Genomic DNA, 457,741 nt, shown 5'->3' on the forward strand with positions numbered 1-457,741 from the left:
ATGCCGTCGCGGCCCTGGGTCACCCCATCGCACATGGCAGGCACGCCGCCGGCGAACTGGGCCACCACGCCGGCCTCATGCGCCGCTTTCTTGATGATGGCGGGGAAGCGCTCGAACGGCTGGTGAGCCGACAGCATGTCGTTGTAGGCCGACACGATGGCGATGTTGGATTTGCGGTTGCCCGCCAGCGCCGCCTTGTCATCGGCGGCACAGCCGGCGAAGCCATGGGCCAGGTTGCCACAGCCCAGCGCGCCGCGCCGGGGGCTCTGGCCCTTCTGGGCGTCCAGGCGCCGCAGATAGAGGGCGCGGCTGTCCGCGCTGCGCTGGATGACGCGGTCTGTGACCCGCCGCAGGGTGTCGTGTAGCGCCATGGGGTCCTCCCTGGCTGAAAAGCCATGAACGTGGGGGCGCCGACGGGACCGGCGATGCGGTGCCGGCCCCGGGGCTGATGTCGAATTAACGCCGCCGAACCCTTAGAGTTCGGGGTCGTGCCAACGGCGGCCGTCGCGGTCCAGCAGCAGGGCGGCGCTGATCGGGCCCCAGCCGCCGGCGGCGTAGGGATCGGGGCGCAGGTCCACCTGTTCCCAGCCGGCCAGGATGGTGTCGATCCACGACCAGGCGGCATCCACCTCGTCACGGCGCATGAACAGCGACGGGTTGCCCCGCACGACATCCATCAGCAGCCGCTCATAGGCCTCGGGATACCGGTCCTTGAATGCTTCGGCATAGGACAGGTTCAGCGGCACGGAGCGCAGGCGCATACCGCCCGGCCCCGGCACCTTGGTCATGATGTTGAGCTGCACGCCCTCGTCCGGCTGCAGGCGGATAACCAGACGGTTGGCCATCAGGTCGCCAGAGCCCTTGGGAAAGACGCTGTGGGGCACGTCCTTGAACTGGACGACGATCTCCGAATACCGGACCGGCAGGCGCTTGCCCGTGCGCAGGTAGAAGGGCACGCCGCTCCAGCGCCAGTTCTCGATCTCCGCCTTGATGGCGACCAGAGTCTCGGTGTTGCTGGACCGGTTCAACTCATCGGCGTAGCCCGGCACCGGCTGGCCGTTGATGGAACCGGCGCGGTACTGGCCGCGCACGGTCTTGGACTTCACGTCCGCCTGGGTGATGGGGCGCAGGGCCCGCAGCACCTTGATCTTCTCGTTGCGGATCTGGTCGCCGGACAGGTGGGCCGGCGGCTCCATCGCCACCAGGCACAGCAACTGCAGGAAGTGGTTCTGCACCATGTCGCGCAGGGCGCCGGCCTTGTCATAATACTCAGCCCGGCCTTCGACGCCGACGCTCTCGGCCACGGTGATCTGGATATGGTCGATCCAGCTGCTGTTCCACAGCGGCTCGAACAGGGCGTTGCCGAAGCGCAGGACCATCAGGTTCTGCACCGACTCCTTACCCAGGTAGTGGTCGATGCGGTAGATGCGGTCTTCGGGGAAGACGGCGCCCACCTCCTCATTCACGGCGTTGGCGGACTGGCCGTCGTGGCCGATGGGCTTTTCCAGCACGACGCGGCAGGTGTCGGTCACCAGGCCGGCGGCCTGCAGATTGCGGCAGATGGCGCCAAACAGGCTGGGCGCCGTCGCCAGATAGCAGACGCGGGCCTTGTCCTCATGCCCCATCAGCAGCTTTTGCAGCGGCTCCCAGCCGGCGGGCTTGGTCGCGTCCAGGGACACGTAGCCGAGCCGGGCGGAGAACCGTTCCCACACCGCCGGCTCCAGGTCGGCGGCGGGCACGTGGCGCTGCAGCGCCGCCCATACCGTGCCCCGGAAATCCTCCACCGTCTGCTCGGTGCGGCTGACGGCGATGATGCGGCTTTCATCCGTCATCTGCCGGTCGCGTTCCCGGTAATAGAGGCCGGGCAACAGCTTGCGCATGGCAAGGTCGCCGGTACCGCCGAAAACGACGAAATCGAAGGGATTGACTTGCAGCACTTCAGCCATCATGGCGCCTTGGCTTAGGTTCCCAGGGATGGCAGGGCCATCCGCCCGTTATCAATTATGCGGTTATTTCACTACCACAATTCCCTGGAAGCGCCACCGGAAAATCACCCCCTTCGTAACTCGGCGGGTGATTTTCCGGTAATTCCGTAACATGACAGCTATTCCGTGCGGCTTTCGGCCGTGACCGACCGAAAGCACCCTCATGCGCCGGGCGCGGCCATCCGGCCGCTTGGCTTCCTCGCTTTCCAGTCCGCTGACGCTCCCCGGAAAGCTGCGGCGGCCCCAGTCGGGGCCTCGGTGAAAGGGACCGCCGCCGGCGTCTTAGCCGCTGCGTCAGGCCTTCAAGCCACCCATCAGCAGGTACTTCACCACCAGGTAATCCTCGATCCCGTACTTGGAGCCTTCGCGGCCCAGGCCGCTCTGCTTCACGCCGCCGAAGGGCGCCACCTCGGTGGAAATGATGCCCTCGTTGATGCCGACCATGCCGTATTCCAGCGCCTCCGCCAGCCGCCAGATCCGGCCGATGTCGCGGCTGTAGAAGTAAGCGGCCAGGCCGAACTCGGTATCGTTGGCCATGCGGATGGCCTCGGCCTCATCCGTGAAACGGAACAGCGGCGCCACCGGGCCGAAGGTTTCCTCCCGCGCCAGGATCATGTCCGGCGTGGCGTCCAGCAGCAGGGTGGGCTCGAAGAAATTGCCGCCCAGGGCATGGCGCCGCCCGCCCATGGCGACGCGGGCGCCCTTGGACACCGCATCGGCGATGTGGCGCTCCGCCTTCTCCACGGCGGCGGCGTTGATCAGGGGGCCGGTGGTCACGCCCTGCTCCGCCCCATTGCCCACGCGCAGGCGGCCCACCGCCTCCGCCAGCCGGGCGGCGAAGGCCTCATAGACGCCGTCCTGAACCAGGATGCGGTTGGCGCAGACACAGGTCTGGCCGGCGTTGCGGTATTTGGAGGCCATGGCCCCCTCCACCGCCGCGTCCAGGTCCGCGTCGTCGAACACGATGAAGGGGGCGTTGCCGCCCAGCTCCAGGGACAGCTTTTTCAGCGTGTCGGCGCTCTGCTTCATCAGCAGCTTGCCCACCGGCGTGGACCCGGTGAAGGACAGCTTGCGCACCAGGGGGTTGGAGGTCATCTCCCCGCCGATGGGCTTGGGATGGCCGGTGACGACGCTGAACACCCCCGGCGGCACGCCCGCCCGCTCCGCCAACACCGCCAGCGCCAGGGCGCTGTAGGGCGTCACCTCCGACGGGCGGACCACGATGGGGCAGCCGGCGGCCAGGGCCGGCCCCACCTTGCGGGTGATCATGGCGATGGGGAAATTCCAGGGAGTGATGGCGGCGGCGACACCGATGGGTTCCTTCACCACCACGATGCGCTTGTCACCGGCGAAGCTGGGGATGGTGTCGCCGTAGGCGCGCTTGCCCTCCTCCGCGAACCATTCGATGAAGCTGGCGCCATAGGCGACCTCGCCCCGCGATTCGGCCAGAGGCTTGCCCTGCTCCGCCGTCATGATGCGGGCCAGATCCTCCTGCGCCGCCATGATCATCTCGAACCAGCGGCGCATGACGGCGGCGCGGTCCTTGGCGGTGCGGGCGCGCCAGCCGGCCCAGGCGGCGTTGGCCGCCTTGATGGCCAATGCCGTCTCGGCGGCGCCCATGTCGGGGATGGTGCCGATGACCTCGCCCGTCGCGGGGTTGTCAACGTCCAGGGTGCCGCCGCCGTCGGCATCCACCCAGGACCCGCCAATATAGGCCTGGTCCCGCAGCAGGTCGGGATCGTTCAGCCCAAGGGCCTGAGCCGTGCGGATGAGGGGCCCGTGGGGCGCGCGAACTTGGGGGGCGCGGACGGGGGTGTCCATGGCAAACCTCTTATAACAACCACCGGGGGCATGGTTCTTACGTAGGCGGGGTCCGGGGGCGTTGCAATGCGTGGATAGCGCCCCGGGCGGGCAGATCACAACCGGACATACCGGGCCCGTGTTCCCAGGCTGGGCAGCAATTTGGATCTTAGGGCTCAGGCCGCCTCGTGATCCGTGTCCGGCAGGTTCCCCGGCCGGCCCAGGGCATGGCGGGCGCGGGCCAGTGCCTGCTCCAGGGTGCGGCCGACATGAACCCGCGGCGGCCTCAGGCCTTGGGTCAGCAGCAGGCGCCGCGCCTCCGGATCAGCCAGGGCGATGGCCACAACCGCCCCCTGCTTGCGCGCCTTGGCCACCAACCCATCGATGACGGTGACGGCCGTGGAATCCAGCAGTGGCACCGCCGTCAGGTCCAGCACGTAAGCCCGCGGCCGGGCGGCGATGCGGTCGAACAGGGCGGACACGCCGGCCGCCGCCCCGAAAAAGAACGCACCGGACAGGCGGAAGACCAGGATGTCGTCGTCGCGCGCCTCAGGCTGGTCCGGCAGCGGGCCGGCATGATCGGCCACGTCAGGTGCCACCAGGGGGCTGCCCCCCTCCACCCGCAGCGTCCCGGCCATGCGGTGGATGAACAGCAGCGACCCGGTGGCGAAGCCAACGACGATGCCCAGCGTCAGGTCCCGCAGAATAGTCAGCAGGAAGGTGGAGAGCAGCACCGCGGCATCCCCCCAGGACGCCCGCAGCAGCAGGCCGAAGGCATGCTTCTCCGCCATGTTCCAGGCGACGATCGCCAGCACCGCCGCCAGCGCCGGCAGGGGGATATAGCTGGCCAGCGGGGCGGCCACCGCCATGAACAGCGCCAGGAACACGGCGTGCGCCATGCCCGACACCGGCCCGCGCGCACCGGCCCGCACATTGGTGGCCGTGCGGGCGATGGTGCCGGTGACGCAGATGCCACCGCACAGCGCGCTGGCGATGTTGGCGACACCTTGCGCCACCAACTCGGCGTTGGCGCGGTGGCGCCGGCCGGTCATGCCATCGGCCACCACGGCGGACAGCAGGCTTTCGATGGCGCCCAGCAGCGCGAAGGACACCGCGTCCGGCAGGACCGCCAACACCAGGTCCGGCGACAGGGGCGGCAGATGGGGGGCCGGCAGGCTGCGCGGGATGCCGCCAAAACGCGTGCCGATGGTCTCGACGGGCAGGTGGGCAAGCGCCGCGACCACGCTGGCCGCCGCCACCGCGATCAGCAGGACGGGCCATTGAGGGCGCCAGCGCCGCAGCAACACGATCAGGGCGATGGTCGCCACCGCCGTCCCCAGGGCGGCGGGGTTCAGCGTGGGCATAGCCTGCCCCAAGGCCAGCAGCTTGGGCACCAGCGGCCCCGGCTCCTTGCCCGGCAGCGTCAGGCCCAACAGGTCCCGCGCCTGGCTGGCCGCGATGATGACGGCAATGCCGGCGGTGAAGCCCACGGTGACGGGATAGGGGATGTACTTGATGAAGGTGCCCAGGCGCAGGGCGCCGATGGCCATGAGGATCAGGCCGGACAGGACCACGGCCAGCGCCAAGCCCCCCACGCCCAGCCGCTCAACCGACGCGGCGACCAGCACGATGAAGGCCCCGGCCGGACCACCGATCTGGAACCGGCTACCGCCCAGCAGCGACACCAGGAAGCCGCCGACGATGGCGGTGTACAGCCCCCGGTCCGGCGTAACGCCCGAGGCGATGGCGATGGCCATGGACAGCGGCAAGGCCACGATGGCCACGGTCAGGCCGGCCACCAGGTCGGCCCGCAGGTCGCGCAGGCCATACCCCTCACGCAGCACCGTGAGCAGCTTGGGTTTATAAAGTTCCCGCCAGCTTGGCTCCGCCATTGTCCTGTGCATGACGCCCCCTGTCGTTAATGCGCCGCCCCCATCCTTCGTCCCCTAGCATCGCCCAACCGGGCCATCCCGGCCTAACCCTTTCCCGCTCAGCCTTTTTTCTGCGCCGCCTTGCGCGCCTTCTGGGCGGCGGCGAAGGCGGCGGCCCAGCCTTCCTTCACCACCTGGCGGCCACGGCCGATGGCCAGGGCGTCGGCCGGCACCGTCTCGGTGATGGTGCTGCCGCCGGCGATGAAGGCGCCATCGCCCACCTGCACCGGGGCCACCAGGGTGGCGTTGGTGCCGACAAAGACATTGCGGCCCACCTGGGTGCGATACTTGAAGGTGCCATCATAGTTGCAGGTGATGGCGCCGGCGCCGATGTTCGTCCCCTCCCCGATATCGGCATCGCCGACATAGGCCAGGTGGTTGGCCTTGGCGCCCTGGCCCAGGGTGGAGGCCTTGACCTCAACGAAGTTGCCGATGTGGGCGCCGGCGCCAATGTCGGACCCCGGGCGCAGGCGGGAATAGGGGCCGATGATGGCCTCGCGCCGCACCACCACCCCTTCCAGATGGCAGAAGGGGCGGATGGTCACGCCATCTTCCACCACCACGCCCGGGCCGAACACCACGTTCTGGCCCACGGTGACGTCGCGGCCCAGCACCGTGTCGGCCGAGAACCACACCGTATCCGGGTCGGCCAGGGTGGCGCCGTTCAGCATGGCCTGCCGGCGCAAGCGGGCCTGCATCAGCTTTTCCAGCTTGGCCAGCTCGACGCGGGAATTGACGCCCTCGACATCCGCCGGGTCCCCCTCCGCCACCGCGCAGGCGTGCCCCTGGGCGCGGGCCACGGCCACGGCGTCGGTCAGATAGTATTCGCCCTTGGCGTTGGCATTGCCGATGGCGTCCAGGATAGCCCACAGGCGGCGCCCGTCGAAGGCCATCAGGCCGGCGTTGCACAGGCCGATGGCCCGCTCCTCCACCGTGGCGTCCAGGTACTCCACGATCTTGGTCAGCCCACCGGCCTCATCCTGCACTAGGCGGCCATAGGCGGCGGGGTCGGCCGGGCGCATACCCAGCACGGCCACTGCCGGATCACCGGCGCCGCGCCGCGCCTGGACCAGCAGGGACAGCGTTTCCGGCCGCACCAGCGGGGTGTCGCCGAACAGCACCAGCACGTCGCCGTCGAAATCGCCCAAGGCCGCGCGCGCCGCCTTCACCGCGTCGGCCGTGCCCAGCTGCTCGGGCTGCAGCACCGTGGCATGCGGCGCCACGGCCTTGGCCACCGTTTCCTGCCCCGGCCCCACGACGACGACGACGCGGTCCGGGTTCAGGGCCGCCGCCGCCCGCAGGACATGGGCCACCATGGGTTCATTGGCGATGGGGTGCAGCACCTTGGGCAGGTCGGACTTCATCCGGGTGCCCTTCCCCGCCGCCAGGACGATGCAGGCGAGGGTGGCGGTCGGCGTCGAAGCGGTCATGGCGATACCCTTGGGGTGGCGTGGTTCTGGACCTGGCGGGGGCAAGGGCCGTCGTCAGATGGGATGAGGCGGGTGCCCGGCCATCCCGACGCCATTGCCAGCGCGGCCCCCTTACTGCCACAACGGTGGTGTGTTGCGAAACCGCCTTCGCCCGGATGCCGTCCCATGAGCCCCATGCCCGCCGCCGTCCTGTTCGATTTCGACGGAACGCTGATCGACAGCGCGCCCGACATCCTGACCGGCATCAACCGGCTGCTGGATGAGGAGAACCTGCCCAACCTGGATCTGGCGCAGGTGCACCAGTTCATCGGCGACGGCGCGCCCATGCTGGTGACCCGCACCTTCGCCGCCGTGGGGCGCCCCCTGGACCCCGACTCGGTCCCCGCCATGACCGACCGCTACATGGCCATCTACGAGTCCCTGCCGGCCGATCCAGCCTGCGTTTTTCCCGGCGTGGCGGCGACGCTGGCCAGCCTGAGCAAGAGCATGCCCCTGGCCCTGGTGACCAACAAGCCGGAGCGCGCGACCCACGCCGTGCTGGGGGCCATCGGCCTCGACGGCCTGTTCACGGCGGTGGTGGGCGGCGACACCCTGCCGACGCGCAAGCCCCATCCGGGGCCCCTGCTCCACGCCATGGCGCAGATGGGTGTGGCGGCCACTGAAACCGTCATGGTGGGCGACGGCGCCAACGATGTGACCGCCGGCCGCGCCGCCGGCTGCCGCGTCGTGTGCGTTACCTATGGCTATCCGCGCATGCCCGTGGAAGAACTAGGGGCGGACCGGCTGGTGGACCATTTCCACGACCTGCCGGCCGCCTTGGCGGACCTGGCCCTGCGGTGACGCGGCCAGGCCGGGAGACCCGGCTTTGGGGGAAAAGTCGCTTATGCGTGGTTTCGATTTGCGGGAAGAACGGGAAGAGATCCTGGACGCCCTGCTGGTGACGGGCACATCCTTCATGCTGGCCGTGGCGCAATGGCGCCATGTCGTCCACTTCTTCGATCAGTTCCTGCTGCAGAACCTGCAGGCGGAGGTGGGGGTGCTGCACGGCTATCCCCATTGGCGCTTCTTCCAGTCACGGGTGCTGGCGCCCGTGCTGGAACATCTGATCGAGCTGATGGGCGTGCCCCTGACCAACGCGCACGCCACCGTGGCGATCTTCGGCCTGACCGGCGCCGGCCTCGCCCTGTTCTACGCCGCGCAGGCCGCGGGGGGCCCCGATAGCAAAGGACGGCAGAAGGCCTGGACCGCGCTGCTGGCCATGCATGTCCTGTTCGCGGCGCTGATGGCCAAGCCCTGGCTGTACATCTGGGACTTCGTGCTGCTGCTGACCACGGCGGTCTTCTACCTGCTGGTCCTGACCCGGGCGCCGTGGTGGGCCTTCCTGGCCCTGCTGGGCGTCGCCTGTTTCAATCATGAGTCCGCCGTGTTCATCGGCGGCTACATGGTGGCCAAGGCCCTGGTCGATGCCTGGGTTGAAAAGCGGCGGCCGGACCTGCGATGGCTGGGGGCCGGGGTGGGCGGCAGCGTCGCCGCCTTCGCCATCATCGAAACCCTGCGGCGCACCCTGTTGAAGGAAGAGGTGGGCTGGAAACTGTTCAAGGAAATCCAGAAGTCATCCTCCACCACCTTCGATGGCTATTTCCATATCCAGGTGGGGGAGAATTTCGGCCAGTTCTATGACTGGATCACCGATCCCAGCCTGTCCCTGGAGCTGCTGATTCCCGTCTACCTCGCCATCGTCCTGGGGATGACGGCCCTCATGGTGATGCGGCACGGCCCCCGCGCCCTGGCGCTGGCGGCCTTCGTCGGGGTGCAGGTGGTCGCCGTCCTGGCCCTGGGCCTCACCAACGAGACCCGCACCCTGCTGCACCTGGCGCCCTTCGTGGCGCTGGCCGGCATCTGGCTGAACAAACCCACGGCGGACGCGCCCGGCCCCTTCGCCCCCTGAACGGCCTTACGGCGCGATGGGCTGGGATGGGGCGGCACCCTGGACGTTGATGGTGTAGGTCTGCCGCTGGGCTGTCCCCATGGGATAGAACACCTGTACCTCCAGCACGTCGGCGCCGGTATAGCCTGGGGCGGGCTGATACCACAGCTGCTGGGCGGGCATGGCCTTCTTGTTGCAGGCGGAGCGGGGATTGCCGGCGGGGAAGGTCGGATAGTCCGTGCCGTCGCGCACGCTGGCGGTACCGTGGGCCGGCGCGGTGAGGATTTGCACCGTGATGCCCGGAATCGGCGCGCAATCCTCATGCAGGCCTTGATAGAAATTCAGCTCGCGCTCCTGGCCCACGGGAACGGTACGGGTCAGCATGACCTTTTCCGGCGTGCCGGCCGCGCCGACGGGCCGGGGCGCCGTGCCGCCGCCGTTCATGGTGACGGGCACGACTTGCACATGCTGTTCCGCGCAGCCCGCCACCAGGGCCACGGCCGCAACCATCACCATCCAACGCACAGCGGTCATCGCATCCTCAGGGTGGTAGTCAGGATGCCGCCCCATGCGACCCCTCCCGCATAGGTGGCATTATTCCAATCAACACATCCATGCGACAAACGGCCGCCCCAGGAGGATCCCGGAGCGGCCGTTCATCACATCATCTGGTCCCAGGCGGGCCCGCATCAGCCCAGGCGGGACAACGCCTCGGCCAGCTTGGCGCGGGTGCCGTCGGCCTCGGCCCGGCGCTCCCGCTGTTCCTCGATAACCTCGGGCGGGGCCTTGTCGACGAAGTTGGGGTTGCCCAGCTTGGCGTCGACCTTGGCGATCTCGCCCTCCAGCTTCTGGATTTCCTTGGCCAGACGGGCCTTTTCCTTGGCGATGTCGATGAAATCGGCCAGCGGCAGGACCAGCGTCGCCTCGTCCACCACCGCCTGCACAGCGCCGGTGGCCGGGGCCTCCTCGGTCAGGGTGATGCCGGACAAGCGGGCCAGCTTCTGGATCAGGTCGCGGTGGGTGCCCAGGCGGGCGGCGGTGTCGGCCCCGGCGCCCTTCACCAGCAGCGGTAGCTGGGCGGACGGCGGCACGTTCATTTCCGACCGGATGGTGCGGATGGTGGAGATGAAGCGCACCACCCAATCCATCTCGGCCTGCGCCCCGCCATCCTTGTAGGCGGCCGGGTACTGCGGCCAGGCGGCGGTGATCAATTCGCCGCGATCCTGTCCCTCGCCCAGCTTCTCCCACAGCTCTTCCGTCAGGAAGGGCATGATGGGGTGCAGCAGGTGCAGGATCTGGTCCAGCACCCAGGCGGTCACAGCGCGGGTCTCGGCCTTCGCCGCCTCATCCTCGCCCTGCAGGATGGGCTTGGTGAATTCCAGGTACCAGTCGCAGAAGCTGCCCCAGGCGAAGTGGTACAGGGCGTTAGCGGCATCGTTGAAGCGATAGCCCTCCAGCGCCTCGGTCACCTGCGCCGCGCAGTCGGCCACGGCACCCACGATCCAGCGGTTGACCGTCTGGGTCAGCCCGGTGGGGGCGAAGCCCGGCACGGGCGCCACCTGGTTCATCTGGGCGTAGCGGGCGGCGTTCCACAGCTTGGTCGCGAAGTTGCGGTAGCCCTCAACCCGCGAGGTCGCCAGCTTGATGTCACGGCCCTGGGCCGCCATGGCGGTCAGGGTGAAGCGCAGGGCGTCGCAGCCATACTGGTCGATCAGGTCCAGGGGATCGATGACGTTGCCCTTGGACTTCGACATCTTCTGCCCCTTCTCATCCCGCACCAGGGCGTGGATGTAGATGGTGCGGAAGGGCACGTCGCCCATGAAGTGGATGCCCATCATCATCATGCGGGCGACCCAGAAGAAGATGATGTCGAAGCCGGTGACCAGCACGTCGCCGGGGTAATAGCGCGCCACCTCCGGCGTCTTTTCCGGCCAGCCCAGGGTGGAGAAGGGCCACAGCGCGGACGAGAACCAGGTGTCCAGCACGTCGGAATCGCGGGTCAAGGGCGTGGCGGCGCCATAGTGGGCGTCCGCCTCCGCCTGGGCCTGGGCCTCCGTCTCGGCGACGAACACCTTGCCGTCCGGCGCGAACCAGGCGGGGATCTGATGGCCCCACCACAGCTGGCGGCTGATGCACCACGGCTGGATGTTGCGCATCCACTCGTAATAGGTGTTTTCCCACTGCTTGGGCACGAACTGGGTCTTGCCCTGCTCCACCGCCTCCAGCGCGGGCTTCGCCAGGGTGACGGCGTCGCAATACCACTGATCGGTCAGCCACGGCTCGATAACCACGCCGCTGCGGTCGCCGTGCGGCTGCATCAGGGTGTGCGGGTCGATCTTCTCCAGCAGGCCCAGGGCCTCGATCTCCTCAACCACCTTCTTGCGGGCGACGAAGCGGTCCAGCCCCTGGTACTCGGGCGGCGCATGCTCGTTCAGCTTCGCGTCGCGGTCGAACAGGTTGATCATGGGCAGGTTGTGCCGCTTGCCGACCTCGAAATCGTTGAAGTCGTGCGCGGGCGTGATCTTCACCGCGCCGGTGCCGGTTTCCGGATCGGCGTATTCGTCGGCAACGATGGGGATGCGCCGGCCGGTGATGGGCAGGATGACGTTCTTGCCCACCAGGTCCTTGTAGCGCTCATCCTCCGGATGCACGGCCACGCCGGTATCGCCCAGCATGGTCTCGGGCCGCGTGGTGGCAACGGTGATAAAAGTATCCGCCATCCCTTCAACCGGATAGCGGAAGTACCATAGGCTGCCCTTCACCTCCTTCTGCTCGACCTCCAGGTCGGAGATGGCGGTGTGCAGCTTGGGGTCCCAGTTCACCAGGCGCTTGTCGCGGTAGATCAGGCCCTGGCGGTACAGCTCGACGAACACCTTGCGGACGGCGGCGTTCAGGCCCTCATCCATGGTGAAGCGCTCACGCGACCAGTCGGGGGAGGCGCCCAGGCGGCGCAGCTGGCGGGTGATGGTGCCGCCGGACTCGGCCTTCCATTCCCACACCTTCTGCAGGAAGGCCTCGCGGCCCATCTCCTGGCGGGTTTTGCCTTCCTTGGCCAGGTTGCGCTCCACCACCATCTGAGTGGCGATGCCGGCATGGTCGGTTCCCGGCTGCCACAGGGCGTCGCGGCCGGTCATGCGGTGATAGCGGATCAGCAGGTCCTGCAGCGTGAAGGTCAGCGCGTGGCCCATGTGCAGGCTGCCCGTCACGTTGGGCGGCGGCATCATGATGGTGTAGGGCTGGGCGTTGCTGTCGACATGGGCGGCGAAGGCGCCCGAGCGCTCCCAGCGCTCATAGCGGCTGCGTTCGACATCGGCGGGGGAGAAGGTCTTGTCCAGCATGGCGGGCACCTGAAATCACGGGCTCAAAACAAAAGAAAAGGGCGGCGCGGGGTTCAGCGCCGCCCCCTCTCAAATTACTTGGGGTCTGCCAAGGTTTATCGAGGCGGCGGGCGTCAGTCGAGTCCGCGCCGTACCACCTTCTCGATCTCGCGCTTGACCAGACGCTCGACCAGGGTGGGCAGGTTCTCGTCCAGCCATTCCCGCAGGATGGGCCGGACCAGGACGTGCACGATCTCCTCCAGCGTGACATCGGATCGGCCGATGGGCCCTTCCCCCGTCAGGCTGGGACCACCGCGGCGGAACCCCGATAGGCCGGAGAAGGCGCGGCTGGCCGCTTCCTCGGTGAATTCCGACATCAGGCGGTCGTCACCCATGGACGGCGGCGGGCGGCGCGGCGGCGGGGGCGGCGGCTCATACGCGAACGGGTCCGGCAGGGGCTCGGGCTCCGGCTCAGGCTCGTCGGGGATGATATCCGTGAGCTCCAGCACGTCGTCCTCCGGCGGAGGCGGCGGCGGAGGGGGCGGTGGCGGCATGGGCACCGCCTCGAAGATATCGTCCTCCGGCGGGGGAGGCGGAGGCGGTGGGGGCGGCGGAGGCGGAGGCGGCGGAGCCTCCGGCTCGGGCGGTGGGGCGTCGGTGTCTTCGGAAATGATACGCCGGATGGAGGCGAGGATTTCCTCCATCGAAGGTTCTTGTTGTGACTTGTCAGCCATTGTTGCCTAACCTGACCTGTAACGGCGTGGACCTGAGACCCCGCGGCCCCGCACCGACAGGGGGGACCGACATCTGGCGCAGCCTAGGGCAAGAACAGTAAAAATGCCATTGGGTTAATCATTGGAGGCACGGCCCGCCAATGCTGCGCCCAGCCCTCACCGATCAATCCCCGCGGCCTCCGGTCCCACCGTTGCTTCATCGCCCCCAAGAATAGGGGCCGACGCGCGTATTTCCCCACAAGAAAAGGGCGGCCCCGCGCGTCGGAACCGCCCCTTTTCTCTCAGGCGAACATCAGAGGCCGGGCTGTCAAACCGCCGCGCCGCGAACATCGGGCGTCAGGTTTCGCCAGCCCTCCGTTTTGCCGGCCTTACTTCTCGATGGACGGGCCCCAGAGCTTGTCCTTGACCTCTTCATAATGGGCCTTGGCATCGTACAGCGGCACGTTCAGGCCCAACTTGGCGGCGGTCAGGTCACCCACGGCCGACAAGACCTGGTAGGAAGCCACCTGCTCGTCATGCTGGGCGCGCACCAGTTCCACCTTGGCGTTCACCAGTTCCTGCTCCGCGTTCAGGACGTCCAGGATGGTGCGGGAGCCGACGGATTGTTCCTGCCGCACGCCTTCCAAGGCGATCTCGTTAGAGGCGACGGCGCTCTTGTACGCCTCGATGGCGGCGCGGGCGGTGACCAGGGCCTGCCAGGCCTTCACCGCCGTCTCATCGGCGGAGCGCACCGCCTCCATCACCTGGGTGCGGCGCTGCTGCTCCGTCTGCTTGGCGCTGCGCACCTTGGCCGAGGTGCCGCCGCCCTCATACAGCGGAATGGTGACGCGGGCGGAGATGACGGCCGTGTCGTACTGGCTGTTGGGGGCCGATTGGTCCCAGTTGCGGTAGTACTGCGCGCTGGCGGACAGCTGCGGCAGCATTTGGCCGAACGCGCCGTCCACGGCGTCCTGCGACGCCTTGTGATTGTAGCGCGCGGCCACCACCACCGGGGCCGACACCTCGGCCTGGGCCATGGTCTCTTCCTGGTTCACCGGCAGCTGCGCCAAGCGGTTCGGCTGCTTCAGCGTGCCGGGCACCTGGCCCATCAGCTTGGCATAGGTGGCGCGGCTGGCGGCCAGGTTGCCCTGGGCGGAAATGCGGTCGGCCGTGGCGCCGGCCAGGCGCGACTCGGACTGGCTGACGTCGGTGCGGGTCAGCTCACCCACACGGAAGCGGTCGCGGGACGCCTCCAGCTGGCGGGTCAGCACCTGCTCATTATTGATGTTGAGTTCCAGGACCGCCTGGTCCCGCACCACGTCCAGATAGGCGGTGGCGGCGGCCAGCAGCACCTGCTGCTCGGTGTCCAGCAGGCTGGCGCGGCCGGCCTCCACCTGATTCTCCGCCTGGCTGATGCCCGCCTGGATGGTGCCACCGGCGTAAATCGCCTGGTTGATGGTCACACCGCTCTGCGCCGGGTTCATATGCTCGATGAAACGGCCCTGGGTCAGGCGCTCCTTACCGACGTTACCATCGGCGGTGACCGTCGGCAGCATGTTGGCGCGGGCCAGCGGCACGCCTTCGTCCGTGGCGCGCTGGCCGGCGCGGCCGGCCTCCAGTGTGGGGTTGTTCTGATAGGCCTGGATCAGGGCATCTTCCAGCGACTGGGCCTGAGCGCCCCCCGCCAGGACCAAGGTCAACGCCGCCAACGGCAGGGCAGCGACCAGTCGGTGCGCCCGCTTAACCCCATGTCCGGTTCCCATGCCCTTCGCCCCACGTCCAGCGGTGTTCATTTGCATCGCCATTTCCCCAAACGCCTTAAAAATCAGTCAGGGCATGCCCTGCACACGGTTGCATGGCAAAGCGTCGCCCCGAATCCCCATCGGCGCCAACGCGCCCCATAAAATATTCTTTAACACGTCCGATGGACCGGCATAGGTCCACTTAAGGCCATGTTCCAGGCGCCCCGTAAAAATCCGGCCGCCTGACACCCTCTGGAAGCGCGTCAAAAGCCGCGGGGACGACGGCATCCGGCCGCCGCCCCGCGACCGTCCTTAAAATACGAACTCGGCGCGGCGCTCGAAGCCCGGCAGCGGGCGGACAGCGGCGTCGAACAGGATGCGGTGCGACACCACGCCCCCCACCTTGCGGTAATAACGCGCCTCGCCCAGGCCGGCGGCATTGATGACGACAGCCACCAGGCGCCCGCCTTCCGCCAACTGGTCCAACAGGCTGGCCGGAACCTCGGACACGGAGCCATCGATCAGGATGGCGCCATAGGGGGCCTTGGCGGCATGGCCGGCGGCCAGATCACCCTGGACGACGGTGACGCCGGCGACACCGGCCAGCGCCTTGCGCGCGGCCTCGACCAGCGCGCCGTCGCTTTCCAGAGCCACCACCGAGCCCGCCATCTCCGCCATCACGGCGGCGGAGTAGCCGGTGGCGACGCCAACGGCCAGGACCTTGTCGGCGCGGCTCAAGGACAGTTCCTGCACCAGACGGGCCAGCACCATCGGTTCCATCAGGTAGCGGCCGGGCGACACCGGCACATCCTCGTCAACGTAGGCGACGCCGGCCAGCGCCTCCGGCACGAAGCGCTCGCGCGGGATGGCCAGGAAGGCCTCCACCACGAAGGGGTCGGTGACCTTGTTGGGGCGAATCTGGCCCTCGATCATGTTGACGCGGGCGGCGGAGTAGTCGGCGGCCATGGGATATACCGATCTGCTGGAAACGATGCGGACGAAGAAGGGGCACAAGCGGGCCGGTCCGCCCGCACATGCTTGAAAAACCAGGATCGGTATATATCTCCCCCGTCGCCCGATGACAATTGCGGCCTGCGGCGGGAAGGGCGGTCGGGGATGGTGGCGGGGCCTTCCCGCCCCTGCGTCACCGAAACGTCAGAAAGCGACGCCAGCACGCTTGACCGCCCCGACGGGCGACGCTATAGAGGCGCCCTGCCCTGACCGCAGGCGCCGCTCGACGGCCCTTCCGGTCGGTTCTCGTGGATGGCGCGGTGGCAGAATGGTGATGCAACGGACTGCAAATCCGTGAATCCGGGTTCGATTCCCGGCCGTGCCTCCAACTTCCCCCTAAATAACGCTCTTATATATATGTGTCTGGTGGCTGCCCGGCCCCCTCTCACGGCGTCCCCTCACCGGCTACGCCTCGAATCCGGCCGCCACCAGGGGCGCCACGTCCGGCGGCAGTGTACCCTCCAGATGCATGAGCCGGACGCGGAGCATGGCGGCGATGGTCATCGCGTCGGCGATTTCGCCTGACAGCACCATGTCCAGCACCGCGCGCAAAGGCAGACGGCGGATGGTCAGTTGCTCCGTCTCATCAGGCGCCACCGGCACCTCCGCCAGATCCCAGGCCAGGTAAAGGCGGGCGTGCTCATTGCTGATGCTGTTGGACATGTCCATGCGCTGGATTTCCAACCAGCGGTCGGCGCTGAGGCCCGCTTCCTCCCGCAGTTCCTCAGCGGCCCCGGCCAGGGGCGTGAGCGCCTTGGGGCCGGCTTGGGGGATGCCCCCCTCAACGATTTCCCAACTGTAGCGGCCGGCGCCGAAACGCCATTGGCCGATCAACCAGGTGTCGCCGTTGGCTGCCACCGGCAGCACCCCCACCGCCACGGTGGCCAGTTCCACCGTGCCGAAGATGCCGGGGCTGCCATTCGGACGCAGGACCTCATGATGCACGACCCGCAGCCAGGGGTTCTCGTAGCGCACCTCCCGCGACAGCACCGTCCAGGGATTCTTCTGGCTGTTGGACAGGGGGTCGGACTTCGACATGAACGGGGCTCCTCACGCGGCGCGGATGTCCCCCTAGATACGGGAAACCGCCCAGGCATTCACCCCCATCCCGCACGCCGTCATCACGTCCCCGCTCAGCCAAGAGCCGCAAGCCCCTGTTTTCATGGCCCTTCCAGCCGTGCCCGCCGGATTGACGAGGGGGGCGTCACATTTTTTTCGATTTTCCCAAACAAAGGGGTTCCAATCCCAAAAACGCTTTGCTATATCACCGCCCACCGCAGCGCCGCTGACTGATCGGTCAAACGAAAACGAAGCAGGCGCGCTGATCCCAGGTAGCTCAGCCGGTAGAGCAGGTGGCTGTTAACCACCGGGTCGGGGGTTCGAGTCCCTCCCTGGGAGCCAATAGAGACCCCCGGAACCGCAAGGTTTCGGGGTTTTTCCTTGTCCACGCCCACCCCTCCCCATCCATGAATATTTCCGACGTATTGTCGACGGCCATCGCGCCGGCGGCACGGCCCTGGCAGAGCCCTCGGACCATGCGAAACGTGGAAGGTGGCGGCGAGGCGCCAGGGAAGCGGACGATGGTGCCGCGCATTTATCATCGTCGTCCTGCACGCCCCCACTCGCCAGACGGCGCGCGCGGCATAGTTCTATGACCGCCCGGGTTTTCCTGCGACGCGAGAACGCCTTGCCTCCCTTCTACCATGTGACCGCGCTGTCGAACTTCGCGCGCGCCTTCGATAAATACCGGCGCCTCTATCGGAAAGGGCAAATCCCCGAGAGCACCTACCCGGGTGAATTCTACGTGTTGCCGCCGGACCGGCTGGCCATCGGTGTGGCCAAGGCTGAACGGCTGGTGCAGCGGCTGGGCATCCCCGGCGACCGCCCGCTGGTGCTGAAATCCCTTCTGGACCCCGCGCTGCTGCGCCCCAACCTGCGCAACGGCCTGGGAATGATTTGGCCATCCGCCGACCTGCCCGTGGCGGAAACCTGGACCGTGGGCGCGGATGGGGGCCTGGGGAGCCGGCAGAGTCTGGAAGAAACCATGGCCGCCTCCTTGCATCTGCAGGGGCAGCGGTTCACGTCCTTCAGCGCGCTGCGGCCGCGCTCCCTATCCTTCCTGCCGGTGGCGCGCGGCTGCCAGGCGGCCTGCCCCTTCTGCTTCTCCGAAGCCTCCATCTCCGCCGACCAGCCGGGCGGCAAGCCCGACTGGCCCCTGATCGACCGCTGGATCGAACACGCCTGGCACAGCGGCGCCGAACGCGCCGTGATCACCGGCGGGGGAGAACCGACGCTGTGGCCACAGCCCTCCCTGCGGGAGCTGGTGACCCGCTGCCGCCGCCGTTTCGGCACCGTGGTGCTGATCACCAACGGCCTGCGCTGGGCGCGCATGGATCAGCGCATGGCCGCCGACGAGCTGACGGCCGTGCATAAGGCCGGCTTGAACGTGCTGGCCGTCTCCCGCCACCATTGGGACGAGGCAGCCAATGCCACGCTCATGGGGGTGGAGACGGCGACGCCGGCCCTGCTGGAGGCGATGGGCGCGCATCGCGGCACCCTGGCGGGTTTGCGCCTGCGCCTGGTGTGTGTGCTGCAACAGGGCGGCGTGGCCTCCGTTTCGGATATCGACGCTTATGTCCGTTGGGCGGTGGCCGGCGGTGTGGACGAGGTGTGCTTCAAGGAGCTGTACGTTTCCACCAGCGTGGAGTCCGTCCACCACAGCCATGACGTCAACCGGTGGAGCGAGGCGCACCAGGCGCCGCTGTCACTGGTGCACGATTGGGCGCAAGGGCGGGGTTGGCCCGTGGCCCTGCGCCTGCCCTGGGGGGCGCCGGTCTATCAGGGCCTGGTGGACGGCCAGCCCCTGCGCGTGGCCGCCTATACCGAACCCAGCCTGTTCTGGGAACGGGCCAACGGCATCGCCCGCAGCTGGAACGTCATGGCGGATGGGCGCTGTTACGCCTCGTTGGAAGACCGCGCCAGCATCATGGCGGCGCCGATCGCGACGCCGGCCTTGGAGACGGCCTGATGGATTTCATGGAGTTCCTCGCCTGGGAGCGGCAGGCCGTGGCCGACCGCCCCGATGTTCTTCGCCTGACCGAAACCCGTATCGCCGAGGCCTTCACCCTGCTGCGGCCCCGGGCGGAAGTACCCGACACCTTCCCCACCGTGCATCGCTGCCACATGGCGCAGTTGTGGCGGGCGGTGCGGGGCCTTCCTGCCGAGGGGGCGCGGGAGACGCTGGTGTGCCGGGGGGTCCGCCACGCCCTGGGTCTGCTTCTACGCCGCTATGCCGGACAGGGGCGCCGGCTTCTTCTTCCCGGTGACGTCTACCCGGTCTACGGGCGCATCGCGGCGGCGGCGGGCCTGCCGACAACCAGCTTCGGCCTCTTCCCCGATTTCGACGCGGTGGCGGTCTTCCAAGCGGCGGAGGCCGCCAGGGCGGACATCGTGCTGCTGCCAGCCCCCCTTAAACTGCATGGACGGGATTGGACAACGGCGGAGGCGCGCGTCGCCCGCGACTGGCTGGCGGGGGCGTCATCGCGGCGCCTGCTGCTGGACGGGGTCTATTCCTTCGGCGGGCCGCTGGCGCCAACGGTCCTGGACCTGATGGCGACGGGACAGGCGATCTATCTCGACTCCCTGTCCAAGGGCTGGCTGACCGCGCAGGTCTTCGGTGTCGCCATCGTGCCGGAAAGCGACTTCACCAGCCATGCCGGGGATTTTCGCCAAGACCCGCCGTCGCAAGCCGAGCTGTTTCGCGCCCGGAGCATCATGACCGACCATGACGGTTTGCCGGAACGGCTGCGCCAGATGCTGGCGGAGCGGCGGGCGGCGGTCACCGGCCAGTTGGCGGCGGCCGGGATCAGGGCCCATGCCCCCCGTCAGGGCTACCTCATCCCCGTGGAGGGCGCGGCGCCGGCGCTGCTGGAGCGTCACGGCGTCCTGGCCATCCCGCTGTCGGTCTTCGGTGGCGGTCGCCCCGGGTGGTCCATCGCCAGCGCCCTTCCCATCGCGGTGACACCATGACCTTGCTCGCCGAGGACCCTGTGCTCTGGGACGTGGTCTTCAAGATGCCGATGGAGCGCCTACGCTTCATCGAGGCGCGGGCGCGGGAAGCGGGACCCGCCGTGCTGGATGTCGGCTGCGCCACCGGCATGACCTGCCACGCGCTGCGCGAGGCCGGCATGGCCCCCGTCGGCGTGGACATCAACGCCCGTTTCATCGACGCCGCCCGGGCCAAGGATCCGACGGGGGAGTATCATGTCGGCGACATGCGGACCTTCCAGCTGTCACGCGCCTTCGACCTGTTGATCTGCCTGGGCACCACCTTTGCCTACAACCTGACCAACCGCCAGGTGGCGCAGACGTTGCGGAACTTCCATGGCCATCTGCGGCCGGGCGGACGGCTGATCGTGGACGTGGTCAACGCCATCGCCTTCACCGGCGCCCAGCCCTTCCGGCGTCTCAGCCGCCACAGCTTCAATCGGGAAGGGGAGGAAGCCGTCGCCACCATACGCCATGGCCTGGATTTGCGGGCCCAGACGATGACGGAGCAAGTGACCTGGCGGCGCAAGGACCACGCCGTGCGCAAGGACCCGGCGGAATCGTTGCGCCTGCTGTTCCCCCAGGAGTTGGCCTTCCACCTGGAGGTGGCAGGGTTCATCGATGTCGAATTGCTGGACGGCTGGGGCGGGGACGCACAGGGCTTCGGCGGGCGCCGGCTGATCGCATTGGCAACCCGCCCCGGTTGACTGCCATCGGGCCGATGCCGATCAAATAGGCCCCGGGGTCAAGCGGGGCCGGAACGCTCCATCATTTCGGACACCTTCGCGGCGAGGACGTCCAGGGTGAAGGGCTTGGTGATCATGTCCATGTTGGTGCCCAGGAAACCCGCCCGGATGGCGGCGTTTTCGGCGTAGCCGGTCACGAACAGCACGGGCAGGCCGGGGCGGTGCTCCCGCGCGATCTCCGCCAATTGCCGGCCATTGATGCCCGGCAGGCCGACGTCGGACACCAGCAGGCTGATGGGCCGGTCGGATTGCAGGATGGCCAGGGCGGCGGTGGCCTCGCCCGCCTCCTCGACCTCATAGGACAATTCCTCCAGGACGTCCCGGATCAACAGGCGGACGGATGCGTCGTCCTCCACCACCAGCACGCGCTGCCCCCTGCCCTCGCGGGGCACCGACGCCTGGGACGGGGCCTCCTCCACCGGCGGCGGATCGACCGCCCGCAGGTAAAGCGACACGGCCGTGCCCACCCCCGGCTGGCTGTGGATGCGAACCTGCCCGCCGCACTGCCGGGCGAAGCCATACACCATGGACAGGCCCAGACCGGTGCCCTGGCCAACCGGCTTGGTGGTGAAGAATGGCTCGAACGCCTTTTCGATCAGGTCCGCCGACATGCCCACGCCGGTGTCGGAAACCGTGATCACGACATAGCGGCCCGCGGTGACCTCCGGCCGGGTGGCGACATAGGCCTGGTCCAGGTGGACGGCCTTCATTTCCAAGGTGAGCTGCCCGCCCCCGGGCATGGCGTCCCGGGCATTGATCACAAGGTTGAGAAGGGCGTTTTCCAGTTGGTTGGCGTCGGCCACGGCATGGGGCAGATCCGGCGCCTCGACGACGCGCAGCTCTATCGTCTCAAGGATGGTCCGGCGCAGCAGATCCTCCAGCGAGCGCACCAGCGCGCCGATATCGAGCGGCTTGGCATCCAGCGACTGGCGGCGTGAGAAGGCCAGCAGCCGGGCGATCAGCGTCGCGGCACGCTGGGCGGAGGTGGAGGCCGCGTCCATGTATCGCTCCAGCCTGTCCACCTGACCGGCGGCGATACGGCGCCGGATGATATCCAGGGAGCCGATGATCCCTGTCAGCATGTTGTTGAAATCGTGCGCGATGCCGCCCGTCAGTTGCCCCACCGCCTCCATCTTCTGGCTTTGGCGCAGGGCCGCCTCCGCCTGCATCAGACGGCTGGTACGCTCGGCCACCCTCTCCTCCAAGGTCTCGTTCAGCGCCTTCAACTGCACTTCGGCGCGTTGCCGCCGCGTGACGTCCAGGCGCAGTTGCGCCTCGCTGTCCACCAGCGCCTGGCGCGCTCGGTCCCGTTCTTCCAGGCGGTCGCGCATCTCGAACTGCTTTTGCCGGGAGCGCATGGCCGAATCCAGCGCGCTCAGCAGCGATTGCTGGCTCAGCGGCCGCTCCAGGACCAGGGCGTTGCCGAACAGGTGCCATAGGTGGGCCCGCGTGGCCTCCATGGCCCGCGTCCTGCCCGTGCGCTGGGCGGCCAGGAGGACAAAGGGAATGTCCGACCAGTCTGGTTGCCTCCCAAGCGCCGCCCGCAACGGGCCGATATCCCGGCCCAGCGCCTCCTCGGTCAGAAGGACGACACCCGCCTGGTCATCCAGGGCGTGGGCCAAGGCCGCGATGTCCGGATGAACGGCGGCGTGATAGCCGCTGCGCGTCAGCAGGCCCGCGATGCTTTCCGCATCCCGCCCGAACGGCGCGCAGACCAAAACGCGGTGCCCCTCCTCAGCGTTCCTATGCATCGGCCCGGCGATCCCTCATCAAGGGACCGGGGTCACCCGTATATTCCGGGGTGCCGGTCATGACGCCGCGGAAGGCGGTCAGCGGGCGGCCCACGCGCAGGCCGGACGCATCGATCTTGAACTCCCGGATGGCGTCCTCATGCGCCCCGGCCCGGTTCTTCAAGACCGACACCGCCTTGCGCATGCGCCCCTCCGCCTCGAAGAAGCGCAGCAGAAGAACGGCATCCGCGATGTAGGAGATATTGAGATTGCTGGCCATGCTTCCCATCAATCCCTGCTGCGGATTGATCAGGAAAGTCACAACGCCCTGATGGTTGAGATAGGACAGCAACTCGTGCATTTGCAGGATGAGCTGTTTTTCCTGCGGCATGGCCGCCATGTAGCCGTTCAGGCTGTCGATCACCAGCATGCTGATGCCGCGGCTCTCAACCTCATGGCGGACACGGTAGGTGAATTCACCCGGCGACAGGGCGGCGGGGTCAACCTGCTCCACCCGCAGGCGCCCGCTTTCAAGGTGGCGGGAGATGTCGAGGCCGAAGGCCGCGGCCCGGGACAGCAAGGTGCCGATGCGCTCATCGAATTCGTAGAGGGTCGCGCACTCCCCCCGTTCGCAGGCGGCATGAAGGTATTGCAGCGTGATGGTCGTCTTGCCCGTCCCGGCCGGCCCGGTGATCAGCGTGCTGGTCCCGCGTAGGGGCCCACCGTTCAACATGGCGTCCAGTTCCTTCACGCCGCTGCCCACCGGCTCCTCCCGATAAGAGGCATGGTGTTGCGAGGCGATCAGCCGGGGATAGATCTCCAGGCCGCCGGTGCGGATGGTGAAGTCGTGGAAGCCGGCCACAAAGTCCACGCCGCGCAGCTTCTGCACCTGCAGGCGACGCCGGGCGGGGCCGAAGTCAAGGGTAAGCCGTTCCAGGGTCACCACGCCGTGACAGATGCTGTGCAGGTGGCAGTCCTTGCCGTCGTCCGGCGACGTCATGTCATCGACGAAGATGACGGTGGAATTGCGGCCGGCGAAGAACTGCTTCAGCCCCAAAACCTGACGGCGATAGCGCAAGGGGTCCTGCGCCAGCAGGCGCATTTCCGACAGGCTGTCGAAAACGACCCGCTGCGGTTGCACGCGCTCCACCTCCTGCTGGATCAGGCGCACGGTCTCGCCCAGTTCCACCTCCCACGGATGCAGGATGGATTGCTGGCGCCCGTCGCCCAGGACCGCATCGACGGCGCTCAGCTCGAAAACGTCGAAGTCCTCAATGCTCCAGCCGTGGGAGGCGGCGACCACCGCCAGCTCCTCCCGCGTTTCCGACAGGGTGATGTAAAGCGCCCTTTCCCCTGCCGCCGCGCCAGCGCGCAGGAACTCCAGCGCCAGCGTCGTCTTGCCGGACCCCGGCATTCCTTCCAGCAAGTAGAGCCGCCGGGGTGGCAATCCCCCGCGCAGGATGGCGTCGAGCCCGGGATTGCCGGTGGAGATTTTCTCCACCACGTCGTGCATCGGCATTTTCATCGTAAACACTCCTGCCCCCCGTGCCTTCATAAACGGTCGCTTCCCAAGCCAAGCGGGGCTTAAGGCCAAGCGTGGAGCGAGGCATGACGGCGCGGACACGGTTCCGGCCCACCTGGATCTACCTCGGAAAGTGACGGAAACATCGGCATGGCCGCAAAAGTTCCCGGAAAAAGGGAAGGGCCATGAAAGTCCGCACCCCCGCCCCCAAAGGGGGCGCGTCTGATGGCGCCCTAGCGTTGCGCCAGCGCCGTGCCAGACGGGGCTTGCAATATGCAGCCCCGAGGCTCATGTTGGTCAGGTCGATGTTGCTGCTGGGCTACTGACCGGCGGATGCCGGCCTTCCCCGTCGTGATTTTGGCGCCCGTGCCGCACTCCCGCGCCGGGCAGCTCCGATCGGGAAAACCCCAGGAGATACCTCATGTCTATCGGTACCGTGAAGTGGTTTAACAGCACCAAGGGCTTTGGCTTCATTCAGCCCGAGGATGGCACTGCCGACGTGTTCGTCCACATTTCCGCCGTCGAGCGTTCTGGCATGGGCAACCTGTCCGAAGGCCAGAAGGTGAGCTTCGAGATCGTCCGCGACCCCCGCAAGGGCAAGTCGTCGGCGGAGAACCTGCGCGCCGCTTGAGGCTCGTGGTTTCGGCTTTTGAAGAGCGACGGCATGGCCTCCATGCCGTCGCTTTTTTTTCAGCCTGAAACAGGATGCGATCAGATCGCGTCCTGACCCTAACCTGTTCATGATAGAGCGGATTTTTACGATCAGGTGATTCCATCTGATCGCGCCCCGCTCTAACGGGAGGCCGCGATGGCCAAGGAAGAATACCTCGAATTCGAGGGTAAGATCGATGAGGCGCTGCCCGATGGCCGCTTCCGGGTCATGTTGGAAAATGGCCACTCGATCATCGCTTACACCGCCGGACGCATGCGCAAAAGCCGCATCCGGTCCCTGGCTGGCGACCGGGTCACTGTCGAGATGACCCCTTACGACCTGACCAAGGGGCGGATCGTCTTTCGCCACAAGGACGAACGGCCCGGCACCGTTCCCCTGCATAGGCCAGCGCCGCGCCGGCGCTGAGGGTGGGTGGCGGGAGGCCGGGATCCGCAGTACCGGATCAAGGTCGACCAAGACGGCCAGGAACGGGTTGTGCGCGAAAGCCAGCTGGAAGCGGTGCGGACGCCCGCGTCCGCCTGACGCCCACCCCGTCCCCTCTCAACGCCATTTGTGGGAGACCCCTTTGGAAAAGCCCCCGGTAGACCAGGCGAAGGACGGCAACACCCCCGGCGGAGACGATCCGGGACCAGCCCCGGAAACGCCCAAGCCGCCGGAGGTCCGGCATCTGAAGGAAACCGACCTGTCGGAGGAGGCGCGACAGCGCCTCTATGCCTGCCTGGCGGCGCCCCCCTCCCCCCATCGCTCGAACACCAACCGCTGGCAGTCCATGCCACGCCGCAGGAAGCTTGAACCCGGCTGAAACGACGGCGCCGGCACCCAGCCGAACAAGGTTGACCTGGGTCAATGCCCTAAGACGCCGTTTGGGCGACTGTCCAAACGGCTGGCGACCCGGCATCACGCCCCTCTGGCGTGAACAGGCCGCACCCCACATGAGGGCCGGCACCATGATCAAAGAAATCCTTGTCCACCTGGATGGCGGCGCCGACGACGACAGCCGCATCCTGCATGCCGACCGCCTGGCGGTGGCGCACCAGGCCCATGTCCGCGGCCTGTACCTGAATGTCCTGCCCGACCCGCCGGAAAGCATCGCGCACTACAGCGTCACCCGCGGCGCCCTGGCCGACCATTTGCGGGAGTGCCAGGCGCAGTGCCGGCTGACCGAGCAGGCGCTGGCGCGGCGGCTGGACGCCCTGTCCGGGCGTCATGAACTCTGCCGGTTCGATCGCGTGGCGGCAGAGGTCGGCGGCCTGATCGCCGATCAGGCCCGCATGGCCGACGTGCTGGTCGTCCGCACCCCCTATCGGGTCGCCCAGCCAAACCGCGCCAGCGACGTGGTGGAGGCGGCGCTGTTCGGGTCCGGCCGGGCCGTGTACGTCATTCCGGAGGAGGATCCCTTGCGGCTCCAGCCGCTGGACACGGTCCTGATCGCCTGGAAAAACAGCCGGGAGTCGGCGAACGCCGTGGCGCAGGCCATGCCGTTCCTGCGCCGCGCCGACCGGGTCGCCATCGCTGTGGTGGAAACGGCGGCCGATGCCCGGCGCGCGGCGGACGGCCATCGCGACCACTCCGCCGAGGATCTGGCCCGGTATCTGTCCCACCATGGCGTGACCGCGGAAATCCGGCGGCTGGGCAAATGGGACAATGTCGCCGGCGGATTGTTCAACGAGGCCGAGCTGTTGAAGGCCGGCCTGATCGTGGCGGGCGCCTACGGCCGGTCCCGCCTGCGCGAATGGGCCCTGGGCGGCGTCACCCGCGACATCCTGACCAAGACGCCCATCCCGGCCCTGCTGGCCCATTGATGAGGGGGGCGGAGCTGCCCCCCAATTCCTTACCCATACTTGATAGGAGACCACCCCATGAAGGCGCTTGTCTATCAAGGCCCCGGCCGCAAGGCGCTGGAGCAGCGGCCCAAGCCGGAGATCAAGGACCCCGGCGACGCCATCGTCCGCATCACCAAGACCACCATCTGCGGCACCGACCTGCACATCCTGAAGGGCGACGTGCCGACCTGCCTGCCCGGCCGCATCCTGGGCCACGAGGGCGTGGGCGTGATCGACGCCGTGGGCCCCGGCGTCACCACGTTCAAGCCGGGGGATCGCGTGCTGATCTCCTGCATCACCGCCTGCGGCACCTGCGACTATTGCCGCCGCGGCATGTATTCCCACTGCCGCACCGGCGGCTGGATCCTGGGCAACGTCATCGACGGCACCCAGGCGGAATATGTCCGTATCCCCCATGCCGCCACCAGCCTGTACCCCATCCCCGAAGGCGCGGATGAGGAGGCGCTGGCCATGCTGAGCGACATCCTGCCCACCGGCTTCGAATGCGGGGTGCTGAACGGCAAGGTGGCGCCGGGCGCGACCGTGGCCATCGTCGGTTCCGGCCCCATCGGCCTGGCCGCCTTGCTCACGGCCCAGTTCTACAGCCCGGCGGAGATCATCATGATCGACGTCGACGACAACCGGCTGGAGGTGGCGCGCCGCTTCGGCGCCACGCGCACCGTGAACAGCGCGGCCACCAACGCGGTGGAGGCGGTGAAATCCTGGACGGATGGGGCCGGCGTCGACACCGTGATCGAGGCGGTGGGCATTCCCGCCACCTTCGAACTGTGCCAGGACCTGGTGGCGCCGGGGGGCACCATCGCCAATGTCGGCGTCCATGGCCACAAGGCGGACCTGCATCTGGACCGCCTGTGGGCGCAAAACATCGCCATCACCACCCGGCTGGTGGACACCGTCAGCACGCCAATGCTGTTGAAGACCGTGCAATCGCGCAAGCTGGACCCCAGCGTGCTGATCACCCACCGCTTTACCCTGGACGGCATCCTGTCGGCCTATGACACCTTCGGCCACGCCGCCGACACGCGGGCGCTGAAGGTGGTGATCAGCCCCTGATGCCACTTTGGGCTGCGGCGGCGGCCTCGGTGGCCGCGCAGCCCAGGGGCGGCGATAACCAGGGATTGAGGTGAATCATTTTGCCAATCGCCGGGATGGTTAATGGTTGGGTCATGAACGGATGGGGGTGCGACGCCATGGCAGCGCCCCCATCCGGGCCTGACAAGGACACATTACCCCATGTCCACCGACCCGTCCCCGCCCCCAGCGCCTGAGCGTCAGGCCCCCAATAACCAAGCGCCCAGTAACCAAGCCCAGCGCACCTCGTCCTCCTATCGCCTGCCGGCCTTGGACAGCAAATTCATCCTGAGCGACAGCATGCGGGGCACCCGCCTGATGCTGGAGTATGAGAAGGCGGAGGAACGGCTGCGGGATTGGGGGGTGCGGTCCACCCTGGTGACCTTCGGCAGCGCCCGGGTGCGGTCCCCCGACGCCGTGGCCACGGCGGAAGAGACGGCGCGGGTGGCGGAGTTCCCCCAATCCACCCGCTGGTACGCCGAGGCGCTGGCCTTCGGCCGGCTGGCGTCGGAGCGGGGCGGCGCGCTGGACGGCTGGCCCGGCGGCTACCGCGACAATGTCATCGCCACCGGCGGGGGTGGCGGCCTGATGGCGGCCGTCAACCGCGGCGCGTGGGAGGTGGGCGCGCCCAGCATCGGCTTCAACATCGCCCTGCCGCATGAACAGGAACCCAACCCCTACACCACGCCGGAACTGACCTTCCAATTCCATTACTTCGCCATGCGCAAGCTGCACTTCGCCATGCGGGCGGCGGGCCTGGTCATCTTCCCCGGCGGGTTCGGCACCCTGGATGAGATGTTCGAGATCCTGACCCTGCGCCAGACCGGCAAGTCCGCCCCCATCCCCGTGGTGCTGATGGACAAGGCCTATTGGACGCGTGTCCTTGACTTCGGCCTGCTGGCCAAGACCGGCATGATCTCCGCCGCCGATCTTGAGCTGTTCAGCTTCGCCGACGATGCCGAGGGCATATGGCGCGCCCTGGTGGCCCACGGCCTGAAGGTGCCGCGACAGCACGCCCCCGACACGTCCCCGGCGTTCCAAAACCCCTGATCCTGCGAAGGGCCCGTCCCTATGATCCCCAGCGTCACCTTCCACGGCGCCGCCGGCACCGTCACCGGCTCCTGCACCCTGATACGCCATGACGGCGGCGCGCTGCTGATCGACTGCGGCCTGTTCCAGGGACCCAAGACGGTGAAGGAGCTGAACTACCGCGACTTCCCCTTCGACCCGCGCGAACCGGCGGCCCTGGTGCTGACGCACGCCCATATCGACCATAGCGGCCTGGTGCCCAAGCTGTGCCGCCAGGGCTTCAAGGGGCGCATCCATTGCACCAGCGGCACCCGCGATCTGCTGACCTTCATGCTGCCCGACAGCGGCTTCATCCAGGAGAGCGAGGTCCAGCACCTGAACCAGCGCAACCGGCAGCGCGGCCGGGCGGAGGTGCAGCCCATCTACACCCGCAAGGCTGCGGAGGCCTGCCTGGACCAACTGGAGGCGGCGGATTACGGCACCTGGATCGATGTCATGCCGGGGGCGAAGATCCGCTTCTGGGACGCGGGCCACCTGCTGGGCTCCGCCTCGGTGGAGGTGAGGGTGGCGGGCGACGGCGGGGAGCAGACGCTGCTGTTCTCCGGCGACCTGGGCCCCGGGGACAAGCCGTTCCATGGCCTGCCGGAGGGGCCGGCCGGCGCCGACTGGGTCTTCTGCGAGTCCACCTACGGCGCCACGGTGCGTCCGCCGGTCGACAACCAGGAGCGCCGGCGCCAATTGGGCGCCGAGGTGGCGGAGGCGCTGAAATCCGGCGGTGTGCTGCTGATCCCGGTCTTCGCCGTGGAGCGGACGCAGGAGCTGCTCTATGACCTGAACCAGTTGATCGATGATGGCACGCTTCCCCGCACCGACATTTTCCTGGACAGCCCACTGGCCGTGAACGTCACGGAAGTCTTCCGCCAGCACCTGCCGGACATCAACCATGCCGGCGTGGCCAACCCGTTCGACCGCCCCTACTTCCACCCCATCACCGAGGTGGAGGGCAGCAAGCGCCTGAACCGGCTGGGCGGCGGCGCCATCATCATGGCGGCCAGTGGCATGTGCGACGCCGGCCGCATCCGCCACCACCTGAAGAACCACCTATGGCAACCCAACGCCACGGTGCTGTTCGTGGGTTACCAGGCGCCGGGGACGCTGGGCCGCCTGCTGGTCCAGGGCCGCAGCCCCGTCCGCATCCATGGGGAGGAGGTGGAGGTGCGCGCCCGCATCCGCACCCTGGACAGCTATTCCGGCCATGCCGACCAGGCGGAGCTGCTGGCCTGGCTGGCGGCGCGCGGCCCCATCCGCGGCGGCGTCGCCCTGATGCATGGCGAAACCGCCCCCCGGCAGGCGCTGGCGGACGCCCTGGCCGCCACCGGCCTGGCGGTTCCCATCCACCAGCCGGCGCTGGATGAGACCATCGTGCTGCGGCCCGGCAAGGCGGAGCGCGTCCCCGCCGCCCAGCCGCGCCTGGTCACCGTGCCGGATGAGGATTGGCACAATCTGTACGCCCGCACCGTCCTGGACCTGAGCGAACGCCTGCGCCACGGCGACGATGCCCAGCGGCTGGCGTTGCTGCGCCAGGTCTCGGCCCTGCTGACGCCCCCTAAAGCCGACCATTGAAGAGGATCACGCGGATCATGCGCCTCCTGAAGTTCCTGCTGGTGATCATCCTGTTGGCCGGTGCCGCCGGTGGCGGCTATTGGGCCTGGCTGCGGACGCGGCCGCCCGTGCTGCCCGCCGGCTTCGTTTCCGCCGATGGCCGCATCGAGGCGCAGGAGGTGGACATCGCCGCCAAATACGCCGCCCGCGTCCTGAGCATCGAGTTCGAGGAAGGGCAGTTGGTCCAGGCCGGCGCCATCCTGGCCCGGCTGGACGTGCGCGACGTCCAATCCCAATACCGGGCCGCCACCGCCGCCCTGGCGCAGGCGCGCAAGACCCGCGACCAGGCCGCCAGCCTGGTGGTGCAGCGGCAGAGCGACCTGGACTTCGCCAACAAGGAGATGAACCGGGCGAATGAGCTGTTCACGCGCGGCAACGTCTCGCAGCAGCGGGTGGACAGCAACCGCAACCAGCTGCGCAGCGCCACCGCCGCCCTGCAATCGGCCAAGAGCGGCCTGAGCGCCGCCGACGAGGCCATCCACGCGGCGGAGGCGGACGCCGACCGGCTGCGCGACCTGGCCGACGACGGCATCCTGAAGGCGCCGGTGACGGGCCGCATCCTGTACAAGCTGGCCCAGCCCGGAGAGATGCTGGGCGCCGGCGGCAAGGTGGCCACCCTGCTGGACCTGTCGGACGTCTACATGACCTTCTTCCTGCCCACGGAATACGCCAACCGCGTGGCGCTGGGGGCCGAGGTGCGGCTGCTGCTGGACGCCCTGCCCGGCCTGGCCCTTCCCGCCGCCGTCAGCTTCGTGGCGCCCAAGGCCCAGTTCACGCCCAAGCAGGTGGAAACCCGGGCGGAGCGGGACCGCATGATGTTCCGCATCAAGGCGCGGGTGCCCCAGGCCCTGGTGACCAGCCATATCGAGCAGGTGAAGACCGGCGTCAGCGGCACGGCCTATGTCCGCCTGGACGCGCAGGCCGCCTGGCCGGCCTGGCTGCAATCGCGACTGACGACGACGGCGCCGCAATGACCGGCCAGGCGCCAACGGCGGTGCGGGTTGCCGGCGTCAGCCACCGCTATGGCCGGACGGGGGCGCTGGCGGCTGTGGACCTGACGGTGCCGGCAGGCGGCACCCTGGCCCTGATCGGCCCCGATGGGGTGGGCAAGTCCACCCTGCTGGGCCTGATCGCCGGGGCCAAGCGCCTGCAGGATGGGACGCTGGAGGTGCTGGGCGGTGACATGGCGCGGGGGGCCGACCGGCGGCGCCTGCAGCCGCGCGTCGCCTTCATGCCCCAGGGCCTGGGCCGCAACCTCTATCCCGACCTGTCGGTGCGGGAGAACCTGGAGTTCTTTGGCAAGCTGTTCGGGCAGGGACCGGGGGAGCGGAGCCGCCGCATCCACCACCTGCTGGCCGCCACCGGCCTCGCCCCCTTCCCCGACCGGCCGGCGGGCAAGCTGTCGGGCGGCATGCGGCAGAAGCTGGGCCTGTGCTGCGCCCTGATCCACGACCCCGACCTGCTGATCCTGGATGAGCCGACCACCGGCGTCGACCCGCTGTCCCGTCGCCAGTTCTGGGACCTGATCGACAGCATCCGGGCGGAGCGGCCGGGCATGACCCTGCTGGTCGCCACGTCCTACATGGATGAAGCCCAGCGCTTCGACCGGGCGGTCATGATGGACGGCGGCCGCATCCTGGCGGACGGCACGCCGGCCGAGCTGATGGCGCGCACCGGCACCGCCAACCTGGAGGCCGCCTTCGTCGCCCTGCTGCCGCCGGACCGGCGCGGCCCCGCCGAGGGCGCCGCCGTGCCGCCCCTGCCCGCCGGCCGACCCATCGCCATCGAGGCGCGCGGACTGACGCGGCGCTTCGGCGACTTCGTGGCCGTGGACGCGGTCAGCTTCGCCATCCCCAAGGGGGAGATTTTCGGCTTCCTGGGGTCCAACGGCTGCGGCAAGACCACCACCATGAAGATGCTAACCGGCCTGCTGCCGGCCAGCGCCGGCACCCCCCTGCTGTTCGGCCAGCCGGTCGACCCCGGCGACCTGGCCACGCGCCGGCGCGTGGGTTACATGGCCCAGTCCTTCTCACTCTACGGCGACCTGTCGGTGGCGCAGAACCTGGACCTGCACGCCACACTGTTCGGCCTGCTGGGGGCCGCCGCCGACGCGCGCGTGGCCGAGGTGGTGGCCGACTTCGGCCTGGCCCCCTATCTGCCGGCGCTGGCCGACAGCCTGCCCCTGGGGGTGCGCCAGCGCCTGTCGCTGGCCGTGTCCGTGCTGCACAAGCCGGAGGTGCTGATCCTGGACGAGCCCACGTCAGGCGTGGACCCGGTGGCGCGCGACGCCTTCTGGCGCCAACTGACCACGCTGTCGCGCGACCAGGGCGTCACCATCTTCGTCTCCACCCATTATATGAACGAGGCCGCGCGCTGCGACCGGGTGGCCTTCATGCAGGCCGGCCGCGTCCTGGCGGTGGGGGCGCCGGAAGCGTTGCGCCAGGAAAAGCAGGCCAGCAGCCTGGATGACGCCTTCGTCGCCTATATGCGGGAGAACGAGCCGGAGGAGGCGCCGCCGGAAACGGCCCCGGCAACGCTGATCGAAGCCCCGGCGGCGGAGTCCGGCGGCTTTTCCCCGCGCCGCCTGTCCGCCTACGCCCTGCGCGAGGGGCTGGAGCTGCGGCGCGACCCCGTGCGCCTGACCGTGGCCTTGCTGGGCACCCTGCTGTTGATGCTGGTCTTCGGCTTCGGCATCAACTTCGATGTCGAGAATTTGCGCTTCGCCGTACTGGACCGCGACCACTCCCCCCTGTCGCGAACCGTGGCGGAGGCGTTCTCCAGTTCCCGCTACTTCCAGCAGACGCCACCGGCCACGGACGCGGCGGACGGCCTGCGGCGGCTCCAGGCCAATGACGTCGCCCTGGTGGTGGACATACCGCCCGACTTCGGCCGCGACGTGAAGAAGGGCACGCCGGCGGAGGTGGCCGTGCGCATCGACGGCGCCATGCCCTTCCGGGCGGAGACCATCCAGGGCTATGTCGCCGGCCTGTTCCTGCGCCTGCAGCAGGATCTGGCGACCGAGGCGGGGGTCGAGGCGGCCCCGGGGCTCAGCCTGGTGCCGCGCTTCCGCTACAACCAGGCCTTCCGCTCCGTGGACGCCATGGTGCCCTGCGTCATCGGCCTGCTGCTGGTCTTCATCCCGTCCATCCTCACAGCTTTGGGCGTGGTACGGGAGAAGGAGCTGGGCTCCATCACCAACCTCTATGTGACGCCGGTGTCGCGGCTGGAATTCCTGCTGGGCAAGCAGCTGCCCTATATCGCCATCGCCTTTTTCAACTACGCCGTCATGGTGATCATGGCCCTGGTCATCTTCCATGTGCCGCTGAAAGGCAGCCTGCTGGGGCTCAGCCTGGGGGCGCTGGCCTATGTCATGGCCACCACCGCCCTGGGCCTGCTGGTGTCCTGCTTCGTCAGCACCCAGACGGCCGCCGTCTTCGGCACCGCCATCGCCACCATGCTGCCGGCCATCCAGTTTTCCGGCATGATGCAGCCCGTCTCCACCCTGTCGGGCATGCCGCACCTGCTGGGCACGCTGTTCCCCACCACCTATTTCGTGAAGACGGTGGTGGGCGCGTTCACCAAGGGGCTGTCGCTGGCCGAGCTGACACCCTTCATCCTGTCGCTGCTGGCCTTCTTCCCCGTCCTGGTGCTGACGGCGTCGGTGCTGCTGCGCAAGCAGGAGGCATAAGCCATGGCCGCCTTCCGCAACCTGCTGACCCTGGCGCGCAAGGAACTGGCCGGCCTGATGCGCGACCGGTTCATGCTGTTCTTCGTGCTGTACGCCTTCACCGGCATGATCTACCTGCAGGCCACGGGCATCAGCCACGAACTGCGCAACGCCTCCATCGCCATCGTGGATGAGGACCAGTCGCCGCTGTCGCTGCGCTTCCGTTCCGCCTTCCGCCCGCCGGACTTCCAGGCCCCCGCGCTGATCGGCAAGGGGGAGGTGGACCGCGCCATGGCGGATGCGCGCTATACCTTCGTGCTGGACGTGCCGCCGGACTTCCAGTCCGACCTGCTGGCCGGCCATGGGGCGGAGCTGCAAATCCTGGTGGACGCCACCGCCATGATGCAGGCCGGCATCGGTGCGGCGCAGATCCAGTCGGTGCTGAGCGATGAGGTCAGCCGCTTCCTGGCGCGCGACAAGACCGCCACCACCCCCGACGCCGTCAGCGCCCAATTGCGCTTCGCCTTCAACCAGACGCTGGAGACGACGCGCTTCACCGGCATGATGGCCATCCTGTTCAACGTCACCATGCTGTCGGTGCTGCTGACCGGCGCCGCCGTGATCCGCGAGCGGGAACACGGCACGCTGGAGCACCTGCTGGTCATGCCCGTCCGGCCGCTGGAGATCATGGGCGCCAAGGTGCTGGCCAACGGCCTGGTGGTGCTGGCGATGACGGGCCTGTCGCTGGCCGTCATCATCCGATGGGCCCTGGGCATCCATCTGGCCGGGTCCATCCCCCTGTTCATGGCGGGAACGGCCGTCTACCTGTTCTTCACCACGGCGCTGGGCATCTTCCTGGCCACCGTCGCGCGCTCCATGCCGCAGTTGGGCCTGCTGTTCATCCTGATCGTGCTGCCGCTGAACCTGCTGTCCGGTGGCAACACGCCGCTGGAGAGCATGCCGCTGTGGCTGCAGCGGATCATGCAATTCTCCCCCGCCACCCAGTTCGTGGCCTTCGCCCAGGCCATCCTGTACCGCGGGGCGGACATCACGCTGGTCTGGCACCATTTCGCCGCCGTGGCCGGCATGGGATCGCTGTTCTTCCTGCTCAGCCTCTGGCGCTTCCGCCGCCACCTGGCGGCGTCGCGCTGAGACCAGGCGCCCTTACGGCACCAGGACGGCGGCGCCGTTGAGGCGCCCGGCGCGCAGGTCGGCGATGGCCTGGTTGGCCTGGGCCAAGGGGTAGGTGGTGACCTGGGGGCGGATGCCGGCCAGGGGCACGATGCGCAGGAAGTCCAACGCGTCGTCCCGCGTCAGGTTGGCCACGGACACCACCTGCCGCTCCCCCCACAGCAGGTCATAGGGGAAGGCGGGGATGTCGCTCATGTGGATGCCGGCGCAGACCACCCGGCCGCCCTTGCGTACCGCCGCCAGGGCCGCGGGCACCAACGCGCCCACCGGCGCGTAGAGGATGGCGGCGTCCAGCGGTTCCGGCGCCGGCCCGTCCGACCCGCCGGCCCAGACCGCGCCCAGCGACAGGGCGAATTCCTGGGCCGCCAAATCATCGGGTCGGGTGAAGACATAGACCTCCGCCCCCTGCCAGCGGGCCACCTGAAGGATGATGTGACCGGCGGCGCCGAAGCCGTAAATGCCCAGCTTGCGATGCGGCCCCGCCATCACCAGCGACCGCCAGCCGATCAGCCCGGCGCACAGCAGGGGCGCGGCCGTGGCGTCGTCCAGATCGATGCCGTCCAGGGGATAGACGTAGCGCGCCTCCGCCACCATGAGGGTGGCGAAGCCGCCGTCGCGGGTATAGCCGGTGAACCCTGGCGCGTCGCACAGGTTCTCATGGCCCGACAAGCAATAGGGGCAGTGGCGGCAGCTGTGCGCCAGCCAGCCCACACCCACCCGCTGGCCCACGGTCAGGCCGGACACACCCGCCCCCAGCCGGTCGACGACGCCCACGACCTCATGTCCCGGTATGCGGGGCAGGCCGCCCGGCGGCAGGTCGCCGTCGATGACATGCAGGTCGGTGCGGCAGACGCCGCAGGCGTGGATGGCGATACGGACCTGATCGGGGCCCGGCTCCGGGTCCGGCAGCTGCTTCTCCTGCAAGGCCCCCGACGTTCCCAACACCATGGCGCGCATGACGTCACCCCACACCGAGATTATGGGCCGCCCAGATCGCCGGCCACCCCCCAGGGAACCCCCGTCCCCCCATCCCCGCATTGATGCGGCGCAAACCGGGGGCCCTGAACGCCATTGTTGATGCACCGCACCAAGGCCGCGGCGCGCCGGTGATCTCCTACGGTCCAACAGGCACTCATGGAAATGGAGGTTCTGATGGCACACGTCGCTTTGGTCACGGGCGGGATCACCGGCATAGGGGCGGCGGTCAGCCTGGCCCTGAAGAGCGCCGGTCACACGGTGGTCGCCACTTATCCGGCGTCGGAGGAGGCCACCGCCGCCGCCTTCCGCCGGGAGACGGGCCTGGCCACCGCCGCCTGGGACGTGGCCGACTTCGTCGCTTGCGCGGAGGGCATCGCCCAGGTCACCGCCAAGCACGGCCCGGTCGACATCCTGGTCAACAACGCCGGCATCACCCGGGACGCCATGCTGCACAAGATGACGCAGGAGCAATGGCGCCAGGTCATCGACGTCGATCTGGGCGGCTGCTTCAACATGTGCCGCGCCGTGATCGAAAGCATGCGGGAGCGCCGCTTCGGCCGCATCATCAACATCAGCTCCGTCAACGGACTGTCGGGCCAGGCCGGACAGACCAATTACGCCGCCGCCAAGGCCGGCCTGATCGGCTTCACCAAGGCGCTGGCGCTGGAGGGCGCGTCGCGCAACATCACCGTCAACGCGGTGGCGCCGGGATACACCAAGACCACCATGGTCGAGGCGGTGCCCGCCCCCATCCTGCAAACCATCGTCGACGGCATCCCGGCCAAGCGACTGGCCCTGCCGGAGGAAATCGCGCGCGCCGTCGTGTTCCTGGCCGCCGATGAGGCCGGCTTCATCACCGGCGAAACCCTGTCGGTGAACGGCGGGAAGTATATGCAGTAGTCCACAGCACGGACGGATGAATGGAGGACGCCATGACCCTCGCGAACCCTTCCGCCAGCACGCGGCCACGCCGCCGGCCAGGATACCGGCCGGCGGCCGCGCAGGCCCCAGGCGCCCCCCTCTCCGCCGCCCCGCAAACTGTCGTCCCGCCACCCGACACCCGGTCCCCTATCGTTCCCCCGGCCGTCACACCGGCCCCCGACCCCGACTTCCACGCGCTGGACCGGGCGCTGCGCGCCGCGGCGGCACGCTTGACCCAGGGCCTGTCCCCCTCCGTCATCGCGGAGGCATGGGCCGACTGGGCCATACACCTAACGGCCAGCCCGGGGCGGCGGCTGGCCCTGTCGCTGGCGGCCACGGATGCTGCCGGGCGCTTCACCGTCTGGCTGGCGGAGGCGGCGGCGGGCGGCAAGCCGGCCCCGTTGGTGGAGCCCCGGCCGGGTGACCGGCGTTTTGTCGATCCCGTCTGGTCGCAATGGCCGCATGTGGCGATCGCCCAGGCCTATCTGCTGGGGGAGGCGCTGTTGCTGGACGCGGCGCGGCGCGTCCCCGGCGTGGCGCGCCAGCATGAAAATGAGTTGAGCTTCCTGTTCAGCCAATGGGCCGATGTCCTGTCCCCCACCAACCTGCCCTGGCTGAATCCCGTCATCGTCAGCCGGACGATGCAAGAGGGCGGCATGAACCTGGTGCGCGGGGCGATGAATTGGATGGACGACGCCAGCCGCCTGATGCGGAGCGCCCCGCCGGCGGGGGCGGAGGAGTTCCAGGTGGGACGGGACGTGGCCATTACCCCCGGCACGGTCATCCACCGCAACCGCCTGATGGAGGTGATACAGTACACCCCGACCACGGCGACGGTGCGGGCGGAGCCCATCCTGATCGTGCCGGCCTGGATCATGAAGTATTACATCCTGGATTTGCGGCCGGAGAATTCGCTGGTGCGCTGGCTGGTGGACCGGGGCCACACCGTCTTCATGGTGTCGTGGAAAAACCCCGACGCCGACGACCGGGACCTCAGCCTGGACGATTATCGCCAACTGGGCGTCATGGCCGCCCTGGACGCCGTCAACCGCGCCGTGCCCGGCCAGAAGGTCCATGCCTGCGGCTACTGCCTGGGCGGAACCATCCTGTCCATCGCCGCCGCCACCATGGCCCGCGATGGTGACGACCGCCTGGCCAGCCTGACGCTGCTTGCGGCGCAGACCGACTTCGCGGAGGCGGGCGACCTGATGCTGTTCGTGGACGAACGCCAGGTCAGCCTGCTGGACGACCTGATGTGGTCCCAGGGCTATCTCAGCGGTGCCCAGATGGCAGGGGCCTTCCAGTTGCTGCGCCCCAACGACCTGATCTGGTCCCGCGTCATCCGCGATTATCTGCTGGGCGACCGGGAACCCATGTCCGACCTCATGGCGTGGAACGCGGATTCCACCCGCATGCCCGCGCGCATGCATGGCGAATATCTGCGCAGCCTGTTCCTGGAAAATCGCCTGTCGGCCGGTCGCTTCGCGGTGGAGGGGCGGGTGATCGCCCTGCGCGACATCAAGGTGCCCATCTTCGCCCTGGGCACCGTGCGCGACCATGTGGCGCCCTGGCGCTCCGTCTACAAGATCAACCTGTTCAGCGACACCGACGTCACCTTCACGCTGGTATCCGGCGGGCACAATGTGGGCATCGTCAACCCGCCGGTCGGCGAACGGGGCAGCTACCAGACCCTGACCCGCGCGGCGGATGAACGATACATCGACCCGGACACCTGGGCGGGGCTGGCACCGCATCACCCAGGTTCCTGGTGGGGCGCCTGGCAGGAATGGCTGGCGGCCAAGGGCGACAGCACCCAGGTGGCGCCGCCGGCCGTGGTGCCGGACGCGACGGCCCCCGCCCTGCCCGCCCCCGGCCTTTATGTCCACCAGGGTTGATGCCGGCGTCGGGTCAGGAATTGACGATGGTGCCACCGTTGGGATGCATCACTTGCCCCGTCATGTAGGACGCCTCATCACTGGCCAGGAAGACATGGCACGACGCGACCTCGTTGGGCTGGCCCGGCCGGCCCATGGGCGTGTCCTTGCCATGCTCCGCCACCTTGTCCGCCGCGAAGGAGGCGGGGATCAGCGGCGTCCAGATCGGGCCCGGCGCCACCGCGTTGACCCGGATACCCGCCTCCACCAGAAGCTGGGACAGGGAGCGGGTGAGCGCCAGGACGGCCCCCCGCGTGGCTGAATAATCCAGCAGGTGGGGGCTGCCCTTGTACGCGGTGACGGAGGTGGTGTTGACGATGGCCCCACCCCGCGTCATGTGCTGCAAGGCCATTTTGGACATGAAGAAATAGCCGAAGACGTTGGTGCGGAAGGTCCGCTCCAATTGCTGCGCCGTCAGGTCGCCCAGGCCGCTGGTGGTGTGCTGCTCCGCCGCGTTGTTCACCAGGATGTCCAGCTTGCCGAAGGTGGAAACCACCTTGTCCACCGCCGCGCGGCAAAAGTTCTCATCCCCCACGTCACCGGCAATGCGCAGGCCACGGGCCCCTTCCGCCTCTATCAACGCCACGGTGTCGGCCGCGTCCTCATGCTCATCGAGGTAGACGATGGCGACATCAGCCCCCTCGCGCGCCATGGAGACGGCGACGGCCCGGCCTATGCCGCTGTCGCCACCGGTGATCAGGGCCGCCTTGCCCTTCAGGCGACCGGCACCGGGGAAGCGGGGCGCATAGTCCGGCGCCGGTGTCATCTCGCGCTCGCGACCCGGCTGGTGGTCTTGCTGCTGCGGGGGAATGGCGTCATCCATGGTGGCGCTCCGTCAAGAATAGGTAGGCAAGGAATAGATAGGGTGGAAACCGCTGGCGGGCCCGCCAGTTCCGGCCGCAGTCGGCCACGTCCATCCCGCGTGGAATGTCCAGCGCGGAATGCCCAACGCGGGATAGACGTGGCCATGGGCCGATAAGCCGCCTGTCAGCGGTGGCCGTGCGCCGAGCCGCCTTTGCGGCCAGCCTCGGCCGCCCGCGCCCGATCATGGGCGAAGTTGCCGCCCGAAGCCTGCCCCCCTTCCGGCCGGCCTCAGCCGCCAGTTCACGATCCTGGGAGAAGCTGCGCTTCTCATCCGGCACGTTCTGTCCACCCTTGCGCCCCGCCTCGGCGGCAAGGCCGGCGTCCTGCGAGAAGCTCCGTTTCTCGTCGGGCACGCTGGAGCCGCCCTTGCTGGCGATCTCGCGCTGCTTCTCGCCATCCATCGAGGCGAAGCCGCGGCCGCTGGTGCTGCTGTCCTTGGTCATGACGTCCTCTCTCCTTTGCGCATCGCGCCGCCGGCCCTTTCAGCTTCGGCAGCGCCCGCATACAAGGCGGCACATCGAGAGGGGTTCCGTTTTATTTCGAATTATTAGATTTTTTGAATACAGCAAAGAACAAGGCTCGCTTCATTTGCAATATCAACCATTTCCACTCTACAAGCCCCCAAAGGAAAAGGGCTGGACCCGCAGGCCCAGCCCCCTCAACTCTGGACCGGATTCCGTTTTGCGCCGAAGCGCTGGCGGATCCGGTCCCTGGATGCCTTAACGCTCGGCCTCAATGCTGGCCGCCCTTGCGGCCGGCTTCGGAAGCACGCTCACGGTCGTGGGCGAAGTTCCCGCCCGAGGCCTGACCGCCCTTGCGGCCCGCCTCGGCGGCCAGCTCGTGGTCCTTGGAGAAGCTGCGCTTCTCATCCGGAACGCTGGAGCCGCCCTTTGAGGCGATTTCACGCTGCTTTTCATCATCCATCGAGGCGAACCCTCGGTTCGACGTATTGTTCGAAGTGTTGGAAGCCATAGGATCACTCCACTCTGCTTCTAGTCTGCTTCGGGATGGGCCCCCGCCGTTAGCGGCATCTGGGCCGCCGGCGCGTCCTTGCGCCGGATGAATAATAAAGGGGAAAGCCCACCCTTTCGTTCCCGAGAATCTGAAAATATTGAAGTATAGACACGTCAAAGCTTCGCTTATTCTATTCCTATATTGTCATAAAATCATCCCATCCTTGCCTTGGATGTGGCCCGCAGGAAGTCCCCGGCCATCTCCCGCGCCTGGGTCAGCGCCGCCACCAGGGCGGCAAAGGTACGGGTGCGCGCCGCATCATCCCTGGCCCGCAATATCGCCGACGGGTGGTAGGTTGCCACGCCCGGGCGCCCATCCGCCCAGGTCAGCGGGCGTCCTTCTTCCCGCAGTAGAACCACCGGGCGGCCCATCAGCGACCGTGCGGCCGTGGCGCCCAGGGCCACGATGACCGCCGGTTGAACCACCGCGATCTCGCGGTTCAGCCACCAGCGGCAGGCCTCGATCTCCCCCTGGTTGGGGCGCTGATGCATGCGGCGCTTGCCCCGCATCTCATGCTTGAAGTGCTTCACCGCGTTGGTGACGTACAGACGGCCCCGGTCCAGTCCCGCCTCCGCCAACGCCTGGTCGAGGATGCGCCCGGCGGGACCGACGAAGGGTCGCCCGGCCTTGTCCTCCTGGTCCCCCGGCTGCTCCCCCACCAGAAACAGCGCGGCATCCGCCGGTCCTTGGCCGAAAACCACCTGGGTGGCGGCACGGTAGAGATCACACCGGCGACACTCCGCGGCCTCCCGCGCCAGCCCCTGCACCTCCGCCCTTTCAGGATCCACATCTTGCGCCATAGCCATTGATCCCTGTCGCGGCCCCTATCGGCGGCCCCTGGGCACGACAACGGTGGATGGGAATGGGTGTTCCACGGCACCACGGAAGCGGTGCGCGCCGCCTTGCAATATCCCCTCGGGGGGGATAGGTTCGGCGCCCATGCCATCCCTTGACCAGATCGACATCGTCCCATGACCCCGCTTTCAGACCTGCTGCAACAGGGCGCCGGCAACGCCTGGCTGTTCATCCCCAGCGCCATTTTGCTGGGCGCGTTGCATGGGCTGGAGCCTGGGCATTCGAAGACCATGATGGCGGCCTTCATCATCGCCATCCGGGGAACGGTGGGGCAGGCGGTGTTGCTGGGCCTGTCCGCCACCCTGTCCCATACCCTGGTGGTGTGGGCGGTGGCGCTGGCCGGGCTGCACTTCGGCCAAAGCTGGAACGCGGAGACGACGGAGCCCTATTTCCAGATCGCGTCCGGCCTCCTGATCATCCTGATCGCCCTGTGGATGCTCTGGCGCACCTATCGCGCCCAGCGGGAAGAGGCGGCGCATGATCATGAGCATCATCATGGGCACGACCATCACCATGATGACGGGCATCACCATGATCACGAACATGACCACCACCATGACCACCACGCCGAAGGCCTGACCCTGGGGGAGACGGACTATCAGGACGCCCATGAACGGGCGCATGCCGCCGACATCCAACGACGCTTCGCCAATCGGACGGTGACCACGGGCCAGATCGTCCTGTTCGGCCTGACCGGGGGACTGATCCCCTGCCCCGCCGCCATCACCGTGCTGCTGCTGTGCCTGCAACTGAAGCAGGTGACCCTGGGGGTGGCCCTGGTGCTGTGTTTCAGCATCGGCCTGGCGCTGACCATGGTCAGCGTGGGTGCCGCGGCCGCGCTGGGCATGCGTCACGCCTCCCGCCGCTGGGGAGAGACCTTCACCACCCTGGCCCGCCGGGCTCCCTACGCGTCGGGCGCGCTGATCATCCTGGTCGGCCTTTATATTGGTTGGCAGGGATGGAGCGCGCTGGCTTAAGCCGTCAATTGGCCAGGCGCTGGACGATCAGGTCGAGCAGCGCCCGCAGGCGCGGCAATCGCCGCAAATCCCGGTGATAGCCGATCCAGGTGTCACGGCTGGGCGGCGCCTCTCCCAGATCAACCAGCGCGATACCCGGGGTGCTGTCCCCCAAGGGACGGGGAAGCACGGCCAAGCCAGCCCCCAGCGCGCACAGGCGGGCCTGGACCTGGCGATTGTTGCTGCGCGCCGCCACGGCGGCCTTGGGCAATAGGCGCGTCACCCAGCCCACGTCGGGCATGCCGCCAAAGTCCGTGTCCATCAGCACCAAACGGCAACCGGCGCCATCGCCCGCCACCGGGTGCCACAAGCCCGGCTTGGCATAAAGGCCGTAGGGAATGGTCAGCAGCTTGCGGGCGATGACCTCCGGCTCATCAAACGGTTTGATGCGCATCACCAGGTCCGCTTCCCGCCGGGGCAGGCTGTAGAGGCGCGGGTCGGTCAGCAGTTCCACCGTCACAGCCGGATGCTGGGTGGCGAACTCCGCCAGCACGGGCGACAGCATGCTCACCCCGAACCAGTCGGAGCAGGAGACGCGTAGCATGCCCTCCAGCCCGCCGACGCTGCCGGCCAACTGCCGCTGCAGGGCCAGCGCCTCCTCCTCCATGCGCAGGGCCGGCCCCAGCATGGCCTGGCCCTCATCGGTCAGGACGAAGCCGTCGCTGGTGCGCTGGAACAGCGTGGCGCCCACCGCGGCCTCCAGTGCGCGCAGACGCCGGCCCATGGTCGGCTGGGTCTGCCCCAGCTTGCGGGCGGCGGCGCCCAAGGTGCCCTCCCGTGCGATGGCCAGGAAGATGGGCAGGTCACTCCATTCCAGCACACGCATCGAATCACCCAAACGAAATCGCATGATCTTCGTACAGTTGTTAAGATTTCCATGCATCCGTCTTGGGCACAAGATTTGTGGGCGCCGATAAGGGCGCCCCACCCAAAGCCGGAGCAGAACACCATGATCCCCACCATGCCCACCACCATGAAGGCCGCGATCGTCGAGACGCAGAACGGCCCCTTCCGTGTCACCGACATCGGCCGTCCCCAGCCTGCGGCCGGCCAGGTGCTGGTCCGCATCCTGGCCAGCGGCGTGAACCCGCTGGACACCAAGATCCGCGCCGGCGCCGCCGCCCATGCCCGCCACCCCCTGCCCGCCATCCTGGGCCTGGACCTGGCTGGCGTGGTCGAGGCGGTGGGCCCCGGCGTCTCCACCTTCCGTCTGGGTGACGAGGTTTATGGCATGACCGGCGGCGTGGGCGGGCTCCCAGGCTCCCTGGCCCAATACGCCGCGGTCGATGCCGATTTGCTGGCGCTGAAGCCCGCCAACCTGACGATGCGCGAGGCCGCCGCCCTGCCGCTGGTGGCCATCACCGCCTGGGAAGGCCTGGTGGATCGCGCCAAGGTGCGGCCGGGCCAGACCCTGCTGGTCCAGGGCGGTGCCGGCGGCGTCGGCCACATGGCGGTGCAGATCGGTCGGGCGCTGGGCGCCACGGTTTATGCGACCGCCAGTGCGGAGGATGCCGACTACATCCGCAGCCTGGGCGCCACGCCCATCGACTACGCCGCCGAGACGGTGACCGACTACGTGGGCCGGCTGACTGGTGGCAACGGCTTCGAGTTGGTGTACGACACCAACGGCGGCGCGGTGCTGGACGCCTCCTTCCAGGCGGTGGCCCGCTTCGGCCATGTGGTCAGCGCGCTGGGCTGGGGCAGCCACGCCTTGGCACCCTTGTCATTCAAAGGCGCCACCTACTCCGGCGTCTTCACCCTGGCCCCGCTGCTGACGGGGGTGGGCCGGGCCCACCACGGCGAAATCCTGGCGCAGATCAGCACCCTGGTCGAGGCCGGCAAGCTGCTGCCCCGCCTGGACCCGCGTCCCTACACCCTGGACACGGTGGCTGACGCCCACGCGGCGCTCACCGCCCGCAGCGCCAAGGGCAAGGTCGTGGTCTCGATCAGCCGGGAGTGACAGGGCGCCATGCCCGGTCAGTGCCCATGCCCTTCCTGGGCCAGATGCGGAGACAGGGAGGGTGGCGTGTCGTGGGCATCCCGCGAGGGCGGAATGACGAAGAAGCCGTGGGTGCCGTCGCGGCGCAATTGCCCGACCAGGCCGTATTCCCAATCCAGGTAGGCCTGCATCGCCTCCACCGCGTTGTCCGTACCCTCATAGGGGCGGCGATAGACGTCATCGGGGGCGGAGAGGTAGGCACCCTCCCCGGTTTCCAACTGCAGGCCGGCGGCGGTCCACGCCGCCGTGCCGCCGTCCAGCACCAGCGCGGGCCGGCCGGTCAGGGCCTGGATGTCGGCGGCGGCGAAACGGGCGGCGACGCCGTCGGGGGAGGTCACGACAATCGTGCCCTCGCGCGCCGCCGCCGGCAGGTCCACCGCCAGCCGCGCGCGGATGACGAACCGGGCACCGGGAACGCGGCCCCGCCGATAGGCTGGACTGGGCCCCACATCCAGGAGGGTGATGTCGCCCTCGGCCAGCAGCCGCGCCAGATGGGCCGGCGGAATGACCTCCACCGTCGGCAGCGGCGGCAGGGTGGGCTGCCAAGGCCCCGTCACGGTCAGGCCGGACGCGGGAACGTCGTCCAGCACCAGCACCTCCCACCCCATCTGGGCCAGCCAGGACGCGCTCATGTCCGCCCGCACCGACAGGGTGTCGAACAGCACGATGCGGGCCCCGCGCACCGGCGCGGAATGGTCGGTTTCCTGCACCAGCTGGCCGCCCGGCGCGCTGCGGAAGCCCGCCAGGTGGCCGGCCTGGTATTCCTCCGGCGTGCGCACGTCCAGGCGGTAGAGGGTGCGCCCCCGCTCCTCCAGCGTCTCAAGCGCCGCGTACGGCAGACGCCGCACGCCGGCGCGATAGGCCACGGTGCGGGCGGCCGCGCGGGCCGTCTCCCGCGCCGCGTCGTCCACGTCACCGAAGCGGCGCTCCTGCCCATGCTCAAGGCTGAAACCGGCCAGGGTCCAGCCGATGGTGCCGTTGCGCAGGGCGTAGACGGGGTTGGGCACCCCGGCGTTGCGCAGCGACTGGGCGCCGATCAGGCTGCGGGTGCGGCCGGCACAATTGACAATGATGGTGGTGGCGGGATCGGGCGCCAGGGTGCGGGCGCGCAGCACCAGCTCCGCCCCCGGCACGCTGGTGCCGGTGGGGATGCTCATGGTGCGGTATTCCTCGAACCGCCGGCTGTCCAGCACCACCACGTCGGCATGGGCGTCCAGCAGATCCTTGACCTGGGGTGCCGCCAGCGACGGCGTGTGCGCCTCCGTCTCCACCAGTTCGCCAAAGGCCTTGGACGGCACGTTGACGTCACGGAAGACCTCATAGCCGGCGGCGCGCCACCCCTCCAGCCCGCCCGCCAGCAGCCGGACGTTGGTGTAGCCCAGGTCCGCCAGCCTGGCCGCGGCCCGTTCCGCCAACCCCTCGCCATTGTCATACAGCACGATGGCGGTATCGCGCCGGGGCACACGGTCCAACACCTCCAGCTCCAGCCGCGACAAGGGCAGGTTGGCGGCGAACAGCGGATGGGCCTGGGCGTAGGGGTCCTCCTCTCGCACGTCCAGCAGGGCCAGTTCGCGCCGGGCGATCAGAGTGAGGCGGACGTCGGCGGGGGAGACGGTGGCGGCGGCGGGGACCAAGGACATCAGGCGGGCTCCAGGGACGGCGTACGGGTGATGGTGAAGGTGGGCGTGGCGCCGGCGTTGCTGTAGCCGGAGATGAAGGGCTTGCGCGGGCCTTGCGCCGGATAGACCCAGCGCCGGACCTGGCCGATATCGGCGCCATAGACATGGATGCTGACCGAGGTGCGGTCCAGATGGGCATTGGTGACGCGGTGGATGTCGCCCGCCTGGGGTGACAGCGTCTCCACCTCCCCCACCTCCAAGCGCTGCTTGGGGCCTATGGCCACCAGCTCATCGCGCGACCCCACGACGAAACGCTGGGAATACTCAGCCCCCCGCAAGACGCCGACCAAGCCCCAGACGGTATGATCATGCACCGGCGTCTCCTGCCCCGGCCCCCAGACGAAACTGACGACGGAGTAGCGGCCATCGGGGTCGGCATAGAGCAGGAATTGGCGATACCTTACCGGATCGGGTTCGGCATAGGCGGCCGGCAGCCAGTCATCCTGGGCCACCAACTCGGCCAGCGCGTCGCGCGCCTGGTCCAGCAAGGCGCCCTCGGGCAGGCGCTGCTTCACCAAGGCGTCCAGCCGGCCGATGAAGGCACGCAGCCGCGCCGGCGCCTCGGGATTGGTGGTCTCGCTCATCTTGTCCCTCCGCCTGGTGGCATCAATGGGTGGGTGGACAGCAACCCTAGGGGCTGGACCAGGGCCGGGGAAATCGAGTTTTCTTCAAGCTGCGCTTAAACCGGCGTCGGTTGGAACGGGTCGCGGTCGTGAGATCCCTGGCCTCGCTCCTGTGGGGCCAGGAAATCTTCCGGAATCTCCACTCCTTCAAGCGCCGCCCAAAAGCCCGACCAATCCGTTGGCTTTACTCTCGTCCGCTCAGTGTCCTTAGCTCCTGGCTTGCTTTCTTCAGGCATGGTCCCCTCCTCCGAGGCTGTATGTATAGCGCCCGCAATAAGGATCGCAGGCCATTACCCTGCCCCTCGCTTATCGGCGGACGCTATGGCATTGATCAGCGAAAGAGAAACACTGCCATACTCGCGCGCCCGACCATGACGACAGATCCGCTGCATCTCAGCAAGTTCCTGAGCTACGTCCTTCGCCACAAGCCAGACGCCATCGGCCTGGCCCTCGACCCGGAAGGCTGGGCATCGGTGGATGAGTTGATCGCAAAGGGCAACGCCGCCGGCACGCCCTTCGACCGGGACGACCTGCTGGCGGTGATCGCCACCAGCGACAAGAAGCGCTTTTCCTTGTCCGACGACGGTACGCGCATCCGCGCCGCGCAGGGCCATTCCGTCACCGTGAACCTCAATCTCGACCCCCGCCAGCCACCGGACGTGCTCTACCACGGCACGGCCACTCGGTTCGTCGAGGCCATCCTGGCGCAGGGCCTGACACCCCAGACACGCCAACAGGTCCACCTGTCAGCGGATGAGGTAACCGCCCTGAAGGTGGGAAAGCGCCATGGCAAACCCGCCCTGTTCACGGTCGACGCCCGCCGCATGCACGACCAGGGCTTGATTTTCCAGCAGGCGGACAACGGTGTGTGGTTGACGGACCACGTTCCGCCCGGGTTCCTGACCCTGGTCCCCGCCGGCAAGTCCTAGAGCTTATACCCCACCTTGAAGAACACCGTACGCGGCGGGCTTTCGACAAAGGTCCAGACCGTGCCGGCGGCGGAGGCGGAGTAGCTGCCGCCCTGGGGCAGGCGGCGGTCGGCCAGGTTGCGCACGGTGGCGGAGAAGGTCCAGCGTTCGTCCTCCGTCGTGTATTTGGCGAACAGGTTGACGTTCCACTGCGCGGGGATGGCCACCTGCCAGGAATTGGCCACGTCGGCGTAGGACAGGGTCTGGAACTGGGCGTCCACGCCGACCTGCGCCTGGCCCGGCACCGCCAGCGGCAGGGTGTAGGTGGGGGCGGTGCGGAAGGTCCAGCGCGGGGCGTAGGGCAAGCGGTTGCCGCTGGCGCTGGTGCCGATGCCGGCGTAGTTCGGGAATTGGTCATACAGCGCCAGCGTGTAGCTGGCGGAGTTGTCCCAGCGCAGGCCGTCGAACGGCTGGATCGTGGTTTCCAGCTCAAACCCCTCGGTATAGGCCGACGCCGCGTTCAGGCGGCGGGAGCGCAGGGTGGCGGGATCGGTCGCCGTCGCCTGCAGGTTGGTGTAGTCGTTGTAGTAAAGCGCCATGTTGACCAGTACCCGGCGTTCCCACCATTGGCTTTTCACGCCCACCTCGTACGTCTCCACCTTTTCCGGCTGATAGGGCAGTTGGGCGTTGATCAGGACGCTGGCGCGGTTATCGAAGCCGCCGGCCTTGAAGCCCTTGGAATAGCTGGCATAGGTCAAGAGGTCCGGCGTCCATTGGTAGGAGGCGGCGAACTTGGGCGTCAGGGAATACCAGGTGGCATCCGACTTGGTCTGGAAGGCACCCGCCTTGTTGGTGGCGGTGGCCGGAACGATGGGGTTGCCGGCGGCATCGGTGATGCGGGTGCCGTCCAGCGTGTCGTCGAACTGCCGATAGGTGAAGTCGCGGCTTTCAATGGTGTAGCGCAGGCCGACCGTGCCGGTCAGCTTGTCGGTGACATGGTAGTCCCCCTGGCCGTAGGCCGCGTAGCTGTCGGTCTTGGTGTTGCCCACCTGGTCCTGTGGCGGGTTGGCCAGGCTGGGATAGCTGAAGCCGTTGCGGTCGCTGGAGAAGTTTTCGTGCAGGTAGAACAGGCCACTGGTGAAGTCCAGCGGACCCCAGCTGCCGTTGGCCTGGAACTCCTGCGTCAGCTCATTCTCGTAATAGCGGATGAAGTTCACCTGCTTCACCGCCGCCTCGCCGTCATTGTCGTAGGTGACGGGCGCCTGGCCGAACAGGCGATAGGCGGTGACCGACTTCAGGGTCAGCTTGTCGCCCAGGGCCTGGGTGATGCGCAGCGCCGCCCCACCGGAGTTGGAGTTGTTCTGCGGCTGCGGCTCCGCGAACGACAGCGACGGGTCGAAGCCGCCGCCCGGCTGGTTATGGGGTGTGTAATAAGCGGTGGTGGAGCGGTCGCGCTTGGCGTCCAGGGTCAACTGGATGTCCAGGTCTTCGGTCGCCTGCAACTTCAGCTTGGCCCGGGCGCTGTCCACGTTCAGGTCGTTCACGTCCTTGTTGATGGTGGGATCGTGGGTGTAGCCGTCGTGCTGCTCATGCCCATAGGCCAGGCTGGCGAACAGTTTGTTGGCGATCAGGGGGCCGGAGACGTAGCCATGGCTCTCGAACGCGCCCCACGTACCGACCCCGGCATCCACCGACAACCGCACCTCGTCATTCGGGTCGCGGGTGATGTAGCGGATGGCGCCGGCACTGGTGTTGCGGCCATAGAGCGTGCCCTGCGGCCCGCGCAGGACCTCCACCCGCTCCAACTCCGCCAGCAGGGGCGACGCGGCGATGGAGCGCGGGATGTAGACGTCATCCACGTACTGGGCGATGGCGGGATCGAAGATGGGGTCGGTTTCACCGATGCCGCGCAGGAAGAACAGCTGAGTCGTCGGCGTGATGCCGCCGCGCGGCACCGTCAGGCCGGGCACCAGGCCCGCCAGGTCGCGCACCGTGCTGATGTGCTGGTCCTGGAGGGTATCGGCCGTGTAGGCGGTCAGCGCGATGGGCGTTTCCTGCAGGCGGGTCTGCCGCTTTTCCGCCGTCACCACGATGTCGGCGATGCCGCCGCTGGCCTCCAGGTCCGGCGCCGCCCCGGCCACGGGGGCTGGGGCAGTCTGAGCCGACGCGGAAACCGTCAGCGCGCACAGGGCGGTCCCCAGCAGCAAGGAGGAAACGGCGATGGGGGAGGACGGGACCCGAACCATGAAACAGCGCTCCGCGAAACGAATGGGGAAGCACTCGTTTGGCGTATTTCACAGTTCCATAAAAACGAGATTTGTTTATGTGATCCGTGATTGCCCGTCAAATGACTGTGAATTGGGCGTCAGCCGTCCTGCACAACCGGATGGGTCCTATCGCCCAAGCCAGCGCACCGCCGCCGCGTCGGTATCATCAGGCCGGGTGTTGAAGGCGATACGGGTCTGGGGGGCGGCGCGATGGATGGTGTTGAGGACGGTTTCCAGCAGGATCAGGTTCGCCGGCGGGTTGCGGATGCCGGCGCCGATCACCACCACGTCATAGGTCGCGCGGGACAAGGCGGTGGCGACTTCCACCTCCGCCACGGCGGGGGCGGGCTGGACATACAGGTTGTCACAGATGCAGCCCTGCCCCTCCAGCGACTGCTTGGACGCGGACACACCCGCGCGAACCTTGTCGGCGGTCATGCCCGGGATGATCCCCGGCGCCGTGTAGTCAACCGTGTCGGGATCCTGGCCGACGATCAGGATGCGATGGGCCATGGCGCAAAACTCCCCTGGATTTACGCCGAGAGGATGCAAGGAAGGAAGCCACGACGCAAGTATCCACCAAGCCGAAGGCAAAGCTTCACAATGAATCCCGCGCCCGGGGACCCTGTCATGAGTTCCCGATGACCATCCCCAGCGCCTGGGCGATGTGGGACAGCTTGTCGGGGTTGCGGGTGATGTAGATGGCGGTGATGCGGCCATCCTCGATCTCGAACGCGGTGGTCTGGAGCACCGTGCCGCGCTCCACGCTGGCATAGCCAGGCAGGCCGTCGATGCGGAGGGGGCGGATGAAGACGGCGGCCTGGAACTCTCCCTTGGCGTGCAGGCTGGCGAACAGGCGGGTCAGGCGGTCCAGCCCCCGGATGGGATTCAGGAAGGCGCGGACCTTGCCGCCGCCGTCCGCCCGCAGCACCACGTCCTGCGCCAGCAGGCCGCGCAACGCGTCGACATCACCCAGGTGCGACGCGGCGTAGAAGGCCCGGGCGATGCGTTCCCCCTCCTCCGGCGCCACGGGATAGCGGGGACGGGCCTCCTGCACGTGGCGGCGGGCGCGCACGGCCAGTTGACGCACGGCGGCGGCATCGCGGTGCAGGGTGCCCGCCACTTCGTCCAAGGCCACGCCGAACACGTCGTGCAGCAGGAAGGCCGCGCGTTCCAAGGGCGATAGCCGCTCCAGCGCCATCATCAACGTCAGGGTCAGGTCATCCTCGCCGGCGTCCTCATCACTGCCGGCCAAGGGCTCCGGCAGCCAGGCGCCGACATACGTCTCCCGCCGCACCCGGGCCGATTTCAGCGTGTCCAGGCACAGGCGGGTGACGATGCGCGACAGGAAGGCGGCGGGGACGTCCACCGCGGCGTGCTCCGCCTGCCGCCAGCGCAGGTAGGCGTCCTGCACCACGTCCTCGGCCTCCGCCACCGAGCCCAGCATGCGGTAGGCCAGGCGCACCAGCCGGGGCCGCTGCGCCTGGAAGATCGCGGTGGCGTCCCCTCCGTTCATCAGGCGGCCGCCCCCTGGATGTGCGCCACGGGTGGATGGGCGGCGCGGAAACCCACCTGCAGACGGTTCCACAGGTTGATCATGCCGATAGCCAGCGACAGCTGCACCTGCTCCGTCTCCGTGAAGTTGGCTTGCACCAGGGCGTAGTCCTCGTCCGGCGCGCCGGTGTCGGCCACGCGGGTCAACGCCTCCGTCCAGGCCAGGGCGGCGCGCTCCCGGTCGGTATATAGGGAGGAATCCCGCCAGCCGTTCAGCAGGTGCAGCCGCATCTCCGTCTCTCCCATCTTGCGGGCGTCGGTGACGTGCATGTGCAGGCAGAAGGCGCAGCCATTGATCTGCGACGCGCGGATCTTCACCAGTTCCATCAGCGCCGGCTCCAACCCGCCGGCCTTGAGGGCGTTGCTGGCCACCAGCAAGCCCTTGATGGCCTCGGGCGCCAGCTTGAAAGCGTCATTGATGCGGGGGGTATGGGCGCTCATCGTCATCTCCATCAGGTTATGCGTCATCGCATGACCCAAAGACGAGAGGACTTCATGGCCGTGTGACATGGCGGCCGAAAAAATCCGCCCCCAATGCGAGATGCCGAAAGAGCAATCTATGGGTTGTGGGGTGTCCGGGTTTTCAATGAATATCTTCCCCGTGGTCAGGGGGCGGATGGGCCGCCACCCCGCCACAGGAAGAAAGGAAACTGGATGCTCATCCGATCCTTCTTCCTTCATCTCCGCTTCCGGTTCCTCGGCATGGCCGTTGAACTGAAACTGGGGAGGTGAAGGGCGCCGGGGGGAGTAGCAGCTCCCCCCGGTTGCCCTCAGAAATTACCGCAGATCCTATGAGCCCGCAATCAGGCGATCCCTATAGTTTCGCCAGCGCCTCATGCAGGCTGTCGTCCCACAGCGGGCGCACACCCACCGGGGCGGGGATGACGCCGGCGGCGGCGAAGGTGTCGGCGACGTCCTGTTGCGAGGCGATGGCCGCGTCGCTGACGGGCAGCAGGCGATAGGCGGCGCTGCGCTCCCGGTATTCCTGGAGGTAGGCGGCCTCGGGAATGCTGGTCAGCTGCGCCCGAAGGCGGGCCCAGCGGGTGTAATCGGCCTCGATCCAGGCCAGGGTCTTGGCGTAGCGCTGCAGGTAATCGGTGATGGCGCGCCGTTTCAGCGGGTCGGCCAGAGCGTCCTTGGAGGCCGCCACCAGATAGTTGCCGGACAAGCGGTTCAGGCCGGTGGTCAGCACCCGCGCCCCGGCCTCACGCGCCAGTTGCACCACCACGCCATAGATGACCCAGGCGTCCAGGCTGCCCTGGTTGAAGGCCGCCAGGCCGTCCTGCGGCGACAGCGCCACCGGCGTGATGTCGCCGAAGGTAAGCCCCTGTTCCTTCAGGATCTTGAGCAGCATGTATTGCGAGGTGGTGGCGCGGACATAGCCCACGCGCTTGCCCTTCAGGTCCGCCGTGGTCTGTAGCGGGCTGTCCTTGGGCACCAGCAGCACCTGGTTGTTCACGTCGCCCTGCAACACGGCGATGATGCGCACCAGGGGGTTGGCGGCGGCGATGAAGATGGGCGGGATCTCGCTCATGCCGCCCACGTCCAGGGAATGGGCGTTGATCGCCTCCGCGATCAGGTTGCCGCCGGCGAACTGGGCCGTTTCCAGGGTATAGGGCGTGTCGGCCACGCCCGCCTGCTCGAAGAAGGAGTCCGGGTTGCCCCGATAGGTGGCCGCGCGCAGGGTGACGCCGGCCAGCTCCGCGTCCTTCTTGCGGCCACAGGCCGCCAGGTTCAGGGCGCCCAGGCCCAACGCCCCCGCCGCCAGCCCTTGCAAGGCGGACCGGCGCGATATCAGCATCATGGGTTCGATCTTTCCTTATCCTTAGTAGCCGCGGGCGAGATCGACCACGTCCTCCAGCGGCTCCCCGCGGCGGAAACGGATCAAATTGTGCGCCAACTGGGACGCCAGGTTGGCGTGGGTGTCCGGCGTGTAGACGGACGTGTGCGGCGACAGGCGCACACGGGGGTGGCTGTAGTAGGGGTGGCCGTCGGGCAACGGTTCCGGATGCGTCACGTCCAGGGTGGCCAGCGACACCCGGCCATCGGCCAGCGCGGCCAGCAGCGCCTGGTCATCGATCAGCGCGCCGCGCGCCACGTTGACCAGGTGCAGGCCGGGCTTGGCGGCGGCCAGCACGCGGGCGTTCACCAGGTGGTGGGTTTCCGCCGTGGCCGGTGCCGCCAGCACCACATGGTCGGCGCGGGCGAACAGCGCCGCCACGTCATCCGCCCGTTCCACGCCCGGCATACCCAAATCCCCCGCCCCGCGCCGCGTGGCCAGCACGGTCATGCCCAGGGCCAGGGCCTTGGGCGCCAGGGCCTGGCCGATGCCGCCGAAGCCGACGATGCCCAGGGTGGCGCCCTCCACCAGGCCCAGGGGCGTGGGCTGCCAGTCGGCCGCCCGGCTGACCCGAGATCTCGGGGAAACGCTTGGCGGCGGCGAAGATGGCGGCCAGCGAGAACTCGGCCAGGGCGGTGGCGGAGGTGCGCTTGGCCGCCGTCACCACCGGCCCATCGAACAGCCAGTCGGGATAGAAGTCGATGCCGACGGAAACCAGTTGCACCCAGCGCAGGTTGAAGGGCCATCCCGGCGGCTGGGCCGGCAGGTCGCCACCGGCACGGCGGAAGGGCGCGGCCACGAAGACATCGGCGTCGCGCGGCCATTCGGCCGGCACTCCCCGGGGCAGGGTGATCAGTTCGACCGCCCCCTCCCCTGTCGCGGCGCTGACCCGCCGCGCCACCTCGGCATTGATGGGCTCGGTCAGTTGGCTGACCACACGGATGGGGCTCATTCGGCCGCCACCGCTGTCGCGTGTCCCGCCTCCCTCGCGGCCACCGCCTGGCGCACCAGGGGGATCAGGTCTCGGCCATACTCGATGGCGTCCACCAACGGGTCGAAGCCCCGGATGAGGAAGGTGCGGACGCCCAGATCATAGTAATCCAGCAGCGATTCCGTCACCTGCTCCGGCGTGCCCACCAGGCTGGTGGAATTGCCCTGGGCCCCGGTCAGGGCGGCGATCTCCGTCCACAGGCGCTTGTCCCGCACCTTGCCGGCGGCGGCGGCGGCCAGCAGGCGCTGGGAGCCCACGTTCTGCGGCTCTCCCGCGCGCACCGGCCGGAAGGTCGACTGGGTGGCGCGCAGGTGCTTGGCCTGTTCCAGAATGCGCTCGGCCTTGGCCCACGCCTCCTCCTCCGTGCGGCCCAGGATGGGGCGCAGCGACAGGCTGAACTGGACATGCTCCTGGCGGCCATGCAGGGCGGCGGCGGCGCGCACCTTGGTGATGGTCTCGCGCACATCGTCCAGCGGCTCGCCCCACAGGGCGTAGACGTCGGCGTGTTTGCCAGCCACGGCGATGGCCTCGTCCGACGACCCGCCGAAATAGATGGGCAGCGTGCCATTGACCGGCCGCACGTAGGAATGCGAGCCGCGCGACTTGTAATAAGGCCCGTCATGGTCGAAAGGCGCGGTGCTGGTCCATACCTTGCGCACCACCTCCAGATAGTCGTCGGTGCGGGCGTAGCGTTCCGTCTTGTTCAGGAAATCGCCGTCGCGCTGCTGCTCCTCATCCGACCCGCCGGTGATGATGTGGACGGCCAGGCGGCCCTGGCTGAAATGATCCAGCGAGGCCAGCTGGCGGGCGGCCAGGGTAGGCGCCACGAAGCCGGGACGGTGGGCCAGCAGGATCTTCAGCCGCTCCGTCTGCTGCACGGCGTAGGCGGCGATCTGGAAGCCATCGGGCGAGGCGCTGGAGTGCGCGATCAGCGCGCGGTCGAAACCGGCATACTCATGGGCCCGCGCCAGGGTGCCGATATAGTCGCGGTCGATGATGGGGCCGCTGCCGGGCCGGGTCTCGGACCCATCCTGCGACCCGATGATGCCGATGAACTGCAAGGTGTTGGACATGGCGGAACCTTTCAGGATAGGGGGCTTCAGGAGGGGGGGCTTCAGGAGGGGGGACGGCGGCGAAGGCGGCGCGGCCGGCGCCGACCAGCACCACATCGGCCTGGGGGGTATGGATGCGGCCGCACAGCACGTCGCGGTAATGCCGCTCCAGCGGGTTGTGGCGGGTGGTGCCGGGGTTGCCGGTCAGGCGCAGGGCCGTCTCCACCGCCTGGATGGCGTTCTCGGTCACCAGATGCTTGACCAAGCCGGCCTCCACCGCGCTGGTCTCCCCGCGCGTGGCGGCGGCCAGCAGGGCGCGGTTGGACAGCAGCAGGCCATCGATGATGCCCACCGCCTCCTGGAAGCGCGGCAGGGTGGACAGGGCGGCCCCCAGGTTGCTGGGCACCCGCTGGCGGGCGAAGGCGATCAGCCAGTCGCGCGCCGCCTCCGCCACCGCGTCATAGATGCCGGCGGTCAGGACGGCGGCCCAGGCGCCGAACAGGGCGTCGCGTGGCCCGGCCACCCCAGGCGCGCGCAGGTCCAGCGCATGGTCCAGCGGCGTGGGCACATCCTCCAGGATCACGTCATGGCTGCCGCTGGCGCGCAGGCCCAAGTGATCCCAGGTTTCCACCACGCGGATACCGGGGCTGTCGCGGTGCACCAGGAAGCCGCCGACGCGCGGCTGCGGCTCATCGGTGCGGGCCCACACCACCAGCCAGGTCAGGGCCGGGATGCCGGTGGAATAGAGCTTGTGCCCGCTGATGGACCAGCCGTCCGCCGTGCGCCGCGCCACCGTGGCCGGCAGGCCGCCGCGCGCCGGCGTGCCCAGGTCGGGCTCCACCCGCAGGGCGTTGACCAGGGCGCCATTCTCCACCGCGTCCCGCGCCACCCGGGCGTAGAGCGCATCGGGCACGGCCCGCAGGTCGGAGGAGGCATGGAACAGGTACTGCATCACCAGCACCAGGGCCGTGGCGGGATCGCCCTTGGCCACCGCGCGCACCACCTTCAGCGTGGTGGCCAGGTCCGCCCCGGCCCCGCCCAGGGCGGTCGGCACCGTCAGGGCCAGCAGGCCCTGGGCGTGCAGGCTGCGGAAATTCTCGAAGGGGAAGCTGCCGTCGCGGTCATGCGCGGCCGCCCCGGCGGCGAATTCGGCGGTCAGGCCGGCCAGCACGACGTCCAGCGCCGCGCCCTCGTCGATCCCGTCCCGATCTGCCGCCACCTCTGCCGCCAGTTCCGCCGCCACCCGGCGCAGGGCCGCCGTCATGACAGCCCCCCACCCAGCTGGGCGCCGGCGCGGGCGCCGTTGGTGAAGCCGCCCCCATGGCCGTTATGACCGTTGACGGCGGCGGCGGACGGCCGGTTCCACGGGGCGCGGATGCCACCGGCCGGCGGCGCGGGCGGAATGAAGGCCAGCGGCGCCGTATCGCGCGGCCCCGGCTGCTCCACCCCCAGATGGCCCAGCAGGCGGCGGCGCAGGGCCTGGAACTCCGGCCCCGCCTCGCGCGGGCGGGCCAGGGTCACCTTCTCCTCCACCGCCAGGCGGCCATCGGCCAGCACCAGGATGCGGTCGGCCAGGGCGATCGCCTCATCCACGTCGTGGGTGACCAGCAGCACGGCGGGGCGGTGCGCCCGCCACAGCGACAGCACCAGCTGGTGCATGCGCAAGCGGGTCAGGGCGTCCAGCGCCGCGAAGGGTTCGTCCAGCAGCAGCAGTTGCGGTTCCCGCACCAGGGCGCGGGCCAAGGCGGCGCGCTGCGCCTCCCCGCCCGACAGGGTGGCGGGCCAGGCGTCCACCCGGTGGCCCAGGCCCACCTCCTCCAGCGCCGCCGTGGCCTGAAGCCGGCTGCGGCCGCTTTTCAGGCCCAGGGTGACGTTGCGCCAGACACGCTTCCACGGCAGCAGCCGCGGTTCCTGGAACACGACGGCGCGGGCGCCGGGGGTGGACACCCGCTCCGCCGGGGCGGCGTCCAGGCCGGCCAAGGTGCGCAACAGGGTGGTCTTGCCCGAGCCGCTGCGCCCCAGCAGGGCCACGAACTCACCCGGGGCGATGTCCAGGTTCAGGTCGCGCAGCACGGTGACGTCGCCGAAGCGGCGGGTGAAACCACGTACCCGGACGGCACCCGGTTCGGAAGGGGCGTCAGCAGCCACGGGGGCGGCCACTGGGGCAGCCGGGGGGGGACCAAGGAGGAGGCGGGGTTGGAAGCCATGGGTCAGCGCTCCAGGAAGGTGGGACGCCAGGCCAGCAGGCGGCGTTCCAGCAAGCGGACGAGGAAGTCGGTGCCAAGACCGAGGACGGCGTAGACGCCCAGGCAGACGACGATGATGTCGGTGCGCATGAAGTCGCGGGCGTTGTTGATGAGGTAGCCCAGCCCGGCGGAGGCGTTGATCTGCTCCGCCACCACCAGGCTCAGCCAGGCGTGCCCCAGGGCGTAGCGCAGGCCCACCAGGAAGGACGGGGTGGCGCCGGGCAGCACCACGTTGGTGATCAGCTCCAGCCGCGACAGGCCAAAGCTGCGCCCCGCCTCCACCAGCTTGGCCTCGATGGCGCGGATGCCGGAGAACAGGGTGAGATAGGTGGGGAAGGCGGCACCCAGGGCGATCAGCGCCACCTTGGGCACCTCGCCGATGCCGAACCAGACGATGAACAGGGGCACCAGCGCCAGGAAGGGCAAGGTGCGCAGCATCTGCATCAGGGGATCGACCAGCGTCTCCCCCCGCCGGAACAGGCCGGCGACCACGGCCAGCACCGTGCCCACGGCGACCCCGATGCCCAGCCCGGTGACCACGCGGGCCAGCGACACCAGCAGGTTGGACGGCAGCTCCCCCGACACCAGCAAGTTCCAGAAGGTGACCAGCACCGCGCTGGGTGCGGCCAGCACCCGCGCCGGCACCAGCCCCACCCGCGACCCCACCTCCCACGCCAGCACCAGGGCCAGGGGCACGGTCCAGCGGGAGTTGCCGAGACGGGAAAGAACACGCCGGGCCAGGGGCACCCCGGCGGGCCGCACGGCCCCGGGCAACGCCGGGGCCTGGGGGTCGTCAAGGACCAGGGACAAAGCCGCACCTCATTTCACATGGAAATTTCGGTGATCAAGGATCACTAATCCCCATTAAATGACGTGGGATTTAATGCGGCAATGGACTTCTGGTGCTGTGAATCTTTTAAAATTCTCAAGGGTGGGGAAGGACGATACGAAAACCGGCGCTGCGGAGACCACAGCGCCGGTCAGCACCAAGCGCCGCGATGGAAGGCGACGTGTGGTGAGCGTTGCGCACTCTGGACAATGAAAGTCCACGGGTGCCCTTACGGAGATACGAGGCCGAGTGCGGATGGCACCCGCGGTGATTTAATCGCTGAGGTCAGGGCAAGTGGAACGCCCGTAACAAACGGCGCCCGCCGTATCAAAACGGCGATAACACCCCCCCAACCATCAAATCCGGATCGAATGTGTAAACCCGGTGTGTTTGCCCGCCCGTCTTAGACGTCACCACGACCGAAAGGAAACCCGTGATTTGCCATAGGCCAGACGGGGCGCAGATGGTTAAATTAGACGCGGCGCCCGTGCTGATGGAATCGTCGGCCGCACTCAACCCCGGCGAAGTCGTCCCGGCGAGCGGTTGCTGAGGCGGATTAAATGCCTGTTGCGTCGTAAAAGCTTGCGTCGTGGTCGACGTAGCGTCCAGCGCCGCACTGGCGCTCACAGCATCGTCATTGGTTTCCCAGATGTTGAAATGGCAGGCCGCGTAATTGGCGTCGCAAGGTGAAAGATAGAGTTGTTCTTGAGCGGGTAATGGGGCGGCAGCGCTGTAGGGTGCGGGAAGCGACACCAGCGTCAGACCCTTGATGGCAATGTCAGACGTCGTGCTCGGATCGTAGTACGCGAAAATGACAACGTTAATTCCGTCACCGCTCTGCAACTGATAGCCGCCGGCGGCCGGCCCAGACGCCTGCATGGCCGGTGTTCCGTTGGGTTGAACGCTTGTGGGATCCGACCCCGTATTCCCCAGCAGGTTGAAGCGCAAGGCCGTGCTAACCTGGCGCACGTCGAAGTCCAGACGCATGGTGTAGACGGTTGGCGGGGCACCGCTGTCACTGCTCATTGGTTTTCCTCCTTCTTGATCAGGGATAGTTGATAGCGACGGTCCAGGCGCAATTGCGCCAGTTCCGGTTCATGATCGATTTCAGAGGCGGCATAACCCGCCGCCCGCGCCCGGGCCAGGAGGTCGAGCGCCTGCTCCCGCCGGCCCAGGACTTCGTTGGCAACGGCGGCATTAAACAGAATATTGGGCGCCGGATTTCCAGCCAAGGCCAGGTCCAGGGCCGCAAAGGCGGACGCCTCCTCGCCCAACTTGGCGTGAAAGACCGCGACCTTGACGTTGAGCAACGGATCCCGGGGGGCGCTGGCCAACTGGCCGTCGAGGTGACGCAGGGCCACGCGGTAGGCATCCCGCGCCTCCGCCGCTTTGCCTGGCGTCCAGCGATAGGCGTCGCCCAAATTGCCCCAGGTGATGTAATGCTGGCTAAAGCCCTCCACCCGCGTCAGACGCTCAAACGCCTCTGCCGCCTGGGGGTATTGGCCTAGGAAATAGAAATAATTGCCCAGGTTATTATATAAATGCGGCAGGGGCTGGATGCGCAACCCGCGCTGCACCGTCTGGATGGCCTCCAGGGTCCGGCCTTGCATATGCTGCGCCGCACTGAGATTGGCATAGCCATAGGCACTGTCCGGCGCCAACTCCACGCTTCTTTGGAACATTTTCTCAGCATCAGCGTAGGCCGCTTGATTGAAATAAATTTTCCCAATATTATAATAAAAATCAAAAAAATCGGGGTATTTTTCTATACCAGACTTTAATGAATCAATCGCCGAATTTAAATCCCCCTTTGAAATGTATAGAAGGGACATCCCTTCTATCGCAAAAACATTCCGCTCTTCCAGCAAAAGGGCCTTCTGGAATTGGCGCGCCGCATCATCCTTATTATTGGCGTAGTATTCAGCCCAGCCCATAGCGACATGAGACAATGCTAACTGATCATCCAAGGATAGGGCAAGGTGGGCTGCGGCGTTCGCCTGCTGCAAAGTTGCCGGATCTGGGCTTTGCGCCCTGTAGCGTTGAACAAGCGCTAGACTAAAACCTGCAGTGCCGGCGGCATTGCTAGGATCACGGGCCAGCACCTTTTGGAAGCCGCTGACCGCCGCGTCGATGGCGCCCTTGTCCTCCGCGTGATAGAGGCGGTCCATGGCCGTATCGAGCATGGACTGGATGCTGGCGGTGCCGGCGTGCCCCGCCACGCGGTCCCTTAAGGCCGGCCAGTCCAGCGCCACGCCGGCCGCCAGCAGGACGCCCGCCACCCCGGCGGCGGCGAGGGCGCGGATGTGGCGGCGGACCAGGGCGGCGGCGCGGCTGGGCGCCCGCGCGGGCGGCAGCGCCGGGCTGGCGCCGGCGGCGATGGCGCGCAGGGCGTCGCGCACCGCGTCCATGGTGGCGGGACGGGCGGCGGGGTCGACGGCCAGCATGCGGTCCACTAAGTCGCACAGCGGCTTGGGCAGCGGGGTGCCGGGGAGGTACAGGCTGTCGGGGCGGCCGTTCAGGATGCGCTGCATGACGGCGCCCTCGCTGGGCGCGTCGAAGGCGCGGCGGCCGCCCAGCATCTCGAACACCAGGGCGCCGAAGGAGAAGATATCGGACAGGGTGTCCGGCTGGGCGCCCATGAACAGCTCGGGCGCCATATAGCTGACGGTGCCGCGCAGGCCGTCCCCCGTTCCATGGTCGCGGCCAGGGTGTCCTGCGCCCGGGCGATGCCGGACAGGCGGGCCAGGCCGAAATCCACCAGCCGGGGGTGGCTGCGCTGGTCCAGGATGACGTTGGCGGGCTTGATGTCCGCGTGCACCACGCCCTGGCCGTGGGCGGCCGCCAGCGCGTCGGCCAGCTGGGCGGCGATGTCCAGCGCCTGATCCAGCGGCAGGGGGCCCTGCGCCAGCCGGGCGGCCAGCGTCTCCCCTTCCACATGTTCCATGGCCAGGTAGGTCTGGTCGCCCTCCTGCTCCAGCCCGAAGATGCCGACGATGTTGGGGTGCTGCAGCCGCGCCAGCGCGCGCGCCTCACGGATGTGGGTCTTCAGGCCATCCGCCGGTGCGTCCGCCTGCCGCAGTATCTTCAGCGCCACCGTACGGTTCAATACCGGATCCGTGGCCTGGACCACCGTGCCGTAGGAGCCCGAGCCAATAATCCGTTCGATCTTATACTTGCTGATGGTCTGCGCGAACATCCATCTCCCCCAACCGCGATTTGGGCGCGCCGACATCCTTCCCGTCGGCATCCATGATCATTAATGTGCGCCTACCCCGTTTGGGCACGGTGTGATTTCCACTGACTACCAGTAGAAGTATATCTTGTTTCGCCAAGGTGATACATAATTATACCCGCATATGGCGTGGTTTATAAGAATTGATCATTTTTTCCGAGACTCTGAGGAAAATATGCACGCCAGCTACAACCCCGACGCCACGGCGGCCCCGACCTTGCACGGGGCGGCGCCGTGGAGTGGTCGGGACCATACGGTCGCCTGCCTGGGCATCGTCTGGCATCCGGACCCCAGCCTGGTCGGCATGATCACCCCCCTGGCCTTCGGGCCGGACGGCGCCTTCGCCCTCAGCCGGTTCCAGCCCCTGTTCCGCTCCGCCGTGGGGCAGAATCTCCGCGCGCTGGAAGACCGCCACATCTCGCGCCAGCCGCTGGAAATCCGCCGGCGGGGCCCGCGCGGCTTTGAGATCCGGCCGCCGGAAAGCCGCATGTCCGTCTCCGTCAACGGGCGGGTGATCGAGGGGCCGCAGACCGTCAGCCTGGATGAGCTGGGGGCGGACATCCTGATCTGCCTGTCCGACACGGTGATCCTGTCCATCTTCGAAGCGTGCCTGCCCATTCAGACGGAGGCGGCCAAGCACGGGCTGATCGGCATCAGCCAGAGCGTGCAGGTGGCCTGGGGCCTGATCCGCCAGGCGGCGCCGACCGCCCTGCCCGTGTTCGTCAGCGGCGCCACCGGCGTGGGCAAGGAACTGGTGGCCTCTGCCATCCATGCGCTGAGCGGCCGCGCGTCCCAGAAGCTGCACACCATCAACATGGCGACGCTGTCGCCGGCGCTGGCGCATGCGGAACTGTTCGGCGCCGCGGCCGGCGCCTACACCGGTGCCACCCGGGAACGCAGCGGCCTGTTCGCCCTGGCGGACGGCGCCACGCTGTTCATGGATGAGATCGGCGACACCCCGAAAGAGGTGCAGCCCATGCTGCTGCGCGCCCTGGAGTGCGGCGAGTATCGCAAGCTGGGCGATTCCCGGAACCAGAAGGCCGACGTGCGGGTGATTTCCGCCACGGACAGGCCGCTGGACGACCCCGCCTTCAACCAGCCGCTGCGCCGCCGGCTGGAGGGGGTGATCATCAAGCTGGCGCCCCTAAGCGAACGCCGCGTGGATATCGGCCTGCTGCTGCGCCACTTCCTCACCCGGGGGGAGCCCAACCTGAACGCCTACGACCCCGCCGCGCTGCCGGCGGTGAAGGTCATGCCCCTGCTGCTGCACAGCTGGCCCGGCAACATCCGGGAGCTGATCGGCGTCGCCCGGCAGATCCGGCTGGGGACACCGGTGACCCTGGCGACCGATCTTCCCCCGCCCCGGCCGGCGACGGCCAGCCCGGCTGCCGGTGGAGTGGCGGGCGGGGTGGCGGTTGGGTCGGCGCGCGCCGCGTCGCCCGACGCGGCGGCGGAGCGCAAGCGCCGCGACCCGGCGACGGTGGACGAGGCGGAGCTGCTGGCCGCGCTGGAGGGGGCGGGCTGGAACGTCAAGGCGGCGGCCGAGTTGCTGAACGTGTCCCGCACCAGCCTGTACCGCCTGATGGAACGCTCCCCCGCCTTGCGCAGCGCTGGCGACATCCCGACGGAGCAGTTGCTGGACGTCATGCAGCGCCACCCCGGTGACATCGAGGCCTGGAGCCAGGATCTGCGCATCCCCAAGGACAGTCTGAAGCGCCATCTGCGCCGGGTGTCGGGACGGTAGCCGCCCGCCTCGGCGCCCCGGCCCCTTGGCCCCCCTCCCCTGTAGGCCCCCTTGGCCATCGCCCCACCGGCGGTGGTACAAGAGGGACCGGCATAGAGGGATAAGGAGGCGGTCATGGCCAGCCAGCAATTCGACTTCGACAGCGCCAAAGGCTATCGCCTGTCCGGCCGGATAGAGCCGCCCGAGGGCGCGCCGCGCGGCTGGGCCATCCTGGCCCACTGCTTCACCTGCGGGAAGGACAGCCTGGCCACCACGCGGCTGGCCCGCGCGCTGGCCATGACCGGCATCGGCGTGCTGCGCTTCGATTTCGCCGGCCTGGGCAAAAGCGGCGGCGATTTCGCCGGCGGCGGCTTCGCGGCCGACGTCGATGACCTGGTGGCGGCGGGCGCCGCCATGACCCAGGCCGGCATGCCGCCCAGCCTGCTGGTGGGGCATAGTTTCGGTGGCGCCGCGGCCCTGGCCGCCGCCGGCGACATGCCCACGGTCAAGGCCGTGGTGACCATCGCCGCCCCGTCCGACGTCGCCCACGTGCTGCGGACCTTCGGGCCGGAGGCGCTGCACCGCATCGAGGCGGAGGGCGAGGCGGAGGTCGACCTGGCCGGCCGGCCCTTCGTGATCCGCCAGAGCTTCGTCGACGACGCCCGTGAACAGGACATGGCGTCGCGCATCGCCCATCTGCGCCGGCCGCTGCTGGTCCTGCACGCCCCGGGTGACATGACGGTGGGTATCGACAACGCCACCCGCATCTTCGTCGCGGCCAAGCATCCCAAGAGCTTCGTCTCGCTGGACGACGCGGACCACCTGCTGACCCGGCCGGCCGATGCCGACTATGCCGCCGCCGTCATCGCCGCCTGGGCCGAGCGTTACCTGCCACGGCAGGGGGAGGCGCCCAGCCCCCATGGCGAGGCGGACGGCGTGCTGGCGGTGGAAACCGGCCGCGGGCGCTATCAGCTGGCCATGCGCAGCGGCCCGCACCAGTTCCTGGCGGATGAGCCGGTGGACGTGGGCGGCCTGAACAGCGGCCTGGCCCCCTATGACTTCGTGTCGGCGGGCCTGGCCGCCTGCACCACCATGACCATGCGCATGTACGCGGAACGCAAGGGCCTGCCCCTGGTGCGCGCCCAGACGCGCGTGACCCACACCAAGCGGCCGGACCAGACACCAGCCGACCTGTTCACGCGGACCATCGTGCTGGAAGGCCCCTTGGACGAGGAACAGCGGGCCAAGCTGCTGTCCATCGCCAACCGCTGCCCGGTGGACATCACCCTGACCCGCGCGTCGGAGGTGGAAACCCTGCTGGCGGAGGCGGAGGACTGACCCCGCCCCCGCCAGCGGCGAGCGGCCTACGCGGCGGCGGCGGCCACGGGGATGGGCTGGTAATTGGCCGCCTTGGTGACATCCGCGGCGGGGTTGCTGATGGCGTCGGTGTAACGGCCGACGATGCGGCCGCCGGCGACCAGGGCCGGATGATCGTGCCCGACCAACAGGAACCGGCTGTCGGACAAGGCCTTTTTCAAGGCGCGCTTCTCCTCCAGGCTGGTCATGGCGTGGTTGCCGGTGATGGTCGGCTCGTGCGACGCCTGGTCCAGCAAGGGTGACACCAGCTGGTCATCGATGTTGTAGGCGATGTCGCCGGCGATGTTGACCATCCCCTCATCCGTTTCCACCAGCACGGACAGGGAACCGGGCGTATGCCCCCCCGACAGCCGCACGGCGACACCGGGAATGACCTCTTCCTCAAAGGTGCCGTCGACATCGAACAGCCGCAAGGCGCCGCGCGTGTGCAGGCGGTCGATCAGGTGCTTGGTATCATGCGCCGTGTACATGCCGGGCCCCATGACGCCGGACGCGGCGAACTCCAACTCCCGCCGGGCCAGGGCCACCGTCGTGGTCATGGGGAACAGATCATCGCCCCCGACATGGTCCAGGTGCGCATGGGTATGGACGACCTGGCGGATATCCCGCCGGCGCAGGCCATGCTGCGCCAGATGGTGGTCCAGCGTCATCTCCGGCGTCCGGACGCACTCCATGCCGAAGGCGGCGAATGCCTCCGGATCCCGGGGGCCGGTGTCAACCAGGATCGGCTCCTGGCCACCGGTGATGAGGAAGCCCAGGAAGGGAATGGTGGTCTTCACACCGGGGGTGCGGAACAGGACCAGGCCAGAGGCATCCATTGTCAGGTTGCCGAGATTGATGGGGAAAATCCGAAGGGCCATCTGATGTCTCCAATCTTGGATGAAGTGGGCTTGGATGAAGTGGGCTTGGATGAAGTGGGCGAATTTGGACGGTTCAGAACCAAATGGTTCAAAATACTTAAACGAAAGGCGCGCTGACGCGGGCGCTCAACCCCCGTCCCGCGCGCAGGGCCATCAGAACCAACAGGATGGCGCACAGGGCCGTCATGACCGCCGCCCCGGTCAGGACGGCGATGGCCATGTCCGTGGCCGTGGCCAAGCGTCCCAGGGCCAGGGCCAGCAGGCCGGTGAACAGGTAGGCCAGCAGGAACACGGCGGAGAGCAGCCCGCCCCGCGCCCCCTGAGGGGCCGCCGCGTTCAACGCCGCCAAGCCGCCATAGACCAACCAGGCGTATCCCATGCCCGAGGTCACGGTGGCGGCCAGGAAGGAGGCGAGGCTGTGCGCCAGGACCGCCGTCGCCAGGAAACCCATCCCCGCCATGGAGGCGCCGGCCCCCATCAGGATGGCCGGCTCCGGCCGCAGCCGGCGGGCGAACAGGCCGGTGACGCCCAGGGCGATGGCGAACAACGCCAGGGCGGCGCCGTTGACCAGGCTGTTGTCGGACCGCACCAGGTCCCTCGCCACTTGCGCCCCCAGGGAGGCGATCATGACGCCATGGACGTAAGCGGTCATGACCGTGAAGGCGGCGATTCCGAAGACCGCGCCCAAACCGGCCGGCACCCGCGGCAACGCCGGCCTCCACCCCACCGAAGAGACCGCCGCTGGCCGGCGGGGCAGCAGCGCGACACCGGCCAGCAGCGCCAGCAGCAGGGCGGCCAGCACCCAGAAGCCGAGATGCGCGGGATAGGGCGCGTACTGCACCAAGGCCCCGCCCACCAGCAGCGCCGCGGCCAGGCCGGCCGACTGCGCCCCCAGGGTGGCGGCGCTGGCGCGTGCCGCCCCGTCCACGCCGCCAGCGTAATCCGCAAGCGCGGCGGCCGATGGGCCGGCCGACAGACCGACACCGACCCCCATCAGGAAGCGGCCGATGAACAGGTGCGCCACGCCGCCAGCCATGGCGAACAACAGCACACCGGCGGCCGAGGCCGCCACCCCGCACAGCATCGCCAAACGGCGGCCAAGCTGGTCGGACAGGTTGCCGAACAGCACCAGCACGGCGACGACCGTGACCGGATAGACGGCGAAGATGCCGGTGGTGATGGTGGGGCTGAGATGCCAATGGCTGGCATACAGCGGATAGACCATGGCGGGCGCGGCGCTGGTCCACAGCGTGTGCGCCACCACCCCGGCGGCGATCCAGAAGCCGGTCCTATTCGATACCGTAAGGCGCATTCATCGCTCCCTGCCAGGCCATGGCCCGGCGCATTTCGAACTGTTTGGTTCATAACCCTGGAGAGGCATTCCGTCAATGACTTTCTGAACCAAACAGTTCATTATAGATTCCAGACGCGATTATTGAACCGATCGATACAGACCCGGTGGGGTGGGCGGCATGGCCAGACCAAAGCAATTCACGCGGGACGCCGTCCTGGATAAGGCCATCCCTCTTTTTTGGCGGCAGGGCTACGCCGGCACCAACGTGCAGCAGTTGGAACAGGCGACCGGCGTCAACAAGTCGGGGCTTTATGCCGAGTTCTCGGGCAAGGAGGACCTGTTCCTGGCGGCCCTTCACCGCTACCTGGACACCGGGCCGGTCCTGCGCCTGCTGGCGCGCGAACCGCTGGGCTGGGCGAATATCGAAAAATTCCTGACCGAGGCGCCGTTCATCCTGGAAAGCCAGCCCGGCTGCCTCGTCGTCAACGCCACCGGCGCCATCGGCGCCCTGCCGGACGCGGCGGCGGACCTGATACGGTCCTACAACACGCGGCGCCTGGACAGCCTTGAGCGCAACGTGGCGGCAGCGAACCCGGCGCTGGACGCCAGGGCGGTGGCGGGAATGATCGCCACCTTTTTCCTGGGGCTTTGCAGCGATGCCAACCTGGGTGGGGCCGATCTGGGTGAGGCGGTTGAAACCCACCAGTCACGGGTCGCCCTCTTCATGGCCATGCTGCGCGGCCTTTGATCTGAGTTTCTTCGCGTCAGAGCGACCGTTCGAAGGCGGGCCGGACATCCAGCCCATCGCCCCCCAGCCCCACCTTGGCGAACTGGTCCACCACGCTCTGCTGGTCGGCGATGATGCCGTCGTCGATCACCACGGGCTGGAAGTTGGTGCGGCGGATCATCAGCAGCGCCACCTCCGCCGGCACGCCCGTCTGCTCGGCGAAGACGGCGGCGTATTTGTCCGGCTGGGCGCGGGTGAAGTCGCGGGCCCGGTTGACGCGGCCGACGAAGTCCCGCAGCAGGGCCCGCCGCTGGGACAGGGCCGTGGGCGTGGATAGCAGGTAGGAAAGGCCGGGCATGCGCCCCTCGGCATTCACCAGCACCGTCAGGCCGTCGTGCAACTCCCCCAGGGCGCTGTAGGGGTCCCAGGTGGCCCAGGCGTCGATGCTGCCGGCCAGCAGAGCGGCCTTGGCGTCGTTGGGCGCCAGGAAGGCGATGGTGACCTTGTCCACCGGCACCCCCGCCTCCGCCAGCGCGCGCAGGACGAGGAAATGGCCGATGGAGCCCTTGCTGGTGGCGACGGTATGGCCGGCCAGGTCAGCCACCGCCCGCACCGGCCCGTCGCCCTTCACCAGGATGGCGGTCCCCGCCCCGCTGGAGCGGTAGGCCGCGAGCGCCTTGACCTGCGCCTTGCTCGCCAGGCCGAAGCCGAAGGGTGCGTCACCCACCGCGCCCACGTCGATGGCCCGGGCGTTCAGCGCCTCGATCACCGGGGCGGCGTTGGGGAACTGCGCCCACTCCACCTGATAGTCCAGGCCGGGCTTGTCGTCAGGATAGGCGCTGAGCAGCGCCTGCAACCCGCCGCGCTGGTCCCCCACCTTCAGGACGCCCGGCGCCTTCTTGTCATCGCAGCCGGTGAGCAGCGCCGGAACGGCGACGGCCGCCCCCAGCCCCGCGCCCGCCCGTAAGAAACCCCGCCGCGACCAATCCTGCCCCCACGCCATGATGCACCCGAACCCCGAGCCATTGCTGCCGGGGCCCAGGCTAGCGGACGCGCGCGCCGCCGACTGTTTGATAAGTTTCAACAATCGCTTGAGAGGACGTCGCCCGCACGGCCGCTCAAGGCATGCTTTAAAAACCCCAATTTGACGTTTCGCCCGCGTGGATCGACGCTGAAGGCCAATCAACGCAGTGGAGAATGACGATGGCGGACGGCTCTTATCTGGGCATCCAATCCCTGAAGGGGCGGGTGGACGCGGCAGAGTGGCAGGTGCGGGTGGAGTTGGCGGCGCTGTACCGCCTGGTGGCCCTGTTCGGCTGGACCGACCTGATCTACACTCACATCTCCGCCCGCGTGCCGGGACCGGAGGAGCATTTCCTGATCAACCCCTACGGCCTGTACTTCGACGAGATCACCGCCAGCAGCCTGGTGAAGGTGGACCTGGACGGGAACATCCTGCAGGCGCCAGCGTGGGGCGACACGGAATACGGCATCAACCCGGCGGGCTTCACCATCCATTCCGCCATCCACGGCGCGCGGCCCGACGCCAAGTTCGTCATCCACCTGCACACCGCCGACGGCATCGCCGTCTCGGCTCACAAGGAAGGGCTGCTGCCCCTGAACCAGCATTCCCTGACCGTGATCCCGCGCCTGGCCTATCACGACTATGAGGGCATCGCCCTGCACCTGGATGAGCGGGAGCGGCTGGTGGCGGACCTGGGCGACAAGAGCCTGATGCTGCTGCGCAACCACGGCACCCTGGCGCTGGGCCCCACCGCCGCCCACGCCTTCCTGGGCATCCACGCCCTGGAACGCTCCGCCACCCTGCAGGTACGCACCCTCAGCGCCGGCCGCGACGGCATCCTGCTGGCCCCGGAACACGCCCAGGCCGAGGTGCGCCAGCAGGTGGCCAACCACCGCCCCGACCACGCCCAACTGCCCTGGGCCGGCCTGCTGCGCCGCCTGGCCCGGGAATCGCCGGGGTATGATGCGTAAGTTTTGAAAGAGGACGCAGGATGGCCGGGCTGTTGTTCGGCCATTTGCGCTTCGCTATCGTCATCCGTGCGAAATTTCGCTGCCTTACCATCAGGTAGCCACGAGATGATCAAAGAAACCGATCCGCTGAAACCGTCAGTACCGGCCCAGGACCGCTCTGTCGAAACCGCCGCTGCGTTCCTGCACGCGCGGGCTGCAGGCGCTTCAGGCCAAGGATTCGCCGCCTTCCTGGCTCGCGTGCCCGACACGCCGCCACAACCCGGCGACGAATTACCGGAATAAGGGGACGCCAGACGATGCCTCCCTTCCACTCACGCCGCGTTGGCCCTCGGCTCATCCTCCTCGCCGTCATCGTCGCCCGCGCCCTGGGTGCCAATCGCCTGATGCACCAAGCCGATCAGGCTGGCGATGGACTCTGACGGGTTGGGGCGGTGGGCCAGGACCACGCTGACGGGCGCCAGCGGCGGCAGCACCCCATGCGGCAGGGGCGGCAGCGGGTCGAAGGCCATGGCGCGGCAGGTCAGGCCCAGGCCGGCGCGCACGGCGGCGCGCAGGCTGGACAGGTTGGGGGTTTCCACCACGATGCGGTGCGGTCGGCCGATGCGGTCCAGGGCCGCCAGCGCCGCTTCGCGGAAGCGGCAGGGCGTTTCCAGCACCACCAGGGGCAACACGTCAGCGCTCAAGAGTTCCGGATTGCCCATCCAGCGCACTGGCACGGTCAGCACGCCGTTGGGATCGCCCGCCGGGCCGAAACCCGCCACCACGTCCAGCCGGTCGGACGTCAGCAGATCCAGCAGTTCCGCCGTGCCGGCGATGCGGGCGTGCAGTTGCGCCTGCGGATGGATCTGGGCGTAGCTGGCCAGCACCCCGGTCAACAGGCTGTCGGTCATGTCCTGCACCATGCCCACGCGCACGGGCCCGGCGAAGGCCCCGGCGGTGACGGCGCTGACCGCCTGCTCATTCATCTCCAGGATCTTGCGGGCGAAGCCCAGTAGCGTCACCCCCGCCGGCGCAAGGGTCAGGCGCCGCCCCTCCCGCAGGAACAACTGCGTCTGCAGCAGGTCCTCAAGCCGCTTGATCTGCAGGCTGAGAGCCGACTGGGTGAGGAAAATACGCTCCGTGGCCTTCTGCAAGGTGCCGGCGTCAACGATGGCGACGAAGGTGCGCAGCAGCTCGGTGGGCAGATTCGGGGGCATGGGGCACGGTCCTCACTGTCCATGGTTTCTCATTGCCCCAATTACACATGGCAGGACGCAAACCAGCAACCCGAGTCCGCAGCATAACGATGTACAATATATCGCATAGCTCTTTATTTCACACTCATTTGCCGCAATATAAGAGTCCCGGCTTTCCTAGACTTCGTCCCAGAGGGCTGATCTCAATGATGGTCGGCCTGACTACCAATTTAGTGCCCTCATCAAATTCTCAAGGATAAGTCGATTTACGGGCCAGGGCGGCGGCCTGTCTAAAAACCCATCGGTTTATTCAACATCGGGGAAGCCCGGCAGGGGTGCCAAGCCGGGACGAAGGGGGTTTTACATGAACGCCGCCGCCATTCTAAATCGCCATAAGGTCCTGTTGCTGGCCACCGCCCTGGTCTTACCCGCCCTTGGCACCGCCACCGCCTGGGCGACGGAACCGGCGCCCCCGGCGACGGCCCCCGCCAGTGACGCCACGGATAGGGACGCGGTGCAGGAAACGGTGGTGACAGGCCTGCGCGGCGGCAGCCGGGCGGCCATCGACAGCCCCTCCCCCATCGATGTCGTGGGATCGGCCGCCTTGGCGGAAACGGGCAAGGTGGGCCTGAAGGAGCTGCTGAACCAGCTGGTACCCTCCTTCAACCTGCCGGGCGTCAACGGCGGCGGCACCAGCTGGACCGTTAGGTCCACGACCATGCGCGGCCTGAACGGGGACCAGGCGCTGGTGCTGGTCGACGGCAAGCGGCGGCACAACACCGCCCTGATCAACAACTTGGCGCGCATCGCCAACGGCGGCGTCCCGGTGGATTTGGACCTGATCCCCGTGGGCGCCATCGACCATATCGAGGTGCTGCGCGACGGCGCCGCCGCGCAATATGGATCGGACGCCATCGCCGGCGTCATCAACATCATCCTGAAGAAAAACGCCGAGGGCGGCAGTGTCGAGAGCAGCCTGGGCCAGAACTATGGCGGTGACGGCTTCACCAAGCACGTGGCCGCCAACTATGGGCTGGAGCTGCCGCGACAGGGTTTCATAAACCTGTCCGCCGACTACAAGGACAACCAGTCGGCCAGCCGGGCCGCCCCCACCAGCGTGGCAAACCTGTACAATCCGCTGCCCAACGGCGCCCGGGACCCGCGCGAGGCCACGGCCGACCGCACCTTCTACGGCGGCGGCTACGGCCCCGGACAGGAGACGATCTACAGCGGATCGTATAATGCCGAATTGCCGGTCGGCGACGACGTCACGCTCTATTCCTTCAGCACCGTGTCCAAGCGCCGGTCGCGCAAGAACACCGGCAGCTTCCTGCCCAACAACCTCAACTCATTGCCCGAGGTCTATCCCAACGGCTTCAACGCCCTGCGCCGCATCTGGGAGACGGACTTCCAAACCACGGTCGGCGGGCGGGGTGAGATCGCCTCCTGGTCCTGGGACCTCAGCACCACCTATGGCCGGGATGACGCCAAGCTGGATGGCGAGAACACGCTGAACGCCACCTTGGGGCCGACCAGCCCCACCTATTTCCACCTGGCCGACCAGACCTTCGACCAGGTGACCACCAACCTGGACGTGAACCGCCCGCTGGACTTCGGCCTGCCCGCCCCGGTCACGGTCGCCTGGGGGTTCGAGCACCGGTATGAACGCTATGAGATCGCCCCCGGCGACCCCGCCAGCTACGCCATCGGCAGCTATGTCATTCCCAGCGGCTATTATGCCGGCCAGCATCCCCAGCCGGGCCTCGCCTCGTACAACGGCACCTCCCCCGCCGACAGCGGCGCCATCGCCCGCAACAACGGCGCCGCCTATGTCGACCTGGCCACCAACCTGACGCCGGCCTGGTCGGTGGACGCCGCCGGCCGGGTGGAGCATTACACCGGCGCCGTGGGCGACACCGCCAGCGGCAAGATCGCCACGCGCTATGAGCTGGCGCCCGGCTACGCCCTGCGCGGCACGGTCAGCAACGGTTTCCGCGCGCCCTCACTGGCGCAGAGCATCTACGCCTCCTCCACCTTCACCGGCACGGTGGACGCGGCCGGCAATTACATCACCCTGCCCATCAAAGTGCTGCCCGCCACCTCGGGCGAGGCCAAGGCCCTGGGCGCCACGCCCCTGACGCCCGAAACCTCCACCAACTACAGCGTGGGCGTGACGGCCGAACCGGTGCGCAACCTGCAACTGACGCTGGACGCCTACCGCATCGACATCACGGACCGCATCGTCGAAACCGGGCTGCTGACCGGCAGCGCCGTGTCCACCATCCTGCAGCGGGCCGGCTTCGCACCCGGCCTGTCGGCGCAGTACTACACCAACGCCGCCGACACCCGGACGGACGGGGTGGACGCCGTGGCCAACTACCTGGCAGATCTGGGGAATGCTGGCGACGTGCGGCTGGGCGCCGCCTACAGCTGGACGCGCACCACCATCACCCATATCAAGCCGACGCCCACGCAACTGGCCACCCTGGGCTATGCGCTGTTCGACCGGCAGCGGCAGGCGGACCTGACCGACGGCACCCCGCGCGGCAAGCTGATCCTGTCGGCCAACTGGCATTGGGACCGCCTACATGTGGGCACGCGCGTCACCCGCTATGGCAGCTATACCGAGGCCGGCACCGTGGCCAGCAACGACCGCACCTTCAGCGCCAAATGGATCACCGACCTGGACGTGGGCGTGGATGTGACCGACCGCGTCAGCATCAGCCTGGGCGCCAACAATCTGTTCGACGTCTATCCCGACGCCATCGGCATCGTCGACGCCAAGACCGGCCTGAACAAATACGGCCTGTTCTCCCCCTTCGGCATCACCGGCGGCTACTACTACAGCCGCGTGTCGGTGAAGTTCTGAGCCATCCTTCAGCGCCGCCAAACAATCGCTGCACGATTTCCAAAATTTCCGGCGCGCCGGGCGGCGCTAGACTTCCCACCGACAGCCTTCCCCGAACCCACCATTGGCGGCCAGCCCCTGGCCCCCGCCTGGGAGATCCACACCATGACCCGTACCCTGCACCTGGGCGCCATCCTGGCCGGCGTCGGCACCACCCATGACGATTGGCGCGACCCCGACCTGCCCGGTGACGCCAGCGTCGACATCAACTGGTACATCGACGCCGCCCGCCAGGCGGAGGCCGCCAAGTTCGACCTGGTCTTCATCGTCGACAGCCCCTACATCACGCCCGACAGCGCCCCGCATTTCCTGAACCGGCTGGAACCGCTGACCCTGCTGTCGGCCCTGGCCGTTTCCACCAGCCACATCGGTCTGGTGGGCACCCTCACCACCTCCTACTGGGAGCCGTACAACGTTGCCCGGCAGTTCGGCTCGCTGGACACCATCAGCCGGGGCCGCGCCGGCTGGAACGTGGTGACGACGGGGCTGGAAGGGGCCGCCCGCAACTATGGCCGCGACCAGCATTTCGACCATGCGGAACGCTATCAGCGCGCGGCGGAGTTCGTCTCCGTCGTCCAGGGTCTCTGGGACAGTTATGAGGATGGCGCCTTCCCCCGCGACAAGGCGGCCGGCGTGTTCCTGGACAAAAGCAAGCAGCATGCCCTGAACCACAAGGGCCGCTTCTTCTCCGTCGCCGGCCCCCTGGCCCTGACCCGCAGCCCGCAGGGGCAGCCGGTCATCTTCCAGGCCGGGGACAGCGACGCCGGCCGCGACCTGGGCGCCCAGATCGCGGGCGCCACCTTCGCCACCCCCGACACCTCCGAAGGCGCCCAGGCCTATTACGCCGACCTGAAAGCCCGCGCCGCCGCCAAGGGCCGCGACCCGGACAAGATCGTCGTTCTGCCCGGCCTGACGGTCACCATCGCCGACACGCAGGAGGAGGCGGAACGCCTGGCGGCGGAGCAGGAGGCGGACCTGGACAAGCTGCTGGTCCAGTTGGGGCGCCCCTTCAACTACCACGACTTCCGGCAATACGACCTGGACGCCCCCTTCCCCGACCTCAGCCATGTCAGCCTGAACGGCTACAAGGGCCATGCGGAGCGCATCATCCGCACGGCGCGGGAGGAAGGCCTGACCCTGCGGGCGGCAGCCTGGCGCTTCGGCCGCTGGCGCGGCAGTTTCATCGGCACGGCGGAGACGGTGGCCGATGAGATCGAACGCTGGTTCGTGGGCCGGGCCGCCGATGGCTTCAACATCCATGTCAGCAAGCCTGGCGCCTTCCGACAGTTCACCGAGCAGGTGGTGCCCATCCTGCAGCGTCGCGGCCTGTTCCGCACCGACTACACGGCCAGCACTCTGCGCGGCCATCTGGGCCTGGACGTGCCCGTCAACCGCCACAGCGTCCGTTTGGCCCAAGTGGCGGAGTGAACCCGGATCAGCCCGTCCGCCCTTTTCGGCACCAGGGCCGGACCCGGGAGGGGCCGGACGGGATTGAGCAATCGCGAAGGTGGATAACGGTGCCCCTCGCTCCGCCATCGGTGGTAGCGTGGCGGTGACGGGCAATACCCCGTCACCGGTGTTGACCGCGCGCGGGACAGGCCCCCTAACATCAGGGCGTCCCGTCGTCGCGGCGACGGCCGGAACGGCACCCTAATCCACCTTGGGATCTGGAACAGAAATGAGCACGCAGCAAACCCTTCCCGCCTTTTACCAGCGCCCCCGCCCCCTGGCGGCGGAGCGCGACGGCGACCTGTCGCTGGCGACGGCCACGGACTACCGGTTCGCCACCGGCGCCAACTCGGTGCCCGTCATCGCGGCGGAATTCACGCTGGCGTGCAAGCACTATCCCATCCTGTTCCTGGATGGCGCCCCGCCCCAGGCCGTGGTCCTGCTGGGCATGCGCAACGGTGAAAACCTGTTCGTGGACGCCGACGGCGGCTGGGAAGCCGGCGCCTACATTCCCGCCTATGTCCGCCGCTACCCCTTCATCTTCATGGAAAACCGGGACCGGGCGGAGTTCACCCTGTGCATCGACGAGGCGGCCCCCAGCGTCAGCCTCGGGGGCGCCAACAAGCTGTTCGAGGGCGGCCAGCCGACCGAGGTGACCCGCAACGCCCTGGCCTTCTGCAGCGACTACCAGGGCCATTACAACGCGACCACCGAGTTCGTGGAGGCGCTGCGAAAGGCCGGCCTGCTGGTGGAAAACCGCGCCGACGTGACGCTGAAGGATGGCCAGAAGCTAAGCCTGGCGGGCTTCAAGGTCATCGACGAAGGCAAGTTCAACCAGCTGAGCGCCGAGGAGTTCGAGCGCTGGCGGCAGCGCGGGTGGCTGCCCCTGGTCTATGCCCATTTTGTTTCGGTCAGCAATTGGGCTGGGCTGGTGGACCGGACGGCACAGCGCCCCACCACCAACTGAGGTAGCGCCGCGATCCGCGGACGAGCGGCGGCCCGGGGAAACCCGCGGCCGCCGCACCTGTTTCCGGGATCGCGGAAACTTATTCCACACATGGAAACAGTACTATTCCACAGGCAGCCTACAAGCCGCCTACGCGGGGAAGATCGTGCCCAGCAGCATGAGATACAGCAGGGCGACCAGGGGTAGGCAGGCCCCCGCCCACGCTTCCGTCCGGGGACGCGCCATCGCCGTTGCCGTCATTCTCATGATCATTCCTCCAGCCTATGCCGTTGGATGATTTCAAACACCAATGACAATCGTCGTCAATACGAATTATTTAACATCATATTTTCGTTATTACTCTTGGCCCATTGCCCACCGGCCACCGCATGGCATTTCCCTGGGAGGGGCGTTGCAGGGTTGGAGCCGATGCGCATGGGAAATCCGCAGTCTGGCGCGGGACAGTCTGGCGCGGGAATGATCGGTTTGCGGTGGGCGGCCATGGCGGGCGCCGTGGCCGCGATGCTGTTGGGGCCGGCGGCGGGGGCGCAAACCGTGGGGACCGATCCCCAGGCCATCCGCGACGCGGTGCGCCAACAATTGAAGGCGGAGGATATCGGCCACGGCTTTGAAACGCTGGGCGTCTTTGGCGGTACGCCCGACGCCAGCGCGGCGCGCTACAGCAGCAACGAGATCACGCTGCACGGCTACAAGCTGCCCATCACCCACAGCTTCCGCGACAAGGACGACACGGACGGCGTCGCCCCCTACCTGGAGGTGACGCTGGGCTATGAAAGCGCCTGGCAGGACACGGCGCTGGCGACCGGCAGCACGCCCGCCGACGCCGGGGCCGACACCGGACAGGTGAAGCAGAGCTTCAAGTCCTATTCCGCGCTGGGCGGCTTCGGCCTGGACATCCCGGTGGGCCCATCCACCACCATCCGGCCGGTGGCGTTGGGCGGCTACACCCGCATTCGCGGCAGCGGGGAGTTCAGCGGTGCCGACGCCGACCTGCTGCGGGAAAGCACGGGCGGCATCCTGACCAGTATGCGCATCGACAGCTTCCTGGCCGGCGGCGGGGTGGAGGTGCTGCACGACCGCGCCCTGCCCGATGACCTGCGGCTGCACCTGATGGGCCGCTTCAGCGAGTTCGCCGACATCCCCAACCGCGTCAGCGACCCCTCGCTGGAAACCACGGGCAGCTTCGGCTTCGCCACCGTCAACGCGCAGTTGGACGGCCCGCTGGGCCATCTGTTCGCCGAGGATTTGCGCTGGATCGCCTTCGGCCGGGGCAACGTCCTGATCGGCGCCCAACAGGCCTTCCTGGGCTTCGACAAGTTCCTGGAGGTGGGCGGCGGGTTGGAGGTGGTGACGCCCCACCTGGGCTATGGGGTGGAGGGCGTCACCCTGCGCGGCTCCGCCATCGTCGGCAACGGGGTCCGCGGCTGGACCGTCGGGCTGGGCCTGGCGTTCTGAGGCCGTCGCCAGGGGCCGGAGGCCGTACGGCGGCAGGATGGCCAAGGCGTTGATTCCGGCGGGATTGACCAAATTTTAAAAGGGGGCCACAAGGGACTTGTCCCCAACGAAAGCGCCCCCGTCCCGTGCGTCTCCGCGATCTTCCCTCCATCAGCGCCGTCCTTGCCACCCCCGCCGCGTCCACCCTGCTGGATCGCCATGGCCGCGCGGCGACGACCGACGCCCTCCGCGCCGTGCTGGCCGAGGCCCGCGCCGCCCTGCTGGCCGGCGGGGACACCGTGCCCGATACCGAAACGGTGGTGGCCCTGGCCCTGACCCGGCTGGAGAGCGCCAGCCGGTCCAACCTGCGGCCCCTGTTCAACCTGACGGGAACGGTGCTGCACACCAACCTGGGCCGCGCCCTGCTGGCGCCCGAGGCGATGGAGGCGGCCCTGGCCGCCATGGGCGACCCGGTGGCGCTGGAATTCGACCTGGACAGCGGCAAGCGGGGGGAGCGTGACGACCATGTCCGCGCCCTGGTGTGCGAGCTGACGGGGGCGGAGGACGCCACCGTGGTAAACAACAACGCCGCCGCCGTGCTGCTGGCGCTGAACACCCTGGCCAAGGGCCGCGACGCCATCGTTTCGCGCGGGGAGCTGATCGAGATCGGCGGCGCCTTCCGCATGCCCGACATCATGGCCCAGGCCGGCGCCCGGCTGGTGGAGGTCGGCACCACCAACCGCACCCACGCCAAGGATTACAAGGGCGCGCTGACGGCCGAGACCGGCGTGATCCTGAAGGTGCACACCAGCAATTACCGCATCCAGGGCTTCACCAAGGAGGTGCTGGCGCCGGAGCTGGCGGACATCGCCCACGGCGCCGGCGTGCCCCTGCTGAACGACCTGGGCTCCGGCACCCTGGTGGATCTCTCCACCCACGGCCTGAAGCGGGAGCCGACGGTGCGCGAGGCGGTGGCGGAGGGGGCGGACCTGGTCACCTTCTCCGGCGACAAGCTGCTGGGGGGACCCCAGGCCGGCTTCATCGTCGGCCGCCGGGACCTGGTGGCCGCCGTCAACCGCAACCCGATGAAGAGGGCCCTGCGCGTGGACAAGGTGCGGCTGGCGGCCATCGAGGCGACGCTGAAGCTGTACCGCGACCCCGACCGCCTGGCCCAGCGCCTGCCCACCCTGGCCCTGCTGTCCCGCCCCAAGGCGGAGATCGAAGCGCAGGCGCGGCGCCTGGCGCCCATCCTGGCGCAGGCCCTGGCACAGGGGGTCGGCGACGGCCACACGGTCGAGGTCTGCGACTGCGCCAGCCAGATCGGGTCCGGCGCCCTGCCCCTGGACACCCTGCCCAGCGCCGGCCTGGCCGTGCGCGCGGGCGGCGGCGCCCTAACCCAACTGGCCGCGTCCTTCCGCGCCCTGTCCCGCCCCATCATCGGCCGCATCGAGGAGGGGCGCCTGGTGCTGGACCTGCGCTGCCTGCGCGACGAGGCCGGGTTCGTGGCCACGCTGGCGGAGCTTTCCCGGCCATGATCATCGGCACCGCCGGCCATATCGACCACGGCAAGACCGCGCTGGTCCGCGCCCTGACGGGCGTGGATGGCGACCGCCTGAAGGAGGAGAAGGCCCGGGGCATCACCATCGACCTGGGCTTCGCCTATCTGCCCCTACCCGACGGCCCGACGCTGGGCTTTGTCGACGTGCCGGGGCATGAGCGCTTCGTCCATACCATGGTGGCGGGGGCCGGCGGCATCGACTACGCCCTGTTGGTGGTGGCGGCCGACGATGGCGTCATGCCGCAAACGCGCGAGCATCTGGCCATCATCGACCTGCTGGGCATCCGCCACGGCCTGGTGGCCCTGACCAAGGCCGACCTGGCCCTGCCCGAGCGGCTGGCGGAGGTGACGGCGGAGATCAGGGCGGCCCTGGCGGGCACCAGCCTGGACGGCGCCGACATCCTGCCCGTCTCCGCCCTCAGCGGCGCCGGCATCGCCGGCCTGCGCGCCCGGCTGGAGATGGAGGCGCGCACCCAGGCGGCGGCCAAGAGCACGGCAGACACCGGCGCCTTCCGCCTGGCCATCGACCGCGCCTTCACCCTGACCGGCGTGGGCGTGGTGGTCACCGGCACGGTGCTGTCGGGCCGGGTGCGGGTGGGAGACACCGTGACGGTCAGCCCCTCCGGCCTGGAGGCGCGCGTCCGCTCCCTGCACGCCCAGAACATGGTGGCGGAGGAAGGCCGGGCCGGCGACCGCTGCGCCCTGAACCTGGCCGGGCCGGACATCGTGAAGGACGCGCTGCACCGGGGCGACATGGTGCTGGCCCCGGCCCTGCACGCCCCCACCGACCGCGTCGACGCCAGCCTGCGCCTGCTGCCGCGCGAGGCGGGGGCCAAGCCGCTGCCGCAATGGTTCCCCGTGCGGCTGCACCACGCGGCGGCGGAGGTGGGCGCCCGCGTCGTCCTGCTGTCGGAGGATACGCTGGCGGGCGGCGAAGCGACCCAGGTTCAACTGGTGCTGGAGCGGCCCATCGCGGCGGCGGTGGGTGACCGCTACGTCATCCGCGACGTTTCCGCCCAGCACACCCTGGGCGGTGGCCGCTTCATCGACCTGCGCCCCCCGCCCCGCCGCCGCCGCACGGCGGAGCGTGTCGCCCAGCGCATCGCCCTGGCCCTGCCCGATGCCAAGGCCGCCCTGGGCGCCCTGCTGGCCATCCCGCCGCATACAGTGGACCTGACGGCCTTCGTCCGCGACCACGCCCTGCCGGGTGACGCCGCCGAGGCACTGGCCGCCGAGCTGGACCTGGTGGTGCTGGAACAGGGGGAGGCGCGCACCGCCCTGTCAGCGGAGCAGTGGGCCGCCTTCCTCGCCCACCTGTCGGAGACGCTGGCCGCCTATCACGCGGAGAACCCGGACCTTCAAGGCATGGGGCGGGAGAAGCTGCGCCTGGCGGTCCAGCCCCGCCTGCCCGCCGCCGTCTTCGCCGTGGCGGTGCAGCGCGCGGTGGCGCAGGGCCTGGTGGCGCTGGACGGGTCCTTCATCCGGCTCAGCGGCCACACCGTGCGCCTGGCGCCGGCGGATGAGGCGGCCTGGGCGGAGATGGCGCCCCTGTTGGGCGGCGAGGTGCGCTTCCGCCCGCCGCGCGTGCGTGACATCGCCACCGAAACCGGGCGGGAGGAGACGGAGGTGCGCCGCATCCTGAAGCTGGCCGGCCGCATGGGCTGGGCCGACCAGGTGGCGCACGACCACTTCTTCCTGCGCGACACGGTGCGGGAGATGGTGGCCATCGCCGTGGACGTGGCGGCGCAGGCCCCCGGCGGCACCTTCGTCGTGGCCCCCTTCCGCGACCGCATGGACAACGGGCGCAAGGTCGCCATCCAGATCCTGGACTTCTTCGACCGGCATGGCGTCACCCTGCGCCGGGGTGACCTGCGCCGCATCAATCCGCACCGGCTGGACTTGTTCGGCCCGCCTGTGGTTTTGTGAGGTCCCCGCTTCCATGAGCGTGGCCTAGACGGAAGGGAATCGTCCCTGGTGGGGCGTCCGGACTTCAAATCCGGGTGGGGCAGCGAGACTGTCCCGGGTGGGTTCGACTCCCATTCCCTTCCGCCAAATTTTGGTGCTCTTGGGCGCCGCAGGCGCATCCGTTGCCAACGTACGGAGACATACCGATGCCTTGCTTCCTGTGCCAGTCACTTAAAGCAGATATGCCGCCACCACTTACACGCACTCATATTGTGTCTTGTCCCGATTGTGGAAAATATCAGTTAACACTTGAAGCTGGACTCCATCTGCAATCTCAAAGTAATCGTGCGCTCGAGCTTGCATTCTGGGTCGCACAACAAAATTTATTCGGCAACGAACCAAAAATAACCTCAGAAACTATCTCCCATGTTCTTTCCTTGGGATTACCGAGCGTCAAAAAAAGATCTGAACTGTTGCTTGGTTATCTCATAAGTGAGAGCAAGGGAAAAATAAGGGCCGAGATTAATTTTGCAGATCGAAGACTACAAATGGTCTCTTGCTGTACATCCGCACAAGATGTTGTTGATTTGTGTCAATACCTAATTGAGCAAGGCGCCCTTGAAAGGGCTCCATTTGGCCCACAGATATCTCTAATAGCAAAAGGACATATTATTTACGATGAGATGATTGGCGTCCGCGTTGCATCTTCTCAGGTTTTCGTCGCAATGTGGTTTGATTCTTCTATGAATGATGTTTACAGTTCAGGAATTGAGCCAGCCGTCCTTAATGCTGGATACGCTCCTATTCGCATTGATAAAACTGAACACGACGGCAAAATTGATGATCGAATTATTGCTGAGATTCGTCGATCTTCATTTTTGATTGCAGATTTTACTGGGCACAGAGGGGGCGTATATTATGAAGCCGGATTTGCTCATGGGCTAGGGCGGCGAGTCATTTTCATGTGCCAAAAAGATCATCTGGATAAGCTGCATTTTGATATCCGGCAATACAATACAATTGTGTGGGACACACCCGATGATATTGTAAAGCTGCTTCAGAATCGGATCTTGGCGATCCACGGCGCAGGCCCTTTGAAGGTCGACGCCAAGCCTATCGCCTAAATCTAGCCTCCTGAAGGTCAGACGACGCGCACCACCGGCTCCCCCTCCGTCACGCGGCCGATGATGCGCGCCATAGGATACCCCGCCGCCACGATCTGGCGGCAGATCTCCTCCGCTCGCTGCGGCGCCACAGCCACCAGCAGGCCGCCGGAAGTTTGCGGGTCGGTCAGCAGGGCGCGCTGCCACGGGGCCAGATCGGCGGGCAGGCGCGTTTCCTCGCCATAGCTGGCCCAGTTGCGGTTGGAGGCGCCGGTGATGAAGCCGGCCTGGGCCAGGTGCGCGGCCTGGGACAGGAAGGGCAAACGGTCCCATTCCACCGCCAGCGTCAACTTGGCGCCGCGCGCCATCTCCAGCCCATGGCCCAGCAGGCCGAAGCCGGTGACATCGGTGATGGCGTGCACGTCGGCGTCCTGCGCCAGGGTGGCGCCGATGCTGTTCAGCAGGGTGGTGCTGGCGATCATCTCGGCATAGCCGGCGGCATCCAGCGTCTGCTTCTTGAAGGCGGCGGAATAGACGCCCACGCCCAGGCCCTTGGTCAGGATCAGGGCGTCGCCGGCCTGGGCCGTGGCATTACGGCGAATGGCCTGGGGCGGGGCCACGCCGATGACGGCCAGGCCGTAGATGGGCTCCCCTGAATCGATGGAATGACCGCCGGCCACGGGGATGCCGGCCTCGGCGCAGACGGCGGCGCCGCCGGCCAGGATCTCCCGCACCACCTCGGGCGCCAGCTTGCCCAGGGGCATGCCCAGGATGGCCAGCGCGAACAGGGGACGCCCGCCCATGGCATACACGTCGGACAGCGCGTTGGTGGCGGCGATGCGGCCGAAGTCGCGCGGGTCATCCACCACCGGCATGAAGAAGTCGGTGGTGGCGATGATGCAGTGGCGGTCGTCCAATTGCCAGACGGCGGCATCATCCCCCGTTTCCGTCCCCACCAGCAGGTTGGCATAGGCGGCCGTCTGCGCCTGACCCGCCAGCAACTGCTGCAGCACCGCCGGCGCCAGCTTGCAGCCGCAGCCGCCGCCATGGGCAAGATCGGTCAAACGTATCGGGTCATTGGACATTTCTATCGCCTTTACTTGTATGGATTTGGGCCAAGCCCCTTGTATGCAGACATGGCACCGCATTGCAGATAAGGACATTGCCAATATTTGCAAGCGACGTTAAGACAGGTTTTGTTCCGATCGAGGACGCCTATCGCCTGAACCGGCGATCAGCGGCGCCCGATGCGGAACCCGTGGCCCGGCCGGGCCCGACACCCGCGCGAGGCCCAGCCGGGCGCCCGCGTGACCCAGCCCCACGCCCACCGGATCATGATGTCAGTACAAAAAGCCCCCAAGATCAACCGGACCATCAACCCGGCCATCAACCCGATGATCGGCCCCGCCATCGTCGCGCTGATCGCCGTCGCCGGCCTGTTCTATGTGAAGTGGTCGCCCTATTACGCCCGCGCCTTCGTCGCCGCGGCCAACCACGCCATCGGCAAGTCCATCCTGATGGGCACCGAGGCCGCGGCCCCCGCCCCGTCTTGGGACGCGGCCGTGGGCTATGCCCTGGCCTATGGCAAGGCCATCTGGCAGGCCATGGTGCTGGGCCTGCTGCTGGGCTCCGCCATCCAGGCGCTGCTGCCGGTCAACTGGGTGGCGCGCGCCTTGGGCCGCACCGGTTTCGGCAGCGTGCTGGCCGGCGGCCTGCTGTCCCTGCCCGGCATGATGTGCACCTGCTGCGCCGCCCCGGTGGTCATGGGCCTGCGCCGGCAGCAGGCGGCCCCCGGCGCCGCCATGGCCTTCTGGCTGGGCAACACCGTGCTGAACCCGGCCACCCTGGTGTTCATCGGCTTCGTCCTGGGTTGGCAATGGACGGGGCTGCGCCTAGCGCTGGGCCTGGTCATGGTGCTGGGCCTGGGCGCCCTGGTGAACCGCTTCAGCCCCATCGCCGACCAGCAGGCCGCCCTGCTGGCCCTTCAGGCCGAGGCGGAGGCGCAGAACCCCTTCGTCCGCTGGCTGAAGATCCTGGGCCGCATGGCGGTGCGCCTGATCCCGGAATACATCGTCATCGTGCTGGCCCTGGGTGCGGCCCGCGCCTGGCTGTTCCCCGCCATCGGGCCGGAGGTCGGCAACCAATTCATCTGGATCGCCGCCTTCGCCATCGCCGGCACCCTGTTCGTCATCCCCACGGCGGGGGAGGTTCCCATCATCCAGGCCATGCTGTCGCTGGGCATGGGCGTGGGCCCCGCCGGCGCCCTGCTGATGACCCTGCCGCCCGTCAGCCTGCCGTCCATCGCCATGCTGCACCGCTCCTTCCCGCCCAAGGCGCTGGCGGCGGTCATCGCCGGCGTGGTGCTGCTGGGCATCGTCGGCGGCTATCTGGCGGTAGCGTTGTTCTAATCCCGTCCCCGCACGTCCGAGTGGAAGCGGCCCCGGTGCCATGAGGTCCCGGGGCCGCGTCGCGTCAGGCCAACAGCAGTGGGTTGGGCGCGTGGCGCAGCCAGCCGACCTCGGCCACCATCAGGTCCAGGCCCAGGCTGGCCAAATCGTCGGCGTAAGCGTCCAGCTTGGGGTCCTTGGCCAGGTACAGCATCTTCGCGTAAGTGTGGCAGTCGTCGCAGGTTTCCACCTGCACGGCCCCATTCTCCCCCTCCACGCTTTTCAGCGACAGGTGGGCCGACTGGCCACAGGTGATGCACACCGCCCGCACATGGTTCCAGGCGGTGGAGCAGAGGGAGCAATAGAGATAGCGCACACCCGGCGTGGCGCCCGAGGCGGTGATGACGCCGGCCACGGGGGTGGAGCCGCAGCAGGGGCACAGGCCGCGCTCCGGCAACAGGGGCGCCTGGCTTTCCTCCAGGCCGCCGGCCAGCTTGGTGAAATAGACCTGCAGGGCGGCGGCGATGAAGACGGCGCGGCCGGCGTCGTCGGGATTGACCGCGCCGTGCAGGAAGTCGTCCGCCAGATGCTCCAGCGTCTCGCCATCGACGTCGTTCAGGCTGTCGATGACGGCGGCCACCAGGTCCGGCACCTCCGGCAGGCGGTCGAAATAGCGCAGGATCAGGGTCAGCGCCTCGCGCCAGGCGACGTCGCGGTCATGGCCATCGGCCGCCAGCGGCGGCATGCCGGCGCCATTGGCCTTGGCCACATCCTCCGCATCCACCGCCGGCAGGTCGATCATATCGGCGGCCTCCTGCTGGGCCTGCGACAGCTCGCACAGGAAATCCAGCCATTGGGCCATGGGGTGGTCCACGGCCAGCACGCCCAGCCGCCCGGAGGTGCGGGCGAACCGGGTGGTGGGATCCGGCAGGATCACCGGGGCCGGAGCCGTCACCCCGCCCTGTGGGTTGCCCATCCACGGCGCCTTGGGCGCCACCTCACCCTGTCTCATGACCGGTCTCTCCCGGGGTGGCCGCTTCGCCGCCCCTTCATCGTGTGACTTGAAAGAAATGGGGCGCGGGCCCCGGCAGGACCCGCGCCCCTGATAGATAGGCCCAGATGCCGCTCAGTGCTCGCGGAATTTAGCCGTGCTGTTGGGCGTCGGCCCCGGCGAGCCGCTGGCGACCAGGCCGCGGAACCACTTGCGATGGTGCCGGTGGGCCCAGCCGGGCGTGACCCAGCCGTGCAGCATGGCCCGCATGGACCCCTTCACCCAGATGGCCGCGTAGACATGCGTGATCCAGATCAGGATGGCGCCGATGGCGCCCATGCTGTGGATCAGCACGGCCGCGCGCTGCGTCTCGATGGAGGTGGCGGCGCCGAAATAGACCTCCCAGATCAGGATGCCGGTGACAAACAGCACCGGGATGATCAGGGCCATGCCCCAGAACACCACCTTCTGGCCAGCGTTGAAGCGGCCGACGGGCGGCACGTGTTCCTCATCATTGGCCATGACGCGGTCCAGCTTCTTGGCCCACGCGGTGTCGTCGCGGTTCCACAGGTTGTCCCGCCAGAACTGCACGAACAGGCCGATGAAGCTGACCAACAGGGTCACCCCCAGCCAGGGATGCACCGCCCGCATCCACTGCCCGCTGCCGAACAGGTTCGACAGCCAGAAGAAGACCGGGTGGAACATGGCCAGACCCGACAGGGTCAGCAGCACGAAACAGATGCCGGTGATCCAGTGGTTCAGGCGGGTGGCCGTCGAGTTGCGGACCAGCGTGCCCTTGGGATAGCTCATGGCGTGCCCTTCCCTTCTGATTCCCCTTGGCCCGACATCTCCCGGCGCGCCGCCTCTTCATCCTCCTCCGTCGTCTCGTTGGGACCGGAGACGATGGAATGAACGAAGGTGCTGACGGCGGCGAAGGCCAGGCCGGCCAGGGCCAAGGGCTTCAGGAAGCCCTTCCACGCCCCCACCAGCGCGCTGATATGGGGCTTGTCCGGCAGGCCGGAATAGAGCGAAGGCTTGTCGGCGTGGTGCAGCACGTACATGACGTGCGTGCCGCCCACCTCCGGCGGGTCGTACAGGCCCGCGTTCTGGAAGCCACGCTCCTTCAGTTCGGCGATGCGCTCGCCCGCCCAGTCCTTCATGTCGTCTTTCGAGCCGAACATGATGGCGCCGGTCGGGCAGGTCTTCACGCAGGCCGGCTCCAGCCCCACGCCCACGCGGTCGGAACACAAGGTGCACTTGTACGACTTGTGGTCCTGGGCGCTGATGCGCGGGATGTTGAAGGGGCAGCCCTTCACGCAATAGCCGCAGCCGATGCAGTTCTCGCTGATGAAGTCGACGATGCCGTTGGCGTACTGGACGATGGCGCCGGGGGCCGGGCAGGCCTTGAGGCAGCCCGGATCCTCACAGTGCATGCAGCCGTCCTTGCGGATCAGCCACTCCAGGTTCCCCTGCTCGTCCTCGTACTCGGCGAACCGCATCAGGGTCCAGGTGCCGGGGTTGAGGTCGTGCGGGTTCTCGTAGGCGCCGTTGAACTCCTCCATCTCCGGCCGCAGGTTGTTCCATTCCATGCAGGCGGATTGGCAGGCCTTGCAGCCGATGCAGCGGCTGACGTCGATCAGCTTGGCCACCTCAAGCTCATGGTGGCGCACCGAGGGCGGCGTCAGGTTGGTGGCCGACCGGCGGATATAGTCCTGGGATTGCAGGTCGGCCATCACAGGCTCCCCACCTTGGTGAGAGACTTCGGCACGCCCTGGGCGTCACGCGGCCCTTGGGCCACGTCCACCGCGGGCGGCGCGCTGGTCTTCTCGATGTTGAGCAGGAAGGCCTTGAACTCCGGCGTGTTGGTGTTGGCGTCGCCCACGAACGGCGTCAGGGTGTTGGCGCCATAGCCCTTGCGGGCCACGCCGGTGAAGCCCCAGTGGATGGGGCAGCCGATGACGTGCGTCGGCTTGCCATCCACCATCAGCGGCTTGATGCGCTTGGTCACGAAGGCCTTGCAGATCACCTGGCCGCGCTTGGACGACACCTTGACCCAGCCGCCCTGCTCGATGCCCTTCTCCTTGGCCAGGGCCTCGCCGATCTCAACGAATTCCTCCGGCTGGAGGATGGCGTTGATCAGGGCGTGCTTGGTCCAATAGTGGAAGTGCTCGGTCAGGCGGTAGGTGGTGCCGACATAGGGGAAGTCCTGCGCCGTGCCCATCGCCTTGCGGTCGTTGGGGAAGACGCGGGCGGCCGGGTTGCTCTTCACCTTGGGGTGAAGCACGTTCTCCGCCGGGCTTTCGAACGGCTCGTAATGCTCGGGGAACGGACCCTCGACCATCAGGCCCCGGGCGAACAGGCGACCCTGCCCTTCCTGGTTCATGATGAAGGGGCCGACCCCGTCCTGCGGCTTCACGGTCGGGCCGTAGTCCGGCACGTCGAAGCCCACCCACTTGGACCCGTTCCACTGGACGACGGGCTTGTGCGGGTTCCACGGCTTGCCGTCCAAGTCGGCGCTGGCGCGGTTGTACAGGATGCGGCGGTTGGCGGGCCAAGCCCACGCCCAGTTGGGGGCGATGCCGGCGTCGCGCGGATCCGACGCGTCGCGCCGGGCCATCTGGTTGCCCTTCTCCGTCCAGCTGCCGGCGAAAATCCAGCAGCCGGACATGGTGGTGCCGTCGTCGCGCAACTGGGCGAAGCCGTCCAGCTGCTGCCCGGCCTTCAGCACCACCGCGCCCGAGTCGTCCTTGATGTCGACCAGGGCGCGGCCGTTCATCTCCCGCGCCAGCTCAGCCGGTTGCGGCTCCGCCGGGTCGGCATAGGACCAGCTCAGGTTCAGGATCGGGTCGGGGAAGGCGCCACCGTCCTTGGCGTACATGGTCTTCAGGCGGTGGTACAGCCCGGCCATGATCCACAGGTCCGGCTTGGCCTCGCCCGGCGCGTCCGCCGCCTTCCAGTGCCACTGCAGCCAGCGGGCGGAGTTGACGAGCGAGCCCTCCTCCTCCGCGAAGCAGGTGGTGGGCAGCTGGAACACCTCGGTCTGGATCTCGGCCGGCTTGGACGGGTTCTGGGGACCGTAGTCCTGCCAGAAGTTGGCCGTCTCCGTATCCAGCGGGTCGATGACCACCAGATACTTCAGCTTGGACAGGCTGCGGCGGATCTTGCCCCGGTCGGGGAAGGCCTGCATGGGGTTGAAGCCCTGGCAGATGTAACCGTTCATCTGCCCATTATCCATGCGCTCGAACGCGCGCAGCACGTCGTAGCCGTCCACGTCCAGCTTGGGCAGCCAGTCGTAGGCCCAGTTGTTCTCGGCCTTGGCGGCATCGCCGTACAGGGCCTTCTGGAAGCTGACGAAGAACTTGCGGTAGTTCTGCCAGTAGCTGGTCTGCCCCGGCCGCAGCGGCTTGAACTGCTTGGTCTCCAGATACTTGTCCAGGGTGACGTCCGAATCCTTCGGAATCGTCATGTAGCCTGGCAGCAGGTTGGACATCAGGCCAACGTCGGTCAGGCCCTGGATGTTGGAATGACCGCGCAGCGCGTTCATGCCGCCACCGGCGACGCCGATGTTGCCCAGCAGCAACTGCACCATGGCCATGGCGCGGATGTTCTGCGCCCCCACGGAATGCTGCGTCCACCCCAGCGCGAACAGGCTGGTCAGCGCCTTGTCCGGCGCCGCCGTGCTGGCGAAGATCTTGCAGATCTCCAGGTACTTGTCCTGGGGCGTGCCGCAGATGCGGGACACCAGCTCGGGCGTGTACCGGTCGACATGCTGCTTCAGCAGGTTGATGACGCAGCGCGGGTGCTGCCAGGTGTCGTCGGACTTGGCGTAGCCCTGCTCATCCAGCTCGTAATCCCAGCTGGACTTGTCGTAGCTGCGCTTTTCCTCATTATAGCCGGTGAACAGCCCATCCTCGAAGCCATAGCCTTCCTTAACGATCAGGCTGGCGTTGGTGTAGGCCTTCACATAGGCGTGCTGGATCGCATCGTTCTCCAGCAGGTAGCGCATGACGCCGCTGAGGAAAGCGATATCGGTGCCCGGCCGGATGGGGGCGTAAACGTCGGCCACGGAGGCCGTGCGGGTGAAGCGGGGATCGACAACGACCAGCTTGGCCTTGTTCTCGATCTTGGCCTCGATCACCCATTTGAAACCACAAGGATGCGCCTCGGCGGCATTGCCGCCCATCACCAGCACGACATTGGCGTTCTTAATGTCCTGCCAGGTGTTGGTCATCGCACCGCGACCGAATGTTGGGGCCAAACTGGCCACCGTCGGTCCGTGTCAGACACGCGCCTGGTTGTCGAATGCCAACATGCCCAGCGAACGGGCGACCTTCCACGTGGCGTAGGCCGTCTCGCTGGACGAGGCGGAGGCCGCCAGCATGCCGGTGGACAGCCACCGGTTGACCGTGTCACCCGCCGCGTTCTTCTCCACGAAGTGGGCGTCGCGGTCCTGCTTCATCAGCGTGGCGATGCGGTCCAGGGCGAAGTCCCAGGAGACTTCCTTCCACTCGCTCGCCCCGGCGGGCCGGTACTTCGGAACCGTCAGACGGCCCGGCGCGCGCACGATGTCCAGCAGGCCGGCACCCTTGGGGCACAACGTGCCGCGGTTCACCGGATGGTCCGGATCACCCTCGATATGGATGACCGAGGACTTCACGTTCTTCGCGCGATCGCCCTGGCTGTAGATAAGAATGCCGCAAGCCACCGAGCAGTAGGTGCAGGTGTTGCGGGTTTCGGTGGCGGCGGTCAGCCTGAACGGCCGGACCGAGGCCGCCAGCGCCGAACCCGCGAGGCCGAAGCCCAACGCGCCCAGGCTGGAAGCCGCAAGTCCCGCGCCGGACAGCTTGATAAAGCCGCGACGACTGAGATCCATGTCTCACACGCTCCCGTGAAAATCGACCCTGCCGGAACGCCCCGCCCCAACCGGAGGGCAAGCAGACGCCGGCAGACCAATGCGGCATCATAAGACGGCGGCGCCCCCCGTCAAGTTATTGCCGGCTAATCTATACGAGAGCGAATGAAGACAGGGCAGTTGATAACCATTCTCATTAACCAAATTCAGAAAATTGGTTGCGTCATGCGCAAACTGTATTACCAAACTAAAAGTATAGCCCGGATACGGGCCGATACACGCCTCCCCACCTATCGCTATATTTTCCTGAATATAACGGTTGCCGTCCTGTCGCCTGCATGAAGGCCCTTGCGCGGGCGGCGGGCCGTCGCCACCCTGCGCCTCCGCCGGAGGAACCGTCATGGCCATCGCCACCCCGTTCGCCTTCAAGACCCTGCCCTCCCCTGTCGGCCGCCTGACGCTGGTGGCCGGGGACGATGGCTTAGCGGCGGTGCTGTGGCAGGATGACCGGCCCCGCCGGGTCCGCCTGGGCCCCCTGGCCCACCAGCCCGACCACCCCATCCTGCGGGAGGCGGAGCGCCAGTTGCTGGCCTATTTCGCGGGCGACCTCACCACCTTCACCGTGCCGCTCGCCTTCACCGGCACCGCTTTCCAGCGGCAGGTGTGGCAGGCGCTGCTGACCATCCCCTACGGCGCGGTACGCAGCTACACCGACATCGCCCGCCAGATCGGCAAGCCGGCGGCCGTGCGGGCGGTGGGGGCCGCCAATGGGCGCAACCCGCTGTCCATCATCGCGCCCTGCCACCGCGTGGTGGGGCTGAACGGCGCCCTCACCGGCTTCGCCGGCGGGCTGGCGGCCAAGGAGTATCTGCTGGCGCTGGAAAGGCGCCACGGGGCCGGCGCCGTCCTGCCTTAACGCGCGGCGGCCGTGGCTGCGGGCGCCACCTCACCGGCGACCGTCCAGCCGCCGCCCAGCGCCCGGTAGGTGGCCACCAGGTCCTGCGCCACCTGGATGCGGCTTTGGGCCAGTTGGTCCTCCGCCGCCAGTTGGGTGCGCTGGGCGTCCAGCACGGTCAGGAAGTTGTCGGCGCCATAGCGGTAGCGGGTGGCCGCCAGGCTGGCCGCCCGGGTGCTGGCCATGGCGGCGGTGTCCAGGGAGGCGCGACGCGCCCGTTCCTGGGCGTAGCGGGCCAGCGCCGTCTCCGCCTCCTGCCAGGCGGTCAGCACCGCCTTCTGGAAATTGGCCAGGGCCTGGTCGGTGTTGGCGTTGGCCTCGCGGATGCGGGCGTAGAGGGCGGCGTCGAACAGCGGCACGCTGATGCTGGGCCCGATGCCATAGGTGAAGGCGCCACGGGCACCCAGGTCCCCCGGTTGCAGGGCCTGCACCCCCACCGACCCGGTGAGGGAGATCTTGGGGTAAAGGTCGGCGGTGGCGACGCCGATGCGGGCCGTGGCCGCCGCCAGCGCCCGCTCCGCCGCCGCGACGTCGGCCCGCCTGCCCAGCAGCGTGGCGGGCGTGCCCACCGCCACGCTGTCCGGCAGGTCGGGCAGCGGGGCCGGCGCGTCCAGCAGGGCCGCCAGCGCCCCCGGCTCCCGCCCCGTCAACACGGCCAGGATATGCTCATCCGCCGCCACCGTGGCACGGAGCGGCGGGATGGAGGCCAGCGTGGTTTCCAGCTGCGCCTGCGCGCGGGCGATGTCCAGGTCGGTGCCCCGGCCGGCATCGCTGAGCGTGTGGGTCAGGTCGAAGGTGCCGCGCTGGTTCTCCGCGTTGCGCAGGGCCACCGACAGGCGCAATTGCGCGCCGCGCAGATCGACATAGGTGCTGGCCACGTCGGCGATGAGGACGGTCAGCACCTGATGGCGCAGGGCTTCCGCCCGCCCGGCATCGGCCTCCGCCGCCTCGATGGCGCGGCGCACCTGGCCGAACAGGTCAATTTCCCAAGACAGGCTGCCGCCCAGGCTGGTGACATTGCTGTCGGGCAGTTGCGCGTCGGGCAGGCCCTGTTGCGTGGCCGCGGCCGCGCGGGCGCGGCTGTAGCTGGCGCTGGCGCCCACCGACGGCAGGTTGCGGGCGCCCACGGCCTCAGCTTCCGCCCGCGCGCTGCGCACGGCGGCATCGGCGGCCTTCAGGTCCAGATTGGCCGCGATGGCGTCCGCCACCAGCCGGTCCAGCACCGGGTCGCCCAGCTGCCGCCACCAATCCTCCAGCGGTTCCTCCGCCTTCAGCAGCTTGGCGTCCCCGTCCATGGCGGAAACGGCCCGGGTGAAGGGCGCGCCGGCGGCGGCCGGTGTGGCGGGCGCGTGGTAATCCGGCCCCACGGTCACGCAGCCCGCCAGGGGCAGCAGCAGGAGCGGCAGGGTCAATAGGGCGCCTGGAATACGCATGGGCCGATCCCTTCCCCGTCAGGCCGCGTGCGGGCCGTGTGAACCGGCTGGCGGCGCGTCCCGCCGTTTGCCGAAGCGTCGCTGGCCCCACTGCGCCAGCCAGCGGCAGACGACGTAGAACACCGGCGTGAACAACAGGCCGAAGAAGGTGACGCCCAGCATGCCGAAGAACACGGCCGTCCCCAGGGCCTGGCGCATCTCCGACCCGGCGCCGGACGCGATCACCAGGGGCACCACGCCCAGGATGAAGGCGAAGGAGGTCATGAGGATGGGCCGCAGGCGGGTGCGGGCGGCGCGGATGGCGGCCTGGAAGCGGTCCAACCCCTGTTCCTCATCCTGCTTGGCGAACTCCACGATCAGGATGGCGTTCTTGGCCGCCAGCCCCACCAGCACCACCAGGCCGATCTGGGTCAGGATGTTGTTGTCCATGCCGCGCAGGTTCACGCCGGAAAGGGCGGTGAGCAGGCACATGGGCACGATGAGGATGACCGACAGCGGCAGCATCCAGCTTTCGTATTGCGCCGCCAGCAGCAGATAGACGAACACCACGGCCAGACCGAAGGCGATGGGCGCCGTGTCGCCGGCGATGATCTGCTGATAGGTCAGCTCCGTCCATTCGTAGGAGAAGCCGTCGGGCAGATGCTCGCGCGCCAGCTCTCCAACGGCGGCGATGGCCTGGCCGGTGGAATAGCCGGGGGCCGGCGATCCCTGCAGCTCCGCCGCCGGATAGAGGTTGTAGCGCGGCACGCGATAGGGCCCGGTCACATCCCGGAAAGTGGCGACGGAGCCCAGGGGCACCAGCCCGCCATTGTCGGACCGGGTGCGCAGATAGGCGATGTCGCGCACGCTGGTGCGGCCGGCGCCATCGGCCTGCGCCGTCACCCGGTAGGTGCGACCCAACAGGTTGAAGTCGTTGACGAAGGCGGAGCCGAGATAGACGTTCAGCGTATCGAAGATGCGCGACGGCGGCACGCCCAGCATATCGGCCTTGACCCGGTCGATATCGGCGTAAACCTGGGGCGTGCGGGTGTTGTATAGGCTGAAGACGTTGGCCAGGCCCGGCGTCTTGTTGGCGGCCAGCATCATCTCCTGCGTGGCGTCGGCCAGCGCCTGCAAGCCACGGCCGCGCCTGTCCTCGATATACAGCTTGAACCCGCCGGAGGAGCCGATGCCCGGCACAGTGGGCGGCGGGATCAGCAACGTCAGGGCGCCGTCGATCTGTTGCAACGTCTTCTGCAGATCGCTGAAGATCCCCTGGGTGGTCAGCCCCTCCTTGACGCGCTCGGCGAAGGGTTTGGTGACGACGAACACGGCGCCGGCGTTGGGGGCGTTGGTGTAGGTGGCACCATCGAAGCCGGCGAAGCCGACCGTGTGCGCCACGCCCGGACGGGCCGCCAGCAGGGTCTGGGCACGGCGCAGGACGGCGTCCGTGCGGCTGAGCGAGGACCCCGGCGGCAACTGGATGACGGTGATGAAATAACCCTGGTCCTGCGACGGGATGAAGCCGGTGGGGGTGCGGGAGATGAGGCCGCCACCCAGCACGATCAGGCCGGCGTAGACCACCAGCACCACCGTGGCCAGCCGCACCAGATGGCCCGTCAGGCGGCCATACCGGTCGGACAGCCAGTCGAAGCCGCGGTTGAAGCCGGCGAAGAAACGGGCGATGGGATGAAAGCCGCGCCGGGCGGCAGCGCCCTGCGCCACATCGTGCTGGGCGTCGTGCGGCTTCAGCAGCAGTGCCGCCAGGGCCGGGCTCAGGGTCTGCGACACCAGCATGGAAATGAGCGTGGCGGCGGCGATGGTGACGCCGAACTGGCGATAGAACTGGCCGGAGATCCCGGTGAGGAAGGCCGTGGGCAGGAACACCGCCGTCAGCACCAGGGCGATGGCGATCAGCGCCTCGCCCACCTCATCCATGGTCTTGTGGGCGGCCTCCCGGGGCGACAGGCCCTGGGCCAGGTTGCGCTCCACATTCTCCACCACCACGATGGCGTCGTCGACGACGATGCCGATGGCCAGGACCAGGCCGAACAGCGACAGGTTGTTGAGGGAAAAGCCCACGGCCGCCATGACGGCGAAGGTGCCGATCAGCGAAATGGGAATGGCGACGATGGGGATCAGCGCCGCCCGCCAGGACTGCAGGAAGACGATGACGACGATGACCACCAGCACCATCGCCTCGAAGATGGTGTGGTAAACCTCGTTCACCGATTCCGCGATGTATTGGGTGGGGTTGTAGACGACTTTGTAAGCCAGGCCCTTGGGCATGTCGTGGCTCATCGTCTCCATGGACGACAGCACGGCCGCGGCGGTCTTCAGGGCGTTGGAACCAGGGCGCTGATAAATCAGGATGGCGGCGGCGCGCTTGCCGTCGACATAGGAATAGGTGTTGTAGTCCTGGGCACCCAGTTCCACCCAACCGACGTCGCGCACCCGGGTGACCCGGCCTTGGGCGTCGGACTTGATGACGATGTCGGCGAACTGGCCGGGGTCGGTCAGCCGGCCCAGGGTCTGCACCTGCACCTCAAAGGCGGCGGGCTTGGGCACCGGCGGATGGTTCAGCTGGCCCGAGGCCACCTGCACGTTGTTGCCCTGCAGCGCCTGCACCACTTCGGCCGTGGTCAGGCCGCGCGCCTGCACCTTTTCCGGATCCAGCCAGATGCGCATGGAGTAATCGCCGGCGCCGCGGATGCGGGCATCCCCCACGCCGTCCAGGCGCGCCAACGGATCGCGCACCTGCAAGGTGGCGTAGTTGGAGATGTAGAGCTGGTCCAGGCTGTCATCCGGGGAATACAGGTGGATGACCATCATCAGGTTGGGGGAGTTCTTGCGCGTGGTGACGCCCAGGCGGTTCACCTCGTCCGGCAGGTGCGGCTGCGCCACCGACACCCAATTCTGCACCAGCACCTGCGCCTTGTCGATGTCGGTGCCCAGCTTGAAGGTGACGGTCAGCGACAGGCCACCGTCCCCCGTGTTCTGGGAGACCATGTACAGCATGTCATCGACGCCGTTGATCTCCTGCTCCAGGGGGGCGGCCACCGTGTTGGCCACCGTCTCGGCCGAGGCGCCGGGATATGTGGCCGTCACCACCACGGTGGGGGGCGCCACCTCGGGATATTGGGCCACCGGCAGGGCGAAATAGGCGAGGCCGCCGACCAGCGTGATGAGGATGGAGATGACACAGGCGAAGATGGGCCGATCGATGAAGAAATGGGAAAACTTCATGATGGCGGCCCTTACTGTTCGGCCGCGGGGGTGATGGTCCCCGGCTGGGGCGTGACCTTGGCGCCGGGCCGCGCCCGCGTCAGGCCGCTGATGATGATGCGGTCGGTGGGCGCCAAGCCGGATTTGATGACGCGCAGGCCATAGGCGACATTGCCCAGCACCACCGGCTTGGGCGTCACCGTTCCATCCTCGCCCACCGTCATGACGATCTTGTGCGACTGGTCGGAGGCGATGGCCTCGTCCGGCACCAGCAGGGCGTCATAGTCGCCGGAGCCCAGCAGGCGCATGCGGCCGAAGGTGCCGGGCTGCAGGAAGTTGTCCGTGTTGGGAATGACGGCGCGGCCCCGGATGGTGCCAGAGTTGGGGTCCAGCCGGTTGTCGACAAAATCCATCTCGCCCTTGTGGGTCCAGGTGGTCTCATCCATCAGCCGGACGAAGACGGGGTTGGCCTTGTCACGCGACGAGGCGCGTTTGCCTTCCAGCGCCAGGCGGTTGTAGCGCAGGTAATCCGCCTCGCTGCCGTCGAAGACGAAATAGATGGGGTCCTGGGTCACCACGGTGGCGAGCAGCGTCGATTGCGCCGACCCGCCGCTGACCAGGTTGCCGATGTCGATCTTGCGGTCGCCGATGCGGCCAGAGATGGGGGAGCGGATCTGGGTGAACTCCAGATCCAGCGCCGCCGACCGCGCCGCCGCCGCCGCCGAGGCCACCGCCGCCTGGCTTTCCTGCTCCGCCTGGGCGCGGGTGTCGTACTCTTCCTGGCTGATGGCGCGGGCCGCCAGCAATTGGGCCGCCCGTTTCAGTTCCGAAACGGCCAGGGCCTGGCGGGTCTTTTCCCGCTGCAGATCGGCGTTGGCCTTGTCCAGCGTGGCCTGGAAGGGGCGCGGATCGATAACGAACAGCAGGTCGCCCTTTTGCACCAGCTGGCCGTCGCGGAACTTGATCTGCTCCAGATAGCCGGAAACGCGGGCGCGCAGTTCCACCGTCTGCACCGCCTCGAAGCGGCCGGTGAACTCGTCCCAGTCCACGATCTTGCGGGGCAGCGGCTGGGCCACCGTCACCGCTGGCGGGGTGACGGCGGACGCCGGCGGATGCTTGTCGCCACAGGCGGACAGGGCCAGCGCCAGGATCAAGGGATAGAGGTGGCGAAGTGGCGACGGCATGGTGATGGACGACATCCTTCCCCCAACGCGAGCTTAGGCTCGGCATCCCGTGCGCGGCGGGCTCCGGGACCAAGATGGACCACCGCGTCCGGCGCGGTTTCCCCACCACATTATGGGGCCGGCGTAGCGGTGGATTGGCCGGCCATGCCGTGTTTTGTCTCTTTCGGTCGCCATTGCCGCTGGGGCGTTCCCGCCTGCGATATTTGTGGCGGTGCCACCTGCGACATTTTTCGCCACCCCCCGGCCGGAACCTCTGGCGGGCGGACGCATTGACCGGGCGTGCCCCCCGTTTCCCGCCTCTCGACCGCCCACCTACCACATCCAAGGAAAGCCATGGCCCGCCCCGCCACAGCCCTCCCCTTGGCCACCGCCCTGGCATCGGTGCTGACCGGCCTTGCCGGTTGTTCCGGCGGCGTCCTGGACCCGCAGGGCCCGGTGGCCGCGCAGGAATTGACCATCCTGATGGATTCCCTGGGCATCATGCTGGCCATCGTCGTGCCCACCATCCTGGCGACCCTGGGGGTGGCGTGGTGGTTCCGCGCCGGCAACGCCCGCGCCCGCTACCGCCCCGACTGGGAATATTCCGGCCGCATCGAACTGGTGGTGTGGTCCATTCCGGCCATGACCGTGCTGCTGCTGGGCGGCATCGGCTGGGTCAGCTCCCGCGACCTGGACCCGCCCAAGCCCCTGGCCGCCGCCACCCGCGCCGTGCCGGTCCAGGTGGTGTCGCTGGATTGGAAATGGCTGTTCATCTATCCGGAGCAGGGCCTCGCCAGCGTCAACCGGCTGGTCGTGCCGGCCGGCACGCCGGTCAGCTTCCAGCTGACGTCCGACGGCGTCATGAACAGCTTTTTCGTGCCGCAGCTGGGCAGCCAGATCTACGCAATGCCCGGCATGATCACGCGGCTGAACCTGCAGGCGGACAAGCCGGGCCGCTATCCTGGCCTCTCCGCCCAGTTCAGCGGCGCCGGCTTCCCCGACATGCTGTTCACGGTGGAGGCCGTGCCCCGCGACGCCTTCGACCGGTGGATCGCAATGGCCCGCGACCAGGGCGACGCGCTGGACGAGGCCGCCTTCCGCCGCCTGGCCCAGCCCAGCCGGGCGGACCGCCCCCGCACCTTCCGCGACGTGACACCGGGCCTGTTCACCGCCGTCGCCAATCCGGGCGCCGTGAAGCCGGGCCCCTGAAGAAGGACGCAGCATGTTCGGCAAGCTGAGCTGGAGCGCCATCCCCATCAACGAGCCCATCGACATGATCGCCTCGGGCCTCATGGTCCTGGCGGTGCTGGGCGTGTTGGCCTGGGTGACGGTGAAGGGCCATTGGCCCTATCTGTGGAAGGAATGGCTGACGTCCGTCGACCATAAGCGCATCGGCGTCATGTACGTCGTCCTGGCCCTGGTCATGCTGCTGCGCGGCTTCACCGACGCCGTCATGATGCGCATTCAGCAATCCATCTCCGTGGGTCCGGACTCCGGCTATCTGCCGCCGGAGCATTACAACCAGATCTTCTCCGCCCACGGCACCATCATGATCTTCTTCATGGCCATGCCCTTCATCATCGGCCTGATGAATTTCGCCGTGCCGCTGCAACTGGGCATCCGCGACGTGGCCTTTCCCACGCTCAATTCCGTCAGCCTGTGGCTGACCGCCTCCGGCATCCTGCTGACCAACCTGTCGCTGGTGATCGGGGAATTCGCGCGCACCGGCTGGCTGGCCTATCCGCCGTTGAGCGAGCTGAAATATTCCCCGGGCGTGGGCGTCGACTATTACCTGTGGGCCCTGCAAATCTCAGGCGTGGGCACCTTGCTGTCGGGCATCAACCTGGCCACCACCATCCTGAAGATGCGGGCGCCGGGCATGGGCTATATGCGCATGCCCGTGTTCTGCTGGACCTCGCTGGCATCCAACCTGCTGATCATCGCCGCCTTCCCGGTGCTGACCGCCACCTTCGCCATGCTGCTGCTGGACCGCTATCTCGGCATGCACTTCTTCACGGCGGACGGCGACGGCAACCCGATGATGTACGTGAACCTCATCTGGGTGTGGGGGCATCCGGAGGTCTACATCCTGATCCTGCCCTGCTTCGGCGTGTTTTCCGAAGTCGTCTCGACCTTCTCCGGCAAGCCCTTGTTCGGCTACCGCTCCATGGTCGCGGCCACCATGGCCATCTGCATCCTGTCCTTCATCGTCTGGCTGCACCACTTCTTCACCATGGGGGCGGGCGCCAACGTCAACGGCTTCTTCGGCGTCATGACCATGATCATCGCCGTGCCCACCGGCGTGAAGGTCTACAATTGGCTGTTCACCCTGTACGGCGGGCGGGTCCGCTTCCAGGTGCCCATCCTGTGGTCCGTGGGCTTCATGGTGACCTTTGTCATCGGGGGCATGACCGGGGTGCTGCTGGCCGTGCCGCCGGCCGATTTCGTGCTGCACAACAGCCTGTTCCTCATCGCCCACTTCCACAACGTCATCATCGGCGGCGTCGTGTTCGGCGTGCTGGCCGGGTACACTTACTGGTTCCCCAAGGCCTTCGGCTTCACCCTGGACGAAGGCTGGGGCAAGGTTTCCTTCTGGTGCTGGTTCGTCGGCTTCTACCTGGCCTTCATGCCGCTGTACTACCTGGGCATGCTGGGCATGACCCGGCGGTTGCAGCACTATGACGATCCGTCCTGGCAGCCCTGGCTGATCGTGGCCGCCGTCGGCGTCGCCTTCATCCTGGCCGGCATCCTGGCCCTGATCGTCCAACTGGTGGTTTCCATCCGCACCCGCGACCGGCGCCGTGACCTGACGGGCGACCCGTGGAATGGCCGCACCCTGGAATGGTCCACACCCTCGCCCCCACCGGCCTGGAACTTCGCCATCCTGCCCCATGTGGAGCGGGAGGACGCCTATTGGCAGCTGAAACGGCGCACGCGGGAGGAGCGCGTGGCCGCCGCCAAGGCGCTGGTGTACGAGACCATCCACATGCCGGTGAACAGCCCCACCGGCTTCATCACCGCCTTCTTCGCCGTCATCACCGGGTTTTCCCTGATCTGGCACATCTGGTGGCTGGTGGCGCTGGGCCTGGCCGGGGCCCTGGCCACCACCCTGGTCTTCGCCTGGCGGGACGAGCGCGAGTTCGAGATCCCCGCCGACGCGGTGGCCCAGGCCGACCGCGCCCACCAGGACGCCTATTGGACGGGGGCGGCGCCATGACCGCCGCCACGCTGCGCCATGACGCCCCCGACGCCGCGCACGGCATCCCCACCGGCACCAGCACCGCGGGGCCGGCGCCTAAGCGCATCATCATCGCCTATGGCTTCTGGCTGTTCCTGCTAAGCGACATCGTCATGTTCTCCGCCCTGTTCGCCACCTACGCGGTGGTGGGCAAGGCGACGGCCGGCGGGCCGACGGGGGCGGAGCTGTTCGACCCCACGAACGTCGCCGTGGAGACGGCCCTGCTGCTGTTCTCCAGCTTCAGTTGCGGGATGATGTCGCTGGCCATGGGCGCGCGCCACCGCACCGCCTTCCATGGCGCCGCCGCCCTGACCTTCCTGCTGGGCCTGGGCTTCCTGGTCCTGGAAATGCGCGAATTCGCCGGCATGATCGCCCAGGGCGCCACCCCGCAGCGCAGCGCCTTCCTGTCCGGCTTCTTCACCCTGGTGGGATGCCACGGCGCCCACGTCGCCGTGGGGCTGCTGTGGCTGGTGGTCATGGTGGCGCAGGTGGCGGACAAGGGCTGGCGCGCCACCGTCCGGCATCGCCTGATGTGCTTCAGCCTGTTCTGGCACGCCCTGGACATCATCTGGGTGGCCCTGTTCACGATCGTCTACCTAATGGGAGGACGCTGAGATGGCCGAAACGGATCGCCCTGCCCCCGATGGCATCCCCCATGACGCTGACCACCTGGACAGCCCGGCCCCCCTGGACAGCGCGCCGGGCGACAGCCGGGGGGAGCTGATGGCCAGCCTCAAGGTCTATGTCGTCGGCCTGGCGCTGGCCATCCTGCTGACCGCCACGTCCTTCTGGGCGGCCAGCACCCACGTGCTGTGGCCGCCGGGGGTGCCCATCGGCCTGGCCGTCCTGGCCGTGGCCCAGATGGGCGTGCACCTGGTGTTTTTCCTGCACATCACCACCGGGCCGGACAACACCAACAACGTGCTGGCCCTGGCCTTCGGCGTGCTGATCGTTTTCCTGGTGGTGGCGGGGTCGCTGTGGATCATGGCCAACCTCAGCGCCAACATGATGCCGCTGGAGATGATGGACCTTCACCACCAGCATTGACCCCGATGCCCCGCACCTCTGCCTTTTGGAGGGGGATCTCGCGCCGCGACATAGTCTTTGGTTGGCGATGTGCCCGCCTTCCTCGCGTGACATAACAAGCGTCGTAGGATTTTCGGTGTGAAGGCGACTAATGCGGTTGGATGGGGCACGGCGGCATATGGCGCAAGAGGTGATACCGGCTTTCCTGTCCGGCGGCGGCGAATTGGCGTCGCTGATCGCGGCCTATGACTGGGCGGGCACACCCCTGGGGCCGCTGGAGCTATGGCCGCAAAGCCTGCGCACCACCGTCGGCCTGATCCTGCAATCGCCCGTGCCCATCGTCACCCTGTGGGGACCGGACGGCATCATGATCTACAACGATGCCTATTCCGTCTTCGCCGGCGGCCGCCATCCCCAGCTTCTGGGATCCAAGGTCCGGGAAGGCTGGCATGAGGTGGCGGACTTCAACGACAATGTGATGAAGGTGGGGCTGGCCGGCGGCACGCTGGCCTATCAGGACCAGGAACTGACGCTGCATCGCTCCGGCCGGCCGGAGCAGGTGTGGATGAACCTGGACTACTCCCCCATCCTGGATGAGGCGGGCAAGCCCGCCGGCGTCATCGCCATCGTGGTGGAGACGACGGCCAAGGTGCGGGCGGAGCGCACCCTGCGCGTCACCGCCGATAAGCTGGCCCGCCTGAACGCCGACCTGGAGGAACGGGTGGCGGAGCGCACGGCGGAGCGCGACCGCGTCTGGCGCTTTTCCCGCGACCTGCTGCTGGTGATCGGGCGCGACGGAATAATCCGCGACGCCAGCCCCGCCTGGAAGGCCATCCTGGGCCAGGAGCCGGAGGAGCTGATCGGCCACAGCTTTGTGGAAATGGTCTGGCCCGACGACGCCCGCGCCACGGTCCAGGCCCATGAGGGGCTGCTGATCGAGGGGCAGCTTTTGTGCTTTGAAAACCGCCTGCGGCACCAGGATGACGGCTTCCGCTGGATTTCCTGGAACTCCTTCGCCGAAGGGGACGTGGTCTACGGCTATGGCCGCGACATCACGGAGGAGAAGCGCCAGGCCGAAGCCTTGCGCCTGGCTGAGGCGCAGTTGCGCCAGGCGCAGAAGATGGAGGCGGTCGGCCAGTTGACCGGCGGCCTGGCCCATGACTTCAACAACCTGCTGACGGCCATCAGCGGCAGCCTGGAACTGCTGGACCAGCGCATCCGCCAGGGCCGCCTGAACGCGCTGGACCGCTACATGACGGCGGCACGCGGCGCCGTGGACCGCGCCGCCGCGCTGACCCACCGCCTGCTGGCCTTTTCGCGGCAGCAGACCCTGGATCCCCGCCCGACGGACGTCAGCCGCCTGGTCCTGGAGATGGAGGATCTGGTGCGGCGTACGGTGGGCCCCGCCATCGCCCTGATTGTCGACACGCCGCCCGACCTGTGGACCACCCTGATCGACGCCAACCAGCTGGAAAGCGCCCTGCTGAACCTGTGCATCAACGCCCGCGACGCCATGCCCCGCGGCGGCCACATCACCATCGAGGCCAGCAACCGCGAGATCGACGGCGAAACCGCCAGCGCCCATGACATGACGCCCGGCCAGTTCGTGCTGCTGAGCGTCACCGACACGGGCGTGGGCATGCCGCCGGAGGTCATCGCCCGCGCCTTCGACCCCTTCTTCACCACCAAGCCCATCGGCCAGGGCACCGGCCTGGGCCTATCCATGATCTATGGCTTCGTGCGGCAATCCGGCGGCCAGATCCGCATCCTGTCGGAGGTGGGGCAAGGCACCACCGTGTCGCTGTACCTGCCCCGCCATCATGGGCAGGAGCAGGCGACGGAGATGCTGGCCATCGCCCAGGCCGCCCCCAGGGCCAAGCGCGGGGAAACCGTGCTGGTGGTGGATGACGAGCCCACCGTGCGCCTGCTGGTGACCGAGGTGCTGGATGAGTTGGGCTACACCACGCTGGAGGCGATGGACGGCCCCGAGGCGCTGCGCATCCTGCAATCCGATACCCCCATCAACCTGCTGGTGACGGATATCGGCCTGCCCCAGGGCATGAACGGCCGGCAATTGGCCGACGCCGGCCGGGACCTGCGCCCCGGCCTGAAAGTGCTGTTCATCACCGGCTATGCCGAAAACGCGGTCATCGGCAATGAACGGCTGGCGCCCGGCCTGCATGTGCAGACCAAGCCCTTCTCCATGGAGGCGCTGGCCAGCCGCATCAAGAGCATCCTGAGCGGAAGTTAAGGGCTTCGCCCCGGGCGCACGCCGTCAGTGATGATCGCCCTTGGGCGTTTCCATCAGTTCCACCAGCACGCCCCCCATGCTCTTGGGATGCACGAAGATCACCGGCGTGCCGTGGGCGCCGATGCGGGGCTGGCCCAGCACCGTGGCGCCCTTGGCCGCCATGTCGGCGGCGGCGGCGTGGATGTCCGGCACCTCGAAACAGACATGGTGCTGGCCACCCTGGGGGAACTTCTTCAGGAAGGCGTGGACAGGCGAGGCCTCACCCAAGGGCTCGATCAGTTCGATCTGGCTGTTGGGCGTGTCGATGAAGCAGACGCGCACACCCTGGGCCGGCAAGTCGAAAGGCTCGCGAATCACCGTGGCGCCCAAAAGGTCGCGGTAGACGGTGATGGCGTCCTCAATCGACGGTGTGGCGATGCCGACATGGTTCAGGCGGCCGATCATGCGTGGACACTCCCTTTTTCGAAAACCCGGCCCGGCAGCGCACTGCGCGCGAACCGGCAACGCCGCGATCCTGGAAAGGGTACGGGGACCGGTCAATATGAATGATGGACCCGCCCCGCCGCCTCCCCCACTCTGGTGCCCAATAAACGAGAGTGTCTTGGGAGGACAGCGATGCGGGCCTGGCGCAGCCATCAGACGGGGGGACCGGACACCCTGGTGCTGGACACGAACCTGCCCCCGCCGGTGGCGGGGCCCGGCCAGGTGGTGGTCGCCGTCAGCGCCACGGCGCTGAATTACCCGGACCTGCTGGTCATCCAGGACCTCTACCAGGCCCGCCCGCCCCGGCCCTTCGCCCCCGGGCTGGAGGTGGCCGGCCGGGTGACGGCCGTGGGCGCGGGCGTCCAGGACTTCACGGTCGGCGACCGTGTCATCGGTGTGGTGCCGCATGGCGGCCTGTCGGAACAATTGGCCATACCGGCGTCGAACTGCCTGCCCCTGCCGGATGGCGTGGATGACGCCGCCGGCGCCGCCCTGCGGCTGACCTACGGCACCAGCCACTACGCCCTGCGCGACCGCGCCAAGCTGGCGCCCGGGGAAACGCTGGTGGTGCTGGGGGCGGCCGGCGGCGTGGGCCTGGCGGCGGTGCACCTGGGCAAGGCCATGGGCGCCCGCGTCGTGGCCGCCGCCTCCTCACCGGAGAAGGCCGCCATCGCCCGCGACAACGGCGCCGACGCCGTGGTGGTCTATCCCGCCACCCTGGACGACCCCGCCGCCGCCAAGGCCCTGACCGCCGACATCCGCGCCGCCTGCCAGGCCGTCTCCGCCAAGGGCGAGGCCGACGTGGTCTACGACCCCATGGGCGGCCCCTATGCCGAACCCGCCTTCCGCGCCCTGGGCTGGCGCGGCCGCTACCTGGTGGTGGGCTTCACCGCCGGCATCCCCAAGCTGCCCCTGAACCTGACCCTGCTGAAGGACGCCGCCGTGCTGGGCGTGTTCTATGGCGAGTTCACCCGCCGCGACCCGGCCCTGAACCAGACCTACCTGCGGGAGATCATGGGCTGGCTGGCCGAGGGCACCATCCGGCCCCACATCGGCCTGCGCCTGCCCTTCGAGCGCGCGCCCGAAGGCCTGACCGCCCTGGGCGCCCGCCAGGCGGTGGGCAAGATCGTGGTGGAATTCGATTGAGAGGTGACGACCGTCACTAGACGACTGGTCTAATCGTGCTTATATCGTACCCATGATCGCCAAGCCCCACAGCATCGACGTGCGCCAGCACATCCTCGACACCGCCCAGCGCATTATCGGCGGCAAAGGGTTCGCCGCGGTCGGGCTGAACGAGATCCTGGGCGCCGCCAATGTGCCCAAGGGGTCGTTCTATCACTATTTCGACTCCAAGGACGCCTTCGGCACCGCCCTGCTGGAAAGCTATTTCGAGACCTATCTGGCGGATCTGGACCGGCAATTGTCGGCGCCGGGCAAGCCGGTGGTCGACCGCATGCTGGCCTACTGGCAGAATTGGATCGATACCCAGGGCGACTGCGATGCCGAGGGCAAGTGCCTGGCGGTGAAGCTGGGGGCCGAGGTCGCCGACCTGTCGGAGGCCATGCGCGCCGTGCTGGACCGGGGCACCAAGGCCATCATCAAGCGCCTGGGCCAGGCGCTGGAAGACGGCATGGCCGACGGCTCGCTGAAGGTTGCCGCCCCCGCCTGTCCCACGGCGGAAACCCTGTATCAGACCTGGCTGGGCGCCAGCCTGATGGCCAAGATTTCCCGCAGCGCCACCCCGCTGGAGGCCGCCATGCGCGCCACCCGGATGATGCTGCACCTCGACACCCCTCACTGACGCGGTCCCGCTGGCGGCCTCCCTCGCCAGCGTTTCCGCGCCCAAACAACTAGACGACTGGTCTATTCCACCCCTCCGACCGAAAGGACACTTGGATCATGAACATCCTGATGGTGCTGACCTCTCACGACCAGCTGGGCGACACCGGCGCCAAGACCGGCTTCTGGCTGGAGGAACTGGCCGCCCCCTATTACGTCTTCAAGGACGCCGGGGCGACCGTCACCCTGGCCTCGCCCCAGGGCGGGCAGCCGCCGCTGGACCCCAAGAGCAGCGATCCCGGCTTCCAGACGGACGCCACCCGCCGGTTCGAGGCGGACGCCGCGGCGAAGCAGGCCCTGGCCACCACCCGGCCCCTGGCCGAGGTCGGACATGAGGGCTTCGACGCCGTGTTCTATCCCGGCGGCCACGGCCCGCTGTGGGACCTGGCGAACGACGCCAACTCCGTCCGCCTGATCGAAACCACCGTCGCGGCGGGCAAGCCGGTCGCCCTGGTCTGCCACGCCCCGGGCGTGCTGCGCGACGTGAAGGCGGTGGACGGCGCCCCCCTGGTGAAGGGCCGCACGGTCACCGGCTTCACCAACAGCGAGGAGGAGGCCGTGGGCCTGACCAAGGTCGTCCCCTTCCTGGTGGAGGACATGCTGACGGCCAAGGGCGGCCTGTACAGCAAGACCGGCGATTGGCAGCCCCACGCCGTCCAGGACGGCCTGTTGATCACCGGGCAGAACCCCGCCTCGTCCGAAAAGACGGCCGAGTTGTTGCTGGCGGCGCTTCGACGCTGACCGCCCCCGTCTAATCCCCTACCGTTCCCGTTCATCCGGAGCTTCCCCATGCCCACCTTGTTCGATCCCCTGAAGATCAAGGACGTCACCCTGCGCAACCGCATCGCCGTGCCGCCGATGTGCCAGTACAGCGCCACCGACGGCCTGCCCAACGACTGGCACCTCAGCCACTATGCCACCCTGGCCCGGGGCGGCGCCGGCCTGGTGGTGGTGGAGGCCACCGCCGTGGCGCCGGAGGGGCGCATCACCCCGGCCTGCACCGGCCTGTGGAACGACGCCCAGGCCCAGGCCTTCGTGCCAGTCGTCCGCGCCATCAAGGCGGCGGGTGCGGTGCCCGGCATCCAGATCGGCCATGCCGGCCGCAAGGCCAGCGCCAACCGCCCCTGGGAGGGTGACGACCACATCGCCGAGGGCGATCCGCGCGGCTGGGACACCATCGCCCCGTCGGCCATCGCCTTCGGCGGCAATCTGCCCAAGACCCCCAAGGCCATGACCCTGGACGACATCGCCCGGGTGCGGGAGGAGTTCGTGGCCGCCGCCAAGCGCGCCCGCGATGCCGGCTTCGAATGGCTGGAACTGCACTTCGCCCACGGCTATCTGGCGCAGAGCTTCTTCAACCGCGACGCCAACCAGCGCACCGATGCCTATGGCGGCAGCGCCAAAAACCGGGGCCGCTTCCTGGTGGAAACGCTGGCCGCCGTGCGCCAGGTCTGGCCGGAGCACCTGCCCCTGACCGCCCGCTTCGGCGTCATCGAGTATGACGGCCGGGATGAGGAGACGATGGCGGAGTCCATCGCCCTGACCCGCCGCTTCCGCCAGGAAGGGCTGGATCTGCTGAGCGTCAGCGTCGGCTTCTCCACGCCCAAGGGCAACGTGCCGTGGGGGCCCGCCTTCCTGGCACCCATCGCCGCCCGCGTGCGTCAGGAGGCCGGCATCCCCGTTTCCTCCGCCTGGGGCTTCGCCAACCCCGAGGTCGCCGACCGCGCGGTGCGGGAGCAGCAGTTGGACCAGGTCCTGGTCGGCCGCAACCACCTGGCCAACCCGCATTGGCCGTACGCCGCCGCCCTGAAGCTGGGCATCGAGCGCCCATCCTGGGTGCTGCCCGCCCCCTACGCCCACTGGCTGCAGCGCTACGCCGTCGAAGCCTGACCAACAACGGCGGCATGGGATGACCCATGCCGCCGTAGGACGCGACCGCGTCCGCCGGAGATTTTAGGACGGCTAACGCCGCCCTTGAATCGAGGAAGCCCAGCCGGCGGATGCCGGCGCCCGGCGCCGGCGGACGCAAAAGGAGTTAACAATGAGCATTTCCCTGATCGCCACCGTCACGCCCAAGCCCGAGGCCGTGGACAAGGTGGAGGCGCTGATGCGCACGCTGACCGGCCATTCGCGCGCGGAGCCGGGCAACCGCCGTTACGACCTGTTCCGGGGCACGGACACGCCGGTCCGCTTCCATGTGTTCGAGATCTATGCCGATGAGGCCGCCATCGAGGCCCACCGCGCCAGCCCGCACTACACCGCCTTCCGCGCAGCGGTGGGCGACCTGCTGGCCGAGGCGCCGGTGGTGGTGGCCGCCACGCCGGTGGACACGGTGGAATAAGGCGTGGGGCGGCGGCCTAGGGTGACCGCCGCCATCCTTATGCTTTGCGGGGACTTTCCGGTAAGGTGGCACCGTCATCGGCGCCACTGCCACCTTGTATGGAAAAGCATCCCATGGGCATCACCCTGCGGCTCCTGGATGGCCGCTACGCCATCGTGCAGCTTCCGCCCGACAGCCCCATCCCAGCCTGGTGGGACGGCAAGGGCTTCACCGCCCTGGCCCGGGATGATGAGGAACTGTCGCTGATCTGCCAGCAAGAGCGGGTGCCGCAGGACGTGAGGGCCGACGGCGACTGGGTCTGCCTGACCTTCGTCGGCCCCTTCGCCTTCGATCAGGCCGGCATCCTGCTGTCGGTCATCCGCCCGCTGTCGGAGGATGGCATCGGCATCTTCGTCACCTCCACCTTCAACACCGACCATCTCATGGTCAAGGCGGAGAACCTGGGTCGTACCCTGTCCCTGCTGAGGGCGGCGGGGCACGTCGTATCGTAATATGATACCGAATCCTCTTGTTGCCCGTATCTTATCGTGATACATAAATGGCATTGGTGGGTAAGCGGTCGCAATGATTAAAAGCACCAAGGGGAAGATCAGTCAGGCGGTGCTCACCGGCACCCTGACCAAAGGCTTCCCAGCGGACTTGGTGCACGCGGCGCAGCGGAAATTGGCTATCCTTCACGCGGCAACCACTGTGGACGATCTACGCATTCCGCCCGGCAATCGCTTGGAAAAGCTGTCGGGAGACCGCGAAGGCCAGCATTCCATCCGGATCAACGATCAGTGGCGTGTGTGCTTTCGCTGGGAAGGCCAAGATGCTCATGACGTTGAGATCGTCGACTACCATTGAACGGAGCGGCCCCATGACCCTCGATGCCCTGATCGCCATGCGCCCCGTCCATCCCGGCGAAGTCCTGCGGGAGGAATTCATGGAGCCCCTGGGCCTGACGGCGGGTAAAATCGCCAAAGCCTGCGGCGTACCGCGCACCCGTATTGAGCGGGTGGCAACCGAACAGACGGAGGTGACGGCCGATACCGCCCTGCGCCTGGCCAAGGCGCTGGGCACCACGGCGCAGTTTTGGTTAAACCTGCAAACCACGCACAATCTGGCCCGCGCCCACCAAAGCGTGGACCTGTCGGCTGTGCAGGTGCTGCACCACGCGGCGGAATAAAAAATTGGCCGGACGCCCTCACGAGCGCCCGGCCAGGCCACGGTGTTATTCCTGGAAAATCCTTCAGAGCTGGCCGGTCAATTCCGGCACGGCCTTGAACAGGTCGGCGACCAGGCCGTAGTCGGCGACCTGGAAGATGGGCGCCTCCTCGTCCTTGTTGATGGCCACGATGACCTTGCTGTCCTTCATGCCGGCCAGGTGCTGGATGGCGCCCGAGATGCCCACGGCGATGTACAGCTCCGGCGCCACGATCTTGCCTGTCTGCCCGACCTGGTAGTCGTTGGGCACGAAGCCGGCGTCCACGGCCGCGCGGCTGGCGCCCACCGCCGCCCCCAGCTTGTCGGCCAGGGCCTCCAGCAGGGGGAAGTTGTCGCCCGACTGCATGCCGCGCCCGCCCGAGACGATGACGCGGGCGCTGGTCAGCTCCGGCCGCTCCGACTTCGACACTTCCTGGCTCACGAATTTGGACAGGCCGGCGTCCGCCGCGCCCGCCACGGCCTCAACCGACGCGCTGCCGCCCGTGGCCGCCACCGCCTCGAACGCCGTGCCGCGCACCGTCGCCACCTTCACCGGGTCGGACGACTGCACGGTGGCGATGGCGTTGCCGGCGTAGATGGGACGGGTGAAGGTGTCCGCACCCTCCACCCCGGTGATGTCGCTGATCTGCGCCACGTCCAGCAGGGCCGCCACGCGCGGCGCCACGTTCTTGCCGAAGGTGGTGGAGGGGGCGAAGACGTGGCTGTAGCCGCCGCTCTTCACCAGGCCCACCACCAGCGGGGCCACGTTCTCCGCCAGGCCGTGCGCCAGCTCGGCGGCGTCCGCCGTCAGCACCTTGGCCACACCGGCGACCTGGGCGGTGGCGTCAGCGACAGCGCCCACACCCTGGCCCAGCACCAGCACATGGACGTCGCCGCCCAGCTTGGCGGCCGCCCCCAGGGTGGTCAGCGTCGGGGCCTTCAAACCTTCCGTCGAGGGTTCGGCAATCACAAGAGTCGTCATGGTCAGATCACCCGCGCTTCGGTCTTCAGCTTGGCCACCAGCTCCTCGACGGAGCCCACCTTGACGCCGCCGGCGCGCTTCGCCGGCTCCGCCACCTTCAGCGTCTTCAGGCGCGGCGTCAGGTCCACGCCCAGGCTGGCCGGGTCCACCGTCTCCAGCGGCTTCTTCTTCGCCTTCATGATGTTGGGCAGCGAGGCGTAGCGCGGCTCGTTCAGGCGCAGGTCGGTGGTCACCACCGCCGGCAGCTTCAGCTCCACCGTCTCCAGCCCGCCGTCGATCTCCCGCGTCACGGCAACCGTACCTTCGGCCGGCACCACCTTGCTGGCGAAGGTGCCCTGGGCCCAGCCCAGCAGTGCGGCCAGCATCTGGCCGGTCTGGTTGGCGTCGTCGTCGATGGCCTGCTTGCCCAGGATCACCAGGCCGGGCTGCTCCTTCTCGGCCAGCGCCTTCAGCGCCTTGGCCACGCCCAGCGACTGCGTCTCCGCGTCCGTCTGCACCAGGATGGCGCGATCGGCCCCCATGGCCAGCGCCGTGCGCAGCGTCTCTTGCGCCTGTGTCGGGCCCACGCTCACCACCACGATCTCGGTGGCCTTGCCCGCCTCTTTCAGGCGCACAGCCTCCTCAACCGCGATCTCGTCGAACGGGTTCATCGACATCTTGACGTTGGCCGTCTCCACACCCGTGCCGTCCGCCTTCACACGGACCTTCACGTTGTAGTCAACGACCCGCTTGACCGCGACCAGTACTTTCATCGCTTACCGATCCTTTAGAGGTTGCGGGAAATCACCAGCTTCTGGATGTCGCTGGTGCCCTCGTAAATCTGGCAGACGCGCACATCGCGATAGATGCGCTCCACCGGGAAATCCTCGACATAGCCATAGCCGCCCAGGGTCTGAATGGCGTCGGAGCACACACGCTCCGCCATTTCCGACGCGAACAGCTTGGCCATCGACGCCTCTTTCAGGCAGGGCTGGCCCGCCTGGCGAAGGCTGGCAGCATGCAGCACCAGCTGCCGCGCCGCCTCGATACGGGTGGCCATGTCCGCCAGGCGGAACGCCACGGCCTGATGCTCGATGATGGCGACACCCATGCTGGTGCGGCCGCGCGCGTAGTCCCGCGCCGCCTCGAACGCCGCCTGGGCCATGCCCACCGCTTGTGCTGCGATGCCGATGCGCCCGCCTTCCAGGTTGGCCAGGGCGATGCGATAGCCCTGCCCCGGCTCACCCAGCATGGCATCGGCCGGCACCCGGACATCATCGAACACGATCTGCGCCGTGTCGCTGCAGCGCTGGCCCAGCTTGTGCTCCAGCCGCGCCACGGTATAGCCCGGCGTGTCGGTCGGGACCAGGAAGGCGGAGATGCCCTTCTTGCCGGCGGCAGGATCGGTGACGGCGAAAACCAGGGCCACGCCGGCGTTCTGGCCGTTGGTGATGAACTGCTTGGCGCCATTGATGACCCAATGATCGCCATCCCGCACGGCGCGGGCCTTGAGCGCCGACGCGTCGGAACCCGCCTGAGGCTCCGTCAGGCAGAAGGCGCCCAGCATCCGGCCGCTGGCCATGGCGCGCAGATAGCGGTCCTTCTGGGCCGGGCTGCCGAACTTCAGGATCGGGGCGCAGCCGACGGAGTTGTGCACGCTCATGATGGTGGAGATGGCGCCGTCACCGGCCGCGATCTCCTCGATCGCCAGGACATAGGACAGGATGTCGGTGCCGGCCCCGCCCCATTCCTCGGGCACCAGCATGCCCATCAGGCCCAGCTCGCCCATGGCCTTGATCTCATCGGCCGGAAAGGCGCTGGTGCGGTCACGCTCCGCCGCGCCGGGGGCCAACCGCTCCCGGGCGAAGGCGCGCGCCATGTCGCGCACCATAGCCTGTTCCTCGGTGATTAGCATGGGGACGTTTCCTCCACATTCTTGGGGCCGGCTTGCCAGCCGCCGCCACACTAGACATGATCGATCCAATCCGGAATGACCAACCGGATCAAATCCGGTGATCGTTTTTGTCAATCCTGGTCGGAGCGGCGGCACGTGGGCAGCATCCTTCAGGACAAGAACAGCGTCGCCCCCTATTTCGTGGAGGCGGCCTTGGCCTGCGCCACCATGCGGGGCCTGGACGCCACGCCCTTACAGCGCAAGGCCGGGTTGGACGGTATGCCCGCCGGCGCCCGCGTGCCGGTGAGCACCTACGGCACGCTGCTGCGCCTGCTGGCCCAGGTAATGGATGACGAATTCTTCGGCCTGGACGCCCGCCGCATGAAGATCGGCACCTTTTCCATCATCTGCCTGCTGGCCTTGGGCGGCCGGGACCTGGGCCGGGCGTTGGACCTGACCTGCCGGGGATACAACAGCGTGTTCGACGGCATCCGGCTGGGCCTCCGCCGCCAGGGCCGCCTGGCTTGCCTGGAGATCAGCCCCGCCGCACCCGGCACGCCCTTGGCCTTGTTCGCGCAAGAGACGCTGATGACCTATCTGCACGGCCTGGCCTGCTGGCTGGTGCGCCGGCGCATCCCCATCAGTGCCGCCGATTTCGCCCATCCGGCGCCGCCGCATGCCGAGGAATACCGCGTGCTGTACAGTTCCACCTTGCGCTTCGACCAGGCCGCCGCCCGCCTATGGTTCGACGCCGCCCTGCTGGCCCTGCCGGTGGCGCAGGACGCACGCACGGCGGTCACCTTCCTGAACCGCGCGCCGGAGAATTTCCTGGTGCGCTATCGCAACCCGGACAGTTACGCCCGCCGCGTCGCCCAATTGCTGGATCGCCAGCCCCCCACGGCCTGGCCGGATTTCGACACCGTGGCACGCACCCTGCGCTGCTCCCCCGCCACGCTGCGCCGGGGGCTGCGGCAGGAGGGGCGGCCCTTCCAGGCCATCAAGGATGACCTGCGCCGCCGCGCCGCCGAAGCGGCGCTGACGGCGGGGACGGAGGCCATCCCCGACCTGGCCGCCCGCCTGGGCTTCGCCGAGACCAGCGCCTTCCACCGGGCCTTCCGCAAATGGACGGGACTGGCGCCCGGCGCCTTCCGGGCGCGGCAGCAGGCCTAGCGCTCTTCCCCCTTGCGGACGAGCGTGACCAGGCGCGCGGCGATATCGGACGGCTTCAGCACGGCCGTGGCGCCGCCCAGGGCGATGGCGGCCCCGGGCATGCCGTGGACGATGCTGCTTTCCTTGTCCTGCGCGAAGGTGACCGCGCCGGCGTCGCGCATCTCACGCAGTTCCACCGCCCCGTCCACGCCCATGCCGGACAGCAGCACCCCCACGGCACGGGCCCCATGCACCCGGGCGACGGAGCGGAAGAAGTGCGACACCGCCGGCCGGGCGCTGTTCTCAGGCGGGCCGTGGTCCAGGGTGATGGCGCCATCGCCGCCCAAGCCCATGTGGGCATTGTCGGGCGCCAGGTAGAAATGGCCGGGACGCGGCACCTCCCCCGCCTTGGCGATCTGCACCGGCAGGGCGGAGCCCCCCGCCAGCCACTCGGCGAAACCGCCGACGAAGCCGGGGGAGATGTGCTGGACCGCCATCAGGGGAATGGGGAAGTCCGCCGGCAGCCCCGCCAGGATGGCCTGCAAGGCCACCGGGCCGCCGGTCGAGGCGCCAATGGCGATGACGGCGGGCCGAACGCCACCGGGCAGGCTGGCCTCCGGCATGGGGCGGGCCACGGGCGGACGGGGCAGCTTGGCCGGGTTGGCCCAGCGCCGCACCACCTTGACCTCGGCCATCAGGCGCACGGTCTGCGCCAGCTCCGCCGCTTCAATGGCCTGGCGGGGATGCCCCAGCCCCACCGGCCGGTGGACAAAGGCCACGGCACCGGCGTCCAGGGCGCGGAAGGTGGCAGCCACCTGGTCGCTCATGGTGCTGCTGACCACCACGATGGGACAGGGCGTTTCCTCCATGATGCGCCGGGTCGCGGCGAGGCCGCCCAGGCGCGGCATGTGGATGTCCATCGTCACCACGTCGGGACGATGGCGGGCCACGGCCTCCACCGCCTGGAGGCCGTCGACGGCGGTGGCCACCACCTCGATATCGGGTTCAGCCGACAGGATGGCGACCAGATATTCACGCAGCGTGGGTGAGTCTTCGGCGACGACAACCCGGATCATTAGAGACTTTCCTTAAACCAAATGGCTGACGATTTGCAGCAGGTTGCCCTGGTCGAAACTGTCCTTGACCAGGTAGGCGTTGGCGCCGGCATCGATCCCCCGTTCCTTGTCCTCGCGTGAGCCCAGCGAGGTGATCAACACCACCGGTAATTCCGCCAGCTTGGCGGTGCCGCGCACCTTGGCGGTCAGCTCGAACCCGCCCATGCGCGGCATTTCCACATCCGACACCAGCAGGTCGAACTCCTCCCCGCCGGTCAGGACCGCCCAGGCGTCAACGCCGTCCACGGCGGTGCGCACCTGGTACCCCGCCGCTTCCAGCAGGTTCTTGAATAGCGTGCGTGCAGTAATGCTGTCTTCCGCAATCAATATGGACTTTTTGCGCGACACGGTCACCGCCGAGCGTGGGGTGGCCGGCGCCTGGGCCGCCCCGGCCAGAAGATCGGCGACGTTCAGGATCAGCGCCACCTCGCCCGTCGCCAGGACGCTGGCGCCGGTGACGTAGGGGGCGCGGGCCAACTGCGGCCCCAGGCCCTTCATCAGCACCTCCTGCTCATCGCGCACGCGGTCGACGATGAAGGCGGTGGCCTGGCCACCCCGGCTGAGCACCGCCACGGTGTGGTGGCTGGGCGGCGCCTGGACGGTACGCGCGGGCGACAGGCCCAACACGTCCGCCAGCCGCACCAGGCCCAGCGTGCGCCCGTTCAACACCACCGTCTCGCGGTTCTCGACGGTGGCGATGGCGCCCTGGGCGATACGGGCCACCCGTTCCACGCCGCCGGTCGGCAGGATGAAACAGGCGCCCTCCACCTCCACCAGCACGCCACGGAAGCTGGCCAGGGTGACGGGCAGGCGGATGCGGAAGACGGTGCCCAGGCCCGGGGTCGATTCCACCGCCAGGCTGCCGCCCAGCCGTTCCACCTTCTCCTGCACGATGGCCAGGCCCAGCCCCCGGCCGGCCACGTCGGTCAGCAGGCCGCTGGTGGACAGGCCGGAATGGAAGGCCAGGGCGCGGGCCGCGTCGTCGTCCAGCGCGGCCGCGGCCTCCGGCGTCATCAACCCCTGCTCCGCCGCCGCCAGGCGCAGGCCCGCCACGTCGAAGCCGCCGCCGTCATCGGCGATGGCGATCTCGGCCCTTCCCCCCTCCGTCTGGGCCACGGTGATGGCGAGGGTGCCCCGGGCCGATTTGCCGAGACCCTCCCGCCGCTCCGGCGTCTCGATGCCATGGGCGACGGCGTTGCGCACCAGGTGCAGCAGCGCGTCCTTCATCTCCTCCTGGATGCGGCGGTCGATTTCCAGGTCCCCGCCCCGGATGATCAAATCCACATCCTTGCCCTCGGCGCGGGCCAGGTCGCGAACCAACGGCGCCATGGGGTCCAGCAGCACCGACACCGGCACCATCAGCACCTGCTTGGCCTCGTCCAACAGGCCGTCCAGCATCTTGCCCAAGATGCGCACGTCCTGGCGGCCGGCGTTCGCCAACTGGGCGATGCGTCCGGACAGCCAGCGCAGCGTGTCGCCCTGCTGCTTCAGCAGGCGGACGGTGGGGCTGTCCTCCCCCTCCTCCACCAAGCGGCGGCGGGCCCGCTCGTGGGAACGGACGCGCTCCGCCACCTCCGACGCCAGTCCCCCCAGTTCCGCGACCTGGCGGCCGGCGGCCAGCCGGGCGGACACCAGCTCCTCCGCATGGCGCAGCAGGGCGTCCACCTTGGACGTGGCGATACGCAGCGTGGGGCGGCTGCCGACGCGGGGGCCCTCCGGGGCCGCCGCCTCGGGCTCCGGCGTTTCCGGTGCCCGCGCCAAAACCGGTGTGGCGGCGGAGGGAGTGTCCGGCGGGGCCGGCACCGGCGCCGCCGCTGCCGATTTATGCCCCTCGGCATAGGCGTCCAGGGCCGCCACCAGCACATCCTGGTCCGGACCGGCGACGAGGCTGCCATCCAGCAGGCCCCGCACCCGGGCATAGCCCTGGTGCAGCAGATCCAGGCCGGCCGGCGTCAGCGCCAGCCGCCCGCCCTTCAAGGCCGCGAAGACGCTTTCCATGGCGTGGCAGACGGCCACCACCGCGCCCAGGTTCACGGCGCGGGCGGCCCCCTTGAGGGTGTGCACCTCCCGAAAGGTGGTCTCCACCAGCTCCTGCGCGCGGTCGCGCGGCGGCGCCTGCTCCAGGGCCAGCAGTCCGGCGGCGATGGCGGAGAGGTGCTCCTCCGCCTCCACCTCGAACATGGCCAGCAACCTTTTCAGGAGCTGATCGTCCGACTGGCTCATCCGCCGGTCCTCAGGCCTGGTACTGGCCGGTGACGGTTTTCAGCTTATGCCCCAGCTCATTCAGGTTATGGGCGGCGGTCTCCGCCTGCTTGGTGGCGTTCATGTTCTGCATGCTGGCCTGCTTGATGTTCTCCATGGCCAGCGCCACCTGGTCGATGCCCACCTGCTGCTGCTGGTTGGACGCGGCGATCTGGGTGGCCGCCTGGGTCGCCACGGCGATGCTCTGGGCCAGGCGGTCGATGGCCTCGCCCGCCGCCACCGACTGCTTCACGCCGGCATCCACCGCCTTGCTGCCCTGCTCGGCCGCCAGCACCGCCGTGGCGGTGGCCTTCTGAATGTCCCCCAGGATGGAGCGCACCTGGGTGGTGGCCTGCTTGGACTGTTCGGCCAGGCTGCGCACCTCCTGCGCCACCACGACGAAGCCCTTGCCCTGCTCGCCCGCGCGGGCGGCCTCGATGGCGGCGTTGACGGCCAGCAGGTTGGACTGCTCGGCCAGGTCGTTGACCGTCGCCACGATCTCGCCGATGGCCTGGCTCTGCTCGCTCAGCTGCATCACCGCCTCGGCGATGGCCATGATCTGCTCACGCACCTTGGTGATGCCGTCGATGGACTGTTCCACCGCCTGCTTGCCGTTCTGGGAGATCTGGGCCGTGCTCTGCGCCGTCTGCGAGACGTACAGCGCCTTCTCGCTGGACACCTGGGAGGTCTTCTTGACCTCCTCCATGGTGGCGCTGGTCTGCGCCAGGGCGGTGGCGGTCTCGGCGGCGCTGGCGGCCACCTGGGCGGTGATGGTCACGATCTGGCTGCTGGCCGTGCCCAGCACGGTGGTGCCTTCGCGCAGGTCGCGCATCAGCTGGCGCAGGTTGCCGGCCATGGCGTGGAAGGTTCGGCCCAGGCTGCCCACCTCATCGCCCCGGTCGCTGACCTCGATGGTGCCGGCCACCGTCAGGTCGCCCGCGCCGATGCGCTCCGCCGTCGTGGTGATGGCGCGCAGCGGCGTGGCGATGTTGCGGCCCAGGAACAGCCCGGCCACCACCACGAACACCGCCGCCAGCAGCGTGCCCCCGGCGATGACCAGGACGGTGCTTTCCGCACTGGCCGCCGCCGCCGTCTCCCGCGCGCGCAGCAATTCGCCCTCCCCCGCCTGCATGGTGGCGACGATGCGGCGGATGTCGTCCATCGACTGCTTGCCGCGGTCCGTCAGCACCAACGCCTTCGCCGCGTCAAAGCCCTGCAGGCGGCGTAGGTCGATGGTTTCCTTCAGCTCCGTCACCTTGTCCTTCAGGGGTGCGCGCAAACGCTCCAGGTTCTGCTGCTGCACCGGGTTGTCCTGGGTCAGCGTCGTCACCGTCTGCAACACCTGTTCCAGGGTGTTCATGCCCTGGCGATAGGGTTCCAGATAGCGTTCCTCCCCCGTGACGAGATAGCCGCGCTGCCCCGTCTCCATGTCCTGGACGGCGGTCAGCAGGCTGAGCAGGCGGGCCTGCACTTCATAGGAATGGGAGCGGAGCGAGGTGGTTTCCGTCAACTGACGAATGTTGCCGTAGGAGGTGGCAGCCACCACGAGAAGAATGAACAGGACGCTGCACAAGCAGATCCAGATTTTCATTCCGACAGAATACTTCATGACCGGCGCTCCCGAGGGGCTGTGCGTGGATCGTGGTTTTGGGATGGGCTTGGGGGTGACTGGGCGCGTGCTTGACCGCATGGGGCTCAGCCCGACCGGGCGGCCGGGCGGCCGTCGACGATCAGGTCGGGATCGGCCGCCAGACGCCGGGCGTCCAGCAGGGCCAGGTGCGGGGGAACGACGCCGGCGAGGTAATGGCGTTGGCGTCCGGCCAGCACCGCCGGCGGCGCCTGCACCTGGGCACGCGGCACCCGGGAAACGCCGACGATGGCGGTGACCAGCAATCCCAGCCCGCCGGCGGACTGGCCGGGCGCCTGCGCCTGGCCCAGCACCACCACCCGCCGCAACTCCGCCGGCGCCACCGGCGCCAGGCCCAGCAGGCGGCCGAGATCGACCAGGGGCAGCACCTGGCCGCGCACGGTGGTCAGGCCGGCGATGAAGGGCGGCGCCTTGGGCACGGCGGTCAAGCCATTCAGCGCCATCACCTCCGCCACGGTCGCGGTTTCGAAGGCGTAGCGCTCCGTCCCCACCGTGAATTCCATCAGTTCCAGGACGTCGCCATCGTCGGCCAGCGCGGGCGGCTTGGCCAACTCCAGCCCACGCCGGTGCAGGATGCGCCGCGTCGTCTCCTCATCCGGGACCCAGCCGCGTTCCAGAGTCGCCGCCCAAGCGGCCAGCCGGCGGTGGGCGCTGTCCCAGTCCATGCTCCGCTCACCGCTACCCTGGCTCCCCATACCCCGGCTCATGGCCATCCCTTAGAACTCCCCCGCCGGGTCGCCGCCCAGCGCCGCATGGGCGTGCGCGGCGACATCCATCAGCCGCCCCACGGTCATGCCTTCAAGCTCCGGCAGGATGTCATCCGGGCGGTGGTCCTGCAAAAGCCCCAGGATGTTCCGGTAATGCTTGCGGGCGTCGCGGGTGCGGCCCTGGCTGCGCGCCAGGTTGGCCATGGCCAGATGCGTGGCGATGGACTGGGGCGCCAGGAACAGGGCGCGCTGCAGCGACAGGACCGCGGCGGCGGCGTCCCCCCGCTCCTGCTGGATCATGGCCAGCAGGTGGTGGGCTTCCGCGCTGACGCGGTTATGGTTCAGCACGCCCTGGCACCAATGCGCGGCCTCCGCCAAGCGGCCCTGGTTGGCGTAGCACCGCGCCAGCAGCAGCATGGCCGCCTCATCCGCCGGCGCCGCGGCCAGCCGCGCCTCCAGTCCCTCAACGGCGTCGCCGTACCGGCCCAGATCATACAGCGCGCGGCAATGGGCCAAGGAGTGGGCCAAAGAGTGGGCCAAGGTCGGAACCGGCGGCTTGACGGATACGGCCGGTGGCAGGGATGGCGTATCCATGGGCGGGGGCGCCGGTGGGGAGTGGCGGGGGACCGGCGGCGGCGCGGATTCCGGCACGGTCACCTTGCGATAGATCGTCGCCCCGTCAAACGGCACGAAGGTCAGGGGGGCGAACAGGGTGGGCGCCCCATCGACGGAGCTGGGCAAAAGCCAGCCATTGTCCACCAGGGCGTGCGACAGGCGCCGCACCACGCGGCCCGCCTGATCCGCGTTGAAATACATCAGGACGTTGCGGCACAGGATGACGTCCATGGCGTTGGTGTTGCTTTCCAGCGCCGGGTAGGGGTCGTCCATCAGGTTGTGGTAGGCGAAGGTCACCATGCGGGCGATGTCGGGGCTGATACGGTGGCGCCCCCCTGGCAACGCGGTGAAATAGCGGCTGCGCAGCGCCGGCTCGACACCCCGGAACGACCATTCGCCGTACGTGCCCTCGGCCGCGCGGCGCAGGAAGCGCGGGTTCACGTCGGTGGCCAGCAACGTGATGGTCCAGGCCGGCCGGTCGGGCAACAGCGTGTCCAGCAGCATGGCCAGGCTGTACGCCTCCTCCCCAGTGCAGCAGGCGGCACTCCATATCCTGAGGGTCAGCGTGCCGGCCGCCCGACGCTGCGCGATGAGGTCGGGCAGGATGGTCTGGCGCAGCGCGTCGAAACTTCTGGGCTCACGGAAAAAATAGGTTTCCCCCACCGTCAGCTGGCCGGCCAGCGCCTCCAGCTGCGTCCGGTCCAGGGGGCCCGCCGACAGCCAGTCCCGCACGGCCGCCAGGGTGTCGGGATAGCCCAGCTCCACCGCCGCCCGTTCCAGGCCGCGCTCCATATCCATCCAGCGGTCGGCCGGGAAGTACAGGCCGATGCTGGCGCTCAACCGGTCGGACATGGCGGAGAGCAGGGTATCAGGCAGGGTGCGATGCATCCGCCCCCCCTGTTTCCTCCGTGCCCGGCCGCGTCACGCCAGCCAGCGCGGCCGACAACTGCTCCTCTTCCGCCGCCGACAGGAAGCGGTCGAGGTCATGGATCAGCAGCAGGCCATCGGACAGCCGCACCACGCCGACGATGGCGTCGTCCGTGCCGGGCACCAGGCCCTGGGCCGACACCCAATCGATGGGAGCCGCGGCCACCGTGCCCACAACGCTGTCCACCAGCAAGACGACGGTGCGGTAGGGCCCGCGCGCCACGATCATGTGGTCGCTGAGCGACAGGGGGCGGGAGTCCAGGCCGAAGCGGCGGCGGACATCCATGACCGGCACCACCTGTCCCTGAAGATTGATGACGCCGCGCACCAGACCCGGCGCGCCCGGCAGGGGCGTCACCGCCACGGCGCGCACCGCCCGCTCGACCATGGCCAACGGCAGGCCGTAGGCTTGGCCCGCCAAATCGAACCGCAGCAGCAGGGCGCCGGAAGTCTGGCCCGGATCAGCCATGGGCATCCCCTTTACCGGCCCCCTCGGCGGCCTCATCCTCGGGCGAAAGACCGACGGTGGCCGCCGCCTTCAACAATTGCTCCAGATCCACGGGCTTGCTGAGGAAGGCGTCCAGGCCCGCGGCGCGGCACCGCTCCCGCTCCTCATCCGAGACACCGGCGGTCAGCACCACCAGCGGCGGCAGGGGGCGGTCCGGCGCGCGGGGAAGCGCCCGGATAAGGGTTATGGCTTCCAGCCCGCCCATGCGGGGCATGTGCATGTCCATGAACACCAGATCATAGGTGCCCGTGTCCACCGCCCGCACGGCGGCGGCGCCATCGTCCACGATCTCCACCTCATGGCCGGCGCTGCGCAGGACGGTGGACACCAGAACCTGGGTGGAGCGGTCATCCTCCACCAGCAGGATGCGCCGGCCCGCCGCCGGCCGGGGTGGTGGCCCAGCCGTCTCCGGGGCCTCCGGGGCGACAGGCTCCGCCGCCGGCAGGATGAGCGGCAGCTCGAACCAGAAGCGGCTCCCCTGGCCGGGCGTGCTGTCCACCCCGATGCGGCCGTCCATATGCTCCACCAGGCGGCGGCAGATGGCGAGGCCCAGGCCGGTACCGCCGAAACGGCGGGCCGTCGTCTCATCCACCTGGCTGAATTCCTCGAACAGGCCGGATAGCCGTTCCGCCGGGATGCCGATGCCGGTATCGGTCACGGATACGCGCAAGGACGAGGACCGCCCCCCGGGCCTTGGCTGCCGGGCAGGATTTCCGCCACCAGGTCGATGCCGCCGGTGGCGGTGAACTTCACCGCGTTGGTCAGCAGGTTAAGGACGACCTGCCGCAGGCGGGTGGGATCGCCCATGATCCTGGCCGGCACGGCGGCGGCCACCGAGGCGCGGAACGCCAAGCCCTTGCCCATGGCTGAGGGTTGCACCAGGGCCGCGCAATCCTCCACCAGGGCGCGGAAATCCAGTGGCAGGCTCTCCAGCGTCAGCCGGCCGGCCTCGATCTTGGACAGATCCAGGATATCGTCCAGCAAGCCCAGCAGGGTGCGCCCGGCCTCCGCCTGCAAGGTCAGCAGGCGGTGCCATTCCCCCGGGCTGACCCCGCCGCGCAACAGCAGTTCGGAAAACCCGATAACCCCCGTCAGAGGGGTGCGCAGTTCATGGGCCACGGTCGCCAGGTAGCGGGACTTGGCCTCGTTGGCGAGGTCGGCGGCCTTGCGCGCGGCCAGCAGGTCGCGGGCGGTGGCCGCCAGATCCTCCGTCCGTTCCGCCACGCGGCGTTCCAGGGTCGCGTGCGCCTCGCTCAACGCCCGCTCCGCCTCCTTGGCGGCGGTGATGTCGCGGGCGATAGTGACCAGGCCTTCCGTCGCCCCCTCGCCATTCTTGAAGGTGGAGCGCACGACGGAATGCCAGCGCTGGCCCGCGGCGTCATGGGGCGCCTCCGCGACGATGATACCGGCCTCCAACGCCGCCCGGTCCGCCGCCTCGCGGGTGGCGGCGTCCGCGACACCCATCTCCGCGTCCGTGCGGCCGATCAGATCCCCGGGGTCGCCCAGCCCCAGGGCCTGGGCGTGGGCCCGGTTGCCCCGCAAGTACCGCAGGTTCCTGTCCTTGAAGGAGATGGCGTCCGGCACGCTGTCCATCAGATGGGACAGCAAGCGCCGTTCCTCCGCCAGGGCGCGGCGCACGGCGCAGTGCTCCGCCGCCTCGCGGATTAGGCGGCGCAAGCGCTCGGGCGTCCAGGGCTTGGGCAGGTAGCCGAAAATCTGGCCGGCATTGACGGCCGCCCCCAGGGCGTCGATGTCGGTGTAGCCGGTGATCAGCACCCGGGTCGCATCCGACAGTTCGCGTGCCCAGCGCAGAAACTCATGCCCCGCCACACCCGGCATGCGCTGGTCGGAAATGATGACCACCGGCGCGATGTCCTCATTCTCCAGCATGGCGCGCGCCGTCAGCGGCGACGTGCTGGTCAGGACATTGAATTCGTCCTCCAGCGCGTCGGCCACCGCCATCAACACCTCCGGCTCATCATCGACCACCATGACGGTGGGAAGCTGCTGGCCGTTCATCATGCACTCCCTAGCGCGGCGTCCGCCGACACCCCGTCCGCCGATGCCCCGGCCGCCGATGCCCCGGCCGCCGATGCCCCGGCCGCCGATGCCCCGGCCGCCGATGTCCCGTCCAGGGGGATCTCGATCACCACCTCGGTACCCTGTCCTTCTTCACTATGGAATTCCAAGCGCCCGCGATGGCGCTGGATGATGCTATAGGAAATGGAAAGGCCGAGGCCAGTCCCGGAACCCACCGGCTTGGTGGTGAAGAAGGGCTCGCAGATGCGGTCGCGGATGGCGGCGGGGATGCCGTGGCCGGTGTCGCGCACGGACAGGCGGAACATTGGGCCATTCCGGCCCGTTTCCAGCGTGATGGTCCCGGCCCCGTCGATGGCGTCGATGGCATTGCCCACGACGTTCATCAGCACCTGGTTCAGGGGCCCCGGCTGGCAGGTGATGCGCTTGGGACCCGCGTATTTGCGCTCCACCACGATCCGTTCCGACAGCTTGTGCTGCAACAGGGTCAGCACCGATTCCAGGCTGTCCTCAATCTCCACCTCCTTCACCTCCGCCTCATCCAGGCGGGAGAAGGTGCGCAGCTTCACCACCAGATCCTCGACCCTGTCGATGCCCAGACGGGTGGCGGCCAGCCGCTGCCGCATCTTATCCAGGTCGCGTCCGCCCTTTTCCGACAGATGCCCCTGGATTTCCGGCGTGATGTTTTCCAGGCAGCGGGCGATGGTGCCCAGATGGTTGCCGACAAAGGCCAGGGGGTTGTTCAGCTCATGCGCGATGCCGGCCACCAGCGCACCGAGGGAGGCCATCTTGGCTGCCTGCACTAGTTGCGACTGTGTGTCCTGCAGTTCGCGATAGGCCTCTTCCAGTTCCGCGTGCGACCGCTCCAGCGCCTCGGCCATGGCGGCGCGCTCCTGGGCGATGCGGCGTTCGTCTCGCGTCCGCTCCAGCTCCATCTCCTTGTCGCGGAATTCGCTGGTGATGCGCAGGTTTTCCTCATGCAGGAACTTGCGGCGCAGCAGGGCGCGGATACGGGCCTTCAGGATTTCGCTTTCGCTGGCCTTGCCCACGAAATCATCGGCGCCGGCCTCCAGCCCGCGCATCATGTCTTCCTTGTTGTCGCGGGACGTCAGGATGATGATCTGGAACAGCCGGTCATGCTGGCGGCGCATCCGGTCCAGGTGCTGGCACAATTCCGTGCCGCTCATCTCCGGCATGACCAGATCGACGACGATGCAGTCGAACCTCTCGCGCTCGATGCGCTCCAAGGCCTCGCGCCCGCCGGACACGCCCACCACCTCGTGCCCATCCTCCTGAAGCTGGGCGGTGATGAAGAACAGGTAGGTCGGGCTGTCGTCCACCACCAGCAGGCGGCTGCGACGCATCGCCACCGGGGCCAGGCCGGCCACCGCCCCAGCCGTGGTCTTGCGCAGCAGGGCCGCGACCCGGCTCAGCAGGATGTCGATGTCGGCGGACTTGGGCACATAGGCGTCGGCGCCGCTGTCATAGCCCTGGCGCTCCCGGTCCGCGGCGTGGCTGTCGGTCAGCATCAGCACCGACAGGCCGCGGGTGCGCAAATCCAGGCGGACCCGGCGGACGAACTCGTCCCCGTTCATGCGGGGCAGGTGGTAGTCGACCAGCGCCAGGTCCGGCATTTCCCGGCCCAGATGGTCCAGCGCGCTTTCGGCGTCACCGCAAACGGTGACGGACCAGCCCTGGCCTTCCAGGGTCATTTGCAGGCGCAGGGCCTGGGTGGGCAAATCCTCGACCAGCAGAATGCGGTGCCCAGCGGTCATCGGCGCGGGGATGTCGGACCCCGTCGTCATGCGCCGGACCGGTCGTCAAACCGGCCAGCCGCGTTACCCTGCTCCACCAAATCCGCCTCCAGCCCCGAACCCTCGCCGACAATCCGGGCGCATGGCGTCCAGGAGGGTCAGTCGGAAAAATGCCGTTTTCCCGATGTATTTTCCACCATTCCCGTAACCAGCCCGTTAACAGGCGCGTCGTGGGTAGCCCGACCGGGGCAGCGGGACCGGCGCGGCGCGTGGGTGCCCCCTCTCCCAATTGCGCGGGCGGCATCCCATATGGGATTCTGGTTCCGACATCCGCCGTCTTAGATCAAGGACTTGAGCGCATCCATGACCATCGCCCGCACCGCCCCGGAAGCCGCCACCGACAACCCGCTGCTGGTCCCCGGCAGCCTGCCCGCCTTCGACGCGGTGAAGCCGGAGCATGTGGCCCCGGCGCTGGAGGCCGCCATCGCCCGGCATGACGCCGTGGTCCAGGCCATCGTCACGGGCGACGACCGCGGCTTCGACGCCGTCTGCCGCGCCATGGAACAGGCGGAGGCGGAGCTGTCCGACCTGTGGGCCACCGTCAGCCATCTGCACAGCGTGGCCGACACGCCGGAACTGCGCGCCGCCCACGCCGCCGCCCTGGAACGGCTGATCGGCTATTCCTCCGCCGTCGCGCAGAACCCGGAGCTTTATGCCGCTTACGCCGCCGTGGACCAGTCGGCCCTGGGCCCGACGGAGCGGCGCCTGGTGGACCTCAGCCTGCGCAACTTCAAGCTGGGCGGCGTCGCCCTGCCCCCGGCGGAGCGGGAACGGTTCGCCGCCCTGCAGGTGGAACTGGGCCGGCTGCAGACCGCCTACAGCAGCGCCGTGCTGGACGCGACCGAGGCCTGGGTGGAACACATCACGGACGAGGCCCTGCTGGCCGGTGTGCCGGCGGGGGACAAGGCCATGCTGGCCAGCCTGGCGGCGGCGCGCAACCTCGATGGCTGGGCCGTCACCCTGCACCAGCCCTCGGTCCGCGCCATCCTGACCTACGCCGACAACCGCGACCTGCGCGCCCGCGTCTACCGCGCCTATGGCACGCGGGCGTCGGATCAGGGGCCTCTGGATCAGAAAAACGGGCCGGAGACCCTGGACAACAGCGAGCGCATGGGCGCCATCCTGGCCCTGCGGCGCGAGGCGGCGGCGCTCTTGGGCTTCAAGGACCCGGTGGACCTGTCGCTGGCCACCAAGATGGCGCGCACGGGCGCCGAGGTCGTGGACTTCCTGCGCGACCTGGCCCGCCGCGCCCGCCAGCCGGCGCTGGCCGACAAGGCGCAGTTGGAGGCCTTCGCCCGTGACACCCTGGGCATCACGACGCTGGAGCCCTGGGACAACGGCTATGTCGCGGAGAAGCTGCGCCAGGCCCTGCACAACGTCGATGACCAGAAGGTCAAGGCCTACTTCCCCCTGCCCCGCGTGCTGGACGGCTTGCTGAGCCTGCTGCGCGATGTCTTCGGCATCACGCTGGCGGAACAGCCGGCGCCGGTCTGGCACCCGGACGCGCGTTACTACACCTTGTCGCGCGATGGTGTGCCCTTCGCCGGGCTGTACATGGACCTGTACGCCCGCACCGGCAAGAAGGGCGGAGCGTGGATGGCGGTGTGCCGCGCCCGCCTGCGGGGCCAGGACGGGACGCAACTGCCCGTCGCCTACCTCAACTGCAACTTCGCCCCGCCGGCCGGCGGCAAGCCCAGCCTGCTGAGCCATGGCGACGTGCTGACCCTGCTGCATGAGATGGGGCACTGCCTGCACCACGTGCTGAGCGAGGTCGACTATCCCTCCATCAGCGGTGTCACCGGGTTCGAGTGGGACGCGGTGGAACTGCCCAGCCAGTTGCTGGAGAACTTCGCCTGGGACCGGCAGGTGCTGCGGTCCATGTCCGGCCATGTCGACACGGGCGAGCCCCTGCCCGACGACCTGTTCGACGCCATGCTGGGGGCCCAGCGCTTCCAGGCGGCGCTGGCCCTGCTGCGCCAGGTGGAGTTCGCCCTGTTCGACCTGCAGATGCACCTGGACGCCGGCATCACCGACGCCGCGGGCATCCAGGCCCTGCTGGAACGGGTGCGGGCGGAGGTGGCGGTGCTGACCCCGCCGGAATGGCACCGCTTCGCCCACGCCTTCACCCACATCTTCGCGGGCGGATACGCGGCCGGCTATTACAGCTATTTGTGGGCGGAGCGGCTGTCGCTGGACGGCTTCGGCAAGTTCCTGGAAGGCGACAGGACGGCGGCTGGCGAGGCCTTCCGCACCCAGGTCCTGGCCGTGGGCTCCTCCCGCCCGGCGCTGGACAGCTACATCGCCTTCCGGGGCCGGGAACCGCAGAACGACGCGCTGCTGAAGCGCTACGGCCTGGCGGCTTAGGCGCGACCTCAGGCGGCGGGCGCCGGCATCCGCCGGCTTGCCTTCCTCGCTTTCCAGTCCGCTGCGCTCCCCGGAAAGCTCCGGCGCCCGCGGTCGCGGGCTACCGCAGGCATGAGCCGTTAGTGCGCGCGGTTCAAAACAGGTGGCTGGCCGCCAGCACCAGGATCAGGCCGGTGACGGAGACGATGGTTTCCATCACCGACCAGGTCTTCAGCGTGTCGGCGGTACTGAGGCCCAAATAGTTCTTCACCAGCCAGAAGCCGGGGTCGTTGACGTGGGAGAAGAACAGCGAGCCGGCCCCCACGGCCAAGACCAGCCATTCCGGCGCCACACCGGACGTCCCCGCGACGGCGCTTAAGGCGCCCGACGCGGTGATGGTGGCGACAGTGGCCGAGCCCGTGGCCAGGCGGATCAGCACGGCGATGCCCCAGGCCAGCACGATGGGCGAGACCGCCCCCTGCTGGGCGATGCGCGCCAGGGTGTCAGCCAACCCGGCCTCCACCAGCACCTGCTTGAAGGCGCCGCCACCGGCGATGCTGAGCAGGATGCCGGCGGCCGGGGCCATGGCCTCATGCCACAGCGCGTCCCAATCGACGCCCTTGTTCCCATGGGCCCTATCCCCTGGGCCGCGCCGGGGGCCGAAGAAGACCGCCAGCGCCACCAGATTGGCCAGCAGCAAGGCCACCGGCGGCGCCCCCAGCAGGGCCAGCACGGGGTCGTGGCCCAGGGCCGGCACCGCCTTCGCGGCGATCAGCAGAACAGGCAGCAGGACGACGCCCAAGGCCACCCAAGGAGACGGCAAGGCGTCACGGGGAACCGTGTCCACCGCGCCGTCCCGAACGGAGACAGGGGACACGGCGACGTGGGGCACGATCAGGCCGGCGAACACCGGCCCCGCCAGCACCGCGATGGGCAAGCCCAGCAGCACGCCCAACACCAATGTCGGGCCGACGCCGGCGCCCAGTTGCTCCACGGCGATGATGGGCCCGGGATGGGGCGGCACCAGGGCGTGCAGAACCGACAGCCCCGCCAAGGCCGGCAGCATCAGGCGCAGGTGCTGCCGGCCATCACGATCCCCCCTCAGGGGCAGCGCCGCGATGATGGGAAGCAGCAGGACGACGCCCGTCTCGAAAAACAGGGGCAGGCCCAGGACCAGCGAAGCCAGCAGGCAACCCCAGGGCCGCCAGCGCGGACCCACCGCCCCCACCGTGGCCCCGGCCAGGGAGGCGGCGGCGCCCGATAGCTGGAGCATGGTGCCCAGGGTCAGGCCCAAGGCCACCACCAGGCCCGCCCCGCCCATGATGTCGCCGAACCCCTTTTGCACGGCGCCGATGGCCCGATCCGGCGCCATGCCCCGCGCCACCGCCAAGGCCAACGCCGCGCACAGCAGGGCCAGAAAGGGGTGCAGCTTCAGACGGATGATGAGGATCACGGCCAGCGCGATGCAGCCGCCCGCCGCCAGGATCAGCCAGAGATCGCCACTCAGCACGCGGCCGCCCCGCGCGATCGGAAACCGGTATCGCCCAACGCCATCGCCCATCCTTCCAGGCTGTTCACTCCCGGACCGGAGCTTCGTTGGCGGGAGCGCTTTTGTCCACCGGTTCCCTTAACCTCACAACGGCCCGCTTATAGGGGCGCCAACAGCCAGTGCAGGCTGAACAAGCCATCCGGGTCCACCCAGACCTTGGTGGGCTCGAACCCGGCGGCACGCGCCATGTTCTGGAAGGTGGCCGGCGCCAGCTTGTAGGAATCCTCGATATGGATGCGTTCGCCGGCACGGAAGTGGAAGAAGCGGCCGGCCACGGCGGCGCGCTGTTCCCGCTGGCTGATCAGGAAAATCTCGATCTTCGACTGGGCCTCGTTGAAATAGGCGTAATGGCGGAAGCCCGACAGGTCGAAGGTGCCGCCCAGCTCGCGGTTGATGCGGGCCAACAGGTTCAGCGAAAAGGCGGCGGTGACGCCGGCGCTGTCGTTATAGGCGGCCTCCACCACGGAAACGTCCTTGGGGATGTCAACACCCACCAGCATGGCGCCGCCCGGCAGCAGGTGGGCGCAACGGGCCAGGAAGGCGGTGGCCGCCACCGGCGTCAGATTGCCGATGGTGGAGCCAGGGAAGAAGCCGATGCGCCGCCGTCCGATGGCGGGCAGCGACAGGGTCTGCTGGGTATAGTCGCCGCAGACGGCGGTGATTTCCACCTGCGGCATGTCCAGCGCCAGCGCCGCCGCCTCGCGGATCAACTGGTCGCGCGAGATGTCGATGGAGACGTACGAGGCCGGGCGGTCCAGGGCGCTCAGCAGCAGCCGGCTTTTGCGGCCGTCGCCGGTGCCGAATTCCACCACCTGCGCCTCCGGCCCCGCCAGGGCGGCGATCTCGTCGCCACTCTGGCGCAGCATGCCCAGTTCCGTCCGGGTCGGATAATACTCCGGCAGCTCGCAGATGCGCTCGAACAGGGCGGCGCCGGTGGCGTCGTACAGGTATTTGCAGGGGATGCGGCGGATGGGGTGCGACAGGCCCGCCAGCACATCGTCACGGAAGCTGGCCGCGGCCGGCTCAAAATCCATGAAGCTCACACGGTCGATCACGTCCGTCACGATCATGGCGTCCTCGCAAGTCGAATGCCGGAGAATTGCCAGCGCGCGGCCGGCGGGAAGAAATTGCGGTAGGTTTTGCGGATATGGCCGGCCGGGGTGGCGCGCGATCCACCGCGCAGCACCATCTGGCCGCTCATGAACTTGCCGTTGTATTCACCGATGGCCCCCTCGGGCGGGCGATAGCCGGGGTAGCCGGTGTAGGGACTGGCGGTCCATTCCCAGACATCGCCGTAAAATCCGGCCACGGCGCGGGGGTGGAAACTGTCGTCGTCGGCGTGGGCCGCGCCGGAGCCCATGTCGGGACCCGCGCCAGGACCCGCGCTGGGTTCGCCGGCCGCGATCTCCCACTCCGCCTCCGTCGGCAGGCGGGCGCCGGGCCAGCGCGCCGCCGCCCACCGGGCATAGGCGTCGGCCTCGTAAAGGCTGACATGGCAGACGGGATCGTTGGGATCGACGGGGCGGACGCCGGACAGGGTGCCCACATGCCAGGCGCCTTCCTCCCCCCGCCGCCAATACAGGGGCGCCTGCCAGCCCTGGGCCTGCACCGTGGCCCAGCCATCGGACAGCCAGAGGTCCGCCCGCCGGTAGCCGTCCTCCTCGATGAAGGCCAGGTAGTCGGCATTGGTCACGACGCGGTCGGCGATCTCGAACGCCTCCAGCCAGACCTTATGCCGGGGTCCTTCGTTATCGAAGATGAAGTCCGTCCCCTCGCCGGCGCCACCGTCGCTGCCAACGGCGTAGAGGCCGGACGGCATCGCCCGCCAAACGATGTCATCGGTCCTGGGGGCCACCACCGGTGTGGGCGGCGGAAAGACCGGGGGCGGAAAGGGATGCGTCAGCAGCGCGTGCTTGATGTCGGTGATGATCAGTTCCTGGTGCTGCTGCTCATGCTGCAACCCCAGTTCCAGCAGCGCCGCGGCACGGGCGTCGATGTCCCCCGATAACCAGGTGTCCATGGCCTGGTCGACATGGTCGCGATAAGCCATCACCTGCGCCACGGTGGGACGGGACAGAAGGCCGCGCGCCGCCCGGGGCCACCGGTCGCCGACACCGTCGTAGTAGGAATTGAAAAGATAGCGGAACGTGGGATCGAACGGCCGGTATCCCGGCACCGATGGCGTCAACAGGAAGGTCTCGAAGAACCAGGTGGTATGGGCCAGGTGCCATTTGGTGGGACTGGCGTCGGGCATGGATTGCAGCGTCTGGTCTTCCGGCGTCAGGCCCCGGGTGCGGGCCACCGTCTCGCCCCTGACGACACGATAGCGCGCCTGCGGATCCGCGTGCCGGCGGTGCCCCATGGGTGGCAAGCCCGGCAGCGGCGTCAGGGACCCAGCCAATGGTTGCGTGTCGGCGGAGGCTGGGGCGGCGGTGGGCACGGATGTCATCCCCTTTGGTGGCGGGTTAGTGGTGGCTGTGCCAGGTGGTGGGCCTCAGGCGGCAGACCGGTTTCAGTTGACCATGGCGGCGGCCCCGGGTCTTGCACGGACAGCGCGCAATCGCCGCGGATGGGCGCCTTTCCAAACCGGATAGGGCCGACATAAGCGAACGGCCCCGGAAAACCGGGGCCGTCGCTGAATGCCGGAAAGATCACCGGTTCCACAACCGTGCCAGAATGAAGCCGGCGGCCCCCGCCAAGGCGATGGCCGTCAAGGGCCGCGCCGCCACGTGGGTGCTGACCTCCTGCACCGCCTGGTCGCCCTTGGCCTTGGCCAAGTCCGCCGCGGCGTAGGCGCCTTCACGCACAGCGTCATAGGCCGTGCGTCCGACCTTGCTGGCGGCGGCGGCGGTATCCGCCGCGATGTCCGAGGCCTTGCCGGTCACGTCGTCGATGCTCATGCTCGCCATAGGTTTGTTCTCCTTATCATCTCCGGGAACGGGATCCGGAAGTTGGGCCCGATGGTGGTAAACCCGATTGCGCCCTGAATGGTTCCGGCCGGGGACGCCCATTCGCGTAGCGTCATCATCCCACCTTGGCCGGCCCACCAGGCCGTTGCAGGCCCTCCAACGCCGACAAGGCGTCGCAGACCGCCTTCATCTGTTCCGCCGTCTGGCCGGGCGTGCCGCCGGTCATGCTTTCCTCCGATGCCACCATCAGCAACTGCAGGTCATGCTCCCAATGGCGAAGCAGGTTGATCTTCTGCTCCCGCGTGTATTGGTCGGACACGACGATGTCATGGGGGCGTTCAAAATGGCTGGAAACGTCGCCCAGCAGGCGACCGATGTCCTGACTTGTCATCTTGCCCTCCGTCAGTGAGAAACCGGGGACGGGAACAGGCGACGGCGTACCGTCACGCCCTGCCGGTCAACACCAGGACCAGCACGACGATCAGCACCAGGCCCAACAGGCCGCTGGGGCCATACCCCCAACCGCTGCTGTAGGGCCAACTGGGCAACGCGCCAATCAGCAACAGGACCAAAATAACCAACAGGATGGTTCCGATCATGAAAGCCTCCCCAACAAGATTGCGCGGTTAGTCGCTGGCCTTCTCAACCGGGGCGGCGGTCGATTGTTCCCATCCCACGTCCGGGACCGCCCTGGAGGAGGTTTCAAAGGGGGCCTGCCAACGGGCCTGAGCCGGGGCGGAACAAAGTGGCAGGGGCCTGATTTCCCATTGGCCTCCATCTTCCAGGAAAGGGAGCATCATGCCCGCCAAGTCCAAATCCCAGCAAAAGGCCGCTGGCGCCGCCTTGGCCGCCAAGCGGGGCGACATCAAGGAAAGCGACCTGAAGGGCGCCTCCCGCTCCATGGAGAAATCGATGAGCGAGAAGGAGTTGCGCGACCTGGCCTCGACCAAGCGCAAGGGCAAGCCGGAACACGCGCGGGACGGGCGCTGATCCTTTAGGCGCCATGCGCTTTTCCCCATGGCGCTTGCCCCGGCCGACGGGGGCGCTATAGTCGGCGGCATGATCCGGTCGTCCCTGCCCTTGCTGTTGGCGTTCCTGACCCTCGTGGCCGTGGTCACGGGTTGGTCGGGCACCGCCCGGGCGCATGATTGCGTGCAACATCCGCAAATGGCCACGCAGCGGACCATGGACGACCAGACGGCGCGCCCTTCCCCCCTGACGACCCGCCATACGGTCGCGGTGGCCGCCCACGCGTGTCACCAGGCCGCCGATTGCTGCTGTGTCGGCGGCATGGCCGGATGCGCCGCCGCCTGCGCCGGCGCGCTGGTGCCCCCCGTTCTTCCGGACGCGGCGCGAACCGCCACCCTGTCCGCCCTGACGCCCGCCGGGGACGTGGGCGGGGCCGGCTTGGCCCTGGCGCCCGCCCTGGGGCCGCCCAGACCGACCGCTTTCGCCTGACGCCCGGGTTCGGTTCGGCCAACCCGGCATCGTCTTCACGCGACCGCGGTTCCCCTTTCCCCCGAGACTTCCCATGCCCAGACTCATAGCGCGCGCCGCCTTGCTGGCGGCCGCCGCAGGGTGCGCACCCCTGACGCCGCCCCCCTTCCCGGTCGGCCCGGGTCCCACCGCCGCCGACGCCGGCGCCCCGGCGACGCCTTGGTCGCGTCCGCAGCCCCGCCCCGGCGCCCCCCTGTCCGCCCAGCCCCCGGCGGACGCATCGCCCATGCCGGACATGCCGGGCATGGACCACAGCCACCACCAGGGACGGGACACGCCATGAGCGCGCGGTCAATGAAGCGCCTGGCGCCGCTGGTGCTGGCGGGCGCGCTGGCCGGCTGTGCCACCGTGCCGCCCGAGGCCGGCTTCCCCGATGTGCAGAAGCGGCTGGAGGATCGCCTGCCGCAGCGCGTGGCCTGGAACCGGGACAGCGCCGCCGACGCGGACGCGGCGCAGGCCGTGGCCACGCTGCTGGCAAAGCCGTTGACGGCGGACGGGGCGGTGCAGGTGGCCCTGCTGAACAATCCCGGCCTACAGGCGACCTATGAGGATCTGGGCGTGGCCCAGGCCGACCTGGTCCAGGCGGGGCTGCTGCGCAACCCGCTGCTTTCCCTGGCCAGCGAATTTCCCCTGAAAGGCCAGAACAGCGGGGCCGAGCCGCCCAAGCTGACCTTCAGCGTGGTCGCCAATTTCCTGGACCTGCTGTGGCTGCCCGCCCGCCGCAAGGTGGCGGCGGAGCGGTTCGAGCAGGTGAAGCTGACCGTCAGCGCCGAGGTGCTGGACCTGGCGGCGGAAACGCGTGCCGCCTACCTGCGCCACCGCGCCGCCCTGGAGGAGGCGCGAACCCTGGACCAGGCGCTGGAGGCGGCCCAGGCCGCTTATGACCTGATGGCCCGCCTGCGCCAAGCCGGCAACGTCAGCGAGCGGCGCCTGGCCACCGAGCAGGCGGCCCTGGAGGATGTCCGGGCGGAAAGCCTGAACGCCGCCGGCGAGGTCACCGCCACGCGGGAAACCCTGAACCGCCTCATGGGGCTGTGGGGCCCGCAGGCGCGGTGGAGCGTCGATGGCGACCTGCCGCCCCTGCCGCCCCACGAACCGGACCTGACGATGGTGGAGGCGACGGTGATCGCCGGGAACCTGAAGCTGGCGGCGGCCCGGCGGGCGACCGCCGCCAAGGCCGCGGGCCTGGGTTTGACGGACGCCAGCCGCCTGTGGACGGACGCGGAGCTGGGCGTGGGCGGCGAGCGGGAAACCGACCGCTCCCTGGTGCTGGGCCCGTCCCTGACCCTGGCCCTGCCCCTGTTCGACCAGGGCCAGCCGGCCGTGGCCAAGGCGGAGGCCGAGTACCGGCAGGAGGCGCGGCGCACCCTGCAACTGGCCGTGGATTTGCGGTCGGAAGCGCGGGAGGCGCGCGACCGCCTGGTGCGGGCCCGCGACCTGGCAGACCATTACCTGCACACGGTCCTGCCCCTGCAGGACCGGTTGGTCCGCCTGGGCATGGCTGAATACAATTACATGCTGACCAGCCCGTTCGAGGTCATGGCCGCGCGCCAGGCCCGCCTGACGGCCTATCGCCACTACATCGACGCCGTGCGCGATTATTGGCTGGCCGACGGCGACCTGATCCGCCTGGCCGGCGGCCGACAGACCATTTCCCCGTCCAACACCCCTGAAGCGACCCAGCCGGGAGGCCCGTCATGACCACCTATCTTCCCTGGGGCCGCCGCCAGTTGCTGAAGTCCGCCGCCCTGCTGGGCGGGGCCGGCGCCCTGTTGCGCGGCACGCCGGCGTCGGCGCAGGACCACGCGCACCACACGGCCCCAGCCACGCCGGCGCCCACCGCCCAAACCCGCGCCATGAGCATGGACAGGAAAGCGGTGGCGACATCCATCACGCCGCCGCGCCCACCGCGGCTGGTGCCCGGCACCGACCGGCCAGCGACCATCACCCTGAATGGCACCACCCTGCCCCATGTCCTGAAGGACGGGGTCAAGGAATTCCACCTGACGGCGCATGAGTTCGAGCAAGAGTTCGCGCCCGGCTTCAAGGTCAAGGTCTGGGGCTACAACGGCAGCAGTCCCGGCCCCACCATCGAGGCGGTGGAGGGTGACCGGGTGCGCATCCTGGTCACCAACAAACTGCCGGAGGCCACCAGCATCCACTGGCATGGCGTACTGCTGCCCTCGGGCATGGACGGGGTCAGCGGCCTGTCGGCCCCGCCCATCCCGCCGGGGGAAACCTGGGCCTATGAGTTCACCCTGCGCCAGCACGGGACCCAGATGTACCACCCGCATTTCGATGAGATGCTGCAGATGGCGGTGGGCATGATGGGCATGTTCATCATCCACCCCAAGGACGCTGCCGTGGGCCAGGTGGACCGCGACTACACCATGATGCTGCACGCCTGGGCCATCCACCCCGGCACCTCGCGCCCCGACCCGGCGGTGATGCTGGAGCATGACACCTGGACCATCAACGGCCGGGTGTTTCCCGCTGTGGAGCATCTGGTGGTGAAGACCGGGCAGCGGGTGCGCCTGCGCATCGGCAACGTGTCCATGCATGAGCACCCCATGCACATCCATGGCCATCACATGTGGGTGACCGGCACCGATGGCGGCATGATCCCGGAGGGCGCGCGCTGGCCGGAAACCACCATCCAGGTGCCGGTTGGCACCACCCGCACGGTGGAGTTCGTGGCCGACAACCCGGGCGACTGGGCCTTCCACTGCCACAAGAGCCATCACGCCATGAACACCATGGGCCACGACATCCCCAATTTCCTGGGCGTCAGCCAGGGTGAGGTGGCGCGGCGCCTGGGCGCCCAACTGCCGGGCTACATGCCCATGGGTGAACGGGGGATGGGCGACATGGGCCCCATGGCCGGCATGATGCCCGGCCCCGCCAACACCCCGCCCATGATGACCGGCACCGGCCCCTATGGCGGCCTGGACATGGGCGGCATGGTGACGGTGATCAAGGTGCGGGACGAGGTCGCCGCCGACTACCGCGACCCCGGCTGGTACAAGGCGCCCAAGGGCACCCTGGCCTGGAAGGTGGGGTGAGCTAAACGCAGGGGACGGGGACGGGACGGCGCGCCATAGTCGACCCCGTCCCCGTTGCCATCCCCGCCTGGTTCCCCTTCATGCCCGACAGTCCCGCCGCCACCCGGGGCCGCCACGCCCAAGCCGTCACCTACCTGGTGGCCGGCGCCTTTTTCATGGAGCTGCTGGACGGCACGGTCATCGCCACCGCCATGCCGCAGATGGCGCGGTCCTTCGGCGTGGCGCCGGTGGACATGAACATCGGCATGACGGCCTATCTGCTGGCGCTGGCCGTGTTCATCCCCATCAGCGGCTGGGTGGCCGACCGGCTGGGGCCGCGCACCGTGTTCGGCGGCGCCATCGCCCTGTTCACGCTGTCGTCCCTGCTGTGCGGCCTGAGCCAGGGCCTGTGGAGCTTCACCGCCGCCCGCATATTGCAGGGTCTGGGCGGGGCCGCCATGGTGCCGGTGGGGCGGCTGATCATCCTGCGCATCACCGAGAAGAAGGACCTGATGCGGGCCATCGGCACCACCGTGTGGCCGGGCCTGGTGGCGCCGGTGCTGGGGCCGCCGCTGGGCGGCTTCATCGTCACCTATGCCGACTGGCCCTGGATCTTCTTCCTGAACCTGCCCCTGGGCCTGCTGGCCCTGGCCCTGACCATCGCCTGGGTGCCGAAGGAACGGCCGGCCGGCGCGCGGCCGCTGGACCTTGGGGGCTTCCTGCTGTCGGGCGGGGCGCTGGTGGCCCTGGTTTTCGGCCTGGACACGGTGGGCCAGGGGTCGCAGGCACCCGTCCAGGCCCTGGCCGGGATCGGCCTGGGCCTGGCGCTGTCGGTCCTGACGGTGCGCCATTGCCGCCGCCACCCCACGCCGCTGTTCAAGCTGGACGCCCTGCGCCTGCCGACCTACGCCGTCGCCGTTTGGGGCGGATCGGTGCAGCGCGTCGCCATCGGCACCGTGCCCTTCCTGACGCCGCTGCTGTTCCAGACGGTGCTGGGCCTGAACGCCTTCCAATCCGGCACCCTGGTGCTGTGCATCTTCGCCGGCAACCTGGCGATGAAGCTGGTGACCAGCCAGGTGCTGCGCCGCTTCGGCTTTCGCCGGGTGCTGTTGGTCAACGGGGTGCTGATGTCCGTGTCGCTGGCGGCGTGCGGCCTGTTCACGCCCACGACACCCAAGGCGCTGGTGGGCCTGGTGCTGTTCCTGGGCGGCCTGTTCCGCTCCATGCAGTTCACCAGCATCAGCACCATCCAGTTCGCCGACGTGCCCAAGGAGGAGGTTTCGGCCGCTAACACGCTGGCCGCCATGCTGGGGCAGTTGACCTCGGGCCTGGGCGTGGTCGCGGGCGCCCTGGCGCTGAACCTGGGGGCCTTCCTCCGCGGCCATCCCCAGGGGCACGCCGACCTGACCGACTTCCGCAACGCCTTTTTCGTCATGGGGGCGGCCGTGCTGCTCAGCCTGTACGACGCCTGGAGACTGGCGCCGGATGCCGGGCGGGGCGTGAGCGGGCACAACCCCACCAATGCCCGTTAACGAAGCATTGATTTTCATATTGCTCGCTTAACGCGTATCTTGCCCCGATTGTTCGCCGGCCTCACGGTGCGGCCGGCGCCCTTGGGGAGGATATCGGATGAGCAAGATCCTGGACGTGGCGGTGATCGGCGGCGGCGTCGCCGGCACCTACTGCGCCTGGCGCCTGACGGGCCCGCAGGGCCTCAAGGAAGGCCAGCGGCGCGTGGCCCTGTTCGAATACAGCGACCGCATCGGCGGCCGGCTGTACACCAAGACCTTTCCCGGCATGCCCAACGTGGCGGCGGAGCTGGGCGGCATGCGCTACATCGTGCCGGAGAAGGACGACCCCACCTCCAACCAGCCCATGGTCAGCAACCTGATCGAGGCGCTGGACCTGCCCAGCCACGTCTTCCTCATGGGCAATCCCGAAAAGGGCGCCGATGGCCAGCCCATCGGCGAAAAGGAAAACATCCTGTACCTGCGGGGCAAGCACCTGCTGGTCAAGCAGCAGTCCGACCCCGCCCAGGTGCCCTACAACCTCAGTTGGAACGAACGCGGCAAGACGGTGAACGACCTTCAGGTCTTCGCCATGAACCTGCTAGTGCCCAACAACCAGAACCTGACCCTGGAACAGTGGATGGAGACGCGGGTCTACGGCCACCCGTTGTACACCTACGGCTTCTGGAACCTGATGTCGCAGACCCTGAGTTCCGAGGCCTATCAGTTCATGAAGGACGCCGGCGGCTATGACGCCAACGTCGCCAACGCCAACGCGGTGGCGCAGTTGCCGGCCACGGAATACGCCAATACCGACGGCTTCCGCGCCATCACCGGCGGCTATCAACGCCTGCCCCTGACCCTGGCCGAGCAGGCGGCCGAGCAGGGCGCCCAGATCCACATGAACCGGCGCCTGGCCAAGATCGAGAAGGACGCCGACGGTCATTACAAGCTGACCTTCATCGTCACCGAGACCCGCGTGGTCGACAGCGATTTCGGCGGCGTGCATGAGGAGACCAAGGACAAGGAAGGGGTGCCGCCGGAAATCGTGCACGCCCGTGACATCATCCTGGGCCTGCCCCGCCGCTCGCTGGAGTTGATCGACTGGGAAGGCTGGGACCAGAAGGGCGTCAAGGAGATGCTGTCCAGCGTCCTGATCCAGGACGCCTTCAAGCTGCTGCTGGCCTATGATTATCCGTGGTGGCGGGCCATGAACCTGGTGGCCGGCCGGTCCATCACCGACCTGCCGGTACGCCAGATCTATTATTTCGGCACGGAAGAGGACCAGCCGGGCGGGGAGAAGGGCAACATGCGCTCCCTGATGATGGCGTCCTACAACGACATCACCACCGTCCCCTTCTGGAAGGGCCTGGAGCATGGCCCGCCCTTCGTCGGCCGCCGGCCGAAGAACGTGACGCCGCTGGCCAAGGAAGAGGCGGCCGCCAGCGGCGACGATCAGCGCGTGGTGCCCCTGGCGGAATGCGTCGCCACCGACGCCATGGTGTCCAGCGCCCACCAGCAGATCCTGGAGGTGCACGGGCTGGTGGATGTGGACCAGCCCTATTCCGCCATCTACCACGACTGGTCGGGCGACCCCTACGGCGGCGGCTGGCACGAATGGAAGGCCGGCTTCCGCTACAACCTGCTGATGCCCAAAATCCGCCAGCCGCTGGCGGCGGAGAAGGTCTACATCTGCGGCGAGGCCTATTCCAACAACCAGGGCTGGGTCGAGGGCTGCCTGCAAACGGCGGAGCATGTCCTGCGCGACAAGTTCCACCTGCCCTGGCCGGAATACCTCACGGGCCTGCCGCCGGAAAAGATCCTGGGGCCCTGACCGTCCGTCGCCGATCCGTCAAGGGGGCCGCCGGCGCCATCGGCCGCGGCCCCCCTTCCCGTTCCCATCCCCGAAGGGTGCCGTTCCCATGAACCCCTTGCCCGACCATTTCACCGTCAGCGACTACCTCATCCAGCGCCTCTATGAGGTGGGGTTGCGCGACGTGTTCACCGTGCCCGGCGACTATGTCGCCCGCTGGTTCGACTACATCGACGATCCCGCCCGCAACCCGGACACGCCCCTGACCCGCCTCGGCTGCCGGTCGGAGCTGGAGGCGGGGTACGCCGCCGACGCCTACACCCGCCTGCGCGGCATCGGCTGCGCGGCCGTCACCTATGGCGTGGGCGCCTTCTCCCTGGTCAACCCGGTGGCGGGATCGTATGTGGAGCGGTTGCCGGTGGTCGCCATTTCCGGCAGCCCCGGCACCGCCACCACCGACCGGCCCTTCGCCCGCACCTACAAGATCCTGCTGCACCACGCCACCGGCAACTACCGCGCCGACCGCGACGCCTACCAGCACATCACCGTGGCCGCGGAGATCATCCGCGACGCGGCGCACGCCCCGGCGGAGATCGACCGCGCCCTGGGCCTGGCGCTGGCCTACAAGCGCCCCGTCTACCTGGAGCTGTGGCGCAATCTGTGGGATGCCGAATGCGCCCGACCGCAGGGTCCGCTGGCGGTGCCCAAGCTGCCGCGTGACGAGGCGGCCATCACCCAGGCCGCCGCCGCCGCCGCCGCCCGCATCACCGCCGCTGAAAGGCCCCTGTTCTGGGCCGGCATCGAGCTGCAGCGCTATGGCCTGCAGGAGACCTTCGGCGACCTGCGTACGCAGACCGGCCTGCCCTATGTCACCAGCCTGCTGGCCAAGAGTGTGCTGGCGGAAACGACGGAGGGCTTCGTCGGCACCTATACCGGGCCCTCATCCACCTATACGACCTATCAGACCGTGAAGGACGCCGACCTGCTGGTGGTGACCGGCGACCTGATCACCGATGATTACGAAGAGATCATCGAGGCCGATTTCGACACCATGATCGTGGCCTATGACAACAGCGTGCGCATCGGCGCCGCCACCTACAGCGGCGTGCCGCTGGCCGACTTTCTGGCCGCCCTGGCCAGCGCCCTGAAGGACCAACCGACCCGCCAGCCCTGGGCCACCAAGGGCCCCGCCACCATCGACCCGGACTACAAGCCCTTCCCGCCCGACCTCATCACCTATGCCCGTTTCTTCACGCGCATGGAGACATGGGTGGAGGCCGACATGACCCTGGTGCCGGATGAAAGCAGCAGCATGTATGTCAGCTGCAACATCCCGGTGAACCGCGCCAACGGCTTCGTCAGCCAGGCGGCCTGGGGCGCCATCGGCTATGCCTCGGCCGCCGGCTTCGGCCTGTCGGTGGCCGACCCCAGCGCCCGGCCGGTGGTGTTCGCGGGCGACGGCGGCTTCCAGATGGTGGCGCAGACCATCTCCAGCATGGCGCATTACGGCCGCAACCCGGTCGTCTTCGTCATGGAGAACGCCATCTATGGCATCGAGCAGGCGCTGACCAATTCAGCGACCTACACCGATGACCAACCGTTCAACGCCTATAACAAAATCCCGAAGTGGGAGTATGCGGAGTTCGCCCGCGCCCTGGGCGCCAAGGCCGCCCGCGTCACCACGCTGGAGCATCTGGAACAGGCGCTGGCGGACGTGAAGGCCGACCCGGACCATGTCTGGCTGGTGCAGGTGGTGCTGCCGGAGCGGGACATCCCGTCGGAAATCCTGCGCCTGGCGACCAGCATCCCACCCAGCCGGGGCGAATGATCGCTTGAGGGCCGCGTGAAGGGTGGGCGGGAACGCCCACCCTGTCCCCGTGAGGCCCGGTACGCATCCGACCGCGGATCGGACCGGCCTTATAGGGTGGCCAGCGCGGAGGCCACCAGGGCATCCACCGTGCCGTCATGGCGGAAGCCGGCGGCGTCGGCGGCCGGCGTGGCCAAGGGGGGATAGGCGCCGAACGCGGCCTCCAACGCCGCGTCGGAGACGTAGTCCACCAGACCGGCGTCCGCGCCGGTGCGCCGGGCGATGGCCTCCACCAGCGCGCCCATGGGAACACGCAGGGCCGGCAGGGTGACGGCGCCGGGCAACCGCGCGCCGTCGACGGTGGCGGCGTGCAGCAGATTGTCGACGCAGCGGTCCAGCGACATGGCCCAAATGGTGGCGCCGGGTGAGACCGGGCAGGTGTAGGGCCGTCCCGCCACCAGGGCATGGAACACATCGCTCATGAAGGCGGATTTCAGGCCCGTGGCCCCCCCGGCCGGGCCAGGATGCCGGACAGGCGGATGGCCACGGGATCGACCACCCCCCGGCGGCGGTAGTCGTCCAGCGCCAATTCCACCATGCGCTTGTGCGTGCCATAGGTCATGGCTGGCTGCGGCGGCGTGGTGTCATCGACCCGCGCCGGCAGGGGATGGCCCAGCACGGCGATGGTGCTGGTGTACACCACGCGGGGCGCCGGGCTGCCCGCCCCCATCGCGTCGGCCACAGCCTCGATCAGGGACAGCGTTCCGTCGAGGTTCACCTTGCGCGACAGGGCGGGGTCGCGCGTCGCCGCACCGCCGGGCAAGGCCGCCAGGTGAAACAGCACATCGGCCCCGTCGGCCACCAACCGGGTCCGCACGGCGGGGTCCGACAGGTCACCCGGCACCCGGGACACGCGGACGTCGTCGCAAATCGGCGGCTCGAGGTCGGCCAGCACCAGCCGGTCCACCACCCGACCCTCCAGGCCTTGGGCCAGAAGGCGCCGCGCCAGATGGCGGCCGACGAAGCCGCCGGCACCGGTCAAGATGATCCTCATAAGGCGTCCCTTCGCCACTGGTTCCGTTCATCCCGCACGATAGCGGCCCGACCAGCGGCGGCATAAACGATAGGATGGAAGGGAGGTATCGATGGCGCCGAAGGATAATCCGCCATCGGTGTACTAACCGCCCCTGTGCGACAGCGCCATGATCTTGCCACTGTAGAAAGAGTTAATGCATCTGCCCTGGTGCGTCAGGGTGACCGCGCCATTAGTAATGGCGCCTTTCCGGGATGAACTACAGACACGGCTGAGAAAATGGCTGAAAAGACACTAAAGCCTGGCCCCGAATTGATGAATCGGGTGCGCCAAGCCTTTCTGACTTACGGCTACAGCGACCTGACCATGGTGGATTTGGCCGAATCTTGCGGCTTCACACGCCGCGCGCTGTACCATTATTTCCGCAACAAGGAAGACGCCTTCAAGGCCAGCACCCGGCACGAGAACGCCATGCTGATCCGCGCGGGGCTGGAGGCCGGCGCCCGCGTGCGCCAGGCGGGCGGCAGCGCCCTGGACATCATCACCGAGATCATGGACGTGCGCTATGGCTACGCCCGCCGCGTCCTGGCCAAATCCCCCCACATCATCGACCTGACGGCGGAGGTGCTGAAGCGCTGCCGCGACCAGATGGTCGAGGCGGCGACCCATTTCCAGTCCCTGCTGGAAAAGCTGCTGCGGGAACTGGAGGGGGATGGCCTGCTGCGCCTGTCGCCGGAATTCACCCATGCCATGGCGGCGCAAACCTTGGCCGATGGCGGCAGCGCGGTGAGCCACGGCCTGCCGGCCGTTCCGGATGAGATGCTGACCACCCATTATCGCGCCATGTGCCGCGCCGTGCTCTACGGGTGCGCCACCCTGCCGGAAGGGTCCCGCCGGCTGGCGGCGGGTTAGAGCGCCCGGCGCAGGGTCAGGTTCAGGCGCCGCGCGCCCAGCTCCGGATGTTCCCCCTCCTTCAGCGGCAGGATGCCGTGATGGAACAGGCGCGATGGCCCACCCCAGACCACGACATCGCCATGGGTCAAGGGAACCCGCAGGAGGGGATCGGTCCGCTTCAGCCCGCCGAACTGGAAGGTCGCGGGCAGGCCCAGGGACACCGAGACGATGGGATGGCCCCTGTTCCGCTCATCCCTGTCCTGGTGCAGCGTCAGCCGCGCCCCCGGTTCATACCGGTTGATCAGGCAGGCGTCGGGGTCAAAGCCGGGATATCCCGCCTCTTCCGCCGCCTCATGGGCAAGGTCGCGCAAAACCTCCGGCAGGGCGGGCCAGGGCCGGCCGGTCATGGGGTCCTCGGCGGCATAGCGATAGCCGGCCCGGTCGGTGATCCAGCCGGCGGTGCCGCAATTGGTCATGGCGACCGACATTTCAAAGCCGCCCGGCGTCACCATGTGACGGAAGGGGGCCGCCTCCGCCACCCGCTCGACAGCGGCCAGCAGCGCCGGCACCAGGCCCAGCGCCCGGCCGCGCAGCACCACAGCGCCGGGGCCTATCCCTGCCCGCGACGGTGGGGGCGGCTCCAGCCCCGCCAGAAGGTCGCTCGTCATCGGTCGCCTCAGCCCAGGCGCTCGATCAGGGCCATGGCGGCGGCGGGATTGCGCACCTTGTGGCCGCTGATGACGTAGAGGTAGACGTCCTTGCCGTCCGACGCCCAGGTCTTCGCCTTCCGGGCCCAGGCGTCCAGGGCGGCCTCGCTGTAGCCCTTTTCCTCCCCCTCCGTCGTGCCCATGATGCGGGCGTAGGTGAAGGGCGCGGTATCCACCTCGATTTCCGGATAGTCGCTGTCGGCGGCGTGGATGACGGCGACGCCGTGCCGGCGCGCCAGCTCCGCGAACTGGGGATCGCGGAAGCTGTCGTGCCGCACCTCCACCGCATGGCGCAGCGCCCGCCCCCCGGCCTCGGCCGGCAGGGCGGCCAGGAAGGCGCCGAAATCCTCGGGATCGAACTTCTTGGTCGGCATGAATTGCCAGTTGATGGGGCCCAGCTTGTCCTTCAGCTCCAGCACGCCGCTGTCGATGAAGCGCTGCACGGACTCCGCCGCCTCCGCCAGCACGCGGCGGTTGGTGGTGAAGCGCGGGCCCTTGAGGGCGAAGACGAAGTCGTCCGGCGTCTCGTCATGCCACTTGGCGAAGCTCTCAGGCTTTTGCGAGCCGTAATAGGTGCCGTTGATCTCGATGGAGGTCAGTTGGCGGCTGGCGTATTCCAGCTCCCGCTTCTGCGTCAGGCCATCGGGGTAGAAGGCGCCGCGCCACGGCTCGTACGTCCAGCCGCCGATGCCCACGCGGATCCGGCCCTGCTTCGCCATCGTTCCCTCCCATTCATCGCCTAGGCCCACTGGCCTGCGCCCACCGGCCTGGACCGTCTTGCCGCCGCCCGACATGAAACGGGCGGCCCCGCCATAGGTGGGGCACGCCCGGGAAACGTCAACGGCGACGGAAGGTGGAACGCGCTTAGGCCTTCAGCCGTTCCGCGTGCCATTCCAGATGGTCGCGCATGAAGGTGGAGATGAAGAAGTAGGAATGGTCATACCCCTCCTGCAGCCGCAGGGTCAGGGGGATGCCGGCGGTGGCGCAGGCCTGGCGCAGCAGTTCCGGCCGCAGCTGGTTTTCCAGGAAGCTGTCGGCGGTGCCCTGGTCCACCAGCAGGTCGGGCACCCGCGCGCCATCCTCGATCAGGGCCACAGTGTCATGCCGGCGCCAGGCGGCCGGGTCGTCGCCCAGATAGCCTGGCAGCGCCTTCTGTCCCCACGGCACCTGGGTGGGGGCCACGATGGGCGCGAAGGCGGAGACGGACTTGAAGCGGCCGGGGTGGCGCAGCGCCACGGTCAAGGCGCCGTGACCGCCCATGGAATGGCCGGTGATGCCCTGGCGGTCCATGTCGACGGGGAAGTTGGCGGCCACCACTTCCGGCAATTCCTTGGTCACATAGGACCACATGCGGAAATGCGGCACCCACGGCGCCTGCGTGGCGTCGACATAGAATCCCGCCCCCTGGCCCATGTCCCAGGCGGTGTCATCGGCCACGCCCTCGCCCCGCGGGCTGGTGTCGGGGCAGACGATGATCAGGCCCAGGTCGGCCGCCGCTTGGCGGAACTCCCCCTTGTCGGTGACGTTGGCGTGGGTGCAGGTCAGGCCCGACAGGTACCAGACCACGGGCAGCTTGGCGCCGCCGGCTGCAGTGCCCTGGGCGGCTTGCGGCGGCAGGAAGACGCTGAACACCATGGGTGTGCCCGTCTCGGCCGAGGCGTGGCGATAGACGCCCTGGATCCCGCCGTGGCTGCGGCTGGTGGATACGGTCTCAAGGGTCATGGGGTGCCTCCAGACAAGGAAAGACCGGGCGCGGCGGCCGCGCCCGGATTCTCACAGGACCTCAAACCACGGATATGAGCCGTTAGCCCCTATCCGTGGACGCCGGTGACTGCCGGCGCGGGCTGCTCAGGCCCGTAAGCCAGGGGGCGGAAGCGCCCGCCCGGCATTTGAGGAAACTCAGTACACCACCACCGAGCGGATGGACTCGCCGGCGTGCATGAGGTCGAAGCCCTTGTTGATCTCATCCAGGCTGAGGGTGTGGGTGATCATCGGGTCGATCTGGATCTTCCCGTTCATGTACCAGTCGACGATCTTGGGCACATCAGTGCGGCCGCGGGCGCCGCCGAAGGCCGAGCCCTTCCACACGCGGCCCGTCACCAACTGGAAGGGACGGGTGGAGATTTCTTTGCCGGCCTCGGCCACGCCGATGACGACGGAAACGCCCCAGCCGCGATGGCAGGCTTCCAGCGCCTGGCGCATCACCACGGTGTTGCCGGTGCAGTCGAAGGTGTAGTCGGCACCGCCCTCGGTCAGGGCCACCAGGTGCTGGACGATATCGCCCTCCACCTTCTTCGGGTTCACGAAATGGGTCATGCCGAAGCGGCGGCCCCATTCCTCCTTGCTGTCATTGATGTCGACACCGATGATCTTGTCGGCGCCCACCATCTTGGCGCCCTGGATGACGTTCAGGCCGATGCCGCCCAGGCCGAAGATGACGACGTTGGCGCCGGGTTCGACCTTCGCCGTCTTCACCACGGCGCCCACGCCCGTGGTCACGCCGCAGCCGATGTAGCAGGAGGTGTTGAAGGGCGCGTCCTCCCGGATCTTCGCCACGGCGATTTCCGGCAGCACCGTGAAGTTGGAGAAGGTGGAGCAACCCATGTAATGGAAAATGGGCTGGCCCTTGTAGCTGAAGCGGCTGGTGCCATCGGGCATCAGGCCCTTGCCCTGGGTGGCGCGGATGGCGGTGCACAGGTTGGTCTTGCCGGAGAGGCAAGATTTGCACTGGCGGCATTCCGGCGTGTACAGCGGGATGACATGGTCGCCCGGCTTCACGCTGGTGACGCCCGGCCCCACCTCGCGCACGATGCCGGCGCCTTCATGGCCCAGGATGGAGGGGAACAGCCCCTCGCTGTCCAGGCCGTCCAGCGTGTAGGCGTCGGTGTGGCAAATGCCGGTCGCCATGATCTCGACCAGGACCTCGCCCGTCTTCGGGCCCTCCAGGTCCACTTCCACGATTTCAAGGGGCTTCTTCGCCTCGAACGCCACGGCGGCACGGGTCTTCATGGGTGCGTTTCCTATCTGGTGCAGGATTAATGCCGGCACGATCCCCCACCCCAAGTCAGCGCCCGGGGCGGGGGAAGCCGGTCCGTGAGCCGTCACCTTACGCCAAGGTGGGCGGTTCCGTCCGCCCGACTATAGTATCGCTTTCCCTGGCAACGGTGTTCTTTCCATGCTGATCGACAACCTGACCGACATCACCATCTTCATCCGCGTGGTCGCCACCGGCAGCCTGTCGGCGGCGGCGCGGGAGCTCGACCTGTCCCTGGCGGTGGTGTCCAAGCGGCTGGCGCGGCTGGAGGAACGGCTGGGCGTGCGCCTGGCCAACCGCACCACCCGGCGCTTCAGCCTGACGGATGAGGGGCTGGAGTTCCATGAGCGCTGCGTGCGCATCGTGGCGGATCTGGAGGAGGCGCAGGATCTGGTGGCCAGCCGCCGCCGCGCCGCCACCGGCCTGCTGCGGGTGACGGCCACCGCCGCCTTCGCCCGCCGCCACATCGCCCCCCGCCTGCCCCGCTTCCACGCCCAATATCCCGACGTGCGGGTGCAGGTGCTGGTGACCGACACGGTGGTGGACCTGGTGGAGGCCGGCATCGACGTCGCCATCCGCCAGGCGGCCCTGCCCGACAGCAGCCTGATGGTGCGCTTGTTGGCACCCAACTACCGCGTCCCCTGCGCCGCACCCGCCTATCTGGCCCAGCATGGCGAGCCGGCGACGCCGCAAGACCTGCTGCACCACCACTGCATCGTCATGGGCGACCCGCCCATGTCCACCTGGCGCTTCTACTGCCGGGAAGCGGAGGGCGAACCGGTGGCGGTGGAAATCCGCCCCCTGATCCAGACCAACGACGGCGAGGTCGGGCATGCCGCCGCCCTGGCCGGGTCCGGCATCGTCATGAAATCCATCTGGGACATCTGCGATGACCTGGCGGCCGGCCGCCTGAAGGGCCTGCTGCCGCACTACCACTCCCCAGCGCCCGCCATCCAGGCCGTCTACCCCGCCGGCCGCCACGCCGCCGCCAAGCTGCGCGCCTTCCTGGACTTCCTGTCAGCGGAACTGAAGGCCGACCCGTGCTGGGAGGTGGCTAATCGAGTACCCCGGAAAGACCCATGATGACTGTGGTCTGCGTTACGTCGGGTACCAAACGGCCAGCGCCCGGTGTCACGGCATGACACCCGTGGTGGCGATGATCCATTGGGTGCCGAGCGGCGCGGTCTTGTTGAGCGATGGCAACTGGAATTGGGCCGCGCCGGGGTTGCCGCCGAACTTGAAGCCTATGACCGCAAAGAGCGCCTGGTTGGCGCCGGCGGAGAGGACCTGACCGTTACAGGCCTCCCAACCATTGGGAATCGACTGGCCAGCCCACAGGACGATCGTACCGATGAACGGTTCCACGATGCTCTCCCAAGATTAAGAATAACGTTCTCCGATTGTTTATCGATCATTTTTATCAACTAAATCAACGTCATACTTTGGCATTTTCTATTTTAAATAGTTATATTGCGTGACTTTCTGTCGTAAGTAATGGCTCTAGCCCAGGCAGCAAGGCGCTGCGGGGAAACAGACCCAGCTATCACCGCCAGCTCCATATGCCGCCGTCACGCCCCCGCCGGCAGCCTGATCTCAAAGGCCACGCCCTGGGGCGTCACCGGTTCGGCGCGCACGTCGCCGCCGTGGGCGCGGGCGATGGCTTGGACAACGGCCAGGCCCAGGCCGGTGCCGCCGCTGATGCGGGCGCGGGATTCATCGGCGCGCCAGAAGGGATCGAAGGCGTGGGTTTCCATGCCCGGGGGCAGGCCAGGGCCCTCATCCACCACGCGCAGGACGACGCTGGCGCCCTCCAGGCCGGTCGTCACCCGGGCCCGGCCGGGGGCGGCGTAGCGGCGGGCGTTCTCCAGCAGGGCCAGCAGGGCCTGGCGCACGCGGGCGCCGTCGGCCGAAACCTGGACGGGCAGCAACTCCGTCTCGATGGCCAGGCCGGCGGCGGCGCAGCTGGGCCCCACCAGCGCCACCACGGCCGCCGCCTCCGCCGCCACGTCCACCTGATCGCGGCGCAGTTCCAGGCGCCCGCTCTGCGCCAGGGTCAGCAGCTTCAGGTCGTCGACGATGCGGGTCAGCAGGTCGACCTGCCCCACCAGTCCACGGAACGCCTCCATATCCGGGGTGAAGACACCGTCGGCGTAGCCTTGCAGGCGGCCCCGCAGGATGGTCAGCGGCGTGCGCAGCTCATGCGCGATGGCGACGTTCCAGGTGCGCATCTCGATGGCGGCGCGCTCCAGCTGCGCGGCCATGGCGTTGAAGTCCTGGACCAGCTGCTTGGTCTCATGAAAGGCGCTGGCGTCCACCTGGGCGCGGGCGGTCAGGTCGCCACCGGCGATGCGCTGGGCCGCCCCCGCCACGGCGTCCAGGGGGGCGATCAGCCGCCGGGCGAAGCGCACGGCGGCGCGGGCGGCCAGGGCCACGCCCAGCATGCCCAGCACCGCCGTGACCGTCCAGTCCATCACACGCTGCCAGATACCCGGCGGATGGTGGAGAACCTCGGGCCACAGGCGGAAGACCACGGTGAAGAAGGTGGTGATGCCCGCGGTCATGAGCACCAGGGCCAAGCCCGTGACCGCCGCCATGGACAGCACCAGCTGGCGGTTCAGGCCCCGGATCCGCCTAAGACTCCGCAGTTCCATGGTCCATCCCCCTGTCAGAGCGGCGGGCCCAGGCGATAGCCCACGCCGCGCACCCCTTCCATGTAACCGCCGGCCCCGGCCGCCTGTAGCTTGCGCCGGATGTTGCTGGCGTGGCTGTCGATGGTGCGTTCCAGCGTGTCTCCTTCCGGCAGGCAGGCGTCGATCAGCTCCGCCCGGGTGAAGGCGCGGGTCGGGGCCCGCATCATGTGGGCCAGGATGCGGAACTCCGTCAGCGTCAGGTCCAGCCGGCCCCGCCCCGCGTCGGTCGTCACCGTGGCCATGTGGGCGGTGAGGTCCAGTTCCAGCGGCCCCAGGCGCAGCAGGGTCTGCCCTTCGGCGGACCGGGTGCGGCGCAGCACGGCCTTGACCCGGGCCACCACTTCCAGCGGGTTGAACGGCTTCACGATATAGTCGTCGGCGCCGATGCGCAGGGCCTGCAGCTTGTCCAGATCCTCGCTCAGCGCCGTCACCATGATGACGGGCGTGTCGCCCCGCCGGCGCAGCTCCGCCAGCACCTCGTACCCGTCCACCTTGGGCATCTTGACGTCCAGGATGACCAGGTCGGGCGGCAGGGCCCGATGCAGGTCCAGCGCCACCTGGCCGTTGATGGCGGTGACGGTGCGCAAGCCCTCCCGCTCCAGATAGCCTTGCAGGATGCTGGCGATCTCGGGCTCGTCCTCGGCGATCAGCACCAGGGAACTCATCGCGTCACCCCCTCACCGCCGTTTCCGGCCGGGTCATTTGATGCCGCCGCCCAGCACCTGGTACAGGGTGACCAGGTTGCTGGCGTCCGTCAGGCGGACCGACACCAGGGTCTGCTGCGCGGAATACAGGGTGCGCTGGGCGTCCAGGGCGTTGAGGTAGCTGTCCGCCCCTTGCGCATAGCGGGCCTGGGACAGGTCGTAGCTGGTCTGGGCGCTGCGGACCGTGGCCTGCTGCGCGTCAAGCTGCTCGGCGATTGTGCCGCGGCGGGCCAGGGCGTCCGCCACCTCCCTGAACGCGGTCTGGATGGTCTTCTCATACGTCGCCACCGCCGCCTGCTGCGTGGCCTTGGCATAGTCCAGGTTGGCCTGGTTGGCGCCATTGTCGAAAATGGGCACCGAGACGGACGGCGTGAAGCTCAGCGACTGCGACCGGGCCTGGAACAGGTTGCCGAAGGCGGAACTGGCGAAGCCGGCCGCCGTCGTCAGGCTGACGGTGGGGAAGAAGGCGGCGCGGGCGGCCCCGATATTGGCGTTGGCCGCCTTGAGGCTGTGTTCCGCCGACAGCACGTCCGGCCGGTTCAGCAGCACCTCGGTGCTCATCCCCGCCGGCAGGGCCGCCAGGGTAAAGGCGCGGCCCTCGATCCCGTCCGGCAGGCGGGCGGGGTCCACCGGCGCACCCGTCAGGATCTCCAGCGCGTTCAGATCCTGCGCCACCTGGGTGGTGTAGCTGGCGACGTTGGCACGGGCGGTCTGATAGACGGTGTCGGCCTCCGCCGCGTCCAGCCGGGTGGCGACACCACTGGTCAGGCGCTTGCGCGTCACCTCCGCCGAGCGCTGGGCGCTTTCCATCGTCGTCTGCGCGATGCGCAGCAGGCTCTTGTCGGCGGCGTAGGTGATGTAGGCGGTGGCGACCTCGGAAATCAGGCTGATGCGGGTGGCCCGCGTCGTCTCCTCCTGCGCCAGGTAGGTTTCCAGTTCGGCCCGCGTCAGGCTGGCGACGCGGCCGAACAGGTCGGCATCGAAGGCGCTGACGCCGATGCCGGCGGACAGCGACTTGGTCTCCCGCCGCGTGCCGCCGGCGCCCGTGCGGCTGTAACCGGCGCTGCCCGTGGCATCCACCGTGGGCAGCCGCGCGGCGTCCTGCACCTGGTACTTGGCCCGGGCGGCCAGCACGTTCTGCACCGCCACCCGCAGGTCCCGGTTGTTGTCCAGCGCCTGGCCGATGACGGCGCGCAGGTCGGCATCGACGAAAAAGTCCTGCCACCCCGTCTCGGCCACCGGCGCGCCCGCCGCCGGCGGGGCATAGGCGCTGCCCTTGGGCCAGGCGGCTGAAACCGGGGCGGACGGCCGCTGGTAGTCGGGGTCCAGCGAGATACAGCCGGTCAGCAGGGCCAGGACCAGCAGGGACGGGGCGCTACGCATGGGTCCGCGCGTCATCACACGCCCTCCGACTGGGTATCTTCCTTGGGCCCGCCACCATGCTTGCCGGCCAGATCGCCGCCGAACAGCTTGCGCACCAAGACGTAGAACAAGGGCACGAAGAAGATGGCCAGCACCGTGGCCGAGACCACGCCGCCCACCACGCCGGTGCCGATGTCGTTCTGGCTGCCGGCACCGGCCCCGGTGGCCAGCGCCAGGGGCACCACGCCGGCGACGAAGGCCAGCGAGGTCATGAGGATGGGGCGCAGGCGCAGGCGCGCGCCCTCGATGGCGGCGCGCACCGTGGGCACGCCCCGCTTCTCCGCCGCCTCCGCGAACTCCACGATCAGGATGGCGTTCTTGGCCGACAGGCCGATGGTGGTCAGCAGGCCCACCTGGAAATAGATGTCGTTGCTGAGGCCGCGCAGGGTGGCCGCCGTGACGGCGCCCAGGACGCCCAGCGGGATGACCAGCAGCACCGACACCGGGATGGACCAGCTTTCGTACAACGCCGCCAGGCAAAGGAAGACCACCAGGATGGACAGGGCGTAGAGCATGGGCGCCTGGCCGCTGGACAACCGCTCCTGATAGGACAGACCGCTCCATGACAGGCTGGTGCCCGGCGGCAACTCACCCACCAACTTTTCCATGGTGTTCATGGCGTCGCCGGAACTGGTGTCGCCCGCCGCCGCACCCTGGATTTCCAGGGCGGCCAGGCCGTTGAACCGTTGCAACTGCGGCGGCCCCATCTCCCAGCGCGCCTTGGCGAAGGCGGTGAAGGGCGCCATGGTGCCGCTGGAGCCCTTGACGTACCAGGCCGCCAGATCTTCCGGCGAGGAGCGATAGGGCGCGTCGGCCTGGACATAGACGCGCTTCACGCGCCCCCGGTCGATGAAGTCGTTGACGTAGTTGGACCCCCACGCCCCGCTCAGGGTACTGGTCACGTCGCCGATGGACAGGCCCAGGGCCGTCGCCTTGGCCTGGTCGATGTCGATCTTCAGCTGCGGCGTGTCATCCAGGCCGTTGGGACGGACGGCCTGCAGGGTCTTATCCTGCGCCGCCAGGCCCAGCAGCTGGTTGCGGGCGGCCATCAGGCCGGCATGGCCCAGCGTGCCGTTGTCCTGCAGCCACATGTCGAAGCCGTTGGACTGGCCCAGGCCCTGGATGGACGGCGGGATGAGGGAGAAGATCTGCGCGTCGCGGACGCTGGACAGGCTCTTGGTCGCGCGGGCGGCGATGGCCTGCGCCTTGTTTTCTGCCCCCGGCCGCAGGCTCCAATCCTTCAGGGCCAGGAAGGCCATGCCGGCGTTCTGACCCGACCCGGCGAAACTGAACCCGGCCACGGTGAACAGCGTCCGCACCGTGTCCTTCTCATTCTCCATGAAATACTTCTCGATGGCGCGGGACACCTGGTCGGTGCGGGCGTAGGTGGCGCCCACCGGCAGGGTGTACTGCACCATGATGCTGCCCTGATCCTCATCGGGCAGGAAGCTGGTCGGCAGGCGGACGAACAGCAGGGCCATGGCGCCGACGATAACGCCATAGGTCAGCATGAAGAGGGCCGGCCGGCCGATGATGCCCCCCAGGCGGCGAGCGTAGCCCTCCTGCCCCCGGTCGAAATTGCGGTTGAACCAGCCGGCCAGGCCCTTGGTATGGCCGTGGCCATTGGGCTTGAGCAAGGTGGCGCACAGTGCCGGCGACAGCACCAGGGCCACCACCACCGACAGGGCCATGGCCGAGACGATGGTGATGGAGAACTGGCGGTAGATCACGCCGACGGAGCCGCCGAAGAAGGCCATGGGCAGGAACACGGCGGACAGCACCATGGCGATGCCCACCAGCGCGCCGGTGATCTCATCCATGGATTTGGCCGTGGCCTCGTACGGGGACAGCTTCTCCTCGCGCATGATGCGCTCGACGTTCTCCACCACGACGATGGCGTCGTCCACCAGCAGGCCGATGGCCAGCACCATGGCGAACAGGGTCAAGGTGTTGATGGAGTAACCGGCCGCCGACAGCACGCCGAAGGTGCCCAGCAGCACCACGGGCACGGCGATGGCCGGCACAAGCACCGCCCGCCAGCTCTGCAGGAAGACGAACATCACGATGACCACCAGGATGATGGCCTCGATCAGGGTCTTGATCACCTCATGGATGGACAGCTTCACGAAAGCGGTGCTGTCGCGGGGATAGGCGATCTTGTAACCGGCGGGGAAGTTGTGGGCCATGGCCTCTACCTTGGCCTTCACGGCCGCGGCGGTCTTCATGGCGTTGGCGCCGGAGGCCAGCTGCAAGGCCATGCCCGAGGCCGGGTGGCCGTTCAGCCGGGTGCTGACGCTGTAATCCTCGTTGCCCAGTTCCACCCGCGCCACATCGCTGAGGTGGACGGTGGCGCCGTCGGTCAGCGTCTTGACGATGATGGCGCGGAACTGGTCCGGCGTCTGCAGCCGGGACATGGCGGTGACGGTGGCGTTCAGTTGCTGGGTGGCGGCGGAAGGCCGGGCGCCGATCTCACCCGCCGTCACCTGTGTGTTCTGCGCCTCGATGGCGGACTCGATGTCAGACGGCATCAGGCCATAGCTGTGCAGCTTGTGCGGGTCCAGCCAGATGCGCATGGCGTACTGCGAGCCGAACACGCGGGTTGCGCCCACGCCGCTGACGCGGCTCAGCGGGTCCTGCAGATTGCTGACCAGGAAGTCGGCCACGTCGGCGCTGGTCGCCTTGTCCGTCTCGTCATAGACGGCGACGACCATCAGGAAATCGGTCTGCGCCTTGGCGACGGTGATGCCCTGCTGCTGCACCTGGGTGGGCAGGCGGCTGGTGGCCTGCGACACCTTGTTCTGCACCTGCACCTGGGCCACGTCGGGGTTGGTGCCCTGCTCGAACGTCACGCTGATGCTGGCGTCGCCGTCGGAGCTGCTGCTGGAACTGAAGTACAGCAGGTGGTCGATGCCGGTCAGCTGCTGTTCCAGCACCTGCACCACGCTGCTTTCCACCGCCTCCGCCGAGGCGCCGGGGTAGGAGGCGCTGATCGAGACGGAGGGTGGGGCGATGTCCGGGTATTGCGAGATCGGCAGGGTGAAGATGGCCAGCACGCCGAACAGCATGATGACGATGGCGATGACCCAGGCGAAGATGGGCCGGTCGATGAAATAGCGTGCGAACATGGCGCCTTACTTCCCGCTGCCCGATGTGGGCGCCTTGGCGGACAGGTCGACCTCCACCGGCGTCACCGCCTGGCCGACCCTGGCCTTCATCGATCCCTCGACGATCAGGCGGTCCCCCTCCTTCAGGCCATCGGTCACCAGCCACTTGTCGCCCACCGTGCGGTCCACCGTCAGCAGGCGCTGCTCCACCTTGTTGTCGGCGGTCACCACCAGGGCGATGGGATCGCTCTTGGGATTGCGCGACACGCCCTGCTGCGGCGCCAGGATGGCGTTGGGCATCACGCCCTGTTCCACCGTCGTGCGCACATACATGCCGGGCAGCAGCATTTCCTGGGGGTTGGGGAACAGGGCGCGCAGGGTCACGGCGCCCGAATCCTGGTCCACCGACACCTCGGCGAACTTCAAGGTGCCGGGCGTGGGATAGGCGCTGCCGTCCTCCAGCTTCAGGGTCGCCTGCGCATCCCCCTTGCCCAGGCCGCCGGACATCAGGCGACGCTTCAGCGCCGTCATTTCCATGCTGGACTGGGTGATGTCGACGTAGATGGGGTCCAGCTGGGTGATGGTGGCCAGGGCCGTCGTCTGGTCCGCCGTCACCAGGGCGCCCTCGGTGATGCTGGACCGGCCGATGCGGCCGCTGATGGGGGCGGTGATGCGGGTATAGTCCAGGTTCACCTTGGCGGCCTTCACCGCCGCCCGGTCAGCGACGATGGTGGCCTGGCCCTGCTGGTAGGCGGCGCGGGCGTCGTCGTAATCCTGGCGGCTGACACCCTCGACCTTCACCAGTTCGGCATACCGCTCGGCCTTGGACTTCAGGCTGATCAGGTTGGCCTCGGCGTTGGCCAGATTGCCCTGGGCCTGCTCATACGCCGCCTCATAGGGCGCGGGGTCGATCTGGTAGAGCAACTGACCGGCCTGGACCAGGGCGCCTTCCTCAAACAGACGCTTCTGGATGATGCCGGCCACCTGCGGCCGGACGTCGGAGACGCGATGCGCGCTGGTGCGGCCCGCCAGCTCGGCCTTCAGCGGCACCGTCTGGGTGTGAAGGACGACGTAGCCCACCTGCGGCGGCGGCGGGGCCGCCACCTCCTGTTTCTTGTCGCACGCCGTCAGGACCAGCAGGCTCAGCAGGGGGGCGCCCACAGGGGCCGAAAAACTCAGTCGCTTCAACATCTCGGTCGTCATCCTGACGGTTACGGCGGCCATAGGTGATAGGTACCCGGCGTCCACGCCACCGGGTGGCGGGGCCAAGATAGCAAAATGGCCAGTAATCCGAGATGGGGTACGCGCGCTTCGTGGAGATTATGTGGAGGGCCGGTCCACACGGCGTGGGCCGGCCCCTTCCGATCCCATTTTCCCAATCACAGGGGGGTATTGGTCAGCACGATGCCGCCGCCACCGTCACGTTGGCCGCCGCCCGCCGGTCCTGGGCCCAGCCCAGCAGGGCCAGCAACAGGCCACCGCCGGCCACGGCGGCACCAGCGAACGCCACGGCCTCATAGCCGTAGCCGCCGTCGATCACCAGGCCACCCAGGAAGGCGCCGCCGGCGTTGCCCAGGTTGAAGGCGCCGATGTTGAGCGAGGCCGCCAGATTGGGCGCGTCGCCCGCCTTTTCCAGCACGCGCATCTGCAGGGGCGGCACGGTGGCGAAGGCGGCCATGCCCCAGACGAACAGGGTGGCGATGGACGCCACCGCGTTGTGCATGGTGACGGAGAACACGGCCAGCACCAGGCCCAGCAGCGCCAGCACGCCCACCAGGGTGGGCATCAGGGCCCTGTCCGCCAGCTTGCCGCCCAGCACGTTGCCCAGCGTCAGGCCCAGGCCGAAGACCAGCAGGGCACTGGTGACGGCGGTGGGTGACAATCCCGCCGCCTGTTCCAGGATGGGGGTGATGTAGGTGAAGACCAGGAACACCCCGCCGAAGCCCAGCACCGTGGTGGCCAGCGCCACCAGCACGGCCGGCCGCTTCAAGACCGCGACCTCCGCCGCCAGGCTGCCCTGCTCAGACGCCGCCACCGGCGGCACCAGCGCCGCCACGGCGACGGCCGCCACCAGGCCCAGGCCGGCCACGGCCCAGAAGGTGGCGCGCCAGCCGAAATGCTGGCCGATCAGGGTGCCCAACGGCACGCCCAGGATGTTGGCCAGGGTCAGGCCGGTGAACATCAGGGCGATGGCGCTGGCCCGCCGCTCCGCCGGCACCAGGCTGGCGGCGACGACGGAACCGATGCCGAAAAAGGACCCGTGGGTGAAGCTAGCAACGATGCGCGCCGCCATCAGCAGGGTATAGCTGCTGGCCAGCGCGGCCAGGACATTGCCCACGATGAACAGGCCCATCAGGCTGATCAGCAGGACTTTCCGCGGCAGCTTGCCCGTGGTCAGGGTCAGGATGGGGGCGCCCACCACCACGCCCAGGGCGTAGCCGGAAATGAGCAGGCCCGCCATGGGGATGGAAACGCCCAGGTCCATCGCCACGTCGGGCAGCAGGCCCATGATGACGAATTCCGTGGTGCCAATGGCGAACGCCGCAGCCGCCAGGGCGAAAAGGGGAAGGGGCATGGCTATCACTCCGCCTCATGCAATCGGCCGCACGGGAAAAATCGCGTCGGCGGCCTATCTGTTTGGTGTCGTCCCCACCCTCGCCCCTTTTGCGTCTGCGAAAAACGGGACGGTCACGGAAACACTCTTCACGTTTTGGAAAGAGTGATTTGGCAACGGCGCCCATTCTTGCCAGCCGCCGCCGGTGCTACATCAAGGGCCATGCACGGCGCCGCATCCGACGCCCTTCCTGATGGAGAAAACATTATGCAGATCGACCTGAAGGGCCAGACGGCCATCGTCACCGGTTCCACCGCCGGCATCGGCTTCGCCATCGCGCTGGGCCTGGCCAAGGCCGGCGCGTCCCTGATCCTGAACGGCCGCAGCCAGGCCACCGTCACCGCCGCCGTGGCCAAGCTGAACGAGCTGGTGCCCGGCGCCGACGCGCGCGGCGTGGCCGCCGACGTCAGCACGGCGGAGGGGGCCGCCGCCCTGCTGGAGGCGGTGCCCCAGGCCGACATCCTGGTGAACAACGCCGGCATCTTCGAACCCAAGGACTTCTTCGAGACGCCGGATGAGGACTGGACCCGCATGTTCGAGGTCAACGTCCTGTCGGGCGTGCGCCTGTCCCGCGCTTACCTCAAGGGCATGCTGGAACGCAACCAGGGCCGCGTCATCTTCATCTCCTCCGAATCCGGGCTGAACATCCCGGTGGAGATGATCCACTATGGTTTCAGCAAGACCGCCCAGTTGGCGGTGTCGCGCGGCCTGGCCAAGCTGACGCGCGGCAGCAAGGTCACCGTCAACGCCGTCCTGCCCGGCCCCACCCTGTCGGAAGGGGTCGAGGCCATGCTGAAGGATCAGGTGGCCAAGACCGGCAAGTCGATCGAGGAGGTCGGCGCCGACTTCGTCCGTGCCTTCCGCCCCACCTCGCTGATCCAGCGGACGGCAACGGTGGAGGAGGTGGCGAACATGGTGGTATACGCCTGCTCCCCCTTCGCCTCCGCCACCAACGGCGCCGCCTTGCGCGTCGATGGCGGCGTGGTCGACTTCATCGCCTGATCGGGAAAGGGCCATCCTTCATGCGGCGTCTCGTTTGCCTCGCCCTGACGGCCGTTCTGGCCGCCAGCCCCGCCGCCGTCACCACAGCGACGGCAAGCACCATCGCCCCGGCGACAACGGAGCCCATCGGCATCGCGCTGGAGGGATGGCCCTATCCCTTCCCCGTCAGTTATTTCGAGTTCGTGGTGGAGGGGCAGACCCTGCGCCAGGCCTATATGGACGTGGCGCCCACCGGCAAACCGAATGGCCGGGTGGCGCTGCTGTTCCACGGCCGCAACTTCCCCGCCAGCTATTGGGACACGGTCATCCGCGCCTTCGCCGCGGACGGCTATCGCGTCATCGCCACCGATCAGATCGGCTTCGGCAAATCGTCCAAGCCCGACCTGCCCTACAGCTTCGATTTCTTCGCCGCCAATACGGCGGCCTTGCTGGACAGCCTGGGGATCCGCCAAATGGATCTGGTGGGCCATTCCATTGGCGGCATGCTGGCCGCCCGCTTCACCCGCACCTATCCAGAGCGGGTGCGCCGCCTGGTGTTGGAGGCGCCGGTGGGGCTGGAGGATTACCGCATGACCGTGCCGCCGGTCAGCGACACCTTCCTCTATGACCGCGAATACGCCCTGTCGGCCGACGCCTACCGCGCCTTCCTGAAGAACACCTATTCCCTGTCCGTGCCGGTGGCGGAGATCGAGCCCTTCGTCGCCCTGCGCGAACGGCTGAAGGCCAGCGGCGAGTATCCGCGCTGGGTGAAGTCCTTCATCAAGTCCTATCAGATGATCCACGACCAGCCGGTGGTGCATGAATACCCGCTGATCGCCACCCCCACCCTGTTCATCATGGGGTCGGCCGACCACAACGCGCCGGGCAAGCCCTACACCACCAAGGAATTGGGCGCCGGCATGGGCCGCAACGCCGACAACGCCAAGACCATCGCGGCGACCATGCCCAACGCCCAGGTGGTGGTGTTCGACGGCGTCGGCCACCTGGTCCACCTGGAACGGCCGGCCGCGTTCAACAAGACGGCGCTGGAGTTTTTGGACCAATAGTCCCGGACCCGTAATTCCTGGGCCGCCGGGGATCACAGGTCGTCGTAGAGCGTGCCCTCTTCCAGGGCGCGCGGCGCTGGACGTGCCGGCGCCTCCTGCCGGGCGCCGCCAGCCCGCGCCGCCGCCGCGTCCGCCCGCACGGCGGCCAGGGGACGGTCGTCCACCATCACGTCCTCATCGGTGTCCGGGCCGGGATCGCTCTCCGGCTTCAAGCCGGCATTGCGCAGCCATTCCCCGCACCAGTCGGTGGACAGGGTGGTGGGGAAGACGCCGGCCGGCGCCCGGTCGGTCACCACCGGCGGATAGCGCCGGCACTGCCCCTTGGGGCCCCGCTCCCGCACGCCGCCGCCCAACCAATGGCGGCAGGTATAGCAAATCTCGGAACGGCGGACGGCCATGGGACCAGGCTTTCGGCTGCGGACCTTGTTGCCACCGTTATAACATGGCCACAGCCGCCAATGGGAAGGGTGGACGACCTCCGCCCTCCCCGCCCCATCACGGCACAAACGGATCGATGGGCTGGATGGTGCCGTCGGCGTTGAAGTGCATCTCCGTCACCTTGACGTTGCGCAGGTGGTTTTTGCCGCTCAGCTGGTTGTCGGCGTAGAACAGCCAGGTCTTGCCGCCCCAATCCACGATGGAATGATGGGTGGTCCAGCCCTGCACCGGCAGCAGGAAATGGCCCCGGTACTTGAACGGGCCATAGGGGTTGTCGCCGGTGGCGTAGGCCAGGAAGTGGGTGTCGCCGGTGGAATAGGTGAAGTAGTAGGTGCCGCCGCGCTTGTACATCCACGACGCCTCGAAGAAGCGCCGCTCATGATCGCCGCCCAGCAGGGGCTTGCCGTCCTCCCCAGGATGACGACATCGCGCGGTTTTTCCGCGAAGGTCTTCATGTCGGGGGACAGCTTGGCGACCTTGGGCGCAAGCGCCGGCTTGTCATCCTGCTTCAGGTCGGTGTCGCCGATGGCGGCGTCGTAATGGCCCGTGGCCCACTTCTGCAGCTGGCCGCCCCAGATGCCGCCGAAATACAGGTAGCAGCTGCCATCGGCGTCGGTGAACACGGCGGGATCGATGGAGAAGCTGCCGGGAATGGGCGTCGGCTCCGCCTTGAAGGGGCCCATGGGCTTGTCGCCGGTAGCGACGCCGATGTGGAACACCCCCTGCTTATCCTTGGCGGGGAAGTAGAGGTAATAGGTGCCGTTCTTGTAGGCCGCGTCGGGCGCCCACATGAATTCCTTGGCCCAGGGCACCTGCTCCACCGACAGCGCCACGCCGCCGATGGTCACCGGCCCGCCGATCCGGTCCATGGACAGGACGCGGTAATCGCGCATGGCGTACTGGCTGCCCAGATCGTCGTCGGGGATGCCGGCATCGATGTCGTGGCTGGGGTAGACGTAGATCTTGCCATCGAAGACATGCGCCGAGGGATCGGCCGTGAAAATCTCCGTCACCAGGGGCTGGGACAGGAAATGCTTGCCGTTCAGGGCGACTGGATTCTGGGTCACCGGATTCTGGACGGCCGATTGGGCCGCGGCATCGGCCGGCTTGTCCTGGGCCAGGGCGAAGGGGGCGGCACACAGCACACCGAAGGCGGGCAAGGTGAGACCGAGCAAGCGACGCATTGATCCTCCCGATATTCTTATGCTTGGCTTTATGGCGGCACGTTACCGCTAACATTGGCGGTTTACAAGGACATCCCCCGGTTGATCCCAGGGGTGGCGGGCAGGAAGGCGTGGACGGTTTAGCAGCGCAGGCTGTGTGATTTCCGTTCCATTCAACGCCAATATGCGGGGGCCGCGCTTGAAGGGCGGGCCCAGGCTCACTAGTCTTTGGTTTTCCCCCCGCGGGCCATCGCGGCCCGCTGGGGCGGCGCCCCGACCCCTGGTGATATGGAAGACAGCCTTGGACATACGTGACGGTTTTATCGGAACGATCGGCCACACCCCCCTGATCCGGCTGGAAGCGGCCTCCAAGGCGACAGGCTGTGACATCCTGGGCAAGGCGGAGTTCCTGAACCCCGGCGGCTCGGTCAAGGATCGCGCGGCCCTGGCCATCATCCAGGACGCCATCCAGCGCGGCGCGCTGAAGCCGGGCGGCACCATCGTGGAAGGGACGGCCGGCAACACCGGCATCGGCCTGGCGCTGGTGGGCAACGCCTGGGGCTTCAAGACCGTGATCGTCATGCCCGAGACGCAGAGCCAGGAAAAGAAGGACATGCTGCGCCTGATCGGCGCCGACCTGCGCCTGGTGCCGGCGGTGCCGTACAAGGACCCGGGCAACTACGTCCATGTCAGCCGCCGCATCGCGGAGGAGCTGGCCGCGACGGAACCCAACGGCGCCATCTGGGCCAACCAGTTCGACAACCTGGCCAACCGCGAGGGCCATCGCGCCACCACCGGCGTGGAGATTTGGGAGCAGACGGACGGTAAGGTCGACGCCTTCACCTGCGCCGTGGGCACCGGCGGCACCCTGGCCGGCGTGGCGCTGGCGCTGAAGGACCGCAACCCCAACGTCCGCATCGTCATGGCCGACCCCATGGGCAGCGCCCTCTACAACTGGAAGAAGACCGGGGACCTGGTGTCCACCGGCACCTCCATCACCGAGGGCATCGGCCAGGCCCGCGTCACCGCCAACCTGGCGGACGCGCCCATTGACGACGCGGTGCAGATCCCCGATGAGGAAGCCCTGCCCCTGATCTTCGACCTGGTGAAGACCCAGGGCCTGGTGCTGGGCGGATCCAGCGGGATCAACGTCGCCGCCGCCATCCGCGTGGCCCGCGACCTGGGCCCCGGCCATACAGTGGTGACCATCCTGTGCGACTTCGGCACCCGCTATCAGTCCAAGCTGTTCAACCCCGACTTCCTGAAGGAACGGAACCTGCCCGTTCCCGGTTGGCTGTAACAAAAGGAGGCCTGGCCCCGTGACCCAGAGCGCGCTCGTCACCACCGACTGGCTGGCCCAGCACCTGAATGACGCGGACATCCGCGTCGTCGACGCCAGCTATCACATGCCCGCCGTGCCGCGTGAGGCCAAGGGCGAGTTCGCGGCCCAGCATATCCCCGGCGCCGTCTTCTTCGACATTGACGGCATCGCCGACAAGACCATCCCCCTGCCCCACATGCTGCCCACGGCGGAAACATTCGCCCAAGCGGTGACGGACCTGGGGATCGGCCGCGACAGCACCGTCATCGTCTACGACGTCTATGACCTGTTCAGCGCCGCCCGGGTGTGGTGGACCTTCCGCGTGTTCGGCCATGACAAGGTCTATGTCCTGGACGGCGGCCTGCCCAAATGGTTGGCGGAGGGGCGGCCGGTGGAGGCCGGCCCCGCCACGCCGAAGCCGGCGGGGGAGCCGATCGCCGCGCACCTGAACCCCGCCCTGGTGCGCAACGCCGATGCCGTGCTGGCCAACATCGACCGCAAGGTGGAGCAGGTGGTGGACGCCCGCTCGCAAGGCCGGTTCGAGGCGACGGCGCCGGAGCCGCGCGCCGGCCTGCGCGGCGGCCACATCCCGGGCAGCCGCAACGTCCCCTTCAATGAACTGATCGCCGGCGGCCGCCTGAAGCCGGCGGATGAGCTGGCCGCCCGCTTCCAGGATGCCGGCGTGGACGTCAATCGCCCGCTGGTCACCAGCTGCGGCAGCGGCCTGACCGCCGCCATCCTGGCGCTGGCGCTTTATGAGATCGGGCAACCGGACGTCGCCCTCTACGACGGGTCCTGGACGGAATGGGGCGGGCGCGCGGATCTGCCCGTCGCCACCGGCCCCGCCTGAGGCCGCGCATGGAACGGGAAGCCGGCGTGCCGGCGGGCAAGCTGCCCGTCACCATCACCTATCTGGAAATGGCGGAGCCACCCGCCGGGCCGGCGGGTACGCGGCCCGCTGGCGTGGACGGGCCGGCGCACGCCGTCAACTGCCCACCGGCTTATTACCGCTTCCTCTACGACACGGTGGGGGAGCCCTGGCTGTGGGAATATCGCCGCCGCATGGCGCCGGAACGCTTGGCCGAAATCCTGGCCGACCCGGCGGTGGAGGTGCATGTCGTCTCCATCCAGGGCGTGCCCGCCGGGTATATCGAGCTGGACGCGGACAAGCTGGCGACCGACGGCACGATGGACGTGGCCTATTTCGGCCTTATGCCCTGGGCCATTGGCCGGGGCATCGGGCCCTGGCTGCTGGACTGGGGTGTCCGCCGCGCCTGGGTCAAGCCGGGGGTACGGCGGCTGACGGTCAACACCTGCACCTTCGACCACCCCTCGGCGCTGGGCCTGTACCGGCGCGTGGGCTTCCGCCCCATCCGCACCGAGGACAAGCTGGTGGACGATCCGCGCCTGACCGGCTTGCTGCCCCTGTCGGCCGCCCCCCAAATACCCTTGGCCCGGCGTCCCTGAACTGCCGCGATATGCCGCACGTCAGCGGCGCAGGGTTGATGGAAACCCTGTCGTTACACCCCGTATCGGAAACCGCTACGGGGCTGAGCGAAAATGGAGATCGGGGAGATGGGCGGGGTGCCGCCCGGCAAGCTGCCAGTCGTGATCACCTTCATGGAAATGGCCAAGCCGCCGGAGACACCGCCCCGCCCCGCCCCCGATATCGCGCAGGGTCCGGTCTTGGCCCGGAACTGCACGTTGGCCTATTATCGTTTCCTGTACGATACGATCGGCGAACGATGGCTGTGGTCGTTGCGGCGCAGCATGGACCAGGATGAGTTGTCCCGCATGCTGGCCGACCCGCAGGTGGAGGTGCACGTGATCCATGTCGACGGCATGCCCGCCGGTTTTGTGGAGTTGGACTGGCGCCTGCTGCCGGCCGACGGCACGGTGGCCATCGACTATCTGGGCCTGATGCCCTGGGCCATCGGCAGGGGCCTGGGTTCCTGGCTGCTGGACTGGGCGGTTCATCAGGTGTGGCAACGGCCTCGCGTTCGCCGCCTGACCATCAACACCTGCAGTTTCGACCATCCGGCGGCCCTGCCCCTGTACTTGCGCACCGGCTTCCGCCGCCTGCGGCAGGAGCGCAAATTCGTCGACGACCCCCGGTGGACCGGCGCCCTGCCCCCCACCGCCGGGCCCCACATTCCGCTGGCCCAGCCGCCCAGCGCATCTGCGCCCCCGGCGGACACCCCGACGCCGTCAACCGCCACGCCGGCACGCCCCCCTATCGCCTTTCGCCCCCTGGCCCCTCGTCCCCCGGTCTCCCGTTCATGACGGTGATGGCGACCTTACGCGCGCCGGAACTGCGTCTGGCGTTCCGGGTCACGGTCGCCGGCGTGGCGGCGTTGGCCATGGCGCGCCTGGTCAACCTGCCCCAGAGCTATTGGGCGGTGATCACCGCCATCATGGTCATGCAGACCAGCATCGGCGGCTCGCTGAAGGCGGCGCTGGATCGCTTCGCCGGCACCTTGGCAGGGGCGGCCTGGGGCGCCCTGGTCGCCTCCGTCGGGCTGCGCGATTCCCCGCTTCACCTGTGCCTGACGCTGGCCGTGGCGCTGGCGCCGCTGGCCTGGCTGGCGGCACGCCACCCGGTGTTCAAGCTGGCCCCCGTCACCGCGACCATCGTGCTGCTGACCTCCGCCAGCAGCACGGAATCGTCCCTGGCGCTGGCGATGGACCGGGTGTTCGAAATCGTGATCGGCAACATCGTCGGCCTGGCCGTCGCCCTGTTCGTGCTGCCCTCGCGGGCCTACGGGACGGTGCTGACCACCGCCGCGCGGGTCGCCGACCTGTGCGCCGACATGCTGGACGCGCTGCTGGATCCGGCGCTGCCGGACGAGGTTCGCCAGGGCCTGTCCAAGCGCCATGCGCAGCTCTGGGCGGCCCTGCGTCCCCTGGACACGGCGGTGGAGGAGGCACAGCGCGAGCGCCGTACCTGGCTGGGCGACCAACGCGACCCGGCCCCCCTGGTCCGCACCCTGACCCGGGTGCGTCATGACCTGGTGATGGTCGGCCGCGCCACCGCCGACCGCGCCGCGTCCGACGGGGCGGCGGCCCGGCGGCTGGAGGGCCCCCAGGGGGATCTACGGCGCCAAGGGGTGCTGTTCCTGCGCCATGCCGCCACCGCCCTGCGCGCGCAAGGCCAGGCGTCCCCAACCCAGGCGCCCGATATCGAACCCGTGCAGGCGGCGGCCCGCGCCTACCTGGATACGGTGCAGACGCTGCGGGCGGAGGGCGTGCTGAGGGAGTTGCCCCGTGGCGTCACGGGGCAGATTTACACCCTGTCTTTCGCCCTGGAGCAACTGACCCAGGACCTGACGGACCTGCATGCGCGCACGGCGGAAATGATCCCGCCGCCCCGGCACGGACAAGGCATCGCCACGGATCGGAAAGCCGATGCGGCGGCGGTTCAACCCACAGCGGTTCCCCCGACGGCGGAACCCCCGTCAGCGTAAGGGGTGAGCCCTTAGTGGGCGGTGTCGGCCACCTGCTCCGCCGGCAGGGTGGCGAAGTCGCGGGCCACGACCTTCAGGTCGCGGATGGTGCGGTCATAGCTGCTGGCAATGGCGGCGCGGCCATCGGGCGTCCAGGCGATGACACTGTTGGCGCTGAGATTGTCCAGGCAGGCCAGACGGGCCTGGGCGGCCTTGCCATAGGCGCGAACCTCAGCCGTGGCGGCGCTGACATCGGCCGGGGTGGCCGTGGCGGACAGGTGGTTGACCGGGGCGACGGGGGGCTTGCCGCAGGCGCGCTCGACACCCAGCGACTGCGCCATGGCGGGCGCCGCGGCGGTGACCAGGCCGCCCAGGATCAGGGCGGCGAAAACGCGGGAAACAGAAGCCATAATCATCTCCGATGGCGAAAGGTGGTGCCCTTGACGGTCGCGCCCTCCCCCGCGGATTGATTGGCGAAACAGCGATTTCGCATACGCACATATTTATTGTGCGTTGCGGCAAAGTTACTGCCGCCAGGTTGGGCCGTCAACCATCGCGCCCCACCGTGATAACGCTATCAACGATGACGGGCGTGGCCGCAACATGTTGTCGAAAAAGACGATTGTGCTTCCGACCTTCCGCCATGCAATTTCCACATTCAGACCATGCGCCAAACGCGCCGAAGGCGGCCGGTTTCCCGGCCGCCTTCGTAAGGGGCGTGTTGGACAGGTCTTGGGCTCAGTCGCCGGAGGGCGGGGGAGCCATGGCCGGGCTGTTGGTCCGCGCGGCGGCATCGCCATTGGCGGCGACCTGGGCCAAGCAGGCGCCACGCGCCTTGGCCTTGGCGGCGTAGTGGTTGACCTGGGCGACGAAAGCGTCGCCGTCGATGGCGGCGGGCGGCGCGTCCAGCCGCTTCAGGGACAACACGGGGGCGGAACCGCAAGCGCCGGAGGATCTGGCACCCACGTCCGCCGCGGGGGCAGCACCGGCCATGGCAAGGGTAAGGGCGGCGGAAAAGGCGCAGGCGCCAAAGCGGGTTTTGCCAAAACGGGGTTTAAGCGTCATGGGTCGTCTCCTTCAAGAACGGGCGGCGCCACCCGCCCCCCTCGATGGGGCCGCCAAGCATATTTATGATCGCATCTTCCCCAATAACGCTGCGCCTGAGGCGGGCGCAGGATCAACGGCGCGGAGGGTAAAGGCGCCGGCGCCAAGGCAATAGGGCCGCCGGTTCAAATGGGAGAGGCCGCCACCGTCAATAAGCCAGCCGCATAGCTGCCATGCGTTGTCACGCCAATGCCACGGGCTGGCCGGGAGGGGGCATCCGGGTACCCTTCCCCCGAGAAGGCAGAGCCATTCCAACGTGATGGCGGCAAACAACAAGGGGGCGATGACAGATGGGCAAACGGCATTTCGGCTGGACGTTGGCCTTGGGCGCGGGCGTGGGGGCCTTGCTGGCGTCCGGAACAGCGGCCTGGGCGGGCGACCGGGAACAGGCGCAGGCCACGGTGGACACCCGCGCGGCGGTGGAACAGCCCAAGATCATCGCCTGGCGCCGTGACATCCATGAGCACCCCGAACTGGGCAACCAGGAGACGCGCACGGCGGCCCTGGTGGCCAAGCACCTGAAAAGCCTGGGGCTGGAGGTGCGCACCGGCGTGGCCAAGACCGGCGTGGTCGCCGTGCTGAAGGGCGGCAAGCCTGGCCCGGTGGTGGCGCTGCGCGCGGACATGGACGCCCTGCCGGTGACGGAGCAGGTGGACCTTCCCTTCGCCTCCAAGGTGAAGACTCAATACGAGGGGCATGAGGTGGGCGTGATGCACGCCTGCGGCCACGACACCCACGTCGCCATGCTGATGGGCGTGGCCGAGGTGCTGGCCGGCATGAAGGACCAACTGCCCGGCACGGTGAAGTTCATCTTCCAGCCGGCGGAGGAGGGCCTGGCCAAGGGCGAGGTCGGCGGCGCGGAACAGATGCTGAAGGAAGGCGCGTTCGAGAACCCCAAGCCGGACGCCGTGTTCGGCGTGCACGTCATCTCCACCCTGCATGCCGGCGACGTGGGCTACCGCCCCGGCCCCTTCATGGCGGCGGCGGATGAGTTCATCATCACCGTTCATGGCCGGCAGAGCCATGGCGCCCTGCCCTGGACCGGCGTCGACCCCATCGTCACCGCCTCGCAGATCGTGCTGGGCCTGCAAACCATCGAAAGCCGGCAGATGGAAGTGATCAAGGAGCCGTCGATCCTGAGCGTCGGCAGCATCCACGGCGGCAACCGCAACAACATCATTCCCGACACGGTCACCCTGAACGGCACCATCCGCACCTTTGACGAAGGCATGCGTGCCGACATCGACAAGCGCCTGCGGCGCACCGTGGCCGGCATCGCCGAGTCCGCCGGCGCCACCGCCGACGTGGACGTCATCAAGGGCTATCCCGTCACTATCAACAACCCGGAACTGACGGCCAAGATCGTCCCCACCCTGCAGCGGGTGGCAGGCAAGGACCATGTGAAGCTGATCGACAAGGTCACCCCGTCGGAAGACTTCTCCTTCTATGAACAGCAGGTGCCGGGCGTGTACCTGTTCGTGGGCATCACCCCGCCGGACACCGACCTGTCCAAGGCCGCCTCCAACCACTCGCCCAAGTTCTTCGTAGACGAGTCCGGCCTGATCGTGGGCGCCCGCACCCTGGCCCACCTGACCGTGGATTATCTGTACGGGCTGTAACGCAACGGAGGCATGACGGGGCGCGGCGGCGCGGCCGCTTCCCTGCGACCCGGGGGCAGTGCCAAGATGGCCGTCCCCTTTCCGTTTATGACTTGGCCTCCATGTCCAGCGACACAAAGAAATCCGGCGACACGACAAGCCCCGCCACCCTGCTGGTCCATGCCGGCCGCAACCCGCTGGACAATTACGGCGTGGTCAACGTGCCGCCCTATCGCGCGTCCACCATCCTGTTCTCCTGCCTGGATGAGCTGGAGGGGCACGATCCCGAGCATCGCGCCCCGCGCTATGGCCGCCGCTCCACCCCCAGCAGCCTGGCCTTCGAGGACGCGGTGGCGGCGCTGGAGGGTGGGCACCGCGCCGTGGTGGCCAGTTCCGGCCTGGCCGCCGTCACCACCGCCCTGCTGGCCTATGCCAAGGCCGGGGGCCACCTGCTGGTGGCCGACACCGTTTACGGCCCGTCGCGGGATTTCTGCGATACGGTGCTGACGCGCCTGGGCGTGGTCGTGGAGTATGTCGATCCGCTGATCGGCGCCGACATCGCGCACAAGCTGCGTCCCGAAACCACGGCCATCCTGCTGGAATCCCCCGGATCCCTCACCTTCGAGGTGCAGGACATCCCGGCCATATCCCGGGCCGCCCATGACCGGGGCGTGGCCGTGCTGGTGGACAGCACCTGGTCCGCGGGCATTTGCAGCAAGCCGCTGGCCTTGGGCGCCGACGTCGTCATCCACGCCGCCACCAAGTATTTCGTGGGCCATGCCGATGCCACGGTCGGCGTCATCGTCGGCACGCGCGAGGCGTGGCAGCGGGTGAAGCACACCGCCCTGCAACTGGGCCAGAACGTGGGCGGCGACGACCTGTATCTGGCCATGCGCGGCATGCGCACCCTGGCCGCCCGCATGGCCCGCCACCAGGAGACGGCGCTGGCCATCGCCCGCTGGCTGAAAGGGCGGGAGGAGGTGCAGCGCGTGCTGCATCCCGCCTTCCCCGACTGCCCCGGCCATGACATCTGGCGCCGGGATTTCACCGGGTCCAGCGGGCTGTTCACGGTGGAACTGAAAAAGCAGCCGCGCGCCGCCGTGGCCGCCCTGGTGGACGGCATGTCCCACTTCGGCATCGGCTTCAGCTGGGGCGGCTTCGAGTCCCTGATCTTGCCGACCGACCCGCGCAAGATCCGCACGGCCACGCCGTGGACCGGCACCGGCACGCTGATCCGCCTGCATGCCGGGCTGGAGGATGCCGACGACCTGATCCGCGACCTGGAGCGTGGACTGAACCGCATGACGGGAGCCGCCGCATGACCACAGCGATCAGCTATCCCCTACCCCCGGGGCCCCTGCCCCCATCGGTGGTCGAGGCGACGGTGGCCGCCATCCGCTTCGACGCCAACGGCCTGGTGCCGGCCATCGCCCAGCAGCATGACACGGGCGAGGTGCTGATGATGGCCTGGATGAACGCCCAATCCGTGGCGGAGAGCCTGACCACCGGCCGCGCCTGCTACTGGTCGCGGTCCCGCCAGTCCTTCTGGCGCAAGGGCGACACCTCGGGCCAGGTGCAGCACCTGCGGGAGCTGCGGGTGGATTGCGACGGCGACACCCTGCTGCTGCTGGTGGACCAGGTGGGCGTGGCCTGCCACACCGGCCGCCGGTCCTGCTTCTATCGGGCGGCCACGCCGGACGGCCTGTCGACAATCGCCGAGGTGATCACCGATCCCCTGGCCCTGTATCCGGCGCAGGGCCATGGCCACCCCACGCCCTAGCTAAAAGATCAACACTCCTTATCCGTTTGAAGTATTGTCGTCGATTGACGGCCTCTGTTTGGCCGCCAATGATTGGCAGTGGAAACCGGGCCGGTTTTTGGGTGGAGCCGACGGTTCCCCGTGGGGGAAGACGGGTATGACTGGCGCTGTTCAGGGGGCTGGTGGCGGACGGGGACTGGCATCCCCTCGCTCCAGGGGCGTGGCACCGGCCACCACCCTGTTCATGGCCCCCACCACGCCGTCGCAGCATGCGGCGGCCTTCCTGGTCGGTCTGGCCCTGCTGGGCTTGTTCCTGGTCGGGGCCATGGGGGCGAAAACGCCGGTTGGCAACATACCCGGCCTGCTGCCCGCCTATGCCGTCATCATCCTGGTCACCGACCTGCTGACGGCCTTCCTGATCGCCAGCCAGTTCCTGCTGTCGGGACAACGCCCCCTGCTGTGGCTGGTCGGCGGCTATGCCTATTCCGGCCTCATGGCCGTGCTGCAGGTGGCGGCGCTGCCCGGCGCCTTCGCCCCCCTGGACCCCGATGGGGCGCTGTCGCAATCAGCCCTGTGGTTGTACATGGCGTGGCACACCGCCTTCCCCATGGCGGTGCTGGGCTTCGCCTATGGGCAACGGCGGGAGCCGGTGCCGGTCGCGGTCGACTCCCGGCGGCTCTTGGTTCAGGGCGTGGGGATAGGCGCATTGGTGACGGCGGCCTTGACCATGGTCGCCGTGCTCATGTCCATCGACCGCTGGCTGCCGCATGTCACTCTGGTCAACACCTACAACAACGACGTGGCGGTCAAGGCCGTCTACCTGGTGATGCTGCTGATCAACTTCTGCACCCCGGCTGTCCTGGCCTCGGTGACGAAGGTGCGGACGGTGGGCCATCTGGGGCTGTTGATCTCCACCGTCGCGCTGGCGATGGACACGCTGTTGAACGGGCTGGGGCTGGCGCGCTTCACCCTGGGCTGGTTCCTGGCGCGCGCCGACGGCGCCGTGGCGTCCAGCGTCGTGCTGGTGCTGCTGTTGGCGGAGATGGTCAGCCTGTATCGGCGCGTGCATGTGATGAACGGGCAGCTGAACGCCCAGCGGGAACGGCTGCTGACCCTGACCGGCGACCTGGACCGGGCCCGGCGGACGGCGGAGGAGGCCCGCCAGGTGGCGGAGCAGGCCAACGCCGCCAAGTCGGATTTCCTGGCCAACATGAGCCACGAGATCCGCACGCCCATGAACGGCATCACCGGCATGGCGCAGATCCTGCTGGACACGCCCCTGACGACGCAACAGCGCGGCTATGCCGAGATCATCCGCGACAACGCCGACGCCCTGCTGGGCGTCATCAACGATATCCTCGACATCTCCAAGCTGGAGGCCGGCAAGGTCACGCTGGAACGCATCCAGTTCAACCTGGATGAATTGGTGGACGGCGTGCTGGCCATCCTGGGTCCGCGCGCGCGGGACAAGGGGCTGGAGATCGGCGCCCTGGTGCATGACGACGCGTCCGGCATGTGGTGGGGCGACCCCACGCGGGTGCGCCAGGTGCTGTTGAACCTGGTGGGCAACGCCATAAAATTCACCGCCAAGGGCGCGGTATCGGTGGACATCACCCTGCTGGGCGATGGTCCCGCCCAGCCACAACAGTCGCGGCGGCTGCGCGTCAAGGTGCAGGACACAGGCATCGGCATCGACCCCGCCCAGGCCGGCAAGCTGTTCCAGATGTTCGAGCAGGCCGACAGCTCCATCACCCGCCGGTTCGGCGGGACCGGCCTGGGCCTGGCCATCAGCCGCCAGTTGGTGGAGCTGATGGATGGCAGCATCGGTGTGGAGAGCACACCCGGCGAGGGCGCCACCTTCTGGTTCGACGTGCCGCTGGAACGGGGCGTGGCACCCAACCGCACGGCGCAACCCCTGGGTGATCGCCTGCGCGGCCGCCACGCGCTGGTGGTGGATGACACCCCCGTCAACCGCCTGATCCTGGTGCATCACCTCATGACCTGCGGCATGACGGTGGACGAGGCGCCAGGCGGCATCCAAGCCCGCAACCAGTTGCTGTGGATCCTGGCCGTGCAGGACGGAAGCCTGACCGGGGCCTGCGCGGAGGGAAGCCGGGCCGTCCTGCCCGACGTCATCCTGATCGACCATCACATGCCGGACCTGGACGGCCCCGGCCTGGCCGCCTGGATCAGGGCGGAGCCACGGCTGGCCGGGGTCCGCCTGCTGCTGGCCAGTTCGCTGGAGACACCGGCGGCGGCCGGAGACAAGTTGTTCGACGCCGTGGTGCCCAAGCCCATACGCCGGCCCCAGCTGCTGGAGGCCCTGGGCCAGGCGTGCGGGCTGCTCATGGAGCCGGAGCCGGCGGCGGCGCCAACCGCCCCTCCCCCGCCCGAGGCCGCCCAGGGGCGCATCCTGGTGGCGGAGGATAACGTCACCAACCAGACCATCGCGTCGGTGCTGCTGGAAAAGGCGGGCTACCAGGTGCAGATCGCGGAAAACGGCGAACAGGCCGTGCGCGCCTGCCTGCAGACCCGGTTCGACCTGGTGCTGATGGATGTGCAGATGCCGATCATGGATGGCATCGAGGCGACGCGCCGCATCCGCGCCGCGGACCACCGCACGCCGCTGATGCCCATCATCGCCATGACCGCCAACGCCATGACCGGCATGCGGGAGGACTACCTGGCGGCCGGCATGGACGACTATGTCTCCAAGCCGTTCAAGACCGACCACCTGCTGGGCATGGTGGCGCGCTGGCTGGCGGAGCGGGCCCCCCAGCCCGCCGAACCGGAGGAGGACACCCTGCTGCTGGAACCGCGGGTGCTGGCCCGGCTGGAGCGGACCCTGCCCCCCAAGAGTTCCGCGTCCTGGTGGATGGCATCATCAACCGTGGCCGGAGCCGCCTGGAAACCGTGCTGGATCTGGCGGCGGCGGATGCGCCGGCGGCGCTGCGCGACGCCACGCGCGACTTGGTGGCCATGGCCGACAGTTGTGGCCTGGTGAAGCTGGCCCGCGAGGCGCGGCGGCTGGGTGACAGCCTGGCCGGCACCGACGCCGGATCGGAGATGGCGGCCCGGTTGCCACCGCTGGCGGAGATGGGCCATCGCTCCTGGGACGCCCTGCGCCAACGCTTTCTGGGGGAACCGGTATCCTGACGATCCGCATCCCGTAAATAATGAGGGCCGCCCCAAGCGGAGCGGCCCTCTTGAGCGCGGAACGGACCGGACGGTTCAGAAGCGGAACTTGCTCACGAACCGGGCATCGTACCCGATGTAGCCATGGCGGCTTTCGCCCCCCAGTTCCAAGGCGATGTCGGAGTAGCGGTTGCCGCCCTGCACGGTCAACCGGGCGATGGGGCCGCCCCCGACCATGGACTGGGGCACCAGGGTGAAGCTGGAGCCGCCGGCGAAGCTGGCGGTGGTGTCGCCCGGACCGTCGCCGAACACCTGCTTCCAGCCCACGGTCAGCGCCGGCCTCCATTGGAAATCGCCGCCAAGCTGGGTGCCGAAGGTCAGCGCCGCCTCGGCGTTGCCCTGCTGGCCCGTGCGCTCCGCGATATTCAGGTTGAAGGCGTCGGTCCCGCCGCTTTCCTGGTGGGCGCCATCGGACAGGACGAAATAGTCCAGCGAGGCCGTGGGCCGGACGAACATGAAGCCCAGTGACTGCTCATACCCCAGGCCGACATGGGCATCGCCCATGTAACCGGTCCAGTGCGCGCTGGCGTCACGCTCGAACGAGGCGCTGTTGTCGTCCGTGCCGGTGAAGACGCGCGTGCTGGAGAAGCGGATATAACCGGCGTTCACGCTGGCGTTGGCCATCAGCCCGCCGTAGCGGTCGCGCCAGTAGGCGCCGCCGGTGAAGACCTGGCCCTTCACCTGGTTGCCGCTGGAGGCATCGGGGTCGTTGACCGCCGTGATCATGTAAGCGCTGGACAGGCCGACGACGCCGACATTCTCGACGGACTTCTCATAGCCGCCCATCAGGGCCACGCCATTGCCGTTGTAGCCCGGGCCCTGGTCGCGGTTCTGCGACACGGCGAAGCCCAGTTCCTGCACCCAGGCGCCGCGCTTCTCATCCACCATGGCCACGCTGGTGTCGGCCTCGGTACGGGCCAGCGCCATCATGCCGCGGTTCAGCAACTGGAACGGGCCACCGTTATAATCCGGCAGCATCTTCTCATAGAGGCTGCCGAAGGTGCTGGCGCTGGTGGCGTTGAAGAACGCCTCGCCCATCTGCGTGTCCTTGTCAAAGGCGCCGTAGACGGCGTTGAAGGCGCTGGCGCCGACGGTGATGCCCGCCTCGGCCGCGGTGCGACGCGCCACGTTCACCGTCACCGTGCCGGCCGTGGTGTCGGCGGCGATGTTGGCCTTGTACCAGTAGGACACGTCACCCAGCAGCGACTGGTCGGTGGTTCCCACACTCAGGCTGCTGGCCTTGATGACCGTGAAGCTGTTGCTGTCGGTGACCTTGCTCTTGAAGATCAGGCCGATCTTGGTGCCCGAGGCCAGCGACGCGGCGCCGGAAACGTTGAACAAGGTGTTGGTGTTGTTGACCGGGTCGGCGGTGAAGTCGATCTCGCCGCTGGAGCCCACGGTCAGCGACCGCATGTTGATGGTGCTGGTGCTGGTGTCGCGCAGTTTGCCGTTGTTCACCGTGGCGGCCAGGGTGCCATCGCTGGTCAAGGCGCCGGAGTAGACGGCGCCGCCATCGATGGTCAGGGTGTTGGTGCCGCTGCCGAAGGACAGCGCGCCGGTGACGGTGCCGCCGGTCAGGTTGACGGTGGCGTCGCCGGACCCCAGCAGGACGTCGCCGGTGATGGTGCCGGAGCTGTCGATGGTGACGCCGCTGGTGTTGGCGCGCAGGTCCAAGGCCGTGGCCGTGCCGGTGGTGCCGGTGTTGTCGGTCGATTCCGACACCTTGGCCAGGATGGTGCCGGTGTTGGTGATCTGCGTGACGGTGCCGGACGCGTCGTAGATCGCGACGGCGTTGCTGGCGACCGGGGTCGTGGCGCCGGCGAAGCCCGTGGCATAGGCCGCGACGCTGCCGCTGATGACCAAGTTGCTGATGGACGCGCCACTGGCGATGGAAATGGCCGTCGCCTGCGAGGACTGCGAGGAAACGGTGGTGCTGATGGAACCGGACACGGTGATGTTGGGCGAGGTGGTGCCCGAACCGACCTGGATGCCGGTGGAGTCCGCCTTGTAGGACAGGGTCGTCAGGCTGCCGGCCACATCGATGCCGCCATCGACCAGGACCGGGCTGCCCAGGCCCCCGATCTGCACGCCGGTGGTGCTGAAGCCGTCATAGACGCCGTTGGCCACGACGGCACCCGCCAGCACCAGGCCATAGGGGCTGCCCGGCACGGCGCCCAACTCGACCGTATTTCCGGCATCGCCGATCAGCAGCGCGGGGGCGGAGCCGTTGGAGGTGATGGACCCCGTCGACAGCAGGTTGAGGCCGCCCGTCGTGGTCGCGGAAATGCGGAAGGCGGCGCCGCCCTGCAGTTCGTCATTGGCGGTCAGCGCCGCGAAACCGGCGGTGGTGGTCGGGCGGGTGGTCGACAGATAGCCGGTGGAGCTGACGGCGCCCGAAACCTGCACCGTCCCTTCGGTCACACCGTCCAGCGCGACGCCAACCGAACCAGTGCCAAGTGCGCTGACGGTACCGGAAATCAGGATGGTGCCGGCGGTGATCGCCGTGGTCTGGATGCCGTAGGAGTTGTTGCCGGTCACCGAGACCGTGCCGCTCATGGTCAGGCTGCCGTCCATCTCGGTCGCGACCCGGATGCCGGCGCTATCGTTACCCCGCACCGTCAGGGTGGCCGAGGTGTTGATGTCGCCCGTGAACACCCCCGTGCCCGTGACCCAGATGCCATTGCGCCGCTCGGCCGAGGTCAGCGGAATGGTGGAACTGACGCTGCTATCGGTCAGGGTCAGGGTGCCGCTGAGGCTGACACTGCCGGTGTTGCCCCCCTTCACCAGGACGCCGGTCGTGTCATCGCTGCCGGTGATGGAAATCGTGCCCGAGCTGCTGACGGCGTTGCTGCTGTCAAGCGTCACCGCCGCCCCGCTGGAGGGGCTGACCGTGCCGGTGATGGTGAGGTCGCCGGCTGTGGACGTCGCCACCCCGCTGGACCGGGTGTCGGAGATCGTCGTCGCCGCGTGGAGATCGGTCAGGGCGGCGAGGCACAGGGGCGCGGCGGCCACCGGCGCGAGAAGACGCTTCATTTGCTGAGAAATCCTGCCTGTTCAGACGAATTAAGAAGTGCGGAGCCGGCCTTAGGGGACACGAGCGGAGAGGGGTCGGCTGGGGTTACGGTGGTGGTGCGGGACCTGATCACGGTCCCTACGGCCCCGGTTACACGCGGTGGCGATCGAATCCCGGCGCGGGTTGGCGAAAAAAATTCCCACATTCGCAAGCATCGGCGTATTTGCCGCAGCCCCGCGCGGGAGACGGAGCGGGCCTTGGAGGCGCCCCGGGAGGGGATGCCATATCCCATTTGCAACTGGCGGCGGTGCCGGAAGCTGGCGTAAGGTTCGACGTCCCTGGCCTGTCGGAACGCGAGCGCATGAAGGAACTCCGCTGCATCGTCTTTACCGACCGCGAAGTGGTGAGCGCCATCACCGAACGGCGGCGCAAGCTGAACGAGGCCTTCCCCGAGGGCGAGGTCAGCGCCCTGGAATACACCATCAACCGCGGCGTCACGGCCCGCCTGTCCGTCACCCTGGAAGGGGCGGCCAACGATGTCGCCATCCCCGAGCAGGAACTACAGGCGGCCCTGGTGGGCTATTGCATGTCGCGCAACGTTCCCCTGCCCGTCGTGTCCGACAAGGCGCTGTATGTCATCAAGGGTCGGGCCACCCTGATGATCACCATGAATTTCCGTAAGCCCGCCCGCCTGGTTGTTTTGGGAACGGAATGACCCTGGTTTTCTGACACGTACTGAAATGAAAAAAGGGCGGTCCCTTGCGGATCCGCCCTTTTTTCGTCGTGCTCGCCAACCCCAATGAGGCCAGCCCAAATGGGAGCCGGCCAAATTGGGCTTGGCCGGGATGGGGACGGCGCCCCATCCCGCCATCACCCCTTAGAACAGCTTCAGGATGGCCTGCTGGCTCTGGTTGGCCAGCGACAGGGTGGTGACACCCAGCTGCTGACGGGTCTGCAAGGTCAGCAATTCCGCACCGGCCTGGTTCTGGTCGACCTGGACCAGGCTGTCGGCGCCATCCGATAGGACGTTGTTGAAGGCGTCGGTGAAGTCGGAACGGGTCTGGATGACGTTGAGGTTGGTGCTGAGCGTCTGACCGGCCGACCGCAGCTGGTTCGTGGCGTAGGTCAGCTGGGCCACCGCGGCGTCGATGTCCGAGCGGTCCAGGAAGTCGTTCTGGGCATAGTCCAGACGCAGGCCCTGGCCGTCGGTGGTGACGTTGGTGGACTTCACCGTCAGCGAGTTGGTGTTGGTTTCGTTGAACTGCACCGACAGGTCGTTCTGCGTGTTCGCCGGCGTCTGCTGCGTCGTCGTCAGGTTGGCGAAGGCGCTGACCGACGCCGCCTGCATGATCTTGGTCGAGTCGACGTTGATGCGCACCGTGCCCGTGGTGAAGGACATGGCGTTTTCGCCGTCCGCCAGCTTGCCGCTGCCACGATCGTTGTTGCCCGACCGGGTGATGGACACGCCGTTCAGGTCCGTCGCGGTGACGGCGACATCCACGTCCTTTTCAACGGTCGAGGTGCCATTGCCCGACGTGCCCAGCGCCTCAAGGGTGGTCCGGTCCACCGTGAACGACACCACCGTGCCCGACGAGAAGGACACGGAAATATTCTTCGTCAGGGCGTTGGACGCCGAGGTGCCCAGGGTGAAGGTGTTGGCCGTGCCCGTGAGGCCAGGGGCCTGGATCGTGAAGGTGTTGCTGCCAGCGTTCGGAGTCACCGTAAAGGTGGACAGCGAGCCACCGGCGACAGTCGCGGACGAGACCTTGGCGGCCAAGCCAGCGGCGATGTTCGCCTGACGAGTGGCCGCGTCCGGCGCCGCCACGTCACCCGCCGACGCCGTGTAGCTGAAGGACGTGCCGTTGACGGTGGCGGTGAAGGTGTCGCCCTGATCGACGTTGCCCGTGATGCTGACGGTCGACAACTGCTTCGTGCCGGACACACCGACGGTGGTCAGCGAGTTGGAGACGGCCTGGGTGTTGTCGAAGAAGGTGATGGACCGGGATTCGGTGCCTTCCGTGATCACGGCCGTGCGGGTCTGGCCCACGGCGCCGCGCATTTCGATCGACACGTCGGAGAAGTTGCCGGCGGTCGCGCTGAGCTTGCCGGAAACTTTCAAGCCGAACAGGCCACGGGCGGTTTCGGTCGCGGCGATGTCGCCGGCGTTGCCGGAGATATCACCCGTGCCGGACACGCGGATGGAATAGGTATCCGACGTGGTCACGTTGGTGACGCGGCTGTTGGACAGGCCGGTGATGGAATTGATGGTCGCCCGCGACACGGAGGTGGCGTCGAAGGTCTGGCCACTGCCGGCCAGCAGATTCTTGCCACCATAGCCGCTGTCGGCCGCCAGCTTGTCGATCTGGTCCTTGATGGCGTTGAACTGGTCGGCCAGCGACTTGCGGGTGGCGATGGCGCCCGGATCGTTGCCCAGGTTGGAGTAGGCCGAGGTCGTCAGGCCCTTGGCCTGGTCGATCAGCTTCTGGATGGAGGTGACGCCCTGGTTGCCCGCCTTGATGGTGCTGATGGCCTGGCCCATCGCATCCTTCAGGGTGGACAGGTCGCTGGCACGCTGGTTCAGACCCTGCGCGGCGAAGAAGGACGTGGGGCCGTCCAGCGCGCTGTTGATCTTGTTGCCCGTGGACAGTTGAGCCTGGAGCTTATCGATCGAGCTGTTGGTGTTCTGCAGCAACAGCAGGTTCGAACGCATTGCCGAAGAAAGCGCGACTTGAGAGGACATCATTCATCTCCTTTTGAGCTGCCGGAGGGCGGCCGTTTGGGCCGGTCTGATCCTTCTGGCGAGAGCAAGCTGCTGGTCCCATGTCACCGAAAGCGCCACCCGCCCGATGCCGGGGGGGCCTAAGTCCCCGTCTCCGGGCGGCGGTCCCTCCCCGCCGACGCGGCGGGAATGGGTCCGTCCGGGAAAGTCCGGGGGCACTACGCTGTCATGGGCGCCATCAACCTCCTCTGATGGACGGTTAGGTTCGGCTCACGATCCGCAGAAACCGTGCCAACAGCCGGGGAAGATGTTTACGTATCTGTGAATAAAGGGATTTTTGGCGTTTACGGGCAAAACCCCGACAAGTTCGCAAACAAATGGGCCGGCCATATTTTCCCGGCGCCCGGTCAAATTTGCCGGGCGGCCCGGTCAGGGGCGGTCGGGATTTCCTGGCGGACCGCCCCCGGACGGAACCGGGGTGGGGGGCGCATCAGGCTTGCCGGCGGCAAGCCGCTTTCCTGATTGACCATGGGCCCGGGAACCGCGTAAACCCTAGCTCGCGATGGTCCCGGGGCGTAGCGCAGTCTGGTAGCGCGACGGTTTTGGGAACCGTAGGCCCCCGGTTCGAATCCGGGCGCCCCGACCATCGCCCGGATCGGCGCCGACGGGCGACGTCCGGCTCCAAAGCCGCCCGGCGGCCGTTCAAGCCGGACGGCGGGCACCAAGCGTTGTGTTCAACCGGGGACGTTCCAGAGATGCAGGTTCGTATCTATCAGCCGGCCAAGACGGCCATGCAGTCCGGCCGCGCCAAGACCCAGTCGTGGATCCTGGAATATGAACTGGCCACCCCCCGCCGGCCGGAACCGCTGATGGGCTGGACCAGCTCGGGCGACACCCTGAACCAGGTGAAGCTGACCTTCGACAACGCGGAGGAGGCCATCGCCTACGCGACGCGCAAGGGCTGGACCTACGAGGTCATCACCCACAACGACCGCATCGTCCGGCCGAAGAATTACGCGGACAACTTCCGCGCCGACCGTCCCCGCGTCGGCCGTTTCTGATACCCTGTCGATATCGGGCGTCCCGGCCCTGGGATCGGGACCGCCCTGGGGCCCCATAGCTCAGTTGGATAGAGCAACCGCCTTCTAAGCGGTAGGTCGCTGGTTCGAATCCAGCTGGGGTCGCCATCCCCCAACGACTTTTTACTTCTGTGCCAGGGCGCCGCCCATCCGTGCGCCCGTTGCCGTGGCTGGGGATTGGACGGAGAGGCCCACGCAGGCCATACTCGCGCTGGCAACCATTGTGGTGGGCGAGCGTCCCCATGAACCAACTTGACCGGTCCCTTGACACGCTGGCAGCGGCGAAAACCATTCCGCAGATCGCCGAGGCGCTGGGCGCGGAAACCGCGCGCATGGGATTCGAATGGTTTGTCTATGACGTCCTGGTGAATCCCAACGGCTGGACCGGTCAGCTAGTGTGTGGAAACTATCCCCAAGCTTGGGTCGATCATTATATCCAGCAGCGCTATACCCGCGACGACATCGCCATGATCCGGGCGATGTCGTCAGTCGTTCCCATTGCCTGGGGTGGGCCTGCGACCCACCTGCATCTGACGGAACGGCAGCGCATCGTCCTTGAGGAAGGTGCGGAGGCTGGATTGAGATCCGGAGCCATTGTGCCGGTCCACGGCCCCGGCCCCGGCAAAAGCGTGCTGGCCGTCAGCAGTTCCCTGACAGGTGAGGGTTTCAACCGCCTTTTCGTACATCATCGGCACGAACTGCAGGTGATCGCGACATATGCCCAGGAACAGATAATCAAGTTGGACGTCGGCAAACCAAGAGCCTCCCTTTCGCTGTCCCCTCGCGAGGCTGAAATCCTGACATGGACCGCTCTTGGTGAGGCGGCCCTGCAAATCGCTGGTCGCCTGAACATCTCGTCACACACCGTTCACCAGCATATCGACAGCGCCCGAAAGAAGTTGGGCGCCCGGAACAAGGTCCAAGCCGCATCCATCGCTATCGCGCACGGCCTCATTCGGATTTAGGGGCGAACCACCCACCGGTATTTCTCCGCACCTGGCGTCGGATTGGCCTCCCTAAAAATCGGGATATTGGCCATCGTGCATTTTTGCGCTAAAAAATGCCGAAGAAAACAACAATTAATAATGGCAGGCGTAGACCATATACCGGGTCGGGATAATACAGCCCAACAATAATATAGTCACTGCCCCACCTGCCAAACCGCAGATCCCATTTCCTTTGATTGGGGAACCAAAATGGCTCCGGAACATAATTTCATAAATCAACAGATATTTTCTGCGGAGAACGTTATGAGAATTCGGGAGTACTGCCTCGATAACGACACAATATGCTTTGGCGCTTCCGTCGCCTACATTACCTGCTACCAGCAAGACGGCAGGTTGATGATCCATGTGGTGGCGAACTGTCTCGTCATCGGCCTAGGCCACGGGAAAGCGGGGCTCGCCCTTCAACTGGCCGCCCCCCTCGGGGACGGCAACTATATCCGTATGGCCGAGACCGAAGTGACCAGCCTCATGATCGCACTGCCCTGTTTTGAAGGCCCAGTCATCGCCTTCGCCGACAACCGTTACATCGGCGCCATCAGAGACTTTTTCAACACCTCCAGCGACGCCTCCACCTACCCTTCGCCACCCCGCCTGCGGCTTGTGAAGCCATAGATGCTTGCGGCCCTCATTGAGCCGCCACTCTCCGCTTTTTTCAGCCCCAGCTCGGCCTCTCCCCGACCCCAGTCAGGGACGCGCGCCCTGCCGGGCCAGCCAGCGGCCCATCTGGTCGTGCAGGATGTCCATGGGCATGGGGCCGTCGTCCAGCAGGGCGTCGTGGAAGGCGCGGATGTCGAAGCGCGATCCCAGCGCCTGTTCCGCCCGCCGCCGTTCCGCCAGGAATTTCAGCTCCCCCACCTTGTAGGCCAGGGCCTGGGCCGGCCAGGCGATGTAGCGTTGCGTCTCGCCCCGCACGGCGCGTTCCGGCAGGGCCGTGTTGTCGCGCAGGCAGCTCGCCGCCTGCTCAGCGCTCCATCCCTTCCAGTGGATGCCCACGTCCATCATCAGGCGGCAGGCCCGCCACATGTCGAAGGACAGGCGGCCAAAGCGTTCATAGGCCGTGCGGTAGACGCCCATATCCTCGCCCAATTGCTCGGCGTATAGCGCCCAGCCCTCGATGAAGGCGGTGGGTTCGTCCTTGCGGCGGAAGGCGGGCAGGTCGGTGCGTTCCTGCCCCAGGGCGATCTGCAGATGGTGGCCCGGCACGCCCTCATGCAGGATCCAGGCGGGCAGGCCGAACAGCGGATCCTCGAAGGAGCGGGAGCCCACGACCACCCGGCCGGGCACGCCCTTGACCGGGTCGCCCAGGTCATAGCCGCTGGATGAGCCTTCCTGCTCCGGCGGCTTTTGCCGGATGGTCCAGGTCAGGCGCGGCAGCGTGCCGAACCACAGGGGCAGCAGGCCGTCGACGCGCTTGCCGATCTCGCTGGCCTTTTCCACATAGGTGGCGAGGTCGGGGGCATAGAACTGTTTGTCCGTGCGCAGCTTGGCGATGAACTCGGGCAAGGTGCCGGTGAAGCCGGCGGCCCGCATCGCCGTCTCCATCTCCCCCCGGATGCGCGCCACCTCCCGCTCGCCCAGCGCGAACACCGCGTCGGGCGTCAGGTCGGTGGTGGTGGAGCGGCGCACGGCGAAGGCGTAGTAGTCGCGCCCGCCCGGCAGGCTGCTGGCGCCCAGCGTGTCGCGCGCACGGGGCACATAATCCTGGTCGAAGAAGGCCACCATCTTCGCCTGCGCCGGCTTCACCGCCTGGGCCACGGCCGCCAGGGCGTCGGCCCGCAGCGCCGCCTGGCGGTCGGCCGGGATGGTGGCGGGCAGGATCTTCAAGGGCCCCAGCAGGGGGCTGGCCTCCGCCGGCTGGTCGGCGGCGATCTTCAGGATGGCGAGGACGGAGGCGGCGGTGGGCTTGGGCTGGATGAAACCCGTCTCCAGCCCGCGGCGCATGTTGGCGATCTGCTGGTCATAGAAGGCGGGCAAGGCCCTGAGGCGCGCGATCCATGCCTGGGCGTCCGCCTCCGTCCGGATGACGGTGGTGGCGGCGGCGTAGTTGGCGACGTTGAAGAAGCCGTCGCCGTTGTCGAAGGGGATGCGATCCTCATCAAACTTGGCCGCCTCCACCAGCACGCCCAGGCGCCAGTCCAGCAGGCGGCGGGTCAGCGCCTCCTCGCCATCGGGGGCGGACGGGGGAAGAGCGTCCAAGCGGGCCTTGAGCGCGGCGTAGCCCTGGGCCCGGCGGTCGGCGGCGCCCTTGCTGACGTCCGGCCAGCCGGGACCGTCGGTGCCGTCGGTCTGGCGGGCCAGCGCCTCATAATCGGCGATGACGGAGGCGACGCCGCCGGCGGTGGCGGTGGCAGCCGCAGCGGCGGCCGGTTTCGCCTGCGCGGACGGGCCCAGCGGACAGGCCGCCGCCAGGCTGAGAGCCAAGGCCAAAACGGCCCGCTTCATGGTCGCGCCCATATGCATGCCCCTATCGTCCCCATTTTGCCGCCAGCGTCTGTTTCCGGATACGGTATGTCAAATATTTTATCCCCGCCGACGCCGCGCGCCGGGGGCACGGAAACAGGCCCCTGGGCCGTATAATCGTTCGGGGCCTTAACCCTTCCCCGCCGTCACCCCAGAGTCGCCACAATGCCGGTGCAGGTAGAGGCGACGCGGGACGGGTGCTGACGGGGCGGGATTGCCCCTGTGCCCGCCTTCCCGCGCCGCGCAGCCCATGAGGAAGAGATGCGTCTGATCATCCGCGCCCTGGTCCTGGGCGCCGCGCTGGCCGGTTCCGGCCTGGCATCAGCGGAGGTCCCCTTGTCCTCCGCCACCCCGTCCCCCCAATCGCCGGCCAGCCCGGCCGCAGGCAACCAATGGGGCGGCGCCACCAGCAGCCGCATACCGGGCAGCATGGCGGAGGGGGAGGCCAACCGCCGGACGGTCCTGGACTTCTACGACGCCTTCTTCAACAAGCATGACCTGTCCGCGGCGGACCGGTACGTGGCGCAGGACTGCAAACAACACACCCCCGGCCTGGCCGATGGCCGTCGCGCCTTGCAGGACGCCTACGCCGAGATTTTCCAGCGCCACCCGGAATCGAAGGCGGAGGTGGTGCGCAGCGTCGCCCAGGGCGACCTGGTGGTGCTGCATGTCCACCGCATCCCAGTACCCGGCGACCGGGGCGAGGCGGTGGTCGAGATCTTCCGCGTGGCGGACGACCGGGTGGTGGAGCATTGGTCCGTCAGCCAGCCGGTGCCGGCCAGCAGCCCCGACGGCATGTTCTGAACACCCACCGCTTGATGCCGGCCCCTTGACGCCCCAACGGGGCCGGGGCTTAGTCGCCGGGTAGCGTATCCACCACCCGCCCGGCGGCCCCTATGTCCCCACCCAGCGTGCACCCGCCCGGCCTGGATGCCCCCAGCCTGGCCGCCCCCACCCTGGGCGAGGCCACCCGTGTCTGGGCCCGCATCGGCCTGCTGAGCTTCGGCGGCCCCGCCGGGCAGATCGCGCTGATGCATCGCGAGCTGGTGGAAAACCGTCGCTGGATCGGGGAGGCGCGCTTCCTGCACGCGCTCAGCTATTGCATGCTGCTGCCGGGGCCGGAGGCGCAGCAACTGGCCACCTATGTCGGCTGGCTGCTGCATGGCCGGCGCGGCGGGTTGATCGCCGGCCTGCTGTTCATCCTGCCCGGCGTGCTGATCATGCTGGGCTTGAGCACGCTGTATGTCCTTTACCACCAGGCGCCGCTCACGGGCGCCCTGTTCCATGGCCTGAAGGCCGCCGTCCTGGCGGTGGTGCTGGACGCCGTGCTGCGCGTGGGCAAGAGGGCCTTGCGCGGATGGCACGGCCTCGCCATGGCGGGGGCCGCCTTCCTGGCGCTGGCGGTCGGCCATGTGCCCTTCCCCGTGGTGGTCCTGGCGGCCGGCCTGATCGGCATGGCGGCCCGGCCGGCTTTCGCCCCCACCGCCGCCCCCGCCGCCCCGGCGGGCGGGGCTCTGCTGGACCGGCAGTTGGACGCCGCCGTACCGGCGCATGCCCAGCCCAGCCGCCGCAGGGCCTTGTCCACCCTGGCCCTGTGGCTGCCCCTGTGGCTGGGACCGCTGGCGGTCCTGCGCCTGGCCACCGGCGCCGACAGCGTGTGGACCCACCTGGCGCTGTTCTTCAGCGGCATGGCGCTGGTCACCTTCGGCGGCGCCTATGCGGTGTTGTCCTACGTGGCGCAGGCGGCGGTGACGGGATACGGCTGGCTGACACCGGGGGAGATGATCGACGGCCTGGGCTTGGCGGAGACGACCCCCGGCCCGCTGGTGCTGGTGCTGCAGCATGTCGGCTTCCTGGCCGCCGCCCACACTCCGGGAACGCTGTCGCCGCTGCTGGCCGGGTTCCTGGGCGCCCTGCTGACCAGCTGGGTGACCTTCGCGCCCTGCTTCCTGTGGATTTTCCTGGGCGGTCCCTATGTCGAGCGGGTGCGGACCCACACCACCATCACCGCCGCCCTGGCCGCCATCACGGCGGCCGTGGTCGGCGTCATCCTGAACCTGGCGGTGTGGTTCGGCGGCCATGTGCTGTTCAGCGGCAGCCGGCCGCTTCACCTGGGCCCCCTGGCCCTGCCCCTGCCCACCGGCCTGGACATCCCCGCCGCCCTGCTGGCGCTGCTGGCCTTCATCGCCCTGCGCCATACCCGCCTGGGCCTGCTGCCCACCCTGGCCGCCTGCGCGGCGGCCGGGTTGGTTTTTAGCTGAGGCGAAAGCGTCTTAACGGGCGGCCGCGGTCGCGGTGTCGGCGCCTGGCTTGCGCCAGGTCTTGGGGCCCAGAACCAGCAGGTTGCCGGCCACCGCCAGCGCCAGGCCGACGAAGGCCGCCGCCGACCAGTGGTAGCCTTCGAAGATGGTGGAGATGACCAGCGCCAGGATGGGGATCATCACGGCGACGTAGCCGGCGCGGTCCGCCCCGATGCGGCCGATCAGGGAAAAGTAGGCCAGGAAGGCGATGACCGAGCCGAACAGGGCGAGATAGCCCAGGGACACGGTGTAGCTGAGGCTGGCCGGAAAGCTGAAGACGGCACCCCGGGCCAACGCCACGCCCACCATGAGGACGGCGCCGAAGGCCATGCTCCACGCCGTGGCCGGTAACAGGGGCACGCCCATGCGGGCGCCGCGCTGCACGCAGATGCTGCCCAGGGAGGCGCTGACGTTGCTGAGCATGACCAGCGCCAGGCCCACCGCTGACTTGCCCGTCAGCCCATCCACCTGCAACTCGGGCAGGAACAGCAGCACCACGCCGCTCATGCCGATCAGCCCGCCCAGCAGCACCAGGGGGCGGATGGGCTGGCGCAGGAAGATGCGGGCGTTCAGCACGTTCATGAGGCTGAGGGCGGAACCGGCCACCGCCACCAGGCCGGATGGCAACCGCTCCGTCGCCAGATAAACCAGCAGGTAGTTGGTGGAAAAGGTGAAGGTGCCCACCAGCGCGACCTGCCGCCAGGCATGGCGGGGCGGAATGACCCTCTGCCGCCGTGCCAGCAGCCAACCCATGAGCAGCACGGCCGCCAGGCCGAAGCGATAGGCCACCGACACCGCCGGGTCCACGGCGCCCAACTGGAACTCGATCACATACCAGGTCGATCCCCAGATGAGGACGGCGACGAGGTAAAGGCCCAGGATGGGGGACATGGCGGCGATCCGACGGCAACGGTGGGCGATGCGCCGGGAACGGACACCGGCGCGGGGCCGCAACGTTAGATCGCCCCCTGGGATGGGCCAATCCAATTCTTGTGCCGGTGACATTTTTTGAAAGGCGACGGCATCCACCGCTGTCGGGGAAAGGAAAATCAAGGTGCCTTCGGCGGACAGCAGGCAGGATGCCGCCGCCGAAGGCGTGTTCACGACGATATCACCTGTCAGCCGCCCGACGAGCGGCTGGAGGAACAAGGGCGGCGGCGGCGCAAGCCACCGCGAACAAGGGTGTCCTATTATCGATTCTTTTCCCATATCCTGCCAGGAACGGGGCTTCGTTCCATGTCCCTTCCCCATCCCGACGTGTCACTAATAGGGTGACGCCGACCGGCGACGGCAGGGTCCCGACGCCAGCCAGGAAACTGTAGGGGACGGGGCCGATATTTCCTTCTTCCCTTATTCTTCCGCCCCCTTCGCCCTATTTCGCCGCAAGACGGACGCCATGGACATCCTTCCCCAAAGCCCTTTCATCCAGCCCGTGGACCTTGCCAAGGCCTATCGCCTGCTGAACCACGGCCCCACCGTGCTGGTTTCCGCGCATCATGACGGGACGGATGACGTCATGGCCGCCGCCTGGGCCTGCCCGTTGGACTTCGACCCGCCCAAGATCACCGTGGTGCTGGACAAGGCCACCGCCACCCGCGCCCTGATCGAAGGCAGCAGCACCTTCGCCCTGCAGGTGCCGACACGGGCCCAGGTGCGCCTGACCCGCGGCGTGGGCGGCGAAAGCCTGGCTGACAACGCCGACAAGCTGGCCCGGCACGGGGTGGAGCTGTTCCGCATGGATGGCCATGTCCCGCCGCTGGTCACCGGCTGCGCCGCCTGGCTGTCCTGCCGCGTCATTCCCGAACCCCACAACCAGCAAACCTACGACCTGTTCATCGGTGAGGTGACGGCCGCCTGGGCCGATACGCGCGTCTTCAAGGATGGTCATTGGACGTATGAGACGGCCGACCCGGCCTGGCGCAGCCTGCACCACGTGGCCGGCGGCCACTTCTACACCATCGGCGACCCGGTCGAGGGCTGAGGTCTGCGCCGACGGAATGGCTTGAGCATCCCGCCTTGCGAAAAATTTGGCCTCACAGCCCCCGCCGTTAGCGACCTGTTCATCTTCCAGGGCGTAAAAATACCGTCATGAGCCGCAACGCGCTACTTCCCGCCATAATCCTTCCACAATAAAGGATGAGGTTAGAGGAAGTTCAGGAGTAGGGATCATGACCGCCGTGTTCAATAAAGATCGCCTGGTCACTTTGTGCCTGTGGGTACTATTGTTGGGCATAGCCTGGTCCCTGCCCGTGGTCAGCTACATGCGATCAGAGCATGAGCGGGCGCTGGTCAAGGCCGGCCATTATTATAAGCCCGCCTACCCGGCCGAGTTCTACGTGAACCCGCAGCCGTCAAACCCCGTCGCCCCGCGCTGAATACCTGCTGCGGGGATACGAGACCTTCAGCCCAAGCCTACCAATTCACCCGCACCCCGCCTGAGATGATCCGGCCCGGTGCGATCGCCACCAAGCCATCGACGCGGCGCCCTGATTCCACCGTGCGGTCGAACAGGTTCTCCGCCGTGGCGAACACCTCCAGAGACTCCCGCACCCGCCAGGCCGCCGACAGGTCCACGGTGACCGTGGGCGCCAGCGGGCGCGTATTCAGCCCGTCCTCATACTGCTGACCGCTGGCCTTCACCCGCAGGGCCGTGGTGACGGCCGCCACCGGCGTCCAGGTCAGGTCCGCCGTGCCGGTGTGCAGCGGACTCTGCGACAACCGCTTGCCCACCAGGGCCGGCAGGCCATCGGCGCGCAGCACGGTGGATCGGCTCCACAGATATCCCAGGCCGGCGTCCAGCGTGGGGTCCAGGGCCCAGGTCGCCCGCATCTCCACCCCCTCGGCCCGCACGCGGTCCAGGTTGCGGCGCTGGGCGAAGGTGCCGCCGACGGGCACCACCACGCCGAAGCCCGGCACGGTGCCCGGCCGATCGGTGATCTGCACATTGTCGACGGCGTCGGTCACGCCATCATGATAGGCGGTCAGGCTGACGGTCGGCCCTTTTGCCGGTGCCCAGGTCACCCCGGCCTCCGCCCCCACCAGGCGTTCCGGCTTCAGCCGTGCGTTGGCCTCGACGATATCGTTGCCGACGCGATAGGGGCGGTACAGCTCATTGATGGTGGGCAGGCGGAAGCCGGTGTAGGCAGCGGCGCGCAGGGTCCAGTCGCCCGGCTTGCCGAACAGCTCGGGCCGCCAGTCGGCCCCCAGCCGCGCCGTGGGCAGGGCGCCGCCCCGGTCATCGTAATGATCGTTCCGGGTCAAGGCGCCGGCTTGGCCCCCTGTCTGCACCAAGGACCGCTCCACCCGGTGGCCGTCGCCCGTGGTCCAGCCATCGAGGCGCACGCCGCCATGCAGGTCGATGGTCTCCGTCAGCGGCCAGGTCTGCTCGGCATAGACGCCGCCCACCACCTGGTCGCCGCCGGCATCGCGGTCGCGCTGGAACACGCCGGCCACGGGCTGGAAGCGCTCATGCGTCGCCCCCTCGGCCCAGCGAAGGTCGGCGCCCAGCACGGTGCGGCGTCCTCCGCTCTCCTCCACCGTGGTGGACAGGGACCCGCCGGCGGCTGTGGCCGGCACGCGGTACTGGTCCAGGGCCGGCGTTTCCGCCGTGCGGCTGGCGTTGACGGAGGAGAAGCGATTCTTGAAGACGTAGCGCCGCAGGTACAGCGTGCCGTGCCAGGGCAGGCCCAGGGGGCCGTCGGCGGCGCTGAAGCGCAGGCTGCCCTCCAGCGCATCGGTGCCGTTCTCCTGGAAGGGCGTGCCGTTGCCGCGATGCTCATGGAAGGCGGAGACGGTCCCGGCCAAGGCCAGGGGCCCGGCCTCCCCTTGCGCCTTCACATCCACCCAGGCGTCGTCCCAGCCGGCCTGGGTGTCGATGGGGCCGCGCTGGTCGGAGCGCACCAGATAGCTGCCATCGCTGCGGCTGGCGTGCGCCAGGATGGAGACGCCGCCAGCGGCGGCACCGGCCGTGCCCTCCACCAGGCCATTGCTGCCGGCGCGAACCTCGCCCCCCTCCAGCGGCTTGGTCGTGATGCGGATGACGCCGTCCAGCGCCTGGTTGCCCCAGGGACCGGCGCCGCTGCCCTCCGTTACCGCCACGCTGGCGATGGCGGCGGTGGGCAGGCGGCTCCAATACACCCAGCCACCGAAGGGATCGTTGACCGGGATATCATCGACCAGCACCAGGGTGCGGCCGGCGCCATTGGGGCCCAGGGCGCGCAATGACACTCCCTGGGCGGTCGGGTGCGCGCTGGTGCTGCCGGTGCGGCGGAACAGGGAAAAGCCGGGCACGCTGCGCAAGGCCTCATCCAGTCGCCTTTCCGGCGCCGCGTCCAGCCAGGGCCCATCCAGTTGCACGGTGCCATAGATGCGTTCGGTGGCCGCGTCGGGCGGCACGCGCCCCGTGATGATGATGGTGGGCAGTTGATCCACCTCCCCCGCCGCCCACGCCACCGTCGGCAGCCAGGCCATCGCCAGCGCCATCCCCGCCCGCCTCATGATACGCATCCTCCCCCCATGCCTTATTTTATGCCGGCCGCCGTACCAGGCACCCCCGTTTCCCGTGGCCGGTGTCCGGTGTCCCGTGCCGGTTCTGGTCTGGACGCCCCTTGACTTCACCCCGCCGGTTGGCGTCCAAAACGCCATGGCACCTTATCATGTTCCCGATGCCGCCCCGGGCGATACTTTAGAACCATTCCAAGATGGTTCGGCCGGTCAACCGTTGCCGCCCAGCCTGGCGGCCGCGGCCGTGACCGTGCTGACCACGGCCGCCCCGATGGAGAAGGTGCGGCTGACGCAAGCCTACGCCGCGGCCTGGCGCGCCGGCCTGCTGCCCGACCGCCCCAGCGATCTGGCCCCTCCGGACCGGCCGGCGCGGCCCGCGCGCCCGGAACTGAAGCTGCCGCGCGACATGCCCAAGCGGCGCAAGGCCGGCAGCGTGGCGGGACGGGTGGCCCTGCTGCACGCCCTGGCCCATATCGAGCTGAACGCCATCGACCTCGCCTGGGACATTGTCGCCCGCTTCCCCACCTTCCCCGACGGCACCCCCGCCCCCCGCGCCTTCAAGGATGATTGGGTGAAGGTCGCGGATGAGGAGGCCAAGCACCACGCCCTGCTGGCCCGGCGTCTGGCCGCCCTGGACGCCGCCTATGGCGACCTGCCGGCGCATGACGGGCTGTGGCAGGCCAGCGAGGTCACGGCCCACGACCTGGCCGCCCGCCTGGCCCTGGTGCCCATGGTGCTGGAGGCGCGCGGACTGGACGTCACCCCCATGATGATCGCCAACCTGAAGAAGGTGGGCGACGAGGATAGCGCCGCCATCCTGCAAATCATCCATGATGAGGAAATCGGCCATGTCGCCGCCGGCCGCCACTGGTTCGGCGTGATCGCGGCGGCGGCCGGCGGCGCCCCGGCGGAGCATTGGCGCGCCCTGGTGCGCCAGTACTTCAAGGGCGACATCAAGCGCCCCTTCAACGACGTCAGCCGCGCCAAGGCCAACTTCCCGCCGGACTGGTATGAGCCGCTGGCGCCGGTGGAAACCATCCTGTCCAGGCGGGAATCCGAAATGGAAAGGCCGGACTGATCCGCCCGGTTACCGTTAGGTAACAAACTGATCTTGGGCCCGTCGCCCCGCCCTTGCTACCATCCGCGCCAACCGGCCGCCCCCGCGCGGTGTCCTTCCTTCTCCGCTGCCCCGCCAGCCCTGACCATGGTACCCGAACGCCCATGACCGCCTCTTCCTCCGGTGAAACGATGTCCCGCCGTACCCTGCTGCGCCGCGGCCTGATGGCCGGCACCGCCCTGGTCGCCCTGACCGCCCTGCCCGGTCTGGCGAGCCAGCCCGCCGTGGCGGCGGAGCCATCGGCGACGGAGAAGGCGTTGAACGCCTTCTTCGAGGATTGCTGGAATGAGGACCTGGCCCGCGACCCGCAGCAGCGCACCGTCCTGGGCCTGCCGGGCCCGCATGACAAGTGGACCATCCCGGACGACGCCCGCCTGCTGGAGAATTTCCACCTGGCCGAACAGCGCTTGAAAACCCTGAAGGGCTTCAAGGAGGCGGACCTGTCGCCCAGCGCGCTGGTCAGCAAGCAGCTGTTCGAGAATGAGCTGCAGCAGACCATCACCCAGTACCCCTGGCGCAACCACAGCTATGTGATCAGCCAGTTGACCGGCCCGCACACCGATATCGCCAGCTTCCTGATCACCTACCACGCCGTGGGCAGCGTGCAGGACGCGGAGGATTACGTGGCCCGCCTGGTGGGCATCGCCCCGCTGATGGATGCCTATCTGGGGCGCATCGCCAAGCAGGCGGACATGGGCGTCCTGCCGCCGGCCTTCGCCTTCAAATCCATCCTGGAGGCGGCGCGCAACGTCATCACCGGCAAGCCCTTCACATCCAACGCCACCGAAACCAGCCCGCTGCTGGCCGACTTCACCGAGAAGGTGACGGCGCTGAAGCTGCCCGACGCGGATCAGGCCCGCCTGCTCACCGCGGCGGAAAAGGCCCTGACCGGTCAGGTCCAGGCCTCCTTCCAGAAGCTGATCGGCACCGTGTCGGCGCTGGAGACCAAGGCGACCGCCAGCAATGGCGTCTGGGCCCTGCCGGATGGCGAGCGCTTCTACCGCGCCCAGGTGCAGTTGATGACCACCCTGCCCCTGGACCCGGCGGCCGTGCATACGCAGGGGCTGAAGGAGGTGGCGGCGCTGCAGGATGAGATGCGCGGCATCATGGCCAAGGTGGGCTTCAAGGGCGACCTGCGCGCCTTCTTCGACTATCTGCGCACCGACAAGCGCTTCTATGACCCGGCCACGCCCGAGGGCCGCGCCGCCTACCTGAAGCGGTCCAGCGACATCATCGACCGCATGCGCTCCGACCTGGACCGGTTCTTCCTGACCAAGCCCAAGGCCCCCATCGTGGTGAAGGCGGTGGAGCCTTTCCGGGAAAAGGCCACGGCCAGCGCGTTCTACGAGCCGGCCTCCCCCGACGGGTCGCGGCCCGGCGTGTTTTACGCCAACCTGTACGACATGTCGGTCAACCCCATCCCCATGCTGGAAAGCCTTTGCTATCACGAAGGCATTCCCGGCCATCACATGCAGATCGCCATCGCGCAGGAGATGGCCAACCTGCCGACCTTCCGCCGCTTCATCTGGAACAGCGCCTATGGCGAGGGCTGGGCGCTGTATGCCGAGCGCTTCCCCAAGGAATACGGCTATTACCAGGACCCGTACTCGGACGCCGGCCGCATCGCCTCGGAACTGTTCCGCGCCGCCCGACTGGTGCTGGACACCGGCATCCACCTGAAGCGGTGGACGCGCGAACAGGCCATCACCTACATGAACGAGAACACGGCCAACCCCGAGCACGACAACATCACCGAGATCGAGCGCTACTTCGTCTGGCCGGGCCAGGCCCTGGCCTACAAGATCGGCATGAACAAGATCCTGGAACTGCGCGAGGCCGCCAAGGCCAAGTTGGGCGCGAAGTTCGACATCCGCGCCTTCCACGACACGGTGCTGACCTCGGGATCGGTCAACCTGCCGGTCCTGGAAGTCCTGGTGCAGGACTGGGTGAAGCGGACGGCGGCCTGATTTGCGGCCAAGGCGGCGCCCATGCCAGGCACGGCGCCGCCAGCGCCATAACGGGTATGCGTTATATTATCACATAAATCTGTGGCCGTCGGCGACAGGTCCGGGCAGGGTGCCGCGTATCAACGGTCAAAGGGCAGCCCAACCCAAAGTGGCGCCCGTCCGAACGAGAGCTTTGGCAGTTCACGTGTGTGCGGGGGCGGCGTCCTGGAGGATGCCGCCCTTTTCGCGTCCCTGAAGGGGCCGCGGGCGCCTGTCAACCGGCCCTAGAATAGATCTTCCCGCGCGGGCGTTTACGCCCAGGCCAATTGCACGCTATCATGGCAATACCAGGGAGAGGACGACGCTGGACGGCCATAGATGAAGCTGCATGCCATACTGATCACCCGCAATGACGACCTCATCATTGGGGACTGGCTGCGGCGGCATCACGGTTTTTTCGACACCATCGCCGTGGTCGATGGCTCCGATGGTTCCTACACTCGTACTCTGTGCGCCGACTATGCCAACGTCCGCTATGACCGCGACCCGCCCGGCCCAATCACCGATCAGACCCTGCGGCATCGCGGGTACGAAATGCTGCGGGACGCGGTGGCGGAGGGGGACTGGTTCTTCACCGCCCACCCCGACGAGTTCCTGATCCACGACCCGCGATCCTTCCTATCCCTACAGGCCAGTGTGATGATGTGGCTGCCGCTGCACATCCTGCCCCACACGACGGAAATCGAGGCGTGGCGCGCGGCCGAGGGCCGGAACCCGACGACCCTGTTCCGCTATTTCTGGTGGCGGCGCGGGGCCGTGCCCCATTGCGAATATCGCATGTGGAAATTGGTGCGTGAGCCGGTGTGGGACCTGGTCAGCACCACGCCCAGCACGACGGTGATCCCCATGAACTACATGGGGGATGCCATCCCCACGCTGGTGCCAATCTACCTGCACTACAAATGCTACAATCCCTGTCCGGATCTGTACGAGGCGGACGGGCGCCTGAAGAAGTCCAACCTGAATACGGGCATGCCCACCTCCGGCCAGGGGGAATACTTTTTCGACGAGGCCCACCCCTATGTGGAACAGGGCGTGGCCTGGCACGTCGCCCGCTTTACCACGCCCGAGGATCTCCTGGCCCGCTTCGGCCACCCGCCCCGCCTGGTTCAGGCGGGGGACGAGCTGACGATGGTGAACAACGAGGGTGTGATCGTCCACTAACGACGGTCTTCTATCCCATTCCGCCTCTCCATCGAGCCCGGTTCGGAACCGGGCCTGCGCTTGCGCGCCTGGGCGCTGACTGACAGGACAGGAACTCTATAATTAGAGTACTGCGGCGCCAGAATTGATATAATAAAAATTGGCACGGCAGCCCAATATTTACTCCAAGAATATTGAAAAATATTGGCGCCGCCCGGCTTTATCGCGCGCAGGCGCGTAAGAATTAATTAGAATCATAGGCGGTTGGAATGGAAACGGCGTTGAACGTCGTGGATTCGAAAAGAATTCCACAGATTCTATGGCTTAAGTCCGAGCAATGGGTCGCGGGCTTGGCCAACCTGCTGATTCTCGGCGCCATCGCGGTCGCGGCGGGAAAGCCGTTCACCTACCCCCTGGACGATACCTACATACAAATGGCGATCGCCCGGACATGGGGCGACAGCGGCGTCTGGGGCATAGACCGCCTCGACCCGGCCGCGGCCTCTTCATCGCCCCTGTTCGTCCTGGTCCTGGCGGCAATCCACCTGCTGTGGGGCGCGCGGGCGGGTTTCGAGTTGGTGCCGTTGGCGATCAACGCGGCCGCCATGATCGGCTGTGTGCTGGCATGGGACGCCATCCTGGACGTCGCATCGGCGGATGACGGGACGCGATCACGGCCAAGCCCCCGTCTCCGGTCCCTCATGCGCGTCGGGATGCTGATGGCGTTGTCCGCCGCCACACCCCTGTTCGTGACGGCCTTCATCGGCATGGAGCACACACCACAGGTGCTGGCCTACAGCCTTCTCGCCTATCACGGCGGCCGGGCGGTGGCGGACCGCGAGGCTTGCCCAGGCCGCACCATCATCCACCTGGCCATCGCCGCCTGCGCCGTCGCCGCCCTGCGGTATGAGGCCGTACTGATCATCGGGCCGCTGTGCCTGGTCGCCGTGATCAATGGCCGGCTGCGCCTGGCGGCCGCCATGGCCTTGGGCGCCGCGGTGCCCATGGCGGCGTTCGGCCTGGCCTGGGTCGCGGATGGCGGATGGCCGGTTCCGAATTCTATCCTGATGAAGCTGATGCTGCATGATCAGGACGGTCAGCATGTCATCCAGTTCTTTCCGGCGGCCTGGACCCTGTTCGGGGTCATGACCATCACCGCCGGCTTGGTCGCCCTTCGCGCCCATGGGCGTTGGTGCGACCTCGGCCTCGGCAGTCTGCGTCATGACTGGGTCCTGGTTCTCGGTGGGATCGCCCTGTGCTGCGCGGCCGCCCAGATCGTGCTGGGCATGGCGGGATGGCTTTATCGGTATGAAGCCGCCGCCATCGCCCTGAACATGCTGGCCGCCTTCGTCATCCTGCTTCAGGACCATCGCCTGCGGGTCCAAGCCCTGGTGCTGCTGGCCCTGGTCGCGGTGGCGGGCTACCGGACGGCGGATGCCGTCACGCTGGCGACCGCCGCCCCCCACGATAGACGATGGGAACATGTCGAGCCCGCCGCGTTCGTGGCGCGCTTCTATGGGACGTCGCCAGTCATCGTGAATGATATCGGCGTCATGGCCTGGCTCGCCCCCCAGGCGCGGGTGCTGGATCTGGCGGGCCTCGCCAACAACGACATCGCGCGACAGCGGCTATCGCCATCCGGCTTGTCGTGGCAAGCCGTTGACGCTTGGACCCGGCAGACCGGGGCGCCGCTGGCCGTCATCCAGATTTGCTGGGACCCCATCGCGCATGTCCTGCCTGACGGCTGGCGGATCGTCGCCTTGTGGGTGGGACCGCAGAACGTGCTGTTCGGCGACCGTGTCGTCGGTATTTTCGCCACGTCCCAGGCCGAAGCCGCCCCATTGGTGGCGAACCTGCGCCGGTATGAGACAATGGGCGGCCGCCTGGTCTACTTCGACGATCTTCCCCAGCCTTATCACACGGCATTCATGCGGAAGCTGCGGCAAACGGGCTGCTCTGCGGTCAAGGACCTGGCGACGGCGGCCCAGCGTTGGCGGGCCCAAGCGCCGGGACCCGGCGCCCCTTGACGGGCGGACGGGGTCCCAGCCCATAAAAAAGCCGGGAAGACGCCCCGGCTTTTTCATTACAGTATCAAAACAATTAGCGGATCGATTACGCGTCCGCCTCGTCGCCCTGGCCCTTGATGCGGTGGGCCAGCGCCGCTTGCAGGAACTCGTCGATATCGCCGTCCAGAACAGCGCCGCTCTGGCTGGTTTCGACACCGGTACGAAGGTCCTTCACCATCTGGTAGGGCTGCAGGACGTAGGAGCGGATTCTGGTGGCCCCAGCCGATCTCCGTCTTTTGCGCTTCCAGGTTGGCGGCGGCCTCCTCACGCTTGCGCAGCTCCATCTCATAGATGCGGGCGCGCAGCATGTCCCAGGCCTTGGACCGGTTCTTGTGCTGGCTGCGCTCCTGCTGGCAGGCGACCACGATGCCGGTGGGCATGTGGGTCAGGCGGACGGCCGAGTCCGTCTTGTTGACGTGCTGACCACCGGCGCCGGAGGCGCGGTAGGTGTCCACGCGCACGTCCTTCTCGTTGATCTCCACCACGATCTTGTCATCGATGACAGGCGTGACGGAGACGCTGGAGAAGCTGGTGTGCCGGCGGGCCTGGCTGTCGAACGGGCTGATGCGCACCAGGCGGTGCACGCCCGATTCCGTCTTCAGCCAGCCATAGGCGTTGTGGCCCTTGATCTGGATGGTGGAGGACTTGATGCCCGCCTCTTCACCGTTGGTCTCGTCCAGCAGTTCCACCTTGAACTTATGCTGTTCGGCCCAGCGGGTGTACATGCGCAGCAGCATCAGGGCCCAGTCCTGGGCCTCGGTGCCGCCGGCGCCGGCGTTCACTTCCAGATAGCAGTCGTTGGCGTCGGCCTCGCCCGACAGCAGGCTTTCCAGCTCCAGGGCCGCCGCGCGCTTCTGCAGGGCGACCAGGCCCTGCTCGGCGTCGGTGATGATCTCCTGGTCGCCTTCCAGCTCACCCATCTCGATCAGCTCGATGCCGTCGTTCAGATCACGCTCCAGAGCGCGATAGCCTTCGATGGCGGTCTCAAGCTGGGTCTTTTCCCGCATGATCTTCTGCGCGCGGTCGGAATCGTCCCACAGCTTGGGATCTTCCGACAGGGCGTTCAGTTCGTCGTAGCGGCGGAGGGCATTCTCCCAGTCAAAGATGCCTCCTTAGCAGCGTCAAGGACTGTCGCACAGCCTCGACGACCGCCTCGATCTCGGCCCGCATCGCGGTCCTCCTCGTCTCGGGTCATGAAATGGTCTTGTAACGGACCGCTTAGATACCCGCTCAGGGCCTTGATTTGAACCCTGCATTTCGAGGGGGGGCGTTGCGGGCGCGATGCGCCCGCCTCCGGGGAGGCGGGCGGGGCCCCGGGGCGTCAGCCCACCATGGCCAGCGACGCCTCGTTGATCCGGCGGGTCAGGGCGTTGGCACCCTCGGTCGCGTCGGCGATCTTGGTCAGGCTTTCGCTGATGCTGGAAACGCCGTCGGCCGCGGTCTGCATGTTGCGGGAGATGTCGCGGGTCACCGCGTTCTGTTCCTCCACCGCCGCCGCCATGGCGCTGGAGATGGTGTTGATGCGGTTGATGATGCCGCCGATGCCCTGGATGGCGCGGGCCGAGTCGGTGGTGGCCAGCTGCACGGTGCCAATCTGCTCGGCGATCTCACCCGTGGCCTTGGCCGTCTGGGTGGCCAGTTGCTTGACCTCGTGCGCGACGACGGCGAAGCCCTTGCCCGCCTCGCCCGCCCGCGCCGCCTCGATGGTGGCGTTCAGCGCCAGCAGGTTGGTCTGGCTGGCGATGTCGCTGATCAGCTTCACCACCTCGCCGATGCGCTGGGCGGCGTTCAGCAGGCCGGTGACGGAAGTGTTGGTCAGGTCCGTCTGGCGCACCGCATCCTCGGATATCTTCGAGGCCTCGGCCATCTGGCGGCTGATCTCCTCGATCGAGGCCACCAGTTCGGTGGCGCCGCCGGCGATGGCCTGCACATTGCCGGACGCGATCATTGCCGCGTTGGACGCGTGGCCGACCTGGTCGTTGGCCACGGACATGGCGCCGGCCAAGCCCTTCAGATCCTGGGCGATGCCCTTTTGGGTGGCCACGCGCTGCTCGCGGGACTCCACCTGTGCCGTGATGTCGGTGGCGAACTTCACGACCTTATAGGGCTTGCCGTTGATGTCAAAGATGGGGGTGTACGTGGCCTGGATCCAAACCGGCCGCCCGCCCTTGCCCAGCCGCTTGTATTCAGCGGTCTGGAACTCACCCCGGCCCAGCGCCGCCCAGAAGCGCCTGTACGCCTCACTGGTCTTGAAGGCGTCATCCACGAACAGGCTGTGGGACCGCCCCTGGATCTCCGCCAGGGTATATCCCATCGCGTTCAGGAAGTTGGCGTTGGCGGTCAGGATGGTGCCGTCCATCGCGAACTCGATGACCGCCTGGCTGCGGTGGATGGCCTCCAACTGGCCCATGACGTCCAGGGAACGCCGCTTGGCCTCAGAGATATCGGTCGCCAACTTGATGACCTTCACCGGCCGGCCGCCGGCGCCCATGATCGGGTTGTAGGTGGCCTGCAGCCAGATTTCCCGCCCGCCCTTGGCCAGGCGCTTGTATTCCGCCGCCTGGAACTCCCCGCGGTTCAGCGCGGCCCAGAAGCGCTTGTACTCCTCGCTGGCCTTGACCCCGTCCTCCACGAACAGGCTGTGATGCCGGCCCCGGATTTCGCCCAGCGTGTAGCCCATGGCGTCCAGGAAGTTCTGGTTGGCCGTCAGGATGGTGCCATCCATCGCGAACTCGATGATGGCTTGGGAACGGTTCACGGCGTCCAATACGGCGCGCGAATCCGCCCCCGCGCCCTGGGAAAACAAGCCGCTCCTCATCATGATCCCCATTCCTAACTGTTGGCATAGGCCGAAAGTACCGGCTGGACACCCAAAAGTTAGGTTCACATCCTTAAGTTTCCCTTAAGCCCCCAGATTCCCAAGATGCCATTATAATCTTTTTATATCAAATACTTGTGCTGATATTCACACGGCGTTAATTGCTAACCTGAAGTATTGGGTCACCGACGCAAGTCTCCCGTCCCCGGTCCTGGGTCCATCCGCCTAAACCGCCGGGAGGCAAAAAGGCCGCTCCACCGGTGGCGGAGCGGCCCTTGTGCAGGCTCTTGGCGCGCAGGCTCTGGGCGAGCGCGTCAGGTCTTAGAAGCGATACCCGACGCCGAAGCCCACCAGCCAGGGGTTGATGTCAACGTCAGCCTTGATGGGCGTGCCCAGGCCGGCATTCACGGTGGCCGTGGTGTTCAGCATCAGCTTCTTCAGGTCCACGTTCAGGGACCAGTGGTCGTCCAGCTTGTAATCGACGCCGGCCTGGAAGGCATAGCCGAAGGTGTTGTCGTACTTCAGGCCCAGGGCATCGCCCTTGTCCACGCCGTAGAACAGCGTGTAGTTCACGCCCACCCCGATATACGGGCTGATCTTCTCATGCGGCATGAAGTGGTACTGCAGGGTCAGCGTCGGCGGCAGCAGCCAGACATTGCCCAGGTCGACCTTGCCCAGCGGCGTGCCCGAAGCCTTGACGTTGTGCGGCGTGGTGCCGGCGATCAGCTCAGCGGCGATGCTGTCGGTGAAGAAGTAGCTGAAGTCCAGTTCCGGGACGATGGCCGTGCTGATGTCGGTGTGGCCGGGAATGCCGGCGCCGCCCAGGGACAAGGAACTGCCGACATCGGGGGCCACCACCAGGGCACGGCCCCGGATCAGGAAATCGCCCGCGTCGGAGGCGCGCGCCGTCGAGGCGGCACCGTAAACACCAGCCAGAAGAGCAACAGCGGCTGCCGTGACGGACAAGAACTTCATCACTTACCCCTCCTTAAATAGTGAGGCCGGCGAATGTTCCACCGCCTTGGCGCCACACTTATTTTCAATGAGAGGTGTTTTATTGCATCCCGGGGACCGTATCCCTGACATGCATCAATCAGCGTCTTCAAGCGACGCAATACGGACCGGCGGAAAGGCCATGCCGGTTTGATCAGGGTCATGTCCGACGACGGCCAGCGCGATGGCGTCCAGGCTTGCGCCCTCCAGCCGCATCAGCCCCACGGGCAGGCTGAGCCCCCACCCCATGGCCGCCAGGGCCCCGTCGATGACGGTGGCCAGCCGCACGGGCCGGGACGGCCAATACGCCATCGGCAGACAGGCCCAGTCACGCCCCATCGCGTCACGCTCGATATACATGCCGCCCGGCAGAACCTGGCCCACCGCCAGGAAACCGGCGCCCCCCAGGGCATCCGGGGCGAAACAGGCCACACGGTCCCCCGCCCCCAGCCGGCGCAGCACCCCGCCATGACGCGCCGGCAGGCGCACGTCCCCGGCCTCGCGGCCCTGGCCGATGGCACCGACAGAGGCCACCCACACCCAACCGGGGGTGCCGGTGGCGCAAGAGTACGAGGGGGGCGGCGGCAGGAAACGGGGGAAGGCGGCTTCGGCGGTCATGACGGCGGCTCCATCGAATAGAGCCACACCATACCCCCACCCCCTGACAAGTCCTGTCAGCAGTATCGATGCCCTCGCCAAACCTTTAGCCAAACGTTAGTCTGCCGGCCTTTCGCGCCCACCCTGGGGAGACTTTTATGCGTTTCAGGACCCTGCTGCTGACGGGTCTGGCCATCGGCGGCACCTTCCCCGCCCTGGCCCATGACTGCCAGCCGTACCAGCCGGAGCCTGTGACCCTGACGGGGGAAATCACCCTGCAGCACGGCACCCGCAACGGCCCCAAGGGCGTCACCCGCGAGGATTATTATGTGCTGACCCTGCCGCAGATGATCTGCGTCGCCGGCGGCACCGCGGAGACGGATGAGGACGTGGAGTCCATCGACGCCCTGCAGTTGAAGCTGCCCCAGGGCGTCAAGCCGCCGCTGGGCCGCCGCATGGCCGTGACCGGCACGCTGTTCCACAGCGTCGGTGATGGCCATACCGACGTGCTGCTGACCTACGACAGCGCCAAGCCGGCGCCGTAAGGGGCGGGGCACCGGCCTACGTCTCCTCCGCCCGCGCCGCATCCATCTCCGCCCGCCAGTCCGCCAGCAGGGCATGGCGACGACGGGGATAACGGTCCGACGCCACCGCCACCTCGACGATGCGGTCGGTGCGGAAATGGCGGAATGCCTGCCGCGTCTCACACCAGGCGGCGACCATGCGGATGCGCTCGAAAAACGCCAGGGCGAAAGGCCAGATGACGCGGTCGCTGGCCCGCCCCTGGCCGTCGGTGTAGGCGATGCGCAGCTTGCGCTCCGTGCGGATGGCCCGGCGGATCTCCGTCAGGTCGCGCGGTTCCGCCACACTGGGCTGGAGGGAGACGGGCAGCAGGCCGCTATCCTCCGCCAGCGCCTTCAGGTCGGCGGGCAGCACGGCCATGATCTTGGCGGCCGCGTTCTGCGCCGCCAGCCCCAGGGGCCCGTCGCCCCGCTGCGCCACCCAGCGCAGGCCCAGCACCAGGGCCTCGATCTCATCGTCCCCGAACATGAGCGGCGGCAGCATGAAGCCGGGGCGCAGGACATAGCCCAGCCCCGCCTCCCCCTCCACCGGCACGCCCTGGCCCGCCAGGGTGCCGATGTCGCGGTAGACGGTGCGGATGGAGACGTTCAATTCGGCCGCCAGTTCAGCGGCCGTCACCGGCCGCCGATGCCGGCGCAGGGCCTGGATGAGGTCGAGCAGTCGGGCGGAGCGGGACAAGGGCGGCGGGTCCGATAAGCGGGTCTGGGCGCAGGATAGCCCGCGGACCCTCAGGCCGTCTCCACCAACCCTTCGGTCACCACCGGGAAATTGACCGAGTTGGCGATGAAGCAAAAGTGGTGCGCCTTGTCGTGCAGGGCCTGGGCCAGCGCGGGGTCCCCGCCGGCGGCGATGGTCACGACGGGGCGCAGGGTCACGCCGGTGAAGTGGCCGTTGCCGTCGTCCGTTTCCACCATCGTGCCCTCGGCCGCGTCGCGGTAGCCCGTGACGGTCAACCCGGCCGCCGCCGCCAGGTGCAAATACCAGAGCTTGTGACAGGCGGAGAGGGAGGCGACCAGCATCTCCTCCGGGTTGTAGCGCGTAGCGTCACCCAGGAAGGCGGGGTCGGAGGAGCCGGGGATGACCGGCTTGCCCGCCGCCTCAATCTCATGGTCGCGGGTGTAGGCGCGGTAATGGGCGGTGCCCCGCCCGGTGTTGCCGGTCCAGGTGACAGTGACACGATAGGTGTGCTGCTTGCCGGCCATGAGGTCGCTCCCTTTCACTGATGATCGTTCCGGTCATTGGAGGGGAGCCACTCCGGCAACGCCAGGGGGAACCATCGCACAACGGACATGCGCCAAGGCCGCACCCGGTGTACGTTTCCGGACAGTATTTTGGAGAGCTTGGCATGACACAAAAAAGCGGCCGCATCCTGATGGTGGACGATGACCAGGACATCCTGGTGGCCGCCCGCCTGCTGCTGAAGCGCGAAGGCATCCTGGTCCATACCGAAAGCCAGCCGGACCGCATCCCCCTGCTGCTGAAGGATGAGGCGTTCGACGCCGTCCTCTTGGACATGAATTTCGCCATCGGCGCCAACACCGGGCGCGAGGGCTTCCAGTGGCTGCGCCGGGTGCTGGAGATCGACCCCACCCTGTCCGTCATCCTGATGACCGCCTATGGCGACGTGGGCACGGCGGTGGAGGCGATGAAGCAGGGCGCCTGCGACTTCGTGCTGAAGCCCTGGTCCAACGAGCGGCTGGTGGCCACACTGATGAGCGCCATGACCCTGACCGCCTCGCGGCGGGAGGCGGCGCAGTTGGGCGCCCGCAACAAGGAACTGGCGGCCGCCCTGGACCAGCCGGGCCAGACCTTGATCGGCAGCAGCCCGGCCATGGCGCGGGTGCTGACCCTGGTGGACCGTGCCGCCCCCACCGACGCCAACGTCCTGATCCTGGGTGAGAACGGCACCGGCAAGGAGGTCATCGCCCGGGAGATCCACCGCCGGTCGCGCCGCGCGGACCAGGTGTTCGTCGCCGTGGACCTGGGCGCCATCGCCGAGAACCTGTTCGAGAGCGAGCTGTTCGGCCACAAGAAGGGCGCCTTCACCGACGCCAAGGAGGACCGCGTGGGCCGGCTGGTGGCGGCCAACGGCGGCACCCTTTTCCTGGATGAGATCGGCAACCTGCCGCTCTATCAGCAGAGCAAGCTGCTGTCGGTGCTGGAACAGCGCGTGGTCATTCCCGTGGGCGGCAACCGCCCCATCCCCATCGACGTGCGCCTGATCTCCGCCACCAACATGCCGGTGGAACAGCTGGAAAGCCCGGACACCTTCCGCCAGGATCTGCTGTACCGCATCAACACGGTGGAGCTGCGCCTGCCCCCCTTGCGCGACCGGGCGGAGGACATACCGGCGCTGGTGGCCCATTTCATGGCGCTGTACGCCCGCAAGTACGCCATCCCGCCCCGCCGCCTGTCGGAGGACGCGTTGCGGCGGCTGAAATCCTATCATTGGCCGGGCAACGTGCGCGCCCTGCGCCACGCCGTGGAACGCGCGATGATCCTGGGCGCCGACGAGGTGCTGGAGGCGGAGGACTTCTCCCTGCCGTCGGCACCTGGCGGAGCCCCCCGCCCGGCGGCGCCGGCGCCCGCCCCGGGCGGCACCGGCCCCGCCGACGCGCTGACCCTGGGCACCCTGGATCTGGAGACGGTGGAGGCCCAGGTGATCCGCCGGGCGCTGGACAAGCACCAGGGCAACATCAGCCACGCCGCGGCGGAACTGGGCATCACCCGCACCTCCCTCTACCGCCGGATGGAGAAGCATGGCCTTTAAGGCGTCGTTCAGCACGGCGCTGACCCTGCGGGTCACCCTGCTGTGCCTCAGCTGCGTGGCCCTGGGCCTGCTGTTGCGGTCGACGGACTATCACGCCACCGAATTGCTGGTGCTGTTCCTGATCGCCTTCCAGATCGGCGGCGTGGTGCGGGTGGTGAACACCACCAACCGCGAGCTGGCCCGCTTCCTGAACGCGCTCAGCCATTCCGACTTCACCCAGAGCTTCAGCTATCGCGCCATGGGCCCCAGCTTCCAGGAGCTGGGCCGCGCCTTCGCCGGGGTGTTCGACAAGTTCCGCGCCGCCCGCGCCGATACCGAGCGCAAGGCGGACTACCTGAACGTGCTGGTGGAGCATGTGCCGGTGGCCCTGGCCGAGGTGCATCCCGATGGCCGCGTCAACCTGCTGAACAACGTCGCCCGCCGCCTCATCGGCCATGACGACCTGAACCGCCGCCTGGTGGACGGCGGCACGCTGGACAGCGCCCTGCGCGTGCTGCAACCGGGGCAGAGCGCGCTGCTGAAGGTGGCCGGCGGCGTCACCCCCCTGCACCTGACCGTGCGCGCAACCCAGCTGACCCTGGCCGACGGCCCGCGCCTGCTGATCTCCCTGCAGAATATCGGCGGCGAGTTGGAGGCGACGGAGGTGAAGGCCTGGTCGGACCTGGTGCGGGTGCTGACGCATGAAATGATGAATTCGCTGACGCCCGTCTCTTCCCTGGCGGGCACGGCGCAATCGCTGCTGGCCGATTTGCGCGCCCAGTTGGCCGCCATCCCCGATCTGCCGCCCGCCGTGCTGGTGGACGCGGAAGACGCGGGTGAGGCCATGGACACCGTCACCCGCCGCGCCGGCGGCCTGCTGCGCTTCGTCGAGCGCTATCGCCGTTTCACCCAGATGCCCCGCCCCCAGGTGGAGCGCCTGAAGGTGCGGGAGCTGTTCGCCCGGGTGGAGCGGCTGATGGGCCCGGCCCTGGCCGAGCATGGCGTGGCGCTGGAGGTGGTGGTGCTGCCGCCATCGCTGGAGATCAGCGCCGACCCCGACCTGATCGACCAAGTGCTGATCAACCTGGTGAAGAACGCGGTGGAGGCCCTGGATGAGGCGAAGACCAGCGGCACGGCGGCCCGCCCACCCGCCATCACCCTGGCGGGCCACCTGGACGTGACGGGTCACCTGAACCTGCTGGTGCGCGACAACGGCCCTGGCATCCCGCCCGATGTGGCCGACAAGATTTTCGTGCCCTTCTACACCACCAAGCGCGAGGGCAGCGGCATCGGCCTGCCGCTCGCCCGCCAGATCATGCTGGCCCACGGCGGCACCATCGCCGCGTCCCCGGTGGAAGGCGGCGGCACGGTGTTCACGCTGCGGTTTTGATCGCGGTGGCCGGTCGCTGGCGCCGCTGCTTGACCAGGTAGCGCACCCCCACCAGCGCCGCCAGCAGGCCGGACGCGGCGCCCACCCCCAGGGCCCAGCGCGGGCCGGCCACGTCGGCCACCCAGCCGACAACGGGCGCGCCCAGAGGCGTGCCGCCCACGCCGATGGCCAGCAGCAGGGCCACGACCCGGCCGCGCATGGCGCTGTCGGTCGAGAGCTGCACCAGGCTGTTGCTGGAGGTGGTGAAGGTCTGGGCCGCCACGCCGATGATCACCAGCACGGCACCAAAGGTCCAGGTGGTGGGCATGACCGCCGCCAGGGCGCATCCGGCACCGAACAGCAGCGCAGCGCCGATCAGCAGGGGCACGGAAGGTGCCGCGCGCCTGGCCGCCAGCAAGGCGCCGGCGACGGAGCCGATGGCCATGGTGGAGCTGAGCACGCCGTATTCGCCGGACCCGGCCTGGAAGGCGTGCACCGACATGGTGGAGATGAAGATGGGGAAGTTCAGGCCGAAGGCGCCGATCAGGAACAGCATCAGCAGCACGGCCAGCAAATCCGGCCGGCGCCAGACATAACGGAAGCCTTCGACAAGGCTGCCCCGGCTGCGCACCGCCCGCACACGGGACTGAAAGTCCGCCGGCCGCAGCAGGCACAGGGACCCGATGACAGCGACGAAAGAGGCGGCGTTGAGCAGGAACACCCAGCCCGTGCCCACGGCCGTGATCATGACGCCCGCCACCGCCGGCCCGATCATGCGCGCCGCGTTGAAGGAGGTGGAGTTGAGCGCCACCGCGTTGGCCAAATCGACCTCCCCCACCAACTCACCGATGAAGGTCTGGCGGGCGGGGGAATCGAAGGCCGCCACGCAGCCCAGCAGGAAGGCGAAGATGTAGACATGCCACAACTGCACCAGCTCCAACACGGTCAGGAGGCCCAGGCCCAGCGCCAGCAGGCCGGACGCCGCCTGGGTGCAGAACAGCAGGCGGCGGCGGTCGAAATAATCGGCGGCAAAGCCGGTGAAGGGCAGCAGCAGGGCGAGGGGCCCGAACTGCAAGGCCATGACGACACCCACGGCGGAGGCGCCGTTGACATGCGCCAGTTCCGTCAGCACCAGCCAGTCCTGCGCCGTGCGCTGCATCCAGGTGCCGACGTTGGACACGATGCCGCCCGCGGACCATAGGCGAAAATTGCGGTTGGCCAGGGCCCGGAAGGTGCCGGTGGAGGTGCTGGTCGAGACAGCGGGCGCGGTCATGCCGGTTTCCTCAAATCAAGGGCCTCAATCGGCAATCAGACGCTTCAAAAGGTCGACCGCGCGCGCCAGGTCCGCCCGTTCCGCCGCCGTCAGGCGGACGTTCATGGCGCGGAACAACCAGTCTTCCCGCGCGGCGCGGCTTACCCGCAGCCACTCCCGGCAGGCGGGCGTCAGCGCCCACAAGGTTTGGCGTCCATCGGCGGGATCGGGATTGCCGGCCACCAGGCCCGCCGTCTCCAGCGCGGCGACGGTGGCGCCCAGGGACTGGGACCGCACCCCCTCCGCCTTGGCCAGGGCCGTCACCGTGGCCGGCCCGCCGTCAAGGCGGCGCAACACGGCGATTTGCGAGGGCGTCAAGTCCCCGACGTTGCCCTGCTCACGCAGCTTGCGTCGCAACTGGCCCAGCACCACGCGCAGTTCCACCGCCGTCGCCATGACGGCCTGGGCGTCGCTGTCCGGAAGGGTCGTGGAATCGTTCATACGGTCAAGCATGCCAGATATGAAGGGAAACTGCGAAGTTTAACTTCGTATATCAGCCCCGCACGACGATTTGGGACAGCCGTCTCCCACCACCACTTTACTGCGCCACGCCGTTTGGTCGTTCCCTCAATAGGTGTGTCGCGATAGATTTAGCGGTCTCAGGCAGGGCCTTGCGGTTGGGAGGGGCGTGGTGCGCAGGATATTTCTGGTGACGGCGTTGCTGGCGCTGCTGGGCGCCGGGTTGCACATGATGGCGGTCCCGGCGGATGCGCAAACGGCGGCACCAGTGACCATGACCGAGACGCCCGCCGGTACGGACCCGGCCAACGGCACGACGACATCAATCCCCACCAGCCCGCGCACCACCATCCTGGTCGAACCAGGCACCGGCACGCCACAACCCAGCATGTCCGCGACCTGGCGCGCCATGCCGCAAAACCAGAAGACCCTGGCGGTGGGCAGCGTGCTGGTGCTGGTGGCGGTCACCGCCGCCCTGCTGTACCTCGCCATGTCCACCGACATGCTGCGCGACAACGCGCCCAGCACCTTCGCCGGCGTGACCGGCGCCCATGGCAAGCCGCTGCGCCGCGCCTTCAGCCTGGCGCAGAGCCAGATGGCCTGGTGGTTCGTCATCGTGCTGGCGGCCTATCTCTACCTGTTCCTGGTGACGGGGGAGCTGGACACCCTGACCGGCCAGGCCCTGTGCCTGATGGGCCTGGGCACCGGCACCGCCATGGGCGCCGCGATGGTGGAGCAGAACAAGACCAACCCCATCCTGGTGGCCTACCAGGGGGTGCTGGCGCAGGTGGCGGACCCCGCGACGCCGGCGGCCGATCTGCCCACACTGACCGCCACCCGCGACACCCTGGCGCGCCAGCTGGCGTCGCATGACTTCGTCCACGACATCCTGACCGACGCCAACGGCATCAGCCTGCACCGTTTCCAGACGGCGGTATGGACGGTGGTCATCGGCGTGCTGTTCCTGATCGAGACGGTGGTCCACCGCAAGATGCCGGATTTCGACCCCTATAGCCTGGGCGTGCTGGGCATCAGCGCCGGCACCTATCTGGGCTTCAAGATTCCGGAACAGCCGAATTGAGGAATCCTTTCTAATGGAACGTGGCCGCCCCCTTTCCCCCGTCGAGCGCCTGGACTGGCTGCGCCTGACGCGCACGGAGTCGGTGGGGCCCATCACCTTCCACCGGCTGATGGAGCGCTTCGGCACCCCGGCGGCGGCCTTGGAGGCCCTGCCCGACCTGGCCCGGCGCGGCGGGCGCGACCGTCCCCTGAGCATCGTTCCCCGCACGGCGGCGGAGCGGGAGCTGGCGGCGCTGGAGCGCCTGGGCGCCCGCCTGCTGTGCTGGTGCGAGCCGGACTATCCCGCCCAGTTGGCCGCCATCGAGGACGCGCCGCCCGTCATCACCGTGCTGGGCGACCCGGCCCGGCTCAGCCGCCCGTCCGTCGCCATCGTGGGCGCCCGCAACGCCTCCCTCACGGGGCGCAAGCTGGCGGCCATGATCGCCCGCGACCTGGCGGAGGCCGGCATCACCGTCGTTTCCGGCCTGGCGCGCGGCATCGACACGGCGGCGCATGAGGCGGCCCTGCACCGCTGCACCGTCGCGGCGCTGGCCGGCGGCGTCGACGTCATCTACCCGCCGGAAAACGCGGATCTGCACCGCCGCATCGCCGACCAGGGCGCCCTGGTGGCCGAATCGCCACCGGGGACGGAGCCGCAGGCCCGCCATTTCCCCCGCCGCAACCGCCTGATCTCCGGCCTGTCGCGCGGCGTGCTGGTGGTGGAGGCGGCGCTGAAGTCCGGGTCGCTGATCACCGCCCGGCTGGCGCTGGAACAGGGGCGCGACCTTTTCGCCGTGCCGGGCTCACCCTTGGACCCGCGCGCCCAGGGATGCAACCGCCTGCTGAAGGATGGCGCGGTGTTGGTGGAGACGGCGGAGGACATCCTGGCGTATCTGGGGCCGCAGGCTTTGGCGTCGTTCAACGCCCCGCCACCGGGCGGCGGACCGGTCCCGCCGCGGCCCGATCCCGGCGAAAAGGACATAGACGCGGCCCGCCCGCGGGTGACCCTGTGCTTAAGCCCCACCCCGGTACACATTGACGAAATTGTCCGGGACTGCCAATTGTCTGCGGCGGTGGTGCTGACCATCCTGCTGGAACTTGAGCTGGCGGGCCGTCTGCACCGCCATCCCGGCGGCCGGGTCAGCCTGGCGTGAAGCTGGCGGTCCCGCCGCGGGGGAGCGTTTCGGAAAGCATCGCCACCTATTGCAGTGCGGGGTCCCCTTGTCGGGCAGCAACGTCCTCATCGTCGAATCGCCGGCCAAGGCGAAGACCATCAACAAGTACCTTGGCGATGATTTCACCGTTCTCGCCAGCTACGGCCATGTGCGCGACCTGCCGGCCCGCGACGGCTCGGTGAAGCCGGACGAGGACTTCGCCATGGAGTGGGAGCTGGGCGACCGCTCCAAACGCCATATCGACGACATCACCAAGGCGGCCAAGGGCGCCACCCGCATCTACCTCGCCACCGACCCGGATCGCGAGGGAGAGGCCATCGCCTGGCACGTCAAGCAGTTGCTGGACGAAAAGCGCATCACCGGCAAGGTGGACGTGAAGCGCGTCACCTTCAACGAGATCACCAAGAGCGCCGTGCTGGACGCCATCGCCCACCCGCGCGAGGTGCACCAGGAACTGGTCGACGCCTACCTGGCGCGCCGCGCGCTGGACTATCTGGTGGGTTTCACCCTGTCGCCGGTGCTGTGGCGCAAGCTGCCGGGCTCACGCTCGGCCGGCCGCGTGCAGTCCGTGGCCCTGCGCCTGATCTGCGAGCGCGAGTCGGAGATCGAGGCCTTCCGCCCGCAGGAATACTGGACCATCGAGGCGGAGTTCCGCACGCCGGCCGGCACGCCCTTCACCGCCCGCCTGGTGGGCCTGAATGGCAAGAAGCTGGACAAGTTCACCCTGGGCAACAAGGGTGACGCCGACGCGGCACTGGCCACCATCCGCCCGCTGTCCTTCATGGTGCGGTCGGTGGAACGGCGCCAGGTGCGCCGCAACCCCTTCCCGCCCTTCACCACCTCCACCCTGCAGCAGGAGGCCAGCCGCAAGCTGGGCTTCGGCGCCACCAAGACCATGCGCATCGCCCAGAAGCTGTACGAGGGCGTGGACATCGGCGGCGAGACGGTGGGCCTGATCACCTATATGCGTACCGACGGCGTGCAGTTGTCGAACGAGGCCATCGACGGCGCCCGCCGCCTGATCTCCTCCGCCTTCGGCAACGAGTACCTGCCCAACGCCCCGCGCATGTACAAGTCCAGCGCCAAGAACGCGCAGGAAGCGCACGAGGCCATCCGCCCCACCGACATGTTCCGCCGGCCGGACCAGATGGGCCGCTTCCTGGACAAGGATGAGCAGCGCCTGTACGAGCTGGTGTGGAAGCGCACCATCGCCTGCCAGATGGCCAGTGCCGAGCTGGACCAGGTGTCGGTCGACATCACGTCGCCGAAATCCGAGGCTCAGTTCCGCGCCACCGGTTCCATCGTCACCTTCGACGGTTTCCTGAAGGTCTACCAGGAGGATCGCGACGACGCCGGCGATGACGAGGACAAGGACACCCGCCTGCCGGCCATGAAGGACGGCGACGACCTGGCCAAGGGCGAGGTCAAGTCCGACCAGCACTTCACCCAGCCGCCGCCGCGCTACACCGAGGCCAGCCTGGTGAAGAAGATGGAGGAACTGGGCATCGGCCGCCCCTCCACCTACGCCAGCATCCTGCAGGTGCTGCAAGACCGGAACTATGTCCGCCTGGAAAAGCGCCGGTTCGAGCCGGAAGACCGCGGCCGCCTGGTCACGACCTTCCTGGAGAACTTCTTCAACCGGTATGTCGGGTACGGCTTCACCGCCGATCTGGAAACCAAGCTGGACGACATCTCCGGCGGCCGCATCGACTGGAAGACGGTGCTGCGGGATTTCTGGCGCGACTTCTCCGGCGCGGTGGACGGCACCAAGGACCTGACCATCACCCAGGTGCTGGACGCCCTGGATGAGGCGCTGGGTCCGCACTTCTTCCCGGCTCCCAGCGAAGGTGGGCGCGACCCGCGCGTCTGCCCGGTCTGCGGCGACGGGCGGCTGTCGCTGAAGCTGGGCAAGAACGGCGCCTTCATCGGCTGTTCCAACTACCCCGGCTGCAAGTACACCCGCCCCCTGAGCGTCGAGGGCGGCGAGGAAGGCAGCGCCGACCGCGAGCTGGGTAATGACCCGGAGACGGGCTACCCCGTGTCCATGAAGCGCGGCCCCTATGGCGTCTATGTCCAGACGGGCGCGCCGGATGAGCCCAAGCCCAAGCGCGTGTCCCTGCCGCGCGCCATGAACCCGCAGGACGTGGATCTGGACATCGCGCTGCGCCTGCTGGCCCTGCCGCGCAGCCTGGGCCCGCATCCCGAGACGGGGCAGGAGATCACGGCCGGCATCGGCCGCTTCGGCCCCTACCTCAAGCATGGCGACGCGTACAAGAACCTGACGCCGGACGACGACGTGCTGACCATCGGCCTGAACCGGGCCGTGGTGCTGCTGGCCGGCGTGGCCGCGCGCAAGACGGTGGCGGGCCGCGAGCTGGGCAACCATCCCAAGGACGGCAAGCCCATCACCCTGGGCAGCGGCCGCTTCGGCCCTTACGTCAAGCATCTGAAGCTGTTCGCCAGCATCCCCAAGGCCATCAACGCCGACACCATCACCCTGGAACAGGCGGTGGAGTTGCTGGCGGCCAAGGCGGCCAAGGACAGCGGCAAGAAGGCGGCGACCACGGCCGACGGCGAGGAGAAGCCGAAGAAGGCGGCGGCCAAGAAGGCGCCCGCCAAAGCGGCAGCCAAGGCTCCGGCGGAAAAGAAGGCCGCCGCGCCGAAGAAGACCACGACAGCGGCGAAAAAACCCGCAGCCCCCAAGGCGACGACCAAGAAAGCGGCGGCGGGCGACTGAGCCCGCCACCGCCTGTCCAGTTCAAGGCCCGTCCAGTTTAAGGAAGTTCCCATGCCGAAGCGTCCGGAGGGCCCCCGGCGGGCTTTGCCCAGGCCGGTGCCGGCCCGCCGTGCGGCCGACGCCCCCTTCCCCACCCGGGAAGAGATCATGGACTATATCCAGTCCAGCCCCGTGCCCGTGGGCAAGCGCGAGATCGCGCGCGCCTTCAACATCACCGGCGACGGCCGCATCGTCCTGAAGGAACTGCTGAAGGAGTTGGAGGGCGAGGGCAGCATCGAGAAGGGCGAGGGCCGGCGCGTGGCCGTGCCCGCCGCCCTGCCCGAGGTCGCGGTGCTGGTCGTGGCCGAGGTGACGCCGGACGGCGAGGTGCTGGCCCGCCCCACCACCTGGACGCATGAGGCGCCGCCGCCCCGCATCTACATGGCGGCCGAAAAGCGCGGCCATCCCGCCCTGGCGGTGGGTGACCGCGTGCTGGCCCGCCTGTCGCGCCAGCCCCAGTTACGTGACAATGGGCCGCACGGGGCGGAGGACGTGTACGAAGGCCGCACCATGCGCAAGCTGGACGGCGGCACGGCCACCCGCATCGTCGGCATCTATGAGCGCGCCCGGGACGGCGGCCGGCTGAAGCCGGTGGACCGCCGCGCCAAGGCGGAATTCGCCGTGGCCGACGCCAACGCGGAAGGGGCGCAGCCGGGCGAGCTGGTGGTGGCCGAATTGCTGCCGTCTTCCCGCCTGGGCCTGAAGCAGGTGCGGGTGGTGGAACGGCTGGGCAGCATCGAGGAGCCGCGCGCCGTCAGCCTGATCGCCATCGCCCAGCACGCCATCCCCACCCAGTTCGCCAAGGCGGCCATCGAGGAGGCGGAGGCCGCCCCCGAGCCCACGGTGGAGGGGCGCACCGACCTGCGCGACATTCCCCTGGTCACCATCGATGGCGAGGACGCGCGCGACTTCGACGACGCCGTGTTCGCCGAGCCCGACACCGACCCCAACAACCCCGGCGGCTGGCACCTGCTGGTGGCCATCGCCGACGTCAGCTTCTACGTCCGGCCCGGCATGGCCCTGGACCGCAACGCCTTCGACCGGGGCAACAGCGTCTATTTCCCCGACCGCGTCGTGCCCATGCTGCCCGAGGCGCTGTCGAACGAGCTGTGCTCCCTGAAGCCCGAGGTCAACCGCGCCTGCCTGGCGGTCCATATGTGGATCGACGCGCAAGGCCGCCTGAAGCGCCATCGCTTCGTGCGCGGCCTCATGCGTTCCGTCGCCCGCCTGACCTACACCCAGGTGCAGAAGGCCCGCGATGGCGAACCGGATGACCTGACCGGCCCGTTGATGGAGCGGGTGATCAATCCGCTCTACGGCGCCTTCACCGTGCTGCTGAAGGCCCGCGACGCCCGCGGCACGCTGGAGCTGGATTTGCCTGAACGGCTGGTGAAGCTGGACGAGGCCGGCACCATCCAGAGCATCGGCGTGCGCCCGCGCCTGGACAGCCACCGCCTGGTGGAGGAGTTCATGATCGCCGCCAACGTGGCGGCGGCGGAGGCCCTGGAAGCCAAGCACAGCCCCTGCATGTACCGCGTGCACGCCGAGCCCGCGCGCGACAAGCTGGAGGCGCTGCGCCAGTTCCTGGGTTCCCTGGGCTACACCCTGGCCAAAGGCCAGGTGATGAAGCCCATCCTGTTCACCCGCATCCTGGCCAAGGCGGCGGAGACGCCGGAGGCGGATCTGGTGAACACCGTCATCCTGCGCAGCCAATCCCAGGCGCTGTACCAGCCGGAGAACATCGGCCATTTCGGCCTGGCGCTGCCGCGCTACGCCCACTTCACCTCCCCCATCCGGCGCTATGCCGACCTGGTGGTGCATCGCGCCCTGGTGAAGTCCTACGGCCTGGGGCCGGGTGGGCTGGATGAGGAGGAAGCGGGCCGCCTGGTGCAAGTGGGGGAACACATCTCCGTCACCGAGCGCCGCGCCGCCACGGCGGAGCGCGACGCCCTGGACCGCTATGTCGCGGCCTATCTGTCGGACAGGGTGGGCGGCACCTTCACCGGGCGCATCGGCGGCGTCACCCGCTTCGGCCTGTTCGTCACCCTGGACGAGACGGGCGCCGATGGGCTGGTGCCCATCTCCACCCTGCCGGACGACTTCTACGACCATGACGAGGCCAACCACCAGCTGGTGGGCCGGCGCTGGGGCCGCACCTACCGCCTGGGCACGGTCGTCAAGGTGCGCCTGGTGGAAGCCGACCGCATCTCCGGCAGCATGGTCTTCGCCCTGCTGGGCGAGGACACCGACGACGCCCCCTGGCTGGCCGGCGGCCAATCCGCGCGCAAAGGGCCGGGCAAAGGGCCGGACAGCAAAGGCGGGCGCGCCCGGCTGACCAAGAAGACCGCCACCAAGGCCCGCATCAAGCGCCCACCGCCGAAGAAGGACTGAGCATGACCACCCCCCGGCAATTCATCGGTGGTGTCGCCCTGGTGGTGCGCGATTATGACGAGGCCAAGGCCTGGTATCGCGACGTGCTGGGCTTCGACGCCGTGGAGGACACGGATCTGGGCGGGGGCAAGCGCTGGGTGGTCATGGCGCCGCCCGGTTCACCCCCGGGCTCTGGTGAGACCCGCCTGCTGCTGGCCAAGGCGGTGGGGCCGGAGCAGGAGGCCGCCATCGGCAACCAGGCCGGCGGCCGCGTCTTCCTGTTCCTGCGCACCGACGATTTCTGGCGCGACTACCACCGCATGGCGGCCGCCGGCGTGACCTTTTGCGAGGAGCCGCGCGTCGAGTCCTATGGCACCGTGGTGGTGTTCCAAGACCTCTACGGCACCCGCTGGGACCTGTTGCAGCTCAACGTCTGATTTCGCCGGCGCACAATTCGCGCAAATCACAACAGGTGTGGATGGCAAGGCTGAGGTCTGGCAAACGCGCCTGGACCATGGCGCCGTCCATACCCATCATCTAGGGCATGACGACCGACCCCGTTCCCCCCGATAATCCCGTCAGGGTGACCCCGAGGCCCCGTGTCGCCGGTGAGAGGGAGGATGATGCCTTGACGGACACGCAAGAGGAAATCATCGCCCCGCCCAAGGGCATGGTCGGCACCGCCATGATGCGGGGCATGCGCCGCTGCTGCCCCAACTGCGGCGCCCACACCCTGTTCGTCGGCTATACCAAGGTGGCGCCGGTCTGCACCAACTGCGGGCTGGAGACGGGCAATTTCCGCGCCGACGACGCGCCGCCCTACTTTACCATTTTCGTCGTCGGCCATATCGTGGTCGGCGCCGCCCTGGCGGTGGAACAGAACTTTCATCCCCCCCTGTGGGTGCATGCCGCCCTGTGGGGTCCGTTGACCCTGGGCCTGTCGCTGGCCTTGCTGCCCCTGTTCAAGGGGGCGGTGATCGGCGTGCAGTGGGCCATGGGCATCCGCGGCTAAGGGAAAACGATATCGGGAGGCGCCGTGGCCCAGGCCACCAGCCGGGCGGATCACGCCCGGATCGCCAGTGTCAGGCCTGCGCCTATCCGCCAGGGCGGCGCCCTGGCCCGGAGCCTATGGGCGCTTGCCGTGATGCTCACCCTGGCCGCCTGCGCCGGCAGCCCCGGCGGCCAAGGCGTCACCGCCGAGCAGTTTTACCAAAGCGCCTACGGCAAGATTGATGAGCTGTACCTGGACCCGGTGGACATGCGCCGCCTGGTGGTCGATGGCCTGATCCACGCCGGCCGTGTGGTGCCGGACTTGACGGTGACCGTCCCACCCGATCAGGCCACCGTGACCCTGGCGGTGGGCAAGCGGCCCCCCCGCACCTTCGCCCTGCCCGCCAACGGCTTGCCCCAAAGCCAAGACGCGGCGCCCTGGGCGCACCTGGCCGCCAGCATCACCGACTGGGTGGTGGCGCAATCCACCGACCTGTCGTCGGCCCGGCAGGACCGGGAAACCCTGTTCCGCGCCATGCTGGAGGGCGCCACCGCCGACCTTGATCCCTACAGCCGTTATTCCGTGCCGGCGGCGGCGCGGACGGAGCGCACGCGGCGGGAGGGTTATGTCGGCATCGGCGTGACGCTGGAGGAAACGCCGCGCGGCTTTCGCATCATCGCCGTGGCGCCCGGCAGCCCGGCCGCCGCCGCCGGCCTGCTGGCGGGCGATGTCATCGTCGCCGTGGGCGGCCTGCCCGTGGATACCGCCGGCGGGGGCGGCCCCACCCTGACGATAGAGGCGGTGATGAACCGCCTCAGCGGGCCGGAGGGCACCGGCGTGCCGGTGCGCGTCGCCCGCACGGGCGGCATGGTGACGCTGCTGATCAGCCGTCAGCGCATCATCCTGCCCACGGTGATGGCGGAGCGGACGGGCACGGTGGGCGTGCTGCATGTCAGCCGGTTCAACGCCGGCACGGCGGATGCGCTGGCCGCCGCCGTCCATCACCTGCGCGACACCGCCGGCACGGTGAACCCGCTCACGGGCTGGGTGCTGGACCTGCGCGGCAACACCGGCGGCCTGTTGGACCAGGCGGTGGCCGTGGCCGACCTGTTCATCACCAGCGGCCCCATCCTGAACACCGTGGGCCGCCACCCCGACAGCGTGCAGCACTACGACGCCACACCGGACGACATCCTGGACGGCGCCCCCCTGGTGGTGCTGGCCGATGGGCAAACCGCCTCCTCCGCCGAAATCGTGCTGGGCGCCCTGGTCGATAGTGGCCGGGCGCTGGACGTGGGCACCACCAGCTTCGGCAAGGGCGTGGTCCAGACCGTTGCCCCCCTGCCCAATGGCGGGGAGCTGTTCATCACCTGGTCGCGCATCCTGACGCCGGCCGGCCACATGTTCGACCATAAGGGCCTGGCGCCCGCCATCTGCACGGCCGGGCTGACCGACCCCGCCGCCATTCTGGCCCCCTTGCGCGCCCAGCCCCGTCCCGCCGGCACGCCCGCCACCTGCCCGGCGGAGCACAATCGCCCGGCGCCGGTGGACCTTACGGTGGCGGAGGACCTGCTGACCAACCCGCCCCTGCTGCGCCGCGCCCAGTTGGCGGGCCAGCCGCTGCTGGCCGACCAGCCGTCGGCGGCGCCCGACCAGGGCGGGATGTGACGACAGCGTCGCTGATTCTCCCCGTCGGGCGGTGCGCCTGAGGCCCGCCAGGCTGCCGGACAGCCCTGTCGCGGCGGAAATGGCTCATGCACGGCGCGCATCCCCCGCCGCAGCGCCCGTTCCCACGGCGTATGGCTCTTTGGCCTTGACTCTCAGGGCCCGCTGACTAAAGTGCCGCGACGCCGTGCCCCAGAGGGCCACGGTACGGAATTGTTTTTGACCGCCCCCGACCCGCCAGAGTGGCGACCGAACGGGGTTGTCGTAGGTGGGATTAAAGGTCATGGCCAAGCAGAATACCGTGCTGATCCGTCTGATCAGCTCCGCTGAAACCGGCTTCTTCTACGTGAAGAAGAAGAACCCGCGCAAGACGACCGAGAAGCTGGAGTTCCGGAAGTACGATCCGGTGGCTCGCAAGCACGTGCTGTTCAAGGAAGCCAAGATCAAGTAAGTCCCGCGCGCCCGCTCGGGCGCGCCGTTCCGGCCCATACCCCGCCCCCACGGGCGACAGAATGCCGGAACCGTCAAGGACACTGGTCAGGCAAAGGGCCGCTCCTCGAGCGGCCCTTTCCTATTGGCATGTCTGGCGGCTGGGGTATTCTCCCCGGCGCGCCAGAACCTTGGGAACACCGCTTCCGTGCCTTCCAGCCCATCTATTCCATGCCCCGTCTTCGTCATCAATCTCGAGCATGACGGGGTGCGGCGCGCGCATATGACGGACCAGTGCGCGCGCTTGGGGCTGTCGGCGGAGTTCGTGCCGGCGGTGAACGGCCGGGCGCTTGGCGATGCCGACCGCGCCGCCTATGACCGCGCCAGGGCGCTGCGTGTCTATGGCGTGGAGATGCTGGACACGGAGATCGGCTGCTACCTCAGCCACTATCGCCTGTATGAGCGCATGGTGCGGGAGAACATCCCCGCCGCCCTCATCCTGGAGGACGATGTGGAGCTGAGCCCCGCCCTGCCCCGCATCGTGGAGGATCTGACTGGCCGACCCCGCGCCGGAATGGCAGGTGGTGCGGCTGGAATCCCTGCGCCCGCGCGTGCGCGAGCCCAAGACCCCCAAGTTCCGGGGCCGCACGATCAAGACCCTGCGCGATGGCGAACTGGTGCGCCTGGGCACCCACGTGCTGGGCTTCGGCGCCTACCTCATCCGCCTGGACGGGGCCAGGCGCATGCTGGACTACGGCCGGCGCATCTTCATGCCGGTGGACCAGACCATGGACCGCTACTGGGACAACGGCATCGCCCCCTACCTGGTGCGCCCTATCCCCGTCCGCCAGCGCACCGACATGGATTCGCGCATCGGCGCCCGCCCCGCCGGCCGGCACGAGGGCCAACCCCTGGCCATACAGTTGGCCCGTCGCTGGCAGCGCCTGTCGGACAGCGTGCGCAAACGCCTCTACCGGGGCTGATAGGCCGGACTAAGCGAACATCAACCCGGCAGGGTGAGATCCGGCGTGTCGGCGGCATGGGCCAGCGGCGGCGCCTCCAGGCTGCTGTCGGTCACGACGCGGTTGCGGCCGGCGCGCTTGGCCTCATAGAGGGCCATGTCGGCCCGGCGCAGCAGGCTGTCGCCCGTTTCCATGCGGCCATCGCCCAGGGCGCCATCGGCCACGGCCACGCCGACGGAGATGGTCACCGTGATTTCCCCGCCATCGACGCTGACCTTGAAGGGCGTCTCGGCGATGCGACGGCGCAGGCGTTCCGCCACCAGGACACCGGCGGCCAGATCGGTGTCGGGCATGACGACGACAAATTCCTCGCCGCCCAACCGGGCGACCAGGTCGAAGTTGCGCAGGTTGCGGCTGGCGCGCTGCGCCACCTCCTTCAAGACCTCGTCCCCCACGCCGTGGCCGTAGGTGTCGTTCACGACCTTGAAATGGTCGATATCGAACAACAGGGCGGCCACCGGCTTGTGGTTGTCCCCGCCCCGGTCCAGCAGGCGCGGCAGGTGCGCGCTCAGGTAACGGCGGTTGAACAGGCCGGTGAGGCTGTCGGTCAGGGCCAGGGACAGGCTCTGCTCATAATTCGCGCGCAACCGCTCCTGATAACGCTTGCGGCGAATCTGGGTGCGCGCCCGGGCCATCAACTCGTTCCGGTCGATGGGCTTGATCAGATAGTCGTTGGCGCCCAGCTCCAGGCCCTTGGCCACGCGGTCGATATCGGTTTCGTCCGCCACCAGCAGGACCGGCACCTGGCGGGTCTTCTCCTGCGAGCGTAGCTGGGAGCACAGACGCAGGCCATCCTCCCGCATCAGCGTCAGGCTGATGACGATGAAGTCGAAGTCACCCGCCAGCGCCTGCTCCAGGCCGCTGGCGCAGGTGTCGGCCGCCGCCACCCGGCCGCGGTCACGGCACAGCGTCTCGGTGATCTTGTCCAGATCGATGGAGCTGTCTTCCACCACCAGGACGTTGGCGCCCTCCGCCGACTGGTTGTGCATGCTGTCGGTGGACACCAGCATGCCCAGCTGGCCCGAGGTGCTTTCACGCAGGCGCCATTCGTCCATCATCATCTTGAGACGGACCAGGGAGCGCACGCGGGCGAACAGCGCCACGTCGTTGACCGGCTTGGTCAGGAAGTCGTCGGCCCCGGCCTCCAGCCCCCGCACGCGGTCGGCGATGTCGGACAGGGCGGTCACCATCACGACGGGGATGTGCATGATGGCGGGGTCGCTGCGGATGCGCTCGCACACCTCGAAGCCGTCCATGCCGGGCATCATGACGTCCAGCAGCACGATGTCGGGCGCGTGCGCCTTGATCTTCTCCAGCGCTTCCGGCCCGCTGCTGGCGGTGATGACGTCGAAATACTCGCGCGTCAGCTTCGCCGCGAGCAGCTTGACGTTGGGCAGGACATCATCAACGACCAGGACGCGAGCCGACATGACACCACTTATTCCGGCCGCGGCGGAAACGCCGCAGCTTGATCAAAAGGCACTATCGCGCACCCTAATCCAGAAAGCGACGAACTGTCCGGATGAAAGTGGCGACCGAGATGGGTTTGGCGATGTAATCATCACAACCGCCTTCCCGGATACGCTCCTCATCGCCCTTCATGGCAAAGGCCGTGACGGCGATGATCGGGATCGATCCCAGATCCTGATCCTCCTTCAACCAGCGCGTCACGTCCAGACCGGAAAGCTCCGGAAGCTGTATATCCATAAGGATAAGATCCGGGCGATGCTGCCGCGCCAGATCCACAGCCATGCTGCCATCGCGGGTCTGCACCGTGCGATAGCCGTGCGCCTCCAGCAGATCATTGAAAAGCTTCATATTGAGTTCGTTGTCCTCAACAATGAGGACACATTTTTTGGCGGCGGCAACCGTGGCCATGAGGCGGTCCGTAGCGATGTGGGGGCTACACTAAAGGACAAGTGGGGCGGGTACAACCATGATGCACAGCGCCCGCAGGTTATGCGCCGCCTGTTCGATGTCGCGTTGCCATCCGTACCTGCCAACCGTTGTTATAGGCCATATGGGTAGCCCTAAGGCGCCGGCCCCGTCCGAACAGGTAGTCCACAATTGACGTTGGACTAGAGGGAATCGCCTGGAAGATCGCGGCACGCGATAATTTCAGTCCTGGCGGGCCCCCGCCAATTGCCGGCACCAGGCGGCAAGGTCCAGCAGGCCGCGGCGCCGCGGCCCCTCCGCATCGTCCGCCGTCACCTCCAGCCGGCGACCCGCGCGGCGGGCGAAGGCGGAAAGGCGGGGCGGATCCTCGATCAGCCGCCCCAGCGCCAGCATGACCAGCTCGGCCCGGCGGCGGTCTTGAGGAGCAAGGCCGGGAAGCAGACCACGCATGGCGATCAGCGCCCGCCCGACGTCCATGCGGGCGCGCGCCTGGGCCAGGGCACCCTCCCCATTCCCGGCGACCCCGCCGCCGGAGGCCACCTCCCATACCGCCAGCCGGGCGAGGCGGTGATGGTGGCGGTATTCCCAGGCCCTGCCGTCGGGCGATGACGCCCCCGACGCCAAGGCCCGCACACTGGCGGAGAAACTGGCCAGCAGGCGGCGCACCTCCCCTCGCCCATCCACCGGCAGGATCAGCCGGTAGGTCAGCAGGATCCATATCGCGGCCAGCACGATGGCGGCGGCGGCGTTGAGGAAAGCCTGCAGGTCGTAATTCATGGGGTTGGTGGGTGCCACCAGGGTCAGGAACAGCAAGGGCATAAAGCTGCCGAAATCCCCCCGCCCCGGTCGCTGCGACATCAGGGCGGCGACCACGATGATGGGCGCCAGCACCAACGAGAGGCCCCAGAACTCCGACAAGGCGGGCAGCAGCAGGAAAGTCACGGGCAGGCCCAGCAGCCCCGCCCACAGGGCGGCGCGAAAGACCTGGACGCTGACCTGCTCCGGGTTGGAGCGGCTGGCCAGCAGGGCCCCGAAGGCGCTGGTCCAGCTCAGCATGATGGTTCCAGCCGGCCATTCGGTGGCGACCCAGAAGCCGGCCGCCAGGCCGACGGAGATCAGGGTGCGCAGCGCCGCGATGATCGCACTGCCCAGGGGGCCGTCCGCCGGCTCGGGCAGGGTGAAGGCCAGGCGGCGGGCCGGGTCACGCGCCACCGCCACCTGAACCAGCAGGTCCAGCACCTCCCCCAACTGGTGCGCGGCCGTCAGCGCGGCGGTGTCGCCGGCGCGGTGGGCGAGGTGCAGCGCCACCCGCAGGCGACGGCGCGCGGCGGCGGCGGCGACGCGGAAGGCCGGGCCATCGCCCCCCGCCAACGGTGTCAGGCAGGCCAGCAAGGGCTCCGCCGCCGCCGGCAGCGACGCCAGCGCCCGGCGGGCGGCGTCCACGCGGGCCAGCAGGCCGAACAGCGCGGCCGCGGCCACCCGCGCGCCGTCGGATTGCCGCCGGTACGCGGCCGATTCCACCGCGGCATAGGTCGCCAGGTCGTCCAGGCCCTGCAGGTCGGCCAACAGCTCCCGGTGCCGGCGGCCAGGCGCGTCCGCCCCGGTCAGGTCATGGGCCAGCGCCCCGATCACGGCGGCGGTGACGCGGGCCACCCGGCTTTCCAGGCGCTGGGCGGCCGTCACCGGCCATAGGATGCCGGATACCGTCATCTTGGCCAGCACGCCGACGACGATGGCCGCCACCCGGGCGGCGGCGATGTCGAAGGTGCGCAAGGGATCGTCCACCGCGCCCAGCGCCACCAGGGCCAAGGTGTAACCGGCCAGCACGGCCGCGTAGGACCGGAAGCGGCGCAGCCGGTTGGCCAGCGCCACGCAGCCCGCCAGCCACAGGCTGTACAGCAGCAGGAAAGCCTCCGGCGACTGGCCGAAGCCCGCCATCAGCGCCAGGGCCGCCGTCGCCCCCACCAGGGTGCCGGCGATGCGCCACACACTCTTGGCGATGACGGCGCCGCTCATGGGGTGGCTGACGATCAGCACCGTCACCGCCGCCGTCTGCGGGCTTTCCAACTGCAGGGCGTAGGCGAGGTAGAGTGCCAGCAAGGCGGCCATCGCGGTGCGCACCGCATGCCCCAGCGCTCCCCGGCTGGGCAGCCATTCCCCCAGGCGCGGAAGTCCTGCGCTCTTGAAGACGGGGCGCAGGGTGGCGACGGCGGGGTCAAGGCTGAGGGACGGCACGGGGGAACGCCACGCAGGGTTGGGCCTGGGGCCGCCCATGAGCGGAACGCCAGCCAGTTCATCGATTTGCATGATGCTCGCCATCCAGACTACAGTCCAATATATGGGAGTACGGTTTTCGATATCTAAAACACACAGGACACCCCGTCTTGGACATCCGCCACCTGCGCTATTTCATCGCCGTCGCCGAGGAACTGCACTTCACCCGGGCGGCGGAAAAGCTGGGCATCCGCCAACCACCGCTGAGCCAGCAAATCCAGCAGCTTGAGCGGGAGATTGGCAGCCCGCTGTTCCACCGGCTGTCCCGGGGGGTGGAGCTGACGGCCGTGGGCCTCACCTTCCTGAAGGACGCCAAGGCGATCCTGGCCCAGATCGACCAGGCCCTGGCCAGCGCGCGGCAGGTGGCACGGGGGGAAAAGGGGCGCCTGCGCATGGGGCTCAGCATGTCGGTCACCGCCCATCCCTGGATCGCCCGGCTGATCCGCGACTACCGCGCCCAGCATCCGGGCGTGCAGGTGACCTTGGAACTGAACGATTTCGGCCAGTTGACCGACGCGGTGCGCGACGGCGCGCTGGACGTGGCCCTGGTGCGCGGCCGGACGGCGGAGATGCCGGGCCTGACCACCTACGCGGTGGTGGAGGAAAAGCTGCTGGCGGCCCTGCCCCTGGGCCACCGCCTGGCGGAGGCCGGCACCCTGGATCTGGCGGAGCTGGCGGATGAGGATTTCCTGATCATCCCGCGCACGGCCGGCCCCAACATCTATGACATGATGATCGCCGCCTGCCGCAAGGCCGGGTTCAGCCCCCGCATCGTGCAGGAGGTGCCGGCCTTCCCGCCCCTGTTGAACCTGGTTGAGGCCGGGCTGGGCGTGGCGCTGGCGCCGGACAGCATGCGCAACATGGGGCAGGAGGGCGTGCGGCTGCTGGATCTGAAAGGCGGGTACGACACCGCCCCCATCATGCTGGTCTACCGCGCGAACGAGGGGGCGGCCGCGACACGTGCGCTGGTGGCCCAGGCCCGCCGCGCCGCCGCCGTCCATAACGCCGCCACCAAGCCCTGAGAGCATCATGCTGGAACTGAAACTGCTGCGGTCCTTCGTCCTGCTGGCGGAAGAACTGCATTTCGGCCGGGCGGCGGAGCGGCTGCACATCGTGCAGCCCGCGCTGACCCAACAGATCCAATCGCTGGAACGGCAGATCGGCACCCAGTTGCTGAACCGGACGCGCGGACGCATCAGCCTGACCGACGCCGGAATCCTGGTCCTGGCGGAGGCGCGCAAGACCCTGGAACAGGCGGCGCGGACGGAAACCATCGGCCGCCTGGCCGGGCGGGGGGAGGTCGGCCGGCTGGAGGTGGGCTTCGTCGGCTCCGCCGGCCTCAGCGCCCTGATGCCGGCCATCCTGCGCGATTTCCGGCAGGCCCATCCGGGCGTGGATCTGAACCTGGTGGAAATGGCGGTGGGACCGCAACTGGCCGCCATCGCCGCCGGCGATGTGGATGTCGGCTTCGTCCGCCTGCCGCCGCTCAGCCTGCCGGGCGGCGTCGCGGTGCTGCCGCTGCGGCCGGAGGGGCTGGTGGTGGCGCTGCCGGCAGGCCATCCGCTGGCCCAGTTGCCGGCCGTCCCGGTGGCCGGCCTGGCGGGGGAGCCCATGGTGCTGAACCACCGCGCCGGCGCCGCCGAACTGCGCAGCCTGATCGACGAGCTGTGCGCCCGCCATGGCTTCGCGCCGCAGGTGGTGCAATCCGTGCCCCAGATCTCGCTGACCATCCGCCTGGTGGCGGCCGGCCTGGGTGTTTCCCTGATGCCGGAAACCATCGCCTGCATGGCGGTGGAGGGCGTGGTCTACCGCCCCCTGGCCGACGACGACATCCGCTACACCCTGGCGCTGGCCCACCGCGCGCAGGACGCGGCGCCGGCCGTGCGCGCCTTCATCGCCCTGGCGGGCACGCTGGCGGAACCCTAATCGCGGGCCGCCGCCGCCCCGCCAGCTGCGTCGACGGCGGCAGCGTCCAGGTCCACTCCCTGCCAGCCGCCGCCCAGCGCCTTGTACAGGGTGATGACGTGCTCCACCCGGGCGAGGCGGCTTTCCGCCTCCCGGTCCTCCGCCTGGTAGGCCTGGCGCTCGCTGTCCAGCACCTTCAGGAAATCGGTGAGGCCGGCGCCGTAAAGGCGGGTGGCGTGGTCCAGGGCCTGGGCGGCATCGACACGGGCGGCCACCAGGCTCTGCTGCCGACGGGTTTCCGTCTGGTAGTTGACCAGCGCGTCCTCCACATCGCGCAGCGCCTCCTTCACCGTCCGCTCATAATCGATGCGGGCGGCCTCGGCCTCCGCCTTGGCCATGGCGATGCGGGCGTCGTCGCGCCCACCGTTGTAGAGAGGGCCGGCGACCTGCGCGCCCAGGGAATAGGTCAGGCTGGCCAGGCTGAACAGCTTGCCCAGGTCCGCCGCCTGGGGCATCAGCGTCAACGGGATGGCGAAATGGGGCAGGCTGGCGGCCGTGGCCACGCCGATGCGGGCGTTGGCGGCGGCATAGCGCCGGTCGGCGCGGCGGATGTCCGGGCGGTTGGCCACCACCTCCGACGGCAGCGACACCGGCAGGCTGGTGGGAACGGTCAGCAAGGGCGCGGGCTGGGACAGCTCGGCCTCCAGTTCCCCCGGATAGCGGCCCAGCAGGATGGCGATGGCATGGCTCATACGCGCCACGGTGGCCTGCAGCGGCGGGGTGGCGGCCTGCACCGTTTCCAGCTGTGACTTGGCCTGCGCCACGTCCAGCAGGGTGCCCAGGCCACGCTGATAGGCCCGCTGGGCCAGGTCCAGGGCCTTGGCGGCGACGGCGATGTTGTTTTCCGCGATGGTCAGGCGCAGTTGGGCGGCACGCAGCCGGGCGTAATCGGTCGCCACCTCCGCCAACAGACTGACCAGGATGGCGCGGCGCCCCTCCTCCGTCGCGGCGATGTCGGCGTCGGCCGCCTCGACGGCGCGGCGGGTGCCGCCGAAGACGTCGATCTCCCACGTGGCGTCCAGTTCCGCCTGCCAGGTGTGATAGCTGCCGATGCCCGCCGGCCAATCCACGCTTTCACTGGATCGTTGCAGGGCCGGATCAATACCGAGGCGGACATCCGGCAGGTCGGCGGACTTGGCGATGACGCGGGCGGCGCGGGCCTGCACCAGGCGCTGACGCGCGATCTTCAGGTCTTCGTTATCCGCGATGGCCGCCTGGACCAAGCGGCTGAGGGTGGGGTCCTGGAAACTGTCCCACCACGCGCGCATGGCATTGACGCCAGCCGCCGGCGGCAACTGTTCCGTCCAGCCCTTGGGCAGGTCATCCAGGGGAACCGGCTTGTAATCGGGGCCCACGACGGTGCAGGCCGATACCACGCCCCCCAGCAGCAGCGCCGCCAGGGCTTTCCAGCGGGTCATGGCTCAGATCCTCGATTCCAGGCGGGCCAGGACACGGCCCACCAGTCCCTGCGGGCGCTGCGCCTCATCCCCCACCGACACCGTGCAGGTCATGCCGGCGGCCAGCACCACGCCCGGGGGGACGGTGTCGATGCCCACGCGCACGGGAATGCGCTGGGCCAGCCGCACCCAGGTGAAGACGGGGTTCACGTCCTGCAGCCCATAGGCGTTGGGGGCGCTGTTGCGGTCGTTGATGCCGCGGGCGATGGTCTCGACATGGCCGGTCAGGGGCGGGGTGTAGCCCATCAGCTTGATGCGGGCGGTGTCGCCCTCATGGATGCGGGCCAGCTTCGTTTCCTCGAAATAGCCGCTGACCCAGAAGCTATCGGTGTCGATGACGGCCACCCGGGGCTGGCCCGTGGTGGCGTAGTCGCCCACCCGCAGGCGCAGGTTGGTGACATAGCCATTGACCGGGGCGCGGATGACGGAGCGTTCCAGGTTGAGGTTGGCCAGGTCCAGCGCGGCCTCCGCCGCCTCCAGCTGGGCGTTGGCCACGCTGGCCGTGCTGCGGAAGCGCTCCTGCTCCGCGTCGGACACCACGCCGGCTAACCCCTGCCGGCGCTGGGCGTCGCTGAGCTTCAGGGCGCGTTCGTCCCGGGCGGCGGCGACGGCGGCGCGGGCCTGGGCCTGGGCGATGCGGAAGCGCACAGGGTCGATGACGAACAGCACGTCGCCCTTGCGCACCAACTGGTTGTCGTGAACGGGGATGTCGACGATGGTGCCGGCCACCTCCGGCGCCACGTCAACCACCTCCGCCCGTACGCGGCCATCCCGCGTCCACGGCGCCAACATGTAGCGCTGCCACAGGGCGGCGATCAGCAGGACGGCCACGCCGACCATGGCCAGGGTGGCGCCGCCCCGGCCCAAAGCCCGCAGCAGGGGAGCCAGACGGGCGTTCATAGCAGCACCAGGCCGGACAGCAGGATGGAGAACAACGCCGCTTCGAACAGGGCGGGGTGCCACACGATCCGCCAGAACCCCAGGCGGGCCAGCAGGCCGCGCAGGATCAGGAACAGTAGCAGGGTGACGGCACCATAGCCGACAATGGGGGCCATGAAGATGCCAGCGACATCCAATTCGGCCATGACGGAAGAAACCTCAGGTTGGATTGATCCGGAAAAGAAAAGGACGCGGCCCGCAGACCACGTCCTTTCCTATGCGTGACGGCTCCCGGCAACCCGATGGGAGGAGGGCGGACGGGCGCCGTCACGTGAGGGGCGGAGGGGGCGGAACCGGATCAACCGCCGGGTCCCCCCGCCCCAAAGGCTTTACCGCAGGGGGCTCATCAATTGGCCGTCAGGGTCTGGGCCGTCAGCGCCGCGTCGAGAGTGTCGACGCAAGAGGCGAAGGCGGCGGAGCCGGGGGCCGCACCCGCCATGGCGCACGCCTTCTGTTCACGGCCGACCTGGGGCGAAACCTGGGCGTGCTCACCCTGCACATGGGTCAGCGCGGCGGTGCAGGCGGCGAAGTCGGCGTTAGCCGGATGCAGGCCCATCGCCTCGCAAGCCTGGTGGACGGCCGGGGTCACCACCACCTCCGTCCCGGTGCCGGCGCAGGCCACCAGCGGCGCGGACAGCGCCAGGGCGGACAGGGCGGCGGCAAAGGCATACGTGCGGGACGAATTCTTCAGCGGGGCGAACATTCCATCATCTCCATCAATCAACCGGGCCGCGTCCTGTGAGGTCCAGCGCCTTCAGTCAGCGCGGTCGTTGGTGAGATGAACTATGCGCCCGCTTCCCGCCGTGCGTCTAATATATCGGAATGGCGTCTTTGATATCTTATAGATATGGATTGACCCCGACCCCACGATCAGAATCCGTGATCGTTGCGCCTGTGAGAAACTATTGGAGGGGTAGGGGTGCCGGGTCCCAAATATTCGGTGCCCGCACCCCGAAGGGACCACAACGGCCAACGCCCGCCAGGGCCTGCGGTCGTCGAATCCCTGGGACCGCCCCCAGGGGACGGCGCCGAACAACGGACAAGAACATGGTTAGAGAGCGAATTCGTCTGAGCAGCCTGCATGATCGCATCATGACCGCCGAGCAGGCGGCCGCCCTGATCCAGGACGGCATGACCGTGGGCATGAGTGGCTTCACCCGGGCCGGCGATGCCAAGGCCGTCCCCCTGGCCCTGATCAATCGCGGGCGGGCCGAGCCCCTGCACATCAACCTGCTGACCGGCGCCTCCCTGGGCAACGACCTGGACGGCATGCTGGCGGACGCCGGCATGCTGAAGCGGCGCCTGCCCTTCCAGGCCGACGCCCGCCTGCGCGCCGCCATCAACCGCGGCGAGGTGATGTTCATCGACCAGCACCTGTCGGAAATGGTGGAGCAGTTGCGCTCCGGCGCGCTGGGCCACCTGGACTGCGCGGTGATCGAGGCCACGGCCATCACCGAGACGGGCGCCATCGTCCCCACCACCTCGGTCGGCAACTCCGCCAGCTTCGCCATCCTGGCCGACAAGGTGATCGTGGAGATCAACCTGGCCCAGCCGGCGGACCTGGAGGGGCTGCACGACATCTATATCCCCAAGCGCCGCCCGGCGCGCGAACCCATCGAGCTGACCAAGGCGTCGGACCGGGTGGGCACCCCGGCGGTGCAGATTGATCCGGCCAAGATCGCCGCCATCGTGGTGACCAACCAGCCGGACAGCGCCACCACGCTGCAGCCGGCGGACGCCGACACCACCGCCATCTCCCGCCACCTGATCACCTTCCTGGAGCAGGAGGTGCTGGCCGGCCGCCTGCCCCGGCATCTGCCGCCCTTGCAGGCCGGCATCGGCGCCATCGCCAACGCCGTGCTGGCCGGCCTGAAGGACAGCCCCTTCACCGACCTGGAGCTGTACAGCGAGGTGTTGCAGGACAGCGCCTTCGACCTGTTCGACGCCGGCAAGCTGGCCTTCGCCTCGGCCTCCAGCATCGTGCTGACGGCGCCGGTGATGGCCCGCGTCATGCCCAACATCGCCAGCTACCGCGACCGCATCATCCTGCGCCCGCAGGAGGTCAGCAACCATCCCGAGGTGGTGCGGCGCCTGGGCCTGATCGCCATCAACACCGCCATCGAGTGCGACATCTACGGCAACGTGAACTCCACCCACGTCAACGGCACGCACATGATGAACGGCATCGGCGGATCGGGCGACTTCGCCCGCAACGCCCAGCTCTCGGTGTTCGTCACCAAGTCGCTGGCCAAGGACGGCCGCATCTCCAGCATCGTGCCCATGGTCACCCACGTGGACCACACGGAGCACGACGTGGACGTGATCGTCACCGAGCGGGGCCTGGCCGACCTGCGTGGCCTGGCCCCGCGGGAACGCGCCCGGGCCATCATGGAGAACTGCCTGCACCCCAGCTATCGGGAGCAGATGGCCGACTATGTGCGTCGGGCCGTGGCCCGGGGCGGCCAGACGCCGCACATCCTGGAAGAGGCGTTCAGCTGGCACATCCGCGCCCGCGAGACCGGCAGCATGCTGGCCGAGCCGGCGCCGGCGGCGCTATCGGCGTAACGCCACCCGGTCCTCCGGGGCGCTGGTCTGGTTCAAGCGCCGGATCAGCGCCCGGTGGGCCGGCAGATCGCGGATGGCGTGGTCGCCATAGGCCTGGATGCGGGCGAAGGTCTTGCGCGCCGCATCGGCATCGGGATAGGCGCCGCGGGCCGCCGACAGGTCGGTTTCGAAGCCCATGCCATACAGGATGTACTGGTAGTTGAAGTAGGCGAAGGCCTCCAGATCCAGCGCGAAATCGAACCGGCTGGGCGGGCGCGCGCGCCACCGCGCCAGCAGGTCGCGCAAGCCGGGCGGGATGGTCGCGGGGTCGCGGTTGTCCCGCCAGAACGGCTCCTCCCGCCGGCTGAGGCAATAGTGCAGCTTGAGGAAGGCGACGATGTTCTCGAACCGCCGGGTCATCAGCTCATTGAAGCGGGCGGCCGGCGCCTGCCAGTCGCCGTCATGCGGGAACAACTCGGCCAGCATGCCCACCGCCACCTCCACCAGCACCACGCTGGTGGACTCCAGGGGCTCCAGGAAGCCGGCCGACAGGCCGATGGCGACGCAATTCCCGACCCAGGGCGTCTCGCGATAGCCGGGGTCGAAGGCGATGCGGCGCAGGGGCGGCGGGGCCGCGTCCCGGCCCAGCAGCGGCGCCAGATAGGCGCGCAACGTGGCCTCGGCCGCGTCGTCCGACATATGGTCGCTGGAATAGACGCAGCCTATCCCCCGCCCACCTTCCAGGCCAATGTCCCATGTCCAGCCGGCGGCATGGGCGGTGGCCAGGGTGACGCTTTCCAGCGGCGCGTCCGGCACCCCATGCGCCACCTTGCAGGACAGCGCGCGGTCGGTGGCCAGGATGGGCTTCACCGGCTTCTGCGGCACGCCCAGGGCGCGGCCGATCAGTTCGGCGCGGAAGCCGCTGCAATCCAGGTAGAGATCGGCGGACAGGGGCCCCTGCTCCCGCGTGATCACATGGTCGATGGCGCCGTCCGGCCCCAGCACCACGTCCGTCACGGTGCCCTGTAGGTGCAGGACACCCAGCTCGCGGGCGCGGCGGGCCAGCGCCGCCGCCGCCTTGGCGGCATCGAAATGATAGGCGTAGTTCAGCGGCGCCTCGAAATCCCCCTCGGGCCCCCGCTTGGGCGCGCGCCGGGCCTCCGCCACCCGGGGCTGGAAGGTCATGGCCTGGGCGAAGGGCGGGCGGGCGTCCCGGTCCTGCAGCAGCCAATAGGGCACCAGGCCGGCGCCCTCCAGGGGAAAGGGCGCCTCGAAGGGATGGAAGAAGCTGTCGTCCTCCGCCCCCGTCACCCAGCGGTCGAAGCGGATGCCCTGCTTGAAGGTGGCGGCGGTCTCGCGCATGAAGCGCGCTTCGTCCATGCCCAGGAATTTCAGGGTGCCGCGAATGGTGGGAAAGGTTCCCTCCCCACCCCGACGATGCCGATGTCCTGCGATTCCAGCAGGGTGATGCGGATCGGCCCATCCTCGCGCACGCCCAGGTAACGGGCGAGGTAGGCGGCGGCCAGCCACCCGGCCGTGCCGCCCCCGACGATCAGGATGGTCCGCGTGCGCGTCATGGGGCCCGCCTCAGGCTCGTTCCGGAACAGCCCCCAGCTCACCGCTGGCCCGGGCCTTGCGGCCATAGACCAGTTCGAACAGCGGGGACGCCATCATAGTGGTGACGATGGCCATCAGCACCAGCATGGAAAACAGCGTCGGCCCGATGATGCCCTTTTGCAGGCCGATGTTGATGATGATCAGTTCCATCAGCCCGCGCGAGTTCATCAGGGCGCCGATGCCCAGCGCGGTGCGGTTGTCCTCGCCGCACAGGCGGGCGGCGGCATAGCAGGCGACCCCCTTGGCGACGATGGACGCCACCAGCACGCCCAGCGCCATCAGCAGCAGGGAGGCGGAATTCACCATGTCCATGCGGGTGTTGAGGCCGGAATAGGTGAAGAACATGGGCAGCAGCAGGACCACGGCCACCGGCTCCACCTTCTTCTTCAATTCCTCCACGAATAGGCCGCGCGGCATGGCGGTGCCGACGATGAAGCCGCCGAAGATGGCATGGATGCCCACCGCGTCCATGACGAAGGCGGACAGGCAGAACACGGCCAGGGTGATGGCCAGCACGGTGTGCGTCATCTCCCCCCGGCGCTCCACCGCGCGGCCCAGCGGCGCCAGCAGGCGGCGGCCGAAGAGGATGACGAACAGGGCGAAGCCCACCCCGCCGCCGATGGCCAGCACGGCGACGCCCGGCCCGGCGCCGAACACCGCCAGCACCACGGCCAGCACACACCAGGAGGCGGCATCGTCGAAAGCACCCGCCGTCAGCGACAAGGTGCCCAGCGCGCTGTCGCTGAGGCCGCGCTCATGGATGATGCGGGCCAGCATGGGAAAGGCGGTCAGGGCGATGCAGGCGCCCAGGAACAGGGTGGCCTGGGTCCGGGGCAGCCCATCGGCGAACAGGCCGGGCACGTCCAGCAGCATGGGTGTGATCAGCAAGGCCACCAGGAAGGGCGCCAGGATGCCGGACAGGGACACGGCGAAGGCGCTTTTGCCGTTGGTGCGGAAATGGTCGCCCCGGAACCCGGTGCCCACCAGGAACATGTACAGCCCGACGCCGAACTGGGCGCCGACATACAGCACGTTCTTCGTTTCCTTGGGAAACAGCTCGGCCGCCAGGCCGGGGAACAGCAGGCCCAGCAGCGACGGGCCCAGCACCACGCCGGCGATCATCTCCCCCACCACCTGGGGCTGGGCCAGCAGCTTCTGCCCCAGCCAGCCGACGACGCGGCAGGTCAGGATGATGGCGGACAACTGCAGGAAGAAATGGACGCTGAAATCGGTCGGCGTCATGGCCCCGTTGGGCCCGTGCGGCGACAGCATGTGTGAGGCCGTATCGACGATGTTCTGCACCGTGCCGGCTGAAAAAAAGTCTGAAGCCATGACGCGATCCCACCCTGTTTCTTGGGCCGTTTCCCGGCCTTGCATCTGGTAGCGATACCAGGCTTAGGGGCGGGTGCTGGATGTTGTCAAAGAATAAAAAACGTAGGAATGTAGCAACATTCACAGCGCCAGGAATGTAGCAACGTGACCACAATGAGCAGCCGGGATTTCAACCAGGACGTGGGCGGGGCCAAGCGGGCAGCGCTGAGCGAGCCGGTGTTCATCACCGACCGGGGCAAGCCCACCCACGTCCTGATGAATTTCGAGACCTTCCTGAGGCTTACCGGCGATGGGCAGAGCATCGTCGACCTGCTGGCCCTGCCCGACGACCTATCCCCGGACAAGGCCGCCCCGTTGGACACCCCGCGGATGGACATCCCACGCCTGGACATCGGCTGATGTACCTGCTGGACACCCCCGTCGTGGTGGAACTGCGCGGCGCCAAGCCGGACGCCGGCGTGCGCGCCTGGGCCGCCGATGTGCCCCGCCAGCAATTGTTCCTGTCGGCTCTCAGCCTGATGGAGCTGGCGGAGTCGGTCGCCAAGGCGGAGCGGGCGGACAAGGCGACCGGCGCCGCCCTGCGCGCCTGGCTGGACGACCGGGTCATGGTGGCGTTCGAGGGGCGCATCCTGGCCGTTGACGCGGCCGTGGCCCTGCGGCGGACGGGCGTGGGCCTGCCCAACAACCGCGACGCCCTGCTGGCCGCCACCGCGCTGGTGCACGGCCTGACGCTGGTGACGCCCAACGCGGCGGCCTATCGCACCGGGCGCCTGAAGGTCTTCAACCCCTGGGGCTACGCCGGGGGGCGGAGGAGGACATCGCCGACTGGCGCCAGGCGGCCAAGACCAGCCCGGTATGGCTGAAAAGCCTGTTCCTGCGGTTTTAATACGGAAAGAGTCCGCGACAACCGGACGCGGGTGGGGCGTGAGGGGGATGTCCCCCGACTTGTTGAAGGCCCCGTCGCCCATGTCCGCCGCATCCCTCAGCCGCCGCCAGGCGCTGACCCGTCTCGCCACCGCCGGAACCGGCGTCGCCCTGGCCGGTGTGCCCGCGTCCGCCGCGACAGCCCCCGGCGCCGCTGCCAGAATTCCCATGGGCACGCTGTGCCGCATGACACCCCAGTCCATCGAGGGGCCCTATTACATCGACCCACGCCTGGTGCGGTCGGACATCCGGGAGGGCAAGGCCGGCGTGCCGTTGACGGTGCGTTTCCAGGTGTTGAACGGGGCTGATTGCGCGCCCCTACCCGGCGCGCGGGTGGATATCTGGCACGCCGACGCCACGGGGGTCTATTCCGGCTATGACCACCAAGGCGCCCAGGGCGGAACGGACACGCGCGGCCAGACCTTCCTGCGCGGCACCCAGATGGCGGACGCGGACGGCGGCGTCAGCTTCCGCACCATTTATCCCGGCTGGTACGCCGGCCGTACCACCCACCTGCACTTCAAGGTCTTCCTGGACAGCAGGACCGTGTTGATGGCCCAGATGTACTTTCCCGATGCCCTGTCGGAATTCCTGTACACCACCGTCCGCCCCTACTGCGACCGGGGCCAGGTGCGGGACATGGTGAACGCCACCGACCCCGTCGCCGCGTCCGACGATGGCGATCATGCCTGTTACGCCGCCGTGAAGGAGGAAAAGGACGGCTACGTCGCCAGCCTGACTCTGGGCGTGGACCGACAGGGCCAGGTCAAGGCCGACTTCGGCCCCGGCGGTCCCGGCGGCCCGCCACCACCCGGCGCCCCCAATGGTGTCATCCCCAAGGATGCGAACGGCAGGCCACTGCCGCCGCCGGATGGTCCGCCGAATGGCTCCTTCGCGGGCGGTCCCCCGCCGGGCGGACCGGGACGACTGCCGCCCGGCAGTGGGCCGTTCGGTCCTGGGCAAGCGGGGCCACGGCAGCTGGTTCCCGGCGTCGCCTTGGCCGACCAGCAGGGCAAATCCAAGACCTGATGATGGGACTACGTCAGCAGGCGGGCTTGGGCAGCGGCTCCAGCGCCACCAGCTCGGCCCGCACCTTGAAGTCGCCGTAGTCGATCAGCATGGACTGCACGATGCCGTTGTCCATCAGCATCATGGCGGTGTCGTAATCCGGCAGGGCCTGCTGCTCGTCATTGGCGAAGAACGCCAGATGGACGGGCCAGGCCTTGTCCTTGTGCAGGGCGGCCACGACGATGGCGTCCTTGGCCAAGGGCTTGGCCTTGCCGATGACGGCGGAGACGGGCCCGGCCTCCTCCGCCTCCGACCCGTCGAACACGGGGCGCACATAGACGGGCGTGTCGCCGCGGCGGGCCTGGTCGATCAGCAGCAGGGTGTGCGCGGTGGGAAACACGGTGCCGGGCGCCAGTTCCACGTCCAGCGGCTTGGGGCGTTCGAAATGGGCGACGCCGCCCTCCTCACCGTTCAGGGTGGCGACGCCCTTCATCTCCTCATCCGGCTGGCCGCTGGTCTGCTTGCGGACGTTGAAGCGATAGACGCTGCCGTCCTTGGCCTCCCAGGTGGTGTAGCTGGTGGTCATTTCCTGGTCGTCGGCTTCCGAGTACAGGAATTGGATCTGGAAGCGCTGTTCCGTCGTCCAGCCGCGGCAGACGTCGTTCCAGGCGAAGTTCATGGCGCCGACCACGCCGGTCACCCGGCTGCCTTCCCGCGAGGAGGCCAGGGTCAGGCGATAGGCGGCGCGATGCGGCGACATCTGCGCGCCCAGGGCCATCACCGTGGCGGCCATGGGGCCACCACTGGACGGCGGCGGGGGGCGGATGGCGCAGCGGTGGGCGACGTGGTCGCCGGCGCCACCGGGGGTGCGGCGTCGACCGCCGCCGGCAAGGCCAGAACGGCCAAGGACGCCAAACCCATGCTCACCAGACGTGCGCGCATTCTTTTCGTCACTTTCGCTACCTTGCTCTGGCGCTAACTTGCTCCGGGTGCTGTCCGGCACAGGCAAAGCCAGGGAACGCAGCATGCCGCGTCCAAGGGGCCCTCGCCAAGCATTCTTGTCGTCACAGGGGGGCGCCCCGTCCCTGGATGATACGGCCGACACCCAGGGGGCCGTCGCCCGCCCCGACGCCGGCGGCGGCAGACATTGCCGATGGGCTCTGCCGAAAGGGGATCGGCAAAAACTGCCCCGAGGGCGGTGGAGCCCCTGTTGCAAAACGCAAATCCATTCATTATCAACAGGTTATTGAGCGGCATGCCCCTTGCGATCTCCGTCTTGCGTCACCCACGACGCCCCCAACGGAGTAGCGCCAATGACCCCGCCGGACACCGCCCTGCCCCTGATGCCCGCCGTCAATCTGACCCTGCCCCGGGGCCATATGCCGGTGGGGCTACGCGGTCCGGAGGCGGCGGCCAGCCTGAACCAGTTGCTGGTGCAGGAGCTGGCCATGCGCCTGGCGGACGCGGAGCGCATCATCACCGAGCAGCGGGACCGCATCGATTACCTGGAAACGCTGAGCACCACGGATGAGCTGACCGGCCTGCTGAACCGGCGCGGCTTCCAGGTCGCCTTCCGGCGCGAGCTGGCGGGTGCCCGGCGCGGCAGCCGGGGCGGCGTGCTGGTGATGGTGGACCTGGACGGCTTCAAGCGCATCAACGACATTCACGGCCATCAGGCCGGCGACGCCTATCTGCGCCTGGTGGCCCGCACCCTGGCCGACCATGTGCGCGCCCACGACGTGGTCGCCCGCCTGGGCGGGGATGAGTTCGCCGTGTTGCTGACCCGGGTGGCGCCGGACCAGGGCATGCAGCGCGCCCAGGCCCTGTCGGAAACTCTGCACCACGCGGCCTTGGACTGGCAAAGCCAGCGCCTGCCGCTGAAGGCCAGCTTCGGCTGCCAGGCCTACGGCGCCGACGACCGCGAGGATGACGTGCTGCACCGGGCCGACGTGCTCATGTACCAGACCAAGGCGGCCTCGAAGGCGGCTTGACGCCGCCCATGCCCTGCGGGCGGCCGCATCCGCGGCCTTGCCATCCTCCCTTTCCGGTCCACTGCGTTCCCCAGAAAGGTCCGGCGCCCACAGTCGTGGGCTCGTCGCTTCGCTCCAGGTAATGGGCGGCGTAGGTCAGAGAAAGATCCTCAGGTTCACTGAGCCTGGGGCCTTTTTCATTTGCGCCTACCCCTGCCGCCGGTAGGTGCCCTTGAGGAAGGGCGTCCAGGTCAGGCCGCCGTCGGTCGAACGGTCGATGGCGGTTTCCATGTGGTCGGGCACGGGCCACCAATAGCGGTGCCGTGCGCGGCCACGCGGGGACGTACGGATGAAGGTGTAGCCTTCGGCGCCCAGCTCATCAGCCCCCTCCACCGGTCCCCACAGGCCCGGCGCCGGGTTGGCCGGCACGTAGCCCATGTCATCGAACCAGAACAGTAGGTGCACCGCCACGTCCGGGTCCCAGGTCAGGACGCCGTGGGCGGCGAAGGCGCCGGCCTCCCCCGGTCGAAGACGTAGTCCAACAGAAGATGGTGACCGTTCAGGGCGGGGCGCACGGTCATGCGGCCCGTTCCGCTGGAGCCCGGGGAACTGGGCTGCACCGTGTCCGTGCCCACCCAGTCACCGGCGAAGGCGGCGGTCAGCCGCCGCATCTCCTCCCGCATGGCCCTGGCCCTCAGGGCTGCTGGGACGGGGCCGACGCCTTGGCCTTGCCCTCTTCCTTTTTGGGCGCGGCCTTCAGGCTGCCGCTGTCCAGGTTCACCTGGGCGGCGGGGATGACCTCCACCTTGGGGTACTTCTGCTTCAGCGCGGTCAGGAACTGGGCGCTGTCGCCCACCACCACCAGGCTGCTCTGGCTGGGGGACAGGGTGCGGGCGGCGGCCTGCTGCACCTCGGCCGGGGTCACGGCCTGGATGCGGCCGATGTAGCGGCCGATTTCGCCCAGGTCGACGCCCTGCAGCGCCAGGCTGCCGACCAGGCTGGCCACGCCGTGGGTGGTTTCCACGGTGCGGCCGAAATTGCCGATCAGCACGGCCTTACGGCCGGCCAGTTCCGCCTCGCTGGGCGCCTGGGTGCCCAGCTTGCCCATCTCCGTCATGATCAGGCCCGCGACCTCGGGGGCGGAGGGGTTCTTGGTCTGGGTGCTGGCGACGAACGGCCCCGGCACGCGGCGGAAGTCCAGGGCCGACCCGGCACCGTAGCTGAGCCCCCGCTTGATGCGGATTTCCTGGTTCAGGCGCGAGGAATAGCCCACGCCCAGCACGGCGTTGGCGACGGAGGCGGGGTAATAGTCCTTGTCGGACCGGGCAAGGCCCGGCCGCAGCACCAGCACCGCCGCCTGGCCGGACTTGGGCAGGTCGATCACCACGGCCCGACCGGCCGGCTGGGCCGGGGAGGACGGCAACGCCGGCAGGGCCGCCGCCGGCTTGGCCCAATCGCCGAACAGCTTCTCGGCGATGGCGAAGCCCTGCTCCGCCGTCAGCGGGCCGGCCAGCACCAGGGTGGCGTTATCGGGACGCCACCAGGTGTGGTGATAGGCGGTCAGGTCCACCGGCTTCAACGCGGCCAGCGACCTCGGCGTGCCGGCCAGCGGGTGGCCGTAGGCGGCATCGGCGTACAGCACGCGCGGCCCCACCAGCTTGGCCAGGCCCGCCGGGTCCTTCAGGGTCACGGACAGGCCGTCCAGCGCCTGGTGACGCTCCCGCTCCAGCTCTTCCTTCTGGAAGGCGGGGTTGCGGGCGACATCGGCGAAGATGTCCATGGCCGGGTCCAGCACGTCAGCCTTGACCATCAGCGACAGTTCCGAGCCGTCCCAGCCGGCGGCGGCGGCCAGGCTGCCGCCCAGCGCCTCGACATCCCGGGCGATCTCCGGCGCGGTGCGGGTCTTGGTGCCCTTGGTCAGGACGTTGGCCGTCATGGCGGCCGTGCCGGGCAGGCGCGACGGGTCCACCGCCCCGCCGCCGCCGATGCGCAAGCTGGCCTGGATCAGGGGTACGCCGTGGGTGGGCGCCACGATGACGCGCAGGCCGTTGGCCAGGCGCTTTTCCACCGGCTGCGGCAAGGCAGCCTCGACAGCCGGGCCGGGCGCCGGCGGCGCCTGGCGCTGGTCGGCCGGCGCCGGCTGCACCACCTTCAGGTCGGCCGGCACCACCAGGGGTGCGGCATCAATGGCGGGGGAGGTCGTCACCGTGTCCGTTGCCTGGGCCCCCTTGGCGCCCTCGGCGGCCGGGACATAGCGCACGGAAATCTTGGTCTCGGGCTTCAGCCAGGTGGCGGCCACCCGCTTCACATCGTCGGCCGTCACCGCCTGGATGTCGGCCAACAGGCTGTCCGCGCGCTTGGGATCGCCGAAGATGACGGCGGCGCGGGCCAGCAGGCTGGCGCGGCCGTTGGCCGTCTCCCGCTCCTGCAACTCGTCGGTCACCAACTGGTTGCGGGCGGCGGCCAGCTCGGCCGCCGTCACGCCGTCCTTGGACACCTTGGCCAGTTCCTCCAGCAGCGCCTTCTCGCCCGCCTCGGCCGTGGCGCCGCCGGCCAGGATGGCGCCGATGGCGTAGGCGCCCGGCTGCTGGTTCACCTCCTGGAAGGTGAAGACCTGGCTGGCCACCTGCTTCTCATAGACCAGGGACTGGTTGAGGCGGCTGCTGTCGCCATGGCCCAGGATGCTGTCCAGCACGATCAGCGCCGGCAGGTCCTTGTCCGTCGCCTTGGGGAAAGGATAGCTCAGCAGCACCGCCGGCAGGGGGGCATTGGCCTCGGTCACCGTCAGGGTCTGCGGCGCCGTCCGCGCCGGCTCCACCGCCGTCACGCGGGGAATGGCGGCGGCCGGATGGGTCAGGGGCCCGAAATACTTGTCGACCCAGGCGTTCAGCTCCTCCGGCTTGAAGTTGCCCACCACCACCAGGGTGGCGTTGTCCGGCCGGTAATAGGTGGCGTGGAAGGCCTGCACATCCTTCAGCGTGGCGGCATCCAAATCCTCGATGCTGCCGATTCCGGGGCGGCCGTAAGGGTGCACCTTGTAGCTGACCTGCGGGAACATGAGGTAGAACAGCTTGCCGTAGGGCTGGGCTAGCACCCGCTGGCGCAGTTCCTCCTTCACCACGTCGCGCTCGGACTTGAAGTTCTCCTCGTCCACGACGAGGGAGCCCATGCGCTCCGCCTCCGCCCACAGGATGCGCTCCAGGTGATTGGCGGGCACGGTTTCGAAGTAATCGGTGTAATCGGCGTTGGTGGAGGCGTTGTTGTAGCCGCCCACATCCTCCGTCAGGCGGTCGAACTGTTCCGCCGCCATGTCGCGCGTGCTCTTGAACATCATGTGTTCGAAGAGATGGGCGAAGCCGCTGCGCCCCTTGGGATCGTCCTTGGACCCCACGCTGTACCACACCTGCACCGACACGGTGGGCGTGGACGTGTCCGGCAGGGCGATGACCTTCAGGCCGTTGGCCAGCGTGCGCTCCGTGAACGCCAGCGGCGGCACCGACACCGTCCCCCCGCCGCCGCTGCGGCTGGGGCGTCAGCGGCCCCCATTCCGGCCGCGAAGGCGGGCAGGCTGGAGGAAAGGGCCGTCGTCAGGGCCAGGGCCGCGAGCGTGCGGGTGAAGCGCGTCATGGGTGCCGTCTTCCTTCTTGGGCTGACCGGCGCGACGGGAGCGCGCCGGAAATGGACTGTTCCCTAAATAGCCCAAAACCACCCAGGTGCGGCGGGGCATTTCGTTAATTCCTTGTAACAGAACGCCGCTCCCCATCCCCAGGGCGCCGGGGCGCATCCACGGGCCATACGCCCGGGGGAGGGCTGCCATGCCGGAGTGAAAGTCACTTGCATTCACATCCAAGCCACCTTAACCATCGCCCAAAGTGATAATAATTATCAGTTGCTGGAGCCTCTCCATGTCCAACGTTCGGCAGTTCGCGTCCCCTCTGGCCCCCTCCCGCTTGGCCTCCTCCCGCTTGGCCCTCACCCCCATGGCCCTGCTGGCCTGCACCGTGTCGGCGATCACCCTGGCCGCCGGCCCCGCCTGGGCCGATGACGCGGCGGATTCCGCCGCCCCGTTAAGCGACGTGCTGGTGATGGGCGAGCGCTCCCCCACCGACGCGGCCAGCGCCCTGAAAGCCGCCGCCCCGCTGGTGGAGACGCCGCAGTCGGTCAGCGTGATCACCCGGGATGAGCTGAACCTGCGCGTGGCTGACAACCTGAACGACGCCCTGAACTATACCGCCGGTGTGGCCACCGACACGCGGGGCAACACCGCCGGCCGCTATGACCTGATGACGGTGCGCGGCTTCAACGCCGACCAGTACCTGGACGGCCTGCACCTCATCAGCTCGGTCAACGGCTATGCCATCCCGCAGATCGACCTGGCGTTCCTGGAGCGGATCGAGGTGGTGAAGGGCCCCGCCTCCGTGCTGTACGGCAACGCCAACCCGGGCGGCATCGCCGCCCTGAGCAGCAAACTGCCCACCGGCCAGACCTTCGGCGAGGTCAGCGTGACCGCCGGCAGCTACGGCACCGTGCGCGAGACGGCGGACATCGGCGGCACCCTGGACGCCAATGGCGTGCTGAGCTATCGCCTGGTGGGCGTGAACGACCGGTCCGACACCCAGATCAGCCACACCGAGTCCCAGCGCTTCGGCGTCAGCCCCAGCCTGACCTACCGCCCCGACGACAAGACCAGCTGGACCGTGCTGTACGTCCACCAGCAGGACCCCAAGAGCGGCGGCTATGGCGCGGTGCCGGTCCAGGGCTCGCTGTTGTCCAACCCCAACGGCCAGATCCCGCGCGACTTTTATGATGGGGAGCCGGATTTCGAGCGGTTCAACCGCACCGAAAACATGGTCACGTCGCTGTTCACCCACAAGTTCGACGATGACTGGGCGGTGCATCAGAACACCCGCTACATGCACCTGACCACGCTGTACAACAGCGTCTACAACGCCGGTTACTTCACCGACGCCAACGAGACCAAGCTGGCCCGCGCCCTGGCCGTGGCCAAGGAAGAACTGAACAACGTCACGCTGGACAACAACGTGACGGGCGTGGTGCGCACCGGCGCCCTGACCCACAACTTGATCTTCGGCGTCGACTTCCAGAACACCGTGCAGACGGAGGCGGCGGGCTTCGGTGGCAGCGTCGCCGACATCGACGTCTTCAATCCCGTCTATGGCTCCGCCCTCACCCTGCCGGCGACCAGCTTCGACGTGCGCCTGCACATGAGCCAGACGGGCGTCTACGCCCAGGACCAGATCTCGTACGGCGGCTTCCGCCTGGTGCTGAGCGGCCGCAACGACTGGCTGGACATCAGCCAGCTGGACCATCTCAGCAACGGCACCACCTCGACGGACGACAGCAAGTTCACCGGCCGCGCCGGTCTGCTCTACCTGTTCGACAATGGCGTGGCGCCCTATGTCTCTTACGCCACCTCCTTCCTGCCGCAGACCACCGTGGACCGGAACGGCAACGTGCTGGCCCCCACCGAGGGCAAGCAGGTCGAGGTGGGCGTGAAGTACCAGCCCAAGGTGTGGGACGCCCTGCTGACCGCCAGCCTGTATGAGCTGCGCGAGACCAACGTCGCCACCACCGACCCCAGCTTCCCCACCGCCTCCATCGCGGCGGGCGAGGTGCGGTCACGCGGCGTGGAGCTGGAAGGGTCAGCCCATCCCATCACCGGGCTGACCGTGCATGCCAGCTACACCTACATCGACAACCAGGTGACCAAAGACAATTCGGGGCTGGAAGGCACGCGGCCCTACGCCGTGCCCCAGACCACCGCCAACGGTTACGCCAACTATGTGATGCAGGAGGGGCCGCTGGCCGGCCTGGGCTTCGGCGGCGGCGTGCGCTACATCGGCCGCGGCTTCAACGGGGTGGCCGGCAGCGGCAGCCTGACCATTCCCGGCGCCACGCTGTTCGACCTCATGGGCAGCTACGACTTCAAGCACCTGGCCCCGCAGTTGGACGGCCTGACCCTGAACGTCGACGCCAGCAACCTGCTGGACCGCCGGTATATTTCGTCCTGCTACAGTAGCATCTGGTGCTGGTACGGCCCGGGGCGGGACGTGAAGGCGAATGTAAGCTATCGGTGGTAAGCAGTGCCCTCCCCGGCCACCGGCCGGGGAGATTTTGGGGCGAGGCGGCGCGCGGGGCCGGGCATCATGAGTGGCTTGTACGGTTCACGGTTCCTGGGCGCCGCCGCGGCGGCGTGCCTGATGTTGGCCCCGGCGGCGTATGCCGCCGGCGATGAGGGCGGGGCCGGCGACGGCCTTGACGACATCACGATCACCGCGCAGAAGCAGCCCTATCGCGGTGACGTGCCGCTGCGGTCCATGCCGCAGAGTCTGCAGGTCATTTCCAGCGAACTGCTGGCGGATATCGGCGCGACGCGGCTGGACACCGCCCTGGACATGGCGGCGGGGCTGGCGCGGCAAAACAATTTCGGCGGCATGTGGGACAGCTACGCCGTCCGCGGCTTCGCGGGCGATGAGAATTTCCCCAGCGGCTATCTGGTCAACGGCTTCAACGCCAGCCGGGGCTTCGGCGGCCCGCGCGACGCCTCCAACATCGACCACATCGAAATCCTGAAGGGTCCGAACTCCGCCCTGTTCGGCCGGGGGGAGCCGGGCGGCACCGTCAACATCCTGACCAAGAAGCCGCAGTTCGACCCACAGGGCAGCGTCACCCTGACGGCGGGAAATTACGCCGACCGGCGGGTGGAGGCGGACGTGACCGGCCCCGTGGCCGACACGCTGGCCCTGCGCCTGAACGGCGCCTATGAGGACGGCCACAGCTTCCGCGACACGGTCCGCACCAGCAAGTACACGGCGACGCCGTCGGCCTTCCTGCGGCTGAACGACCAGATGACCCTCAGCTATGAGATGGAGGCCGTGCATCAGGAGGTGCCGTTCGACCGCGGCGTCGTGGCCGTGAACGGACAGCTGGGCACCATCCCCGCCTCCCGCTTCCTCGGGGAACCGGGGGACGGCGCCATGGACATCGACGGCCTCAGCCACCAGCTACAGTTCGAGGACAATTTCGCCGGGAACTGGGCCCTGCTGGTCGGTCTGTCCTATCGCGAAACCGCCCTGAAAGGCTATTCCAGCGAGGCGGAACTGACCGCCGCCCGCCAGACGCTGGACATCGACGGCCAGACCCTGTCGCGCCAGCGGCGCTACCGCGATTATGAGACCGGCGACCTGGTCGGCCGGACCGAGCTCAGCGGCACCTTCGAGACGAGCGTGCTGACCCATCACCTGCTGGTGGGTGCGGATTGGGACCGGTTCAGCTATGACCAGGTGCAGCGGCGCTTCCGCCCCACCCTGGCCAATCCCAACGGGATCAATATCTTCAACCCCGTCTATGGCGCGCAGCCGGCCGTCGGCAACTTCATGAACGCGCTGGAGATCGACAATTCCGGCGGCGTCTATTTCCAGGACCAGATCGACCTGACGCGCCATTGGAAACTGCGCGTCGGGGCCCGCTACGACGACTACAGGCAGGATATCCTCAACCGGCTGACAGGGGGCCGCACCACCCTGTCCGACACCGCCGCCAGCCCCCAGGCCGGCCTGGTGTATGAGGTGGACGACGGCCTGTCGTTCTACGCCAGCTATGGCCGGGGCTTCCGCCCCAACACCGGCACCGACGCGCACGGCAACGGCTTCAAGCCGGAGGAGACGGAATCGCGGGAAGTCGGCGCCAAGCTGTCGACGCCGGATGGCAAGCTCAGCGGCACCGTGGCGCTGTACAGCATGACCAAGAGCAACATCATGACCGCCGACCCGGTCAACGCCGGCTTTTCCCTGGCCATCGGCGAGGCGGAGAGCAAGGGCGTGGAGGTGGACATCAACGGCACCCTGCCGGGGGAACTCAAGCTCTGGTTTTCCTACGCCTACACCGACGCGGAGGTGTCCAAGGACTTCCTGGACCCCAACTTCGGCCTGGCCATCCACAAGGGCGACCGGCTGATCAACATTCCCAAGCACAGCGGCAGCGTCCTGCTGACGCGGGACTTCAGCGTCGGCAGCGACGGCGTGGTCACCCTAGGCGGCGGCGTCAACTATGTCGGCAGCCGCCTGGGCGAAACGGGGACGGGCTTCACGCTGCCGGACTATACCCTGACCCGGCTGATCGCCGCCTACGCCCCGACGGCGAGCTGGAAGATCTCCGGTGAGATCAACAACCTGTTCGACGAAACCTATTACCCCTCCTCCTACTCCCGCCTGTGGGTGACGCCGGGCACCCCCCGCACCTACCGGGTCCACGCCAGCTATCGGTTCTGATCGCGGCGGCGCATTGGCGGTTGCGGCCTCCCCTCCCCGGCGCTTCAATGCGCCGGCCCCACTGATGCCGCCCCCAACCGATGCAGACTTACGATCCCACCGCGCCGCTGATCTCCCTGCACATCCCGAAGACCGGTGGTTCCAGCCTGCGCGCGGTGCTGGCGACCTGGTTCCCGGGGGCAGCCTGCTGTTCCACTACCGCGACCGCGCGGAGCCGCCGACGCGGCATGAACCGCGCGGGGGAACCTGCATCCATGGCCATTTCAACGGGGCGCGGGGCATCGGCGCCTGGCAGTACTATCCCGGGGTGACGCAGCACATCACCTTCCTGCGCGATCCCTTCGACCGCTTCCTGTCGCAGTGGTTCTACCTGAACAAGCGCAAGCGCGCCGGCTATCCCGAGCCCGACCTGACCGATGACCCCAGCTTCGACACCTGGCTGCATCGCCGGGCCGAGGCGCAGGCCCAGGGCCGCAACCCCTACTCCTTCATCTGGCAAATGCCGCTGCCGCCCGGCACCGTCGATCCAGACACGCTTTTCGCCCGGCATTTCGTGTTCGTCGGCATCATGGAACGCTACGCCGCCTCCCTCGATGCGCTTGCCACCGCGCTGGGCAAGCCCCGCCTGCCGCCGCCCCATAGCAACGCCACCGAACGGGACAGCGACTTCACCTCCTGGCGATCGGCTTATGAAAAGCTGTTCCCGGATGAGTATGAGCTTTATGAAAAGGGCCGCATCCATAACGCGGCCGCCATCGCGGGGTGACACGCCGACGGGTGGAGGCATCTGCGCCCGCGTCACCCACGCCCCGTCACGCGTGCAACGTGGCCAGGAAGGCGATGATGTCCGCCCGCTCGGCGGCGTCCTTCACGCCCTGGAACTTCATCACCGTGCCCGGCATGGCGGTCTTGGGTGCCGCCAGGTAGGTGTCCAGCGTCTCCGGCGACCATATCCAGCCCGCCCCGCGGTTGGCGTCGGAATAGGCGAAGCCCTCGACCGTGCCGGTGCGGCGGCCCATCAGCCCGAACAGGTTGGGCGCGCTGCGCGAACTGCCGCCCGGCCGGGTGGTGTGACATTCGCCGCAGTAGTTGTCGAACAGGTCGGCGCCGCGGGTGGCGTCGGCCGCCCGGCCCGCCGCCGGCAACGCGGCGGCCAGCAGCGCCAGGGCGGCCAGGATGCGGCCCCGGCGCCGGGATAGGGGGAAATGGTTCATCAGAAAGCCAGCCATGTCAGTAGCCACAGGGTGTTGTTGTCCGACGCGTTGCGGCCGTTCCCGTCGTAATTGCGGCTGGCGCCGTTGAACTGGGTGTAGCCGGTGTATTGAAGCGCCAGGCGCAGGTTGGCCCAGGGGGCCGCCCAGGAGTCCGTCTTGCCGAACGGCGTCCAGTCAGCCTGCAGGACATAGCCGCTGGAGTTCGGCTTGCCGTTGGCGCTGCCGGTCAGGGGGTCCGATCCATAAAGCGCGGCATCGCCCGAGCCTGTGCTGCGGAACACGCCGGCCGTCAGGCCGTAGGTCTGCTGGAAGGTGTAATAGGCGTTCAGGCGATAGCTGTTGAGATGACCGGACGCGGCGTCGGCCAGGCCCAGGGCCACGCTGGCCGGCAGGTCATGTGTCTCCAGGATGGCGGTGGCGTTGGCACCCAGGACGTGGTTGCGGTTGGGATGCCATTGGTAACTGGCGTCCAACCCCACATCCGTATAGCGGTCGGTGCCGGCGCTGCGGTCGTTGTTGGGGAAGACATGGGCCGAAAGGCCGAACACGCCGAGGGCCGCCGAGTGCTGCAGATCCTCGTGTTGCAGCGCCATCCGGGCGTAAGGGGCGGTGCCGTCCACCACCGGGCCGTCGGCGATCGCCACCCCCAGGGTATTCAGCGGGCCGCCGCCCAGCGCCCGGTAGCCGCCCGCCTCGACATAGAGCAGGTCGGCGAACAGGCCATAGGCGGTCATCCCCACCACCCGTTGCGCCAGACCGCCCTCGATCAGGGTGGCCGCCGCCGGATGGGGCGCCAACTTGGCCGCGGCATAGGGGAAGCCCCAGGCCGGGGTGGTGTTATAGGGGTCCGAGACGGTCGGGCTGTTGTTCACCGACAGGCCCAGGATGCTCTCCAGCCCCGCCAGGGTGGCCTCACGCCCGTAGCGGAGGTCGGTGTTGTCCCAGGCGATATGGTGGCCGACGCCATCCCAGGTGGTTTGCGAGAAGACGCCCAGGTGATCATAGATGCGGCCGGCGACGAAGACGCTGACCTGATCCACCGCCCCATTGTTGTTGGGCCCGAAGCCTGAAGCAGCCCCGCCGTCCTGGCCCTGCGCCGTGTGGGTGAGCGACACCTCCGCCATGCCGGACACCATGGGGAATTGGCGCGGCGCCTGGCCATCGGCATAGCCCGTCAGCTTGAACGCGCGGCCGTGCGCCGTCAGTTGCGGGCCGAAGGCGCCGACATGGCAGGCGCTGCACGCCTCGCCCGTCTGGTCGGAGAAGGACGGTACGGCGCGGGCGGGCGTGGCGGCCAGGACACCCAGCAGCAGGGCGGCGAACACGAACACGATAGGGGCGCGGCACCCACCGTGCCCGCGCGCTTTGGGGAAGGAGACCATGGGGCAACCTCGGCTGGTCAGGATTCGGGGATGGTGGCCGGGCGGGCAAAGCCACGCCCCGGGGGACGCATGCGGTCCATGGTGCCGTCCTTCAGGACCACGGCATGGGCCAGCGCGGCGCCGACATGCAGGGCGACCAGCGCCAGCAAGGCCCAGGATAGGGAGGCGTGCGCGAGGCCCAGCCATTCCGCCCGCTCGGCATCCTTGGCCATGAGGGTGGGCAGCGGCAGCCAGCCGAACAGATCCAGCGCCCGGCCCCGGGCCGACGCCAGCAGCCAGCCGCTGGCGGGTTGCAGGAACAGCAGGGCGTAGAGGCCCCCATGGACCAAGCCCGCCAAGCGGCGCTGCCAGACCGGCATCCCCGGCGGCGGCGGCGGGGCCGCACGGGTCAAGCGCAGGGCCAAGCGGGCCAGGGACACCGCCATGAGGACGAGGCCGACCAGCCGGTGCCAATCCAACAGCAGGCGGCGCAAGGCGGCATCCTCGACCCCCTCGCGCCCCCACGCGGTCGCGAACAGCGCCATCACCAGCGCGGCGCCGGCCCAATGGGCGTAAATCTGCGCGGCACTGTACGCGCGCCTATGAACCACCATCATCCACCCCCGCCATTGTCACGGCCACGATGGTGCGGCGCGGAATTCCTACCGCACCGCACCCATGGACGCGCCCACCCTAAGGGGCCGGCGTGTGGAGTTGTTTGGAGTTGTCCCCCTGCCGCGTTGAGTGTTTTGCACGGTCCGCCACTGACCAAGCATCCGCAGCGCGGGCGGGGCATGTCCGACGTGTCCGCCCTGTCGGACACTGGCGGAGACAGACGGGCTGACCGGCAAAGCCTTACGATTCCTTGGAAAATCTTGTGGCCCGGAATCTGCTTCGCCCCGCAACCGGCACGTTGGCGGCTCCCTAGGCCGCGACCAGAAGGAAAACGATTATGAACGCGACCATCGACGCCATCAAAAGACACCAGGGCCGGATCGGCAGAAGCGCCAGCATCAGCGTCGGCTATGCGCAGGCGGATGTCTCCGGCGGCGGCCTGATCATCGACCTGGGATTCACGCTGGAAAACATGCCGACCCAGGACACGCCCTGCTGGATCCTGTTTTCCGAGGAACGCTCCGGCAAGGAGATCGGCAGCGGCTTCCTGGTGTGCGCCGACAGCTTCAAGGCGCCGGAAACGGGCGTGGGCTACGATTTGTCGTATTACTGCCTGTTCTCCGTCGCCCATGATTTCGGGCTGACGCCCCGCGACGTCGTCTGCGCGACGATTTCCTTTGGCGAGAACGGCATCCGCGCCCAGTTGGAGGGCAACCCCATCCGTATCCCCGTCACGTTCCTGTGATTGGCCCTCCCTGAGGGAGGGTGTACGTGCAAGGGGCAGACATGGGTGAGCCTTGCCCCTCACGTCATCGCGGTATATATTTTTGGTGGATACCAACGGAGTTCCCTTTGGAAACCGCCAAACTCTTCTGGTCCGGCCGCTCACAGGCCGTGCGCCTGCCCAAGGACTTCCGGTTCGAGGGCGAACAGGTGCGGATTCGTCGCCATGGCAACGCCGTGATCCTGGAACCCATCGCCGACGGCTGGGACTGGTTGGCGGAGGTCGTCGGGCCGGTGGATGAAGATTTCGCCAAGGTCGCGACGGAGCGCCCGACCGAGCAGGAGCGCCCAGCCCTGGACTTCTTCGAGTGAAGTTCCTGCTGGATACCAACGCCGTCATCGCGGTGATGAAAGGCCACACCACTTTCCTGGACCGCATGCGGCAGCACCGACCGGAAGATTTCGGCCTGCCCGCCATCGTCGCCCACGAACTATACTTCGGCGCCGCCAAGAGCCAGCGCGCGGCGGAGAACATGGCCCGTGTCGAGGCCCTGCGCTTCCCTGTCCTGGACCTCGACCGGGAGGATGCCCGTCAGGCGGGCCTTATCCGGGCGCACCTGGCCACCGCCGGCACGCCCATCGGCCCCTATGATGTTCTGATTGCAGGCCAGGCGCTAGCGCGTGACCTGACCCTGGTCACGCACAACACCCGGGAATTCCAAAGGGTGCCGGGGCTGCGCCTGGAAGACTGGCAGTAGCCCCACCCTGAAACAGAGCGGGCGGCGCCCTTTCGAACGCCGCCCGCTTCACTTCAACCCTGAGAGCCTGAGCCTCAGCCTTCCTTGGCCTCGGTGGTGATCTTGGGCTTGGGCAGGTCGAGTTTGATGTGCAGTTCCTTCAGCCGCGCGGTGTCGACGGCGTTGGGGGCCTGCATCAACAGGTCTTCGGCGCGCTGGTTCAGCGGGAAGACGATGACCTCGCGGATGTTGGGCTCATCGGCCAGCAGCATGACGATGCGGTCGATGCCAGGCGCGGAACCACCATGCGGCGGGGCGCCCAGCTTGAAGGCCGACAGCATGCCGCCGAAGCGGGTCTCGAGATCCTCGGCGGAGTAGCCGGCGATCTCGAACGCCTTGTACATGATCTCGGGCTTGTGGTTGCGGATGGCGCCCGAGGACAGCTCGATGCCGTTGCAGACGATGTCGTACTGGAAGGCCTTGATGTCCAGCGGGTTCATGCTGGTCAGGGCCTCCAGGCCGCCCTGCGGCATGGAGAAGGGGTTGTGGGAGAAGTCGATCTTCCCCGTCTCCTCATCCTTCTCGTACATCGGGAAGTCGACGATCCAGCAGAAGCGGAAGGCGTCCTTCTCGATCAGGTCTAGTTCCTCGCCGATGCGGGTGCGGGCCTGGCCGGCCAGCTTGGCGGCGGGGCCTTCCAGGTCGCAGACGAAGAACACGGCGTCGCCGTCCACCGCACCGGTCAACTCACGCAGCACGACCTGCGCCGCCTCGGGCACGAACTTGGCGATGGGGCCCTTGCCGGCGCCGTTCTCGAACAGGATGTAGCCCAGGCCGGGGGCGCCCAGGCCACGGGCCCAATCGTTCAGCTTGTCGAAGAAGCTGCGGGGCTTGTCGCCCACGGCCGGCGCCTTGACACAGCGGACCACGCCGCCCTTGTCCAACACGCCGCGGAAGGCCTTGAACTCCACGTCGTCGCGGCGGAACACGGCCGACACATCGGTGATCACCAGCGGGTTGCGCAGGTCCGGCTTGTCGTTGCCGTACTTCAGCATGCTCTCGGCATAGGGGATGCGCGGGAACGGATAAGGGCTGACGGTCTTGGCGACGCCGGTGAAGTCACGGAACTCGGTGAAGATGCCGTGGATGACGGGTTCGATGGCGGCGAACACGTCGTCCTGCGTCACGTAGCTCATCTCGAAGTCGAGCTGGTAGAACTCGCCTGGGCTACGGTCGGCGCGGCTGTCCTCGTCACGGAAGCAGGGGGCGATCTGGAAATAGCGGTCGAAGCCCGCCACCATCAGCAATTGCTTGAACTGCTGCGGCGCCTGCGGCAGGGCATAGAACTTGCCCGGGTGGTTGCGCGCCGGGACCAGGAAGTCGCGGGCACCCTCGGGTGAGGACGAGGTCAGGATGGGGGTCTGGAACTCGGTGAAGCCGGCCTCGATCATGCGGCGGCGGGCCGAGGCGATGACGTTGGAGCGCAGGTGGATGTTGCGGTGCATTTTGGTGCGCCGCAGGTCCAGGAAGCGGTAACGCAGGCGGATGTCCTCGCCCGCGTCCTGGTCGGAGTTCACCTGCAGGGGCAGCTGGTCGGCCAAGCTCTGCACCACGATCTCATCCGCCTTCACCTCGATATGGCCGGTGGGCAGCTTGTCGTTGATGGTGTCGGCCGTGCGGGCCACCACGCGGCCGGTCACGGTGATGACCGACTCCAGGCGGGCGGATTCCAGCACCTTGAAGCCGGGATTGTCGATATCGATCACGCACTGGGTCAGGCCGTAATTGTCGCGCAGGTCGACGAACAGCAGTTGGCCGTGGTCACGCTTGCGGTGGATCCAGCCGGAGAGGCGGACGGTCTTGCCGGCGTCTTCCAGGCGCAGGGCGCCGCAGGTGTGGGAACGATAGGGATGCATGGGGCCGGACCTTGACGAGTGCGGGTTGGGCAATAGCGCCGCCGGCCCGCGAAAACGCGGGACTGACGGACCGGCGGACACTAGGGCCGGACGGGGGCGGATTGTCAAGACGGCCGGGCGGTTTCGCGTGCGGGGCGATGCGGGTTTTCCATCACGGCCGCGCCTTGAGGCCCTATGCACGCGCGCTCAGCTATAGTATGTGAAGAACCCCATGACGCTGATCACTACGACCGCCGACCTCTCCGCCTTCTGTGACCGACTGGCCACCGCCGCCTACGTCACCGTCGATACCGAATTCATGCGGGAGAAGACCTACTACCCGCAGCTCTGCCTGGTGCAGGTGGCCGGCCCCGACGAGGCCGCCGCCATCGACCCGCTGGCCGATGGAATTGACCTGTCGCCGCTGTTCGCGCTGCTGGCCAATCCCGCCGTGCTGAAGGTCTTCCACGCCGCCCGCCAGGATTTGGAGATTTTCTTCAACCTGACCGGTGCCGTGCCCGCCCCCCTGTTCGACACCCAGGTCGCGGCCATGGTCTGCGGCTTCGGCGACAGCGTGGGCTATGAGACGCTGATCACCAAGCTGACCAACGCCCGCATCGACAAGTCCAGCCGCTTCACCGATTGGTCCAACCGGCCGCTGACCGACCGGCAGCTGACCTACGCGCTGTCGGACGTGACCCACCTGCGCCCGGCGTATGAGAAGATCCGCCGCCGCCTGGACAAGACGGGCCGCGAGGACTGGCTGGCCGATGAGATGGCCATCCTGACCAGCCCGGAGACCTATCGCCAGGACCCGGACGAGTCCTGGCGCCGGCTGAAGCCACGCACCGACAAGCCGCGCTTCATCGCCGTGCTGAAGGAGCTGTGCGCCTGGCGTGAGCGCGAGGCCCAGCGCAAGGACATCCCGCGCAACCGCGTGGTGCGTGACGAAACCCTGATGGAGATCGCCGCCCACACCCCCAGCACGGTGGATGACCTGGCCCGCACGCGCGGCCTGGGACCCAGCATGGCAGCGGGTCGTTACGGCACCGAGATCCTTGCGGCCATCGAGAAGGCGCGCAGCCTGCCCGACAGCGCCCTGCCCCGCGCCGAACCGCGCGCCGAGCTGCCGGCCGGCATCGCGCCGACGGTGGAGCTGCTGCGCGTGCTGCTGAAGCTGGTGTGCGACGACGAGGATGTGGCGAGCCGCCTAGTGGCCAATGCCGCCGACCTGGAGGCCATCGCCGCCGACGACCATGCCAAGGTGCCGGCCATGTCCGGCTGGCGCTTCGACCTGTTCGGCAGCCAGGCCCTGGCGCTGAAGCATGGCAAGCTGGCCTTGGCCATGGAAAACCGCAAGGTCAAGATCGTCAACCTGGGCTGAGCGTCCAGACCCGAACGGGGCACGCGGGCGCGCATGGTTTCATGCGCCGCCGCGCGATATCGCTGAATGGAATGCCATCCCTTGTGGATGGCTTTTTCCGGATGGCTGTGTCCGCCCCTGCGCGCCTTGGAGTTTTTCTGACTTTCGTTGAAGCGTCAGGGAAACTCTAAGCTTCTGCTCCCTCGTGCGACTCACGCTTCAGATGAGTCCATCTGAAGCGATCGCACTCTAGGCGGCCATGAGAGAACTCTGAAGCTGGGCGAAGAAGGCGGCCGAGGAACCGCTAACCGGTGTCGTGCTGCTCAGCAAGGTGCTCAGCGCATCGCTGGCCGAGGTGCCGCTGCCATCGGCGCTGGTGCCGGTGGCGTCGGCGCCCGCGGCGGTGTCCGTGCCGCTGGCGCTGGTGGAGGCGGTCTGGACGTCGGACGAGCCTTCGTCCATCTTCATGCCGCCGTGATGGCCATGGTGGCCGCCATGATGGGCTTTTCCCGTCCCCTGGGACGCTTCCGTCGCATCCCCTTGCGCGCCCGTCCCAGAGGCGGCCTGCGTGCCATCCGCCGCCGTCTGCGACCCTGACGTTATCGGCAAGCCGGTGGCGGGATCGATAGGCTGCCCGGTGACCGGATCAATGGTCGGGTCGGTGGCGGTCGGATCGGTGGTGGTGGAATCGGCCGTCGTCCCCTGGGCGGGAGTGACACCCTGAAGGGCCGACAGCAGATCACCGCTTAACTGCAAGCCGAAGGGATTGCTGGTGCCGCTGACCGTGGTGCCGCCGGCGCCGAGCAGCGTGGCGGCGGAAGACGTGGAACTGGTGGACGAGGTGTCGTCGGCGCCCGATGCCGATGACGCCTGTTGGGCCTTCCAAGCGCCGTAAGACGCCTGGGACGACCCCACGGAAGATATGGAACTCACGGAAGGTTCTCCCCGGTTTGGCCATGGACCTGGGTGGGGCCGGCCTGGAACTGCCCCCCGGCCAGCCGCCCCCACGGGTGGCGCAATGGCGCGCGCACCAGCGTGCCCTTCGCAAGCCCGGGACCAGCCCGCAAACCCTTGAGAAACCTTGATTTCTATTGAATTGGCCAGAACAAGCCAACAAACCTGCGACTAAATCGGCAGGAATGACCCGGCATACCCTGCCGGCGGCAAGGAAATTTATGCCCTATTAGTTGCAAATATGACTTATGCTATTTTGCAACCGTCTGTTTTTATTGCGTTTTTGTTTGGCATGCCGGTTGCCAAGGGCGCCGCCCCGGACAACCGGCAGCCAGTACGGTCCTTTACTCCGCCGGGGCGGCCGGGGCGGCGGAGCCGTCGGCCGGCACGGGCCGGCGCAGGCTCTTCTCGCCCAGGAACAGCAGAATGGGGGCGGCGATGAAGATGGACGACGAGGTCGCCAGCACCACACCGAACAACAGCACCCAGGCGAACTCGCGCAGCTGCTCGCCCGCCAGCAGGGCCAGGGGCACGGTCACCAGGAAGATGGCCAGCGAGGTGCCGATGGTCCGGCTCAGCGTCTCATTGATGCTGCGGTCGATCAGCTCGCGCAGGGGCATCTTGCGGTAGAGGCGCAGGTTCTCACGCACACGGTCATAGACCACGACCTTGTCGTTGATCGAGTAGCCCATGATGGTGAGGATGGCGGCGATGGAGGTCAGGTTGAACTGCATGCCGGTGATGGCGAAGAAGCCCACGGTCTTCGTCACGTCCAGCAGCATGGTGACCACGGCACCGATGCCGAACTGCCATTCGAAGCGGAAGGTGATGTAGCCCAGCATGGCGATGGCCGCCAGGCCCAGGGCCAGCATGCCGTCGTGGAACAGCTCGGCGCTGACGGAGGCGCCCACGGCTTCCTGGCGGCGGATGACGGCGCCGGGGAAGTCCTTGTTCAGTTCCTCCTGCACCACCTTCACGGCACCCTGCTGGGCGGCGTCACCACCGGCCTGCTGCTCCAGCCGCATCAGCACGTCGGAGGGGGAGCCGAACTGCTGCAACTGGACGGGGCCCAGGTGCAGGGTTTCCATCTTGGACCGCAGCTTGGCGAAATCGGCCGGGCCCTCCGTGCGGATCTCGATGACCACGCCGCCGGCGAAGTCCACGCCGTAGTTCAGACCGGGCTTGAAGAACAGCACCACCGAGGCCACCGACAACAGCACCGACAGGCCGATGCCCATGTGGCGCCCCTTCATGAAGGAGATGTTGGTGTGGTCCGGGGCCGGGCGCAGGCGGGTGCCCACGGTCAGCGTCTTGGGCCGGAAGCGGCGGAACCAGCTGGCGGTGATGGCGCGCGCCACCACGGTCGCCGTGAACATCGAGGTCATGATGCCCAGGCTGATGGTGACGGCGAAGCCCTTGATGGTCCCGGTGCCGACCGAGAACAGGATGGCCATCTTGATCAGCGTGGTCAGGTTGCTGTCGGTGATGGTGGCATAGGCCTTGGAGAAGCCGGCCTCCAGCGCCGCCAGGGGGGTCGCCCCCTTCCGCAGCTCTTCCCGGATGCGCTCGTTGATCAGGATGTTGGCGTCGACGGCCATGCCCAGGGTCAGCAGGGCGCCGGCGATGCCGGGCAGGGTCAGCGTGGCCTGCAGGATGCCCAGCAGGGCCAGGGTCAGGAACAGGTTGCACAGCAGGGCGATGTTGGCGAACAGGCCGAAGATGCCATAGCTGACGATCATGTAGGCCACGACCAGGACGAAGCCCACGGCCACGGCGGTGAGGCCGGCGTGGATGCTGTCGGCGCCCAGCTCCGGCCCGATGGTCCGTTCTTCCACCACGGTCAGCGGCACCGGCAGGGCGCCGGCGCGCAACAGCACGGCCAGGTCGTTGGCCGACTGGGCGGTGTAGCTGCCGCTGATCTGGCCACGGCCGCCGGTGATGGGCTCCTGGATGACGGGGTCGCTGATGACCTTGTCATCCAGCACGATGGCGAAGGGCTTGCCCACATTGTTCGTGGTCGTCTCGGCGAAACGGCGGGCACCGATGCTGTCGAAGCGGAAGCTGACGACCCAGCGGCCGTTCTGGTCGGTGGTGGGGCTGGCGTCGGTCAGGTTGGCGCCGTCGACCTCCACCTTCTTGCGCACCAGGATCTTGCGGTCGCCCCGGCCGTCCGCGACGGACATGATCTGCGTGCCCGGGGGGCGGCGCCGTCGGCGCGGATGGGCTCATCCGTCACCACCAGACGGAAGGTCATCTTGGCGGTGGTGCCGATCAGCTTCTTGATGCGGCCAGGATCGTCCACGCCGGGCAGCTGCACCAGGATGCGGTCGCTGCCCTGGCGGGCCACCACCGGCTCGTTCACGCCCGTCTCGTCGATACGGCGGCGGACGATTTCCTGGGACTGCGCCATCGCCTTGTCGATGCGGTCCTTGAAACCGGCGTCGGTCAGGGTCAGCGTGATGGTCTGGCCCTCGGTGCGCAGATCGATCTCCGGCACGCCGCCACCGGTCGTGGCGGTGGCGATGGGACCCAGGGCCTTGCGCGCCGCGTCAACATCCGCCCCTTCGGGCAGGGCGATGGCGATGGACCGGCCGGCGGGGGTGATGCCGCTGACCTGTATCTTGGCGCTACGCAGGGCGGTGCGCGCCTCATCGGTCAGGCTTTCCAGGCGCGCCTTGGCCACCGCGTCGCTGTCCACCTGCAACAGCAGGTAGGAGCCGCCCTTCAGGTCCAGGCCCAGGTTCACATGCCGGTCGGCCATCCAGCCGGGCAGGTAATCCTTGCTGATCAGGCTGGGCAGGGAGAAGACCACGCCCAGGAAACAGACCAGGGCGATCAACGCGGACTTGAGCGGTGAAAAGCGCAGCATAGGGTACGACGTCCTTGGGAACCCGCAGGGGCGGCCCACCATGAAGGGGGCCGCCGCCAGGGAACAGGCGGCCCGGGTGGAACACCCACCACGGGCCGGTTAAACCAAGCGCCTTGAATACCCGCACCCCCGCACGCTTCCAACCAAAAAAGCGAAGTGGCCCCCTTCCCGCCGGTCCATCCGCCCCTACCGGCGGCGGGCCGGCTCAGGCCACCGCCGCCCGCACCGCGGCCAGCCGGGCCAAGGCAGCGTGTTCGGTGGCGGCGTGCTCGGTGGCGGCTGGGGTGATGCTGCCGGGCATGGGCACCCGACCGGCGGCGGTGAGGAAGTGACCGATGAGGCGACGCCACAGCACGGGGCCGGCGGCGCGATCCTCCATGCCCACGTCCAGGTTGGGATTGTCGTTGACCTCGATCACCATGACCTCCCCGGCCGCCGTCTGTTTCAGGTCCACGCCGTACAGGCCGTTGCCCATCAGGCCGGCGGCCGCCACCGCGGCGGCCAGCACGGCGGGGGGCGTGTCGGTCACGGCCACGGCGCGCGTCGCGCCCTCCTCATGGCTGCCGTCGGCGCCATGGCGGACGATCTGCCAGTGCTGGGGGCACATATGATATTGGGCCACGAACAACACCTGGCCGCCCAGCACGCCCACCCGCCAGTCGAAGGCGGTGGGCACATAGTCCTGCGCCAGGATGATTTCCGACCGCGCCAGCAGCGCGGCGGCCACGCGGTGGAAGGCGTCGGGGTCCATCACCCGCTCCACCCCCCGGCTGAAGGCGCCGTCGGGCACCTTCAGCACGGCGGGGAAGGTCATCGACGCCGCGACCTCCGCCACGGTGGCGCGGGTCACCAGCCGAGTGCGCGGCGTGGCCACGCCGTGCCCGGCCAGCGCCTCCGCCAGGAAGACCTTGTTGGTGCAGCGCAGGATGCTGGTGGTGTCGTCCACCACGGGGATGCCCAGCGCCTCCGCCTTGCGGGCGAAGCGGAAGGTGGGATGGGTCACGGCCGTCGTCTCGCGGATGAACAGGCCGTCGAACCGCGCCAGGTGGCGATAGTCGCGCCGGGCGATGACCTCCACCCGCACGCCCAGGTCGGCGCCCACCCGAGCCAGATGATCCAGCGTTTCGGCCTTGCTGGGCGGCAGGGGATCGGCGGGATCGTGCAGCACCGCCAGCGTGAAAGCGGGCGCCGGCGCCCGTGTCCGCAGCCAGCGCCGGCGGACATGGCCCTCCAGCGCGTTCATGAACACCAGGTCATGGGCCAGGGGCACGGCGTCCAGCCCCAGGGCGGCCACACCGGCGATGCGCCACCCCCGGCCATCGGCATGAACCAGGGTCAGCCGCATAAGGGGACAGTCCAGCCGCTGGAACAGGCGGGCGGCGACATCGCCCAAGCCCACATCGGGCGTCCGGCCGAAATAGATGTTGGCCGTGTGTTCGGTGATGCCGGCCGGCGGGGGCGGCAGGTGGGCAAGGCCGGCGTTCAGGTCGGCCAGGTCATGCCGGTCGGCCATATGCCGGTCAGCCAGATCCACCAGGGTGCGCAGTGCGGGTGTCACGCGGGCGCCCCGCGCCTCCGCCAACAGGGAGGTGTAATAGCCGGCCGAGAGGTAATCGACATGGCGGCAGAGGTTGATGACGCGGCGGGGGCGCCCCGGCCCGGCCGCGGCATAGGCGCCGGCGGTCATGATGCGGCCGCCGGGATCGGGCCAGCGGAAGTCGCGCCGCCGCTCCACCACCACGATGAGGTCGGTTCCGGCCAGCACCGGGGGGCGGGCCGGAACAGGGTTGAGGTCAAGCTGTCTGGAGACCGCTGGGGAACAGTCCGGCATGGCGCCGCTCCCCCTAAAACCGGCTGCTGGGGAAGCGGGGGGCGGCCCTCCTCGCCGCACCGGCGCCGGGGCCCGCACCGGCCCCGCCGGCGCGCAGCAGCACGGTGGGACGGTCGGGTTGGAAGATGGCGAAGGCGACGGCGGCCCGCCGCTCCTTAAAGACGCCGCCGATGAGGCCGGCGCTGTCGTGGGCGGCCCACAAGCCGCCGGGGCCGCGTTCGATGACGATGGTGCGTGCCATGATGCGTTCCTTTGGGAAAAGCCCACAGCATCAACCCCGCCGTGGTGTCCCCAGTGTCCGGGCAGCCCGCATTAAATCTCCATGCCAATGGCGGGGGCGGAAGATAAAGGGGTTTTAATTAGGCCCCGCGATGCCTCTCCCGTACCGTGATCCTCATCATGACACCCTCTCCCTTCCCGGCGCCCTTTCCGGCCCCTCGGCCCGCCACCCTGGCCGACCTCGAGGCCCTGTTGGCGCTCGAGGCCCTGTGCTTCGAGTTCAACCGCATGGGCCGGCGCAGTTTCAAACGCCTGCTGGCGCGGCCATCCGCCCACATCCTGGTGATCGATGGTCCGGCCGGCACCCTGGCCGCCAGCGCGGTGCTGCTGTCCCGCCGAGGCACGCGGGGCCTGCGCGTCTATTCCCTGGCGGTCCACCCCGGCCAGCGCGGCCACGGCTTGGCCAAGGCCCTGATGCAGGCCGCCCTGGACCACGCCCGGGCCACCGGCCACCACTGGCTGTCGCTGGAGGTGCATCCGGAAAACGCGGCCGCGCGCGCCCTGTATGATCGCCTGGGTTTCCACCAGACCTCGGTGGAGGAGGACTACTACGCCGACGGCTCCTCCGCCTTCAGGCTGCGGCGCTCTGTCGATTAGGGCCTGACGGCCGGCAGGCCGGGCGCCCGCCGGGGCGCCTCCTGCTCCAGCGTGGTTGCCGGGCCCTTGCGCCCTGCCAGGAAGTCCAGCAGGGCGTCGGTGCCGCCCTTGTCCCACAGGTCGGCATGGCCCGCCCCCTTGATCCAGGCGGCCTGCTTGGGCTCCGGCGCCGCCTGGAACACCGCCCGCCCCATGGCCGGCGGCACGCTGCGGTCGGCCAGGCCGTGCAGCACCAGCAAGGGGCAGGCGGGCGGCGCCACCGCCAAGCGGCGGACCACGGCCAGGGGATTGGCGGCCATGCCGGCCAAGGGCGCCAGATGCCAGCGGCCAACCAGCAGCTCGGCCCCGGAAGTAGGCGGGGCGGCCAGAACCAGGGCCGCCGGCCGGCGTTCCCACGCCATTTGCAGCGCCAGGGCCGCCGCCGCCGATACCGCCAGGATCACCAGGCGCGAGCCGGAGACGCCCCGCGCCGTCAGGTGGTCCAGCGCGGCGCGGGCGTCGGCCAGCAGGGCCGCCTCCCCCCACTCCCCCGTTATCAGCGAGGCCGGGCGGCGGCAGGTGAGCATCACGCCATAGCCGTTCGCCACCAGCGCCGAGGCCAGGCCGGCCAGGTCGGCGCGACGCTGTCCGGGGCCGGCCAGGATCAGGACCAGCGGCCGGGCGCCCGTGGGCTCCGCCGTCCACGCCGTCAGGGTGGCGCCGTCGGCGGTGGGATAGGCGACGGCGCGCAGGCCGGACCCATCCGGCGGGGCACCGGGGTCGGGCAGGCGCGGATGGACGAACAAGGCGGCCCCGCCCTCGCGGGACAGGGTCATCACCAGGCTGCCGAGCAAGAGCACGCCGATGACCAGGGCGATCAGCACGACCATGTAGACCATGTTCGTGACCGCCCCGGCCGCCATCGTCCGCGCCTCAGCCCGCCGCCGACAGGGCGCCGGCCGCGGTGGCCGGTGCCGCATCCAGCTCCGCCGGGCCCTCCACCACTGGGCCGTCCATCGCTGGGCCGTGCCCGCCGCCGGCCTGCAAGGCATGGAAGCGGGCATAGGCGCCGTCCAGCGCCAACAGCTCATCATGCGTGCCGGATTCCACCACTCGGCCGCCATCGATGACATAGATGCGGTCGGCATCGATGATGGTGGACAGGCGGTGGGCGATGACCAGGGTGGTGCGGCCCTGCTGCAAGCGGCGCAGGGCGTCCTGCACCAGGCGCTCGGACTCGCTGTCCAGCGCCGAGGTCGCCTCGTCCAGCAGCAGCACCGGGGCGTTCTTCAGCATGGCGCGGGCGATGGCGATGCGCTGGCGCTGACCGCCGGACAGCTTCACGCCGTTCTCGCCCACCGGGGTTTCATAGCCCTGGGGCAGGCCCAGGATGAAGTCGTGCGCCGCCGCCGCCTTGGCCGCCGCCTCGATCTCCTCCGCCGTGGCGCCGACGCGGCCGTAGGCGATGTTGCCACGCACCGTGTCGTCGAACAGGCCCGTCTCCTGGCTGACCAGGCCGATGGCGCTGCGCAGCGAGGCCAGCGTCACGTCGCGCACGTCCTGGCCACCCAGGGTCACGGCGCCGCCGGTGACGTCGTAGAAGCGGGGGATCAGGTTCAGGATGGTGGTCTTGCCCGACCCGCTGGAGCCGACCAGGGCCACGGTCTTGCCCGCCGGCACCTCCAGCGAGACACCGTCCAGGGCCACCGTGCCGTCCTGATAGGCGAAGCGCACGTCCTGGAAACGGATGGCGTGGGAGGCCACGGCCAGTTCGCCAGCGTCGGGCCGGTCCACGATGCGGGGCGGCGTGTCCAGCAGTTCGAACACCCGCTCCGCCGAGGCCAGGCTGACCTGCAACTGGGTCTGCAGCTTGGACAGGCGCTTCAGCGGCTCGAACGCCAGCAGGAAGGCGCCGGTGAAGCTGGTCAGCGTGCCGGCCGTGGCATGGCCGGCGGCCGCCTCCAGCCCGCCATAGATGATGACGCCGACGAAGATGACGCCGCTCAACACCTCATTGATGGGAATGAGGGAGGAGGAGACGCGGAACGACTTGTTGGTCAGCTTGCGCAAATCGTCGGCGATGCCGGCCACGCGCCGCATCTCATACTCTTCCATGCCATAGGCCTTCACATGGCGGGCGCCCTGGAAGGTCTGGGTCAGGATGCTGGCGAAGGTGCCCAGGGCCGCCTGGGTGCGCCCCGCCACCCGGCGCAGCCGGCCGGTCATGCGGCTGAGCATCAGGGTGGTGAAGGGCACCACGGTCAGCGAGATGGTGGCCAGCAGCCAATCCTGCTGGAACATCACGCCCACCAGGAAGATGAGCGTCAGCACGCTTTGGCCGTAGTTGGTCAGCACCTCCGCCGTGCCCTGGCGCACCTGGTTCACGTCGTTCACCAGGCTGGACACCAGCTGGCCCGACGGCAGGGAGTGCAAATAGGCCAGGTCAGCCTGGATCAGGTGGTTGTAGAGCTGCTTCTGCAACGCCGCCACCAGCCGCTGGCCCACGTTGTTCATCAGCACGGCCGAGAAATAGCCCGAGAAGCCACGCACCACGAAGGTGGCGAAGACGATGATGGCGAAGGTGCGCAGGTAGCCGGGGTTCTTGCCGCTCAGCACCTCATCGATCAGGGGCACCAGCTTCTGCGCCAGCACGGCGGAGCTGCCGGCGTTGACGGCGATGAGGATGCTGGCCAGCAGCACCATGCCGATATAGGGCCGCAGGTAACTGCCGGCCAGGCGCCTCACCAGCGGCAGGGTGGCGGTGTGCTGCGGCTTCTGCTTAGGCTTCTTGGACAAGGGACCGGCGAACCTCGGACTGCGGCGGACACCCGCCAAGATAAGGACGGGCCATGCTTAACACGAAGGCGCTCCCCCAGCCAGAACCGGGCTGCCCGGCGTGGCCAGGCCCTCGATATTACTGGGCGCGGGGGCGGCGGACCTGTCGCCGGTTGATGATCTTTTAGATGTTAAACTCTTGGATTGCGTCGATCTGACACGTCCATTTGCCCCGGACATTTATGCACTGACCAAGCCTTTTGGGATAGGCTCCTGCCCGAGCCCGTATCCGAGCGACAGAGACCACGACCAGGGCCCCGCCCCAGCCCCGGGGCGCCGGGCACATTTTCTGGCGCCGGTTCGACCATCAAAATTCCGCCGACACCCAGAGTCCGCCCGCCCGGCGGCGCGGCGGACGCATGCGAAAAAGATGGAGCCCCATGTCGATTGCACCGGAAGCGAGCCCCCAGCCCTCCCCGGCCCGAAACCTGGCCCGGCTATGGCGGTCCATGCGCTTCATGTCGCCCGCGGACGTGCCCCTGTTCCTCCAGAGCGCGCGCACCGACAAGGCGATCAGCCGTCTACGAACCACGGTCGGGGAGCGCGGCGCTTTCGAAGCGGTCTATGTCGAGGCCAGGGACCCTTGGGCCTCCGCCGACAGCCGCTATCGCTACCAGGCCTGGAAATACGAACGCATCGTCGCTTGCCTTCCCGCGGGCCAGCGCTTCGCCCACGCCCTGGACCTGGGCTGCGGGTTGGGTTTGCTGAGCCAGCACCTGGCCAAACGCGCCGATCAGGTGCTGGGAATCGACATCGCCCAGGCCGCGGTTGAGCGCGCGTCCGCACGGTTCGGCGGCCCGGCGGTCCGCTTCCGTCAGGGCGACGTGCTGGACCTCGACCCCGCGCTTGACGGCAGCTTCGACCTCATCACCATCGCCGACACACTCTATTACCTGCCGCCGCCCATCGGGAACGATCTGCTGAAACAGGTGGCGCTTCGCATGGCGCGGCTGCTCAAGCCTGGCGGTCTGTGCCTGGTGGCCAACCACTACTTCTTTTCGGGCGATCCTGAATCACGGCTGTCGCGGCGTATCCATGACGCGTTCGCCTGGTCCCCCACCTTTACGGTAGTGAGCCAGGCGCGGCGTCCCTTCTACCTGGTCACCATCCTGCGCCGGACCTGACGCGGGGCCTCCCCTCACCCCCGCTCGGTGATGCGCAGCGACAGGTCGGGCAGGCCGTCGACATGGGCGGTGATGACGTCACCCGGCACAACGGGGCCCACATTCTCCGGCGTGCCGGTATAGATCAGGTCGCCCGGCAGCAGGGCGAAGGCGCGGGACAGGTTGGCGATCTGCTCCGCCACCGACCAGATCATCTGGTCCAGGGTGGAGGACTGCTTGATCTCGCCGTTCACCGCCAGGGTGATGGCGCCCCCCGCCGGGTGGCCGACCAGGCCCACCCGATGCAACGGGCCGATGGGGGCGCTGCGGTCGAAGGCCTTGCCGATCTCCCACGGCTTCTTGATGTCGCCCATGGCGCGTTGCAGGTCGCGGCGGGTCATGTCCAGGCCGACGGCATAGCCCAGGACATGGTCCAGCGCCCGGTCCGCCGGAATGTCGCGGCCGCCGACGCCGATGGCCGCCACCAGCTCCACCTCATAGTGATAGTTGCTGGTCAGGGTGGGATAGGGATGATCGGCCACGGTGCCCGGCATCACCACCTGCACGGCGTCCGCCGGCTTCTGGAAAAAGAAGGGCGGCTCGCGGGTGGGGTCGGAGCCCATTTCGCGCGCATGCGCCGCATAGTTGCGTCCAATGCAATAGATGCGGTGCACGGGGAAGACGGCATCCTCACCCACCACCGGCACCACGGGCCGCGGGACGGGGAACAAAAGCGGGGACGTGCCGGTCATGACGGGGCTTTCCAGGCTGGAGTCAGGGGCCGCCACCATAGCAAACCGAACCGCCGGCGCCAGCCCGCGACCCTGATGTCACCGCCGGCCGGCCCCACCCGCGCCACTTTCACCGCTTATCAGAAGCCGGTACTGTGCCTTCCGGCCGCACCACCTACATCAGTGCCAGCCGCCCCCCCTTTGGAGTGTTCGACCGCCATGCCCGACCGCCATGCCGACCGCCATCCCCCCCGCCCCACGCTCGGCCTGGCGCTGGGGGGCGGGGTCGCCCGGGGATGGGCCCATATCGGCGTGCTGCAGGCCCTGGCCCAGCACGGCATCAAGCCGGACGTGGTGGCCGGCTGTTCCATCGGCGCGCTGGTGGGTGGGGTCTATCTGGGCAATCACCTGGAAACGCTGGAGCAGTGGGCGCGCAACCTGACCAAGATGCGCATCCTGGGCCTGCTGGACCTGCGGCTGCGCAGCGGCGGCGGCCTGATCGGCGGCGAAAAGCTGCTGACCGAGTTGAACCAGCACCTGGGCGAGTCCACCTTTGACGACCTGGCCAGCCCGTTCATCACCGTGGCCACCGACCTGGCGACGGGCAAGGAGGTGTGGCTGCGTCGCGGGTCGGTGGTGGAGGCGATGCGCGCCTCCTACGCCATGCCGGGCATCTTCCCCCCTCCCATGTGGATGGCCGCTGGCTGGTGGACGGCGCCCTGGTCGACCCTGTGCCCGTGGCCGCCTGCCGCGCCATGGGGGCCGCCATGGTGGTGGCGGTGGACCTGAACGCCGACATCATCGGCCGCACCCGCAGCCGCCACGATGCCGAGGCCGGCGCCGCCGCCCCGCCCGACGCGGCCCCCGCGACCGAGGACATGGAAGCGCTGGCCGATGAGGCGCCGGGCACGCCGCAGAAACACAATTTCGAATTCCTGTCGACCTTCCTGCAGGCCCGCCGCACGCGGCCACAACCGCCCAAGTACGAGGGGCCCAGCATGTTCGGCGTCATGGCCACCTCGCTGGGCATCGCGCTGGACCGCATCACCCGGTCCCGCCTGGCGGGCGAGCCGCCGGACATCCACCTGAAGCCCCGCCTGGGCCATATCGGCCTGCTGGAGTTCGACCGGGCGGACGAGGCCATCGCCGAAGGCAGGGCCGTGGTGGAACGGGCCCTGCCGGAATTGCGCGAGGCGTTGCGCGTCTTCGGCATCGGCACGCGGGTGGCGCCCTAGTATCGGATGACGCGCGGGCGGCCTATGCCTTTAGGCCGAAAGGCCGTCCCGGTAATATGTATCCACCATACTTCGTTACCCATCAGGACAAGCATTCGAGCACTTTAAGTATTGTTCGGATTTTCTTGCTTGTCCTGGAGCGCCTTGGGTTTCATGACTATGGTGTCGAATTTGTCGCGGAGCCCTGCCCGGTCCACCGGTTCGCTCCCGTCATGTTTGACGCCGCCCCGTCGGGGGCGGACGACATCGGACCGGGAACTACCCCCTCAAGGAGACACCATGTCTATCGGCACCGTTAAGTGGTTCAACAGCACCAAGGGTTACGGCTTCATTCAGCCGGAGGACGGCACCGCCGACGTCTTCGTGCACATCAGCGCCGTCGAGCAGGCGGGTCTGCGCTCCCTGAACGAAGGCCAGAAGGTCAGCTTCGACCTGCAGCACGACCCCCGCAAGGGCAAGTCGGCCGCCGGCAACCTGCGGACGCTGTAATACGGACGTCGAACCACGTTTGTCCTGATTGAAACGGGCGGCCGCCTGCAACGGCCGCCCGTTTCTATTTTAACTTATCCATTGGGGTAGGACGCAGCGCTATTGATCCTGGTCAATGCTGGGGTGGGTCGGACGCATCATGGTGGGGGCCTGAAAACAGTTATGTGGGGGTTCCATTCCATGCCCGACGCCCTTGCCCATTTCCGCGCCGAAGATGCCATCGCCTTGTGCGTCATCGACGTGGCCAACGCCCTGGTGCGCCATAGCGAGCCCCTGCTGGAAGAGGCCGGACTGACCGCGCCGCAGTGGACCGTTCTGATGAACGTCGCGGGCGACCGCAACTTCAACGATGGCCCGTCCCAGCCGGCCAACGATCCCCATGCCGACGCCTACGCCGGTGCCGACCTGGGTATCGGCCGCCAGGGCTGCATCTTCTCGTCCGAGATCGCCGCCGCCCGCGGCCTGTCCCGCCCGCACATCAGCGCCACGGTGACCGAGCTGCTGCGCAAGGGCCTGATCCGGCAGGAGGACGATCCCAGCGACCGCCGCCGCAAGCTCCTGTCCGCCACGCCCGAGGGCCTGGCCGTGCTGCGCCGGCTGCAGCCCCTGCGCCAAGCCGTGAACGACCTGCTGCTGGCCGACCTGGACAGCCACCAGCGCCGTACCCTGCTGGAAGCGCTGCGCATCATCCGCGACCGGTCGCGCCGTGCGGAACACATCCGCCCCTACGCCGAGCGTCCGCACGCCCTGCGTCACGCCTCCTGAGGCGTTATCCACGAAGCGCGCCCCCGCCGATGGCCGGGGCGCGCTTTGTGCTGTCCGGCAACGGGCCGTCCTACGGCGTGGGGCGTGGCCCCAGGCCGCGCGCGATCTGCCCCGCCATGTCACGGATGACATCCCGGCCGTCGCGGGCACCCGCGCGGAAGACGCGCATGGACGGGAACCAGGGCCGGCAGGCCGTGCCCAGGCAAGTGACATCCAATTCCCCGGCCAGCCGCCACACCGGCACGCCCAGCGCGCCCGCCAGTTCCCCCGTCGCCGTCGGCACGGTGACCACCAGATCCAGCGCGGACAGCAGGGCCGCCAGCCCTTCCAGGTCATGGCGCTGGTCCAGATCGGGAAAGTGATGGGGGGCCTGGGTCCCCAGGGCCGCGCGCTCCCCCCTGTGTCCACGTACATCAAGGTCACCACCGTCACCCCCGGCAAGGCCAGCAGGGGCGTCCAGTCCGCCAAATCGGGCTGCCGCCCCGCGCGGCTTTCAACATCCAGGCCGCTGCGCCAGCATAAGCCGACCTTCAGGGTGACGGGGCCGCCCTCGTCCAGCGCCGCCAGGCGCCGCCGCCAGCCCGCCACCACATCCGGCAGGGCCCGCAAATATCCCCCGCCCTCAACCGGCGCCACCGCCCCGAATTCCGCCAAGCGGCCTCGCAGCAGGGCGGGCAGCGACCCCGCCGCGACCTGGGCGACCGCCGCGCCCTCCGCCAGGGCGGGCGCCTCCGCCACCGGCGTCTGGGCCACCACCTGGGCATCGGGGAAGGCCCGGCCGAACAGGCCCGTCAGGCGGGGATCGCAGCGCACCACCGCCGATCCGGCGGCGGCGATGGCGGCGCCATAGCAACTGGCGAACATCAGTTCGTCGCCCAGGCCCTGTTCGCGCCAGATCAGCAGCGGGCCGTCCAGGCGCTGCCCCCGCCAAGGCGGCAGGCCGGCCGGCGGGCGGAAACGCTGCGGGTCGGCGGTCCTGCGCGCCTCATAGCCGGCCCAGCCGGCGGCCAGGGCGCCGCGCGCCAAATCCAGGTTGGCACGCCCGAAGACCAGGCGGGCGTCCTGGGGGTGGGCCGCGACACCGGCGGCCCAGGCGTCGGCGGCGGCCGCGACATCGCCCAGCGCCTGCAAGGCCGCGGCCTGGGTATAGAGCGCCTCCGCCTGCGTGCCGTCGCCGGCCAGGGCCCGTCGGCTGGCGGACAGCGCGCCGTGGAAGTCACCCCGCGCCATGAGGATGGAGGCCAGGTTGACATGCGCGTTGACCAGGTCGGGGGCCAGGTCCAGGGCGACGCGGACCTCGTCCTCCGCCTCCCCCAGCCGGTCGAGCCGGCGCAGAACCGCCGCCAGGTTGCTGCGGCACAGCGCGTCCGTCGGCGACAGGCGCACAGCCATGCGCAGCACCGGCTCCGCCTGGGGGACGCGCCCCAACCGGCGCAACGCGACACCCCACAGGGTGAACAGGCCCAGGGTCGTCGCCTCGGCCACGCCGGCGGTGCCCGCCGCCAAGGCCAGCACGGGCTCCGCCTCCGCCGGCCGGTCCAGGGCCAGCAGCGCGCGGCCGGCCAAGGCCAGCCAGGACGGGGTGCGCAGTCCCGCCGCCAGCACCGGGCGGCACAACATCCAGGCCGCGTCCGCCCGGCCGGCCGCCAGCAGGGACGCGGCCGCGGCCTGCGACGGATCTTCTCCCAATTCCGGCCCCAGTTCCGGCGTCTGGTCATACGGCTGCGTCGCGTTCATGGGATAGCGCCCTTTCATCGATACCTTCCTCACGCGCGGCGGCGGACAAGCCGTCGCGCGTGAGGGCGCCCCTGCGCGGGTGGGCAAAATCTGCCGGCCAGGGCCGGTGTGGTGGGAGGCCATCAACCCAGCGTTTCCGCCATTTTTGCGAACGTCACCAACCGCCGGCCAGGCTCAACTAGGAAGAAACTGCCTATCGGCAATACTGGACCAGTAAAAAATTGCCTATCTGAATACTGCTGATCTCGTTTCCAGAGAACAGCGCCGACCATCGAAAGCATATAAGCCGGCCGACGACTTCATGGCCCGGAACTTTTTTTTGGAAACGTCAAAAAAAGTGCGCCCGCTTCTGTAAGGGCCGGCGTTGAACCGATCGAAAGCCAATTCCGGCTAGGGGTCCCGTTCCCGGATCCCTGACACCGCCGGATGATGCAGGGGTCGGATCATGACGTCAGTGACCAGCACCAGTTCCAGCAGCACCACGAGCACGGGCACCACCGCGTCCTCGACGTCCTCCGGCACGCTGGGCGACTTCAACAGCATGCTGACGCTGCTGCTGAAGGAACTGCAGACCCAGGACCCCACCAGCCCCATGGACACCAGCACCTTCACCACTCAACTGGTGCAGATGTCCAGCCTGGAGGCGCAGGAAGCCACCAACACCTATCTGGACGGCATCAGCAGCTCGCTCAGCAGCTTCACCAGCAGCTATCCGGCCTACAACTACCTGGGCCAGACGGTGTCGACCGACAGCGACAAGGCGCCCCTGCAGGACGGCTCCGCGATCTGGAGCTACACCCTGCCGACCGAGGCGGACAGCGTCAGCTACACGGTCAGCGACAGCAGCGGCAACGTCGTCTACTCCGGCAGCGGCAGCACCAGCGCCGGCACCAACTACATCACCTGGAAGGGCACCGAGACGGATGGCGCCACCGCCACCTCGGGCACCTACACCCTGTCCATCACCGCGACCACCGACAGCGCCGCCAGCAGCGTCAGCGCCTATGGCGTCGGCAAGGTCACAGGCGTCGACACCTCCACCGGCACGGCCCAGCTGTCCCTGGGCTCTTATGAGATCAGCATGGACGACGTGACGTCAATCCTTTGATCCAAAACACGTTTATCGAGGTGGCGGCCACATCGGCAACCGCCGTTTCTGATCCCAAGGAACCACGGCCATGAGCATCTTCAGCGCCCTGAACACCGCCACCTCGGCCTTGTACGCCCAGTCCAAGGCGTTCACCTCGATCTCCAGCAACATCTCAAACTCGTCCACCACCGGCTACAAGGCGACCGACACCTCGTTCACCGCCCTGCTGACGGACAGCCAGAGCAGCTCCGCCGACTATGGTGGCGTCATCGCCAGCACGACCCAGTCGGTCAGCAGCCAGGGCGACATCACCTCCACCGACGTCACCACCAACCTGGCGCTGGATGGCGACGGCATGTTCGTGGTGAACGACGGCAGCAGCAGCCAGTCCTACTACACCCGCGACGGCAGCTTCAGCGAAGACAACAGCGGCAACCTGGTGAACACCGAGGGGTATTACCTGGAGGGCTGGGCGACCGACGACAGCGGCAACATCCTGGCCACCAACCGCAGCGACACCGCCAGCCTGGAGAAGATCAACCTCGACAACATCTCGGGCTCGCCCAAGGCCACGACCAAGGTGACCAGCAGCCTGAACCTGCCGTCCGACGCCACGGTGGGCAGCAGCTACACCACCGATACGGAGGTGTACGACAGCCTGGGCAACAGCAGCACGGTCACCATGACCTGGACCAAGACCGGCACCAACACCTGGGAACTGGACGCGTCCAATCCCGTGTCGGCCACCGACGGGTCCACCGTCACCGGTACCAGCAGCGGCACGCCCGTCAGCCTGGTGTTCAACAGCGACGGCTCGCTGGCCTCGCCCACCAGCAACATCCAGCTGAGCATCACGGGCTGGAGCAGCGGCGCCACCGACAGCTCCATCACCCTGGATTACGGCGAGAACGGCGGCAGCGGCTCCATCACCCAGTATGCCAGCGGGTCGACCACCCCCAGCGTCACCACCACCGGCACCCCCAAGCAGGACGGCTACGCTAAGGGCACGCTGAACAGCGTGGACATCAACACCGATGGCAGCGTCGTCGCCAACTTCGACAACGGCCAGTCCAAGACGGTCTACAAGATCCCGGTGGCCACCTTCGCCAACGCCGACGGCCTGACCGCCGTATCCGGCCAGACATACGCCCAGTCCACCGCCTCTGGCGCCTATTCCCTTAAGGAGGCGGGCAGCGACGGGGCCGGCACCATCGAGTCCAAGTCGCTGGAAAGCTCCAACGTCGACACTTCGGACGAACTGAGCCGCATGATCTACGCCCAGCAGGCCTACTCGGCGGCGGCCAAGGTCGTGTCCACGGCGCAGGACATGATGGACACCCTGTTGCAGGCCAAGCGGTGAGGACCCGGCCATGAACCACCTCGCCCTGCTCGCCGCCCAATCCATCACCCCGCCCGTGGCATCCGTCGCCCCCGCCACCGCGCCCTCGGCCCCCACCCCCATCGGTCCCGCCTTCGACGCCAACCGCCTGGAGCGCCTGCTGCGCGAGGGCAAGCGGCTGAACGCCGCCGTGCGGTCGGCGCTGACCCCCGGCGTGCGGGTGGGCGGGCATATCCGCCACGCCGCCCAGTTGGCCCTGATCGACGACCTGACGCGCTATCAGGAGCGGCTGGAGCAGGCGCTGGCCGACCTGCGGCCCCTGGTGGAGGCGCAGCAGCAGCGGGCGCGGGCCCTGACCCTGTATTCGCGGGCGCTCAACAACGCCTACCTGCCCTCTTACCGCCGGGGTACGCGATGACCAGCCTCTTTTCCCGCCTGTTCGGCGCGCCGGCCCCCGAACCCACCATCGCCGTAGCGCCGGCGCCCCAGCCGGAGGCCGTGACGCTGCCCGCACCGCCCCCGGGGGGCACCCAGTTCCCGGTGGCGCTGATCGAGGCCTTCGCCGCCTTCCAGGCCGCGGCGAGCCTGCCGGAGGCCAGCCTGGACCGGCGGCGCGCCATGTACACCGCGCTGAAGCACCTGCGCGAGGCCGAAGCCGTGGCCCGCGTCACCCTGTCCCGCGCCGCCCAGGGCGGCGCGCAGGGCCGTGCCGCCACCGGCCAGCACTGGGCGCCCCAGTTGCAGGGCCTGATGACCGAGATGGCGGCGTTGCAGACCGGCATGGCGGCGGAACTGAAGGGCCGTCGCTCCCGGCTGCAGGGCCTGCTGCACGTGACGCGGGAACGGGCGCAGGACGTGCGCGGCTATTACCCTGCGCGGGGCCGCCAGATCCGCCTGGACAGCCATCAGGCCCGCCACTGCGTGCAGCTGACCGCCTGAGGAAGGGCCCCCGCCATGTCGCTCCGCACCGCTGGTTCCATCGCCCAGTCCGCCCTGACGGCCACGCAGACGGCCATCACCGTCACCAGCGCCAACACGGCCAATGCCAGCACCGACGGCTATACCAAGAAGACGGCCAACCAGACGGCCGTCACCGTCAACGGCCAGGCGTCCGGGGTCAGCGTCAGCAGCGTCACGCGGGATGTGGACCAGTACCTGCTGCGCCAGGTGGTGTCCTCCACCTCGGCCAACAGCCAGGCCAGCGTGATCAGCAGCTACATGAGCGATGTGGATACCGCCTACGGCACGGTATCGGGCAGCACCTCCATCGCCGACGTCATCGACACAGTGACCAGCGACCTGTCCACCCTGGCCTCGGGCAACGGCACCGACACGGACAAGGCGTCCACCGTGACCGCGCTGGAAACCATGGCCAGCACCCTCAGCGAGGCCTCCAGCACGGTGCAGGGCCTGCGGGCCCAGGCGGACAGCGACATCGCCAGCGACGTGGATTCCGCCAACACCGCCATCACCACCATCGCCAGCCTGAACAAGCAGATCGTCGCCGCCAAGGCCGCCGGCCAGTCCACCGCCGATCTGGAGGACCAGCGCGACAGCCAGTTGAAGACCCTGTCCAGCTATCTGGGCGTCAGCTACACGGTGGACGATACCGGCGCCATGCAGGTGTCCACCTCCTCCGGCCAGGTGCTGGTGGGCAGCACGGCCCACACGCTGAGCTACACCGCCGCCGGCAGCGTCGACGCCAGCACCACCTACCCCACGGGCTTCAGCGCGCTGAGCGTGGATGGCACCGACATCACCGGCAGCGTCAAGTCCGGGGCCATCGGCGGGCTGATCACCCTGCGCGACGACACGCTGGTGGACCAGCAGACCCGCCTGGACAACCTGGCCAGCACCCTCATCACCACGGTCAACACCGTGTCCAACCAGGGCACCAGCTATCCGGCCGCGACCTCGCTGACCGGCACGGCGACGGTCAGCGCCAGCGACAGCCTGTCGGCCACCGGCACGCTGCGCCTGGTGGCGGTGGACAGCAACGACGACGCGGCGGCGGTGCTGAATGTCGACCTCAGCGGCGTGTCCACCGTGCAGGACCTGGTGGACACCATCAACGCCAGCGGCAACTTCACCGCCAGCATCACCAGCGACGGCCACCTGACCATCGCCGCCGCCGACAGCAGCGACGGCATCGCCGTGAACGAGATGGACAGCAGCGTCGGCACCGGCAAAGAGGGCGCCTCGCTCTATTTCGGGCTGAACGACGTGCTGACCGGCACCGGCGCCAGCGACATCGCGGTCAAAGCGAGCCTGTCGGCCGACAGCTCGCTGCTGCCCACCGGTACCCTGTCGGACAGCAGCAGCCTGGCCGTGGGCGACAGCGCCATCACCTCGGGCGACGTCAGCACCATCACCGCGCTGGAGGACGCCTTCACCGGCACGCAGAGCTTCAGCAGCGCCGGCGGCCTGGCCAAGGCAACGACCACCCTGTCGGGCTATGCCTCCACCATCATCAGCAGTGCGGCCACCGCCGCGTCCGCCGCCAGCACCAAGGCCGACACCGCCAGTTCCACCCTGGATGACGCGACCACGGCGCTCAGCTCCCAGTCCGGGGTCAGCCTGGATGAGGAGACGGCCATGGTCTCGACCCTGGAGCAGGCTTACCAGGCGGCCGCCAAGATCATGTCGACGCTGCAGGAAATGTTCACCGCCACCATCGAGATGATCAACTGAGGGGCCTCTGATGAACCGGATATCGACCGCCGGCGCGCACAACGCCCTTGTCCAGTACATGCTGAAGAACGAATCCGCGCTGAACAGCGCGGAGGTGCAGGAATTGACCAGCGCCAAGTCCACCACCTATGCCGGCCTGTCCACCGCCGGGGGCAACGTCAAGCTGCTGGTGAACCTGGAAAGCGAGGTCAGCTATTCCAGCACCCTGATCACCAACGCCGACAACGCCGTCACCAAGATCGACGCCATCTCCTCCGACATCACCAGCATGTCCAGCATCGCCACCAGCCTGAAGACGGCCATCAGCGAGGCCATGTCCACCGACCAGACCAGCCGGTCGACCTATCAGGAAGAGGCGTCGGGCTGGCTGAAGGACGTGGCGTCCATCCTGAACGACACCTATGGCGGCCAGTACCTGTTCGGCGGCAGCGACACCAACCACGCGCCAGTGTCGGTGGACAGCACGAGCTATCCCGCCCAGACATCGTCCAGCAGCGCCGACACCAGCTATTACAGCGGCAACGACACCCTGGCCACGGTACGCCTGTCATCCACCCAGAGCGTCAGCTACGGCGTCACCGCCGACGACCCGTCCATCGAGAAGCTGATGCGGGCCTTGAGCATTGTCAGCAACACCAACCCGCTGGACGACACGACCCTCAACACGGCGCTGGACCTGGTGAACAGCGCATCCGATGGATTGAGCGACATCAGCCAAACATTGTCGGACACATCGTCCAGAATACAGAAAGCATCGAGCCACCTGTCCGATATAAATTCCTTCGCCACCACCCAGAGTAGCGACTTGAAAAGTGTTGATCTGGCGGAGGTGTCAACAACAGTGACAACGCTACAGACCTCATTAGAGGCGACGATGCAGGCTATTGCCGCGTCACAGAAAATGAGTCTGGCGAACTACATGTGACGCCTCGGAACTTTTCGCAAAATAGCGAAAAAAAGTGCGCCCGCTTTCATCTGACCTGCCGTTGAACCGTGTGAGGGGAAGTATGGCCCGGCCGCAAAAGGCGGTCGCCCCACGTACCTCTCGCCAACCACATGGAGGTCCATGATGCCTGTCGTCACCACCAACACAGCGGCGAACTCCGCCCTGCGTTACTTGAACATCAACTCCGAGGCGGAATTGTCCTCGGTTTCCAAGATCGCGTCCGGGTCCCGTATCACCAAGGCATCGGACGATGCCGCCGGCCTGGCCGTCGGCACCAAGATCGAGTCCGACGTCACCATGCTGAACCAGGCGTCGACCAACGCCTCGAACGGCCAGTCCATTCTGCAGGCGGCGGACGGCGGCATGGCCCGCATCTCCGACATCCTGCAGCGCATGGAATCGCTGGCCACCGAATCCGTCTCGGGCACCGTGACGGACACGGAACGCGGCTACATCGATGCCGAATACCAGCAGCTGACGGACGAAGTGGACAGCATCTCCACGGGCACCCGCTTCAACAGCCAGAGCCTGCTGGACGGCACCGGCTCCTGGTCCTCGGGCGTCACCTTCCTGGTGGGCACGGCGACCACGGATACCATCACCATCACCCTGACGACGGTGGACAGCAGCTCGCTGGGCCTGACCGGCTCCGGCGTGGCGACCTCCAGCGCCGCCACCTCGGCCATCACCACCATCAAGTCGGCCATCAGCGCGCTGTCCACGGCCCGCGCCAAGGTCGGTGCCCAGATCTCCCGCTTCGAATACCAGGGCGAGATGATCTCCACCTCCATCGAGAACCAGGAAGCGGCGCAGTCCGCCATCATGGACGTCGACGTGGCGTCGGAACAGACCAAGCTGTCCAACGAGGACACCTTGGTCCAGGCCGGCATCAACGCCCTGGCCAAGGCCAACCAGCTGCCGTCCGAACTGCTGAAGCTGCTGCAGTAAGGCGAGCGACGGGGGCGTCTGGCGACAGGCGCCCCCGGTTCGCGGAAAAGGAGAAGGTTAGGCCAGGGGATCAATCATGGCGGTGTCCACCATTTCCGGCAGCACGTCGAGCACATCGACGGCCAGCACATCCTCCTCGGCCTCGTCCGTCACGGGGCTGGATTATTCCGCCCTGGTCGCGTCGGCGGTGGCCTCGAAGGAGGCCAGGGCCGACACCATCGACAGCGAAATCTCGGACAATGAGTCCAAGATCTCGGCCTATGAGGATTTCCAGGGGCTGCTGAACACGCTGGCGACGGCGGCGGAGGCCCTGTCCAACCCGGTGGACAGTTCCAGCACCAACCTGTTTTCCGAGCGCACGGCCTTTCTGTCGGGCGGCAGCTCCACCGTTTCCGCCAGCGACATGCTGGGCGTGTCGGTGGACGACGGCACCGCCACCGGCACCCACACCATCGTCATCAAGCAGTTGGCGACGGCGGAAAAGCTGGGCAGCAGCACCCAGTCCAACCAGACCGGCGCCCTGAACCTGTCCGGCACCTTCACCTTGGGCCTGGCCGACGGTTCCACCGCGACCATCAGCGTCGCCAGCACCGACAGCCTGAAAGACGTCGCCGCGGCCATCAACAAGCAGAGCGACAGCACCAACATCTCCGCCAGCATCATCCAGGTGTCGGACAGCGCCTATGAACTGGTGCTGACGGCCACCGACACCGGCAAGGCCATCGAGTTCAGCAATGACAGCAGCGGCATCCTGACCTCGCTGGGCGTCACCAACAGCGACGGCAGCTATGCCGACGAACTGACGGCCGCCCAAGGATCGGAGATCGAGGTCGACGGCATCGACATCCAGCGCTCTAGCAACGTCATCAGCGACGTGCTGTCCGGGGTGACGCTGGACCTTTATTCCAGCGACTACGACAGCAGCACCGGCACCGGCTCCACCATCACCATGGAGCTGACGGCCAACCTCAGCGCCATCAAGAGCGGCATTTCCACGTTCGTCACGGCCTACAACGCCGTCCGCAACTTCATCTCCACCCAGCAGGCCACGGGCACCGACGGTGGCCCGGCCAGTTCCGCGGTGCTGTTCGCCGACAGCCAGGTGCGGTCCATCTCCACCGCTCTGCAGAACGCGCTGAACCTGACCGACGGCACCTATTCCATCTCCTCCCTGGGGCTTTCCTTCAACAGCGACAACACCTTGGCCATCGACAGCACCACGCTGGACAGCGCGCTCAGTGACAATCTCGACGATCTCGAGACTCTCCTGGGCTTCAACTACTCAACCTCCTCGACCGAGCTGTCGATGCTGCGGTCCCCCGACAGCACCGACAGCCTGAACTTCAACCTGGACATCACCATGAACGCCGACGGCAGCATCGCGTCCGCGGGCGTGGGTGGCGACACGTCGCTGTTCACCATCAGCGGCACCCGCATCATCGGCAAGGATGGCACGGCATATGCAGGCATGACGCTGGTCTATCTAGGGTCCCAGAGCGAAACGGTCAGCGTCAGCACCAGCAGCGGCCTGGCCGACCTGATCTACAACACGTCCGATACTGCGGGGGACAAGGACACCGGCACCTTACAGAACCTCATCGACAACCTGACGGACTACGACACAACCCTGACCAGCAACGCGGCCGACATCCGCAGCCAGGCGGAAGCCTATGGCACCCAGTTGGCGACCTACTACGCCCAACTGGAGGCGCAAGCGCAGACGGCGGCCACCTTGCTGAAGACCCTGAAGGCGTATTCCGACGCCAGCAACAGCAGCAGCAGTTGACGCCCGGCGATCCCGCCGGCGTCGGCCGGAGGGGCACCGGACATTCCCTTCCTCCAGAGAGTTGAAAAGAGCGGCCATGAACCACACCGCGTACCAGCGCGCCTCCAGCGCCTACGGATCGGCCAAGCAGACCCTGCCCCCGCACAAGCTGGTGGAGGCGCTGCAAGACCGGGCGCTGCAGCTGTGCACCGCCGCAGAGCGCCACGCCGCGGACGGCCAGTTCGACCAGTTCCACGCCGACATCGTGCATGCCATCCGCATCTACACCGGCCTGCAGGTCGTCATGGCCAACCAGGTGGGCGGCCCCAGCGGCAAGGCTCTGAGCCAGCTCTATGGCGCCTTCATCATGGCGCTGGGCCGTGCGGCCGGTGGACGCGACGTGCCCAACCGGGTGCGTCGCATCCAGGAGCGGCTGGCGCTGCACCGTCGGCTGTGGGCGCGTCCGCCCCGGACTTGAGGGAAATGAACGGCGACATGCGGTCACAGGCGCAGTTTCAGGAACAGGTAACGGCTTCTGTACCGTTTAATACACATCGTTCGGAGAACCACGCGGGGTGGGGTTTCCGGATGACGCCCGAGCGGGTTGGGGACCGTTCTGGGGCGAGCGTGTCGATTTCATGAGAATCCAGGGCGACGGCAGCGCCCTCGGAGGGGCCAAGAAACAGATGGCGGTGATTATGACGAGTTCCCCTTACTCGCACGGCATCCCCGCCGGGGCGACCCTGGACGTCGGGGCACGGGACACCGGCGGCCTGACCGCCGGCGGCGGGGCCGGCCTGAGCGTGCTGACGCCGGTGCTGACCCCCATCCTGGAAGGCGCCGACCTGGCCAACGCCACGGACGAGATGCTGATGGCCCTGCTGAAAACGGGGAACGTCGACGCCTATCGCCTGCTGATCCGCCGCTATTTCCGCCGCCTGTACGCCGTGGCCCGACGCATCCTGCCCAACGACAGCGACGCGGAAGACGTGGTGCAGGACGCCTTCCTGCAGGTATGGAACCATCGGGAAACCTGGCAGCCCATCAGCGCCAAGTTCACCACCTGGATCCACCGCATCGTCATCAACCGCTGCATCGATTACCGCCGCCGCCCGGCGGAAAATACATTGGAACTGACCGAAGACATCATGGACGACAGTCAAAGCTTTGACGAAATCGTCCTGGAAAAGGAATTGGCCACAGTTCTGCGCACAGCCCGGCAACGACTTCCGGCTAGTCAGCAGGTGGCGCTGGCCCTATATTACGACCAATCGATGTCCGCGGCCGAAGTGGCGGCGGCCATGAACACTACCGTCGTGGCGGCGGAGGCCCTGTTGAAGCGCGCGCGCCAGCGCCTTCGCTCCGCTTTCCGCAAGACCGCGATACGGCCGCGGGATGCTTTTGATGACGCCTGAGGAACTCGACGACCTGCTGTGCCAGTATGGGGCGCAGCTGCGCGCATGGCCGGTCGAGCAGCAGCGGGCTGTCGTGGCACTCCTGTTATCTTCCGCCGAGGCGCGGGGCCGTGTGCGCGAGATGCGCCGCCTGGAACACTTGGTCGCCCAGGACGGGCCGGCGGTCGAACCGCCGCCCGGCATGATGGAGCGGGTGGAGCGCAGGCTGGTCGCCGCCGCCCTGAAGGATTGGACACCCCCACCAGGCACCGCGCCCGATCCGGTGCCCGCCCGGCCGCCGGCCATTTTTTTTAAGCCGGTTCCGGCATCACCCGCCCAGCCGGAATCGTCCGCCGCCGCCAACAGCGACACGGAGCCGGCCCCGTCCGCCCGAGGGCGGCGGAAAGTCCCCGAACCCCATCGCGACTGACATCCCCGGCGCCCCGGTGGCCCATCCGCCCGGCCCTCTCGCCACTGGCCGGTCGGTGGATGCCTCCGTCGCGCCCGGGGACTGCCTGGATGGCACCCGGACGGATATGAAACCCCAGTTTGGGAGAAGGAGAGGAAGCCCGCGCCTTTGCGCCGGGCTTTGACAGGGGCGGCCGTTTTTCGATCGCCACACCCCTTTCACGCGCGGACGGCGCCAACCTGTCGCCGCTTCCTGACATTTTTTTAATGTCATGACAGAATTTTAATCTTGGCCGAAATGGGGGGCGCGGAAGGCGTGGGGCCGTCTGACTGTCACCCCGATTGTCACGTTGACGCCACGGGGGCGGAACGGCACCTTTCCCCGCAACGAATATCCAAAATCCAAACTGACAGGGGTTCTCCGCATCATGTCCAACCGCACGACCGTACCCAAGCCCGCCCGGCGCCTCATGGCCGGCCTGGGCGCCCTGGCCCTGGGCCTGCTGGCCGCCGCCGGCGCCGCCCGGGCGGAGGCGGTGCTGGTGACGGCGGACCACATGGTGGACGTGCTGTTGGGCAAGGTGGTGGACCGGCCGGCCGTGCTGATCGTCGATGGCCGCATCGCGGCGGTGGGCACGCAGGGGGCGGTGACGGCCCCGGCCGACGCGCGCACGGTGGCGCTGCCCGGCCTGACCCTGCTGCCCGGCCTGATCGACATGCACACCCACCTGACCATCCAGCCCACCTGGAATGGGTATGAGTCGTTGGGCGTGAGCACCGCCGACAAGGCCATCGCCGGCGTGGCCAACGCCAGGCTGACGCTGATGGCCGGGTTCACCGCCGTGCGCAACGTGGGCGCCGACGCCTTCACCGACGTGGCCCTGCGCAACGCCATCGACAGCGGCCTGGTGCCCGGCCCGCGCATGAAGGTCTCCGGCCCCCTGCTGGGCGCCACCGGCGGCCATTGCGACGAGAACCTGCTGCCCGCCGACTATGGCCGCGTGGGCGAGGGGGTGGCCGACGGCCCCTGGGCCATGGTGCAGAAGGTGCGCTGGGTCAAGAAGTTCGGCGCCGACCTGGTGAAGGTCTGCGCCACCGGCGGCGTGCTGTCCAAGGGCGACAGCCCCGGCGCCCAGCAACTGACGCAGGAGGAACTGGACGCCATCGCCAAGGAGGCCCACGCCCTGGGCATGAGGGTGGCCGCCCATGCCCACGGGACCGAGGGCATCAAGGCCTCCATTCGCGCCGGCATCGACACCATCGAGCACGCCAGCCTGATCGATGACGAGGGCATCGAGATGGCCAAGAAGCGCGGCACCTGGCTGGGCATGGACATCTACGATGACGACTACATCCTGGCGGAGGGCGCCAAGGCCGGCATGCTGCCCGAAAGCCTGGAGAAGGAGCGCAAGATCGGCCGCGTCCAGCGCGAGAACTTCGCCAAGGCGGTCAAGGCCGGCGTCAAGATGATCTTCAGCACCGACGCCGGCGTCTATCCCCATGGCGACAACGGCAAGCAGTTCGCCAAGATGGTGCAGTGGGGCATGACGCCGCTGGAGGCCATCCGCACCGCCACCCGCAACGCGGCGGAGGCCATGGGCACATCGCAGGACATCGGCGCCGTGGCCGTGGGCCGCTATGGCGACCTGGTGGCGGTGCAGGGCGACCCGCTGGCCGACGTGACCCTGCTGGAACACATTCCCGTCGTCATCAAGGGCGGCGAGGTGGTGAAGGACCAGCGCTAACGCGCTGAGTCTTCCAGTTTCCTCAGGCGGCGGGCGCGGGCATCCGCCCGCTTGCCTCACGGGCCTGGCAGGCCTTGCGCAACCCGCGAAACCCGCGCCGGCCTGTGAAAGATGTAACGCACGCTGGAACCGGGCGGGGGAATGGGGGTAGCTTCACCCCCGACCTTTCCGCCCGTTCCATGACCGGAGCCCGCCCCATGCTGATTCCCCGTCCCCTGACCGACAACCTCAGCGTCGCCCCGCAGATCGAGGAGGCGGACATCGCCCAGGCCAAGGCGCTGGGCTTCCGCACCATCATCAACAACCGCCCCGATGGGGAAGAGCCGGGGCAGCTCACCTCCACCCGCGCCGCCGAACTGGCGCAGGAGGCCGGCCTGGACTACGTCTACCTGCCGGTCAACAACATGAACCTGGGCCCGCAGACGGCCGCCGCCTTCGCCGAGGCTCTGGCCAAGCTGCCGGGCCCGGTGCTGGCCCACTGCCGGTCGGGCACGCGCAGCACCATCCTGTGGTCGCTGGGCGCCGCGTCCAACGGCACCCCGGTGAACGAGATCATCGCGGCCGCCGGCCGCCAGGGCTATGACCTGAGCCCCTATGCCCACGCCCTGGAAAACCTGGCCCGCGGCTGAGCGTGATTCCATCCGCCGACTATCGTCAACATTGATCAACCTATCGACATGACCCGCCGCATCACCCTGGCCCTGGCCGCCCTGCTGGCCGCCGCCCCCGTCATCGCCACCGCCCTGCCGGCGGCGGCGCAAGGCCCCGCCTGCACCCGCCCCGACCGCCCCAAGCTGCCCCCCGGCAAGAAGACCAAGGGGCCGGAGATGGAGGCGGCGGAAAAGAAGGTGGCCGACTACACCACCAAGATGACCGCCTACCTGAAGTGCCTGGACAAGGCCAAGACCGACGCCATGACCGAGCACAAGGGCGTGATCGAGGAATGGAATGGCGTCATCGACGCCTACAAGAAGAACCCGGGCTAACGAGCCGGCACCGCGTATGCCCTAGATTGTTCTCTTTGACCGAACGGTACGACACCAAAACAGCATTGGATGGATTGGTCGTTCTCCGTCTCAATAGGGCCAGCGGCCAGGCCGGAACCGATGGTTCCGGCCTGGCGCCACCCAATTGAGGAGGTCGGGACCATGGGCCAGGGCTATCGGTTCCCCCTGATCGGCAGACGGGGATTCATCGCGGGCGCGGCGGCCCTTGGGGCGCTGCCGGCTTCACGGGGCGCGCTGGGCGCCCTTGCCCAAGACGCGGGCGACACCGTCTTCACCACCGCCTTCCCGCAAAAGGGGCGGATGATCCTGCAACGGACCCGCCCGCCCCTGCTGGAAACGCCGTTCGAGGTGTTCGACCAGGGCGTCTTCACCCCCAACGACCGTTTCTTCGTGCGCTGGCACTGGGCGGGCATCCCCGAGCAGGTGGACGTGGCCACCTTCACCTTGAAGGTGCATGGCCATGTGGACCGGCCCCTGACACTGGGCCTGGGGGAGCTGCTGGCCATGCCGCGGCTCGAGTACGCGGCGGTCAACCAATGCTCCGGCAATTCGCGCAGCCTGTTCACCCCCCGCGTCGCCGGGGCGCAGTGGCGGCACGGGGCCATGGGCAACGCCCGCTGGGTGGGCGTGCCGCTGAAGGCCGTGCTGGACCGGGCCGGCGTCAAGGCCGGCGCCGTGGCGATCCGCGCCCGGGGCTTGGATGAACCGGTAGTGCCCGACGCCCCGGCCTTCGGCAAGTCCCTGGCCATCGACCACGCGCGGGATGGCGAGGTCATGATCGCCTTCCAGATGAATGGCGAGCAGTTGCCCCTGCTGAACGGCTTCCCCCTGCGGCTGGTGGTGCCGGGCTGGTATTCGACCTACTGGGTCAAGATGCTGTGCGATATCGAGGTGCTGGCCACCGCCGACGACCAATACTGGACCAAGACCGCCTACCGCATTCCCGACACGCCGCACGCGTCGGTGACGCCAGGGGAAACCGGCTACGCCCAGGTTCCCATCAACCGCATGGTGCCGCGCTCCTTCATCACCAACCTGGAGGACGGCGCGCGGGTGGCGGCGGGCAAGCCCCTGGCCCTGCGCGGCCTGGCCTTCGGCGGCGACCAAGGGGTGGCGGCGGTGGAGGTATCGGCCGACGGCGGCGCCACCTGGCGCGGGGCGCACCTGGGCCGGGACGAGGGGCGCTACAGCTTCCGCCAATGGCACCTCACCGCCCCCGGCCCGGCCGCGGGCCCGGTGCGGCTGATGGTCCGCTGCACCAACACCGCCGGGGAAACCCAACCCCTGGAGGCCAACTGGAACCCCAACGGCTTCATGCGCAACGTGGTCGAGACGACCACGCTGACGGCCGCCTGACGGAGGAGGTCGCACCATGACCCGCGCCTGGATTCTTCTGGCCATCGCCACCGCCAGCCTCGCCCCCGCCAGCCTCGCCACGCCGGCCCTCGCCGCCCCGAAGAGCAGCACGGTGACCGGGCCCGGCGGCATCACCCTGCGGTCCGTGACCGTGGACCTGCCCCAGTCGGACCGGGAGTTCCCCGGCGCCGACGCGGCGGCCATCAACAACAACTGCCTGACCTGCCATTCGGCGGGCATGGTGTTGAGGCAGCCCCCCTTCCCACGGGAAAAGTGGGCGGAAATCGTGAACAAGATGATCCAGACCTACAAGGCGCCCATCGACGCCGGCGACGTCCCGGCCATCGTCGACTATCTGGCGAAGCGATAGGGCGCGCGGGCCCAACGATCCTGTGGCATTCGCGGGCGTTATGCCTGATCTTGTCGGCCCCGCCGACGACGCAGCTTAAGCCAGTCCCGTGATCCGACACCGTGTTTTGCCCGCCATCGCCGCCCTCTTGCTGGCGCCACCGGCCCTGGCGGCCTCTTCCTGCGCCACGGCAGGCAAGCCCACGGACCGCATGATCTGCGCCATCCCGGCCTTGCGGGCCGAGGATGCGGAGATCACGCGCCTGTACACGCTGGCCGTGGCCAAGGCGGGGGCGCACGCGTCCGCCGTGATCGCCGAGCAGGCGCGCTGGCTGGCGACGCGCGACCGGCTATGCGGCGACCTCGCCCCCGCGGATGACGAGCGCGCGCGCACCTGCCTGGCGCGCGCCCTGCCCCTGCGCCGCGCCGCCCTGGCCGTGCAGGCGGCCAAGCCGGACCAGCCCTTCTGCGAGCGCGCCGCCGCCACCCTGGCCGACGCGCGCGGGCTGGATGGCGGCCCGCCCGTGGGCGACCTGGATGAGCAGCTCATCGGCGCCGGCCTGCTGACCCCGGCGCCGGAGCAGGAACTGACCCAGGCGTGGCGCGACCGCCTGCCGCCCGAGGCGACCCAGGACGCGGGCGACCAGATGGCCGTGGTGCCCTTCGGCCGCGCCCATGTGGCGGTGACGGCGCTGGACGACGCCGCCGCCTGCACCAGCTTCAGCGTCCATTGGCTGGACACGGCCGGCAACGGCGGCCCCGCCCTGCCGCCGCCCGAGGCGCGACCGGCGGACAAGCCGGCCTATTGCTGGTCGGAAAGCGCCGGCTTCGGCCTGGACGCAACCGGCGTCCCCGTCTTTTTCGCCCAGGATTCCGGGCCGAGCCGGCCCATGGCCCGCCCCACCCGGGCCGAGGTCCGCATCCACCCCGTGCATCGCGACCGCTGGGGCGCGGCCTGCCGCGTCGAGGCGACCTACCAGACCGAGTTCCGGCTGGGCGACGGCCGCTGCGCCGCCGACGCCGCCACCTGCAAGGCGCTGACCGAGGCGGCCCCGCGCTGGGCCACCGCCCTGGCCGCCAGCCCCTGGTCCATCGGCGCCGACCATCCGCCAGGACGCCCCGACTATCCCGCCCTGGACGGCCTGGCCCCCTATGCCGGCCCCTTCGTCCCCGCCTTCCTGACCATTCCCAGCGTCAAGGGCTGGACCTATACCGGCCTGCCCAATTTCGAGGAGGAGGCGCCCCTGCTGGCGTGGCACAGCCCAGGCGGCCCGCTGATCCTGCGCCTGTCGCCCGGCATGCTGAACTGGCGCCCCGGCCCCATCATCCTGGGCGCCTGGCGGCGCGAGGGCGCCGCCCTGGTCCCGGTGGCGGCCTACACCATCAACCAGGTGCGGGTGGGGGTGCCGACGGTGACGGTGGCGGCCCGGCCCTGACATCCGCCGCCGACATCCTCTGGCATTCCTGGCAGCGATGCTTAATTCTATCGGCACCCTCCACCGCCGGTTGCCTGCCACCGTGAACCGCCTTCCCGCCCTGACCGCAGCCGCTCTGCTTCTTTCCGGCATCGCCCACGCGGCCACCACCGGCCCCAGCTTCGATTGCACCGCCGCCGCCAAGCCGGCGGAGAAGGCCATCTGCGCCGATCCCAAGCTGGCCGCCTTGGATGTGGCGATCGCCGGCTTCTACAAGGAGGCCCTGGCCAAGGCCGGACCGGCGGCGGAAACCCTGAAGATCGAGCAGCGACGCTGGCTGCTGGGACGTGACGCCCTGTTCGTCAGGGATGGGCAGGTCCTGGACGCCAAGGCACAGAAAGGGGTGGCCCAAAACACCTTGCCCAAATGGCTGACCGCCCGCAGCACCGCCTTGTCCGTGCTGGCCGCCCAAAAGGCGCCACTGCCCCTTTGCGAGCGGGCCGCCGCCACCTTGCGTGTCCTGCGTAATGCCCATGGCAGCGTTCCAGACGGCACATTGAAGGACCGGTTGGAAGTGGCTGGCCTACTCTCTGAGCCAACACCGGAAAAGCCACTACCGTCCGAGCAAGTGGCGCAAATGTCCCGGATGGCCCACGAACTGCTTGATGAGGATGAGTCTGACGATGGTCGGGTCGACGCGTTCAGCAAGGAGTATGCTCTCGCCCAAATCAGCGTCGTGAGCAAGCCCTCGATGGCCTGCTCCAACTTCGTCGTCTTCCAGCGCGGGCCCGACGGCGCGGCCCGGGCGCTACCCCTGCTGACCGAGCCTGACGACAACTTCTGTGACTACGGGCTGAATGAAACCGGCTTCGACATGGTCACCCTAGCCGGCGATGCGGCCAGCCATCCGGCCCTGGTGATGTGGAACACCGAGAGCCTGAGCATCCACCAGGCCCAGGGCGCGCAATGGGGCGACGCCTGCGACATCGACGTCACCTACGCCAAGGACTACTTCCTGAGGGAGTCCGCCTGTGACGCGGATGGGGCGACCTGCCAGGCGCTCAAAAGCCATGTGCTGGAATGGTCCCGCATCTTCGGCGGCCCGGAACCGGACACCCACGGCCCTGGGCCGGGATATCGTTTCCCCGGCCTGGAGAACACGACCATCGAGGTGGACGAAACGGTGATGCATAACCCGGTCCTGAACGCCTTTCCCAGCCTGGAAGGCTGGTCCTACTCCCAGGTCGAGGGTGGTCCCCACTATTTGTGGCGTGGGCCGAAGGAAGCGATGGTGGTCGGTATCAACGCGCTGTCCACCTCTCACGGGGACCCGCTGCATGATTTCATGATCAGCGTCTGGCGGAAGAAGGGTGAAAAGTGGGTGCCGGCCGCCGCCTTCATCACCAGCCCCGAGAACGTCGGCACGCCGACGGTACAGGCCACCGTTACCCCGGCAGAGACCGGCAAGCCATAATACGCCCACCTCACGCCCCGCATTTGTTTCACTCCCCGGATCGCCTGATCGTGCCCCATCTGCCCCGTCCGCTCGCCATCATTACCCTGCTACTGTGGGCCGGCACCGCCCTTGCCGGCACCCCCACCCCCAGCTTCAACTGCGCCGACGCCAAGTCCCTGACGGAGCAGGCGATCTGCGCCGATCCGGCGCTGGCGGCTATGGATGCGGACATCGCGCGGCTTTACAAACAGGCCCTGGCCAAGGCAGGCCGGGATGCAGAGGCCATCCGGGCGGAGGAGCGCCGCTGGCTGGCCTACCGCAACCAGAGCTGCGACAAGACCTCCACCCCGCCCCTGCCAGAAGACTGGGTGCGCAAGGAAACACAGGCCTGCCTGGCGAAGACCCTGCCCTTCCGCCGAGCTGCCCTGTCCGTTCTGGCGGACGGCACGCCCTTCGCCCCCTTCTGCCAGCGGGTAGCCGCCACCCTGGGCGCTGCGCGCATGCCCGACGGCGCCCCACCGGGGGACAACCTGAGCGACCAGGCGATCAAGGCCGGCCTGGTGCATGCCGCCACCGATAACCAGGAGTTGACCCCCGTCTGGAACCGCCGCCTGGCCCCATACCTGAACAAGATAACCAACGGCCAGATCGACCTACACCGCTTCGGCACGCCCCCCGCCTACATGGTACTGTCGACCGTGGGTGGTTCCATGAGTTGCCAGTACTTCGATTGGTTCAAGCTGAACGGTCCGGACGCCGTGGCGCCCCTGCCCCCACCCGAAAAGGCCGACGAAAGCAGCTATTGTCTGAACGCCGGGGCCTTATCCACCAGTGCCACGGCGGGCGAGATCAGCACGGGCGTCACCGGCACCGCCGCCTTCATCGTGAGTGAGAACCAAATCACTGCCGCCACCTTGCGCACCCACAGCCTGGTAAACGGCGCCTGGACCGACAGTTGCCAGGTCGCAGCCGAGTACAGCACAACCTATGAGGTAACCGAGGGCGGATGCACGGCCGACACCGCCCTATGCGATGCCCTGAAGGGCCAGCTGGCCGGCTGGGCCGCGATGGTGGAGAAGAGCGGGTGGAGCCAAGACGCCAGCGGACCAGGGGCACATAAAACCTTTCCCGCCCTGCCTGGCGTTGTCGCCGGTGGCCTGCCGCCGACAGGAACCCTGGAACTGGTGCCGGATATGGCGCAAGCCAGTTGGCCGCTGTTCGTCACCGAAGCCCCGCTGCTCACATGGCGAGGACCCGGCAAGTCCCTTACCCTGCGCCTGTCCCACGCTACCTTGGGCTGGCGGGAGGATACGACCTACATCTTGGGTGCCTGGCGCAATGTAGGTGACACGCTGACGCCCGTCGCCGGCTACGTCATCGCCCTGAAGCGCACAGGCGTGCCTGTGGTTAAGGTCACGCCGCAGCCCTGACCGCGTAGCCGGGGGCATCATTCCCCCACCTCCCCATTTTCCCGCCCATTGACACCCGTGCCTTCGGGCGCGCACAGTGCAGCCTTCGTTCCAGGGGTGCGCCGGAGGGCGCTGAGATCCGCGGAGAGACGCGGGGACCCTTTGAACCTGATCCGGATCGTACCGGCGTAGGGATGGGAACAGGGGCCTTCGCGTATCCACCCGCCATTGGGGACCACACGCGCATCCGCCCTGTAGGCCGCGAACCGCAAGCGGCCGCCTTCCTCCTCCCCACCGTCGTTGCCCCGGGTTGGCGACATGTGACGTGCCGGACGCATCAACGGCCAGAGAGCCAAGGGCGCCGGACTACGGAGGAGCACGACCCTATGCCCGATACCCTGACCCCGGCCGCGATTCCGGGAGGCGACGGCTTCGCCGTCACCACCGGGCCCCTGCCCGCCTCTCGCAAGGTCCACATCCCGGGCACCCTGCACCCCGACCTGCGCGTGGCCATGCGCGAGATCGACCTGTCGCCCAGCGCCAATGAGCCGCCGGTGCGCGTCTACGACCCGTCCGGCCCCTACACCGACCCGGCCGTGACCACCGACATCCGCCAAGGCCTGGCCGAGCTGCGCCGCGCCTGGATCGAGGGCCGGGGCGATGTGGAGCGCTATGAGGGCCGCGCCATCAAGGCGGTGGACAATGGATTGAAGGAGGGCGAGAGCAGCCCCGTGCCGGTGTTCGACCGCGCCGGCCGCCTGCCCCTGCGCGCCAAGGATGGCCGGGCTGTCACCCAGCTGGCCTACGCCCGCGCCGGCATCGTGACGCCGGAAATGGAATACGTCGCCATCCGCGAGAACCTGGGCCGCCAGGCGCTGAAGGAACAGCTGGAGCGGGACGGCGAGAGCTTCGGCGCCGCCATCCCGGACTTCGTGACCCCGGAGTTCGTGCGGGATGAGATCGCGCGCGGCCGCGCCATCATCCCCAACAACATCAACCACCCGGAATCGGAGCCGATGGCCATCGGCCGCAACTTCCTGGTCAAGATCAACGCCAACATCGGCAATTCCGCCGTCACCTCCAGCGTCGCGGAAGAGGTGGACAAGCTGGTGTGGGCCATCCGCTGGGGTGCGGACACGGTCATGGACCTGTCCACCGGCCGCAACATCCACACCATCCGCGAATGGATCATCCGCAACAGCCCCGTGCCCATCGGCACCGTGCCCATCTACCAGGCGCTGGAGAAGGTGAACGGCAAGGCCGAGGATCTGACGTGGGAGGTGTTCCGTGACACCCTGATCGAGCAGTGCGAACAGGGCGTGGACTATTTCACCATCCATGCCGGCGTGCGCCTGGCCCACATCCCCCTGACGGCTAAGCGCGTGACCGGCATCGTCTCGCGCGGCGGGTCCATCATGGCCAAGTGGTGCCTGGCGCATCACAAGGAGAATTTCCTCTACACCCGCTTTGAGGAAATCTGCCAGATCATGAAGGCCTATGACGTGGCCTTCTCGCTGGGCGACGGCCTGCGGCCCGGCAGCATCGCCGACGCCAACGACGCCGCCCAGTTCGCCGAGCTGAAGACCCTGGGCGAGCTGACGCAGATCGCCTGGAAGCATGACGTGCAGGTGATGATCGAGGGCCCGGGCCATGTGCCCATGCACAAGATCAAGGAGAACATGGACCTGCAGCTGAAGTGGTGCGGCGAGGCGCCGTTCTACACGCTGGGGCCCCTGACCACCGACATCGCCCCCGGCTACGACCACATCACCAGCGCCATCGGCGCCGCCCAGATCGGCTGGTTCGGCACCGCCATGCTCTGCTACGTGACGCCCAAGGAGCATCTGGGCCTGCCCGACCGCGACGACGTGAAGGTGGGTGTCGTCACCTACAAGATCGCGGCGCACGCGGCCGATCTCGCCAAGGGCCACCCCGCCGCCCGGCTGCGCGACGACGCCCTCAGCCGCGCCCGGTTCGAGTTCCGCTGGCGCGACCAGTTCAACCTGTCGCTGGACCCGGAAACGGCGGAGAAGTTCCACGACCAGACCCTGCCCGCCGACGGCGCCAAGCTGGCGCACTTCTGCAGCATGTGCGGGCCGAAGTTCTGCTCCATGAAGATCAGCCAGGAGGTGCGCGACCTGGCCGGGGTGGAGGGAAGCTTCGTCGAAGCCGAGAAGGGCATGGCCGAGATGTCGGAGGCCTTCCTGGCGCAGGGAGCTGAGATTTATCACTCCGCACCCTGATCCCCGCTTGGGATCCCCGCTTAGGATCCCCGCTTGGGTTCCCCGCTTGGGATCGCTGCTTGATCCCCGCCGGTTGCCACGCCGGCGGGGAATTTCTATCGCACCGTCCCGATACCGGCCAGGATCAGGTCGAGGCCGGCCAGGAACTGGTCGCGGTCGTCATGGTCCCGGAGCGGCCCCGCCAGTTGGCGGAGGAAAGGATACTCGGCGGCGTCCAACTGCGCCCAGCGCGCGGCGATGGTGGCCAGGGCGGCCGATCGGTCGGTGTCGGGGGCATGCAGGCGGGCGTTGGCCGCGTTCTGCCCGGCGACGCCGAAGATGTAGTTGACCAGCACGGACCAGGCGTCGAACCAGGCGGGCTGCGGCACGCCCAGGGCCATCAGACGGCCGCCTATCCCCTCGAATATCCGTAGCATCGCGGGCTGCCACGGCTCACGCGAGACTTGGGCGCCCACCCAGGGGTGCGCGTCGATGGCGTCGAACAGCCGCAGGGCCAAGGCCCGGATGCCCTGTCGGGGGTCCAGGTCCGGGGCCACGCCGTCCAGGGCCTGGGTGATGATCGTGCCCGTGGCCGCCGCCAACAGGTCGCCTTTGTCGGCGACATGCCAGTAGATCGCCCCGCTGCCCGTCGCCAGGCGGGCAGCCAGCGCGCGGAAGGTTAGCCCCCCCTCCCCCTCCGCATCGAGGAGCAGGATCGCGGCCGCCACGATCTTTTCCTTGGAAAGCGCGTCGCCGCGCCGGTCAGCCCGTTTCGTCATGCCGCCATCTTGACATTCATGGAACGGCGTTCCAATTGATATCGATGGAACGCCGTTCCAATGTCCTGAAAGGAACCCGTGATGACGCCACCCGTCACGATCGTCGGCGCCGGCCTGGGCGGCCTCACCCTCGCCCGCGTGTTGCATGTCCACGGCATCGCCGCGACCATTTATGAGGCGGAGGCATCGGCCGGCGCCCGGGCGCAGGGCGGCATGCTGGACATTCATGAACGGGACGGGCAGTGGGCGCTGAGGGCTGCCGGCCTGCTTGATCCCTTCCGCGCCCTGATCCATCCCGGCGGGGAGGCGTCGCGGGTGTTGGACCCCCAGGGCGCCGTGCTGATGGAACAGCCGGACGACGGCACGGGCGGGCGGCCCGAGGTGCTGCGGGGGGAGTTGCGGCGCCTGTTGATGGAAAGCCTGCCGGCGGGAACCATCCAGTGGGGCCGGAAGCTCACCGGCGTCGCGGCGCTGGGCGGCGGCCGGCACACGCTGACCTTCACCGACGGGTCCACCGCGACCACCCGGTTGCTGGTGGGGGCGGACGGCGCGTGGTCCAAGGTTCGCCCGCTGCTGTCGGACGCCACGCCCACCTATGTCGGGGCGGCCTTCATCGAAACCTATCTGTTCGACGCCGACACGCGCCACCCGGCGGCAGCACAGGCGGTAGGCAGCGGGGCGCTGTTCGCCATGACGCCGGGCCAGGGCATTTTCGCCCACCGCGAACCGGGCGGCACCCTGCACGCCTATATCGGCCTGAAGCGGCCGGCCGATTGGATCGCCGCCATTGATTTCAGCGACGCGGCCACGGCCAAGACGCGCATCGCGGCCGAGTTCGACGGCTGGGCGCCGGCCCTGACCGCGCTGATCACCCACAGCGACACGCCGCCGGTGCCGCGCCCCCTCCACACCCTGCCCAAGGGCCACCGTTGGGACCGCGTCCCGGGCGTCACGCTGCTGGGGGACGCCGCCCATCTGGCCCCGCCGGCCGGCGAGGGCGCCAACCTGGCCATGCTGGACGGCGCCGAGTTGGCACAGGCCACCGCGGCCCACCCGAGCGATACCGAGGCGGCGCTGGCCGCCTATGAAGCCATGATGTTCCCGCGCGGTGCGGCGGCGGCGGAACAGGCGCACCACATCCTGGAACTCTGCCTGGGCGACAGCGCCCCCTATGGCCTGCTTGACTTCTTCACCAGCGCCGCCTCACGGGGCGAACGGTCAGGCCGGCACTGACAGCCCCTCCTCGATCTGGCGGCACAGCGCCGCGATGGCGTCGTGATCCACCCCGGGTGACCGGCCGGGGGTGGGCTCGCCCACCCGGGTCAGGGCGACGTAGCCGCCCTGGCGGATACCGTTGGCGGTCTCATCCAGCACGGTGCTGCCGAACTGGGTGGTGGGCTCGATCTGGCTGCGCTGGCGCCAGTGGTTCCAGCTGTCGATGAACACCAGCCGCTCGGTCTCGGGGAAATGCTGGGCGACATAGGTCAGGGCCCCGGCCAGGAAGCGGCGGTAGAGCGTGGGGGACGTGCTGGCCAGCAGGGTGGCGCCGCCCTGGGGATGGTCGGGCCAGTCGGCATAGTCCAGCATCACGCGGGGCAGGACCTTGCCGCGGGACGGCCGGTCCACCATGCGGCTGTTCACGAAGTGGGCGTAGGTCATGATGGTGTCGTCGAACATGCCGCCATCGGCCTGCCCGGCTTCCGCCTGCAGCAAGGTGTAGCCGTTCAGCAGTTCCGCCGGCTTGCAGGAGCGCCACTGCGCCGGCCCGGGGTCCAGCAGGGCGTCGAACCCGGCGTCCAGCAGCCCGCCGCGCGCCTCCGCCGCCGTGGCCACCAGGTAAAGGCCGTCCAGGCCGGCGGCATCGGCCGCCCGGCGCAACAGGGCCACCGTGCCCGCCGGATCGGCCAGGCGGTAGGGCTCATTCACCACCAGGACCTGGCGCCCATCGGCCAGCAGCGGGCTGAACCCGGTGATGGCCGCCATGAGGGCGGCGGCGTCCGCCGCCGTCGCCGGGCCCGCCGGCGGAGTCCAGCGGAAGGCCAGGCCGAAATCGTCGTCGCACCAGGCGTCCAGGCACTCCGCCCCGGTCAGGTACTGGTCGCCGACACGGTGGCAGTCCAGGACGAACCCGCCGATGCCCGTGGCGCGCGCCACCGCCACCACCCGGCCGGCGCTGGCCGCATCCGCCAGGTCATAGCGGCCCAGCGCCTTGCCCGGCTGCAACAGGGGGCTGTGGTGGCGGCGGGCGGGATAGGCGTCCAGGGCCCGCGCCCAGGGATCGCCGCCGCCAACCGCCTGCCCCAGGGGGCCGGACTGGAAACGGGCGTCGAAAAAGGCCAGGACGCGCAGGCTCAGGGGCGGGATCATGCCGCGTCTCCTCTTTGCAGGACGGTGCCGCCGTACGCCTCCGCCGCCACCTCCAGGATGGCGGCCACCAGGTCGGCGGGTGGGGGATGGTTGTGGCACTCCGCCCCCTCATCCAGGGGGCACGCCTTGTAGCCGCCGCAGGGACCGCAGGGCAGCGCGGGCGGCGGCAGGCGATAGCCCAGGCGGCGGGGCGCGTCGGAATTGCCGGGGAAGGTGGGGCCGAACACCGCCACCGTGGGATGGCCCAGCACCTGGCTGGCGAAATGCAGGGGGAAGCTGTCGACGCTGAGGACGACGTGATGGTCGCGGATCAGGGCGGCCAGCCGGTCGGTGCTGCCCGCCGTGGCCGGAATGGCGCCCGCCGCCACCAGCTCCGCCGGCGCGTCCAACGCGGTGACGGCGCAGCCCAGCCGCGCCAGCGCCTGGACCAGCACCCGGGCCTGGCGCGCCGGATAGGCCTTCAGCGGCCATCCGCCCGAGAGCTGCATCAGCACGCGCAAGGGGGCCGGCGGCCGGGCGCAGCGGCTGTGCCCCAAGGGAAGCTGGGCCGCCGCCGCCCGGCCATACAGCGTGTCATCCAGGGTCGCCACCGGATCGCCCAAGGCGAAGCGCGCCTGGTCCACCAGGTTGAAGGGCGTCCGCGAATAGGTTTTGGAAAAGCGGCAATAGACCATGAAGGTGCCGGCCCGCGCCTGGGGATCGATATGGGCCAGGCTGTCCAGGTAATACCGCCCGTCCGAGACGCTGCCCGTGCGGCTGACGGGCGGGATGTCCAGCACGATGGGGTCCAGCCGATTGCCGCAGTCCCGGAAGATGTCCAGATAGGCGCGGCACACCACCTGGGCGCGGAAGGCCAGGCGCTGCGGCGGCACCAGGCGCGACGCCAGGCTGAAGAACAGCACATCGCCGGCGTGGTTGGGATGGTGGGCGGCGAAGGGCAGGTCGCGCCAATCGGGCCGCGACCGGATCAGCCGCACGGCGTCGGCGCACTGCGCCTGCCAGGCCGCCAGGTTGTCGCCCAGGATGTAACCCTGGGCCGTGGTCTTGGGCAGGGGCGCCAGCGGCTTTAGCGGCGTCTGGCGCCGGGGGACGATCTGCCCCGTCAGTTGCGACAGCAGTTGCGCGTCCGTCGCCGCCCGGTTGGCGGAGAGCAGGCAGAGGAAGCGGCCCAAGCCCTGGTCGAACAGGGCGCGTGGCAGGACGTAGGCGACGGGGAAGGTTTCCGCGTCCGTCAGCACTGCCGGACAGCGCAGCGTGTCACCGCCGCGCAGCAGGTCGGCCAACCGGGCGCCGCGCGAGGCCAGCAGGGGGTTGCTAACCACCACGGCGTCGGCCTGGGGCACGCGCGCCAGGGTGCGGCGCGCCACCTCCCAGACATAACGGCCGGGGGGTGAGGTGGCGCTGTCCAGCAATTCCCCCGGGGACAGCGGGCCCATGGAGAAACGGAAGTCGAACGCCTCCAGTCGTCCACCGGTGATCGCGATACCGCCCAGCATCGGTCCCCTCCCCCGTCTACGCGGCGTCGCCCAGGCCCGGCGCCACGCCGGTCCCGGCGCCGTAAACCTCCGCCGCCACATCCAGGATGGCGGCCACCAGCTGCGCGGGGCGCGGCTGGTTGGTGCAGTCCCGGATCATCAGCACGGGGCAATAGTCCAGGCAGCCGCAGGGACCGCAGGGCAAGGCGGGTGCCGGCAGGCGATACCCCGCGCGCCGGGGCGCGTCGGAATTGCCGGGCGCCGTGCAGCCGAAAATGGCCACAGTGGGATGGCCCAGAACCTGGCTGGCGAAATGCGGGGGAAACTGTCGACGCTGACGAAAACGTGATGGTCGGCCAGCAAGGCCTTCAGCGCCGCCGTGCTGCCGGCCGTGACGACCGTTGCGCCGTCCGCCGCGGCGTCGGGCAGGTCGATGACCGTCACGGCGCAGCCCAAATCGATGAGGGCGCGGATCAGCACGCGGCGATCCCGGGCCGGATAGGTCTTGAGGTCCCAGCCGCCGGTCAGCTGCATCAGCACCTTGAGCGGCGCGCCCGGGGCCAAAGGGGCTTCCCGACTTGCGGCGGTATGATGGGGGACCGGGGGCGGGCGGCCATAGAGCGTATCGGCGAAGGTGGCCACCGGGTCGCCCAGGCTGAACCGCGCATGGTCGATCAGGTTGAAAGGCGACTTGGCGTAGGCCTTGGAATAGCGGGAGAAGACGATGAAGGTCTCCTCCGCCACGCCGGGTGGCAGGTGGGCCAGGCTGTCGATGAAATACTGGCCATCGCCCACGTCGGTGTTGCGCGGCGCCGGCGGGATGTCCAGCACGATGGGCGCCAGCCGGTTGCCGCAATCGTGGAAGATATCCAGGTAGGCGCGGCACACCACCTGGCTTTGAAAGGCCAGGTGTTCATCCGGCACCAGGCGGGAGGCCAGGCTGAAGAACAGCACGTCGCCGGCATGGCCGGGATGGTGGGCGGCGAAGGGCAGGTCGCGCCAATCGTCACGCTTGCGCATCAGGGTGACGGCGTTGACGCACTGGACCAGCCAGGCCTCCAGATTGTCGCCCAGGACATAACCCTGGGGCGTGCTTTCCGGCAGGGTGCCGATGGCGCGGAGCGCAGTAGGCCGCCGGGGCACGAAGCCGCCCCCCGTCAGGCGTGACAGCAATTGGGCGTCGGCGGCGGAGCGGCTGACCGACAGCAGGCAGAGGAAGCGGCCCAGGCCTTCGTCCAGCAGCCGGCGCGGCAGGATGTAAGCGATGGGAAAGGTGCCCTCGTCCGTCAGCACCGCCGGGCAGGGCAAGGGCCCGCCCGCCAGCGCCAACTTGGCCAGACGTGCGCCCCGGATGGGCAGGATAGGATTGGAGACCACCACGGCGTCGGCGTCCGGGCAGGCGGCCAGGGTGCGGCGCGCCACCTCCCAGACATACCGCCCCGGTGGCGTGGTGGCGCTGTCCAGCATGTCGTTGGGCGTCAGCACGCCGCTGGAAAAGCGGAAGTCGAAGGACTCCACCCCGGACCCGGAGATCGCCAGACCGCTCAGCATCGCCGCCCCCACCATCGCTCGCCGGGGGCACCCACCCGGGAGCACTCCGCCCCGGCCCCGCCGGCGAAAATAAATTCAATTTTAGCTACACGGATGAGGACGCCAAAGCTGGCGCGGTATTTCCGCAAGGGGCGACCGCCGCCCCCGCCGGTGGTGGTCCCTCCCCTTTCTCGCCACACTGCAAGCATCGGGGGAATTGGGGGCAGCGACATGACGGCGGTATCCAAGGAACGATTGATGGTATCGCCGGAGCTGGCGGCCCTGTTCGGGCAGGCGCAGCATCATGACCGCGCCGGCCGCCTGGATGAGGCGGAACGGCTGTGCCGGACCATCCTGCGCCGCCTGCCCAACGAGACGGCCGTGCTGCACCTGCTGGGCGTCATCCTCTGCCGGACCGGGCGATTGGTGGAGGGGGCGGAGATGCTGGCCGGCGTGGCGGCGGCCCAGCCGGGCAACGTCGCGGCCCTGCGGGCCCTGGGCGACGCCTTCCATGCCCTGGGGCATCTGGCCGACAGCATCATCGTCTATCAGCGCATCCTGTTCCTGCAACCGGGCGACGCCGACGCCCACCTGCGCCTGGGCCTGTCGCGCCAGGGCCTGGGCGACTTGGCCGGCGCCATCGCCGCCTTCCGCATGGCGGCGGCGCTGGCCCCGGCGGATGCCGATATCCGCGTCACACTGGGCATGGCCTTGGAAGCGTCGGGCGACAAGGCCGCCGCCCTGGCGGCCTATGCCGACGCCATCCGCCGCGACGCCGACAACGCCGCCGCCTTCCTGGGCCTGGGCAACGTCCTGGCCGACCAGGCGCGGCGGGCGGAGGCCAAGGCGGCCTATGGCCGCGCCCTGCATCTGTATCCCGAATGGCCGGACGCCCTGACCAACCTGGGCCTGGTCCTGCAGACGGAGGACCAGCTGGAGCAGGCGCTGGCCCTGCATCGCCGGGCCGCGGCGCTGGCGCCCGACGTCGCCAACGTCCATGTCAACCTGGGCACGGCCCTGCAACTGGCGGGTCACGGCGCCGCGGCGGTGGAGAGTTACCGGCGGGCCGTCGCCCTGGCGCCCACGGACGCCACCTATCTGTCCAACCTGGGCCAGGCCCTGGCGGAACAGGGAAAGGTGGAAGAGGCGCTGGCCGTGCACGCGGCGGCGGCGGACCTGGCGCCGGACAACGGCGTCGTGCGCTTCAACCAGGCGCTGGCCTGGCTGCTGGCGGGGGACGACGCCCGGGGCTGGCCCGCCTATGGCTGGCGCTGGCGCGGCGGGGTGGAGGACTTGGCCGACCGGGGATTCACCGTGCCGGAATGGCAGGGGGAGGATCTCGCGGGCCGCACCCTGCTGGTACATGCCGAGCAGGGGCTGGGCGACACCCTGCAGTTCGCGCGTTTCCTGGCGCGCCTGCCGACAGGGGGCGCCAAAGGCGGACGCGTGGTGCTGGAGGTGCAGCCGCCGCTGCTGGCCCTGCTGCGCGCCGGCCTAGTGGGGATGACGGGGGTGGAGGTGACGGCGCGGGGCCGGCCCCTGCCCGCCGTCGACCTGCATGTGCCGCTGATGAGCCTGCCGGCGGTGCTGGGGGTGCGAAGTGCCGACGGCCTGGCAGCGCCGGCGCCCTATCTGGTGGCGGACCCGGACCGGACGCGTGCGTGGCGCGGCAGGTTGACCGCGGGGACGCTGAATGTGGGGCTGGCCTGGTCGGGCAATCCGGCGCACCGGGCCGACCGCCTGCGCAGCATCCCCCTGGCCGAGCTGGCGCGCCCCTTGGCCGCCGTGTCCGGCATGACGCTCTGGCCCGTGCAGACGGACCGGCGGCACGGGGATGAGGAAACGCTGGCGGCGCTGGGCATAGCCGACATCGCGCTGGACGGCTTCACCGACACGGCGGCGCTGCTGGCGGCGCTGGACCTGGTGATCACGGTGGATACGGCGGTGGCCCATCTGGCGGGGGCGCTGGGCCGGCCGGTGTGGCTGCTGCTGCCGTTCGCGCCCGACTGGCGCTGGCGCCTGGACCGCCAGGACACCCCCTGGTATCCCGCCACGCGCCTGTTCCGCCAGGAGCGGCAGGGCGACTGGGCGCCCGTCATCGACCAGGTGGCGGCCGCCCTCCGGGCACGCCGTCCCGAGGATCAGGCGGCGTGAAGCCCCTCCCTCAATGTTCCAGCTTGTGGGCCTTGGCCGTCAGGTAGTCCATCAGCGCCAGCAGCACACCGGACGCCACGAAGACCACATGGATGAGGGTCGACCACATCAGGTCACGGTCGCTGTAGTCGCCCACGCTCATAAAGGCGCGCAGCAACTGGATGCCGGAGATGGCGACGATGGAGGCGATCAGGCGCAGCTTCAGGCCGCCGAAGTCGACCTCCCCCATCCATTCCAGGCGGTCGGCATGGCTGGCGACGCTGATCTTGGAGACGAAGTTCTCATAGCCCGCGAAGATGACCATCAGCGCCAGGTTGGCGATCAGCGACAGGTCGATCAGGGACAGCAGGCCCAGGATGATCTCATGCGAGGTGGCGGTGAGCAGGTGGTTGACCAGCAGCCACAACTCATGGACGAAGCCCGCCAGCGGCAGCAGCAGGGCCACCACCAGGCCAAGGTAGAGGGGGGCAAGCAGCCAGCGGCTGGCGAACAGCACGCTTTCGATCCACCGGTCCATGAGTATCCTTCCGAGGAGCTGACCACCGTGAGGCGGCCAAAGGCATGATGGGGCCAAAGCCTTATCGGAAAGGACCTTAACCGATTCCGGCGGCCGATTTCGACCGCCTTCATCGGCTGACGCCGGACGGTCACATACCGCCCCGGCCCCCGCCCATGCCACCGCCGCCCATGCCGCCGCCCCCATGCCGGCCGCCACCCATGCCGCCACCGCCCCCACCGCGGCCGCCGCCGCCGGGCTCCTGCACCGTCAGGTCGACCTTCTCGATCTCCTCCAGCGTCAACTGGCCGTCGTGGTTGGCGTCGATGACCTCGAACAGGGCGCGGGCGTAGGCGCGGAACTCATCCCGGGTCACGCGGAAGTCCAGGTTGGTGTCGGCGGCCATGATGGGGTCGACCCCGCCCCGGCCCCCGCCCATGCCGCCGCCCCGGCCACCGGGGCCACCCGGGCCGCCATCGGGCGGCGCTCCATCCGGGCCGGCGCCTTCAGGATTGCCGTCAGGTCCACCACCAGGCCCACCCCGGGGCGGCCGGCCGTCCTGGCCCATCATCGCCATCCGGTCGGCGCGCCGCACCTTCTCCAGTTCCGTCACGTTCAGGGCGCCGTCGCCGTTCAGGTCGTAATGGGCGAACACGGCGTCGGCCTCCACCTGGAATTCATCCAGCGACAACTTGCCGTCCTGGTTGGTGTCCACCCGGATGAACCAGGCGCGCAAGGCCACCTTGGCCGCATCCTCCGACGTGGTGCGGCCCAGCGTCTGCCCCAGTGGGGTGGTGACGTTGTAGAAGGTCTTGTGGCTGGCGCACGCCGCCGTCAGCGCCAAGGCGCCCAGCAGAGCCGGACGAAGAAGGCGATGGCGGGGCGCGAGGGGGCGATGCATCGGGTGTCCCTTCATGTTGCGCGGAACGCGCGGTTTCGACGGTGCGGGGTGGTGGAGGTGGCGGGGTGGACCGCCGCCGGGCACAGCCGCGCAATCGGCTCTTTTACGCGCCCTGGCGCGCAAACTGTCGCAGTCTGGACCGTGAAAGCCGGTGGCGCCCAGCATGGTTGGCACCGCCCCGTTGGTAAACAACACTTTTACAACGCCCCCCAAATGACAAAGCCGCCATGCGCAAGCGGCAACGGGGCCGCAAATTTTCCCATTTGGGCCTGGCCGGCGCCCCGTTATGGTTGAGTTTGGACGGCGTGACAGGTTCTGGCCGTTCCATCCGTATGGAGTGTGGGCCCGCGTGCCCCGGCCAGACGGCGTCCCACCCCAGGCCAGTTCCGGCCGTTCCTATCCCGCTGCTGGAGGCATCCCCCCGATGCTGCGTCCCGGTTCCACCACCGTTCCGTCCGCCCCCCTGATCGCTCCGTTGGCCGCCCCTCGGGCCGCCCGGCCCCGCCGGCTGGGCCTGAAGGCCGCCGCCCTGGCGGGCCTCCTGGCGCTGCCCCTGCTGCTGCCGACTGGCGCCCGCGCGCAGGAAACGGCGGCGGCACCGGATGCCGGCCAGCCCACCGCGCCGGCGGCCGATGCCGGCGGCGGCGAGACCCGCACCGAGGTGGCCGAGGCCAAGACGGCCGAGGCGCGCGCCGCCATCGCCGCCGCCCAGGAGGAGGACGCCAACGACCCGCTGGAGGGGATGAACCGCGCCATCTTCTGGTTCAACGAAGGCGTGGACACGGTGTTGCTGCGCCCCGCCGCCAAGGTTTACCGCACCGTGGTGCCGGACTTCGCGCAGACGGGCATCCGCAACGTGCTGTGGAACCTGCGTTCCCCGCTGACGCTGGCCAACAAGTTGCTGCAAGGCGACTGGGAAGGCGCCGGTGTCGCCACCGAACGCTTCCTGATCAACTCGACCATCGGTCTGGGCGGGTTGATCGACGTGGCGGGCGACCACGGGCTGACTTACGAGTATGAGAGCTTCGACCAGACCCTGGCCGTCTGGGGCATGCCCGAAGGCTTCTACCTGGTGCTGCCCTTCTTGGGCCCGTCCACGCTGCGCGATGCCGTGGGCTTCGGCGTCGAGGCCTATGGCGACCCCGTGTCGCGCTACCTGAGCAACACCCACGACGACTGGGCCAGCTACACCCGGGCTGGCGTCTATGCCATCGACGTGCGCGCCCAGTACCTGGACGTGCTGGACGACATGAAGCGTAACAGCGTGGACTACTACGCCACCATGCGCTCGCTGTATCGTCAGCGGCAGAACAACTACATCCACAACGGCAAGGTGGATCCGGACCAGTTCCCGGCCATCCCGGACTACGACAGCAAGTAAGCCGGCCCCAAGCGCCGTCATTCTTCCCGCAAGGCCCGGTTCGCACCGCGAACCGGGCCTTGTGCATTCCGGCCTATGGTGACAAGGTCATTGTGATCACAAGCCTGGACGGGGTTCGGCCCCGTCCAGGCGTTCGTGGGAACAAGACCCCCCGAAGACGGGGTCGCGCATGAGAACAGGACCCACCATGCCCCCTTCCCGCCCGCAGCCGCTGGCTCAGCCGGTCAACGACCTGACCCTGGACATGGGCCCCAAGCTGGACATGGACCGCTATGTCCCGGCCTTTCTGAACTCCATCGCCAACAAGCTGTCCAGCGGCGCCTCGCGCCTCTATTTCAAGCACTTCGGCATCGGGGTGGTGGAATGGCGCATCATCGTCCACCTGGTGGCGGAGCCCTGGTGCACCGCCGCCCGCATCTGCCAGATCATCGGCATGGACAAGGCCGCCGTCAGCCGCAGCTATGCCCTGATGGAGGATCGCGGCCTGATCCAGTTCCGCCCGGCGGAGCCAAGGGGCCGCGAGGCCACGCTGACCGTGGCCGGCCGTGACCTGCATGACCGCATCCTGGTCATGGCGCTGGAGCGGGAACGGCGCCTGTTGGCGGACCTCAGCCCGCGCGAGGTCGACACCCTGATCAACCTGCTGGGCCGCCTGCAGGCCCGTATTCCCCATGTCAACGCCTATGACCCCGCGCCGGAGGACATCGGTCCGGCGGCCTGACCGCCGGGCCGCATTCGGCCCACCCGGCAAAGCCCATCCCTCTCCGCGACGCAATGGGCAGGTCCGGCCCGGCTTGTAACAAACAAGCCCCATCACCATCCAGATTCGGCCCAACGGTGGACACAATCCGGCGGCATCAATAACCGCAGGGCAGCTCACAGTATTCCCCCCGCCCGCACATTGAACCGCCAAGTTTCACCGATGGCGGATCCAGGTTCACGGCTTATGTCGCCGCCGCCCCTCGCCCCATCCCTTGCGGGAACCTTCCCCGTCCTTTTGGGGTTTGGGTGTCAGGCGGCGCGCCAACCCGGATCAGGCTGATCGAACACGAAGGAGATGGACATGCGGATGCACCTGCTTGCGGCCACGCTGTTGGCCACTGGTCTGATCGGCGGCACGGCCCTGGCCCAGACCGCGAACGACCCCAACGACACCACCATGGCCCCGCCCGAGGCCAATGCCCCGCCGCCTGCCCCCATGGGGGACGAGGGCGCCATCGGCCCCGCCACGACGACGACCACGTCGTCGTACAGCACCGAAAGCCACACCTATATCGTCCGGCCCCGGGGCATGCTCTCCACCGGCACCGGCAAGGTGAACACGGCCATGAAGCCTGGTGACACCGTGCCGAAGCCGGTCTGCCTGGAGGGCACCGAGCCCCGCGTGTGGACCGCCCCGGTGGTGTTCGGCATGCCGCAGGGCAAGGGCCGCCTGGAAGGCATCGACACCTGGGTTGAAAGCCAAGGTGGCCAGTGGGTCATCAAGTCGTCCATGCGCGCCGGCGAGGGCGACGCGCCCGTCAGCGACCAGGGCCAGGGCGGCTGGGTGCAGGTCAGCACCATGTGCGCCACACCCGGCATCCCGGATAGTGAACGGGCGGCCGGTAGCATGCAGGGCGCGATGAACTAATACGCCCGGCATTTGAACGTAACCGTTCAAATGCTCCCTCAGTCGCCGGGCGGCGGACATCCGTCCGCCTAGGCTTGTCCTCGCTGCGCCCTGCGGTGCTCGCTCCGGCGGCCCCAGTCGGGGCCTACAGCGGCACGAGTCACTATCTCGTGCCGCCTTACGCACCCGAGAGATAGCAAGGGGCGGCCTCCCATCCCGGGGGCCGCCCTTTTTGTTGTGGCTCAGATGTCCTGGACGTCGATCACGCCGGGGATGGAGCGCAGGGCGGAGCGGCTGGCGCTGCTGATCTGATAGGCCTGGGGCAGCACCAGCTCCACCTCCAGCCGCTCGACCTCCACCATCAGGTGGATCTTGCCCCGGCCCGCCGGCAGGCGCTTCAGCACCGTCTGCAGGCCTTCCACCGGCGTCTCATCCTTCAGGGTCACGCGCAGGCCGGACGCCACCTTGGCGACCTCATCCTCCAGCAACTGCACGCCACTGCCGGTCAGGCGCAGCTCCTCCCCGTTCTGCTGCACGTCCACCGTCATCAGCACGGCCTTGCCCGGCTCCAGATGCTCCCGCGCCGGGGCCAGCGCCTCGGAGAACAGCGTCACCTCATAAACGCCGGAGGCGTCCGACATGCCGATGAAGGCGAAGCGGTTGCCGCTCTTGGCCGTGCGCTCCTGGCGCGCCACGACGATGCCGGCCATGCGGAAGCGGGTGGAGCCGCCGCCGCGGGCGATGACCCCGGCCAAGTCGGCGAAGCGCACCACCTTCAGCTTGGCCAGCGGCGCGGCGAAGGCGTCCAGCGGGTGGGCCGACAGGTAGAAGCCGATGGCCTCGAACTCGTGCCGCAGCTTTTCCAGCGGCTCCCAATCCACCACGCGCGGCAGTTCCGGCGCCTTCAGGGGGGCGGAAGCGCCGAACAGGCTGTTCATGCCGCTCTCGCGCTCCGCCGCCTCGGCCTGGGCGTAGCGCAGCATGATTTCGATAGCGGAATGAACCTGGTGACGGTTGGGCACCAGGCTGTCGAAGGCGCCGGCGGCGGCCAAATTCTCCAGCTGGCGCTTGTTGATGACCTTGTTGTCCAGGCGGCGGGCGAAGTCGAACAGGTCGCGGTAGGGGCCGCCCGCGTCCCGCTCCGCCACCACCGCCGCCATGGCGGGGCCGCCCACGCCCTTCACCGCCGCCAGGGCGTAGCGCACGGCGCGCTCGCCGTTGGGCAGCTTCTCCACGCGGAAGATGTCGCCCGACCGGTTGATGTCCGGCGGCAGCAGCTTGATCTTCAGCCGGTCCAGTTCCTGGCGGAACTGGTTCAGCTTGTCGGTGTTGCCCAGATCCAGCGTCATCGACGCGGCCATGAACTCCACCGGGTAATTGGCCTTGAGATAGGCCGTCTGGTAGGCGACCAGGGCGTAGGCGGCGGCATGCGACTTGTTGAAGCCGTAGCCCGCGAACTTGTTCACCTGGTCGAAGATCAGGCCCGCCTGGTCCGCGTCCACCCCGCGCGCCGTGGCGCCGTCGACGAACTTGGAGCGCTCCTTCTCCATCTCCTCCTTAATTTTCTTGCCCATGGCGCGGCGCAGCAGGTCGGCGCCACCCAGGCTGTAGCCGGCCAGCACCTGGGCGATCTGCATCACTTGCTCCTGGTACACCATGATCCCGAAGGTCTCCTTCAGGATGGGCTCCAGCGAGGGATGCATGTAGTCGGGCTCCTCCTGCCCGTCCTTGACCTTGATGTACTTGGGGATGTTGTCCATCGGGCCCGGCCGGTACAGCGACACGAGCGCGATGATGTCCTCGATGCGGTTGGGCTTCATGCGGCGCAGCACGTCGCGCATGCCCGAACTTTCCAGCTGGAACACGCCAGACGCCTCGGCCCGGCCCAGCAGCCTGTAGGTCTTCTCGTCGTAGAGGTCGAGGTTCAGCAGGTCGAGGTCGGGATTGAGCGGCCGGATCAGTTCCACCGCCTTCTGCAACACCGTCAGGGTCTTCAGGCCCAGGAAGTCGAACTTCACCAGGCCAGCCAGTTCCACATACTTCATGTTGAACTGGGTGACCGGCATGTCCGACCGGGGATCGCGGTACAGCGGCACCAACTGGTCCAGCGGGCGGTCGCCGATCACCACGCCGGCGGCGTGGGTGGAGGCGTGGCGGTACAGGCCTTCCAGCTTCAGCGCCACGCCGATCAGGCGGTCCACCGTCTCATCCTGGCGGCGCATCTCCTGCAACAGCGGCTCGCCATCCAGGGCCTCTTGCAGGGTGACGGGATTGGCCGGGTTGTTGGGCACCATCTTGCAGATGCGGTCGACCTGGCCATAGGGCATCTGCAGCACGCGCCCCACATCGCGCAGCACAGCGCGGGCCTGCAGCTTACCGAAGGTGATGATCTGGGCCACGCGGTCGTGGCCATACTTGGCCTGGACGTAGCGGATGACCTCGTCACGGCGGTCCTGGCAGAAGTCCACGTCGAAGTCGGGCATGGACACGCGTTCGGGGTTCAGGAAACGCTCGAACAGCAGGCCGAAGCGGATGGGGTCCAGGTCGGTGATCAGCAGCGACCAGGCGACCAGGGAGCCGGCGCCCGAGCCACGGCCCGGCCCCACGGGGATGCCGTTGTCCTTCGCCCACTTGATGAAGTCCGACACGATCAGGAAGTAGCCGGGGAACTTCATGCGCTCGATGACGGACAGCTCGTAATCCAGGCGCTCGCGGTAGCGCTTCTCCGTGTCCGCCTTCTCCTCCTCCCCCATCTCCGCCGTGAAGACATAGCGGTTCAGGCGGAAGGTCAGGCCGTCATGGGCCTGGGCGCGCAGCTCCTCCGCCTCCGTCCGGCCTTCCACGGTGGGGAAGTTGGGCAGGATGGGATTGATCTTGCGCGGCATGTAGGCGCAGCGCTGGGCCACCACCACCGTGTTGTCCACCGCCTCCGGCAGGTCGGCGAACAACTCCCGCATCTCCTTCGCACTCTTGAAGTAGTGGTCGGGCGTCAGGCGGCGGCGGTCATCCTGCATGATGAAGGCGCCGTCGGCGATGCACAGCAGGGCGTCGTGCGCCTCGTACATGTCGGCGGTGGCGAAGTAGCAGTCGTTGGTGGCGACCAGCGGCAGGTCGTGGGCATAAGCCAGATCGACCAGCGCGCCCTCGATGCGCTGCTCCGCCCGGCCGATGGCCGTATCCTTGTCATGCCGCATCAGCTCGACATAGAGACGGCCCGGGAACAAGCGCTTCAGTTCCAGCAGCAGCTCGGTCGCGGCCGGCGCCTGGCCTTCCAGCAGCAGGCGCCCCACCCCGCCGTGGATGCCGCCGGTCAGGGCGATCAAGCCGTCGCTGTGGCCGTCCAGCGCCGCCACGGACACCTGGGGCTCCAGCCCCGGCTCCGTCTCCATGTACGCCTTGCTGATCAGTTCCATCAGGTTGGCGTAGCCCGTGGCGTTCTGCGCCAGCAGCACCAGCTGGTCGGCGCCGAAGGTGCCGGGGCGCTGCGGCCCGCGCGTCGTGGCGGCGGGACCCCAGCGGCCGATCCACATCTGACAGCCGACGATGGGCTGCACGCCCGCGTCCGACGCCGCCATGGCGAATTCCAGGCTGCCGAACAGGTTGCCGGTATCCGTCACCGCCACCGCCGGCATGGCGTTCTTGGTGCACAGCTTCACCAGCTCCTTCACCTTGATCGCCCCCTCGGACAGCGAATAGGCGGAGTGGGTGCGCAGGTGGATGAAGCCGGGATGGGACATGGGGGCGGAATGGTCCAGATAAGGGATCAGACAGGCAGTTTAGGGACGTGGCGAAGGCCCCGTCACCTATCCTCTCGGCAACCCCGATTCCCCCAATGAAAACGCCCACCTGGAGAGGGCGCCGGACGGGTCCGACGCCACCCCAGGTGGGCGCTGTACTTTATGCCGTCGCGACTCAGGCGGCCTGGACGGAACTGCGGATCAGGTGGTCGAAGGCGCCCAGGGAGGCCTTGGCCCCTTCGCCCATGGCGATGATGATCTGCTTGTAGGGCACCGTGGTGACGTCGCCGGCGGCGAAGATGCCGGGGACGGAGGTTTCACCATGGTGGCCGACGATCACCTCGCCGCGCTGGGTCAGTTCCACCGTGCCGCGCAGCCAGTCGGTGTTGGGCAGCAGGCCGATCTGCACGAAGATGCCCTCCAGCGCCAGCCGGTGCGTCTCGCCCGAGGCGCGGTCCTTGTAGACCAGGCCATTCACCTTCTGGCCGTCGCCTGTGACCTCGGTGGTCTGGGCCTGGGTCAGGATGGTGACGTTGGGCAGGCTCTTCAGCTTGGTCACCAGCACGGCGTCAGCGCGCAACTGGCTGTCGAACTCCAGCAGGGTGACATGGGCGACGATGCCGGCCAGGTCGATGGCCGCCTCGACACCGGAATTGCCGCCGCCGATCACCGCCACGCGCTTGCCCTTGAACAGGGGGCCGTCGCAGTGCGGGCAGAAGGCGACACCCTTGGTCTTGTACTGCTCCTCACCCGGGACCTTCATTTCGCGCCAGCGGGCGCCGGTGGCCAGGATCAGGGCCTTGGCCTTCAGCTTGGCGCCGCTTTCCAGCGTCACCTCGTGCAGGCCGTCGACCGTGGCCAGCGCCTTGGCGCGCTGCTGGTTCATGATGTCCACCTCATAGCTGCGGACATGCTCTTCCAGGCTGCGCACCAGCTTGGGGCCCTCCGTCGCGGTGACGGAGATGAAGTTCTCGATGCCCAGCGTGTCCATGACCTGGCCGCCGAAGCGCTCCGCCACGATGCCGGTGCGGATGCCCTTGCGGGCGGCGTAGATGGCGGCCGCGGCGCCGGCGGGGCCACCGCCCACCACCAGCACGTCGAACGGGTCCTTGGCGTCGATCTTGGCGGCCTCGCGGGCGACGGAGCTGGTGTCCAGCTTCGCCAGGATCTCCTCCAGGTCCATGCGGCCCTGGCCGAAGGGTTCGCCGTTCAGGAAGATGGCCGGCACGCCCATGATCTGGCGCTTGGTCACCTCATCCTGGAAGACGCCGCCGTCGATCATCTCATGGCGGATGCGGGGGTTCAGCACCGCCATCAGGTTCAGCGCCTGCACCACGTCGGGGCAGTTGTGGCAGGTCAGGGAGATGAAGGTCTCGAAGTGGTAGTCGCCCTCGATGGCCTTGATCTGCTCGATCACCTCGTCGCTGACCTTGGGCGGGTAGCCACCAGCCTGCAGCAGCGCCAGCACCAGCGAGGTGAACTCGTGGCCCATGGGCAGGCCGCTGAAGCGGATGCCGATGTCGCCGGCCGGGCGGTTCACGGTGAAGGACGGGCGGCGGCCGGCGCCGTCCACGTTCTCGTTGATGTTCACCAGGGTGGAGGCTTCGGCGATATCGGCCAGCAACTCCATCATCTGGCGGGAGGTGGCGCTATCGTCCGGGTAAGCAACAATCTCGATCGGCTGCTTCACCCGTTCCAGGTAGGCCTTCAATTGGGTCTTGAGATTGGCGTCCAACATCGGGGCGGGCTTTCTGGCGGAGAGGGAGGGGAAGGGCGGGCAAAGAGGGGGCGGTCACCGGCGCCATGCGGCGGCCAGGTGCGCATTTTGAAACGTAATATCGCAGGCGGACTGTTCAAGCGGGCGCGCCACCCAGAGCGTCACGGCGGCGTCGCGGCCCGGACCTAAGCCCCCAGGGGCGCAGGGCCCGGAGGCGTCCGGGGACCCGAGGGCCCCCGGACAGGGACCGGGACGTCGCCGTCCCGGTCCGGCATCAACCAACGCTAAATCAGATCTTGCCGACCAGATCCAGCGACGGCTTCAGGGTCTCGGCACCCTCGGTCCACTTGGCCGGGCACACTTCGCCGGGGTGGCTGGCGACGTACTGAGCGGCCTTCACCTTGCGCAGCAGCTCCGACGCGTCACGGCCGATGCCGTTGTCGTGGATCTCGCACAGCTTGATCTGGCCTTCGGGGTTGATCACGAAGGTGCCGCGCAGGGCCAGGCCCTCTTCCTCGATCAGGACGTCGAAGTTGCGGGCCAGCGTGGCGGTCGGGTCGCCGACCAGCGGGTACTGCACCTTGGCGATGGTGTCGGAGGTGTCGTGCCAGGCCTTGTGGGTGAAGTGGGTGTCGGTCGACACGCCGTAGATCTCCACGCCCAGCTTCTGGAACTCGGCGTAGTTGTCAGCCAGGTCGCCCAGCTCGGTCGGGCACACGAAGGTGAAGTCGGCCGGGTAGAACACCACCACGGACCACTTGCCCTTCAGGTCGGCCTCGGTGACGGGCACGAACTTGCCGTTGTGATAAGCGGTCGCCTTGAAGGGCTTCACTTCGGTATTGATGAGGGACATCATAAATTCCTTGGCTGGTTGAAATTGGTCAATCGCGGATTGGCAATCGCGTTCTTTTCGGTGGGGCGCACCGGCCGCGGACCCATCCGAGGCCCTGCGGCGTTCGCCCTACCGACGAACAGGACCATAGCCGCATCTTAGAATAATTCCAATTATAAAAATTGAGAGCCGTTTGCAGTCGCAGCATGCCAGCGTCGCGGCCGGCGACGGGGCCGTCCCCCTTGGCTTTCGGGAGGGCCAGAACCACCCGGCGCCGCGCGGGATGGGGCGTCACATGGGGCGGATCGAAACGACGGAGGCACTTTAATGGTGATGCGGCAGGGATTCCACCGTTCATAGGGCGAATCGCCACCAGATGAGCACGCCCAGGGGGACAGGGCGGCGCCGGTGGGCACCGCCCCCTCTCCGGCACAGGATCAGCCCTGAGGTACCGTCAGGCCCTCGCCCTTGCAGGCGGCGGCGAAGTCATTCATCACCTTGCCCAGGACGGGCGGCAGCATGGTCTTGGACTTGGCCATGGTCTGCTGCAGCAGCGCCGGCATTTCGGTGACCAGCTTGGCCCCGGCCGGCGTGTCGTAGAAGGCCAGAATCTGCCCCAGCTCCGCTTCGGTGAAATGCTCGGCATAGGTCGCGGCGACGGCATCGAAGAATGGCGCCATCGCCGTGTTGAAGTCGGGCAGCAGGCGCTTGTCCACCAGGGTCTGCACGTCGGCCTCCCGCCCCGGATTGGCGATCTTCAGCTTCTGCACCACGGGCTCGATGACCGTGGGGATGAGCTGCTGCATCAGGTTGGCGGCATTCGTCTTGGCCACCAGCTTATGTGCCAGTTCCAGCGCCTTGGGCGACGGCGCCGCAGCGGTCTGGGCATACGCCGGCACGGCGGCCATGATGGACGCGCCGATCAAACCGGCGGCAATTCTCTTAAGCACCCGTACTCCCCTTCCGGCCTAGCGGCCTTTTGTGATGGTGGATTGAGAGCGCCAGCCTACCGCAGCGGCCGACCGACTGAAATCGGCCACCACCACCTTGGGCTGAATGTCGCAGGGATGCCTATACCAGAGGCACGAGATGGAGACTCGTGCCTCTGTAGCCCGCGACTGCGGGCGCCGGAGCGAGCACCGCAGGGCGCAGCGAGGAAGCCAAAGGGCGCGGATGCGCCCGCCGGCGCTTGAGGCGGCATTTGAGAGGTCACGATCAAATGCCGCGCGTATTATATCGTCAGTTCCGGTGTGGGTGGATGCCCGGTCCGCCCCGCCCTCACCCCTGGGGAATGGTCAAGCCATTGCCCTTGCACGTGGTGATGAAGTCGCTCACCACCGGCCCCAGGGCCTGGGGCAGCAGGGCCTGCGCCCGGCCCCGGCCGCGCTGCTGCACCACCGGCATTTCCTTCAGCATCTTGGCGCCGGTGGGTGAAGCGTAGAAGTCCAGGATGGTCTTCAGCTCCGCCTCGGTGAAGCGCGCGGCGTAGGCCTGGGCGTAACTGTCGATGACTGGCGCCATGGCCTTGCGGAACGCCGGCAGCAGCGACTGCTCGAACAAGGCGTCCACCTCCGCCTCCCGCCCCGGGTTGGCGGCCTTCAGGTTGAAGGTCAGCGGTTGCACCGTGGCGGCCAGCACCTGCTGCATCACATCGTCGGCGTTGACCCTGTCAGCCAGTGCCCGAGCCAGCTCCAACGCCCTGGGGGTGGGGGCCGGGGACTGCGCCAGCCCCGCCCCCGCCCACAGGATCGCAGCCACACCCAGGCCGACCACGCCGGCGAACAGTCCCTTGCGCACGTCCATCCCCTCCCTTTTTGCCGCGTCCGGCTTTATGCCCGCGACAGTACCGTTGGGACGGTGGGATGCGGAAGAGGCGCGGCGGCCTCTACACCTAAATGCCAAACGCCGCCGCCCGGCATCCCGGACGGCGGCGCATTTGGCACCGGACTGATGGGACCGGCCTCAGCCCGGCTGGTACAGCTGGTCGAAGCTGCCGCCGTCGGCGAAGTGGGCCTTGTGGGCGTCGTGCCAGCCGCCGAAGGTGGAGATGTCGAACAGCTCCACCTTGGCGAACTTGTTCACCACCTCTTGCAGCACCACGGGATCGCGCGGGCGGTAGAAGTGCTTGGTGGCCAGGATCTGCGCCGGCTGGGTGTACAGCGTCTGCAGGTAGGCTTCCGCCACCCGGCGGGTGCCGTGGCGGTCCACCACCTTGTCCACCACCGCCACCGGCGGCTCCGCCAGGACGGAGACCGACGGGGTCACCAGCTCGAACTCGCCCGGGCCCAGTTCTTGAATGGCCAGGTAAGCCTCGTTCTCCCAGGCCAGCAGCACATCGCCCAGGCCGCGCTGCACGAAGGTGGTGGTGGCGCCACGGGCCCCGGTGTCCAGCACCGGCACCTTCTTGAACAGCGCCTTGATAAAGTCGCGGGCCGCCGCGTCACCGCCCTTGGCGCGGGCATAGCCCCAGGCCGCCAGGTAGTTCCAGCGGGCGCCGCCGGACGTCTTGGGGTTGGGGGTGATGACCTCCACCCCCGGCTTCAGCAGGTCCGGCCAGTCCTTGATGCCCTTGGGGTTGCCCTTGCGCACCAGGAACACGATGGTGCTGGTGTAGGGCGTGGAGTTATAGGGCAGGCGCTTCTGCCAATCCTTGTTGATCAGGCCGCCATTCTCGACGATGGCGTCGATGTCGTAGGCCAGCGCCAGGGTGACCACGTCGGCCTCCAGCCCATCGATGACGGCGCGGGCCTGCTTGCCCGACCCGCCGTGGGAGGTGTTGACGCTGACCTGGTCGCCACCCGCCGCCTTGGCCCACTCCTTGGCGAACAGGTCGTTATATTCCTTGTAGAATTCGCGTGTCGGGTCATAGGACACGTTCAGCAACTGCGAGGCGGAGCGGGCGCGCACCGACCCCAGCATGGCCACGCCGGCGGCACCCGCCATGGCGGTCAACAGTGTTCTGCGATGCATTCGGTATCCCCCTCAAGCGTTCGGGCCGGGCCCGGTGGCCCACCCCTGGCGGAGCGAAGGCGCCCCTGTGACAGGATGGCGCACCCCTTCCGTGTTGTTGCCGCCCATGACAAACGACACCGCAATCTGTGTCAACTGAAACATTAATAACAGTTCATTGATGTTATTATGAGGCGCGCTGATAACCTGGCGTCTCAAGCCACTGCCAAGCCAAGGCTTTGCCTATATCGCGGCGAATTAACCGCTTCCGTTGCGTAAAATAATCCAGCCATCACACCGACCCGCTGCATGGCAGTATTGCGACAGGGCACCGGCCGGCGGGCCACCGAAGCGCCCGGACACCCTCAGTCCATTGACATACCGTGGTTTTCCATAACCGCGCCGCTTGTGGCGGCCGCGCCACACGCCACCGCCGCCCATGGGGGCGCCCCCGCTTCAACCTCGACAAATTTGCTGTTTACGAACACATTACGAGAGAACATCAATGCTTTCACATGGTGATTTTGTACAATGTCCTCCGCCTTCCCCCTGTTCCTGACGCTGACCGGCCAGACGGCGCTGATCGTCGGTGGGGGGAATTGGCCCTGCGCAAGGCGCGCCTGGTGGCCGGGTCCGGCGCCGAAGGCCGAGGCGCCCGCTTGGTGGTGGTGGCGGCGGACGTGCATCCGGACCTGGTCGCCTTGGCCGCCGAGGTGCGCCGTCGCCCCTTCGTCCCCGACGACCTGGACGGCGCGACCCTGGTGTTCGCCGCCGGCGAGGATGAGGACGAGGCCGCCAAGGTCGCCGCCCTGGCCCGGGCGCGGGGCCTGCTGGTCAACGTGCCCGACCGGCCGCACCTGTCCACCTTCATCATGCCCGCCATCATCGACCGGGGCCCGATCACGGTGGCCATCTCCACCAACGGCACCTCCCCCGTCCTGGCCCGCCGACTGCGCGCCCGCATCGAGGCGGCGCTGGAACCCGGCCTGGGCCGCCTGGCCACCTTCCTGGACAGCTTCCGCGGCGCCGTCCGCGCCGTGAAATCGGATGAGACGGCGCGCCGCCGCTTTTGGGAACGGGTCATCGACGGCCCCATCGCCCAGCGCTTCCTGGCGGGGGACGAGGCCGGCGCGCATGAGCAGCTGGTGAAAGCCCTGAACACGGATGGCGGAAACGCGGGCGACACGGCCGAGGGCGGATCCGTCGCCCTGGTGGGCGCCGGCCCCGGCGACCCGGATTTGCTGACCCTGCGGGCCCTGCGCGTGCTGCAGAACGCCGACGTCCTGGTGCACGACAAGCTGGTCGACGACCGCATCCTGGACTATGTGCGCCGCGACGCCCGGCGCATCTACGTCGGCAAGGCCAAGTCCTGCCACACCGTCAGCCAGGACGAGATCAACGCCATCCTGGTGCGCGAGGCCAAGGCCGGCCACCGCGTGGTGCGCCTGAAAGGCGGCGACCCCTTCGTCTTCGGCCGGGGGGGTGAGGAGATGGCGGTGCTGCGCGCCGCCGGCGTGGCGGTGGAACTGGTGCCCGGCATCACCGCCGCCGCCGGCTGCGCCGCCGCCACCGGCATCCCTCTGACCCACCGCGGCCTGGCCCAGGGTATCACCCTGGTGACCGCCCACGGCGCCGCGCACGGCGGGCCGGGTTCCGATGGGGCGCCGTCGGAACCGGCCATCGACTGGACGGCGCTGGCGCGCCTGGACCACACCCTGGCCATCTATATGGGCCTCAGCAAGGCCGGCCTGGTGGCTGATCGCCTGATCGCCGCCGGCAAGGCGCCCGACACCCCGGTCGCGGTGATCGAGAATGGCACCCGGCCGGACCAGACCCTGATCGTCGGCACGCTGGACCGCCTGGGCGCCCTGGCCGCCGGCCTGACCGGGCCCGCCCTGATCCTGGTGGGGAAGGTCGTGACCCTGGCCGACCCCGCCAAGATCGCCGCCGATATTCTCACCACCCTTCCCGTTCCGGGCCGCGATGCGGACACGACCCCGGACACGGGTTTCAAAGCCGCCGTCTCGAGAGGATAGTCCCATGGCCCGCGTTACCGACGCCCCCAAGGTCGTCACCGCCAACCGCCTGCAGGACGGCGCCGTCGTCTGGCTGACCGCCGCCGGCGACTGGTCGACCCGCATCGCGGACGCCCAGGTGCAGGCGGACACGGCCGGCGTGGAAACAGCCCTGGGCATCGCCCGCGCCTCCGCCGCCCGGCAGGAGGTGGTGGAGCCCTACGCCGTGGACGTGGTGGTGGAGGGTGATGGCCCCCGCCCCCTGAAGACACGGGAATGGATCCGCGCCGCCGGCCCCAGTATCGACGCCATCCCCACGGCGGCGTAACGCCGGCGCCCCCTCATTCCCGCATGAATTAAGACCACATCGAGCTTGCCGTCATGAGCCCCACCGCCGCCGCCCGCCAGATCGACCCACCCGCCAACGGCCTGCCCAGCCATGCCGGCATCTACCACTACGACCAGGTGGACCGCGATTTCCTGAGGCAGCGGGTGGAGCAATTCCGTCGCCAAGTGGCGCGCCGCCTGGCTGGTGAGCTGACCGAGGACGAGTTCAAGCCGCTGCGCCTGATGAACGGCCTGTACCTGCAGCTGCACGCCTACATGCTGCGCGTCGCCGTGCCCTATGGCGTGCTGACCAGCCGCCAGGTGCGCCAGTTCGGCCGCATCGCCCGGCAGTACGACAAGGGCTTCGGCCACTTCACCACCCGCCAGAACCTGCAGTTCAACTGGATCAAGCTGGTCGATGTGCCGGCCATCCTGGACCTGCTGGCGGAGGTGGACCTGCACGCCATCCAGACCAGCGGCAACTGCATCCGCAACGTGACCTCGGACCAGTTCGCCGGTGTCGCCAGCGACGAGGTGGTGGACCCCCGCCATTATGCCGAGGTGCTGCGGCAATGGTCGACGCTGCACCCGGAATTCTCGTTCCTGCCGCGCAAGTTCAAGATCGCCATCACCGGCAGCAGCGCCGACCGCGCCGCCATCTGCATCCACGACGTGGGCCTGATCGCCAAGCGCGACGCGGATGGTAATGTGGGATTTGAGGTCTATGTCGGCGGCGGCCTGGGCCGCACGCCCTTCATCGCCAAGAAGCTGCGCGACTGGCTGCCGGAAGATCAACTGATCGCCTATCTTGAGGCGACCTTGCGCGTCTACAACGCCTATGGCCGGCGCGACAACATCTACAAGGCGCGCATCAAGATCCTGGTGCATGAACTGGGCATCGACGCCTTCCGCGATGAGGTGGAGGCCGAGTTCGCCCGCATGCCGGTGGCCGAATACCGGCTGGAACCAGCCATCATCGACGGCATCCGCGCCCGCTTCGCCAGCCAGCCTTATGAAGTGCTGGAGCCCATTTCCGGCGTGCTGGCCCGCGCGCGGCTGGAGGACCAGGCCTTCAACCGCTGGGTCCGCACCAACGTCGCCGCCCACCGCCAGCCCGGCTACGCCATCGCCACCATCACGCTGAAGCCGGCGGGCGGCATCCCGGGCGACGTGTCGGCGGACCAGATGGACGCCATCGCCGACCTGGCTGACCGCTACAGCTTCGGCGAAATCCGCGTGACGCATGAGCAAAACCTGGTGCTGGCCCATGTCCGCCAGGACGACTTGCCGGCCTTGTGGAAGGCGCTGTCGGCCATCGGCTTCGGCGAGGCCAATTCCGGCCTGATCACCGACATCATCGCCTGCCCCGGCCTGGACTACTGCGCCCTGGCCAACGCCCGCTCCATCCCCCTGGCCCAGCGTATATCCGAAAGATTCGCCGACCTGGACCGGCAGCACGACATAGGCGAATTGAAAATTAAAATCAGTGGTTGCATAAATGCCTGTGGCCATCACCATGTCGGCCACATCGGCATCCTGGGCGTCGATAAGAAGGGTGTGGAGGCCTACCAGCTGACGCTGGGGGGCTCTGCGGCCGAGGTGGGCGCCATCGGCGACATCATGGGCCCGGCCCTGTCGGCGGACGAGACGGTGGACGCCATCGAGTCCGTGGTCGGCGTTTATCTGGAACAGCGCCAGGACGGGGAACGCTTCCTCGACACCCTGGCCCGCATCGGTCACACCCCGTTCAAGGACAAGGTCTATGCCTCTCATTGACTCCGGGAAACTGGTCGACGACGCCTGGGTACGCCTGGGTGACGACGACGCCCTGCCGGCGGCGGACGTGCCCGTCATCGTCAGCTTGGCCCGCTTCCACAAGGACCGCGCCAGCCTGGTGGGCCGCAACGGCGGCCTGGGCATCTGGCTGGCCAGCAACCAGCACCCCAAGGATATCGCGGACGATTTGGCGGATTTCGCCCTGGTGGCGCTGGACTTCCCCAAGTTCCGCGACGGCCGCGGCTTCACCATCGCCCGCGAGCTGCGGGAGCATCTGGGCTATCGCGGCGTCATCCGTGCCACCGGCCACACCCTGCCGGACCAATACCTGTTCCTGGTCCGCTGCGGCGTGACCCAGGTGGAAATTCCGGAAGGCCGCGACCCGGCCCTGTGGGCCCACGCGCTGACCGAGATTGGCACCGCCTATCAGGTGTCGGTGGCCGGCCCCCTGTCGATGGCGCGCCTGGCGCGCCACAAGACGACGGAGCATGCGGCGTGACCGGGGTGGGCGACCGGGCGGCCGATCTGGCCCGGACCTACGCCGGCCTGACGGGCCCGGCGCTGCTGGAACCCCTGCTGACGCGGGACCTGAAGGGAGAGATCGCGCTGGTCTCCTCCTTCGGGGCGGAATCCGCCGTGCTGCTGCACATGGTGGCGGCGATCGACCCGGCCACGCCCGTCCTTTTCCTGAACACCGGCAAGCTGTTCGGCGAGACCCTGCGCTATCGCCGGGAGCTGGTGGCCAAGCTGGGCCTGACCGATGCCCGCGAGATCAAGCCGCTGCCCGAGGATGTGGCCGCCCACGATGCCGACGGCCTGCTGTGGCGCACCAACCCGGACGCCTGCTGCCGCTTCCGCAAGGTGGAACCGCTGAACCGCGCGCTGGAGGGCTTCAGCGCCTGGATCACCGGCCGCAAGCGGTTCCAGGCGGCCACGCGCGCCGATCTGGTGACCATCGAGGCGGCCGAGGGCCGGCTGAAGATCAATCCGCTGGCGGACTGGGGCCGCGACGATCTGGTGGCCTACCTGGACCGCCATGACCTGCCCCGTCACCCGCTGGAGGCCGACGGCTATCTGTCCATCGGCTGCATGCCCTGCACCGACCGCGTCGCCGCCGGCGACGATGGGCGGTCCGGCCGCTGGGCCGGCCTGGGCAAGACGGAATGCGGTATCCACCTGCCGCTGCCCGCCGTGGCGGCCCCCTCACCCTGAACCCGGCTCAGCCCTCCGCCACCTTGGGGGCGGCCTGTCTATGGGCGGCGGGCCCAACGGCGGCAGAGCGTGGGTTGGCGTCGCGGGGCTTGAACACGTCGCGCAGCTTGTCGACGGCGGAATCGAACATGGTGAACACCGCCTCCACGCTGTAGCCCGCCAGGAAGGCGGCGCCCAGCAGGGAGATTTGGGCCGAGGCCGTGGGCTCGATGGTGGCGACCACGCTCTTGTAAAACAGCCCGGTCGATAGCCCCAGGGTCAGGCCCAGCGCCCGGCGCAGCACCATGCGAAAGCCGAGCTGCGGCAGGAGGGAGGCGTTGACCACCGCGTCCGTCAGCACCCGGGCGATATAGGCGCAGGCGCCCAGCAGGCCGAACAGGGCCGGCAGGACGTAGAGGGTCAGTGCCGTACCAGCGCTCCAGGCCAATTCCACCGTGTGCAGCAGGATGGTATCGGGGTCCTCCAAGGAGGCGGCTACGGGCGCCGGCGGCGAAACCGTCGAGACCGTCTCCCGCCGCTGGCAATAGCCGTGGGCGTCAAAGCTGAGCGTGACGACCCGGGACAGCGGATGACAGATCCACGGCGCCAGCAACTGCGCCGCCGCATGCCGCCGCAGCTGGACCAGGGGCTCTTCGACGGCCGCCTGGGCGGAACCGCCGCCAGCGGTGGCCGCGTCGTCCATGGGTCGCTGCGCCGCCGCGCCCTCGATGAACAGCAGTTTGCGCACACCGGTCTGGGTCAGGAGGTTGGTGCCGTTGGCGGCGTGTATCTGCACGATGGCCGTCAGCAGCGCCACGCCCACCAGCCAGGCGACGCCGCTGCGGATGGTTCGTTGCACCAGCCCAGCCCGGGTCAGCGAATGCCACCAGCCGGCCAGGCCCATGTCGCGGCGGAATTCCCGCAGATGGCGCAGGCTGGCGCTGGTGGCCGGGGCGATCACCACCGACAAGGCCTGGTAGGCCACCCACAGCGCCTGCTTATCCTCCAGGCTCAACCGCTCCGGCGGGATGGCGGTGACGCGCACCGCCGCGTCGATCACGGCCCGCTCCAGCACCAGGCCGCGGCCGGCGGCATAGCTCAGCATGACGCGCACGTCATCCTGCCATTCCTCCCACCGCTGGTGGTCACGCGCATCCATTTCGATCACCGCGGGCGCCGCAGCGGTCCCGTTTGCGTTCGTTCCGTCGGTCATGGCCGCCCCCTCCCCACTCCAAGACCTCAATTAAAGAGATATGACGCAATAAAGTCTTTCTCTTTTTTATGATCTTGGCATTCCAGGAGCGGGCCGCCATGCTTTCCCGGCCGGGGACGACCCCGGCCTTTTACACCCACCGGAGAACCGCCATGGCCTGGCTATGGTTGCTGCTGGCCGGCCTGTCCGAAGTGGGCTGGGCCGTGGGCCTGAAGTACACCGAGGGCTTCACCCGCCCCATCCCGTCCATCCTCACCCTCGCCGCCATGGGCATCAGCCTCGGCATGTTGGGCCTGGCCCTGCGCGCCCTGCCGCTGGGCACGGCCTACGCGGTGTGGACGGGGATCGGGACCCTGGGCACGGTCGTCGCCGGCATCGTCCTGTTCAACGAGCCGGCGACGGCCCTGCGCCTGGCCTGCATCGGCCTGATCGTGGCCGGCATCGCCGGGCTGAAGCTGGCGCACGGGTGAGTCTCACATCACCCAGGTGACCACCATGGCAGTATCGACCACCGCCATGGCGGCCATGCACGCCCAGCCCAGGGCGCGCAAGGCCGGCGGCAACACGAACTCGCCCATGATCTCGCGCTTGGTCGCCATGCGCATCATCATGACGATGACCGGCACGGCCACCAGGCCGTTGACCACGGCGCTCCAGAACAGGGCTTTCACCGGGTCCATGTCGATGACGTTCATGACCGAGCCCACGGCCATGGCGGCCAGGATGGCGCCGTAGAAGGCCTTGGCCTTGTTCCAGGGTCGCGCCAGGCCCACCGGCCAGCGCCGCGCCTCGCCCAGCGCATAGGCCGCTGATCCCGCCAGCACCGGCAGGGCCAGCAGGCCGGTGCCGATGATGCCCAGGGCGAAGATGGCGAAGGCGAAGGTGCCGGCGATGGGCCGCAACGCCTCCGCCGCCTGCGAGGAGGTCTGGATGTCGGTGACGCCATGGGTGTGCAGGGTGGCGGCCGTGGTGATGATGATGAACAGCGCCACGCCGTTGGACAGCAGCATGCCGATATAGGTGTCGAGGCGGATGCGGCGCAGTTCCTCCGGCCCTTGCTGCGGCGCCTTTTTCAGGGGTTGGGCGGCGGGGTCGCCCTTTTCCTCCTCCACCTCCTGGTCGGCCTGCCAGAAGAACAGGTAGGGGCTGATGGTGGTGCCGAAGACGGCCACCACCGCCACGAGATAGTCGGCGGTCCAGGCGATGTGCGGCCGCACGATGGCCAGCCCCAGTTCCCCCCACGGGATGGGCACCACCAGCACGGTGGCGACATAGGCGAACAGGGACAGGGTCAGCCATTTCAGGATGGAGACATAACGGCAATAGGGCACCAGGATCTGCAAGGCCGCCGACGCCGCGCCAAAGGCGATGACGTACAGCCACTGCGGCCCGCCGATCAGCAGGCCCAGCGCGGCCGCCATGGCGCCCAGGTCGGCACCGATGTTGACCACGTTGGCCGCCACCAGCAGGAAAACGATGGCGTTGATGGTCAGGGGCGGATAATGCCGGCGCAGGTTGCCGGCGATGCCATGGCCGGTCACCCGGCCGATCCGGGCGCTGATCTCCTGGATGGCCGCCATCAGCGGATAGGTCAGCACCAGGGTCCAGGCCAAGCCATAGCCGAACTGGGCGCCCGCCTGGGAATATGTGGCGATGCCGCTGGGGTCGTCGTCGGAGGCGCCGGTGACCAGTCCGGGGCCCAGACACTGCCAAATTGTATGGGGCTTGCGCGGGCCGGTCGCGGTTGCGGATGGCGCCGACTCCGGCTCCAGCGTGTCCAAGGCGTGCCTCCCCGCTCAGTGTCGAAGCCGGGATGGGCCACCCGCCTACCGTGCGGCCCATCCCCGCCCCTAAAGATGCAAGGGCGATACCTTGTTCCGTTCAGACCAAGGTGCGCTGATCCGGGGCCATGGCCAAGCTCCGCGTCCTCACGCGCCAGCGATGACCGGCGGATCACACTCGTCACACGCCTCTTTCAGCGCGGGCTCGGCCAGGCGGTCCAGGATCTGCTTCAGGGTGGCGAGATCGGTGGCGCAGCCCTGGGCCTCCGCCAGGATGCTGTCCATGATCTCGAAGCCTAGCGACCGATAGCTTTCGAACTGGCTTTCGGAGAACCACTGGTCGGTGGTGGACTCGTGCGGGAAGGTGGGGTGGCTGTTGGCATAGGCCTTGACCCCCGCGCTTTCGTCGCAGTTATGGAAGCTGGCCTTGACGTACAGGATGATGCCCGGCTTGGCCGCCGGCCCGTCGACGATGGCGTAGTCGATGACGCCCATGGCGTGATAGGGCACGTCGGCCAGCACCTCCGCCGGGTTGGCGGGGCGCGGCTTCATGGCCTGCAGGTCATGGAAGCGGACGGGGATGCCGAAGTCGATGCCGATCTTGCGCACCGTGTCGCCCAGGTCACTGTAGGTGAAGGTCGGGTCGCAGCCGGCGTCGCTGATCACGATGTAGCGGCAGCGGCGCCGCACCATCTCATACAGCCCCAGGTTCTCGAAATGGCCGCCATCCGACAGGTTGACATACGGCTGCGTGTCGGTGGTCAGGCCGAAGGCGTCCTTGACCAGCGGCAGGGCCGCCGTGGGCGGGCCGTTGCGGTACCAGGACGTGTCGCCCGCCGGCGACGGATTGCCCAGCCACCAGCCCAACCGCACGTTCAGCAGGGTCAGCAGCAAGGACACGGTGGGGGAGGAGTGATAGCCCATGTTGGGGTTCACGGCGGCGCCGGAAATGGCCATGGCCGTGCCCAGCGTGATGCCGGTGTTCTGCTCATCCTCCTCCACCGGGAGGCGCACCTTGCGCCACAGGAAGGGCCACAGGATCCACTGGCGTCCGCTGTGCGAAGCGCCGCCGTACTTGGAAGATGGGCGATAGGCGCCGCGGTAGGTGGCCAGCGTGCCGCCCGGCTGGTCCAGCAAGGGGCACAGCGACGCCGCCCCGCTGTGCAGGGGGCTGATGGTGAAGGGCATGGCCTTGCGCTGCTGCCACGCCAGGTTCCGGGTGGACACGATGTTCAGCGTGGTGGTCAGCACATGGAAAGGCCGCCACTGGTCGCCCGTGCGCCGGGCCCGGTCCTTGGGCCACAGCGCCGCCATGGGCGGGTTGTCGTCCATGTCGAAGCCGGTGAAGCGGTCGGGCTTGCGCCCGATGTGCGAGGCCCCCAGGAAGGCCCGGACCAGCCGGTTGCGATACAGGCCGTGCAGGGAGAAGCGGTTGATGTTGATGTATTTCGACGCGAACCAGGCGATGGCGCCCAGGATGGCGGCGGCGATGAGCAGCAGCGGCACCACCATGCTGCGGTCCTGCGGCTCCGCCATGCCCTGGAACAGCACCGATCCGGTGCTGTCGGGCCACGGCACGTAGTTGCCGTAGGAGATGAGGTAGGTGAACAGGGAGTCGCGCAACACCACCAGGTCGATGACGGCGGAGCCGACCACCAGCAGCAGGGCGAAGAACAGGGGCGCCGCCAGGCTGGCCACCACGCTGTAGAGCAGGGCCACCGGGCTGCGGTTGGGCGCCTGGGTGGAGGGCTGGGCCGTGGTGCGGCCGCTGGCGCCCGTCAGCCAGCCGATCACCGCCGTGGCGCCGCCGCCGGCCACCAGCCACTCGAACAGGGCATCGGCCCCCCGTTCCACCTGCCCCGCCGTCCACGATCCCAGCAGGGCCAGCGCCACGCCGGCGATCCAGGCCAGGCAAACCGCCAGGTACCAGCCGGCGGAGCGGGCGAACCACTCCCGCTGCTCGTCCGAGCGGGGCGTGTTGCTGGTCAGGGCCACGTAGCAGGTTTCCGCCACCAGCTGCGACAGCAGCAGCCAGGGGGTGGCGAACATCAGCAGCAGCAACAGCCGCAAGGGCGCATCCCCGCCGGAGCCCAGCAGGTGGGCGCCAAACCCCAGGAAGGCGCCGTAGGCGAAGCCGGCCACCAGCCAGCCCCAAGTCGTGCGGTGCTTCAGCCGCGCCCAGCGGCCAAGGTCCAGCAGGGCGCTGAAGAACTCACCCGTGGTCAAGAGGGTGACGACCTGGGCGGCGCCGTAGACCACCACCCCGAACAGCCCGCCCAAGACCAGCAGGTCGGCCAGCGGCGTCACGATCAGCAGTTGATAGCCGATGGTGGTGTCCAGCGCCCCGGTCCACGCGACCCCGCCCAGGAACATGGGCAGGAGGTTGCCCCAGAGGAACTGTTCCTGGGTGGCGCTGGCCGTGCCGCTGAGCCGCATGCTGCGCAAGGTGAAGCGCAAGCCTGTAAGGACCAGGACCAGGGAAATGGCCGCAAGGATGGCCAGCGCCAGGCCGTATTTTTGGTCGCCGAAGGGATGGGGCAGCCAGGCCACGCCCACCGCCGCCAGCTTCACCACCACCAGGCTCAGCAGGAACAGGGGGATCAGCAGCACCCAGTTCAGCACCAGGTTGCGCAGGATCATGGCCGCGGCCGCCCAGGTGTCGGCGGAGACCAGGCCCACCTTGGGCGTCAGGTAGTTGCTGTCGCGGCGCAGGTCGCCGATGGCCGTCGGCTCCACCGCGCTGACCTCATGGCCGCGCGTGTTGAGCTGCGGCAGCACGTCGGCATAGGGCTGGCGGGAAAGCCAGGCCGACAGCCAGCTGCCGATGTAGCCGCCGCCCGACACGGTGGACAGGTAGTTGAACTGCCCCAGCAGCGCCTTGTCCGGCGCCGGCAGGCGGAAGTCCTTGCAGGGCCGGGGCCGCGCCGCCAGCGCCTGGATGATGCCCAGGGCGAAGGTGGCGCTGCGGATGCCGCCGCCCGACAGGCAGAGGGCGGTGGATTCCAGGGCGTTGAGCCCCAGGTTGAGCTGGTCGTCCTGCACCCCGTCGAGCGCGTGGTCGCCATGGATTTCCTTGGCCTCGGCGCGCAAGACCTCGATGGTGCTGAGCGGATTGGTCATTGGTTTGCCCCTGGTCTCTCACGCCCGCGCCGAACGGCGGTGGGTCTGTGTGCGGCGGGTTTGCTGGATGATCACCTCGGCCGCCTTTTCGCCGATCATGTAGACGGCGCTGACGATGAAGTAGCCGGGGATGCGCGGGAAAACGGAGGCGTCGACCACCCGCAGCCCCGTCACGCCATGGACGCGGAAGTCGCTGGACAGCACGCCACCCCCCGTGGCGCTGCCGATGGCGCAGGTGCAGGAGGCATGGTGCCCCCAGGCCTGGTCGCGCACGAAGGTTTTCAGCTGCTCATCCGTCTGGACCTCGGGTCCGGGCAGCAGCTCCCGCTTGGCGATGCCCTGGTCGTACAGCTTGCGGGTGACCGCGCGCACGAAGCGGATGCCCTCCACCACGCTGTCCAGGTCCTGCCCCTCCTTGTCCGTGCCTTCCTCGAAGTAATGGAAGTTGATGGAGGGGGTGTCGCGCGGATCGGCGGAGCGCAGGGTGACCTCGCCGCCGCGGTTCAGGGTGTGGGCCTTCAGGATGGCCCAGGTCAGCATGTTCAGATGCGCCGGGAACAGGGCCGAGTATCCCGGGAAATAGCCCCGGAAAAGGCCCAGCAGGCCGAAGCAGAACAGGTCCGGCATGGGCCGTTCGGGGAAGGAGCGCTTGGTCACCGCCAGCACGGCACCGTTGGTGGTGTAGACCCCCTCGCGGCTGTCCTTCCACTGCTTGTACTGGGGGTCGCCGGGGGCGAACTTGGCGCCCTTCAGCACCTCCCAGTCCTCGGTCATCTCATTGACCACGCCCACCTCGTACCGGTCCTGCATGTTGCGGCCCACGCCGGGCAGGTCGACCAGGATGGGGATGTCGAACTTGGCCAGCGTCTCCTTCGGCCCGATGCCGGACAGCATCAGCAACTGCGGGGTGTTGAAGGCGCCACCCGACAGGATGACCTCGCGCTTGGCGTGGACGGCGCGGCGCTCCCCCCGGGCGCCTGGTTGTAGGCGGCGGCGTACAGCCGTTCACCCTTGAGGTATTCCACCCCAATGGCGCGTTTATCGTCATCGAACAGCACGCGCGTGGCCAGGGCGTCCAGTTCGATGTGCAGCCGGTCGGGATGGCGGGCCGCCACGTCCAGCAGGCGTTCGCGCGTGCCGGTGCGGGTGTGGTTATGGTTGGACAGGGGCACGTAGCGCAGGCCGAAGGCGTCGGCATTCACCAGGCGCACGTCGTTGGGGTCGCCCTGCCCCTCCAGCAGCCATTCGAAGCCCTGGTCGGAGTTGGGTTCCCGCCGCAGCACCGCCTTGGCGCAATCCAGCAGCCCCTGGATCAGGGGCTTGTCGCCCAATGCCTGCAGGGGGATGGCCTTCTGGGTGTGCAGCCAGCCGCGGAAGCCGTGGCCCGTGGGATTGATGAGCCCGAAGCTCAGCCAATACAGCAGGCGATAGGGCCAGCGGTAATGGCAGTTCTCCAGCTTGTTGAACAGGCGGCGCATGGCCTTGGGCTGCCAACTGGAATCCCCGGTGAGGTCGGCGATGAACTGCCAATCCTCATTGTTGGGATAGACGATGATCTGGGCGTTGTGGGCCGTGCAGCCGCCCAGGGTGCCGGACCGGGGGTAGAGGATGCCGTTGACGGGCTTGCCCTCGAAATCCTCGACGTATTTCGGGTCCGCCGTCTGCGCCGCCTGCGAGGTGTAGTGGCGCACGAAGAAGTCCCAGCGCATGCCGGTGTTCTCGGACGCGAAGGGGTGGAACACCGGCACGTCGTAATCGTCCGGCAGGCGGTTGTCGTCGGGATAGGCGGGGTCGCCGCCCTGGCTCTTGCGCGGGTCGCCCCCCGCCTCCAGCACCAGCACGGAATACCCCGCCTCCGCCAGGCGGGCCGCCACCGTGCCGCCGCCGGCGCCCGAGCCGACGACGATGAAATCATACTCAGCGGACGTGTCGCTCACGTTTGCCATAGCCTATCCCCCGTGCCTGGCCGTGGAATTGCCGCCCCTGCCGCCGGCCCCCTGCGCTGAGGGCCGGCGGTGGACGGAGGATGATCAGAAGGTCGTCAGGAACTGGATCAGCGCTTCCTTGTCGGCATCGCTGAGCGCCGTGGTCTCGGTCGTGAAGCTGGTGCCGAAGTAGTGGCCGCGGTTGACCTCGAAATCCGGGCACTTGCTGAAGCTCAGCAGCGGAGCCCGCAGGTTGGCGAACACCTTGCGCGCCTCCTCGTCCGTCGCGTTGGGCGGCAGCTGCTTCAGGTCGTGGGTCGCCTTCTTCAGCAACTGGAACAGCTCGACATAACGGGGCAGGTTCTGCGCCAGGGTGGCGTCGTCCTTGTACAGTTCCGTGTTGGACAGCAGGTTGACCGGCGTGTCCTTCGGAATGGGGCCGACCATCAGGTCGCCATCGCCGAAGATGCTGGGCAGCCAGCGGTGCAGCGGGCTGAGCAGCGGCTTGAGGAAGTCGGGCAGGAAGCCGCCGGGCACGACCAGGTAGCTGTTGACGGAGGTGCGGTCGATCAGGAACACGCCCTTGTCGCCCAGGAACTTGTCGTGCGCGCGCCGCTCCGGCCACAGCATCTGCCGGATGGAGCTGTTGAAGGACTGCAGGCGCCCGGCGACGGAGGGGTCGTTCACGAACGGACCCACCGAGTTGTTCACCAGATAGGGCGCCGTCGACCACAAGGACACCAGCGAGGGCACGCGGGTGTAGCCGCGGCCGCCGGCCGGCATGACGTAGTCCTTCTCCTCACCCGTGAAGGGGTCGTGGATCTTGATGGTCCCGACCGAGGGCAACTGCTTGTAGGAGTCGGAGGAGAAGTTGTCCCAGATGTTGCCGGCGATGGCGTTGGTGGCCAGCGGGCTGCAGGCGTTGGTCTGCAACAGGGTCACCGGCACCCGCATGTCGGTGGACAGGTAGTTCTCCTCCAGGAAATCGGGCGCCTTGACGATCTGCTTCATCTTCTCCTTGAACTCGGGCGACTTCACCCAGGCCCAGTACTTGTCCCAGCAAGCCAGGTAGTTGGGACCGTTGCAGGTGGCGAAGTCGATATCCTTCGGCACCGGCGGCTGCTTGCTGGAGTGGCAGCCGGCGCAGGTTTCGGCGAACACCTCCTTGCCCCGGTCGAGGACGGCGGGGTCGAGGGCGATCAGCGAGGCGCCGCCCGGCGCATCGGCCAGCTTGTGGCCCTTCTGGATGTCCTTGTTCAGGAAGTAGGCGGCCAGGGCCGGCGTCTGCGCCTCCGTCGCCTGCCAATAGCTGGAATTGGCGCGGCCCACCGAAATCTGGATGGCGGTGTTGGGCACGCCGCCGAACAGGGCGTTGAAATGGCGCAGCCATTCCTCGCTGAACAGGCCGATGTTGATGTAGACGCGGTTCAGCGCGCCTATGACGCCGACGCTGTCCGACCCGTCCTTCAGCACATGCGGCGTCAGCACCTGGCGGGTGGCGTCATTGAAATCGCCGGGCAGGAACTTGTTGTTCAGTTCCCCGCCGCCCAGGGTTTCCTGCCCCCGCTCCAGCGACAGCTTCATGCGGGCGCCGAGGCCATAGACGGCATTCATGGTGCGCGGGTTGTTGATGTAGTCGGTGGAGACCAGCGACGTGTCCAGCGCCCCCGGGCGGGAGGTGTGCACCAGCTGGATCAGGTAGTTGCGTTCGTTCTTCTCGCGCTCCGGCGAGCCGGGCTTGCCGTAGTTCCAGCCGAAGATGCGGTCGATCCAGAAATACTGGGCGCCGACCACGGCGCTCATGTTCTCGAACTTCGGGTTTTCCGGATCGGCCGGCGGATTGGTCGGGCTGGGCCCGACATGGCAGAAGCCGCAGGCCATGCCGACGCGGTAGGGCCGCACCAGCGTCTTGTCGTTGTAGTAGCTGGGATCGGTGTAATAGCGCACCGGGTCCCAGCGCTTCTTCGCCTTCTCATCGAAGGCGGGGTTGGGGAACAGGCGCAGGCCCACGATGCCGGTGGGATAGCCGTAGAAAGAGCCCACCGGCACGGTGGTGCCCCGGGCACCGATCTTCACACCCGGATATTTCTTCTCATTGGCGAAGGGGTCGGCCGGGCAATTGGGATCATCCTTCACGCGCTGGTCCAGCCACAGGCCGAACTGGTCCTCGGACGGGGCCGTTGGTTCCACGAAGCAGGGCTCGTTCATCAGGCCCAACTGGTTGAAGCGGTTGTGGCGGCCGAAGGCCATGGAGGGATGGCTGGAAATGGTCTTCAGCAGGTCGAAGTTGCCGAAGGCCGTGTCGGTGATGACGTCCCAGAAGCGGTCGTTGCCGGCCGTCCACACGATCCAGTTGTTGCGGCCGATGACTTCGGTCGGGGTCAGCTTGTAGCCGCCATCCATGTCCTTGAAATAGTCCTCGTCCGCGGCGGGGAAGGTGTCGGCCGCGCGCCCGGCCTGCCGGGCCTCGTCCACCACCTGCTTGTCACCGCATCCCGACAGCAGCAGTCCCGCCGTCACCAAGGCCGCCAGGGCCCCCAAGCCAATCCGCCTCATGCCCCACCTCATGCCCCGAAAGGTTGTTCGTTGGTCTGGACATTATACGCCGGGCGAACTAGGCTCAAGCCAAAGATACAACTTACAGGAAATGTTGTTGCAGTTATTATACCGTTTATCTCGAAATATATAAGGCGTATCCATCCCTAAAGTGTAAGACCCTGCCCTGAAAGAGGTAGGCGCTCCGGGGCGGACGACGCGCCGGCATTCCGCGTATTTCCCTTCACAATCAGATGGTTGATGCCCCATGGCGGTGAGCGGCGGGGCTGATGGAGGATGAGGATGGGCTACCGGTTCATACAGGCCATGGGCTTGAATACGTTAAAGAAGGCGCTGCCATGGGTGGGGACCCTGGGTGTGGCCGTCCTGATGCTGCTGGGCCTCGGCGCGACGCAACCAGTGCGCGCATCGGACCATGCCGACCCCACGAACCTGACGGACCCCACCGCCAACATCACGGATCTGTTCTTCTATCCCGACGGGGACGACATGATCCTGATCTTCGACGTCAACCGCGCCCTGCTGGCGCCCAAGCCTTATGACCTGGCGCCATACGACTATGAGATCCACATGGACCTCACCACGCCGCTGTCCTTCCAGGATGCGGCCATCCGCGCCCGCTACGGCGGCACCGTGCTGGTGCCCGACCAAATCCACCCCGACGTCACCATCAAGGTGAAGCTGCAGGACGACGTGACGGTGAAAAGCGTCACCTACACGGGGCTGAAGGACACCGACAAGATCAAGACCTACTTCGGCGTGCGCGACGACCCCTTCGTCTTCCCGCGCTTCTTCAAGAAGAACGTCATCGCCATGGTCATGCGCATCCCGAAAAGCGCGTTCCCGGCGGACCAGCACGACTTCATCCTGTGGGGCACCACGGCCAAGGACGGGACGGAGATCGACCATGTCGGCCGGTCCATCCGCACCCAACTGCCGCGCTTCGGCTTCATCAACACGCTAGCCCCCAAGGACCAATTGACGGCGCTGATGGCGCGCAAGGCCCGGCTGGACGGCATCTACAACTACCTGCACAGCGCCAAGGAATGGTGGGCGGTGGCGGTGGCGGACATCCTGCAGTTCACCTTCCAGCTACGGCCCTATGACCTGCAGCCCGACGTCATGGTCTACACCGACCGTTTCCCGGTGGGCTATCCCAACGGCCGCCTGCTGACCGACGACGTGGTGGCGCAAACCTGCGCCTTCGGCGACTGCCTGTTGCAGGAGATTTCCTTCATCGAGGGCGGCTGGCCCCGCGCCACCGTGAACGACAAGCCCTTCACCGCCGAATGGCCTTACCTGGCCCAGCAGTGGCCGGACCAGAAGCCGGCGCCGTCCAACGCCCACAGCGTGCTGCCCTGGGTCATCCTGGGCGTGGTGGTGCTGTTCCTGGTGGCGTGGGGGGTGGTGGAGATCATCCGGCACCTGATCCGGCATTTGGTCCGGTGGTGGTGGCGCCGGGTCGACGCCTGATGACGATGTCCCGCACAGGGGCGCAGGGTGGGCTGCGGAGGGGGCTGGCCGGGCTGGCGGCGCTGTGGGCGCTGGCCTGGGGGGGTGGCGCCCTGGCGCATGATTTCTGGATCGAGCCTTCCTCCTTCCGTCCCGGCCCCGGCACCGCCGTGGCCGTGGGCCTGCGCGTGGGGGAGGATTTCATCGGCGATCCCGTGCCCCGCACCGCCAGCCTGATCGACCGCTTTTTCATCCGCCAGGCGGGGGAGGATCAGGCGATCAGCGGGGCCGACAACATCGACCCGGCGGGCTTCGTGCGGGCCGATGGCCGGGCCACGGCGCTGATCGCCTACACCAGCACCGGCAGCGACCTTACCCTGCCGGCCGACCGCTTCACCGCCTATCTGCGGCAATACGGGCTGGACCCCATCGTGGCGGACCGGGAACGGCGGGGCGAAAGCGGCCAAGCCGGCCGCGAATGCTTCTACCGCTATGCCAAGTCGCTGCTGACCGGCGCCGGTCCCGACACCGCCGTCACCCGGCCGCTGGGCTTCACCTATGAAATCGTGCCCGACACCGACCCCACCGCGCCCGGCAGCACGCCCCTGCGCGGCCATGTGCTGTTCCAGGGCCACCCGGTGGCGGGCGCGGTCGTCACCGCCCATTTGCAGGGCGATCCGACGGCGCGGCTGGCCACCCGCAGCGACGCGCGGGGCGCGTTCAGCTTTCCCTTGCGGCGCGGCGGCGTCTGGCTGGTGCGGTCGGTGCACATGGTACGGGCGGGCATGCTGGCCCACTGGCTGCACGCGCGCGACTGGGAAAGCCACTGGGCCTCGCTGACCTTCGACTGGCCCGGTCCTACGCAGGCCGCGCCCGGGAGGACGTCATGATCCGCCGGGTGCGCGGCGCGCTGCTGGCCCTGGCATGGCTGGCGGGCGCCGCCCATGCCCATGAGATCGGCACCACCCAAGTGCAATTGTCGGTGGGCCCCGGCGACACCTGGTCCGCCGTCATCACCACCGCCCCCACCGCCCTGGTGAACAGGCTGGAGGCGGCCGCCGGCCAGCCGCTGAGCCGCGACCTCACGGCGGAGCGGGTGGCCGCCATCCTGCCCGGCCACGGCGCCGCCATGGCCGCCCAGGTGGAGGTGCGCGCCGACGGCGCCCCCGTGCCCACCACCGTGACGGTGGAGCGGGTGGACATGCCCAGCGACATCACCCTGCCGGCCTTCGTGGTGCTGCGGGCCGGCGGCGCCCTGCCACCCGGCGCCCGCGCCATCACCTGGCGCTACGGCCTGGTGCACAGCACCTACGGCGTGGTGTTCACCGATGCCTCCGGCGGCGCGGCGCGAACCCAGTGGCTGGAGGGCGACGCCACCAGCGCCCCCTTTGCCCTGGCCGCCGACACGGCGCCGGTGGCCCTGCCCCAACTGGTGGTCCAGTATCTGGGGCTGGGCTTCCTGCACATCCTGCCGGAGGGCCTGGACCACATCCTGTTCGTGCTGGGCATCTTCCTGCTGACCACGCGCCTGCGCTCCATCCTGGTCCAGGTCACGGCCTTCACCCTGGCCCACTCCGTCACCCTAGGGCTGGCCCTGTACGGGGTCATCAGCCTGCCGTCCCGGGTTGTGGAGCCGCTGATCGCCCTGTCCGTCGCCTATGTGGCGGTGGAGAATTTGCTGACCACGCGGCTAACGCCGTGGCGGCCCCTGGTTGTCTTCGGCTTCGGCCTGCTGCACGGCATGGGCTTCGCCGGTGCGCTGGCCGACCTGCGCCTGGCCCGGCGCGACATCATCCCCGCCCTGGTCAGCTTCAACGCCGGCATCGAGCTGGCGCAACTGTCCATCATCGCCGCCGCCTACGCCGCCGTGGCCCTCGTGTGCGCTTCAGGGCGGCACAAGGATAAGCCCTGGTACCGCCGCCGCGTGGTCATCCCTGCCTCCTCCCTCATCGCCGCCACCGGCCTGTTCTGGACGGTGCAGCGCGCCGTGGGGGGCTGAGCCCATGCGCCCGATGCTTTCCGTCCTGGCGTTGGCCGCCGTGCTGGCAGCCGCATTGGCCCTCCACCCGACCAAGGCCGCCCCACACGCCATCGCCCTGTCCGATACGCCGGTCCGGATCACGCTGGCGGCCGACAGCGCGGCGGCGCAGCAGCGGGGTGACCGCCTGGTGCTGGCCATCTGGGGACTGAAGGCGGACAAGGCCCCAGGTGCCGGCCTGATCCTGACGCTGAACCTGCCTCGAGGCGCGACGCCGGCGCCGGAGGATCCCGGTTACGTTGGGGCGGTGAGCTTCTTCGGGGCGGAGACGCTGCCCCCGGCAAGACACTGCCCGGCGCATCGTTCGCCCTTGCCCCCGTGCTGGCGCGACTGGCCGCCGCAGGCCGCCTGCGCGGGCCTTTGGTCCTGACACTCACACCCAGCGGTCCCCTGGCCCCCGGCAGCCATCCCACCCTTGAGGGCGTGGCACTGGTCGCGGATTCTCCCTAAAAGGACGACTACTACCAAAGATATTCTCGTATTAGGTGTATCAATAGCCAATGATGCGCCCACCAGTAACAGCGGCCGACCCCGCGTGGCGGCCATTGAAGGGGGGCAGTCATGGTTGCGACTTCGCGACGCTTCATCCTGAAAGCGGGCACCGCCGGCTTGGCATTTTCGGCACTGCCCGGCATGGTCCGCCTGGCCGGGGCCCAGACATCCGCCCCCCTGCTGACGCGCTATGACGTCGCTAGCGACCAGGGCCGCGCCATGCTTCGGATTTATGCCGAGGCGGTGGGCAAGATGAAGGCGCTGCCCGCGTCCGATCCCCGGTCCTGGACCTTTCAATGGTACACGCACGCCATACCGGGGGAGGATGCGGCAAAAGCCAAGGCGGACGCCATCACCAAGGTCTTCGGCTCCGTCGCCAGCCCCAACCGGGAGCTGGCGGAGGCCATGTGGTACACCTGCCAGGCGCACCTGGGCCAACCGGAGGATTACTTCCTGCCCTGGCACCGCATGTACGTGCTGTACCTGGAGGAGATCGTGCGGGCCCTGACCGGCCGCCCCGAATTCACGCTGCCATACTGGAACTACACCGGCACAGGCCCCAACGACCGGGTGCTTCCGGCCGAATTCCGCAAGCCGACCGACGCGGTCTGGGGGCCTCTATTCCGTGAACGGCGCAATCCCGGCGTTAACGAGGGCAAACCGGTCGACCAGGGCGTCGGGCGCACTTATCTCAGCGACGGCTGCCTCAGTTCCACGCTCTACAGCGACACGCCCAGCCACTTCGTGCCCCCGATAACGGGCTTCTGCTCCAACCTGGACAGCAACCCCCACGGCGCCCTGCATGTGGACGTCGGCAACAGGACGGAGGGCATGGGTGCCGTGCCCTGGGCGGCGGACGATCCTGTCTTCTGGGTGCATCACAGCAACGTCGATCGTTTCTGGGCCAGTTGGAACGCGGCGGGCGGTGCCAACCCCACCATCCCAACCTTCCTGGCGAAGAGTTTCGTCTTCGCCAACGGTAATGGCCAGCCGGTGACGACAGTGGTGGGCGATGTGCTCAGCACCCAGCGGTTAGGCTACACCTATGATAAGCTGCTGCCCCGTCCGCCGGGCAGCCCGGCCTTCCCGCCCCAGCCCGCTGTCCTGCCGCCAGTGCCGGCCATATCCCTGCGCGCCTTCTCGCAGGAGGTGACCGCCCACACCAAGACCGCCGGTGGCGCCATCCGGCTGGGTGCGCTGCCCACCGCCGTTGCCCTGGCCGCCGCGGCGACCAAAAAGGCCGCAGGCGCCAAAGCCACCGCCCTGTTCTCCACCCAGATGGCGGCGGACGGCCCCGGCACCGCCTACTTCTTGCAGTTCGACGACCTGAGCGCCGCCAGCCCCACCGGCAACGGGTACGACATCTATCTGGATCTGCCCCTGGGCAAGCTGCCCAGCCGCGAGGATCCGTCGTTCGTGGGCGGCATCAACTTCTTCAACGCCAGCCACGCGCATCATGGCGTCAGCACCCCCCGGTCCTACAGCCTGATGGTGACTGAGGCGGTGAACCGGCTGAAGGCCACCGGGCGGCTGACGGAAGCCCCGTCCGTGCTCCTGGTGCCCACAGGCGACCCGGCGGCAGGGTCGGAACCCAAAGTGGGCGCCGTCCGGCTGATCGCCGTGTAAGCCACCGTCCTTCCCATTCTGGTTCCCAGACTTCCCTGGGCCCAGGCCCCCGCCCTAAGCCGGCGCGGGCCTGGGCCCTTTCGTTTCCAAGGCGATGGTCCCTCACCCTGGCGCCATACTACTTTACTGCGCAGGTGACAGCCCCGCGCCATTTCCGGTAATTTCACTACAAACGGGAAGGCACGCCGCTGCGGCAGCGTGCCTGGTTCCTGGGTCACGTCATCGGCAGGGTCGGGGGTTAGCTTCATGCTGGGTCGCATACGTGGGATGATGGACGGCTTGCGTCCTTCGGAGCGCAAGATCGCGGAAATCGTCCTGAAGCGGCCGCACGCCGTCGTCACCGCCTCGGTGGCGGAAGTGGCGCGCGAGGCGGACGTCAGCCAGCCCACCGTGGTGCGCTTCTGCCGGTCCATCGGGTGCAGCGGTTACCAGGACTTCAAGCTGCGCCTGGCGCAGGATTTGGCCACGGGCACGCCCTTCGTCGACGCCGACCTCATGCCCGACGACCCGGTGGCGGAGGTGGCGGCCAAGGTCATCGGCCGGGCCATCAGCGCCTTTTCCCGCATGCGCAACCAGCTGAACACCGAAAACCTGAGCCGCGCGGTGGACATCCTGGCCGCCGCCCGCCGCATCGAGATTTACGGATTCGGCGCCTCCGGCGTCGTGGCGCAGGACGCGCAGAACAAGTTCTTCCGCCTGGGCGTGCCCGTCATCGCCCACACCGACGTGCATGTGCAGGCCATGGCCGCCAGCATCCTGGGCCCCGACGGCGCCGTCATCGCCATTTCCCACACCGGCCGCACGCGCGAACTGCTGCGCTCCGTCGACCTGGCGCTGGACGGCGGGGCGCCGGTGGTGGCCATCACCTCCGGCGGGTCGCCCCTGGCGGAGCGGGCGACCGTGCCCCTGCTGGTGGACGTGGACGAGGACACCAGCATCTACACCCCACGCACCTCGCGCCTGTCGCACCTGGCCGTCATCGACGTGTTGCAGGTGGCCGTCGCCCTGCGCCAGGGCACCGCCATGGGCGAGAATCTGGCCCGGGTGAAGCGCCCCTTGCGCGAACGCCGCCTGTCGGAGCGGGTGTGAGCGCGATGCGCCGCCTGGTTCCCGCCGCCGCCCTCGCCGCCTGTCTGGTTCCCGGCGTGATGACCGGCACGGCCCGCGCCGGCATGTGGCTGAGCAGCCCGGATCTGGCGGCGGACGGCACCCTGACGGCGCCCCAAGCCTGGGACCGTGACGGCTGCGGCGGCAAGAATTTGTCCCCCGCCCTGCGCTGGGGCGGGGAGGCGCCGACGGCCAAGAGCTTCGCCCTGATCGTCATGGACGCCGACGTGAAGAAGGGCTTCCGCCACTGGATGGTGTTCAACATCCCGGCGGGCGTGCACACCCTGGCGGCCGGCGCCGGGGCGGCCGATGGCAAGGGCCTGCCCAAAGGGGCCGTGCAGGCCTTGAACGATTTCGGTCCCAAGGGCTATGGCGGCCCGTGCCCGCCGGTGGGACAGACCCACCGCTACGTCTTCACCATCTACGCCCTGAACAAGGACACGCTGGACCTGAGCCCGGACCAGCCGGCCGGCGCCCTGGAATCGCTGGTGCTGTCGCACGCGCTGGACAAGGGCCGCTTCATCGCCAAGTCCCCCCGCTTCGACGCCCCGCCGGAAAAGGCCAAGCCACCGGAGGAGAAGCCGCCCGCCAAGCCCGACACCACCAAACCCGCCCCGGGGGCGGAACCGCCCCCCAAGCCGGAACCAGGCCCCAAGCCTGAACAGGTCCCTAAACCGGAACAGGTCCAGGAGCCGCCCAAATGAGCCCGCCCGACCCGGCCGCCTTCCTGCGCCAGCTGTTCCAGGCGGGGCTGGACGCCGTATCGGCCGACACCATCCTGCCCCGGCTGCTGACGCCGGAGGCGCTGCCCCGGCCCAAGGGCCGCACCCTGGTCATCGCCGCCGGCAAGGGGGCCGCCGCCATGGCGGCGGTGGCGGAGCGGGCCTGGGGCGAGGCCCCCCTGTCCGGCCTGGCCGTCACCCGCTACCACCACGGCCAGGATCTCCGCCGCATCACCCTGGTGGAGGCGGCGCACCCCACGCCGGACGCGGCGGGCATGAAGGCCGCAGCCCAGGCGCTGGACCTCGCGGCGGCGCTGACCCCGGACGACCTGCTGCTGTGCCTGCTGTCCGGTGGCGGTTCCGCCCTGATGGTGGCGCCCGCCCCCGGCGTGACGCTGGCCGACAAGCAGGCCCTGACCAAGGCCCTGCTGCGCAGCGGGGCGGCCATCGGTGAAATCAACACGGTGCGCAAGCACCTGTCGCGCTTCAAGGGCGGGCGCCTGGCGGCGGTGAGCAAGGCCCCAGTGGTGACCCTGGCCGTGTCCGACGTGCCGGGCGACGACCCCGGCACCATAGCCTCCGGCCCCACCGTGCCCGACGCCACCACCCTGGCCGACGCCCGCGCCGTGCTGGCGCGGTATGGCATCGAGCCCGCGCCCAGCATCCGGGCGGCGCTGGACGATCCGGCCAATGAGACGCCCAAGCCCGGCAGCCTGCCGCATGCCCGCTACACCCTGGCGGCCACGCCCATCCAGGCGCTGGAGGCCGCCGCCCAGGTGGCCCGCGCCGCCGGCGTGACGCCCCTGGTGCTGGGCGACGACCTGGAGGGGGAGTCGGCGGAAGTGGCCAAGGTCCACGCCGGCATCGCCCGCGCCTGCCTGCGCCACGGCCAGCCCCTGCCCCGCCCCTGCGTCCTGCTGTCGGGCGGGGAGACCAGCGTGACCGTGCGCGGCCAGGGGCGCGGCGGCCGCAATGCCGAGTTCCTGCTGGCCCTGGCCGTGGCGCTGAAGGGCGACCCGGTCTGGGCCCTGGCCTGCGACACCGACGGCATCGACGGGACGGAGGACAACGCCGGCGCACTGCTGACGCCGGACACCCTGGCGCGGGCGCGATCCCTGGGCCTCGACGCGGCGGCCCACCTGGCCAACAACGACGGCTATGGCTTTTTCCAGGCCCTGGGCGACCTGGTGGTGACCGGCCCCACCCGCACCAACGTCAACGATTTCCGCGCGCTTTACATTCCGTGAGCGAAACGACCCACATCCTGGGCCTGATCTTGGCCGGCGGCCTGGCCCGCCGCTTCGGCGGCGGCGAGGGCCAGGCCGTGGACAAGGCGCGGCTGACCCTCGCCGGGCGGCCCCTGCTGGCCCATGTGCGCGACCGCCTGGCGCCGCAGGTCGCGGCCCTGGCCCTGAACGCCAACGGCGACCCCGCCCGCTATCGTGACCAGGGCCTGCCCATCCTGGCCGATGACGTGCCGGGGCACCCCGGGCCCCTGGCCGGAGTCCTGGCGGGCCTGGACTACGCCCGCGCCCACGGCCCCTATACCCACGTGCTGAGCGTGCCGGCCGACTGCCCCTTCCTGCCCCGGGATTTGGCGGCGCGCCTGGTGGCGAGGGCGGCGCCGGACGGTGTGGCCATCGCCGCGTCGGCCGGGCAGCGGCATCCGGTGGTGGCGCTGTGGCCCGTCGCCTTGGCCGCCCCCCTGCGCCAAGCGCTGGTGACGGAGGGCCTGCGCAAGGTCGGTGCCTTCCTCGCCCGCCAACCGCTGGCGGAGGTGGATTTCACGGCCCAGCCGGTCGATCCCTTCTTCAACGTCAACACGCCGGATGACCTGGCCGCCGCCGAGGCGCTGTCGAAGGGGTTAAGCGGCCTGGAGCTGGGCGCCCCCGGCGGGGGTATGCCCTAGGCGGCTATTCCGGGGGCCCGGTCGCGGTGCCACGCTGGTCACCCCTACCAGCGCTGAAAGGCCCACCCCCCATGTGCCAGCACGCCGGCTGCCCCCCGCATATCTGTTACATCATCCCGCCCTACATGACGGAGCAGGTGGCCACCAACGCCCCCGACCCGGCGATGCGGCGCCGGGCCCTGCGCAACTTGTATCACCAGGGCCAGTTGCGCGGCATGCGCACCGCCATGAACCAGTTCGCCTTCGCCGGCCTGGGCACGGGCACCAAGCGGCGCACCGTCTACGACGCCCAGCACGGCGGCGACCTGCCGGGCACGCTGGTCCGGTCGGAAGACCAAGCGGCGGGCAAGGACGTGGCGGTGAACGAGGCCTATGACTACGCTGGCACGACCTATGATTTCTATTTCGACGTGATGAAGCGCAACTCCGTGGACGACAAGGGCATGCGCCTTGATTCCACGGTGCATTACAGCACCGATTACGACAACGCCTTCTGGAACGGCCAGCAGATGGTATACGGCGACGGGGACGGCGAGATCTTCGACCGCTTCACCAAATGCCTGGACGTCATCGGGCATGAGCTGACCCACGGCGTCACCCAGTTCACCGCCGGCCTGACCTATTCCAGCCAATCGGGCGCGCTGAACGAGTCCTTCTCGGACGTGTTCGGGTCGCTGATCAAGCAGTATGCGGCCGGCGACACGGCGGACAAGGCCGACTGGCTGATCGGCGAGGGGTTGCTGATCCCCAAGGCCGGCACCAACCGTACCGCCCTGCGATCCATGAAGGCGCCGGGCACAGCCTATGACGACCCCACCCTGGGCAAGGACCCGCAGCCTGCGACCATGAAGGACTATTACAGCGGGTCGGACGACAATTACGGCGTCCACATCAATTCCGGCATCCCCAACCACGCCTTCTACCTGGCGGCCACCGCCATCGGCGGCAAGGCGTGGGAGGTGGCGGGCCTGATCTGGTACGAGACGCTGACCACCCGGCTGCAACTGTGGTCGGAGTTCAAGGACGCGGCCGCCGCCACGCGCGAAGTGGCGCAGAAGCACGGGACCGCCGCCGCCAAGGCGGTGGACGACGCCTGGACGGCCGTGGGCCTTTGACCCATGCTGCCGCCATGAGCACGGATCCGCCCCCGCTTGCCCCGCCCCTGCCTGTCGTCATCGAGTGCCAGCGCCAGGGCGGCCTAGCCTTCCCCCTGCGCCGACCCAAGATCAGCGTGGAGGTGGCTGACCTGGACGAGGCGGAGCGCCAGGCCCTGCAACGGCTGATGCAGGCCGCCGATATGGCCGAGCAGCCGGCGGATTACCCCCGCCCCGGTTATCCCGACGCCCTGGAAACCCAGCTGACCGTGACCTGGCCCGGCCACAGCGCCAGCGTGCGCTTCCGCGACGGCGACGGACATCCCGCCCCATTGGATGAGCTGGCGGGCTGGGTACTGCGGCATAAACGCACAGATCAAGAGAAGAAATAGCCCAGGCACACGCCATAGGTTGCACCACCCTCCCCGTTAACCATACCCTGTCCGCAACCAAGGGGACGGGGGGGGCTGGGCATGGCACGGTGGGGGCATTGGGCATTTATAGCGGCGGCTTGGTCCGTAGGCGTTTCATCGGCAATGGCACAGCAGTCCGCACCGCCGGCAAGTACCGCCGCCGCTGTTGAGCTGCCCTACGACCGACCGGATCGCCTTACCGCTGGCGACTTCGTCGGCGAAATCCATACCTATGCGGCAGCCGCCGCGCAGGAGACGAAGTATGGCGCCAAACGCGATAGCCTGGCGGTGCAGTTTGCCCGGCTGGGCCGGCCCGAGTTAGCATGGATCGCGTGGAACGGCGGCCCGGGCTCCATCGCTTGGAAGCGCCAGCACAGCGCAGACTGTGACGAAGCCGCCCGGGGCGTCGCCGCCGATCCGTTGGAGACCCTGCTGTCCTGGGCGCGGGACCGTCGGGTGGTGATGATCAACGAAAACCATCTCGCTCCCGCGTCACGCGCCTTTTGGCTGGCGGCACTGCCCCGTCTGCGCCAGATGGGGTTCACCCAAGTGGCCATGGAGGCGCTTTCCATGGACGGTGGCGACGTGAAAGCAGGGGAGGTGCGCGAGCACCGGATCCTTGAAGGGAAGCCCGCCTTCGCCCCCTATCTCAGCGAACCGACCTTCGCCGCCGTCATCCGCAAGGCCCTGGCATTGGGCTTCGACCTTGTTCCCTATGACGATTTGGATGTCATGAGCGACGACCCTGATTTGGGGGAGGCATCGCGGGAGCGGGTGGAGGCGGCGCGCCTGGCGGACGTCCTGGCCCGCATGCCGCCGGATGGCAAGCTGGTGGTGCTCGCCGGCTGGTCGCATGTCGACAAGGGTCTGCACGGCCAGGTGCCCTGGATGGCGGAGGCTTTCAAGCAGCGCACCGGCATCGACCCGCTGACCGTCGACACCACCGCCTGTCAGCGCCCGGACGCGACCTCCCCCGCCACCACCTATCTGAACCCGGATGGCGATGCCCGCATCACCCCATCATATATGGGCCGTGTCGACTTGCAGGTTCATATGCCCCAGGCGGTGGGCGCCGATGGGGTGGCCGCCGCCGGTGTCTCCCGCCAATGGCTGGGCCAGCCCGTAGCCATCCCGGCGGCCTTGCTACCCAAGGACGGCGACGGAGTGGTGGAGGCGCGCAAGCCCGGCCAACCCGCCGACACGGTGCCCTATGATCGCCTGTTCCTGCGGTCGGGCGAGGTTCTGCCGCTGTACCTGCCGCCGGGCCGCTATGTCCTGACCCTGCGGGGCGAGGGCGGCGCCATCCAGGCCAGCGCCCCCCTCACCGTGGCCGCCCCACCACATGACCAGAAAGGGGTGGCCAGCGTGGCGCAAGCAGCCAAACCGGGCATGCCGCCGTCATAGGTCCCGCCGCCCTCTTTGACGGCAAAACTCTTCATCACCGGACGACAGGGATTCGAAATGACGGGACGGTGGATGGGCGTGGCCTTGACAGCCTGCCTGGTGACAACGTCGGTGTTGGCGCAGGAGAATACCCAGGCCGCAGGCCCCCATCTGCCCTTCCAACGCTCCGAACGCCTTTCGGCGGGAGACTTCGTTGGGGAAATCCACGCCTATAGCGCGGCGGGGCCAGGCATGGCGCAAGCCCTTGCCACGCAATATGCGCGCCTAGGGCGCCCGGACCTGGCCTGGGCCGCAGGCCGCTCGCATGGAAAGCCCGGATGCGACGCGGTCGCGCAAGAGGGAACGGCCGCCGACCCGTTGGATCTGCTGTCACGCCTGGCCCAGGACCGCCGCGTGGTGATGATCAACGAGAACCATTTCGCCCCAACGTCCCGCGCTTTCTGGCTGGCGGTCTTGCCCCGCCTGCGCAAAATGGGCTTCACCCATGTGGCGCTGGAGGCCCTGTCGCCGCGCGGCGATGACTGGACCGCCGGAGAGGTGCGCGAATCCATCGCCGGTGGCAAGGGCTTCGCCCCTTACCTCGGCGAGCCGACCTTCGCCGCCGTCATCCGCCGGGCGGTGGCCCTGGGCTATACCCTGGTGCCCTATGACGAAGCCGACCTCGCCGACCAGAGCGGCGACAGTGAGCAGCGCATCGCCTCGCGGGAACGGGTGGAAGCGGCGCGGCTGGCGGGCACCCTGGCCCATATGCCAGCGGACGGGAAATTGTTGGTCCTGGCCGGCTGGGGCCATGTCAACAAAGGCCTGAGTGGGCCGGCGCATATCCCCTGGATGGCGGAGGTATTGAAGCAGCGCACCGGCATCGACCCGTTGACCATCGACACCACGGGCTGTCAGCGCGCGGATGCGCAGGCTGCGGCCGTCACTTATGTCGGCACCGATGGCGCCCCGAAAGTGATCCCCAGCGCCGTGGGCCATGTCGATATGCAGGTCTATATGCCCCTTCCAGGTGGCGATGAGCTGACCGCGGCGGCCGGTGTTTCCCGCCAGTGGCTGGGCCAGCCCGTGGCCATTCCGGCGGCCTTGCTGCCCAAGGATGGCGACGGGGTGGTGGAGGCGCGCAGGCCCGGCCAGCCCGCCGACACCGCCCCCTATGACCGCTTATTCCTGCGGTCGGGCGAGGTCCTGCCGCTGTACCTGCCGCCGGGCCGCTATGTCCTGACCCTGCGGGGCGAGGGCGGCGCCATCCAGGCCAGCGCCCCCCTCACCGTGGCCGCCCCGGAATTGTCACAGGCCGCCCACGGGGTGGCACACACGCGGTAGGTTGCGGCCGCCCGCGTTCACCGGCATGCTCACGTCCGTCACCAAGGGTGGTGCTGAGGATCGTTCCCGATAACCCATAGGGTGCAACGGGCGGCCCAGCATCCCCTTGCCGCGTGCAGACCATCCGCACACCGACCTTTCCGCCGCCGGACGAAAGGCCCCGCGATGCTACGCAAGACCCTGTTCCTGTTGCTGGCCATGTTGGCCCTCGTCGCCTGAGCACGCGGCGTGATGATACGGCCTGCCCCCCGCCGCCTCCTTGACCCTCAGAACAGTCCATGCAAGGGGATGACCGTCAGCGGGTCGCCGGGACGCAGGCTGTCGCGCGCGTCCTCCACCTCCGCCACGGCATCGGCCTGGGCCAGGGAGGACAGGGCGGCGCTGCCGCCGGCGCCAATCTGGTGGGCCACGGTTTCCCCGCCCTCCGGCCGCAGCATCACGCGCAGATACTCGCGCTTGCCCGGGGGACGGGCATGGCTGAAACCGCAGCGCACGGTGATGCGCGGCGGATCGGTGAGGGTTGCACCGGCCAGGCGCTGCACCAGGGGACGGCCCAGCGCCAGGAAGGCGGCGAAGGCGGCAAAGGGGTTGCCGGGCAGGCCCAGGAAAGGCGTAGCGGCACCATGGCCGTCCCCGATATGGCCAAACGCCAGCGGCTTGCCCGGCTTCAGCGCCAGGCGCCAGAAGTCGATGCCGCCCAGTTCCGCCACCACCGCCTTGACGTGATCCTCCTCCCCGCCGGAAACGCCGCCGCTGCTGACGATGAGGTCGGCCCTGAGGCCCGACAGGGTGGCCTTGAGGGCCGCGCGGTTGTCACCCACGATGCCAGCCCGGACCACGCGGCACCCCAGGCGGCGCAGCCATGCCGCCAGCAGGGGGCCGTTGGCGTCGTGGATGGCGCCGGGGGGAAGGGGCGCGCCGGCGGGCCGCACCTCGTTCCCCGTCGACAGCAGGGCCACCGTCAAGGGCGTCCGCACATCCAGCGTCCGCTCCCCCAGGGCCGCGGCCAGCGCCACCGCCGCCGGGGTCAGTCGCTGGCCGGCGGCCAGGGCCATGGCGCCGGCGGCGATATCCTCCCCCACCGCGCGGCAATGGCGGCCCGCCGCCAGGCCGGGCGGCGACAGCAGCACATCACCGTCCAGCGCGGCGTCCTCCTGCATCAGCACGGTGTCCGCCCCCTGGGGCAGCGGCGCGCCGGTGAAGATGCGGACGGCGCTGCCGGGTGCCAGGGGGCCCGGCGCGTCACCCGCCGCCACCCGGCCCGACAGGGGCAGGCGTACCGGACCCGCCGGGACGCCCGCCACATCGCGGTGGTCCAGGGCATAGCCATCCATGGCGGCCTGGGCGAAAGGCGGCAGGCTGTGCGCCGCCACCAAATCGTGGGCCAGGATGCGGCCGTCGGCGGCATCCAGCGCCACCGTCTCCACGGCCGTGACACAGGCGACGGACCGCACCAGGCGGTCCCGCGCCTGATCGACGCTGAGCAAGGGGGTGGAAAAGCAGTCTGTGGCGCCTGGCATGGGAATCAGCCCGTCCTTATGGCCCGTATGGCGGCAGGCCGACATGGGCCAGGATGAAGGTGGCGATGGCCGGCACCGCGTCCAGGGCGAAGCGGGGCAGCGGCGCCGCCCGGCCGGCTGTCAATGAGAGCGGCGGCGGCAAGGGATCATCGGCCGCCAAGGCCACCACCGTGGGATCATCGGGGAACAGCGGCGCCTTGCCATTCTCCGCCCGCCAGATCTCCAGCTTGGGGATGGGGTCGCGCTTGAACCCCTCCACCAGCACCAGGTCCACGGGCGACAGCTTGGACACCAGGTCGGCCAGGGTCGGCTCGGGCGCGCCGCGCAGTTCGTGCATCAGCGCCCAGCGCTGGGAGGAGGCCACCAGCACCTCGGTCGCGCCGGCCGTGCGGTGCCGGTGGCTGTCCTTGCCCGGCTGGTCTACGTCGAAATCATGATGGGCGTGCTTGAGGGTGGAGACGCGATAGCCGCGCCCCGTCAATTCCGGGATCAGCTGGACCATCAGGGTGGTCTTGCCCGAACCGCTCCACCCCGCGAGGCCGAACAGCTTCATCTGGCGATTTCCCCCTATCGGGGCGGGGCCGCCCTGTTACTGCGACGGCTCCCGCAAGTCACGCACATAGGCCAGGACCTCGCCATCGCGCTCGATGCGCACGATGTCCTGGCCCGCCGGGATTTCCTTGCAGGCCCAGCGGGTGAAGGCAAGGTAGAAATCCACCGGGCCGGTGTTGCGCCGCGTGGGCTTCCACGCCGGCGGCAGGTAGTGGAACACCGAGGTGGGCGGGCCGCAAACGCGGATGCGGTAGGGCTGAGTCAAGGCCTGCGGCCCCTCCAGCTTGACCATGGTGTCGGTCAGGCGCTTGGCCGCCTCGGACAGGGAACTGCCCCAGTAGTCCAGCTCGAACTTCGGCCCCGCCCCCCGCACGCCGCCGACGAAGCGGTTGAACCAGATGGTCTCATAGGGGTGCAGGTGGGCCATGAAGGCGACCTGGATGGCGGCGCAGGCCACCAGCAGGGCCCCAAAGGCGGGCTTCGGCCAGCCCAGGCGCGGCCAGCGCAGGGGCAGGCGGGTCAGCAGACCGTTCAAGCCGAGGCCGGCGGCCGTGGCCAGGGGCGGCATCAGGAACAGCATGTGGCGGATGCCGTCATAGAGCACGGCGTCGGTCGCCACCACGGCCGCCGGCGGCAAGAGCACGGCGGTGGTGAGGGCCACCCCGTCCAGCCGTACCCCCGCCGGGAAGGGGCGGCGCAGCGCCGTCCTGGCCGCGAAGAAGGCGGCGGCGAACAGGCCCAGCAGTTCCACCTCGGGCAGCTTCACGCCGAAGCCCACGGGCAGATACCACCAGGGAAGGTTGGTGGTGCGCACCTGCACGCCGGCGAAGGTGAAGGTGAAGTCCATGGGGAACTTGGAGAATTCCGCCAACGCCTCCACCGGGTGGCGCAAGGGGTCGACCTGGGCCCAGGGCCAGGCCGCGATCATGACGCCATAGGCGATGGGGGCGGCGATCCACAGGCGCCGCACCAGGCGCCAGGCGGTGGCGCCGGCCTGGCGCGCGCCATCGCCTGCCAGGATACCCTTGGCGACATGCGCCAGCATGACCAGGCCGATGGGACCAGCCAACAGCACGCCGCCCACGCGGATGCCCAAGGCCATGCCGAAGCACAGGCCCAGCATGGCGACGGCGCCAAGGGATGGCCCCCGGGGCGACTCGTCCAGGCCGCGCGCCACCCGCACCAGCCAGGACAGGGTCCAGGCGGCGGCCACGGCGAAGGGCACGTCCTTGGGGTTGGCGAAGGAATGCCCCCACCAGTCGGGAATCAGCATCAGGCACAGGCCGGCGATCAGCCCGGCGCGGGCCCCCGTCTCCTCCCCCGCGATGTCGCGGGCGATGCGGCGCACCGCCAGCACGCCCAGCAGGCCGGTCAGGCCGCCGATCAGGCGCCGGGTGGCATAGACATCCAGGGGCAGCAGGTTTTCGAACAGCGCTTCGATGGTGTCGAACAGGGCGCCGTACAGATAGAGGTTCTGGAACTCCAGCACCGCCCGGTCCCGGCCCAGCGAGGCGTACCATTCCAGCGCCCGCTGGCCATATTCGACGTGCAGCGGCTCGTCAAAGGTGATGCCGAAGTCGGGGAAGGTGCAGGACACGACCACGACCGCCGCCGTCAGGACCAGCCAGAAGGCGATGTCCCAGGGCGACAGGCGGCGCCACAGGGGCGCCCGGGCGGGCTTCCCCAGGCGGGCGCCGGCGGGCAGCATGCGCCCGGCGCCGATGGCCGGGGCGGGCGATGCGGCGGGCAGGGCGTCGGCGGTGTCGGACGAGCGGACCAGGGTCATGGAAGTCAGGGACGCCCCCCGACGACGCTGGGGGATGCACCACCGGGGGCCGGCGCGTCATCGAACCCAACCTTCTCATTCACCAGGTACATGGGCCGGCCTTTCACCTCGGTGAAGACGCGGCCGAGGTAGTCGCCCAGCACGCCCAGGCCGATCAGCTGCACGCCCCCCAGGAACAGCACCGCCACCATGAGCGAGGCGTAACCGGGCGTGTCGCGGCCGAACATGATGGTCTTGGTGATGATGACCAGGCCATAGAAGAAGGACGGCACCGACAACGCGATGCCCAGCCAGGACCAGACGCGCAGCGGCACGTTGCTGAACGAGGCGACGCCGTCCAGGCCGAAGCGCAACAGGCGCCAGAAATTGAAGGAGGTGGCGCCGGCGTGGCGCTGCGCCACCTCGAACGGCACGGCCACCTGGCGAAAGCCGACCCAGCTGAACAGGCCCTTCATGAAGCGGTTGCGCTCGGGCATGGCGTTCAGGGCATCGACCACACTGCGGTCCAGCAGGCGGAAGTCGCCCGCGCCGCGCGGCAGCGTCACCTCGGACATCTTGTCCAGCAGGCGGTAATAGAGCTTGGTCAGGAAGCGGCGCATCCAGGGGTCGGTCAGGCGGCTGGCGCGCACGCCGTAAACCATCTGCATGCCCTGGCGCCACTGTTCCACGAAGGTGACGATGGTCTCGGGCGGATGCTGCAGGTCGCCATCCATCAGCACCACGGCGTCGCCGCCGGCATGGCTCAGCCCGGCGGACATGGCCGCCTCTTTCCCGAAGTTGCGCGACAGGCGCAACAGCTTCAGCCGTGGCTCCCGCGCCTGATGCGCGGTCAGCGCGGCGAAGGTGCCATCGCGCGAGCCGTCGTCCACGCAGATGATCTCGAACGGCAGCCCTATCCCCTCCAGCACCGGAACCAGCCGCTGGAACAGGGCGTCGAGGTTGCCCTCCTCATTATGCATGGGGATGACGACGGACAGGCGCTTGCCCGCGGGTGCCGCCGCCTGCTGCGCTGTGGAACCGGACGCGGCCGAGAGGGAGGTCAACATGGGAGCGGTATCTGACTCGAGGTTCTGACAGCATGTTCGTGCAGCGGCGTCCGCCTGCCGGAACTCTATCGCATCATCCGCGACGATGCGGAAGGGTTCCGGAGCGGAAAACGGCCCGAAATGGATACAAAATAGGGCAAGCGGCGAACGGCGCCGGCGTTCCCGGCACCGCCGATCCTAGCCCAGAAAAGGTTAACAGCCCGTCTACGGGACGGGAGGCGGGGCGCGGTCGATGGGGCGGGCTGGCGCGCGGGGCCAAGGCCACGGGGCTGGTTATGCCAGGCCCAAAGGGCGAAAATGTGACGGCGTCCGAAAATCGTTATGCCCGGCATCTTTGTCAGGCTGCGGTCAGCTTGCCGTGGCACTGTCCCCTTGTCGCCAGCCGCTTGGGGACGGAACAGCCAGAGACGGGAGCCCCAACCCCCCGCCCGCGGCGCCCTTCCCCTGGCTGGTGGCACCGGTGCCACGCTCGTTCTAGACCGCGAGCGACGTCCCGCCCCCTCTGCCCCAACCCTGGGGGACGGGACTGGCGCCGGCGAAGCCCCGGGCTGGGGTTCTAGACCACCCTGCCCGGCGGATGTTCCCCGTACCTGCGGTGATCGGTCCGGCGTCCTGGCCTGTCCGGTCGCGGTAGTGGATTTACCAAGCCAAGACGGTTGCCTCCGTCCTGTCTTGAATTCCTTCCAAGCCTACTGGGTCGGTGGTGTCATGCCACCGACCTTTTCTCTTTGGGGCCTTCGATGTTGGGGGGCCTTCGTCTTGTGACCCTTGAGACGATGCTTATACGCGGCATGCCGCGCCAACCCGTCGCCTAAAAGTCGCATCGTCAGCCGGCCGTCTCCGCTGCGAATCCCAGGCGCTGGAACGTCTCGCGCATGTGCGGCGGCAGGGGCGCGGTGGCCGTCAGGGGCGGCTCCGCCAGCGGCCCCCAGGGCAGGGCGACCCAGCGGGCGTGCAGGTGCAGGGGCACGGTCGGCGCCCGTTCCCGCCCACCCTCCACGCGCCAGTCGCGGCCATAGATGGGATCGCCCAGCATGGGCCAGCCCATGGCCTCGCAATGGGCGCGCAGCTGATGCATGCGCCCGGTGCGCGGCGTCAGTTCCAGCCAGGACAACGCCTGGCCGTCCGCGCCCGCACCCTCGGCCACCACCCGCCACTCGGTGAGGGCGTGCTTGCCCTCCTCGTGGTCCACCATCATGCGGGAGCAGCCCGGCACCTGGCGCTTGATCAGCGGCAGCTCGATGCGTCCCTCCGCCGCCGCCGGCCGGCCCTTCACCACGGCCCAATAGCGCTTGCCCACCCGGCCGGCCAGGAACAGCTTGCCCAGGCGCGTGGACGCCGTCTCGTTCAGGCCCAACACCAGGCAGCCGGTGGTGTCCTTGTCCAGCCGGTGCGCCAGGCGCGGCGCCGGCGCGTCCTCCGCCACCAGCCACGGAAGATAGCGTTCCAGATGGTCGGTGGACTTGGTGCCGTAATGCACCGGCAGGCCGTAGGGCTTGTCCACGATCAGGACGTCGGCGTCCTGGTGCAGGACGCGGGCGCGCATCTCCTCCGGTGTGTAGGCGGGGGGCGCCAGGGGTAGCATGATGGCCATGGAAGGATGGCGTGCCCCTGAGGGACACCCTCGACAATCAAAAGGAAGACCGTGTTCCTATCGCTTTAGGCCCATCACCGCATGAAAAAAACTTAATCCTGCCTCCATAGGCTGGAAAGTCTGTTCCGACCATGATCATCCTCGTTGCGGCGGGCGATGATCGTCCCATGTTAATTGGGTCGGCGTAGCCCACGCCCAACCGAGGAAAGCAGGCGAGAAACCATCATGACCCCGAAGGACCGCGAAGATTTGACAGCCCTGCTGGCGCGTGTGTCCCGACTGGACGGCATGCCCCGCGACCCGGAATCGGATCGCCTGGTGGGTGAGGCCCTCTCCCGCCAGCCGGCGCTGCCCTACATCATGGCGCAGGCGCTGCTGGCCCAGCAGGAGGCACTGGTGGATGCGCAGCGTCGCCTGGCCGATCTGCAGCAGACCGCGACCGCCCGCCCCCAGGGCGGTCCCCCGCCTTTCACCGGCCCATCGTCGGGCCAATCGTCCGCCCCCTCCTCCCCCGGCCCCTGGGGGCAGTCCTCCTACCCGGCGCAGCAGCCCCAGGCGCCCTATGGTCAGGCCGCCTATGGCCAAACCTATGCGCCGCAGCAGCCGGCGTATGGCCAGCCGGCTTACGGCGCCCCGCCCGTCTATGCCCAGCCCCGCAGCTTCATGCGCGGCATGTTTGAAACCATGGCCGGCGTCGCCGGCGGCGTGCTGGCGGCCGATGCCGTGGAGTCCCTGTTCCGCGGCGGTCATGGTGCCCTTGGCGGCGGCCTGGGCGGTTCCCCCTGGGGGGCCGGTTACGGCGGCGACCGGATCGACGAGACGGTGATCAACAACACCACCGTCAACGAGACCATCGTGAATGAGAACGGCGGCGGCTTCGATCCCGGCCGCCAGGACGCCGGCTATCGCGACGACAACTACCGCGATGACACCAGCGGCTACCAGGACGCCAGCTACGACACCGCCGACGACGGCGGCTTCGACGACGGTTCCATCGACACCTGAAGTGATACCTGAGGCCGGCCGCGCCCCGCCGGCCAACCTCCTGCCCCGGCTCTCGCCGAAAGGCCGACCCCGGGAACTCCCAAGACCAAGAATATCTTCGTGAAAGCGAGCGTTAGACCATGACCACCGTTCCCAGCACCAAGAAGCGCTTTCCCCGCCTGGCCGTCACCGCGCTGGCCATCGGGCTGATGACCGGCACCGCGCTGGTGGCCCCGCCGGCCGCCAACACCGCCCACGCCGCCAGCCCGGCGTCCCTGCCCAGCTTCGCCGACCTGGTGGAGAAGGTGTCGCCGGCGGTGGTGACCATCACCGCCGCGCACAAGGTGACGACGCCACAGGTGCCCCAGGAACTGCAGGAGATGATGCGCCACTTCGGCCTGCCGGATGACGCCCTGCCCGGCGGGCGCGGCGGCAACGGCCGCCCGCGGATCGAATCCGCCCTGGGTTCCGGCTTCGTCATCGACCCCAGCGGCTACATCGTCACCAACCGCCATGTCATCGAGGGGGCGGACGAGGTGAAGGTCCACTTCCAGGACCAGACCGACGACGTGCCCGCCAAGATCGTGGGCCAGGACGAACGGTCGGACCTGGCGCTGCTGAAGGTGGACGCCAAGAAGCCGCTGCAGGCCCTGGCCTTCGGCGACAGCGACAAGATGCGGCCCGGCGACTGGGTGGTGGCCGTGGGCAACCCCTTCGGCCTGGGCGGCACCGTCACCGCCGGCATCGTCTCGGCCCGCGGCCGTGACATCGACCCCGCCAACCTGAACGACTTCCTGCAGATCGACGCCTCGATCAACAAGGGCAACTCGGGCGGCCCGACCTTCAACGCCAATGGCGAGGTCATCGGCATCAACACCGCCATCTTCTCGCCCACCGGCGGCTCCGTCGGCATCGGCTTCGCCATCCCGTCCAACGTGGCCAAGCCGGTGATCGAGAAGCTGAAGGCCACCGGCCACGTGCAGCGCGGCTATCTGGGCGTGACCCTGCAGGCCGTGACGCCGGAGATCGCCGACAGCCTGGGCCTGAAGGAGCCGAAGGGCGCCATCATCAACGCCGTCTCGCCCAAGAGCCCGGCCGAAAAGGGCGGCCTGAAGCAGGGCGACGTGGTGCAGAGCATCAACGGCAAGGCCATCGACAACCAGCGCGACCTGGCCCGCAACGTGGCCGGCATCGATCCCGGCAAGACCGTGGACCTGGGCGTGCTGCGCGGCGGCAAGGCCATCACCGTCTCGGTGAAGCTGGGTGAGGCGCCCAGCAACGACAAGGACGGCCCGGCCGTCGGCGCGAACTCGACGGACGGCAAGGGCGACAACACCAGCGTCGCCGGCCTGAAGCTGGGCAAGCTGGACGACCGCGCCCGGGAGCGCCTGGGCCTGGACGGCGACGCCCAAGGTGTCGTCATCGTCGATCCGGGCAAGGACGACCTGGGTCTGCGCCCCGGCGACATCATCGCCAGCGTCAACAACGAAAGCGTGAAGACCCCCGCCGACGTCAACGCCCAGGTGGAAAAGGCCAAGAAGGACGGCCGCAAGTCCGTGCTGTTGCTGGTCCGCCGTGGTGACCAGCAGATGTTCCTGCCCCTGCCGGTGACCCCCAAGGGCTGATGCCGGCCCCCGGCCCCGTGACGGAGCCGGATGACGGAGCACCAGGGCCGGGCGGATCACCACCGCCCGGCCCTTTGGTCTGGTAGCTGGCCCTCAAGCGCCGGACGCCGCCATCCGGCGGCTTGGCTCACGGGCCTGACCGGCCCGGGCCGGCGGTCGCCGGCCTTCGGCAGCCGGAGTTCGTGTCTTCTGCCGGTTACGCCTACCCCAAACCAGGTTTTGCGCCCATGAAGATCCTAGTCATCGAGGACGACGCCCAGGCCGCCGCCTACATGCTGAAAGGCTTGAAGGAGGCCGGGCACGCCGTGGACCACGCGCCCGATGGCACGCAGGGGCTATACCTGGCGGGGGCGGAGCATTACGACGCCCTGGTGGTGGACCGCATGCTGCCCGGCCGTGACGGCCTGTCCCTGGTCAGCCTGCTGCGCGCCGCCGGCAACGACACGCCCGTGCTGGTGCTGAGCGCCCTGGGCAGCGTGGAGGACAGGGTGACCGGCCTGCGCGCCGGCGGCGACGACTACCTGACCAAGCCCTACGCCTTTTCCGAGCTGCTGGCCCGGCTGGAAAGCCTGGGCCGCCGCCGGGCCGCCCCGCAGGCCCAGGCCACCAAGCTGGTGGCCGGCGACCTGGAGCTGGATTTGCTGGCCCGCACGGTGAAGCGCGGCGGCAAGGCCATCGACCTGCTGCCGCGCGAGTTCCAACTGCTGGAATGCCTCATGCGCAATGTCGGCAGCGTGGTCACCCGCACCATGCTGCTGGAGCAGGTGTGGGACTATCATTTCGACCCGCAGACCAACGTCATCGACGTGCACATCGCGCGCCTGCGCCAGAAGGTGGACAAGGGCTTCGACCATGCCCTGATCCAGACCGTGCGGGGGGCCGGGTATTGCTTACGGCCTTGAAGCGCCGCCTCTGGGCGAAGGGGAATGATGGCGGCACGGCCGGTGACGCGCCCGCCGACCGGCATCGCCCGGCGGATCGCCATCTGGGACGGCTGCTGCGCACCACCACCTTCCGCTTCGCCCTGATCTATCTCGGGCTGTTCATCGGCTCCGTCCTGCTGGTGCTGTGGCTGATCTACTGGTCCACGGCGGGATTCCTGGCGGGGCAGGCCGACACCGCCATCCGCGAGGACATGCAGGCCCTGGCCGACCGTTATCGCACCGGCGGCATGGCGGGCCTGGCCGAGGCGGTGAACGAGCGCGGCATGGGCAACGCCTCGTCCATCTACATCCTGTCCGCCAGTTCCGGCTCCACCCTGGCCGGCAACCAGTTCTGGCCCAAGGGCGTGGATGAGGCCGGATGGGTCAACCTGCCGGTGAAGGACCCCAGCACCGGCCAGGTGCGCCCCGGCGACGTGCGCGCCCTGATCGCGGCCCTGCCCGGCGGCTACCGCGTCCTGGTGGGGCGCGACCTGGGCGAGGTGCGGGTGCTGCGCGAGCGGCTGGAGCGCGTCATCGGCTGGAGCATGGGCCTGGCCCTGGTGCTGGGCCTGGTCGGCGGCCTGGCCATGAGCCGCGTCTGGCTGCGGCGCCTGGACGGCGTGACGCGCACGGCGGAGGCCATCCGCGAGGGCATGCTGGTCCGCCGTGTGCCCCTGACCGGCAGCGGCGACGAGTTCGACCAGTTGGCCCACACCCTGAACGCCATGCTGGACCGCATCGAGGCGCTGGTGGCCGGCATCCGCCATGTCAGCCAGGGCATCGCCCACGATTTGCGCACCCCCCTCACCCGCCTGCGCACCCGCCTGGAACTGGCCCTGATGCATGAGACGGTGGAGAACCCGCGCGAGGTGCTGGAGGCGGCGATCGAGGAGGTGGACCACCTGCTGGCCACCTTCCGCGCCCTGCTGGCCATCGCGGAGGTGGAGTCCGGCGCCAACCTGCCCATCGCCCCCGTGCAGTTGGACACCCTGGCTCTCAGCACCGGCGAACTCTATGACGCGGTGGCGGAGGACCAAGGCATCACCTTCACCATGGCGGTGCAGGCGACAGGCCCGGCCGCCCTGGTCCAGGGCAACCGCCAACTGCTGGGCCAGGCCCTGGCCAACCTGTTGGACAACGCCCTGAAGTACACGCCCGAGGGTGGCCATGTCAGCCTGACCGTGTCCAGCGACGGCCCCATTCCCGGCGGTGGCAGCCGGGTGCGCATCACCGTGGCCGATAACGGCCCCGGCATCCCGGCGGAGGACCGCGAGCGGGTGCGCGAGCGCTTCTTCCGTCTGGAACGCGACCAGGCCCGCCCCGGCAGCGGCCTGGGCCTCAGCCTGGTCGACGCCGTCGCCCAGCGCCACGGCGGCGCCCTGGTGCTGGAGGACAACGGCCCAGGCCTGAAGGCGCAGTTGCTGCTGCCTGTCGGGTGACGCTGGGCCAGCGATCCTATCCTTTTGCTATCCTTACGAATCTGGCCCTGCGTACTACCCCGTTAATCATTGCTCAACCCAACTGCCACAAATTTGAGCAATGAATCATCGAGGACCGGCCTACCATCATGCTGAACAACCTGAAGATCGGAATGCGGCTCACCATCCTGGTGGGCTGCCTGGCGCTTGTCGCCATCGTGGCGGGCGCCCTGGGCTTGCGGGGGGCGTGGAGCACCAACCAGGACCTCAAGAGCGTCTATGAGGACCGCACGGTCGCCCTGGCCGATCTGAACGCCCTTCAGGACAATCTGCATCAGCTGCGGGCGGCACGCGGCGCGGGTGAGAAGGCCCCCGGCGCCGAGGCGGGCATGGATGCGGCGTGGACGCATTACATGTCGACCTACCTGACCCCGGAAGAGGCCGCCCTGGCCCACACGTTCGAGCCCCTCTACACCGCCTACCGCGCCTTGCCGGCCGGTGACGCGCAGGACCGGGAGGCTTTCGGGCGCGTGACCACGGCCCTGGCCCCGCTGATCGCCCTGCAGGTGAATGAGGCCAAGCGCATCTTCGACGAGTCGATGGCGCGCTTCAGCCGCACCATGACCCTGACCATCGCGATCAGCGGCCTGGGCATCGTGGCGGGCGTCGTCCTGGCGGTCATCGTCGTCCGGTCGGTGACCGGCGGCATCAACGGCATCATCACGGTCATGGCCCGGCTGACGGCGGGCGATACCGCCGTGGAGGTGCAGGGCCTGGGCCGCCGGGATGAGATCGGCAACCTGGCGCACGCGGCGGAGGCCTTCAAGCAAAGCACCCTGCGCGTCCGCGCCATGGAAGAGGCGGCGGCCCGCGAGAAGCAGGAGGCGGAGGCGCAGCGCAAGGCGGCATTGTTGGGCATGGCGTCCCGCTTCGAGGAGTCGGTCAAGGGCGTGGTGGACGCCGTGGCCGGTGCGGCCACGGAGATGCAGGCGGCGGCGCAGGCCATGGCCGCCACCGCCGAGGAAACCAGCCGCCAGTCGCAGACCGTGGCCAGCGCCGCGGAACTGGCCGCCGCCAACGTCAACACCGTCGCCAGCGCCACCGAGGAACTGTCGGCGTCGATCCAGGAAATCGGCCGCCAGGTGGCGCGGTCGTCCACCGTGGCCTCGGAAGCGGTCACCACCACCGATGAGACGGTCGCGGCGGTGACGACGCTGAAAAGCTCGGCGGCCGACATCACCGCCGTGGTCGCCCTGATTCATGAAATCGCCAGCCAGACCAACCTGCTGGCGTTGAACGCCACCATCGAAGCGGCACGCGCCGGCGAAGCCGGCAAGGGCTTCGCCGTCGTGGCCAGCGAGGTCAAGGCCCTGGCCAACCAGACGGCGAAGGCGACGGAAGAGGTGGCGAGCCGCGTCAACGACATCCAGTCGGCGTCGAACGCCGCCGGCCAGTCGATCTCGACCATCGCCGGCACCATCGGGGAGATCAACCGCATCGCCGCCGCCATCTCCGCCGCCGTCGACCAGCAGAGCGCGGCGGCCAACGACATCGCGGGCAGCGTCAGCCAGGCGGCCGCCGGCACCAGCGAGGTGTCCGGCACCATCACGAGCGTCACGCAGGCGGCCGGCGAAACCGGCACCGCCGCCACCCAGGTGCTGGCCGCAGCCCGCAGCCTGTCGACCGAGGCGGAGCTCCTGCGGCGCGAGGTGACGGACTTCCTGGCGACGGTGCGCGCGGCCTGACATTGCCGGTCGCCGTTGGCCTGCCTGAGAGCGTATCCTTGGCGGCACCAAGGACACGCACCCCGGACAGTCCCATGGACAAAGACGCCGACGGCATCATCAGCTTGTACCAGCGCCATGGCCTGGCATGGGAGGCCGATCGCCAGGCCGCCCAGCGGCGGCGCCCGGACATGGAGCGCGCCTGGCTGGACCGTTTCCTGGCCCTGGCGCCCCCGGGCCCCATGCTGGACCTGGGGTGTGGCGGCGGGCAGCCGATGGCGGCCTATCTGGTGGACTGCGGCCGCGCGGTCACCGGCGTGGACACCGCCCCCGCCCTGCTGGACCTGGCCCGCACCCGCATGCCGGAACAGGACTGGCGGCTGGCCGACATGCGCGGCCTGGATCTGGACCGGCGCTACGCCGGCATCCTGGCCTGGAACAGCTTTTTCCACCTGACGGCTGACGACCAGCGCGCCCTATTCGCCGTCTTCCAGCGCCACGCCCTGCCGGGTGCCGCCCTGATGTTCACCAGCGGCCCACAGCACGGCGTGGCCATAGGCAGCTATGCCGGGGAGCCGCTGTACCACGCCAGCCTGGACCCGGCCGAATACCGCGCCCTGTTGGATGGCCACGGCTTCGACGTCGTGGCGTTCAGGGCGGAAGACCCCGACTGCGGCGGGCATACGGTGTGGCTGGCGCGGGGGGCGGGCTAACCTTTAAACGGCATGCCGCTTGGCGAAGCGCGTGCTGACCGGCACCGCGATCAGGCCGCACAGGGCCGCCGCCGACAGCCATAGCCCCGGCATGGCGGCGTTGCCGCCGTGCTTCACCAGGTAGGTGCTGATGAAGGGGGTGAAGCCGCCGGCGGCGGTGGCCAGGCTGTAGGCCAGGGAGAAGCCGGCGGTGCGCACGGCCACGGGCACGATTTCCGTCAGATAGACGACCATGGCGCCGTTATAGCTGGCGTAGAGGAAGGACAGCCACAGCTCCACCCCCAGCAGGCGGCCGAAGCTGGGCGCCGCCGCCAGCCAGCTCAGCGCCGGATAGGCCGTCGCCAGCGCCAGCAGGGTGCAAACAACCAGGATGGGCCGGCGGCCGATGCGGTCGGACAGGGCACCCGACAGGGGCAGCCACAGCAGGTTGCTGGCCCCCACCGCCAGGGTCACCAGCAGGCTGTCCAGGTCGCTGAGATGCAGGGCGTCGCGGCCGAAGGTGGGGGTGTAGGCGGTGATGAAATAGAACGACACCGTGGTCATCATCACCAGGCCGATCCCCGTCAGGACGGCGCCCCAGTTGGCCGCCAAGGTGGCCATGATCTCTCGCCCGGTGGGGTGGTGGGTACGGGCCAGGAAGGTTTCCGTCTCGGTCAGGGAGCGGCGGATCTGGAACAGGAAGGGGACGATCAGGCAGCCCACCACCAGGGGGATGCGCCAGCCCCAGGCCTGCATCGTCTCCGGTGTCAGGGTGAAGGTGAGCGTCACGCCGATCAGGGCCGCCACCATGACGGCCACCTGCTGGCTGGCCGACTGCCAGCTCACGTAAAAGCCCCTGCGGCCCGGCGTGGCGATTTCCGCCAGATAGACGGAGACGCCGCCCAGTTCCACCCCCGCCGACAGCCCCTGCACCAGCCGGCCCAGCAGCACCAGCAGGGGGGACAGCAGGCCGATGGTGGCGTAGCCCGGCATCAGCGCGATGGTGATGGTGCCGACGGACATGAGGCCCAGGGTCAGCAGCAGGCCATCCCGCCGGCCCTTGCGGTCGATATAGGCGCCCAGGACCAGGGCGCCGATGGGCCGCATGAGGAAGCCGGCGCCAAAGGTGGCGAAGGTCAGCAGCAGGCCGGCGGCGCCATTGCCCTGGGGGAAATAGGCCCGGCTGATGGCGCTGGCGAAATAGCCGAACACCATGAAGTCGTACATTTCCAGGAAGTTGCCGCTGGCAACCCGCACCACCGTCATCACCTGGGACCACCGGCCCCGGCCCGCACCCACCGGCGTCACACCCATTTCACACCACCAACCATTTCCTTACCATCCCACCCTGCCACGCGGGACGCGGCCCCGCCAGGGCGCGCATGTCGCGGCGGACACCCCGTCCGTTTCCGCACACTGTCCGCGCGCGGACAGCGACCCTCACGCGGCGACATAGGAAAAACAAGAGCTTATTGATGGCCTTGTTATTGCTTATTCCGGTGCAAAACCGCTGGCCGGACAACCGGATGGCCAAAAAGACACGAAGGGGTGGTTGGTGACGCACTATCTGACTACGGCCCTGCGGGTCATGGCCCGGCACAAGCTGTACGCGGCGCTGAACGTGCTGGGCCTGGGCATAGGCCTGGCGGCGGCCATCCTGATCCTGGTGTTCGTGCGGCACGAAACATCCTTCGACGCCTTTTTCCCCGCCGCCGACCGCCTTTACCAGATCGACACCGAGGTCCACGATCTGGGGCAGGCGGCCCGCCGAATCGCCCAAACCGGGCGAGCCATCGGCCCCGCCTTCGCCCAGGACCGGCCGGAGGTGGAAGCGGTCACCCGCGCCAGCGGCCGGCGGATGGTGGTGCGCCAGGGTGACCAGCGGTTCAAGGACATCGTCACGGTCGTCGATGGCAATTTCCTGGCGGTATTCCCCCGCGCGATCCTGGCCGGCGACGCCACGGCGGCCCTGGCCGACCCGGCCGCCGTCGTGTTGACCCAGGCTGGGGCGCGCCGCTATTTCGGCGACGGGCCCGCCCTGGGCGAAACCCTGGTGGTGCGTGACCACAGCCTGACGGTGCGCGCCGTGGTCGCCGACCTGCCGGAGACCACCCACTTCGCCCCCGCCCTGATGATGGTGCCCACCACCTCCGTCATCCTGTCCAAGCCGGACCCGGGGGAAGACTGGTTCGAACTGGACTGGCGCACCTACATCCGGCTGGCGCCGGGGGCGAACGCCGCCGCCGTTGAGCGGGACCTGGCGACCTGGTACCGCCAAGCGGTGCCGGATGCCCAGACACCGCAAGGTCCCCTGCGGCTGGCGGAGATGCATGTGCCCCATTTGCGCCCCCTGCGCGCCATTCACACCGACCCCATCGAGGACGACGCCCAGCCGGGAACCGACGCGGGCACCCTGTCCCTGCTGACCCTGGTGGCGGTGCTGATCCTGGGCGTCGCCGCCATCAATTTCACCAACCTGGCCACCGCCCGCGCCTCGCTGCGCGCGCGGGAAGTGGGGGTGCGCAAGACGGTGGGCGCCAGCCGCGGCCGCCTGATGGCTCAGTTCATGGGGGAGGCGCTGCTGCTGACTGGCCTGGGCATGATCCTGGCCATCGCCCTGGCCGAGGTCACCCTGCCCTTCTATTCCCGCCTGACGGCCACGCCCCTCCGGCTGGATTACGGCGATCCGGCGCTGGTGGGCATGCTGGCCGGCATAGGCCTGCTGACCGGCATCGCCAACGGCGCCTATCCCGCCTTCGTCCTGTCCGGCGTCAGCCCGGTGTCAGCGCTGCGCGGGGCCTCCGCCGCCAGCGGCGCCGGGCGGCTGCGCACCCTGCTGGTGGTGTTCCAATTCGCCGTGTCCATCGGGCTGCTCGTGACGGCGGCGGTGGTGCACAGCCAGTATCTGTATGCGCAGCATAAGCCGGTGGGCTTCCAGCGCGACAACATGGTCATGGTCGATATCGACGACACGCTGGACGCGCCCGGCAAATGGTCCCCGTTCATGGACATGCTGCGGCAAGAGCCAGCCATCGCGGACGTGGCGGCCAGCACCATCTATCTCGGCAGCCCGAACGAAGGCGAAGATGAGCTGGTGCGCCGGCCCGGGGACGCCGACCCCGTCACCATGCGGGGTGAGGGCGTCAGTTTCGGCTATATCCAGACCATGGGCCTGCGCCTGATCGCGGGACGGACGTTCGACCCCGGCCGCCCCGCCGACAAGGTGCACCGGCCGGACTGGATGCTGGCGGGCAAGCCGCCGCCCCCGGGGGTGACGGCCCTGGAGTTGCCGGCGGCGGTGGTGCTGAACCGCTCCGGCGTCCGGCGCCTGGGCTTCGCCAGCCCGGAGGCCGCCATCGGACAGGTGGTGCTGAAGACCGTGGGCTCGGCCGGTTCCGCCCTGACCATCCGGGGCACCGTCATCGGCGTGGTGGAGGATTTCCACTTCCGCTCCATCCACCGCCCGGTGTCGCCCGCCATCTTCCATGTCGGCGACGGCTTTTCGGTCATGATGGTCCGCCTGAAGGCCGGCGAGACCACGGCGGGCCTGGCCGCCATCGACCGCGTCTGGACGGCCCTGGTGCCGGACCAGCCCATCCGCCGCTGGTTCCTGTCGGATCGTTACCAGCACCTGTATGACCAGGAGCGCAGGAGTGGTGGGATCTTCGCCCTGTTCTCAGGCCTGGCCATCGTCATCGCCTGCCTGGGCCTGTACGGCCTGGCGGCCTTCACGGCGGAGCGGCGCACCAAGGAAATCGGCATCCGCAAGGTGATGGGCGCCACCCTGCCGCAGATCCTGCGCCTGCTCCTGTGGCAGTTCTGCAAGCCGGTGGGCCTGGCCTGCCTGATCGCCTGGCCGGTCAGTTGGTGGGCCCTACGGCGATGGCTGGATGGCTATGCCTACCGCGTGGCGCTCGACCCGCTCTGGTTCGTGGCCGCCACCGCGGTGTCGCTGGCGCTGGCCTGGGCGACGGTGGCGGGGCACTTGGCCCGCATCGCCCGGGAAAGGCCGGTGCGGGCGCTGCGCTATGAATAGGCCGCAGCGTCCACGCCAGCGGCCAGCTCGCTTCAATTGGCCACCGGTGCCTTGGCATCGGATGCCGGCGTCGCATCCGCCTCGCGCAGGGCGGGGGCGAAGATGGGGCGGCCGACATTGGTGAAGTAGACCTTGCCCTGGCTGTTGGCGACGTAGATACGGTGGGTCTTGGCGAAATCCGCGCCCAGGAACATGCCGATGGCGTTGACCCGGTCCGGCTCGCCAAACAGGCCGAAGTCGCCCACGTTCAGGCGGACATTGCGCACCGTCTCGTCCCCGATGGCGACGCTGCCGAAGGAGGCGATCCAGGTGGGGGTGCGCTTCTTGCCGATGCCGTGGAACTCGCCACCCTTGGCCACATCCGGCGCGTCCTCATGCACATCCGCCAAATGGGCCGTGCGCAGCAGGACGGAACTGTGGGTGAAGCCGGTGTCCAGTAGGGCCCAGGTCTCGCGGTCGTTCAGGGAAACGCGCACCTGGATGTCGCGGTGCCCCAGGGGCAGCGTGGGGCGCAGCGCCGCCTCGGCATAATCCTGCGCCCAGTAGGCCAGCGGAACGCCATCGCAGCCCTTGGGCTCGAAGAAGCGGATGGCGCCGCTGGCGAAATCCAGTTCAATGTCATATTGGGCGAAGATATCCTGGCCCAGGATCATTTCCACATCCGGGCCGAAATTCTCGTTCTGGACGACATGCACCAGGGGCGCGTCCGCCCACCAGCCGCCGGCCACCAGCTTCTTAAGCTTCACCTGGCCCATGGCGGCGCTCCCGCCGATTCCGCCCAGCTTATGCTGGCTGCTGACCTCCAACCCCAGACGGGCCGCCCCCGCCTGGGAAATGACCGTGACATCCGCCCCAGTATCCAGCAGAGCGCGCACAGGGGCGCCATTGACCTCAGCCTCGACGATGGGCTGGTTACGGACCACCCGCACCGGCATCTCAGCCACCTTGTTCAGGTGGCAATTGGCGGCATCCGCCCACGCCGCGCCTGGCAGGGCCAGGGCGCCCACAAGGGCGAGCAAACCCAAACGCCGCGCGAAAAAGCGCCGGCGCGAACCATCATCCCGCATCGAAACCCCCGTCTTCCGCAGTCCGCCGGCGGTAGGCCGGCGAGGTTTGAGGCCCTGGGTCGAATTACGCCCCCGGCGGACCGAACACCGGCTTGGCCACGTTGGTGAAGTAGATCTTGTCCTGGCTGTTGGCGATGAAGATGCGGTGCGAGCGGATGAAATCCATGCCCAGCACCATGGCCAGGCTGCCGTCCCGGTCCACGCCCAGATTATAGTAATCGCCCACCGACAGGCGGGCGTTGCGGATGGTCTCATCCCCCACACTGAGGGTGTCGAAGGTGCCGATCCAGGTGGGCACCGGCGTGCGGCCGATGTCGTGCCGCTCCGGCCCCGGCACCGAACCGGGGCTGTCCTCGCGCACGTTCACGCGGTGGGCCAGGCGGGTCAGCACCGTGCTGGTGCGCACGCCCGTGTCCAGGCGGGCCCAAAACTCAAGCCCATTCAACTGCACCACCACCCGGCTGACGGAATAGCTGCCGAACCCGCGTGAGCGCAGCGTGGCCTGGGAATAGGTCTGGGCCCAGTAGGCCAGCGGCGTGTCATCGCAGTCCGCCGGCCGGAAGAAGCGGATGACGTTGTGCGCCATGTCCAGTTCGACATCGGACTGCACGAACAAATCCTGCCCCAGCACCATGTCGACATGGGCGCCGAAGTCGCCGGCATCGACCAGTTGCAGGCGATAGCCGCTGCCCTGCCAGGGCCCGAAACTGAGCGTGTCGGCCTTCATGGTGCCGGCTTTGCGCCAATCCCCCTGCCCCAGGTTCACGCCGCGCACGGTGCGTTCCTGGAAGTCCAGGCCCAGCCGCCGGGCGGCCTGCACCGACACCAGGTGGCGGGTGGTGCCGGTATCGATCAACGCCCGTACCGGCTTGCCGTCCAGCAGGCCATCGGCGATGGGCAAGCCGTTCTCCAGATGGATGGGCAGTTCCCCCACCGGGTTCAGGCGGCAATCAGCCGACCCCGCCAGGGCCGGTGCGGCGATCAGCGTTAGGGACAGGGCGGCGGCGGAAACGATGCTGGCGATGGGGCGCATGGGGACGATCCTTGCAAGCAGGGACGGCGGCCGGTTCAGGGGCCGGGCGCAGCCTGGGGGGTAGCGGGCTTCGTCGTGTCGAAAATGGGCATCGAGACGTTCGTAAAATAAAGCTTGTTCTGGCTATTGGCGACGTAGATGCGGTGCGACCTAATGAAATCCATCCCCAACAGCATGGGGATGGCGATGCGCACCATGTCCCTGTCCTCCTTAGGCGCGAAGCTGCCGAAGTTCAGGTGGACGTGGCGCACCTCCTCGTCGCCGATGCCGAAACTGTCGAACGTGCCGCGCCAAATCTGCGTCGTGGCGGCACCAACGCCCCTCGCTTTGCCGCTCGCGACCACGTCATCATCATCCTCATGCACCCCCACCTGATGGGCCAGGACGTCATGCACGATGCTGGTGGCGGCGCCCGTGTCCAATATGGCCGGAAGTTCATGACCGTTCAGGCGCACGAAGACCTCGTTGGAGCCCCGGCGTTTGCCGCGCGGCGCCTTCATCACCGCCTCGGCATAGGTGTCCGCCCAATAAGCCAAGGGCACGCCGTCGCACCCGTCCGGCTGGAAAAAGCGGAAGGTGTTGTGGGCGAAGTCCAGTTCGACATCCGCCTGGGAGAAGACGTCCTGGCCTATCAGCATTTCGATGCCCGGGGCGAAGTTCGGGTTGCCCGCCACCATCAGGGACACGGACTCCGCCTGCCAGGCGCCCAAGGTCAGGGTACCGACCTTGGCCATACCGGTCATGACCATTCCGCCCACGCCCATGATCGGATCGGCCGCCGGCAACCACGTCACCGCCAACCCCAACCGGGCGGCGCCCTGCGCCGACAAAACGGTGCGCGAGGCGCCCGTATCCAGCACGGCGTGGACAACCTTGCCGTTCAACCGCACCTCGGTCACCGGCTGGCCGCGCACCATGCGGAACGTCAGTTCGGAAATCTGGTTCAGATGGCAATCCGCCGGGTCGGCCCAAGCTGACGCGCTGAAGCCCAGGAGCAAAACCGCGAGGATACCTACAAGGGTAAAGCGCATGGGGCATGGGCCAAAAAGTTGCGCCCTCTTATCGCAAAAAGGCGATCATTCCCGCAAGCCGCCCGCTTGGGTGGAGCGGCCGCCGACTCGCCGCCGCCCCCCTTCGCGACACTCCGCCGCAGCCGGGCGCTGCGACGCCTCAGGCCAGGCTGGCCCACAGGTGGGCGGTGGCCAGGCTGCGCCAGGGGGCATGGGGGCGCATCAGCGCCACCTGCTCCTCCGCCGTGGGGCGGCGATCCATGCCGTGGAAGCGCTGCAACGCCGCCGCTAGGCCGGCGTCACCCACCGGCACCCGGTCGGGCAGGCCGCAGCCCCGCATGAGGACGTAATTGGCGGTCCACGGCCCGATGCCGCGCAGGGCCAGCAAGGCGGCCTCGGCCGCCGCTTCGCCTGTCGGGTCGGCATCCAACCGCTCCAGCGCGGCCAGGTCCAGACGGCCATCCATCGCCGCCTGGGCCGCCTCGACCAGGTAGCGCGCCTTGGAGCGGGAGAAGCGCCGGGCGGTCAGCAGTGCCGGGTCCAGCCCCGCCACCGCCGCCGCGTCAGGATGGGCGATCATGCCCGAGGGGTGCCGCCACCCAGCCAGCAGGATGAGCTGGCGGCGCAAGTCGCTGGCGAAGGTCAGATTGATCTGCTGGCCGATGATGGCCCAGGCCAGCGCCTCGAACACCGTGGCGGCCAGGGGCGGGCGATAGCCCCGGCGATTGCCCACCAGGCGTGCCGTCGCGGCGTCCTGGTCCGCCCGCGCCTCCAGCCCGGCGGCGGCCTCGGCCAGCGCCGGCGTCAGGCCCAGCATACGCAGCGCCACCCGCCGGGCGCGGGCCAGGATCACGGGGTCGTCGCTGTCCATGCCCATCACCAGGGTGCCGCCGCCGGCGGGCACGGTGAGGGTCAGGAGATAGGCACGGCCGTCGAATTCCAGGGCCTTGGTCAAGGCCGGTCCGGCCAGCCGCTCCGCCGGGGCGTCACGGTCGCGATACCAGTCGCGGCCGTGATAGCGCCAGGCGGCGTCGGGGTCGAAGCCCGGCGGCAGGTCCCCCGGTGGCAGGTCCAGGGTCTGCTGGCTCAAGACTCCACCAGCAGCCCGTCGCGCAATTCCACCACCCTGTCCATGCGCGCCGCCAGGTCCAGGTTGTGGGTGGCGACCAGAGCGCCGAAGCCGTCTTTACCAGTGCCGCTGCCCCGCACCAGGCGGGTCAGCAGGGCGAACACGTCGTCAGCGGTGTGGTGGTCCAGGTTGCCCGTGGGCTCATCCGCGATCAGCAGGCTGGGCCGGTTGGCCAGAGCGCGGGCGATGGCCACGCGCTGCTGCTCACCGCCTGACAGGCGGGCCGGGCGATGGCTACCGCGCGCGGCCAGGCCCACCTGGGCCAGCAGCTCCTTGGCCCGTTCGCGCGCCACGGCCTTGGGCACGCCGGCGATCATCTGCGGCAGGATGATGTTCTCCTCCGCGCTGAACTCCGGCAGCAGGTGGTGGAACTGGTAGACGAAGCCGATGGTCTGCCGCCGCAGGGCGGTGCGGCCGGCGTCGTCCAGCGTGGCGGCGTCGCGGCCATCGATGCGGATGACGCCGCCGTCGGCATGCTCCAGCAGGCCGGCGATGTGCAGCAGGGTGGACTTGCCGGCGCCGCTCGGCCCCACCAGGGCCACGATCTCCCCCCGGCGCACCGAACAGGCGGCGCCGCGCAGTACCTCCAGCACGGCGCCCGCCTGCTGGAAGCGGCGCACGACGCCGGACAGCTCCAGCACGGTATCGCCGGTGGCGGGGATGGTGGGCTTTTCCATGACGGACACGTCACTCATAGCGCAGGGCCTCCACCGGATCGAGGCGGGCGGCCCGCCAGGAGGGGTAGACGGTGGCGGCGAAGGACAGGAACAGGGCCATGACGCCCACCTGCGTCACCTCCATCCAGTCCAGCTTGGCCGGGATTTGGGTGAAGAAATAGATCTCGGCGTTGAACAGGTCGCGGCCGATGATGGACTGGATGAATTGGCGGATGGCCTCGATGTTCTTGGTGAACAGCACGCCCAGGACCATGCCGAAGACGGTGCCGACCACGCCGATGCTGGCCCCCGTCAGGAAGAAGATGCGCAGGACCATGCCCCGGCTGGCCCCCATGGTGCGCAGGATGGCGATGTCCCGCCCCTTGTCTTTCACCAGCATGATCATGCTGCTGATGACGTTGAACGCCGCCACCAGGATGATCAGCGACAGGATCAGGAACATGACGTTGCGTTCCACATCGATGGCGCTGACGAAGGCGGCGCTGCGCTGGCGCCAGTCATAGACACGGTATTCCTGTCCGGCCGCGCGGGTGGCCGCCTCAAGATACGGGTCGATGTGCGTCGGGTCCTGCACGAACACCTCGATGGAGGTGTAGCCGTTGGCCACGCCGAAGAAGGTCTGCGCGGCGGCCAGCGGCATGAAGATCAGGCCGTTGTCCACGTCATACATGCCAACGTCGAAGATGGCGGCGATGGGATAGGTACGCGCGCGGGGGATGGACCCGAAGGCCGTCTGGTTGAAGCGCGGGCTGACCAGGCGCAGCTGGTCGCCGACATGCAGGTTCAAACGCTTGGCCATGCGGCTGCCGATGGCGATGCCGTCGCCCAGGTTGGCCTCGTCCCCCGTGGCGCCGGTGGCGGCGCCGAAGGCCTCCGCCGCGCCCTCGACCAAGTGAGTGGACACGATGGGCCGGCGGCGGAAATCCGCCGGCGTGATACCGTGGACAAAGGCGGCGCTGGCGGTACCGTCCTGGGTGATCAGGGCCTGGCCTTCCACCGTCGGCATGACGGCGGTGACGCCCGGCACGGCCAGCAGGCGCTGGGTGACGGCGTCATTCTCCGGCAGCGGGCCCAGCAGGGACTGCACCTCCAGATGGCTGTACAGGCCCAGGACGCGGCTCAGCAGTTCGGTGCGGAAGCCGTTCATCACCGACATGACGATGATGAGGGTGGCGACACCCAGCCCGATGCCCAGCAGGGAGAAGCCGGCGATGACGGAGATGAACCCCTCCTGCCGGCGCGCCCGGAGGTAGCGCATCGCGACCATGCGTTCAAAGGCGGAAAAGATCATTCGGGGGGCCGGGCCGTCGAGGTGGGAAGTGATGAGGCAATGCGCGGGATGGGATGCACGTGATTCTGGGCGGAAAAAGGCGCCCGCTCCTACCATGCGCGACAGGAGCGGGCGTCCCGTTTCTTGTCCTGGTCAGGCCTTGATCAACTCGGCCAGGGCGGCCTCGACCGGCAGCTCGCGCTTCTCGCCGGTGGCGCGGCGCTTCAACTCCACCACGCCGGCCTTCAGGCCGCGCGGCCCCACGGTCAGCTGCCAGGGCAGGCCGATCAGGTCCATGTCGGCGAACTTGGCGCCCGGCCGCTCGTTGCGGTCGTCGTACAGCGTCTCCACGCCGGCGGCGTTCAGCTTGGCGTAGAGCTCGTCACACAGGGTGGCGCAGGCGGCGTCATCGGCCTTCAGGTTGATCAGGCCGACCTGGAACGGGGCGACGGCGTCAGGCCAGATGATGCCGTTCTCGTCATGGCTGGATTCGATGATGGCGCCCATCAGGCGGGACACGCCGATGCCATAGCTGCCCATCTCCACCGCCACCGGCTCCCCATCCGGGCCGGCCACGACGGCGCCCATGGGCTTGGAATACTTGGTGCCGAAATAGAAGATGTGGCCGACCTCGATGCCGCGGGCGGAAACCAGCTGGTCCTCCGGCACCTCGCAGGTGGCGGGGTCGTGCTTCTCGTCCGTCGCCGCATAGATGCTGGTGTACTTGGCGAAGAAGTCCTTCAGGTCGCTGCCGGCCTCCGGCGGATTCTGCAACACGTCCAGGTTCAGCCAATCCTTGTGGCAGAACACGCCGCTCTCACCCGTCTCGGCCAGGATGATGAACTCATGGCTGAGGTCGCCGCCGATGGGGCCGGTGTCGGCGCGCATGGGGATGGCCTTCAGCCCCATGCGTGCGAAGGTGCGCAGATAGGCCAGGAACATCTTGCGGTAGGACAGCTTGGCGCCTTCGGCGTCCAGGTCGAAGGAGTAATTGTCCTTCATCAGGAACTCGCGGCCGCGCATGACACCGAAGCGGGGGCGGATCTCGTCCCGGAACTTCCACTGGATGTGGTACAGATTCTTAGGCAGGTCCTTATAGCTGCGCACGAACGTCTTGAAGATGTCGGTGATCATCTCCTCGTTCGTGGGGCCGTACAGCAGTTCACGGTCGTGGCGGTCGGTGATGCGCAGCATCTCCTTGCCGTAGTCGTCATAGCGGCCCGACTGGCGCCACAGCTCCGCCGACTGGATGGTGGGCATCAGCAGTTCCTGGGCGCCGGCGGCGTCCTGCTCCTCCCGCACGATCTGCGAAATCTTGCGCAGGACCTTCCAGCCCAGCGGCAACCAGGCGTAGATGCCGGCGCTGGTCTGCCGGATCATGCCGGCGCGCAGCATCAGCCGGTGCGAGGCGATCTGCGCCTCCGCCGGGGTTTCCTTCAAGGTGGGCAGGAAAAACTGGGAGGAGCGCATCGCGGGAACCCGTCGCCTTCATGAACTGGATTACGGAAAGGGAGCCGCGACTTTAGGCAATGACGTTCCCCCTGTCCATGGCCCCCTGTCCATGGCCCCCGTCCACAGCTCCCTGTTTCCATGGCGGCGGGATGGTGCCCACGCCGGAGCCCACCCTTGCGCGCACCGTCGGTTCTTACGGGTAAGTCATGCGGGGGCCTCGCGACGGAAACAGGCGAAATCACAGCATACGGACGGCAAATTTCGCTACGCCGCGACTTTTCGTGCCGATATCTCGAATACAAATTGGTATGTCAGAATCGATCACTTTTTATAATGCGTCCATTCGATTCATTTATAAGTAACAACTTGCGTATCCGCCTGGTGGATAAGGAAATTATACACGAAAGTAAGTATATATCCCAATGGCACCGTTGACCATCGCACACACCCTATGATCTTTACGCGCCCTTAATCAATTCCTGATACCACACCGATACCGCCCGACTCCCAAGGACCGACGCCATGCTGGCCAATGCCAAAATCCTAACCAAGATCAACCTGGTCATCCTGGTCATGGCGCTCGCCGCCCTTGCCATCGGCGTGGCCGGCTACATTGGCATGTCGAAGCTGGCGGTGGCGACGCACCGGCTGGACATCATGGGAAGCAACCTGCATCAGGCGGGTCAGCTGAACGCCAACGTCCTGTTCATGAACCGCGGCGAATACCGCATGGCCGCCAACCCCAAGGACGCGGACGAGGTCACCAAGAATGTGGACGGCCGGGTGGCGGAGTTCTCCCGGAACATGACCCTGCTGGACAAGGAGGTGGAGGACAAGTACCGGCCCATGCTGGCGGACATCAAAACCGCCTTCGCCGCGTACAAGAAGGAGTTCGATGCCACGGTGGCAACGACCCGTCAGCACATGGATCTGAAGAATGAACCGGCGCGCCAGGAAATCCTGGACGAGGTCGCCCAATCGCGTGTCGCGGCCACCACCCTGATCAACAAGGTCAAGGTCTTGCAGGACACCCTGGATGAGGACGGCACCGTCGTCGCGCAGCAGGCCCAGTCCATCGCCCGGGAATTGACGATGATGATCGTCATCGTCGCCGTCGCCGGCATCGTGATCGGCATCGTGGTTGGCATGCTGATCGCCCGGCGCGGCCTGGTGACGCCCATCACCCACATCGTGCGCAACCTGCAGGATCTGGCCCATGGGCGGCTGGACATCGACATCCAGGGTGCGGAGCGTGGGGATGAGGTGGGCGACATCGCCAAGACCGCCCTGGTCTTCCGCGACAACGCCCGCGAGACGGAACGCCTGCGCGCCGAACAGGAAAAGGAGCAGGCGGCCCGCGCCGCCCGTGCCGCCGCCCTGGAAGGCCTGACGCGCACCTTCGACGTTCAGGCCGGCGACGTCATCGGCGCCGTGGCCTCCGCCGCCACGCAGATGCAGGCCACCGCCAGCTCGCTGTCGGCCTCCGCCGAGCAGACCACCCGCCAGTCCGCCACCGTCGCCGCCGGCGCCGTCGAGGCATCGGCCAACGTGCAGACCGTGGCCGCCGCCGCGGAGGAACTGGCCTCCTCCATCCAGGAGATCAGCCGCCAAGTGTCACAATCGGCCACCGTGGCCGGCGACGCCGTGCGCCAGGCCACCCACACCGGCACCATCGTCGGCGGGCTGGAGCAGACCGCCCAGAAGATCGGGGAGATCGTGGGCCTGATCACCAACATCGCCAGCCAGACCAACCTGTTGGCCTTGAACGCCACCATCGAGGCGGCGCGGGCGGGCGAGGCCGGCAAGGGCTTCGCCGTCGTGGCCAGCGAGGTGAAGAGCTTGGCCAACCAGACCTCCAAGGCCACCGAGGAGATCAGCACCCAGATCGCGTCCGTCCAGAACGCGACACGGGAGGCCGTGGCCGCCATCGGCGCCATCTCCGGCACCATCGAAACCATCAACACCATCGCCACCACCATCGCCTCGGCGGTGGAGGAACAGGGTGCCGCCACGCAGGAAATCGCCCGCAACGTCCAGCAAGCCGCCGCCGGCGCGGACAGCGTCACCCAAAACATCCAGGGCGTGTCCGCCGCCGCGGATGAGACCGGCCATTCCGCCCATGACGTGCTGACCGCCGCGACCTCCATGGCGCGGGAGGCGGAGAAGATGCGCGGCCTGGTGGAGCAGTTCCTGGTGGACGCCCGGGCGGCGTAACACCCACCCGCGCGGCATTGACGGCCTGGGCCCGGGACTGCCTGTCCCGGACCCTTGCCTTATGGGGCCTCAGCCAGGCTTGATCTTTCCAAGAAGTCGCATATCTGCATCCTAACGGATTACCCTGACCGAGTTAGGTTGTCGGAGAACGCCTTCCCATGTCTTCCGCCACCGCATCATCCGTCGCCGCGAAACCGTACGTTCATTTATCAACGGCAGGATTGCCGCCCAGCGACGCCAAGGCATTCTGGGCCGACGACGTGAGCGCGCGGCGGCCAGGCCTGCTGCTGGATTTCCCCCATCAGGCATCGTTCCAGGCAACGGCCACGGCGGCGCCCCTGGGGCCGGCCCGCCTGCTGGCCTTGGATGTCGACCCTTACGTGGCCTGTCGGTCCCGGCGACACATAGCCCGCGACCTGGTCGATGACTTTTGCCTTCTGCATGTCGACAGCGGGTCCGTCGTTGTTTCCGACGCGACCGGCACGGATTTCCTGCTGAACGGCGGACAGTTCATCCTGATGGACGAAGCGGCGGGGTTTTCGCTGCGCTTCACGTCCCGCACCCAGGCGAAGGCACTGAAGATGCCACGGGCCTGGCTCAGCGCCCGCATGCCGCAGGCGGAAGATCTGGCGCTTACCGGCATCGATCCCACCACCGGCTGGGCGCGCGCCCTAACCAGCGTGCTGAAAGAGGTGGCGCCGCAAACGGTGGAGACTTTGTCCCTTCCCCCGGGCGAGGTGGCCAGCCAAATCGTGGCGCTTCTGACGCTGGCGGCGGGCCGCACCGCCCTGGACATGAAGCGTTATCAGCGTACGACCTTGAACCGGCTGCGCCGCGCCATGCGCGAGGGGCTTCATGATCCGGCACTGACCCCCTCGCGCTTCGCCGAACAGCAGGGCATCGCCAAGCGGACCCTGCATGCCCTGTTCGCCGCCGCGGGCACCAGCTTCGGCCGCGACCTGACCGCCATGCGGTTGGACTACGCCCGGTCGCTGCTGTGCGACCCGCGATTTTCCGCCAAAAGCATAACCGAGATCAGCGCCCTGGCCGGCTTCACGAATCCCAGTCATTTCAGCCGCCGCTTCCTGGAAACATTCGCGCTGTCGCCAAGCGTGTATCGGCGCCAGCACCTGGGATAACCCCCTCGAAAACCCAGGGCCGGCCCCGGCACCATCCGCTCCGTGCAGGAAATTTGGTTCCAGAGCGCAGAACCCCTATCCAGGCCGCGCCGGGAATTGTCGGTGGCGGCAAGCGTTCCATATGCTGGTCTGGCAACAGAGATCGCGTTGCATCGGGGCCTGGGTGGTGGGGGAGTGATGAGTCGCCTGACGGATTGGGAGGTGGTGGCGCGGGCCTTGGTCCATGCCCCCTATCTCAGAAGCGTCGAGCACCGGGGCCACCTCAACATCCTGGCTTCCTGGTTGCGGGAAAAGGCGGCGGGCGACGCATTGCCCGCGTGGTCACGGTTCCTGGATCGCATCTGCCCCTGTTATCACGACTTCCTGGCCATGGCCGATTTCCGGCGTGAGCCGCCGCGCTGGCATTACGTCGGGTGGAACGCCGGCGGTATCCTGGCCAATTGTTTCGATGCGGCGGTTTGCCGGCCGTTTTCCATATCCTACCTGCGCAACGCGCGGTCATGGCCGGCCTATGACGAGGTGACACTCTCGGGCCGGGTCCATGGCCTGCTGTCCCTGCCCGTCCGCCATAGCGACAGCGACGCCGCGACCACGGCCATCGGCATCTTCAGCCTGACGCCGGATACCGCGTCGGCGCCGCCATTCCTGGGTGACGTACCGCACTGACCCCTACTGGGGACGCCATTGGGCGGCGAATTCCTCGCCCTAATTTCCCACAGCGCAGAAAAAACCTATTGGCGGCGCAGCGGCGACTTAGGCTCTTTAAAATTTAAAACAAACACCATCAATTAACAAAACCGCACGAACGCACCGCCAATAAAAATAATTCGGCGGATGACAGATAATCAATATCAATTAAATGGGTGTATCCATGCTCGCAAACACCAGGATCATCGTTAAATTCTGCTTGGTGATCGCCGTGATGTCGTTTTGCGCCATCGCCATCGCCATCGCTGGTTACAGCGGCATGTCCAAATTGTCGGTGATGGCCCGGCGCCTGGACGTGATGGGCACCAACCTGCAGCAGGCAAGCGAGCTGCGCGCCAACATCCTCTTCATGAACCGCGCTGAATACCGCATGGCCGCCAGCCCGGCGGAGGCAGAGGAAGCGGCAAACCTCGCGCAAAAACGCATCGCGGCATTCAATGACACGCTGACCGCCTTGGAAGCCCAGGCGGAAGGGAGGTACCGCCCCGCCCTGCTTCAAATAAAGTCGGCGTTCAGCACGTATGAAAAGGAATATCAGTCGACCGTCACCGTCAGCCGCCGCCATGCCGGCCTGCAAAATGACAGCGCGCGCCAGGAAATCTTGGACGAAGTGCAGCGGTCGCGCGCGGCGGCGACATCCCTTACCAACCAGATCGAAACCCTGGAGGAGGCGTTGGACAAGGACGGCACCGCCGTGGCGGATGATGGCCAGGTACTGGCCCGTGACTTGTCCCGGATGGTGATCGGCGTGGCGGTGGGCGGCATCGCCATCGGCATGGCCATCGGCCTGCTGATCGCCCGACATGGCCTGGTCATCCCCATCGGGCATATCGTCCGCGATCTCCAGGACCTGACGCAGGGCCGGCTGGACATCACCATCCAGGGCACGGGGCGGGGCGATGAGGTCGGTGACATCGCCAAGACCGCCCTGGTCTTCCGCGACAACGCCCGCGAAGCCGAGCGCCTGCGCGCCGAACGGGAGAGGGAGCAGACGGCCAGGGTCGCCCGCGCCGCCGTGCTGGAGCGCCTGACCCACAGCTTCGACGCGCAGGCCGGAGAGGTTATCGGCGCCGTGGCCTCCGCCGCCGCCCAGATGCAAGCCAGCGCCAGTTCATTGTCAGCCTCCGCCGAGCAGACCACCCGGCAGGCGACGGCGGTCGCCGCCGCCGCCGTGGAGGCGACCAGCAATGTGCAGACCGCCGCGGCCGCGACGGAGGAGCTGGCATCGTCCACGCAGGAAATCAGCCGCCAGGTGGCCGATGCCGCCACCGTGGCCGGCGACGCGGTACGCCAAGCGACCCACACCGGCACCATCGTGGCGGGCCTGGAACAGAGCGCGCAGAAGATCGGCGAGATCGTGGGCCTGATCACCAACATCGCCAGCCAAACCAACCTGCTGGCGCTCAACGCCACCATCGAGGCGGCGCGGGCGGGCGAGGCGGGCAAGGGCTTCGCCGTCGTGGCCAGCGAGGTGAAAAGCCTGGCCAACCAGACCTCCAAGGCCACCGAGGAGATCAGCGCCCAGATCGCCACCGTCCAGGGCGCCACGCGGGAGGCGGTGGGCGCGATCAGCGCCATCTCCGGCACCATCGAGGCCATCAACGGCATCGCCACCACCATCGCCTCGGCCGTGGAGCAGCAGGGGGCCGCCACGCAGGAGATCGCCCGCAACGCCCAGCAGGCGGCGATGGGCGCCGACAGCGTCACCCGCAACATCCAGGGCGTTTCCGCCGCCGCGGATGAGACGGGGCACTCCGCCCATGACGTGCTGATGGCCGCCACCTCCATGGCGCGGGAGGCGGAAAAGATGCGCGGCCTGGTGGAGACGTTCCTGGCGGACACCAGGGCGGCTTGAGACGGGCCCTCCCCGACCAATCCGGGCCCGGACGCGACGGTCCGGGCCCGGGTACCGGGTCAGCCCCGCTGGACGCGGGCGATGTAGTCCCCCACCATGGTTTGCAGCACATCCAGCGGCACAGCGCCGGAGTTCAGGCCCACCTGGTGGAAGTCCTTGATGTCGAACTTGTCGCCCAGCGCCGTCCGCGCCTGGTCGCGCAGCCGGTTCCACAGCGTGTGCCCGATCTTGTAGCTGCACGCCTGGCCGGGCCAGGCGCAATAGCGGTCAGTCTCGCGCGTCATGGCGCTTTCGGTGTCGCCGGTCAGGTCCACCATGTATTTGACGGCCTGTTCCCGGCTCCAGCGCTTGTGGTGCATGCCGGTGTCGATGACGCAGCGGCCGGCCCGGAACAGCAGGAACTTCAGGAAGCCGATGCGGCCCAGCGGGTCGGCGTCGTACATGCCCAGTTCGTCGGCCAACTGCTCGGCATACAGCGCCCAGCCCTCGCCATAGCCCGAGAAGAACATGTTGGCGCGATAGAGCGGGATGCCCTTGGTTTCCTGCGCGATGCAGCCCTGCAGGTGATGGCCGGGAATGCCCTCATGATAGACCGTGGTGGGCAGCGACCATTTGGGCCATTCGGCCGTGTCGTGCAGGTTGAAATAGATGGTGCCCACCCGCTCCCCCTCCAGCGGCGGGGATTCGTAATAGGCCAGCGGCGCGCCGGTCTCAACGGCCGGCGGCACGCGCTGCACGCGGGCCTTGGCCTTGGGAATGTCGCGGAACATGCGCGGCAGGCGCGCGGCCATCTCGTCCAGCTTCACCTGCAGGTCGGCGATCAGCTGGGCCTTGCCGGCGTCGGTGTTGGGATAGGTGCTGTCGGGGCGGGCGCGCAGCGCCTTGATGCGCTCCGCCACCGTGCCCTGGGTCAGGCCCTGGGCCGCCAGCAGGGTTTCCAGCCGCGCGCCGATCTCCTTGGCCTGGTCCAGGCCGATCTGGTGCACCTCATCCGGGGACAGGGTGGTGGTGGTGCTGGACTTCAGTCCCTGCGCGTACCAGGCCTCGCCATCCTTGATGTGCCAGACGCCGGCGTCGTGCGTGGCCGTCTTGCGGGCGGCCGCCACCGCCGCGATCTGCCGGTCCAGCGCCGGCCCGACCTTGTCGGTGTAGATCTTGGCGGCCTGGGCGCCATAGGCGTCGCCCAGCCCCTTCTCCTTCGCCCGCCGGGCCAGGGACGACACCAGGCCGGACTGGGCCGCATCCACCCGCAGCGCCCGCAGCTGCGTCAGCGTGGTGTCCAGCATGAAATCGGCGGCCAGGATGCCATGGGCGGCGTCCTGCTGGAACTGCGCCGTCTCGGTATCCAGCGTGCCGGCGAAGGCCTCCAGCCGGGCCAGGTAGGCGTCGGCGTCGGCCTTCACCTCGATCGGGTGGTGCACGTCCAGAAAGTTGGGGATGGCCTGGTAGGAGCCTTGCAACTGGCACAGCTCATAGGGTGACCCGCCGGAGCCGAAGGGGAATTTCCGGTTGCTCTCCACCGCGTCGGCCAGGACGTAGTCCACGCTGTCGTAGTTCACGGCATCGATGCCGGTCAGCGCCTTGCGGTCCAGGGCGCGCAGGCGGCGCAGCTGGCTTTCGGTGGCGGCGGCATCGGCCTTGCGACCCGCGGGGCTGCGGTCGTCCAGCTTGGCACGCAGGCCGGCCAGCTTGCCGGTGTCCATGCCGGCCATCGTGGCGCCTTCGGGGCTGCGCCGCAGATCTTCCTGGAAGAACGTGTCCAGCAGGTGGTTCAGGTCGGCGGCAGGCTTGGAAGCTTCGGCCGCAAGGCCGGGACGAACCGTGGCCAGGGCGACAGAGGCGGCGCTGGCGGCCAGGAAGGCGCGACGATTGAACATGGGGTCCCCATTCTTGCTGTGGGGCGCCAGACTATCGTCCCGGGCAAGAGGGCAAAAGAACAGGCCTGTAACGGAATGGTTACAGCCCGAAAGGGGTGGATGGACATCCGTCAGAAATACACGTTTTGCGTTTATCCCTTTTAAGATTCGGTCTATTTTCTAACCGGCGATTGGTGGAATCGTGCCCAATTCGGGCAATATAGAAACAAAAATAAACCGTAAGCACGAGGTTCGACCGATCACCGGGACCGCGGGGTGCCTGCGCCACCATCCTTTCCAGCGCCCATGCCAGACGAGCTGACCCAACCTGGAGAGGCACCCCCTCATCATCCTCGGAGGGATCCATGACCACAGACGCTTTGAAACAAGCGGCGCTACAGCCGGGACCGACAAATCCGTTCGCTGTCAGCTACCTGCAGCTGTGCCAACTGTCCTATCAACCGCCCGCCAGCATTCCTACCCTGGTGGCGCAACTGCCCAACCTCAACGCCGGCGGCAGTTGGGCGTGTGGCTGGGGGCCGGCGCAGACCAACGACCAGGCCAACCTGGCCTTTGTCGCCACTTATTTCTATGGACCGGGGCTGCCTGTGTTCACCGCCGTGGTGATCCGCGGCACGGACGTCAACATCGACAACGGCTTGGGCATCCTCGACCAGATATGGGAGGATTTGGACGTCACCAATCAGGTGCCCCTGCCCTGGTCGGCGCCCAGCGGGGTGCTGGTGGCCCAGGGCACACTGGACGGACTGGCAAACATCCAGGGCCTGCGGTCAGGCGGGAAAAGTTTGCTGGAGTACGTGGCCGGCTATGTCGGCGATCCAAAAAACAACACGCCGGTGCTGGTCGTCACCGGTCACAGCCTGGGCGCCTGCCTGTCCACCGTGGTGGCGCCCTGGTTGAAGGGGGCGTTGGCGCAACAAGGGCTGACCGGCCCTATCGTGCCCGCCACCTTCGCCGGCCCCACCGCCGGGAACGCCGCCTTCGCCCAGTACTTCTCCGACACGTTCCCGTACTTCCTGCGGTATTTCAACACGCTGGATATCGCGCCCAAGGCGTGGGGCGACCTGTGGGGCGTCGAAACCGTGTACGATGCCTATGGCCTGCAGACCCCCGACCTGGTGGAAGTCGCGCTGATCGGGTTCGAGGCCGCGATGCTGTATTATGAGGTCGGCTACGCGCAGCCGCCCACCAACAACGCCTCCCTCACCGGCACCTTCCAGGGCGGTGATACGTGGTATGAGGAGGCCGCGTTGCAGCACCACACCGCGACCTACATGACGCTGCTGGGCGGCCAGTCCGTCATCGTCGCGCCGCCGCGCCCCGCCCTTAGACCCAAGGAGGGCCGGGCCAAGCTGCGGGCTCAACTGGGGTCCGCCCGTAGGCTGGTGGAAGGCGGCCGCCCCTTCGCCCGTGGCGCCGCCTGACGGGCATACGCGAAAAGCATGACCATGGGGCAAGATGCGATCAGCGATGGTCGCATCTTGCCCTTCATGTGATCTCAGCGGTTCCCGTTCCACCCTACACGGAATAGGCCTTCCCCCATTCCGCCATCAGTTCATTTTTGCGGGCCTTCAATCGCTCGCCCATTTCGTTCAGGTCCTCCTCCCCCCGTTTGGCCTGGGCGAAAAGGCCGCCGGGTTGTTCCTCTTCCTTGACGTGGTGCTTGATGTATTCGCCTAGCACCTTGACCTTGGCGTCGTAGAAATCATCGCCGGTGCTCATCGCCTCGATCTCGGCGATGAGCTTCTTGGCGCCGTCATGCTCGACATAGGCTTCGTCCAGCATATCGTCCTCCACCTCACCCCGCTCCTCGGGGTAGAAGATCTCCTCCTCAATGGCGGTATGGACCTTCAGCGCCAGCGCGATCTTATTGAACAGCGCCAGCTTTTCTTCGTCGCTTTCCAGCTGTTCATATTCATCGAACCAGCCCTCCACCTCCCGATGGTCCTGCTTCAGCAGGCTTACGGCCAGCGGGTCGCGCGTGGCGGTGCGCCGGGTGCGGCGCGGCTTGGCGTGGGATTTGGACTTGGTGGCGGTCTTGCGGGCGGTGGCCGTCATGAGGGCGGTTCCTTGGCGGATGGTTGCATGGGCGTGGTGGATGCCCACAAAACCGCGACGACACCGCGCCGGTTCCGCTTCGTCACCGTCCCGCCAGGCCCTGTTCCCGGCAAAGGGCCGCCAACTCATCCTCGGCCGGGTCGGTCAGCGGCTGGCCGTTGAACAGCACCTGGTCACCCTCCACCGTCAGCAGCCCCACATAGGCGTCCGCCCGGGACCGGACGGTGCCGGCAGGGCGCGGCAGCGCGCGCGCCAGGCGGGCGGTCAGCGGAATCTCGATGCGCTGGGGCGGCTGCGGGCGAGGGCCGCCGTCCAGGTCGGCCGGAACCACCGGGTTTCCGTCCACATCCACGCCGGGCTGGTAGGCGACGTCGGGGGCGGGCTGGTGCCGAACCGCCCACTGGCAGGCGGCGGGGTCCACGGCGATGGTCGGGCCGGGCGGCGCAACGCCGGGGCCCGCCCCAGGGCCCGCCCCAGGGCCCGCCTTAGATGCCGAGCCCTGGGCCCAGGCGGCGTCGGTCGCCGCCAGCGCCAACAGGCCAGCCATCACAACAGCCATCCGCATCGGCATTGTCCTTGCTTGGCAGGGGCCTCCACGCCGACCATGGGGGTCTCGGCGCGCTTTCCCAAGAATAACCCCGGGGGCTTCCTTTGCTTGATCGTTTTTTCGGGCTGACGCCGCACGGCACCACCGTCCGGACCGAGATCCTGGCCGGTGTCACCACCTTCCTGACCATGGCCTACATCATCTTCGTGAACCCCCAGGTGCTGGGCAAGGCCGGCATGGACCCCGGGGCCGTGTTCGTGGCCACCTGCCTGGCCTCCGCCCTGGGCTGCTTCATCATGGGGCTGTACGCCAACTATCCCATCGCCCTGGCCCCGGGCATGGGCCTCAACGCCTACTTCGCCTATTCGGTGGTGGGGGGCATGGGCTATCCCTGGCCGGTGGCGTTGGGCGCCGTGTTCCTGTCGGGCGTGGGCTTCACCGTCCTGAGCCTGCTGCCGGTGCGCGAGGCCATCGTCAACGCCATCCCCACGGGGCTGAAGCATGCCATTTCCGCCGGCATCGGCCTGTTCCTGGGCCTGATCGCCCTGCAGAATGCCGGCATCGTGGCCGCCCATCCCGCCACCATGGTGACGCTGGGGGCGCTGGGCAAGCCGCAGGCCCTGCTGGCCTGCGCCGGGTTCCTGGCGCTGGTGGTGCTGGTGGCGCGCGGCGTCACCGGCGCGGTGGTCATCGCCATCGTCGGCACGGCCCTGGCCGGCATGGCCCTGGGCGTCACGCCCATGATCGCCAGCCCCGTCTCCCTGCCGCCCAACCCCGCCCCCACCCTGTTGCAGATGGACGTGGCCGGCGCCTTCAAGATGGGGCTGACCGCCATCATCTTCGCCTTCCTGTTCGTCGACCTGTTCGACACCGCCGGCACGCTGGTGGGCGTTTCCCACCGCGCGGGGCTGCTGGACGGCCAAGGCCGCCTGCCCCGGCTGAAGCGGGCCCTGCTGGCCGACAGCCTGGCCACCACCGCCGGCGCGGCCCTGGGCACGTCCACCGTCACCGCCTATATCGAGAGCGCCGCCGGCACCTTCGCCGGCGGGCGCACCGGCCTGACCGCCGTGGTGGTCGGACTGCTGTTCCTGGCGGCCCTGTTCCTGTCGCCCCTGGCGGCCGCCATCCCCGGCTACGCCACGGCCCCGGCCTTGTTCTATGTCGCTTGCCTGATGGTGCGCGGCCTGGCGGAGATCGCATGGGACGATGTCACCGACTCGGTTCCGGCGGTGATCACGGCACTGGCCATGCCCTTCACCTTCTCCATCGCCGACGGCATCGCCTTTGGCCTGATCGCCCATTGCGCCATCAAGCTGCTGACCGGAAAGGGCCGCGAGCTGGGGATCGCGCTGCCCATTCTGGCAGCACTCTTTGTGCTGCGCTTCGCCCTGGCTTAAATGCCAGGGCCTTGATCAACCAAGGTAATTCCTGGTCTTTCGTTGAGTAAAATTTATGATCGGGCGTCGTTTTTGACCTGAAAGGCCGCCTTTGAGGCATCGTGCCTTGAAAATGATCAAAAAACAGATGACGGAATGGTTTCGTCTCCCTATACTCCGCCCTCGTAAACACAAGGGCATAAAAAAGACCGCGCTCGCTGAAGCGCGGCGCGGCCTTGAGTTTAGGGAGGAATCGCCACCAAGCGACTCAATGTTAGAGGGGGATGTACCCTCCAACGCTTGGATAATGCTACGCCGAGTTTTCGAAAGGCAAGCCTTAACAGAAGGCTGGCCTTTCTTTTTGTGCTTTTTCTGTGCTTTTGCACAACTTATATTCAATTGATCGCCGTGTGGGCAGTAAACTGCCCTTTTATTGGGCTTTCCTGCCAGGACAGGCCGGCGGAGCCTCTCCGCACCGCAATAGAATCACCCCCGAATCACGCCAGTTTGATGCTGCGGCGCAGAACAACCGACTCCCGCCTAGGCGAAACGGCCGAGGCTTTCCTGATCCCGCCCTCCGCCAACGAGGGGGCACGGGGCTCGGCGATACCTCTTCCGAGCGCTGTCGATGATCAAATTTGCGGCAGAAATGGCCTGAGGCCACCCTTAGCCCGGATAATAGGCAGCGGCCAATGCCGCGGGCAGCAAGGCTAGCGTCAGCACCGCCGCCACCGTGGGCGCCAAGCCCTGCAGGCGGGCGGACCGCCCCTCGCCTGCGGCCGGGGGGCGCGGCAGGGCCAAGATGAACAGCGGAAACAGGGGCAGGAAATAGCGCCCCTGCGGGCCATCGACCGTGGGCGAGCCGACGTTGGTCCAGGTCAGGTACTGGGCCAGGAAGATACCTTCCACCGCCACGCCGGCGGCCAGGGCCAGCAGCAGCACCTCCGTCCAGCGCACCCGCCCCCAGGCGGCGCATAGTGCCGGCCGCCCCCCTGTGTCCAGCCGCATGTCCACCCAGGCCGCGATGGCCAAGGCCAGGGTCCAGGCCGCGTACACCGCCTTGGGCAGACGCAGATCCAGCCAGCCCAGCATGGCGATGCTCTCAAAGAACAGGCCGGTGAAATGACGGGGAATGCGCAGGGTGTGCCAGACCAGGGTCACCGCGCGCCACGGGGCCGCCAGCAGGACCTGGATCTGGGCCGCCGCGTCGGTTCCATGGAAAACGGCCGGGCGCGGGCCGGGCCAGATCAGCCCGGCCTCGTAAGCGGGCCGGGGAATGGCCGTGGCCAAGCCCCGCTGCACCAACAGCACCCACGCCACCATGGGCAGCAGCGCCAAGCCCGCCAAGGCCAAGCGCCGCAGCAAGGGACCGCGCGCCGGCGGCGTCACCAGCGCCCGCCCCAGCACTCGCCACGACACCGGCAGGGGCAGCAGCAACAGCGCCACCAGCGGCAGGTAGGGTGGCTTCACCGCGATGACCATGGCCAGCAGCAAAGCGGCCAAGCGGTAGGGCGTGGTCGCCGCCGGATCGGGCGCCCCTTCCCCCGCGTCACCAGGGCGGCGGCCAGGGCAACGGAGGCGATGATCAGGCAATCCTGGTTGAACGAAGCGGCCAGCGACAGGGTCATGGGCACCGCCAACATGCAGAACAACAAACCCCGCCCTCGGCGGGCGATCCCCAAGGCGGTCCCCGCCAGCGCCAGGAAAGCCACCACGTTGGCCAGCCGCCCGGCGAGGATGGCGTTGAACGGCCCGGCCCCCAGGACACGGGCGGCCTGCATGCCCGCCGCCGCCGGCAGGTAGAACACCGGCATATACGTGGCGATGGTGTTGAGGCCGATAAAGACGCGCGGCCCCTGCCACCCCAGTGCGCGGGCCCAGGCCAGCCGGGCCGGGTCTATCACCTGGGTGTGGGGGGACACCATGGTGGCGACCTGCATGCTCGCAGGGTCCGCCATGACCCCGGCGACGATGGCGGTGGTGCCATCGGGCTGCGGTTGCGGTCCCCGGTGGCCGACAACCTGGCCCGAGGCCAGGCTGTCCGCGCGGGCGATGTGCCCGGGCTCATCGGCGACCTGCCCGGGGGGCACCCGGAAGGCAAACACCAGGCAGGTGGGCAACGCCACCGCCAGGAACAGCAGCACCGGCGACAGGCGGGACGTGATCTTAGGCACCGGGATGATCCTGTTCGGCGGGCATACCGCCCAGAAGGCCAGCGCGACGCAGCAGCCGGCCCAGACGCACCGTGGCGAGGATGGTCGCGCCGCCACCGACGGCCAGCAGGGCCAGGCGCCACGGCGCGGCCCCTGTCCCCCAATCGCGCACCATCGTGTCCGCGACCTGGCCGGCCACGACATAGCCCAGCAACGCCGGCAGCGAGGCCAAGGTGCCCACCAGATAGGCCCCCACGGTGATGGAAGACAGGCCCAGCGCGTAGCTGGTGACGGCGAAGGGCATGACCGGCGACAGCCGCAGCAGGCAGACCAGGCGCCAGCCGTCGCCCGCGACCAAGCCGTCCAGGGCCGCCAGCCGGGGCCGTCCCGGCATCAGGCGGGCCACCCAGGGGCGGAACAGGGAGCGGCTGAGCATGAAGGTCAGCAAGGCCCCCGCCATCAGGCTGAGCGCCGCCAAGGGGAAGCCCAGCGCCACGCCGTAAGCGGCACCGGCGGCCAAGCCGATCAGCGCCGCCGGCAGAACGCCGCTGGCCGCCACGAGAACCTGGAGCAGCAGCAGGCCCAGCCAGCCGGCGATGCCAGCCGGGCGCATCACGCCGGAAAGGGCCGCCAGCGGGGGCAGCAGGTCCGCCCGGGTGGCCAGCAAGCCCCCCGCCACGGCCAGCAGCGGCAGGCCCGCGGCCGCCAGCGTCAGGCCACGGCGGGCCGGCAGGCCCATCACCCGCACCGGGGTTCCCCCGCCGGCAGGCGGCCGTCGTCCGCCTTGGCGAACAGGGGGCTGGCCACGACGGCCATGCGGTGCAGGCGATAGGCCAACGCCGTGCGCAGGACGCCCAAGCCATAGACGATGCTGCGCCGCAAGTTGATGCTGGACGCCTCGGGGAAGTATTTGGTGGGGCAGGAAATCTCCCCGATCTTCAGGCCTTGGGCGATGGCCTGCACCAGCATCTGGTTGTCGAAGACGAAATCGTCGGAACAGCGCAGCAGCGGCAGGCGGACCAGCGCCTCCCGGCTCCAGGCGCGATAGCCGGTGTGGTATTCCGACAGCTTCTGGCCCACCAGCCAGTTTTCCGCCCAGGTCAGGGCGCGGTTGGCCACGTATTTGTAAAGGGGCATGCCGCCCGCCAGGGCGCCCTTCCCCAGGATGCGGGAGGCCAGCACCACGTCATATTCCGTCGACGCGACCATGGACGCCATGGCCGTCACCAGCTTGGGCGTATACTGGTAATCGGGGTGCAGCATGATGACGATGTCCGCCCCCCGCGCCAGCGCCGCCTGGTAACAGGTCTTCTGGTTGCCGCCATAGCCGCGGTTGCGGTCATGCCGCAGGGTATGGATGCCCAGTTCCCGCGCAAGCCGCACGGTGGCATCGGAACTGGCGTCGTCGGTCAGGATGATGTCGTCGACGATATCCTTGGGGATTTCATCGAACGTTTGCCGCAGGGTCCGCTCCGCATTGTAGGCGGGCAAGACGACGGCGACCTTCTTGTGATGCAGCATCGGCTGGCCGGTATAGGGGTGGCGAATCGAACGGCGTCAGCGTCCGGCTTCTGGGTCATGCGGTGACACCCAACCTGGCACCGCCCTGGTTATACGCAGGGCCGCGGCGAAACTAGCGAGGACAGGACGCCGCAGGGTGGACCGTCCATCCATTTCCGAATAAAATCTGCGGCTAGAGATCGATTTCAGATTGAAATCTCCATGACCGTCGCCATCGCCGCTCCTTTCCGCCCCCTGGATTTGGACGCCGTCCATGCCTTCGTGCTGGTGGCCACGTTGCGCAGTTTCACCCGCGCCGCGGAAGCCATGGGCACCACGCAGTCCGCCATCAGCCTGAAACTGAAGCGGCTGGAGGACAGGCTGGGCCACCGCCTGCTGGAGCGCACGCCCCGCCAGGTTCGCCTGTCATCCCAGGGCGCCGCCTTCCTGGACCCGGCGCGGCGGCTGCTGGCGGCGCATGACCAGGCGCTGGCCGGCCTGGAACAGGCGCCGCACCGCCTGGTCATCGGCATCAGCGACCATGTCGCCGGCCGTGACCTGCCGGAGTTGCTGGCCCGCCTGCAAGGCCGCGACCCCACCCTGGTGATGGAGGTGCGCATCGCCGCGTCCCGCCACCTGGGCGGCCTGTTGGAACAAGGGGAATTGGACGCCGCCATCCTGCGGTTGGAACCGCCCCTGGACGGCCGGCAATCGGAACCGCCCGCCGAGGCGGGGGAGTTGCTGTTCACCGACCCGCTGTGCTGGTTCGCGGCACCGGGGTGGGAACCACCCGTGGCGGGCCCCCTGCCCATCGCCACCCTGTCGGCGCCCTGCGGTGTGCGAGGCCACGCCCTGCGGGCATTGGACGCCGCCGGCATCCCCTGGGCCGAAGTGTTCGTGGGCGGTGGCGTGGCCGCCGTGGGGGCTGCCGTGCTGGCCGGCTTGGGCGTGGCCGCCCTGGCCCCCCGCGCGGCCCCCCTGGGCGCCATCGACGTGGGGGAGCGCTATGGATTGCCGGCCCTGCCCAGCGCGCCCGTGGTGCTGCGCGCCGCCGTCAGCGACCGGCGCAGCCGGGCGGCGCTGGCCACGCTGGTGGCCGCGTTCCGCGCGGCGGGCTGATCAGTAGACGAACCCGGCCGCCACGGCCTGGCGCCAGGGCTGTCCCAGCCGGGCCAGTTCCTGGTCCACCGGGCAATCGGGCGCGTGGGCCAGGGGCAGATAGCCGATGCTCATGAGGAACTCGCCCACGATCTCCCCGCCGGTGAAGCGGAAGGTGCGGCGGAACAGCTTGACCCACTCCGCCTTGGTCAGGGGATGATGGGCCGCCAGCCAGTTGGCGAAGCCGCCATGGCTGGCGCGGAGCCCCTGGATGACACGGGCGTTGTGGATGGCGGCCTCGATCTTCAGGCGATTGCGCACGATGCCGGCGTCCTGCATCAGGCGCTCGACATCCTCTGGTGTCATGGCGGCCACGGCATCCACGGTGAAGCCGTGAAAGGCGGCGTTGAAGGCCGCGCGCTTGCGCAAGACCACCAGCCAGGACAGACCCGCCTGGTTCACCTCCAGCATCAGCCGCTCGAACAGCACGGCCTCGTCCGTGGTCGGGTGGCCATGTTCCCGGTCATGATAGGGGCCATGGAAAGGGTGGCCCGGCGCGATGGCGCAATATCCCGACATGCGGCGTCAATCCTGCTGGCCATGGGTAAGCTGGCCGTGGGTGAAGGGGAAGGCGGCGACGAACGCTATAACCGGCGATCGCGGAGTTTGCCTGCGAGCGGCGTCACGCTTCAAGGCGATTTCACCCTGTCACGATCTGCTTTAGAAGGGGACCCGGCGGGAGGGGGCCCCGAAAGGCCGCCCCGAATCCCCCGCCCATCCCCCGGAAATCGAGTGCCGCCTTTCCATGACCCCGACCCTGTCCCCCGCCGCCCGCCGCCGACTGCTCCGCAACGTCCTGGCCTTTTTCGTCACCCTGATCGTCGTCAGCGTGGCCGCCGGCCTGATCGGTGGCACCATGGCCGTCGTGTTGGTGCTGCGCCTGGTTTTCGGGGTGGGGGCCACCTGCTCCGGCGTCTGGATGTTCTTCCTGCTGGCCCGTCAGATGATCCGCAACGGCCGTCCGCCCCACCCCTTCTTCTACGGTGGCTATGCCATCATCCTGGGCTGCTTGGGTGGAGTGACGGTCATGGGCATCCTGATGCTGATCCAGGGTGTGCAGCAACTGGCGTCGCTGAGTTCGTGACAAAATCGCTAATAATCGCAGTCATACGCCGTACGGCTTAGCACTCAGCCTTGAGTGGATATGATCATCGGTGGAAGACCGGCCAAAATCAGGCACAATCTTCGCCACTATTCCGCCATCTATCCTTGCACTGATTATCGGCGAAGGCCAAACGCATGGCGATTACCGGACGAATGCATGACGGGATCTGTCGTCATCCTTCGTAGCACGGGTGGCGCCAATGACAGTTGGCCCACCAACCACGAGGTGACCCGATGAATGCCATCATGAAGTCCGCCCGCGCCACCGTTGGCGCCGCCGCGTTGGCCGTGGCCATGGCCGGCGGCCTGACCATCGCCAGCCCCACCCCCGCCGCCGCCCAGGTCGGCATCGACCTGTGGGTGCGCGAGGCACCGCCGCCGCCGCGCCGGGAGGTGATTCCCCCGCCGCCGGAGCCGGGCCATGTCTGGGTGGGCGGCCATTGGGCCTGGCATGACCATTGGGATTGGGTGGAGGGGCATTACGCCGCCCCGCCGCATCCCCGCGCGCACTGGGTGCCCGGCCACTGGCGCACCGGCCCCGACGGCCGCCACCTGTGGGTCGAGGGTCACTGGCGCTGAGCCGGTCGCCCGTCGCCTTAGCGCCAAAGGCCGGCATCGGGACTTCCCGGTGCCGGCCTCAGCGCCGGCGGAACGCGACCGCCCCCTGCACCCGATACCCCATGGAGGGACTGAAGCGCTGGGTGGCGCGCTTGGTCGCGTCCTCCGCCGTGTCGGCCCCCACCAGGTAGACGCGGCCCGACACCCAGTCATCGACATACTCCGACGGCGCCATGCGGGCCGTGGCGGTCTCGCCGAAGTCGGGATTGGCGATGGTCAGCTCCCAGAAGCGCTGGGCTGAAAGCGTCTGGCGATCCAGCAGGATCAGGGGCTGCAACCGCCGTTCGCGCAGGGCCTTGCGCTCCTTGTCCAGCGTTTCCAGTTCCTCGCGCAGTTCCTGCAGCGTGGCATCCACCGTGTCGATGGTGGTGGTGATCTGCTCCAGCTCGCCCGAGGTGCCATCGATTTCCTGGCGGAACTGGGCCACCAAGGCCTCGCGCTTTTCAAGCTGTCGGCTCAGCTCCAGCCGGCGGACCGTCAGTTCGCGCCATTGGCGGAACAGCAGGGCCCCCAGCAGGCCGATCATCAGCAGCATCAGCCATCCCAGTTCCATCACGACCCCCGACGGAAACCGGCGGGCCGCAGGGGGCCCTTTTCCGGAAAGTGCATGTCCAACTGGCGGCGGGCGGCGGCCTCCGACTCGGCCCAGATGCTGGAGCGATGGTCGATGCCCCGCAACGGCCCCGGCAGCTCGCGGCCGGGGTCGACGGACGGCGACGGCAGAAGGTTGCAGGCGTACTCCTCCTTGTCCTTGGAGGGCTCGCCGATCTGGTGCAGGACGTAAAAGTCGCGGACGCGCATCTCGTTGTTGTCGATGCGCAGCTGGGATATGGCGGTGCGCATCTTGGCCGCCTCCCCCCGCTTGACCCCCAGCGCCATGCGCTGCTGTTCCAGGAAGGACAGCACCTGGGTCTTTTCGTTGGAAACGGCGCGCATCTTGTCGGTGGAGGAGCCCAAGGCCTTGCGCAGCCGCAGTTCCACGGTCTGCCGCCACAGCCACAACATGATGGCCGCAAGCAAGAGCAGGGCGGAAAAGCCCATCAGGATTTGGATCAGCATTCCCCGAACGACCGTACCGGCTCAACCAACAGCCGATCCGCCAAACCCAGGCGCGATCGCGTCAAAGCGGCGCGTTGCCTGGCGGATCGAACAGCCGGTCATAGTTGATGAGGCCAAAATGAAAAACAGCCCAGACGAGCCCGAGAATTACCGCTGAAATGAGGCTCGTCCATATGAATTTGCGCCGCAGGTCGGGAAATACCGGCGCACCGGGATCGTTTCCTTTCAAGGGGCTGTCGTCGCGGCGGACGCCGAACGGCAGAACGGCGAACAGGACCACCCACCACAAGGTGAAATAGATGGCGGCCAGCGTGACCAGACTCATGACACTCCCTCCCCCACGGCCCCGGGTCGGCGCCGCGAGGTGGGCCGCCGGGCCGCTCTGGCGGCGCCTTTAGGGGGCCCCGCTTCCCTGTCCTGTTCCGCGCCCGTGCGGCGTCCGGTCACACCCGGACCAGATGCACTTCGGTCACCGGCTTGCGGCCCTGCGCCGCATGGAAGGTGCGCCGCACGGCCAGGCGGGCGGCCTCGATCACCGCGACGTCGTCGCGCCGCTCCGCCGGGCCCAGCTTTTCCACCGCCTGCGCGATGCCCTTCACCAACCCATCGATGAAGGCGCCGTCGTCCTCCTCGTCCAGCAGACCGATGACGCTGAGCCTGGGATCGGCGATCAGGTCCGTATCTTCCATGACCAGGGTGACCACGGCGGCGCCGTTGAAGACCATGCGGTTGCGCGTGCGCAGCAAGGTGCCGCCCAGGGGCACCAGGCGGCGCCCGTCCAGGCACAGCTTGCCCGACGGCACGGTGCCGATGATCTCCGGCTCGCCGGGGCCGATGCGGATGACCACGCCGTTCTCCGGCACCAGGGCGCGCGGCACCTGGCATTCCAGCGCCAGGTCGGCATGCGCCTTCAGGTGGCGCTGTTCGCCATGCACCGGCACCGACAGGAAGGGGCGGACCCACTGGTACATCTGCGCCAGCTCATCCCGCGCCGGATGGCCGGAGACGTGGACATCGGCATCGCTGGCCGTCACCACCTCGATGCCCCGGCGGATCAGGCCGTTCTGCACCTTGGCGATGGCCTTCTCGTTGCCCGGGATTTCGCGGGAGGAGAAGATCACGACATCGCCCGGTTCAAGGTCGATCTCGGGATGGTCGCCTTCGGCGATGCGGGCCAGGGCGGCCCGCGGCTCCCCCTGGCTGCCGGTGCAGATCAGCACCTGGGCCTCGCGGGGGAGATACCCCACGTCATGCTCGGTGACGAAGGGCGGCAGGTCCTTGAGATACCCCGTGGCCCGCGCGGCCTCGTTGATGCGGCGCAGGCTGCGGCCCACCAGGGCCACCTGGCGGTCATGCGCGGCCGCCGCCTTGGCGATGGAATGCAGGCGGGCGACGTTGGTGGCGAAGCAGGCCACAGCCACACGCCGGCCGGGATAGCGGCCGATCAGCTCCTCCAGCCCCACGGCGACGGTGCCCTCCGAGCCCGAGGTGCCCGGCACGGTGGCGTTGGTGCTGTCGCAGACCAGGGCGGTCACGCCCTGGTGGCCCAGGGCGATCAGCGCCGCCTCGTCCACCGGGGCGCCCACGCGGGGATCGGGGTCCAGCTTCCAGTCGCCGGTGTGCAGCACCGTGCCGCCGGGGGTGCGGATGACCAGGGCGTTCGGCTCGGGAATGGAATGGGTGAGGCTGATCAGTTCGATATCGAAGGGGCCGACGTGGAAGCGGCCGGACAGCGGCACCTCGACGATCTGCACCAGGCCGCTGAAGTCTGTCTCACGCAGCTTGGCGCGCAGCACCGCGGCGGTGAACGGGGTGGCATAAACGGGGCAGCGCAACTCCGTCCACAGGTACTGCACGGCGCCCAGATGATCCTCATGGGCATGCGTCAGCACCAGGCCCGCCAAATCCTCCCGCCGCTCGGCGATGAACTCGGGGTCGGGCATGACCACGTCCACGCCAGGCGCGGCGTCATCGCCGAAGCTGACGCCCAAGTCCACCATCAGCCACTTGCCGGCGTGGTGGTACAGGTTGAGGTTCATACCAATTTCGCCGGACCCACCCAACGGCAGGAAATACAGGGCATCGGGGGACAGCAAATCGTCGATCATGGACACCTGGGAAAGAACTGGGACAAGGGGACGGATGGCGGTGGCAACGTGGGGGATCAGGCCCCTGATTTGGCGTTGCGACGGTAAATGAGCAAGAGGCCGCGTAGGGTCAGGTCGCTGTCGATGTGATCGACCATGCCCGTCTCCTCCGCGAAGACCCGGACCATGCCGCCCGTGCCAATGACCGTGACCGGCGGCGTCCCGGTGGGTGACAGTTCCGCCTTGATACGGCGCAGCAGGCCCTCGATCATCGCTGTATAGCCCCAGTACATGCCGGACTGCATGGCCCCCACCGTGCCGCGGCCGATGACGCTATCGGGCTTGGCGATATCCACCTTGGGCAACTGGGCCGCCACGCGGTGCAGGGCGTCCAGCGACAGGGTGGGGCCGGGGGCGATGATGCCGCCGGCGAAGGCGCCATCGGCGTCCACGACGTCGAAGGTGGTGCCCGTGCCGATATCCAGGACGACCAAGGGGGACGGATATCGTTCCGTCGCCGCAACGGCATTGACCAGGCGATCCGCCCCCGCCTCCCGCGGGTTGTCGATACGGATTTCGATGCCCAGGTCGACCGCCGGATCGCCGATGCGCATCGGAACGCAGCCGAAATGATCCTTGCACAGCCGGATCAGATCCGGCGTCGCCGCCGGCACCACCGACGACAGGATGGCGGCATTGACGTCCTGGGCGGTCAGCCCTTTCAGCGCCATGGCGGAGGTCAGCCACACCGCGTACTCATCCGAGGTGCGGCGGCTGTCGGTGGAGATGCGCCAGCGGCCCCGGGGGGTCTCGCCCTCATAGATGGCGAAGACCACGTTGGTATTGCCGGCATCGATGGCGAGCAGCATGGGTGAGCCCTTGTCTCAGGAGGTCGTCTGAGCGGCGGACGGGAAGAAGACATCCCCGGCGGTGACCCGCACCCGGCCCGCGGGCGTCTCCACCACCAGGGCCCCGTCGGCGTCCAGGTCCAGCAAGCGGCCGTCAAAACTCCGGTCATGCAGGCGAACGGTCACCGGCCCGCCCAGGCCGTGGGCCGCGTTCAACCAGGCCGCGCGCACCGGCGCGAAGCCGAACGCCTGCCAACGGCGATACCAGCGGTCAAAGGCGCCGGCATAGGCGGCCATGACTTGGTCCGGGTCGACATCGGCGCCGTGGGCCAGCAGCGATGTGGTGGCGTAATCGGCCATATCGGGATGATGGCGAACATTCAGCCCCATGCCAACGGCCACCCAGGCCACGCTGCCGTCTACGTCAGCCTCGGACTCCAGCAGGATGCCGGCGATCTTGGCGCCGTCCACCAGGATATCATTGGGCCATTTCAGCTTAGGCGCGGCGGCGACCAGACCGTCCACCGCCTCCCCCGCCGCGAGCGCGGTGACGAAGGACAGTTCGGCCGCCCGCTGAGGGGTGCCGCCGGGCCGCAGCAGCAGGGTGCACGCCAGGTTGCCCGCGTCGGACAGCCACGACCGGCCGCGCCGGCCGCGCCCCGCTTCTTGACGAATGGCCCGGACCAGCGTGCCTTCCGGCGCGCCAGTACGGGCCATGTCTTTCACAACATCATTGGTGCTGCCGCACCGGTCCATCACCGTCGGCCGGATCCAATCCGGCAGACGGTGGGGAAAGGCGCCGGGGGTCAGCGCCTGCCCGCTCAATGGAACAGGCTGGCGGCGGCGGCGGCCGCACCGTTCAGCACCGGGGTGCCGATCACCAGGGCCACCGGGAACACCACCAGGGCGGTGGCGGTGACGACCCAGGACAGGCCGGCGGACGGACGGTCCAGCGGTTCCTTCACGTCGTCGAACCAGGAAACCTTACAGACCTTCAGGTAGTAGTAGAGGCTGATGCCGCTGGTCAGGGCCATGATGATGGACAGCGGATACAGGCCCGCCTTCCACGCGGCCATGAACACCAGCAGCTTGCCGAAGAAGCCGGCCGCCGGCGGCACGCCAGCCATGGAGAACATGAAGACGGCTAGGGCCAAGGCCAGCATGGGGCTGGTCTTGGACAGGCCGGCCAGGTCGGCGATCTCCTCCACCGCCTTCCCCTTCTGGCGCATGCCGATGATGATGGCGAAGGTGCCGACGGTCATCACCAGGTAGATGGCCATGTAGATCAGCACGGCCTGCACGCCATCGGCGGTGCCGGCGGCGACGCCAACCAGGGCGTAGCCGATGTTGGCGATGGAGCTGTAGGCCATCAGGCGCTTGATGTTGGTCTGGCGGATGGCCGCCAGGGACCCCACCAGCATGGAGGCGACGGCGCAGAACTCGATCACCTGGCGCCACTGCGGCAGCAGGGAGCCGAAGGGACCTTCCAGCACGCGGATGAACAGGCAGATCGCGGCCACCTTGGGCGCCACGGCGAAGAACGCCGAGACCGGGGTGGGCGCGCCTTCATAAACGTCCGGCGTCCACATGTGGAAGGGCACGGCGGAAATCTTGAAGGCCAGTCCAGCGGCCACGAACACCAGGCCGACGATGACGCCCAAGGACGCCGGACCGGCCTGCAGAACCTGGGCGATGGTGATGAAGTTGGTGGTGCCGGCGAAGCCATAGATCATGCTGATGCCGTACAGCAGCATGCCAGAGGACAGGGCACCCAGCACGAAGTACTTCAGGCCGGCTTCGGTGCTCTTGGCGGAATCGCGGCGGAAGGCGGCGATGACGTAGAGCGACAGGCTCTGCAGCTCCAGGCCGACATAGAGGGACAGCAGGTCGTTGGCCGACACCATCATCATCATGCCGACCGTGGCCAGCACCATGAGGACCGGGTACTCGAACCGGTCCATGTCCTCACGGGCGATGAAGTTCTGGGCGACGATGAGGGACAGGCCCGTGCCCAGGAGGATCAGCAGCTTGGAGAAGACGGCGAAGCTGTCGGTGATGAACAGGCCGGAGAAGGCCACGTCGTAGCCTTCCTGGCGGAACAGCAGCACGGCGGTCACCACCAGCGCCACCAAGGCCAGGCCGCTGACCAGGCGGGTGCCGTTCTTGCCGCTGAACACACCCAGCATCAGCAGCAGCAGCGCCGCCACGGCCAGGAAGATCTCAGGCAGGGCCGGGATCAGATCGGTGAGGACAGGTTGCATGGATCGTTTCCCGCTGGATCAGTGGCCGGCGTCGGGGTTGGCGTCCGCCTTAGGCTCCGCCTGGGCAGGGGCCCCGGCAGGAGTTTCAGAGGCGGGCGCTTCGGTGGTGGACGGTTCGGTGGCCTGCTCGGTGCCCGGCGTCTCGGTGGTCGCCGGGTGGGCAGCCATGTGGTCACCCGACATCGTCTCGGCGTTGGCGGCCGGGACAAAGGCGGAGGCCGGGTTGGCGACCGGCGGGGTCAGACCCTCGGCCGCGAGCGCGTCACGATGATGGGACAGGATGTGGTCCAGAGAGGCGGCGTACACGCTGCTGAAGCTCTTGGGGTACACGCCCATCATGATGACGATGGCGACCAGGGGCGCGAAGTACAGGATTTCCTTCGCGTTCAGGTCGGGCATGGCCATCACGTCGGACTTTTCCAGCTTGCCGTAGAACAGCTTGCGGTAGAGCAGCAGCATGTAGGCGGCGCCGAACACCAGGCCGGTGGAGGCGAACAGGCCCACCCAGGTGTTGGCCTCATACGCGCCCAGCATGGACAGGAACTCACCCACGAAACCAGAGGTGCCGGGCAGGCCGACCGAGGCCAGCATGAACAGCATGAACACCACGGCGTACTTGGGCATGTTGTGCGCCATGCCGCCGTAGCGCGCGATCTCACGGGTGTGCAGGCGGTTGTAGACCACGCCGATGCAGAGGAAGAGGGCCGCCGACACCACGGTGTGCGACAGCATCTGGAACATGGCGCCGTCCAGGCCCTGGGCGTTGGCGGAGAAGATGCCCATGCTGACGTAACCCATGTGGGCCACGGAGGAATAGGCGATCATCTTCTTCATGTCGGTCTGCGCCAGCGCCACCAGCGAGGTGTAGATGATGGCGACGACCGACATCACGAACACCAGGTTGGTGTAGGTGGCCGAGCCGATGGGCAGCATCTGCAGGTTGGCGCGGATCAGACCGTAGCCACCCATCTTCAGCATCACGCCGGCCAGCATGACGGAGCCGGCGGTCGGCGCCTCCACGTGGGCGAAGGGCAGCCAGGTGTGGAACGGCCACATCGGGGTCTTCACCGCGAAGGCGGCGAAGAAAGCCAGCCACAGGATCTTCTGCATCGACGGATCGAAGGTGTGGTCCAGCATCACCCGCATGTCGAAGGTGCCGACCTGCAGATACATGGCGATGATGGCCAGCAACATCAGGACGGAGCCGATGAAGGTGTAGATGAAGAACTTGTAGGCGGCATAGATGCGGCCCGGACCACCCCACACGCCGATCATCAGGAACATCGGCAGCAGGACACCTTCGAAGAAGATGTAGAACAGGATGAAGTCCAGCGCGGTGAACATGCCGACCAGCATGGTCTCCAGCAGCAGGAGCGACATCATGAACTCCTTCACGCGCTTCTCCACGCTGTCCCAGGAGGCCAGCACGCAGACGGGCGTGAGGAAGGTCGAGGCCAGCACGAACCAGACGGAGACGCCGTCGATGCCGCGCAGGTACTGGATGCCCAGGGCGGGGATCCAGCTATGTTCCTCCACCAGCTGGAAGCCGGCGCTGGAGGGGTCGAACTTCACCAGGATGAACAGCGAAACGATGAAGGTGAGGAGCGAGGTCGCGAGGGCGAGTGCCTTCGCGTTCCGCGCCACGGCCTGTTCTTCGCCGCGCACCAGCAGGATGAGTAGGGCGCCAATCGACGGAAGGAACGTCGTCAGCGACAGGATCGGCCAATCAGCCATCGTATATGCCTCGTCCTGCTCAGGGCTTGAAGTAGAACCAGCCGACCAGCGCGACCACGCCGATCACCATGGCGAATGCGTAATGGTAGACGTAACCGGATTGCAGACGGCTGACGCCGGCGGCCACACCGCGGGTGGTCTTGGCGACGCCATCGGGGCCCAGCCCGTCGATGATGGCGCCGTCACCCGCCTTCCACAGGCCGAAGCCCAGGAGCCGAGCCGGCTTCACGAACAGCACGTCGTAAATCTGGTCGAAGAAGTACTTGTTGAAGACCAGCACGTGCAGCGGCTTCACCACCTTGGTGAAGGTCGCCGGGATGCTGGGCACGAACATGTAGCAGACATACGCCAGGGCGATGCCGGCCAAGCCGACGAACAGCGGCAGGACACCCACCCATTCCGGCCCCTCATGGGCGGCGTGGATGCTGTCATGGGCGTGCAGCACCTGGATGGCCCCGCGCCAGAACTCGGCGCGAGCCTCGTGGCCGACGAACCACTCGTAGCCGCCGATACCGGCGATGAGGGCGCCAATGGCCAGCACGGTCAGCGGGCCGGTCATGACCACCGGGCTTTCATGCACGTGGTCCATGACCTCCTTCGAGGCGCGCGGCTTGCCATGGAAGGTCATGATCAGCAGGCGCCAGGAGTAGAAGGCGGTCATGAAGGCGGCGGCGATGCCCAGCCAGTAGGCGAAGTGACCGACAGCGGTGCCGGAGCCGTACGCCGCCTCCAGGATGATGTCCTTGGAGTAGAAACCCGCGAAACCGAACACACCGGGGATGCCGATACCGGCCAGGGCCAGGTTGCCGATCCACATCACCGCGTAGGTGAAGGGGATGAGCCGCCAGATGCCGCCCATCTTGCGCATGTCCTGCTCACCCGACATGGCGTGGATGACGGAACCGGCGCCCAGGAACAGCAGGGCCTTGAAGAAGGCGTGGGTCATCAGGTGGAAGACGGCGGCCTGGTAGGCCGACACGCCGATCGCGAAGAACATGTAGCCCAGCTGGCTCATCGTCGAGTAGGCGATGACGCGCTTGATGTCGAACTGGGTCATGCCGATCGTCGCGGCGACGAAGGCGGTCAGGGCACCAAGCACCGTCACCACAGCCAGGGCCGTCGGGGCGTACTCGAACACCGGGCTCATGCGGGCCAGCATGAACACGCCGGCGGTGACCATGGTGGCCGCGTGGATGAGGGCCGACACCGGGGTCGGGCCTTCCATCGCGTCCGGCAGCCAGGTGTGCAGGCCCAGCTGGGCCGACTTGCCCATGGCGCCGACGAACAGCAGCAGGCAGGCGCAGTCCAGCGCCGACACGTGCCAGCCCAGGAAGTTGAACGTGGCGTGGGCCTTGCCGGCGGCGGCCGGGAAGATCGTGCCGAATTCGACGCTGCCGAAGATGATGAAGATCGAGAAGATGCCCAGCGCGAAGCCGAAGTCGCCCACGCGGTTCACCAGGAACGCCTTCATGGAGGCGTCGTTGGCGCTTTTCTTCTCGAACCAGAAATTGATCAGCAGGTAGGAAGCGACACCGACGCCCTCCCAGCCGAAGAACATCTGCAGCAGGTTGTCGGAGGTCACCAGCATGAGCATCATGAAGGTGAACAGGCTGAGGTAGGACATGAACCGGGGCTTGTCCGGGTCATGGCTCATGTAGCCGACGGAGTAGATGTGGACCATGGTCGACACGCCGTTGACAACGATCAGCATGACCGCCGTCAGGGTGTCGACGCGCAGGGCCCAATCGACGTGGAAGTCGCCGCTGGCCACCCAATTGGCCAGGGGCACCACACGGGCATGGCCATTGATGGCCACGTCGATGAAGAGCATGACCGACAGGACCAGCGCCGCCACCATGGCGCCGCAGGTGACGAGCTGGGAGCCTCGGTCGCCGATGCGGCGGCCGAAGAAGCCGGCGATGAACGCCGCGAGGAGCGGCAGGAAGATTGCTGCGATGACGGCCATGGCCCTCAACCCTTCATCAGGTTGATGTCCTCAACCGCGATCGAGCCACGGTTGCGGAAGTAGATGACGAGGATGGCGAGGCCGATGGCGGCCTCGGCAGCCGCCACGGTCAGGATGAACAGGGCGAACACCTGTCCCACGAGATCGTGCAGGAAGACCGAGAAGGCGACGAGGTTGATGTTGACGGCGAGCAGGATCAGCTCGATCGACATCAGGATGATGATGACGTTGCGGCGGTTCAGGAATATGCCGAACACGCCCAGGATGAACAGGATGGCCGCCACCGACAGGTAGTGGCCGAGACCGATATCCATCATGGTTTCCATGGTTACACGCCCTCCCCGGTCCGGACCTTGACCACGGCCACCACGTCGTCGCGGCGACGCGACACCTGGTCGGCGATGACCTGGCGGCGGGTGCCCTTGCGCGAGCGCAGGGTCAGCACGATGGCACCGATCATGGCGACCAGCAGCACCAGGCCGGAAGCCTCGAAGACATAGGCGTATTGGGTGTAGAGCAGGTCGCCCAGGGCCTGGGCGTTACCGACGCTTTCCGGCGTCGGCGCCGCGCGGACGCTGTCGGCCGGCCCGGCGTAGACCCAGCCGGAAATCACCAGGCCCAGTTCCGCCAGCAAGGCCGCCCCCACGGCGAGGCCCGCCGGCAGGTAGCGCAGGAAGCCCTTGCGCAGTTCCTGGAAGTTGATGTCCAGCATCATGACGACGAAGAGGAACAGCACCGCGACGGCGCCCACGTAGACGATGACCAGGATCATCGCCACGAATTCCGCCCCGATCAGGACGAACAGGCCGGCCGCGTTGAAGAAGGCCAGGATCAGGAACAGGACGGAGTGCACCGGGTTGCGCGCCGTGATCACCAGCATGCCGGACAGCACCAGCACGGCGGCGAACAGATAGAAGGCGAGAGCGGGCAGTATCATCGGCGGCTCTCCTTCCGGTGCGGGTTGCGGACGTTGGCGATCAAGATCTCTCTCCGGTAACCGGGCCCATGGGTCTGGGTCGCTGGCTCTGGGTAGGGGGTGCAGTCAGTCCCGCGCGCGGGCGTCACGGGGTTAGGCTCACAAGGCGAGAAGGTCAGCGGTACGGGGCGTCCGCCGCGATGTTGGCCGCCAGCAGGGGCTCCCACCGGTCGCCGTTCGCCAGCAGCTTTTCCTTGTTGTAGAAAAGCTCCTCGCGCGTCTCGGTCGCGAACTCCAGGTTCGGTCCCTCGACGATGGCGTCCACCGGGCAGGCCTCCTGGCAGAGACCGCAGTAGATGCACTTGGTCATGTCGATGTCGTAGCGGGTGGTGCGGCGCGAGCCGTCCTCGCGCGGTTCCGCTTCGATGGTGATGGCCAGGGCCGGGCACACCGCTTCGCACAGCTTGCAGGCGATGCAGCGCTCTTCCCCGTTGGGATAGCGCCGCAGGGCGTGCTCACCGCGGAACCGGGGGCTCAGCGGGCTGCGCTCATACGGGTAGTTGATCGTCACCCGGGGCTTGAACATGTAGCTGAAGGTCAGGGCGAAGCCCTTCACCAGCTCGGTCATGAACAGGCCGCGCGCCGTGCGGTCGAGCCAGGCCATGTCGTCACCTCATTCCTTGATGCGGGGGGGCGGCTCCCCCCGCGGTCAAAAGTCAGTCACCAATCCCGCCCGGGGCGGGGCACATACAGGCGCAGGCGATCAGTGCGGCAGCTTGTCGAAGTAGACAAGGAAGCCGGCGGTCAGGATCACCCAGATCAGGGAGAACGGCAGGAACACCTTCCAGCCCAGGCGCATCAACTGGTCATAGCGGTAGCGGGGCAGCGTGCCGCGCACCCAGATGAACACGAACATCAGCAGCAGGATCTTGATGATCAGGTTCAGCGGACCGGGGATGAAGCCCAGGAAGGGGAACGGCTGCCAGCCGCCCAGGAACAGCACGGAGGTCATGCCGCTCATCAGCAGCATGCTGATGTACTCGCCCAGGAAGAACAGGGCGAAGGTCATGGCCGAGTATTCGGTGTGGAAACCGCCGACCAGTTCCGACTCGCCTTCCGGCAGGTCGAAGGGGGCGCGGTTTGTTTCCGCGAGCGCCGAGATGAAGAACACCACGAACATCGGGAACAGCGGGATGCAGAACCACACGTGGCTCTGGGCCCGGACGATGTCCGACAGGTTCAGCGAACCGACGCACAGCAGCACGGTGATGATGACGAAGCCGATGGAGACTTCGTAGGACACCATCTGCGCCGCGGAACGCAGGCCGCCGAGGAAGGCGTATTTGGAGTTGGACGCCCAGCCCGACATGATGATGCCGTAGACGCCCAGCGAACTGATGGCGAAGAGGTACAGCACGCCGACATTCAGGTCGGACAGCACCAGCCCCTCACCGAAGGGAATGACCGCCCAGGCGATCAACGCCATGATGAAGGTCAGCATGGGCGCGATCAGGAACACGGCGCGGTTGGCGCCGGCCGGGATGATCGTTTCCTTGGTCAGCAGCTTCAGGCCGTCGGCGAAGGGCTGCAGCAGGCCGAAGGGGCCCACCAGGATGGGGCCCTGGCGCAGCTGGATGGCGGCCAGCACCTTGCGTTCCATGTAGGTCATCATGGCCATCGCGATCAGCAACGGCACCGTGATCACAAGGATCTTCAGGATGATCGCCAGCAGGGTCGCCCCGGCCAGGGGCAGGCCCAGATGAAGGGCGAGGAAATCAGCCATGGGTACCGGTCCTCTCGGCAACGGCGGGCGACACGAAGGCGTCCGTGCATTCGGCCATGGTGGCCGAGGCGCGGCTGATCGCGTCGGTCATGTAGAAGTTCTCCACCGGCAGGGTGAAGGGGGCGGCGGCCACGGCACCGGCCGTGCCGAACGCACCCCAGGCGGCCGGGGTCACGCGGTCGATCTGGGCGAACGCCGGGTTGGCGTCGGCCAGCCGCTTGCGCAGCTGCTGCAGGGTGTCGTACGGCAGGGGCTTGCCCAGGGCGCCGGACAGCGCGCGGATGATCTTCCAATCCTCGCGCGCCTCGCCCACCGGGAAGGTGGCCTGGCGGGTGTGCTGGGCGCGGCCCTCGGTGTTGACGTAGGTCGCGTTCTTTTCGGTGTAGGCGGCGCCGGGCAGGATGAGGTCGGCGCGGTGGGCGCCGCGATCACCATGGTGACCCTGGTAGATCACGAAGGCGCGGCCGAAGTGCTGGGCCTCGATCTCGTCGGCGCCCAGTAGGTAGACCACCTCGACCTCGCCCTTGCGGGCGCCGTCCAGGATGCCGGCCAGGTCGCGGCCGCCCTTGGCGGGCAGGAAGCCCAGGTCCAGGGCGCCCACGCGCGAGGCGGCGCGGTGCAGGACGTTGAAGCCGTTCCAATCCTCACGCACCAGGCCGCAGGCCTCCGCCACCGCGCGGGCGGCGGCCCAGACGGCGGCGCCGTCCGGACGGGCCAGGGCGCCGGAGCCCAGGATCAGCAGGGGCTTCTTAGCGGCCTTCAGCGTTTCGGCGTAGGGGTGGCTGCCATCGGCGATGGCGTTGAGCAGCGTGGCGTCGTTGCCCAGATGCTCGATGGGGAAGGTCAGGTCGACGCGCGGGCCCAGCACGGTGACGGTCAGGCCGCCCTGCAGGTAACGCTTGCGGATGCGGGCGTTGACCAGGGCGCCTTCCCAGCGCGGGTTGGTGCCGATCAGGAAGACGTGGTCGGCCTGCTCGATCCCGGCGATGGTGCTGTTGAACAGGTAGCCGGCGCGGGACGTGGCGTCGATGGCGCTGCCATCCTGGCGGCTTTCCAGGCTGGCGACACCCATGCCGCCCAGCAGGTCCTTCAGGGCCAGCAGGCTTTCGGCATCGGCCAGGTCACCGGCGATGGCGGCGATCTTCTCCGGCGCAGAGCCCTTCAGCTTGGTCGCGGCCAGGGCCAGGGCCTCTTCCCACGAGGCGGCGCGCAGCTTGCCGTTCTCGCGGATGTAGGGGCGGTCCAGGCGCTGGCGCTTCAGGCCGTCATGGGCATAGCGCGTCTTGTCGCTGATCCATTCCTCGTTCACCGCCTCGTTCAGGCGGGGCAGGATGCGCAGCACCTCGCCGCCCCGGGTGTCGATGCGGATGTTGGAGCCGACGGCGTCCAGGACGTCCACCGATTCCGTCTTGCGCAGTTCCCAGGGGCGGGCGGTGAAGGCGTAGGGCTTGGAGGTCAGCGCGCCCACGGGGCACACATCCACCAGGTTGCCCGACAGCTCGGACGAGACGGCGGCCTCGACGTAGGTGCCGATCTCCATATGCTCGCCACGGCCGGTGGCGCCCATGACGGACACGCCGGCGATCTCGTCGCTGAAGCGGATGCAGCGCGTGCAGTGGATGCAGCGCGTCATGATCGTCTTGATCAGCGGGCCCAGGTTCTTGTCCTTGACCGCGCGCTTCTCCTCGCCATAGCGGCCGCGGTCGAAACCGTAACCGACCGCCTGGTCCTGCAGGTCGCACTCACCGCCCTGGTCGCAGATGGGGCAGTCCAGCGGGTGGTTGATGAGCAGGAACTCCATCACCCCCTTGCGCGCCTTATGCACGGTCTCGGTGTCGGTCTTGATCACCATGCCTTCGCCGCAGGGCATGGCGCAGCTGGCGATGGGCTTGGGGGCCTTCTCCATCTCCACCAGGCACATGCGGCAGTTGGCCGGGACCGACAGCTTCTCGTGATAGCAGAAGCGCGGAACCTCGATGCCCAGCTGCTCGCAGGCCTGCAGCACGGAGGTGCCAGGCGCCACTTCAAGCTCGATACCGTCGATGGTCAGTTTCGGCATGTCTTAAATCCTTCCACCGATCACTCGGCAGCGATGCTCTGGCGGTAGGCGGCGATGCGGGCTTCCATCTCCGGCCGGAAGTGGCGGATCAGGCCCTGCACCGGCCAAGCGGCGGCGTCACCCAGGGCGCAGATGGTGCGGCCCTCGATCTGCTTGGTCACGTCGTACAGCATGTCGATCTCGTCCAGGCGGGCCTGGCCGCGCACCATGCGGTCCATGACGCGGGCCAGCCAGCCCGTGCCTTCACGGCAGGGCGTGCACTGGCCGCAGCTCTCATGCATGTAGAACTTGGACAGGCGGGCGATGGCCTTCACGATGTCGGTGGACTTGTCCATGACGATCACGGCCGCCGTGCCCAGGCCCGACCCAACCTCACGCAGGCTGTCGAAGTCCATCAGCACGGTGTCGCAGACGCTCTTGGGCATCACCGGCACCGACGATCCACCGGGGATGATTGCCAGCAGGTTGTCCCACCCGCCGCGCACGCCGCCGGCGTGGCGCTCGATGAGCTCCTTCAGGGGGATGCCCATCTCCTCTTCCACGTTGCACGGCTTGTTCACGTGGCCGGAGATGCAGAACAGCTTGGTGCCGGCGTTCTTGGGGCGGCCCAGGCCGGCGAACCAGGCGGGGCCGCGGCGCAGGATGGTGGGCACGCCCGCGATGCTTTCCACGTTGTTCACCGTGGTCGGGCGGGAATACAGGCCGGCATTGGCGGGGAACGGCGGCTTGTTGCGCGGCTGGCCCTTCTTACCCTCGATGGACTCGATGAGCGCGGTTTCCTCGCCGCAGATGTAGGCGCCCGCACCCTTGTGCAGATAGATGTCGTAGTCGTAGCCGCTGCCGCAGGCGTTCTTGCCGATCAGACCGGAGGCGTAGGCCTCGTCGATGGCAACCTGGACGTTGGACGCCTCGTGGTAAAACTCACCACGGATGTAGATGTAGCAGGCGGTGGCGCCGATGGCGAAACCGGCGATCAGGCAGCCTTCGATCAGCTTGTGCGGATCGTGGCGCAGGATCTCACGGTCCTTGCAGGTGCCGGGCTCGCCCTCGTCGGCGTTGATCACCAGATAGACGGGGCCGTCCACCTTCTTGGGCATGAAGGACCACTTCAGGCCGGTGGAGAAACCAGCGCCGCCGCGGCCGCGCATGCCCGATTCCTTCATCTGTTCGATGATGGTGTCGCGGCCCCGGGCCAGGATGTCCTTCGTCCCGTCCCAGTCGCCGCGCTTGCGGGCGGCGTCCAGGCGGAAGTCCTCGAAGCCGTAAAGGTTGGTGTAGATGCGGTCTTCGTCGCGCAACATCGGCCTTACTCCTGCGACGCCGGCTTGACGCCGTTACGCTGCGCCATCTCGATCAGGGTCGTGGGACCGCCGATGGGCGCGGAATTGATGCGGCCGTTCTGCGGGCCGGGCTTGGGCTTCTCGCCCCGGATCAGGGTGTCCAGCAGCGCCTCGGTGGAGGGGCCGTCCAGATCCTCGTAATAGACGTCGTCCAGCGAGATCACGGGGGCGTTCACGCAGGCGCCGGCGCATTCCACCTCGACCACGGTGAACTGGCCGTCGGCGGTGGTCTCCCCCGGGCCGATGCCCAGCTTGCGCTTGCACGCCGCCAGCACCTCATCCGACCCGCGCAGCCAGCAGGGGGTGGTCGTGCAGACCTGCACGAAGTGCTTACCCACCGGCTTCAGGTTGTACATGGTGTAGAAGCTGGCGACCTCGTACACGCGGATGGGGGCCATGCCCAGCATGCCGGCGACGTAGTCCATCGCGGCACGGGGCAGCCAGTTGTCGTGCTGGCGCTGGGCCAGGTCCAGCAAGGGCATCACGGCGCTCGCCTGGCGGCCTTCCGGATACTTGGCGATGATCCGCTGGGCCAGGGCCAGGTTGTCGGCGGTGAATTCGAAGGTCGCCGGACCGGCTGGGGTCTCGGAAGCGCTCATCGGTCGATCTCTCCGAACACGACGTCGATGGAGCCGATGATCGCGACGGCGTCGGCGAGCATGTGGCCCCGGGACATGAAATCAACACCCTGCAGATGGGCGATGCCCGTCGGCCGGATCTTGCAACGATAAGGACGGTTGGTGCCGTCGGACACGAGGTACACGCCGAACTCGCCCTTGGGCGATTCGGTGGCGGTGTAGGTCTCGCCCGCCGGAACGTGATAGCCCTCGGTGTAGAGCTTGAAGTGATGGATCAGCGATTCCATCGACCGCTTCATGTCGCCCCGCGGCGGAGGGGCGATCTTGCGGTCGTCCACCTTGATGGGGCCCGGCGTCTGGCGCAGCTTGGCGACCGCCTGCTGCACGATCCGGTTGGACTGCCGCATCTCCTCGACGCGCACCAGATAGCGGGCGTAGCAGTCGCCCGTCTTGCCGATGGCGACGTCGAAGTCGTACTCGGCGTAGGTGTCGTAGGGCTGGGCCTTGCGCAAATCCCACGGGATGCCGGAGGCGCGCAGCACCGGGCCGGTGAAGCCCCAGGCCAGCGCCTCGTCACCCGAGACGATGCCGATGTCGACCAGGCGCTGCTTGAAGATGCGGTTGGCCGTTAGCAGGCCTTCCACGTCGTCGACGAACTTCTCGAACTTGGCCGCATAGGCCTCGATGTCGTCCAGCATGCCGGCCGGCAGGTCCTGATGGACGCCGCCCACGCGGAAATAGTTGGCGTGCATGCGGGCGCCCGACACCCGCTCATAGAACTCCATGAGCAGCTCGCGCTCCTCGAAGCCCCACAGGGCCGGGGTCAGCGCGCCCACGTCCATGGCGAACGTCGTGACGTTCAGCAGGTGGTTCAGGATGCGGGTCAGCTCGGCGAACAGCACGCGGATGTGCTGGGCGCGCTTGGGCGGCGTGATGCCCAGCAGCTTTTCCGCGGCCAGGACGAAGCTGTGCTCCTCCGACATCGGCGACACGTAGTCCAGCCGGTCGAAGTAGGGCATCGCCTGGATGTAGGTCTTGTACTCGATGAGCTTCTCGGTGCCGCGATGCAGCAGGCCGATGTGCGGGTCCGCCCGCTCCACGATCTCGCCGTCCATCTCCAGAACCAGGCGCAGCACGCCGTGGGCGGCAGGGTGCTGCGGCCCGAAGTTCATCGTGTAGGGTTTGATCTGGCTTTCGACAGGATTGGCCATGGCCGATCTCACTTCTTCACGCTGCCGTCGCGCAGCGACGCGCCCAGCGGGATCACCGCCTTCTCGTCGCCCGGCAATTGCACATCGGTCATCGCCTCCCAAGGCGACATGAAATCGAAGGCCCGGAAGTCCTGCGTCAGCTTCACCGGCTCATAGACGACGCGCTTCTGCTCGTCGTCGTAGCGGACCTCGACATACCCCGTCAGGGGGAAGTCCTTACGCAGGGGGTGACCCTCGAACCCATAGTCGGTCAGGATGCGGCGCAGGTCGGGATGGCCCGCGAAGAACACGCCGAACATGTCCCAGGTCTCGCGCTCATACCAGCCGGCGGCCGGGAACAGCGGGACGCAGGACGGGACGGGCGTGTCCTCATCCGTGGTGACCTTCACCCGCGCGCGCAGGTTCTTGGACACCGACAGCAGCATGTAGTTGACCTCGAACCGCTCCGCCTTCGACGGCCAGTCCACCGCGGTCACGTCGACCAGCTGGGTGAAGCGGCAGCCGGCGTCGTCGCGCAGCACGGTCAGGGTCTGCAGCAGGCCCTCACGGGTGGTGCGGACCACCAGTTCGCCGTGCTGGATCTCGGTACCGGTCACGGCGCCCGGGAGGGCCGCCGCGATCTTGGCGCCCAGCGCCTGTAGGGTTTCGTCGTTCATTCCAGATCCCCCGGGCCGCTCAGCGCCGAACCAGGCGGTTGCCGCCCTTGATCTTCTTCTGCAGCTGCAGCACGCCGTAGACCAGGGCCTCGGCCGTGGGCGGGCAGCCCGGCACGTAGATGTCCACGGGCACGATGCGGTCGCAGCCGCGCACCACGGAATAGCTGTAGTGGTAGTAGCCGCCGCCGTTGGCGCAAGAGCCCATGGAGATGACCCAGCGCGGCTCCGCCATCTGGTCGTAGACCTTGCGCAGGGCCGGGGCCATCTTGTTGCACAGGGTGCCGGCCACGATCATCACGTCCGACTGGCGCGGGCTGGGGCGCGGAATGACGCCGAACCGGTCCAGGTCGAAGCGGCTCATGTAGGCGTGGATCATTTCCACGGCGCAGCAGGCCAGGCCGAAGGTCATGGGCCACAGCGACCCGGTGCGCGCCCATTCCTGCAGGGCGTCCAGCTTCGCCACGACGAAGCCTTTATCCTGCAATTCCGTCGTCACGGCCTTGATGTAGGCGTCCTGGGCGGGACCGGGCGGCAAGGGCGCGCCCACGCCGGCGGGGGGAACGGAAGAATGGGTTGGCAAAGACGTCACGGGTCTGGCTCCGGTGTGAACGGGCAGCGATGCGAAAGACGGAAAAAGGCCTGAGCGCCGGCCGGGATCACTCCCAGTCCAGCGCGCCCTTCTTCCATTCGTAGATGAAGCCGATGGTCAGGATGCCCAGGAAGGCCATCATGGACCAGAAGCCGAACAAGCCGATGCGGCCCAGGGACACGGCCCAGGGGAACAGGAAGGCCACTTCCAGGTCGAAGATGATGAACAGGATGGCGACCAGGTAGAAGCGCACATCGAACTTGCTGCGGGCGTCATTGAACGGCTCGAAGCCGCATTCGTACGCCGACAGTTTTTCACTGTCCGGCTTCTGCTTGGCGACCAGCATGGAGCCGAACAGCATGGCCGCCGCGATCACGGCGGCGATACCCACGAAGATGAGGATCGGCAGGTACTGGCTCAGCAGCTCGGTGGACATAACCTGACTGGACATGAGTGTGCCCCAATTTCGTCCCGGTTGGCCCGACAGGGCTTGCGGAAGGCGCCGACCGAAACCAAGTGCATGAAGCCCAGGCCCACACATCTGATTGTCGGTTTTGGCCCCACCCGGCCTGCCCGCCGGTTCTGGACATAACCTCCGGACCCATGCGGGGGTCCGGACGCCTGCAACAAAAGCCCGGCTTGGGGCCGGGCGTGTTGGAATATAGGCGGGTGCCGTGCCCAAGGAAAGCAAATTACGCCATGCGTGGCGCTGGGGCCAAGGCGCTGAAAATATGGGGGAAATGGCCAAAATCGGGCTTGTTGAGATCCACTCTCAATTCCCACTCTACCGCAGGTGCGAAAGCCCATAACGCAAGCAGGCCGCGCTGTTGCCAGCGCGGCCTTGCTAAAGTATCGACTGCCCTGTCCGGCATCGATAAAGTGGCGCGAGTGACGGGACTTGAACCCGCGGCCTCCGGCGTGACAGGCCGGCGCTCTAACCAACTGAGCTACACCCGCGTCGTTGCAACGTTGCTTTCTGGCCTTATTTCGTACCGTTCGTTTTATCGTTCGGTGCGTTTCGCGCCGTCAGCGTCGCTGCGGTGCGCGGTTTGTAGTAAAAAGCCCCACCCCTTGTCAAACAAGAAAAACGCGGCGGGGCCAATTTTTTTTCATTTTTTGTAACTGGTTGATTTTACGCGGCTTTCTCGGCACGGCGCAGGCTGTCCAACCGGTCAAGCGCCTGTAGCAGGCGGGTGGGGACGCCGCGATGGTCCACGGCGTCGGGCCCACCGAAAGCGGTCATACACAATTCCAGCGCCTGGGCCAGCGGTTCCGCCACCGTAAGGTTGCCGTGCTCCAGCGCCAGTTCCAGCGCACTCAAAATCCGGTCGCCGAGGCGCCGCTCATCCTTTTCCATGACCCGATGCTCCGGTTCGTTGCCAGGCAGGCCCCCCGGGGACAACCCCGGGGCTTTTGAAGCGTACCACCTTTCCAGGACGGCCCCCGATGGGAAATCGACCCCTGCTCATGGATAGGGGCTGCCATGTCGGCCGCGGCAGGCCCTGCGCCACCGGACGTGGTGGCCCCCCCCAACGCGCGAACGCCTCAGAGCACGCGGGACCGGGCCAGCGACGCCTCCATCATGTCCAGGCTGTGGACCATGCGGCGCCAGGTTTCCTCGCTGATGGCATGGAGGCGATGCAGGCGCGCCAACTCATCGCGCTTGGCCCGCAGGGCGGCCAGCCGCAATTCCGCCTCGATGGCCAGGCGGCGCCGGGCCTGGGCACGGGCATCCACCGGCATGTCCGGGTCCTCCACCTGGCGGCGGTAGAATTCCATCAGGCGCAGCACGGCCTCGGTATGGAGGTCGGCGTCATTCCCGTCCGGGCGCATGGCGTGGTGCGCCTGCTCCAGCCGGCGCAGGGCCGCGCGCGCCAGGGCGGCCTCAGCCACCCTCTCCTCCTCCACGCCGACATCCTCCTCCGGCATGGTCAGGCCACGCAGTAGCCAGGGCAGCGCCAGACTGGCCAAGACCAGCGACACCAGGATGACACCCGACGCCAGGAAGATCGCCACGTCGCGCCCGGGAAAGGGCACACCGTCGCGCAGCCAATCCGGCAAAGACAACACACCGGCCAGGGTGACGGCGCCCCGCACCCCGGCGACGGCCACGGCGGCCATGACACGCACCATGGTGCCGGGGGGGCCGCCGGGCCGGGGCTTGCCGCGCCAACGGGCCAGAGCCTGGCCGACCATCAGCGACACCCAGACCCACAGCACCCGCAGGGCCAACAGCACGCCGACGATGATGGCGACCTGCAAAGCCAGCCACCCCAGGCCGACCGGCGTTTCCAGGTGCCCGGCACCGGGGGGGCCGGCATGGGGTGCCCCGGCCTGGCTGGCGATCATGGGCGCCTGGCCCAGAATGCCCGGCAGTTGCCACCCCAACAGGACGAAGATCACGCCGTTCAGCGTGAACTGGATCATCTCACCCACCGCCGTGCCCTGCAGGCGGGTGGTCACCTGGCCCGACTCCTCCAGCGGCAGCAGGTTCAGCGTCATGCCCCCCGCCACGGCGGCCAGGATGCCGGACATGTCCAGATGCTCGGCCGCGAGATAGGCGGCGAAGGGCACTAAAATCATGATGAGGATGGTGGTGCCCGGCGAATCGCCCCGGGCGCGGACCAGCCAGCCGTGGACCACCCGCACCACGGCCACCATGACCACGCCCACCAGCACACCACCGATGGCCGCCCACAGGAAGGTGACGGTGGCGCCGCCAATGGAGAAGGTGCCGGTCAGGGCCGCCGTCACGGCGAATTGCAGGCACACCAGGCCGGAGGCGTCATTCAGCAGCGCCTCCCCCTCCAAGATGTGCTTCAGGCGGGGGGCATGCGGGCACCACCGGCCATGCCCGCCACCGCGACGGCATCGGTAGGCGACAGCACCGCGGCCAAGGCGAAGGCGGTGGACAGGGGAACGGCGGGCAGCAGCCAGTGGATGATGTGCCCAGCCCCGACCACGGTGAACAGCACCAGGCCCACCGCCAGCGTCAGGATGATGAACCCCAGGCGCCGCAACTCCAGGACCGGGAAGCGCCAGGCGTCGAGGAACAGCAGCGGCGGAATGAACACCAATAGGAAGAGATCGGGATTGAGGACGATGGGGACGCCCGACAAGCCGCCCAAGGCCGCGCCCAGGGCCACCTGAATGAGAGGCAGGGGAACACGGCGGACGAACGGGCTGATCCCACCCGATGCCGCGACGGTCACCAGCAGGATCAGGACGGCGGTCATCGTTTCCATGGGGCGGGTCTATTCCAGGCAAGCCTATGGTCGGTCAGGGCGCGGGAGCCGTCCCCCATGCCGTGGGGGCGCGATCAGCGCCGGGGACGCCGTCCCGCCAGCAGGGCCACGGCCAGCACGACGACGCCCAACAGGATGACCAGGATGTTCATTCCCGGGCCGCCGCTGCGGTCATGGTTCATGTCCCAAAGCCGCCCGCCGATCATGGCCAAGCCCAGGAGGATCAGCAAGACCCGGTGCTGCGGCGTCAGCCCGCCCGGCGGCGTGTCTGGCGGCGGCGTGTCCGGCGGCGGCGTGTCCATCACCGGACATCCCCCGCGGCCACCGTCGCCGCGCCAACCCGTCCGTCCTGGCTCAAGGCGCGGTGGGCGCGGGCCAGCGCCACGCCCAGCAGGGCGACACAAATGAAATTCACGACCGCCATCGCCAGGGTCCACAGCAGGCTGACGGCCACGTCGGGGGGGCCGTCGTGCTGGTGGTCAGCCAGTCCCCCATCACCAGGCGATTGATGAAGAAGCAGGGCACCTGCAATACCGCCTGGCTGACCAGCACGACACCGGTCAAGCGCCAGGCCAGGGGCGCGGCGGCCCGCCAGTAGCGGCTGAACGCCGGCGCCTCTCCGGCAAGGATGGCCATGAGGCCGATGCCCAGGCGCATCGTGACATGCAGCGCCAGGACGCCCGCGGCCAAGGCGCCAGCCAGGATGGCGAGCCAGACACCGGGGCCCGCCTGCTCCTCCGCCGTCGAATCGACCAGCATGGCACGACCGAACATCAGCACCATCAGGGCGATGAGCAGCATGAAGAAGTACAGGATCTGCCAGCCGGTGGCGGCCCATTCGTTACGGCCGAAACCCGGCTGCAGAAAGGTCACGGGGTCCTGCCCCGTTCGGACCCAAGTCCCCCAAGCGGACAGGGACCGCATGTGCGCCCAGGTCTGGAAGACGACCAGGACCAGGAAGATACAGAGGAACTCGGCCCATTGCTCCTGAGCAGGTTCGTGACCCAGGTACTGGATGCTGCGGAACTGGAAGAACAGGGCGGCGGCCAGACTGAAGACCGCAGGCATGCCCAGGAAACGCGCGATGCGTTCAGGGGCGGCGAACACCTCCCGAAAGAGGCTGACCACTTCCCCCAAGACCGACTGGCCGTTCGACGCCATGCCCCCTCCCCAACGGGGGCGACAGCGTCCCCCGGATTGCGCGCTCGCGGGCCCCGCCGCCAAGGGTTAGGCGGCAGGATGGAATTGATTAGGCCCGCGCGTCCCACGGTGAAACCAGATGCCCCCGGTGCGCCACGACGCCAGATGCCCCTGATACGACTGAGCGGCCGCGATGGACCGCTCCCCTGTCAGGATTGCAGCTTTGCCATCGTGGTCAAAGTGACAATGCGAGGCCGGCCGGCATGGCGGCCTTGCCTGCGGCGGGCCGCGATTCCTGGCTGGACACTTGGGCTGGACACTTGGAAAGTGGTGGGCGGTGAGGGATTTGAACCCCCGACCCGATGCGTGTAAAGCACCTGCTCTACCCCTGAGCTAACCGCCCGTCACCTTGGCTCCCACAGCGTCGTGCGCCGGGAGATGACGCTTTAGCGGCCCGCGCCCGGTTTGGAAACCATTTTTTGAAATCCACCCCAGCGGCAAGCCGTGATGCCGGAAAAATGGCGGTGGAAACAAAAAAGACGGGAACACCCGCTGGCGCCCCGTCTTATCACATCACTGGTCGGGATCGCACCGGCATGAAGCCGGCACCGGCCCGACGGCCCGCCACCTTGACTGTCGCGGACCATCACACCTGTTGTGGGGGAAAGGTGCCGCCATCGCGGCGACCGGTCCCCCAAAACCGGCGGATCAAACGGCGGTGACGCCGTTCTTAGTTCAGCGCGTCCTTCAGGCCCTTGCCGGGCTTGAACTTCGGCTGCTTGCTGGCGGCGATGGAGATCGCCTCGCCGGTGCGCGGGTTGCGGCCTTCGGAGGCGGCGCGCTCGGCGACGGCGAAGGTGCCGAAACCGACCAGGCGAACTTCGTCACCCTTCTTGAGGGCTTCGGTGATGCCCTCGAACACCGCATCGACCGCCTTGTTCGCATCAGCCTTGGACAGCTCCGCGCTAGCGGCGACAGCGGCAACGAGATCGTTCTTATTCACTTAAGGCCCCCCTTCTTGAAGCAGGATCTGACTGGATTACGTCCCGGTCGCGGGGCGCGCGCCGGGATTGGGATTCGGTTCGGACGTACGGCCCCGGGGTTATCCGCCCCGGGGCCGTCGCGTCAGGCCTTCAATTCACACGATTTCTGTCCGTACTTCAATGCCGAATCACGCCATCCTGGCCCTCTTCCGCGGCTTTCGCGGCGACGGGCTCGACGATTTCCGGCTCCGACCATTCGATCGGCACCAGCGGTTGCACCAGCGCCTTGGCCAGAACCTCGTCCGCCGTCGTCACCGGGATGATGGTCAGGCCACGCTTCACATTGTCGGGAATGTCCGCGAGGTCCTTCTCATTATCCTTTGGAATCAACACGGTCTTGATTCCGCCCCGCAGCGCCGCCAGCAACTTCTCCTTCAATCCGCCGATGGGCAGGACCCGGCCGCGCAGGGTGATTTCGCCGGTCATGGCGACATCCTTGCGCACGGGAATGCCCGTCAACACGGAAACGATGGAGGTGGTCATGGCGACGCCGGCCGACGGACCGTCCTTAGGCGTAGCCCCTTCGGGTACGTGAACGTGGATGTCCTTGCGCTCAAAAAGCGTCGGCTTGATCCCGAACTGGGTGGACCGGGACTTCACGAAGCTCTCGGCGGCCTGCACCGATTCCTTCATGACGTCGCCCAGCTTACCCGTCGTGGTGACCCGGCCCTTGCCGCGCAGCATCACCGCCTCGATGGTCAGCAGCTCACCGCCCACCTCGGTCCAGGCAAGGCCGGTGGTGCAGCCCACCAGATCCTCCTTCTCGGCCTCGCCATAGTGATACCGGCGCACACCGGCATACTTGTCGAGGTTGCGGCGGGTGATCGACACCTTGTCGACCCCCTTCATGAGGATCTCCTTGATGGCCTTGCGGGCCAGGTTGGCGATCTCACGCTCCAGGCTGCGCACGCCGGCTTCCCGGGTGTAGTAGCGGATGAGGTCGCGCAACGCGTCGTCGGAGATGGTGAACTCGCCGGCCTTCAGGCCATGGGCCTTCAGCTCCTTGTCGATCAGGTGCCCGCGGGTGATCTCGATCTTCTCGTCCTCGGTGTAGCCCGACAGCCGGATCACCTCCATGCGGTCCAGCAGGGGCTGGGGCATGCGCAGGGTGTTGGCCGTGCAGACGAACATCACGTCCGAGAGGTCGTAGTCCACCTCCAGGTAATGGTCGTTGAAGGTGCCGTTCTGCTCGGGATCCAGGACCTCCAGCAGGGCGGAGGACGGGTCACCCCGCCAATCGGCGCCCAGCTTGTCGATCTCGTCCAGCAGGAACAGCGGGTTCGACGACTTCGCCTTCTTCATGCCCTGGATGACCTTGCCGGGCATGGAGCCGATGTAGGTGCGGCGGTGACCGCGCACCTCGGCCTCATCCCGCACGCCGCCCAGCGACACGCGGACGAAGTTGCGGCCCGTGGCCTTGGCGATGGACTTGCCCAGCGAGGTCTTGCCCACGCCGGGCGGGCCGACGAGGCACAGGATGGGACCCTTCACCTTGTCCATGCGCTGCTGCACGGCCAGGTACTCCAGGATACGCTCCTTGACCTTCTCCAGACCGTAGTGATCGGCATCCAGGATGGCCTCGGCCCCCTTGATGTCCTTCTTCACCTTGGTGCGCTTCTTCCACGGAATGGACAGCATCCAGTCCAGGTAGTTGCGCACCACCGTCGCCTCGGCGGACATGGGGCTCATGGTCCGCAGCTTCTTGACCTCGGCCAGCGCCTTTTCCCGGGCCTCCTTGCTGAAGCGGGTCTTGGCGATGCGCTCCTCGATCTCGGCGACCTCGTCCTTGCCATCCTCGGACTCGCCGAGTTCCTTCTGGATGGCCTTCATCTGCTCGTTCAGATAGTACTCGCGCTGGGTCTTCTCCATCTGCCGCTTGACGCGGTTGCGGATGCGCTTTTCCACCTGCAGCACGCCGATCTCGCCTTCCATGAAGGCGTAGACCTTTTCCAGCCGCTCCCCCACCGTCGCCGCTTCCAGAAGCTGCTGCTTCTCCGGAATCTTCAGCGCCAGGTGCGAGGCGATGGTGTCGGCCAGCTTGCCCGGTTCCTCGATCTGGTTGACCGAGACCAGGACCTCCGGCGGGATCTTCTTGTTCAGCTTGATGTACTGCTCAAACTGGGCCACCGCGGCGCGGGCCAAAGCCTCCGCCTCCTGCGCCTCACCCGTCTTCTCCTCGATGGGCTCGGCATAGGCCTGGAAGAAGTCCTCGCTGCGCTCAAAGCTGACGATGCGCGCGCGCTGCCCGCCCTCGACCAACACCTTCACGGTGCCATCGGGCAGCTTCAGCAGCTGCAACACGGTGCCGATGGTGCCGACGGAATAGATGTCGTCGGGCGTGGGATCGTCCTGGGCGGCGTTCTTCTGGGTGACCAGCAGGATCTGCTTGTCATCCTTCATCACGTCTTCCAGCGCGCGCACCGACTTTTCGCGCCCCACGAACAGGGGCACGATCATGTGCGGGAACACCACGATGTCGCGCAGGGGGAGGACCGGATAAAGGGTGCCTCGGGTGGCTTCCAACATAGGTCTGACCTTCCACTCAAATCTTAGCGGCCAGCCCGTGATGGGCCTGGCCTGCCATCCACCAGCCGCCCCGTCATGGGCGCGGCGTCGGGAGGTCGCCCTGGTAACGTGGCACACCGATCCCCCCCCTTCAAGGGCTTGAACCGGGTGTTTTCTGCGCTAAGGACGGGAGCGGAGGTGGGAAAATCGCGCTTTTGCAAGCGTGGGGCCCGCACAACCAGGCGGGATCGGGGCCAAGTGCCTGAATTCCGGCTGAAATGCCGGGATGACGGCAAAATAAAACCCGGGAAACCCCGCAACAAGGGGCTTCCCGGGCTGCAACTATCCGAACTGGCTAAGTCGCCTGCGCGGGCACCGTCAGGCGACGGGCGCCGCCTCGGCCTTGCGGTCGGCGTAAATGTACAACGGCTGGGCGCGGCCCTCGACCACCTCGCCATTGATGACGATCTCATCCACGCCCTGCAGGCCCGGCAGATCGAACATCGACTCCAGCAGGATGGATTCCATGATGGAGCGCAGGCCACGGGCGCCGGTCTTGCGCTGGATGGCCTTGTTGGCGATGGACTTCAGGGCCTCTTCCGCGAAGGAGAGCTTCACGTCCTCCATCTCGAACAGGCGCTGGTACTGCTTCACCAGGGCGTTCTTGGGCTTGGTCAGGATCTCGATCAGCGCTTCCTCGTCCAGGTCGTTCAGCGTCGCCACCACGGGCAGACGGCCGACGAATTCCGGGATGAGGCCGAACTTCAGCAGATCCTCGGGCTCCACCTCGCGCAGGACGTCGCCGGTGCGGCGGTCGTCCGGGCCCTTCACATCGGCGCCGAAGCCGATGGACGTGCCCTTGCCGCGGGCGGCGATGATCTTTTCCAGGCCGGCGAAGGCGCCACCGCAGATGAACAGGATGTTGGTCGTGTCCACCTGCAGGAATTCCTGCTGCGGATGCTTGCGCCCACCCTGCGGCGGCACGGAGGCGACGGTGCCTTCCATGATCTTCAGCAGGGCCTGCTGCACGCCCTCGCCCGACACGTCGCGGGTGATGGACGGGTTGTCGGACTTGCGGCTGATCTTGTCCACTTCGTCGATGTAGACGATGCCGCGCTGCGCCCGCTCGACATTGTAGTCGGCGGCCTGCAGCAGCTTGAGGATGATGTTTTCCACATCCTCACCCACGTAACCGGCCTCGGTCAGCGTGGTGGCGTCGGCCATGGTGAAGGGCACGTCGATGATGCGGGCCAGCGTCTGGGCCAACAGGGTCTTGCCGCAGCCCGTCGGGCCGATCAGCAGGATGTTGGACTTCGCCAATTCGACGTCGCTGTGCTTGGTGCCGTGGGCCAGCCGCTTGTAGTGGTTGTGCACGGCGACCGAGAGGACGCGCTTCGCGTGGCTCTGCCCGATGACGTAGTCGTCCAGCACCGCGCAGATGTCGCGCGGGGTGGGAACGCCGTCGCGGGACTTCACCAGCGTCGTCTTGTTCTCTTCGCGGATGATGTCCATGCACAATTCCACGCATTCATCGCAGATGAACACCGTGGGGCCGGCAATGAGCTTCCGCACCTCGTGCTGGCTCTTCCCGCAGAAGGAGCAGTAGAGGGTATTCTTCGAATCGCTGCCGGTCGACTTGGTCATAAAAGCTCCGTACATCACCGGGACAGTCACCCGGAGCCATCACGATGACGGAACCGGGGCCCGATCCTCCCGGGATCGGCCGGCGGACAAGGGGATGAACACCGCTCACCCGCCACTGCCTGCCCATTCAACACCACGGAACACTGGGCTTTCAACCCCCCGTGTGTCGGCTTGTGTCCGGTTCCCCTTACCGAGGTATCCCGGTGGGGCGGCTGGGCGGCGGAAAATCCCCCGCCCAGCCCCGAACGCTCAACGTCTCAAATCCTCACGCCGCCTGGGCTGTGCCACCGGCGCCGGGACGGGTGGCGATGACGTCGTCGATCAGACCGAACGCCTTGGCCTCGTCCGCGGTCATGAAGTTGTCGCGCTCCATCGCCCGCTCGATCTTGTCGATCGGCTGGCCGGTGTGGCGCACATAGATCTCATTGAGGCGGTGCCGGATCTTCAGGATCTCACGCGCCTGGATCTCGATGTCCGCGGCCTGACCCTGGGCGCCGCCAGACGGCTGATGGATCATGATGCGGCTGTTGGGCAGCGAGTAGCGCCGCCCTTCGGCGCCGCCGGCCAGCAGCAGCGAGCCCATGGAGGCCGCCTGGCCTATGCACAGGGTGGCCACCGGGCAGCGGATGTACTGCATGGTGTCGTAGATCGCCAAGCCTGAGGTCACGATGCCGCCCGGCGAATTGATGTAGAAGGAGATTTCCTTCGTCGGGTTTTCCGCTTCCAGGAACAGAAGCTGGGCGCAGATCAGGCTGGACACCGCGTCGTTCACACCACCGACGAGGAAGATGATCCGTTCCTTCAACAGGCGCGAATAGATGTCGTAGGCGCGCTCACCCCGGTTGGTCTGCTCGACCACCATGGGGACCAGCGTGTTCATCTGCGGCTCAAAGTCGATCATGCCTGCTCCAGCGCTGCGTCCGACCCGGGGGCCATCCCCGGGCCCGTTGCCGGTCCGGGGGAGGGACGATCCCTCCCCCATTCCGTTTAAATACCGAGGCCCGTCAGAAACCGAAGACGGGAGACGCGACCTTAGGCCGCCGCCTCTTCCTCATCGGGATCCTGCATCAGCTCTTCAGCCGACACGGGCTTCTCCGTCACCTTAACCTGTCCCAGGATGAAGTCGACAACCTTGTCTTCAAAAACCGGGGCCCGCAGGCTTTCCACCGCCTGGGGGTTGTTCTTGAAGAAGTCGAAAACCTCACGCTCCTGGCCCGGGTAGCGCCGCACCTCGGCCAGCACGGCCTGGTTCAGCTCTTCCCTCGCCACCGTTATATTGTTCTTCTGACCGATCTCGGAAAGGACCAGACCCAAACGAACACGACGAATGGCGATATCGCGGTACTCCTTGCGGAGCTCTTCCTCGTCCTTGCCGGCGTCCTCACCGGCGTCGCCGGCCTTCAGCTCGTCCTGCAGGCGCTTCCAGATCTGGTCGAACTCGATGTCGACCATGCCCTGCGGCACCTCGAAGCTGTGCAGCTCGGCCAGCTGGTCCAGCAGGGCGCGCTTGGCGCGCAGGCGGCTCATGACGGTGTAGTCGCCGCCCAGACGGTCACGGATGACGGTCTTCAGCGCGGCCAGATCGTCGAAGCCCAGGCCCTTGGCGAACTCATCATCGATGGTCGCCTCGACGGCCTGCTTCACTTCCTTCACGTCCACCTCGAACACGGCGGCCTTACCGGCCAGCTCGGCGGCGTGGTAGCCCTCGGGGAAGGTGACGTTGACGGTGCGGTGGTCGCCGGCGCGGGTGCCTTCCAGCTGCTCCTCGAAGGTGTCGATGAAGCTGCCGGAGCCCAGCTCCAGCTCATGGCCCTCGCCCTTCATGCCCGGGCGCTTCTCACCGTCGACGGAACCGTCGAAGTCGATGACCACGATGTCGCCCTTGGCGGCCGGACGGTCCTCGGTCAGCGGGGCGGAGGTCTTGCGGCCGGCGGCGATGCGGCCTAGGGCCTCGTCCACCTGCGCGTCGGTGATCTCGACCACGGGCTTCTCGATGGCGACGCCGCCGAGGTCGGCGGGTTCGAACTCGGGCAGCACCTCATAGGCCAGCTTGAATTCCAGGTCGCTCTCGGCGGATTCGACCTCGAACTTCACGATCTCGACCTTGGGCTGCAGGGCGGGACGCAGGCTGTGCTGCTCAACCACCTTGGCGGCGCTGTCGGACATGGCCTTGTCCAGCACCTCACCCATCACCGACTGCCCATAGCGCTGCTTCAGCACCGACATCGGCACCTTGCCCGGGCGGAAGCCCGGCATGCGCACGGTCTTGCCGATTTCCTTCAATTGGGCGTCCACGCGGCCGGCCAGATCGGCGGCGGGAATGACGACCGTGTATTCGCGGCGCAGGCCTTCGGCGCTGGTCTCGGTGATGTTCATGGGACTATTCGAACCTGTCTCTGTGATCGGCCCCGGATGCCGGCATTCCCGGCCCCTGGGTGCCCGGGGCCGGACGGACCACGGGCGGTTGGGTTGATATCTCGTGCTTGGTGCGGGCGAAGGGACTCGAACCCCCACGACTTTCGTCACCGGAACCTAAATCCGGCGCGTCTACCAGTTCCGCCACGCCCGCGTCCAAACCCGGCACTATGGGTCGCCCGGCGCCCACCCCCACGGCCCCGCCCCGCCGACGCCGGCGGCGCCAATGGGAAATAGGCATAGGAATAGCGCCCGGACCCTTCCAGGCGCCGTCCGATCTATAGCACCCGCGCACCCGCGTAAATAGGAATCTAGGCCAAGGGGTGGGCCAGGGGGTGGGCCAAGGGTGGCGCGCCGGGGATGAGGGACCCGGGCGATGGCAGGCGCTATCCGGCGCGACCGCGCCCTTGGTATGCTGCGCGCCCCTGCCCCCTACCCGAGGCCCCTCTCGTATGACCCCATCGCCGACGCCCATCACCCCGGACCTGCCCCGCCCCGCCCTGACCGCCGACCGGCTGGCCGGCCGCACGGTCGACCTGGAACGGCTGGACCTGGATCGGCACGCCGCCGGCCTGTGGCAGGCCATCGGCCGGCACGATGCCCTCTGGGACCATATCCCCGGCGGCCCCTTCGCCGAACCCGAGGTCTTCACGCAATGGCTGCGGGACCGCATCCCCCGGCCCGGCCAGACCATCTATGTCGTGATGGACAAGACGGGCACGGAACCGGCGCCGGCGGGCCTGCTGCTGCTGCTGAACGCCAACCCGGACATGGGCACGGTGGAGATGGGCCTGGTCTATGGCGCCGCCCTCAGCCGCAAGGTGACGGGGACGGAAGGGGTGTTCCTGCTGATCGACTACGCCCTGGGGCAGTCCGGCTACCGCCGCCTGGAATGGCGCTGCGGACCGCCCAACGTCGCCTCCATCAAGGCGGCGCTGCGCTATGGCTTCACCCATGAGGGCCTGCTGCGCCAGACCTTGTGGGTGAAGGGCCGCAACTGGGACAGCAACGTCTTTTCCATCCTGGATTCGGAATGGCCCGCGCGCCGCCAGCGTCTGGCTGCATGGCTGGACCCGTCCAACTTCCGGGAGGACGGGTCCCAGATCAAGGCGCTGGGAGAGTTTTGAGGGTTTCGCCCGCCCTCAAGCGGCGGGCGCGGACGGCCACCGGCATGAGGGTTCGTGCCGGTGGCGGGGTCACGCGATCAGCCCAAAAGCACCTTGGCGCACGCGTCCACGATGGCGTCGGCGTCGAGGCCCTGGGCTTGGTAAAGGTCCGGGATGTCGGCCGACTGGCCGAATTTCTCCACGCCCAGCGCCGCCACCGCCTGGCCGCGTACCGATCCCAGCCAGGAAAGCGTCGCCGGGTGGCCATCGACAACGGTCACCAGGCGGGCGCCGGCCGGCAGGGCGGACAGCAGGCGGTGGGCCTGGGCGTCCCGCGGCCGCCCCGCGCGCTGGGCCGCCATCCAGCCGGCATGCAGCCGGTCGGGGGAGGTCACGGCCAGCAGGCCGGCGCCGGGGCAATCCTCCAGCACCTGGGCATGGGCCTCCAGCGCCTCCGGCGCCAGGGCGCCGCAATAGACGATGGCGAACTCCGCGTCCGGGGCCGGGGGACGCAGCCAATAGCCGCCCTGGATGACGGCGTCGCGGTCCAGGCCCCCTGATTCCCCCCGCTGGGGCTGGTCCACCTGACGGGTGCTGAGGCGCAGGTAGAGGGAGCCGCCGTCCGGCCGCTGCATGTGGTCGAAGCCCCAGGCCATGATGGCGGCCAGCTCATCCACGAAGGCGGGCTCATAGCTGGAGACGTTGGGCAGGCCCATGCCGATCAGCGGCGTGACGATGGATTGGTGCGCCCCGCCCTCCGGCGCCAGGGTGACGCCCGAGGGGGTGGCCACCACCATGAAGCGCGCATCCTGGTAGGCCGCGTAGTTCATGGCGTCCAGGCCGCGCTTGATGAAGGGGTCGTAAAGCGTGCCGATGGGCAGCAGCCGGGCGCCGAACAGGTCATGGCTGAGGCCCAGGGCCGCCAGCATAAGGAACAGGTTGTGCTCGGCGATGCCCAGTTCGATGTGCTGGCCGCCGGGGGCGCCCTGCCAGCGCTGGGCGGACACCACCTTCTGTTCGCGGAAGATGTCCTGCGTTTCCTGCCGCGCGAACAGGCCGCGCCGATTCACCCAGGGGCCCAGGTTGGTGGACACGGTGACATCGGGCGAGGTGGTGACGATGCGGGCCGCCAGGTCGTCATCGCCCTTGGCGATCTCACCCAAAATCTTGCCGAAACCCTCCTGCGTCGACATGCGGGCGCCCAAATCCACCGCCAGGGTGGGCGGCACCGGGATGGCCGCGCCCTTGAGGCGACGGCTGGCGCCCTTGGCCCCCGTCCCTTGGGCGAAGGGGACCTGGGCCAGGAAGGCGTCCAGGTCGGCCGGGTCCACGTCCAGGCCGGCATGCCGGTCCCACTCCTGGCCGTCGCCCAGGCCGCAAGCGGCCTTGAAGGCGGCCATCTGCTCCGGATTCATCAGGCCGGCATGGTTGTCCTTGTGCCCCTGGAAGGGCAGCCCCCGGCCCTTGACGGTGTAGGCGATGAAGCAGGCCGGCCGATCATCGGTGGTGCCGTGGAAGGTTTCCAGCAGGGTGTGCAGGTCATGGCCCGCCAGGTTGGTCATGAGGCCGCCCAAGGCCGCGTCGTCATGGGCGTCCAGGATGTGGCGGATGCCGCGCGTGTCGCCCAGGTCCCGACTCAGCGCCTCGCGCCAGGCGGCCCCGCCCTTGAAGGTCAGGGCGGAATAGAGCTGGTTGGGGCAGGTGTCGATCCACTGGCGCAGGGCGTCGCCACCCTCCTGCGCGAAGGCGGCCTGCAGCTTCTTGCCGTACTTCAGGATCTGCACGTTCCAGTCCAGGGAGCGGAACATGCCCTCGATGGGCACCCACAGCCGGTCCGACACCACGCTGTCCAGGCTCTGGCGGTTATAGTCGATGATCCACCAGGTGTTGCGCAGGTCGTGCTTCCAGCCTTCCAGCATGGCTTCGAAGACGTTGCCCTCGTCCATCTCGGCGTCGCCCACCAGGGCGACCATGCGCCCCTCCGGCTGGTCCGACAGCCCCTTCAGACGCACATAGTCCTGCACCAGGGAGGCGAAGGCGGTGACCGCCACGCCCAGCCCCACCGATCCGGTGGAAAAATCCACGTCGTCGGTGTCCTTGGTGCGGGAGGGATAGCTCTGCGCGCCCCCCAGGGAGCGGAAGCGCTCCAGCTTCTCCCGGGTCTGGCGGCCCAGCATGTACTGGATGGCGTGGAAGACGGGGCTGGCGTGGGGCTTCACCGCCACCCGGTCCTGCGGCCGCAGCACATCGAAGTACAGCGCCGTCATGATGCTGGCCAGCGAGGCGCTGGAGGCCTGGTGGCCGCCCACCTTCAAGCCGTCGCGCGATGGGCGGATATGGTTGGCGTTGTGGATGGTCCAGGCCGATAGCCAGAGCACCTTGCGCTCCAGCGCCTCCAGCAGGCGGATCTTGTCGGGGTGGGTGGCCGAAACGGTCGAGGCGTCAGGCATGCCGCGTGTCTTCCCTCAGGGGTGGGGCGCCCATGGGCCAAAGGCCCGGTGCCCGCTCATGCCCAGGGTTATAGACCTGCGCGCGGCGCCCCTGAAGACCGGTGTTCAAAATTTTTGGCGCCTGAAAGTTTTGAGGCTATGCGTCAGCCCTCGCGCCCAGGCGGCAGGCCAAGCCATCGCATGCTCAAGCGCTGTTTGGGGCTCAGTTGACGACGCGCTCGCTGAACAGCCGGCTGAAGCTTTCGGCCGACAGGGTGCGCTGGTCCGGGGCGCTGCTGCCCTCGGGCAGGTTGTTGCGCACCATGAAGCGCACATGCGGGATATGGAAACTGTCCGTGGTGATGGTCAAAACCTCGGCCGTTTCCATGACACTGCCGGAAACGATGCGGCGGTACTGCGCCCCGACCTGCAACGGATCGTCCAGGCGCGACCGGCGAAAGAGAGAGAAGCCCACACCCGCCCCCCTATAAAGCAGGTACCCGGCCGACCCCAGACAATGGGGCCATGATAGGCCACGGCACCAGACGTTCGGGATAAAGGCCCCGTCGCCTTGCCCCGCCCGCGCCAGATAGACCAGAGCCGCAACCAATACGTGTTTCGCGAATACTTGAAACGCGAAACCTGACCCAAACCGCGAAAGACACGGAATGCCGTGAGCAGAGATGGATCGGTATGTGGATATTGCGCCGATCAATCACCCCCTATTAAGGGCGACTGTCGCCAAGCAGTTTCAGTTCGAATTGGAGAGTATCCGATTGTTTTTATAGGATCAATGCTTTTGGTGTATGCCGAAAATCGAATTTCAAATATTCCCCACCCCACCTTCACAGGCACAGAAGGGTGCTGAAAAGGTCGTAAGGGCGGCGCAGGATAAGGCGCGGCATTATATGCAATTTTATAGGGTTTTTATTTGATCCCGCCTGTGCCGACGCCCTCCACCGGCTGCGTCAGCGCCGACAACAGGGCCGGCACCTGCTCTGGCAAGTCTTCCGCGACCAGGCCGGGACCGAAGCGGACCGCCGCCCGCGCGTGCAGCCAGGCGGCGGCCGAAGCGGCGCGGAAGGCGTCCATGCCGCCCGCCAGCAGACCGACGCATAATCCCGCCAGCACATCGCCCGACCCCGCGGTGGCCAAGGTCGGCGGACCGCCGGCCTCGATCACCGCGCGGCCGTCAGGATGGGCGATGACGGTGTCCGCCCCCTTCAGCAGGACGACGGCGCCGAGATGGCGGGCCGCCGCCCGCGCGCGGGACAGCTTGTCCACCCCCGACATGGACCCCGACACCGGCCCCGACGCGGAAGAAGACAGGACCGGATGGCCGGCACCGAACAGCCGGGCGAATTCCCCCTCGTGCGGTGTCAGGACGGCACGCCCGGCGAGATGGGGGCGAAGCGCATCCACCGCACCAGCGAAAGCGGTGAAGACATCGGCGTCCAGCACCAGGCCGAAGTCGGGCCCCCGCCGCCCGGCCGCCGCCACCAGGGCCCGCAGCAAGGCCTGTGACGCGTCATCCGTGCCGGCGCCGGGACCGAACACGGCGGCGCCGACACGGGGGTCCGTCACCATCTCCGCCGCGGCGGCCGCGTCCGCCATTGGACGCACGATCTGGCTGGGACTGGAAAGACGGTAGACCAGTTCGGCCGCCGGCGGGCTGGCAACCGTCACCATGCCGGCCCCCACCCGTTGCGCCGCGCGCGCGGCCAGGCGGGCGGCGCCCGTCATGACCGCGCCGCCCACGACCAGGGCATGGCCCCGCCGGTATTTGTGATCGTCGACGCGGGGGCGCGGCAGGGCGTCCGCGAACAAGGCCGGCCCGTTCTCCCACACGTCGCTCGCCACCGCCGGATCATCCAGCACGCCCCCGGGTATACCGATATCCGCCACCAGGGTGGTGCCGCAGGCGACACGGCCCGGCAGAAGCAGGTGGCCGGGCTTTTTGCGAAAGAAGGTGACGGTGAGGTCGGCCTGGACCATGCCCCCCTCCTCCATCGGACGGCCGCCCACCGGATGGCCTGTGTCCGCGTCCAGGCCGCTGGGCACGTCCACCGCCACCACCATGGCGCCGTCCCGGCGCGCTGTCGCGATCGCGACCACCAACCCCGCCGCCGCGCCGGACAGGGGCCGTGAAAGTCCCGTGCCGAACAGGGCGTCGATCACCACGGCGGCCCCCTTCAACACGTCCGGCCCGGCCGGCAGCACGGAGTCGCGCCCCCAGGCCCCCACCCACTCGGCCGCGGCCAGGGCGGCATCGCCGGCCAGCCGGTCCAGATCGCCCAGCAGGGCCAGGCGCACGGGCCAGCCGGCGGCCGCCAGGTGGCGGGCCGCGACGAAGCCATCGCCGCCGTTGTTGCCCGGCCCGCACAGCACGGCGACCGGCGCCACGCCCTGGCGGCCATGGGGATGGGACAGGACGGCCTCCGCCACGGCCCGGCCCGCATGCTCCATCAAGGTGATGCCGGGCACCCCGCCGGCGATGGCGGCGGCATCGGCGGCCCGCATGCGGGCGACGGACAGCAGGGCGTTCACGGAAGCGGGCGGGAATGGGGAAGCGGCGCGCGGGGACATGGAGCGGACACTCGGCGACGGGGCGACCTTGGGTTGATCCCGGCGCCGGCAGGACAACGCGCCACTGGCGGCGCCGGGGATGTCCAGGTACAATGGCGCCGTCCGTAACCACCCGTCGAGGGCTTATGTCCACCATTTGGGGACCGGGTACGTTGATCCTGGCCAGTTGGGCCACCATTGCCGCCTGGGGCGGCCGCCTTTTTCACCAACGACAAAAACGCCTGCGGGCGGTGTTCGCCCACGACCTGTCGCTGGCCACGGAGCGCTTCCGCCAACGTCAAGGCCTGGACGCGAACGCCGCCGCCTTCTGGGAACGGGAATTCCGCCGTTACTTCGGCCTGATGGCGGCGCCACCGGGCTGGGCCGCCGGGCGGCCCCTGGGGGCGCCGGATAGCCAGGTGGACGATTATTGGCATGAGCTGGTGCTGTGCACCGCGCTTTACGCCGACTATTGTCAGGCGGCGGCCGGGCGGTTCATCCACCACCATGTCGGCGCGGGCAGCGCCGAGGCCTACGCCCGCACCTGGCTGGCCTATGAGACATGCTACGGCGTGCCCGACCCGCGCGCTTGGCCAGCCCCCAGCCCCCTGGCCGTCGCCTGGGTGCAAAAGACGCGGGGCGACCAAGGGGGCAGGACGGAGTCTTCCACCGGCTGGGACAGCGGAAGCGGCCAAGCCCACGGTTCCTGCGGGGGCGGCCATGGGCATGGGGCTGGCCATGGTGGGGACGCCCACGGCGGATGCGGTGGCCACGGTGGTTGCGGAAGCGGCAGTTGCGGCGGCCATTGAGGCCTTAAGCGAGCCTTCCCGCCGAGCGCACCGCCATAACGCAAAAAGGCGCCCCGAAGGGCGCCTTTGCCGTCCTTATATATACTATAAGGAGAATGGGGCGATGGATGGGACTCGAACCCACGACCGCTCGGACCACAACCGAGAGCTCTACCAGCTGAGCTACCACCGCCGCCGTGAGGCGGGTTTCTGCACCACCTGCCCCCACCCCGTCAAGCGTTCTGATAAAATAATCTTCACATGCCGGGGTCGCGTTGCGGGATAGGCTGCAATCGAGGCAGCGGCACCCCCGCAAATCGGGGTGCCAGGAGGGGTTAAGAGTAAATTTCAGGCCATTGGCTATTTTTTGTGCTGCCGTTTGCATAGAAACGGTGCATGCATGAGCAACGGTCGGCCAGGAGGGCCGGCACCGCCCCATCCGCCGGGTTGGCATGGGGCGTGCTATCCTATCGGGCCGGTCCGGTCGGACCACGCGGGTGGGGCGGAACGCCTGTTGCGGGAAACGCCCAAGCCGTGTTGTGTATCGACCAGACAGCGAATTGAAAATCGTGGGGGGTTCCCGGCACCGTTTCCCTGGGATGAGACCAAGGGTCGATCACCAGCCCAGGCAGCGGCGCCCACCGTCCCCCGCCCTTGAAGCGAAGGCGTGGCCGTAAGCGATGAAAAAGATCGAAGCCATCATCAAACCGTTCAAGCTGGACGAGGTGAAGGAAGCGCTGCACGAAGTCGGCATCAAGGGCATCACCGTGACCGAAGCCAAGGGCTTCGGCCGCCAGAAGGGCCATACGGAGCTGTACCGGGGCGCCGAGTATGTCGTGGACTTCCTGCCCAAGGTGAAGATCGAAATCGTGATGGACGACCAGTTGGTCGACCGCGCGATCGAGGCCATCCAGCAGGCGGCGCACACCGGGCGCATCGGCGACGGCAAAATCTTCGTCACCCCGGTCGAGGATGTCATCCGCATCCGCACCGGGGAGCGCGGGCCGGACGCCGTCTGACGCGCGAGTTTGGGGCCGGCGGCACGGGATGGGAGTAACCCTGGGCGCCGGAACAGTATGGGATGGGGGTGCAGCGATGTTCCCGCCCATGAGAACCTGTCAGTAGTAACCCAACACCTCCCAGAACTTTAGGGAACCCATCAAGATGTCCGATATCGCGAAGTTCTTCGACCTGGTTAAGGAGCACGACGTCAAGTACGTCGACTTCCGTTTCACCGATCCGCGCGGCAAGCTGCAGCACACCGCCCAGCACATCAGCACCGTGAACGAGGAGATGTTCACCGACGGCGTGATGTTCGACGGGTCGTCGATCGCCGGTTGGAAGGCCATCAACGAGTCGGACATGATCCTGATGCCCGACCCCGCCACGGCCGTCCTGGACCCGTTCGCCGCCCAGCCGCTGCTGACCGTGTTCTGCGACGTGCTGGAGCCGTCCACCGGCCAGCCCTACAAGCGCGACCCGCGCTCCATCGCCAAGGCCGCCGAGAAGTACATGGCCAGCGCCGGCATCGGCGACACCGCCTACTTCGGCCCCGAGGCTGAGTTCTTCGTGTTCGACGACGTGAAGTTCGAAGTCTCGATGAACCGCGTCATGTACGAGTTCGACAGCGAGGAAGGCCCGTACACCTCCGGCAAGGCTTATCCGGAAGGCAACCTGGGTCACCGTCCGGCCGTCAAGGGCGGTTACTTCCCGGTCGCCCCGATCGACGCCGGCCAGGACCTGCGCGCCGAGATGGTGACCGTGATGGCCGACATGGGCGTCGAGGTCGAGAAGCACCACCACGAAGTGGCCGCGTCGCAGCACGAACTGGGCATCAAGTTCGGCACCCTGGTCAGCATGGCCGACACCATGCAGATCTTTAAGTACGTGGTGCACAACGTCGCCCACGCCTACGGCAAGACCGCCACGTTCATGCCGAAGCCGGTGTTCGGCGACAACGGTTCGGGCATGCACTGCCATCAGTCCATCTGGAAGGATGGCAAGCCGCTGTTCGCCGGTTCGGGCTACGCCGACCTGTCGGAAACCGCCCTGTACTACATCGGCGGCATCATTAAGCACGCCCGTGCCCTGAACGCCTTCACCAACCCGCTGACCAACAGCTACAAGCGTCTGGTCCCGGGCTACGAGGCGCCGGTGCTGCTGGCCTACTCCTCGCGCAACCGGTCGGCTTCCTGCCGCATCCCGTACGTGAACAGCCCGAAGGGCAAGCGCGTCGAGGTCCGCTTCCCGGACCCGGGTGCGAACCCCTACCTGGCCTTCGCCGCCATGCTGATGGCTGGTCTGGACGGCATCCAGAACAAGATCCACCCCGGCGACGCGATGGACAAGAACCTGTACGACCTGCCGCCGGAAGAGCTGAAGGAAGTGCCGACCGTCTGCCGTTCGCTGCGTGAGGCCCTGGAGTCCCTGGCCGCCGACAGCGCCTTCCTGAAGAAGGGCGATGTCTTCACCGAGGACTTCATCAACAGCTACATCGACCTGAAGATGGAAGAAGTGCTGGCGTTCGAAACCTCGCCGCACCCCATCGAATACAAGATGTACTACTCGGTCTGATCGGATCGCTTCCCCCGGGAAGCCTCCTGTCGGGAAAGGGCCGTCCCTCGGGGCGGCCCTTTTCTTTTGTTGGGACATGGCGGCGGCGGGACCGCGACCGGCCGTCGCCCCCTCTCTCGCCCCCTTGCCCCGTCCCTCCCTGTACCGGAGGATAGCGCCCTGCCCCTGTCCACCGCCGCCGGCAAACGTTAATCTCAGGGGATGTCACGCCTTTCCTGGACGTCCCCCGTCACGGAAGGGCGGCTAGGGCGGGTCACAAGCGGAAGCATGGCTCATGGCACAATCCCCCGGTCCCGGGTCGATGCAGATGGGAGCGGCGGAGAGGACCGTCCCGCCCGGGTCTTCGCCGGCGGGCCCGCCCCAGGCCCAAACGCACCAGACCCAACCGCACCAGACCGGGACACCCCAGACCGGGTCGCCCCAACCCCGAATACCCCAATCCAGGACAACGGGTGGGATGACGGTGCGGCTGCGCCTGTTGCTGGCCTTCGGCCTGTTGACCTTGGGGGTGGTGCTGGCGGGTCTGGTCGCCATGAACCGCCTGGCGGCCGTGAATGAAAAGACCACCGTCATCCGGGACAATTGGCTGCCCAGCACGGCCGTGAACGGCCAGATGATCTCCGCCATCAAAAGCCACCGCCTGGCGGCGGCCCGGCTGCTCTTCTCCGACGAGTCCACCCTGGACAGGGACCTGGAGACACTGGACCACCGCAGCCAGGATGTGGAGATCGCGCGCCGCGATTATCAGCAGTACATCGTCATGAATACGGAGGATGAGCGGCACCTGTACGCCTTCGACCAAGCCTGGGCCGCCGGCCGGCAATACGAGCAGCGGCTCAAGGACCTGGTGAGGGAGCATAACAAGGCGGAGGCCATCGCCCTGTATAACGGGCCGCTGCGGGATGCGGACAACCAGGCGACCGACGCCATCCTGCGCGACCTGGCCTTCAACGTGAACCAAGGCCGGGCCACCGCGCGCGAGGGCAATGCCATCTATGAAACCACGCGCCTGATGCTGTGGGCGGGCATCGGCTTGGCCGTGGCGGCGGGAACCCTGCTGGCCGTGCTGGCCAACCGCGCCATCGCCGCCCCGATACAGGCCATGACCAGGGCCACCGCCGCCTTCGCACAGGGCCACTACGACCATCCCCTGCCCCAGAGCAGCCGACGGGACGAAATCGCCGGCCTTGCCGAGGCGCTGGCCGTGCTGCGGGACAAGAGCGCGGAACGCGACCGCCTGATCGCCCACCGTACCGATGAGGCGCAGTCCCTGTCGGCCGCCAAGACCGAGGCGGAAACCAACCTGGCCACCCTGCGCCAATTGCAGGACCAGCTGGTCGAGTCGGAGAAGCTGGCCGCCCTGGGCGCCCTGGTCGCCGGCGTGGCGCACGAGGTCAACTCCCCCCTGGGCGTGGCGGTCAGCGCCAGCAGCACCCTGGCCTTGGAAACCAAGCGCTTCCTGGCCGCCATCGAAGGCGGGCAATTGCGGCAGAGCACGGTGGACCGCTTCGCCCGCGTGGCCCGGGACAGCACCGATTTGCTGGAGCGGAATCTCGACCGCGCCACCACCCTGGTGCAGCATTTCAAACAGGTGGCGGTGGACCGCACCAGTTCACAGCGCCGGCGCTTCGACCTGGCGGAAATGGTGTCGGACACCCTGACCACCCTGGGCCCCATGCTGCGCCGCGCCACCTTCCGCGTGGAGACCCGCATTCCCGACGGCATCGACCTCGACAGTTATCCCGGCCCGCTGGGCCAGGTGCTGACCAACCTGATCCAGAACGCGGAACTGCATGCCTTCGACACCACCGTTTCGGCGCGGGAACGGGAAGCAACCGGCCAGATGCTGCGCATCGAGGCCAGCCGCAACGCCCGCGAGGTAACCCTGCGCGTGCAGGACAACGGCGCGGGGATGAGCGAAGATGTGCGGCGGCGTCTTTTCGAACCGTTCTTCACGACGAAATTGGGTCAGGGAGGGTCGGGCCTGGGCATGCACATCGTCTACAACATCGTGACCGGCATCCTGGGCGGCTCCATCGCCGTCGCCGCCTCACCCGGCCAGGGGACCAGCGTGACCCTGACCCTGCCGCTGGTGGCGCCTCAGACCAGTGACGGCCCCGCCGGCCGCCCGGACACGCTGGGCCTTGGCCAGGAATCAAGCTGATGACGAATTCGGCCGAGGCCCTTATCCACATCGAGGATGACCGGGACGACACGCGGCAGGGCGGCCCCGGCTGGCGTATCCTGGTGGTCGACGATGACGAGCAGGTTCACCTGGCCACGCGCCTGGCGCTGGAAGACATGGATTTCCGGGGCCGGCCGCTGACGCTGGAAAGCTGCTATTCCGCCTGGGAAGCGTTCGATCACCTATCCAACACCCCGGACATCGCCGTGGTGCTGCTGGACGTGGTCATGGAGGATGAACACGCCGGTCTGGATCTGGTGCGGCGTATCCGGGAGGACCTGCGCAATGACCAGGTGCGCATCGTCCTGCGCACCGGCCAGCCGGGCTATGCCCCGGAACTGGAGGTCATCCGCCAGTACGACATCAATGACTACAAGGCCAAGACGGAGCTGACCGTCACCCGTCTGGCCTCCAGCATCATCACGGCGTTGCGCTCGTATGAGCAGATCGTGGCGCTGGACCGCCACCGCCGGGGACTGGAACAGGTGATCAAGGCCTCCGCCGACCTGTTCAGCGAGCGCAGCCTGAACGAGTTCAGCGCCGGGGTGCTGATCCAACTGGCGGCCCAGATGGGCACGGAGCCGGAGGGTCTGTTGTGCGCCCAGGGCACGGTGGACGGCCCCGTCATCGTCGCGGCGGCTGGCCGATTCGCCGATCATATCCGCAAGCCCCTGGCCACCCTGGGCAATGCCGAGATCGAGTCCGCCTTGCTGGAGGCATTTTCGCGGCGCCAGGGCTTCAAAAGCCGGGACGGGGATATCCTGTACCTGCAGTCGGGCAGCGCGCACCCGGCCGCCGTCTACATGTCCACCCCCATCCCGGTGGATGAACAGAAACGCGACCTCCTGCGCCTGTTCACCATCAACGTGGCGCTGGGGTTCGAAACCGCCACCCTGTTTGAGCATCTGCGCTCCGTGGCCTTCACCGACCCGTTGACCGGCATGCCCAACCGCGCCGGGTTCATCAGCGCGCTGGACCGGGCGGCGCGGAACCCCGCCGGATCAGGGCGCGGCCTGATGGTGATCCTGCTGGACCTGGACCAGTTCCATTTCATCAACGCGCGGCTGGGCTTTCAGGTGGCGGACGCCTTGCTGCGCGCCGTGGGCCACCGTCTGGTGACCACCTTCCCCGACGCCGTGGCCGTCAGCCGGTTCGGTGGCGACCGTTTCGCCCTGGCCCTGCCGGTGCCGCCAGACGTGGAGCTGTCGCTGCCGTCCCTGGAACGGCAGCTGGAGATGGCGTTCGAGGCCGGCTTCGACGTCGCCGGGCGCCATGCCAGCCTATCGGCCACCAGCGGCTGCACCATCAACACCGGCGACACCGGCGACAGCGGCGACCAGTTGGTGCAGCAGGCGTCCCTGGCGCTGAAGGACGCCAAGCTGCGGGCGCGGGGACGGTTGGTCGCCTTCAATCCAGAACTGGAGCGGCGCAACAACGCGGGGCTGGCGCTGCTGGCCGAATTCCGCGCCGCCCTGCGTAACCGCGAACTGGTGCTGCATTACCAGCCCAAGCTGGACCTCCTGACCGGCCGGCCGGTTGGGGTGGAGGCGTTGGTGCGGTGGCAATCGCCCCGGCACGGCCTGCTGATGCCCGCGCAGTTCCTGGATCTGGCGGAGGCCAGCGGCCTGATCCTGCCCATGGGCCTGATGGTGCTGGAAATGGCCATCCGCCAGCGCCGCCTGTGGCGGACCGAGGGCCTGGACATCCCGGTGGCGGTCAACGTCTGCGCCCTGCAGGTACAGCAGGTGGATTTCCTGCAGGGCATCGATGGTGTGCTCGCGGCCCAGGACACCACCGCCGATGGTCTGGAGATGGAGATCACCGAGTCCGTTTTCGTCGGCGACGACCAGCGCGCCTTCGACCATATCCAGGGCTTGCGCGACCGGGGCTTCGGCGTGGCGCTGGATGATTTCGGCACTGGCTATTCCTCGCTGAGCTATCTGAACCGCCTTCCCGCCACGACGGTGAAGGTGGACCGCCGCTTCATCCAGGGCATGAATCAGGACTCGAAGTCCGACATGCTGGTGCGCGCCATCGTCCAGGTGGCGGCCGTCATCGACGCGAAGGTGGTGGCCGAGGGTGTGGAGACGGAGGAACAGGCCACGCGCCTGCGGGCCCTGGGCGTTCCCGTGGCCCAAGGCTTCCTCTACAGCCACGCCCTGCCGGCCGACGCCCTGGCGACCTGGTGGTTGAAGCGGGACGCGCCGGCGGCCCGGACGTAGGGGGCCCGGGCGCGAAGACCCCGCAGGGCGGCGGGCCGACGATTCCAGAAGTGGAGACGGGGTGATCCTGATGTATCTTCAAGGGGTTCGCGGGATAGCGCGCCAGGGGAATACATGGCCTACACACTGCGCAAGGCTCGGCTGGAAGACAGGGCGGCCCTCCAAGATCTGATCCAGGCTTCGGCCCGGGGCCTCAGCGGCGAACACTACACGCCGGAGGTGGTGGAGGGGGCGCTGGCGGGCGCCTTCGGCGTCGACAGCGAATTGATCCATGACCAGACCTATTTCGTGGCGGAGGAAGCGGACGGCCTGTTCGTCGGCTGCGGTGGGTGGAGCCGGCGGATGACCCTGTTCGGGGGTGACGCCCGCCCGGACCGTTCCTCCCAGATGCTGGACCCGGCCCGCGACCCCGCCCGCATCCGGGCCTTCTTCGTCCACCCCGACCGGGCCCGCCAGGGCATCGGCCGCGCCCTGCTGGAGGCCTGTGAGGCGGAAGCCCGGGCAGGCGGCTTCCAGGCGCTGGAGTTGATGGGCACCCTGCCGGGCGTACCGCTCTATACCGCCCTGGGCTTCCTGCCCACGGGGCGGGTCTTCCATCCCCTGCCCAACGGCCAGACCATCGAATTCGTCCCCATGCGCAAGGAACTGCCGCCCGTGCCGGCGGCAACCTGATCGCCGGGAGGCGGCAGACCCACGCCAGGGGCGGACCAGGGCGCGAAAACCAGCAGTATCGTCCGTCCACCAGTCCGAGGAAAAGTGGACGCCCCCTCTTACTCTGGACAGTCCAACCGAAAGCGATCTGCCATGTACCGTCCGCCCCATTTCAAGGAAGACCGGCTGCCCGTGCTGCACCAAGCCATGACGGCCATCGGGCTGGCCAATGTGGTGACGGTGGCAGCGGACGGGACGCCCCATGCCAGCCCCCTGCCCTTGCTGCTGCAGGCGGATGAGGGGCCGTACGGCACGCTGTACGGCCATTTCGCCAAGGCCAATCCGCAGTGGCGGGACACGGCGGCGGGTAGCCCGGCCTTGGCCATCTTCATGGGGCCGGATGCCTATATCACCCCGTCCTGGTACGCGACCAAGGCGGAGACGGAAAAGGTGGTTCCCACCTGGAACTACGCCACCATCCATGCCCGGGGTCCCATCACCTTTTTCCAGGACGCGGACGCCTTGCTGGATTCTGGTCACCCGACTGACCCAAGGCCATGAGGAGGGACGCGTCACACCGTGGGCGGTGGATGACGCGCCCGCCGACTTCATCCAGGCGCAGTTGCGTGGCATCGTCGGCTTCCGTCTGGCCCTCACCAGCGTGGAGGGCAAATGGAAGATGAGCCAGAACCGTCCGGCCGCCGACCGGGACGGTGTGGCAGATGGCTTGGGCCGGGATGCAGCCACCGAGGTCGCCGCCCTGGTGCGGGCGGGGGGCGCCACAGGCTGAACTCGACGCCGTAGACATTGAGGCCCGGCGCGCCGGGCCGATCCTCAGCGCGCGCCCTCGAACAGCGCGTCGATTTCCTGTTGGGTCCGCAACGCGTCGGACGACAGCCCGGTGGTGCTGGGGATGACAACATCTTTCACCGAGGCAGCCGGCTGCGTCGCCACCGGTTGCGCGGGCGAAACGGCACTGAACAAGGCATCGATGGTGGTCTGTGACGGCGCCTGCAACGCGGGACCATGCAGCAGATGGGCATCCGGCCGGGCATCATCGTGCTTGTAGGGCAGCAGGACCTCGCGCGGGGCGTCGGCCGGCGGCATGGCCGGGGTGGTCGAGGCCTGCGGCAAGGTACGCCACAGGCCGGTGATCACGCCCACCCGCTCCTCGATATAACTCAGGGTATTCACCACCTTGGCGGTGCGTTGGCCGCAGATGTCCTGGAAGGAACAGGCCATCATCACGTCCATGCAGGCGTTTTCCAGCGCCGTCAGCAGTTGCCCATCGACCGCGCGCCCGGGACGCAGACGCCTCAAGGCGTGGGTCATGCGCTCCACGGTGGTGAGGATGCGGTTCGTCGCTTCCTCCGTCGCCGTGACAATGGCATCCAGTTCGGACGTGGCGGCGCTGATGCGGTCGGCCTTGGGATCGCTAGGCTTGATGGCGGCGATCTCACGCTTCACCAGACGGATGGTGTTGGCCATGGCCTCCATCTCCGCCTTCAGAAACGCGATTTCGGGGTTGCCCAGCGTGTTCTTGGCGGACGCCGCGTCATTGCGGGACGCCGCGATCAGGCGTTGAATGCTGGTGATGGTACGCCGAAGCTCATCGGTTTCCACTGAGCGAGCGCGGCGCTGGACCTCGTAGAAAAAGTCGCGCCCCTTGGCTGTGGCCAGCAGCGACTCCTCCATCTGCCGGTATTCGTCCAATGTCAGGCCTGAGCCACGGGTGGTCTGCATGCCCATAACGCCCCCTCGGAAATATGCCGCGCGGCCGGCCTGCCCCGGCTTGCGCTACTCAAGCCTAAGTTCCTCATGAGCATGACTTTTCCGTCAATATAGGCTTCCTCCGTAGACATATGTATTTCAGGTGAGTTTTACCTTACGCAATGTGGGTAGTTTTCATCACATTTGTGATTAAAGCCGCCACGTCTGCCCCGGAACTTACCTCCTAAGAAATAAAAGAGCCGCTCTCTTTCGTATAAACACGACCCCTATTGGTGGGACAGCCCGGTCCCTACCACAGGTCCCTGCCAACGTGACGGCGACTGATGGCCGATGGTACCATCACACCGAGAAACAGGACGTCCATTCCCAGGGCGGCCCCCTCCCCAAGACGAGTGACAGATGCGAACCTTTCCCCACGCCTTTTCCCGCCCTGCGAGGCGGGCGGTCGCCTTGTTACTGGCTGGTGTGGTGACGGGCGCGGCCGGCGGCGCGCTGGCGGCGGAATCGGAGGCGGAGGCCAAATCGGTGGCGCTGGAGGCCAGTTGCAAGCCCAACAAAGTGGAGGCGGTGCAGCGCTTCGTCGGCAACAACCCCGACATCGTCTACAAGATCACCTGCCAGAACGGGAAGGACCTGGCGGTTTATGTTCGGTGCCAGGGGCGCACCTGCTTCCTGGTGCGTTGATGCCCATGCGGTGGTGGTCAGCCCCCTTGGCCTTGGCTGGCCTGTTGGCCGGGACGGCGCCGGCAGGGGCAACCTTCTCCATCATCGCCTGCGACCACGGCCGCTGTGGCGCGGCCGTCGCCACCAACAACCTGGCGGTGGGTGCCAGCGTGGACTACGCCCAAGCCGGCGTCGGCGCCGTCGTCACGCAGTTCGAGACCAACCCAGCCATGGGACCCAAGGGCCTGGCCCTAATGGCCGCCGGCCATACCCCGGCCGATGCGCTGGTCATCCTGCTGCGGGAAGATGGTGATTTCGATGGTGAGGGCGTGGAAGCGCGCCAGGTGGCCTTGGTCGACGCCCGGGGACGCACCGCCGTCTTTACCGGACGCGAGGTGATGGCGTCCGCTTACGCCGGTGACAGGCAAGGGCCGGGTTATGCCGTTCAGGGCAACGGCTTGGCGGGCCCCGGCGTGCTGACGGCCATGGAGGATGCCTACAAGGCGGCGCGCGGCGGGTTGGAGGATAGGCTGCTGGCGGCGTTGGAGGCTGGCCAGGCGGCGGGTGGGCAAAGCATCGGCAAGCTGTCTGCCGCCTTGGTGGTGCGGACGTCCGACGGCTTCCCCGTGGATTTGGACTTCCGCGTGGATGCCAGCGCCCAGCCCCTGCCCGACCTGCGGGCCCTGGTGGAGCGCCACCATGCCTGGCAAGCGGTGATCCGCGCCGACAGGGCGGCCCGCAAGGGCGATAGGGCCGCGGCTCAGGACGCCCTCGCCGAAGCGACCCAACTGGCCCACGGCTGGGACCGGGTGTGGCGCCGCGCCGCCCGGGTGGCATTGATGCTGGGCGATACCGCCGCCGTGCGCGACTATCTGGCGCGCATGGTCGCGGCCAATCCGGTGTGGGGCCGGCAGGAGGCCGCCGATTCCGCCTATCACGACCTGGCGCCCCCGATTAACGCGACTAACGCCCCCAGCCCCGCCAAGTGAAGATGGGCCTGCGCTTGGCCAAAAAGGCCCGGCGTCCCTCCTCGAAATCCACGTTGCGGGCGGCTTCCTCCAGGAAAGTGGCGGCACCGGAATCGGTGACGGCCGTGGCGCCATCCTGGATGGCCTGAATGATGCGCTTGGCCGCCTGGATGGAGAATTGCGATAGCCCGCACAGGGTCGCCGCGTACTCGTTCACGGCATCCGCCAGCGCGGCGTTCTCCACCACCCGGTCCACCAGGCCGATGGCCAGCGCCTCCTCCGCCCGGATCAACCGACCGCTGAACAGCAGATCCTTGGCGCGGGCGGGCCCGACGTGGTCAACCAGCCGCCGCGTGTCCTCGAACGGATAGACGAAGCCCAGTTTGGCCGGCGTGATGCCGAAGCGGGCACCGGCCCCGGCGAAGCGCAGGTCGCAATGCAGCGCCAACCCGCACCCGCCCCCCACACATAGACCATGGATCATGGCGATGGTCGGCTTGGGACAGCGCTCGACGGCCACGTTCCCGGAGCGCACTGCGGCATTGAAGCGGGCTGTGCCGGCCGGCGTGCTGAAAACGTGACCGAACTCCGCGATGTCCGCGCCTGCGGAAAAGGCCTCGGTGCCGGCGCCGGTTAAGACCACCACCCGCACATCGGGATCGGTACCGACCGTGGCCATGAGTTCGGGCAAGGCCAGCCACATGTCCAGCGTCAGCGCGTTATGCTTGCCCGGCCGGTTGACCGTCAGGGTGGCCACGCCCTCGTTCACCGCCAGGCTGAAACCGGCAACCCCCTCATCCATCTGTCATCCATCCCCGCAGCCGGACACGGGCGCCATAGTGGCCGGAACCGGCCGACGCGGGCAACGCCTTATGCCAAGTTGCCGTCAACCAGGACTATGGCCCGGATCATCCCCCCTCGGGACATACCGTCGATAGCAACCCCGACCAAGTCTCCTTACCGCGTTTTGGCCTCAGCTCCGCAAAGGGCGGAAATACCGCAGGACGGACTGCAACTCGGTACGCAAGCCCTGATCCTCCCGCAGCCGCGCCTGCAGTGCGTGATCGCGCTTGGCCAAGTAGACGACGTGGTCTTTCGGGGGAAGGGAGCGGTAGGACGGCTTCGCCGCCAGCGTGCCATCGTCCTGTACGGTCGACAGAAAGAAGGACGAGCGCATGAATTTGGAAAAGAGCTTATTCGCCCCTTCCGCCGGCTCCCGGGACATGATTGAGCAGATATAGAAAAGCCGGAAATAGTAGTAATTGTTATAAATGCGTTGAACGATATAAAACTGCTCACTGGGCGATGATACCTTGGAAATGAGCTGTTGCTCCTTGAATCCCGCATAGAAGTAGTTCGACGCTTCGCGCGCAAACAGAAAGGGCTTCTCCCGCTCCTCGCTGATCCGCTTGCGATAATCTATCAGCGCCCGGCCGACCAAGGTCTGGATCATGCGGCGCTCCACATCCAAATCCGGCGGCAATCCCATCAGGAATTCCATCGCCGGCAGCAGTTGCACGGGATGGGAAACGGCGGCCCGCTTTGCCCGTCCCTTGCCAAGAAGGGACGCCTGCAGCGATTCGATGATGTCATGGGCCTGCCAGCGCAGGCGGGTCATCATCGGAATGGTCGAGAGGCCGCTGGCCTGCAGGAACAGCCGCAACTGGTCGCGCCAGGACTTCTGCGGCAGGGTGAAATATTCCACATCCGTCAGCCGTAAGGGCGAGGAAACACTCTCCCCCGCCACCGGCTCCGGTCGGTGGTTGAGGCTGCGTCCGAAGACGACACCCTTGGTCTTCCGTTCCCGCTCCGCCAAGCTCATGAAAACAGCCCGCCCGCAGCCACAACCCCGTTCACAGCCCCGTTACGACCGCCACTCGCCACCATGCCGCAGCGCCCCAGTCGACAAATCGCCCTTGCAAGCACGATATCATATTTGGTCACATTGATTAACTGATTGCGAACGCTACTTATGCGGGTAGCGACAAAATTGTCGTTGGTCGCCGCCTGCGCATTTGAGTCCCGCCTTGGATCGCGCAGGGTTATGGCAGCGCGGGACGTATCAATCCCAAGTTCAAGGCCACCATTGGCGGCGGCCTTTCGGTGGCCTGTCCTTCCAGTGTTCTTGGCGTCGACGCTGATGATCACGACTTGGGGCAGGCCAAAGACCGCAAGGGATACATCAGCCCATGCCTTCGTATGCCACCTCACATCCGGCTGCCGCAATCGCCTCACCCACCGGCACAGGGGGTTACGACCTCTCTGGCGTACCGGCCACGATTGGTCTAACTAAGCGGGTGGGGCGGCTGGCAGGGCTGCCTGTGACCAGTGGCGGCAAAGGCGAGCCTGTGCAGCGAAGCGATGGCCATGGGTTGGCCACCAGCAGTGATGAGTACCTGGTGGGACGGGTTGCCCAGGGCGACGCGCAAGCCTTTCGCGTGCTGACGGATCGGCATTTGGATCGAACCGTCACATTGGCCCGTCGTGTCCTCGGCGGCGCGGCTGAAGCGGAAGACGTGGCGCAGGAGGCTTTTCTGCGTCTGTGGCAGCACGCCGAACGGTTCCGGCCGGCGGAAGCGCGGTTCTCGACCTGGTTTTACCGAATCACCATGAACCTCTGCCTGGACCGGAAGCGCCGGCCCGCGCATGACGCTCTGGAGAGCGTGCCGGAGCCGGTTGATCCGTCGCTGGACGCCGTCGCCCTGGTGGAGCGTTCGGAACTGGGGCGGCTTGTCGCCCGCGCGGTCGATGATCTGCCGGAGCGGCAGCGGGCGGCCATTTCCCTGTGCTATGATGCAGGCCTGAGCAATGCCGAAGCCGCTGCCGCCATGGAGGTGAGCGTGGGCGCGCTGGAAACCCTGCTCGTACGGGCGCGTCGCGCCTTGAGGGCGACATTGGCGCCCCTCGCCCCTTCTGATGCCCAGGACGGACGGCGCTCACGGACGGGAGGACCGCGATAATGGACGATATGATGATGATCGCGGAATTTGAGGAATTGATCGACCTGCATGGGCCGGACGCCGACCTGTGGCCGGCCGCCGACAGGCCACGGGCTATGGCGCTTCTGGCCCGGTCATCGGCGGCGCAGGCTGTCATGGCCCAGGCGCGCTTGATGGAACAGGCGCTCACCGCCATGCCCCTGGATCAGGCCAGCGCGGAATTACGGCGCGCCATTCTCGCCATTCCCGCCGCGTCGGGGGAGGCGCGCTCTTCAAAACAGCGCCCGGCTGACCAGCGGCTTCCAGCAGGGGGTGGCGGGTGGCGATCCGGCCGCACGCCCATCTTGGCCGGCGGTGGCCGGGGAACGTGGGGCGGCCTTTGGGGCGGTAGCATTTCCGCCGCGCTGGCTTCCGGACTGGCCGCGGCGGCATTGGGCGTCGTGCTGGGGGTTCACGGTGTTTCCCCGATTGCCCTGTCATCCACCGACGCCACCGCCACCACAGAATACATGAAGGCTATGACCGAAATCGACACGGAGATTGGGCAGTGACCGAGGGGCGTGCGCATTCGGACTTGGGCGCTTCATCGGGAGGCTCGCTTTCCAAGGTAGTGATCGTCCTGCTGATCATTTCCGTCTCGATCAATCTCCTTGTCGCGGGCATGGTCCTGGGCCAACGCCTGGACGGCAGCAGCACCCTTGCCCGGGCCAACGTCAACCGCCCGGACCCCAACGCCGGTCCGCGGCCCGGTCCCTATGACATGTTCGTGAAGAACGCACCGGAGCAGGTGCTGCCTTTCCTCAAGGACGCCATCGCCGCCCGCCAGGATTTGGCGCAGATCCAGCTTCAGCAATTAAGGGATGCGCGGCGTGAAGCCGTGCAACGCTTGAAGGCGCAGCCCTTCGACGCGGCGGCGGCCAGCGCCGCCTTCGCCCGCGTCCGGGCCCTGATCGCTGAGATTCAGCAAGGCGTGTATGACACCGCCCTGGGCGCTTACGCCCGCGCCTATGGCCAAACGCCGCCGTCAGCGCCCCCTGAAAAGCCCCAATGACATGGATTGGTGAGGCATTTGGCGCATCGCTTCACGACATCGCTTGCCCTTGCCCACCGACCATCGTCTATGATCCCACCCGCATGTCCTGAGGACGACGGAAGGATAGCCACGTGGCTGCGGACAAAATGGATGAAACGGCCCCCTTGCAGGCCGCCCCCATAGGTATCCCGAGAACACAGGCGATGGCGACGCCGTGGCCGCCCGCCGGAGTGGTTGGGCAATGGACCGACGTCTATTTCAAGCGCACCCGCACGATCGTGGAGCGCCACGGCGACGTCCCCGTGACCTACGCCGTTTTCATGCGGCGCCCGGTGGTGTTCGCCCCCCGCTTGGCCTTGGACTGGCTGAGGTCGGTGGCAGCCGAGCGCGGCTTCACCCCCGAAATCGAGGTTCGCTTCCATGAAGGCCAATGGGTCGGTGCCGGCGAACCCATGATGTGGATCACGGGCCCGTTCTCGCAACTCGCGGAACTGGAAACCTTGTTCCTGATGAAATTGGGGCCGGCTTGCGTCGCCGCTCATAACGCTTTCGTAATGAGTGCGGGCCTGCCCAAATCCGCCTTCCTGGCCATGGATGCCCGCCATTGTGCCGGTACCGAAATGGCGGACCTCATGGCTTACGCCGCCAGCGTCGGTTCCGAGCGCGCCAAGCGCAAAACCGGTGCAATCGGCTTCATCGGCAACGCCACCGATGCCACCGCTCATTATTTTGGCCAATCCCAGGGGTTCGGCACAATGCCGCATGCCTTGATTGGTTACGCGGGCTCAACGGTCAAGGCGGCCGAACTGTACAATGAAACCTTCCCCAACGAAGCCATGACCGTGCTGGTGGATTATTTCGGGCGGGAAGTCAGTGACACATTGGCCGTATGCCGACGCTTCCCGGAGTTGGCGGCCGCCGGCAAACTATCGGTTCGGCTGGATACGCCGGGTGGACGCTTCATCGAAGGACTAGACCCGCCGCAGAGCTATGCCGTGCTCGAACGCCGCGCCCCGGACAGCATTCGCGGCTATCGCGATGAGACGGAGTTGCGCTACCTGATCGGCGCCGGCGTGTCCGCCGCGGGCCTGCATTGGGTCCGTGAGCATTTGGACGAAGCGGGCTTCCACACCGTCAAAATCGTGGCATCCAGTGGTTTCAGCCCGGCCAAATGCCGGGTGATGGCGGATGCGCAAGCCCCGATCGATGTAGTGGGAACCGGCAGTTTCCTGCCTGAGCATTGGGGCGAAACCTATGCCACCGCCGACATCGTCGCATATGATGGCGTGGCTCGCGTCAAGATGGGACGCGAATTCCTGCTCAAGCGATAAAGAAAAAAGCCCCCGGGCGGTTCTCTTCGATTGCTCAAAGAGAACCGCCCGGGGGCATTCGATGTTAAAAGAGCCTATTGGACGCCCTTCATCTTTTCCAAAGTGCGAAGACCACCCAGCCCCAACATGCCGAGGAGTATGGTTGTCAACTGGTCATCCAAGGTCGGGGGCCGGGGAACGGCGTGACCGACGACGAGATCGGCCACCCAAACCAAAAGCGGCATGGCAATGTATTGGTAAGCCAGAGCGGCCCCACATACCCAACCGATAAAGGGCCGCCAGCCGGCCACAAAAACGCTGCTGTTTCCCGCCTCACCTCGATTGACCTCCACCTGGGCCAAATCCAGTTGCTGGACACGGTCGGCCGCCTCCTTGTACGCGGCGGCCTCCGCTTGGGCCCGCGCGGTTGGGTCGGGGATGAAATCCAGCAGCTTGGTTACAACCGGCGCGATGACGCCGCTGGCCGGTGAGAGAATATCCTGCAAAATACCCATGCTGATCCTCCAGCGGAAACAGTTCAGCCTGCCTTGATCAGCGCAGCGATGCGCTGGGCCCGCCCGCCGACCTGGCTGGCCCAACGCGAAGCCAAAGCGGCATCCGCAGCCTGTTCGAACCTCCCGGCCTGCAAGTGGGCCAACGTCGTCCGAAAGGTCATCAGTGTGGATACCCCCATGTTGAACGCCATGTTTGCAAGGGCACGCTGTCGCGCCTCAGAGAGGGTGCGCCACCACGGCATGGAATGATCCAGGTCCGCCATCACTCGATCAATGTCGTGGGCAAGCAGATCGTCGACCTCGGAGACGGATAGGCCGACGTCACTGAGGTTACGGCCAACACCGATGGTCAGCTTGCCCACCGTGTCCGTATAGGGCTTAAGGCGGACACCTTCGTCGCGCCTGAGATCGGCGGCCAGCGCCATCGGATCCAAAGTCATTTCACGCCATCCGTTGTCTTAAGGGTTTGGTGGGCAAAGTGGCGGAGGAAGGTGCGGATCAAATCACGCCTTGCGCCAACTGGCTGGCGACCAACCGATGCAAATCGTCAATACGCTCGTGAGCGCGTGTCAGGTTCTGGCTTTGACGGTCCAGCTTCGCGCCCAGGGCCTCGATCTGGCTGGCCAGCGTGGCCAACTGGACCGCAACGGCCTTCATTTCACCCTGGGCGGCCACGAAAGCCTGACGGCCCTGTTTGTCATTGGCGATGTCGCGCTCAGCCCGCTCCAGACGACTGGTTAGAACGGCCACGCGCTCCGCCAATCCGCCGTCCTCATCCTCTTCCGGTCGCCGCCTGCGGGAACTGCGATGCGCCAAGGCCGAAACGGCGATGGCCAGCGTCGATCCCAGGGTGGCGCTTATCGCCAGCGGGGTCTCACCCGTGCCGATGTCCATATAGTCACCGTTCTGAATCAGTAAGGGGGACGCCCACCTCGAAGCAGGCGATAGGAAAGGCGGCACCGCGGACTCTCAAACCACCCGCTTGCCGGCAAGAACCGCCGCCACCCGCTCCGCCGTCAGCAGGCCGGCTTGCTCAAACACCGCCAGGGCGGCCGCCGTGGCTAGGTTGTCCAGGTCGATGGTGTTGGCGCCCAGGGCGGCCTGGCGAGTGGCGCGCACCTCGGGGTCGGCGCTGGTGGATATGGCCAGCCATTCGGCCGGGGTCAGCAGATAGACGATGGCGTCCCGGGGTGTCATGACCCGGGGCCAGCGGATCAGCATCAGCGCCCGCCAGGTGGCGGCCTCCTCGGCCGTCAGGGGCCGGGCGTCGGACCACGCGCCCGCGACCAGGTCCACCGTCTGGGTGGCGGGATCGAAGGTCGGAAGCGCCGGCGGCACCAGCTCGAACGGCGCCTCCAACGGCAGGCCGGTGGCCGGGTCGCGCTCCAGGGCGTCATCCCGGGTGCGGATGAGGTGCAGCAGGTCGGCCGGGGTGTTGGCCACCAACGTTCCGGCGGCTACCCAGGCGGCATGGGCCGGGTTGGGCTGGTCGCCCACCGCGGCGCCGGTCGCGTCGAACAACGGCACAGTCGCATCCGGCTCCGGCCGGCTGGCCAGCAGGACCGCGTCGTCATAGGCGTCGACCTGCGCCTGCACGGCGCGGACGGCCCGGTTGATGGCCAACTGCGCGGCGATGTCCGCCAGCGGTGCGCTGGCGACCTCCACCGGGTGGTCGGCGCAACGGGGGTGGCCCTGCGCCAGGCACCAGCGGCGCACCAGGCTGTCACCCTTGAAAGCGTCGGTCATATCGGTCGCGCGGATCATGGTCGGCCCCTCCTTCAAGCGGCGTAGCGGGTGGCACCCGCGCGGTTGATATGCACCAGGGTCGCCCAGGCCAGGCGCTTGGCGGCCACGCCAGTGGCCTGGATGCAGACCGTCTGGGAGGTGGTATCGGCCACCACGGTCACGTCGCCGGTGGTGGTGGCGCTCTCATAGTCGGTGCCCAGCGTCTGGACGGCCGCCACCGTGACGTTACCGTTGGGCAGGCGGTAGACCCTGGCCCGGCGCTGATAGCCCATGCGCTCGCTGGGGGCGGCGCCGTACTCGGTGGCCTCGACGTCCACCATCAATTGCAACTCGTCGCCCTCGGCCACCGGCAGGCGGGCGATCACCGTTGGTGTGGCATCCGTCGTGACCGCCGGCGGGAAGACGACGCGGTTGGCATCGGTGGGCGCCACCGGCACGCGATCCGCCAGGATGCGGTCGCGGAACACGATGGACGGCAGGCTGGCCACGGCCTGATTGGCCGTGGCGATGACATAGCCGCCCTGGCGCGCGGCGACGGCCGTGTGGTTGTCGCTGTTGCCGGTGGTCGCGAGGCCGGTCAGATGCGTTGTCCGGACGAGGCCCTGGAACACCGATGTGCCGTCGCCCTTGGCGGCATAGAGCGCGCCCGTGTCGGGGTCATGCGCCAGCCCCTGGACGGCGGCGGAGGTGCCACCGAGCACGCACTTGGCGCCCGGCTGGAACAGGGGCCGCTCATCCGCGTACATGCGGGCGATCTGCTCGGGGGTGGGCGCCGTGGTGCTGAGGCGCAGCTGAGCCAGGCTGGTGCCTCCGGCCGGGAGCGTCAGGAGGCCTGTCAGGCCTATCCACAACTGGGCTGCCGTATTGCTCAGGGTGCCGACAGTGCGGATGGCGGTTGCGACACGGACGCCGTCCAGCCACAACTCCAGCGATCCACTACGGGATACGGCCCACCACTGACGCCACCCTGTACCACTGATGGCGACCGCTGATGTTACACGATTGACTGTAGCGAAGCCGTCAGCGGAGATATCAAACGCCACTTGGCCAGCGGAAATGAAGGCCCTCCAGCCCGGCGTTGACGTGTAAGCGCCCGCGGACACCGCCACCCGGGTCATGAAATGCGATCCTGTATCGGACGTGTTTATCCACCCGCCAACACAGAAATCGCCCGCACCGAAATCCAGCGCCGGGTTGTAGGGCTGCAGCAAGTAGTTGCTGGCCGAGAAGCCCGACCACGCCGACAGGTCGGCCGTCGATGCGACCACCGACTTGCTCAGGGCGCCGATGACACGCATGCCAATGGCCTGGGCTGAGCGGTCAGGCTCCGCCAAGTCGACCGAAACACTGGTCACCAGCCCCGTCTGACCGGCGGTGTACGGCGCGTCGAAGTTGATGCGCACCTTGGGTGATGGGTCCGTGGCGCGGAACTGCATGAGCACTGTCGATGCAGTTGTGCTGGTCGTGTAGCCGCCGGCCAATGCCATTGTCGCGCCGTTGTCCGTCACCTCGGCCCGCATAATCGCGCCGACAGTACCCCGCCGCATGTTGATAGCAACCAGATAGGTCTGCCCCACGACGCAGCCACTCAACTGGTAAATCGCCTTGCTCGCTGTCACGGTCGCAGACGTCTCGGTCATCTGCAGGTCAGAGCCGCTGATCGACAGCGTCAGATTGCCGTCCGTAGTGCTCCACCCGGTGGTGCCGGCCGCGCTGGTCCAACTGGCGATATTGGCCCCCGTCGTGCTAGCCGTGCTGGTTGTGGCCAGGGCCAAGCGGCAGTCGCCCACCATCCACCCGCTGTTGAAAGCTCCGCCACCGTTGGCCGTATTGCCGCTGCCAGTGACGTACGCGACCATGCCGTTGGCGGGGTTGACCGGCTCCTCAGCCATCAGCGTCAGGCCGCTGACACCCCCTATGGCGATGGCGTTGGTCGCCATGCGCTGCTGATTGGCCGCCAGCAGGCGGGGAGTGGATGAGCTGTCGTCGTACCAGCCCAGGCGCCATGCACTGTTGGCCAGTGTTGCGTAGGGCACCGGCCCGTAGTCGGTCCGCCCCAGCACGGTGGCAAGCAGGCGGCCGTCCGTGATGATCGCTGACTGGTAGCCGCCGCTCACTGTGATGCTGGCCACTTGCCCAGACTGGTGGATCACGCTCACCCCGCCGACCGTCGCCACGGCAACGGTGGGTTTGGGCAGGCCTGTGGCGCGGTCTAGGGGGGCACCGGGCAGCACCGTGACGGCGACGGCGGCAATAGCGCTGCTGGCGCCCACGCCAGGGGTACCGATGACGGCGTACACAGTGCCTGGCGCCGACCGGCTGGCGATGCCGCCCGGGTACCAGTATTGACCGCCGGTAGTCCAAATCACCCCACGATCCCGCAGGAAATCGATCGATACGAGACGCCCATCGGCGCCACTCGACGACCCAACATAAATCACGCCATCCCGCGCCGTGACACAGGTGATGGCGGCGCCCGACACGATCCCTAGAAATGCCGCTGGCACCACCATCCACATAACCGGCGTCGCCTGGTCGGCGTCATAGATCGTCACCGTGGTCGCGGTGGCCATGATCAGCATTTCCGCCGGGATCGACGCCCGCGCACCACGCGTCGCGGTATTCAGCGGTTCATTGATGTAGGACTGCCAGGTGCAGCGCTTGCGCCATGCGCCCTCGTCCCAATCCCGCGTCGTGTCGTACCAGAACACAGCAGCCGGCGCCCCGGCCTGGATCTGGCCCAGGAAGCTGTTGAGGCTGCTGAGCCCGCTGACCGCCACGGCCGCCGCCTGGGCGCTTTGGGCGGCGGCGGCCGAGGACGCGGCGGTGGTCACGGCCGCCTGCGCCGTGGCGGCGCTGGCGCCGGCGGCGCTGACCGAGGCGTCCAGGGTGGCCTTGGCCACGTTCACGGCGCTGGTCAGCGCGTTGACGCTGGTGGTGAGGCCGGCGACTTGGGTGGCGAGATCGGTCATGGGCGGGCCCCTTACTTGAAGGCGATGGCGGTGACGTAGCGGGTCTGGCTGTCGGTGAAGGCCGTGGCCATGCTCACCAGCAGACCGTCGATGCTGTCGGCGGTGGACTGGGCGGCGGCGGCGCTGCCGGCGGCGGCCGATGCCTGGGTGGTGGCGATGCCGGCCTGCGCGGTCGCCGTGCTGGCGGCGGCCTGGGCCGCCTGGACGTTGACGTAGGCGTTCACCGTCGTGGCCGTCTGCTTGCCCAGCGCCAGGATGGCGCGGTTCACCACCACGTTGGTGTTGCGCAGGCCGTGCGACAGCAGGGGCGCACCGGTGGAGGGGTCGAAGTCCCGCACCGCCTCATAGGCCGTGTTGGTGTACGAGGCGCCGGGCCAGGGCGTTTCCAGCGTCAGGCTGCCGTCGGCCGTCACGGCGGCAACGACGCCCACGGGATCGTCCTCGCTGACCGTCAGCAGCGCGCCCGGCGCCAGGTTGGCCAGCCACGCGGTGCCCGTGCCGGTGACCGTGGCGCTGCCGTTGGTGAGGGTGATGGTGCCGGTGGTGTATTGGGTCATGACGGCCTCAGCTGGGCGGCACCGGCCATGCCGGCGCGGTGGGATCGGTGGTGTTGGCGGGCAGGTCGCGCAGCGCCTGGCGGTAGGCTGTCCAGGCCGCGCGCCGGGCGTCGCTCATGGCGGCCCAGCGGTCGGGCAGCACCCGGATGTCACTGGCGGACAGCATCAGGTCGCGCTGTTCCCGCAGGTCGGCCACGGCGCGGGCGTGGGCCGCTGCTGCGAGGTCGGCCGCCTCGCGGGGCGCCAGCGCGCCATCCACCACCCGGCAGGACCAGATGCCCTCGGCCTGATCGTTGGCGATCTTCAACCGGCCGATGCCATCGGGGCTTACCCCATCCTCCAGCAGGCTGTACGGATCACGATGATGCAGGGCCAGGACGCGGCCGGTGGCGGGGTCGTAGTCGACGTAGAGATGCACGGCCGCGTCGGCCGGCGCGGGGGCGTCGGTCATCGGAACCACCTCACTTGCATGTAGATGTTGGAATACTCCAGGACGACGTAGCTGGAGCTGCCGGCGTCGTTATTCCGCCAGGCCTGCAAGGTGTATGAGTAATTGCCCGCCGTGAGGCTGCCATCCGTCGTGAACACCCATTGATAGGGCGCAGAGGAAAGGGTGGCGCCCCCGACAACGACGGAGTTGCCGCCGCTATCGGTGCGGACTACCTGGACCTTTGGGCTTTGGGACAGACCAGATTGAACCAAGGTGGCGTTGAAGCTGATCTTGATGTCGCTGGAACCGCCCCTGACCATGAACGGCGCGATGGTGGCAAGGGCGGTCCAGGTTCCCTTGTCCTGAACATCGATCGGGCCGGATGCCTGAACCGATGCAGAGCCGCTGGCCACGCCCACACCCAGGTCGTTGGTATCGAACAGCGTCCTGCCGCTCTGGTCCCAGACCGTGATCCCCCAATCATTGTTGAGCCGCCCCATGAGGATGCGCCACCGCGTCGCGTCATAAGCGCCCCAATACGGCCCGTAGCCGTTGTTGTCGTCGACGCCGTGCATGGTCAGATAGGCGCCGTTCACGGGGGTAGTGGTGAGGTTCTTGCCAGAGATAGAGCCGCTGGTGATCTGGTCAGCCGATAACTGGATGGCGCTGACGATGTTGGACGCCAACGTGCCGGTGGTGATCTTGCCGGCATCCAGGCTGGGGATGCGCACGGGGTCGAAGGTGCCGCTGGTGATGACGCTGGCGGCCAAGCCGTTGGTGCTGATCAGGTTGGCGGTGATCGTGCCGGTGCGGATGTTGGCGCCGTCGATGATGGTTTGGCCGTAGGTGGCGGACAGGTTCGATCCGCCGCGATAGCTGGCCAGCGTCACCGCGCTGTTGGACGTGGCCTGGGCGGCATTGGTCGTACTGGCCAGGCTGGTCGCCCCTTGCGTCCAATAGACATACAGGATGTTGTTGCCGTCCCAGGTGGCGGAGCCGCCGCTGACGGTAACCTGTTGGGCGTTGTTGCTGTCGTTAACCCAGGTGATGACGCCCGACCCCCAGCTGACCTGGTTGGAACCATTCGTCGTGAACTGGAACCCGTCGACCGTGATCCCCCGGTTGCCGATGGTCAGCTTATTGGCGGTGATGGTGTTGGTGGCGATGGCCCCGCCGTTGATCTGGGTGTTGTCGCCCCCGTACAGCCATTTGGTTAGCGTGGTGGTGCCGGTCAGCTGGATTTTGCCGGGAGAAATCAGCGTGCTGATGGCGTTGACCCGGGCCGCTGGATCGTTCGCCTGGGCCTGCACCGTGCCGATGCTGACACCAGTGTCCCCCACGTTGATGGTGGCCGGCAGGCTGGTGCTGGGTGCGAACAGGTTGCCGGTGAGGGTTTGGGCCGCGATCTGCGTCGCGGTGATGGTGCCAATGGCGATCTGGCTGGCGGTGATGGTGTTGGCGGCGATTGTCGCGGCGGTGATGGCGCCGGCGGCGATCTTCTCCGTCGTGATGGCACCGGCGTCCAACTGTGCTGTCTTGATCGCGCCGGCGGAGATCGCCCCGCTGGTGATGCTGTTGGCGGTGATGTCCGCGCCGTCGGTGGCCCGGGTCCAGGCTCCGCCGGAGAGGCGGTACAGCTTGCCATCCGTCGTCAGCAGCACGACGCTGGGCCCGGTATAGCCGCTGACGGCCGGCAGATTGCCCACCACGCTGACGGGGCTCAGGCCCGAGGCGAAGGCCGTGTAGTTCAGGCTGCCGGGCGAGAAGTCCGCCGCCACGGCCTGGGCCACCGTGCCAGGCACACCAGCCGTGGCCCCGGCGGGAAACCAGGGCCCGATGTTGCCGGACGTGTCCACCGCCCGCACCCAGCAATACCACGTCTGGCTGGCCGCCAGCCCGGTGTGGGCGAAGGAGGTGGACATCACCGCCGCCACCTTGACCGCGGTCGACCGGTCATTGGTCGCCGACGCCCAGATCTCGATGGCCGCCAGGTCCGCGTCGCTCGGGTTCACCCAGGACAGGTAAAGCGCCCGCAGGCCGGGCAGCACCGTCAGGCCGGAGCAGGCCCCCGGCGGCACCGTGTCGCCCGCCGTGGTCAGGCTGACGGCGGCGCTGTAGTCCGAAGCGATGTCGCTCTTGGACCGGGCCCGCACCCGCACGCTGTAGGCCGTGGCCGCCGCCACGGTCCATTGGTAGGCCGGCGCCGTGGTGGTGAACACGATCTCCGACCCCGTCCCCTGCCTGATGGCGACGTCGAAGCTGGCGAAGTTGGCGCTGGGACTGGCATCCCAGGTCGCCTTCAGCACCGTCAGCGCGTCGCCAGCCGGCGTGATGCTGGTGGAAGAGGTGAGCGCCAGGCCGGTGGGGACGGCCGGCGGTGTCACGTCCAGGACGATGTCCTCGACCGTGATGGGGATTTCCCCGGCGATGTTGAGGCCGCTGGTGCCGAAGGCGTCATAGGCCGCCGCCCGCACATAGTAGCTGCCCAGCGCCTCGGGCAGCACCAGCAGGTTCAGCAGGCCCTGATAGGCCGGCTCGGTGGCGGTGGGGTCGAAGCCCTGGGTCTGGCTGATCCAGACGATATAGCCGGCCAGGTCGCGGTCGGTGACCACCGGGATGTCCACCACGATGGTGCCGACGCCCTGCCGCACCTGGGCGGAGACGGCGGGGGGTGCGGGGTTGTTGACCGTGAGGGTGGCGGCCTTGCTCTCGCCCCCCAGCTTGTCGCGGATAGTGACGCTGAAGGTCAGGCGGCGGTGCGGGCCGCCGGCGTCCTTCGCGTTCATGCTGTCGAACAGGTAGAAGTATTCCTCGGTGGTCACTAGGTCGGTGCGCAGCACGGCACCACTGTCCGGTTCGATGACGGTGACGGCGTAGGCCTGGAAGTAGGGGTTCACGTAGCCGGAACCGGCGCCATAGGGCTGGTTGCCCAGGCTGGCGCTGGTGGCGGGGAAGTTGCCCTGCCACACCAGGTGGATGTCCCGCCCCACGAACTCGGTATCCAAGCCCTGGCCGTACAGCTCCAGATGGGTGACGCTGGCGCCGCCCAGCACGCCGCCCACGTCGATGCTGACGGCGGGACCCCAGGCGGAGCGCACGTCGGTGCCGATGCCGCTGGCCGCCTGTACGGTGTAGGTCACCGCCTGCGTCACGGGCATCAGCAGGGTGTCGGTTGACCCGGCCGGCACCTTGACCTGCTGCCAGTTGGTGACGCCACCACTGCCGGCCACGCCCCAGCGCAGCACGGTGTCGGTCGCCATGCCGGCCCCCCCTGGCCCGGCGTCGGCCGGCGTCCAGCGGGCGCGGATGCCCAACTGCACCGTGCCGTCGGCCAGCACGGCGTTCTCCACCGCCAGGGTCAGGTTGGTGGGCGCCGGGAGCATGCCCACCGCCCCAACCGGGCTATAGAGGTAGGCGTCCACCTCCGCCAGGCTGCGCTCCGCCGCCTGGAAGATGTTGAAGCTGGTCAGCTTGATGTAAAGCGTCTGGCCGATGTAAGCGGCGGGCAGGTCGTACTTGAAGACGGCCTCGTCCAGCCGCAGGAAAGGCGTACCCGCCGGGTGGTCCACGGCCCCGGTGCCGTACAGGCCCCGGTTCAGGCCGCCCAGGTGGTAGGCGGCGCTGCCCGTCAGGATCGCCGGGCCATAGGCCAGCATCTCCGCCCCCACCAGGCTGAGCGTGCGCCCGGCGTCGGCGTCGGCGGCGCTGCCGCCGGCCAGCTTCAGGCGGCTGGTGGCCAGGCTGACATAGCCGTCGCTGCCGTTTGCCGTCAGCGCCTGCCCCAGCGTGCCCAGCCGTGCCGGCGCCGTGATCTGGCCCACCCGCTGATAGGTCAGGTCATCGGCCGACACCCAGACGGAACAGCCGCCCCAGTTGGGGTCCAGACCGCAAGCGCCGATCCATACCTGTTGCACCCCGCCGGAGAGGCCGGGCGACGGCTCGAAGATCACCGGGTCGGCCAGGTCGCCCGGGTCCACGCCGGTGTTCAGGGGCGTGTTGCTGATGACGGGCGTGGGGTACAGCGTGGCCGTGCCGATGCCGGCCGGCAGCTCCTCCGCCGTGAAAGTCAGCAGGCCGTCCTCATCCTCATCGATCTGGGTGATGCGGACGGGGAACTTGGCCAGGGCCAGGGCGGCGTCGGTCAGGGTGACGATGTCGCCCGGTTCCAGCAGGGCGAAGGTCCAGGCCAGCTTGAACTGGTAGGAGTTGCGGACGTAAAGCTGGCGCTGAAGGATCAGGGTGGCGATGGCCGATGCCGTGGCGGCGTTGCAGATCTCATGGGCCTGCACCGGGTCGCCGGTGCGCAGGCCATAGGCGTCGATGGCGGCCAGGTCGCGCACCTCCGCCGTCGCCGTCTGGTAGGCGTTATTTCGGTCCTTGTACTCCACCTTGGCGGTGTTGGTGGCATCGGCCGGGTCGGAGCGGCTGAGCGTCACCGGATCATCGCCGGCGCCGGCGATGAAGTCGTCATCGGTCAGGTCGTAGACGGGTGTCAGGTCGGGCGTGAAGGTGACGCCGTTGCCGGTCAGCGCCTGGTCGCCCAGGGGCAGCGCCCGCACCTGGTCACCGGACCAGTAGATCAGGGTGTTGGTCAGCTGGGCCCAGCGGTTGACGATGTCGCTGGCCGCCTCCTGCTGCGCCAGCAGGGGCGACATCAGCAGGCCGGCGGCGGCGCAATAGGCCCGCCAAGCGCTGAGGTCGCCGATGCGATCAGCCGGCAGGCCCACGCCATAGCGCTCGTTGGTCAGGAAATCGACCAGGATGTCGGCGGGGTTGGCGTCGAAGGCGCTGGGGCCGGTGCGGGGCGCGGCGTTCGACTGCACCTCGAAATTATGGTTGGGCAGGCTGGCGCTGCTGCCCAGGTCATAGGAGGGTGAGGCGACATAGGCGGTATGCGGGTAGGACAGCGCCTCGTCCGGATGGCTGGTGTAGAGCGAGGCGAAGGGCGCCTGGCCGGCGGTGCCGGTGAACAGGGTCAGGTTCAGCTTGGCCAGGCTGGTGTCGGTCTTGTCCGCCCACACGCGGCCGACGCCGGCAATCTCCCCCTCGCACAGGCCCATGGCCACGGCGCAGCTGTAGACCTGGGTGGTGGACTGCGCCCCGCCGCCCTTGCCGCCGCCGGTGTCGCTGGCCACGGCCTTTGAGGTGAAGTCGTTGTACCAGAACAGATTGGGGGCGGCGCGTTGGGTGCCCCACAGCAAGGGGATGGGCAGGCCGGCGGCGCTGGTCTGCACCTGCAGGCCGGTGTAACTGGGCTTGGTGTCGGCATTGGTCTTGCCGCCGCCGAATAGGCCGGACATGGCATCAACCCCACAGGCTGTAGAAGATCAGGGGACGGTCGAGGAAGGGCAATTGGCGCAGGTCGCCCACCACGCAGCGGCCGTCCCGGGCATAGGCGTGGACCAGCTCAAAGCGGCCGGTCATGACGGCGCCGTGGCTGAAGCACCGGCCGAAGCGGGCCAGCACCACGTCGCCGGCCTGGGGGGACCGCTCCGCTGGATCGAAGGGCCGGCCGAAGCGCGCCGCCCAGTCGACATAGCGCTCATCGGAGCGGTGCAGGTGCCAGTCGGGCGGATAGGGGCGCGGGTCGAAGGGTGGCAGGACGCCCGTGTCCACGAACACGCGCACCAGCAGCATGGAACAGTCGACGCCGGCCCCTTTCACATCGGCCAGCTGGTGATAGGGTGTGCCCACCCAGCTTTGCGCTTCCGCCGCCACCGCGGCGCGCGCAGCCGCCTCCGCAGCGACGCGGATCGCGTCGTCGGTCATGGTCGTCTCCGGGGAATGGGATCAGGCGGCGGTTTCAGCCGCCGGGATGTAGGGGAAGGCGCGGATGTTGGCCAGGTTGTTGAACCGGGCCTTGCAGGTGCCGGCGGTGTGGTCGCAGCCATAGGTGATGGTGAACGGATCACCCACGGCCGGCGCATGTGGCAGGGGATAGGCCAGCCCCATGTTGCCGCCGCTGACCACCTTGATGGTCCGCACCACCCCGGCGTTGACGCCGCCTGTGAAGCTGATGGCGCCCTGAACGAAGGCCTGGGGATCGACCGCGGCGCCGGCCCCATCGGGGGCCAGAGCGGTCAGCGGCGTCGCCGGCACGATGGTGCCAACAATCGAGCCCTGGCCCACGCTGTTGCTCCAGGTGTAGCGGGAGCGCAGCAGGGTGCAGCCGCTGTCATACAGGGTGTGCAGGCAGTTGGCCTGATAGAGGTTACGCGGCATCTGCTGGTCCAGCAGCAGCAGGTCGCCCTTGACCGTCAGCGTGGCCCGCGCCCGCCCGGCCTGGGCGGTGGACACGCGGCCCTCGAACAGCAGGATGGTGCCGAAGGCGGCGGTGCTGGCGCCGGGCATCAGCGCCCGTTCCAGGCGGATGCGGGCGCCGTCGAAGCCACCGTTGTTGACGAAGGCGTTGACCGGCACGTCGCCCAGCAGCTCACTGGCGGCGCTGTCGATGGTGAGTTCCATCTGCGGCACCTCCAGTTGCGCCTTGCTGGACCAGGTGGTGCGGGCGATGCGGGGCCCGGTGGCCAGCCAGGTGTTGCCGCCGTAGCTGATGGCCCGGTCGGTGTTCGTCCAGCGCCAGACCGTGCCGGTGGGGGCGCTGGGGTTGCTGACCTGGGCCGTCAGGGTAACGGTGAACAGGTCCGCCGACCACAAGTTGGGCGTGGTCCGCAGCCATTGGATGAAGGCGGTGTCGGTGGAGCGCATGGCTCAGGCCCTCACGCTGATCAGGTTGACCTGCTTCGCCTGCCAGAGCTGGGCGGCGAACTTCTCGAACTCCAGGCCGTCGTCCTTGAAGCGGCACAGGAAGGCGTATTGGAAATCGGCGGTAATGACGGCGCCGTTGGCCGGTGCGTTGCCGAAGGTCAGGACGTTGCCGGTGACGCTGTAGCCGGAGGTCTGGCGGGCGCCGCTGACATAGACCGTGACGCCGCCGATGACGCCACCCACGGGCTCGACATAACCGCCATAGGTGCGGACCAGGGTGAAGCTGGTGCTGGCGCCATCTCCCACCGCGATGGTCTGGGCCGTGGCCTGGGTATCGTCTGGATCCTGGAACAGGAAGGCCGAGAACGCGCCCTGCATCTGGAGATAGAAGCCCAGCAGCTGCTTCAGCTCATTGGCCGCCGCCGTGTCGCGCAGGAAGTCGTAGGTCAGCACGAATTCCCAGATAGGCGCCGACCACATTGCCATGCGCGTCTCCCGGCCGGACGCCGCCGTGGCGATCTTGGTGGAAAAGGTGGGCTTCTTGGTAACGGAATAGCCCAGGCCCGCCAGGGCCGGATAGATCGCGGTCATGACGCAGCCTCGTTCAATATTTTAGCCTGAAAGCAACCGCAAAACTGAATTTTAGCAACATAGCGGATTCGCTTCGTTTTAAAGAAAGATTTTTATCTATAAATGCAATTCAATTTAAATATGTGAGCAATATATTCACCCGTTCATAGGCCGTTTACAGATAAAATTGTTTAATAATCCTCCGTTATTGTAAATTTCTTTTCCTCGTACTTAACACGGACGCCACATATTTTTTGAAAATATCCGTAATTGGCGTAATTCTTAATGATCTTATTGTATATAAAATCGTTTAAATAATCCTCCGACAAATCTGGGCACGCGGTTGTCAGGATGGGGTAAAATATCCTGTACAATCGAAAAACTCTAATTTCATCAGGAGATTTTACAGACTCCAGTAGAATTGCAAGATCTCTGAGGTCAATATTAATACTGTCGACGTAGCGATATTCCGAGTCATCTGTATTTAATGTAACGCCAAAAACGTCCAAATATGGCTTGTCGTTTACAGATGCGTTCAAGTAAATTATAGTTTTCGGCCTTATTCTGGCACCAGGCGCCACAGGATCATCACCTAAGAGTGATTGGCCTTGCGACCGTGTAAACGTCAGATCTGTGAACATCGTTATGCCAAGACTGGCTATGCATTGGACAGCCGGAAAATTGATACAGCCCGGCCGCTCCCTGCCGCTGCGTATCGCGTCTTGATGCTGGAGCAGAGAAAGCCTCTGCGGATCTCTGATCAGGGCCGATTCAGGGGAAATATCTCCGGAGCCGGAGGGTGCAATAGCGGCGGACGCTTGCTTCGACCAGGTCGGGACGCATGCGGCGATAAAAATCACCAAACCCATCATGATGATTTCTTTATTTGTCACTTATTTATTCCCCAACTGCTTTACCACTATATATTCGCTAATTTCGGAAAGTGGGCGCCAGTGCTTCTCGGCCCAATATCTCTCCTGTCTATTCAATTTTATTTTGCGCACCTCCACCTCTTTGTGCACAGCGTATCCGCAAAATTCCCCAGGGACATGATTTGCGGTGGGGCGACTGGCGCTGGCACCCGCATTGTAGGAATCAAACACATCCAGATACAGAAACTCGTAAAGCTTTTTCCGATCAAGACCAGGACAGGTGCGCGCAAAAATGAGCCGAAAAAGATCATAAATCTGGTAGCGGTCGAATTCCTCTTCGGTCCTTGCCGCAAACAACATCACCTGAGCATCAACCATTATGATTCGTATACTCTGAACATTCCGCTCCGGCCCTTCATCGACAATAAGCGAAACGCCATAATTTGTGCCCTTGGCAGGCCCCTTGTGCGTGGAAGAACCATTCGTGAGAACATCCAATTCAATCGACGCCGCCAAGCCCGGCCGTCCCGTCAGGTCAGGCGGCGTATCCCCGAACAGGGTTTGCTCAGGTCGGGGAAACATTCGGACACGCGCAATCGTCGCCAAACTCGCCAGACAACGGGCCGCTGGCACATTCATGCAGGCCATCGTCTCTTGGCCCGATTGGATCAGTTCTTGATGACGTCGAACCTCCAACAACTGGGTGTCCTGGGGCTTGATCTCCTCGGGCTCTCCATAAGCCGTCTGCGCATCCCGCAGTTGTAATCCGGTCGGCGCTTGGCGCAGGGGCGCGATGGAGACGACGGCGTCCGGCCGGGGCGGAGGGGGGAACGTGAACGGTGGTGGAGGTGGCGGCGAACCGCACCCTGCCAACGCCAAGCTCAATCCCACCACCGCCATCCTATATTGCACTTGATTGGCTCCTATCCACGATGCCGCCGACAAAGGCCTAGGCCCCCACTAGCCAGGCCTGTCCACTAGAAGGAAAAGTTCCGTTTCTGGCCACGCAGGGCCGATACCAGCTTGTCGCCATGGCGGTTGAAGAAGCTGGCCACGTCGCGGCTGTCCATGGCCTGGACGGTGAAGGTCACGTTGGCACCGCCACCGATGCCCGAAACGCCATTCGTGTTAGCCGCCCCGCCACCGGGCAAATTCAGGTTGGCGGCGGCATAGGCCGGTACGGCCAGGCTAGGCACCGTTTGGGTCGCCAGCGCGGATCGGAGGGGCGAGGCGATGCTGGCCGGCAATACCATCTCGTCCTTATGCAACTCCGTCAGCATACCGTCCGCCGGCACCCGCCCCCAGCCTCCGGCGGCGCTGGACAAGCTGCTGGTCAGGCCGGAAATCGCCAGTTGCACAGCGGCGGAAATGGCTGGCGCTATCCACCACTCAGGCCCGGCACTGGCGGAAGCATAGGCATTGGCGGCACCTGTGGCGGCCGCATCGTTGATCTGGGCGGTCGCCGTCTCCACCGACTGCGCCATGGCCTTGGTGGCCGTGTCCTGGTCGGAGTCTTGCTTGAGCAGGTTGCTCTCTATCCAGGTGCTGGCCTGCTTCTCGGCCATGCCCACCAGCTCCGACAATGCGGATTTCGCCATGTCGCCGACTGCCTGGCGCACCGTCTTGGTGCCGGTGACCAACCCCTGAACCATGGTGCCCATGGATTTGGTGATGCCGCTGACCGTCTGCTGGTATTCCTTCTGCTTGTCACGCTCCAGTTGACGGACGATCTCCCGGTCTTGCTGTTCAGCAGCCCGTTTGATCTTGCTTATTTTGTCATCGTAGTCCTTCGCAACGCGGGCTTCCTCTCCAGATACGGCGGCCGCGGCGAGCGCCTGCTGCTTATATCCTTCAAGAATCTTCACCGTCGCGTCATTCTGCGCCTTGACCTCGGCCCGCTTGGCGCTGGCGACTTCCGCCAAGGACATGTTCTGAAGCTGGCGTTTCTGCTCCTGGTCCTTCGCGTACCGCTGCCAGTCCTCGTTGCTTTGGTCGATATCCTCCTTAGCCTTGTCATCGAGGTACTTGCGCACCGTGGTCAGGTCAGTCTCCTGAGCCTTCCTCAAAGCCGAGGAATCGCTGCCGTAGCGCGCTCGTTGTTTCTCCGAGATCTGGGCAAGGACATCGTCGCGAACCTTCATGCTCTGAAGACTGGCCCCAAGGTCTTCGCGCAGGTGCGCCACCTCGGCGTCCAAGGTCGCCTTATGGGCGGCCGTGATCTCCTGCTCAACCCGTCGCGCTTCGGCTGACCGCGCACCATAGTTTGCTTTGACGTAGGCCAATTCCCCGGCAAGGGCCTCTTCGCGTTCCTTACTGCCTTCTCGGGTGGCAGCCACCTGGTCCTTTATGGAGGCCAGCTGATCTTGCACGGTCTGGCGGGCAAGCTGCGCTTCCGCAACCTTCAGGTCACGACTCACCGCGTCACGCTCGCGGCCAATAAGCTGCTGATTGGCCAACACTTCCTTATAACTCGCGACCTCACCCCGCAAGGTGGCGGTCCGATCATCAGCCCGTAGGGCCTGCTGCACTGACAGACGGTCACGGAGTTGCTCCGCGAGTTCCGCAGATGTGGTGTTGGCGATCCGCTTCTCGGCATCCGCGAGGTGTTCTCGCGCCTGGGTGAGCGCCGCCCCAGACAGATGAGCCGTTTCGATAAGCTGCGCCCAAGCATCAGCCTCATGTTGCGCCATTTGGCGGGCGCTTTCATCCGCAACCTGGTTACGCTGCTGCAGCGCTGTGGCGGTATCGGCAATCAGTTGATGCTGCCGCGCCCGGTCACTGCGCTCCCCTTCGTCGGGACCCTTAATGTTCTTTTTGGCGTTCTCTAGATCTGCTTTCGCCTGAGTTACGGCATCCGCGGCTTCGCTCATACCCGCGGTCGGGATGCCCTCCATACCGACCCCAGCGCTCAACTGTGCATACTCTTCTTGAGCTTTGGACAATTTGATCAGCGCGTCGTAGACCGCTCCGTATTTGTCGATCAGCGCCTGCTTGATGATCAGGGC

The 457,741-nt window shown here is 68.0% G+C and carries 399 protein-coding genes, 9 tRNA genes, 6 pseudogenes and 1 riboswitch (2 of these 415 running past the window's edge); of the genes and pseudogenes, 197 read left to right on the forward strand and 217 right to left on the reverse strand.

From position 1 onward, the window contains the following. The 5 genes from edd to glmU form a co-directional block, all read right to left on the reverse strand. On the reverse strand, positions 1-371 hold the 5' end (the start) of the coding sequence (edd, locus tag ULB03_RS15630) for a phosphogluconate dehydratase (RefSeq protein ID WP_322484065.1). 1,471 nt of this gene lie to the left of the window's left edge; the window shows 371 of its 1,842 coding nt (coding positions 1-371); it begins with the start codon at positions 369-371; the stop codon falls past the left edge of the window. A 102-nt stretch (positions 372-473) separates the two neighbouring features. Then, entirely contained in the window at positions 474-1,946 is a 1,473-nt protein-coding gene (zwf, locus tag ULB03_RS15635; RefSeq protein ID WP_322484066.1) for a glucose-6-phosphate dehydrogenase, read from the reverse strand. 333 nt (positions 1,947-2,279) lie between these two features. Next, a complete protein-coding gene (locus ULB03_RS15640; RefSeq protein WP_322484067.1) occupies positions 2,280-3,806 on the reverse strand; it encodes an NAD-dependent succinate-semialdehyde dehydrogenase in 1,527 nt (508 codons plus the stop codon). A gap of 155 nt (positions 3,807-3,961) precedes the next feature. Continuing rightward, positions 3,962-5,689 (reverse strand): SulP family inorganic anion transporter, encoded by a 1,728-nt coding sequence (locus ULB03_RS15645; RefSeq protein ID WP_322484068.1) that lies wholly within the window; start codon positions 5,687-5,689, stop codon positions 3,962-3,964. Positions 5,690-5,775: 86 nt separating this feature from the next. Then, positions 5,776-7,146 carry a bifunctional UDP-N-acetylglucosamine diphosphorylase/glucosamine-1-phosphate N-acetyltransferase GlmU gene (glmU, locus tag ULB03_RS15650; RefSeq protein ID WP_322484069.1) on the reverse strand — a complete coding sequence of 457 codons (1,371 nt, stop codon included), beginning with the start codon at positions 7,144-7,146 and terminating at the stop codon, positions 5,776-5,778. Positions 7,147-7,311: 165 nt separating this feature from the next. Between glmU and gph the strand changes: the two genes are divergently transcribed. Both gph and ULB03_RS15660 read left to right on the forward strand, forming a co-directional pair. Next, positions 7,312-7,986 (forward strand): phosphoglycolate phosphatase, encoded by a 675-nt coding sequence (gene gph / locus ULB03_RS15655; protein ID WP_322484070.1) that lies wholly within the window; start codon positions 7,312-7,314, stop codon positions 7,984-7,986. Between the two features lie 43 nt (positions 7,987-8,029). Beyond that, positions 8,030-9,094, forward strand: coding sequence for a hypothetical protein (locus ULB03_RS15660; protein ID WP_322484071.1), 1,065 nt, complete (start codon positions 8,030-8,032; stop codon positions 9,092-9,094). 6 nt (positions 9,095-9,100) lie between these two features. Here the strand turns inward: ULB03_RS15660 and ULB03_RS15665 are convergent, their stop codons facing one another. From ULB03_RS15665 to ULB03_RS15685, 5 genes are all read right to left on the reverse strand, one after another. Further along, positions 9,101-9,607, reverse strand: a complete 507-nt coding sequence (locus ULB03_RS15665) for a hypothetical protein (protein WP_322484072.1) — start codon at positions 9,605-9,607, stop codon at positions 9,101-9,103. A gap of 155 nt (positions 9,608-9,762) precedes the next feature. After that, on the reverse strand, positions 9,763-12,411 hold the full coding sequence (locus ULB03_RS15670) for a valine--tRNA ligase (RefSeq protein WP_322484073.1): 2,649 nt from the start codon (positions 12,409-12,411) through the stop codon (positions 9,763-9,765). Positions 12,412-12,524: 113 nt separating this feature from the next. Further along, entirely contained in the window at positions 12,525-13,124 is a 600-nt protein-coding gene (locus ULB03_RS27585; RefSeq protein WP_463605634.1) for a DUF2497 domain-containing protein, read from the reverse strand. Positions 13,125-13,492: 368 nt separating this feature from the next. After that, the gene (locus tag ULB03_RS15680; protein ID WP_322484075.1) at positions 13,493-14,866 is read right to left on the reverse strand and encodes a TolC family outer membrane protein; all 1,374 of its coding nucleotides are present in this window, start codon (positions 14,864-14,866) and stop codon (positions 13,493-13,495) included. Between the two features lie 291 nt (positions 14,867-15,157). Next, positions 15,158-15,811 carry a protein-L-isoaspartate O-methyltransferase family protein gene (locus ULB03_RS15685; RefSeq protein WP_322484076.1) on the reverse strand — a complete coding sequence of 218 codons (654 nt, stop codon included), beginning with the start codon at positions 15,809-15,811 and terminating at the stop codon, positions 15,158-15,160. Positions 15,812-16,110: 299 nt separating this feature from the next. Between ULB03_RS15685 and ULB03_RS15690 the strand changes: the two genes are divergently transcribed. After that, positions 16,111-16,184: transfer RNA gene (locus ULB03_RS15690), tRNA-Cys, on the forward strand. A gap of 77 nt (positions 16,185-16,261) precedes the next feature. On the opposite strand, the gene ULB03_RS15695 is transcribed toward ULB03_RS15690, so the two are convergent. Further along, entirely contained in the window at positions 16,262-16,894 is a 633-nt protein-coding gene (locus ULB03_RS15695) for an NUDIX hydrolase (protein ID WP_322484077.1), read from the reverse strand. Positions 16,895-17,181: 287 nt separating this feature from the next. Here ULB03_RS15695 and ULB03_RS15700 point away from each other — a divergent pair. The 4 genes from ULB03_RS15700 (at position 17,182) to ULB03_RS15715 (ending at position 20,610) form a co-directional block, all read left to right on the forward strand. Then, a tRNA-Asn gene (locus ULB03_RS15700) sits at positions 17,182-17,257 on the forward strand. 250 nt (positions 17,258-17,507) lie between these two features. Further along, a complete protein-coding gene (locus ULB03_RS15705) occupies positions 17,508-18,884 on the forward strand; it encodes a radical SAM protein (RefSeq protein ID WP_322484078.1) in 1,377 nt (458 codons plus the stop codon). Further along, on the forward strand, positions 18,884-19,885 hold the full coding sequence (locus ULB03_RS15710) for an aminotransferase class I/II-fold pyridoxal phosphate-dependent enzyme (RefSeq protein WP_322484079.1): 1,002 nt from the start codon (positions 18,884-18,886) through the stop codon (positions 19,883-19,885). Before ULB03_RS15705 ends, ULB03_RS15710 begins: the two co-directional genes overlap by 1 nt. Further along, on the forward strand, positions 19,882-20,610 hold the full coding sequence (locus tag ULB03_RS15715; protein WP_322484080.1) for a class I SAM-dependent methyltransferase: 729 nt from the start codon (positions 19,882-19,884) through the stop codon (positions 20,608-20,610). Before ULB03_RS15710 ends, ULB03_RS15715 begins: the two co-directional genes overlap by 4 nt. Positions 20,611-20,648: 38 nt before the next feature. Here ULB03_RS15715 and ULB03_RS15720 read toward each other — a convergent pair whose 3' ends face one another. Then, positions 20,649-22,400 (reverse strand): ATP-binding protein, encoded by a 1,752-nt coding sequence (locus ULB03_RS15720; protein WP_322484081.1) that lies wholly within the window; start codon positions 22,398-22,400, stop codon positions 20,649-20,651. After that, the gene (locus ULB03_RS15725; protein ID WP_322484082.1) at positions 22,393-23,904 is read right to left on the reverse strand and encodes an ATPase domain-containing protein; all 1,512 of its coding nucleotides are present in this window, start codon (positions 23,902-23,904) and stop codon (positions 22,393-22,395) included. Before ULB03_RS15725 ends, ULB03_RS15720 begins: the two co-directional genes overlap by 8 nt. A 418-nt stretch (positions 23,905-24,322) precedes the next feature. Here ULB03_RS15725 and ULB03_RS15730 point away from each other — a divergent pair, with 418 nt between their 5' ends. From ULB03_RS15730 to ULB03_RS15775, 10 genes are all read left to right on the forward strand, one after another. Continuing rightward, complete coding sequence (locus ULB03_RS15730; protein WP_145730547.1) at positions 24,323-24,532, forward strand: cold-shock protein; 210 nt, start codon at positions 24,323-24,325, stop codon at positions 24,530-24,532. Between the two features lie 177 nt (positions 24,533-24,709). Continuing rightward, the gene (infA, locus tag ULB03_RS15735; protein WP_145730545.1) at positions 24,710-24,979 is read left to right on the forward strand and encodes a translation initiation factor IF-1; all 270 of its coding nucleotides are present in this window, start codon (positions 24,710-24,712) and stop codon (positions 24,977-24,979) included. Between the two features lie 160 nt (positions 24,980-25,139). Next, positions 25,140-25,376 (forward strand): hypothetical protein, encoded by a 237-nt coding sequence (locus ULB03_RS15740; RefSeq protein WP_322484083.1) that lies wholly within the window; start codon positions 25,140-25,142, stop codon positions 25,374-25,376. Between the two features lie 145 nt (positions 25,377-25,521). Next, positions 25,522-26,376 (forward strand): universal stress protein, encoded by an 855-nt coding sequence (locus ULB03_RS15745; protein WP_322484084.1) that lies wholly within the window; start codon positions 25,522-25,524, stop codon positions 26,374-26,376. Between the two features lie 57 nt (positions 26,377-26,433). Continuing rightward, positions 26,434-27,471 carry a zinc-dependent alcohol dehydrogenase family protein gene (locus ULB03_RS15750; RefSeq protein ID WP_322484085.1) on the forward strand — a complete coding sequence of 346 codons (1,038 nt, stop codon included), beginning with the start codon at positions 26,434-26,436 and terminating at the stop codon, positions 27,469-27,471. 180 nt (positions 27,472-27,651) lie between these two features. Further along, positions 27,652-28,539, forward strand: a complete 888-nt coding sequence (locus ULB03_RS15755; protein ID WP_322484086.1) for an LOG family protein — start codon at positions 27,652-27,654, stop codon at positions 28,537-28,539. Positions 28,540-28,560: 21 nt separating this feature from the next. After that, complete coding sequence (locus ULB03_RS15760) at positions 28,561-30,141, forward strand: MBL fold metallo-hydrolase (protein WP_322484087.1); 1,581 nt, start codon at positions 28,561-28,563, stop codon at positions 30,139-30,141. A gap of 17 nt (positions 30,142-30,158) precedes the next feature. Beyond that, a complete protein-coding gene (locus ULB03_RS15765) occupies positions 30,159-31,154 on the forward strand; it encodes an HlyD family secretion protein (RefSeq protein WP_322484088.1) in 996 nt (331 codons plus the stop codon). Further along, positions 31,151-33,868 carry a ribosome-associated ATPase/putative transporter RbbA gene (gene rbbA, locus ULB03_RS15770; protein WP_322484089.1) on the forward strand — a complete coding sequence of 906 codons (2,718 nt, stop codon included), beginning with the start codon at positions 31,151-31,153 and terminating at the stop codon, positions 33,866-33,868. The genes ULB03_RS15765 and rbbA overlap by 4 nt, the downstream gene beginning before the upstream one ends. Before the next feature lie 3 nt (positions 33,869-33,871). Further along, positions 33,872-34,999: an ABC transporter permease gene (locus tag ULB03_RS15775; protein WP_322484090.1), complete on the forward strand. Its 1,128-nt coding sequence runs from the start codon at positions 33,872-33,874 to the stop codon at positions 34,997-34,999. Between the two features lie 12 nt (positions 35,000-35,011). Here ULB03_RS15775 and ULB03_RS15780 read toward each other — a convergent pair whose 3' ends face one another. Further along, positions 35,012-35,995: a zinc-dependent alcohol dehydrogenase family protein gene (locus ULB03_RS15780; protein ID WP_322484091.1), complete on the reverse strand. Its 984-nt coding sequence runs from the start codon at positions 35,993-35,995 to the stop codon at positions 35,012-35,014. 195 nt (positions 35,996-36,190) lie between these two features. On the opposite strand from ULB03_RS15780, the gene phbB reads away from it, so the two are divergent. Both phbB and ULB03_RS15790 read left to right on the forward strand, forming a co-directional pair. Continuing rightward, on the forward strand, positions 36,191-36,916 hold the full coding sequence (gene phbB, locus ULB03_RS15785) for an acetoacetyl-CoA reductase (protein ID WP_145730522.1): 726 nt from the start codon (positions 36,191-36,193) through the stop codon (positions 36,914-36,916). A gap of 32 nt (positions 36,917-36,948) precedes the next feature. Beyond that, a complete protein-coding gene (locus tag ULB03_RS15790) occupies positions 36,949-38,832 on the forward strand; it encodes a PHA/PHB synthase family protein (RefSeq protein ID WP_322484092.1) in 1,884 nt (627 codons plus the stop codon). Positions 38,833-38,845: 13 nt separating this feature from the next. Here ULB03_RS15790 and ULB03_RS15795 read toward each other — a convergent pair whose 3' ends face one another. From ULB03_RS15795 to ULB03_RS15815, 4 genes are all read right to left on the reverse strand, one after another. Then, complete coding sequence (locus ULB03_RS15795; RefSeq protein ID WP_322484093.1) at positions 38,846-39,694, reverse strand: SDR family oxidoreductase; 849 nt, start codon at positions 39,692-39,694, stop codon at positions 38,846-38,848. Then, a complete protein-coding gene (locus ULB03_RS27590; RefSeq protein ID WP_463605635.1) occupies positions 39,687-40,178 on the reverse strand; it encodes a con-10 family general stress protein in 492 nt (163 codons plus the stop codon). Before ULB03_RS27590 ends, ULB03_RS15795 begins: the two co-directional genes overlap by 8 nt. A 289-nt stretch (positions 40,179-40,467) precedes the next feature. Beyond that, positions 40,468-40,707 (reverse strand): con-10 family general stress protein, encoded by a 240-nt coding sequence (locus tag ULB03_RS15810; RefSeq protein WP_145730516.1) that lies wholly within the window; start codon positions 40,705-40,707, stop codon positions 40,468-40,470. 194 nt (positions 40,708-40,901) lie between these two features. Continuing rightward, positions 40,902-41,549 (reverse strand): UdgX family uracil-DNA binding protein, encoded by a 648-nt coding sequence (locus ULB03_RS15815; protein WP_322484094.1) that lies wholly within the window; start codon positions 41,547-41,549, stop codon positions 40,902-40,904. A 171-nt stretch (positions 41,550-41,720) separates the two neighbouring features. On the opposite strand from ULB03_RS15815, the gene ULB03_RS15820 reads away from it, so the two are divergent. Continuing rightward, a complete protein-coding gene (locus ULB03_RS15820) occupies positions 41,721-42,581 on the forward strand; it encodes a nickel/cobalt efflux transporter (RefSeq protein ID WP_322484095.1) in 861 nt (286 codons plus the stop codon). A gap of 4 nt (positions 42,582-42,585) precedes the next feature. Here the strand turns inward: ULB03_RS15820 and ULB03_RS15825 are convergent, their stop codons facing one another. Further along, entirely contained in the window at positions 42,586-43,446 is an 861-nt protein-coding gene (locus tag ULB03_RS15825) for a LysR family transcriptional regulator (protein ID WP_322484096.1), read from the reverse strand. A gap of 123 nt (positions 43,447-43,569) precedes the next feature. On the opposite strand from ULB03_RS15825, the gene ULB03_RS15830 reads away from it, so the two are divergent. Beyond that, the gene (locus ULB03_RS15830) at positions 43,570-44,580 is read left to right on the forward strand and encodes a zinc-dependent alcohol dehydrogenase family protein (protein ID WP_322484097.1); all 1,011 of its coding nucleotides are present in this window, start codon (positions 43,570-43,572) and stop codon (positions 44,578-44,580) included. Between the two features lie 17 nt (positions 44,581-44,597). On the opposite strand, the gene ULB03_RS15835 is transcribed toward ULB03_RS15830, so the two are convergent. Both ULB03_RS15835 and ULB03_RS15840 read right to left on the reverse strand, forming a co-directional pair. Beyond that, complete coding sequence (locus ULB03_RS15835) at positions 44,598-46,259, reverse strand: rhodanese-like domain-containing protein (RefSeq protein ID WP_322484098.1); 1,662 nt, start codon at positions 46,257-46,259, stop codon at positions 44,598-44,600. Beyond that, entirely contained in the window at positions 46,259-46,882 is a 624-nt protein-coding gene (locus ULB03_RS15840; protein WP_322484099.1) for a cysteine dioxygenase family protein, read from the reverse strand. The genes ULB03_RS15835 and ULB03_RS15840 overlap by 1 nt, the downstream gene beginning before the upstream one ends. Before the next feature lie 410 nt (positions 46,883-47,292). Here ULB03_RS15840 and ULB03_RS15845 point away from each other — a divergent pair, with 410 nt between their 5' ends. Then, complete coding sequence (locus ULB03_RS15845; protein ID WP_322484100.1) at positions 47,293-47,850, forward strand: RNA 2'-phosphotransferase; 558 nt, start codon at positions 47,293-47,295, stop codon at positions 47,848-47,850. On the opposite strand, the gene ULB03_RS15850 is transcribed toward ULB03_RS15845, so the two are convergent. From ULB03_RS15850 to ULB03_RS15910, 13 genes are all read right to left on the reverse strand, one after another. Continuing rightward, on the reverse strand, positions 47,847-50,075 hold the full coding sequence (locus tag ULB03_RS15850) for a TonB-dependent receptor (protein WP_322484101.1): 2,229 nt from the start codon (positions 50,073-50,075) through the stop codon (positions 47,847-47,849). The genes ULB03_RS15845 and ULB03_RS15850 overlap by 4 nt on opposite strands. A gap of 147 nt (positions 50,076-50,222) precedes the next feature. Then, on the reverse strand, positions 50,223-50,609 hold the full coding sequence (locus tag ULB03_RS15855) for a hypothetical protein (protein ID WP_322484102.1): 387 nt from the start codon (positions 50,607-50,609) through the stop codon (positions 50,223-50,225). A 115-nt stretch (positions 50,610-50,724) separates the two neighbouring features. Continuing rightward, entirely contained in the window at positions 50,725-51,612 is an 888-nt protein-coding gene (locus ULB03_RS15860) for a sigma-70 family RNA polymerase sigma factor (RefSeq protein ID WP_322484103.1), read from the reverse strand. After that, a complete protein-coding gene (locus ULB03_RS15865) occupies positions 51,612-52,091 on the reverse strand; it encodes a carboxymuconolactone decarboxylase family protein (protein ID WP_322484104.1) in 480 nt (159 codons plus the stop codon). The genes ULB03_RS15860 and ULB03_RS15865 overlap by 1 nt, the downstream gene beginning before the upstream one ends. Before the next feature lie 373 nt (positions 52,092-52,464). Further along, positions 52,465-53,454, reverse strand: a complete 990-nt coding sequence (locus tag ULB03_RS15870) for an ABC transporter substrate-binding protein (protein WP_322484105.1) — start codon at positions 53,452-53,454, stop codon at positions 52,465-52,467. Between the two features lie 21 nt (positions 53,455-53,475). Next, on the reverse strand, positions 53,476-54,018 hold the full coding sequence (locus ULB03_RS15875; RefSeq protein ID WP_322484106.1) for an NAD(P)-dependent oxidoreductase: 543 nt from the start codon (positions 54,016-54,018) through the stop codon (positions 53,476-53,478). Between the two features lie 420 nt (positions 54,019-54,438). Further along, on the reverse strand, positions 54,439-55,554 hold the full coding sequence (locus ULB03_RS15880; RefSeq protein WP_322484107.1) for an LLM class flavin-dependent oxidoreductase: 1,116 nt from the start codon (positions 55,552-55,554) through the stop codon (positions 54,439-54,441). After that, positions 55,436-56,797 carry an acyl-CoA dehydrogenase family protein gene (locus ULB03_RS15885; protein ID WP_322484108.1) on the reverse strand — a complete coding sequence of 454 codons (1,362 nt, stop codon included), beginning with the start codon at positions 56,795-56,797 and terminating at the stop codon, positions 55,436-55,438. The genes ULB03_RS15880 and ULB03_RS15885 overlap by 119 nt, the downstream gene beginning before the upstream one ends. Then, positions 56,794-57,681: an ABC transporter ATP-binding protein gene (locus ULB03_RS15890; protein WP_322484109.1), complete on the reverse strand. Its 888-nt coding sequence runs from the start codon at positions 57,679-57,681 to the stop codon at positions 56,794-56,796. Before ULB03_RS15890 ends, ULB03_RS15885 begins: the two co-directional genes overlap by 4 nt. Positions 57,682-57,743: 62 nt before the next feature. Then, positions 57,744-58,589 carry an ABC transporter permease gene (locus tag ULB03_RS15895; RefSeq protein ID WP_322484110.1) on the reverse strand — a complete coding sequence of 282 codons (846 nt, stop codon included), beginning with the start codon at positions 58,587-58,589 and terminating at the stop codon, positions 57,744-57,746. Positions 58,590-58,935: 346 nt separating this feature from the next. After that, the gene (locus ULB03_RS15900; protein ID WP_322484111.1) at positions 58,936-59,634 is read right to left on the reverse strand and encodes a hypothetical protein; all 699 of its coding nucleotides are present in this window, start codon (positions 59,632-59,634) and stop codon (positions 58,936-58,938) included. After that, positions 59,631-61,226 (reverse strand): tetratricopeptide repeat protein, encoded by a 1,596-nt coding sequence (locus ULB03_RS15905; RefSeq protein WP_322485214.1) that lies wholly within the window; start codon positions 61,224-61,226, stop codon positions 59,631-59,633. The genes ULB03_RS15900 and ULB03_RS15905 overlap by 4 nt, the downstream gene beginning before the upstream one ends. Beyond that, entirely contained in the window at positions 61,124-61,804 is a 681-nt protein-coding gene (locus ULB03_RS15910) for a serine/threonine-protein kinase (RefSeq protein ID WP_322484112.1), read from the reverse strand. The genes ULB03_RS15905 and ULB03_RS15910 overlap by 103 nt, the downstream gene beginning before the upstream one ends. A gap of 211 nt (positions 61,805-62,015) precedes the next feature. On the opposite strand from ULB03_RS15910, the gene ULB03_RS15915 reads away from it, so the two are divergent. Together ULB03_RS15915 and ULB03_RS15920 are read left to right on the forward strand one after the other, a co-directional pair. Beyond that, a complete protein-coding gene (locus ULB03_RS15915) occupies positions 62,016-63,584 on the forward strand; it encodes a sigma-54-dependent transcriptional regulator (protein ID WP_322484113.1) in 1,569 nt (522 codons plus the stop codon). Between the two features lie 114 nt (positions 63,585-63,698). Then, on the forward strand, positions 63,699-64,901 hold the full coding sequence (locus tag ULB03_RS15920) for a bifunctional alpha/beta hydrolase/OsmC family protein (protein ID WP_322484114.1): 1,203 nt from the start codon (positions 63,699-63,701) through the stop codon (positions 64,899-64,901). A 26-nt stretch (positions 64,902-64,927) separates the two neighbouring features. On the opposite strand, the gene ULB03_RS15925 is transcribed toward ULB03_RS15920, so the two are convergent. Together ULB03_RS15925 and ULB03_RS15930 are read right to left on the reverse strand one after the other, a co-directional pair. Then, the gene (locus tag ULB03_RS15925) at positions 64,928-65,800 is read right to left on the reverse strand and encodes an N-acyl homoserine lactonase family protein (protein WP_322484115.1); all 873 of its coding nucleotides are present in this window, start codon (positions 65,798-65,800) and stop codon (positions 64,928-64,930) included. Between the two features lie 97 nt (positions 65,801-65,897). After that, the gene (locus ULB03_RS15930) at positions 65,898-67,112 is read right to left on the reverse strand and encodes an MFS transporter (protein ID WP_322484116.1); all 1,215 of its coding nucleotides are present in this window, start codon (positions 67,110-67,112) and stop codon (positions 65,898-65,900) included. A gap of 160 nt (positions 67,113-67,272) precedes the next feature. On the opposite strand from ULB03_RS15930, the gene ULB03_RS15935 reads away from it, so the two are divergent. Beyond that, positions 67,273-67,842 (forward strand): TetR/AcrR family transcriptional regulator, encoded by a 570-nt coding sequence (locus ULB03_RS15935; RefSeq protein ID WP_322484117.1) that lies wholly within the window; start codon positions 67,273-67,275, stop codon positions 67,840-67,842. A gap of 16 nt (positions 67,843-67,858) precedes the next feature. Here the strand turns inward: ULB03_RS15935 and ULB03_RS15940 are convergent, their stop codons facing one another. Next, a complete protein-coding gene (locus ULB03_RS15940) occupies positions 67,859-68,824 on the reverse strand; it encodes an ABC transporter substrate-binding protein (protein WP_322484118.1) in 966 nt (321 codons plus the stop codon). Between the two features lie 200 nt (positions 68,825-69,024). Here ULB03_RS15940 and ULB03_RS15945 point away from each other — a divergent pair, with 200 nt between their 5' ends. Both ULB03_RS15945 and ULB03_RS15950 read left to right on the forward strand, forming a co-directional pair. After that, positions 69,025-69,816 carry a class II aldolase/adducin family protein gene (locus ULB03_RS15945; RefSeq protein ID WP_322484119.1) on the forward strand — a complete coding sequence of 264 codons (792 nt, stop codon included), beginning with the start codon at positions 69,025-69,027 and terminating at the stop codon, positions 69,814-69,816. 105 nt (positions 69,817-69,921) lie between these two features. After that, positions 69,922-70,098 (forward strand): hypothetical protein, encoded by a 177-nt coding sequence (locus ULB03_RS15950; RefSeq protein ID WP_322484120.1) that lies wholly within the window; start codon positions 69,922-69,924, stop codon positions 70,096-70,098. A gap of 29 nt (positions 70,099-70,127) precedes the next feature. Here the strand turns inward: ULB03_RS15950 and ULB03_RS15955 are convergent, their stop codons facing one another. Further along, complete coding sequence (locus ULB03_RS15955) at positions 70,128-71,012, reverse strand: LysR substrate-binding domain-containing protein (RefSeq protein ID WP_322484121.1); 885 nt, start codon at positions 71,010-71,012, stop codon at positions 70,128-70,130. Between the two features lie 343 nt (positions 71,013-71,355). Between ULB03_RS15955 and ULB03_RS15960 the strand changes: the two genes are divergently transcribed. The 8 genes from ULB03_RS15960 (at position 71,356) to ULB03_RS15995 (ending at position 82,336) form a co-directional block, all read left to right on the forward strand. Further along, a complete protein-coding gene (locus tag ULB03_RS15960; RefSeq protein WP_322484122.1) occupies positions 71,356-73,860 on the forward strand; it encodes a TonB-dependent receptor plug domain-containing protein in 2,505 nt (834 codons plus the stop codon). Between the two features lie 144 nt (positions 73,861-74,004). After that, complete coding sequence (locus ULB03_RS15965) at positions 74,005-75,327, forward strand: LLM class flavin-dependent oxidoreductase (protein ID WP_322484123.1); 1,323 nt, start codon at positions 74,005-74,007, stop codon at positions 75,325-75,327. Positions 75,328-75,577: 250 nt separating this feature from the next. Beyond that, positions 75,578-76,315 carry a SapC family protein gene (locus ULB03_RS15970; protein WP_322484124.1) on the forward strand — a complete coding sequence of 246 codons (738 nt, stop codon included), beginning with the start codon at positions 75,578-75,580 and terminating at the stop codon, positions 76,313-76,315. 456 nt (positions 76,316-76,771) lie between these two features. Further along, positions 76,772-77,770 carry a hypothetical protein gene (locus tag ULB03_RS15975; protein ID WP_322484125.1) on the forward strand — a complete coding sequence of 333 codons (999 nt, stop codon included), beginning with the start codon at positions 76,772-76,774 and terminating at the stop codon, positions 77,768-77,770. Positions 77,771-77,895: 125 nt separating this feature from the next. Beyond that, on the forward strand, positions 77,896-79,284 hold the full coding sequence (selA, locus tag ULB03_RS15980) for an L-seryl-tRNA(Sec) selenium transferase (RefSeq protein ID WP_322484126.1): 1,389 nt from the start codon (positions 77,896-77,898) through the stop codon (positions 79,282-79,284). Beyond that, positions 79,281-81,233: a selenocysteine-specific translation elongation factor gene (gene selB, locus ULB03_RS15985; RefSeq protein ID WP_322484127.1), complete on the forward strand. Its 1,953-nt coding sequence runs from the start codon at positions 79,281-79,283 to the stop codon at positions 81,231-81,233. Before selA ends, selB begins: the two co-directional genes overlap by 4 nt. Positions 81,234-81,263: 30 nt before the next feature. Further along, a tRNA-Sec gene (locus tag ULB03_RS15990) sits at positions 81,264-81,359 on the forward strand. Positions 81,360-81,418: 59 nt separating this feature from the next. After that, positions 81,419-82,336, forward strand: a complete 918-nt coding sequence (locus ULB03_RS15995) for a hypothetical protein (RefSeq protein WP_322484128.1) — start codon at positions 81,419-81,421, stop codon at positions 82,334-82,336. Between the two features lie 17 nt (positions 82,337-82,353). Here the strand turns inward: ULB03_RS15995 and selD are convergent, their stop codons facing one another. After that, the gene (gene selD, locus ULB03_RS16000; RefSeq protein ID WP_416211154.1) at positions 82,354-83,400 is read right to left on the reverse strand and encodes a selenide, water dikinase SelD; all 1,047 of its coding nucleotides are present in this window, start codon (positions 83,398-83,400) and stop codon (positions 82,354-82,356) included. A gap of 252 nt (positions 83,401-83,652) precedes the next feature. On the opposite strand from selD, the gene ULB03_RS16005 reads away from it, so the two are divergent. Beyond that, positions 83,653-84,723, forward strand: coding sequence for a permease (locus ULB03_RS16005; protein WP_322484130.1), 1,071 nt, complete (start codon positions 83,653-83,655; stop codon positions 84,721-84,723). Positions 84,724-84,787: 64 nt separating this feature from the next. Here ULB03_RS16005 and fdhE read toward each other — a convergent pair whose 3' ends face one another. From fdhE to fdnG, 4 genes and pseudogenes are all read right to left on the reverse strand, one after another. Further along, a complete protein-coding gene (fdhE, locus tag ULB03_RS16010; RefSeq protein WP_322484131.1) occupies positions 84,788-85,714 on the reverse strand; it encodes a formate dehydrogenase accessory protein FdhE in 927 nt (308 codons plus the stop codon). Positions 85,715-85,828: 114 nt separating this feature from the next. Beyond that, positions 85,829-86,503, reverse strand: coding sequence for a formate dehydrogenase subunit gamma (locus tag ULB03_RS16015; protein ID WP_322484132.1), 675 nt, complete (start codon positions 86,501-86,503; stop codon positions 85,829-85,831). Further along, a complete protein-coding gene (fdxH, locus tag ULB03_RS16020) occupies positions 86,500-87,426 on the reverse strand; it encodes a formate dehydrogenase subunit beta (RefSeq protein WP_322484133.1) in 927 nt (308 codons plus the stop codon). The genes ULB03_RS16015 and fdxH overlap by 4 nt, the downstream gene beginning before the upstream one ends. Positions 87,427-87,515: 89 nt before the next feature. Continuing rightward, positions 87,516-90,566: pseudogene (gene fdnG / locus ULB03_RS16025) on the reverse strand (formate dehydrogenase-N subunit alpha); the annotation flags it as partial. A gap of 379 nt (positions 90,567-90,945) precedes the next feature. Here fdnG and ULB03_RS16030 point away from each other — a divergent pair. Continuing rightward, positions 90,946-91,461: a methylated-DNA--[protein]-cysteine S-methyltransferase gene (locus ULB03_RS16030; protein WP_322484134.1), complete on the forward strand. Its 516-nt coding sequence runs from the start codon at positions 90,946-90,948 to the stop codon at positions 91,459-91,461. Here ULB03_RS16030 and ULB03_RS16035 read toward each other — a convergent pair. Genes ULB03_RS16035 through ULB03_RS16045 form a run of 3 tightly spaced genes read right to left on the reverse strand, consistent with a single transcriptional unit; the run spans position 91,458 to position 97,321 of the window. Continuing rightward, positions 91,458-92,933: an efflux transporter outer membrane subunit gene (locus tag ULB03_RS16035; RefSeq protein ID WP_322484135.1), complete on the reverse strand. Its 1,476-nt coding sequence runs from the start codon at positions 92,931-92,933 to the stop codon at positions 91,458-91,460. The genes ULB03_RS16030 and ULB03_RS16035 overlap by 4 nt on opposite strands. Positions 92,934-92,951: 18 nt before the next feature. Beyond that, complete coding sequence (locus ULB03_RS16040) at positions 92,952-96,158, reverse strand: efflux RND transporter permease subunit (RefSeq protein WP_322484136.1); 3,207 nt, start codon at positions 96,156-96,158, stop codon at positions 92,952-92,954. 11 nt (positions 96,159-96,169) lie between these two features. Then, positions 96,170-97,321: an efflux RND transporter periplasmic adaptor subunit gene (locus tag ULB03_RS16045; RefSeq protein WP_322484137.1), complete on the reverse strand. Its 1,152-nt coding sequence runs from the start codon at positions 97,319-97,321 to the stop codon at positions 96,170-96,172. A 333-nt stretch (positions 97,322-97,654) separates the two neighbouring features. Between ULB03_RS16045 and cyoA the strand changes: the two genes are divergently transcribed. From cyoA to ULB03_RS16070, 5 genes are all read left to right on the forward strand, one after another. Beyond that, on the forward strand, positions 97,655-98,509 hold the full coding sequence (cyoA, locus tag ULB03_RS16050; RefSeq protein WP_322484138.1) for a ubiquinol oxidase subunit II: 855 nt from the start codon (positions 97,655-97,657) through the stop codon (positions 98,507-98,509). A 13-nt stretch (positions 98,510-98,522) separates the two neighbouring features. Beyond that, a complete protein-coding gene (gene cyoB / locus ULB03_RS16055) occupies positions 98,523-100,517 on the forward strand; it encodes a cytochrome o ubiquinol oxidase subunit I (protein ID WP_322484139.1) in 1,995 nt (664 codons plus the stop codon). Next, on the forward strand, positions 100,514-101,152 hold the full coding sequence (locus ULB03_RS16060) for a cytochrome c oxidase subunit 3 (protein ID WP_322484140.1): 639 nt from the start codon (positions 100,514-100,516) through the stop codon (positions 101,150-101,152). Before cyoB ends, ULB03_RS16060 begins: the two co-directional genes overlap by 4 nt. 1 nt (position 101,153) lies before the next feature. Next, the gene (gene cyoD, locus ULB03_RS16065) at positions 101,154-101,585 is read left to right on the forward strand and encodes a cytochrome o ubiquinol oxidase subunit IV (protein ID WP_322484141.1); all 432 of its coding nucleotides are present in this window, start codon (positions 101,154-101,156) and stop codon (positions 101,583-101,585) included. Between the two features lie 157 nt (positions 101,586-101,742). Further along, the gene (locus ULB03_RS16070; RefSeq protein WP_322484142.1) at positions 101,743-103,815 is read left to right on the forward strand and encodes a hybrid sensor histidine kinase/response regulator; all 2,073 of its coding nucleotides are present in this window, start codon (positions 101,743-101,745) and stop codon (positions 103,813-103,815) included. Positions 103,816-103,839: 24 nt separating this feature from the next. Here the strand turns inward: ULB03_RS16070 and mce are convergent, their stop codons facing one another. After that, the gene (gene mce, locus ULB03_RS16075; protein WP_322484143.1) at positions 103,840-104,259 is read right to left on the reverse strand and encodes a methylmalonyl-CoA epimerase; all 420 of its coding nucleotides are present in this window, start codon (positions 104,257-104,259) and stop codon (positions 103,840-103,842) included. Positions 104,260-104,430: 171 nt separating this feature from the next. On the opposite strand from mce, the gene ULB03_RS16080 reads away from it, so the two are divergent. The 8 genes from ULB03_RS16080 (at position 104,431) to ULB03_RS16115 (ending at position 109,649) form a co-directional block, all read left to right on the forward strand. Continuing rightward, entirely contained in the window at positions 104,431-105,444 is a 1,014-nt protein-coding gene (locus ULB03_RS16080; RefSeq protein ID WP_322484144.1) for an NADPH:quinone oxidoreductase family protein, read from the forward strand. 52 nt (positions 105,445-105,496) lie between these two features. Further along, on the forward strand, positions 105,497-106,102 hold the full coding sequence (locus ULB03_RS16085; protein WP_322484145.1) for a TetR/AcrR family transcriptional regulator: 606 nt from the start codon (positions 105,497-105,499) through the stop codon (positions 106,100-106,102). 98 nt (positions 106,103-106,200) lie between these two features. Then, a complete protein-coding gene (locus ULB03_RS16090) occupies positions 106,201-106,881 on the forward strand; it encodes a type 1 glutamine amidotransferase domain-containing protein (RefSeq protein WP_322484146.1) in 681 nt (226 codons plus the stop codon). A 48-nt stretch (positions 106,882-106,929) separates the two neighbouring features. Then, positions 106,930-108,030, forward strand: coding sequence for an NADH:flavin oxidoreductase/NADH oxidase (locus tag ULB03_RS16095; protein ID WP_322484147.1), 1,101 nt, complete (start codon positions 106,930-106,932; stop codon positions 108,028-108,030). A gap of 151 nt (positions 108,031-108,181) precedes the next feature. After that, the gene (locus tag ULB03_RS16100) at positions 108,182-108,481 is read left to right on the forward strand and encodes a putative quinol monooxygenase (RefSeq protein ID WP_322484148.1); all 300 of its coding nucleotides are present in this window, start codon (positions 108,182-108,184) and stop codon (positions 108,479-108,481) included. A 113-nt stretch (positions 108,482-108,594) separates the two neighbouring features. Beyond that, entirely contained in the window at positions 108,595-108,972 is a 378-nt protein-coding gene (locus ULB03_RS16105) for an ACT domain-containing protein (protein ID WP_322484149.1), read from the forward strand. Between the two features lie 73 nt (positions 108,973-109,045). Continuing rightward, positions 109,046-109,327, forward strand: coding sequence for a type II toxin-antitoxin system RelE/ParE family toxin (locus tag ULB03_RS16110; RefSeq protein ID WP_322484150.1), 282 nt, complete (start codon positions 109,046-109,048; stop codon positions 109,325-109,327). Between the two features lie 13 nt (positions 109,328-109,340). Continuing rightward, entirely contained in the window at positions 109,341-109,649 is a 309-nt protein-coding gene (locus ULB03_RS16115; RefSeq protein ID WP_322484151.1) for a HigA family addiction module antitoxin, read from the forward strand. A 63-nt stretch (positions 109,650-109,712) separates the two neighbouring features. Here the strand turns inward: ULB03_RS16115 and ULB03_RS16120 are convergent, their stop codons facing one another. From ULB03_RS16120 to ULB03_RS16130, 3 genes are read right to left on the reverse strand one after another with little or no spacing between them, the layout of a single operon-like run. Further along, positions 109,713-110,648 carry an electron transfer flavoprotein subunit alpha/FixB family protein gene (locus ULB03_RS16120; protein WP_322484152.1) on the reverse strand — a complete coding sequence of 312 codons (936 nt, stop codon included), beginning with the start codon at positions 110,646-110,648 and terminating at the stop codon, positions 109,713-109,715. Positions 110,649-110,650: 2 nt separating this feature from the next. Then, the gene (locus tag ULB03_RS16125; protein ID WP_322484153.1) at positions 110,651-111,400 is read right to left on the reverse strand and encodes an electron transfer flavoprotein subunit beta/FixA family protein; all 750 of its coding nucleotides are present in this window, start codon (positions 111,398-111,400) and stop codon (positions 110,651-110,653) included. Positions 111,401-111,414: 14 nt separating this feature from the next. Next, positions 111,415-112,542 (reverse strand): acyl-CoA dehydrogenase family protein, encoded by a 1,128-nt coding sequence (locus ULB03_RS16130; protein ID WP_322484154.1) that lies wholly within the window; start codon positions 112,540-112,542, stop codon positions 111,415-111,417. A 135-nt stretch (positions 112,543-112,677) separates the two neighbouring features. Between ULB03_RS16130 and ULB03_RS16135 the strand changes: the two genes are divergently transcribed. Further along, complete coding sequence (locus ULB03_RS16135) at positions 112,678-113,691, forward strand: AraC family transcriptional regulator (protein ID WP_322484155.1); 1,014 nt, start codon at positions 112,678-112,680, stop codon at positions 113,689-113,691. On the opposite strand, the gene cheB is transcribed toward ULB03_RS16135, so the two are convergent. The 9 genes from cheB to ULB03_RS16180 form a co-directional block, all read right to left on the reverse strand. After that, complete coding sequence (cheB, locus tag ULB03_RS16140; RefSeq protein WP_322484156.1) at positions 113,688-114,746, reverse strand: chemotaxis-specific protein-glutamate methyltransferase CheB; 1,059 nt, start codon at positions 114,744-114,746, stop codon at positions 113,688-113,690. The two genes, ULB03_RS16135 and cheB, sit on opposite strands and share 4 nt — an antisense overlap. A gap of 12 nt (positions 114,747-114,758) precedes the next feature. Beyond that, complete coding sequence (locus ULB03_RS16145; RefSeq protein WP_322484157.1) at positions 114,759-117,008, reverse strand: hybrid sensor histidine kinase/response regulator; 2,250 nt, start codon at positions 117,006-117,008, stop codon at positions 114,759-114,761. 10 nt (positions 117,009-117,018) lie between these two features. Continuing rightward, on the reverse strand, positions 117,019-118,635 hold the full coding sequence (locus ULB03_RS16150; protein ID WP_322484158.1) for a methyl-accepting chemotaxis protein: 1,617 nt from the start codon (positions 118,633-118,635) through the stop codon (positions 117,019-117,021). A gap of 86 nt (positions 118,636-118,721) precedes the next feature. After that, the gene (locus tag ULB03_RS16155; protein WP_322484159.1) at positions 118,722-119,381 is read right to left on the reverse strand and encodes a chemotaxis protein CheW; all 660 of its coding nucleotides are present in this window, start codon (positions 119,379-119,381) and stop codon (positions 118,722-118,724) included. Between the two features lie 9 nt (positions 119,382-119,390). Continuing rightward, complete coding sequence (locus ULB03_RS16160) at positions 119,391-120,884, reverse strand: CheR family methyltransferase (protein WP_322484160.1); 1,494 nt, start codon at positions 120,882-120,884, stop codon at positions 119,391-119,393. Continuing rightward, a complete protein-coding gene (locus tag ULB03_RS16165; protein WP_322484161.1) occupies positions 120,865-121,392 on the reverse strand; it encodes a chemotaxis protein CheW in 528 nt (175 codons plus the stop codon). The genes ULB03_RS16160 and ULB03_RS16165 overlap by 20 nt, the downstream gene beginning before the upstream one ends. Then, entirely contained in the window at positions 121,385-122,089 is a 705-nt protein-coding gene (locus ULB03_RS16170; protein WP_322484162.1) for a response regulator, read from the reverse strand. The genes ULB03_RS16165 and ULB03_RS16170 overlap by 8 nt, the downstream gene beginning before the upstream one ends. Further along, positions 122,086-123,453 (reverse strand): hybrid sensor histidine kinase/response regulator, encoded by a 1,368-nt coding sequence (locus ULB03_RS16175; protein ID WP_322484163.1) that lies wholly within the window; start codon positions 123,451-123,453, stop codon positions 122,086-122,088. Before ULB03_RS16175 ends, ULB03_RS16170 begins: the two co-directional genes overlap by 4 nt. After that, the gene (locus ULB03_RS16180; protein ID WP_322484164.1) at positions 123,450-125,273 is read right to left on the reverse strand and encodes a response regulator; all 1,824 of its coding nucleotides are present in this window, start codon (positions 125,271-125,273) and stop codon (positions 123,450-123,452) included. The genes ULB03_RS16175 and ULB03_RS16180 overlap by 4 nt, the downstream gene beginning before the upstream one ends. Before the next feature lie 312 nt (positions 125,274-125,585). Between ULB03_RS16180 and ULB03_RS16185 the strand changes: the two genes are divergently transcribed. Then, positions 125,586-127,646 carry a M3 family metallopeptidase gene (locus ULB03_RS16185; RefSeq protein WP_322484165.1) on the forward strand — a complete coding sequence of 687 codons (2,061 nt, stop codon included), beginning with the start codon at positions 125,586-125,588 and terminating at the stop codon, positions 127,644-127,646. A gap of 133 nt (positions 127,647-127,779) precedes the next feature. Here ULB03_RS16185 and ULB03_RS16190 read toward each other — a convergent pair whose 3' ends face one another. The 6 genes from ULB03_RS16190 to ULB03_RS16215 all read right to left on the reverse strand — a co-directional run bounded on the left by ULB03_RS16190 (position 127,780) and on the right by ULB03_RS16215 (position 132,682). Then, the gene (locus tag ULB03_RS16190) at positions 127,780-129,135 is read right to left on the reverse strand and encodes a GntT/GntP/DsdX family permease (protein ID WP_322484166.1); all 1,356 of its coding nucleotides are present in this window, start codon (positions 129,133-129,135) and stop codon (positions 127,780-127,782) included. A 137-nt stretch (positions 129,136-129,272) separates the two neighbouring features. Continuing rightward, positions 129,273-130,244, reverse strand: a complete 972-nt coding sequence (egtD, locus tag ULB03_RS16195; protein ID WP_322484167.1) for an L-histidine N(alpha)-methyltransferase — start codon at positions 130,242-130,244, stop codon at positions 129,273-129,275. Then, complete coding sequence (gene egtB, locus ULB03_RS16200; RefSeq protein WP_322484168.1) at positions 130,241-131,614, reverse strand: ergothioneine biosynthesis protein EgtB; 1,374 nt, start codon at positions 131,612-131,614, stop codon at positions 130,241-130,243. Before egtB ends, egtD begins: the two co-directional genes overlap by 4 nt. A 211-nt stretch (positions 131,615-131,825) precedes the next feature. Next, positions 131,826-132,083, reverse strand: a complete 258-nt coding sequence (locus tag ULB03_RS16205) for a hypothetical protein (RefSeq protein ID WP_322484169.1) — start codon at positions 132,081-132,083, stop codon at positions 131,826-131,828. Positions 132,084-132,198: 115 nt separating this feature from the next. Next, positions 132,199-132,474 carry a hypothetical protein gene (locus ULB03_RS16210; RefSeq protein ID WP_322484170.1) on the reverse strand — a complete coding sequence of 92 codons (276 nt, stop codon included), beginning with the start codon at positions 132,472-132,474 and terminating at the stop codon, positions 132,199-132,201. Positions 132,475-132,526: 52 nt separating this feature from the next. Continuing rightward, on the reverse strand, positions 132,527-132,682 hold the full coding sequence (locus tag ULB03_RS16215) for a DUF3309 family protein (RefSeq protein WP_145735030.1): 156 nt from the start codon (positions 132,680-132,682) through the stop codon (positions 132,527-132,529). A gap of 199 nt (positions 132,683-132,881) precedes the next feature. On the opposite strand from ULB03_RS16215, the gene ULB03_RS16220 reads away from it, so the two are divergent. The 8 genes from ULB03_RS16220 (at position 132,882) to ULB03_RS16255 (ending at position 141,770) form a co-directional block, all read left to right on the forward strand. Next, positions 132,882-133,073, forward strand: a complete 192-nt coding sequence (locus tag ULB03_RS16220) for a DUF3008 family protein (protein ID WP_322484171.1) — start codon at positions 132,882-132,884, stop codon at positions 133,071-133,073. A 27-nt stretch (positions 133,074-133,100) separates the two neighbouring features. Beyond that, positions 133,101-133,541: a hypothetical protein gene (locus tag ULB03_RS16225; RefSeq protein ID WP_322484172.1), complete on the forward strand. Its 441-nt coding sequence runs from the start codon at positions 133,101-133,103 to the stop codon at positions 133,539-133,541. A 73-nt stretch (positions 133,542-133,614) separates the two neighbouring features. Then, positions 133,615-133,863, forward strand: a complete 249-nt coding sequence (locus ULB03_RS16230; protein WP_322484173.1) for a hypothetical protein — start codon at positions 133,615-133,617, stop codon at positions 133,861-133,863. Continuing rightward, positions 133,860-135,281 carry a TolC family protein gene (locus ULB03_RS16235; RefSeq protein ID WP_322484174.1) on the forward strand — a complete coding sequence of 474 codons (1,422 nt, stop codon included), beginning with the start codon at positions 133,860-133,862 and terminating at the stop codon, positions 135,279-135,281. The genes ULB03_RS16230 and ULB03_RS16235 overlap by 4 nt, the downstream gene beginning before the upstream one ends. Beyond that, positions 135,278-136,642, forward strand: a complete 1,365-nt coding sequence (locus ULB03_RS16240; RefSeq protein WP_322484175.1) for a multicopper oxidase family protein — start codon at positions 135,278-135,280, stop codon at positions 136,640-136,642. The genes ULB03_RS16235 and ULB03_RS16240 overlap by 4 nt, the downstream gene beginning before the upstream one ends. An 80-nt stretch (positions 136,643-136,722) precedes the next feature. Next, positions 136,723-138,153 (forward strand): MFS transporter, encoded by a 1,431-nt coding sequence (locus ULB03_RS16245; protein WP_322484176.1) that lies wholly within the window; start codon positions 136,723-136,725, stop codon positions 138,151-138,153. Positions 138,154-138,250: 97 nt separating this feature from the next. Beyond that, entirely contained in the window at positions 138,251-139,963 is a 1,713-nt protein-coding gene (locus ULB03_RS16250) for a flavin monoamine oxidase family protein (protein ID WP_322484177.1), read from the forward strand. 88 nt (positions 139,964-140,051) lie between these two features. Then, a complete protein-coding gene (locus ULB03_RS16255) occupies positions 140,052-141,770 on the forward strand; it encodes an alpha-keto acid decarboxylase family protein (RefSeq protein WP_322484178.1) in 1,719 nt (572 codons plus the stop codon). A gap of 89 nt (positions 141,771-141,859) precedes the next feature. Here the strand turns inward: ULB03_RS16255 and ULB03_RS16260 are convergent, their stop codons facing one another. Then, the gene (locus tag ULB03_RS16260; protein WP_322484179.1) at positions 141,860-142,231 is read right to left on the reverse strand and encodes a Rossmann-fold NAD(P)-binding domain-containing protein; all 372 of its coding nucleotides are present in this window, start codon (positions 142,229-142,231) and stop codon (positions 141,860-141,862) included. An 11-nt stretch (positions 142,232-142,242) separates the two neighbouring features. Further along, entirely contained in the window at positions 142,243-142,803 is a 561-nt protein-coding gene (locus ULB03_RS16265; protein WP_322484180.1) for an NAD-dependent epimerase/dehydratase family protein, read from the reverse strand. Positions 142,804-143,106: 303 nt separating this feature from the next. Between ULB03_RS16265 and ULB03_RS16270 the strand changes: the two genes are divergently transcribed. Next, positions 143,107-143,694, forward strand: a complete 588-nt coding sequence (locus ULB03_RS16270) for a TetR/AcrR family transcriptional regulator (RefSeq protein WP_322484181.1) — start codon at positions 143,107-143,109, stop codon at positions 143,692-143,694. Here the strand turns inward: ULB03_RS16270 and alkB are convergent. From alkB to ULB03_RS16290, 4 genes are all read right to left on the reverse strand, one after another. Further along, a complete protein-coding gene (alkB, locus tag ULB03_RS16275) occupies positions 143,691-144,344 on the reverse strand; it encodes a DNA oxidative demethylase AlkB (RefSeq protein ID WP_322484182.1) in 654 nt (217 codons plus the stop codon). The genes ULB03_RS16270 and alkB overlap by 4 nt on opposite strands. A gap of 8 nt (positions 144,345-144,352) precedes the next feature. Next, the gene (locus tag ULB03_RS16280) at positions 144,353-145,102 is read right to left on the reverse strand and encodes a DUF72 domain-containing protein (protein ID WP_322484183.1); all 750 of its coding nucleotides are present in this window, start codon (positions 145,100-145,102) and stop codon (positions 144,353-144,355) included. 145 nt (positions 145,103-145,247) lie between these two features. Continuing rightward, positions 145,248-146,105, reverse strand: a complete 858-nt coding sequence (gene fghA / locus ULB03_RS16285) for an S-formylglutathione hydrolase (RefSeq protein WP_322484184.1) — start codon at positions 146,103-146,105, stop codon at positions 145,248-145,250. A gap of 177 nt (positions 146,106-146,282) precedes the next feature. After that, positions 146,283-147,392, reverse strand: coding sequence for an S-(hydroxymethyl)glutathione dehydrogenase/class III alcohol dehydrogenase (locus ULB03_RS16290; protein ID WP_322484185.1), 1,110 nt, complete (start codon positions 147,390-147,392; stop codon positions 146,283-146,285). Positions 147,393-147,558: 166 nt separating this feature from the next. Between ULB03_RS16290 and ULB03_RS16295 the strand changes: the two genes are divergently transcribed. Further along, positions 147,559-148,500 (forward strand): LysR family transcriptional regulator, encoded by a 942-nt coding sequence (locus ULB03_RS16295; RefSeq protein ID WP_322484186.1) that lies wholly within the window; start codon positions 147,559-147,561, stop codon positions 148,498-148,500. 48 nt (positions 148,501-148,548) lie between these two features. Here the strand turns inward: ULB03_RS16295 and ULB03_RS16300 are convergent, their stop codons facing one another. From ULB03_RS16300 to ULB03_RS16330, 7 genes are all read right to left on the reverse strand, one after another. Next, positions 148,549-148,782 carry a phage tail protein gene (locus ULB03_RS16300; RefSeq protein WP_322484187.1) on the reverse strand — a complete coding sequence of 78 codons (234 nt, stop codon included), beginning with the start codon at positions 148,780-148,782 and terminating at the stop codon, positions 148,549-148,551. A 203-nt stretch (positions 148,783-148,985) separates the two neighbouring features. Further along, a complete protein-coding gene (locus ULB03_RS16305; protein ID WP_322484188.1) occupies positions 148,986-150,068 on the reverse strand; it encodes an ATP-binding protein in 1,083 nt (360 codons plus the stop codon). A 14-nt stretch (positions 150,069-150,082) separates the two neighbouring features. Beyond that, positions 150,083-150,772 carry a response regulator gene (locus tag ULB03_RS16310; protein ID WP_322484189.1) on the reverse strand — a complete coding sequence of 230 codons (690 nt, stop codon included), beginning with the start codon at positions 150,770-150,772 and terminating at the stop codon, positions 150,083-150,085. Between the two features lie 33 nt (positions 150,773-150,805). After that, the gene (locus tag ULB03_RS16315) at positions 150,806-152,194 is read right to left on the reverse strand and encodes an efflux transporter outer membrane subunit (protein ID WP_322484190.1); all 1,389 of its coding nucleotides are present in this window, start codon (positions 152,192-152,194) and stop codon (positions 150,806-150,808) included. Between the two features lie 14 nt (positions 152,195-152,208). Then, positions 152,209-155,358 (reverse strand): efflux RND transporter permease subunit, encoded by a 3,150-nt coding sequence (locus ULB03_RS16320; RefSeq protein ID WP_322484191.1) that lies wholly within the window; start codon positions 155,356-155,358, stop codon positions 152,209-152,211. Between the two features lie 6 nt (positions 155,359-155,364). Next, entirely contained in the window at positions 155,365-156,528 is a 1,164-nt protein-coding gene (locus ULB03_RS16325) for an efflux RND transporter periplasmic adaptor subunit (protein WP_322484192.1), read from the reverse strand. A gap of 205 nt (positions 156,529-156,733) precedes the next feature. Beyond that, complete coding sequence (locus tag ULB03_RS16330) at positions 156,734-157,912, reverse strand: MFS transporter (protein ID WP_322484193.1); 1,179 nt, start codon at positions 157,910-157,912, stop codon at positions 156,734-156,736. A gap of 246 nt (positions 157,913-158,158) precedes the next feature. On the opposite strand from ULB03_RS16330, the gene ULB03_RS16335 reads away from it, so the two are divergent. Both ULB03_RS16335 and ULB03_RS16340 read left to right on the forward strand, forming a co-directional pair. Continuing rightward, positions 158,159-158,953 (forward strand): SDR family NAD(P)-dependent oxidoreductase, encoded by a 795-nt coding sequence (locus ULB03_RS16335; protein WP_322484194.1) that lies wholly within the window; start codon positions 158,159-158,161, stop codon positions 158,951-158,953. A gap of 20 nt (positions 158,954-158,973) precedes the next feature. Then, positions 158,974-159,999 carry an alpha/beta fold hydrolase gene (locus tag ULB03_RS16340; RefSeq protein WP_322484195.1) on the forward strand — a complete coding sequence of 342 codons (1,026 nt, stop codon included), beginning with the start codon at positions 158,974-158,976 and terminating at the stop codon, positions 159,997-159,999. Between the two features lie 32 nt (positions 160,000-160,031). On the opposite strand, the gene ULB03_RS16345 is transcribed toward ULB03_RS16340, so the two are convergent. The 3 genes and pseudogenes from ULB03_RS16345 to ULB03_RS16355 form a co-directional block, all read right to left on the reverse strand. Further along, positions 160,032-160,397 (reverse strand): hypothetical protein, encoded by a 366-nt coding sequence (locus ULB03_RS16345; protein ID WP_322484196.1) that lies wholly within the window; start codon positions 160,395-160,397, stop codon positions 160,032-160,034. 97 nt (positions 160,398-160,494) lie between these two features. Then, complete coding sequence (locus tag ULB03_RS16350) at positions 160,495-160,788, reverse strand: glycoside hydrolase family protein (protein ID WP_322484197.1); 294 nt, start codon at positions 160,786-160,788, stop codon at positions 160,495-160,497. Positions 160,789-161,003: 215 nt separating this feature from the next. Then, positions 161,004-161,621: pseudogene (locus ULB03_RS16355) on the reverse strand (family 43 glycosylhydrolase); the annotation flags it as partial. A gap of 280 nt (positions 161,622-161,901) precedes the next feature. Here ULB03_RS16355 and ULB03_RS16360 point away from each other — a divergent pair. The 5 genes from ULB03_RS16360 (at position 161,902) to ULB03_RS16380 (ending at position 166,385) form a co-directional block, all read left to right on the forward strand. Further along, on the forward strand, positions 161,902-162,900 hold the full coding sequence (locus ULB03_RS16360; RefSeq protein ID WP_322484198.1) for a cysteine synthase A: 999 nt from the start codon (positions 161,902-161,904) through the stop codon (positions 162,898-162,900). 19 nt (positions 162,901-162,919) lie between these two features. Next, positions 162,920-163,771, forward strand: a complete 852-nt coding sequence (gene sseA, locus ULB03_RS16365; protein WP_322484199.1) for a 3-mercaptopyruvate sulfurtransferase — start codon at positions 162,920-162,922, stop codon at positions 163,769-163,771. Between the two features lie 8 nt (positions 163,772-163,779). Next, positions 163,780-164,388, forward strand: coding sequence for a GNAT family N-acetyltransferase (locus tag ULB03_RS16370; protein ID WP_322484200.1), 609 nt, complete (start codon positions 163,780-163,782; stop codon positions 164,386-164,388). 93 nt (positions 164,389-164,481) lie between these two features. Beyond that, positions 164,482-165,204: a GNAT family N-acetyltransferase gene (locus ULB03_RS16375; RefSeq protein ID WP_322484201.1), complete on the forward strand. Its 723-nt coding sequence runs from the start codon at positions 164,482-164,484 to the stop codon at positions 165,202-165,204. Between the two features lie 5 nt (positions 165,205-165,209). Further along, positions 165,210-166,385 (forward strand): FUSC family protein, encoded by a 1,176-nt coding sequence (locus tag ULB03_RS16380; RefSeq protein WP_322484202.1) that lies wholly within the window; start codon positions 165,210-165,212, stop codon positions 166,383-166,385. A gap of 11 nt (positions 166,386-166,396) precedes the next feature. Here the strand turns inward: ULB03_RS16380 and ULB03_RS16385 are convergent, their stop codons facing one another. Beyond that, complete coding sequence (locus ULB03_RS16385) at positions 166,397-166,774, reverse strand: hypothetical protein (RefSeq protein ID WP_322484203.1); 378 nt, start codon at positions 166,772-166,774, stop codon at positions 166,397-166,399. A gap of 328 nt (positions 166,775-167,102) precedes the next feature. Continuing rightward, positions 167,103-167,429, reverse strand: a complete 327-nt coding sequence (locus ULB03_RS16390) for a hypothetical protein (protein ID WP_322484204.1) — start codon at positions 167,427-167,429, stop codon at positions 167,103-167,105. Between the two features lie 329 nt (positions 167,430-167,758). On the opposite strand from ULB03_RS16390, the gene ULB03_RS16395 reads away from it, so the two are divergent. From ULB03_RS16395 to ULB03_RS16415, 5 genes are all read left to right on the forward strand, one after another. Next, a complete protein-coding gene (locus ULB03_RS16395; protein ID WP_322484205.1) occupies positions 167,759-169,087 on the forward strand; it encodes an amidohydrolase in 1,329 nt (442 codons plus the stop codon). Between the two features lie 101 nt (positions 169,088-169,188). Beyond that, positions 169,189-170,388 carry a cystathionine beta-lyase gene (metC, locus tag ULB03_RS16400; protein WP_322484206.1) on the forward strand — a complete coding sequence of 400 codons (1,200 nt, stop codon included), beginning with the start codon at positions 169,189-169,191 and terminating at the stop codon, positions 170,386-170,388. After that, positions 170,385-170,846 (forward strand): phosphoribosyl-AMP cyclohydrolase, encoded by a 462-nt coding sequence (hisI, locus tag ULB03_RS16405; RefSeq protein WP_322484207.1) that lies wholly within the window; start codon positions 170,385-170,387, stop codon positions 170,844-170,846. The genes metC and hisI overlap by 4 nt, the downstream gene beginning before the upstream one ends. Positions 170,847-170,982: 136 nt before the next feature. After that, positions 170,983-173,829: a response regulator gene (locus tag ULB03_RS16410; RefSeq protein ID WP_322484208.1), complete on the forward strand. Its 2,847-nt coding sequence runs from the start codon at positions 170,983-170,985 to the stop codon at positions 173,827-173,829. Beyond that, a complete protein-coding gene (locus tag ULB03_RS16415; RefSeq protein ID WP_322484209.1) occupies positions 173,805-173,981 on the forward strand; it encodes a hypothetical protein in 177 nt (58 codons plus the stop codon). The genes ULB03_RS16410 and ULB03_RS16415 overlap by 25 nt, the downstream gene beginning before the upstream one ends. A 75-nt stretch (positions 173,982-174,056) precedes the next feature. On the opposite strand, the gene ULB03_RS16420 is transcribed toward ULB03_RS16415, so the two are convergent. Then, a complete protein-coding gene (locus ULB03_RS16420; RefSeq protein WP_322484210.1) occupies positions 174,057-177,053 on the reverse strand; it encodes an autotransporter outer membrane beta-barrel domain-containing protein in 2,997 nt (998 codons plus the stop codon). A gap of 341 nt (positions 177,054-177,394) precedes the next feature. On the opposite strand from ULB03_RS16420, the gene ULB03_RS16425 reads away from it, so the two are divergent. After that, positions 177,395-177,748: a hypothetical protein gene (locus tag ULB03_RS16425; RefSeq protein WP_322484211.1), complete on the forward strand. Its 354-nt coding sequence runs from the start codon at positions 177,395-177,397 to the stop codon at positions 177,746-177,748. Between the two features lie 162 nt (positions 177,749-177,910). On the opposite strand, the gene ULB03_RS16430 is transcribed toward ULB03_RS16425, so the two are convergent. Continuing rightward, positions 177,911-179,773 (reverse strand): flagellin N-terminal helical domain-containing protein, encoded by a 1,863-nt coding sequence (locus ULB03_RS16430; protein WP_322485215.1) that lies wholly within the window; start codon positions 179,771-179,773, stop codon positions 177,911-177,913. Positions 179,774-180,321: 548 nt separating this feature from the next. On the opposite strand from ULB03_RS16430, the gene ULB03_RS16435 reads away from it, so the two are divergent. From ULB03_RS16435 to ULB03_RS16455, 5 genes are all read left to right on the forward strand, one after another. After that, positions 180,322-180,398: transfer RNA gene (locus tag ULB03_RS16435), tRNA-Pro, on the forward strand. A 109-nt stretch (positions 180,399-180,507) separates the two neighbouring features. Further along, positions 180,508-180,813, forward strand: a complete 306-nt coding sequence (locus ULB03_RS16440; RefSeq protein WP_322484212.1) for an ETC complex I subunit — start codon at positions 180,508-180,510, stop codon at positions 180,811-180,813. A gap of 49 nt (positions 180,814-180,862) precedes the next feature. Beyond that, positions 180,863-180,939 (forward strand) — tRNA-Arg (locus ULB03_RS16445). Between the two features lie 134 nt (positions 180,940-181,073). Continuing rightward, positions 181,074-181,796 carry a helix-turn-helix transcriptional regulator gene (locus tag ULB03_RS16450; RefSeq protein ID WP_322484213.1) on the forward strand — a complete coding sequence of 241 codons (723 nt, stop codon included), beginning with the start codon at positions 181,074-181,076 and terminating at the stop codon, positions 181,794-181,796. 231 nt (positions 181,797-182,027) lie between these two features. After that, positions 182,028-182,450, forward strand: a complete 423-nt coding sequence (locus ULB03_RS16455; protein ID WP_322484214.1) for a hypothetical protein — start codon at positions 182,028-182,030, stop codon at positions 182,448-182,450. A gap of 72 nt (positions 182,451-182,522) precedes the next feature. Here the strand turns inward: ULB03_RS16455 and ULB03_RS16460 are convergent, their stop codons facing one another. Then, positions 182,523-184,280: a DUF885 domain-containing protein gene (locus tag ULB03_RS16460; RefSeq protein ID WP_322484215.1), complete on the reverse strand. Its 1,758-nt coding sequence runs from the start codon at positions 184,278-184,280 to the stop codon at positions 182,523-182,525. A 279-nt stretch (positions 184,281-184,559) separates the two neighbouring features. On the opposite strand from ULB03_RS16460, the gene ULB03_RS16465 reads away from it, so the two are divergent. Further along, entirely contained in the window at positions 184,560-185,102 is a 543-nt protein-coding gene (locus ULB03_RS16465; protein ID WP_322484216.1) for a nuclear transport factor 2 family protein, read from the forward strand. Between the two features lie 92 nt (positions 185,103-185,194). After that, positions 185,195-186,559: a chromate efflux transporter gene (chrA, locus tag ULB03_RS16470; protein WP_322484217.1), complete on the forward strand. Its 1,365-nt coding sequence runs from the start codon at positions 185,195-185,197 to the stop codon at positions 186,557-186,559. Positions 186,560-186,571: 12 nt separating this feature from the next. On the opposite strand, the gene ULB03_RS16475 is transcribed toward chrA, so the two are convergent. After that, positions 186,572-187,489 carry a DMT family transporter gene (locus ULB03_RS16475; RefSeq protein WP_322484218.1) on the reverse strand — a complete coding sequence of 306 codons (918 nt, stop codon included), beginning with the start codon at positions 187,487-187,489 and terminating at the stop codon, positions 186,572-186,574. Between the two features lie 505 nt (positions 187,490-187,994). On the opposite strand from ULB03_RS16475, the gene ULB03_RS16480 reads away from it, so the two are divergent. Together ULB03_RS16480 and ULB03_RS16485 are read left to right on the forward strand one after the other, a co-directional pair. Further along, positions 187,995-188,579 (forward strand): flavin reductase family protein, encoded by a 585-nt coding sequence (locus ULB03_RS16480; RefSeq protein ID WP_322484219.1) that lies wholly within the window; start codon positions 187,995-187,997, stop codon positions 188,577-188,579. A gap of 187 nt (positions 188,580-188,766) precedes the next feature. Further along, on the forward strand, positions 188,767-188,973 hold the full coding sequence (locus ULB03_RS16485) for a hypothetical protein (protein WP_322484220.1): 207 nt from the start codon (positions 188,767-188,769) through the stop codon (positions 188,971-188,973). Positions 188,974-189,010: 37 nt separating this feature from the next. Here ULB03_RS16485 and ULB03_RS16490 read toward each other — a convergent pair whose 3' ends face one another. After that, entirely contained in the window at positions 189,011-191,095 is a 2,085-nt protein-coding gene (locus ULB03_RS16490) for a TonB-dependent receptor plug domain-containing protein (RefSeq protein ID WP_322484221.1), read from the reverse strand. A gap of 277 nt (positions 191,096-191,372) precedes the next feature. Between ULB03_RS16490 and ULB03_RS16495 the strand changes: the two genes are divergently transcribed. From ULB03_RS16495 to ULB03_RS16510, 4 genes are all read left to right on the forward strand, one after another. Beyond that, on the forward strand, positions 191,373-192,179 hold the full coding sequence (locus tag ULB03_RS16495) for a ferritin-like domain-containing protein (protein ID WP_322485216.1): 807 nt from the start codon (positions 191,373-191,375) through the stop codon (positions 192,177-192,179). A gap of 143 nt (positions 192,180-192,322) precedes the next feature. Further along, the gene (locus ULB03_RS16500) at positions 192,323-194,185 is read left to right on the forward strand and encodes a DUF885 domain-containing protein (protein ID WP_322484222.1); all 1,863 of its coding nucleotides are present in this window, start codon (positions 192,323-192,325) and stop codon (positions 194,183-194,185) included. 357 nt (positions 194,186-194,542) lie between these two features. Then, positions 194,543-195,388 (forward strand): glycosyltransferase family 2 protein, encoded by an 846-nt coding sequence (locus tag ULB03_RS16505; protein WP_322484223.1) that lies wholly within the window; start codon positions 194,543-194,545, stop codon positions 195,386-195,388. Positions 195,389-195,717: 329 nt separating this feature from the next. Next, positions 195,718-197,394: a hypothetical protein gene (locus ULB03_RS16510; protein WP_322484224.1), complete on the forward strand. Its 1,677-nt coding sequence runs from the start codon at positions 195,718-195,720 to the stop codon at positions 197,392-197,394. An 85-nt stretch (positions 197,395-197,479) separates the two neighbouring features. Here ULB03_RS16510 and prfB read toward each other — a convergent pair. From prfB to ULB03_RS16530, 4 genes and pseudogenes are all read right to left on the reverse strand, one after another. Then, positions 197,480-198,603: pseudogene (prfB, locus tag ULB03_RS16515) on the reverse strand (peptide chain release factor 2). A 151-nt stretch (positions 198,604-198,754) separates the two neighbouring features. Next, positions 198,755-200,191, reverse strand: a complete 1,437-nt coding sequence (locus tag ULB03_RS16520) for a methyl-accepting chemotaxis protein (protein WP_322484225.1) — start codon at positions 200,189-200,191, stop codon at positions 198,755-198,757. A 381-nt stretch (positions 200,192-200,572) separates the two neighbouring features. Next, positions 200,573-201,226 carry an OmpW/AlkL family protein gene (locus ULB03_RS16525; RefSeq protein ID WP_322484226.1) on the reverse strand — a complete coding sequence of 218 codons (654 nt, stop codon included), beginning with the start codon at positions 201,224-201,226 and terminating at the stop codon, positions 200,573-200,575. Between the two features lie 114 nt (positions 201,227-201,340). Then, a complete protein-coding gene (locus ULB03_RS16530) occupies positions 201,341-201,862 on the reverse strand; it encodes a hypothetical protein (protein WP_322484227.1) in 522 nt (173 codons plus the stop codon). A gap of 137 nt (positions 201,863-201,999) precedes the next feature. Between ULB03_RS16530 and ULB03_RS16535 the strand changes: the two genes are divergently transcribed. After that, a complete protein-coding gene (locus ULB03_RS16535) occupies positions 202,000-202,386 on the forward strand; it encodes a hypothetical protein (RefSeq protein WP_322484228.1) in 387 nt (128 codons plus the stop codon). Positions 202,387-202,402: 16 nt separating this feature from the next. Here the strand turns inward: ULB03_RS16535 and ULB03_RS16540 are convergent, their stop codons facing one another. Together ULB03_RS16540 and ULB03_RS16545 are read right to left on the reverse strand one after the other, a co-directional pair. Beyond that, the gene (locus ULB03_RS16540; RefSeq protein ID WP_322484229.1) at positions 202,403-203,101 is read right to left on the reverse strand and encodes a helix-turn-helix transcriptional regulator; all 699 of its coding nucleotides are present in this window, start codon (positions 203,099-203,101) and stop codon (positions 202,403-202,405) included. Positions 203,102-203,151: 50 nt separating this feature from the next. Further along, the gene (locus tag ULB03_RS16545) at positions 203,152-203,625 is read right to left on the reverse strand and encodes an OsmC family protein (protein WP_322484230.1); all 474 of its coding nucleotides are present in this window, start codon (positions 203,623-203,625) and stop codon (positions 203,152-203,154) included. A 143-nt stretch (positions 203,626-203,768) separates the two neighbouring features. Between ULB03_RS16545 and ULB03_RS16550 the strand changes: the two genes are divergently transcribed. Both ULB03_RS16550 and ULB03_RS16555 read left to right on the forward strand, forming a co-directional pair. Next, positions 203,769-205,193, forward strand: coding sequence for a sigma-54-dependent transcriptional regulator (locus ULB03_RS16550; RefSeq protein ID WP_322484231.1), 1,425 nt, complete (start codon positions 203,769-203,771; stop codon positions 205,191-205,193). Continuing rightward, on the forward strand, positions 205,183-206,562 hold the full coding sequence (locus ULB03_RS16555; RefSeq protein WP_322484232.1) for a sensor histidine kinase: 1,380 nt from the start codon (positions 205,183-205,185) through the stop codon (positions 206,560-206,562). The genes ULB03_RS16550 and ULB03_RS16555 overlap by 11 nt, the downstream gene beginning before the upstream one ends. Here ULB03_RS16555 and ULB03_RS16560 read toward each other — a convergent pair. Together ULB03_RS16560 and ULB03_RS16565 are read right to left on the reverse strand one after the other, a co-directional pair. Further along, on the reverse strand, positions 206,546-207,814 hold the full coding sequence (locus ULB03_RS16560) for an MFS transporter (protein WP_322484233.1): 1,269 nt from the start codon (positions 207,812-207,814) through the stop codon (positions 206,546-206,548). The two genes, ULB03_RS16555 and ULB03_RS16560, sit on opposite strands and share 17 nt — an antisense overlap. A 24-nt stretch (positions 207,815-207,838) precedes the next feature. Next, entirely contained in the window at positions 207,839-208,294 is a 456-nt protein-coding gene (locus ULB03_RS16565; protein ID WP_322484234.1) for a MarR family winged helix-turn-helix transcriptional regulator, read from the reverse strand. Between the two features lie 190 nt (positions 208,295-208,484). Between ULB03_RS16565 and ULB03_RS16570 the strand changes: the two genes are divergently transcribed. From ULB03_RS16570 to ULB03_RS16610, 10 genes and pseudogenes are all read left to right on the forward strand, one after another. Further along, positions 208,485-209,393 carry a hypothetical protein gene (locus ULB03_RS16570; RefSeq protein ID WP_322484235.1) on the forward strand — a complete coding sequence of 303 codons (909 nt, stop codon included), beginning with the start codon at positions 208,485-208,487 and terminating at the stop codon, positions 209,391-209,393. Between the two features lie 13 nt (positions 209,394-209,406). Next, positions 209,407-210,525 (forward strand): DNA-processing protein DprA, encoded by a 1,119-nt coding sequence (dprA, locus tag ULB03_RS16575; protein ID WP_322484236.1) that lies wholly within the window; start codon positions 209,407-209,409, stop codon positions 210,523-210,525. Positions 210,526-210,592: 67 nt separating this feature from the next. Next, a complete protein-coding gene (gene topA / locus ULB03_RS16580) occupies positions 210,593-213,283 on the forward strand; it encodes a type I DNA topoisomerase (protein WP_322484237.1) in 2,691 nt (896 codons plus the stop codon). Between the two features lie 51 nt (positions 213,284-213,334). After that, a complete protein-coding gene (rnr, locus tag ULB03_RS16585; RefSeq protein ID WP_322484238.1) occupies positions 213,335-215,713 on the forward strand; it encodes a ribonuclease R in 2,379 nt (792 codons plus the stop codon). 2 nt (positions 215,714-215,715) lie between these two features. Further along, on the forward strand, positions 215,716-216,129 hold the full coding sequence (locus ULB03_RS16590) for a VOC family protein (protein ID WP_322484239.1): 414 nt from the start codon (positions 215,716-215,718) through the stop codon (positions 216,127-216,129). A 191-nt stretch (positions 216,130-216,320) separates the two neighbouring features. Beyond that, positions 216,321-216,704, forward strand: coding sequence for a DUF983 domain-containing protein (locus ULB03_RS16595; RefSeq protein ID WP_322484240.1), 384 nt, complete (start codon positions 216,321-216,323; stop codon positions 216,702-216,704). Positions 216,705-216,836: 132 nt separating this feature from the next. Continuing rightward, positions 216,837-218,351, forward strand: a complete 1,515-nt coding sequence (locus tag ULB03_RS16600) for a S41 family peptidase (RefSeq protein ID WP_322485217.1) — start codon at positions 216,837-216,839, stop codon at positions 218,349-218,351. A 280-nt stretch (positions 218,352-218,631) separates the two neighbouring features. Next, positions 218,632-218,799, forward strand: coding sequence for a 50S ribosomal protein L33 (gene rpmG, locus ULB03_RS16605; protein ID WP_040845325.1), 168 nt, complete (start codon positions 218,632-218,634; stop codon positions 218,797-218,799). A 186-nt stretch (positions 218,800-218,985) separates the two neighbouring features. Then, positions 218,986-219,318 (forward strand): annotated as a pseudogene (locus tag ULB03_RS27460) (glycosyltransferase family 25 protein); the annotation flags it as partial. Between the two features lie 43 nt (positions 219,319-219,361). Then, positions 219,362-219,760: a hypothetical protein gene (locus ULB03_RS16610; RefSeq protein WP_322484241.1), complete on the forward strand. Its 399-nt coding sequence runs from the start codon at positions 219,362-219,364 to the stop codon at positions 219,758-219,760. Positions 219,761-219,780: 20 nt separating this feature from the next. On the opposite strand, the gene ULB03_RS16615 is transcribed toward ULB03_RS16610, so the two are convergent. The 3 genes from ULB03_RS16615 to ULB03_RS16625 all read right to left on the reverse strand — a co-directional run bounded on the left by ULB03_RS16615 (position 219,781) and on the right by ULB03_RS16625 (position 224,002). Then, positions 219,781-221,229, reverse strand: coding sequence for a PleD family two-component system response regulator (locus tag ULB03_RS16615; RefSeq protein WP_322484242.1), 1,449 nt, complete (start codon positions 221,227-221,229; stop codon positions 219,781-219,783). Positions 221,230-221,293: 64 nt separating this feature from the next. Next, a complete protein-coding gene (locus ULB03_RS16620) occupies positions 221,294-221,677 on the reverse strand; it encodes a response regulator (protein WP_322484243.1) in 384 nt (127 codons plus the stop codon). A gap of 240 nt (positions 221,678-221,917) precedes the next feature. Then, positions 221,918-224,002, reverse strand: coding sequence for an FUSC family protein (locus ULB03_RS16625; RefSeq protein WP_322484244.1), 2,085 nt, complete (start codon positions 224,000-224,002; stop codon positions 221,918-221,920). A 77-nt stretch (positions 224,003-224,079) separates the two neighbouring features. On the opposite strand from ULB03_RS16625, the gene ULB03_RS16630 reads away from it, so the two are divergent. Both ULB03_RS16630 and ULB03_RS16635 read left to right on the forward strand, forming a co-directional pair. Next, positions 224,080-224,991, forward strand: a complete 912-nt coding sequence (locus ULB03_RS16630; RefSeq protein ID WP_322484245.1) for a LysR family transcriptional regulator — start codon at positions 224,080-224,082, stop codon at positions 224,989-224,991. A 7-nt stretch (positions 224,992-224,998) separates the two neighbouring features. Continuing rightward, positions 224,999-225,895 (forward strand): LysR substrate-binding domain-containing protein, encoded by an 897-nt coding sequence (locus ULB03_RS16635; protein ID WP_322484246.1) that lies wholly within the window; start codon positions 224,999-225,001, stop codon positions 225,893-225,895. Here ULB03_RS16635 and ULB03_RS16640 read toward each other — a convergent pair. The 4 genes from ULB03_RS16640 to ULB03_RS16655 form a co-directional block, all read right to left on the reverse strand. Then, positions 225,892-227,352 (reverse strand): efflux transporter outer membrane subunit, encoded by a 1,461-nt coding sequence (locus tag ULB03_RS16640; RefSeq protein ID WP_322484247.1) that lies wholly within the window; start codon positions 227,350-227,352, stop codon positions 225,892-225,894. The two genes, ULB03_RS16635 and ULB03_RS16640, sit on opposite strands and share 4 nt — an antisense overlap. Before the next feature lie 3 nt (positions 227,353-227,355). Beyond that, positions 227,356-228,291, reverse strand: a complete 936-nt coding sequence (locus ULB03_RS16645; protein WP_322484248.1) for an HlyD family secretion protein — start codon at positions 228,289-228,291, stop codon at positions 227,356-227,358. Continuing rightward, positions 228,288-228,476 carry a DUF1656 domain-containing protein gene (locus ULB03_RS16650; protein WP_322484249.1) on the reverse strand — a complete coding sequence of 63 codons (189 nt, stop codon included), beginning with the start codon at positions 228,474-228,476 and terminating at the stop codon, positions 228,288-228,290. Before ULB03_RS16650 ends, ULB03_RS16645 begins: the two co-directional genes overlap by 4 nt. Before the next feature lie 200 nt (positions 228,477-228,676). Next, on the reverse strand, positions 228,677-229,033 hold the full coding sequence (locus ULB03_RS16655) for a hypothetical protein (protein WP_322484250.1): 357 nt from the start codon (positions 229,031-229,033) through the stop codon (positions 228,677-228,679). A 344-nt stretch (positions 229,034-229,377) separates the two neighbouring features. Between ULB03_RS16655 and ULB03_RS16660 the strand changes: the two genes are divergently transcribed. Then, positions 229,378-230,895, forward strand: coding sequence for an acetyl-CoA hydrolase/transferase family protein (locus ULB03_RS16660; protein ID WP_322484251.1), 1,518 nt, complete (start codon positions 229,378-229,380; stop codon positions 230,893-230,895). On the opposite strand, the pseudogene ULB03_RS16665 reads toward ULB03_RS16660, so the two are convergent. Further along, a pseudogene (locus ULB03_RS16665) lies at positions 230,884-232,517 on the reverse strand (tryptophan halogenase family protein). The gene ULB03_RS16660 and the pseudogene ULB03_RS16665 overlap by 12 nt on opposite strands. After that, complete coding sequence (locus ULB03_RS16675) at positions 232,462-233,823, reverse strand: cation:proton antiporter (protein WP_322484254.1); 1,362 nt, start codon at positions 233,821-233,823, stop codon at positions 232,462-232,464. Before ULB03_RS16675 ends, ULB03_RS16665 begins: the two are co-directional and overlap by 56 nt. 153 nt (positions 233,824-233,976) lie before the next feature. On the opposite strand from ULB03_RS16675, the gene ULB03_RS16680 reads away from it, so the two are divergent. The 3 genes from ULB03_RS16680 (at position 233,977) to ULB03_RS16690 (ending at position 235,776) form a co-directional block, all read left to right on the forward strand. Continuing rightward, entirely contained in the window at positions 233,977-234,222 is a 246-nt protein-coding gene (locus ULB03_RS16680) for a type II toxin-antitoxin system Phd/YefM family antitoxin (protein ID WP_322485218.1), read from the forward strand. Continuing rightward, positions 234,222-234,686 carry a type II toxin-antitoxin system VapC family toxin gene (locus tag ULB03_RS16685; protein WP_322484255.1) on the forward strand — a complete coding sequence of 155 codons (465 nt, stop codon included), beginning with the start codon at positions 234,222-234,224 and terminating at the stop codon, positions 234,684-234,686. Before ULB03_RS16680 ends, ULB03_RS16685 begins: the two co-directional genes overlap by 1 nt. Positions 234,687-234,789: 103 nt before the next feature. Continuing rightward, positions 234,790-235,776, forward strand: coding sequence for an intradiol ring-cleavage dioxygenase (locus tag ULB03_RS16690; protein ID WP_322484256.1), 987 nt, complete (start codon positions 234,790-234,792; stop codon positions 235,774-235,776). Between the two features lie 13 nt (positions 235,777-235,789). Here ULB03_RS16690 and ULB03_RS16695 read toward each other — a convergent pair whose 3' ends face one another. Continuing rightward, complete coding sequence (locus ULB03_RS16695) at positions 235,790-236,548, reverse strand: cell envelope integrity EipB family protein (RefSeq protein WP_322484257.1); 759 nt, start codon at positions 236,546-236,548, stop codon at positions 235,790-235,792. Positions 236,549-237,068: 520 nt separating this feature from the next. On the opposite strand from ULB03_RS16695, the gene ULB03_RS16700 reads away from it, so the two are divergent. Beyond that, on the forward strand, positions 237,069-237,746 hold the full coding sequence (locus ULB03_RS16700; protein ID WP_322484258.1) for a GGDEF domain-containing protein: 678 nt from the start codon (positions 237,069-237,071) through the stop codon (positions 237,744-237,746). A gap of 186 nt (positions 237,747-237,932) precedes the next feature. Here ULB03_RS16700 and ULB03_RS16705 read toward each other — a convergent pair whose 3' ends face one another. Genes ULB03_RS16705 through ULB03_RS16715 form a run of 3 tightly spaced genes read right to left on the reverse strand, consistent with a single transcriptional unit; the run spans position 237,933 to position 241,221 of the window. Next, positions 237,933-238,196, reverse strand: a complete 264-nt coding sequence (locus tag ULB03_RS16705; RefSeq protein ID WP_322484259.1) for a hypothetical protein — start codon at positions 238,194-238,196, stop codon at positions 237,933-237,935. Positions 238,197-238,210: 14 nt separating this feature from the next. Continuing rightward, positions 238,211-238,408, reverse strand: a complete 198-nt coding sequence (locus tag ULB03_RS16710) for a hypothetical protein (protein WP_322484260.1) — start codon at positions 238,406-238,408, stop codon at positions 238,211-238,213. An 11-nt stretch (positions 238,409-238,419) separates the two neighbouring features. Then, entirely contained in the window at positions 238,420-241,221 is a 2,802-nt protein-coding gene (locus tag ULB03_RS16715) for a M16 family metallopeptidase (protein ID WP_322484261.1), read from the reverse strand. Between the two features lie 409 nt (positions 241,222-241,630). Here ULB03_RS16715 and ULB03_RS16720 point away from each other — a divergent pair, with 409 nt between their 5' ends. The 3 genes from ULB03_RS16720 (at position 241,631) to ULB03_RS16730 (ending at position 246,782) form a co-directional block, all read left to right on the forward strand. Next, the gene (locus tag ULB03_RS16720; protein WP_322484262.1) at positions 241,631-243,826 is read left to right on the forward strand and encodes a TonB-dependent siderophore receptor; all 2,196 of its coding nucleotides are present in this window, start codon (positions 241,631-241,633) and stop codon (positions 243,824-243,826) included. A 66-nt stretch (positions 243,827-243,892) separates the two neighbouring features. Further along, positions 243,893-246,016 carry a TonB-dependent siderophore receptor gene (locus ULB03_RS16725; RefSeq protein ID WP_322484263.1) on the forward strand — a complete coding sequence of 708 codons (2,124 nt, stop codon included), beginning with the start codon at positions 243,893-243,895 and terminating at the stop codon, positions 246,014-246,016. A 64-nt stretch (positions 246,017-246,080) separates the two neighbouring features. Continuing rightward, positions 246,081-246,782, forward strand: coding sequence for a sulfotransferase family protein (locus tag ULB03_RS16730; RefSeq protein ID WP_322484264.1), 702 nt, complete (start codon positions 246,081-246,083; stop codon positions 246,780-246,782). Between the two features lie 46 nt (positions 246,783-246,828). Here ULB03_RS16730 and ULB03_RS16735 read toward each other — a convergent pair whose 3' ends face one another. The 3 genes from ULB03_RS16735 to ULB03_RS16745 form a co-directional block, all read right to left on the reverse strand. Beyond that, positions 246,829-247,230 (reverse strand): c-type cytochrome, encoded by a 402-nt coding sequence (locus tag ULB03_RS16735; protein ID WP_322484265.1) that lies wholly within the window; start codon positions 247,228-247,230, stop codon positions 246,829-246,831. After that, complete coding sequence (locus ULB03_RS16740; RefSeq protein ID WP_322484266.1) at positions 247,230-248,561, reverse strand: hypothetical protein; 1,332 nt, start codon at positions 248,559-248,561, stop codon at positions 247,230-247,232. The genes ULB03_RS16735 and ULB03_RS16740 overlap by 1 nt, the downstream gene beginning before the upstream one ends. Before the next feature lie 68 nt (positions 248,562-248,629). Beyond that, the gene (locus tag ULB03_RS16745; RefSeq protein ID WP_322484267.1) at positions 248,630-249,208 is read right to left on the reverse strand and encodes a cytochrome b; all 579 of its coding nucleotides are present in this window, start codon (positions 249,206-249,208) and stop codon (positions 248,630-248,632) included. Positions 249,209-249,543: 335 nt separating this feature from the next. On the opposite strand from ULB03_RS16745, the gene ULB03_RS16750 reads away from it, so the two are divergent. From ULB03_RS16750 to ULB03_RS16760, 3 genes are all read left to right on the forward strand, one after another. Beyond that, complete coding sequence (locus ULB03_RS16750; RefSeq protein WP_322484268.1) at positions 249,544-249,951, forward strand: hypothetical protein; 408 nt, start codon at positions 249,544-249,546, stop codon at positions 249,949-249,951. 107 nt (positions 249,952-250,058) lie between these two features. After that, positions 250,059-250,301, forward strand: coding sequence for an antitoxin (locus ULB03_RS16755; RefSeq protein ID WP_322484269.1), 243 nt, complete (start codon positions 250,059-250,061; stop codon positions 250,299-250,301). Continuing rightward, the gene (locus ULB03_RS16760) at positions 250,298-250,687 is read left to right on the forward strand and encodes a type II toxin-antitoxin system VapC family toxin (protein WP_322484270.1); all 390 of its coding nucleotides are present in this window, start codon (positions 250,298-250,300) and stop codon (positions 250,685-250,687) included. The genes ULB03_RS16755 and ULB03_RS16760 overlap by 4 nt, the downstream gene beginning before the upstream one ends. Positions 250,688-250,761: 74 nt before the next feature. On the opposite strand, the gene aspS is transcribed toward ULB03_RS16760, so the two are convergent. Beyond that, on the reverse strand, positions 250,762-252,582 hold the full coding sequence (gene aspS, locus ULB03_RS16765; protein ID WP_145732020.1) for an aspartate--tRNA ligase: 1,821 nt from the start codon (positions 252,580-252,582) through the stop codon (positions 250,762-250,764). 211 nt (positions 252,583-252,793) lie between these two features. Between aspS and rnd the strand changes: the two genes are divergently transcribed. Beyond that, a complete protein-coding gene (gene rnd / locus ULB03_RS16770; protein ID WP_322484271.1) occupies positions 252,794-253,945 on the forward strand; it encodes a ribonuclease D in 1,152 nt (383 codons plus the stop codon). A gap of 228 nt (positions 253,946-254,173) precedes the next feature. Here the strand turns inward: rnd and ULB03_RS16775 are convergent, their stop codons facing one another. The 5 genes from ULB03_RS16775 to ULB03_RS16795 form a co-directional block, all read right to left on the reverse strand. After that, complete coding sequence (locus ULB03_RS16775; RefSeq protein WP_322484272.1) at positions 254,174-254,857, reverse strand: hypothetical protein; 684 nt, start codon at positions 254,855-254,857, stop codon at positions 254,174-254,176. A 365-nt stretch (positions 254,858-255,222) separates the two neighbouring features. Beyond that, positions 255,223-257,061, reverse strand: a complete 1,839-nt coding sequence (secD, locus tag ULB03_RS16780) for a protein translocase subunit SecD (RefSeq protein ID WP_322484273.1) — start codon at positions 257,059-257,061, stop codon at positions 255,223-255,225. Then, on the reverse strand, positions 256,986-257,747 hold the full coding sequence (locus ULB03_RS16785) for a protein translocase subunit SecD/SecF (RefSeq protein WP_322484274.1): 762 nt from the start codon (positions 257,745-257,747) through the stop codon (positions 256,986-256,988). The genes secD and ULB03_RS16785 overlap by 76 nt, the downstream gene beginning before the upstream one ends. Before the next feature lie 205 nt (positions 257,748-257,952). Continuing rightward, positions 257,953-259,578 (reverse strand): RimK family protein, encoded by a 1,626-nt coding sequence (locus tag ULB03_RS16790; protein ID WP_322484275.1) that lies wholly within the window; start codon positions 259,576-259,578, stop codon positions 257,953-257,955. Positions 259,579-259,591: 13 nt separating this feature from the next. After that, a complete protein-coding gene (locus ULB03_RS16795) occupies positions 259,592-259,819 on the reverse strand; it encodes a hypothetical protein (protein ID WP_322484276.1) in 228 nt (75 codons plus the stop codon). Positions 259,820-259,977: 158 nt separating this feature from the next. On the opposite strand from ULB03_RS16795, the gene ULB03_RS16800 reads away from it, so the two are divergent. Further along, positions 259,978-260,454, forward strand: a complete 477-nt coding sequence (locus tag ULB03_RS16800; protein ID WP_322484277.1) for a GNAT family N-acetyltransferase — start codon at positions 259,978-259,980, stop codon at positions 260,452-260,454. Here ULB03_RS16800 and ULB03_RS16805 read toward each other — a convergent pair. Beyond that, complete coding sequence (locus tag ULB03_RS16805) at positions 260,451-261,356, reverse strand: alpha/beta hydrolase (RefSeq protein ID WP_322484278.1); 906 nt, start codon at positions 261,354-261,356, stop codon at positions 260,451-260,453. The genes ULB03_RS16800 and ULB03_RS16805 overlap by 4 nt on opposite strands. A 10-nt stretch (positions 261,357-261,366) precedes the next feature. Then, on the reverse strand, positions 261,367-263,229 hold the full coding sequence (locus ULB03_RS16810; RefSeq protein ID WP_322484279.1) for an ABC transporter ATP-binding protein: 1,863 nt from the start codon (positions 263,227-263,229) through the stop codon (positions 261,367-261,369). 488 nt (positions 263,230-263,717) lie between these two features. On the opposite strand from ULB03_RS16810, the gene ULB03_RS16815 reads away from it, so the two are divergent. Beyond that, positions 263,718-264,392 carry a class I SAM-dependent methyltransferase gene (locus ULB03_RS16815; RefSeq protein ID WP_322484280.1) on the forward strand — a complete coding sequence of 225 codons (675 nt, stop codon included), beginning with the start codon at positions 263,718-263,720 and terminating at the stop codon, positions 264,390-264,392. A 14-nt stretch (positions 264,393-264,406) separates the two neighbouring features. On the opposite strand, the gene ULB03_RS16820 is transcribed toward ULB03_RS16815, so the two are convergent. Further along, the gene (locus ULB03_RS16820) at positions 264,407-265,123 is read right to left on the reverse strand and encodes a fumarylacetoacetate hydrolase family protein (RefSeq protein ID WP_322484281.1); all 717 of its coding nucleotides are present in this window, start codon (positions 265,121-265,123) and stop codon (positions 264,407-264,409) included. Between the two features lie 198 nt (positions 265,124-265,321). Here ULB03_RS16820 and ULB03_RS16825 point away from each other — a divergent pair, with 198 nt between their 5' ends. The 4 genes from ULB03_RS16825 (at position 265,322) to ULB03_RS27465 (ending at position 267,591) form a co-directional block, all read left to right on the forward strand. Beyond that, entirely contained in the window at positions 265,322-265,891 is a 570-nt protein-coding gene (locus tag ULB03_RS16825; protein ID WP_322484282.1) for a patatin-like phospholipase family protein, read from the forward strand. Then, positions 265,870-266,337: a patatin-like phospholipase domain-containing protein gene (locus ULB03_RS16830; RefSeq protein WP_322484283.1), complete on the forward strand. Its 468-nt coding sequence runs from the start codon at positions 265,870-265,872 to the stop codon at positions 266,335-266,337. The genes ULB03_RS16825 and ULB03_RS16830 overlap by 22 nt, the downstream gene beginning before the upstream one ends. A gap of 279 nt (positions 266,338-266,616) precedes the next feature. Then, positions 266,617-266,826 (forward strand): cold-shock protein, encoded by a 210-nt coding sequence (locus ULB03_RS16835; RefSeq protein WP_040849967.1) that lies wholly within the window; start codon positions 266,617-266,619, stop codon positions 266,824-266,826. Between the two features lie 318 nt (positions 266,827-267,144). Next, a complete protein-coding gene (locus ULB03_RS27465) occupies positions 267,145-267,591 on the forward strand; it encodes a MarR family winged helix-turn-helix transcriptional regulator (RefSeq protein WP_416211170.1) in 447 nt (148 codons plus the stop codon). 70 nt (positions 267,592-267,661) lie between these two features. Here ULB03_RS27465 and ULB03_RS27470 read toward each other — a convergent pair whose 3' ends face one another. Continuing rightward, positions 267,662-267,883, reverse strand: a complete 222-nt coding sequence (locus ULB03_RS27470; RefSeq protein ID WP_416211155.1) for a hypothetical protein — start codon at positions 267,881-267,883, stop codon at positions 267,662-267,664. Positions 267,884-268,981: 1,098 nt separating this feature from the next. Here ULB03_RS27470 and ULB03_RS27475 point away from each other — a divergent pair. The 21 genes from ULB03_RS27475 to thiC all read left to right on the forward strand — a co-directional run bounded on the left by ULB03_RS27475 (position 268,982) and on the right by thiC (position 290,888). After that, a complete protein-coding gene (locus ULB03_RS27475; protein ID WP_416211156.1) occupies positions 268,982-269,335 on the forward strand; it encodes a hypothetical protein in 354 nt (117 codons plus the stop codon). Between the two features lie 438 nt (positions 269,336-269,773). Beyond that, positions 269,774-270,436 carry a flagellar hook assembly protein FlgD gene (locus ULB03_RS16845; protein WP_322484285.1) on the forward strand — a complete coding sequence of 221 codons (663 nt, stop codon included), beginning with the start codon at positions 269,774-269,776 and terminating at the stop codon, positions 270,434-270,436. Between the two features lie 70 nt (positions 270,437-270,506). After that, positions 270,507-271,778: a flagellar hook protein FlgE gene (gene flgE / locus ULB03_RS16850; protein ID WP_322484286.1), complete on the forward strand. Its 1,272-nt coding sequence runs from the start codon at positions 270,507-270,509 to the stop codon at positions 271,776-271,778. A 10-nt stretch (positions 271,779-271,788) separates the two neighbouring features. Next, complete coding sequence (locus tag ULB03_RS16855; protein WP_322484287.1) at positions 271,789-272,175, forward strand: hypothetical protein; 387 nt, start codon at positions 271,789-271,791, stop codon at positions 272,173-272,175. Then, on the forward strand, positions 272,172-272,696 hold the full coding sequence (locus ULB03_RS16860) for a hypothetical protein (RefSeq protein WP_322484288.1): 525 nt from the start codon (positions 272,172-272,174) through the stop codon (positions 272,694-272,696). The genes ULB03_RS16855 and ULB03_RS16860 overlap by 4 nt, the downstream gene beginning before the upstream one ends. Positions 272,697-272,711: 15 nt before the next feature. Then, complete coding sequence (gene flgK, locus ULB03_RS16865; RefSeq protein WP_322484289.1) at positions 272,712-274,448, forward strand: flagellar hook-associated protein FlgK; 1,737 nt, start codon at positions 272,712-272,714, stop codon at positions 274,446-274,448. 10 nt (positions 274,449-274,458) lie between these two features. Then, entirely contained in the window at positions 274,459-275,373 is a 915-nt protein-coding gene (locus ULB03_RS16870) for a flagellin (protein ID WP_322484290.1), read from the forward strand. A gap of 141 nt (positions 275,374-275,514) precedes the next feature. After that, entirely contained in the window at positions 275,515-276,342 is an 828-nt protein-coding gene (locus ULB03_RS16875) for a flagellin (protein WP_322484291.1), read from the forward strand. Between the two features lie 76 nt (positions 276,343-276,418). Further along, complete coding sequence (gene fliD, locus ULB03_RS16880) at positions 276,419-278,128, forward strand: flagellar filament capping protein FliD (RefSeq protein WP_322484292.1); 1,710 nt, start codon at positions 276,419-276,421, stop codon at positions 278,126-278,128. Between the two features lie 76 nt (positions 278,129-278,204). Beyond that, positions 278,205-278,585 (forward strand): flagellar export chaperone FliS, encoded by a 381-nt coding sequence (locus ULB03_RS16885; protein ID WP_322484293.1) that lies wholly within the window; start codon positions 278,205-278,207, stop codon positions 278,583-278,585. 220 nt (positions 278,586-278,805) lie between these two features. Further along, on the forward strand, positions 278,806-279,522 hold the full coding sequence (locus ULB03_RS16890; protein ID WP_322484294.1) for a sigma-70 family RNA polymerase sigma factor: 717 nt from the start codon (positions 278,806-278,808) through the stop codon (positions 279,520-279,522). Continuing rightward, the gene (locus ULB03_RS16895) at positions 279,512-279,931 is read left to right on the forward strand and encodes a hypothetical protein (protein ID WP_322484295.1); all 420 of its coding nucleotides are present in this window, start codon (positions 279,512-279,514) and stop codon (positions 279,929-279,931) included. The genes ULB03_RS16890 and ULB03_RS16895 overlap by 11 nt, the downstream gene beginning before the upstream one ends. Before the next feature lie 406 nt (positions 279,932-280,337). Further along, positions 280,338-281,654 carry a Xaa-Pro dipeptidase gene (locus tag ULB03_RS16900; RefSeq protein WP_322484296.1) on the forward strand — a complete coding sequence of 439 codons (1,317 nt, stop codon included), beginning with the start codon at positions 280,338-280,340 and terminating at the stop codon, positions 281,652-281,654. 197 nt (positions 281,655-281,851) lie between these two features. Further along, entirely contained in the window at positions 281,852-282,283 is a 432-nt protein-coding gene (locus tag ULB03_RS16905) for a protein tyrosine phosphatase family protein (protein ID WP_322484297.1), read from the forward strand. A 48-nt stretch (positions 282,284-282,331) separates the two neighbouring features. Then, complete coding sequence (locus ULB03_RS16910) at positions 282,332-282,640, forward strand: hypothetical protein (RefSeq protein WP_322484298.1); 309 nt, start codon at positions 282,332-282,334, stop codon at positions 282,638-282,640. Between the two features lie 162 nt (positions 282,641-282,802). Next, a complete protein-coding gene (locus tag ULB03_RS16915; protein ID WP_322484299.1) occupies positions 282,803-284,017 on the forward strand; it encodes a molybdopterin-dependent oxidoreductase in 1,215 nt (404 codons plus the stop codon). A gap of 16 nt (positions 284,018-284,033) precedes the next feature. Further along, entirely contained in the window at positions 284,034-284,387 is a 354-nt protein-coding gene (locus ULB03_RS16920; RefSeq protein ID WP_322484300.1) for a hypothetical protein, read from the forward strand. An 88-nt stretch (positions 284,388-284,475) separates the two neighbouring features. Further along, positions 284,476-285,801 (forward strand): lysozyme inhibitor LprI family protein, encoded by a 1,326-nt coding sequence (locus ULB03_RS16925; RefSeq protein WP_322484301.1) that lies wholly within the window; start codon positions 284,476-284,478, stop codon positions 285,799-285,801. Positions 285,802-285,883: 82 nt separating this feature from the next. Then, positions 285,884-287,254 (forward strand): lysozyme inhibitor LprI family protein, encoded by a 1,371-nt coding sequence (locus ULB03_RS16930; protein ID WP_322484302.1) that lies wholly within the window; start codon positions 285,884-285,886, stop codon positions 287,252-287,254. 50 nt (positions 287,255-287,304) lie between these two features. Continuing rightward, the gene (locus ULB03_RS16935; RefSeq protein WP_322484303.1) at positions 287,305-288,666 is read left to right on the forward strand and encodes a lysozyme inhibitor LprI family protein; all 1,362 of its coding nucleotides are present in this window, start codon (positions 287,305-287,307) and stop codon (positions 288,664-288,666) included. An 82-nt stretch (positions 288,667-288,748) separates the two neighbouring features. Continuing rightward, a riboswitch (TPP riboswitch) is annotated at positions 288,749-288,859 on the forward strand. Between the two features lie 172 nt (positions 288,860-289,031). Continuing rightward, on the forward strand, positions 289,032-290,888 hold the full coding sequence (thiC, locus tag ULB03_RS16940; RefSeq protein WP_322484304.1) for a phosphomethylpyrimidine synthase ThiC: 1,857 nt from the start codon (positions 289,032-289,034) through the stop codon (positions 290,886-290,888). Between the two features lie 95 nt (positions 290,889-290,983). Here the strand turns inward: thiC and ULB03_RS16945 are convergent, their stop codons facing one another. Next, on the reverse strand, positions 290,984-291,646 hold the full coding sequence (locus tag ULB03_RS16945) for a TetR/AcrR family transcriptional regulator (RefSeq protein ID WP_322484305.1): 663 nt from the start codon (positions 291,644-291,646) through the stop codon (positions 290,984-290,986). An 81-nt stretch (positions 291,647-291,727) separates the two neighbouring features. On the opposite strand from ULB03_RS16945, the gene ULB03_RS16950 reads away from it, so the two are divergent. Further along, positions 291,728-292,879, forward strand: coding sequence for an FAD-dependent oxidoreductase (locus ULB03_RS16950; RefSeq protein ID WP_322484306.1), 1,152 nt, complete (start codon positions 291,728-291,730; stop codon positions 292,877-292,879). On the opposite strand, the gene ULB03_RS16955 is transcribed toward ULB03_RS16950, so the two are convergent. The 4 genes from ULB03_RS16955 to ULB03_RS16970 are packed head-to-tail and all read right to left on the reverse strand — an operon-like array spanning position 292,865 to position 297,039. Then, positions 292,865-294,013: a glycoside hydrolase family 99-like domain-containing protein gene (locus ULB03_RS16955; protein WP_322484307.1), complete on the reverse strand. Its 1,149-nt coding sequence runs from the start codon at positions 294,011-294,013 to the stop codon at positions 292,865-292,867. The two genes, ULB03_RS16950 and ULB03_RS16955, sit on opposite strands and share 15 nt — an antisense overlap. Next, positions 294,010-295,509: a glycosyltransferase family 9 protein gene (locus ULB03_RS16960; protein ID WP_322484308.1), complete on the reverse strand. Its 1,500-nt coding sequence runs from the start codon at positions 295,507-295,509 to the stop codon at positions 294,010-294,012. The genes ULB03_RS16955 and ULB03_RS16960 overlap by 4 nt, the downstream gene beginning before the upstream one ends. Before the next feature lie 16 nt (positions 295,510-295,525). Further along, on the reverse strand, positions 295,526-295,654 hold the full coding sequence (locus ULB03_RS16965; protein ID WP_322484309.1) for a hypothetical protein: 129 nt from the start codon (positions 295,652-295,654) through the stop codon (positions 295,526-295,528). Further along, the gene (locus ULB03_RS16970) at positions 295,648-297,039 is read right to left on the reverse strand and encodes a hypothetical protein (protein ID WP_322484310.1); all 1,392 of its coding nucleotides are present in this window, start codon (positions 297,037-297,039) and stop codon (positions 295,648-295,650) included. The genes ULB03_RS16965 and ULB03_RS16970 overlap by 7 nt, the downstream gene beginning before the upstream one ends. 237 nt (positions 297,040-297,276) lie before the next feature. Here ULB03_RS16970 and ULB03_RS16975 point away from each other — a divergent pair, with 237 nt between their 5' ends. Continuing rightward, complete coding sequence (locus ULB03_RS16975) at positions 297,277-299,172, forward strand: tetratricopeptide repeat protein (RefSeq protein WP_322484311.1); 1,896 nt, start codon at positions 297,277-297,279, stop codon at positions 299,170-299,172. 10 nt (positions 299,173-299,182) lie between these two features. On the opposite strand, the gene ULB03_RS16980 is transcribed toward ULB03_RS16975, so the two are convergent. Together ULB03_RS16980 and ULB03_RS16985 are read right to left on the reverse strand one after the other, a co-directional pair. Further along, positions 299,183-299,689, reverse strand: a complete 507-nt coding sequence (locus ULB03_RS16980) for a TIGR00645 family protein (RefSeq protein WP_322484312.1) — start codon at positions 299,687-299,689, stop codon at positions 299,183-299,185. Positions 299,690-299,819: 130 nt separating this feature from the next. Then, a complete protein-coding gene (locus ULB03_RS16985) occupies positions 299,820-300,569 on the reverse strand; it encodes an EF-hand domain-containing protein (protein ID WP_322484313.1) in 750 nt (249 codons plus the stop codon). 424 nt (positions 300,570-300,993) lie between these two features. Here ULB03_RS16985 and ULB03_RS16990 point away from each other — a divergent pair, with 424 nt between their 5' ends. The 3 genes from ULB03_RS16990 (at position 300,994) to ULB03_RS17000 (ending at position 303,580) form a co-directional block, all read left to right on the forward strand. Further along, positions 300,994-301,950 (forward strand): MlaA family lipoprotein, encoded by a 957-nt coding sequence (locus tag ULB03_RS16990; protein ID WP_322484314.1) that lies wholly within the window; start codon positions 300,994-300,996, stop codon positions 301,948-301,950. A gap of 187 nt (positions 301,951-302,137) precedes the next feature. Then, on the forward strand, positions 302,138-302,671 hold the full coding sequence (locus ULB03_RS16995; RefSeq protein WP_322484315.1) for a MarR family winged helix-turn-helix transcriptional regulator: 534 nt from the start codon (positions 302,138-302,140) through the stop codon (positions 302,669-302,671). Between the two features lie 342 nt (positions 302,672-303,013). Further along, complete coding sequence (locus tag ULB03_RS17000) at positions 303,014-303,580, forward strand: hypothetical protein (protein ID WP_322484316.1); 567 nt, start codon at positions 303,014-303,016, stop codon at positions 303,578-303,580. A gap of 221 nt (positions 303,581-303,801) precedes the next feature. On the opposite strand, the gene dnaE is transcribed toward ULB03_RS17000, so the two are convergent. From dnaE to ULB03_RS17030, 6 genes are all read right to left on the reverse strand, one after another. Further along, entirely contained in the window at positions 303,802-307,296 is a 3,495-nt protein-coding gene (gene dnaE, locus ULB03_RS17005; RefSeq protein ID WP_322484317.1) for a DNA polymerase III subunit alpha, read from the reverse strand. Positions 307,297-307,471: 175 nt separating this feature from the next. Beyond that, positions 307,472-309,034 (reverse strand): alkyl hydroperoxide reductase subunit F, encoded by a 1,563-nt coding sequence (gene ahpF / locus ULB03_RS17010; RefSeq protein WP_322484318.1) that lies wholly within the window; start codon positions 309,032-309,034, stop codon positions 307,472-307,474. Between the two features lie 268 nt (positions 309,035-309,302). After that, the gene (gene ahpC / locus ULB03_RS17015) at positions 309,303-309,866 is read right to left on the reverse strand and encodes an alkyl hydroperoxide reductase subunit C (RefSeq protein WP_145608432.1); all 564 of its coding nucleotides are present in this window, start codon (positions 309,864-309,866) and stop codon (positions 309,303-309,305) included. Between the two features lie 416 nt (positions 309,867-310,282). Continuing rightward, entirely contained in the window at positions 310,283-310,795 is a 513-nt protein-coding gene (locus tag ULB03_RS17020; RefSeq protein ID WP_322484319.1) for a DUF2059 domain-containing protein, read from the reverse strand. A 328-nt stretch (positions 310,796-311,123) separates the two neighbouring features. Beyond that, positions 311,124-311,642, reverse strand: a complete 519-nt coding sequence (locus ULB03_RS17025; protein ID WP_322484320.1) for a DUF2059 domain-containing protein — start codon at positions 311,640-311,642, stop codon at positions 311,124-311,126. Between the two features lie 165 nt (positions 311,643-311,807). Further along, positions 311,808-312,815: a sulfate ABC transporter substrate-binding protein gene (locus ULB03_RS17030; protein ID WP_322484321.1), complete on the reverse strand. Its 1,008-nt coding sequence runs from the start codon at positions 312,813-312,815 to the stop codon at positions 311,808-311,810. A 578-nt stretch (positions 312,816-313,393) separates the two neighbouring features. On the opposite strand from ULB03_RS17030, the gene cysG reads away from it, so the two are divergent. From cysG to ULB03_RS17055, 5 genes are read left to right on the forward strand one after another with little or no spacing between them, the layout of a single operon-like run. Beyond that, positions 313,394-314,830 (forward strand): siroheme synthase CysG, encoded by a 1,437-nt coding sequence (gene cysG / locus ULB03_RS17035; protein WP_322484322.1) that lies wholly within the window; start codon positions 313,394-313,396, stop codon positions 314,828-314,830. A 4-nt stretch (positions 314,831-314,834) separates the two neighbouring features. Continuing rightward, the gene (locus ULB03_RS17040; protein WP_322484323.1) at positions 314,835-315,137 is read left to right on the forward strand and encodes a DUF2849 domain-containing protein; all 303 of its coding nucleotides are present in this window, start codon (positions 314,835-314,837) and stop codon (positions 315,135-315,137) included. A 53-nt stretch (positions 315,138-315,190) separates the two neighbouring features. Then, the gene (locus ULB03_RS17045; RefSeq protein ID WP_322484324.1) at positions 315,191-316,912 is read left to right on the forward strand and encodes a nitrite/sulfite reductase; all 1,722 of its coding nucleotides are present in this window, start codon (positions 315,191-315,193) and stop codon (positions 316,910-316,912) included. Next, positions 316,899-317,411 (forward strand): DUF934 domain-containing protein, encoded by a 513-nt coding sequence (locus tag ULB03_RS17050; protein ID WP_322484325.1) that lies wholly within the window; start codon positions 316,899-316,901, stop codon positions 317,409-317,411. The genes ULB03_RS17045 and ULB03_RS17050 overlap by 14 nt, the downstream gene beginning before the upstream one ends. After that, positions 317,408-318,124: a phosphoadenylyl-sulfate reductase gene (locus ULB03_RS17055; RefSeq protein ID WP_322484326.1), complete on the forward strand. Its 717-nt coding sequence runs from the start codon at positions 317,408-317,410 to the stop codon at positions 318,122-318,124. The genes ULB03_RS17050 and ULB03_RS17055 overlap by 4 nt, the downstream gene beginning before the upstream one ends. A gap of 7 nt (positions 318,125-318,131) precedes the next feature. Here ULB03_RS17055 and ULB03_RS17060 read toward each other — a convergent pair whose 3' ends face one another. Then, positions 318,132-319,262, reverse strand: coding sequence for a hypothetical protein (locus ULB03_RS17060; protein ID WP_322484327.1), 1,131 nt, complete (start codon positions 319,260-319,262; stop codon positions 318,132-318,134). 206 nt (positions 319,263-319,468) lie between these two features. On the opposite strand from ULB03_RS17060, the gene sugE reads away from it, so the two are divergent. Beyond that, positions 319,469-319,786 (forward strand): quaternary ammonium compound efflux SMR transporter SugE, encoded by a 318-nt coding sequence (sugE, locus tag ULB03_RS17065; protein WP_322485219.1) that lies wholly within the window; start codon positions 319,469-319,471, stop codon positions 319,784-319,786. A 3-nt stretch (positions 319,787-319,789) separates the two neighbouring features. On the opposite strand, the gene ULB03_RS17070 is transcribed toward sugE, so the two are convergent. The 5 genes from ULB03_RS17070 to ULB03_RS17090 form a co-directional block, all read right to left on the reverse strand. Further along, a complete protein-coding gene (locus ULB03_RS17070) occupies positions 319,790-321,097 on the reverse strand; it encodes an NRAMP family divalent metal transporter (protein WP_322484328.1) in 1,308 nt (435 codons plus the stop codon). Between the two features lie 147 nt (positions 321,098-321,244). Next, positions 321,245-324,217, reverse strand: a complete 2,973-nt coding sequence (locus ULB03_RS17075; protein ID WP_322484329.1) for a patatin-like phospholipase family protein — start codon at positions 324,215-324,217, stop codon at positions 321,245-321,247. Between the two features lie 18 nt (positions 324,218-324,235). Further along, positions 324,236-325,150, reverse strand: coding sequence for a GMC family oxidoreductase (locus ULB03_RS17080; RefSeq protein WP_322485220.1), 915 nt, complete (start codon positions 325,148-325,150; stop codon positions 324,236-324,238). Next, positions 325,111-326,154, reverse strand: coding sequence for an NAD(P)-binding protein (locus ULB03_RS17085; RefSeq protein ID WP_322484330.1), 1,044 nt, complete (start codon positions 326,152-326,154; stop codon positions 325,111-325,113). The genes ULB03_RS17080 and ULB03_RS17085 overlap by 40 nt, the downstream gene beginning before the upstream one ends. Positions 326,155-326,247: 93 nt before the next feature. Next, entirely contained in the window at positions 326,248-328,698 is a 2,451-nt protein-coding gene (locus ULB03_RS17090) for a hypothetical protein (RefSeq protein WP_322484331.1), read from the reverse strand. A 342-nt stretch (positions 328,699-329,040) separates the two neighbouring features. On the opposite strand from ULB03_RS17090, the gene ULB03_RS17095 reads away from it, so the two are divergent. The 13 genes from ULB03_RS17095 (at position 329,041) to ULB03_RS17155 (ending at position 342,278) form a co-directional block, all read left to right on the forward strand. Next, positions 329,041-330,171, forward strand: a complete 1,131-nt coding sequence (locus tag ULB03_RS17095) for a hypothetical protein (RefSeq protein WP_322484332.1) — start codon at positions 329,041-329,043, stop codon at positions 330,169-330,171. Next, positions 330,171-331,040, forward strand: coding sequence for a DUF4198 domain-containing protein (locus ULB03_RS17100; RefSeq protein WP_322484333.1), 870 nt, complete (start codon positions 330,171-330,173; stop codon positions 331,038-331,040). The genes ULB03_RS17095 and ULB03_RS17100 overlap by 1 nt, the downstream gene beginning before the upstream one ends. Beyond that, positions 331,037-332,149: a HupE/UreJ family protein gene (locus ULB03_RS17105; protein WP_322484334.1), complete on the forward strand. Its 1,113-nt coding sequence runs from the start codon at positions 331,037-331,039 to the stop codon at positions 332,147-332,149. Before ULB03_RS17100 ends, ULB03_RS17105 begins: the two co-directional genes overlap by 4 nt. Positions 332,150-332,153: 4 nt before the next feature. Further along, positions 332,154-332,558, forward strand: a complete 405-nt coding sequence (locus ULB03_RS17110; protein WP_322484335.1) for a hypothetical protein — start codon at positions 332,154-332,156, stop codon at positions 332,556-332,558. Positions 332,559-332,749: 191 nt separating this feature from the next. Continuing rightward, positions 332,750-334,306 carry a tyrosinase family protein gene (locus ULB03_RS17115; protein ID WP_322484336.1) on the forward strand — a complete coding sequence of 519 codons (1,557 nt, stop codon included), beginning with the start codon at positions 332,750-332,752 and terminating at the stop codon, positions 334,304-334,306. A gap of 246 nt (positions 334,307-334,552) precedes the next feature. Continuing rightward, positions 334,553-335,395, forward strand: a complete 843-nt coding sequence (gene hexR / locus ULB03_RS17120; RefSeq protein ID WP_145732134.1) for a transcriptional regulator HexR — start codon at positions 334,553-334,555, stop codon at positions 335,393-335,395. Between the two features lie 5 nt (positions 335,396-335,400). Further along, a complete protein-coding gene (locus ULB03_RS17125) occupies positions 335,401-336,117 on the forward strand; it encodes a YbhB/YbcL family Raf kinase inhibitor-like protein (RefSeq protein WP_322485221.1) in 717 nt (238 codons plus the stop codon). Continuing rightward, positions 336,114-337,382 (forward strand): glycerate kinase type-2 family protein, encoded by a 1,269-nt coding sequence (locus ULB03_RS17130; RefSeq protein ID WP_322484337.1) that lies wholly within the window; start codon positions 336,114-336,116, stop codon positions 337,380-337,382. The genes ULB03_RS17125 and ULB03_RS17130 overlap by 4 nt, the downstream gene beginning before the upstream one ends. Next, the gene (mobA, locus tag ULB03_RS17135; RefSeq protein WP_322484338.1) at positions 337,379-338,044 is read left to right on the forward strand and encodes a molybdenum cofactor guanylyltransferase MobA; all 666 of its coding nucleotides are present in this window, start codon (positions 337,379-337,381) and stop codon (positions 338,042-338,044) included. Before ULB03_RS17130 ends, mobA begins: the two co-directional genes overlap by 4 nt. Positions 338,045-338,115: 71 nt before the next feature. Further along, positions 338,116-339,159 carry a M4 family metallopeptidase gene (locus ULB03_RS17140; protein WP_322484339.1) on the forward strand — a complete coding sequence of 348 codons (1,044 nt, stop codon included), beginning with the start codon at positions 338,116-338,118 and terminating at the stop codon, positions 339,157-339,159. A gap of 14 nt (positions 339,160-339,173) precedes the next feature. Then, the gene (locus tag ULB03_RS17145) at positions 339,174-339,530 is read left to right on the forward strand and encodes a protealysin inhibitor emfourin (RefSeq protein ID WP_322484340.1); all 357 of its coding nucleotides are present in this window, start codon (positions 339,174-339,176) and stop codon (positions 339,528-339,530) included. Positions 339,531-339,674: 144 nt separating this feature from the next. Further along, on the forward strand, positions 339,675-340,955 hold the full coding sequence (locus ULB03_RS17150) for a hypothetical protein (RefSeq protein ID WP_322484341.1): 1,281 nt from the start codon (positions 339,675-339,677) through the stop codon (positions 340,953-340,955). 57 nt (positions 340,956-341,012) lie between these two features. Further along, positions 341,013-342,278 (forward strand): hypothetical protein, encoded by a 1,266-nt coding sequence (locus ULB03_RS17155; protein WP_322484342.1) that lies wholly within the window; start codon positions 341,013-341,015, stop codon positions 342,276-342,278. A 266-nt stretch (positions 342,279-342,544) separates the two neighbouring features. Here the strand turns inward: ULB03_RS17155 and ULB03_RS17160 are convergent, their stop codons facing one another. The 5 genes from ULB03_RS17160 to ULB03_RS17180 all read right to left on the reverse strand — a co-directional run bounded on the left by ULB03_RS17160 (position 342,545) and on the right by ULB03_RS17180 (position 348,776). Further along, positions 342,545-343,798 carry a molybdopterin molybdotransferase MoeA gene (locus tag ULB03_RS17160; RefSeq protein ID WP_322484343.1) on the reverse strand — a complete coding sequence of 418 codons (1,254 nt, stop codon included), beginning with the start codon at positions 343,796-343,798 and terminating at the stop codon, positions 342,545-342,547. Between the two features lie 16 nt (positions 343,799-343,814). After that, positions 343,815-344,351 carry a molybdopterin-guanine dinucleotide biosynthesis protein B gene (gene mobB / locus ULB03_RS17165; RefSeq protein WP_322484344.1) on the reverse strand — a complete coding sequence of 179 codons (537 nt, stop codon included), beginning with the start codon at positions 344,349-344,351 and terminating at the stop codon, positions 343,815-343,817. A gap of 36 nt (positions 344,352-344,387) precedes the next feature. Further along, the gene (locus ULB03_RS17170) at positions 344,388-346,136 is read right to left on the reverse strand and encodes a hypothetical protein (RefSeq protein WP_322484345.1); all 1,749 of its coding nucleotides are present in this window, start codon (positions 346,134-346,136) and stop codon (positions 344,388-344,390) included. A 5-nt stretch (positions 346,137-346,141) separates the two neighbouring features. Continuing rightward, positions 346,142-347,182, reverse strand: coding sequence for a glycosyltransferase family 2 protein (locus ULB03_RS17175; RefSeq protein ID WP_322484346.1), 1,041 nt, complete (start codon positions 347,180-347,182; stop codon positions 346,142-346,144). A gap of 826 nt (positions 347,183-348,008) precedes the next feature. Continuing rightward, positions 348,009-348,776, reverse strand: coding sequence for an RluA family pseudouridine synthase (locus ULB03_RS17180; protein WP_322484347.1), 768 nt, complete (start codon positions 348,774-348,776; stop codon positions 348,009-348,011). A 225-nt stretch (positions 348,777-349,001) separates the two neighbouring features. Here ULB03_RS17180 and ULB03_RS17185 point away from each other — a divergent pair, with 225 nt between their 5' ends. From ULB03_RS17185 to ULB03_RS17210, 6 genes are all read left to right on the forward strand, one after another. After that, positions 349,002-349,781 (forward strand): DUF2076 domain-containing protein, encoded by a 780-nt coding sequence (locus ULB03_RS17185; protein WP_322484348.1) that lies wholly within the window; start codon positions 349,002-349,004, stop codon positions 349,779-349,781. A 119-nt stretch (positions 349,782-349,900) separates the two neighbouring features. Then, on the forward strand, positions 349,901-351,385 hold the full coding sequence (locus tag ULB03_RS17190) for a DegQ family serine endoprotease (protein ID WP_322484349.1): 1,485 nt from the start codon (positions 349,901-349,903) through the stop codon (positions 351,383-351,385). Positions 351,386-351,612: 227 nt separating this feature from the next. Continuing rightward, positions 351,613-352,287 (forward strand): response regulator transcription factor, encoded by a 675-nt coding sequence (locus tag ULB03_RS17195; protein WP_145732159.1) that lies wholly within the window; start codon positions 351,613-351,615, stop codon positions 352,285-352,287. After that, positions 352,284-353,747 carry a sensor histidine kinase gene (locus tag ULB03_RS17200; protein WP_322484350.1) on the forward strand — a complete coding sequence of 488 codons (1,464 nt, stop codon included), beginning with the start codon at positions 352,284-352,286 and terminating at the stop codon, positions 353,745-353,747. Before ULB03_RS17195 ends, ULB03_RS17200 begins: the two co-directional genes overlap by 4 nt. A 128-nt stretch (positions 353,748-353,875) precedes the next feature. Beyond that, positions 353,876-355,471 carry a HAMP domain-containing methyl-accepting chemotaxis protein gene (locus ULB03_RS17205; protein WP_322484351.1) on the forward strand — a complete coding sequence of 532 codons (1,596 nt, stop codon included), beginning with the start codon at positions 353,876-353,878 and terminating at the stop codon, positions 355,469-355,471. A gap of 74 nt (positions 355,472-355,545) precedes the next feature. Further along, positions 355,546-356,163: a class I SAM-dependent methyltransferase gene (locus tag ULB03_RS17210; RefSeq protein ID WP_322484352.1), complete on the forward strand. Its 618-nt coding sequence runs from the start codon at positions 355,546-355,548 to the stop codon at positions 356,161-356,163. A 3-nt stretch (positions 356,164-356,166) separates the two neighbouring features. Here ULB03_RS17210 and tcuC read toward each other — a convergent pair whose 3' ends face one another. After that, the gene (gene tcuC, locus ULB03_RS17215) at positions 356,167-357,456 is read right to left on the reverse strand and encodes an MFS transporter (protein WP_322484353.1); all 1,290 of its coding nucleotides are present in this window, start codon (positions 357,454-357,456) and stop codon (positions 356,167-356,169) included. A 241-nt stretch (positions 357,457-357,697) separates the two neighbouring features. Here tcuC and ULB03_RS17220 point away from each other — a divergent pair, with 241 nt between their 5' ends. Then, positions 357,698-360,178: an ABC transporter permease gene (locus ULB03_RS17220; protein WP_322484354.1), complete on the forward strand. Its 2,481-nt coding sequence runs from the start codon at positions 357,698-357,700 to the stop codon at positions 360,176-360,178. Positions 360,179-360,210: 32 nt separating this feature from the next. Here ULB03_RS17220 and ULB03_RS17225 read toward each other — a convergent pair whose 3' ends face one another. The 7 genes from ULB03_RS17225 to proS form a co-directional block, all read right to left on the reverse strand. Beyond that, on the reverse strand, positions 360,211-361,197 hold the full coding sequence (locus ULB03_RS17225) for an aspartyl protease family protein (protein ID WP_322484355.1): 987 nt from the start codon (positions 361,195-361,197) through the stop codon (positions 360,211-360,213). Positions 361,198-361,309: 112 nt separating this feature from the next. Then, positions 361,310-362,278: a retropepsin-like aspartic protease gene (locus ULB03_RS17230; RefSeq protein ID WP_322484356.1), complete on the reverse strand. Its 969-nt coding sequence runs from the start codon at positions 362,276-362,278 to the stop codon at positions 361,310-361,312. Positions 362,279-362,313: 35 nt separating this feature from the next. Continuing rightward, positions 362,314-363,309, reverse strand: coding sequence for a retroviral-like aspartic protease family protein (locus ULB03_RS17235; protein WP_322484357.1), 996 nt, complete (start codon positions 363,307-363,309; stop codon positions 362,314-362,316). A gap of 139 nt (positions 363,310-363,448) precedes the next feature. Next, positions 363,449-364,378, reverse strand: a complete 930-nt coding sequence (locus tag ULB03_RS17240) for a DNA-3-methyladenine glycosylase family protein (protein ID WP_322484358.1) — start codon at positions 364,376-364,378, stop codon at positions 363,449-363,451. Continuing rightward, complete coding sequence (locus tag ULB03_RS17245) at positions 364,375-365,112, reverse strand: ABC transporter ATP-binding protein (protein ID WP_322484359.1); 738 nt, start codon at positions 365,110-365,112, stop codon at positions 364,375-364,377. The genes ULB03_RS17240 and ULB03_RS17245 overlap by 4 nt, the downstream gene beginning before the upstream one ends. Continuing rightward, positions 365,105-366,385, reverse strand: coding sequence for a lipoprotein-releasing ABC transporter permease subunit (locus ULB03_RS17250; protein ID WP_322484360.1), 1,281 nt, complete (start codon positions 366,383-366,385; stop codon positions 365,105-365,107). The genes ULB03_RS17245 and ULB03_RS17250 overlap by 8 nt, the downstream gene beginning before the upstream one ends. A gap of 132 nt (positions 366,386-366,517) precedes the next feature. Beyond that, positions 366,518-367,834 carry a proline--tRNA ligase gene (gene proS / locus ULB03_RS17255; protein WP_322484361.1) on the reverse strand — a complete coding sequence of 439 codons (1,317 nt, stop codon included), beginning with the start codon at positions 367,832-367,834 and terminating at the stop codon, positions 366,518-366,520. A 504-nt stretch (positions 367,835-368,338) separates the two neighbouring features. Between proS and ULB03_RS17260 the strand changes: the two genes are divergently transcribed. From ULB03_RS17260 to ULB03_RS17275, 4 genes are all read left to right on the forward strand, one after another. Further along, a complete protein-coding gene (locus ULB03_RS17260; protein ID WP_322484362.1) occupies positions 368,339-370,030 on the forward strand; it encodes a methyl-accepting chemotaxis protein in 1,692 nt (563 codons plus the stop codon). A gap of 260 nt (positions 370,031-370,290) precedes the next feature. Then, a complete protein-coding gene (locus tag ULB03_RS17265; protein WP_322484363.1) occupies positions 370,291-371,169 on the forward strand; it encodes a helix-turn-helix domain-containing protein in 879 nt (292 codons plus the stop codon). A gap of 177 nt (positions 371,170-371,346) precedes the next feature. Then, complete coding sequence (locus ULB03_RS17270; protein ID WP_322484364.1) at positions 371,347-371,835, forward strand: hypothetical protein; 489 nt, start codon at positions 371,347-371,349, stop codon at positions 371,833-371,835. A 256-nt stretch (positions 371,836-372,091) separates the two neighbouring features. Beyond that, positions 372,092-373,732: a methyl-accepting chemotaxis protein gene (locus ULB03_RS17275; protein ID WP_322484365.1), complete on the forward strand. Its 1,641-nt coding sequence runs from the start codon at positions 372,092-372,094 to the stop codon at positions 373,730-373,732. A gap of 59 nt (positions 373,733-373,791) precedes the next feature. On the opposite strand, the gene ULB03_RS17280 is transcribed toward ULB03_RS17275, so the two are convergent. Further along, positions 373,792-375,609: a DUF885 domain-containing protein gene (locus ULB03_RS17280; protein WP_322484366.1), complete on the reverse strand. Its 1,818-nt coding sequence runs from the start codon at positions 375,607-375,609 to the stop codon at positions 373,792-373,794. Between the two features lie 344 nt (positions 375,610-375,953). On the opposite strand from ULB03_RS17280, the gene ULB03_RS17285 reads away from it, so the two are divergent. After that, entirely contained in the window at positions 375,954-377,033 is a 1,080-nt protein-coding gene (locus ULB03_RS17285) for a lipase family protein (protein WP_322484367.1), read from the forward strand. Positions 377,034-377,127: 94 nt separating this feature from the next. On the opposite strand, the gene ULB03_RS17290 is transcribed toward ULB03_RS17285, so the two are convergent. After that, complete coding sequence (locus ULB03_RS17290; protein WP_322484368.1) at positions 377,128-377,667, reverse strand: hemerythrin domain-containing protein; 540 nt, start codon at positions 377,665-377,667, stop codon at positions 377,128-377,130. An 82-nt stretch (positions 377,668-377,749) separates the two neighbouring features. After that, positions 377,750-378,232: a hypothetical protein gene (locus ULB03_RS17295; RefSeq protein WP_322484369.1), complete on the reverse strand. Its 483-nt coding sequence runs from the start codon at positions 378,230-378,232 to the stop codon at positions 377,750-377,752. An 86-nt stretch (positions 378,233-378,318) separates the two neighbouring features. Between ULB03_RS17295 and ULB03_RS17300 the strand changes: the two genes are divergently transcribed. Further along, positions 378,319-379,611: an NCS2 family permease gene (locus tag ULB03_RS17300; protein WP_322484370.1), complete on the forward strand. Its 1,293-nt coding sequence runs from the start codon at positions 378,319-378,321 to the stop codon at positions 379,609-379,611. A gap of 645 nt (positions 379,612-380,256) precedes the next feature. On the opposite strand, the pseudogene ULB03_RS27480 reads toward ULB03_RS17300, so the two are convergent. From ULB03_RS27480 to ULB03_RS17320, 3 genes and pseudogenes are all read right to left on the reverse strand, one after another. Next, positions 380,257-381,860: pseudogene (locus tag ULB03_RS27480) on the reverse strand (DUF2142 domain-containing protein). Beyond that, positions 381,757-382,482 (reverse strand): TVP38/TMEM64 family protein, encoded by a 726-nt coding sequence (locus tag ULB03_RS17315; RefSeq protein WP_322484373.1) that lies wholly within the window; start codon positions 382,480-382,482, stop codon positions 381,757-381,759. Before ULB03_RS17315 ends, ULB03_RS27480 begins: the two are co-directional and overlap by 104 nt. Continuing rightward, positions 382,482-383,264, reverse strand: a complete 783-nt coding sequence (locus ULB03_RS17320; RefSeq protein WP_322484374.1) for a glycosyltransferase family 2 protein — start codon at positions 383,262-383,264, stop codon at positions 382,482-382,484. The genes ULB03_RS17315 and ULB03_RS17320 overlap by 1 nt, the downstream gene beginning before the upstream one ends. Before the next feature lie 201 nt (positions 383,265-383,465). On the opposite strand from ULB03_RS17320, the gene ULB03_RS17325 reads away from it, so the two are divergent. Beyond that, a complete protein-coding gene (locus ULB03_RS17325; protein WP_322484375.1) occupies positions 383,466-384,362 on the forward strand; it encodes a LysR family transcriptional regulator in 897 nt (298 codons plus the stop codon). On the opposite strand, the gene ULB03_RS17330 is transcribed toward ULB03_RS17325, so the two are convergent. Beyond that, positions 384,363-384,920 carry a DNA-3-methyladenine glycosylase I gene (locus ULB03_RS17330; protein ID WP_322484376.1) on the reverse strand — a complete coding sequence of 186 codons (558 nt, stop codon included), beginning with the start codon at positions 384,918-384,920 and terminating at the stop codon, positions 384,363-384,365. It abuts the gene before it with no gap. Positions 384,921-385,146: 226 nt separating this feature from the next. Between ULB03_RS17330 and ULB03_RS17335 the strand changes: the two genes are divergently transcribed. Both ULB03_RS17335 and ULB03_RS17340 read left to right on the forward strand, forming a co-directional pair. Then, positions 385,147-385,485 carry a hypothetical protein gene (locus ULB03_RS17335; protein WP_322484377.1) on the forward strand — a complete coding sequence of 113 codons (339 nt, stop codon included), beginning with the start codon at positions 385,147-385,149 and terminating at the stop codon, positions 385,483-385,485. A gap of 266 nt (positions 385,486-385,751) precedes the next feature. Beyond that, on the forward strand, positions 385,752-386,084 hold the full coding sequence (locus tag ULB03_RS17340; RefSeq protein WP_322484378.1) for a hypothetical protein: 333 nt from the start codon (positions 385,752-385,754) through the stop codon (positions 386,082-386,084). A 58-nt stretch (positions 386,085-386,142) separates the two neighbouring features. Here the strand turns inward: ULB03_RS17340 and ULB03_RS17345 are convergent, their stop codons facing one another. The 34 genes from ULB03_RS17345 to ULB03_RS17510 all read right to left on the reverse strand — a co-directional run bounded on the left by ULB03_RS17345 (position 386,143) and on the right by ULB03_RS17510 (position 417,356). Beyond that, positions 386,143-386,676, reverse strand: a complete 534-nt coding sequence (locus ULB03_RS17345; protein ID WP_322484379.1) for a hypothetical protein — start codon at positions 386,674-386,676, stop codon at positions 386,143-386,145. Further along, positions 386,676-387,182 carry a hypothetical protein gene (locus ULB03_RS17350; protein ID WP_322484380.1) on the reverse strand — a complete coding sequence of 169 codons (507 nt, stop codon included), beginning with the start codon at positions 387,180-387,182 and terminating at the stop codon, positions 386,676-386,678. The genes ULB03_RS17345 and ULB03_RS17350 overlap by 1 nt, the downstream gene beginning before the upstream one ends. A gap of 61 nt (positions 387,183-387,243) precedes the next feature. Next, complete coding sequence (locus tag ULB03_RS17355; protein WP_145732214.1) at positions 387,244-387,507, reverse strand: DUF1467 family protein; 264 nt, start codon at positions 387,505-387,507, stop codon at positions 387,244-387,246. Positions 387,508-387,625: 118 nt separating this feature from the next. Further along, positions 387,626-389,290, reverse strand: a complete 1,665-nt coding sequence (locus ULB03_RS17360; protein WP_322484381.1) for a ribonuclease J — start codon at positions 389,288-389,290, stop codon at positions 387,626-387,628. A 56-nt stretch (positions 389,291-389,346) separates the two neighbouring features. Continuing rightward, a complete protein-coding gene (locus ULB03_RS17365) occupies positions 389,347-390,138 on the reverse strand; it encodes a type III pantothenate kinase (protein ID WP_322484382.1) in 792 nt (263 codons plus the stop codon). 15 nt (positions 390,139-390,153) lie between these two features. Further along, the gene (locus ULB03_RS17370) at positions 390,154-390,942 is read right to left on the reverse strand and encodes a biotin--[acetyl-CoA-carboxylase] ligase (protein WP_416211157.1); all 789 of its coding nucleotides are present in this window, start codon (positions 390,940-390,942) and stop codon (positions 390,154-390,156) included. Beyond that, positions 390,939-392,378 carry an NADH-quinone oxidoreductase subunit NuoN gene (nuoN, locus tag ULB03_RS17375; protein ID WP_322484383.1) on the reverse strand — a complete coding sequence of 480 codons (1,440 nt, stop codon included), beginning with the start codon at positions 392,376-392,378 and terminating at the stop codon, positions 390,939-390,941. The genes ULB03_RS17370 and nuoN overlap by 4 nt, the downstream gene beginning before the upstream one ends. 18 nt (positions 392,379-392,396) lie before the next feature. Further along, positions 392,397-394,112: an NADH-quinone oxidoreductase subunit M gene (locus tag ULB03_RS17380; protein WP_322484384.1), complete on the reverse strand. Its 1,716-nt coding sequence runs from the start codon at positions 394,110-394,112 to the stop codon at positions 392,397-392,399. Between the two features lie 19 nt (positions 394,113-394,131). Then, on the reverse strand, positions 394,132-396,078 hold the full coding sequence (gene nuoL / locus ULB03_RS17385) for an NADH-quinone oxidoreductase subunit L (RefSeq protein ID WP_322484385.1): 1,947 nt from the start codon (positions 396,076-396,078) through the stop codon (positions 394,132-394,134). Between the two features lie 5 nt (positions 396,079-396,083). Further along, positions 396,084-396,392 carry an NADH-quinone oxidoreductase subunit NuoK gene (nuoK, locus tag ULB03_RS17390; RefSeq protein WP_040846291.1) on the reverse strand — a complete coding sequence of 103 codons (309 nt, stop codon included), beginning with the start codon at positions 396,390-396,392 and terminating at the stop codon, positions 396,084-396,086. 14 nt (positions 396,393-396,406) lie between these two features. Next, positions 396,407-397,015 carry an NADH-quinone oxidoreductase subunit J gene (locus ULB03_RS17395; RefSeq protein WP_145732224.1) on the reverse strand — a complete coding sequence of 203 codons (609 nt, stop codon included), beginning with the start codon at positions 397,013-397,015 and terminating at the stop codon, positions 396,407-396,409. 154 nt (positions 397,016-397,169) lie between these two features. Further along, positions 397,170-397,658 carry an NADH-quinone oxidoreductase subunit NuoI gene (nuoI, locus tag ULB03_RS17400; protein ID WP_145732226.1) on the reverse strand — a complete coding sequence of 163 codons (489 nt, stop codon included), beginning with the start codon at positions 397,656-397,658 and terminating at the stop codon, positions 397,170-397,172. Between the two features lie 99 nt (positions 397,659-397,757). Next, positions 397,758-398,777, reverse strand: a complete 1,020-nt coding sequence (nuoH, locus tag ULB03_RS17405; protein ID WP_145732228.1) for an NADH-quinone oxidoreductase subunit NuoH — start codon at positions 398,775-398,777, stop codon at positions 397,758-397,760. After that, complete coding sequence (gene nuoG / locus ULB03_RS17410) at positions 398,770-400,836, reverse strand: NADH-quinone oxidoreductase subunit NuoG (RefSeq protein WP_322484386.1); 2,067 nt, start codon at positions 400,834-400,836, stop codon at positions 398,770-398,772. Before nuoG ends, nuoH begins: the two co-directional genes overlap by 8 nt. Before the next feature lie 20 nt (positions 400,837-400,856). Further along, entirely contained in the window at positions 400,857-402,137 is a 1,281-nt protein-coding gene (nuoF, locus tag ULB03_RS17415) for an NADH-quinone oxidoreductase subunit NuoF (RefSeq protein WP_322484387.1), read from the reverse strand. Positions 402,138-402,142: 5 nt separating this feature from the next. After that, entirely contained in the window at positions 402,143-402,775 is a 633-nt protein-coding gene (nuoE, locus tag ULB03_RS17420) for an NADH-quinone oxidoreductase subunit NuoE (RefSeq protein ID WP_145732234.1), read from the reverse strand. Next, positions 402,772-403,965, reverse strand: coding sequence for an NADH-quinone oxidoreductase subunit D (locus ULB03_RS17425; protein WP_322484388.1), 1,194 nt, complete (start codon positions 403,963-403,965; stop codon positions 402,772-402,774). Before ULB03_RS17425 ends, nuoE begins: the two co-directional genes overlap by 4 nt. Before the next feature lie 8 nt (positions 403,966-403,973). After that, positions 403,974-404,621, reverse strand: a complete 648-nt coding sequence (locus ULB03_RS17430) for an NADH-quinone oxidoreductase subunit C (protein WP_322484389.1) — start codon at positions 404,619-404,621, stop codon at positions 403,974-403,976. Positions 404,622-404,640: 19 nt separating this feature from the next. Further along, on the reverse strand, positions 404,641-405,201 hold the full coding sequence (locus ULB03_RS17435) for a NuoB/complex I 20 kDa subunit family protein (protein WP_463605636.1): 561 nt from the start codon (positions 405,199-405,201) through the stop codon (positions 404,641-404,643). Positions 405,202-405,277: 76 nt separating this feature from the next. Beyond that, the gene (locus ULB03_RS17440) at positions 405,278-405,646 is read right to left on the reverse strand and encodes an NADH-quinone oxidoreductase subunit A (protein WP_145732644.1); all 369 of its coding nucleotides are present in this window, start codon (positions 405,644-405,646) and stop codon (positions 405,278-405,280) included. A 444-nt stretch (positions 405,647-406,090) separates the two neighbouring features. Beyond that, positions 406,091-406,167 (reverse strand) — tRNA-Asp (locus tag ULB03_RS17445). Positions 406,168-406,342: 175 nt separating this feature from the next. Next, positions 406,343-406,567: a hypothetical protein gene (locus ULB03_RS17450; protein ID WP_145732645.1), complete on the reverse strand. Its 225-nt coding sequence runs from the start codon at positions 406,565-406,567 to the stop codon at positions 406,343-406,345. A 188-nt stretch (positions 406,568-406,755) separates the two neighbouring features. After that, positions 406,756-408,021, reverse strand: a complete 1,266-nt coding sequence (locus tag ULB03_RS17455) for a cation:proton antiporter domain-containing protein (protein WP_322484390.1) — start codon at positions 408,019-408,021, stop codon at positions 406,756-406,758. Between the two features lie 8 nt (positions 408,022-408,029). Next, complete coding sequence (locus ULB03_RS17460; protein ID WP_322484391.1) at positions 408,030-408,455, reverse strand: cation:proton antiporter domain-containing protein; 426 nt, start codon at positions 408,453-408,455, stop codon at positions 408,030-408,032. A 74-nt stretch (positions 408,456-408,529) separates the two neighbouring features. Beyond that, on the reverse strand, positions 408,530-408,757 hold the full coding sequence (locus tag ULB03_RS17465) for a hypothetical protein (protein ID WP_322484392.1): 228 nt from the start codon (positions 408,755-408,757) through the stop codon (positions 408,530-408,532). After that, complete coding sequence (locus ULB03_RS17470) at positions 408,757-408,879, reverse strand: hypothetical protein (RefSeq protein ID WP_322484393.1); 123 nt, start codon at positions 408,877-408,879, stop codon at positions 408,757-408,759. The genes ULB03_RS17465 and ULB03_RS17470 overlap by 1 nt, the downstream gene beginning before the upstream one ends. Next, a complete protein-coding gene (locus tag ULB03_RS17475; RefSeq protein ID WP_322484394.1) occupies positions 408,867-409,616 on the reverse strand; it encodes a hypothetical protein in 750 nt (249 codons plus the stop codon). Before ULB03_RS17475 ends, ULB03_RS17470 begins: the two co-directional genes overlap by 13 nt. 307 nt (positions 409,617-409,923) lie before the next feature. Then, a tRNA-Val gene (locus ULB03_RS17480) sits at positions 409,924-409,998 on the reverse strand. 327 nt (positions 409,999-410,325) lie between these two features. After that, on the reverse strand, positions 410,326-410,598 hold the full coding sequence (locus tag ULB03_RS17485) for an HU family DNA-binding protein (RefSeq protein WP_004274300.1): 273 nt from the start codon (positions 410,596-410,598) through the stop codon (positions 410,326-410,328). A gap of 157 nt (positions 410,599-410,755) precedes the next feature. After that, a complete protein-coding gene (gene lon, locus ULB03_RS17490; protein ID WP_322484395.1) occupies positions 410,756-413,164 on the reverse strand; it encodes an endopeptidase La in 2,409 nt (802 codons plus the stop codon). Positions 413,165-413,521: 357 nt separating this feature from the next. Continuing rightward, on the reverse strand, positions 413,522-414,787 hold the full coding sequence (clpX, locus tag ULB03_RS17495; RefSeq protein WP_040849805.1) for an ATP-dependent Clp protease ATP-binding subunit ClpX: 1,266 nt from the start codon (positions 414,785-414,787) through the stop codon (positions 413,522-413,524). A 265-nt stretch (positions 414,788-415,052) separates the two neighbouring features. After that, positions 415,053-415,688: an ATP-dependent Clp endopeptidase proteolytic subunit ClpP gene (gene clpP, locus ULB03_RS17500; RefSeq protein ID WP_145732251.1), complete on the reverse strand. Its 636-nt coding sequence runs from the start codon at positions 415,686-415,688 to the stop codon at positions 415,053-415,055. A gap of 131 nt (positions 415,689-415,819) precedes the next feature. Next, positions 415,820-417,163: a trigger factor gene (gene tig, locus ULB03_RS17505; RefSeq protein ID WP_322484396.1), complete on the reverse strand. Its 1,344-nt coding sequence runs from the start codon at positions 417,161-417,163 to the stop codon at positions 415,820-415,822. Between the two features lie 108 nt (positions 417,164-417,271). Next, positions 417,272-417,356 (reverse strand) — tRNA-Leu (locus tag ULB03_RS17510). Between the two features lie 298 nt (positions 417,357-417,654). Between ULB03_RS17510 and ULB03_RS17515 the strand changes: the two genes are divergently transcribed. Continuing rightward, the gene (locus tag ULB03_RS17515) at positions 417,655-418,329 is read left to right on the forward strand and encodes a GNAT family N-acetyltransferase (protein WP_322484397.1); all 675 of its coding nucleotides are present in this window, start codon (positions 417,655-417,657) and stop codon (positions 418,327-418,329) included. A 77-nt stretch (positions 418,330-418,406) separates the two neighbouring features. On the opposite strand, the gene ULB03_RS17520 is transcribed toward ULB03_RS17515, so the two are convergent. The 3 genes from ULB03_RS17520 to ULB03_RS17530 form a co-directional block, all read right to left on the reverse strand. Further along, the gene (locus ULB03_RS17520) at positions 418,407-420,758 is read right to left on the reverse strand and encodes a transketolase (RefSeq protein WP_322484398.1); all 2,352 of its coding nucleotides are present in this window, start codon (positions 420,756-420,758) and stop codon (positions 418,407-418,409) included. Positions 420,759-420,960: 202 nt separating this feature from the next. Beyond that, positions 420,961-421,212, reverse strand: a complete 252-nt coding sequence (locus ULB03_RS17525; RefSeq protein WP_322484399.1) for a hypothetical protein — start codon at positions 421,210-421,212, stop codon at positions 420,961-420,963. 452 nt (positions 421,213-421,664) lie between these two features. Next, the gene (locus tag ULB03_RS17530; RefSeq protein WP_322484400.1) at positions 421,665-423,323 is read right to left on the reverse strand and encodes an NAD(P)H-hydrate dehydratase; all 1,659 of its coding nucleotides are present in this window, start codon (positions 423,321-423,323) and stop codon (positions 421,665-421,667) included. 125 nt (positions 423,324-423,448) lie between these two features. Between ULB03_RS17530 and ULB03_RS17535 the strand changes: the two genes are divergently transcribed. Beyond that, positions 423,449-424,111, forward strand: coding sequence for a glycine-rich domain-containing protein (locus tag ULB03_RS17535; protein WP_322484401.1), 663 nt, complete (start codon positions 423,449-423,451; stop codon positions 424,109-424,111). Positions 424,112-424,207: 96 nt separating this feature from the next. Here the strand turns inward: ULB03_RS17535 and ULB03_RS17540 are convergent. After that, positions 424,208-424,283, reverse strand: a tRNA-His gene (locus ULB03_RS17540). 487 nt (positions 424,284-424,770) lie between these two features. Here ULB03_RS17540 and ULB03_RS17545 point away from each other — a divergent pair. The 7 genes from ULB03_RS17545 to ULB03_RS17575 all read left to right on the forward strand — a co-directional run bounded on the left by ULB03_RS17545 (position 424,771) and on the right by ULB03_RS17575 (position 432,512). Beyond that, entirely contained in the window at positions 424,771-425,109 is a 339-nt protein-coding gene (locus ULB03_RS17545; RefSeq protein ID WP_004274165.1) for a P-II family nitrogen regulator, read from the forward strand. A gap of 145 nt (positions 425,110-425,254) precedes the next feature. Continuing rightward, positions 425,255-426,664 (forward strand): type I glutamate--ammonia ligase, encoded by a 1,410-nt coding sequence (glnA, locus tag ULB03_RS17550; RefSeq protein WP_322484402.1) that lies wholly within the window; start codon positions 425,255-425,257, stop codon positions 426,662-426,664. Positions 426,665-427,121: 457 nt separating this feature from the next. Then, positions 427,122-428,828: an ATP-binding protein gene (locus ULB03_RS17555; protein WP_322484403.1), complete on the forward strand. Its 1,707-nt coding sequence runs from the start codon at positions 427,122-427,124 to the stop codon at positions 428,826-428,828. Continuing rightward, positions 428,828-431,071, forward strand: coding sequence for an EAL domain-containing response regulator (locus ULB03_RS17560; RefSeq protein WP_322484404.1), 2,244 nt, complete (start codon positions 428,828-428,830; stop codon positions 431,069-431,071). The genes ULB03_RS17555 and ULB03_RS17560 overlap by 1 nt, the downstream gene beginning before the upstream one ends. Positions 431,072-431,185: 114 nt before the next feature. Continuing rightward, positions 431,186-431,743 carry a GNAT family N-acetyltransferase gene (locus ULB03_RS17565; RefSeq protein ID WP_322484405.1) on the forward strand — a complete coding sequence of 186 codons (558 nt, stop codon included), beginning with the start codon at positions 431,186-431,188 and terminating at the stop codon, positions 431,741-431,743. 132 nt (positions 431,744-431,875) lie between these two features. Beyond that, on the forward strand, positions 431,876-432,283 hold the full coding sequence (locus tag ULB03_RS17570) for an FMN-binding negative transcriptional regulator (RefSeq protein ID WP_322484406.1): 408 nt from the start codon (positions 431,876-431,878) through the stop codon (positions 432,281-432,283). 25 nt (positions 432,284-432,308) lie between these two features. Further along, positions 432,309-432,512: a hypothetical protein gene (locus ULB03_RS17575; RefSeq protein WP_322484407.1), complete on the forward strand. Its 204-nt coding sequence runs from the start codon at positions 432,309-432,311 to the stop codon at positions 432,510-432,512. Positions 432,513-432,556: 44 nt separating this feature from the next. On the opposite strand, the gene ULB03_RS17580 is transcribed toward ULB03_RS17575, so the two are convergent. Next, positions 432,557-433,465, reverse strand: coding sequence for a hypothetical protein (locus ULB03_RS17580; protein ID WP_322484408.1), 909 nt, complete (start codon positions 433,463-433,465; stop codon positions 432,557-432,559). Positions 433,466-433,903: 438 nt separating this feature from the next. On the opposite strand from ULB03_RS17580, the gene ULB03_RS17585 reads away from it, so the two are divergent. Together ULB03_RS17585 and ULB03_RS17590 are read left to right on the forward strand one after the other, a co-directional pair. After that, complete coding sequence (locus ULB03_RS17585) at positions 433,904-434,137, forward strand: hypothetical protein (protein WP_322484409.1); 234 nt, start codon at positions 433,904-433,906, stop codon at positions 434,135-434,137. Next, on the forward strand, positions 434,137-435,105 hold the full coding sequence (locus ULB03_RS17590; protein WP_322484410.1) for a DUF1028 domain-containing protein: 969 nt from the start codon (positions 434,137-434,139) through the stop codon (positions 435,103-435,105). Before ULB03_RS17585 ends, ULB03_RS17590 begins: the two co-directional genes overlap by 1 nt. On the opposite strand, the gene ULB03_RS17595 is transcribed toward ULB03_RS17590, so the two are convergent. The 3 genes from ULB03_RS17595 to ULB03_RS17605 all read right to left on the reverse strand — a co-directional run bounded on the left by ULB03_RS17595 (position 435,080) and on the right by ULB03_RS17605 (position 437,310). Then, the gene (locus tag ULB03_RS17595; RefSeq protein ID WP_322484411.1) at positions 435,080-435,886 is read right to left on the reverse strand and encodes an enoyl-CoA hydratase-related protein; all 807 of its coding nucleotides are present in this window, start codon (positions 435,884-435,886) and stop codon (positions 435,080-435,082) included. The two genes, ULB03_RS17590 and ULB03_RS17595, sit on opposite strands and share 26 nt — an antisense overlap. A gap of 171 nt (positions 435,887-436,057) precedes the next feature. Beyond that, entirely contained in the window at positions 436,058-436,906 is an 849-nt protein-coding gene (locus tag ULB03_RS17600; protein ID WP_322484412.1) for a hypothetical protein, read from the reverse strand. Next, the gene (locus ULB03_RS17605; RefSeq protein ID WP_322484413.1) at positions 436,903-437,310 is read right to left on the reverse strand and encodes a hypothetical protein; all 408 of its coding nucleotides are present in this window, start codon (positions 437,308-437,310) and stop codon (positions 436,903-436,905) included. Before ULB03_RS17605 ends, ULB03_RS17600 begins: the two co-directional genes overlap by 4 nt. Positions 437,311-437,456: 146 nt before the next feature. On the opposite strand from ULB03_RS17605, the gene ULB03_RS17610 reads away from it, so the two are divergent. The 4 genes from ULB03_RS17610 (at position 437,457) to ULB03_RS17625 (ending at position 440,387) form a co-directional block, all read left to right on the forward strand. Beyond that, positions 437,457-438,044, forward strand: coding sequence for an RNA polymerase sigma factor (locus tag ULB03_RS17610; protein WP_322484414.1), 588 nt, complete (start codon positions 437,457-437,459; stop codon positions 438,042-438,044). Then, a complete protein-coding gene (locus ULB03_RS17615; RefSeq protein WP_322484415.1) occupies positions 438,044-438,574 on the forward strand; it encodes a hypothetical protein in 531 nt (176 codons plus the stop codon). The genes ULB03_RS17610 and ULB03_RS17615 overlap by 1 nt, the downstream gene beginning before the upstream one ends. Continuing rightward, positions 438,571-439,074, forward strand: coding sequence for a periplasmic heavy metal sensor (locus ULB03_RS17620; protein WP_322484416.1), 504 nt, complete (start codon positions 438,571-438,573; stop codon positions 439,072-439,074). Before ULB03_RS17615 ends, ULB03_RS17620 begins: the two co-directional genes overlap by 4 nt. A 185-nt stretch (positions 439,075-439,259) precedes the next feature. Further along, positions 439,260-440,387, forward strand: a complete 1,128-nt coding sequence (locus ULB03_RS17625; protein WP_322485223.1) for a beta/alpha barrel domain-containing protein — start codon at positions 439,260-439,262, stop codon at positions 440,385-440,387. A 74-nt stretch (positions 440,388-440,461) separates the two neighbouring features. Here the strand turns inward: ULB03_RS17625 and ULB03_RS17630 are convergent, their stop codons facing one another. The 14 genes from ULB03_RS17630 to ULB03_RS17695 all read right to left on the reverse strand — a co-directional run. Next, positions 440,462-440,881 carry a 3TM-type holin gene (locus ULB03_RS17630; protein ID WP_322484417.1) on the reverse strand — a complete coding sequence of 140 codons (420 nt, stop codon included), beginning with the start codon at positions 440,879-440,881 and terminating at the stop codon, positions 440,462-440,464. 23 nt (positions 440,882-440,904) lie between these two features. Continuing rightward, on the reverse strand, positions 440,905-441,321 hold the full coding sequence (locus ULB03_RS17635) for a glycoside hydrolase family protein (protein ID WP_322484418.1): 417 nt from the start codon (positions 441,319-441,321) through the stop codon (positions 440,905-440,907). A 58-nt stretch (positions 441,322-441,379) separates the two neighbouring features. Continuing rightward, entirely contained in the window at positions 441,380-441,775 is a 396-nt protein-coding gene (locus ULB03_RS17640; protein WP_322484419.1) for a hypothetical protein, read from the reverse strand. A gap of 75 nt (positions 441,776-441,850) precedes the next feature. After that, entirely contained in the window at positions 441,851-442,645 is a 795-nt protein-coding gene (locus ULB03_RS17645; RefSeq protein WP_322484420.1) for a hypothetical protein, read from the reverse strand. A gap of 14 nt (positions 442,646-442,659) precedes the next feature. Then, a complete protein-coding gene (locus ULB03_RS17650; protein WP_322484421.1) occupies positions 442,660-445,599 on the reverse strand; it encodes a LamG-like jellyroll fold domain-containing protein in 2,940 nt (979 codons plus the stop codon). Between the two features lie 11 nt (positions 445,600-445,610). Next, positions 445,611-446,156 carry a hypothetical protein gene (locus ULB03_RS17655; protein ID WP_322484422.1) on the reverse strand — a complete coding sequence of 182 codons (546 nt, stop codon included), beginning with the start codon at positions 446,154-446,156 and terminating at the stop codon, positions 445,611-445,613. A 7-nt stretch (positions 446,157-446,163) separates the two neighbouring features. Further along, the gene (locus tag ULB03_RS17660) at positions 446,164-446,607 is read right to left on the reverse strand and encodes a phage tail assembly chaperone (protein ID WP_322484423.1); all 444 of its coding nucleotides are present in this window, start codon (positions 446,605-446,607) and stop codon (positions 446,164-446,166) included. After that, positions 446,604-451,886, reverse strand: a complete 5,283-nt coding sequence (locus tag ULB03_RS17665; protein ID WP_322484424.1) for a phage tail protein — start codon at positions 451,884-451,886, stop codon at positions 446,604-446,606. Before ULB03_RS17665 ends, ULB03_RS17660 begins: the two co-directional genes overlap by 4 nt. A gap of 4 nt (positions 451,887-451,890) precedes the next feature. Next, positions 451,891-452,355 (reverse strand): C40 family peptidase, encoded by a 465-nt coding sequence (locus ULB03_RS17670; protein ID WP_322484425.1) that lies wholly within the window; start codon positions 452,353-452,355, stop codon positions 451,891-451,893. Positions 452,356-452,376: 21 nt separating this feature from the next. After that, positions 452,377-453,294, reverse strand: a complete 918-nt coding sequence (locus tag ULB03_RS17675; RefSeq protein WP_322484426.1) for a DUF2163 domain-containing protein — start codon at positions 453,292-453,294, stop codon at positions 452,377-452,379. A gap of 3 nt (positions 453,295-453,297) precedes the next feature. Further along, the gene (locus ULB03_RS17680) at positions 453,298-453,885 is read right to left on the reverse strand and encodes a DUF2460 domain-containing protein (protein WP_322484427.1); all 588 of its coding nucleotides are present in this window, start codon (positions 453,883-453,885) and stop codon (positions 453,298-453,300) included. A gap of 170 nt (positions 453,886-454,055) precedes the next feature. After that, a complete protein-coding gene (locus ULB03_RS17685) occupies positions 454,056-454,736 on the reverse strand; it encodes a hypothetical protein (protein ID WP_322484428.1) in 681 nt (226 codons plus the stop codon). A gap of 21 nt (positions 454,737-454,757) precedes the next feature. After that, positions 454,758-455,621 carry a hypothetical protein gene (locus tag ULB03_RS17690; protein ID WP_322484429.1) on the reverse strand — a complete coding sequence of 288 codons (864 nt, stop codon included), beginning with the start codon at positions 455,619-455,621 and terminating at the stop codon, positions 454,758-454,760. Positions 455,622-455,713: 92 nt separating this feature from the next. Continuing rightward, positions 455,714-457,741 carry the 3' portion of a hypothetical protein gene (locus tag ULB03_RS17695; protein ID WP_322484430.1) on the reverse strand. 738 nt of this gene lie beyond the right edge of the window, so 2,028 of the gene's 2,766 nt are visible here — the last part of the coding sequence; its start codon lies beyond the right edge, outside the window; it ends in the stop codon at positions 455,714-455,716.

Source organism: Nitrospirillum goiasense (genome assembly GCF_034427435.1).
GTDB lineage: Bacteria > Pseudomonadota > Alphaproteobacteria > Azospirillales > Azospirillaceae > Nitrospirillum.

What these genes read in the sequence shown, in the direction of transcription:
- zwf (WP_322484066.1), bottom strand. Translation starts at nt 1,946, where the DNA reads ATGGCTGAAGTGCTGCAAGTCAATCCCTTCGATTTCGTCGTTTTCGGC.
- ULB03_RS15640 (WP_322484067.1), bottom strand. Translation starts at nt 3,806, where the DNA reads ATGGACACCCCCGTCCGCGCCCCCCAAGTTCGCGCGCCCCACGGGCCC.
- ULB03_RS15645 (WP_322484068.1), bottom strand. Translation starts at nt 5,689, where the DNA reads ATGCACAGGACAATGGCGGAGCCAAGCTGGCGGGAACTTTATAAACCC.
- glmU (WP_322484069.1), bottom strand. Translation starts at nt 7,146, where the DNA reads ATGACCGCTTCGACGCCGACCGCCACCCTCGCCTGCATCGTCCTGGCG.
- gph (WP_322484070.1), top strand. Translation starts at nt 7,312, where the DNA reads ATGAGCCCCATGCCCGCCGCCGTCCTGTTCGATTTCGACGGAACGCTG.
- ULB03_RS15660 (WP_322484071.1), top strand. Translation starts at nt 8,030, where the DNA reads ATGCGTGGTTTCGATTTGCGGGAAGAACGGGAAGAGATCCTGGACGCC.
- ULB03_RS15665 (WP_322484072.1), bottom strand. Translation starts at nt 9,607, where the DNA reads ATGACCGCTGTGCGTTGGATGGTGATGGTTGCGGCCGTGGCCCTGGTG.
- ULB03_RS15670 (WP_322484073.1), bottom strand. Translation starts at nt 12,411, where the DNA reads ATGCTGGACAAGACCTTCTCCCCCGCCGATGTCGAACGCAGCCGCTAT.
- ULB03_RS27585 (WP_463605634.1), bottom strand. Translation starts at nt 13,124, where the DNA reads ATGGCTGACAAGTCACAACAAGAACCTTCGATGGAGGAAATCCTCGCC.
- ULB03_RS15680 (WP_322484075.1), bottom strand. Translation starts at nt 14,866, where the DNA reads ATGGGAACCGGACATGGGGTTAAGCGGGCGCACCGACTGGTCGCTGCC.
- ULB03_RS15685 (WP_322484076.1), bottom strand. Translation starts at nt 15,811, where the DNA reads ATGGCCGCCGACTACTCCGCCGCCCGCGTCAACATGATCGAGGGCCAG.
- ULB03_RS15695 (WP_322484077.1), bottom strand. Translation starts at nt 16,894, where the DNA reads ATGTCGAAGTCCGACCCCCTGTCCAACAGCCAGAAGAATCCCTGGACG.
- ULB03_RS15705 (WP_322484078.1), top strand. Translation starts at nt 17,508, where the DNA reads ATGACCGCCCGGGTTTTCCTGCGACGCGAGAACGCCTTGCCTCCCTTC.
- ULB03_RS15710 (WP_322484079.1), top strand. Translation starts at nt 18,884, where the DNA reads ATGGATTTCATGGAGTTCCTCGCCTGGGAGCGGCAGGCCGTGGCCGAC.
- ULB03_RS15715 (WP_322484080.1), top strand. Translation starts at nt 19,882, where the DNA reads ATGACCTTGCTCGCCGAGGACCCTGTGCTCTGGGACGTGGTCTTCAAG.
- ULB03_RS15720 (WP_322484081.1), bottom strand. Translation starts at nt 22,400, where the DNA reads ATGCATAGGAACGCTGAGGAGGGGCACCGCGTTTTGGTCTGCGCGCCG.
- ULB03_RS15725 (WP_322484082.1), bottom strand. Translation starts at nt 23,904, where the DNA reads ATGAAAATGCCGATGCACGACGTGGTGGAGAAAATCTCCACCGGCAAT.
- ULB03_RS15730 (WP_145730547.1), top strand. Translation starts at nt 24,323, where the DNA reads ATGTCTATCGGTACCGTGAAGTGGTTTAACAGCACCAAGGGCTTTGGC.
- infA (WP_145730545.1), top strand. Translation starts at nt 24,710, where the DNA reads ATGGCCAAGGAAGAATACCTCGAATTCGAGGGTAAGATCGATGAGGCG.
- ULB03_RS15745 (WP_322484084.1), top strand. Translation starts at nt 25,522, where the DNA reads ATGATCAAAGAAATCCTTGTCCACCTGGATGGCGGCGCCGACGACGAC.
- ULB03_RS15750 (WP_322484085.1), top strand. Translation starts at nt 26,434, where the DNA reads ATGAAGGCGCTTGTCTATCAAGGCCCCGGCCGCAAGGCGCTGGAGCAG.
- ULB03_RS15755 (WP_322484086.1), top strand. Translation starts at nt 27,652, where the DNA reads ATGTCCACCGACCCGTCCCCGCCCCCAGCGCCTGAGCGTCAGGCCCCC.
- ULB03_RS15760 (WP_322484087.1), top strand. Translation starts at nt 28,561, where the DNA reads ATGATCCCCAGCGTCACCTTCCACGGCGCCGCCGGCACCGTCACCGGC.
- ULB03_RS15765 (WP_322484088.1), top strand. Translation starts at nt 30,159, where the DNA reads ATGCGCCTCCTGAAGTTCCTGCTGGTGATCATCCTGTTGGCCGGTGCC.
- rbbA (WP_322484089.1), top strand. Translation starts at nt 31,151, where the DNA reads ATGACCGGCCAGGCGCCAACGGCGGTGCGGGTTGCCGGCGTCAGCCAC.
- ULB03_RS15775 (WP_322484090.1), top strand. Translation starts at nt 33,872, where the DNA reads ATGGCCGCCTTCCGCAACCTGCTGACCCTGGCGCGCAAGGAACTGGCC.
- ULB03_RS15780 (WP_322484091.1), bottom strand. Translation starts at nt 35,995, where the DNA reads ATGCGCGCCATGGTGTTGGGAACGTCGGGGGCCTTGCAGGAGAAGCAG.
- phbB (WP_145730522.1), top strand. Translation starts at nt 36,191, where the DNA reads ATGGCACACGTCGCTTTGGTCACGGGCGGGATCACCGGCATAGGGGCG.
- ULB03_RS15790 (WP_322484092.1), top strand. Translation starts at nt 36,949, where the DNA reads ATGACCCTCGCGAACCCTTCCGCCAGCACGCGGCCACGCCGCCGGCCA.
- ULB03_RS15795 (WP_322484093.1), bottom strand. Translation starts at nt 39,694, where the DNA reads ATGGATGACGCCATTCCCCCGCAGCAGCAAGACCACCAGCCGGGTCGC.
- ULB03_RS27590 (WP_463605635.1), bottom strand. Translation starts at nt 40,178, where the DNA reads ATGACCAAGGACAGCAGCACCAGCGGCCGCGGCTTCGCCTCGATGGAT.
- ULB03_RS15810 (WP_145730516.1), bottom strand. Translation starts at nt 40,707, where the DNA reads ATGGCTTCCAACACTTCGAACAATACGTCGAACCGAGGGTTCGCCTCG.
- ULB03_RS15815 (WP_322484094.1), bottom strand. Translation starts at nt 41,549, where the DNA reads ATGGCGCAAGATGTGGATCCTGAAAGGGCGGAGGTGCAGGGGCTGGCG.
- ULB03_RS15820 (WP_322484095.1), top strand. Translation starts at nt 41,721, where the DNA reads ATGACCCCGCTTTCAGACCTGCTGCAACAGGGCGCCGGCAACGCCTGG.
- ULB03_RS15825 (WP_322484096.1), bottom strand. Translation starts at nt 43,446, where the DNA reads ATGCGTGTGCTGGAATGGAGTGACCTGCCCATCTTCCTGGCCATCGCA.
- ULB03_RS15830 (WP_322484097.1), top strand. Translation starts at nt 43,570, where the DNA reads ATGATCCCCACCATGCCCACCACCATGAAGGCCGCGATCGTCGAGACG.
- ULB03_RS15835 (WP_322484098.1), bottom strand. Translation starts at nt 46,259, where the DNA reads ATGTCCTTGGTCCCCGCCGCCGCCACCGTCTCCCCCGCCGACGTCCGC.
- ULB03_RS15840 (WP_322484099.1), bottom strand. Translation starts at nt 46,882, where the DNA reads ATGAGCGAGACCACCAATCCCGAGGCGCCGGCGCGGCTGCGTGCCTTC.
- ULB03_RS15845 (WP_322484100.1), top strand. Translation starts at nt 47,293, where the DNA reads ATGACGACAGATCCGCTGCATCTCAGCAAGTTCCTGAGCTACGTCCTT.
- ULB03_RS15850 (WP_322484101.1), bottom strand. Translation starts at nt 50,075, where the DNA reads ATGGTTCGGGTCCCGTCCTCCCCCATCGCCGTTTCCTCCTTGCTGCTG.
- ULB03_RS15855 (WP_322484102.1), bottom strand. Translation starts at nt 50,609, where the DNA reads ATGGCCCATCGCATCCTGATCGTCGGCCAGGATCCCGACACGGTTGAC.
- ULB03_RS15860 (WP_322484103.1), bottom strand. Translation starts at nt 51,612, where the DNA reads ATGAACGGAGGGGACGCCACCGCGATCTTCCAGGCGCAGCGGCCCCGG.
- ULB03_RS15865 (WP_322484104.1), bottom strand. Translation starts at nt 52,091, where the DNA reads ATGAGCGCCCATACCCCCCGCATCAATGACGCTTTCAAGCTGGCGCCC.
- ULB03_RS15870 (WP_322484105.1), bottom strand. Translation starts at nt 53,454, where the DNA reads ATGATGCTGATATCGCGCCGGTCCGCCTTGCAAGGGCTGGCGGCGGGG.
- ULB03_RS15880 (WP_322484107.1), bottom strand. Translation starts at nt 55,554, where the DNA reads ATGTCCAACACCTTGCAGTTCATCGGCATCATCGGGTCGCAGGATGGG.
- ULB03_RS15885 (WP_322484108.1), bottom strand. Translation starts at nt 56,797, where the DNA reads ATGACGGCGGCCCTGCGCCGGGTGGCGGCGGAACTGGCGGCAGAGGTG.
- ULB03_RS15900 (WP_322484111.1), bottom strand. Translation starts at nt 59,634, where the DNA reads ATGAGCAGTGACAGCGGTGCCCCGCCAACCGTCTACACCATGCGTCTG.
- ULB03_RS15910 (WP_322484112.1), bottom strand. Translation starts at nt 61,804, where the DNA reads ATGTTCGCGCAGACCATCAGCAAGTATAAGATCGAACGGATTATTGGC.
- ULB03_RS15915 (WP_322484113.1), top strand. Translation starts at nt 62,016, where the DNA reads ATGCACGCCAGCTACAACCCCGACGCCACGGCGGCCCCGACCTTGCAC.
- ULB03_RS15920 (WP_322484114.1), top strand. Translation starts at nt 63,699, where the DNA reads ATGGCCAGCCAGCAATTCGACTTCGACAGCGCCAAAGGCTATCGCCTG.
- ULB03_RS15925 (WP_322484115.1), bottom strand. Translation starts at nt 65,800, where the DNA reads ATGGCCCTTCGGATTTTCCCCATCAATCTCGGCAACCTGACAATGGAT.
- ULB03_RS15930 (WP_322484116.1), bottom strand. Translation starts at nt 67,112, where the DNA reads ATGCGCCTTACGGTATCGAATAGGACCGGCTTCTGGATCGCCGCCGGG.
- ULB03_RS15935 (WP_322484117.1), top strand. Translation starts at nt 67,273, where the DNA reads ATGGCCAGACCAAAGCAATTCACGCGGGACGCCGTCCTGGATAAGGCC.
- ULB03_RS15940 (WP_322484118.1), bottom strand. Translation starts at nt 68,824, where the DNA reads ATGGCGTGGGGGCAGGATTGGTCGCGGCGGGGTTTCTTACGGGCGGGC.
- ULB03_RS15945 (WP_322484119.1), top strand. Translation starts at nt 69,025, where the DNA reads ATGGCGGACGGCTCTTATCTGGGCATCCAATCCCTGAAGGGGCGGGTG.
- ULB03_RS15950 (WP_322484120.1), top strand. Translation starts at nt 69,922, where the DNA reads ATGATCAAAGAAACCGATCCGCTGAAACCGTCAGTACCGGCCCAGGAC.
- ULB03_RS15955 (WP_322484121.1), bottom strand. Translation starts at nt 71,012, where the DNA reads ATGCCCCCGAATCTGCCCACCGAGCTGCTGCGCACCTTCGTCGCCATC.
- ULB03_RS15960 (WP_322484122.1), top strand. Translation starts at nt 71,356, where the DNA reads ATGAACGCCGCCGCCATTCTAAATCGCCATAAGGTCCTGTTGCTGGCC.
- ULB03_RS15965 (WP_322484123.1), top strand. Translation starts at nt 74,005, where the DNA reads ATGACCCGTACCCTGCACCTGGGCGCCATCCTGGCCGGCGTCGGCACC.
- ULB03_RS15970 (WP_322484124.1), top strand. Translation starts at nt 75,578, where the DNA reads ATGAGCACGCAGCAAACCCTTCCCGCCTTTTACCAGCGCCCCCGCCCC.
- ULB03_RS15975 (WP_322484125.1), top strand. Translation starts at nt 76,772, where the DNA reads ATGATCGGTTTGCGGTGGGCGGCCATGGCGGGCGCCGTGGCCGCGATG.
- selB (WP_322484127.1), top strand. Translation starts at nt 79,281, where the DNA reads ATGATCATCGGCACCGCCGGCCATATCGACCACGGCAAGACCGCGCTG.
- ULB03_RS15995 (WP_322484128.1), top strand. Translation starts at nt 81,419, where the DNA reads ATGCCTTGCTTCCTGTGCCAGTCACTTAAAGCAGATATGCCGCCACCA.
- selD (WP_416211154.1), bottom strand. Translation starts at nt 83,400, where the DNA reads ATGTCCAATGACCCGATACGTTTGACCGATCTTGCCCATGGCGGCGGC.
- ULB03_RS16005 (WP_322484130.1), top strand. Translation starts at nt 83,653, where the DNA reads ATGTCAGTACAAAAAGCCCCCAAGATCAACCGGACCATCAACCCGGCC.
- fdhE (WP_322484131.1), bottom strand. Translation starts at nt 85,714, where the DNA reads ATGAGACAGGGTGAGGTGGCGCCCAAGGCGCCGTGGATGGGCAACCCA.
- ULB03_RS16015 (WP_322484132.1), bottom strand. Translation starts at nt 86,503, where the DNA reads ATGAGCTATCCCAAGGGCACGCTGGTCCGCAACTCGACGGCCACCCGC.
- fdxH (WP_322484133.1), bottom strand. Translation starts at nt 87,426, where the DNA reads ATGGCCGACCTGCAATCCCAGGACTATATCCGCCGGTCGGCCACCAAC.
- ULB03_RS16030 (WP_322484134.1), top strand. Translation starts at nt 90,946, where the DNA reads ATGGCCATCGCCACCCCGTTCGCCTTCAAGACCCTGCCCTCCCCTGTC.
- ULB03_RS16035 (WP_322484135.1), bottom strand. Translation starts at nt 92,933, where the DNA reads ATGCGTATTCCAGGCGCCCTATTGACCCTGCCGCTCCTGCTGCTGCCC.
- ULB03_RS16040 (WP_322484136.1), bottom strand. Translation starts at nt 96,158, where the DNA reads ATGAAGTTTTCCCATTTCTTCATCGATCGGCCCATCTTCGCCTGTGTC.
- ULB03_RS16045 (WP_322484137.1), bottom strand. Translation starts at nt 97,321, where the DNA reads ATGCCGTCGCCACTTCGCCACCTCTATCCCTTGATCCTGGCGCTGGCC.
- cyoA (WP_322484138.1), top strand. Translation starts at nt 97,655, where the DNA reads ATGGCCCGCCCCGCCACAGCCCTCCCCTTGGCCACCGCCCTGGCATCG.
- cyoB (WP_322484139.1), top strand. Translation starts at nt 98,523, where the DNA reads ATGTTCGGCAAGCTGAGCTGGAGCGCCATCCCCATCAACGAGCCCATC.
- ULB03_RS16060 (WP_322484140.1), top strand. Translation starts at nt 100,514, where the DNA reads ATGACCGCCGCCACGCTGCGCCATGACGCCCCCGACGCCGCGCACGGC.
- cyoD (WP_322484141.1), top strand. Translation starts at nt 101,154, where the DNA reads ATGGCCGAAACGGATCGCCCTGCCCCCGATGGCATCCCCCATGACGCT.
- ULB03_RS16070 (WP_322484142.1), top strand. Translation starts at nt 101,743, where the DNA reads ATGGCGCAAGAGGTGATACCGGCTTTCCTGTCCGGCGGCGGCGAATTG.
- mce (WP_322484143.1), bottom strand. Translation starts at nt 104,259, where the DNA reads ATGATCGGCCGCCTGAACCATGTCGGCATCGCCACACCGTCGATTGAG.
- ULB03_RS16080 (WP_322484144.1), top strand. Translation starts at nt 104,431, where the DNA reads ATGCGGGCCTGGCGCAGCCATCAGACGGGGGGACCGGACACCCTGGTG.
- ULB03_RS16085 (WP_322484145.1), top strand. Translation starts at nt 105,497, where the DNA reads ATGATCGCCAAGCCCCACAGCATCGACGTGCGCCAGCACATCCTCGAC.
- ULB03_RS16090 (WP_322484146.1), top strand. Translation starts at nt 106,201, where the DNA reads ATGAACATCCTGATGGTGCTGACCTCTCACGACCAGCTGGGCGACACC.
- ULB03_RS16095 (WP_322484147.1), top strand. Translation starts at nt 106,930, where the DNA reads ATGCCCACCTTGTTCGATCCCCTGAAGATCAAGGACGTCACCCTGCGC.
- ULB03_RS16100 (WP_322484148.1), top strand. Translation starts at nt 108,182, where the DNA reads ATGAGCATTTCCCTGATCGCCACCGTCACGCCCAAGCCCGAGGCCGTG.
- ULB03_RS16105 (WP_322484149.1), top strand. Translation starts at nt 108,595, where the DNA reads ATGGGCATCACCCTGCGGCTCCTGGATGGCCGCTACGCCATCGTGCAG.
- ULB03_RS16110 (WP_322484150.1), top strand. Translation starts at nt 109,046, where the DNA reads ATGATTAAAAGCACCAAGGGGAAGATCAGTCAGGCGGTGCTCACCGGC.
- ULB03_RS16115 (WP_322484151.1), top strand. Translation starts at nt 109,341, where the DNA reads ATGACCCTCGATGCCCTGATCGCCATGCGCCCCGTCCATCCCGGCGAA.
- ULB03_RS16120 (WP_322484152.1), bottom strand. Translation starts at nt 110,648, where the DNA reads ATGACGACTCTTGTGATTGCCGAACCCTCGACGGAAGGTTTGAAGGCC.
- ULB03_RS16125 (WP_322484153.1), bottom strand. Translation starts at nt 111,400, where the DNA reads ATGAAAGTACTGGTCGCGGTCAAGCGGGTCGTTGACTACAACGTGAAG.
- ULB03_RS16130 (WP_322484154.1), bottom strand. Translation starts at nt 112,542, where the DNA reads ATGCTAATCACCGAGGAACAGGCTATGGTGCGCGACATGGCGCGCGCC.
- cheB (WP_322484156.1), bottom strand. Translation starts at nt 114,746, where the DNA reads ATGATCCGGGTTGTCGTCGCCGAAGACTCACCCACGCTGCGTGAATAT.
- ULB03_RS16145 (WP_322484157.1), bottom strand. Translation starts at nt 117,008, where the DNA reads ATGAGCCAGTCGGACGATCAGCTCCTGAAAAGGTTGCTGGCCATGTTC.
- ULB03_RS16150 (WP_322484158.1), bottom strand. Translation starts at nt 118,635, where the DNA reads ATGAAGTATTCTGTCGGAATGAAAATCTGGATCTGCTTGTGCAGCGTC.
- ULB03_RS16155 (WP_322484159.1), bottom strand. Translation starts at nt 119,381, where the DNA reads ATGAGCCGGGGTATGGGGAGCCAGGGTAGCGGTGAGCGGAGCATGGAC.
- ULB03_RS16160 (WP_322484160.1), bottom strand. Translation starts at nt 120,884, where the DNA reads ATGCATCGCACCCTGCCTGATACCCTGCTCTCCGCCATGTCCGACCGG.
- ULB03_RS16165 (WP_322484161.1), bottom strand. Translation starts at nt 121,392, where the DNA reads ATGGCTGATCCGGGCCAGACTTCCGGCGCCCTGCTGCTGCGGTTCGAT.
- ULB03_RS16175 (WP_322484163.1), bottom strand. Translation starts at nt 123,453, where the DNA reads ATGATGAACGGCCAGCAGCTTCCCACCGTCATGGTGGTCGATGATGAG.
- ULB03_RS16180 (WP_322484164.1), bottom strand. Translation starts at nt 125,273, where the DNA reads ATGACGACGGGGTCCGACATCCCCGCGCCGATGACCGCTGGGCACCGC.
- ULB03_RS16185 (WP_322484165.1), top strand. Translation starts at nt 125,586, where the DNA reads ATGACCATCGCCCGCACCGCCCCGGAAGCCGCCACCGACAACCCGCTG.
- egtD (WP_322484167.1), bottom strand. Translation starts at nt 130,244, where the DNA reads ATGATCGTGACGGACGTGATCGACCGTGTGAGCTTCATGGATTTTGAG.
- ULB03_RS16205 (WP_322484169.1), bottom strand. Translation starts at nt 132,083, where the DNA reads ATGGCGAGCATGAGCATCGACGACGTGACCGGCAAGGCCTCGGACATC.
- ULB03_RS16210 (WP_322484170.1), bottom strand. Translation starts at nt 132,474, where the DNA reads ATGACAAGTCAGGACATCGGTCGCCTGCTGGGCGACGTTTCCAGCCAT.
- ULB03_RS16215 (WP_145735030.1), bottom strand. Translation starts at nt 132,682, where the DNA reads ATGATCGGAACCATCCTGTTGGTTATTTTGGTCCTGTTGCTGATTGGC.
- ULB03_RS16220 (WP_322484171.1), top strand. Translation starts at nt 132,882, where the DNA reads ATGCCCGCCAAGTCCAAATCCCAGCAAAAGGCCGCTGGCGCCGCCTTG.
- ULB03_RS16225 (WP_322484172.1), top strand. Translation starts at nt 133,101, where the DNA reads ATGGCGCTTGCCCCGGCCGACGGGGGCGCTATAGTCGGCGGCATGATC.
- ULB03_RS16230 (WP_322484173.1), top strand. Translation starts at nt 133,615, where the DNA reads ATGCCCAGACTCATAGCGCGCGCCGCCTTGCTGGCGGCCGCCGCAGGG.
- ULB03_RS16235 (WP_322484174.1), top strand. Translation starts at nt 133,860, where the DNA reads ATGAGCGCGCGGTCAATGAAGCGCCTGGCGCCGCTGGTGCTGGCGGGC.
- ULB03_RS16240 (WP_322484175.1), top strand. Translation starts at nt 135,278, where the DNA reads ATGACCACCTATCTTCCCTGGGGCCGCCGCCAGTTGCTGAAGTCCGCC.
- ULB03_RS16245 (WP_322484176.1), top strand. Translation starts at nt 136,723, where the DNA reads ATGCCCGACAGTCCCGCCGCCACCCGGGGCCGCCACGCCCAAGCCGTC.
- ULB03_RS16250 (WP_322484177.1), top strand. Translation starts at nt 138,251, where the DNA reads ATGAGCAAGATCCTGGACGTGGCGGTGATCGGCGGCGGCGTCGCCGGC.
- ULB03_RS16255 (WP_322484178.1), top strand. Translation starts at nt 140,052, where the DNA reads ATGAACCCCTTGCCCGACCATTTCACCGTCAGCGACTACCTCATCCAG.
- ULB03_RS16260 (WP_322484179.1), bottom strand. Translation starts at nt 142,231, where the DNA reads ATGAGCGATGTGTTCCATGCCCTGGTGGCGGGACGGCCCTACACCTGC.
- ULB03_RS16265 (WP_322484180.1), bottom strand. Translation starts at nt 142,803, where the DNA reads ATGAGGATCATCTTGACCGGTGCCGGCGGCTTCGTCGGCCGCCATCTG.
- alkB (WP_322484182.1), bottom strand. Translation starts at nt 144,344, where the DNA reads ATGACGAGCGACCTTCTGGCGGGGCTGGAGCCGCCCCCACCGTCGCGG.
- ULB03_RS16280 (WP_322484183.1), bottom strand. Translation starts at nt 145,102, where the DNA reads ATGGCGAAGCAGGGCCGGATCCGCGTGGGCATCGGCGGCTGGACGTAC.
- fghA (WP_322484184.1), bottom strand. Translation starts at nt 146,105, where the DNA reads ATGACCCTTGAGACCGTATCCACCAGCCGCAGCCACGGCGGGATCCAG.
- ULB03_RS16290 (WP_322484185.1), bottom strand. Translation starts at nt 147,392, where the DNA reads ATGAAGACCCGTGCCGCCGTGGCGTTCGAGGCGAAGAAGCCCCTTGAA.
- ULB03_RS16295 (WP_322484186.1), top strand. Translation starts at nt 147,559, where the DNA reads ATGCTGATCGACAACCTGACCGACATCACCATCTTCATCCGCGTGGTC.
- ULB03_RS16305 (WP_322484188.1), bottom strand. Translation starts at nt 150,068, where the DNA reads ATGGAACTGCGGAGTCTTAGGCGGATCCGGGGCCTGAACCGCCAGCTG.
- ULB03_RS16310 (WP_322484189.1), bottom strand. Translation starts at nt 150,772, where the DNA reads ATGAGTTCCCTGGTGCTGATCGCCGAGGACGAGCCCGAGATCGCCAGC.
- ULB03_RS16315 (WP_322484190.1), bottom strand. Translation starts at nt 152,194, where the DNA reads ATGCGTAGCGCCCCGTCCCTGCTGGTCCTGGCCCTGCTGACCGGCTGT.
- ULB03_RS16320 (WP_322484191.1), bottom strand. Translation starts at nt 155,358, where the DNA reads ATGTTCGCACGCTATTTCATCGACCGGCCCATCTTCGCCTGGGTCATC.
- ULB03_RS16325 (WP_322484192.1), bottom strand. Translation starts at nt 156,528, where the DNA reads ATGTTGAAGCGACTGAGTTTTTCGGCCCCTGTGGGCGCCCCCCTGCTG.
- ULB03_RS16330 (WP_322484193.1), bottom strand. Translation starts at nt 157,912, where the DNA reads ATGCCCCTTCCCCTTTTCGCCCTGGCGGCTGCGGCGTTCGCCATTGGC.
- ULB03_RS16335 (WP_322484194.1), top strand. Translation starts at nt 158,159, where the DNA reads ATGCAGATCGACCTGAAGGGCCAGACGGCCATCGTCACCGGTTCCACC.
- ULB03_RS16340 (WP_322484195.1), top strand. Translation starts at nt 158,974, where the DNA reads ATGCGGCGTCTCGTTTGCCTCGCCCTGACGGCCGTTCTGGCCGCCAGC.
- ULB03_RS16345 (WP_322484196.1), bottom strand. Translation starts at nt 160,397, where the DNA reads ATGGCCGTCCGCCGTTCCGAGATTTGCTATACCTGCCGCCATTGGTTG.
- ULB03_RS16350 (WP_322484197.1), bottom strand. Translation starts at nt 160,788, where the DNA reads ATGTACAAGCGCGGCGGCACCTACTACTTCACCTATTCCACCGGCGAC.
- ULB03_RS16370 (WP_322484200.1), top strand. Translation starts at nt 163,780, where the DNA reads ATGGAACGGGAAGCCGGCGTGCCGGCGGGCAAGCTGCCCGTCACCATC.
- ULB03_RS16375 (WP_322484201.1), top strand. Translation starts at nt 164,482, where the DNA reads ATGGAGATCGGGGAGATGGGCGGGGTGCCGCCCGGCAAGCTGCCAGTC.
- ULB03_RS16380 (WP_322484202.1), top strand. Translation starts at nt 165,210, where the DNA reads ATGGCGACCTTACGCGCGCCGGAACTGCGTCTGGCGTTCCGGGTCACG.
- ULB03_RS16385 (WP_322484203.1), bottom strand. Translation starts at nt 166,774, where the DNA reads ATGGCTTCTGTTTCCCGCGTTTTCGCCGCCCTGATCCTGGGCGGCCTG.
- ULB03_RS16390 (WP_322484204.1), bottom strand. Translation starts at nt 167,429, where the DNA reads ATGACGCTTAAACCCCGTTTTGGCAAAACCCGCTTTGGCGCCTGCGCC.
- ULB03_RS16395 (WP_322484205.1), top strand. Translation starts at nt 167,759, where the DNA reads ATGGGCAAACGGCATTTCGGCTGGACGTTGGCCTTGGGCGCGGGCGTG.
- metC (WP_322484206.1), top strand. Translation starts at nt 169,189, where the DNA reads ATGTCCAGCGACACAAAGAAATCCGGCGACACGACAAGCCCCGCCACC.
- hisI (WP_322484207.1), top strand. Translation starts at nt 170,385, where the DNA reads ATGACCACAGCGATCAGCTATCCCCTACCCCCGGGGCCCCTGCCCCCA.
- ULB03_RS16410 (WP_322484208.1), top strand. Translation starts at nt 170,983, where the DNA reads ATGACTGGCGCTGTTCAGGGGGCTGGTGGCGGACGGGGACTGGCATCC.
- ULB03_RS16415 (WP_322484209.1), top strand. Translation starts at nt 173,805, where the DNA reads ATGGCCGACAGTTGTGGCCTGGTGAAGCTGGCCCGCGAGGCGCGGCGG.
- ULB03_RS16420 (WP_322484210.1), bottom strand. Translation starts at nt 177,053, where the DNA reads ATGAAGCGTCTTCTCGCGCCGGTGGCCGCCGCGCCCCTGTGCCTCGCC.
- ULB03_RS16425 (WP_322484211.1), top strand. Translation starts at nt 177,395, where the DNA reads ATGAAGGAACTCCGCTGCATCGTCTTTACCGACCGCGAAGTGGTGAGC.
- ULB03_RS16430 (WP_322485215.1), bottom strand. Translation starts at nt 179,773, where the DNA reads ATGTCCTCTCAAGTCGCGCTTTCTTCGGCAATGCGTTCGAACCTGCTG.
- ULB03_RS16440 (WP_322484212.1), top strand. Translation starts at nt 180,508, where the DNA reads ATGCAGGTTCGTATCTATCAGCCGGCCAAGACGGCCATGCAGTCCGGC.
- ULB03_RS16450 (WP_322484213.1), top strand. Translation starts at nt 181,074, where the DNA reads ATGAACCAACTTGACCGGTCCCTTGACACGCTGGCAGCGGCGAAAACC.
- ULB03_RS16455 (WP_322484214.1), top strand. Translation starts at nt 182,028, where the DNA reads ATGGCTCCGGAACATAATTTCATAAATCAACAGATATTTTCTGCGGAG.
- ULB03_RS16460 (WP_322484215.1), bottom strand. Translation starts at nt 184,280, where the DNA reads ATGAAGCGGGCCGTTTTGGCCTTGGCTCTCAGCCTGGCGGCGGCCTGT.
- ULB03_RS16465 (WP_322484216.1), top strand. Translation starts at nt 184,560, where the DNA reads ATGCGTCTGATCATCCGCGCCCTGGTCCTGGGCGCCGCGCTGGCCGGT.
- chrA (WP_322484217.1), top strand. Translation starts at nt 185,195, where the DNA reads ATGTCCCCACCCAGCGTGCACCCGCCCGGCCTGGATGCCCCCAGCCTG.
- ULB03_RS16475 (WP_322484218.1), bottom strand. Translation starts at nt 187,489, where the DNA reads ATGTCCCCCATCCTGGGCCTTTACCTCGTCGCCGTCCTCATCTGGGGA.
- ULB03_RS16480 (WP_322484219.1), top strand. Translation starts at nt 187,995, where the DNA reads ATGGACATCCTTCCCCAAAGCCCTTTCATCCAGCCCGTGGACCTTGCC.
- ULB03_RS16485 (WP_322484220.1), top strand. Translation starts at nt 188,767, where the DNA reads ATGACCGCCGTGTTCAATAAAGATCGCCTGGTCACTTTGTGCCTGTGG.
- ULB03_RS16490 (WP_322484221.1), bottom strand. Translation starts at nt 191,095, where the DNA reads ATGAGGCGGGCGGGGATGGCGCTGGCGATGGCCTGGCTGCCGACGGTG.
- ULB03_RS16495 (WP_322485216.1), top strand. Translation starts at nt 191,373, where the DNA reads ATGGAGAAGGTGCGGCTGACGCAAGCCTACGCCGCGGCCTGGCGCGCC.
- ULB03_RS16500 (WP_322484222.1), top strand. Translation starts at nt 192,323, where the DNA reads ATGACCGCCTCTTCCTCCGGTGAAACGATGTCCCGCCGTACCCTGCTG.
- ULB03_RS16505 (WP_322484223.1), top strand. Translation starts at nt 194,543, where the DNA reads ATGAAGCTGCATGCCATACTGATCACCCGCAATGACGACCTCATCATT.
- ULB03_RS16525 (WP_322484226.1), bottom strand. Translation starts at nt 201,226, where the DNA reads ATGAAGTTCTTGTCCGTCACGGCAGCCGCTGTTGCTCTTCTGGCTGGT.
- ULB03_RS16530 (WP_322484227.1), bottom strand. Translation starts at nt 201,862, where the DNA reads ATGACCGCCGAAGCCGCCTTCCCCCGTTTCCTGCCGCCGCCCCCCTCG.
- ULB03_RS16535 (WP_322484228.1), top strand. Translation starts at nt 202,000, where the DNA reads ATGCGTTTCAGGACCCTGCTGCTGACGGGTCTGGCCATCGGCGGCACC.
- ULB03_RS16545 (WP_322484230.1), bottom strand. Translation starts at nt 203,625, where the DNA reads ATGGCCGGCAAGCAGCACACCTATCGTGTCACTGTCACCTGGACCGGC.
- ULB03_RS16550 (WP_322484231.1), top strand. Translation starts at nt 203,769, where the DNA reads ATGACACAAAAAAGCGGCCGCATCCTGATGGTGGACGATGACCAGGAC.
- ULB03_RS16555 (WP_322484232.1), top strand. Translation starts at nt 205,183, where the DNA reads ATGGCCTTTAAGGCGTCGTTCAGCACGGCGCTGACCCTGCGGGTCACC.
- ULB03_RS16560 (WP_322484233.1), bottom strand. Translation starts at nt 207,814, where the DNA reads ATGACCGCGCCCGCTGTCTCGACCAGCACCTCCACCGGCACCTTCCGG.
- ULB03_RS16565 (WP_322484234.1), bottom strand. Translation starts at nt 208,294, where the DNA reads ATGAACGATTCCACGACCCTTCCGGACAGCGACGCCCAGGCCGTCATG.
- dprA (WP_322484236.1), top strand. Translation starts at nt 209,407, where the DNA reads ATGGAACGTGGCCGCCCCCTTTCCCCCGTCGAGCGCCTGGACTGGCTG.
- rnr (WP_322484238.1), top strand. Translation starts at nt 213,335, where the DNA reads ATGCCGAAGCGTCCGGAGGGCCCCCGGCGGGCTTTGCCCAGGCCGGTG.
- ULB03_RS16590 (WP_322484239.1), top strand. Translation starts at nt 215,716, where the DNA reads ATGACCACCCCCCGGCAATTCATCGGTGGTGTCGCCCTGGTGGTGCGC.
- ULB03_RS16600 (WP_322485217.1), top strand. Translation starts at nt 216,837, where the DNA reads ATGCTCACCCTGGCCGCCTGCGCCGGCAGCCCCGGCGGCCAAGGCGTC.
- rpmG (WP_040845325.1), top strand. Translation starts at nt 218,632, where the DNA reads ATGGCCAAGCAGAATACCGTGCTGATCCGTCTGATCAGCTCCGCTGAA.
- ULB03_RS16615 (WP_322484242.1), bottom strand. Translation starts at nt 221,229, where the DNA reads ATGTCGGCTCGCGTCCTGGTCGTTGATGATGTCCTGCCCAACGTCAAG.
- ULB03_RS16620 (WP_322484243.1), bottom strand. Translation starts at nt 221,677, where the DNA reads ATGGCCACGGTTGCCGCCGCCAAAAAATGTGTCCTCATTGTTGAGGAC.
- ULB03_RS16625 (WP_322484244.1), bottom strand. Translation starts at nt 224,002, where the DNA reads ATGCAAATCGATGAACTGGCTGGCGTTCCGCTCATGGGCGGCCCCAGG.
- ULB03_RS16635 (WP_322484246.1), top strand. Translation starts at nt 224,999, where the DNA reads ATGCTGGAACTGAAACTGCTGCGGTCCTTCGTCCTGCTGGCGGAAGAA.
- ULB03_RS16640 (WP_322484247.1), bottom strand. Translation starts at nt 227,352, where the DNA reads ATGACCCGCTGGAAAGCCCTGGCGGCGCTGCTGCTGGGGGGCGTGGTA.
- ULB03_RS16645 (WP_322484248.1), bottom strand. Translation starts at nt 228,291, where the DNA reads ATGAACGCCCGTCTGGCTCCCCTGCTGCGGGCTTTGGGCCGGGGCGGC.
- ULB03_RS16650 (WP_322484249.1), bottom strand. Translation starts at nt 228,476, where the DNA reads ATGGCCGAATTGGATGTCGCTGGCATCTTCATGGCCCCCATTGTCGGC.
- ULB03_RS16655 (WP_322484250.1), bottom strand. Translation starts at nt 229,033, where the DNA reads ATGTTCGCCCCGCTGAAGAATTCGTCCCGCACGTATGCCTTTGCCGCC.
- ULB03_RS16660 (WP_322484251.1), top strand. Translation starts at nt 229,378, where the DNA reads ATGGTTAGAGAGCGAATTCGTCTGAGCAGCCTGCATGATCGCATCATG.
- ULB03_RS16675 (WP_322484254.1), bottom strand. Translation starts at nt 233,823, where the DNA reads ATGGCTTCAGACTTTTTTTCAGCCGGCACGGTGCAGAACATCGTCGAT.
- ULB03_RS16680 (WP_322485218.1), top strand. Translation starts at nt 233,977, where the DNA reads ATGAGCAGCCGGGATTTCAACCAGGACGTGGGCGGGGCCAAGCGGGCA.
- ULB03_RS16685 (WP_322484255.1), top strand. Translation starts at nt 234,222, where the DNA reads ATGTACCTGCTGGACACCCCCGTCGTGGTGGAACTGCGCGGCGCCAAG.
- ULB03_RS16690 (WP_322484256.1), top strand. Translation starts at nt 234,790, where the DNA reads ATGTCCGCCGCATCCCTCAGCCGCCGCCAGGCGCTGACCCGTCTCGCC.
- ULB03_RS16695 (WP_322484257.1), bottom strand. Translation starts at nt 236,548, where the DNA reads ATGGCCGCCACGGTGATGGCCCTGGGCGCGCAGATGTCGCCGCATCGC.
- ULB03_RS16700 (WP_322484258.1), top strand. Translation starts at nt 237,069, where the DNA reads ATGACCCCGCCGGACACCGCCCTGCCCCTGATGCCCGCCGTCAATCTG.
- ULB03_RS16710 (WP_322484260.1), bottom strand. Translation starts at nt 238,408, where the DNA reads ATGCGGGAGGAGATGCGGCGGCTGACCGCCGCCTTCGCCGGTGACTGG.
- ULB03_RS16720 (WP_322484262.1), top strand. Translation starts at nt 241,631, where the DNA reads ATGTCCAACGTTCGGCAGTTCGCGTCCCCTCTGGCCCCCTCCCGCTTG.
- ULB03_RS16725 (WP_322484263.1), top strand. Translation starts at nt 243,893, where the DNA reads ATGAGTGGCTTGTACGGTTCACGGTTCCTGGGCGCCGCCGCGGCGGCG.
- ULB03_RS16730 (WP_322484264.1), top strand. Translation starts at nt 246,081, where the DNA reads ATGCCGCCCCCAACCGATGCAGACTTACGATCCCACCGCGCCGCTGAT.
- ULB03_RS16735 (WP_322484265.1), bottom strand. Translation starts at nt 247,230, where the DNA reads ATGAACCATTTCCCCCTATCCCGGCGCCGGGGCCGCATCCTGGCCGCC.
- ULB03_RS16745 (WP_322484267.1), bottom strand. Translation starts at nt 249,208, where the DNA reads ATGATGGTGGTTCATAGGCGCGCGTACAGTGCCGCGCAGATTTACGCC.
- ULB03_RS16750 (WP_322484268.1), top strand. Translation starts at nt 249,544, where the DNA reads ATGAACGCGACCATCGACGCCATCAAAAGACACCAGGGCCGGATCGGC.
- aspS (WP_145732020.1), bottom strand. Translation starts at nt 252,582, where the DNA reads ATGCATCCCTATCGTTCCCACACCTGCGGCGCCCTGCGCCTGGAAGAC.
- rnd (WP_322484271.1), top strand. Translation starts at nt 252,794, where the DNA reads ATGACGCTGATCACTACGACCGCCGACCTCTCCGCCTTCTGTGACCGA.
- secD (WP_322484273.1), bottom strand. Translation starts at nt 257,061, where the DNA reads ATGTCCGTCGCGGACGGCCGGGGCGACCGCAAGATCCTGGTGCGCAAG.
- ULB03_RS16785 (WP_322484274.1), bottom strand. Translation starts at nt 257,747, where the DNA reads ATGCTGCGCTTTTCACCGCTCAAGTCCGCGTTGATCGCCCTGGTCTGT.
- ULB03_RS16790 (WP_322484275.1), bottom strand. Translation starts at nt 259,578, where the DNA reads ATGCCGGACTGTTCCCCAGCGGTCTCCAGACAGCTTGACCTCAACCCT.
- ULB03_RS16795 (WP_322484276.1), bottom strand. Translation starts at nt 259,819, where the DNA reads ATGGCACGCACCATCGTCATCGAACGCGGCCCCGGCGGCTTGTGGGCC.
- ULB03_RS16800 (WP_322484277.1), top strand. Translation starts at nt 259,978, where the DNA reads ATGACACCCTCTCCCTTCCCGGCGCCCTTTCCGGCCCCTCGGCCCGCC.
- ULB03_RS16805 (WP_322484278.1), bottom strand. Translation starts at nt 261,356, where the DNA reads ATGGCGGCCGGGGCGGTCACGAACATGGTCTACATGGTCGTGCTGATC.
- ULB03_RS16815 (WP_322484280.1), top strand. Translation starts at nt 263,718, where the DNA reads ATGCGCTTCATGTCGCCCGCGGACGTGCCCCTGTTCCTCCAGAGCGCG.
- ULB03_RS16820 (WP_322484281.1), bottom strand. Translation starts at nt 265,123, where the DNA reads ATGACCGGCACGTCCCCGCTTTTGTTCCCCGTCCCGCGGCCCGTGGTG.
- ULB03_RS16825 (WP_322484282.1), top strand. Translation starts at nt 265,322, where the DNA reads ATGCCCGACCGCCATGCCGACCGCCATCCCCCCCGCCCCACGCTCGGC.
- ULB03_RS16830 (WP_322484283.1), top strand. Translation starts at nt 265,870, where the DNA reads ATGGTGGTGGCGGTGGACCTGAACGCCGACATCATCGGCCGCACCCGC.
- ULB03_RS16835 (WP_040849967.1), top strand. Translation starts at nt 266,617, where the DNA reads ATGTCTATCGGCACCGTTAAGTGGTTCAACAGCACCAAGGGTTACGGC.
- ULB03_RS27465 (WP_416211170.1), top strand. Translation starts at nt 267,145, where the DNA reads ATGAACGTCGCGGGCGACCGCAACTTCAACGATGGCCCGTCCCAGCCG.
- ULB03_RS27475 (WP_416211156.1), top strand. Translation starts at nt 268,982, where the DNA reads ATGCGCAGCACCGGCTCCGCCTGGGGGACGCGCCCCAACCGGCGCAAC.
- ULB03_RS16845 (WP_322484285.1), top strand. Translation starts at nt 269,774, where the DNA reads ATGACGTCAGTGACCAGCACCAGTTCCAGCAGCACCACGAGCACGGGC.
- flgE (WP_322484286.1), top strand. Translation starts at nt 270,507, where the DNA reads ATGAGCATCTTCAGCGCCCTGAACACCGCCACCTCGGCCTTGTACGCC.
- ULB03_RS16855 (WP_322484287.1), top strand. Translation starts at nt 271,789, where the DNA reads ATGAACCACCTCGCCCTGCTCGCCGCCCAATCCATCACCCCGCCCGTG.
- ULB03_RS16860 (WP_322484288.1), top strand. Translation starts at nt 272,172, where the DNA reads ATGACCAGCCTCTTTTCCCGCCTGTTCGGCGCGCCGGCCCCCGAACCC.
- flgK (WP_322484289.1), top strand. Translation starts at nt 272,712, where the DNA reads ATGTCGCTCCGCACCGCTGGTTCCATCGCCCAGTCCGCCCTGACGGCC.
- ULB03_RS16870 (WP_322484290.1), top strand. Translation starts at nt 274,459, where the DNA reads ATGAACCGGATATCGACCGCCGGCGCGCACAACGCCCTTGTCCAGTAC.
- ULB03_RS16875 (WP_322484291.1), top strand. Translation starts at nt 275,515, where the DNA reads ATGATGCCTGTCGTCACCACCAACACAGCGGCGAACTCCGCCCTGCGT.
- fliD (WP_322484292.1), top strand. Translation starts at nt 276,419, where the DNA reads ATGGCGGTGTCCACCATTTCCGGCAGCACGTCGAGCACATCGACGGCC.
- ULB03_RS16885 (WP_322484293.1), top strand. Translation starts at nt 278,205, where the DNA reads ATGAACCACACCGCGTACCAGCGCGCCTCCAGCGCCTACGGATCGGCC.
- ULB03_RS16890 (WP_322484294.1), top strand. Translation starts at nt 278,806, where the DNA reads ATGACGAGTTCCCCTTACTCGCACGGCATCCCCGCCGGGGCGACCCTG.
- ULB03_RS16895 (WP_322484295.1), top strand. Translation starts at nt 279,512, where the DNA reads ATGACGCCTGAGGAACTCGACGACCTGCTGTGCCAGTATGGGGCGCAG.
- ULB03_RS16900 (WP_322484296.1), top strand. Translation starts at nt 280,338, where the DNA reads ATGTCCAACCGCACGACCGTACCCAAGCCCGCCCGGCGCCTCATGGCC.
- ULB03_RS16905 (WP_322484297.1), top strand. Translation starts at nt 281,852, where the DNA reads ATGCTGATTCCCCGTCCCCTGACCGACAACCTCAGCGTCGCCCCGCAG.
- ULB03_RS16910 (WP_322484298.1), top strand. Translation starts at nt 282,332, where the DNA reads ATGACCCGCCGCATCACCCTGGCCCTGGCCGCCCTGCTGGCCGCCGCC.
- ULB03_RS16915 (WP_322484299.1), top strand. Translation starts at nt 282,803, where the DNA reads ATGGGCCAGGGCTATCGGTTCCCCCTGATCGGCAGACGGGGATTCATC.
- ULB03_RS16920 (WP_322484300.1), top strand. Translation starts at nt 284,034, where the DNA reads ATGACCCGCGCCTGGATTCTTCTGGCCATCGCCACCGCCAGCCTCGCC.
- thiC (WP_322484304.1), top strand. Translation starts at nt 289,032, where the DNA reads ATGCCCGATACCCTGACCCCGGCCGCGATTCCGGGAGGCGACGGCTTC.
- ULB03_RS16945 (WP_322484305.1), bottom strand. Translation starts at nt 291,646, where the DNA reads ATGACGAAACGGGCTGACCGGCGCGGCGACGCGCTTTCCAAGGAAAAG.
- ULB03_RS16950 (WP_322484306.1), top strand. Translation starts at nt 291,728, where the DNA reads ATGACGCCACCCGTCACGATCGTCGGCGCCGGCCTGGGCGGCCTCACC.
- ULB03_RS16955 (WP_322484307.1), bottom strand. Translation starts at nt 294,013, where the DNA reads ATGATCCCGCCCCTGAGCCTGCGCGTCCTGGCCTTTTTCGACGCCCGT.
- ULB03_RS16960 (WP_322484308.1), bottom strand. Translation starts at nt 295,509, where the DNA reads ATGCTGGGCGGTATCGCGATCACCGGTGGACGACTGGAGGCGTTCGAC.
- ULB03_RS16970 (WP_322484310.1), bottom strand. Translation starts at nt 297,039, where the DNA reads ATGCTGAGCGGTCTGGCGATCTCCGGGTCCGGGGTGGAGTCCTTCGAC.
- ULB03_RS16975 (WP_322484311.1), top strand. Translation starts at nt 297,277, where the DNA reads ATGGTATCGCCGGAGCTGGCGGCCCTGTTCGGGCAGGCGCAGCATCAT.
- ULB03_RS16980 (WP_322484312.1), bottom strand. Translation starts at nt 299,689, where the DNA reads ATGGACCGGTGGATCGAAAGCGTGCTGTTCGCCAGCCGCTGGCTGCTT.
- ULB03_RS16985 (WP_322484313.1), bottom strand. Translation starts at nt 300,569, where the DNA reads ATGCATCGCCCCCTCGCGCCCCGCCATCGCCTTCTTCGTCCGGCTCTG.
- ULB03_RS16990 (WP_322484314.1), top strand. Translation starts at nt 300,994, where the DNA reads ATGCTGCGTCCCGGTTCCACCACCGTTCCGTCCGCCCCCCTGATCGCT.
- ULB03_RS16995 (WP_322484315.1), top strand. Translation starts at nt 302,138, where the DNA reads ATGCCCCCTTCCCGCCCGCAGCCGCTGGCTCAGCCGGTCAACGACCTG.
- ULB03_RS17000 (WP_322484316.1), top strand. Translation starts at nt 303,014, where the DNA reads ATGCGGATGCACCTGCTTGCGGCCACGCTGTTGGCCACTGGTCTGATC.
- dnaE (WP_322484317.1), bottom strand. Translation starts at nt 307,296, where the DNA reads ATGTCCCATCCCGGCTTCATCCACCTGCGCACCCACTCCGCCTATTCG.
- ahpF (WP_322484318.1), bottom strand. Translation starts at nt 309,034, where the DNA reads ATGTTGGACGCCAATCTCAAGACCCAATTGAAGGCCTACCTGGAACGG.
- ahpC (WP_145608432.1), bottom strand. Translation starts at nt 309,866, where the DNA reads ATGTCCCTCATCAATACCGAAGTGAAGCCCTTCAAGGCGACCGCTTAT.
- ULB03_RS17030 (WP_322484321.1), bottom strand. Translation starts at nt 312,815, where the DNA reads ATGCATCGCAGAACACTGTTGACCGCCATGGCGGGTGCCGCCGGCGTG.
- ULB03_RS17040 (WP_322484323.1), top strand. Translation starts at nt 314,835, where the DNA reads ATGGCCCGCGTTACCGACGCCCCCAAGGTCGTCACCGCCAACCGCCTG.
- ULB03_RS17045 (WP_322484324.1), top strand. Translation starts at nt 315,191, where the DNA reads ATGAGCCCCACCGCCGCCGCCCGCCAGATCGACCCACCCGCCAACGGC.
- ULB03_RS17050 (WP_322484325.1), top strand. Translation starts at nt 316,899, where the DNA reads ATGCCTCTCATTGACTCCGGGAAACTGGTCGACGACGCCTGGGTACGC.
- ULB03_RS17060 (WP_322484327.1), bottom strand. Translation starts at nt 319,262, where the DNA reads ATGGATGCGCGTGACCACCAGCGGTGGGAGGAATGGCAGGATGACGTG.
- sugE (WP_322485219.1), top strand. Translation starts at nt 319,469, where the DNA reads ATGGCCTGGCTATGGTTGCTGCTGGCCGGCCTGTCCGAAGTGGGCTGG.
- ULB03_RS17075 (WP_322484329.1), bottom strand. Translation starts at nt 324,217, where the DNA reads ATGACCAATCCGCTCAGCACCATCGAGGTCTTGCGCGCCGAGGCCAAG.
- ULB03_RS17090 (WP_322484331.1), bottom strand. Translation starts at nt 328,698, where the DNA reads ATGAGGCGGATTGGCTTGGGGGCCCTGGCGGCCTTGGTGACGGCGGGA.
- ULB03_RS17100 (WP_322484333.1), top strand. Translation starts at nt 330,171, where the DNA reads ATGACGATGTCCCGCACAGGGGCGCAGGGTGGGCTGCGGAGGGGGCTG.
- ULB03_RS17105 (WP_322484334.1), top strand. Translation starts at nt 331,037, where the DNA reads ATGATCCGCCGGGTGCGCGGCGCGCTGCTGGCCCTGGCATGGCTGGCG.
- ULB03_RS17110 (WP_322484335.1), top strand. Translation starts at nt 332,154, where the DNA reads ATGCGCCCGATGCTTTCCGTCCTGGCGTTGGCCGCCGTGCTGGCAGCC.
- ULB03_RS17115 (WP_322484336.1), top strand. Translation starts at nt 332,750, where the DNA reads ATGGTTGCGACTTCGCGACGCTTCATCCTGAAAGCGGGCACCGCCGGC.
- hexR (WP_145732134.1), top strand. Translation starts at nt 334,553, where the DNA reads ATGCTGGGTCGCATACGTGGGATGATGGACGGCTTGCGTCCTTCGGAG.
- ULB03_RS17125 (WP_322485221.1), top strand. Translation starts at nt 335,401, where the DNA reads ATGCGCCGCCTGGTTCCCGCCGCCGCCCTCGCCGCCTGTCTGGTTCCC.
- ULB03_RS17130 (WP_322484337.1), top strand. Translation starts at nt 336,114, where the DNA reads ATGAGCCCGCCCGACCCGGCCGCCTTCCTGCGCCAGCTGTTCCAGGCG.
- ULB03_RS17140 (WP_322484339.1), top strand. Translation starts at nt 338,116, where the DNA reads ATGTGCCAGCACGCCGGCTGCCCCCCGCATATCTGTTACATCATCCCG.
- ULB03_RS17145 (WP_322484340.1), top strand. Translation starts at nt 339,174, where the DNA reads ATGAGCACGGATCCGCCCCCGCTTGCCCCGCCCCTGCCTGTCGTCATC.
- ULB03_RS17150 (WP_322484341.1), top strand. Translation starts at nt 339,675, where the DNA reads ATGGCACAGCAGTCCGCACCGCCGGCAAGTACCGCCGCCGCTGTTGAG.
- ULB03_RS17155 (WP_322484342.1), top strand. Translation starts at nt 341,013, where the DNA reads ATGACGGGACGGTGGATGGGCGTGGCCTTGACAGCCTGCCTGGTGACA.
- ULB03_RS17160 (WP_322484343.1), bottom strand. Translation starts at nt 343,798, where the DNA reads ATGCCAGGCGCCACAGACTGCTTTTCCACCCCCTTGCTCAGCGTCGAT.
- mobB (WP_322484344.1), bottom strand. Translation starts at nt 344,351, where the DNA reads ATGAAGCTGTTCGGCCTCGCGGGGTGGAGCGGTTCGGGCAAGACCACC.
- ULB03_RS17170 (WP_322484345.1), bottom strand. Translation starts at nt 346,136, where the DNA reads ATGACCCTGGTCCGCTCGTCCGACACCGCCGACGCCCTGCCCGCCGCA.
- ULB03_RS17175 (WP_322484346.1), bottom strand. Translation starts at nt 347,182, where the DNA reads ATGTTGACCTCCCTCTCGGCCGCGTCCGGTTCCACAGCGCAGCAGGCG.
- ULB03_RS17180 (WP_322484347.1), bottom strand. Translation starts at nt 348,776, where the DNA reads ATGGCCATCATGCTACCCCTGGCGCCCCCCGCCTACACACCGGAGGAG.
- ULB03_RS17185 (WP_322484348.1), top strand. Translation starts at nt 349,002, where the DNA reads ATGACCCCGAAGGACCGCGAAGATTTGACAGCCCTGCTGGCGCGTGTG.
- ULB03_RS17190 (WP_322484349.1), top strand. Translation starts at nt 349,901, where the DNA reads ATGACCACCGTTCCCAGCACCAAGAAGCGCTTTCCCCGCCTGGCCGTC.
- ULB03_RS17195 (WP_145732159.1), top strand. Translation starts at nt 351,613, where the DNA reads ATGAAGATCCTAGTCATCGAGGACGACGCCCAGGCCGCCGCCTACATG.
- ULB03_RS17205 (WP_322484351.1), top strand. Translation starts at nt 353,876, where the DNA reads ATGCTGAACAACCTGAAGATCGGAATGCGGCTCACCATCCTGGTGGGC.
- ULB03_RS17210 (WP_322484352.1), top strand. Translation starts at nt 355,546, where the DNA reads ATGGACAAAGACGCCGACGGCATCATCAGCTTGTACCAGCGCCATGGC.
- tcuC (WP_322484353.1), bottom strand. Translation starts at nt 357,456, where the DNA reads ATGGGTGTGACGCCGGTGGGTGCGGGCCGGGGCCGGTGGTCCCAGGTG.
- ULB03_RS17230 (WP_322484356.1), bottom strand. Translation starts at nt 362,278, where the DNA reads ATGCGCCCCATCGCCAGCATCGTTTCCGCCGCCGCCCTGTCCCTAACG.
- ULB03_RS17235 (WP_322484357.1), bottom strand. Translation starts at nt 363,309, where the DNA reads ATGCGCTTTACCCTTGTAGGTATCCTCGCGGTTTTGCTCCTGGGCTTC.
- ULB03_RS17245 (WP_322484359.1), bottom strand. Translation starts at nt 365,112, where the DNA reads ATGAGTGACGTGTCCGTCATGGAAAAGCCCACCATCCCCGCCACCGGC.
- ULB03_RS17250 (WP_322484360.1), bottom strand. Translation starts at nt 366,385, where the DNA reads ATGATCTTTTCCGCCTTTGAACGCATGGTCGCGATGCGCTACCTCCGG.
- proS (WP_322484361.1), bottom strand. Translation starts at nt 367,834, where the DNA reads ATGCGCTCCTCCCAGTTTTTCCTGCCCACCTTGAAGGAAACCCCGGCG.
- ULB03_RS17260 (WP_322484362.1), top strand. Translation starts at nt 368,339, where the DNA reads ATGCTGGCCAATGCCAAAATCCTAACCAAGATCAACCTGGTCATCCTG.
- ULB03_RS17270 (WP_322484364.1), top strand. Translation starts at nt 371,347, where the DNA reads ATGAGTCGCCTGACGGATTGGGAGGTGGTGGCGCGGGCCTTGGTCCAT.
- ULB03_RS17275 (WP_322484365.1), top strand. Translation starts at nt 372,092, where the DNA reads ATGTCGTTTTGCGCCATCGCCATCGCCATCGCTGGTTACAGCGGCATG.
- ULB03_RS17280 (WP_322484366.1), bottom strand. Translation starts at nt 375,609, where the DNA reads ATGTTCAATCGTCGCGCCTTCCTGGCCGCCAGCGCCGCCTCTGTCGCC.
- ULB03_RS17285 (WP_322484367.1), top strand. Translation starts at nt 375,954, where the DNA reads ATGACCACAGACGCTTTGAAACAAGCGGCGCTACAGCCGGGACCGACA.
- ULB03_RS17290 (WP_322484368.1), bottom strand. Translation starts at nt 377,667, where the DNA reads ATGACGGCCACCGCCCGCAAGACCGCCACCAAGTCCAAATCCCACGCC.
- ULB03_RS17295 (WP_322484369.1), bottom strand. Translation starts at nt 378,232, where the DNA reads ATGCGGATGGCTGTTGTGATGGCTGGCCTGTTGGCGCTGGCGGCGACC.
- ULB03_RS17315 (WP_322484373.1), bottom strand. Translation starts at nt 382,482, where the DNA reads ATGGGCCTGCCGGCCCGCCGTGGCCTGACGCTGGCGGCCGCGGGCCTG.
- ULB03_RS17320 (WP_322484374.1), bottom strand. Translation starts at nt 383,264, where the DNA reads ATGCTGCATCACAAGAAGGTCGCCGTCGTCTTGCCCGCCTACAATGCG.
- ULB03_RS17325 (WP_322484375.1), top strand. Translation starts at nt 383,466, where the DNA reads ATGACCGTCGCCATCGCCGCTCCTTTCCGCCCCCTGGATTTGGACGCC.
- ULB03_RS17330 (WP_322484376.1), bottom strand. Translation starts at nt 384,920, where the DNA reads ATGTCGGGATATTGCGCCATCGCGCCGGGCCACCCTTTCCATGGCCCC.
- ULB03_RS17335 (WP_322484377.1), top strand. Translation starts at nt 385,147, where the DNA reads ATGACCCCGACCCTGTCCCCCGCCGCCCGCCGCCGACTGCTCCGCAAC.
- ULB03_RS17340 (WP_322484378.1), top strand. Translation starts at nt 385,752, where the DNA reads ATGAAGTCCGCCCGCGCCACCGTTGGCGCCGCCGCGTTGGCCGTGGCC.
- ULB03_RS17345 (WP_322484379.1), bottom strand. Translation starts at nt 386,676, where the DNA reads ATGGAACTGGGATGGCTGATGCTGCTGATGATCGGCCTGCTGGGGGCC.
- ULB03_RS17350 (WP_322484380.1), bottom strand. Translation starts at nt 387,182, where the DNA reads ATGCTGATCCAAATCCTGATGGGCTTTTCCGCCCTGCTCTTGCTTGCG.
- ULB03_RS17355 (WP_145732214.1), bottom strand. Translation starts at nt 387,507, where the DNA reads ATGAGTCTGGTCACGCTGGCCGCCATCTATTTCACCTTGTGGTGGGTG.
- ULB03_RS17360 (WP_322484381.1), bottom strand. Translation starts at nt 389,290, where the DNA reads ATGATCGACGATTTGCTGTCCCCCGATGCCCTGTATTTCCTGCCGTTG.
- ULB03_RS17365 (WP_322484382.1), bottom strand. Translation starts at nt 390,138, where the DNA reads ATGCTGCTCGCCATCGATGCCGGCAATACCAACGTGGTCTTCGCCATC.
- nuoN (WP_322484383.1), bottom strand. Translation starts at nt 392,378, where the DNA reads ATGCAACCTGTCCTCACCGATCTGATCCCGGCCCTGCCTGAGATCTTC.
- ULB03_RS17380 (WP_322484384.1), bottom strand. Translation starts at nt 394,112, where the DNA reads ATGGCTGATTGGCCGATCCTGTCGCTGACGACGTTCCTTCCGTCGATT.
- nuoL (WP_322484385.1), bottom strand. Translation starts at nt 396,078, where the DNA reads ATGGCCGTCATCGCAGCAATCTTCCTGCCGCTCCTCGCGGCGTTCATC.
- nuoK (WP_040846291.1), bottom strand. Translation starts at nt 396,392, where the DNA reads ATGGATATCGGTCTCGGCCACTACCTGTCGGTGGCGGCCATCCTGTTC.
- ULB03_RS17395 (WP_145732224.1), bottom strand. Translation starts at nt 397,015, where the DNA reads ATGATACTGCCCGCTCTCGCCTTCTATCTGTTCGCCGCCGTGCTGGTG.
- nuoI (WP_145732226.1), bottom strand. Translation starts at nt 397,658, where the DNA reads ATGGCCTGGCTCGACCGCACGGCGCGCGGCCTGTTCATGACCGAGCTG.
- nuoH (WP_145732228.1), bottom strand. Translation starts at nt 398,777, where the DNA reads ATGGCTGATTTCCTCGCCCTTCATCTGGGCCTGCCCCTGGCCGGGGCG.
- nuoG (WP_322484386.1), bottom strand. Translation starts at nt 400,836, where the DNA reads ATGCCGAAACTGACCATCGACGGTATCGAGCTTGAAGTGGCGCCTGGC.
- nuoF (WP_322484387.1), bottom strand. Translation starts at nt 402,137, where the DNA reads ATGTTGCGCGACGAAGACCGCATCTACACCAACCTTTACGGCTTCGAG.
- nuoE (WP_145732234.1), bottom strand. Translation starts at nt 402,775, where the DNA reads ATGAGCGCTTCCGAGACCCCAGCCGGTCCGGCGACCTTCGAATTCACC.
- ULB03_RS17425 (WP_322484388.1), bottom strand. Translation starts at nt 403,965, where the DNA reads ATGGCCAATCCTGTCGAAAGCCAGATCAAACCCTACACGATGAACTTC.
- ULB03_RS17430 (WP_322484389.1), bottom strand. Translation starts at nt 404,621, where the DNA reads ATGAACGACGAAACCCTACAGGCGCTGGGCGCCAAGATCGCGGCGGCC.
- ULB03_RS17440 (WP_145732644.1), bottom strand. Translation starts at nt 405,646, where the DNA reads ATGTCCACCGAGCTGCTGAGCCAGTACCTGCCGATCCTCATCTTCGTG.
- ULB03_RS17450 (WP_145732645.1), bottom strand. Translation starts at nt 406,567, where the DNA reads ATGGAAAAGGATGAGCGGCGCCTCGGCGACCGGATTTTGAGTGCGCTG.
- ULB03_RS17460 (WP_322484391.1), bottom strand. Translation starts at nt 408,455, where the DNA reads ATGGAAACGATGACCGCCGTCCTGATCCTGCTGGTGACCGTCGCGGCA.
- ULB03_RS17465 (WP_322484392.1), bottom strand. Translation starts at nt 408,757, where the DNA reads ATGGACACGCCGCCGCCGGACACGCCGCCGCCAGACACGCCGCCGGGC.
- ULB03_RS17470 (WP_322484393.1), bottom strand. Translation starts at nt 408,879, where the DNA reads ATGGCGGTCGTGAATTTCATTTGTGTCGCCCTGCTGGGCGTGGCGCTG.
- ULB03_RS17475 (WP_322484394.1), bottom strand. Translation starts at nt 409,616, where the DNA reads ATGGCGTCGAACGGCCAGTCGGTCTTGGGGGAAGTGGTCAGCCTCTTT.
- lon (WP_322484395.1), bottom strand. Translation starts at nt 413,164, where the DNA reads ATGTTGGAAGCCACCCGAGGCACCCTTTATCCGGTCCTCCCCCTGCGC.
- clpX (WP_040849805.1), bottom strand. Translation starts at nt 414,787, where the DNA reads ATGACCAAGTCGACCGGCAGCGATTCGAAGAATACCCTCTACTGCTCC.
- clpP (WP_145732251.1), bottom strand. Translation starts at nt 415,688, where the DNA reads ATGATCGACTTTGAGCCGCAGATGAACACGCTGGTCCCCATGGTGGTC.
- tig (WP_322484396.1), bottom strand. Translation starts at nt 417,163, where the DNA reads ATGAACATCACCGAGACCAGCGCCGAAGGCCTGCGCCGCGAATACACG.
- ULB03_RS17515 (WP_322484397.1), top strand. Translation starts at nt 417,655, where the DNA reads ATGACCCCATCGCCGACGCCCATCACCCCGGACCTGCCCCGCCCCGCC.
- ULB03_RS17520 (WP_322484398.1), bottom strand. Translation starts at nt 420,758, where the DNA reads ATGCCTGACGCCTCGACCGTTTCGGCCACCCACCCCGACAAGATCCGC.
- ULB03_RS17530 (WP_322484400.1), bottom strand. Translation starts at nt 423,323, where the DNA reads ATGTCCCCGCGCGCCGCTTCCCCATTCCCGCCCGCTTCCGTGAACGCC.
- ULB03_RS17535 (WP_322484401.1), top strand. Translation starts at nt 423,449, where the DNA reads ATGTCCACCATTTGGGGACCGGGTACGTTGATCCTGGCCAGTTGGGCC.
- ULB03_RS17545 (WP_004274165.1), top strand. Translation starts at nt 424,771, where the DNA reads ATGAAAAAGATCGAAGCCATCATCAAACCGTTCAAGCTGGACGAGGTG.
- glnA (WP_322484402.1), top strand. Translation starts at nt 425,255, where the DNA reads ATGTCCGATATCGCGAAGTTCTTCGACCTGGTTAAGGAGCACGACGTC.
- ULB03_RS17555 (WP_322484403.1), top strand. Translation starts at nt 427,122, where the DNA reads ATGACGGTGCGGCTGCGCCTGTTGCTGGCCTTCGGCCTGTTGACCTTG.
- ULB03_RS17560 (WP_322484404.1), top strand. Translation starts at nt 428,828, where the DNA reads ATGACGAATTCGGCCGAGGCCCTTATCCACATCGAGGATGACCGGGAC.
- ULB03_RS17565 (WP_322484405.1), top strand. Translation starts at nt 431,186, where the DNA reads ATGGCCTACACACTGCGCAAGGCTCGGCTGGAAGACAGGGCGGCCCTC.
- ULB03_RS17570 (WP_322484406.1), top strand. Translation starts at nt 431,876, where the DNA reads ATGTACCGTCCGCCCCATTTCAAGGAAGACCGGCTGCCCGTGCTGCAC.
- ULB03_RS17580 (WP_322484408.1), bottom strand. Translation starts at nt 433,465, where the DNA reads ATGCAGACCACCCGTGGCTCAGGCCTGACATTGGACGAATACCGGCAG.
- ULB03_RS17590 (WP_322484410.1), top strand. Translation starts at nt 434,137, where the DNA reads ATGCCCATGCGGTGGTGGTCAGCCCCCTTGGCCTTGGCTGGCCTGTTG.
- ULB03_RS17595 (WP_322484411.1), bottom strand. Translation starts at nt 435,886, where the DNA reads ATGGATGAGGGGGTTGCCGGTTTCAGCCTGGCGGTGAACGAGGGCGTG.
- ULB03_RS17600 (WP_322484412.1), bottom strand. Translation starts at nt 436,906, where the DNA reads ATGAGCTTGGCGGAGCGGGAACGGAAGACCAAGGGTGTCGTCTTCGGA.
- ULB03_RS17615 (WP_322484415.1), top strand. Translation starts at nt 438,044, where the DNA reads ATGGACGATATGATGATGATCGCGGAATTTGAGGAATTGATCGACCTG.
- ULB03_RS17625 (WP_322485223.1), top strand. Translation starts at nt 439,260, where the DNA reads ATGGCGACGCCGTGGCCGCCCGCCGGAGTGGTTGGGCAATGGACCGAC.
- ULB03_RS17630 (WP_322484417.1), bottom strand. Translation starts at nt 440,881, where the DNA reads ATGGGTATTTTGCAGGATATTCTCTCACCGGCCAGCGGCGTCATCGCG.
- ULB03_RS17635 (WP_322484418.1), bottom strand. Translation starts at nt 441,321, where the DNA reads ATGACTTTGGATCCGATGGCGCTGGCCGCCGATCTCAGGCGCGACGAA.
- ULB03_RS17640 (WP_322484419.1), bottom strand. Translation starts at nt 441,775, where the DNA reads ATGGACATCGGCACGGGTGAGACCCCGCTGGCGATAAGCGCCACCCTG.
- ULB03_RS17645 (WP_322484420.1), bottom strand. Translation starts at nt 442,645, where the DNA reads ATGATCCGCGCGACCGATATGACCGACGCTTTCAAGGGTGACAGCCTG.
- ULB03_RS17650 (WP_322484421.1), bottom strand. Translation starts at nt 445,599, where the DNA reads ATGACCGATCTCGCCACCCAAGTCGCCGGCCTCACCACCAGCGTCAAC.
- ULB03_RS17655 (WP_322484422.1), bottom strand. Translation starts at nt 446,156, where the DNA reads ATGACCCAATACACCACCGGCACCATCACCCTCACCAACGGCAGCGCC.
- ULB03_RS17660 (WP_322484423.1), bottom strand. Translation starts at nt 446,607, where the DNA reads ATGACCGACGCCCCCGCGCCGGCCGACGCGGCCGTGCATCTCTACGTC.
- ULB03_RS17665 (WP_322484424.1), bottom strand. Translation starts at nt 451,886, where the DNA reads ATGTCCGGCCTATTCGGCGGCGGCAAGACCAATGCCGACACCAAGCCC.
- ULB03_RS17670 (WP_322484425.1), bottom strand. Translation starts at nt 452,355, where the DNA reads ATGACCGACGACGCGATCCGCGTCGCTGCGGAGGCGGCTGCGCGCGCC.
- ULB03_RS17675 (WP_322484426.1), bottom strand. Translation starts at nt 453,294, where the DNA reads ATGCGCTCCACCGACACCGCCTTCATCCAATGGCTGCGGACCACGCCC.
- ULB03_RS17680 (WP_322484427.1), bottom strand. Translation starts at nt 453,885, where the DNA reads ATGACCGCGATCTATCCGGCCCTGGCGGGCCTGGGCTATTCCGTTACC.
- ULB03_RS17685 (WP_322484428.1), bottom strand. Translation starts at nt 454,736, where the DNA reads ATGATGGGTTTGGTGATTTTTATCGCCGCATGCGTCCCGACCTGGTCG.